General features: G+C 44.7%; 440 protein-coding genes, 4 tRNA genes, 15 pseudogenes, 4 riboswitches and 4 other annotated features. Of the genes and pseudogenes, 323 read left to right on the top strand and 136 right to left on the bottom strand.

Annotated elements, in window-relative coordinates:
* Nucleotides 1-626 precede the first annotated feature (626 nt).
* The 8 genes from rpmH (at nucleotide 627) to noc (ending at nucleotide 8,119) form a co-directional block, all read left to right on the top strand.
* The gene (gene rpmH, locus JQX68_RS21150) at nucleotides 627-761 is read left to right on the top strand and encodes a 50S ribosomal protein L34 (protein WP_003178075.1); all 135 of its coding nucleotides are present in this window, start codon (nucleotides 627-629) and stop codon (nucleotides 759-761) included.
* 150 nt (nucleotides 762-911) lie between these two features.
* The gene (rnpA, locus tag JQX68_RS21145; RefSeq protein WP_003242628.1) at nucleotides 912-1,262 is read left to right on the top strand and encodes a ribonuclease P protein component; all 351 of its coding nucleotides are present in this window, start codon (nucleotides 912-914) and stop codon (nucleotides 1,260-1,262) included.
* 144 nt (nucleotides 1,263-1,406) lie between these two features.
* The gene (spoIIIJ, locus tag JQX68_RS21140; RefSeq protein ID WP_050982297.1) at nucleotides 1,407-2,192 is read left to right on the top strand and encodes a YidC family membrane integrase SpoIIIJ; all 786 of its coding nucleotides are present in this window, start codon (nucleotides 1,407-1,409) and stop codon (nucleotides 2,190-2,192) included.
* Nucleotides 2,189-2,815: an RNA-binding cell elongation regulator Jag/EloR gene (jag, locus tag JQX68_RS21135; RefSeq protein ID WP_040081117.1), complete on the top strand. Its 627-nt coding sequence runs from the start codon at nucleotides 2,189-2,191 to the stop codon at nucleotides 2,813-2,815. Before spoIIIJ ends, jag begins: the two co-directional genes overlap by 4 nt.
* Nucleotides 2,816-3,126: 311 nt before the next feature.
* The gene (gene mnmE / locus JQX68_RS21130) at nucleotides 3,127-4,506 is read left to right on the top strand and encodes a tRNA uridine-5-carboxymethylaminomethyl(34) synthesis GTPase MnmE (protein ID WP_147772795.1); all 1,380 of its coding nucleotides are present in this window, start codon (nucleotides 3,127-3,129) and stop codon (nucleotides 4,504-4,506) included.
* Nucleotides 4,507-4,526: 20 nt separating this feature from the next.
* Nucleotides 4,527-6,413 (top strand): tRNA uridine-5-carboxymethylaminomethyl(34) synthesis enzyme MnmG, encoded by a 1,887-nt coding sequence (gene mnmG, locus JQX68_RS21125; protein ID WP_040081120.1) that lies wholly within the window; start codon nucleotides 4,527-4,529, stop codon nucleotides 6,411-6,413.
* A gap of 13 nt (nucleotides 6,414-6,426) precedes the next feature.
* Entirely contained in the window at nucleotides 6,427-7,146 is a 720-nt protein-coding gene (gene rsmG, locus JQX68_RS21120) for a 16S rRNA (guanine(527)-N(7))-methyltransferase RsmG (RefSeq protein ID WP_147772794.1), read from the top strand.
* A 121-nt stretch (nucleotides 7,147-7,267) separates the two neighbouring features.
* A complete protein-coding gene (gene noc, locus JQX68_RS21115; RefSeq protein ID WP_014666147.1) occupies nucleotides 7,268-8,119 on the top strand; it encodes a nucleoid occlusion protein in 852 nt (283 codons plus the stop codon).
* Between the two features lie 50 nt (nucleotides 8,120-8,169).
* On the opposite strand, the gene JQX68_RS21110 is transcribed toward noc, so the two are convergent.
* Complete coding sequence (locus tag JQX68_RS21110) at nucleotides 8,170-8,610, bottom strand: PH domain-containing protein (RefSeq protein ID WP_147772793.1); 441 nt, start codon at nucleotides 8,608-8,610, stop codon at nucleotides 8,170-8,172.
* A 248-nt stretch (nucleotides 8,611-8,858) separates the two neighbouring features.
* Here JQX68_RS21110 and soj point away from each other — a divergent pair, with 248 nt between their 5' ends.
* Both soj and spo0J read left to right on the top strand, forming a co-directional pair.
* Nucleotides 8,859-9,620 carry a sporulation initiation inhibitor protein Soj gene (gene soj / locus JQX68_RS21105; RefSeq protein ID WP_003219244.1) on the top strand — a complete coding sequence of 254 codons (762 nt, stop codon included), beginning with the start codon at nucleotides 8,859-8,861 and terminating at the stop codon, nucleotides 9,618-9,620.
* Nucleotides 9,613-10,461 (top strand): stage 0 sporulation protein Spo0J, encoded by an 849-nt coding sequence (gene spo0J / locus JQX68_RS21100; protein ID WP_014666145.1) that lies wholly within the window; start codon nucleotides 9,613-9,615, stop codon nucleotides 10,459-10,461. The genes soj and spo0J overlap by 8 nt, the downstream gene beginning before the upstream one ends.
* 38 nt (nucleotides 10,462-10,499) lie before the next feature.
* Here spo0J and yyaC read toward each other — a convergent pair whose 3' ends face one another.
* A complete protein-coding gene (yyaC, locus tag JQX68_RS21095) occupies nucleotides 10,500-11,117 on the bottom strand; it encodes a spore protease YyaC (protein ID WP_069838281.1) in 618 nt (205 codons plus the stop codon).
* A gap of 442 nt (nucleotides 11,118-11,559) precedes the next feature.
* Between yyaC and JQX68_RS21090 the strand changes: the two genes are divergently transcribed.
* The 11 genes from JQX68_RS21090 (at nucleotide 11,560) to JQX68_RS21040 (ending at nucleotide 20,220) form a co-directional block, all read left to right on the top strand.
* Entirely contained in the window at nucleotides 11,560-12,576 is a 1,017-nt protein-coding gene (locus JQX68_RS21090; RefSeq protein ID WP_205440450.1) for a YkvI family membrane protein, read from the top strand.
* Between the two features lie 93 nt (nucleotides 12,577-12,669).
* Nucleotides 12,670-12,876 carry a DUF951 domain-containing protein gene (locus JQX68_RS21085; RefSeq protein WP_003219236.1) on the top strand — a complete coding sequence of 69 codons (207 nt, stop codon included), beginning with the start codon at nucleotides 12,670-12,672 and terminating at the stop codon, nucleotides 12,874-12,876.
* 50 nt (nucleotides 12,877-12,926) lie between these two features.
* On the top strand, nucleotides 12,927-14,930 hold the full coding sequence (locus JQX68_RS21080) for a molybdopterin-dependent oxidoreductase (protein WP_205440449.1): 2,004 nt from the start codon (nucleotides 12,927-12,929) through the stop codon (nucleotides 14,928-14,930).
* 126 nt (nucleotides 14,931-15,056) lie between these two features.
* Nucleotides 15,057-16,157 carry a redox-regulated ATPase YchF gene (ychF, locus tag JQX68_RS21075; protein WP_205440448.1) on the top strand — a complete coding sequence of 367 codons (1,101 nt, stop codon included), beginning with the start codon at nucleotides 15,057-15,059 and terminating at the stop codon, nucleotides 16,155-16,157.
* A gap of 110 nt (nucleotides 16,158-16,267) precedes the next feature.
* Nucleotides 16,268-16,555, top strand: coding sequence for a 30S ribosomal protein S6 (rpsF, locus tag JQX68_RS21070; RefSeq protein WP_014115888.1), 288 nt, complete (start codon nucleotides 16,268-16,270; stop codon nucleotides 16,553-16,555).
* Nucleotides 16,556-16,595: 40 nt separating this feature from the next.
* On the top strand, nucleotides 16,596-17,114 hold the full coding sequence (gene ssbA / locus JQX68_RS21065) for a single-stranded DNA-binding protein SsbA (protein ID WP_003219228.1): 519 nt from the start codon (nucleotides 16,596-16,598) through the stop codon (nucleotides 17,112-17,114).
* 44 nt (nucleotides 17,115-17,158) lie between these two features.
* Nucleotides 17,159-17,398, top strand: a complete 240-nt coding sequence (gene rpsR / locus JQX68_RS21060) for a 30S ribosomal protein S18 (protein WP_003219224.1) — start codon at nucleotides 17,159-17,161, stop codon at nucleotides 17,396-17,398.
* 60 nt (nucleotides 17,399-17,458) lie between these two features.
* Nucleotides 17,459-18,217: an exodeoxyribonuclease III gene (gene xth, locus JQX68_RS21055; RefSeq protein WP_205440447.1), complete on the top strand. Its 759-nt coding sequence runs from the start codon at nucleotides 17,459-17,461 to the stop codon at nucleotides 18,215-18,217.
* Between the two features lie 60 nt (nucleotides 18,218-18,277).
* Nucleotides 18,278-19,213 carry a transcriptional regulator CcpB gene (locus tag JQX68_RS21050; protein ID WP_205440446.1) on the top strand — a complete coding sequence of 312 codons (936 nt, stop codon included), beginning with the start codon at nucleotides 18,278-18,280 and terminating at the stop codon, nucleotides 19,211-19,213.
* Between the two features lie 54 nt (nucleotides 19,214-19,267).
* Nucleotides 19,268-19,648: a VOC family protein gene (locus JQX68_RS21045; RefSeq protein ID WP_014666135.1), complete on the top strand. Its 381-nt coding sequence runs from the start codon at nucleotides 19,268-19,270 to the stop codon at nucleotides 19,646-19,648.
* A gap of 17 nt (nucleotides 19,649-19,665) precedes the next feature.
* The gene (locus JQX68_RS21040; protein WP_069150713.1) at nucleotides 19,666-20,220 is read left to right on the top strand and encodes a sugar O-acetyltransferase; all 555 of its coding nucleotides are present in this window, start codon (nucleotides 19,666-19,668) and stop codon (nucleotides 20,218-20,220) included.
* Nucleotides 20,221-20,253: 33 nt separating this feature from the next.
* On the opposite strand, the gene JQX68_RS21035 is transcribed toward JQX68_RS21040, so the two are convergent.
* Entirely contained in the window at nucleotides 20,254-21,609 is a 1,356-nt protein-coding gene (locus tag JQX68_RS21035; RefSeq protein ID WP_147772789.1) for an MFS transporter, read from the bottom strand.
* A gap of 227 nt (nucleotides 21,610-21,836) precedes the next feature.
* On the opposite strand from JQX68_RS21035, the gene JQX68_RS21030 reads away from it, so the two are divergent.
* Nucleotides 21,837-22,736 carry a CPBP family intramembrane glutamic endopeptidase gene (locus JQX68_RS21030; RefSeq protein ID WP_147772788.1) on the top strand — a complete coding sequence of 300 codons (900 nt, stop codon included), beginning with the start codon at nucleotides 21,837-21,839 and terminating at the stop codon, nucleotides 22,734-22,736.
* On the opposite strand, the gene JQX68_RS21025 is transcribed toward JQX68_RS21030, so the two are convergent.
* The 4 genes and pseudogenes from JQX68_RS21025 to JQX68_RS21010 form a co-directional block, all read right to left on the bottom strand.
* The gene (locus JQX68_RS21025; RefSeq protein ID WP_147772787.1) at nucleotides 22,733-24,802 is read right to left on the bottom strand and encodes a thioredoxin domain-containing protein; all 2,070 of its coding nucleotides are present in this window, start codon (nucleotides 24,800-24,802) and stop codon (nucleotides 22,733-22,735) included. The genes JQX68_RS21030 and JQX68_RS21025 overlap by 4 nt on opposite strands.
* 71 nt (nucleotides 24,803-24,873) lie before the next feature.
* A complete protein-coding gene (locus JQX68_RS21020) occupies nucleotides 24,874-25,791 on the bottom strand; it encodes a DMT family transporter (RefSeq protein ID WP_147772786.1) in 918 nt (305 codons plus the stop codon).
* Nucleotides 25,788-26,201 carry a MerR family transcriptional regulator gene (locus tag JQX68_RS21015; protein ID WP_050982296.1) on the bottom strand — a complete coding sequence of 138 codons (414 nt, stop codon included), beginning with the start codon at nucleotides 26,199-26,201 and terminating at the stop codon, nucleotides 25,788-25,790. The genes JQX68_RS21020 and JQX68_RS21015 overlap by 4 nt, the downstream gene beginning before the upstream one ends.
* A gap of 217 nt (nucleotides 26,202-26,418) precedes the next feature.
* A pseudogene (locus tag JQX68_RS21010) lies at nucleotides 26,419-26,584 on the bottom strand (DUF255 domain-containing protein); the annotation flags it as partial.
* A gap of 228 nt (nucleotides 26,585-26,812) precedes the next feature.
* Here JQX68_RS21010 and JQX68_RS21995 point away from each other — a divergent pair.
* Nucleotides 26,813-26,875, top strand: coding sequence for a tetracycline resistance efflux system leader peptide (locus tag JQX68_RS21995; protein ID WP_147772819.1), 63 nt, complete (start codon nucleotides 26,813-26,815; stop codon nucleotides 26,873-26,875).
* Nucleotides 26,876-26,909: 34 nt separating this feature from the next.
* Entirely contained in the window at nucleotides 26,910-28,286 is a 1,377-nt protein-coding gene (gene tet(L), locus JQX68_RS21000) for a tetracycline efflux MFS transporter Tet(L) (RefSeq protein WP_147772785.1), read from the top strand.
* Between the two features lie 22 nt (nucleotides 28,287-28,308).
* Here the strand turns inward: tet(L) and JQX68_RS20995 are convergent.
* From JQX68_RS20995 to JQX68_RS20985, 3 genes and pseudogenes are all read right to left on the bottom strand, one after another.
* A pseudogene (locus tag JQX68_RS20995) lies at nucleotides 28,309-28,529 on the bottom strand (DUF255 domain-containing protein).
* 281 nt (nucleotides 28,530-28,810) lie between these two features.
* Nucleotides 28,811-29,377, bottom strand: a complete 567-nt coding sequence (locus JQX68_RS20990; protein WP_147772784.1) for a dihydrofolate reductase family protein — start codon at nucleotides 29,375-29,377, stop codon at nucleotides 28,811-28,813.
* 160 nt (nucleotides 29,378-29,537) lie between these two features.
* Entirely contained in the window at nucleotides 29,538-29,894 is a 357-nt protein-coding gene (locus JQX68_RS20985; protein WP_147772783.1) for an MmcQ/YjbR family DNA-binding protein, read from the bottom strand.
* Nucleotides 29,895-30,286: 392 nt separating this feature from the next.
* Between JQX68_RS20985 and satA the strand changes: the two genes are divergently transcribed.
* Nucleotides 30,287-30,808, top strand: a complete 522-nt coding sequence (gene satA, locus JQX68_RS20980) for a streptothricin N-acetyltransferase SatA (protein WP_014666126.1) — start codon at nucleotides 30,287-30,289, stop codon at nucleotides 30,806-30,808.
* A 95-nt stretch (nucleotides 30,809-30,903) separates the two neighbouring features.
* Here satA and JQX68_RS20975 read toward each other — a convergent pair whose 3' ends face one another.
* Entirely contained in the window at nucleotides 30,904-31,509 is a 606-nt protein-coding gene (locus JQX68_RS20975; RefSeq protein ID WP_040081144.1) for a YczE/YyaS/YitT family protein, read from the bottom strand.
* Nucleotides 31,506-31,952, bottom strand: coding sequence for a GNAT family N-acetyltransferase (locus JQX68_RS20970; RefSeq protein ID WP_014666124.1), 447 nt, complete (start codon nucleotides 31,950-31,952; stop codon nucleotides 31,506-31,508). Before JQX68_RS20970 ends, JQX68_RS20975 begins: the two co-directional genes overlap by 4 nt.
* Before the next feature lie 117 nt (nucleotides 31,953-32,069).
* Here JQX68_RS20970 and JQX68_RS20965 point away from each other — a divergent pair, with 117 nt between their 5' ends.
* The 3 genes and pseudogenes from JQX68_RS20965 to JQX68_RS21830 all read left to right on the top strand — a co-directional run.
* Entirely contained in the window at nucleotides 32,070-32,522 is a 453-nt protein-coding gene (locus JQX68_RS20965; RefSeq protein WP_040081147.1) for a MarR family transcriptional regulator, read from the top strand.
* A 166-nt stretch (nucleotides 32,523-32,688) separates the two neighbouring features.
* Nucleotides 32,689-33,351: an MBL fold metallo-hydrolase gene (locus tag JQX68_RS20960; RefSeq protein WP_147772782.1), complete on the top strand. Its 663-nt coding sequence runs from the start codon at nucleotides 32,689-32,691 to the stop codon at nucleotides 33,349-33,351.
* Between the two features lie 7 nt (nucleotides 33,352-33,358).
* Nucleotides 33,359-33,495 (top strand): annotated as a pseudogene (locus JQX68_RS21830) (LysR family transcriptional regulator); the annotation flags it as partial.
* Between the two features lie 24 nt (nucleotides 33,496-33,519).
* Here JQX68_RS21830 and JQX68_RS20955 read toward each other — a convergent pair.
* From JQX68_RS20955 to JQX68_RS20945, 3 genes are all read right to left on the bottom strand, one after another.
* Nucleotides 33,520-33,999, bottom strand: coding sequence for a DUF2798 domain-containing protein (locus JQX68_RS20955; RefSeq protein WP_147772781.1), 480 nt, complete (start codon nucleotides 33,997-33,999; stop codon nucleotides 33,520-33,522).
* 82 nt (nucleotides 34,000-34,081) lie between these two features.
* Complete coding sequence (locus JQX68_RS20950) at nucleotides 34,082-34,525, bottom strand: GNAT family N-acetyltransferase (RefSeq protein WP_147772780.1); 444 nt, start codon at nucleotides 34,523-34,525, stop codon at nucleotides 34,082-34,084.
* Nucleotides 34,526-34,539: 14 nt separating this feature from the next.
* The gene (locus tag JQX68_RS20945) at nucleotides 34,540-35,418 is read right to left on the bottom strand and encodes a LysR family transcriptional regulator (protein ID WP_014666119.1); all 879 of its coding nucleotides are present in this window, start codon (nucleotides 35,416-35,418) and stop codon (nucleotides 34,540-34,542) included.
* A gap of 186 nt (nucleotides 35,419-35,604) precedes the next feature.
* Here JQX68_RS20945 and JQX68_RS20940 point away from each other — a divergent pair, with 186 nt between their 5' ends.
* Complete coding sequence (locus JQX68_RS20940; protein ID WP_147772779.1) at nucleotides 35,605-36,819, top strand: MFS transporter; 1,215 nt, start codon at nucleotides 35,605-35,607, stop codon at nucleotides 36,817-36,819.
* 35 nt (nucleotides 36,820-36,854) lie between these two features.
* On the opposite strand, the gene JQX68_RS20935 is transcribed toward JQX68_RS20940, so the two are convergent.
* Nucleotides 36,855-37,694: a pentapeptide repeat-containing protein gene (locus JQX68_RS20935; protein ID WP_147772778.1), complete on the bottom strand. Its 840-nt coding sequence runs from the start codon at nucleotides 37,692-37,694 to the stop codon at nucleotides 36,855-36,857.
* A gap of 146 nt (nucleotides 37,695-37,840) precedes the next feature.
* Here JQX68_RS20935 and JQX68_RS20930 point away from each other — a divergent pair, with 146 nt between their 5' ends.
* The 7 genes from JQX68_RS20930 (at nucleotide 37,841) to JQX68_RS20900 (ending at nucleotide 40,479) form a co-directional block, all read left to right on the top strand.
* Complete coding sequence (locus tag JQX68_RS20930) at nucleotides 37,841-38,230, top strand: YybH family protein (protein ID WP_040081156.1); 390 nt, start codon at nucleotides 37,841-37,843, stop codon at nucleotides 38,228-38,230.
* A 113-nt stretch (nucleotides 38,231-38,343) separates the two neighbouring features.
* Nucleotides 38,344-38,814 (top strand): hypothetical protein, encoded by a 471-nt coding sequence (locus JQX68_RS20925; protein ID WP_040081157.1) that lies wholly within the window; start codon nucleotides 38,344-38,346, stop codon nucleotides 38,812-38,814.
* A gap of 35 nt (nucleotides 38,815-38,849) precedes the next feature.
* Nucleotides 38,850-39,095, top strand: coding sequence for a hypothetical protein (locus JQX68_RS20920; protein WP_014666114.1), 246 nt, complete (start codon nucleotides 38,850-38,852; stop codon nucleotides 39,093-39,095).
* A gap of 97 nt (nucleotides 39,096-39,192) precedes the next feature.
* Nucleotides 39,193-39,585 (top strand): Hsp20/alpha crystallin family protein, encoded by a 393-nt coding sequence (locus JQX68_RS20915; RefSeq protein WP_187248800.1) that lies wholly within the window; start codon nucleotides 39,193-39,195, stop codon nucleotides 39,583-39,585.
* Nucleotides 39,585-39,770, top strand: a complete 186-nt coding sequence (locus JQX68_RS20910; protein WP_014666112.1) for a hypothetical protein — start codon at nucleotides 39,585-39,587, stop codon at nucleotides 39,768-39,770. The genes JQX68_RS20915 and JQX68_RS20910 overlap by 1 nt, the downstream gene beginning before the upstream one ends.
* A 15-nt stretch (nucleotides 39,771-39,785) precedes the next feature.
* Nucleotides 39,786-40,130 (top strand): hypothetical protein, encoded by a 345-nt coding sequence (locus JQX68_RS20905; protein ID WP_147772776.1) that lies wholly within the window; start codon nucleotides 39,786-39,788, stop codon nucleotides 40,128-40,130.
* Nucleotide 40,131: 1 nt separating this feature from the next.
* Entirely contained in the window at nucleotides 40,132-40,479 is a 348-nt protein-coding gene (locus tag JQX68_RS20900) for a hypothetical protein (protein WP_014666110.1), read from the top strand.
* A gap of 38 nt (nucleotides 40,480-40,517) precedes the next feature.
* On the opposite strand, the gene JQX68_RS20895 is transcribed toward JQX68_RS20900, so the two are convergent.
* Nucleotides 40,518-41,825: an MFS transporter gene (locus JQX68_RS20895; protein WP_014666109.1), complete on the bottom strand. Its 1,308-nt coding sequence runs from the start codon at nucleotides 41,823-41,825 to the stop codon at nucleotides 40,518-40,520.
* A 100-nt stretch (nucleotides 41,826-41,925) separates the two neighbouring features.
* Between JQX68_RS20895 and JQX68_RS21910 the strand changes: the two genes are divergently transcribed.
* Both JQX68_RS21910 and JQX68_RS20885 read left to right on the top strand, forming a co-directional pair.
* Nucleotides 41,926-42,246, top strand: coding sequence for a hypothetical protein (locus JQX68_RS21910; RefSeq protein WP_040081162.1), 321 nt, complete (start codon nucleotides 41,926-41,928; stop codon nucleotides 42,244-42,246).
* An 11-nt stretch (nucleotides 42,247-42,257) separates the two neighbouring features.
* Complete coding sequence (locus JQX68_RS20885) at nucleotides 42,258-42,704, top strand: DUF6376 family protein (RefSeq protein WP_103031340.1); 447 nt, start codon at nucleotides 42,258-42,260, stop codon at nucleotides 42,702-42,704.
* Nucleotides 42,705-42,736: 32 nt separating this feature from the next.
* Here the strand turns inward: JQX68_RS20885 and JQX68_RS20880 are convergent, their stop codons facing one another.
* Entirely contained in the window at nucleotides 42,737-43,666 is a 930-nt protein-coding gene (locus tag JQX68_RS20880) for a manganese-dependent inorganic pyrophosphatase (RefSeq protein ID WP_014666106.1), read from the bottom strand.
* 204 nt (nucleotides 43,667-43,870) lie between these two features.
* On the opposite strand from JQX68_RS20880, the gene hypR reads away from it, so the two are divergent.
* Entirely contained in the window at nucleotides 43,871-44,248 is a 378-nt protein-coding gene (gene hypR, locus JQX68_RS20875) for a transcriptional regulator HypR (RefSeq protein ID WP_014666105.1), read from the top strand.
* 29 nt (nucleotides 44,249-44,277) lie between these two features.
* Here the strand turns inward: hypR and cotF are convergent, their stop codons facing one another.
* Nucleotides 44,278-44,760: a spore coat protein CotF gene (cotF, locus tag JQX68_RS20870; RefSeq protein ID WP_014666104.1), complete on the bottom strand. Its 483-nt coding sequence runs from the start codon at nucleotides 44,758-44,760 to the stop codon at nucleotides 44,278-44,280.
* A gap of 145 nt (nucleotides 44,761-44,905) precedes the next feature.
* On the opposite strand from cotF, the gene JQX68_RS20865 reads away from it, so the two are divergent.
* From JQX68_RS20865 to rplI, 4 genes are all read left to right on the top strand, one after another.
* On the top strand, nucleotides 44,906-45,055 hold the full coding sequence (locus JQX68_RS20865; protein ID WP_040081164.1) for a hypothetical protein: 150 nt from the start codon (nucleotides 44,906-44,908) through the stop codon (nucleotides 45,053-45,055).
* A gap of 225 nt (nucleotides 45,056-45,280) precedes the next feature.
* A complete protein-coding gene (locus tag JQX68_RS20860; RefSeq protein ID WP_134976209.1) occupies nucleotides 45,281-46,210 on the top strand; it encodes a YybS family protein in 930 nt (309 codons plus the stop codon).
* A gap of 36 nt (nucleotides 46,211-46,246) precedes the next feature.
* Nucleotides 46,247-48,226 carry a cyclic-di-AMP phosphodiesterase GdpP gene (gene gdpP / locus JQX68_RS20855; protein ID WP_040081167.1) on the top strand — a complete coding sequence of 660 codons (1,980 nt, stop codon included), beginning with the start codon at nucleotides 46,247-46,249 and terminating at the stop codon, nucleotides 48,224-48,226.
* Nucleotides 48,223-48,672, top strand: coding sequence for a 50S ribosomal protein L9 (rplI, locus tag JQX68_RS20850; protein WP_003226915.1), 450 nt, complete (start codon nucleotides 48,223-48,225; stop codon nucleotides 48,670-48,672). The genes gdpP and rplI overlap by 4 nt, the downstream gene beginning before the upstream one ends.
* A 36-nt stretch (nucleotides 48,673-48,708) precedes the next feature.
* On the opposite strand, the gene JQX68_RS20845 is transcribed toward rplI, so the two are convergent.
* The 3 genes from JQX68_RS20845 to JQX68_RS20835 all read right to left on the bottom strand — a co-directional run bounded on the left by JQX68_RS20845 (nucleotide 48,709) and on the right by JQX68_RS20835 (nucleotide 52,299).
* Nucleotides 48,709-50,772 carry an ArnT family glycosyltransferase gene (locus JQX68_RS20845; RefSeq protein ID WP_205440445.1) on the bottom strand — a complete coding sequence of 688 codons (2,064 nt, stop codon included), beginning with the start codon at nucleotides 50,770-50,772 and terminating at the stop codon, nucleotides 48,709-48,711.
* 105 nt (nucleotides 50,773-50,877) lie between these two features.
* Complete coding sequence (locus tag JQX68_RS20840) at nucleotides 50,878-52,086, bottom strand: CynX/NimT family MFS transporter (RefSeq protein WP_147772774.1); 1,209 nt, start codon at nucleotides 52,084-52,086, stop codon at nucleotides 50,878-50,880.
* A gap of 72 nt (nucleotides 52,087-52,158) precedes the next feature.
* The gene (locus tag JQX68_RS20835; protein ID WP_003242786.1) at nucleotides 52,159-52,299 is read right to left on the bottom strand and encodes a YycC family protein; all 141 of its coding nucleotides are present in this window, start codon (nucleotides 52,297-52,299) and stop codon (nucleotides 52,159-52,161) included.
* A 120-nt stretch (nucleotides 52,300-52,419) separates the two neighbouring features.
* Between JQX68_RS20835 and JQX68_RS20830 the strand changes: the two genes are divergently transcribed.
* Nucleotides 52,420-52,623, top strand: a complete 204-nt coding sequence (locus JQX68_RS20830; protein WP_014666096.1) for a hypothetical protein — start codon at nucleotides 52,420-52,422, stop codon at nucleotides 52,621-52,623.
* Nucleotides 52,624-52,670: 47 nt separating this feature from the next.
* On the opposite strand, the gene JQX68_RS20825 is transcribed toward JQX68_RS20830, so the two are convergent.
* Nucleotides 52,671-52,871 carry a DUF2188 domain-containing protein gene (locus JQX68_RS20825; RefSeq protein ID WP_014666095.1) on the bottom strand — a complete coding sequence of 67 codons (201 nt, stop codon included), beginning with the start codon at nucleotides 52,869-52,871 and terminating at the stop codon, nucleotides 52,671-52,673.
* 169 nt (nucleotides 52,872-53,040) lie between these two features.
* On the opposite strand from JQX68_RS20825, the gene dnaB reads away from it, so the two are divergent.
* The 14 genes and pseudogenes from dnaB to JQX68_RS20755 all read left to right on the top strand — a co-directional run bounded on the left by dnaB (nucleotide 53,041) and on the right by JQX68_RS20755 (nucleotide 64,456).
* Nucleotides 53,041-54,405, top strand: a complete 1,365-nt coding sequence (gene dnaB / locus JQX68_RS20820; protein WP_205440444.1) for a replicative DNA helicase — start codon at nucleotides 53,041-53,043, stop codon at nucleotides 54,403-54,405.
* Between the two features lie 120 nt (nucleotides 54,406-54,525).
* Nucleotides 54,526-54,945, top strand: coding sequence for a VOC family protein (locus JQX68_RS20815; RefSeq protein WP_040081174.1), 420 nt, complete (start codon nucleotides 54,526-54,528; stop codon nucleotides 54,943-54,945).
* A 205-nt stretch (nucleotides 54,946-55,150) separates the two neighbouring features.
* Complete coding sequence (purA, locus tag JQX68_RS20810) at nucleotides 55,151-56,443, top strand: adenylosuccinate synthase (RefSeq protein WP_014666093.1); 1,293 nt, start codon at nucleotides 55,151-55,153, stop codon at nucleotides 56,441-56,443.
* Nucleotides 56,444-56,667: 224 nt separating this feature from the next.
* Nucleotides 56,668-56,743: transfer RNA gene (locus JQX68_RS20805), tRNA-Lys, on the top strand.
* Between the two features lie 9 nt (nucleotides 56,744-56,752).
* Nucleotides 56,753-56,824, top strand: a tRNA-Glu gene (locus JQX68_RS20800).
* Between the two features lie 81 nt (nucleotides 56,825-56,905).
* A tRNA-Asp gene (locus tag JQX68_RS20795) sits at nucleotides 56,906-56,982 on the top strand.
* 35 nt (nucleotides 56,983-57,017) lie between these two features.
* A tRNA-Phe gene (locus JQX68_RS20790) sits at nucleotides 57,018-57,090 on the top strand.
* Between the two features lie 380 nt (nucleotides 57,091-57,470).
* A complete protein-coding gene (gene walR / locus JQX68_RS20785) occupies nucleotides 57,471-58,178 on the top strand; it encodes a cell wall metabolism DNA-binding response regulator WalR (RefSeq protein WP_003244363.1) in 708 nt (235 codons plus the stop codon).
* Between the two features lie 7 nt (nucleotides 58,179-58,185).
* Nucleotides 58,186-60,021, top strand: a complete 1,836-nt coding sequence (gene walK, locus JQX68_RS20780) for a cell wall metabolism sensor histidine kinase WalK (protein ID WP_014666092.1) — start codon at nucleotides 58,186-58,188, stop codon at nucleotides 60,019-60,021.
* On the top strand, nucleotides 60,011-61,378 hold the full coding sequence (gene walH / locus JQX68_RS20775; RefSeq protein WP_014666091.1) for a WalRK two-component regulatory system regulator WalH: 1,368 nt from the start codon (nucleotides 60,011-60,013) through the stop codon (nucleotides 61,376-61,378). The genes walK and walH overlap by 11 nt, the downstream gene beginning before the upstream one ends.
* Nucleotides 61,365-62,207, top strand: a complete 843-nt coding sequence (walI, locus tag JQX68_RS20770; protein WP_014666090.1) for a WalRK two-component regulatory system regulator WalI — start codon at nucleotides 61,365-61,367, stop codon at nucleotides 62,205-62,207. Before walH ends, walI begins: the two co-directional genes overlap by 14 nt.
* A 21-nt stretch (nucleotides 62,208-62,228) precedes the next feature.
* Nucleotides 62,229-63,023 (top strand): MBL fold metallo-hydrolase, encoded by a 795-nt coding sequence (locus JQX68_RS20765; protein ID WP_014666089.1) that lies wholly within the window; start codon nucleotides 62,229-62,231, stop codon nucleotides 63,021-63,023.
* Between the two features lie 81 nt (nucleotides 63,024-63,104).
* The gene (htrC, locus tag JQX68_RS20760; protein ID WP_014666088.1) at nucleotides 63,105-64,307 is read left to right on the top strand and encodes a serine protease HtrC; all 1,203 of its coding nucleotides are present in this window, start codon (nucleotides 63,105-63,107) and stop codon (nucleotides 64,305-64,307) included.
* 19 nt (nucleotides 64,308-64,326) lie between these two features.
* Nucleotides 64,327-64,456: pseudogene (locus tag JQX68_RS20755) on the top strand (hypothetical protein).
* On the opposite strand, the gene JQX68_RS20750 reads toward JQX68_RS20755, so the two are convergent.
* Nucleotides 64,453-64,953, bottom strand: coding sequence for a PepSY domain-containing protein (locus tag JQX68_RS20750; RefSeq protein ID WP_147772770.1), 501 nt, complete (start codon nucleotides 64,951-64,953; stop codon nucleotides 64,453-64,455). The pseudogene JQX68_RS20755 and the gene JQX68_RS20750 sit on opposite strands and share 4 nt — an antisense overlap.
* Before the next feature lie 160 nt (nucleotides 64,954-65,113).
* Nucleotides 65,114-66,013, bottom strand: coding sequence for a PepSY domain-containing protein (locus tag JQX68_RS20745; RefSeq protein WP_136654018.1), 900 nt, complete (start codon nucleotides 66,011-66,013; stop codon nucleotides 65,114-65,116).
* A gap of 210 nt (nucleotides 66,014-66,223) precedes the next feature.
* On the opposite strand from JQX68_RS20745, the gene JQX68_RS20740 reads away from it, so the two are divergent.
* Nucleotides 66,224-66,907 (top strand): response regulator transcription factor, encoded by a 684-nt coding sequence (locus JQX68_RS20740; RefSeq protein WP_014666085.1) that lies wholly within the window; start codon nucleotides 66,224-66,226, stop codon nucleotides 66,905-66,907.
* On the top strand, nucleotides 66,904-68,370 hold the full coding sequence (locus tag JQX68_RS20735) for a sensor histidine kinase (protein WP_205440443.1): 1,467 nt from the start codon (nucleotides 66,904-66,906) through the stop codon (nucleotides 68,368-68,370). Before JQX68_RS20740 ends, JQX68_RS20735 begins: the two co-directional genes overlap by 4 nt.
* On the opposite strand, the gene rocR is transcribed toward JQX68_RS20735, so the two are convergent.
* On the bottom strand, nucleotides 68,352-69,734 hold the full coding sequence (gene rocR / locus JQX68_RS20730) for an arginine utilization regulatory protein RocR (protein ID WP_014666083.1): 1,383 nt from the start codon (nucleotides 69,732-69,734) through the stop codon (nucleotides 68,352-68,354). The two genes, JQX68_RS20735 and rocR, sit on opposite strands and share 19 nt — an antisense overlap.
* Before the next feature lie 230 nt (nucleotides 69,735-69,964).
* On the opposite strand from rocR, the gene JQX68_RS20725 reads away from it, so the two are divergent.
* The 8 genes from JQX68_RS20725 to rocF all read left to right on the top strand — a co-directional run bounded on the left by JQX68_RS20725 (nucleotide 69,965) and on the right by rocF (nucleotide 77,351).
* The gene (locus JQX68_RS20725) at nucleotides 69,965-70,249 is read left to right on the top strand and encodes an autorepressor SdpR family transcription factor (RefSeq protein WP_015715052.1); all 285 of its coding nucleotides are present in this window, start codon (nucleotides 69,965-69,967) and stop codon (nucleotides 70,247-70,249) included.
* A complete protein-coding gene (locus tag JQX68_RS20720; RefSeq protein ID WP_014481470.1) occupies nucleotides 70,249-70,884 on the top strand; it encodes an SdpI family protein in 636 nt (211 codons plus the stop codon). Before JQX68_RS20725 ends, JQX68_RS20720 begins: the two co-directional genes overlap by 1 nt.
* Nucleotides 70,885-71,067: 183 nt before the next feature.
* A complete protein-coding gene (locus tag JQX68_RS20715; RefSeq protein ID WP_015715050.1) occupies nucleotides 71,068-71,622 on the top strand; it encodes an SdpA family antimicrobial peptide system protein in 555 nt (184 codons plus the stop codon).
* A complete protein-coding gene (locus tag JQX68_RS20710) occupies nucleotides 71,607-72,560 on the top strand; it encodes a sporulation-delaying protein SdpB family protein (protein ID WP_040081179.1) in 954 nt (317 codons plus the stop codon). Before JQX68_RS20715 ends, JQX68_RS20710 begins: the two co-directional genes overlap by 16 nt.
* 55 nt (nucleotides 72,561-72,615) lie before the next feature.
* The gene (locus tag JQX68_RS20705; RefSeq protein ID WP_014481468.1) at nucleotides 72,616-73,224 is read left to right on the top strand and encodes a sporulation delaying protein family toxin; all 609 of its coding nucleotides are present in this window, start codon (nucleotides 72,616-72,618) and stop codon (nucleotides 73,222-73,224) included.
* Nucleotides 73,225-73,555: 331 nt separating this feature from the next.
* Nucleotides 73,556-74,761: an ornithine aminotransferase gene (rocD, locus tag JQX68_RS20700; protein ID WP_205440442.1), complete on the top strand. Its 1,206-nt coding sequence runs from the start codon at nucleotides 73,556-73,558 to the stop codon at nucleotides 74,759-74,761.
* A 222-nt stretch (nucleotides 74,762-74,983) separates the two neighbouring features.
* Nucleotides 74,984-76,387, top strand: a complete 1,404-nt coding sequence (locus JQX68_RS20695) for an amino acid permease (protein ID WP_014666081.1) — start codon at nucleotides 74,984-74,986, stop codon at nucleotides 76,385-76,387.
* A gap of 73 nt (nucleotides 76,388-76,460) precedes the next feature.
* The gene (rocF, locus tag JQX68_RS20690) at nucleotides 76,461-77,351 is read left to right on the top strand and encodes an arginase (RefSeq protein WP_003226959.1); all 891 of its coding nucleotides are present in this window, start codon (nucleotides 76,461-76,463) and stop codon (nucleotides 77,349-77,351) included.
* A gap of 236 nt (nucleotides 77,352-77,587) precedes the next feature.
* Here rocF and JQX68_RS20685 read toward each other — a convergent pair whose 3' ends face one another.
* Nucleotides 77,588-77,704: a Phr family secreted Rap phosphatase inhibitor gene (locus JQX68_RS20685; protein ID WP_014666080.1), complete on the bottom strand. Its 117-nt coding sequence runs from the start codon at nucleotides 77,702-77,704 to the stop codon at nucleotides 77,588-77,590.
* Nucleotides 77,705-78,802 carry a response regulator aspartate phosphatase RapG gene (rapG, locus tag JQX68_RS20680; protein WP_040081184.1) on the bottom strand — a complete coding sequence of 366 codons (1,098 nt, stop codon included), beginning with the start codon at nucleotides 78,800-78,802 and terminating at the stop codon, nucleotides 77,705-77,707.
* A gap of 110 nt (nucleotides 78,803-78,912) precedes the next feature.
* Between rapG and JQX68_RS20675 the strand changes: the two genes are divergently transcribed.
* The 6 genes from JQX68_RS20675 (at nucleotide 78,913) to fdhA (ending at nucleotide 83,267) form a co-directional block, all read left to right on the top strand.
* Nucleotides 78,913-79,383 carry a GNAT family N-acetyltransferase gene (locus tag JQX68_RS20675; protein ID WP_103031329.1) on the top strand — a complete coding sequence of 157 codons (471 nt, stop codon included), beginning with the start codon at nucleotides 78,913-78,915 and terminating at the stop codon, nucleotides 79,381-79,383.
* 147 nt (nucleotides 79,384-79,530) lie between these two features.
* A complete protein-coding gene (locus tag JQX68_RS20670) occupies nucleotides 79,531-80,268 on the top strand; it encodes a YiiX/YebB-like N1pC/P60 family cysteine hydrolase (RefSeq protein WP_014666077.1) in 738 nt (245 codons plus the stop codon).
* Between the two features lie 10 nt (nucleotides 80,269-80,278).
* Nucleotides 80,279-81,442: a hypothetical protein gene (locus JQX68_RS20665; RefSeq protein ID WP_205440441.1), complete on the top strand. Its 1,164-nt coding sequence runs from the start codon at nucleotides 80,279-80,281 to the stop codon at nucleotides 81,440-81,442.
* 15 nt (nucleotides 81,443-81,457) lie between these two features.
* Nucleotides 81,458-81,706, top strand: coding sequence for a DUF2651 family protein (locus JQX68_RS20660; RefSeq protein WP_017695774.1), 249 nt, complete (start codon nucleotides 81,458-81,460; stop codon nucleotides 81,704-81,706).
* A 101-nt stretch (nucleotides 81,707-81,807) separates the two neighbouring features.
* Nucleotides 81,808-81,972 (top strand): hypothetical protein, encoded by a 165-nt coding sequence (locus tag JQX68_RS20655; protein WP_205440440.1) that lies wholly within the window; start codon nucleotides 81,808-81,810, stop codon nucleotides 81,970-81,972.
* 68 nt (nucleotides 81,973-82,040) lie between these two features.
* Nucleotides 82,041-83,267: a formaldehyde dehydrogenase, glutathione-independent gene (fdhA, locus tag JQX68_RS20650; protein WP_205440439.1), complete on the top strand. Its 1,227-nt coding sequence runs from the start codon at nucleotides 82,041-82,043 to the stop codon at nucleotides 83,265-83,267.
* A gap of 33 nt (nucleotides 83,268-83,300) precedes the next feature.
* On the opposite strand, the gene JQX68_RS20645 is transcribed toward fdhA, so the two are convergent.
* Nucleotides 83,301-83,714 carry a hypothetical protein gene (locus JQX68_RS20645; protein ID WP_205440438.1) on the bottom strand — a complete coding sequence of 138 codons (414 nt, stop codon included), beginning with the start codon at nucleotides 83,712-83,714 and terminating at the stop codon, nucleotides 83,301-83,303.
* A 184-nt stretch (nucleotides 83,715-83,898) separates the two neighbouring features.
* Between JQX68_RS20645 and JQX68_RS20640 the strand changes: the two genes are divergently transcribed.
* The 5 genes from JQX68_RS20640 to JQX68_RS20620 all read left to right on the top strand — a co-directional run bounded on the left by JQX68_RS20640 (nucleotide 83,899) and on the right by JQX68_RS20620 (nucleotide 90,378).
* Nucleotides 83,899-84,069 carry a CxxH/CxxC protein gene (locus tag JQX68_RS20640; protein WP_003236479.1) on the top strand — a complete coding sequence of 57 codons (171 nt, stop codon included), beginning with the start codon at nucleotides 83,899-83,901 and terminating at the stop codon, nucleotides 84,067-84,069.
* 80 nt (nucleotides 84,070-84,149) lie between these two features.
* On the top strand, nucleotides 84,150-84,629 hold the full coding sequence (gene rlmH, locus JQX68_RS20635; protein ID WP_014115824.1) for a 23S rRNA (pseudouridine(1915)-N(3))-methyltransferase RlmH: 480 nt from the start codon (nucleotides 84,150-84,152) through the stop codon (nucleotides 84,627-84,629).
* 518 nt (nucleotides 84,630-85,147) lie between these two features.
* Nucleotides 85,148-86,500 (top strand): hypothetical protein, encoded by a 1,353-nt coding sequence (locus tag JQX68_RS20630; protein WP_205440437.1) that lies wholly within the window; start codon nucleotides 85,148-85,150, stop codon nucleotides 86,498-86,500.
* Nucleotides 86,484-88,505: an McrB family protein gene (locus JQX68_RS20625; RefSeq protein ID WP_205440436.1), complete on the top strand. Its 2,022-nt coding sequence runs from the start codon at nucleotides 86,484-86,486 to the stop codon at nucleotides 88,503-88,505. The genes JQX68_RS20630 and JQX68_RS20625 overlap by 17 nt, the downstream gene beginning before the upstream one ends.
* Nucleotides 88,489-90,378, top strand: a complete 1,890-nt coding sequence (locus JQX68_RS20620) for a nuclease domain-containing protein (protein ID WP_205440435.1) — start codon at nucleotides 88,489-88,491, stop codon at nucleotides 90,376-90,378. Before JQX68_RS20625 ends, JQX68_RS20620 begins: the two co-directional genes overlap by 17 nt.
* Nucleotides 90,379-90,812: 434 nt before the next feature.
* Here JQX68_RS20620 and fbp read toward each other — a convergent pair whose 3' ends face one another.
* Nucleotides 90,813-92,738 (bottom strand): fructose-1,6-bisphosphatase, encoded by a 1,926-nt coding sequence (gene fbp, locus JQX68_RS20615; RefSeq protein WP_205440434.1) that lies wholly within the window; start codon nucleotides 92,736-92,738, stop codon nucleotides 90,813-90,815.
* Nucleotides 92,739-93,160: 422 nt separating this feature from the next.
* Here fbp and JQX68_RS20610 point away from each other — a divergent pair, with 422 nt between their 5' ends.
* The gene (locus JQX68_RS20610; RefSeq protein ID WP_014666063.1) at nucleotides 93,161-94,513 is read left to right on the top strand and encodes a polysaccharide pyruvyl transferase family protein; all 1,353 of its coding nucleotides are present in this window, start codon (nucleotides 93,161-93,163) and stop codon (nucleotides 94,511-94,513) included.
* Between the two features lie 109 nt (nucleotides 94,514-94,622).
* Here JQX68_RS20610 and ahpF read toward each other — a convergent pair whose 3' ends face one another.
* The 6 genes from ahpF to gntR all read right to left on the bottom strand — a co-directional run bounded on the left by ahpF (nucleotide 94,623) and on the right by gntR (nucleotide 102,272).
* Complete coding sequence (gene ahpF, locus JQX68_RS20605; RefSeq protein WP_134976182.1) at nucleotides 94,623-96,152, bottom strand: alkyl hydroperoxide reductase subunit F; 1,530 nt, start codon at nucleotides 96,150-96,152, stop codon at nucleotides 94,623-94,625.
* Between the two features lie 13 nt (nucleotides 96,153-96,165).
* Nucleotides 96,166-96,729 (bottom strand): alkyl hydroperoxide reductase subunit C, encoded by a 564-nt coding sequence (gene ahpC / locus JQX68_RS20600; protein ID WP_014666061.1) that lies wholly within the window; start codon nucleotides 96,727-96,729, stop codon nucleotides 96,166-96,168.
* A gap of 473 nt (nucleotides 96,730-97,202) precedes the next feature.
* Nucleotides 97,203-98,609, bottom strand: coding sequence for a decarboxylating NADP(+)-dependent phosphogluconate dehydrogenase (gene gnd / locus JQX68_RS20595; RefSeq protein ID WP_095431003.1), 1,407 nt, complete (start codon nucleotides 98,607-98,609; stop codon nucleotides 97,203-97,205).
* A gap of 22 nt (nucleotides 98,610-98,631) precedes the next feature.
* Nucleotides 98,632-99,978, bottom strand: coding sequence for a gluconate permease GntP (gene gntP / locus JQX68_RS20590; RefSeq protein WP_014666059.1), 1,347 nt, complete (start codon nucleotides 99,976-99,978; stop codon nucleotides 98,632-98,634).
* 28 nt (nucleotides 99,979-100,006) lie between these two features.
* The gene (gntK, locus tag JQX68_RS20585) at nucleotides 100,007-101,548 is read right to left on the bottom strand and encodes a gluconokinase (protein WP_205440433.1); all 1,542 of its coding nucleotides are present in this window, start codon (nucleotides 101,546-101,548) and stop codon (nucleotides 100,007-100,009) included.
* Nucleotides 101,541-102,272, bottom strand: a complete 732-nt coding sequence (gntR, locus tag JQX68_RS20580) for a gluconate operon transcriptional repressor GntR (RefSeq protein WP_205440432.1) — start codon at nucleotides 102,270-102,272, stop codon at nucleotides 101,541-101,543. Before gntR ends, gntK begins: the two co-directional genes overlap by 8 nt.
* Before the next feature lie 195 nt (nucleotides 102,273-102,467).
* On the opposite strand from gntR, the gene JQX68_RS20575 reads away from it, so the two are divergent.
* Both JQX68_RS20575 and JQX68_RS20570 read left to right on the top strand, forming a co-directional pair.
* On the top strand, nucleotides 102,468-103,616 hold the full coding sequence (locus tag JQX68_RS20575) for a glycerate kinase (RefSeq protein ID WP_040082481.1): 1,149 nt from the start codon (nucleotides 102,468-102,470) through the stop codon (nucleotides 103,614-103,616).
* 92 nt (nucleotides 103,617-103,708) lie between these two features.
* On the top strand, nucleotides 103,709-104,740 hold the full coding sequence (locus JQX68_RS20570; protein WP_040081212.1) for a polysaccharide pyruvyl transferase family protein: 1,032 nt from the start codon (nucleotides 103,709-103,711) through the stop codon (nucleotides 104,738-104,740).
* Between the two features lie 39 nt (nucleotides 104,741-104,779).
* Here the strand turns inward: JQX68_RS20570 and JQX68_RS20565 are convergent, their stop codons facing one another.
* The 3 genes from JQX68_RS20565 to JQX68_RS20555 form a co-directional block, all read right to left on the bottom strand.
* Entirely contained in the window at nucleotides 104,780-106,357 is a 1,578-nt protein-coding gene (locus JQX68_RS20565) for a Na+/H+ antiporter (protein ID WP_040081215.1), read from the bottom strand.
* A gap of 332 nt (nucleotides 106,358-106,689) precedes the next feature.
* Nucleotides 106,690-107,382: an LrgB family protein gene (locus tag JQX68_RS20560; protein WP_103031305.1), complete on the bottom strand. Its 693-nt coding sequence runs from the start codon at nucleotides 107,380-107,382 to the stop codon at nucleotides 106,690-106,692.
* Nucleotides 107,355-107,756: a CidA/LrgA family holin-like protein gene (locus JQX68_RS20555; protein WP_041521462.1), complete on the bottom strand. Its 402-nt coding sequence runs from the start codon at nucleotides 107,754-107,756 to the stop codon at nucleotides 107,355-107,357. Before JQX68_RS20555 ends, JQX68_RS20560 begins: the two co-directional genes overlap by 28 nt.
* 227 nt (nucleotides 107,757-107,983) lie before the next feature.
* Here JQX68_RS20555 and JQX68_RS20550 point away from each other — a divergent pair, with 227 nt between their 5' ends.
* A complete protein-coding gene (locus JQX68_RS20550; protein ID WP_014666047.1) occupies nucleotides 107,984-108,415 on the top strand; it encodes a MarR family winged helix-turn-helix transcriptional regulator in 432 nt (143 codons plus the stop codon).
* Between the two features lie 55 nt (nucleotides 108,416-108,470).
* On the opposite strand, the gene JQX68_RS20545 is transcribed toward JQX68_RS20550, so the two are convergent.
* Nucleotides 108,471-109,541, bottom strand: coding sequence for an SDR family oxidoreductase (locus tag JQX68_RS20545; protein WP_205440431.1), 1,071 nt, complete (start codon nucleotides 109,539-109,541; stop codon nucleotides 108,471-108,473).
* Nucleotides 109,542-109,670: 129 nt separating this feature from the next.
* Here JQX68_RS20545 and yxaF point away from each other — a divergent pair, with 129 nt between their 5' ends.
* From yxaF to JQX68_RS21825, 3 genes and pseudogenes are all read left to right on the top strand, one after another.
* Entirely contained in the window at nucleotides 109,671-110,246 is a 576-nt protein-coding gene (gene yxaF, locus JQX68_RS20540; RefSeq protein ID WP_014666045.1) for a transcriptional regulator YxaF, read from the top strand.
* 91 nt (nucleotides 110,247-110,337) lie between these two features.
* Nucleotides 110,338-111,351: a quercetin 2,3-dioxygenase gene (locus tag JQX68_RS20535; protein WP_040081224.1), complete on the top strand. Its 1,014-nt coding sequence runs from the start codon at nucleotides 110,338-110,340 to the stop codon at nucleotides 111,349-111,351.
* A 146-nt stretch (nucleotides 111,352-111,497) separates the two neighbouring features.
* Nucleotides 111,498-111,641, top strand: a pseudogene (locus JQX68_RS21825) (DUF418 domain-containing protein); the annotation flags it as partial.
* Nucleotides 111,642-111,674: 33 nt separating this feature from the next.
* Here the strand turns inward: JQX68_RS21825 and JQX68_RS20525 are convergent.
* Nucleotides 111,675-112,130, bottom strand: a complete 456-nt coding sequence (locus JQX68_RS20525) for an RDD family protein (protein WP_040081225.1) — start codon at nucleotides 112,128-112,130, stop codon at nucleotides 111,675-111,677.
* A 253-nt stretch (nucleotides 112,131-112,383) separates the two neighbouring features.
* Between JQX68_RS20525 and JQX68_RS20520 the strand changes: the two genes are divergently transcribed.
* Nucleotides 112,384-112,809 carry a DUF5391 family protein gene (locus JQX68_RS20520; protein WP_040081227.1) on the top strand — a complete coding sequence of 142 codons (426 nt, stop codon included), beginning with the start codon at nucleotides 112,384-112,386 and terminating at the stop codon, nucleotides 112,807-112,809.
* Nucleotides 112,810-112,909: 100 nt separating this feature from the next.
* Nucleotides 112,910-114,142 carry an outer membrane protein assembly factor BamB family protein gene (locus JQX68_RS20515; protein WP_147772815.1) on the top strand — a complete coding sequence of 411 codons (1,233 nt, stop codon included), beginning with the start codon at nucleotides 112,910-112,912 and terminating at the stop codon, nucleotides 114,140-114,142.
* A 43-nt stretch (nucleotides 114,143-114,185) separates the two neighbouring features.
* Here the strand turns inward: JQX68_RS20515 and JQX68_RS20510 are convergent, their stop codons facing one another.
* Both JQX68_RS20510 and JQX68_RS20505 read right to left on the bottom strand, forming a co-directional pair.
* Nucleotides 114,186-114,653: an RDD family protein gene (locus tag JQX68_RS20510; RefSeq protein ID WP_147772751.1), complete on the bottom strand. Its 468-nt coding sequence runs from the start codon at nucleotides 114,651-114,653 to the stop codon at nucleotides 114,186-114,188.
* Nucleotides 114,654-114,859: 206 nt separating this feature from the next.
* Nucleotides 114,860-116,197 carry an aldehyde dehydrogenase family protein gene (locus JQX68_RS20505; RefSeq protein ID WP_205440430.1) on the bottom strand — a complete coding sequence of 446 codons (1,338 nt, stop codon included), beginning with the start codon at nucleotides 116,195-116,197 and terminating at the stop codon, nucleotides 114,860-114,862.
* Between the two features lie 142 nt (nucleotides 116,198-116,339).
* On the opposite strand from JQX68_RS20505, the gene JQX68_RS20500 reads away from it, so the two are divergent.
* Nucleotides 116,340-117,482 carry a TetR/AcrR family transcriptional regulator gene (locus JQX68_RS20500; protein WP_147772749.1) on the top strand — a complete coding sequence of 381 codons (1,143 nt, stop codon included), beginning with the start codon at nucleotides 116,340-116,342 and terminating at the stop codon, nucleotides 117,480-117,482.
* A gap of 29 nt (nucleotides 117,483-117,511) precedes the next feature.
* Here the strand turns inward: JQX68_RS20500 and JQX68_RS20495 are convergent, their stop codons facing one another.
* Complete coding sequence (locus tag JQX68_RS20495; RefSeq protein ID WP_147772748.1) at nucleotides 117,512-118,333, bottom strand: SDR family oxidoreductase; 822 nt, start codon at nucleotides 118,331-118,333, stop codon at nucleotides 117,512-117,514.
* 116 nt (nucleotides 118,334-118,449) lie between these two features.
* Here JQX68_RS20495 and JQX68_RS20490 point away from each other — a divergent pair, with 116 nt between their 5' ends.
* Together JQX68_RS20490 and htpG are read left to right on the top strand one after the other, a co-directional pair.
* Complete coding sequence (locus JQX68_RS20490; RefSeq protein ID WP_095431020.1) at nucleotides 118,450-118,701, top strand: hypothetical protein; 252 nt, start codon at nucleotides 118,450-118,452, stop codon at nucleotides 118,699-118,701.
* A 168-nt stretch (nucleotides 118,702-118,869) separates the two neighbouring features.
* Complete coding sequence (gene htpG, locus JQX68_RS20485) at nucleotides 118,870-120,750, top strand: molecular chaperone HtpG (protein WP_147772747.1); 1,881 nt, start codon at nucleotides 118,870-118,872, stop codon at nucleotides 120,748-120,750.
* 43 nt (nucleotides 120,751-120,793) lie between these two features.
* On the opposite strand, the gene JQX68_RS20480 is transcribed toward htpG, so the two are convergent.
* The 7 genes from JQX68_RS20480 to iolR form a co-directional block, all read right to left on the bottom strand.
* On the bottom strand, nucleotides 120,794-122,179 hold the full coding sequence (locus JQX68_RS20480; protein WP_064671725.1) for a sugar porter family MFS transporter: 1,386 nt from the start codon (nucleotides 122,177-122,179) through the stop codon (nucleotides 120,794-120,796).
* Between the two features lie 117 nt (nucleotides 122,180-122,296).
* A complete protein-coding gene (locus tag JQX68_RS20475; RefSeq protein WP_240345579.1) occupies nucleotides 122,297-122,785 on the bottom strand; it encodes an HPP family protein in 489 nt (162 codons plus the stop codon).
* A gap of 135 nt (nucleotides 122,786-122,920) precedes the next feature.
* The gene (locus JQX68_RS20470; RefSeq protein ID WP_481748479.1) at nucleotides 122,921-123,496 is read right to left on the bottom strand and encodes a CGNR zinc finger domain-containing protein; all 576 of its coding nucleotides are present in this window, start codon (nucleotides 123,494-123,496) and stop codon (nucleotides 122,921-122,923) included.
* 154 nt (nucleotides 123,497-123,650) lie between these two features.
* Nucleotides 123,651-123,956 (bottom strand): DUF2653 family protein, encoded by a 306-nt coding sequence (locus tag JQX68_RS20465; RefSeq protein ID WP_147772745.1) that lies wholly within the window; start codon nucleotides 123,954-123,956, stop codon nucleotides 123,651-123,653.
* A gap of 3 nt (nucleotides 123,957-123,959) precedes the next feature.
* A complete protein-coding gene (locus tag JQX68_RS20460; protein WP_147772744.1) occupies nucleotides 123,960-124,604 on the bottom strand; it encodes a hypothetical protein in 645 nt (214 codons plus the stop codon).
* Nucleotides 124,605-124,861: 257 nt separating this feature from the next.
* Nucleotides 124,862-125,794 carry an aldo/keto reductase gene (locus tag JQX68_RS20455; protein WP_205440429.1) on the bottom strand — a complete coding sequence of 311 codons (933 nt, stop codon included), beginning with the start codon at nucleotides 125,792-125,794 and terminating at the stop codon, nucleotides 124,862-124,864.
* 52 nt (nucleotides 125,795-125,846) lie between these two features.
* On the bottom strand, nucleotides 125,847-126,602 hold the full coding sequence (gene iolR / locus JQX68_RS20450) for a myo-inositol utilization transcriptional regulator IolR (RefSeq protein WP_003227050.1): 756 nt from the start codon (nucleotides 126,600-126,602) through the stop codon (nucleotides 125,847-125,849).
* 416 nt (nucleotides 126,603-127,018) lie between these two features.
* On the opposite strand from iolR, the gene iolA reads away from it, so the two are divergent.
* From iolA to JQX68_RS20375, 15 genes are all read left to right on the top strand, one after another.
* Nucleotides 127,019-128,482, top strand: a complete 1,464-nt coding sequence (gene iolA / locus JQX68_RS20445) for a CoA-acylating methylmalonate-semialdehyde dehydrogenase (RefSeq protein ID WP_205440428.1) — start codon at nucleotides 127,019-127,021, stop codon at nucleotides 128,480-128,482.
* A gap of 74 nt (nucleotides 128,483-128,556) precedes the next feature.
* Nucleotides 128,557-129,372, top strand: a complete 816-nt coding sequence (iolB, locus tag JQX68_RS20440) for a 5-deoxy-glucuronate isomerase (RefSeq protein WP_069150652.1) — start codon at nucleotides 128,557-128,559, stop codon at nucleotides 129,370-129,372.
* Nucleotides 129,373-129,395: 23 nt separating this feature from the next.
* Entirely contained in the window at nucleotides 129,396-130,373 is a 978-nt protein-coding gene (iolC, locus tag JQX68_RS20435) for a 5-dehydro-2-deoxygluconokinase (RefSeq protein ID WP_134976152.1), read from the top strand.
* 32 nt (nucleotides 130,374-130,405) lie between these two features.
* Entirely contained in the window at nucleotides 130,406-132,319 is a 1,914-nt protein-coding gene (gene iolD, locus JQX68_RS20430) for a 3D-(3,5/4)-trihydroxycyclohexane-1,2-dione acylhydrolase (decyclizing) (protein WP_069838352.1), read from the top strand.
* Nucleotides 132,320-132,335: 16 nt separating this feature from the next.
* Nucleotides 132,336-133,229: a myo-inosose-2 dehydratase gene (gene iolE, locus JQX68_RS20425; protein ID WP_205440427.1), complete on the top strand. Its 894-nt coding sequence runs from the start codon at nucleotides 132,336-132,338 to the stop codon at nucleotides 133,227-133,229.
* 14 nt (nucleotides 133,230-133,243) lie between these two features.
* Nucleotides 133,244-134,560, top strand: coding sequence for a myo-inositol transporter IolF (gene iolF / locus JQX68_RS20420; RefSeq protein ID WP_205440426.1), 1,317 nt, complete (start codon nucleotides 133,244-133,246; stop codon nucleotides 134,558-134,560).
* Between the two features lie 22 nt (nucleotides 134,561-134,582).
* Complete coding sequence (iolG, locus tag JQX68_RS20415) at nucleotides 134,583-135,617, top strand: bifunctional inositol 2-dehydrogenase/D-chiro-inositol 1-dehydrogenase (protein WP_205440425.1); 1,035 nt, start codon at nucleotides 134,583-134,585, stop codon at nucleotides 135,615-135,617.
* A 19-nt stretch (nucleotides 135,618-135,636) separates the two neighbouring features.
* Nucleotides 135,637-136,506, top strand: coding sequence for a sugar phosphate isomerase/epimerase family protein (locus JQX68_RS20410; RefSeq protein ID WP_014666017.1), 870 nt, complete (start codon nucleotides 135,637-135,639; stop codon nucleotides 136,504-136,506).
* Between the two features lie 86 nt (nucleotides 136,507-136,592).
* Nucleotides 136,593-137,429 carry a 2-keto-myo-inositol isomerase gene (iolI, locus tag JQX68_RS20405; protein WP_069150645.1) on the top strand — a complete coding sequence of 279 codons (837 nt, stop codon included), beginning with the start codon at nucleotides 136,593-136,595 and terminating at the stop codon, nucleotides 137,427-137,429.
* Between the two features lie 20 nt (nucleotides 137,430-137,449).
* A complete protein-coding gene (gene iolJ, locus JQX68_RS20400) occupies nucleotides 137,450-138,322 on the top strand; it encodes a 6-phospho-5-dehydro-2-deoxy-D-gluconate aldolase (protein ID WP_205440424.1) in 873 nt (290 codons plus the stop codon).
* A 107-nt stretch (nucleotides 138,323-138,429) separates the two neighbouring features.
* Nucleotides 138,430-139,119, top strand: a complete 690-nt coding sequence (gene yxdJ, locus JQX68_RS20395) for a two-component system response regulator YxdJ (RefSeq protein ID WP_014666014.1) — start codon at nucleotides 138,430-138,432, stop codon at nucleotides 139,117-139,119.
* Complete coding sequence (gene yxdK, locus JQX68_RS20390; protein WP_014666013.1) at nucleotides 139,116-140,093, top strand: two-component system sensor histidine kinase YxdK; 978 nt, start codon at nucleotides 139,116-139,118, stop codon at nucleotides 140,091-140,093. The genes yxdJ and yxdK overlap by 4 nt, the downstream gene beginning before the upstream one ends.
* A gap of 143 nt (nucleotides 140,094-140,236) precedes the next feature.
* Nucleotides 140,237-141,010, top strand: coding sequence for an ABC transporter ATP-binding protein YxdL (gene yxdL, locus JQX68_RS20385; protein WP_014666012.1), 774 nt, complete (start codon nucleotides 140,237-140,239; stop codon nucleotides 141,008-141,010).
* Nucleotides 140,985-142,853 carry an ABC transporter permease YxdM gene (gene yxdM, locus JQX68_RS20380; protein WP_205440423.1) on the top strand — a complete coding sequence of 623 codons (1,869 nt, stop codon included), beginning with the start codon at nucleotides 140,985-140,987 and terminating at the stop codon, nucleotides 142,851-142,853. The genes yxdL and yxdM overlap by 26 nt, the downstream gene beginning before the upstream one ends.
* A gap of 13 nt (nucleotides 142,854-142,866) precedes the next feature.
* Complete coding sequence (locus JQX68_RS20375; RefSeq protein WP_080529988.1) at nucleotides 142,867-143,214, top strand: YxeA family protein; 348 nt, start codon at nucleotides 142,867-142,869, stop codon at nucleotides 143,212-143,214.
* Nucleotides 143,215-143,254: 40 nt separating this feature from the next.
* On the opposite strand, the gene JQX68_RS20370 is transcribed toward JQX68_RS20375, so the two are convergent.
* Entirely contained in the window at nucleotides 143,255-144,220 is a 966-nt protein-coding gene (locus tag JQX68_RS20370; protein WP_040081278.1) for an iron-hydroxamate ABC transporter substrate-binding protein, read from the bottom strand.
* A gap of 176 nt (nucleotides 144,221-144,396) precedes the next feature.
* Here JQX68_RS20370 and JQX68_RS20365 point away from each other — a divergent pair, with 176 nt between their 5' ends.
* Nucleotides 144,397-144,795, top strand: a complete 399-nt coding sequence (locus JQX68_RS20365; protein WP_069150640.1) for a hypothetical protein — start codon at nucleotides 144,397-144,399, stop codon at nucleotides 144,793-144,795.
* Between the two features lie 42 nt (nucleotides 144,796-144,837).
* On the opposite strand, the gene JQX68_RS20360 is transcribed toward JQX68_RS20365, so the two are convergent.
* Together JQX68_RS20360 and cotNE are read right to left on the bottom strand one after the other, a co-directional pair.
* A complete protein-coding gene (locus tag JQX68_RS20360; protein ID WP_014666007.1) occupies nucleotides 144,838-145,191 on the bottom strand; it encodes a hypothetical protein in 354 nt (117 codons plus the stop codon).
* Between the two features lie 247 nt (nucleotides 145,192-145,438).
* Nucleotides 145,439-145,804: an inner spore coat protein CotNE gene (cotNE, locus tag JQX68_RS20355; protein ID WP_014666005.1), complete on the bottom strand. Its 366-nt coding sequence runs from the start codon at nucleotides 145,802-145,804 to the stop codon at nucleotides 145,439-145,441.
* A gap of 90 nt (nucleotides 145,805-145,894) precedes the next feature.
* Here cotNE and JQX68_RS20350 point away from each other — a divergent pair, with 90 nt between their 5' ends.
* The 17 genes from JQX68_RS20350 (at nucleotide 145,895) to JQX68_RS20270 (ending at nucleotide 162,622) form a co-directional block, all read left to right on the top strand.
* Nucleotides 145,895-146,320 (top strand): DUF3255 family protein, encoded by a 426-nt coding sequence (locus tag JQX68_RS20350; protein WP_205440422.1) that lies wholly within the window; start codon nucleotides 145,895-145,897, stop codon nucleotides 146,318-146,320.
* Nucleotides 146,310-146,861, top strand: a complete 552-nt coding sequence (locus JQX68_RS20345; protein WP_136653975.1) for a hypothetical protein — start codon at nucleotides 146,310-146,312, stop codon at nucleotides 146,859-146,861. The genes JQX68_RS20350 and JQX68_RS20345 overlap by 11 nt, the downstream gene beginning before the upstream one ends.
* A gap of 39 nt (nucleotides 146,862-146,900) precedes the next feature.
* A complete protein-coding gene (gene yidA / locus JQX68_RS20340; protein WP_205440421.1) occupies nucleotides 146,901-147,713 on the top strand; it encodes a sugar-phosphatase in 813 nt (270 codons plus the stop codon).
* Between the two features lie 363 nt (nucleotides 147,714-148,076).
* Nucleotides 148,077-149,063, top strand: a complete 987-nt coding sequence (locus JQX68_RS20335) for a penicillin V amidase (protein ID WP_069150637.1) — start codon at nucleotides 148,077-148,079, stop codon at nucleotides 149,061-149,063.
* 421 nt (nucleotides 149,064-149,484) lie between these two features.
* Nucleotides 149,485-150,810: an LLM class flavin-dependent oxidoreductase gene (locus tag JQX68_RS20330; RefSeq protein WP_134976126.1), complete on the top strand. Its 1,326-nt coding sequence runs from the start codon at nucleotides 149,485-149,487 to the stop codon at nucleotides 150,808-150,810.
* A gap of 13 nt (nucleotides 150,811-150,823) precedes the next feature.
* Entirely contained in the window at nucleotides 150,824-151,321 is a 498-nt protein-coding gene (snaB, locus tag JQX68_RS20325) for a sulfur-containing aminoacid acetyltransferase SnaB (RefSeq protein WP_069838367.1), read from the top strand.
* Between the two features lie 24 nt (nucleotides 151,322-151,345).
* Complete coding sequence (locus tag JQX68_RS20320; protein WP_014665996.1) at nucleotides 151,346-152,140, top strand: amino acid ABC transporter substrate-binding protein; 795 nt, start codon at nucleotides 151,346-151,348, stop codon at nucleotides 152,138-152,140.
* Between the two features lie 22 nt (nucleotides 152,141-152,162).
* Complete coding sequence (locus JQX68_RS20315) at nucleotides 152,163-152,837, top strand: amino acid ABC transporter permease (protein WP_069150634.1); 675 nt, start codon at nucleotides 152,163-152,165, stop codon at nucleotides 152,835-152,837.
* Nucleotides 152,838-152,849: 12 nt separating this feature from the next.
* Nucleotides 152,850-153,599 (top strand): amino acid ABC transporter ATP-binding protein, encoded by a 750-nt coding sequence (locus JQX68_RS20310; RefSeq protein ID WP_014665994.1) that lies wholly within the window; start codon nucleotides 152,850-152,852, stop codon nucleotides 153,597-153,599.
* A gap of 16 nt (nucleotides 153,600-153,615) precedes the next feature.
* Entirely contained in the window at nucleotides 153,616-154,758 is a 1,143-nt protein-coding gene (sndB, locus tag JQX68_RS20305; protein ID WP_134976124.1) for an N-acetyl-sulfur-metabolite deacetylase SndB, read from the top strand.
* Entirely contained in the window at nucleotides 154,755-156,092 is a 1,338-nt protein-coding gene (locus JQX68_RS20300; RefSeq protein WP_205440420.1) for an MmgE/PrpD family protein, read from the top strand. The genes sndB and JQX68_RS20300 overlap by 4 nt, the downstream gene beginning before the upstream one ends.
* Before the next feature lie 70 nt (nucleotides 156,093-156,162).
* Entirely contained in the window at nucleotides 156,163-157,275 is a 1,113-nt protein-coding gene (gene eutH, locus JQX68_RS20295) for an ethanolamine utilization protein EutH (protein WP_134976120.1), read from the top strand.
* Nucleotides 157,276-157,347: 72 nt separating this feature from the next.
* Nucleotides 157,348-158,175, top strand: a complete 828-nt coding sequence (locus tag JQX68_RS20290) for a DUF1206 domain-containing protein (protein WP_071581950.1) — start codon at nucleotides 157,348-157,350, stop codon at nucleotides 158,173-158,175.
* Between the two features lie 134 nt (nucleotides 158,176-158,309).
* On the top strand, nucleotides 158,310-159,251 hold the full coding sequence (gene deoR / locus JQX68_RS20285; protein WP_205440419.1) for a DNA-binding transcriptional repressor DeoR: 942 nt from the start codon (nucleotides 158,310-158,312) through the stop codon (nucleotides 159,249-159,251).
* Nucleotides 159,252-159,356: 105 nt separating this feature from the next.
* Nucleotides 159,357-160,028 (top strand): deoxyribose-phosphate aldolase, encoded by a 672-nt coding sequence (deoC, locus tag JQX68_RS20280; RefSeq protein WP_040081299.1) that lies wholly within the window; start codon nucleotides 159,357-159,359, stop codon nucleotides 160,026-160,028.
* Between the two features lie 81 nt (nucleotides 160,029-160,109).
* The gene (nupC, locus tag JQX68_RS20275; RefSeq protein ID WP_205440418.1) at nucleotides 160,110-161,291 is read left to right on the top strand and encodes a nucleoside permease NupC; all 1,182 of its coding nucleotides are present in this window, start codon (nucleotides 160,110-160,112) and stop codon (nucleotides 161,289-161,291) included.
* A 29-nt stretch (nucleotides 161,292-161,320) separates the two neighbouring features.
* A complete protein-coding gene (locus tag JQX68_RS20270; protein WP_205440417.1) occupies nucleotides 161,321-162,622 on the top strand; it encodes a pyrimidine-nucleoside phosphorylase in 1,302 nt (433 codons plus the stop codon).
* A gap of 44 nt (nucleotides 162,623-162,666) precedes the next feature.
* Here the strand turns inward: JQX68_RS20270 and JQX68_RS20265 are convergent, their stop codons facing one another.
* The 6 genes from JQX68_RS20265 to hutP all read right to left on the bottom strand — a co-directional run bounded on the left by JQX68_RS20265 (nucleotide 162,667) and on the right by hutP (nucleotide 170,140).
* Nucleotides 162,667-164,094, bottom strand: coding sequence for an amino acid permease (locus JQX68_RS20265; RefSeq protein ID WP_205440416.1), 1,428 nt, complete (start codon nucleotides 164,092-164,094; stop codon nucleotides 162,667-162,669).
* A gap of 75 nt (nucleotides 164,095-164,169) precedes the next feature.
* Nucleotides 164,170-165,129, bottom strand: a complete 960-nt coding sequence (gene hutG / locus JQX68_RS20260) for a formimidoylglutamase (RefSeq protein ID WP_205440415.1) — start codon at nucleotides 165,127-165,129, stop codon at nucleotides 164,170-164,172.
* Entirely contained in the window at nucleotides 165,122-166,387 is a 1,266-nt protein-coding gene (gene hutI / locus JQX68_RS20255) for an imidazolonepropionase (protein WP_205440414.1), read from the bottom strand. Before hutI ends, hutG begins: the two co-directional genes overlap by 8 nt.
* Before the next feature lie 12 nt (nucleotides 166,388-166,399).
* Nucleotides 166,400-168,058 carry a urocanate hydratase gene (gene hutU, locus JQX68_RS20250; protein WP_014665982.1) on the bottom strand — a complete coding sequence of 553 codons (1,659 nt, stop codon included), beginning with the start codon at nucleotides 168,056-168,058 and terminating at the stop codon, nucleotides 166,400-166,402.
* The gene (gene hutH / locus JQX68_RS20245; protein WP_147772737.1) at nucleotides 168,055-169,581 is read right to left on the bottom strand and encodes a histidine ammonia-lyase; all 1,527 of its coding nucleotides are present in this window, start codon (nucleotides 169,579-169,581) and stop codon (nucleotides 168,055-168,057) included. The genes hutU and hutH overlap by 4 nt, the downstream gene beginning before the upstream one ends.
* 112 nt (nucleotides 169,582-169,693) lie before the next feature.
* Nucleotides 169,694-170,140 carry a histidine utilization transcription antiterminator HutP gene (gene hutP, locus JQX68_RS20240; protein WP_003243875.1) on the bottom strand — a complete coding sequence of 149 codons (447 nt, stop codon included), beginning with the start codon at nucleotides 170,138-170,140 and terminating at the stop codon, nucleotides 169,694-169,696.
* A gap of 287 nt (nucleotides 170,141-170,427) precedes the next feature.
* On the opposite strand from hutP, the pseudogene JQX68_RS20235 reads away from it, so the two are divergent.
* The 14 genes and pseudogenes from JQX68_RS20235 to JQX68_RS20175 form a co-directional block, all read left to right on the top strand.
* Nucleotides 170,428-170,554 (top strand): annotated as a pseudogene (locus JQX68_RS20235) (hypothetical protein); the annotation flags it as partial.
* A 161-nt stretch (nucleotides 170,555-170,715) separates the two neighbouring features.
* Nucleotides 170,716-172,125, top strand: coding sequence for an arabinan endo-1,5-alpha-L-arabinosidase AbnB (gene abnB, locus JQX68_RS20230; RefSeq protein ID WP_147772736.1), 1,410 nt, complete (start codon nucleotides 170,716-170,718; stop codon nucleotides 172,123-172,125).
* Nucleotides 172,126-172,431: 306 nt separating this feature from the next.
* Nucleotides 172,432-172,797 carry a YwqH-like family protein gene (locus tag JQX68_RS20225; RefSeq protein ID WP_040081314.1) on the top strand — a complete coding sequence of 122 codons (366 nt, stop codon included), beginning with the start codon at nucleotides 172,432-172,434 and terminating at the stop codon, nucleotides 172,795-172,797.
* Between the two features lie 11 nt (nucleotides 172,798-172,808).
* Nucleotides 172,809-173,078, top strand: a complete 270-nt coding sequence (locus tag JQX68_RS20220) for a YwqI/YxiC family protein (RefSeq protein WP_147772735.1) — start codon at nucleotides 172,809-172,811, stop codon at nucleotides 173,076-173,078.
* Nucleotides 173,079-173,097: 19 nt separating this feature from the next.
* Nucleotides 173,098-173,875 (top strand): annotated as a pseudogene (locus JQX68_RS20215) (ribonuclease YeeF family protein); the annotation flags it as partial.
* Between the two features lie 855 nt (nucleotides 173,876-174,730).
* Nucleotides 174,731-175,210 (top strand): DUF2247 family protein, encoded by a 480-nt coding sequence (locus tag JQX68_RS20210; protein ID WP_147772734.1) that lies wholly within the window; start codon nucleotides 174,731-174,733, stop codon nucleotides 175,208-175,210.
* Between the two features lie 516 nt (nucleotides 175,211-175,726).
* Complete coding sequence (locus JQX68_RS20205; RefSeq protein WP_103748163.1) at nucleotides 175,727-175,978, top strand: hypothetical protein; 252 nt, start codon at nucleotides 175,727-175,729, stop codon at nucleotides 175,976-175,978.
* Nucleotides 175,979-176,079: 101 nt separating this feature from the next.
* A pseudogene (locus JQX68_RS20200) lies at nucleotides 176,080-176,459 on the top strand (hypothetical protein).
* 16 nt (nucleotides 176,460-176,475) lie between these two features.
* Nucleotides 176,476-176,784: a hypothetical protein gene (locus JQX68_RS21820; RefSeq protein WP_240345552.1), complete on the top strand. Its 309-nt coding sequence runs from the start codon at nucleotides 176,476-176,478 to the stop codon at nucleotides 176,782-176,784.
* Nucleotides 176,771-176,977, top strand: a complete 207-nt coding sequence (locus JQX68_RS21815) for a hypothetical protein (RefSeq protein ID WP_240345551.1) — start codon at nucleotides 176,771-176,773, stop codon at nucleotides 176,975-176,977. Before JQX68_RS21820 ends, JQX68_RS21815 begins: the two co-directional genes overlap by 14 nt.
* A 440-nt stretch (nucleotides 176,978-177,417) precedes the next feature.
* The gene (locus JQX68_RS20190; protein WP_240345550.1) at nucleotides 177,418-177,933 is read left to right on the top strand and encodes a DUF2247 family protein; all 516 of its coding nucleotides are present in this window, start codon (nucleotides 177,418-177,420) and stop codon (nucleotides 177,931-177,933) included.
* A gap of 300 nt (nucleotides 177,934-178,233) precedes the next feature.
* Nucleotides 178,234-180,063, top strand: a complete 1,830-nt coding sequence (gene bglP / locus JQX68_RS20185; RefSeq protein ID WP_187248799.1) for a PTS beta-glucoside transporter subunit IIABC — start codon at nucleotides 178,234-178,236, stop codon at nucleotides 180,061-180,063.
* A 21-nt stretch (nucleotides 180,064-180,084) separates the two neighbouring features.
* Nucleotides 180,085-181,494, top strand: a complete 1,410-nt coding sequence (gene bglH / locus JQX68_RS20180) for an aryl-phospho-beta-d-glucosidase (protein WP_187248798.1) — start codon at nucleotides 180,085-180,087, stop codon at nucleotides 181,492-181,494.
* Between the two features lie 102 nt (nucleotides 181,495-181,596).
* Nucleotides 181,597-182,043 carry a universal stress protein gene (locus JQX68_RS20175; protein ID WP_040081325.1) on the top strand — a complete coding sequence of 149 codons (447 nt, stop codon included), beginning with the start codon at nucleotides 181,597-181,599 and terminating at the stop codon, nucleotides 182,041-182,043.
* 33 nt (nucleotides 182,044-182,076) lie between these two features.
* Here JQX68_RS20175 and JQX68_RS20170 read toward each other — a convergent pair whose 3' ends face one another.
* Nucleotides 182,077-182,808, bottom strand: a complete 732-nt coding sequence (locus JQX68_RS20170; RefSeq protein ID WP_147772732.1) for a 2OG-Fe dioxygenase family protein — start codon at nucleotides 182,806-182,808, stop codon at nucleotides 182,077-182,079.
* Nucleotides 182,809-182,975: 167 nt separating this feature from the next.
* On the opposite strand from JQX68_RS20170, the gene JQX68_RS20165 reads away from it, so the two are divergent.
* The 17 genes and pseudogenes from JQX68_RS20165 (at nucleotide 182,976) to dbpA (ending at nucleotide 193,814) form a co-directional block, all read left to right on the top strand.
* Nucleotides 182,976-183,719, top strand: a complete 744-nt coding sequence (locus JQX68_RS20165) for an SDR family NAD(P)-dependent oxidoreductase (protein WP_147772731.1) — start codon at nucleotides 182,976-182,978, stop codon at nucleotides 183,717-183,719.
* 67 nt (nucleotides 183,720-183,786) lie between these two features.
* On the top strand, nucleotides 183,787-184,719 hold the full coding sequence (locus JQX68_RS20160) for a DMT family transporter (protein WP_147772813.1): 933 nt from the start codon (nucleotides 183,787-183,789) through the stop codon (nucleotides 184,717-184,719).
* Nucleotides 184,720-184,992: 273 nt separating this feature from the next.
* On the top strand, nucleotides 184,993-185,463 hold the full coding sequence (locus tag JQX68_RS20155; protein WP_240345549.1) for a hypothetical protein: 471 nt from the start codon (nucleotides 184,993-184,995) through the stop codon (nucleotides 185,461-185,463).
* Nucleotides 185,464-185,626: 163 nt separating this feature from the next.
* The gene (locus tag JQX68_RS20150; RefSeq protein ID WP_119995544.1) at nucleotides 185,627-186,112 is read left to right on the top strand and encodes a YxiF family protein; all 486 of its coding nucleotides are present in this window, start codon (nucleotides 185,627-185,629) and stop codon (nucleotides 186,110-186,112) included.
* 30 nt (nucleotides 186,113-186,142) lie between these two features.
* Nucleotides 186,143-186,400: a DNA-binding protein gene (locus JQX68_RS20145; protein ID WP_081379860.1), complete on the top strand. Its 258-nt coding sequence runs from the start codon at nucleotides 186,143-186,145 to the stop codon at nucleotides 186,398-186,400.
* A gap of 46 nt (nucleotides 186,401-186,446) precedes the next feature.
* Complete coding sequence (locus JQX68_RS20140) at nucleotides 186,447-186,860, top strand: YxiG family protein (protein WP_148343351.1); 414 nt, start codon at nucleotides 186,447-186,449, stop codon at nucleotides 186,858-186,860.
* Between the two features lie 45 nt (nucleotides 186,861-186,905).
* A pseudogene (locus tag JQX68_RS20135) lies at nucleotides 186,906-187,232 on the top strand (DNA-binding protein); the annotation flags it as partial.
* 72 nt (nucleotides 187,233-187,304) lie between these two features.
* Nucleotides 187,305-187,757, top strand: a complete 453-nt coding sequence (locus JQX68_RS20130; RefSeq protein WP_081483693.1) for a hypothetical protein — start codon at nucleotides 187,305-187,307, stop codon at nucleotides 187,755-187,757.
* 16 nt (nucleotides 187,758-187,773) lie between these two features.
* Nucleotides 187,774-188,262, top strand: coding sequence for a DUF2716 domain-containing protein (locus JQX68_RS20125; protein ID WP_205440413.1), 489 nt, complete (start codon nucleotides 187,774-187,776; stop codon nucleotides 188,260-188,262).
* A 25-nt stretch (nucleotides 188,263-188,287) separates the two neighbouring features.
* Nucleotides 188,288-189,046: a hypothetical protein gene (locus tag JQX68_RS20120; RefSeq protein ID WP_205440412.1), complete on the top strand. Its 759-nt coding sequence runs from the start codon at nucleotides 188,288-188,290 to the stop codon at nucleotides 189,044-189,046.
* Between the two features lie 28 nt (nucleotides 189,047-189,074).
* Entirely contained in the window at nucleotides 189,075-189,557 is a 483-nt protein-coding gene (locus tag JQX68_RS20115) for a hypothetical protein (protein WP_205440411.1), read from the top strand.
* Between the two features lie 26 nt (nucleotides 189,558-189,583).
* Nucleotides 189,584-189,751 (top strand): hypothetical protein, encoded by a 168-nt coding sequence (locus tag JQX68_RS21810; RefSeq protein WP_240345548.1) that lies wholly within the window; start codon nucleotides 189,584-189,586, stop codon nucleotides 189,749-189,751.
* Between the two features lie 130 nt (nucleotides 189,752-189,881).
* Complete coding sequence (locus JQX68_RS20105; RefSeq protein WP_205440410.1) at nucleotides 189,882-190,178, top strand: YxiJ family protein; 297 nt, start codon at nucleotides 189,882-189,884, stop codon at nucleotides 190,176-190,178.
* A gap of 15 nt (nucleotides 190,179-190,193) precedes the next feature.
* On the top strand, nucleotides 190,194-190,646 hold the full coding sequence (locus tag JQX68_RS20100) for a hypothetical protein (RefSeq protein WP_205440409.1): 453 nt from the start codon (nucleotides 190,194-190,196) through the stop codon (nucleotides 190,644-190,646).
* Between the two features lie 17 nt (nucleotides 190,647-190,663).
* Nucleotides 190,664-190,792, top strand: a pseudogene (locus JQX68_RS21805) (hypothetical protein); the annotation flags it as partial.
* 351 nt (nucleotides 190,793-191,143) lie between these two features.
* Nucleotides 191,144-192,292 carry a rhamnogalacturonan acetylesterase gene (locus tag JQX68_RS20090; RefSeq protein ID WP_205440407.1) on the top strand — a complete coding sequence of 383 codons (1,149 nt, stop codon included), beginning with the start codon at nucleotides 191,144-191,146 and terminating at the stop codon, nucleotides 192,290-192,292.
* An 82-nt stretch (nucleotides 192,293-192,374) separates the two neighbouring features.
* Nucleotides 192,375-193,814 carry an ATP-dependent RNA helicase DbpA gene (gene dbpA, locus JQX68_RS20085; protein WP_205440406.1) on the top strand — a complete coding sequence of 480 codons (1,440 nt, stop codon included), beginning with the start codon at nucleotides 192,375-192,377 and terminating at the stop codon, nucleotides 193,812-193,814.
* Between the two features lie 18 nt (nucleotides 193,815-193,832).
* Here the strand turns inward: dbpA and JQX68_RS20080 are convergent, their stop codons facing one another.
* Nucleotides 193,833-195,119, bottom strand: a complete 1,287-nt coding sequence (locus JQX68_RS20080) for an MFS transporter (protein ID WP_205440405.1) — start codon at nucleotides 195,117-195,119, stop codon at nucleotides 193,833-193,835.
* Between the two features lie 205 nt (nucleotides 195,120-195,324).
* Here JQX68_RS20080 and JQX68_RS20075 point away from each other — a divergent pair, with 205 nt between their 5' ends.
* The 3 genes from JQX68_RS20075 to bglS all read left to right on the top strand — a co-directional run bounded on the left by JQX68_RS20075 (nucleotide 195,325) and on the right by bglS (nucleotide 197,944).
* Complete coding sequence (locus JQX68_RS20075) at nucleotides 195,325-196,005, top strand: hypothetical protein (RefSeq protein ID WP_040081342.1); 681 nt, start codon at nucleotides 195,325-195,327, stop codon at nucleotides 196,003-196,005.
* A 94-nt stretch (nucleotides 196,006-196,099) separates the two neighbouring features.
* Nucleotides 196,100-196,933 (top strand): transcriptional antiterminator LicT, encoded by an 834-nt coding sequence (licT, locus tag JQX68_RS20070; protein ID WP_069150604.1) that lies wholly within the window; start codon nucleotides 196,100-196,102, stop codon nucleotides 196,931-196,933.
* A 282-nt stretch (nucleotides 196,934-197,215) separates the two neighbouring features.
* Nucleotides 197,216-197,944: a beta-glucanase gene (gene bglS, locus JQX68_RS20065; RefSeq protein ID WP_014665948.1), complete on the top strand. Its 729-nt coding sequence runs from the start codon at nucleotides 197,216-197,218 to the stop codon at nucleotides 197,942-197,944.
* Nucleotides 197,945-197,985: 41 nt separating this feature from the next.
* Here bglS and citH read toward each other — a convergent pair whose 3' ends face one another.
* Nucleotides 197,986-199,266 (bottom strand): citrate transporter CitH, encoded by a 1,281-nt coding sequence (gene citH / locus JQX68_RS20060; RefSeq protein ID WP_205440404.1) that lies wholly within the window; start codon nucleotides 199,264-199,266, stop codon nucleotides 197,986-197,988.
* Nucleotides 199,267-199,466: 200 nt separating this feature from the next.
* Here citH and JQX68_RS20055 point away from each other — a divergent pair, with 200 nt between their 5' ends.
* The 3 genes from JQX68_RS20055 to JQX68_RS20045 all read left to right on the top strand — a co-directional run bounded on the left by JQX68_RS20055 (nucleotide 199,467) and on the right by JQX68_RS20045 (nucleotide 202,676).
* Entirely contained in the window at nucleotides 199,467-201,527 is a 2,061-nt protein-coding gene (locus JQX68_RS20055) for a catalase (RefSeq protein ID WP_205440403.1), read from the top strand.
* Nucleotides 201,528-201,576: 49 nt separating this feature from the next.
* Entirely contained in the window at nucleotides 201,577-201,861 is a 285-nt protein-coding gene (locus JQX68_RS20050) for a protein YxiS (RefSeq protein WP_205440402.1), read from the top strand.
* Nucleotides 201,862-202,004: 143 nt separating this feature from the next.
* A complete protein-coding gene (locus JQX68_RS20045) occupies nucleotides 202,005-202,676 on the top strand; it encodes a DUF3298 and DUF4163 domain-containing protein (RefSeq protein WP_040081349.1) in 672 nt (223 codons plus the stop codon).
* A gap of 41 nt (nucleotides 202,677-202,717) precedes the next feature.
* On the opposite strand, the gene JQX68_RS20040 is transcribed toward JQX68_RS20045, so the two are convergent.
* Entirely contained in the window at nucleotides 202,718-203,911 is a 1,194-nt protein-coding gene (locus JQX68_RS20040) for a NupC/NupG family nucleoside CNT transporter (protein WP_014665943.1), read from the bottom strand.
* Nucleotides 203,912-204,038: 127 nt separating this feature from the next.
* Nucleotides 204,039-204,140: riboswitch (purine riboswitch) on the bottom strand.
* 386 nt (nucleotides 204,141-204,526) lie between these two features.
* Here JQX68_RS20040 and JQX68_RS20035 point away from each other — a divergent pair.
* From JQX68_RS20035 to JQX68_RS20015, 5 genes are all read left to right on the top strand, one after another.
* Nucleotides 204,527-205,375, top strand: coding sequence for a methyltransferase domain-containing protein (locus tag JQX68_RS20035; protein WP_041521455.1), 849 nt, complete (start codon nucleotides 204,527-204,529; stop codon nucleotides 205,373-205,375).
* Between the two features lie 150 nt (nucleotides 205,376-205,525).
* Entirely contained in the window at nucleotides 205,526-206,941 is a 1,416-nt protein-coding gene (locus JQX68_RS20030; protein WP_205440401.1) for a GntP family permease, read from the top strand.
* 23 nt (nucleotides 206,942-206,964) lie between these two features.
* Nucleotides 206,965-207,681 carry a CoA transferase subunit A gene (locus tag JQX68_RS20025; protein ID WP_014665938.1) on the top strand — a complete coding sequence of 239 codons (717 nt, stop codon included), beginning with the start codon at nucleotides 206,965-206,967 and terminating at the stop codon, nucleotides 207,679-207,681.
* The gene (locus tag JQX68_RS20020; protein ID WP_014665937.1) at nucleotides 207,678-208,328 is read left to right on the top strand and encodes a CoA transferase subunit B; all 651 of its coding nucleotides are present in this window, start codon (nucleotides 207,678-207,680) and stop codon (nucleotides 208,326-208,328) included. The genes JQX68_RS20025 and JQX68_RS20020 overlap by 4 nt, the downstream gene beginning before the upstream one ends.
* A 16-nt stretch (nucleotides 208,329-208,344) precedes the next feature.
* A complete protein-coding gene (locus tag JQX68_RS20015) occupies nucleotides 208,345-209,118 on the top strand; it encodes a 3-hydroxybutyrate dehydrogenase (RefSeq protein ID WP_014665936.1) in 774 nt (257 codons plus the stop codon).
* Nucleotides 209,119-209,167: 49 nt separating this feature from the next.
* Here the strand turns inward: JQX68_RS20015 and JQX68_RS20010 are convergent, their stop codons facing one another.
* From JQX68_RS20010 to JQX68_RS19975, 9 genes are all read right to left on the bottom strand, one after another.
* Complete coding sequence (locus JQX68_RS20010; protein WP_205440400.1) at nucleotides 209,168-210,304, bottom strand: 5-methyltetrahydropteroyltriglutamate--homocysteine S-methyltransferase; 1,137 nt, start codon at nucleotides 210,302-210,304, stop codon at nucleotides 209,168-209,170.
* A gap of 77 nt (nucleotides 210,305-210,381) precedes the next feature.
* Nucleotides 210,382-210,488, bottom strand: a riboswitch (SAM riboswitch).
* 68 nt (nucleotides 210,489-210,556) lie between these two features.
* Entirely contained in the window at nucleotides 210,557-211,690 is a 1,134-nt protein-coding gene (locus JQX68_RS20005; RefSeq protein ID WP_136653942.1) for a 5-methyltetrahydropteroyltriglutamate--homocysteine S-methyltransferase, read from the bottom strand.
* An 81-nt stretch (nucleotides 211,691-211,771) separates the two neighbouring features.
* Nucleotides 211,772-211,878, bottom strand: a riboswitch (SAM riboswitch).
* A gap of 65 nt (nucleotides 211,879-211,943) precedes the next feature.
* Entirely contained in the window at nucleotides 211,944-212,432 is a 489-nt protein-coding gene (locus JQX68_RS20000; protein WP_014665933.1) for an LURP-one-related/scramblase family protein, read from the bottom strand.
* Nucleotides 212,433-212,561: 129 nt separating this feature from the next.
* A complete protein-coding gene (locus JQX68_RS19995) occupies nucleotides 212,562-212,840 on the bottom strand; it encodes a hypothetical protein (RefSeq protein ID WP_080478290.1) in 279 nt (92 codons plus the stop codon).
* A 277-nt stretch (nucleotides 212,841-213,117) separates the two neighbouring features.
* Nucleotides 213,118-213,243 carry a hypothetical protein gene (locus JQX68_RS21885; RefSeq protein WP_014665931.1) on the bottom strand — a complete coding sequence of 42 codons (126 nt, stop codon included), beginning with the start codon at nucleotides 213,241-213,243 and terminating at the stop codon, nucleotides 213,118-213,120.
* Between the two features lie 105 nt (nucleotides 213,244-213,348).
* Nucleotides 213,349-214,581: a peptidase T gene (pepT, locus tag JQX68_RS19990; protein ID WP_014665930.1), complete on the bottom strand. Its 1,233-nt coding sequence runs from the start codon at nucleotides 214,579-214,581 to the stop codon at nucleotides 213,349-213,351.
* A gap of 49 nt (nucleotides 214,582-214,630) precedes the next feature.
* Nucleotides 214,631-215,287 carry a two-component system response regulator YxJL gene (gene yxjL / locus JQX68_RS19985; RefSeq protein WP_069838414.1) on the bottom strand — a complete coding sequence of 219 codons (657 nt, stop codon included), beginning with the start codon at nucleotides 215,285-215,287 and terminating at the stop codon, nucleotides 214,631-214,633.
* Nucleotides 215,274-216,494: a sensor histidine kinase gene (locus tag JQX68_RS19980; protein WP_147772714.1), complete on the bottom strand. Its 1,221-nt coding sequence runs from the start codon at nucleotides 216,492-216,494 to the stop codon at nucleotides 215,274-215,276. The genes yxjL and JQX68_RS19980 overlap by 14 nt, the downstream gene beginning before the upstream one ends.
* 17 nt (nucleotides 216,495-216,511) lie before the next feature.
* Complete coding sequence (locus tag JQX68_RS19975; protein ID WP_040081363.1) at nucleotides 216,512-216,985, bottom strand: DUF1453 family protein; 474 nt, start codon at nucleotides 216,983-216,985, stop codon at nucleotides 216,512-216,514.
* Nucleotides 216,986-217,213: 228 nt separating this feature from the next.
* On the opposite strand from JQX68_RS19975, the gene galE reads away from it, so the two are divergent.
* Complete coding sequence (galE, locus tag JQX68_RS19970) at nucleotides 217,214-218,233, top strand: UDP-glucose 4-epimerase GalE (protein WP_147772713.1); 1,020 nt, start codon at nucleotides 217,214-217,216, stop codon at nucleotides 218,231-218,233.
* Nucleotides 218,234-218,308: 75 nt separating this feature from the next.
* Here the strand turns inward: galE and JQX68_RS19965 are convergent, their stop codons facing one another.
* Complete coding sequence (locus JQX68_RS19965; protein ID WP_147772810.1) at nucleotides 218,309-218,851, bottom strand: DUF4352 domain-containing protein; 543 nt, start codon at nucleotides 218,849-218,851, stop codon at nucleotides 218,309-218,311.
* A gap of 388 nt (nucleotides 218,852-219,239) precedes the next feature.
* Nucleotides 219,240-219,342: riboswitch (guanidine-I (ykkC/yxkD leader) on the top strand.
* A 76-nt stretch (nucleotides 219,343-219,418) separates the two neighbouring features.
* On the opposite strand from JQX68_RS19965, the gene JQX68_RS19960 reads away from it, so the two are divergent.
* Nucleotides 219,419-220,255 (top strand): YitT family protein, encoded by an 837-nt coding sequence (locus JQX68_RS19960; RefSeq protein ID WP_003242615.1) that lies wholly within the window; start codon nucleotides 219,419-219,421, stop codon nucleotides 220,253-220,255.
* Between the two features lie 41 nt (nucleotides 220,256-220,296).
* Here the strand turns inward: JQX68_RS19960 and JQX68_RS19955 are convergent, their stop codons facing one another.
* Nucleotides 220,297-221,754, bottom strand: a complete 1,458-nt coding sequence (locus tag JQX68_RS19955; RefSeq protein ID WP_147772712.1) for an aldehyde dehydrogenase family protein — start codon at nucleotides 221,752-221,754, stop codon at nucleotides 220,297-220,299.
* 183 nt (nucleotides 221,755-221,937) lie between these two features.
* Here JQX68_RS19955 and JQX68_RS19950 point away from each other — a divergent pair, with 183 nt between their 5' ends.
* From JQX68_RS19950 to JQX68_RS19935, 4 genes are all read left to right on the top strand, one after another.
* The gene (locus JQX68_RS19950; protein ID WP_040081369.1) at nucleotides 221,938-222,831 is read left to right on the top strand and encodes a PucR family transcriptional regulator; all 894 of its coding nucleotides are present in this window, start codon (nucleotides 221,938-221,940) and stop codon (nucleotides 222,829-222,831) included.
* Between the two features lie 120 nt (nucleotides 222,832-222,951).
* Nucleotides 222,952-224,049 carry a maltodextrin ABC transporter ATP-binding protein MsmX gene (gene msmX / locus JQX68_RS19945; RefSeq protein WP_003242648.1) on the top strand — a complete coding sequence of 366 codons (1,098 nt, stop codon included), beginning with the start codon at nucleotides 222,952-222,954 and terminating at the stop codon, nucleotides 224,047-224,049.
* Nucleotides 224,050-224,157: 108 nt separating this feature from the next.
* Nucleotides 224,158-224,883, top strand: coding sequence for a ZIP family metal transporter (locus JQX68_RS19940; RefSeq protein WP_136653938.1), 726 nt, complete (start codon nucleotides 224,158-224,160; stop codon nucleotides 224,881-224,883).
* Between the two features lie 102 nt (nucleotides 224,884-224,985).
* Nucleotides 224,986-225,825, top strand: a complete 840-nt coding sequence (locus tag JQX68_RS19935) for a polysaccharide deacetylase family protein (RefSeq protein ID WP_147772711.1) — start codon at nucleotides 224,986-224,988, stop codon at nucleotides 225,823-225,825.
* A 13-nt stretch (nucleotides 225,826-225,838) separates the two neighbouring features.
* On the opposite strand, the gene JQX68_RS19930 is transcribed toward JQX68_RS19935, so the two are convergent.
* The 3 genes from JQX68_RS19930 to cimH form a co-directional block, all read right to left on the bottom strand.
* Nucleotides 225,839-226,033, bottom strand: coding sequence for a hypothetical protein (locus JQX68_RS19930; protein ID WP_014665918.1), 195 nt, complete (start codon nucleotides 226,031-226,033; stop codon nucleotides 225,839-225,841).
* Between the two features lie 57 nt (nucleotides 226,034-226,090).
* The gene (locus tag JQX68_RS19925) at nucleotides 226,091-227,779 is read right to left on the bottom strand and encodes a M56 family metallopeptidase (RefSeq protein ID WP_147772710.1); all 1,689 of its coding nucleotides are present in this window, start codon (nucleotides 227,777-227,779) and stop codon (nucleotides 226,091-226,093) included.
* A gap of 122 nt (nucleotides 227,780-227,901) precedes the next feature.
* Complete coding sequence (cimH, locus tag JQX68_RS19920; protein WP_103031228.1) at nucleotides 227,902-229,254, bottom strand: citrate/malate transporter CimH; 1,353 nt, start codon at nucleotides 229,252-229,254, stop codon at nucleotides 227,902-227,904.
* A gap of 554 nt (nucleotides 229,255-229,808) precedes the next feature.
* Between cimH and cydA the strand changes: the two genes are divergently transcribed.
* The 5 genes from cydA (at nucleotide 229,809) to JQX68_RS19895 (ending at nucleotide 236,558) form a co-directional block, all read left to right on the top strand.
* Complete coding sequence (gene cydA, locus JQX68_RS19915) at nucleotides 229,809-231,215, top strand: cytochrome ubiquinol oxidase subunit I (protein ID WP_095431081.1); 1,407 nt, start codon at nucleotides 229,809-229,811, stop codon at nucleotides 231,213-231,215.
* Nucleotides 231,199-232,215, top strand: coding sequence for a cytochrome d ubiquinol oxidase subunit II (cydB, locus tag JQX68_RS19910; RefSeq protein ID WP_014665914.1), 1,017 nt, complete (start codon nucleotides 231,199-231,201; stop codon nucleotides 232,213-232,215). Before cydA ends, cydB begins: the two co-directional genes overlap by 17 nt.
* The gene (cydD, locus tag JQX68_RS19905) at nucleotides 232,215-233,918 is read left to right on the top strand and encodes a thiol reductant ABC exporter subunit CydD (RefSeq protein ID WP_147772709.1); all 1,704 of its coding nucleotides are present in this window, start codon (nucleotides 232,215-232,217) and stop codon (nucleotides 233,916-233,918) included. Before cydB ends, cydD begins: the two co-directional genes overlap by 1 nt.
* Nucleotides 233,915-235,642: a thiol reductant ABC exporter subunit CydC gene (cydC, locus tag JQX68_RS19900; protein ID WP_147772708.1), complete on the top strand. Its 1,728-nt coding sequence runs from the start codon at nucleotides 233,915-233,917 to the stop codon at nucleotides 235,640-235,642. Before cydD ends, cydC begins: the two co-directional genes overlap by 4 nt.
* 85 nt (nucleotides 235,643-235,727) lie before the next feature.
* On the top strand, nucleotides 235,728-236,558 hold the full coding sequence (locus JQX68_RS19895; protein WP_147772707.1) for an NAD(P)H-hydrate dehydratase: 831 nt from the start codon (nucleotides 235,728-235,730) through the stop codon (nucleotides 236,556-236,558).
* A 14-nt stretch (nucleotides 236,559-236,572) separates the two neighbouring features.
* Here JQX68_RS19895 and JQX68_RS19890 read toward each other — a convergent pair whose 3' ends face one another.
* Nucleotides 236,573-237,946: a cytosine permease gene (locus JQX68_RS19890; protein ID WP_014665910.1), complete on the bottom strand. Its 1,374-nt coding sequence runs from the start codon at nucleotides 237,944-237,946 to the stop codon at nucleotides 236,573-236,575.
* A gap of 213 nt (nucleotides 237,947-238,159) precedes the next feature.
* Here JQX68_RS19890 and sigY point away from each other — a divergent pair, with 213 nt between their 5' ends.
* From sigY to JQX68_RS19860, 6 genes are read left to right on the top strand one after another with little or no spacing between them, the layout of a single operon-like run.
* Nucleotides 238,160-238,696 carry an RNA polymerase sigma factor SigY gene (sigY, locus tag JQX68_RS19885; RefSeq protein ID WP_014665908.1) on the top strand — a complete coding sequence of 179 codons (537 nt, stop codon included), beginning with the start codon at nucleotides 238,160-238,162 and terminating at the stop codon, nucleotides 238,694-238,696.
* Entirely contained in the window at nucleotides 238,689-239,009 is a 321-nt protein-coding gene (locus JQX68_RS19880) for a YxlC family protein (protein WP_014665907.1), read from the top strand. The genes sigY and JQX68_RS19880 overlap by 8 nt, the downstream gene beginning before the upstream one ends.
* Nucleotides 239,006-239,212, top strand: a complete 207-nt coding sequence (gene yxlD / locus JQX68_RS19875) for a sigma Y negative regulator YxlD (RefSeq protein ID WP_014665906.1) — start codon at nucleotides 239,006-239,008, stop codon at nucleotides 239,210-239,212. The genes JQX68_RS19880 and yxlD overlap by 4 nt, the downstream gene beginning before the upstream one ends.
* On the top strand, nucleotides 239,209-239,397 hold the full coding sequence (gene yxlE, locus JQX68_RS19870; RefSeq protein WP_003227293.1) for a sigma Y negative regulator YxlE: 189 nt from the start codon (nucleotides 239,209-239,211) through the stop codon (nucleotides 239,395-239,397). The genes yxlD and yxlE overlap by 4 nt, the downstream gene beginning before the upstream one ends.
* Before the next feature lie 5 nt (nucleotides 239,398-239,402).
* A complete protein-coding gene (locus tag JQX68_RS19865) occupies nucleotides 239,403-240,290 on the top strand; it encodes an ABC transporter ATP-binding protein (protein ID WP_103031223.1) in 888 nt (295 codons plus the stop codon).
* On the top strand, nucleotides 240,287-241,063 hold the full coding sequence (locus JQX68_RS19860; protein WP_147772705.1) for an ABC transporter permease: 777 nt from the start codon (nucleotides 240,287-240,289) through the stop codon (nucleotides 241,061-241,063). The genes JQX68_RS19865 and JQX68_RS19860 overlap by 4 nt, the downstream gene beginning before the upstream one ends.
* On the opposite strand, the gene JQX68_RS19855 is transcribed toward JQX68_RS19860, so the two are convergent.
* Complete coding sequence (locus tag JQX68_RS19855) at nucleotides 241,060-242,262, bottom strand: MFS transporter (protein ID WP_147772704.1); 1,203 nt, start codon at nucleotides 242,260-242,262, stop codon at nucleotides 241,060-241,062. The genes JQX68_RS19860 and JQX68_RS19855 overlap by 4 nt on opposite strands.
* Before the next feature lie 101 nt (nucleotides 242,263-242,363).
* Nucleotides 242,364-244,007 (bottom strand): catalase KatX, encoded by a 1,644-nt coding sequence (gene katX, locus JQX68_RS19850; RefSeq protein WP_147772703.1) that lies wholly within the window; start codon nucleotides 244,005-244,007, stop codon nucleotides 242,364-242,366.
* A 129-nt stretch (nucleotides 244,008-244,136) separates the two neighbouring features.
* Between katX and JQX68_RS19845 the strand changes: the two genes are divergently transcribed.
* From JQX68_RS19845 to licH, 7 genes are all read left to right on the top strand, one after another.
* Nucleotides 244,137-244,727, top strand: a complete 591-nt coding sequence (locus JQX68_RS19845) for a DNA-3-methyladenine glycosylase (RefSeq protein WP_147772702.1) — start codon at nucleotides 244,137-244,139, stop codon at nucleotides 244,725-244,727.
* A 28-nt stretch (nucleotides 244,728-244,755) separates the two neighbouring features.
* The gene (locus JQX68_RS19840) at nucleotides 244,756-244,914 is read left to right on the top strand and encodes a hypothetical protein (protein WP_014665900.1); all 159 of its coding nucleotides are present in this window, start codon (nucleotides 244,756-244,758) and stop codon (nucleotides 244,912-244,914) included.
* 161 nt (nucleotides 244,915-245,075) lie between these two features.
* The gene (gene licR / locus JQX68_RS19835) at nucleotides 245,076-247,001 is read left to right on the top strand and encodes a transcriptional regulator LicR (protein ID WP_147772701.1); all 1,926 of its coding nucleotides are present in this window, start codon (nucleotides 245,076-245,078) and stop codon (nucleotides 246,999-247,001) included.
* A 128-nt stretch (nucleotides 247,002-247,129) separates the two neighbouring features.
* Nucleotides 247,130-247,438, top strand: coding sequence for a PTS lichenan transporter subunit IIB (gene licB / locus JQX68_RS19830; RefSeq protein ID WP_069150575.1), 309 nt, complete (start codon nucleotides 247,130-247,132; stop codon nucleotides 247,436-247,438).
* A 15-nt stretch (nucleotides 247,439-247,453) separates the two neighbouring features.
* Nucleotides 247,454-248,812, top strand: a complete 1,359-nt coding sequence (gene licC / locus JQX68_RS19825) for a PTS lichenan transporter subunit IIC (protein WP_014665896.1) — start codon at nucleotides 247,454-247,456, stop codon at nucleotides 248,810-248,812.
* An 18-nt stretch (nucleotides 248,813-248,830) separates the two neighbouring features.
* Entirely contained in the window at nucleotides 248,831-249,163 is a 333-nt protein-coding gene (gene licA, locus JQX68_RS19820; protein WP_040081398.1) for a PTS lichenan transporter subunit IIA, read from the top strand.
* Nucleotides 249,160-250,488, top strand: coding sequence for a 6-phospho-beta-glucosidase LicH (gene licH / locus JQX68_RS19815; protein ID WP_040081400.1), 1,329 nt, complete (start codon nucleotides 249,160-249,162; stop codon nucleotides 250,486-250,488). The genes licA and licH overlap by 4 nt, the downstream gene beginning before the upstream one ends.
* A gap of 33 nt (nucleotides 250,489-250,521) precedes the next feature.
* On the opposite strand, the gene JQX68_RS19810 is transcribed toward licH, so the two are convergent.
* From JQX68_RS19810 to JQX68_RS19780, 7 genes are all read right to left on the bottom strand, one after another.
* The gene (locus JQX68_RS19810) at nucleotides 250,522-251,613 is read right to left on the bottom strand and encodes a branched-chain amino acid aminotransferase (protein ID WP_014665893.1); all 1,092 of its coding nucleotides are present in this window, start codon (nucleotides 251,611-251,613) and stop codon (nucleotides 250,522-250,524) included.
* Nucleotides 251,614-251,754: 141 nt separating this feature from the next.
* Nucleotides 251,755-252,513 carry an SDR family oxidoreductase gene (locus JQX68_RS19805; protein ID WP_040081403.1) on the bottom strand — a complete coding sequence of 253 codons (759 nt, stop codon included), beginning with the start codon at nucleotides 252,511-252,513 and terminating at the stop codon, nucleotides 251,755-251,757.
* 87 nt (nucleotides 252,514-252,600) lie between these two features.
* Nucleotides 252,601-253,779: a D-alanyl-lipoteichoic acid biosynthesis protein DltD gene (dltD, locus tag JQX68_RS19800; protein WP_069838438.1), complete on the bottom strand. Its 1,179-nt coding sequence runs from the start codon at nucleotides 253,777-253,779 to the stop codon at nucleotides 252,601-252,603.
* Nucleotides 253,779-254,015 carry a D-alanine--poly(phosphoribitol) ligase subunit 2 gene (gene dltC / locus JQX68_RS19795; RefSeq protein ID WP_003227325.1) on the bottom strand — a complete coding sequence of 79 codons (237 nt, stop codon included), beginning with the start codon at nucleotides 254,013-254,015 and terminating at the stop codon, nucleotides 253,779-253,781. Before dltC ends, dltD begins: the two co-directional genes overlap by 1 nt.
* A gap of 16 nt (nucleotides 254,016-254,031) precedes the next feature.
* Nucleotides 254,032-255,219, bottom strand: coding sequence for a D-alanyl-lipoteichoic acid biosynthesis protein DltB (gene dltB / locus JQX68_RS19790; RefSeq protein WP_147772700.1), 1,188 nt, complete (start codon nucleotides 255,217-255,219; stop codon nucleotides 254,032-254,034).
* Entirely contained in the window at nucleotides 255,216-256,727 is a 1,512-nt protein-coding gene (gene dltA, locus JQX68_RS19785) for a D-alanine--poly(phosphoribitol) ligase subunit DltA (protein ID WP_147772699.1), read from the bottom strand. The genes dltB and dltA overlap by 4 nt, the downstream gene beginning before the upstream one ends.
* A 17-nt stretch (nucleotides 256,728-256,744) precedes the next feature.
* Complete coding sequence (locus JQX68_RS19780) at nucleotides 256,745-256,894, bottom strand: teichoic acid D-Ala incorporation-associated protein DltX (RefSeq protein ID WP_003227330.1); 150 nt, start codon at nucleotides 256,892-256,894, stop codon at nucleotides 256,745-256,747.
* Between the two features lie 149 nt (nucleotides 256,895-257,043).
* Between JQX68_RS19780 and JQX68_RS19775 the strand changes: the two genes are divergently transcribed.
* The 6 genes from JQX68_RS19775 (at nucleotide 257,044) to JQX68_RS19750 (ending at nucleotide 261,679) form a co-directional block, all read left to right on the top strand.
* Nucleotides 257,044-257,178 carry a hypothetical protein gene (locus JQX68_RS19775; protein WP_052438131.1) on the top strand — a complete coding sequence of 45 codons (135 nt, stop codon included), beginning with the start codon at nucleotides 257,044-257,046 and terminating at the stop codon, nucleotides 257,176-257,178.
* A 162-nt stretch (nucleotides 257,179-257,340) separates the two neighbouring features.
* The gene (locus JQX68_RS19770; RefSeq protein ID WP_136653929.1) at nucleotides 257,341-258,276 is read left to right on the top strand and encodes a 1,4-dihydroxy-2-naphthoate polyprenyltransferase; all 936 of its coding nucleotides are present in this window, start codon (nucleotides 257,341-257,343) and stop codon (nucleotides 258,274-258,276) included.
* 141 nt (nucleotides 258,277-258,417) lie between these two features.
* A complete protein-coding gene (ywaC, locus tag JQX68_RS19765; RefSeq protein ID WP_014665885.1) occupies nucleotides 258,418-259,050 on the top strand; it encodes a GTP pyrophosphokinase YwaC in 633 nt (210 codons plus the stop codon).
* A gap of 138 nt (nucleotides 259,051-259,188) precedes the next feature.
* Nucleotides 259,189-260,382, top strand: a complete 1,194-nt coding sequence (locus tag JQX68_RS19760) for an MFS transporter (protein ID WP_147772698.1) — start codon at nucleotides 259,189-259,191, stop codon at nucleotides 260,380-260,382.
* 6 nt (nucleotides 260,383-260,388) lie between these two features.
* Complete coding sequence (locus JQX68_RS19755) at nucleotides 260,389-260,772, top strand: carboxymuconolactone decarboxylase family protein (protein WP_069150568.1); 384 nt, start codon at nucleotides 260,389-260,391, stop codon at nucleotides 260,770-260,772.
* Between the two features lie 67 nt (nucleotides 260,773-260,839).
* Nucleotides 260,840-261,679, top strand: coding sequence for a helix-turn-helix transcriptional regulator (locus tag JQX68_RS19750; protein WP_069150567.1), 840 nt, complete (start codon nucleotides 260,840-260,842; stop codon nucleotides 261,677-261,679).
* A 46-nt stretch (nucleotides 261,680-261,725) separates the two neighbouring features.
* Here the strand turns inward: JQX68_RS19750 and ywaD are convergent, their stop codons facing one another.
* The 3 genes from ywaD to ywaE form a co-directional block, all read right to left on the bottom strand.
* On the bottom strand, nucleotides 261,726-263,093 hold the full coding sequence (gene ywaD / locus JQX68_RS19745) for an aminopeptidase YwaD (protein WP_205440399.1): 1,368 nt from the start codon (nucleotides 263,091-263,093) through the stop codon (nucleotides 261,726-261,728).
* A gap of 155 nt (nucleotides 263,094-263,248) precedes the next feature.
* Nucleotides 263,249-264,490 carry a tyrosine--tRNA ligase gene (gene tyrS / locus JQX68_RS19740; RefSeq protein ID WP_172641028.1) on the bottom strand — a complete coding sequence of 414 codons (1,242 nt, stop codon included), beginning with the start codon at nucleotides 264,488-264,490 and terminating at the stop codon, nucleotides 263,249-263,251.
* Nucleotides 264,491-264,530: 40 nt separating this feature from the next.
* Nucleotides 264,531-264,745, bottom strand: a binding site (T-box leader).
* Complete coding sequence (gene ywaE / locus JQX68_RS19735; protein ID WP_069838444.1) at nucleotides 264,740-265,255, bottom strand: tyrZ transcriptional regulator YwaE; 516 nt, start codon at nucleotides 265,253-265,255, stop codon at nucleotides 264,740-264,742. Its footprint overlaps the feature before it by 6 nt.
* Before the next feature lie 150 nt (nucleotides 265,256-265,405).
* Between ywaE and JQX68_RS19730 the strand changes: the two genes are divergently transcribed.
* Both JQX68_RS19730 and JQX68_RS19725 read left to right on the top strand, forming a co-directional pair.
* The gene (locus tag JQX68_RS19730; RefSeq protein ID WP_148343324.1) at nucleotides 265,406-266,119 is read left to right on the top strand and encodes a YwaF family protein; all 714 of its coding nucleotides are present in this window, start codon (nucleotides 265,406-265,408) and stop codon (nucleotides 266,117-266,119) included.
* A gap of 109 nt (nucleotides 266,120-266,228) precedes the next feature.
* Complete coding sequence (locus JQX68_RS19725) at nucleotides 266,229-267,089, top strand: glycosyltransferase family 8 protein (protein WP_014665877.1); 861 nt, start codon at nucleotides 266,229-266,231, stop codon at nucleotides 267,087-267,089.
* A 52-nt stretch (nucleotides 267,090-267,141) separates the two neighbouring features.
* Here the strand turns inward: JQX68_RS19725 and sacY are convergent, their stop codons facing one another.
* The 3 genes from sacY to epr all read right to left on the bottom strand — a co-directional run bounded on the left by sacY (nucleotide 267,142) and on the right by epr (nucleotide 271,785).
* The gene (gene sacY / locus JQX68_RS19720; RefSeq protein WP_014665876.1) at nucleotides 267,142-267,984 is read right to left on the bottom strand and encodes a transcription antiterminator SacY; all 843 of its coding nucleotides are present in this window, start codon (nucleotides 267,982-267,984) and stop codon (nucleotides 267,142-267,144) included.
* 53 nt (nucleotides 267,985-268,037) lie between these two features.
* Nucleotides 268,038-269,417, bottom strand: a complete 1,380-nt coding sequence (sacX, locus tag JQX68_RS19715) for a SacY negative regulator SacX (RefSeq protein ID WP_014665875.1) — start codon at nucleotides 269,415-269,417, stop codon at nucleotides 268,038-268,040.
* A gap of 430 nt (nucleotides 269,418-269,847) precedes the next feature.
* Complete coding sequence (gene epr / locus JQX68_RS19710) at nucleotides 269,848-271,785, bottom strand: minor protease Epr (protein ID WP_148343323.1); 1,938 nt, start codon at nucleotides 271,783-271,785, stop codon at nucleotides 269,848-269,850.
* A 226-nt stretch (nucleotides 271,786-272,011) separates the two neighbouring features.
* Between epr and celB the strand changes: the two genes are divergently transcribed.
* Together celB and JQX68_RS19700 are read left to right on the top strand one after the other, a co-directional pair.
* Nucleotides 272,012-273,346, top strand: coding sequence for a PTS cellobiose transporter subunit IIC (celB, locus tag JQX68_RS19705; RefSeq protein ID WP_069838448.1), 1,335 nt, complete (start codon nucleotides 272,012-272,014; stop codon nucleotides 273,344-273,346).
* 78 nt (nucleotides 273,347-273,424) lie between these two features.
* Nucleotides 273,425-274,103: pseudogene (locus tag JQX68_RS19700) on the top strand (DUF2711 domain-containing protein).
* 38 nt (nucleotides 274,104-274,141) lie between these two features.
* On the opposite strand, the gene glxA reads toward JQX68_RS19700, so the two are convergent.
* A complete protein-coding gene (gene glxA, locus JQX68_RS19695) occupies nucleotides 274,142-274,522 on the bottom strand; it encodes a glyoxalase GlxA (protein WP_014665869.1) in 381 nt (126 codons plus the stop codon).
* Nucleotides 274,523-274,642: 120 nt separating this feature from the next.
* On the opposite strand from glxA, the gene JQX68_RS19690 reads away from it, so the two are divergent.
* Nucleotides 274,643-275,830, top strand: a complete 1,188-nt coding sequence (locus JQX68_RS19690; RefSeq protein WP_147772692.1) for a class I SAM-dependent rRNA methyltransferase — start codon at nucleotides 274,643-274,645, stop codon at nucleotides 275,828-275,830.
* Between the two features lie 32 nt (nucleotides 275,831-275,862).
* Here JQX68_RS19690 and JQX68_RS19685 read toward each other — a convergent pair whose 3' ends face one another.
* The 3 genes and pseudogenes from JQX68_RS19685 to JQX68_RS19675 all read right to left on the bottom strand — a co-directional run.
* Nucleotides 275,863-276,060: a YwbE family protein gene (locus JQX68_RS19685; protein ID WP_040081435.1), complete on the bottom strand. Its 198-nt coding sequence runs from the start codon at nucleotides 276,058-276,060 to the stop codon at nucleotides 275,863-275,865.
* A 33-nt stretch (nucleotides 276,061-276,093) separates the two neighbouring features.
* The gene (locus tag JQX68_RS19680) at nucleotides 276,094-277,296 is read right to left on the bottom strand and encodes an MFS transporter (RefSeq protein WP_205440398.1); all 1,203 of its coding nucleotides are present in this window, start codon (nucleotides 277,294-277,296) and stop codon (nucleotides 276,094-276,096) included.
* 101 nt (nucleotides 277,297-277,397) lie between these two features.
* Nucleotides 277,398-277,598: pseudogene (locus JQX68_RS19675) on the bottom strand (LrgB family protein); the annotation flags it as partial.
* 126 nt (nucleotides 277,599-277,724) lie between these two features.
* On the opposite strand from JQX68_RS19675, the gene JQX68_RS19670 reads away from it, so the two are divergent.
* The 3 genes from JQX68_RS19670 to JQX68_RS19660 all read left to right on the top strand — a co-directional run bounded on the left by JQX68_RS19670 (nucleotide 277,725) and on the right by JQX68_RS19660 (nucleotide 281,062).
* Nucleotides 277,725-278,150, top strand: a complete 426-nt coding sequence (locus tag JQX68_RS19670) for a DUF2712 domain-containing protein (protein ID WP_237711728.1) — start codon at nucleotides 277,725-277,727, stop codon at nucleotides 278,148-278,150.
* Between the two features lie 65 nt (nucleotides 278,151-278,215).
* Complete coding sequence (locus tag JQX68_RS19665) at nucleotides 278,216-279,013, top strand: ABC transporter permease (protein ID WP_014665862.1); 798 nt, start codon at nucleotides 278,216-278,218, stop codon at nucleotides 279,011-279,013.
* Between the two features lie 1,401 nt (nucleotides 279,014-280,414).
* Nucleotides 280,415-281,062, top strand: coding sequence for an ATP-binding cassette domain-containing protein (locus JQX68_RS19660; RefSeq protein ID WP_014665859.1), 648 nt, complete (start codon nucleotides 280,415-280,417; stop codon nucleotides 281,060-281,062).
* A 54-nt stretch (nucleotides 281,063-281,116) separates the two neighbouring features.
* Here the strand turns inward: JQX68_RS19660 and JQX68_RS19655 are convergent, their stop codons facing one another.
* Both JQX68_RS19655 and JQX68_RS19650 read right to left on the bottom strand, forming a co-directional pair.
* Nucleotides 281,117-281,794, bottom strand: coding sequence for a CidB/LrgB family autolysis modulator (locus JQX68_RS19655; protein ID WP_014665858.1), 678 nt, complete (start codon nucleotides 281,792-281,794; stop codon nucleotides 281,117-281,119).
* Nucleotides 281,776-282,162, bottom strand: coding sequence for a CidA/LrgA family holin-like protein (locus JQX68_RS19650; protein WP_003227375.1), 387 nt, complete (start codon nucleotides 282,160-282,162; stop codon nucleotides 281,776-281,778). Before JQX68_RS19650 ends, JQX68_RS19655 begins: the two co-directional genes overlap by 19 nt.
* Before the next feature lie 105 nt (nucleotides 282,163-282,267).
* Here JQX68_RS19650 and cidR point away from each other — a divergent pair, with 105 nt between their 5' ends.
* The 7 genes from cidR (at nucleotide 282,268) to JQX68_RS19615 (ending at nucleotide 289,380) form a co-directional block, all read left to right on the top strand.
* Nucleotides 282,268-283,173 (top strand): cidABC operon transcriptional activator CidR, encoded by a 906-nt coding sequence (gene cidR / locus JQX68_RS19645; protein ID WP_040081438.1) that lies wholly within the window; start codon nucleotides 282,268-282,270, stop codon nucleotides 283,171-283,173.
* 7 nt (nucleotides 283,174-283,180) lie between these two features.
* Entirely contained in the window at nucleotides 283,181-283,999 is an 819-nt protein-coding gene (gene thiM / locus JQX68_RS19640) for a hydroxyethylthiazole kinase (RefSeq protein WP_147772690.1), read from the top strand.
* On the top strand, nucleotides 283,996-284,664 hold the full coding sequence (thiE, locus tag JQX68_RS19635; protein WP_014665855.1) for a thiamine phosphate synthase: 669 nt from the start codon (nucleotides 283,996-283,998) through the stop codon (nucleotides 284,662-284,664). Before thiM ends, thiE begins: the two co-directional genes overlap by 4 nt.
* A 155-nt stretch (nucleotides 284,665-284,819) precedes the next feature.
* Nucleotides 284,820-286,265, top strand: coding sequence for a ferrous ion permease EfeU (gene efeU, locus JQX68_RS19630; protein WP_147772689.1), 1,446 nt, complete (start codon nucleotides 284,820-284,822; stop codon nucleotides 286,263-286,265).
* On the top strand, nucleotides 286,262-287,419 hold the full coding sequence (gene efeM, locus JQX68_RS19625) for an iron uptake system protein EfeO (protein ID WP_069150557.1): 1,158 nt from the start codon (nucleotides 286,262-286,264) through the stop codon (nucleotides 287,417-287,419). The genes efeU and efeM overlap by 4 nt, the downstream gene beginning before the upstream one ends.
* An 18-nt stretch (nucleotides 287,420-287,437) precedes the next feature.
* Nucleotides 287,438-288,688, top strand: coding sequence for an iron uptake transporter deferrochelatase/peroxidase subunit (gene efeB / locus JQX68_RS19620; RefSeq protein WP_069150556.1), 1,251 nt, complete (start codon nucleotides 287,438-287,440; stop codon nucleotides 288,686-288,688).
* Between the two features lie 89 nt (nucleotides 288,689-288,777).
* Nucleotides 288,778-289,380: a DsbA family oxidoreductase gene (locus JQX68_RS19615; RefSeq protein WP_069838455.1), complete on the top strand. Its 603-nt coding sequence runs from the start codon at nucleotides 288,778-288,780 to the stop codon at nucleotides 289,378-289,380.
* A gap of 29 nt (nucleotides 289,381-289,409) precedes the next feature.
* Here the strand turns inward: JQX68_RS19615 and JQX68_RS19610 are convergent, their stop codons facing one another.
* From JQX68_RS19610 to slrA, 3 genes are all read right to left on the bottom strand, one after another.
* Complete coding sequence (locus JQX68_RS19610) at nucleotides 289,410-290,951, bottom strand: solute symporter family protein (protein WP_136653913.1); 1,542 nt, start codon at nucleotides 290,949-290,951, stop codon at nucleotides 289,410-289,412.
* Nucleotides 290,948-291,256 (bottom strand): DUF485 domain-containing protein, encoded by a 309-nt coding sequence (locus JQX68_RS19605; protein ID WP_003222190.1) that lies wholly within the window; start codon nucleotides 291,254-291,256, stop codon nucleotides 290,948-290,950. Before JQX68_RS19605 ends, JQX68_RS19610 begins: the two co-directional genes overlap by 4 nt.
* Nucleotides 291,257-291,699: 443 nt before the next feature.
* Nucleotides 291,700-291,858 (bottom strand): transcriptional regulator SlrA, encoded by a 159-nt coding sequence (gene slrA / locus JQX68_RS19600; protein ID WP_014665849.1) that lies wholly within the window; start codon nucleotides 291,856-291,858, stop codon nucleotides 291,700-291,702.
* A gap of 354 nt (nucleotides 291,859-292,212) precedes the next feature.
* On the opposite strand from slrA, the gene slrC reads away from it, so the two are divergent.
* The 4 genes from slrC to galT all read left to right on the top strand — a co-directional run bounded on the left by slrC (nucleotide 292,213) and on the right by galT (nucleotide 296,085).
* Complete coding sequence (gene slrC, locus JQX68_RS19595) at nucleotides 292,213-292,884, top strand: transcriptional regulator SlrC (protein ID WP_069150554.1); 672 nt, start codon at nucleotides 292,213-292,215, stop codon at nucleotides 292,882-292,884.
* A 17-nt stretch (nucleotides 292,885-292,901) separates the two neighbouring features.
* Entirely contained in the window at nucleotides 292,902-293,285 is a 384-nt protein-coding gene (locus JQX68_RS19590) for a GtrA family protein (RefSeq protein WP_014665847.1), read from the top strand.
* Between the two features lie 82 nt (nucleotides 293,286-293,367).
* Nucleotides 293,368-294,540: a galactokinase gene (locus tag JQX68_RS19585; RefSeq protein ID WP_147772688.1), complete on the top strand. Its 1,173-nt coding sequence runs from the start codon at nucleotides 293,368-293,370 to the stop codon at nucleotides 294,538-294,540.
* Nucleotides 294,541-294,543: 3 nt separating this feature from the next.
* Entirely contained in the window at nucleotides 294,544-296,085 is a 1,542-nt protein-coding gene (gene galT, locus JQX68_RS19580; RefSeq protein WP_147772687.1) for a UDP-glucose--hexose-1-phosphate uridylyltransferase, read from the top strand.
* A gap of 71 nt (nucleotides 296,086-296,156) precedes the next feature.
* Here galT and JQX68_RS19575 read toward each other — a convergent pair whose 3' ends face one another.
* Nucleotides 296,157-296,402, bottom strand: a complete 246-nt coding sequence (locus JQX68_RS19575; protein ID WP_009968363.1) for a GlsB/YeaQ/YmgE family stress response membrane protein — start codon at nucleotides 296,400-296,402, stop codon at nucleotides 296,157-296,159.
* Between the two features lie 513 nt (nucleotides 296,403-296,915).
* On the opposite strand from JQX68_RS19575, the gene qoxA reads away from it, so the two are divergent.
* From qoxA to qoxD, 4 genes are read left to right on the top strand one after another with little or no spacing between them, the layout of a single operon-like run.
* On the top strand, nucleotides 296,916-297,881 hold the full coding sequence (gene qoxA, locus JQX68_RS19570) for a cytochrome aa3 quinol oxidase subunit II (RefSeq protein WP_010886637.1): 966 nt from the start codon (nucleotides 296,916-296,918) through the stop codon (nucleotides 297,879-297,881).
* A 27-nt stretch (nucleotides 297,882-297,908) separates the two neighbouring features.
* The gene (gene qoxB, locus JQX68_RS19565) at nucleotides 297,909-299,858 is read left to right on the top strand and encodes a cytochrome aa3 quinol oxidase subunit I (protein ID WP_205440397.1); all 1,950 of its coding nucleotides are present in this window, start codon (nucleotides 297,909-297,911) and stop codon (nucleotides 299,856-299,858) included.
* Between the two features lie 13 nt (nucleotides 299,859-299,871).
* Entirely contained in the window at nucleotides 299,872-300,486 is a 615-nt protein-coding gene (gene qoxC, locus JQX68_RS19560) for a cytochrome aa3 quinol oxidase subunit III (protein WP_069150551.1), read from the top strand.
* 1 nt (nucleotide 300,487) lies between these two features.
* Nucleotides 300,488-300,862, top strand: coding sequence for a cytochrome aa3 quinol oxidase subunit IV (gene qoxD / locus JQX68_RS19555; RefSeq protein WP_014665842.1), 375 nt, complete (start codon nucleotides 300,488-300,490; stop codon nucleotides 300,860-300,862).
* 41 nt (nucleotides 300,863-300,903) lie between these two features.
* On the opposite strand, the gene ywcE is transcribed toward qoxD, so the two are convergent.
* Nucleotides 300,904-301,167, bottom strand: a complete 264-nt coding sequence (ywcE, locus tag JQX68_RS19550; protein WP_003227411.1) for a spore morphogenesis/germination protein YwcE — start codon at nucleotides 301,165-301,167, stop codon at nucleotides 300,904-300,906.
* Between the two features lie 474 nt (nucleotides 301,168-301,641).
* Here ywcE and JQX68_RS19545 point away from each other — a divergent pair, with 474 nt between their 5' ends.
* The 3 genes from JQX68_RS19545 (at nucleotide 301,642) to JQX68_RS19535 (ending at nucleotide 304,858) form a co-directional block, all read left to right on the top strand.
* Nucleotides 301,642-302,826 carry an FtsW/RodA/SpoVE family cell cycle protein gene (locus JQX68_RS19545; RefSeq protein WP_040081457.1) on the top strand — a complete coding sequence of 395 codons (1,185 nt, stop codon included), beginning with the start codon at nucleotides 301,642-301,644 and terminating at the stop codon, nucleotides 302,824-302,826.
* 106 nt (nucleotides 302,827-302,932) lie between these two features.
* Entirely contained in the window at nucleotides 302,933-303,682 is a 750-nt protein-coding gene (gene nfsA, locus JQX68_RS19540; protein ID WP_014665840.1) for an oxygen-insensitive NADPH nitroreductase, read from the top strand.
* Between the two features lie 174 nt (nucleotides 303,683-303,856).
* Nucleotides 303,857-304,858: an LLM class flavin-dependent oxidoreductase gene (locus JQX68_RS19535; protein WP_147772684.1), complete on the top strand. Its 1,002-nt coding sequence runs from the start codon at nucleotides 303,857-303,859 to the stop codon at nucleotides 304,856-304,858.
* A gap of 36 nt (nucleotides 304,859-304,894) precedes the next feature.
* Here the strand turns inward: JQX68_RS19535 and vpr are convergent, their stop codons facing one another.
* Nucleotides 304,895-307,315, bottom strand: a complete 2,421-nt coding sequence (vpr, locus tag JQX68_RS19530) for a serine protease Vpr (RefSeq protein ID WP_205440396.1) — start codon at nucleotides 307,313-307,315, stop codon at nucleotides 304,895-304,897.
* 530 nt (nucleotides 307,316-307,845) lie between these two features.
* Between vpr and JQX68_RS19525 the strand changes: the two genes are divergently transcribed.
* Both JQX68_RS19525 and sacT read left to right on the top strand, forming a co-directional pair.
* A complete protein-coding gene (locus JQX68_RS19525) occupies nucleotides 307,846-308,148 on the top strand; it encodes a hypothetical protein (RefSeq protein WP_003222155.1) in 303 nt (100 codons plus the stop codon).
* A gap of 39 nt (nucleotides 308,149-308,187) precedes the next feature.
* Nucleotides 308,188-309,018 carry a sac operon transcriptional antiterminator SacT gene (gene sacT / locus JQX68_RS19520; protein WP_069838463.1) on the top strand — a complete coding sequence of 277 codons (831 nt, stop codon included), beginning with the start codon at nucleotides 308,188-308,190 and terminating at the stop codon, nucleotides 309,016-309,018.
* 38 nt (nucleotides 309,019-309,056) lie between these two features.
* Here sacT and JQX68_RS19515 read toward each other — a convergent pair whose 3' ends face one another.
* Nucleotides 309,057-309,827 (bottom strand): formate/nitrite transporter family protein, encoded by a 771-nt coding sequence (locus JQX68_RS19515; RefSeq protein WP_147772682.1) that lies wholly within the window; start codon nucleotides 309,825-309,827, stop codon nucleotides 309,057-309,059.
* A 300-nt stretch (nucleotides 309,828-310,127) separates the two neighbouring features.
* On the opposite strand from JQX68_RS19515, the gene scrA reads away from it, so the two are divergent.
* The 3 genes from scrA to JQX68_RS19500 all read left to right on the top strand — a co-directional run bounded on the left by scrA (nucleotide 310,128) and on the right by JQX68_RS19500 (nucleotide 313,291).
* The gene (gene scrA, locus JQX68_RS19510) at nucleotides 310,128-311,513 is read left to right on the top strand and encodes a PTS system sucrose transporter subunit IIBC (protein ID WP_014665833.1); all 1,386 of its coding nucleotides are present in this window, start codon (nucleotides 310,128-310,130) and stop codon (nucleotides 311,511-311,513) included.
* Nucleotides 311,510-312,949 (top strand): sucrose-6-phosphate hydrolase, encoded by a 1,440-nt coding sequence (gene sacA / locus JQX68_RS19505; protein ID WP_147772681.1) that lies wholly within the window; start codon nucleotides 311,510-311,512, stop codon nucleotides 312,947-312,949. The genes scrA and sacA overlap by 4 nt, the downstream gene beginning before the upstream one ends.
* A 93-nt stretch (nucleotides 312,950-313,042) precedes the next feature.
* A complete protein-coding gene (locus JQX68_RS19500; protein ID WP_014665831.1) occupies nucleotides 313,043-313,291 on the top strand; it encodes a hypothetical protein in 249 nt (82 codons plus the stop codon).
* A gap of 89 nt (nucleotides 313,292-313,380) precedes the next feature.
* On the opposite strand, the gene JQX68_RS19495 is transcribed toward JQX68_RS19500, so the two are convergent.
* Nucleotides 313,381-314,196 carry a bifunctional hydroxymethylpyrimidine kinase/phosphomethylpyrimidine kinase gene (locus JQX68_RS19495; RefSeq protein ID WP_147772680.1) on the bottom strand — a complete coding sequence of 272 codons (816 nt, stop codon included), beginning with the start codon at nucleotides 314,194-314,196 and terminating at the stop codon, nucleotides 313,381-313,383.
* Between the two features lie 177 nt (nucleotides 314,197-314,373).
* Here JQX68_RS19495 and JQX68_RS19490 point away from each other — a divergent pair, with 177 nt between their 5' ends.
* Nucleotides 314,374-315,180 carry a glycosyltransferase family 2 protein gene (locus tag JQX68_RS19490; protein WP_147772679.1) on the top strand — a complete coding sequence of 269 codons (807 nt, stop codon included), beginning with the start codon at nucleotides 314,374-314,376 and terminating at the stop codon, nucleotides 315,178-315,180.
* Nucleotides 315,181-315,193: 13 nt separating this feature from the next.
* Nucleotides 315,194-315,871, top strand: coding sequence for a uracil-DNA glycosylase (locus tag JQX68_RS19485; protein WP_147772678.1), 678 nt, complete (start codon nucleotides 315,194-315,196; stop codon nucleotides 315,869-315,871).
* A gap of 24 nt (nucleotides 315,872-315,895) precedes the next feature.
* On the opposite strand, the gene JQX68_RS19480 is transcribed toward JQX68_RS19485, so the two are convergent.
* Nucleotides 315,896-317,266 carry an aldehyde dehydrogenase gene (locus JQX68_RS19480; RefSeq protein WP_147772677.1) on the bottom strand — a complete coding sequence of 457 codons (1,371 nt, stop codon included), beginning with the start codon at nucleotides 317,264-317,266 and terminating at the stop codon, nucleotides 315,896-315,898.
* A 166-nt stretch (nucleotides 317,267-317,432) separates the two neighbouring features.
* Between JQX68_RS19480 and JQX68_RS19475 the strand changes: the two genes are divergently transcribed.
* From JQX68_RS19475 to JQX68_RS19465, 3 genes are all read left to right on the top strand, one after another.
* Entirely contained in the window at nucleotides 317,433-317,750 is a 318-nt protein-coding gene (locus JQX68_RS19475; RefSeq protein WP_014665825.1) for a YwdI family protein, read from the top strand.
* A gap of 19 nt (nucleotides 317,751-317,769) precedes the next feature.
* Nucleotides 317,770-319,092: a purine/pyrimidine permease gene (locus tag JQX68_RS19470; RefSeq protein WP_136653905.1), complete on the top strand. Its 1,323-nt coding sequence runs from the start codon at nucleotides 317,770-317,772 to the stop codon at nucleotides 319,090-319,092.
* Between the two features lie 61 nt (nucleotides 319,093-319,153).
* Nucleotides 319,154-319,525, top strand: a complete 372-nt coding sequence (locus tag JQX68_RS19465) for a DUF423 domain-containing protein (protein ID WP_003227446.1) — start codon at nucleotides 319,154-319,156, stop codon at nucleotides 319,523-319,525.
* A gap of 43 nt (nucleotides 319,526-319,568) precedes the next feature.
* Here the strand turns inward: JQX68_RS19465 and gerQ are convergent, their stop codons facing one another.
* On the bottom strand, nucleotides 319,569-320,105 hold the full coding sequence (gene gerQ / locus JQX68_RS19460; protein WP_014665822.1) for a spore coat protein GerQ: 537 nt from the start codon (nucleotides 320,103-320,105) through the stop codon (nucleotides 319,569-319,571).
* Between the two features lie 319 nt (nucleotides 320,106-320,424).
* On the opposite strand from gerQ, the gene spsA reads away from it, so the two are divergent.
* From spsA to bacF, 23 genes are all read left to right on the top strand, one after another.
* Nucleotides 320,425-321,195 (top strand): spore coat dTDP-glycosyltransferase SpsA, encoded by a 771-nt coding sequence (spsA, locus tag JQX68_RS19455; protein WP_136653904.1) that lies wholly within the window; start codon nucleotides 320,425-320,427, stop codon nucleotides 321,193-321,195.
* Nucleotides 321,196-321,199: 4 nt separating this feature from the next.
* Nucleotides 321,200-322,624: a CDP-glycerol glycerophosphotransferase family protein gene (locus JQX68_RS19450; RefSeq protein ID WP_205440395.1), complete on the top strand. Its 1,425-nt coding sequence runs from the start codon at nucleotides 321,200-321,202 to the stop codon at nucleotides 322,622-322,624.
* 20 nt (nucleotides 322,625-322,644) lie between these two features.
* Nucleotides 322,645-323,814: a DegT/DnrJ/EryC1/StrS family aminotransferase gene (locus tag JQX68_RS19445; protein WP_014665817.1), complete on the top strand. Its 1,170-nt coding sequence runs from the start codon at nucleotides 322,645-322,647 to the stop codon at nucleotides 323,812-323,814.
* Nucleotides 323,815-324,684 (top strand): GNAT family N-acetyltransferase, encoded by an 870-nt coding sequence (locus JQX68_RS19440; protein ID WP_172641014.1) that lies wholly within the window; start codon nucleotides 323,815-323,817, stop codon nucleotides 324,682-324,684.
* Nucleotides 324,684-325,805 carry an N-acetylneuraminate synthase family protein gene (locus tag JQX68_RS19435; RefSeq protein WP_205440394.1) on the top strand — a complete coding sequence of 374 codons (1,122 nt, stop codon included), beginning with the start codon at nucleotides 324,684-324,686 and terminating at the stop codon, nucleotides 325,803-325,805. Before JQX68_RS19440 ends, JQX68_RS19435 begins: the two co-directional genes overlap by 1 nt.
* Entirely contained in the window at nucleotides 325,798-326,520 is a 723-nt protein-coding gene (locus tag JQX68_RS19430; RefSeq protein ID WP_205440393.1) for a glycosyltransferase family protein, read from the top strand. The genes JQX68_RS19435 and JQX68_RS19430 overlap by 8 nt, the downstream gene beginning before the upstream one ends.
* A 2-nt stretch (nucleotides 326,521-326,522) precedes the next feature.
* On the top strand, nucleotides 326,523-327,542 hold the full coding sequence (locus JQX68_RS19425) for a PseG/SpsG family protein (RefSeq protein WP_014665813.1): 1,020 nt from the start codon (nucleotides 326,523-326,525) through the stop codon (nucleotides 327,540-327,542).
* Nucleotides 327,543-327,566: 24 nt separating this feature from the next.
* Complete coding sequence (locus tag JQX68_RS19420; RefSeq protein ID WP_014665812.1) at nucleotides 327,567-328,307, top strand: sugar phosphate nucleotidyltransferase; 741 nt, start codon at nucleotides 327,567-327,569, stop codon at nucleotides 328,305-328,307.
* Nucleotides 328,307-329,254: a dTDP-glucose 4,6-dehydratase gene (rfbB, locus tag JQX68_RS19415; protein WP_040081490.1), complete on the top strand. Its 948-nt coding sequence runs from the start codon at nucleotides 328,307-328,309 to the stop codon at nucleotides 329,252-329,254. The genes JQX68_RS19420 and rfbB overlap by 1 nt, the downstream gene beginning before the upstream one ends.
* 13 nt (nucleotides 329,255-329,267) lie before the next feature.
* Nucleotides 329,268-330,119 (top strand): dTDP-4-dehydrorhamnose reductase, encoded by an 852-nt coding sequence (rfbD, locus tag JQX68_RS19410; RefSeq protein WP_147772674.1) that lies wholly within the window; start codon nucleotides 329,268-329,270, stop codon nucleotides 330,117-330,119.
* A complete protein-coding gene (locus JQX68_RS19405; RefSeq protein ID WP_014665810.1) occupies nucleotides 330,112-330,567 on the top strand; it encodes a dTDP-4-dehydrorhamnose 3,5-epimerase family protein in 456 nt (151 codons plus the stop codon). The genes rfbD and JQX68_RS19405 overlap by 8 nt, the downstream gene beginning before the upstream one ends.
* Before the next feature lie 323 nt (nucleotides 330,568-330,890).
* Nucleotides 330,891-331,355, top strand: coding sequence for a biofilm surface layer hydrophobin BslB (gene bslB, locus JQX68_RS19400; protein WP_040081494.1), 465 nt, complete (start codon nucleotides 330,891-330,893; stop codon nucleotides 331,353-331,355).
* 174 nt (nucleotides 331,356-331,529) lie between these two features.
* Entirely contained in the window at nucleotides 331,530-332,804 is a 1,275-nt protein-coding gene (gene rocG, locus JQX68_RS19395; protein ID WP_014665807.1) for a glutamate dehydrogenase, read from the top strand.
* Nucleotides 332,805-333,035: 231 nt separating this feature from the next.
* Entirely contained in the window at nucleotides 333,036-334,583 is a 1,548-nt protein-coding gene (gene pruA, locus JQX68_RS19390) for an L-glutamate gamma-semialdehyde dehydrogenase (RefSeq protein ID WP_069150532.1), read from the top strand.
* Nucleotides 334,584-334,656: 73 nt separating this feature from the next.
* Nucleotides 334,657-336,357, top strand: a complete 1,701-nt coding sequence (locus JQX68_RS19385; protein ID WP_205440392.1) for a M20 family metallopeptidase — start codon at nucleotides 334,657-334,659, stop codon at nucleotides 336,355-336,357.
* Nucleotides 336,357-337,769 (top strand): amino acid permease, encoded by a 1,413-nt coding sequence (locus tag JQX68_RS19380; protein WP_205440391.1) that lies wholly within the window; start codon nucleotides 336,357-336,359, stop codon nucleotides 337,767-337,769. Before JQX68_RS19385 ends, JQX68_RS19380 begins: the two co-directional genes overlap by 1 nt.
* Before the next feature lie 207 nt (nucleotides 337,770-337,976).
* Complete coding sequence (locus tag JQX68_RS19375; RefSeq protein ID WP_172641005.1) at nucleotides 337,977-339,215, top strand: MFS transporter; 1,239 nt, start codon at nucleotides 337,977-337,979, stop codon at nucleotides 339,213-339,215.
* A gap of 151 nt (nucleotides 339,216-339,366) precedes the next feature.
* A complete protein-coding gene (gene bacA, locus JQX68_RS19370; protein ID WP_040081502.1) occupies nucleotides 339,367-339,981 on the top strand; it encodes a prephenate decarboxylase in 615 nt (204 codons plus the stop codon).
* Nucleotides 339,971-340,678 (top strand): 3-((4R)-4-hydroxycyclohexa-1,5-dien-1-yl)-2-oxopropanoate isomerase, encoded by a 708-nt coding sequence (bacB, locus tag JQX68_RS19365; protein WP_014665800.1) that lies wholly within the window; start codon nucleotides 339,971-339,973, stop codon nucleotides 340,676-340,678. The genes bacA and bacB overlap by 11 nt, the downstream gene beginning before the upstream one ends.
* A 2-nt stretch (nucleotides 340,679-340,680) precedes the next feature.
* Nucleotides 340,681-341,442, top strand: a complete 762-nt coding sequence (bacC, locus tag JQX68_RS19360; RefSeq protein ID WP_069838483.1) for a dihydroanticapsin 7-dehydrogenase — start codon at nucleotides 340,681-340,683, stop codon at nucleotides 341,440-341,442.
* A gap of 18 nt (nucleotides 341,443-341,460) precedes the next feature.
* Nucleotides 341,461-342,879, top strand: coding sequence for an alanine--anticapsin ligase (bacD, locus tag JQX68_RS19355; protein WP_205440390.1), 1,419 nt, complete (start codon nucleotides 341,461-341,463; stop codon nucleotides 342,877-342,879).
* Nucleotides 342,876-344,060, top strand: a complete 1,185-nt coding sequence (gene bacE / locus JQX68_RS19350; protein ID WP_205440389.1) for a bacilysin exporter BacE — start codon at nucleotides 342,876-342,878, stop codon at nucleotides 344,058-344,060. Before bacD ends, bacE begins: the two co-directional genes overlap by 4 nt.
* Nucleotides 344,061-345,260: a transaminase BacF gene (gene bacF / locus JQX68_RS19345; protein WP_205440388.1), complete on the top strand. Its 1,200-nt coding sequence runs from the start codon at nucleotides 344,061-344,063 to the stop codon at nucleotides 345,258-345,260.
* Nucleotides 345,261-345,275: 15 nt separating this feature from the next.
* On the opposite strand, the gene bacG is transcribed toward bacF, so the two are convergent.
* Together bacG and hemQ are read right to left on the bottom strand one after the other, a co-directional pair.
* Nucleotides 345,276-346,055: an NADPH-dependent reductase BacG gene (gene bacG, locus JQX68_RS19340; protein WP_014665795.1), complete on the bottom strand. Its 780-nt coding sequence runs from the start codon at nucleotides 346,053-346,055 to the stop codon at nucleotides 345,276-345,278.
* Between the two features lie 132 nt (nucleotides 346,056-346,187).
* Nucleotides 346,188-346,952, bottom strand: a complete 765-nt coding sequence (gene hemQ, locus JQX68_RS19335) for a hydrogen peroxide-dependent heme synthase (RefSeq protein WP_003227507.1) — start codon at nucleotides 346,950-346,952, stop codon at nucleotides 346,188-346,190.
* Between the two features lie 269 nt (nucleotides 346,953-347,221).
* Here hemQ and pta point away from each other — a divergent pair, with 269 nt between their 5' ends.
* The 4 genes and pseudogenes from pta to JQX68_RS19315 all read left to right on the top strand — a co-directional run bounded on the left by pta (nucleotide 347,222) and on the right by JQX68_RS19315 (nucleotide 351,189).
* Nucleotides 347,222-348,193, top strand: a complete 972-nt coding sequence (pta, locus tag JQX68_RS19330; RefSeq protein WP_014665793.1) for a phosphate acetyltransferase — start codon at nucleotides 347,222-347,224, stop codon at nucleotides 348,191-348,193.
* A gap of 145 nt (nucleotides 348,194-348,338) precedes the next feature.
* Nucleotides 348,339-349,237, top strand: a pseudogene (gene cysL, locus JQX68_RS19325) (cysJI operon transcriptional regulator CysL).
* Between the two features lie 47 nt (nucleotides 349,238-349,284).
* Nucleotides 349,285-350,130, top strand: coding sequence for an octanoyl-[GcvH]:protein N-octanoyltransferase (ywfL, locus tag JQX68_RS19320; RefSeq protein ID WP_014665791.1), 846 nt, complete (start codon nucleotides 349,285-349,287; stop codon nucleotides 350,128-350,130).
* Nucleotides 350,131-350,298: 168 nt separating this feature from the next.
* Nucleotides 350,299-351,189: a carboxylate/amino acid/amine transporter gene (locus JQX68_RS19315; protein WP_205440386.1), complete on the top strand. Its 891-nt coding sequence runs from the start codon at nucleotides 350,299-350,301 to the stop codon at nucleotides 351,187-351,189.
* Nucleotides 351,190-351,333: 144 nt separating this feature from the next.
* On the opposite strand, the gene rsfA is transcribed toward JQX68_RS19315, so the two are convergent.
* The gene (gene rsfA, locus JQX68_RS19310) at nucleotides 351,334-352,113 is read right to left on the bottom strand and encodes a prespore-specific transcription regulator RsfA (protein ID WP_040081508.1); all 780 of its coding nucleotides are present in this window, start codon (nucleotides 352,111-352,113) and stop codon (nucleotides 351,334-351,336) included.
* Nucleotides 352,114-352,326: 213 nt separating this feature from the next.
* Between rsfA and JQX68_RS19305 the strand changes: the two genes are divergently transcribed.
* The 7 genes from JQX68_RS19305 (at nucleotide 352,327) to JQX68_RS19275 (ending at nucleotide 359,835) form a co-directional block, all read left to right on the top strand.
* Entirely contained in the window at nucleotides 352,327-352,551 is a 225-nt protein-coding gene (locus JQX68_RS19305) for a YuzB family protein (RefSeq protein ID WP_003222050.1), read from the top strand.
* 161 nt (nucleotides 352,552-352,712) lie between these two features.
* A complete protein-coding gene (locus JQX68_RS19300) occupies nucleotides 352,713-354,014 on the top strand; it encodes an HD domain-containing protein (RefSeq protein ID WP_014665786.1) in 1,302 nt (433 codons plus the stop codon).
* A 35-nt stretch (nucleotides 354,015-354,049) separates the two neighbouring features.
* Nucleotides 354,050-354,550, top strand: coding sequence for a YwgA family protein (locus tag JQX68_RS19295; RefSeq protein ID WP_040081509.1), 501 nt, complete (start codon nucleotides 354,050-354,052; stop codon nucleotides 354,548-354,550).
* Between the two features lie 112 nt (nucleotides 354,551-354,662).
* Nucleotides 354,663-355,133: an Rrf2 family transcriptional regulator gene (locus JQX68_RS19290; protein WP_040081510.1), complete on the top strand. Its 471-nt coding sequence runs from the start codon at nucleotides 354,663-354,665 to the stop codon at nucleotides 355,131-355,133.
* A complete protein-coding gene (locus tag JQX68_RS19285; RefSeq protein ID WP_205440385.1) occupies nucleotides 355,130-356,530 on the top strand; it encodes an MFS transporter in 1,401 nt (466 codons plus the stop codon). The genes JQX68_RS19290 and JQX68_RS19285 overlap by 4 nt, the downstream gene beginning before the upstream one ends.
* A 54-nt stretch (nucleotides 356,531-356,584) precedes the next feature.
* Nucleotides 356,585-356,818, top strand: a binding site (T-box leader).
* A 33-nt stretch (nucleotides 356,819-356,851) separates the two neighbouring features.
* Nucleotides 356,852-357,073 (top strand) — a binding site (T-box leader).
* A gap of 31 nt (nucleotides 357,074-357,104) precedes the next feature.
* Nucleotides 357,105-357,326 (top strand) — a binding site (T-box leader).
* Between the two features lie 53 nt (nucleotides 357,327-357,379).
* Nucleotides 357,380-359,296, top strand: a complete 1,917-nt coding sequence (gene thrS, locus JQX68_RS19280; protein ID WP_205440384.1) for a threonine--tRNA ligase — start codon at nucleotides 357,380-357,382, stop codon at nucleotides 359,294-359,296.
* 119 nt (nucleotides 359,297-359,415) lie between these two features.
* Nucleotides 359,416-359,835 (top strand): MarR family transcriptional regulator, encoded by a 420-nt coding sequence (locus JQX68_RS19275; protein WP_003242889.1) that lies wholly within the window; start codon nucleotides 359,416-359,418, stop codon nucleotides 359,833-359,835.
* 42 nt (nucleotides 359,836-359,877) lie between these two features.
* On the opposite strand, the gene JQX68_RS19270 is transcribed toward JQX68_RS19275, so the two are convergent.
* Nucleotides 359,878-360,066, bottom strand: a complete 189-nt coding sequence (locus JQX68_RS19270; RefSeq protein WP_040081512.1) for a 2-hydroxymuconate tautomerase — start codon at nucleotides 360,064-360,066, stop codon at nucleotides 359,878-359,880.
* Between the two features lie 108 nt (nucleotides 360,067-360,174).
* Here JQX68_RS19270 and JQX68_RS19265 point away from each other — a divergent pair, with 108 nt between their 5' ends.
* Both JQX68_RS19265 and JQX68_RS19260 read left to right on the top strand, forming a co-directional pair.
* Complete coding sequence (locus JQX68_RS19265) at nucleotides 360,175-360,834, top strand: site-2 protease family protein (protein ID WP_040081513.1); 660 nt, start codon at nucleotides 360,175-360,177, stop codon at nucleotides 360,832-360,834.
* A gap of 13 nt (nucleotides 360,835-360,847) precedes the next feature.
* The gene (locus tag JQX68_RS19260; protein ID WP_014665777.1) at nucleotides 360,848-361,366 is read left to right on the top strand and encodes a YwhD family protein; all 519 of its coding nucleotides are present in this window, start codon (nucleotides 360,848-360,850) and stop codon (nucleotides 361,364-361,366) included.
* Between the two features lie 306 nt (nucleotides 361,367-361,672).
* Here the strand turns inward: JQX68_RS19260 and JQX68_RS19255 are convergent, their stop codons facing one another.
* Nucleotides 361,673-363,748, bottom strand: coding sequence for a transglycosylase domain-containing protein (locus JQX68_RS19255; RefSeq protein WP_205440383.1), 2,076 nt, complete (start codon nucleotides 363,746-363,748; stop codon nucleotides 361,673-361,675).
* A 201-nt stretch (nucleotides 363,749-363,949) separates the two neighbouring features.
* On the opposite strand from JQX68_RS19255, the gene speE reads away from it, so the two are divergent.
* Nucleotides 363,950-364,780, top strand: coding sequence for a spermidine synthase (gene speE, locus JQX68_RS19250; RefSeq protein ID WP_003227543.1), 831 nt, complete (start codon nucleotides 363,950-363,952; stop codon nucleotides 364,778-364,780).
* A 60-nt stretch (nucleotides 364,781-364,840) separates the two neighbouring features.
* Nucleotides 364,841-365,713, top strand: a complete 873-nt coding sequence (gene speB, locus JQX68_RS19245) for an agmatinase (RefSeq protein ID WP_003227545.1) — start codon at nucleotides 364,841-364,843, stop codon at nucleotides 365,711-365,713.
* A gap of 67 nt (nucleotides 365,714-365,780) precedes the next feature.
* Here the strand turns inward: speB and JQX68_RS19240 are convergent.
* The 3 genes and pseudogenes from JQX68_RS19240 to JQX68_RS19230 form a co-directional block, all read right to left on the bottom strand.
* Nucleotides 365,781-366,195: pseudogene (locus tag JQX68_RS19240) on the bottom strand (YbaK/EbsC family protein).
* 115 nt (nucleotides 366,196-366,310) lie between these two features.
* The gene (locus tag JQX68_RS19235; protein WP_014665774.1) at nucleotides 366,311-366,430 is read right to left on the bottom strand and encodes a PhrC/PhrF family phosphatase-inhibitory pheromone; all 120 of its coding nucleotides are present in this window, start codon (nucleotides 366,428-366,430) and stop codon (nucleotides 366,311-366,313) included.
* Entirely contained in the window at nucleotides 366,414-367,559 is a 1,146-nt protein-coding gene (locus JQX68_RS19230) for a response regulator aspartate phosphatase (RefSeq protein WP_017696253.1), read from the bottom strand. The genes JQX68_RS19235 and JQX68_RS19230 overlap by 17 nt, the downstream gene beginning before the upstream one ends.
* Before the next feature lie 2 nt (nucleotides 367,560-367,561).
* Here JQX68_RS19230 and JQX68_RS21905 point away from each other — a divergent pair, with 2 nt between their 5' ends.
* The 3 genes from JQX68_RS21905 to JQX68_RS19220 are packed head-to-tail and all read left to right on the top strand — an operon-like array spanning nucleotide 367,562 to nucleotide 370,560.
* Nucleotides 367,562-367,792, top strand: coding sequence for a hypothetical protein (locus tag JQX68_RS21905; RefSeq protein ID WP_125121078.1), 231 nt, complete (start codon nucleotides 367,562-367,564; stop codon nucleotides 367,790-367,792).
* Complete coding sequence (locus tag JQX68_RS19225; protein ID WP_147772666.1) at nucleotides 367,789-369,144, top strand: YncE family protein; 1,356 nt, start codon at nucleotides 367,789-367,791, stop codon at nucleotides 369,142-369,144. Before JQX68_RS21905 ends, JQX68_RS19225 begins: the two co-directional genes overlap by 4 nt.
* 39 nt (nucleotides 369,145-369,183) lie before the next feature.
* Entirely contained in the window at nucleotides 369,184-370,560 is a 1,377-nt protein-coding gene (locus JQX68_RS19220; RefSeq protein WP_147772665.1) for a YncE family protein, read from the top strand.
* 5 nt (nucleotides 370,561-370,565) lie between these two features.
* Here the strand turns inward: JQX68_RS19220 and JQX68_RS19215 are convergent, their stop codons facing one another.
* From JQX68_RS19215 to sboA, 9 genes and pseudogenes are all read right to left on the bottom strand, one after another.
* A complete protein-coding gene (locus JQX68_RS19215) occupies nucleotides 370,566-371,267 on the bottom strand; it encodes a bacteriocin biosynthesis protein AlbG (RefSeq protein ID WP_147772664.1) in 702 nt (233 codons plus the stop codon).
* Nucleotides 371,264-372,544, bottom strand: a complete 1,281-nt coding sequence (locus JQX68_RS19210) for a M16 family metallopeptidase (protein ID WP_147772663.1) — start codon at nucleotides 372,542-372,544, stop codon at nucleotides 371,264-371,266. Before JQX68_RS19210 ends, JQX68_RS19215 begins: the two co-directional genes overlap by 4 nt.
* Before the next feature lie 4 nt (nucleotides 372,545-372,548).
* Nucleotides 372,549-373,709: an antilisterial bacteriocin subtilosin biosynthesis protein AlbE gene (gene albE / locus JQX68_RS19205; RefSeq protein ID WP_147772808.1), complete on the bottom strand. Its 1,161-nt coding sequence runs from the start codon at nucleotides 373,707-373,709 to the stop codon at nucleotides 372,549-372,551.
* On the bottom strand, nucleotides 373,699-375,009 hold the full coding sequence (locus tag JQX68_RS19200) for a bacteriocin biosynthesis protein AlbD (protein ID WP_147772662.1): 1,311 nt from the start codon (nucleotides 375,007-375,009) through the stop codon (nucleotides 373,699-373,701). The genes albE and JQX68_RS19200 overlap by 11 nt, the downstream gene beginning before the upstream one ends.
* Entirely contained in the window at nucleotides 375,002-375,721 is a 720-nt protein-coding gene (locus JQX68_RS19195) for an ATP-binding cassette domain-containing protein (protein ID WP_040081524.1), read from the bottom strand. The genes JQX68_RS19200 and JQX68_RS19195 overlap by 8 nt, the downstream gene beginning before the upstream one ends.
* On the bottom strand, nucleotides 375,718-375,879 hold the full coding sequence (gene albB / locus JQX68_RS19190) for an antilisterial bacteriocin subtilosin biosynthesis protein AlbB (protein ID WP_003222006.1): 162 nt from the start codon (nucleotides 375,877-375,879) through the stop codon (nucleotides 375,718-375,720). The genes JQX68_RS19195 and albB overlap by 4 nt, the downstream gene beginning before the upstream one ends.
* A gap of 12 nt (nucleotides 375,880-375,891) precedes the next feature.
* Nucleotides 375,892-377,238: a subtilosin maturase AlbA gene (gene albA / locus JQX68_RS19185; RefSeq protein ID WP_071581776.1), complete on the bottom strand. Its 1,347-nt coding sequence runs from the start codon at nucleotides 377,236-377,238 to the stop codon at nucleotides 375,892-375,894.
* Between the two features lie 24 nt (nucleotides 377,239-377,262).
* Nucleotides 377,263-377,414, bottom strand: a pseudogene (locus tag JQX68_RS19180) (bacteriocin-like protein SboX).
* Nucleotides 377,371-377,502: a subtilosin A gene (gene sboA, locus JQX68_RS19175; protein ID WP_003222002.1), complete on the bottom strand. Its 132-nt coding sequence runs from the start codon at nucleotides 377,500-377,502 to the stop codon at nucleotides 377,371-377,373. The pseudogene JQX68_RS19180 and the gene sboA overlap by 44 nt, the downstream one beginning before the upstream one ends.
* A 311-nt stretch (nucleotides 377,503-377,813) precedes the next feature.
* On the opposite strand from sboA, the gene JQX68_RS19170 reads away from it, so the two are divergent.
* The 4 genes from JQX68_RS19170 (at nucleotide 377,814) to fnr (ending at nucleotide 382,046) form a co-directional block, all read left to right on the top strand.
* Complete coding sequence (locus JQX68_RS19170) at nucleotides 377,814-378,242, top strand: YwiB family protein (protein ID WP_040081525.1); 429 nt, start codon at nucleotides 377,814-377,816, stop codon at nucleotides 378,240-378,242.
* Complete coding sequence (argS, locus tag JQX68_RS19165) at nucleotides 378,239-379,909, top strand: arginine--tRNA ligase (RefSeq protein WP_069838507.1); 1,671 nt, start codon at nucleotides 378,239-378,241, stop codon at nucleotides 379,907-379,909. The genes JQX68_RS19170 and argS overlap by 4 nt, the downstream gene beginning before the upstream one ends.
* Before the next feature lie 134 nt (nucleotides 379,910-380,043).
* Complete coding sequence (gene narK, locus JQX68_RS19160; RefSeq protein ID WP_147772661.1) at nucleotides 380,044-381,231, top strand: nitrate transporter NarK; 1,188 nt, start codon at nucleotides 380,044-380,046, stop codon at nucleotides 381,229-381,231.
* A 98-nt stretch (nucleotides 381,232-381,329) separates the two neighbouring features.
* Nucleotides 381,330-382,046: a fumarate/nitrate reduction transcriptional regulator Fnr gene (gene fnr / locus JQX68_RS19155; RefSeq protein WP_014665760.1), complete on the top strand. Its 717-nt coding sequence runs from the start codon at nucleotides 381,330-381,332 to the stop codon at nucleotides 382,044-382,046.
* A 31-nt stretch (nucleotides 382,047-382,077) separates the two neighbouring features.
* Here fnr and JQX68_RS19150 read toward each other — a convergent pair whose 3' ends face one another.
* A complete protein-coding gene (locus tag JQX68_RS19150; protein WP_147772660.1) occupies nucleotides 382,078-382,797 on the bottom strand; it encodes a YwiC-like family protein in 720 nt (239 codons plus the stop codon).
* 143 nt (nucleotides 382,798-382,940) lie between these two features.
* Here JQX68_RS19150 and arfM point away from each other — a divergent pair, with 143 nt between their 5' ends.
* The 9 genes from arfM to JQX68_RS19105 all read left to right on the top strand — a co-directional run bounded on the left by arfM (nucleotide 382,941) and on the right by JQX68_RS19105 (nucleotide 394,733).
* Nucleotides 382,941-383,417, top strand: a complete 477-nt coding sequence (gene arfM / locus JQX68_RS19145) for a Crp/Fnr family transcriptional regulator ArfM (protein WP_014665758.1) — start codon at nucleotides 382,941-382,943, stop codon at nucleotides 383,415-383,417.
* A gap of 215 nt (nucleotides 383,418-383,632) precedes the next feature.
* Nucleotides 383,633-387,319 carry a nitrate reductase subunit alpha gene (locus tag JQX68_RS19140; RefSeq protein ID WP_147772659.1) on the top strand — a complete coding sequence of 1,229 codons (3,687 nt, stop codon included), beginning with the start codon at nucleotides 383,633-383,635 and terminating at the stop codon, nucleotides 387,317-387,319.
* Nucleotides 387,309-388,772 carry a nitrate reductase subunit beta gene (gene narH, locus JQX68_RS19135; protein WP_147772658.1) on the top strand — a complete coding sequence of 488 codons (1,464 nt, stop codon included), beginning with the start codon at nucleotides 387,309-387,311 and terminating at the stop codon, nucleotides 388,770-388,772. The genes JQX68_RS19140 and narH overlap by 11 nt, the downstream gene beginning before the upstream one ends.
* Nucleotides 388,773-388,797: 25 nt before the next feature.
* A complete protein-coding gene (gene narJ, locus JQX68_RS19130; protein WP_147772657.1) occupies nucleotides 388,798-389,352 on the top strand; it encodes a nitrate reductase molybdenum cofactor assembly chaperone in 555 nt (184 codons plus the stop codon).
* Nucleotides 389,349-390,020, top strand: coding sequence for a respiratory nitrate reductase subunit gamma (gene narI / locus JQX68_RS19125; protein ID WP_014665753.1), 672 nt, complete (start codon nucleotides 389,349-389,351; stop codon nucleotides 390,018-390,020). The genes narJ and narI overlap by 4 nt, the downstream gene beginning before the upstream one ends.
* A 129-nt stretch (nucleotides 390,021-390,149) precedes the next feature.
* Nucleotides 390,150-390,779 carry a YitT family protein gene (locus JQX68_RS19120; RefSeq protein ID WP_147772656.1) on the top strand — a complete coding sequence of 210 codons (630 nt, stop codon included), beginning with the start codon at nucleotides 390,150-390,152 and terminating at the stop codon, nucleotides 390,777-390,779.
* A 101-nt stretch (nucleotides 390,780-390,880) separates the two neighbouring features.
* Entirely contained in the window at nucleotides 390,881-392,383 is a 1,503-nt protein-coding gene (cls, locus tag JQX68_RS19115) for a cardiolipin synthase (RefSeq protein WP_147772655.1), read from the top strand.
* Between the two features lie 88 nt (nucleotides 392,384-392,471).
* Nucleotides 392,472-394,199, top strand: coding sequence for an ABC transporter ATP-binding protein (locus JQX68_RS19110; RefSeq protein WP_147772654.1), 1,728 nt, complete (start codon nucleotides 392,472-392,474; stop codon nucleotides 394,197-394,199).
* A gap of 9 nt (nucleotides 394,200-394,208) precedes the next feature.
* Complete coding sequence (locus tag JQX68_RS19105) at nucleotides 394,209-394,733, top strand: dihydrofolate reductase family protein (protein WP_147772653.1); 525 nt, start codon at nucleotides 394,209-394,211, stop codon at nucleotides 394,731-394,733.
* A gap of 42 nt (nucleotides 394,734-394,775) precedes the next feature.
* On the opposite strand, the gene JQX68_RS19100 is transcribed toward JQX68_RS19105, so the two are convergent.
* The 3 genes from JQX68_RS19100 to cls (JQX68_RS19090) all read right to left on the bottom strand — a co-directional run bounded on the left by JQX68_RS19100 (nucleotide 394,776) and on the right by cls (JQX68_RS19090) (nucleotide 397,300).
* Nucleotides 394,776-395,048, bottom strand: a complete 273-nt coding sequence (locus JQX68_RS19100) for a hypothetical protein (RefSeq protein WP_014665748.1) — start codon at nucleotides 395,046-395,048, stop codon at nucleotides 394,776-394,778.
* Between the two features lie 80 nt (nucleotides 395,049-395,128).
* Nucleotides 395,129-396,091, bottom strand: coding sequence for a UV DNA damage repair endonuclease UvsE (uvsE, locus tag JQX68_RS19095; RefSeq protein WP_147772652.1), 963 nt, complete (start codon nucleotides 396,089-396,091; stop codon nucleotides 395,129-395,131).
* Nucleotides 396,092-396,103: 12 nt separating this feature from the next.
* Nucleotides 396,104-397,300, bottom strand: a complete 1,197-nt coding sequence (cls, locus tag JQX68_RS19090) for a cardiolipin synthase (RefSeq protein WP_205440382.1) — start codon at nucleotides 397,298-397,300, stop codon at nucleotides 396,104-396,106.
* 155 nt (nucleotides 397,301-397,455) lie between these two features.
* On the opposite strand from cls (JQX68_RS19090), the gene JQX68_RS19085 reads away from it, so the two are divergent.
* From JQX68_RS19085 to pyrG, 4 genes are all read left to right on the top strand, one after another.
* Nucleotides 397,456-399,573 carry a heterodisulfide reductase-related iron-sulfur binding cluster gene (locus JQX68_RS19085; protein WP_040081536.1) on the top strand — a complete coding sequence of 706 codons (2,118 nt, stop codon included), beginning with the start codon at nucleotides 397,456-397,458 and terminating at the stop codon, nucleotides 399,571-399,573.
* Entirely contained in the window at nucleotides 399,570-400,709 is a 1,140-nt protein-coding gene (gene acdA / locus JQX68_RS19080; protein ID WP_147772650.1) for an acyl-CoA dehydrogenase AcdA, read from the top strand. Before JQX68_RS19085 ends, acdA begins: the two co-directional genes overlap by 4 nt.
* A 182-nt stretch (nucleotides 400,710-400,891) precedes the next feature.
* Nucleotides 400,892-401,413, top strand: a complete 522-nt coding sequence (gene rpoE, locus JQX68_RS19075; protein WP_069150494.1) for a DNA-directed RNA polymerase subunit delta — start codon at nucleotides 400,892-400,894, stop codon at nucleotides 401,411-401,413.
* A 241-nt stretch (nucleotides 401,414-401,654) separates the two neighbouring features.
* Nucleotides 401,655-403,262 carry a glutamine hydrolyzing CTP synthase gene (gene pyrG, locus JQX68_RS19070; protein WP_147772649.1) on the top strand — a complete coding sequence of 536 codons (1,608 nt, stop codon included), beginning with the start codon at nucleotides 401,655-401,657 and terminating at the stop codon, nucleotides 403,260-403,262.
* An 82-nt stretch (nucleotides 403,263-403,344) separates the two neighbouring features.
* Here the strand turns inward: pyrG and JQX68_RS19065 are convergent, their stop codons facing one another.
* Nucleotides 403,345-403,866 (bottom strand): DUF2529 domain-containing protein, encoded by a 522-nt coding sequence (locus JQX68_RS19065; RefSeq protein ID WP_014665740.1) that lies wholly within the window; start codon nucleotides 403,864-403,866, stop codon nucleotides 403,345-403,347.
* Nucleotides 403,867-404,031: 165 nt separating this feature from the next.
* On the opposite strand from JQX68_RS19065, the gene spo0F reads away from it, so the two are divergent.
* The 11 genes from spo0F (at nucleotide 404,032) to JQX68_RS19010 (ending at nucleotide 414,580) form a co-directional block, all read left to right on the top strand.
* A complete protein-coding gene (gene spo0F / locus JQX68_RS19060; protein WP_003227621.1) occupies nucleotides 404,032-404,406 on the top strand; it encodes a sporulation initiation phosphotransferase Spo0F in 375 nt (124 codons plus the stop codon).
* A gap of 180 nt (nucleotides 404,407-404,586) precedes the next feature.
* Nucleotides 404,587-405,444, top strand: a complete 858-nt coding sequence (locus JQX68_RS19055; RefSeq protein WP_003243339.1) for a class II fructose-bisphosphate aldolase — start codon at nucleotides 404,587-404,589, stop codon at nucleotides 405,442-405,444.
* 120 nt (nucleotides 405,445-405,564) lie between these two features.
* A complete protein-coding gene (gene fsa / locus JQX68_RS19050) occupies nucleotides 405,565-406,203 on the top strand; it encodes a fructose-6-phosphate aldolase (RefSeq protein ID WP_014665739.1) in 639 nt (212 codons plus the stop codon).
* 378 nt (nucleotides 406,204-406,581) lie between these two features.
* On the top strand, nucleotides 406,582-407,871 hold the full coding sequence (locus JQX68_RS19045) for a UDP-N-acetylglucosamine 1-carboxyvinyltransferase (protein WP_147772648.1): 1,290 nt from the start codon (nucleotides 406,582-406,584) through the stop codon (nucleotides 407,869-407,871).
* Nucleotides 407,872-407,901: 30 nt separating this feature from the next.
* Nucleotides 407,902-408,867 (top strand): class II fructose-bisphosphatase, encoded by a 966-nt coding sequence (gene glpX, locus JQX68_RS19040; protein WP_040081539.1) that lies wholly within the window; start codon nucleotides 407,902-407,904, stop codon nucleotides 408,865-408,867.
* A gap of 214 nt (nucleotides 408,868-409,081) precedes the next feature.
* The gene (locus JQX68_RS19035; RefSeq protein WP_003227632.1) at nucleotides 409,082-409,243 is read left to right on the top strand and encodes a hypothetical protein; all 162 of its coding nucleotides are present in this window, start codon (nucleotides 409,082-409,084) and stop codon (nucleotides 409,241-409,243) included.
* Between the two features lie 30 nt (nucleotides 409,244-409,273).
* Nucleotides 409,274-410,557 (top strand): transcription termination factor Rho, encoded by a 1,284-nt coding sequence (rho, locus tag JQX68_RS19030; RefSeq protein WP_003221939.1) that lies wholly within the window; start codon nucleotides 409,274-409,276, stop codon nucleotides 410,555-410,557.
* 118 nt (nucleotides 410,558-410,675) lie between these two features.
* A complete protein-coding gene (rpmE, locus tag JQX68_RS19025) occupies nucleotides 410,676-410,876 on the top strand; it encodes a 50S ribosomal protein L31 (RefSeq protein ID WP_003151132.1) in 201 nt (66 codons plus the stop codon).
* An 88-nt stretch (nucleotides 410,877-410,964) separates the two neighbouring features.
* A complete protein-coding gene (locus tag JQX68_RS19020) occupies nucleotides 410,965-411,552 on the top strand; it encodes a thymidine kinase (protein WP_014478269.1) in 588 nt (195 codons plus the stop codon).
* Nucleotides 411,553-411,841: 289 nt separating this feature from the next.
* Nucleotides 411,842-413,539, top strand: coding sequence for an oxaloacetate-decarboxylating malate dehydrogenase (gene malS / locus JQX68_RS19015; RefSeq protein ID WP_040081540.1), 1,698 nt, complete (start codon nucleotides 411,842-411,844; stop codon nucleotides 413,537-413,539).
* Between the two features lie 81 nt (nucleotides 413,540-413,620).
* Nucleotides 413,621-414,580 (top strand): AEC family transporter, encoded by a 960-nt coding sequence (locus JQX68_RS19010; RefSeq protein ID WP_014478268.1) that lies wholly within the window; start codon nucleotides 413,621-413,623, stop codon nucleotides 414,578-414,580.
* A 34-nt stretch (nucleotides 414,581-414,614) separates the two neighbouring features.
* On the opposite strand, the gene racA is transcribed toward JQX68_RS19010, so the two are convergent.
* Nucleotides 414,615-415,169: a chromosome-anchoring protein RacA gene (gene racA, locus JQX68_RS19005; RefSeq protein WP_069150493.1), complete on the bottom strand. Its 555-nt coding sequence runs from the start codon at nucleotides 415,167-415,169 to the stop codon at nucleotides 414,615-414,617.
* Between the two features lie 121 nt (nucleotides 415,170-415,290).
* Nucleotides 415,291-415,677 (bottom strand): SMU1112c/YaeR family gloxylase I-like metalloprotein, encoded by a 387-nt coding sequence (gene gloA2 / locus JQX68_RS19000; protein WP_095432241.1) that lies wholly within the window; start codon nucleotides 415,675-415,677, stop codon nucleotides 415,291-415,293.
* A gap of 125 nt (nucleotides 415,678-415,802) precedes the next feature.
* On the opposite strand from gloA2, the gene prfA reads away from it, so the two are divergent.
* Genes prfA through JQX68_RS18985 form a run of 3 tightly spaced genes read left to right on the top strand, consistent with a single transcriptional unit; the run spans nucleotide 415,803 to nucleotide 418,088 of the window.
* On the top strand, nucleotides 415,803-416,873 hold the full coding sequence (gene prfA / locus JQX68_RS18995; protein WP_003227645.1) for a peptide chain release factor 1: 1,071 nt from the start codon (nucleotides 415,803-415,805) through the stop codon (nucleotides 416,871-416,873).
* 1 nt (nucleotide 416,874) lies between these two features.
* A complete protein-coding gene (gene prmC / locus JQX68_RS18990) occupies nucleotides 416,875-417,741 on the top strand; it encodes a peptide chain release factor N(5)-glutamine methyltransferase (RefSeq protein ID WP_014665732.1) in 867 nt (288 codons plus the stop codon).
* Nucleotides 417,742-417,800: 59 nt separating this feature from the next.
* Entirely contained in the window at nucleotides 417,801-418,088 is a 288-nt protein-coding gene (locus JQX68_RS18985) for a DUF5316 family protein (RefSeq protein WP_014665731.1), read from the top strand.
* A gap of 16 nt (nucleotides 418,089-418,104) precedes the next feature.
* On the opposite strand, the gene JQX68_RS18980 is transcribed toward JQX68_RS18985, so the two are convergent.
* On the bottom strand, nucleotides 418,105-418,467 hold the full coding sequence (locus JQX68_RS18980) for a UPF0715 family protein (protein WP_147772647.1): 363 nt from the start codon (nucleotides 418,465-418,467) through the stop codon (nucleotides 418,105-418,107).
* Nucleotides 418,468-418,607: 140 nt separating this feature from the next.
* On the opposite strand from JQX68_RS18980, the gene spoIIR reads away from it, so the two are divergent.
* The 18 genes from spoIIR (at nucleotide 418,608) to JQX68_RS18890 (ending at nucleotide 432,890) form a co-directional block, all read left to right on the top strand.
* A complete protein-coding gene (spoIIR, locus tag JQX68_RS18975; protein ID WP_040081545.1) occupies nucleotides 418,608-419,282 on the top strand; it encodes a stage II sporulation protein R in 675 nt (224 codons plus the stop codon).
* A 65-nt stretch (nucleotides 419,283-419,347) separates the two neighbouring features.
* On the top strand, nucleotides 419,348-419,791 hold the full coding sequence (locus JQX68_RS18970; RefSeq protein WP_014665728.1) for a GNAT family N-acetyltransferase: 444 nt from the start codon (nucleotides 419,348-419,350) through the stop codon (nucleotides 419,789-419,791).
* Nucleotides 419,792-419,947: 156 nt separating this feature from the next.
* A complete protein-coding gene (locus tag JQX68_RS18965) occupies nucleotides 419,948-420,988 on the top strand; it encodes an L-threonylcarbamoyladenylate synthase (RefSeq protein ID WP_147772646.1) in 1,041 nt (346 codons plus the stop codon).
* 78 nt (nucleotides 420,989-421,066) lie between these two features.
* Nucleotides 421,067-421,624: a manganese efflux pump MntP gene (locus JQX68_RS18960; RefSeq protein ID WP_014665726.1), complete on the top strand. Its 558-nt coding sequence runs from the start codon at nucleotides 421,067-421,069 to the stop codon at nucleotides 421,622-421,624.
* A gap of 75 nt (nucleotides 421,625-421,699) precedes the next feature.
* Nucleotides 421,700-422,152: a protein arginine phosphatase PrpB gene (gene prpB, locus JQX68_RS18955; RefSeq protein WP_040081549.1), complete on the top strand. Its 453-nt coding sequence runs from the start codon at nucleotides 421,700-421,702 to the stop codon at nucleotides 422,150-422,152.
* Nucleotides 422,153-422,308: 156 nt separating this feature from the next.
* The gene (gene rpiB, locus JQX68_RS18950; RefSeq protein WP_014665723.1) at nucleotides 422,309-422,758 is read left to right on the top strand and encodes a ribose 5-phosphate isomerase B; all 450 of its coding nucleotides are present in this window, start codon (nucleotides 422,309-422,311) and stop codon (nucleotides 422,756-422,758) included.
* Nucleotides 422,759-422,770: 12 nt separating this feature from the next.
* Complete coding sequence (locus JQX68_RS18945; protein WP_147772645.1) at nucleotides 422,771-423,313, top strand: TIGR01440 family protein; 543 nt, start codon at nucleotides 422,771-422,773, stop codon at nucleotides 423,311-423,313.
* Nucleotides 423,314-423,518: 205 nt separating this feature from the next.
* A complete protein-coding gene (gene glyA, locus JQX68_RS18940) occupies nucleotides 423,519-424,766 on the top strand; it encodes a serine hydroxymethyltransferase (protein WP_014665721.1) in 1,248 nt (415 codons plus the stop codon).
* A 135-nt stretch (nucleotides 424,767-424,901) separates the two neighbouring features.
* A complete protein-coding gene (gene upp / locus JQX68_RS18935) occupies nucleotides 424,902-425,531 on the top strand; it encodes a uracil phosphoribosyltransferase (RefSeq protein WP_003227670.1) in 630 nt (209 codons plus the stop codon).
* A gap of 424 nt (nucleotides 425,532-425,955) precedes the next feature.
* A complete protein-coding gene (gene atpI, locus JQX68_RS18930; RefSeq protein WP_003243159.1) occupies nucleotides 425,956-426,339 on the top strand; it encodes an ATP synthase subunit I in 384 nt (127 codons plus the stop codon).
* Between the two features lie 7 nt (nucleotides 426,340-426,346).
* On the top strand, nucleotides 426,347-427,081 hold the full coding sequence (atpB, locus tag JQX68_RS18925) for a F0F1 ATP synthase subunit A (RefSeq protein ID WP_014665720.1): 735 nt from the start codon (nucleotides 426,347-426,349) through the stop codon (nucleotides 427,079-427,081).
* A 45-nt stretch (nucleotides 427,082-427,126) separates the two neighbouring features.
* On the top strand, nucleotides 427,127-427,339 hold the full coding sequence (gene atpE / locus JQX68_RS18920) for a F0F1 ATP synthase subunit C (RefSeq protein ID WP_003151167.1): 213 nt from the start codon (nucleotides 427,127-427,129) through the stop codon (nucleotides 427,337-427,339).
* A gap of 162 nt (nucleotides 427,340-427,501) precedes the next feature.
* Nucleotides 427,502-428,014: a F0F1 ATP synthase subunit B gene (gene atpF, locus JQX68_RS18915; protein ID WP_003244051.1), complete on the top strand. Its 513-nt coding sequence runs from the start codon at nucleotides 427,502-427,504 to the stop codon at nucleotides 428,012-428,014.
* Nucleotides 428,011-428,556: a F0F1 ATP synthase subunit delta gene (locus tag JQX68_RS18910; protein WP_014665718.1), complete on the top strand. Its 546-nt coding sequence runs from the start codon at nucleotides 428,011-428,013 to the stop codon at nucleotides 428,554-428,556. Before atpF ends, JQX68_RS18910 begins: the two co-directional genes overlap by 4 nt.
* 16 nt (nucleotides 428,557-428,572) lie before the next feature.
* On the top strand, nucleotides 428,573-430,081 hold the full coding sequence (atpA, locus tag JQX68_RS18905) for a F0F1 ATP synthase subunit alpha (RefSeq protein ID WP_040081551.1): 1,509 nt from the start codon (nucleotides 428,573-428,575) through the stop codon (nucleotides 430,079-430,081).
* 76 nt (nucleotides 430,082-430,157) lie between these two features.
* Nucleotides 430,158-431,021, top strand: a complete 864-nt coding sequence (atpG, locus tag JQX68_RS18900; RefSeq protein ID WP_040081552.1) for an ATP synthase F1 subunit gamma — start codon at nucleotides 430,158-430,160, stop codon at nucleotides 431,019-431,021.
* A 25-nt stretch (nucleotides 431,022-431,046) separates the two neighbouring features.
* On the top strand, nucleotides 431,047-432,468 hold the full coding sequence (atpD, locus tag JQX68_RS18895; protein ID WP_003235764.1) for a F0F1 ATP synthase subunit beta: 1,422 nt from the start codon (nucleotides 431,047-431,049) through the stop codon (nucleotides 432,466-432,468).
* Between the two features lie 23 nt (nucleotides 432,469-432,491).
* Entirely contained in the window at nucleotides 432,492-432,890 is a 399-nt protein-coding gene (locus JQX68_RS18890) for a F0F1 ATP synthase subunit epsilon (protein WP_014478254.1), read from the top strand.
* Between the two features lie 34 nt (nucleotides 432,891-432,924).
* On the opposite strand, the gene JQX68_RS18885 is transcribed toward JQX68_RS18890, so the two are convergent.
* Nucleotides 432,925-433,398 carry a hypothetical protein gene (locus tag JQX68_RS18885; RefSeq protein ID WP_041521440.1) on the bottom strand — a complete coding sequence of 158 codons (474 nt, stop codon included), beginning with the start codon at nucleotides 433,396-433,398 and terminating at the stop codon, nucleotides 432,925-432,927.
* Nucleotides 433,399-433,567: 169 nt separating this feature from the next.
* On the opposite strand from JQX68_RS18885, the gene JQX68_RS18880 reads away from it, so the two are divergent.
* A complete protein-coding gene (locus tag JQX68_RS18880; RefSeq protein WP_003227691.1) occupies nucleotides 433,568-433,798 on the top strand; it encodes a DUF1146 family protein in 231 nt (76 codons plus the stop codon).
* Nucleotides 433,799-433,870 lie beyond the last annotated feature (72 nt).

Raw genomic sequence — 433,870 nt, 5'->3', positions numbered from 1 at the left:
CTTCCGGCACGTCCCTCCTTTTCATAGAAAATGGCATCTTTCTCTGTTATAGAACACAAAAAAAGAGCAAATGGCGCTTACCATTCGTACACATTAAATGTTGAAAACATATAATATAGTAGATAAATAGCTTTTCGACAAATTTCACAACTTGTGGACAACCTTCTACACAAGCTGTGTGAAATCAATCCACAACTTATCCACACTTTGTGGATAAAGAGGAAAGGTAAGATTAGTAATCAAGAGTTAAAACACAAATATAATACCAAAATAAACGAGAGCTTGCAATGGTTGTCACAATCTTATCCACAAAGCGGACAACCTGTTGAAAAAATATTGTCCACAGGGGTTGGTAATGTGAAAATGTTGTCGATAACCTTTGTGGATATTAAAAAAAGTCGAAAAAGATATCCACACGCGTGATTTTAGGGGCAAATTGTTTGGATCTGTCTTTTTTTCGTTAAATTAAGGAATCTAAAAAATAAGGTTTCGAAAGTTGAAAAGGTATGGTATCCTATTATGGTTGCAAGAAATAAAAGCACTAGTAAAGTTGACAATGAATAGGTAACGCAAATATAATAAGTAAGACTGTCTTTAACAGCTATTCCTCGAGGGAGGTGTCATAAATGAAAAGAACATTCCAACCGAATAACCGTAAACGCAGCAAAGTTCATGGCTTCAGAAGCCGTATGAGTTCAAAAAACGGTCGTCTAGTTTTAGCACGCCGTCGCCGCAAAGGCAGAAAAGTATTATCAGCTTAGGCCACTGAATAATGTCAGTGGTCTTTTTTCACGTTATGGGAAAAGATAGATGTGATGCGTAATGAACCGGGGCTTGCTTCCTGGTTCAATGCATCTCATTTTCATAATAAATTTTAAAAGTTTCTGCCAGCCAGTATCGGAGTGAGTCATTTGAAGAAGCGAAATCGTTTAAAGAAAAATGAAGATTTTCAAAAAGTGTTTAAACATGGGACATCAGTTGCAAACCGCCAGTTTGTCTTATATACGCTTGATCAGCCTGAAAATGATGAGCTGCGTGTCGGGCTTTCCGTCAGCAAAAAAATTGGCAATGCTGTGATGCGAAATCGGATCAAACGTTTGATTCGGCAGGCCTTTCTTGAAGAGAAAGAGAGACTGAAGGAAAAGGACTATATCATTATTGCCAGAAAACCGGCGAGCCAGCTGACATATGAGGAAACGAAAAAAAGTCTGCAGCATCTATTCAGAAAGTCTTCATTATATAAGAAATCTTCGTCAAAGTAGGCATCACCACTGCTTTCTTACAACTTTTAAAAGCGCTTCCTTTCTGGTTGATCAGAAAAAGACACCATTTAAAACTGAAAGATGCTAAAATACATACAAGTATGCTTTGCAATAAAAGAGTGTAAAGATTAATTATAGGAGGAAATGTTGTTGAAAAGGAGAATAGGGTTGCTATTAAGTATGGTTGGCGTATTCATGCTTTTGGCTGGATGCTCGAGTGTGAAAGAGCCGATCACTGCAGATAGTCCGCATTTCTGGGACAAGTACGTAGTATATCCATTGTCTGAGCTCATTACGTATGTAGCGAAATTGACGGGAGATAACTACGGACTTTCAATTATTCTTGTTACCATTTTAATTCGTTTATTAATTTTACCGCTGATGATTAAGCAGCTGAGAAGTTCGAAAGCGATGCAGGCTTTACAGCCGGAAATGCAAAAGCTGAAAGAAAAATACAGCTCAAAGGATCAAAAAACACAGCAAAAGCTTCAGCAGGAAACAATGGCTTTATTCCAAAAGCATGGTGTTAATCCATTGGCGGGATGTTTCCCGATTTTGATCCAGATGCCGATTTTAATTGGATTCTATCATGCAATCATGAGAACACAGGCGATTTCAGAGCATAGCTTCTTATGGTTTGACTTAGGAGAAAAGGATCCTTTCTATATTCTTCCTATCGTTGCCGGTGTCGCCACATTTGTTCAGCAAAAACTGATGATGGCGGGCAATGCGCAGCAAAATCCGCAAATGGCGATGATGCTTTGGATTATGCCAATTATGATTATCGTATTTGCGATCAACTTCCCGGCGGCTCTTTCTCTTTATTGGGTAGTCGGTAACTTGTTTATGATTGCGCAAACTTTCCTCATTAAAGGGCCTGATATTAAAAAAAATCCTGAGCCGCAAAAAGCCGGAGGAAAGAAAAAGTGAGGAATGTGACTGCTGCAGGGCGAAATGTCGATGAAGCAGTACAGTCCGGATTGCAAGAGCTTGGATTAACGAGGAATAAAGTAGAAATTACTGTTATTGAAGAGGGACACAAAGGGTTTCTCGGTATTTTCGGTAAAAAGCCGGCGATCGTCAAGCTAGTTGAAAAGATTGATCCGATTCAGCAAGCGAAGTCTTATCTTCAAACGATTGCCGAAGCCATTGCCGGAAAGTCTGATGTGACTGTTCAAGAAAGCAAAAAGACAGTGAGATTCCATATAACAGGTGAAAAAACGGCATTGTTGATTGGGAAAAGAGGACAAACCTTAAATGCTCTTGAAACATTGACACAGCTAGTTCTTAACCGTTATCCAGGCCAATATAAAAATGTGACGGTGGATGCAGAAAACTATCGTTTGAAAAGAAAGGAAACGCTGAGCCAGCTGGCCATCAGGCTTGCTGACCAGGTCTTGAAAACGAAAAAAGCAATCCAGCTTGAGCCTATGCCATCCAGTGAAAGAAAAGTTATTCATGATACTCTTTCTGGATATGCAAACCACCAGATCAAAACATATTCAATGGGTGAAGGCGAAAATCGCCATCTCGTTATTTCCCATAAAAAATAGCATAAAACCGAAGTCCGGTAAAAATCGGATTTCGGTTTTTTTGTATGCGAAAAATCTACTTTTCCTAGTAATATCAAGGTTTTGCCGTTTAAGTTTTTTCTTTTTAGGTGTATCCTGTTGATAAAAAGGAAGTTCAGGAAATAAAATTAATTGTTATTCACATGTGGATAAGTTAAAGTAATAAGGGATGAATTTCTATTTCTGTGGATAACACATCTTCCACTTCGAACCAAACTATGTTATCTTTTAGTTTTGGCATAATAAAAATTTTTTTTATATAGATGAAACATAAGTAAAGAGAGGTGAACAGCATGGATACAATTGCGGCAATTTCCACACCGATGGGAGAAGGCGCGATTGCGATTGTACGGTTGAGCGGACCAGAAGCCATTCAAATCGCAGATAAAATTTATAAAGGACCGAAGGGGAAAACACTCGGCTCGGTTGAATCACATACGATTCATTATGGTCATATCGTAGACAGACCTTCAGATCGTGTCGTTGAGGAAGTAATGGTATCAGTGTTAAAAGCGCCGAGAACTTTTACACGAGAAGATGTTATCGAGATTAACTGTCACGGGGGAATTGTGACTGTGAACCAAGTGCTTCAGCTCGCATTGAGAGAGGGAGCGAGACTGGCAGAGCCTGGCGAATTTACGAAACGTGCGTTTTTAAACGGGCGAATCGATCTTTCACAGGCGGAAGCGGTTATGGACTTAATCAGAGCGAAAACGGACCGGGCAATGAACGTTGCTATGAATCAAATGGAAGGGCGTCTTTCTGCTTTGGTGCGCCGTTTGCGCAGTGAGATTTTAGAAACCCTGGCTCATGTTGAGGTGAATATCGATTATCCGGAGTATGATGATGTAGAGGAAATGACGCATCAGATTTTAGTTGAAAAGGCAACCGCCGTTAAAAAGGAAATTGAGGCGCTGTTGAGGACTTCTGAGCAAGGAAAAATCTTGCGTGAAGGTCTTTCTACCGTCATTATCGGCCGGCCGAACGTAGGAAAATCATCTCTTCTGAACAGTCTCGTTCATGAGGCAAAAGCCATTGTAACCGATATTCCCGGAACGACACGGGATGTAATTGAGGAATACGTGAATGTAAGAGGCGTCCCACTTCGTCTGGTTGATACAGCGGGTATTCGCGAAACAGAAGACATTGTTGAGCGAATCGGTGTTGAACGTTCTCGCCAGGTTCTGAAGGAAGCGGACCTGATTTTACTTGTTCTTAATAATAGTGAAGAGCTTTCTGAAGAAGATGTAAAGCTTTTTGAAGCCGTTGAGGGCATGGACGTTATCGTGATTTTGAATAAGACTGACCTTGAGGCGAAGATTGACAGTGAGCGTGTCCGTGAGCTTGCCAATGGACGTCCTGTTGTTACGACATCTCTATTAAAAGAGGAAGGCATCAATGATCTGGAAGAAGCGATTCAATCGCTGTTCTACACGGGTGCCATTGAAAGCGGGGATCTGACTTATGTCAGCAACACACGTCACATCTCTATTTTACAGCAAGCAAAACGGGCCATTGAAGATGCGCTTAGCGGCATCGAACAGGATGTCCCGATCGACATGGTGCAAATCGACCTTACAAGATGCTGGGAGCTTTTGGGCGAAATCATCGGAGATTCTGTCCACGAAAGCTTAATTGATCAGCTCTTTTCACAATTCTGTTTAGGAAAATAATAAAAGGAGGAACTAGAATCATGGGGTATGAAGCAGGCCAATACGATGTGATTGTGATTGGCGCCGGGCATGCCGGTGTTGAGGCTGCCCTCGCATCTGCACGTCAAGGCGCCAAAACGCTTGTCTTGACCATCAACCTAGATATGGTTGCATTTATGCCATGTAATCCGTCTGTCGGCGGCCCCGCAAAAGGGATTGTCGTTCGTGAGATTGACGCGCTTGGCGGAGAAATGGGAAGAAACATCGATAAAACGCATATTCAAATGAGAATGCTGAATACAGGAAAAGGTCCTGCGGTTCGTGCATTGCGTGCACAAGCAGACAAATTCCAATATCAGCACGAAATGAAAAATACACTTGAAAAAGAACCAAACTTAACATTGCTGCAAGGAATTGTGGAGCGGCTGATCGTTGAAGACGGCGAATGCCGAGGTGTGGTTACACAAACCGGCGCACATTATCGTGCGAAAGCAGTTGTCATGACGACAGGGACCTATCTAAGAGGACGAATCATTCTTGGCGATCTGTCTTACTCAAGCGGCCCGAATAACCAGCAGCCATCTATTAAGCTTTCTGAGCATTTAGAGGAACTGGGTTTTGACCTTGTTCGTTTTAAAACAGGTACGCCGCCTCGCGTTAAAAGCGACACAATTGATTACAGCAAAACGGAAATTCAGCCTGGTGACGAAGTGCCTCGCGCTTTCTCATATGAAACAGTGGAGTATATCACAGATCAGCTCCCTTGCTGGCTGACATATACAAGCCCTGAGACACATGAGATTATTGACAGCAACCTGCACCGTTCACCGATGTATTCCGGTATGATCAAAGGTACTGGCCCAAGATATTGCCCGTCCATTGAAGATAAAGTTGTACGATTTAATGATAAACCGCGTCACCAGATCTTCCTTGAGCCGGAAGGCAGAAATACACAGGAAGTCTATGTCCAAGGTTTATCTACTAGTCTTCCAGAAGACGTACAGCAAAGAATGCTTGCAACGATTCCTGGACTTGAAAACGTGCAAATGATGAGAGCCGGCTATGCGATCGAGTATGATGCGATCGTACCGACACAGCTCTGGCCGACACTTGAAACGAAAAAAATCACCAACCTTTACACTGCAGGCCAAATTAACGGAACATCCGGTTATGAAGAAGCCGCGGGACAAGGAATTATGGCGGGAATCAATGCAGGACGAAAAGCGCTTGGAAAAGAAGAAGTGATTCTAAGCCGTTCTGACGCCTACATTGGTGTTCTGATTGATGACCTTGTAACAAAAGGGACTAATGAGCCTTATCGTCTCTTGACATCACGTGCTGAATACAGATTGCTTCTTCGCCATGATAATGCTGATTTGCGCCTGACAGAAATCGGGCACCGCATTGGATTGATTTCTGATGAGCGGTATGCAGCTTTTGAGAAGAAAAAAGCGGCGATCGAAGCGGAGAAAAAACGTCTGTATTCTGTAATTATCAAGCCGTCTCCAGAAAACCAAGAATATATCCGTTCTCTTGGCGGAAGTGAATTGAAAGATGGAGTTCGCGGCACAGACTTGATGAAACGTCCTGAAATGAACTATGAAACAGTCACAAAACTGGCGCCGCCAGAAGTGCCGGTTCCTCAAGACGTGGCAGAACAAGTGGAAATCCAAGTGAAATATGAAGGATATATTGAAAAATCTCTTCAGCAAGTGGAAAAACTGAAGAAGATGGAAAATAAAAAAATTCCGGATCGAATTGATTATGACGCAATCAAAGGGATCGCGACTGAGGCGCGTCAAAAGCTGAAAAATGTGCGCCCTCTGTCTGTTGCCCAAGCTTCCCGCATTTCCGGTGTAAACCCGGCGGACATTTCAATTCTATTGGTGTATTTAGAGCAGGGACGCATTGCGAAGATAGCCGAGTAGAAAGGATGACGGCATGAATATTGAAGAATTCACTTCCGGTTTGGCGGAAAAAGGGATCTCCCTTTTTCCCCGTCAGCTGGAGCAATTTGAGCTGTATTACGACATGCTGGTTGAATGGAATGAAAAAATCAACCTGACTTCAATTACAGAGAAAAAAGAAGTGTATCTGAAGCATTTTTATGACTCCATTACAGCTGCTTTCTATGTCGACTTCAATCAAGTGAACACGATTTGTGATGTCGGAGCGGGAGCGGGTTTTCCAAGTCTGCCGATAAAAATATGTTTTCCGCACCTCAATGTCACAATCGTGGATTCACTGAACAAACGGATTACCTTTTTAGAAAAGTTATCTGAAGCTTTGCAATTGGAGAATACAACATTCTGCCATGACAGAGCTGAAACGTTCGGACAACGGAAAGACGTGCGGGAAAGCTATGATATTGTGACGGCGCGAGCAGTTGCAAGATTATCTGTTTTGAGTGAGCTTTGCTTGCCTCTGGTGAAGAAAAACGGTTTATTTGTTGCTTTAAAAGCAGCATCAGCTGAGGAAGAACTGAATGCAGGCAAAAAAGCAATCACGACGCTTGGAGGAGAACTTGAGAATGTCCATTCCTTTAAGCTGCCTATTGAAGAAAGCGATCGTAATATTATGGTGATACGCAAGATAAAAAATACACCTAAGAAGTATCCAAGAAAACCGGGAACTCCTAATAAATCGCCAATTGAAGGGTAATTTAGACAGCCTGATATGACAATACCATCATATTTTCATCAAAATTGATGGATGTATAGCAGGAAAAACCATGAGAAAATAGAATTATAAAAATGGCAGTTTTTAAAGGTGGTGTAGGTACATGAAGCATTCATTCTCTCGTTTCTTCGGGCTTGGTGAGAAGGAACAGGAGCCGGAGATTGCTGAACATGATACAAACAAAGAAGAGATTCTGGAAATACCGGTAAATGCTATCGTTCCCAACCGTTTTCAGCCACGCACCATTTTCTCAGATGAAAAAATCAAAGAGTTAGCAATGACCATTCATACACACGGCATTATTCAGCCGATTGTTGTTAGGCATACAGAAGAAGAAGGCCAATACGAACTCATTGCAGGTGAAAGACGCTGGAGAGCGGTGCAATCGCTTGAGTGGGAAAAGATTCCGGCGATTATTAAGGATTTTTCCGACACGGAAACCGCTTCTGTGGCGTTAATTGAAAACTTGCAGCGGGAAGAATTGTCTTCTATTGAGGAAGCCCATGCTTATGCTAGGCTGCTTGAGCTGCATGATTTAACACAGGAGGCACTCGCACAGCGTTTAGGAAAAGGGCAGTCTACAATTGCAAATAAGCTCCGGTTATTAAAGCTGCCTCAGCCAGTCCAAGACGCGATTATGGAGAAGAAAATCACCGAGCGTCATGCCAGAGCGCTGATTCCGCTGAAACAGCCCGAGCTTCAAGTCACACTGCTCACAGAGATTATTGAGAAAAGTTTAAATGTAAAGCAGACGGAAGACCGCGTGGTGAAAATGCTGGAGCAAGGCCAGAGAAAGCCAAAGCCGAGACGCAAAGCGTTCAGCAGAGATACAAGAATTGCGATGAACACGATTCGCCAGTCACTATCAATGGTGGAGGACAGTGGTGTAAAATTGAATACGGAAGAAGAAGAATTTGAAGAATATATTCAATTAACGATTCGCATACCAAAATAAAAGCTCTCCTGAAAAGCAGGAGAGCTTTTTATATTAATTGAAAAAGGTAATTAATTACTTTTAGCGAAAATTGTTATATTAGAATTCTTTTCTTTGAGCTTGTGGATAAATTCTTCAGTATTTTGCGGTGAAATCACCGCATGTCCCCATCCTCCCTGATAGTAGACCGTGATGGTATGACGTGAGCCAATTAGACGGAAACCTGACCACAGCTTCTTTTTTTGGATCACTTTATCGATTGTTTCGTAAGGAATTTGATGTTTGATCAGTCCGGCTTTAATGATCAGATGGTGCTCCTTCAATACATATTTCAGATCAATAAAGCTCCATATGATGAGTCCGTTTAAAAGAGTCAGCAGAATAAAAATGACCCAGCCCGAAACTCTCATATTTCCCAGCACAAAAGGAACAATGGCATCTGCTTGTATCAGTAATATGAGAAACACAATCATCAGCGTAACGGGTACATCTCTCTTTGTTTGATAAACCATTCTCTCACCGTCCTGTTTCCACGTTCTGTTACTGTGACTTCTTCTTTTTTTCTTTAAGAAATTCCTTTTTTAAGTCAAAAAAACATAGAAATTGTAGAATTTATAAGAGAAAGCATAAAGCGTACTTGAATTTTCAATTATTTCCCTTCTGATTCAGAACAAAATGATGAAAAAAATGAAACGCTTTAATCTTTTTTTGATAGAATAGAAGCAAGATAGTACATGTTCATGTGAAAGTAGGTGACATCGTGGGAAAAATCATAGCAATTACGAACCAAAAAGGCGGGGTCGGCAAAACAACGACGTCTGTCAACCTTGGGGCATGTTTGGCTTACATAGGGAAAAGGGTTCTGCTGGTAGATATTGATCCGCAGGGAAATGCGACAAGCGGATTAGGGATTGAAAAAGCCGATGTAGAGCAGTGTGTGTACGATATTTTAGTAGATGATGCAGATGTTATAGATATTATTAAAGCAACGACAGTCGAGAACTTGGACGTGATCCCTGCGACGATTCAGCTTGCCGGGGCTGAGATCGAGCTGGTTCCTACAATTTCAAGAGAAGTGAGATTGAAAAGAGCGCTTGAAGCAGTAAAGCAAAATTATGATTACATTATCATTGATTGTCCGCCGTCATTGGGTCTGCTGACGATTAATGCCCTTACTGCCTCGGATTCCGTTGTGATTCCTGTACAGTGTGAATATTATGCCTTGGAGGGGCTCAGCCAGTTATTAAATACAGTACGTCTTGTGCAAAAGCATTTGAATACGGATTTAATGATTGAAGGTGTATTGCTGACAATGCTTGATGCTCGGACAAACCTTGGCATTCAAGTGATTGAAGAGGTTAAAAAGTATTTTAGAGATAAAGTATATAAGACAGTTATTCCGCGTAATGTCCGTCTGAGTGAGGCACCGAGTCACGGAAAACCCATCATTTTATACGATCCGCGGTCAAGAGGTGCGGAAGTATATTTAGATTTAGCAAAGGAAGTGGCTGCGAATGGCTAAAGGCCTTGGAAAAGGGATTAATGCGTTATTTAATCAGGTAGATTTGTCTGAAGAGACAGTTGAAGAAATTAAAATTGCCGATTTACGCCCTAATCCTTATCAGCCAAGAAAACACTTTGATGACGAGGCATTAGCTGAACTAAAAGAATCTGTGCTGCAGCATGGCATTCTTCAGCCGCTTATCGTCAGGAAATCTTTAAAAGGCTATGATATTGTTGCGGGGGAACGGCGTTTTCGGGCAGCAAAGCTGGCGGGTTTAGAGACAGTTCCCGCGATTGTCCGTGAATTATCAGAGGCGTTAATGAGGGAAATTGCTTTATTAGAAAACCTTCAGCGCGAAGATTTATCTCCGCTTGAAGAGGCACAGGCATATGACTCTTTGCTGAAACACTTAGATCTCACGCAAGAACAGCTTGCCAAACGTCTTGGAAAAAGCAGACCGCATATTGCGAATCATTTAAGACTGCTGACACTGCCAGAAAATATTCAGCAGCTTATTGCCGAAGGTACGCTCTCTATGGGACATGGGCGCACGCTTCTTGGCTTAAAAAACAAAAATAAGCTTGAACCGCTTGTACAAAAAGTGATTGCGGAGCAGCTTAATGTTCGCCAGCTTGAGCAGCTGATTCAGCAGTTAAATCAGAATGTTCCACGTGAAACAAAGAAAAAAGAACCTGTGAAAGACGCGGTTCTAAAAGAACGGGAATCCTATCTCCAAAATTATTTTGGAACAACAGTTCATATTAAAAGACAGAAGAAAAAAGGCAAAATCGAAATTGAATTTTTCTCTAATGAAGACCTTGACCGGATTTTAGAGCTTTTGTCTGAACGAGAATCATAAATGAAGAAACCATCTTTCATGCGAAGATGGTTTTTGTTTTATATGCGCCCAGTGAGCCTTTGCAGCGGGTTCAGGCGTTCTTGCCTCCACTCTGTCCGATCTGTTAAACTCAATCCTTCCGCGAGAACATTGGCCATATTCATGACCAGGTTGAGTCTTGTGTTTTGCAATACAAAATACTCCATGAAACCGCTAACATTCACGATTCCGTTAATATGAAGATCTCCCACTTCAGGAAGGTCTTTTTGCACACCGGCTCCAGGCTTTAATGGCCCGTCTCCGATTTGAAATGAACCCACACTCTTAACGCGGCCTAAGCATGCATCGACCGCTATAATAAATGGGTTTTTATGTAATTTATGAATGTCACTGATTTTGTCCTTCATGTTCACAGCATGGACGGGGTCAGATAAGGTTCCGTAGACATGGAATCTAGTGAGCTGCATCTGTTTGAGTTTCATTCCTACGAGCGGGCCCAACGAATCACCGGTTGAACGGTCTGTTCCGATACAAACCACGACAATTGGTTTGCCGGCAGCTTTACGTAAGGATGAAGAAAGAATGGTTTGGATTTGCTTTGCTGCAGCTGCATCTGTATGTGAAACGTATTGTTTTACTCGTTCCTGAGAGGAAAAAAGCCCGCCTTTTCGATTCATAGGTTTCACTTCCTTGTTATAGTAGGTAACAGAATTGCTATGGTGTGTGTTTCGTTATGTAAGGTTGTTTACAGTATATCCAGCAGTACGGTTTTTTATGCTTTGTGTATGACACCGGAGATTTTAAAAAAGTAGAGGTTATAATATGAATGGTTAGTGGGTGAATTACAAATATTGTCCCCCATTGCCTCGATCATGATCAAGCTATGGTCTGCTTACAAAACACTTTATAGATAGGCATGGTTAATGAGGTTCATTCCTTCATTCCGCGGCAAAATGATATTTTTTTAGACTGCCTGCATCAGCAGTCTTTTATTATGAGTATTTCGGATGGTAATTTCAGCTTGTGTTCAAATGTCTATGAAAATATGGCATTTTTACCTTCTTTTATTTATATAGTAACAATAACGGAAACAAGCTGATCTTTGTCTATGAGGTGATGATGTTGTGGAGAGCCGGAATGAAGTGGATGCTGCTCATATTAGGGAGCCTGATCGGGGCCGGATATGCGAGCGGTCAGGAGATTTGGCAGTTTTTTGGGGCGGAAAGCGGACTTGCTATTTTGCTGTTTACAATCATGTTCATTTTCTCGTCTTATATTGTGATGAAAATCAGTTTTAAGGTTCAATCCACTCATTTTCTGCCGGTTCTGGAGCATTTAATGGGGCCGTGGCTGGCGAAAATTTATGATGTTCTCATCATTTTTTATTTGTTTTCGACGACTATGGTGATGATTGCCGGAGGCGGTGTGACCCTGCAGATGTACAAGCTTCCTTTCTGGTGGGGAATCGCGCTGATCTGCATCGTGACAGTGTGTTTGTTTTTGTGGGATGTGAAAGGAATATTATCTATAAATAGTATTTTGATTCCTGTGTTAGTAGCGGGGCTTTTATATGCGCTGATCTCTTTTCAGAGCACACATCACCATACGTGGACGATTGATTTGTCTCAGCAGTATAACTGGCCTGCGAGCATAACGTTTACTTCTTTAAACATCCTTTCAGTTGTTGCGATTTTATCCTCTGTTGGGAAAGAGATGAAAGGACTCGGAGAAGCGAAAATCGCAAGTGTGGCAAGCGGTCTCATTTTTGGCGTGATCTCATTTGTTTATAATGAAACGTTAGTGGAGCTGGCGGGCTCCCTTTCTCAGTTTGAAATACCGCTGTTTGCCGTTCTGGAGGGTGCGCCTTATGTCCTTTTTTTATGTATGACGGCGGTGCTGTGTCTGGCCATTTACACGACGACGGTAGCGGGATTGCTGGGGCTGTCCAGCCGGCTGATGGGGTTTGTTCATATGCCGAGATGGTTGATTGTGTTGATTTTGTTAATGTTAATGGTACCTTTTACTTCTTTAGGATTTTCTGATTTGATCGCGTTTTTGTACCCGATATACGGGATGTTAAATTTGTATTTGTTAGTTTGTCTGCTCTTATATCCTATTTTAAGTAAATGGAAATAAGAGGATGTATTTCTTTTCAGGTATCTTAATTGCTCTTATGATCAGTTTTTTTGTACAATAGATACAGCAGTTTATGAAAAGAGGTGAAGGGTCTTGGCGGATAAAGACTTTGGCCTGAATGATATCGTAGAAATGAAAAAACCGCATCCATGTGGAGCGAACAGCTGGAAAATTATACGCATGGGAATGGATATTCGAATTAAGTGTGAGGGATGCTCTCACAGTGTTATGATTCCGAGAAAAGAATTTGAAAGAAAACTAAAAAAAGTACTAGTCAAGCATGAGGAGCCTACTTCATAAATAGGCCGACACTCATGCTTTTTCATATAGAAGGTAAGGAGAAGACGGCGATGAGCAAAGTGCATCAGTCGGCATGTCCGCTGAATTGTTGGGACAGCTGCGGCTTTTTGGTGACTGTTGAAGACGGAAAGGTAACGAAAGTGGACGGGGATCCAAACCATCCGATTACGGAAGGCAAAATCTGCGGCCGTGGCAGAATGCTTGAGACAAAAACAAATTCGCCTGATCGGCTTCGCTATCCGATGAAAAAACAAAATGGCGAGTTTGTAAGGATTTCCTGGGAGCAGGCACTTGATGAAATTGCCGATAAACTTCGGGAGATCAAGGAAACGTCGGAGACGACTGCTGTTTTGCACAGCCATGATTATGCGAATAATGGTTTGTTAAAAGCGCTTGATCAGCGTTTTTTTAATGGATATGGCGGTGTGACTGAAATCGTCGGAAGCATATGCTGGGGCTCCGGCATCGAGGCGCAAAGCTGGGATTTTGGCCGTTCGTACGGGCACGGTCCGCTTGATATTTACAACAGCAAGCATGTTGTTGTGTGGGGAAGAAATGTATCCAGAACAAATATGCACTTATACCATCACTTGCAGCAGGTGAAAAAGAAGGGTGCCACGATTACGGTGATTGATCCGATCTTCAATCCGACTGCTAAGCTTGCCGACCGCTATATCTCTGTCAAGCCGGGAATGGATGGCTGGCTTGCGTCTGCTGTTTTGAAGGTTCTGATTGAGACGGGAAGAACGGATGAAACGTTTATTTCTGAGCACTCTGTCGGTTTTGATGATGTGAAAGAGCTATTGAAAACTGTTTCTCTGGAAGAGTTTATTGTGAAAACAGAAACTTCTATGGAGGAGCTGGAGTATTTGGCCAGTTTGTATGCAGATGGTCCGGTGTCTACTTTTATGGGGCTAGGCATGCAGCGATATAAAAACGGCGGCGGAACGATTCGCTGGATTGATGCACTCGTTGCGGCAAGCGGAAATGTCGGAATTAAGGGCGGCGGCGCGAATTTCGGAAATGTCCAGATTGGCGAGAGCTTTGCAAAAACAAAGCTGACGCTGCCGGAATTAAAAACAGCATCACGTTCATTCTCAATGATGACGCAGGCTGAAGAAGTGTTGACCGCTGCTGATCCTGCGATTGAGATGATGATTGTGACGTGCGGAAATCCGCTGACTCAGGTGCCGAATACAAACAAAGTCAGACAAGCTTTTGAAAAGGTTCCAATGACGGTAGCCATTGATTCCATTATGACAGATACCGCAAAGCTGTGTGATTATGTTTTGCCGACTGCCACTGTTTTTGAAGAAGAGGATATCTACTATTCCAGTATGTATCACCACTATGTTCAGTACGGAAAAAAACTTGTGGAGCCCCAGGGTGAAGCGAAGTCGGACAGCTGGATCTGGTCAGAGCTTGCAAAACGCCTTGGGTTTGGCGAGCTTTTTGAGCACAGTACTGAAGAATTTCTAGAGATGGGGCTTTCTTCATTGGAAGCAGAAGGTGTGACACTTGAGCGTTTAAAAGAAAAAGGCCACCTCCCTCTTCCGGTCAAGCAGGTTCCGTGGGATGACTATGAGTTTTTGACGCCGAGCGGGAAATTTGAATTTACTTCGTCACTAGCTGAGCAAAAAGGGTTTAGCGGCTTGCTTCAATTAAATGTGCCAGAAGAATCTGTTTTCCATAATGAGGCGTTAGCTGGAAAGTATCCTTATACGCTGTTGTCCATTCATCCGCAGCGTTCCAACCATTCACAGCATGTGCCGTTTATTGAAAAGCTTCAGCACGTTCAGGTCGATATTTCTCCAGATATAGCGGCTGAGCAGGATCTTCAGGATGGAGACGAGGTTGTCATCTTTAATGACCGCGGACGCTTGAAGGGAACGGTGAAAGTGATGAAGCAGGCTCATGCGAAGACGATTAATATAGATGAAGGCATGTGGGCGGCTTTTGGAGGTTCAGTCAATGCACTGACAAATGATACAAATTCTGATAATGGAATGGGAAGTACAATTTTTGACTGTTTAGTAGGCTTGAAAAAAGCATAATCAAAGGGATTGGCAGGCTGAAAATGCTTTTTTGTCAGCTTGTCTTTTCCAGTGAACCTCCTTATAATTGCTCTAGGTTCAAAATACGTTCATACAATGACGGTTTTATATAGAGGAGATGAAAGAATGGCTTTAACAGCTGGAATTGTTGGTTTGCCGAACGTCGGGAAATCAACACTATTTAACGCAATTACACAGGCCGGTGCCGAATCAGCGAACTACCCGTTCTGTACGATTGATCCGAACGTGGGAATTGTAGAAGTACCTGATGATCGTCTGCAAAAGCTGACTGAGCTGGTCAACCCGAAGAAGACTGTGCCGACTGCTTTTGAATTTACTGATATTGCAGGGATTGTAAAAGGCGCATCTAAAGGAGAAGGACTCGGTAACAAATTCCTATCCCATATTCGCCAGGTTGACGCGATTTGCCACGTTGTCCGTGCTTTTTCCAATGACAACATTACACACGTTTCCGGAAAAGTTGATCCGATTGATGACATTGAAACGATCAACCTTGAGCTGATCCTCGCCGATATGGAAACGGTTGAAAAGCGGATTACACGCGTCAGCAAACTTGCGAAACAAAAAGATAAAGACGCTGTATATGAGTTTGAGATTTTATCTAAACTGAAAGAAGCGTTTGAGAGTGAAAAGCCTGCTCGATCTGTAGAATTCACTGAAGAGCAGCAAAAGCTTGTGAAGCAGCTCCATTTACTGACTTCGAAGCCTATTTTGTATGTGGCCAATGTAAGTGAAGATGAAGTGGCTGATCCATCTGGCAATGAAAATGTAGCAAAGATTCGCGAGTACGCTGCCGGCGAAAACGCAGAAGTAATCGTTGTGTGTGCGAAAATCGAATCCGAGATTGCTGAGCTTGAAGGCGAAGAAAAGCAAATGTTCTTGGAAGAGCTGGGCATTCAAGAATCAGGTCTTGATCAGCTGATCAAAGCGTCTTACTCTCTTCTTGGCCTTGCAACATACTTCACGGCGGGAGAGCAGGAAGTCAGAGCTTGGACATTCAAAAAAGGCATGAAAGCCCCTGAGTGTGCAGGAATTATTCATAGTGACTTTGAGCGAGGCTTCATTCGCGCTGAGACAGTTGCTTATGAGGATCTTCTTGCGGGCGGCGGTATGGCAGGAGCCAAAGAAGCAGGAAAAGTCCGCCTCGAAGGGAAAGAATATGTTGTCCAAGACGGAGATGTTATTCATTTCCGATTTAATGTTTAGGATGCAGTTGTAAAGGGACAAGAGCTTTGGTATAATATAAAATTGTGAGTAATAGAATTATTGCTCCTTGCCCATTATGGGCCGCTTAGTCCAAAAGGAGGTGCAAACAGATGAGAAAGTACGAAGTTATGTACATTATCCGCCCAAACATTGACGATGAGTCTAAAAAAGCAGTTATCGAGCGTTTCAACAACGTTCTGACTTCTAACGGTGCGGAGATCACTGGAACAAAGGATTGGGGTAAACGTCGTCTTGCTTACGAAATCAACGATTTCCGCGACGGTTTCTACCAAATCTTAAACGTTCAAGCTGATGCTGCGGCAGTTCAAGAATTTGACCGTCTAGCTAAGATCAGTGACGATATCATTCGCCACATTGTTGTTAAAGAAGAAGAATAAGCAATTTTGAAATATATAATGGTAAAAGGTGGTCTTTCTTATGCTTAACCGAGTTGTATTAGTCGGAAGACTGACAAAAGACCCAGAGCTTCGTTATACGCCAAACGGTGCGGCTGTTGCTACGTTTACTCTTGCTGTGAATCGTACATTTACGAACCAGTCTGGAGAACGTGAGGCCGATTTCATTAATTGTGTCACTTGGAGAAGACAAGCCGAAAACGTTGCAAATTTCTTGAAAAAAGGAAGCCTTGCAGGCGTAGATGGCCGTTTACAAACAAGAAACTATGAAAACCAGCAAGGACAGCGTGTCTTCGTGACAGAGGTCCAAGCTGAAAGTGTTCAATTTCTTGAGCCGAAAAACGGCGGCGGTTCTGGTTCAGGTGGATACAACGAAGGAAACAGCGGCGGAGGCCAGTACTTTGGCGGAGGCCAAAATGATAATCCATTCGGGGGAAATCAAAACAACCAGAGACGCAATCAGGGGAACAGCTTTAATGATGACCCATTTGCCAACGATGGCAAACCGATTGACATCTCGGATGACGATCTTCCATTCTAATGTGATTATCGCCTAAAATGAAAAAAGAAAGGAGGGAAATGACAATGGCAGGAGGACGCAGAGGCGGTCGTGCGAAACGCCGTAAAGTGTGTTATTTCACTTCTAACGGCATCACGCACATCGACTACAAAGATGTAGATCTTCTTAAAAAGTTTGTTTCTGAGCGCGGTAAAATTTTACCACGTCGTGTAACTGGAACAAACGCTAAATACCAACGTAAATTGACTGCAGCGATCAAACGCGCACGTCAAATGGCTTTACTTCCATACGTAAGCGGTGAGTAAGCTGATACGTAAAGAGCAAGGACCTTTGGGTTCTTGCTCTTTTTTATAGGGGGATGAAACATGAAGCTGATTTCATGGAATGTAAACGGCCTGCGGGCTGTGATGAGAAAAATGGATTTCCTCTCTTATCTGAAAGAAGAGGATGCAGATATCATATGTCTTCAGGAAACAAAGATACAGGACGGACAGGTTGATCTCCAGCCTGAGGGCTATCATGTGTATTGGAATTATGCAGTGAAAAAAGGATATTCCGGCACAGCTGTTTTTTCTAAGCAAGAGCCGCTGCGTGTCATGTACGGTATCGGAATAGAAGAGCATGACCAAGAAGGCAGAGTGATTACGCTGGAATTTGAAAACGTGTTTGTGATGACCGTTTACACGCCAAATTCCAGAAGGGGATTAGAGCGAATCGATTACCGCATGCAATGGGAAGAGGCTCTATTGACTTATATTCTTGAATTGGATGAGAAAAAACCAGTCATTTTATGCGGTGATTTGAATGTAGCCCATCAGGAGATTGATTTGAAAAATCCAAAGGCGAACCGGAATAACGCTGGTTTTTCAGATCAAGAAAGAGGGGCATTCACTCGTTTATTAGAGGCTGGCTTTGTTGACTCCTTCCGTCATGTTTATCCTGATCTTGAAGGCGCTTATTCCTGGTGGTCGTATCGTGCCGGCGCCCGGGACAGAAATATCGGCTGGCGCATTGATTATTTTGTTGTTTCTGAAAGCCTTAAGGAACAGATTGAAGATGCCGGCATATCAAAGGATGTCATGGGTTCCGACCATTGTCCTGTTGAACTTATCATCAATATATGATGAGATAGCAGTAAGGATTTTACACTTACTGCTTTTTTTATATGAAAAAGGAGAAAGAGGATGGCAAATATAAAAGAGATTGCAAGACTGGCAAATGTATCTGTTTCAACTGTTTCGCGTGTATTGAATCATCATCCGTATGTGTCTGTAGAAAAGAGAAAGCTTGTGCATCAAGTCATGAAGGAATTGAATTATACACCAAATCGAACCGCAATCGATCTCATTCGCGGGAAAACCCATACGGTCGGTGTGATTCTGCCTTATAGCGATCATCCCTGTTTTGATAAAATCGTGAACGGAATCACCAAGGCTGCTTTTCAGCAGGAGTATGCAACGACGCTTCTCCCCACCAATTATAACCCCGCTATTGAAATCAAATATTTAGAGCTGTTAAAAACAAAGAAAATTGACGGCCTCATTATTACTTCCCGCGCCAATCATTGGGACAAGATTTTAGCTTATCAGGAATATGGGCCGATCATCGCTTGTGAGGAAACCGGTGACATTGATGTCCCATGTGCGTATAACGACAGAAAAGCTGCTTATGCAGAAAGCTTTCGCTATCTAAAAAGCCGCGGACATGAGAATATCGCTTTTACATGCGTCAGAGAAGTCGACAGGAGCCCAAGCACGGCTGATAAAGCTTCTGCCTATCAATCCGTTTGCGGAAGGCTGGAAGACCGCCATATGCTGTCTGGATGCAATGATATGAATAACGGTGAGCGGGCAGCTGAGCACTTTTATACGAGCGAACGGGTTCCTACTGCTATTTATGCAAACAGTGATGAAGTGGCAGCTGGAATTCATCTATTTGCCCAGAAGAATAATTGGGATGTTGAAATCATAGGTGAGGGAAATACTTCTATCAGCCGTGTTCTTGGATTTCCATCGCTCGATTTGAATCTTGAGCAGCTTGGCACCGCCGCATTTTCTCTTTTTTTGCAGGATGAACCTGTTGATATCAAAATTCAGCATAACTTTGAGAAAAAAGCTTGAACTGAAATGCATTTCATACGTTATAACTTCATTGAAGGTAAAGGAGGAAAAGACATGCGGATTGAACATACAGCGATCTGGGTCAATGATTTAGAGCGAATGAAGTCTTTTTATGAAACGTATTTTAATGGCAAAGCGAATGATTTGTATCATAATGAGAAAAAGGATTTTAAATCTTATTTTATTACGTTTGATTCCGGAGCAAGGCTGGAGATTATGAAAAAAGGGAATGTGACCGATCCGCCTTCACAAACAATGACAGGCTGGGCACACATTGCCTTTTCCGTAGGAAGCCGGGAGAAGGTTGATGAACTGACTGTTCGATTGAAGAAGGACGGTTTCGCAGTAGTAAACGGCCCAAGGACAACGGGAGACGGCTACTATGAAAGTGTGATTGAAGATGATGAAGGAAACTTAATTGAAATTACAATTTAACATCTGGAGTGACTTGAATGCTGAGGACAGAAAAAGAAAAAATGGCAGCCGGCGAATTATACAATCCGGAAGATCAACAACTATTACTAGAACGCAAGCATGCGAGACAGCTGATTAGACAATATAATGAAACACCAGAGGATGATGCAGTGCGGACAGAGCTTTTGAAGGAGCTGCTCGGTTCGGTTGGGGATCAAGTCACGATTCTGCCGACATTTCGCTGTGATTATGGCTATCATATTCATATCGGAGATCACACATTTGTTAATTTTGACTGTGTCATTTTAGATGTGTGTGAGGTGCGTATCGGCCGTCATTGTTTGATTGCGCCAGGTGTACATATCTACACGGCCGGCCATCCTCTCGATCCGATTGAAAGAAAGTCCGGGAAGGAGTTCGGTCAGCCTGTGACAATTGGAGATCAAGTTTGGATCGGAGGCCGGGCAGTGATTAACCCAGGAGTGACAATTGGTGATAATGCGGTGATTGCTTCAGGATCTATTGTGACTAAAGATGTGCCCGCTAACACTGTTGTAGGCGGAAACCCTGCGAGGATATTGAAGGAATTGTAAAGAGATCAGTGCGGCAGCTCCGCACTGACTTTTTTAAATTTGTTTCGCATTGGTATTAGGGCCGAAGCAGATTAACAGCAAGGAGCATGCGAGCCAGCAGCCGCCTATAAATAAGAAGACGCTGACATAGCCGAGCTGAACGGCAATAAATCCGACAAGCAATGAGCCGAAAATGTTTGAAAAACGGCCCAGACCGTAGGCTAATCCGCTGCCGGACGAGCGGTATTCAGTCGGATAAGGTTCAGATGTATAGGCGTATAAGTTCGAGGTGAAAACCCGTTCTGTGATATTCACGATAAAACCAAACACAATGATCATGATGGGAATAAAAGTCATGCCATATAAGAGCCCTGCGATGGCCGTCAGAAACGCGCTGGCAGCTAAAATCCACTTTCTTTGAAATCTCTCAGAAATCATGGAGCCGAGCAGTGCGCCCAACGGAGCGCCGACAGAATGCAATACGTTATACCACAATGTATTTTCCATGGTGACGCCATTGCTTTTTAGCAGGCTTGGAACCCATGAGGCAAACCCGTAAAACCCAAACGTTTCAAAAATCCATACAGCAGATAAAATAATGGTGATTTTGAGGTTTCTGCCTTTCAATAATCCTGCGTAACCGGCATGCTGTTGAACAGAACTGTTTTCTTTAGGCTGAGCCGGTGCCGGAAGCGGGCCTTTCTCCAGTTCAACCTGCGTCTCAATTCGATTGAGGATCGCGTCAGCCTTCCCATATTCACCGCGATTTTCATGCCAGCGAGGTGACTCTTCCAGACGGCGGATGAAGAAAAAATAAATAAGGCCGACGGCACCCCATACAAATACAAGCCTCCATCCCCATGAACCGAGCGGTATGACAAAGGCAGACACAATATTGGTGATCGGGACGCCGATCAATCCAATCATGGCACAAAAAGAAATATATTTTCCACGTACACTTGAAGGGAAAAATTCCGCCAAATAGCTATTCGTAATGACCATGGCTGCTGCGACACCAAATCCGGTGAGAAAACGGAATGTCATTAAAGATGGAATGTCCCATGCCGCAGCATTGCACAGCGATGCGATTGAGAAAACAAAGACAAATAGATTTAAGGCTTTTTTGCGGCCGATTCGATCGGACAGCCGTCCGCCCAGCGCAGCGCCTAAAAACATGCCTAAAAATGAAGCCGCCGTCACGTTGGCAATGGTTGAAAGCGGAATGCCCCAATGCTCGATCAGTGCCGGTGCTACATTGCTGAGGGTAAATAAATCTGCGAGATCAAAGAAATAAACAATGCCGAGAGCGGTTAACACTTGGAAATGAACGCGTGAAATCGGAAGGCGGTCTAAACGATTCGCTGCGTTTGAGAAAGGATGTGCATTCTTCTGATTGAAGATCGTATTCATAAAAAACCCCCTTTTAAAGTAGTAAGAAAAGACTGATAATTCCCCTCTTGGGAATATTATAAGTATCTTGGTTCATTGGCGACAGAGTTCAAATCACTAGATGGGAGAACTAAATTCGCACTTTTTCCGTGCATTTTGCTTAAAAGATTTCCAAAACAGTAGATTCATAGACCAATTTATGCAAATATATAGTAATATTCTCATTGAAAGGAAGAGACATAGAAGGAATGAATTCATTTATCCGTCCTATAGAAGGAAACAATACGTTGTGGAGATATTTTTTCGCTTTTTTGGTGATGGTAGGGTTATATGTATTCGGGAATATAGCTTACCTTTTCGCTATACTGTTCACGGTTATTGTGAATCCCAATATCACGTTTGATTTGGATGAAGCTGTGCTGAGTGATCCTCTCGTAGATCTTTATTTGTCCCATGTGATTTATTTATTCGCCATTCCGGGAGTTTGGCTGGCTGTGCGCTTTATTTTGAAGCGGCCTTTCCGAACTGTGATTACACCAAATTCAAAGATGAATTGGCGGAGAATTTCCTTTGGTTTTATGGCTTATTTCTTGCTGATGATCGCCGTACAATTGATTGATTTTGCGATTCATCCTGATAGCTATTCAATGCAAGCCTTTGATGCCTCACGCTTTATCTGGCTGCTAGCGGCTGCCCTCATTTTGGTTCCGATTCAGACATCAGCTGAGGAACTGTTTTTCAGGGGATTTTTGCTTCAAGCTTTCGGGAGATTGACGAAAAATCCTCTATTTTTGACACTGATTGTCGGAGGATTGTTTGGCGTATTGCATTTTGCGAATCCAGAAATGAACAATGGCGCTGTCTGGGCAGGAATTGAGTATTTAACATTTGGTTTTGTGTGGACCTATTACACGATTAAAACTGGAAGCATCGAAATATCACTTGGCGCCCATGCCGCGAATAATATGTTTTTGTGTATGTTTATTACAGAAAAAAACAGTGTGTATGGAGGAATTCCTTCTCTGTTTACGGTTACGCGGGGGAACCCGATGTGGGAGGCTTTCTTTACGATAGCGGTCAATCTTGTGTTTGCGGGGATCGCTTTATGGTACCATAAGAAATCAAAAAGTAAGCAGCAAGGGTCTTAATCCCTGCTGCTTATTAACGTTTGGATGGCTTCTTCGATATTCGTTGTCGGCTGCTGGCAGGCGAAGTTTTCACAAATATACACGGTTGTTTTGCCGTCTATAATGCGGTAGTCTGCTGCAAATGGCGCAATGTCTTTGCATTGCTCGGGCTGCTCTGCCACCAGAATGGAGTCGTTGGGCTTAAAGGCTTTTTGGAGCTCCGTTATGATTTGTTTTCTGGCTGGATCGTCTGCACTGCCAAAAATCACGATTTCTTTTTTAGGCATCAGATGCCTTAACACACTTTGCATAAAGAAAGCATGGCCGCTCGGATACGCGTCGATGTCTGGCTTGAACACGGAAAACATCGTTTCTGCTTTTTCAATTAGTGATAAGTCGCCTGTGACTTGTCCAAGACGAAGCAGCTGAACGGCTGCCACACTGTTTCCGGAAGGCACGGCGCCGTCGTACACTTCTTTTTCCCGTACGATTAAGGCTTCTGCATCATGCCCGGAAAAATAGAATCCGCCATGCTCCTCATCCCAAAATAAGCCGATCATATCGTCTGTCAGTTTCTTCGCTTTTTGTAAATAAGAAAGATCAAACGAAGCTTCATAGAGATTGAGATAGGCCCATAGGAGAAAAGCGTAATCGTCGATAAAGCCTTTGTTTTTCACTTCTCCGTCTCGATACCGGACCATCACACGGCCGTCGATGATTAAATTTTTTTCAATAAATGTAATGGCGTCTTGCGCTAAGCTGAGATATTTCCGTTCCTGGAATACCTTTGCTGCTTTGGCGAGACCCGCGATCATCAGCGCGTTCCATGAGGTCAGCACTTTATCATCGACATGCGGATAGGTTCTTTCTTCGCGTGTCTTCAAGAGCCGTTGTCTTGCGTCCTCAAGCTTGAGGCGGAGCTCTTCTTCAGTTAAGCTGGCATCCGCTTTGATTTGTTCCCGCTTTGAATGAATGAGGTTCGGAATATTTTTGCCTTCAAAGTTTCCTTCTTCAGTGATGTCATACACTTGACAATACAAAGTTCCGAGTTCGTCTCCAAGCGTTTTTAGAATCTCTTCCCTTGACCATACGTAGTACTTTCCTTCTTCTCCTTCTGTGTCCGCATCTAAAGCGGAGAAAAAGCTTCCGTCTTCATGGGTCATTTCCCGCTGAACGAACGTAATGATCTGCTCACAAATCTCTTTATAGCGGCTATTTTGCGTGACCTGATAGGCTTCGGTATAAGCGGTCAGCAGCAGCGCATTGTCGTAGAGCATTTTTTCAAAGTGGGGAACGAGCCACTCGTCATCGGTCGAATAGCGGGCGAACCCATAGCCGATATGATCGTAAATGCCGCCATTCGCCATGCTGTCCAGCGTTTTCGTCACGTTGTATAAAGCGTTATCCTGCCCCGTATTGTGATGATAACGAAGCAAATACATCAGCATATGGGGCATCGGAAATTTCGGTGCCTGCCCGAAACCGCCGTAGATCGTATCAAACCCGCTGGCAAGCTGCTGGAATGTCCGGTGAATCGCTGACTCACTAAGGCCCTCACCAGTTTTTGCAGCTGTTTTGGTCTGTAAATGTTTAGCGGCGTTCTCCGCAATATCCTCGACATGCTCGCGGTCGTTCGCAAACGTCTCAGACAGATGCTCAAGCACATCAACAAAACCAGGACGATTGAATTTACTCGTCTTTGGAAAATATGTACCCGCGTAAAACGGCTTCTGATCAGGCGTAATAAACACATTCAGCGGCCAGCCGCCCTGCCCGGTCATCAGCTGGCAGATTCGCATATAAACAGAATCCACATCCGGCCGTTCTTCCCGGTCGACCTTAATCGCCACAAACCGTTCATTGAGAAGACGCGCAATTTCTTTGTCTTCAAAGCTTTCGTGGGCCATGACGTGGCACCAATGGCAAGTCGAATAACCGATGCTGACAAGAACCGGCTTGTTTTCGCATTTTGCTTTTTCAAAGGCTTCTTCTCCCCAAGGGAACCAGTCCACAGGGTTGTGGGCGTGTTGGAGTAAATAAGGAGACTTCTCAGCGATTAATCTATTGGGTTTACTTTTGTTTGGCATGGGATCACCTGCTTTCTGTAATTAGTTTATATTTAACTTAACACATTTTCTCAAAAATAATCCCTGCTTCTTTATACAGCTGACTGTTTTCTAGTATTGTACTTAGGAAAACGTATTACCCCTGAAGCAGTTAAAACGCCTAATATAACTAACACGGCCCCAATAACTTGAAATACCTTTATCGGTGTGCCAACGGCAAATGAAATAATCATCGTTACAACGGGAACAAGGTTGAAAAATAAAGATGTTTTACCTGCCCCAATCTCCTTAATCCCCTGATTCCACCATAGGTAACCCAAAACGCTTGTAAAGAAAGCCATAAAGGCAATTGCCCCCCAAACTCCAAGCGGGATGTTCGATAAAGAAACAGGTTTGGATGTAAATAGGGAAACTACTATTAAACTAACAGCACCGATAACCATCGTATAAGTGGTTGTAGATAGCGGAGTGCCATCTTTTACAAACCGCCGTCCAAGTACACCATAAAGTGCCCAACAAACGTTACCTGTAAAGATTATTGAATCTCCCGCTGAAATTGATAAGGTTTTAATGGTTTCGATAGAACCTTGTGTAATGACTAGCAATACACCGATGAATGCAAAGAATATGCCGAGCACTTGTTTTTTTGTCATTTTGTCCTTTAAGATAATTCGAGCGAGAATTGCTGTTAATAAAGGATTCAGCCCCATTATTAATGCTCCGTTAACGGGAGATGTGTATTTCAAACCAATAAAAAACAAGGCGTTAAATCCAAATATTCCTATAATTCCGAGAACAATGTATGAAACGGCGTTTTTCCGTAATTGACTCTTCTTTATACCTTCAGTAAAAATCAAAATGAGGAGCATCACCGCAGCAGCTAAACCGAAACGCCATGCCGCAGAGGACGATGGAGAAAAATATCCAACCGTATATTTTGCAAGATTAAAAGTAGCTCCTGTAAAAATAGAGAAGCCAATTAACATCAGATATATATTTAAATGTTTCATTTGTTTTCCACTTCCTCTTTCAAAATTGAATAATATGTATCCAGTTTTCCTTTTGTAGTAGAAATTACTTCTTCCAGCTCCCTTTTTTTAATCTCCATTTTCTCTAAGTGCTTGGTTAAAATCTCAATACGTTTATTTATAGATGGGGAGAGTTGTGCTGATTTAACATCTGAATTGATTTTTTCCAAAATGCAGCCGTCTTTGACAAACTCATTAATATCCTCCAAAGACATACCTGTTTCCTTTAAACTTTTCAGGAATGTCATGAACTGAATATCAGTCTCTGTATAAAAACGCCTTCCACTGTTTTTTCGTTTTGGTGGGGGAAGTAACCCAATCTTTTCGTAATATCTTAATGTATACGAGCTAATACTAGTCTTCTCAGCAGCTTTACTAATGGAATACAACAAACATCATCCCTCTCTTTTGATTAGAGTTAGTTTACAACTTAGAGTTAACTCTAAGTCAAGTAAATAAAAAAAACCTGCTACCGCATGGTTACGGATTACAGGTTTTAGATAATGAATGACATAAAAGGTAAACTGTATTATTAGAACACATGGTATTATCGTTTAAAATGGCTTCTGTTAATGGAGTTCCGCACGAGTGGATTATCCTAGGCCACGAATGGCAAGTCGAATAACCGATGCTGACGAACGGGTTTGTTTTCGCGTTTTGCTTTTTCGAAGGCTTCTTCTCCCCACGGGAACCAGTCAACGGGGTTGTAGGCATGTTAAAGTAAATATGGAGACTTCTCAGCGATTAATCTATTGGGTTTACTTTTATTTGGCATGGGATCACCTTTTAAGTTGGTTATATCCAGGTTACCACAGTTATCCTAAACAAATACAATAACTAACTTTTATCGATAATTGTAATGTGAAAATATAATTTAATGTTTCATTTTGCCACTGAAGATAAAAGTGAATAACGTTTTTCCTTTTTCGCATAAAAAAAGTAAAAGTTTAATCTTAGTCTATATATAATAAAATCATATCAATCAAATATAGGGGGAGTTATCATGAAGTGCAATAAAATGAACAGGGTGCAATTAAAAGAGGGAAGCGTATCATTGGCCCTATAAACTGCGTCTGCCCTCAATTAATGGAGGGGAAATTGTGAATACGTCTTATTCACAGTCAACGTTACGGCACAATCAAGTTTTGATTTGGCTTTGTGTTCTATCATTTTTCAGCGTATTAAATGAAATGGTTCTGAACGTCTCATTACCTGATATCTCCAACGATTTTAATAAACTGCCAGCGAGTGCAAACTGGGTGAATACTGCCTTTATGTTAACCTTCTCCATTGGAACAGCTCTATATGGAAAGCTCTCAGACCAGATGGGCATCAAAAATCTGCTTCTATTTGGGATTATGGTAAATGGCTTAGGGTCGATCATTGGATTTGTTGGACACTCGTTCTTTCCTATTCTCATTCTAGCCCGATTTATTCAAGGAATTGGTGCAGCCGCATTCCCAGCTCTCGTAATGGTTGTAGTTGCGTGCTATATTCCAAAAGAGAACAGGGGGAAAGCATTTGGCTTGATCGGGTCCTTAGTAGCAATGGGAGAAGGTGTTGGACCAGCTATTGGGGGAATGGTTGCTCATTATATCCATTGGTCGTATTTGCTGCTTATTCCAACTGCAACAACTATCACTGTTCCATTCCTTATAAAACTGTTGAAAAAGGAAGAGAGAATAAGAGGACACATTGATATGGCAGGGATTATATTGATGTCTGCGGGCATCGTGTTTTTTATGCTGTTTACAACATCTTACAGACTTTCTTTTCTGATCCTCAGCATTCTTGCTTTCTTCGTATTTGTAAAACATATTAGGAAAGCTCAAGACCCTTTTGTTGACCCTGATCTAGGGAAAAATGTATTTTTCGTGATTGGAGTCCTTTGCGGAGGACTAATATTTGGTACAGCAGCAGGATTTGTCTCTATGGTTCCTTATATGATGAAAGATGTTCACCATTTAAGTACTGCAGCAATTGGAAGCGGCATTATTTTCCCCGGAACAATGAGTGTCATCATCTTCGGTTACATTGGAGGATTGCTTGTTGATCGGAAAGGTTCCTTGTATGTACTAACGATTGGAAGTGCATTGCTTTCTTTCGGCTTTTTAATCGGTGCCTTTTTTATAGATGCAGCACCATGGATCATGACAATTATAGTAGTTTTTGTTTTTGGGGGGCTATCGTTCACAAAAACAGTTATATCTACTATTGTGTCTAGCAGTTTGAAAGAAAAGGAAGCCGGTGCTGGAATGAGTTTGCTTAATTTCACGAGCTTTTTATCAGAGGGAACGGGTATTGCGATTGTAGGCGGTTTATTATCTATCGGGTTCCTAGATCATAGGCTGCTGCCTATTGACGTTGATCACTCCACCTATTTGTATAGTAATATGCTCATACTTTTTGCAGGAATCATTGTTATTTGTTGGCTGGTAATCTTGAATGTATATAAACGTTCGCGGAGACATGGCTAAATGAGTTAAAGGATCAATCTTGTTAAAGTAATTCAAGGTTGATCCTTTTTTTGTAAAATGAATAAACCTGTCTCCAATGGCATGTTGAATAACCAGTGCTGACCACAACCGGCTTGTTTTCGCGTTTCGCTTTTTCGAAGGCTTCTTCTCCCCATGGAACCAGTCAACAGGATTGTGAGCATGTGAAGTAAAATAAGTAGACTTCTCAGCGATTAATCTATTGGGTTTATTGTTAGTGGGCATGGGATCATCTTCTTTCGTTTTTTTATAAATACAAAACTTAGCTGATTTACTTAAAAGAGGGAGAATAAAATATACTATAATGTTTAATTATGTTAATTTGTCCTTTTCAGTCTTCTTTTCTTTTATTACAGGAAAAGATATTTTGGGCTCTGTTAAAATTCGATGTTGATAATTCCATAGTATTAAGGGGAACCCATTATTTAGGATTCCCCTTTAGTTCAATAAGAAAAATAACTGTCGAGTGTTACCTTACAATGTATATTTTGGAGGGAAAGATTTTTTTAGCCATTCCAATGATAAACGATTTGCACAACGCCAGAGGAAAATGTTCTTGTATTCACCATTTTTAAATTTATCCTCTGTTTTACATCAATAAACAACGGTTTTCCTTGTCCCAAAACAACAGGGTGAATAGATAATCTAAATTCATCAACAAGCCCCAAATTTATAAAAGTTGTAATGAGACTCGCTCCACCATATAGCCAGATGTCTTTACCAGGCTTTTTCTTCAATTTATTTACTTCTTCAAGAATATTATCATTTATAAATATGGCTTGATTATCAATCTCATTTTGTGTTCTGGAAAAAACATATTTCTTTTTACTATGAACTAATTTCCAAATTTCCTTTTCTGTATCAGGGTCTTCATTTTTTGGAATATATTTTCCCCATAAATCGTAGCTTTTTCTACCATATAAAATAGTATCAATTTGATTTAAGAAATCAGTAAACCCCATATCAGGGTCCATAATGCACCAATCAACTTCTCCATTTTTCCCTTCAATAAAACCATCTAAAGTAACTGCTAAATCTAAAATTATTCTTCTCTGTTTTAAGTTATTTGTCATAACTATTCATCCTTTTATATAAGAAGTTGGTAGAAATTCTTCTCCCACTCTCGCACCAGATGGACTAAGTTGCGTTTGTGGACAGAGAGAAGAACAATATCCTAAAATGAAAGTGTCCACTAATCTTCGTAGCTTGATTAGCAGGACACTCTCTTTATCTTCACTTGGTTAAATGAAAGCTCTGCTCGATTAAGTAATAAATTTCGCCTGCTGGATCTGTTCGTTCCAAAACAAGTGAAATCCAATGTTCCTTATCCATATGATATCCAGGAAAGATATTTTTGCCATTTCTTAAGCTATCACTTATTTCAGGGGGACATTTTAGATTTAGAATATCTATTTCGTCACGTCCTTCCAAGCCTAATTTTTCCGGGAGAACATTCATAATAAGACCGTACCATTTTTTGTTTGATTCATGTCTCAAAGAAGCATAGTTTGGGTATTTCTCCCACGGATAATCAGGCGATGTGCCGTATTTTTCTTTGACGTGTTTAAAGATGTCTTCTCTTGTTAACATACTCCATTACTCCTTTATTCACTCTCATTTCTTCTTGGAAAAATCAAAGAGCGATCCTTGGTTGTCCTATGGATGCTTCAATAGAGATGTCACCAATGGCAGAAGCTGTTTCTCATCCTTACTAATATAAGTTTTTTTGCTATTTCCATGGGTACTAGTCAACAGGGTTGTGGGCGAGTTTTATTATTAGTGGGCATGGGATTATCTTCTTTTCTCTTGTTTCTGTTCCTTTTTACTGTACCACAAGCCTTTCTGGTGAAATACCTCATTATGATAGTGAAATAGAAAAATCGCTATATAAAAGGTAATGTTAAAGAGTGCACTTTTGGAAGCTGTTATTGAATAGTGTCGAAATGATTTTTCTAAATATTTCTCGATTGGCGGAGATTGATATGATCATGAAAATGACTCATTTGAATATGAAAGATTTTAATAAACCAAACGAACCTTTCGTTGTTTTTGGGAGAATGATACCTGCTTTTGAAAACGGTGTTTGGACATATACTGAGGAACGATTTTCCAAACCTTATTTTAAACAATATGAAGATGATGACATGGATGTTAGTTATGTTGAAGAAGAGGGGAAAGCGGCTTTTTTATATTATCTTGAAAACAACTGCATTGGCCGGATTAAGATCCGTTCTAACTGGAATGGGTATGCACTAATAGAGGACATTGCCGTGGCAAAAGACTATAGAAAAAAAGGTGTTGGAACAGCATTATTACATAAAGCGATTGAGTGGGCAAAGGAGAATCATTTTTGTGGTCTTATGCTTGAAACCCAAGATATTAATGTTTCAGCTTGTCATTTTTATGCCAAACATCACTTTATAATAGGTGCGGTTGATACGATGCTTTATTCCAACTTTCCAACAGCAAATGAAATTGCGATTTTTTGGTACTATAAATTTTAATTGATTATAAAATCTCAACAGTACCAGAGATAAAGAATTGACGAACGAAACGGGGCTTGTTTTGCGTTTCGTTTTTTGGATCGAGAAGAGGTTTCTTAATAACCTCTTCTATTCTTTGATAAGAAATGTCTTTCCACAATAGGCATAAAAACGTGAAGGAGCATTCCTCCCAAACAAACCGTTAAAAGAGTTCCGATGCCGATAGGGCCTTTAAAGATGATGGCTAATACTAAGAAAAGAGCGTATACCAATGTCCTTGAAAACAAGATTGTTCTTTTGGAGAGATCTCGGATAATAAGTGTTAAATGATCGATCGGTGTTGATGCGAATTTCGTCTGAAGATAGATGGCTGTTCCAAGACCGATGAGCACCAAACCAATTCCGAAACAAATCAGTTTGCTTAACAACGCGTTTAGATAGATGGTGTTTTTTACAACAAACAACCATAGGTCAATGCCTATTCCAGTAATGAATGCTGTAATCAAGCCCAGCAAAATAGGTTTTTTTCTCGTTAATATAGCGTTGCAGATTAAGAGGATCACAGAAATAAGGACCTCCCAGCTTCCTACGGTAAGACCGATTTCTTTTGACAGACCAACCAAAAGGGCATCGAAGGGTGATGTGCCCAGTCCTGATTGTATGGTTAAGGAAATGCCCAAACTTAATATAAGTATGCCTATTCCGTAATACATATATTTCATGTTATATTCCGCGATATTTCTTTTGTCATCAAGACGTGAGGGATGCCGTCCTCCATAAATTCCTGTGAAGAAGTCTGATAGCCCAGTTTTTGATAAAAGCCTGCCGCTTGTGTTTGACCATGCAGCTTATATGAAGTCAGTCCTTTTTCTTTCATGATTTCCTCTAACCCGCTTACGATGATCTTCCCCAATCCGTACTTACGGTAAGGTTTTAGGATGCAGATTCTTTCCAGCTTTGCTGTATGGCCAACGATGCGCGCGCGTCCGGTGCCGACAGGCTGATTCTCATGATATACCAAGATATGTTGGCATTGTTCCTGAAGCGTATCAAATTCATCGAACTCATCGGCTTCAGACACATGTTGCTCCTCAATGAAAACGCCTCTTCTAATCTTTAAAGCTTCATGTAAATCCGCTTCAGTTGTTATTCTTTTTATACTCATCTAAATCAATCCTTTTCTGATATTAGTCTGGACTGTCCAGCATGCATGTGGTCTTATAATAGTAAGGTTAAAACAGTTTTGTTGTAATTACAACAAAAATACGTGAGGGGTTTTAGAATGAATGATATTTTGCGTGAAATCGGCATGATAGCAAGAGCGTTGGATTCCATAAGCAATATCGAATTTAAAGATTTGGACTTAACAAGAGGGCAGTATCTCTATCTCGTACGCATATATGAAAATCCGGGAATTATTCAAGAGAAGCTGGCGGAAATGATAAAAGTGGACCGGACAACGGCTGCGCGGGCCATTAAGAAGCTGGAAATGCAGGGATTTATTCAAAAACTGCCAGATGAGCAAAATAAAAAAATAAAAAAATTGTTCCCGACTGAGAAAGGGAAAAAGGTGTATCCCTTGTTAAGAAGAGAAGGAGAACATTCCACGGAAGTCGCTTTGTCTGGTTTTACACATGAGGAAAAGGAAACCATTTCTGCACTCCTTCATAGAGTGAGGAAAAATGTAGAACGTGATTGGGAGTATGTGAAGAAGGGGAACAAAAGGGATTATTAATGTACAAAATGTACCTTATCGACAGAACCAAATATGAGTCCGGGAAGGGCCAATTTCCTGTTTCGATCATTTCACAATGCAAGTTACAAAAACGTGCGTAGTTACATATTGAATTGATTTGTATTACAGTAATGATAGCAAGAAATTTCCAAAGGGAGTGGTTTTGATGAACTTGAGACAACTATCAGAACATGTCTTTCAATGTGAATTTGAGCTTGATGTTCCCCTTCGTGTCCCGGTTCATACTTGGTTTATTAAAGATGGTGATGATGTTTATATTGTTGATACGGGAATAGAACGTTTTGCTGATGCTCAAATTAGGGCAGCGTTAGCGATCGGCAATCCAAAAGCCATTTTGCTTACCCATGGCCACAGTGATCATATCGGAGGTGCATCAAAATGGTTAGAGCGATTTGATCTTCCGATTTTTGCGCACCAGAAAGAACTAAAGTACATCAATGGGGAAGAGCCATATCCGAACAAAAATGAAGTGGAGAACACAGGGGTAGCCCATATTGTCCAGCCGCTGACGGAGCAAACGCTTGCTCACCTGCCTCTGCAATATGATTTAACACCTGGCCATTCGCCGGGGCATGTCGTGTATGATCATAAAATCGATCGTACGCTATTAACGGGCGACCTTTTTATCACAAGTAAGGAGGATTTACACCCACCTATAAGAAGATTCAGTGTTGATATAAATGAGAACATCGATAGCGGATCAATCATAGATCAAATCAAACCAACGCTCATTTGCTCTTCACATGGCAAAGAAATTCTTTATAACGAAGAATTGTATAAAAACTATGTGGTAAGGTATAGGGATTAATGGAAGTGAAAAACATAAGCTGAAAGTTCTTCAGCATGGTGCAGTCCTTGATCCGATTTACTCAAAAAGAAAAAGTGGCAGCTGCCTGCCGCAGAGGCTTTTGCGGAGCTTGTTTTACATTCGATTCATGAGCAAAAGGAGTGAGTGTCAGGCTCACTCCTATTCTATTTAAATTGTGGCTGTGAGCTTTGGTTTTACAAATTTCATGAAAATCCCTCTGACTAATGGGCCCATAATCAGTAATTGCAATGGATAGGCCAGGATGAAATTTTTCAACACAATCATAAGATAGGTGCTGAAGAGGCTGTCTCCGTTCAGCCCATTTGCCAGAACCGCTGTCACTAAACCGAACACAGACATACAAAGCACCATGCCGATCACCATACAAGTTGACATGGCAAGGATGACATATATTTTTTTAGTCTTGTCGAACGGCATGCTGAATGCAATCTTCTTGGCGAGGGGGCCCACTAACAGTAAATCCAACAGGAGGGCGACCATAAAACCGATGGCCATTTCAAAAACGGTCATCAGTGAAAAATCCTGAATGGCTCCGTTGATGATGGCGTTATAAATCGACATGACGCAGACCATTCCAAAGCACATCATCACGCCAAATATAAGGCCTTCTTTTTTATTTGCTGGCATACAATCATTCCTTCTCTCTATAATCGGTGATTAGTATACCAATGAACCGTTCATGCTCATAAGTGACAAATTTGTGAATAATCTATAGCGCAGAATCGTCCTGTTTTGTCATCAGCACATGCGGAATGCCGTCCAGCATAAATTCTTCTGATGCAGTCTGATAGCCTAGCTTTTCATAAAAGCCTGCCGCCTGTGTCTGGCCGTGCAGTTTGAAGGCAGAAACGCCTTGTTCTTTCACAATACGTTCTAATGCACCGACGATTACTTTTCCCAGACCGAATTTGCGGTAAGGCTTCAGAATGCAGATTCGTTCCAGTTTTCCCGCGTGGCCAACGATACGGACGCGTGCAGTGCCAACGGGTACATTCTGATGATAAGCCAGAATGTGCCGGCAGTCACCGTGGAGTGTATCGAACTCATCGAATTCATCCGAAATGGGACAGCCTTGCTCCTCTACAAATACTGTCTTTCTGATTTCAAACGCTGTATGTAAATCTTGTTCTGACGTGATTTTTTTGACCTTCATGCTTGAATCCTCCCTTACTCCGAAAAATGGCTGATGACATATTGTTTAAAGGTCTCAGCAACCGGTGATAAAAATCTGCCTTTTATCCAGGCAATCCCTATGACACGCTGACATTCCGGCCAGCTGACGCGGATTTTGGCGATTTTGCTTTGGTCTAAGCCTTTCAGGTCTGGCAGAATAGATATGCCCAGTCCGGCTGCCACAAAACCTGCGGCAGTGGCGGCTTCTTCTCCTTCAAACATAATGTTCGGCTGTATATCAGCCTTCTCAAACAGCTCATCGACCGTCATTCGAAGCGCGTAGCCTTTTTTCAATAAAATGAACCGTTCCCCGGCAATCTCGGTCAGGGTAATGCTCTCACGATTGGCTAATGGGTGATCAATTGGCACAAATAAAAAGAGCTCTTCACTCCACAGCTTGATCCATTGGATCGGATTTTCAGGCTTAATCGAAGCGAGCAGACAGAGGTCGAGATCACCCGATTTTAATCGTTCAAGCAGCCAATAAGAGTGGTTTTGCTTCAGCTGGAAGGCAATGTTGGGGTATTCCTGCTGAAAGGAGCCGATGAGATCGGGCACGAGCGTAGTGCCTAATGTATGCAAAAAACCGAGAGAGACTACGCCTTGGTCTGGCTTTAATAAAGCTTGGATTTCTTCTTTTCCTTCGGTGTACTCCTTCATCATCGCCTGCACCCGTCGCAAAAAAATGTGTCCGTATTGATTTAAGGTAATGGATCGTCCTTGCCTGTCAAAAAGCGGGACGCCTAAATGATTCTCCAGCCTGGCGATAGAGCGTGAAAGTGCAGGCTGTGTGATGGAGAGGCTTTTTGCGGCTTTCGTCACGTGCTGCATCCGGGCTAGGGTTTGAAAATATTCAAGTTGTTCCCATTCCAATCATCATTCCTCCCTTATTACATATAAGCATCAAAAGGATATTTTATATGCATTATACATCATATATCGACGGTGCTAAGATAAAAGTATAAACAGACTCGAGGATGTTTGAAATCGGAAGAATAAAGGATGGTTTTATATGAATTGCAGTGCTCAACAACATGCGGAGGGGCAGATAAAACCCCAATGACATACATTCAAAAAGGCACACCAGTTTTTCGTAAAATTACGTTTGCTTTCTTCGCTGCAGGCTTCAATACATTTGCGATTCTTTATTGCGTACAGCCGCTCATGGAGGAATTCACGCGGGAATTTCATGTGACGCCTACTGTGGCGAGTCTCTCTTTATCCGTTACCACAATGCTGTTAGCAGTGAGCATGCTTGTCTTTGGCTCATTATCAGAGGTATGGGGTCGCAAGCCGATTATGGGTATTTCCATGCTGGCCGCATCGGTTCTCTGTCTGGCATCGGCCTTGAGTCCGAACTTTCATACGCTCCTCGTATTGCGAACCATTCAAGGCGTTGCGCTCGCAGGCCTTCCGTCAATTGCGATGGCTTATCTCGGAGAAGAAATTGAACCTGGAAGTCTCGGATCAGCGATGGGACTGTATATCAGCGGAAATGCAATCGGCGCCGTTTTTGGAAGGATCGTTTCCGGGCTTCTGAGCGAGTACGTGAATTGGCATATGGCGATGGGATCAATTGGTGTCATTAGTTTGATTGCTAGTGTTATATTTTTTATAAATTTGCCTCCATCCAGGCATTTTACGCCAAGAAAATTGAAGCTCGGGAAGTTGGGAATGTCTCTGATCGGCCACTTGAGAGACCGCAAACTATTCAGCTTGTTTCTCATTGGTTTTTTGCTGCTCGGAAGCAATGTTGCATTGTTTAATTACATTGTGTATGTGCTGCTGGGCCCACCGTACTCGCTTAATAAAGCATTTGCCAGCTGGATCTTTATTGTGATGATTGTAGGCATTTTCAGCTCATCTTTCATTGGAAGAATGGTTGATCGGTATGGCTATCCGAAAATACTGGTGATGAATATTTTCATTGTCATTGCAGGTGCTTTATTCACGATAAACAGTATGCTGGCAGTGAAAATACTGGGGATTGCCCTCTTTACATTCGGTTTTTTCGGAGGGCATTCAGTTGCAAGCAGCTGGGTGGGCAGGAGAGCTCTTTACAACAAAGCACAGGCTTCATCGCTGTATTTGTTTTTTTATTACGCCGGTTCAAGCGTTTGCGGAACAGTCGGAGGGCTATTCTGGTCTGCTTTTCACTGGCTGGGCGTGGTCGGTATGATCACCTTCATGCTGCTGGCTGCGTTATGGCTGTCGGGATACTTGGCAAAAAGTATGAAAATGCCGGATAAAAGGAACGAAAAAGAATTGAATTGATGACAGTAAAAAAAGGACCGTAAGCGGGTCCTTTTTTATTTCCAATGGGCAGGGATTCGTAAAGACGGCGGCAGCTTTGTGTTCGAATCACCGTTGGCGGCGTTCACCTGTGCCTGTGTCAGAAAGATGCATCCGGTCAGGTCGGCGCCGCTGAGATCAGCGTCTCTCATATCTGCACCGATAAAGTCTGTCATTCTCAAATCGGCATTTCTCAGATCTGCGGCTATGAGCAGCGCTCCTCTTAGATTTGCTCCTCGCAAATCAAGCCCTTTTAGTTTTGCACCGATCAGGACACTTCCCCGGCTGACTTTTTTCGGGAGTTTTGGATTGCGGGCTTGGGCACGCACCAGCTCACTCGTTTTTAACAGCCATTTATTGACCTCAGCTCGATGCTCGTCCACCTGCAGTGTCAGCAGGCGTTCTTTGCTGAGTCTGGTGAGCTTTTCTATTTTTTCGAAACTGGTTCTTAGTTCAGGATGAATCGGCTTGGCTATATCTATAGAAAGAGCTTCATGTAAATACCAGAGCATTTCATGCAGCTGCTGCATGATAGGAAAAACGCCAAACATCTCGTTGGCCGTTCCCGGGCTGTTTCGCCAATCCTTTCCCTCATAAGTGATTTGGGATACCTTTTGGCCGGCGCCAAAGCATTCATATGCAGAGCAGCCACGAAATCCTTTTTCTCTGAGATTTTTATGGATCGAACATTGATAGTTTGATTGTAAGTTGCGGCAAGGCGTGCCTCCGTCTTTGTCAAAAGCAAAATCTGCCGACTTCGCATAAGGCAAGGCGACACAGCACAGGCCAAAACAATGCTGGCAATCCGCGCTTAAATCATGATGTATATGGTCATGTAACGTTACTTCCGCAGACAAAATTGTCCACCCCTTCACTTGGGTACTTTGTTAAATATATCTATTTGATTATATAGGAAATAGGGATCCTTTTCATTTTGTTTTTAGGGTTTCAGCGTGTCAAACATTGTATAATATATCCAATCATGATGATTGGGGGAATTCATTTGGAACAGCAATTGAAAGACATCATCTCTGCATGTGATGTGGCAATCCAAAATGAAGATTTTGATACACTGATGAATTACTACTCGGAAGATGCCATTTTAGTTGTGAAGCCTGGCATGATCGCGCGAGGCAAAGAAGAAATCAAAAAAGCGTTTATCACGATCGCGAACTATTTTAATCATCATATTGTGCCGACACAAGGAGAAATGATCATGCTGGAAGCAGGTGACACTGTCCTCGTCCTTTCTCAGACATTGCTTGATTCGGATAAAAAGGACTCCGAGTATGCGATGGAAAGAAGGGCGACCTATGTCTTTAAGAAGAATGCGCAAGGCGAGTGGCTTTGCGTAATCGATAATTCATATGGTACGGATTTAATTGGTCTTTAGCTTACGGACGTGTCCAAGTCAGATACTGCTTGAAAAAGAACCCGAACCAATAATCGATGTAAAACATATTGTAAAGTAATGGACTGAAAAGACATATCAAGGACTGAATAAGATTGAATCATCGACAAGCAGTAAACCAGGTTCAAGTCAGCAACATTAGCGTGATTTCAATTGATACCTCCTCAGGAATATTTATCGGAACCAATTATGCGCATAATTGGTCTTCGCATCGGAAAAACAATTACGGACTCGGATCAATGACCAACTCCCAGGTGTCTCATAATTTTAGCTATGTGATGGATAACGATGAGGTAGATACGCCGATTCATCATGAAAACAGGATTTCCTTTGAAGGGAACTCGGGAGAAAACCAGAATGATATTGATGTTGGAGAAATGAATATTAACGTTCTGGATACATGTGCCGCCATTTCAGTTGGCGAAAACGAACTTACCGGCTGGAGTTCACATAGTAAACGAACGTCCGGCCAGGGAAGGTTATTAGGCACGATTCAAAACACTCAAAACTCGTCATTCGTGATAGATAACGACGAAAATGACTGTCAAATAAATGATTACTTTTAAGAGGCTGCCTTGGTTTGAAAAGGAGGAGGATTTGTTTGGCTATCGGTTTTACACTCGGTGCAATCAATGTGAATTCCCAGCAGACAAATACAGCCATCGCGATTGGAGAAAATCAGTTACCCGGATGGGCTGCGCATCGTAAGGTAAATAACGGAATCGGCTTCTTCGCAGGAAATGTCTTGAACCAGGGGAATGTTTCAACGGTTATTGACCCTGATGGCATAGACGGTGTCATGAATAACCAAAATATATCGCCAAGTGTACAAAATCAAACTCTTTAACGGTGAATAGTTTTCTTTTAGCATACCTCCAAAAAAAGCACATAAGCATAGTTATAGATTCTAAAGATGTATGGCTATGTGCAGGGGGTTTTTATTTATGCCAAAATCTCATTTTTATCCCCATGTGAAAGAAATGATGGGAAAGGATTTCGCTGAGCTGCTGCGCGAAATCGCTCCCTTTGTCGAACCGAGAGCCGATCTCATAAAAACAAACCACAGATTGACGATAACCATTGATGCAGCTGGTGCAAGTGCAGATGATATGTCAATCAGCCAAAAGAATCGCACACTCATCATTGAAGGAAAGATTACCCCCCAGCCGATGGAAGAGGAACAAGAGTGGATCGCCAGAGAACGGTTTTACGGTCCTTTCAAACGGGAGATCGCCATTCCCGAAGAGTATGATCTGCGTCAGATTCGTGCGAAATTTGAAAGCGGAATAGTAACGGTTACCGTTCCGCACCGCACTAATGAAAAAGGAGAAGAGTGATGACTTCTATCAAATACGGTTCTTTGCGGGTTAACCATCTGAGAAATTCTTCTGGCCTCTTTGTCGGAACAAATGTCCAAAAAGGAAGAAAAAGTGAAACCTTTATCAATGAAGGTTTTGGCGCCATAAAGGGGAAACATAATAAAATCAAAGGAAATGCGGGAGCTGTGGAGAAAAGTTTTTAAAAAGGGATGGCGTATATGAGCATAGATGAGGTCCTAAAAAAGCTTGAAGAATTAGCCCAAAAAGTCCATACGCTTGAACAATCCTCCCAGGAGAAACGCACCCCTTCTGTTTTTGTGAAGATGGATGTACAGGAATTGAATGTAGAGAAGCTGCATTTAGACGATTTAGCGTTTCATCTCGATCACCTGGATGTACAGGAGCTAAGCGGGATGCTGAATCTTGGCAACGTATTCTCTCCTCATGTTCATCCGAAATCCACATCGCAGTCTCGATTAAAGAAAGTAAAAAAAGATGATATTGAGGTCAAAATAGACGGAAAACCAGTGCCGTATACCATCAATCAGGGAAAGGATGTTTAACGTGAAACGGTTTTCTCCCTCTTTTTTTATTGGCTCCATTTCCATTGGTACGGTTGAAGGCGCATCATGTGTAAACCTCGGAAACAACCTCCCCAGCGGTTTTGTGAATTATAAAAAACAAAACCAAGGATTCGGCTCCATTTCAGGAGACCATAATGATATCCACGATATTTTAGCGACAATAGAGGAAAACGGCACACAGGATGCTTTTCATTATGAAGGTGGTCTTCAAGGAAAAAACGAGCAGGTGCTCGAACAGATAGAGCAGGAAATGCTAGCTTCGGGGCTTGATATAGAGGAACAGGACGAGGAGAAGGTAAATGGGGACGGGCCGGATTCTTTGATGTAATGGGAGAGCTGCCAACTGGCAGCTCTCTTTTTCATGTTCTATAGTTTAATCCGTTTCACTTCCCCTAATACAAACACATAAAAAACCAAGCCCAGCAACAGCACAAAACCGGCTACCAGAAAGCTGAGCGTAAAGGAGCCTGTCACATCAAACAAATACCCTGTCAGTGATGCAGCAATAATGCCTCCGAACAGGTTGTTTGCGAGGTTCACCATAGAGCTCAGCATGGATACGGAACCGATCGGCGCGAGCTCAGCGGAGATGGACCAGCCAACCGGAGCGGTAGCAGAAATTCCAGCGAGCCCGATGGAAATACAAATAATCGCTACGGTAATATTGTTCGTCAGAATGGAGCCCAAAAAGAAAAAGCCGAAGCTCATCCCGACTATGATTACGGTTCGATACACCTTGGTGTTTGGATAGCCTTTCTTAATAAAATAATCGACGAGCCATCCGCCGACAGCGATTCCAGAAATGGTTGAGATCAGCCACGGCACGGCTGTAAATAAACCGGACGACATGAGATCCATCCCGTATGTATGTTTAAAGAAAGTCGGAAGCCAGGTAAGCAGCAGATTGAATGTATACCCGTACCCTGTAAATCCGATCATTAAGCCCCATACTTTGCGGTTGGTGAAAAGCTTTTTTAAAAGCGGACCCGTTTTGTAAGGGATTTGCTCTGTATTAATGGTGTTGTGTTTTTGAATATAGTTGAGTTCACTTTTGGAAATGCGTTTGTGCCGTTCAGGCTGTTCATAATACTGCCAGAAAAAGATCGTAAACAGCACATTGATGCATCCAATCGTCAAAAAGGCGACACGCCAGTCAAACGTTGTGACAAGAAAGGCGACCAATGGCGCTCCGATGACGTTTGAAAACTTGGCGGCTGAATCGAACAGTGAATTTGCCAATCCCCGCTCACTTGGAGGAAACCATAGAGCGGTTGCCTTAGAGGCAGCAGGGAATGCAGAGGCGCTCGTCAGCCCAATGAGAAATCGGAACAGATACAGCAGCAATTTCCCCTGTAAAAAAGCAAGAAGGATCGTTAAAAAGCTCCATATTGTCATTCCAACCCTTGTGACCCATGCCACCCCAAATCGGTCCAGCAAACTTCCGACAGGCAGCTGCATCAGTGTATAGGAATACGTGTAAATGGAAAATACGATGCCGAGTTCAGTTGCAGTAAGGTGAAACGAATCTTGTATCGCGGGTGCCGCTACAGAGATGGCCACTCGGTCAAAATAATTAAGAATAATAATGCCGCTAAGTAACGAAGATATGTACCATCTGGTATGCCCAGGCCGTTTCACGCGCTCTTGACTCATGATGAAAACCTCCTCTTTCATAGCATGATCTCCTGGTGGAAAAACCATTCAAATTTTAAATACCACAGCGCGCTTTTATGTAAACGGAAGGAATTTGACTGGAACAGATGGGTGCTTTAGAATGAAAGTAATAAAAATGAACACTCCAAAGGGGAGTAGCTTTCACAGTAAAGTCGTCATTACGGGACAAGATGTCCTCGGCTTTGCTGGCAATCTAATTGTTAGCGAGACCTTTGCCAAATCTGATTTGGTGAAGGTCTTTTTGTTTCGGAACTTCACCAAATTGGTGGAGTTTTTTTCATTTTTATCAAAAAGGGAGAGGAGCGTCAGGATGTCTACGTTGAAAAAGTGGCTGAAGCGTGAACTGGTGAGGAAAGGGCTGCCGTTAGCGAAAGAGAAATTGATCCCGATCTTAAAAGAAACAGTGAAGAAGAAACGTTGAGGAGGCTGACAATGAAGATTATTTTGACAGTACTTGCCGGAGTGGGTCTTTTGAGTGCAGGCGGCTGCGGCATGCTTGATCAGGTGAACGACGGGTTGAACTATACGGGTGAGGCAGCGGGGTATGTGGAGAAGGTGAAGACATTTGCAGAGGAAGCGCCTGAATTGGCTGAGAAAGCTGTAAATGACACCGAGGCGAAAGAAAACCTTGAAGCGCAGCTTGAGTCGATTCAGAAGGCTGCCGCTGATTTTAATGAATTAACACCGCCTGATGCCGCAGCGGAGATTCATCAAACTATTCAGGAGCATAACGAAACCTTGCAGAAAAGCGCTGAAGAGGTGTTGAAACAAGTGGAGGAAGGCAATGTATCGCTTGAAGATTTGGAGCAGTCAGATCTGGTCCAAAACGCAAAGCAAATCACTGATGTGATGGGACAGATTGAAAAGCTTGGTGAATAAGAAAAAGCATCCCGACACGGGATGCTTTTTGATTATTCAGCCATTGCGTCTGTTAAGACAGGAACGACTTGTTTTTTACGGGACACAACGCCTTTTAAGAGAGCTGTGTTGTTTTCTAATGTCACGTTGAACGCTTTTTCCACTTTTGCTGCTTCGTTACCGATTGCAAGAGCAAGTGAATCATTTTCTAAGATATCTGTGATAACAAGAAGGAACAGATCAAGATTCTTCTCAGCCACAACGTTAGAGATCACAGCTTCTAATTCAGCTTGGCGTTTTTTCACATCTTCAATGTCCACTGTGTTTACTTGTGCGATTTCGACTTTCTTGCTGCCGAGTGTAAATTCTTTCGCATCAAGAGAAATGAGCTCTTCCACTGTTTTCTTGCTTAGATCAGCGCCTGCTTTGAGCATGTTCAAGCCGTATTCTTCAGCATCTACGCCAGCGATCTCCGCAAGCTCTTTTGCTGCTGCTACGTCTTGGTCCGTGCAAGTTGGGGATTTGAATAACAGTGAGTCAGAAATGATCGCAGACAGCATCAGGCCGGCAATTTCTTTCTCGATTTTCACGTTATTTTCTTTGTACATTTTGTTTAAGATGGTAGCCGTACAGCCTACAGGCTCAGCACGATAGTAAAGCGGCTCAGCTGTTTCAAAGTTAGCGATGCGGTGATGGTCGATAACCTCTAAAACCTGAACATCTTCAATGTCTTTGATGCTTTGCTGGCGTTCGTTATGGTCAACCAGGATAACGCCGTTTACTTCGTTTGCAGCTGTTTCAACAAGGCGCGGGCTTTCTTGTTTGAAATAGTCAAGCGCGTATTGTGTTTCGCCGTTGACTTGTCCAAGACGGACAGGCTCAGCATTGAAGCCGAGTTTGTTTTTCAAATCAGCATAAGCAATCGCAGAACAAATCGTATCTGTGTCTGGGTTTTGGTGTCCGAAAATAAGTATCTTTTCCATGATAGCTCCTATCCTTTTTTAAGTAGTGTCATCTTTATATAGTTTAACACGTCTTGCTGCAGGTGTAATCATGCAAACCCTTAAAAATTGATGTGAATAAGAAGCATTTTCTTTGAGCTGAGGAGAAAAGCTGTGTAAAATACTGGGTAGCTTAGTTGCAAAATGTAATGTAGTATCAAAAAAGGTACTATTGGAGGGTCATAAATGAGTGAAAAAAAGAATATATACCCGAACAAAGAAGGCTGTCCAGTTGAATTTACGCTAGATGTCATTGGCGGAAAGTGGAAAGGAATTCTTTTTTATCACATGATAGAGGGCAAGAAACGGTTTAATGAGTTTCGGCGAATCTGCCCGAATATTACTCAAAGAATGCTTACTCTTCAGCTGCGGGAGCTGGAAGCGGACGGCATCGTGCATCGTGAGGTTTATCAACAGGTGCCGCCGAAGGTTGAGTATTCTCTGACGGAATTCGGGCGAACACTTGAACCGATTGTTTTGCAAATGAAAGAATGGGGAGAATCCAACAGAGACGTGCTGGAATCTTATCGTACGAACGGCTTGCTGAAGGATCAGCAAAAATAGCAGCAAAGGGAACTCCTTTGCTGCTTGTTTTATTTCATTGAAAGGGCTCTGTTGGCGTTTCTGACGTCATTTTTCAACAGTTCAGAAAGGTTGTAAGACGGATAGTATCCATGCTGATACATGTATCGATAAACTTGGCCGTGCAGCTGGATGGCAGCATTCAGCTGTTTGACCAGTACGTTTCTTAATTGAGGTGTTGCTGTTTCTGTAATGGCGATGGCATAGCTGCGGACAGACGTTTTGGCAAAACCGAGCAGGTCACCGCTGTAAAATGGGTTATCTGCGCGTTCTTCTTCCTCATCCTCTCTGTGCGGAGCCTGTGGAAAGAACGGAAGAAGCTCTCTCAAATTTTGCTCAACGGCCTGAATAGACACGTTATAAAGCTGTTTGAGCTGAGGATCTTTTACTTCTCTTACCATTTTCTTCAGTTTAATAAGTCCGTTTGATTGAAAAGCAACCAGCTCGTGCATTTCTAGTGTTTCATGCCAAGCCAATGTTCTGCGTTCATCCATGTGAAAATTCTCCTTTATCAATCAGATTCCATATCAGCATATGCCCAACGCTCAATGTTGTTCATGATGTTTTGAAGTTTTTAAAAAGGGAAATTCACCTTATATAGGCTACGGGTTGAGAACATGCACAAAGAGGTGAAATTCAATGTGGGACATGATAAAGAACTTTTTCTTGTTTAGCAGCGGCATTCTGCAAGCAACAACTATTTTACTGGTGATCTTAATTTTTATGTATGTCAGAAAAACGAAAAAGAAAAACAAAGAATCTTCTGGCTTTATGGATGATAAACATTAATGGTGATGGGCATTCTTTTCCAAGAATGTCTTTTCCTTTTTTTATGTTTCACATGAAACATTAGCGTCATTTTACTTGCGATTTGGACTTATGTTAAAATATAAAAGTAAAATTTAGAGATGATATAAAAACATTCGGTGCAAAGCGTTTGCAGCGATGAAAAAAGAGCAGTCGTTTATGCTGCTCTTTTCTATTCGTATGTTCAAGATGATACGAGGTGACTAAGTGAAACAAACGAGAGCATTAATGGAAGGTGCTATTTTAATCAGTCTGTTTGCGATCATCACGCTTTTGGTCGTTTATGTTCCTGTGATTGGAACAATTCTGTTATTTGCACTGCCGCTGCCAATGATCCTGTATACGATCAGACATGGATTGAAGCTAGGGATATGGATGGGCGCTGTCAGTCTTCCGGTTGTTTTTATTGTCGGGTCCTTTAACGGACTTATTGTAGCTTTTATGTCAGCTTGCGCCGGCATTGCCATGGGACATTTTTTCAAAAGGAAAGAGCCCGGGCACGCCATTATTTCGGGCGCGCTTATTTATATGCTTAGTATTGTCTTCTATTTTGTGATAAGCATTCAGTTTTTGGGTATCAATATCATTGATGAGGCGATGATACAATACCGGCAATCTCTTGATATTGTAGAAAATGTAGTGAAGCAGTCGGGCAATGCTGAACAGTTTGAGAAGCAATTAAAACTGATGGAAGAACAATTGGGTATCGTTCAATATCTTTTTCCAACAGCTATTGTGATGGTAGGAGCTATTTTTTCTTTCCTCAGTTACCTTATCGCTAAGCCGCTCTTAAGGCGATTCTCCCCCGATATTCCTAATCTAAAGCCTTTTAGAGAGTTGAAGTTTCCGCAAAGTGTTGTAGTGCTGTATTTGATCATTGTCATGCTTTCATTTTTGCCTTTAGAAAAAGGCCAAATGCTGTACTCTATCGCTTTAAATGGGGAGTTTATACTCGGGTTTCTGATTTTTATCCAAGGTTTATCATTTATCTTTTTCTATTGCCATAAGAAACAATATCCGAAGGCTGCGGCTGTGATTGCTGTCGTACTCGGGTTTGTGCATCCGGTATTCATGGCAGTCATTCGCATTTTAGGCGTCTTAGATATGGGCTTTCATATAAGGAATAAGGTGAAGTGAACATGAGTTTTACTCACATGGTGGGGAGTGATAGAAATGCCAAGCTTTTATGAAAAACCGCTGTTTCGGTATCCCATCTACGCATTGATTGCTCTGTCAATCATTACAATCCTCATCAGCTTTTATTTTAACTGGATATTAGGAGCCGTCGAAGTGCTGCTGCTGGCAGTTATTTTGTTTTTTATTAAACGTGCTGATTCTCTTATTCGAAAAGAGATAGATGCTTATATTTCAACGTTATCCTACAGGTTGAAAAAAGTCGGTGAAGAGGCATTGATGGAAATGCCGATCGGAATCATGCTTTTTAATGACCAATATTATATAGAATGGGCAAATCCGTTTCTTTCCTCTTGCTTTAATGAAAGCACTTTAGTGGGGAGATCACTTTACGATACTTGTGAATCGGTGGTACCGCTGATCAAACAAGAGGTGGAATCGGAAACGGTTTCATTGAATGACCGCAAGTTTAGAGTTGTCATCAAACGGGATGAGCGCCTCTTATACTTCTTTGATGTTACAGAACAAATCCAGATTGAAAAGCTATATGAAAACGAAAGAACCGTGCTGGCCTATATTTTCCTTGATAACTATGATGATGTGACACAAGGATTGGATGACCAGACGAGAAGCACGATGAACAGCCAGGTGACATCTCTGCTGAACGCTTGGGCGCAGGAGTACGGGATCTTCTTGAAACGGACGTCTTCAGAACGCTTTATCGCTGTGCTTAATGAACACATCTTAACTGAACTCGAAAATTCGAAGTTTTCGATTCTTGATGAAGTGCGGGAAAAAACCTCATTTGACGGTGTAGCGCTGACGTTAAGCGTCGGTGTCGGGGCTTCAGTCTCTTCCTTGAAAGAACTTGGTGATTTGGCGCAATCCAGCTTAGATTTAGCACTGGGACGCGGCGGAGACCAGGTAGCCATTAAGCTGCCAAACGGCAAGGTGAAGTTTTACGGAGGTAAAACAAACCCAATGGAGAAACGAACAAGGGTGCGGGCCCGCGTCATTTCTCATGCCTTAAAGGAAATCGTCTCTGAAAGCAGCAATGTGATTATCATGGGGCATAAATTCCCCGACATGGATTCTATCGGCGCAGCGATCGGGATTTTAAAGGTGGCACAGGCAAATAACAAAGATGGCTTTATTGTGATTGACCCAAATCAAATCGGATCAAGCGTGCAGCGTTTGATTGAGGAAATCAAAAAATATGAAGAGCTGTGGTCAAGATTTATTACGCCTGAAGAAGCGATGGAAATTTCTAATGATGACACGCTTCTTGTGATCGTTGATACACATAAGCCGTCGCTTGTTATGGAGGAACGGCTGGTCAATAAAATTGAACATATCGTGGTCATCGACCATCACCGCAGGGGTGAGGAGTTTATCAGAGACCCGCTGCTCGTTTATATGGAGCCGTACGCTTCTTCCACAGCAGAATTGGTGACAGAGCTGCTTGAATATCAGCCGAAGCGCTTAAAAATCAATATGATTGAAGCAACAGCCCTATTAGCTGGTATAATAGTGGATACAAAGAGCTTTTCTCTCCGCACGGGCTCGCGGACTTTTGATGCGGCTTCTTATTTAAGGGCAAAAGGCGCCGATACGGTGCTGGTGCAGAAGTTCCTGAAAGAAACCGTTGATTCCTATATTAAACGGGCGAAGCTGATCCAGCATACGGTCCTCTATAAAGATAACATTGCGATTGCTTCTCTTCCTGAAAATGAAGAGGAATACTTCGATCAAGTCCTGATTGCGCAGGCTGCCGATTCGCTGCTGTCGATGAGTGAGGTTGAGGCTTCATTTGCGGTGGCGAGACGGGATGAACAAACGGTTTGTATCAGTGCGCGGTCACTTGGCGAGGTAAATGTGCAGATCATCATGGAGGCGCTGGAAGGCGGAGGGCATTTAACAAATGCGGCGACGCAGTTGTCCGGCATTTCAGTTTCTGAAGCGCTGGAACGGCTGAAGCACGCCATAGATGAGTATTTTGAGGGAGGCGTACAGAGATGAAGGTTATTTTCTTACAAGATGTAAAAGGAAAAGGAAAAAAAGGTGAAGTCAAAAACGTAGCAGACGGTTATGCGCATAACTTTCTCATTAAAAAAGGCCTCGCGGTTGAAGCGAACGCGTCAAACATCAGCGCGCTAAACGGACAAAAGCAGAAAGAGAAAAAAGAAGCCATTGCCGAGCTTGAGCAGGCTAAGAGCTTGAAAGAGACATTAGAAAAACTGACTGTTGAACTTAGCGCAAAATCAGGTGAAGGCGGCCGTTTATTTGGTTCAGTGACAAGCAAGCAAATCACTGAACAGCTGCAAAAAGACCATAACATTAAAGTAGATAAGCGGAAGCTTGAACTGCCGGACGGCATTCGTGCATTAGGATACACAAACGTGCCTGTGAAGCTGCATCCTGAGGTGCAGGCAGTGTTAAAGGTACATGTAAAAGAAGAAGCTTGATAGAACAAGAGGCTTGGATTGATCCAAGCCTCTTTTTTATTCCACGAGATAAAGAGTTTGCTGGCTTTCTCCGCCAGGTCCTCCTCTCATCATGCCTTGCTGAGTGCTGTTTGTGCTGTTGGAGGAACTGCTGTACTCTTCAGACGATATTTCTTTTCCGTTTTTCTTAATCCAGGAAACAAGTTCGCTGTTGCCTGAGTTGTTTTCTGAGAGAAGAAAGTATTTCACTTTGCCTTCTTTGATTAGTTTTTTCAGTTCGGACACAGTCAGAATGGGATCCGTGCCGTTAAACCCACCCATTGCCATAACAGACTCATTTTCGTTAATGATGTATGGCGCAGCTGTTACGGTTGTCAAAGTGGCAAATAAATATTCTTCGCCAGTATTGTGCTTTCTCAGATAGGACAGGAGCCCGCTGTCGACCTCTGAAGAGAACATGTTTCCGCCGTTTGCCGAGCTTTTGAGCTGCGGGCCGGATTCAGGAAGGACGCTGTTGCCTCCGTATAGAAGCGGCGTTGCTGACCAATATATTGGTGTGAGCAGCAGAATGCACAAGCTGAGGATAGTCAGCTGCTTACTGAACGGATGATTGCGTTTAAGCATCAGAAGTGCAAGGGTGATCCCGAGTCCTGAGAGTCCCAGTACGTACATCCATACACTGCCGATTTGGCTTGTATAAGCACTCAAGATATACACCTGGAACGCGGCTGTGATCAGAACGGCTGCTGGCAGAAGATAGCTGGACCAGTCTTTATTGTTTTTGTATAAGCGGTACATCGAATGCCAGCCGATTCCAGAAAGCGCGGCAATCGGCGGTGCCAGCATAATCAAGTAATACTGGTGGAAGAATCCCGCGATGCTGAAGAAACCAGCCACAGGAACGAGCCATGCCGTCCAGAATAGCGTTTCTTTCATTTCAGCAGCCTGTCCGCGGCGATCACGATACCAGCTGACGATTCCACCTAGCAATCCGATCAATGCGAATGGAAGCATCCAGCTGATTTGGCCGGAAAGTGCCGATTGGAAGAGACGGAGCGGTCCAGCATCACCGGTGCCGAACATATTCATGCTTTTTCCGCCGCCACCGCCAGGCCCTCCATTTCCAGGTCCGTTGCCGCCTGTGGGAGGTGTGCCTCCGCCTCCATTGGAAGCGCCGGTTTGTCCGTTAGGCGGCTGAGGCGCTTGTGAATGGTTTCCGAATGATTGATTTCCGTTCTGAGAAAAAGATGAACCGTTACCATTTGGCGCTTGCATGTTGTCTTGATTCTGCATGTTCCCTCCGCCAGCAGCATTCATATCACCCTTTGCCAGGCCCGTAGTTTGCCCAAGCAGTCGCTCGGTGCCGTTGTAGCCAAAGGCCAGTTCTAACACGGAGTTGGTCTGGCTGCTTCCGACATAAGGCCGGCTGGAGGGTGAGATCGAATCCACTGCAACCGCCCATGAGAGGGAGAGGCCTGTGAGAAGGACAAGAGACAGAATCAGAGATCCGATTTTTTTCTTCAGAGCAACCCGGGAAGCAATCAGGTAGAATATCACAAATGCAGGCAAGACCATAAATGCTTGCATCATCTTCATATTAAAGGCGAGCCCAATTAGGGCAAATGCCGTCAGCAGCCAAACCAGCTTGCCTTGTTTTACTGCCTTAAGCAGGCAAGCTGAACCGAGCAATAAGGTAAAGACAAGCATGCTGTCAATATTGTTTGTCCGGCTGACAGCTGCTGCAATAGGGGTCAGTGCCATGACAAGTGCGGCAATGCGGGCCGCTCCAACTCCAAAAGTCGGCTTAATCATTCTGTAGAGAAGGAATACAGATCCAACTCCGGCGAGAGCCTGAGGAAGGATCACACTCCACGTGTGAACGCCGAAAATCAGTGCGAAAATCGTTTGAACCCATAACACAACAGGCGGCTTATCCACTGTGACAAATCCGGAAGGGTCAAATGACGCATAGAAGAAATTGTGGAAGCTTTGCGTCATGCTTTTCACAGCAGCCAAATAGTACTGGTTCGCTGTGTCATCCTGCCAAATGTTATACATATTCAGAAAAGCTGCTGTAAGCAAAATAAGAATAAGAGCTGCGTCGAATCGTTTGGTTTTCATCGTTTTTCACCTCTTTATAGTGTCTCATTGTAAAAAACAAATATGAAAAACCTATGAATAAATCATAAATATTCAAAGAAAAAAGCGGAGATATCTTCCCCGCTTTTATGCTGAATTTCTTTGTTTTGCTGACTGAAAAATGTATCGATCTCGTCCGGCTCCCTGTCCGGCTGCCCCCATTATGATCAGGGCAGCAATGAGAAGCACAATCGGCATCGTCCATGAATGCGTCTGGTCAAAGAGATAGCCGACAAAGATTGGCCCGACTGCTGCCAGCAGGTAGCCGAATGACTGAGACATGCCTGAAAGCGCAGCGGCCTGCTGGGCATTTTCGCTACGGAGGCCAATCAAAGTGAGCGCCAGACTAATGCTGGAGCCTTGCCCGATACCGATAATGATCATCCAGATGGCAAGCAATGTATGGCTGCCGCCCGCTAATAATCCGCAGAGGCCGATTAGATAAACTGAGGCCAGCGCCGCAACGATACCGCGCTGCTGTTTCACACGATCAGCTAAAACCGGTGTCAGAAAAGTGGAAGGCAGACTCGCAAATTGCATAAGTGATACCATCCACCCGGCTGTTGCCGTATCAATCCCATGTGAACGGAGAATTTCAGGAAACCAAGCGATACTGCTGTAAAATAAAAACGATTGCAGTCCCATAAAGATGGTGACATACCATGCCATTTTGGAAGCCCAAATGGAACTGTTTTGAAGCTTCACTGCCTTGTTTGCTGTATCCCGATGGCGCAGCTGGGGTATCCAGATCAGCAATGCAAGTAAAGCCAGCCCGCCCCATAAGAGAAAGGCCTGTTTCCATCCGCCATCCATCTGGGTCGCTAAAGGAACACTGACACCTGATGCCAACGCAGCGAATATATTCATTGATGTCGTATACAGGCTGATCATGAGCCCTGGCTTTTCAGGGTATTTATGTTTGATTAAGCTTGGCAAAAGTACATTTCCAATCGCGATTCCGACTCCGATTAGTGCCGTTCCAAAAAACAAAGCGGCAGTATAGCCGGTAGAACGAGTCAAAACACCGATCAACAGTACCACGAGACCTAGCCATAAGGTTCGCTCATTTCCGAGGCGCTGTCCGAGCTTAGGCGCAAGCGGAGAAAGAACTGCAAATGAAAGCAGCGGCAGTGCGGTCAAAAACCCGGCTGCCCCATTGGACATGTGCAGCTCTGCCCGGATAGAGCTGATGACCGGACCGACTGAAGTGATCGCGGGCCGTAAGTTAAAGGCGATAAAGATAATGCCGGCGATCAGCCAAAATGATTGGATTTTTTTATTTTGTGGATGTGGCAAAGCAGTTACTCCTTTTTTCTAACATATACATCATATTATCCCGAAACAGGTAAGCAAGTATGTGAATGAAGGCTATGATTTGTCCTCTTTTTGCAATTCAGCCATTTTGGCCAGCAGAATATGCTGAGGCATATGCATAATCTGTTCAAGCGGCAGATTCAAGGACTCTGCAAGCTTTTGTGCAGTTTCAGCAGAAATTTGCAAAGGTCTCACAAAAGATCCCTCCTCTCTTCTGTCCATTGTACAAGAATCAGATGTGAAATGTAAGAAGATGTAACAAAGGAATAGAGCAATCGAAAAATGCCCGTTATAAATGAGGTAAGGAGGGCTCTTATGCACGCACCGTTGTCCTTATTAAAACAAATGCTGAAGGAACACCAAATAGACACTGAAAAAGCTGTCACATTCGAAGAATACTTAGCAGTGAGGCTAAAGCTTCAGGAGCTGATGGGAAAATTTGCTTCGCTCGAGGAGTGGGATCTGTATCAAAAAGCGGCAGATTTGATGATGGACATAGGCATTCAATGGATGAAATAAACCGATAACCGCTAAAAAACCCTCGCTGCAGCGAAGGCTTTCATTCACTAAAATGAGAGTTCCTCTTCCACATTTTTAAACTGGTCATAAATGACAAGCTTTGCCGGACTGTTTTCCTTAGCCACCTGTTTGGCCTTTTCAATGGCGGCGTCTTTAGACGTATACAAAGCTGTCGGCGCCACATTCTCCACCTCAATAAACCAGCCATCCGCATCAACATTCGGTGTAATCGCGTATTTTTTAATCATCTTTCATTCCTCCCTTATGTTTTATTGCATTTTTCCCGCCTTGTTACTGTCCAAAACGATCCAATCTGCTAACTGAAAAAAACAGGAAACAGACAATTTTTCTATTTTTTTTCTGTAGAAATGGTAGAATGGAGGTTGGAGATTTTTTAATGAGAGGACGGTGCTTAGCATGACAGACCTTCTGAATGATCGGCTTCCTCCGCAAAATATAGAAGCCGAACAAGCCGTGTTAGGCGCTATTTTTTTACAGCCGTCTGCTTTAACACTGGCTTCAGAAGTATTGATTCCAGATGATTTTTATAGAATGTCCCACCAAAAAATCTATAATGCGATGCTGGTGCTCGGTGACCGAGGTGAGCCGGTTGATCTGGTGACGGTAACTTCAGAGCTTGCGAACACAGACCTGCTGGAAGAAGTAGGCGGCATTTCATATCTGACAGATATCGCAAACTCGGTGCCGACAGCGGCTAACATAGAATATTACGCGAAAATCGTTGAGGAAAAATCGATTCTTCGCCGATTAATCAGAACCGCGACAACGATTGCTCAAGACGGGTATACCCGTGAAGATGAGGTCGAGGATTTACTCAGTGAAGCGGAAAAAACGATTATGGAAGTGGCACAGCGCAAAAATACGAGTGCCTTCCAAAACATTAAGGACGTCCTTGTTCAAACCTATGATAATATCGAACAGCTTCACAATCGAAAAGGGGATATCACAGGGATTCCAACAGGTTTTACGGAGCTTGACCGGATGACTGCGGGTTTCCAGCGCAACGACTTGATTATTGTGGCTGCCCGTCCGTCAGTGGGGAAAACTGCCTTTGCCTTGAACATCGCACAAAACGTGGCAACAAAGACCGATGAGAGCGTAGCGATTTTCAGTCTTGAGATGGGTGCAGAGCAGCTCGTTATGCGTATGCTCTGTGCCGAGGGAAATATCAATGCCCAGAATCTCCGGACAGGTAACCTGACTGAAGAGGATTGGGGCAAGCTGACGATGGCAATGGGAAGCCTGTCGAACAGCGGAATTTACATCGATGATACACCGGGGATTCGGGTAAGTGAAATCCGCGCCAAGTGCCGCCGCTTGAAGCAGGAAAGCGGGCTTGGCATGATTTTGATCGATTACCTGCAATTGATTCAGGGAAGCGGCCGTTCAAAGGACAACCGTCAGCAGGAAGTATCAGAAATTTCCCGTGAACTGAAGTCGATTGCCAGGGAGCTGCAAGTCCCTGTTATCGCGCTTTCTCAGCTTTCCCGGGGTGTTGAGCAGCGTCAGGATAAACGTCCGATGATGTCTGATATCCGGGAATCAGGAAGTATCGAGCAGGACGCGGATATTGTCGCGTTCCTTTATCGTGATGACTACTATGACAAAGAAACCGAGAATAAAAATATTATCGAAATCATTATCGCTAAACAGCGTAACGGCCCGGTAGGAACCGTGTCTCTTGCGTTCGTAAAAGAATACAACAAATTCGTCAACCTGGAACGGCGTTTTGATGACGCAGGCGTTCCGCCCAGCGCATAAGCCCCAAGAGCTGATCTTGGGGTTTTTTTCGTTCGAAAGGTGGAAGAAAAACCGTCCGCTCAGCGGATGAAAATTTGAAAGCGTTTTAATAAAATGGTGCAAAAAGGAGATGGTATCAATATGGGAAACCGTTTTACATCTTTTCATGCAGCACAAATCCGAATTGCGCGTCCTACAGGCCAGCTTGATGAGATTGTTCGTTTTTACGAAGAGGGACTGGGTTTGAAACGAATAGGAGAATTTTCACAGCATAACGGGTATGACGGTGTCATGTTCGGCCTTCCTCATGCCGATTATCATTTGGAATTCACTCAGTATGAAGGGGAAAGCACTGCCCCCGTTCCCCATCCCGACAGCCTCCTTGTTTTTTATGTGCCGAATGCAGAGGAACTGGCAGCGGTCACCTCAAAGCTAAAGCACATGGGCTATCGAGAGGTTGAATCAGAGAATCCGTACTGGAGCAATGGGGGCGTGACGATAGAGGACCCGGACGGCTGGCGGGTTGTTTTTATGAATTCAAAAGGAATATCAGGCAAGTAATTCTTTTTCATGCTAAAGGATGAAAGTTTCACAAGCTTTTTATGACAAAATGGTGAGAAAACGCTTATAAAACGAATGAAAGCGAACGAATATAGATTTACAATAATTTAATGTTCGGATTTACAATTGACTTTCTGTTTCTTCACTGATAAACTTGATTTGTTTGAATAGAATCGTTTTGAAAGGTTAACGGAGGTGCACGGACATGTCTTCAGTAGTTGTAGTAGGTACGCAATGGGGCGATGAAGGAAAAGGTAAAATCACAGATTTCCTATCAGAAAATGCAGAAGTGATCGCCCGTTATCAAGGCGGAAATAACGCAGGGCATACAATCAAGTTTGACGGAATCACATACAAGCTTCACTTAATCCCGTCTGGAATTTTTTATAAGGATAAAACGTGTGTCATCGGAAACGGAATGGTTGTAGATCCGAAAGCATTAGTCACAGAGCTTGCGTATCTTCATGAACGCAACGTCAGTACAGATAACCTGAGAATCAGCAACAGAGCTCACGTCATTCTGCCGTATCATTTGAAATTGGATGAAGTGGAAGAAGAGCGTAAAGGGGCTAACAAGATCGGTACAACGAAAAAAGGAATCGGCCCTGCTTACATGGATAAAGCAGCCCGCATCGGAATTCGCATCGCGGATCTGTTAGACCGTGACGCGTTTGCGGAAAAGCTTGAACGCAATCTCGAAGAAAAAAACCGTCTGCTTGAGAAAATGTACGAGACAGAAGGGTTTAAAATTGAGGATATCTTAGACGAATATTATGAGTACGGCCAGCAGATCAAACAATACGTTTGCGATACATCTGTTGTTTTAAACGATGCTCTTGATGAAGGGCGCCGTGTATTATTTGAAGGCGCACAAGGGGTTATGCTTGATATCGACCAAGGAACATACCCGTTTGTTACGTCATCTAACCCGGTTGCCGGCGGTGTCACGATCGGTTCTGGTGTCGGCCCGACCAAAATTCAGCACGTTGTCGGTGTATCAAAAGCATATACGACTCGTGTCGGAGACGGTCCTTTCCCGACTGAGCTGAAAGATGAAATCGGTGATCAAATCCGTGAAGTCGGACGCGAATATGGAACAACAACAGGCCGCCCGCGCCGCGTCGGCTGGTTTGACAGCGTCGTTGTCCGCCACGCCCGCCGTGTGAGCGGAATTACAGATCTTTCTCTGAACTCAATTGACGTCTTAACAGGAATTGAAACGTTGAAAATCTGTGTGGCGTACCGCTACAAAGGCGAAATCATTGAAGAATTCCCAGCAAGTCTTAAAGCACTTGCTGAATGTGAGCCGGTTTATGAAGAAATGCCAGGCTGGACTGAGGATATTACAGGTGCGAAGAGCTTGAGCGAGCTTCCGGAAAATGCGCGCCATTATCTTGAGCGTGTGTCTCAGCTAACAGGCATTCCGCTTTCTATTTTCTCTGTCGGTCCAGACCGCTCACAAACAAATGTCCTTCGCAGTGTATACCGTGCGAACTAAATAGAATATGCCTGCAAGCCCCTATATCAGGGGCTTGTTTTTTGTTTGAAACCCGCATATAAGTTGGTCTGAGAAAAAAATATGAAAAAAAACCAAAAAAGTTATTGCCACTTCTATTTGTTCGTGATATTATAAATCTCGTTGTTACGGAAACTGCTTCAATAGAGTACGAGATAAGAACTAGATCTAAGTCGTTTGCTCTATAGAAATTCCGACATCTTTAAGAGCCATTAGCTCAGTTGGTAGAGCATCTGACTTTTAATCAGAGGGTCGAAGGTTCGAGTCCTTCATGGCTCACCATTTCGTGAAGGCCCGTTGGTCAAGCGGTTAAGACACCGCCCTTTCACGGCGGTAACACGGGTTCGAATCCCGTACGGGTCATTGATTTACTTTAGCGTTATTGCTAAATTCCTTATTTGTCTGTGAGAGCTGACACGACAGCTCTCCGGGCAATTACTGTAAGGTCCGGTAGTTCAGTTGGTTAGAATGCCTGCCTGTCACGCAGGAGGTCGCGGGTTCGAGTCCCGTCCGGACCGCCATTTTACTTTACTTAGTAGAGAAAAATAAAACATTTGGCTCGGTAGCTCAGTTGGTAGAGCAACGGACTGAAAATCCGTGTGTCGGCGGTTCGATTCCGTCCCGAGCCACTTACCAAACGCATCTGCAATCGTAGGTGCGTTTTTTCTTATAGGAAAAAGGCAAACATGAGGAATGTTATAATAGAAGAAAAAGGGAGAACCGGCCCTAGGGCCGGTTCAAAGAAGAAGACGTCATTGATAAAGACGCACTCCGGTGAGGGGAGGTTTCAATAAAGTTATCTTTTTTAAAAAAAGTTGACCAGCATGACAAAAGATAAACAATGGGCGGATAAAGGTGAAATGTGTGTTTTTTTTCTAAACCTTTATTTTTTTTATCTTTTGCCCTTAAACCGTTATAATAGACAAGGACCCTTTACATGGGCCTTAAGTGATGAAACGAATGTGATATAGATGAAATGAAGTCATTCGGCAGGAGGAAAATCAAAATGATGGATAAAAAGATCCTTGTAGTAGATGATGAAAAACCGATTGCAGATATATTGGAATTTAACTTAAGAAAAGAAGGCTATGAGGTGCACTGTGCCCACGACGGAAACGAAGCCGTTGAAATGGTAGAAGAGCTTCAGCCTGATTTAATTCTTTTAGATATTATGCTCCCTAATAAAGACGGCGTTGAAGTATGCCGTGAAGTCAGAAAGAAATACGATATGCCAATCATTATGCTGACGGCTAAGGATTCAGAAATTGACAAGGTTATCGGACTCGAAATCGGTGCTGATGACTATGTCACAAAACCATTCAGCACACGCGAGCTTCTGGCGCGTGTAAAAGCGAATCTGCGCCGCCAGCTGACAACAGCGCCTGCGGAGGAAGAGCCTTCCTCTAATGAGATTCATATCGGCTCTCTCGTCATCTTCCCTGACGCGTACGTTGTATCAAAACGAGATGAAACAATTGAATTGACTCATCGTGAGTTCGAATTGCTTCATTATTTAGCAAAACATATCGGACAAGTGATGACCCGTGAACATTTGCTTCAAACCGTTTGGGGCTATGATTACTTCGGCGATGTCAGAACGGTTGACGTAACAGTCCGCCGGCTTCGTGAAAAAATTGAGGACAACCCGAGCCATCCAAATTGGATTGTCACACGCCGCGGTGTAGGTTATTACTTGAGAAACCCAGAACAGGACTAATGCCCATATGAATAAGGTTGGTTTTTTTCGGTCGATCCAATTTAAGATTACCTTGATTTATGTGCTTTTGATCATCATTGCTATGCAAATCATTGGTGTGTATTTTGTCAATCAGGTAGAGAAGTCGCTGATCAGCTCTTATGAACAATCGCTGAATCAGCGAATCGACAACCTTTCTTATTATATCGAACAAGAATATAAGAGCGATAACGACAGCACTGTCATAAAGGATGACGTCAGCCGTATCCTGAGTGATTTCACGAAAAGTGATGAGGTTCGGGAAATTAGTTTTGTAGATAAAAGCTATGAAGTGGTCGGGTCTTCAAAGCCGTATGGTGAAGAAGTGGCAGGGAAACAAACGACCGATCTGATTTTTAAGAGGATTTTTTCTACCAAACAGTCGTATTTAAGAAAATATTATGATCCGAAAAGCAAAATCAGAGTTCTTATTTCCGCGAAGCCCGTCATGACTGAAAACCAAGAGGTTGTCGGCGCGATCTATGTTGTCGCGAGTATGGAAGATGTCTTTAATCAAATGAAGACAATCAACACGATACTAGCGTCCGGCACAGGTTTGGCACTCGTTTTGACGGCTCTTCTCGGTATTTTTCTGGCAAGAACCATTACCCACCCGCTTTCAGATATGCGAAAGCAGGCGATGGAGCTTGCGAAGGGGAATTTCTCAAGGAAGGTTAAAAAGTACGGGCATGATGAAATTGGGCAGCTCGCCACAACGTTTAACCACTTAACGAGAGAACTTGAAGATGCTCAGGCGATGACTGAAGGGGAAAGAAGAAAGCTAGCCTCTGTTATTGCCTATATGACAGACGGCGTTATCGCCACAAACCGAAACGGAGCAATTATTCTCCTAAACAGTCCGGCGTTGGAGCTATTGAACGTTTCACGTGAAACAGCTTTAGAAATGCCGATTACAAGCTTGCTGGGGCTTCAAGAGAATTATACTTTTGAAGATTTGGTGGAGCAGCAGGATTCTATGCTGCTTGAAATTGAGCGCGATGATCAATTAACGGTGCTTCGCGTGAATTTCTCTGTGATTCAAAGGGAACACGGCAAAATTGATGGTTTAATCGCTGTCATTTATGATGTAACTGAACAAGAGAAAATGGATCAGGAACGCAGAGAATTCGTTGCGAATGTATCACATGAGCTGCGGACGCCCTTAACGACAATGCGCAGCTATTTAGAAGCGTTAGCTGAAGGCGCGTGGGAAAATAAAGACATTGCTCCGCGCTTCTTGATGGTGACGCAAAATGAAACAGAGCGCATGATTCGGCTTGTCAATGATCTGCTTCAGCTGTCTAAATTTGACAGTAAGGATTATCAATTTAACCGGGAATGGATTCAGATTGTCCGGTTTATGTCGCTTATTATTGACCGTTTTGAAATGACAAAAGAGCAGCATGTGGAGTTTATCCGCAATCTGCCGGACAGAAACCTGTACGTCGAGATTGACCAGGATAAAATTACGCAGGTGCTCGATAATATTATTTCTAACGCATTAAAATACTCACCTGAAGGCGGACATGTCACGTTCTCGATTGATGTCAATGAAGAGGAAGAACTGCTCTATATCAGCGTGAAGGATGAAGGGATCGGCATTCCGAAAAAAGATGTCGAAAAAGTCTTTGACCGCTTCTACAGGGTGGATAAAGCGAGAACGAGAAAGCTTGGCGGCACCGGCCTGGGATTGGCGATTGCCAAGGAAATGGTACAGGCGCACGGCGGAGATATTTGGGCGGACAGCATAGAAGGAAAAGGCACGACGATTACATTTACTCTTCCATATAAAGAGGAACAAGAGGATGATTGGGATGAAGCGTGAAAATATAAAAACGATATTACTTACCGTACTCGTCGTCATCAGTCTTGTTTTCACATGGGGGATATGGACGTTCCAGCCAAACTTTTCTGAAGGCTCATCCTCAACAGAGTCTACCGTGCGTGAGAAACATAAAATCGAAAAAACGACCCAAAAGCTGTCTGAAACGGTAAGGCCGCGAGACATGTTTATCCATGATGACGGCGCTCATTACAAAGTGGATGACAATGCCCTCTATGAAGAAATCTGGTCTGACTTGCCGCATTGGGATGTAAAAGGAATTAAAGATATTTCGGATCAGTATGACAAGTCTGGATTCAAGAGCTGGTTTTATGGAATAGGCGGTTCTGAGGCCAAGCTTGATTTGCAATTCAGCGATACGATCCCGATTGATATTTTCCAAACGCTGTTTAAATGGTCTAATCAGTCGTTTGAATACAGTTCGTTTGATCATATTCTGATCCCGTTCAATGAAACAAAAGCGAACAAGAAAATCTATTTGGTGTCTTACAGCAAACAGCTCATTCTTGAAGTGACGGTTGAGTCGGCAAACTACCGGAACATTATGAACGACTTGAAAAACAGGCAATCAAATATGCCGGCGTTCAGTTTGTTCTCCATTGGCTCAAAGAAAGAGTTCTTGCTGCCAAACAAACCGCTTACGATGGACAAAAAAGAATTTGTCACTGAATCGATTAAAACAAATACCTTTAAGCAGGCTTTGTTTAGCGATCCGAGCATTGTAAGGGAAGATTCGAATTACAACAACAGAAATGTACTGACAGATGGGATCAGCCGTTTAGATGTGAATCTTAGCCAGCGCCAGGTGCAATTCCAGCAGCGCAATTTGGTGCAGAGCACATCCTATCAAACGGGAGAATTAATCAAAAAGAGCCAAAAATACCTTGAGGATACCGGAAGCTGGACGGATCACTATCAATTTTTCAGTATCAATGACAGCCAACAGCTGAGCTTCTATATCTTTATGGATCAGCTCCCGGTCATTAACAGCACCACCAAACCTTTCGGAGCGACATCGGCGATTACGGTGCAATGGGCGAATGATGACATTCTCAGCTATAAGCGGCCGAATTACAGTCTCGGAACGAATCCGATTAAAACAAGTGAAACAGAGCTGATGAGCGGCAGCGAAGTGAAGATGCTGCTTTCGAGACAAACCGCTTATGATACGGACAAAATTGATCAGATCTTCCTTGCTTATCAATTGGTATCCACATCAACCAACGATGATCCTCTCGTTGAACTGGAACCGGTTTGGGCGATGAAAGTAAATGGAAAAATTGTGCCGATTACAAAGGACTTATTGAAAAAGGAGGAGGCTAACAGTGGAGTGGAATAAGACAAAATCAATCTTCATCGTTGCCTTCCTCATTTTAGATATTTTCTTAGGCTATCAGTTTTTTCAAAAATGGCAGGCTACCGGCAAGGAATATGAAGTCATTAAAAATGATGTCGAGCACGACATGAGGGCCGATCATATCACGTATGAAGGCTTGAATAAGGAAGCGACAGAAGGCTATCGGATCACAGCAAATCAAAAAGCCTTCACCAAGGAGGAAATTGAGGCGCTGAAGGATCAAAAGCCTTTGATGGACATGCCTAGTGATGATCATAAAGTAACGAGCCTGAAAATGAAGTTTGCAAATCCAATCGCCCTGTCAAAGAAGAATATCGAAGACGATGCGCAGGCACTTGTTTCTTCGAAGATTCAAGATGGCGAAAAATATAAGCTTTGGAAGGTTGATAAATCGAAGAAAGAAATTATTTTCTTCCAAACGTATGAAGGCCATTATATTTACCAAAAGACCGATAATCCCTCTAATATGATCGGGCAAGTGGTATTGCACTTAAACGGTAAAAACGAGGTTGTGTCGTACGACCAGACAACGCTTGAGACCTTCAAGCAAATCCAGAAAGAAAGCTTAATTACTGAAATGGATGCGGTTGAGCTGTTGTACTATCAAAATCAATTAAAAGAATACAGCACTGTGAAGAGCTGTAAATTCGGCTATGTAGCACAATATCCGCTGACAAGTACGCAGGTGCTGGCGCCGGTATGGAGAATTACAGTCGAGTACGATAAAAAAGTGAACGGCGAGAAAAAGACAGTACAAGAGTATTTTACTGTGAATGCTTTGGAGAGTACGATTTTAGATACAGATCAATGAAAATAATGGAGTGAGACAGACATGAGCTTGCAATTTAGCGTACTTGCGAGCGGGAGTACGGGAAATGCGTTTTACCTTGAAACAGAGGATCACGCATTTTTAGTGGACGCCGGTTTGAGCGGGAAAGCCATGGACGGGCTGATGGCGCAGATCGGGCGTAAGCTGGATGATGTAGACGGCATTTTTGTGACGCATGAGCATAGTGACCATATTAAGGGCCTTGGTGTGGTCGCCAGAAAGTACAAGCTTCCGATCTATGCGAATGAGAAGACTTGGAAAGCGATGGAGAATCAAATCGGGAAAATTGACACCGATCAAAAATTTGTATTTCCGATGGAATCAGTCAAATCGTTCGGCGGACTTGATGTTGAATCATTTGGCGTTTCCCACGATGCGGCCGAGCCGATGTTTTATGTATTCCATTATAACGGCCGAAAGCTCGCGTTAATGACAGATACGGGATATGTCAGCGACCGGATGAAAGGCATTATCCGTTCAGCGAATGTGTTTGTGTTTGAAAGCAATCATGATGTCGGCATGCTGCAAATGGGAAGATACCCGTGGAGCATTAAGCGGCGGATTTTAAGTGACGTCGGGCACGTTTCAAATGAAGATGCTGCCCTGGCGATGACGGATGTCATTGGCGATGAGACGTCCCGTATTTACCTGGCGCACTTAAGCCAGGACAACAACATGAAGGAGCTGGCAAGAATGTCTGTGCAGCAGACATTGGCTTCTAAAGGATTTGTGACGGGTGAGACTTTTGACTTATACGATACCGATCCGAAGAAGGCCACTCCGCTTTGCGCTGTATAATTTTTCTATGTAAATCATGACTATTCTAGGAGTTTCTAACCCACAATATAACCATATTAACGTTCTTGGAAAGGATGGAATATGGTGGATTACGAACGTGAGGAAGAACATACTACTCCTGAACAGCCAAAGAGAAGCAAAAAAGGATATTTTCTTTCAAGTCTGATTGGCGTGATTGTCGGTGCCGTATTAATGGCGTTTATCATGCCGTACCTTTCAAATGAAGGGCTAGATACAGGCGCTTTAGATCAGCAGCAGAACAACAACGGCCGGGAATCAATCAGGACGGTGAATGTCAGTGTCAACAATACGGTCACCAAGATTGTCAGCAATGTGTCGCCCGCCGTTGTCGGTGTTGTGAACATCCAAAAATCAGATATACGGGGAGAGAGCGGCGAGGCTGGGAGCGGCTCTGGCGTCATCTATAAGAAAAATGACCATACCGCTTATGTCGTGACCAACCATCATGTCATCGAAGGCGCTTCCCAAATTGAAATCAGCTTGAAAGACGGCTCACGTGTATCAGCTGATCTTGTCGGCAGCGACCAGCTGATGGACCTTGCCGTTTTACGGGTGAAAAGCGATAAGATTAAAGCAGTCGCCGATTTCGGAAATTCAGATAAAGTGAAGTCTGGGGAGCCGGTTATTGCGATCGGGAACCCGTTAGGCCTTGAGTTTGCTGGCTCTGTCACACAAGGCGTCATCTCGGGTACGGAGAGGGCGATCCCAGTGGATTCAAACGGTGACGGACAGCCTGACTGGAACGCAGAAGTCCTGCAAACAGATGCGGCCATTAACCCTGGGAACAGCGGCGGCGCTTTGTTAAATATGGATGGTAAGGTCATTGGCATCAATTCAATGAAAATTGCCGAGTCAGCGGTTGAAGGGATTGGCCTGTCCATTCCGTCTAAGCTCGTGATCCCTGTGATAGAGGATTTAGAGAGATACGGAAAGGTCAAACGCCCGTTCCTTGGCATTGAGATGAAATCCTTAAGCGATATCGCAAGCTATCATTGGGATGAAACATTAAAGCTTCCTAAGAACGTCACCAATGGAGCGGTTGTGATGGGCGTAGACGCCTTTTCACCTGCCGGAAAAGCAGGACTGAAGGAACTCGATGTCATCACGGAATTTGACGGATACAAAGTAAATGATATTGTTGATCTGCGAAAACGGCTTTATCAGAAAAAAGTCGGTGATCGGGTGAAGGTGAAGTTTTACCGCGGCGGAAAAGAAAAATCTGTTGACATCAAGCTGTCGTCCGCAGACCAATTAGGAAGTTAATCAAACAGTCTGGCATCGTTTGCCAGGCTGTTTTGATATGCAAAAAAACTGAACGGGGGTCACGCCCGTTCAGTTGAAAAGGATATATCGAATATGAAGAAAAATACAAGATGGATGTTACACGTGAAACAGCAGTAAATGGCTGTTAGCTGCAAATACTTCCGTTATCTGCATTGACTTTAATGGTTTGTACCGTGTGGTTGCTGGCTGTGATGGTGATGATGTACACATAGGTGCCATTTTCTTTCTTTAATGCAGAAGATGTGACGGTACCTTTGCATTTGTTCAACGCAATGCTTTGTGCTTTTGCTTTTGTGATCGCGGCTTGTTTATGTTCAACGTGATGCTTGACGATTTTTCCGCTGCTGCGGTTAATGTTAAAGGTATGAATTTTGCCATCCTCACCGAGCACTTTAATGACATAGACATAAACGCCATCTGCTTTCTTCATTTGTGCTGATTGAACTGCGCCTTTGCAGTTCTTTATAGCGACAGTTTTTGCTTTAGAGAGCGTAATAGAAGCCTGCTGCTGGGTTTGAACTTTAGCAGTGTCTTCTTTATGCAGAACAGCCGCGTGTGCGGATGATAAAGAACTGATTGAAATGACCGCGCCTAAAGCAGCTGCAGAACATATTTTCATATTCATTTGTAGGTCCTCCTTAGAAAAAGAACTGAACGCGGGTCACACACGTTCAGTTTAAAAGAGTATTTAGAAAAAGGTAGACATGAACTTAGAACTTTGTGTTAAAACAAGACTGGTGTTATACGTTGAATTTCAGTTATTTTACTGCTGGCAAGCAGTTATTTTATTTGCAAATGCTTCCGTTTTCAGCGTTCACTTTCACTGTATGTTCAGTGTGGTTTTGGGCAGTGATTTTAAACACGTAAACGAATGTGCCGTTTTCTTTCTTCAAATCAGTAGATTTCACTGTGCCTTTGCATTTATTTAGTGCAATTTGATGTGCTTTTGTTTTTGTAACGGCTGCGTTTTTCTTTTGCACTTCTTGTTTTACGATTTTACCGCTGTCACAGTTGACATGGATTTTATGAGTTTTTCCATCTTCGCCAAGCACTTTGACAACGTAGATGTATGCGCCGTTTTCTTTCTTCAGTTCAGAAGATTGAACTGCGCCTTTGCATTTGTTGAGTGCGATTTGATGCGCTTTTGTTTTAGAAAGATGTGCTTGTTTCTTTTGCTCGTGTTTTGCGACTTTGCCGTTTTCTCCATTGATATGGAGCGTGTGAAGGCTTCCGTCTTCACCCATTACTTTCACGACGTAAGCGTAAACACCGTTTTCTTGCTTCAGCTCAGAAGATTGAACCGCACCTTTGCAGTTTTTCAAAGCGATCGATTGGGCTTTTGTTTTGCTGATATAGATTTGTTTCTTTTGAACATCATGTTTCACAACTTTGCCGCTGTTGCAGTTGACGTTCATCGTATGCTGTTTGCCGTCCTCACCGAGAACTTTCACAACATATACGTATGTGCCGTTCACTTTCTTCATTTGGGCCGTTTGAACAGTACCCTTGCATTTGTTCAACGCAACCTGTTTTGCCTTTGCTATTGTGATGGAAGCCTGCTGCTTCGTCTCGACCTTCGTTGATGTATCATCCTTTTGAATGACCGCGGCGTGAGCAGAAGTGAAAGAACTGATTGAAATAATCGTTCCCAGTGCAGCTCCTGATAAAACTTTAGTGATATTCATGTGAGATTCCTCCTTATTTCATTGTTGGCTGTACCAACTAAGGCAATTGTATAGGCTGAAGCTGAAAATCAAATGAGGGCTGGCTGAAAACTTGCTGAATTCAGCTGATTTTTAGGGAAGATTCAGTTTGTTTTCAGGTAAAAACGAATAATAGGAGGGGAAGGGAAAAAACTAATCAGAGGTTTATGCCAACTAAGGAGAGAGCACAGCATGAATAGGATGAAAGGCATCAAGATTTTGCTCGTGGACGATGAACCGGCGATATTAGATTTTTTGACAATGGGCCTTGAAAATGAAGGCTTTGAAGTGAAGACAGCAGCTGACGGAATGACAGCGATGAACACCGTAAAGACATTTCAGCCGCATGTGGCCATCCTGGATGTGATGATGCCCGGAATGGATGGACTGGAAGTATCGAGGATGATGAAAAAAACCGGCCATACCGCCGTTATTATGCTTACGGCCAAGGATGAGGTGGGGGTTCGGGTAAAAGCGCTGACAGAGGGCGCTGATGATTATATGATCAAACCCTTCAGCTTTGAAGAACTGCTGGCGCGAATCTATGCAAGAATTCGGGATCACTTTCCCAACCTGTTTGAAGAAGTCGCGCTCGGTCCGTTTCGAATTGATGATCGGCGCAGAGAAATCCGCTATCAGGAAGAGGTGCTCAAGCTTTCAGCAACAGAATACGAGCTTTTAAAGTTTTTGGTGCTGAATCACGGCCTTGTGCTCAGTAAAGCGAGGATTCTGGATAAAGTATGGGGGTATGATTTTTACGGAGAAGAAAATATTGTCGAAGTGTACATCCGTTCCTTGCGGGAAAAGCTGAATGACAAAAAGCATGAAGTGATCCGAACGGTTCGGGGCGCGGGATATCGGGTGGATATAGAATGAAAAAACGATTCAAAACGCTTCGCTTTCAGCTTTTATGCCGCTCATTATGCATTCTCGTTCTTCTATTGGTGTTTGTTGGCGCTTTGCAATATGTGTATGGAAAACGCCTATTATATGAAAACCGGGCTGTCAGCATTCAGAGTTATATCAATTCGACGGAGCCGACCATCTGGAATAACATTAAAACATACAAAAGCCATCCCGGCGGCTTGAAAAAGTCAGATGGTGCTGTCCGTCCCGCCTATATTTATCCGGGCGTGACCATTGTTTTTATTGATAAGAAAACAAAAGACAGTACGGTATTGTCGACCGACCCATATGCGGGAGCGCCGCCGAAAGTGAAAAAAAGTGTATATGATGAGGCATTAAAAGATACGATGGCTTTGCATTATAGAGTCGCGAAAAATGAATCCGGCGAGGAAGTGCTGATTGTATTTCAGGCTATTAATATCGATGGAAAAGAAGCAGGCGTGATTCAAATGAGTGCTTTAACAGAACCACTGAAGGACGTACTGCTCCGGCAAATCAGCACTTACTCCACGCTCTCGCTTGTCGCGCTCCTGCTCGGGCTTTTTACATTCTTGCCAGTGGTCAGACATACGCTTAAACCGTTATCACAAATGGTACATATGATGGGTGAAATCAATGCAGGAAATTTGAATAAAAGGCTTCCTGTATATCGAAAACAAATGGAAATCGACACGCTCGCCATTTCGTTTAATCGCATGCTGGAGCGGATTGAAACGTCATTTAAAGCAGAAAAAGAAGCGAAGGAGCGCATCCGGCAATTTGTATCAGACGCTTCACATGAATTGAGAACGCCTTTAACGTCCATACACGGCTTTATCGAAGTGCTGCTGCGTGGCGCCGCGCTTCAGCCGGAGCAGAGAGATAGGGCGCTGAATAGTATGTATGAAGAGTCGAAGAGAGCCACTCGGCTGATAGAGGATCTGTTGTTTTTAGCAAAAATTGATCGGGTGCCGAGCTTTGAAATGAAGAGGGGAAATCTCGATGCGCTCATAAGGGAAATGGAGCCGCAGCTCAGTCTGCTTGCAAAAGAAAGAAGACTGCAGCTGCTGCTTGAGGATGATGCTGAAGCGGTGTTTGACAGGGATAAGATGAAACAGGTCATTTTGAATTTGGTTTATAACGCGGTGCAGTATACAAAAGAGAAAGCCGGTGCCATTACCATCTCACTGCAAAAAGGCCGTGATAGCGTTATGCTGATGATAGCGGACAACGGCACAGGCATCGCGCCGGAGCACTTACCGCATGTGTTTGACCGGTTTTACAGGGCAGACCCATCCCGCTCCCGGAAATATGGAGGTTCGGGATTGGGCCTCGCCATAACGAAATCGATTATCGACAGCCACAATGGGACAATTGACGTGAAAAGTGAAATCGGCAGAGGCACTGTATTTATGATCAGGCTTCCTGCACCAGCTTATTCGTCAGATGAGTGAGAAAATTTCTTCAGCCGGTATTGAAGGCTTTGTCGGCTGATGCCAAGCTCCTGAGCGGCTTTCGAGATGTTATGGCCGTGTTTTCTTAACACGTTCTCTATCACATATTTTTCGAAGCTTTCCATTTTTTCTTTTAAGTCCGCAGCCGGCTGATGTCTTGGTTCAGGCTCTGGGATGTCAGCAGGCTTGATTTTCATGCGGTATTGATAAGGCAGATGGGAGGCCGTAATCGTTTGCTCGTCCGTCATGAAATTCATGGCGCCTTCGATCATATGCTCAAGCTCACGAATATTTCCCGGCCAGTCATAAGAAAGAAAAAATTGCTTCACGTCTTCGCTGATGTGTTCAACATTCATTTGGAACAGATGGTTGTTTTTCTGGATGAACTCCGATGCGAGAAGCAAAATGTCTTCTTTTCGTTCCCGGAGCGGCGGGATGATCAGCGTCACGACACTCAGCCTGTAATACAAGTCCTTCCGCATTCGCTCGCCGGCAATCGCGTCAATTGGGTCTTCATTCATCGTGGCAATAATACGTACATCAATCGGAGTATCCTTTGTTGAACCGATACGCCTGATTTTTCGTTCTTGAAGGGCGCGCAGCAGCTTTGCCTGAAGGCTGAGATTCAACGAATTGATTTCATCTAACAGCAGCGTGCCGCCATGGGCTTGTTCAAACAGGCCGGGCTGGTCGACTGCGCCCGTAAACGCGCCTTTTTTCGTCCCAAACAAAATGCTTTCCACAAGGCTGTCTGGCAGTGCCGCGCAGTTTTGCGAAATAAACGGGCCGCCTGAACGATCGCTGCCATTATGAATACTTTGCGCGAACAGCTCTTTTCCCGTGCCGGTTTCACCTGCGAGAAGCACAGATGATGACGTACGGGTTGCCCGCTTGGCGTTTTCGATGACGTCTTGAATGGCCGGACTGGTGCCGAGGATGCTGTCAAACGTATAGGTGGTGCTGCCCTTTTTGTTCATATTCTCCCTGATCAGCCGTTCTAGCTTTGTCACATCCTTGGCAATTTCAACGGCACCCTTGATTTTGCCGTCCTGGACGATGGGATAGGTATGATTGATCGTCGTGATTTCCTGGCCCTTATTATTGAAGTAGCTTTGCTTCACATTTTTAATCGTCTTGCCTTCCTGGAGCGCCTGTACCAGCGTACTGTCCTGCTGTTTTGAAAACATAAACACATCCATCAGGTTTTTATTCAGGACGTCATGCTTCTCCATATCTTCAATCTGCATCATTTTATTGTTATAAACGATCGTGTTACCATGCTCGTCCACTACGTGCAGGCCAACATCGATTTCATCTAAAATGCTCTGAAAAACCAATGTGAGGAATTCGCTGTCCTTGACCACTGTATGAACCTCCCTCAATTATTTTCTTAATATTGCTTCTATTTTATAAAAAAACGGAGAGGATATGCAAAAGAATTTTGCACTTAGGATTTGTATTACAGTTAATTCTAATATCGTTTTATCGTAAAGGAAGGAAATACTGGTGTTGTATATTGACTGGAAAAATAAAATGTTTTATTATTTAGGTAAATATCTAAATCCTAATGTTTACCAAAGGGGGGGAGAATTATTTGAATAAGGCTTTTAAAGCTCTGGCCGATCCTACAAGGAGAAGGATTTTGGATTTGTTAAAACAACAAGATTTAACAGCCGGGCAAATTGCTGACCAATTTGATATGTCAAAACCTAGTATTTCTCATCACTTAAATATTTTAAAGAACACTGATTTAGTACGAGACCAAAAAAAGGGACAATTTATTATTTATTCTTTAAATACGACTGTACTTCAAGATCTTATTGGCTGGTTTTTTTCCCTTACAGATACAGACCATGACAAGAAGGAAGGTGGAGAATGATGAAAAAATATTTCTTTGCACTAATTATGATAGCCTTAACAATTTTAGCTTGGGTTATAACATATTCACACTTACCTAATGAATTGGCAACACACTGGGGTATAAGTGGTGAAGCAGATGACTTTTCAAAGAAACCTACGGCCATAGCAACGTTGGTAGGTATAATGATAGTACAATATATTCTTATGGTGCTTATTCCTAAAATTGATCCCCGACGAAACTATCCGACCTTTACTCGTGCATACTTATCTATTTTTAATACCATGTTTCTCGTCTTATTTCTCATTAATTTGATTACAATATTGACGGGGCTGGGTATTAAACTTCCTATTCCATATTTAGGTTCATTTATTCTTGGAGCTATATTTATGGTTTTTGGTAATTTTATTCAGCAGGTTAGACCGAATTTTTTCTTGGGAATTAGAACTCCTTGGACATTAAGCAGTGAAAATGTATGGAGGCTTACACATAGATTGAGTTCAAGAATATTTGTTCTAGCCGGAATCATTATTGTTTTAACTGCATTTATTCCTGAGTCTTTTACCGAGCCGATTATTTTTATAGCGGCAATAGGTAGTATACTCTTATCCGTATTCGCATCTTATTTCATATATCAAAAAGAGCTAAATAAATAGCCGGGTTATGTTTCCTATTTAAAGAGGTTAGAGTCTTATTCTAACCTCTTTTTAACTGGGAAAAAATAACTAAATATTAAAAAACTCTTCATTTTTCATATAGCCTATGATAATATTCTTCTGTATTTTATGGGTTTATTTAGAAATAAATAGGATAAATTGTAATCGGGAGAGTGTTCATAATTGAACGATTTTAGTAGTGATAAAAGTAGAATAGGCCTCTTTTTTTTAACAATTTGTGCATGTCTAACGATCTTGCTTTTCTCAAGTATCATAGTTGCATTACCGAAAAATCCTCTCTCGACAACTGTTAGAGCAGAGTTTTTGGTGAAACAATTTATTCCACAGGGATGGGGGTTTTACAGTAGGGATCCAAGATCTGATCATCTTTATGCATACAGTATGAGTGGAGATACAGATATGCTTTCATGGCCAAATAACAAAATAAGAAATGTATTTGGACTTAATAGATATGGCAGAGCACAGGGCATAGAACTTGGATTACTTATTTCTAAACTACCAAGTTCATTAAAATGGAAAACATGCGATAAGGATGCAAAGAATTGTCTTGATGAGATGAAGGTACAAGTGGACATTGCAAACCCTACGCCTAATGCTTCACTTTGTGGTGATCTGGGAATCGTAAGCGGAAGTCTTGTTCCATGGGCATGGAGCCAATATAAGGTCGTTCCAACTTCTAAGGTTATGAGGGTGAATGTAAAATGTTCGAAACGTTAAACATTAAAATTTATAAGTGGGCAAATGATAACGTACCTTGGACCAATGTCTATGGTTTGGCAAGAAGTATTATGGCTTTATCTACAGCTTTAACACTTGCTTTAAATGATTCTAGCATTTTCTTTAGACCGGGTGCAGGACAAGAAACACCGTATTGTAATGGAACATATAGCATTTTTTGTACAGTGCCTAATAACCATATATACCTTAATTTAATACGATGGATTTGTGTCATCTTATTACTGGTTGTTGTGTCAGGCTGGAGGCCCAGATTGACTGGAATTATACATTGGTGGATATCTTATAGTTTACAAGTTTCCGCTATGACTATTGATGGGGGAGAGCAAGTGAGTGCAGTTTTTACGTTACTACTCCTGCCTATAACTTTGACCGATTCAAGAAAATGGCATTGGGAAAATATAAAGACTGGTACAGATCTAATCAACAAGAAAGATTTATATTTTCGCGTCATAGCACTTACAACTTTTGTATTTATTAGAATCCAAATTGCAATTTTATATTTTAATTCAGCTACGGCAAAATTAGCTGATCAAGATTGGTTAAATGGAACGGCTGTTTATTATTATGCTCAAGATCCAATGTTAGGTTTTCCGCCTTTATTACATACCTTATTTAATGACTTTTTGTCATCACCTTTAGTTGTAATTCCAACTTGGGGAACTTTAATTATTCAATTGTTATTATTTGCATTTTTATTTTCACCTAAATCATATCGAAAATATATGTTTATTATTGCAATACTTATGCATGAAATTTTTGCAGTAATGTTTGGTCTTATAAGTTTTTCAATGATTATGCTAGGTATTTTAATTCTCTATTTAAGGCCCTTAGAAAAACAATTTCATTTTTCATTAGGAAAACGGTTTTCCATTAGCCATTTATTTATGAAAAGGGGTGATGCAGGAAAGTCATTATAGATATTGTTTTTGTTGTCACTAGTCGTAGCCATAGGAATAAAAATCGGGAGGAGAAATGGATATGCGTTTAGCGGCTCAAGATTTAAAACTTAAATTGGTCTATTTAATGCTCATTGTGTTGGTTGTATCTATATTTTCTGGTGCAACACCTATTACTCAAGCAAAGAATCTACATAAATACTCAGGTGAAGAAATTTTTGCTGGAATTGTTTTTGGTCAAGGTGAAATCTCGAAAAAATTTCCTGAAATTTGGAACACCAACGATTATAATGTTAGAAATTCAGATAAATCTAAAGAACTTACTCAATTGTTAATAAGTGAAATGAAAAAAATCGATCCTCAATATTTTAACGATTTGAAAAAATCGGTTTATGAAAAGGATCTTAAATTAATTGATGAGGAATTCAGCAAGGGTGGAGATCTTTTAAAAGAAGCTGCTGAGAAGGTTAACATGGGCAGTTCTGAACATGCGGATTTAGTCTCAGGTAAATGTGTTGAAACTCTGGGTGCTGCTATTTTTGTTTTGGTACTAGCAGCAGGTGGCGCTGTAGACTATCTGTACGTTTACAATGCAACTAAATTTTGGGGAATAACTTCTAATGATAAAGAGTCTAAACTTGCGACAGAGATGTTTGTTAAGGATGTTGCAGATAAACTGAACTAAGAACTATAGGTAAAAGGCGTAATCATAATTTAGATTACGCCTTTTTATAGTGGAAATATTTCTTATAAATGTCATTCTTATTTTAATTTTTTAATTAAAAGGATCTTTTTATCTGGCTTGTGAATACCTTCTTTGTTGATATATTCATTTGAACTGCAAAATAATTTTGCCCTTACTGAAGTCTTTTTGCTCGAAATATCAGAATGTTTTTGCACCTTGTCCTCGAAAATTGTAGAAAACACACGAATTCTTGATTTGGCACAGAACTTGCATTTATATAAAGGGAAAGCAGGATAACATGTTGAAACAGAAAACAAGGGGGAATTCAAATATGCCAGCTTTATCTAAATCCAAAGAAATTATTGATCAGACGTCTCATTATGGAGCCAACAATTATCACCCGCTCCCGATTGTCATTTCTGAAGCGCTGGGTGCTTGGGTAAAGGACCCGGAAGGCAATGAATATATGGATATGCTGAGTGCTTACTCTGCGGTAAACCAGGGTCACAGACACCCGAAAATCATTCAGGCATTGAAGGATCAGGCTGATAAAATTACCCTCACATCACGCGCGTTTCACAACGATCAGCTTGGGCCGTTTTACGAAAAAACAGCTAAGCTGACAGGCAAAGAGATGATTCTGCCGATGAATACAGGAGCCGAAGCGGTTGAATCTGCGGTGAAAGCGGCGAGACGCTGGGCGTATGAAGTGAAAGGCGTAGCAGACAATCAAGCGGAAATTATCGCGTGTGTCGGGAACTTCCACGGCCGCACGATGCTGGCGGTATCTCTTTCTTCTGAAGAGGAATATAAACGAGGATTCGGCCCGATGCTTCCGGGGATCAAACTCATTCCTTACGGCGATGTGGAAGCGCTTCGACAGGCCATTACGCCGAATACAGCGGCATTCTTGTTTGAACCGATTCAAGGCGAAGCGGGCATTGTCATTCCGCCTGAAGGATTTTTACAGGAAGCGGCGGCGATTTGTAAGGAAGAGAATGTCTTGTTTATTGCGGATGAAATTCAAACGGGTCTCGGACGTACAGGCAAGACGTTTGCCTGTGACTGGGACGGCATTGTTCCAGATATGTATATCTTGGGCAAAGCGCTTGGCGGCGGTGTGTTCCCGATCTCATGCATTGCGGCGGACCGCGAGATCTTAGGCGTGTTTAACCCGGGATCACACGGCTCCACATTTGGCGGAAACCCGCTTGCATGTGCAGTGTCTATCGCTTCATTAGAAGTGCTGGAGGATGAAAAACTGGCGGATCGTTCTCTTGAGCTTGGCGAATACTTTAAAAGCGAGCTTGAGAGCATTGACAGCCCTATCATTAAAGAAGTCCGCGGCAGAGGGCTGTTTATCGGTGTGGAATTGACAGAAGCGGCACGTCCGTATTGTGAGCGTTTGAAGGAAGAAGGGCTTTTATGCAAGGAAACGCATGATACAGTTATTCGTTTTGCACCGCCATTAATCATTTCCAAAAAGGATTTGGATTGGGCGATAGAGAAAATCAAGCACGTGCTGCAAAACGCATAAACCCGCACCATGAAGGGATATTCACTTCGTTTGTATAAATTTACAACAGAAAAATCAGCACTCCCTATTTGCTCAGCTACAGTATTTTAGTATAATGTATCTTTATGAGAAGAAGTGAATTTTATATTAAATAGATAGAGGCTCTTTGGACAGCAAACTGGGATAGCACCATGCAGATGTTCCAGCTTAGATCCAATACAAGTTGCTGAAGGGGTGCAGAATGTGAATACAAACCAAGATAACGGAAATCAGCTCCAGCGGACAATGAAATCACGCCATTTGTTCATGATTTCATTGGGCGGAGTGATCGGAACCGGTTTCTTCCTTGGAACCGGGTTTACCATTAACCAAGCGGGACCGCTCGGCGCGGTTCTGTCCTATTTAGTGGGCGGCTTTATCATGTTTTTGACCATGCTCTGCTTAGGAGAGCTGGCAGTCGCCTTTCCTGTATCGGGGTCCTTCCAGACCTATGCGACAAAATTTATCAGCCCGGCCTTTGGGTTTGCGTTCGGCTGGCTGTACTGGCTCGGCTGGGCGGTTACATGCGCCATTGAATTCTTATCAGCGGGGCAGCTGATGCAACGCTGGTTTCCGCATATAGATGTGTGGATCTGGTGTCTGGTCTTTGCAGCTCTGATGTTTATTCTAAATGCGATCACCACAAAAGCCTTTGCGGAATCTGAATTCTGGTTCTCAGGCATTAAAATTTTGATTATCCTTTTATTTATTATTCTCGGCGGAGCTGCCATGTTTGGCCTGATTGATCTGAAGGGCGGAGAGCATGCGCCGTTTTTGACGCATTTTTATGAAGACGGGTTATTTCCGAACGGCATAAAGGCAATGCTGATTACGATGATTACCGTGAACTTTGCGTTCCAGGGAACTGAGCTGATCGGGGTTGCGGCCGGAGAAAGTGAAGACCCTGAAAAAACGATTCCGCGGTCGATCAAACAGACAGTATGGAGAACGCTTGTATTTTTTGTTCTTTCCATCGTTGTCATTGCCGGCATGATTCCGTGGAAACAGGCGGGAGTCGTGGAAAGTCCGTTTGTTGCCGTATTTGAGCAAATTGGAATCCCATATGCTGCTGATATCATGAACTTTGTTATTTTAATCGCACTGTTATCTGTTGCGAATTCAGGTTTATACGCATCAACACGTATCCTGTACGCGATGGCGAATGAAGGACAGGCCTTTAAAGCGCTCGGCAAAACAAATCAGCGCGGTGTACCGATGTATGCGTTAATCGTAACGATGGCTGTGGCTTGCCTATCACTTCTGACAAAGTTTGCGCAGGCTGAAACCGTATATATGGTGCTGTTATCATTGGCGGGGATGAGCGCGCAGGTCGGCTGGATTACGATCTCGCTTTCCCAAATCATGTTCAGACGCAAATATATCCGCGAAGGCGGCAAGACAGAAGATTTGAAATTCAAAACACCGCTGTATCCGGTGCTTCCGCTGATCGGCCTGACGTTAAATACAGTCGTGCTTATCAGCCTCGCATTTGATCCGGAGCAGCGTATCGCGCTGTATTGCGGCGTACCGTTTATGATCATTTGCTACATCATTTATCATGTCGTCATTAAAAAACGCCAGCAGGCAAATCGTCAGCTAGAGCTTTAAAAACGTTGTCCGCAAGTCATCTTTGTTAGAACCCGCATAGGACATTATCTTAAATGTTGAGGTGGAATCACAGATGGATAAAACGATTTCGGTTATTGGAATGCCAATGGATTTAGGACAAGCACGACGCGGAGTAGATATGGGCCCGAGTGCCATCCGGTACGCTCATCTGATTGAGCGGCTGTCAGACATGGGGTATACGGTTGAAGATCTCGGTGACATTCCGATCAACCGCGAAAAGATCAAAAATGACGAGGAATTGAAAAACCTGAATTCTGTTTTGGCGGGAAATGAAAAACTCGCGCAAAAGGTCAACAAAGTCATCGAAGAGAAAAAATTCCCGCTTGTCCTGGGCGGTGACCACAGTATTGCGATCGGCACGCTGGCAGGCACAGCAAAGCATTACGATAATCTCGGCGTCATCTGGTATGACGCGCACGGCGACTTGAATACACTTGAAACTTCACCATCCGGCAATATTCACGGCATGCCGCTCGCGGTCAGCCTCGGCATTGGCCACGAGTCACTGGTTAACCTTGAAGGCTACGCGCCTAAAATCAAACCGGAAAACGTCGTTATCATTGGCGCCCGGTCACTTGATGAAGGGGAGCGCAAGTACATTAAGGAAAGCGGCATGAAGGTGTACACAATGCACGAAATCGACCGTCTTGGCATGACAAAGGTCATTGAAGAAACCCTTGATTATTTATCAGCATGTGATGGCGTCCATCTGAGCCTTGATCTGGACGGACTTGATCCGAACGACGCACCGGGTGTCGGAACCCCTGTCGTCGGCGGCATCAGCTACCGGGAGAGCCATCTGGCTATGGAAATGCTGTATGACGCAGGCATCATTACCTCAGCCGAATTCGTTGAGGTTAACCCGATCCTTGATCACAAAAACAAAACGGGCAAAACAGCAGTAGAGCTTGTAGAATCTCTGCTAGGGAAGAAGCTCCTGTAATAAGAAAACCCCCGCATCCCGCGGGGGTTTCAGCGTGTCGACAAATCCTCGCATTCGTTGTCAGGCCTGCGCTTCGGTGCTCACGAATTCCAAACATTCGCTGCGCTCCAATGCTCGTTCTTCCTAGACTTCAAGGGTTTTCAATCACGCTGAAAAGATGAAAGAATCCTAAAACTACAAACCGTTTTAGGATTCTTTCGTTAAATTGAACCCCCGCACCCGCGGGGGTTTTTCATTTATCCAATCATTTTCTCAGCGACTTTCATCTCCTGTGAATGGGTTTGATGGTCCGCAATAAACCAACCTGATAACATCACCGCTGCGACGCCTGCGCCAATCAAAAATTTTTTCATTTATATAACCTCCGTTCGTTTAATCAGTTCTTCAATTTGTAATGCTTCATAAAAAAAGTGGGCAGCTTCTTTGTAAAGCTCAAGTTCCCTATACCGTTCGCCAGCCAAAATGGAAAGTTCTCTTACACTGTCATACTCTTTCTCGGACAACAAGTCATCCATATGTTGTTTGCATAAGTAAAACGTTTCCGCATGACCCCCTTCTGCATAAATGGCATATAAAATGTCTATTTTTGCCTCACATATTCTATTCGGCTCAGCAGCCAATTTTTCCTTCACTTCTTGGTAATAAGATAAGGCCTGTTCTTTCTTTTTGACCTTAAACAGCTCTCGTATCAGCAGGTAGGCAGAATGATAATAATAGGCGGAGCGGGCATACTCTTCGTTCTGCAAGGCCTCTTCTAATTTGGAGACTGCTTGTTCTGATTGGCCGCTTTGCGCATGGAGAAGTCCGAAGTTATGCAAAAGCTGGGCTTCAAAAAAATGATCCTCCAATTCTCTTGTGATCCGAATTGCTTCGTCCAAATATGTTTTAGCTTCTTCAAACTGCCCAATTTCGGTAAAATTGCCTGACATGGTAATCAGGGCTGAAGCCAGCTTCTTTTTATAATCAGTCTCTTCCCTGAACGTTTTGACCGCTTGCCGTGTATGATTGAGGGACACAATATTTTGTCCCAGCTTATAATAGAGCTTTCCGACCTTCAGGTGAAATTCGGCTTTCTCAATCGGATCGGGAATGTTGTTGAGATACTGCTCAGCATCTTTATACAGCCCAATGGCAATATCATAATTATTTTTATAGGCCTCATACATGCCTTCAAACAGAAAAAAGTAATATTTCAGCATGTCAGACGTAGCATTCATATGAGAAGGCTCCTCATGCTGAAAACCCTGTCCTCTCGCCTCGTGAAGCAAAACCTTGTGGCGCAGTTCCAATAAGGAGAAGTAGGCAAGCACCTCCTGATCCTCTTCCATGTCATCCAATAAAGGCTTCACTTCTTCAAATAAACGGGAGGACTCTTCCACTTCATGTTTCTTGATAGCAAGGTACCAATCGTTGAGCATGCTAGCGATTTCTGCAGGTGCAATCTTATTCATGTGAAACTCCTTTCTCTAGTGACTTATCAATCTCAGTTGCTTATTCTGATAGTAACACCTCTTTCTATTTTATGTAAAATCCTCTAGTCAATATATGAAGGAGAGATGATATGACAATCATACTGACCCCTATGCAGACAGAAGAATTTCGGTCCTATCTCACGTACACAACAAAGCATTACGCGGAAGAAAAGGTAAAAGCGGGAGCATGGCTGCCTGAAGACGCACAGCGTTTGTCTAGGCAGACGTTTACTGATCTGCTTCCGAGAGGGCTGGAAACCCCCCATCACCATTTGTGGAGCCTCACGCTGAATGAAAAGGAAATCGTTGGCTGGCTCTGGATCCATGCTGAACCGGAGCATCCGCAGCAGGAAGCGTTTATTTACGATTTCGGGTTATATGAACCGTATCGGGGCAAGGGCTACGCAAAGCAAGCATTGGCGGCATTAGATAACACGGCCCGCAGCATGGGAATCCGGAAGCTGTCCCTTCACGTCTTTGCCCATAATCAGACGGCGCGAAAGCTATATGAGCGAACCGGATTTCAAGAAACAGACGTGGTGATGAGCAAAGAGCTTTAACGAAAAGGGTCTGGTAAAGGCCTTTTTTAGTCTTCTGTAAATAAATTCTAAAAATTCTGTAAAAGGACTAGTTTCTTTCCATATATTCCTAATATAATAGAGAAGGGAAGTATATTTTCCTACATTTAAATGAAAAGAGGAGATGTAATGAGAATGAAGAAAAGGGTATCAATGTTTATGGTAGCGCTTACAATATGCGGCGGCCTGTTTGTTTCTCCAGCCAAAGCCGTAAAGACCACAAACTATGCAGAAGAAATTGCCGCACTGCAGCCAGGCACGACACCGGAGGAAATCATGAAATCGGCCAGCCAGATTGCCAAACAGCAGCACGTAAAGCAAGACGTTATCCTAAAACAGTTCTATAAGGAAATCACAGCTGACAAAGCAGAAGGTGACAAGCTCGCCAAGGAAAGCGGCATGTCTATCATGGGCGGCTCGTCCGGCACGAAAAAACTCCCGACAAGCGCGAAAGGCAATATCTATTACACGAACTCCTACACAGCCTACTATAATCATGGCCACGTCGGCATGTATTCCGCCGCTGACAAAATTGTTGAATCTGTCCCGGGCGACGGTGTCAGGCAGATCGCTTACAATGCCAGAGACGTGGAAGACAACTCCATTGTGCAGACCGTCAGTGTTACCTCATCTCAAAAAACAGCTGCCGCTGACTGGGCGGTATCAAAAGTCGGCGACCCATACTCATTTAACTTCGTCAATAACAGAAGTACCGGCCATGACGGCGCCAAAAACTGTTCAAAGCTCCTATGGTCCGCCTTTTTGCTGAAAGCCGGCATTGATATAGACAGCAACGGAGGTTTAGGGGTGTATCCGCGCGACATCACCAGTTCATCCTATACAGCAACCATTATGACCATCAGATAAGGAGAGGGATATGAAAAAGTGGATGATCACCATTGCCATGCTTGTTCTCGCAGGAATCGCACTATTTGTCTTCGTTTCCCCTCTCAAAAGCCATAAAGCCGTGAATCAGCAGGATCTCAGAGATCCCAGTTTCCTGGATGACAAAGAAATCCTGCTGTATTTCTCATCCTCTGCGGATCAAGATGCATTTGGCGGCGGGAAAAGCTACGCCCTGTTTATCAGCCAGGACGGGTCGCTGTCTTCCTTTAAGATGAAGGGCCTTGAGCTGGGCTCAGCCAAGGTTCACGGCGACAGTGTGATGCTGGAGGACAAAAACACGATTTACACGATCAAAAACGGCCTGAGTTCTCATAAAAGAGCCTATCAGCACACCGGAGACAGCGCGGGCTTTCTGCAAAACACGGACGGTTTTTATACCTTATACAACTCCGGCTATGACAAAAAGAGAGACGGATACCGCTCAGAGCTGTACCGCCAAATGAACGGAGAGTGGAAAAAAGACGTCATCCCATCCTACATTCGGGCCTCCGGTTTTCATAACGGTTCGATTTTCGCACTCGTTCCGACAGCTGACGAAAAAGTCTATGAGCTCCTTCAGATTCAAGCGGATCAGAAGAAGCTCACCTACCACAAGATAACGGAATGGCAGTACAGGGAAGGAGCCTCAGTCGAATCCCAGCTTGCCGTGGACGACCAAGCTGTGTATGTCATGATTCGCGGCCAAAAGGCGCGCAATCTCTATCAAATGGTCAAGGTCAACAAAAAAAGCGGCAAAGTAGAGCTGCACGACATCGCCGAATACAAAAACGACGAACAAACGATATACAGCTCCATGCCCTTTAGCTTCAAAAAAAGCTTCTTCTCTTATGACGGGAACCTGTACTTCATTGACGGCTTCGGAAAGGTGTATAAAATCGATGCCAAGACAGGAAAAACAAGCATCGCCTTCACCCTTTCATCAGAAAAAATGAAAGCCGATTTCAAAGAAATCACCCAAAAAGGCAGCAGCCTCTATTTCTTCACATACACGTACAACAAGCCTGCCTACATTGAACAGTACAGTCTGAAAACCGGAAAGAAAATGAAAGAAAAAGAGATTGGGAAGGTAAAGGACATTGTGACGCCGAAGAGTCATTTGAAGCTGTATGATGTTGAGGTGATGAAGTGGTTTTAGGGCAAGGAGGTTAGTATGGGAGCTATCGCCGTTTTATTTATCGTTTTTGGTTTTCCGATCATTGCAGGTGTATTTGGTATAGCGGGTCATTTTTTATTTAAGAGATTTTGGGTGGCGCCGCTCATCGTCCTTATCGCGAGTTTGATATTGTTATTTACGTTAGCTTCGGGCAATAGCTCATTCATGTTTTGGGTTGTTATGTATACGGCAATTGCGTTAGTAACCAGTATTGTCACATTATTTCTCAGGAAATTTTTTAATTGATCTGTTTATGAAGAGACTGGTATAAAGTCTCTTTTTTTGATGAACTGAAGTTTGCAGAGATTTTGGGTATGGGATAGAAACGAATCTAAAGGAGAAATGACATGCGGACCAAACTGGTGATTCTTCTGGCAGTTATAATCAGCCTGGTTTCGGCCATTACTGTGTTCCTGTTAAATGGACGTAAAATCGACTGGTTAGACATCTTCGGAACTATTATCGGCTGCTTTCTTGGCATCTTTGTTGTTATAAGAATACAGAAAAAATAGCCGTGATAAAGGGAAAGGGTCATGCCGAACCGAAGTCATGTTCAAGGACGGAGAGTCCAAACACATGAATGGGAGGAATGGCGTTGACAGGAAACAAAGCGGTTGTGTACAAAGGCAAAGGGACTGTAGCGGTGGAGGATATCGGTTATCCGGAGTTAATCTTGAGGGACGGGCCCGGCGTTCCGAAGGCGAATGTGAATCGGAAATGTGAGCATGGGGTTATTCTCAAAGTCATTACAACCAACATTTGCGGAAGCGATCAGCATATGGTCAGAGGCCGCACAACAGCGCCTGAAGGCTTGGTGCTTGGGCATGAAATCACCGGAGAAGTCATTGAAACAGGGCGTGATGTTGAATTTATCAAAAAAGGAGATATCGTATCCGTTCCTTTCAATATTGCCTGCGGGCGCTGTGTGATGTGCAAAACGCAGAAAACGCATGTGTGCCTGAATGTCAATCCTGACCGGCCGGGATCGGCTTACGGCTACGTCGATATGGGCGGCTGGGTCGGCGGCCAGTCTGAATACGTCATGGTGCCGTACGCCGATTTTCAGCTTTTGGTATTCCCTGATAAAGAACAGGCGCTAGAAAAGATTCTCGATTTGACGATGCTGTCCGACATTTTCCCGACCGGGTTCCATGGAGCTTATACAGCGGGCGTGCAAACAGGTTCAACCGTCTATATCGCGGGAGCGGGGCCTGTTGGCTTGGCAGCTGCACACTCCGCCCAGCTTCTCGGCGCTTCCACAGTCATTGTCGGTGATCTGAACGAAGACAGACTGGCACAGGCGAGAAGCTTCGGTTGTGAAACGGTCAACGTGCAAAAACACGACCGTCTCGGCGAGCAAATTGAACAAATACTAGGTGAACCAACCGTTGATGGCGCAGTGGACTGTGTCGGCTTTGAAGCATCTGGGCACGGCAATCAAGGAGAAGCGCCAGCCGCCGTGCTGAACTCGATTATGGATGTCACCCAGGTCGGCGGAAGCCTCGGAATTCCGGGCTTATACGTGACCGAAGATCCTGGCGCAAAGGATGCGGACGCCAAAACAGGCTCACTAAAAATCCGCTTCGGACTCGGCTGGGCCAAGGCTCACACCTTCGTCACCGGACAAACACCCGCCATGACATACAACCGCAATTTGATGAAAGCGATTCTGAGCGGCAGAGCGCAAATCGCAAAAGCAGTCAACGCCACTGTCATTTCTCTGGACGACGCGCCAAAAGGCTACAGCGACTTTGACAAAGGCGCAGCCAAAAAATTCGTCATCGACCCGCATGGGACATTGAAGTAAAAGAAAAAGCCGGACGTTCTCTGAACGCCGGCTTTATTGCTGATAATCCGTTTCTTCAAAGCGGTTTCCCGTTTCATCCTGTACGATGAAATCCCCTTCGATTTTGTCCAGTCCAATCAAAATATAAGGGTTTTTCTCATTTGCCTTAGGAGCAGGTCTTCGTTTCACAGTTACAATCGTTTCTTTAGGTGAGTATTTGACGTCCGACACTTCGAGTTTCTTATCTTTCTCACTGCTTCCGAGAGACACGACGACCATTTTTTTGCCTTCTGATATGGTGAAGACTTGATACCCTTTTACTTCATCATGCATTTGAAGGTAATTAGCGTATATTTCTAAGTCTGGACTGCCTTCACCGATTCGATCCTTCTCCAACACCCAATAAGACGGCTGACACCCAGCAAGCAGCAACATGATAACAAAAAGCCAAACCCATCTAAAGCGCAAATGCAAACCTCCCCACACATCGGTTACATCCAAACTAACACACGAGCGAAATAGAGTCATCAACAGCTTGTTTGTCGAATTGTGGATAAAACTCAGCCCGAAGCACTACTAACATGTGAATAAATAGGTTATATTGAGAAGAGAACAATTGTAAAAATGGAAGAAAACATCGGAGGATTTGAACATGAAACAAACGTATTATTCCTGTGAAGAACACATCGAAACGGTGTTGGATATGTACATAGACGACCACGAGCTGCCGCCCGAAATCAGAAAAATCGAACATACTAACAGTTTATCCACAGCCTGTGAATTATGTGGAGACCCCGCAGTATATATAGTGGGGAACGAATGATCTTACACAAAATACAGAAAAGATATCCACAATTGTGGACAACATATATGAATAACTTGTTTTTAAAGTGGGGATGACCTGTGAATATCAATATTGTGACAATCGGAAAACTAAAAGAAAAATACCTCAAGCAAGGCATTGAAGAATACACGAAACGACTTTCGGCCTACGCAAAAATCGACATCATCGAACTCCCGGACGAAAAAGCGCCGGAAAACCTAAGCGACCAGGACATGAAAATCATAAAAGACAAAGAAGGCGACCGCATCCTAGCAAAAATCAGCCCCGACGCCCATGTCATCGCCCTCGCCATCGAAGGAAAAATGAAAACATCCGAAGAACTAGCCGATACAATAGATAAGCTGGCTACATATGGAAAAAGCAAAGTCACCTTCGTCATCGGCGGATCACTCGGATTGAGTGACGCAGTGATGAAGCGAGCGGATGAAAAGCTGTCGTTCTCGAAAATGACGTTTCCTCATCAGTTGATGCGACTTATTTTAGTGGAGCAGATTTATCGGGCTTTTCGGATTAATCGTGGGGAGCCTTATCATAAGTGAAGTGAGGTTTAACAATCTTCATAGTTCTCTTTATACATCTGTGAAATGAGTTCTTAATGTATTTAAGTCTATTTATATAGATTATGGGCTATTCGAAGATTGAATAGACCGATTCCTGTTTAGAAGAATGTTAGATGCAGTTAAATAATGAAGTACTAGACTTGTATTATGTTATACTCGAATCCTATGTAGAGTATGACTATGCACTAAGTAACTTTGTGTATTTTATAATAGCATCATTCAAATAATTAAAGTATATCTATATATGCTGCTAGAAACCATTAATATAGAATCTTTTAGTACTCTTTATTTTCAAACTAGAGTTTAAAGGTTCTATATTGAAATTCCATATATTATAATATAATTTTAGTTATACCAACTATATTTAAGGTGGGATTTCTAAGATGAAATTGTCTCATAAAGAACTATAAATTTTCATAAGAAGATTTTTTGCACTTTTCAATTTTATAGAAGGAATTTGAAAGTAATTTTTAATTTACAAAGGGAGTGCCATAAGTGTGATTGACGTAGATTGGTTCTTATCGTTATTAGATAAAAATGATATGGCATATATTTGTCAAAAATTCAAACTAACAGTAACAGGTTTCCAACGTAATTTGAATAGTGCACCTATAAAATTATTAGGAAACACTATCAAAACAGCTTTAAATAATGGATTTCAGAAAAAAAGAGGGAAAAAAAAAGACTATTTGGCTTTTGAAGATATGTTTTTACATATTGCAAAAGACTTAATAGAAAAACGTTCTTATATTTCAGAATTTACATTTTTGGAGTTTGCTGTTCATGCAGAATTGGAGCAAGATTTACGTAATTTTGAGATTATCTCTATTACTTATAAATTATTCCCTAAAGAATTTGAGAAACATTATGAAACAATAGTTAAAAATACTAATAAAGGACATTACATTTTTAATGGATTATCCCAAGAATTAAACAGAACCCCTCTAGAGAAAATCTGTAAAATAGTTGATGTTAATAGCCTACATGAAAAAAATATTGAAACACTAAAAGAATTTGGAAATATCTTTTTGCAATCCTCTGAAAAGGTTTTTGTTGAAATCAGAGATTTGATTGTTGATGAAGAATCTGCTTTTCGTTTTTTAGCAAAAACGAAAAAAAATATGCATGTATATATTATGACTGCTTTTTTGCTAAAAGAAGAGAGATATAACGAAGAAATCTATAAAGACCTTATTCAAACGACTGTTCTCAATATTCAAGCTCATAAATTAGAACAATTAAATAAGACAGCAGAAGAAAAGGAAGCAGAGTTGAAGGACATTGAGAGCAAATTATTAAAATTAACAAAAGAAAAAGAAGCAGAGTTGAAGAATGTTGAGAGCAGATTTTTAAAATTAACGGAAGAAAAAAATAGATTAGAAAAAGAAAATTCTAGTCTAGTTACCAGTTTGAATAGGCAAATTGAAAATGAGAATCATCTATTGGTCAATATAGAAGAACTTACAAAGAAAGTGGATAAATTAGAAAGCGTTTTAAATAAGAATGAGCCCCTACAAATGGTATTTTATCGCATCATTACGGAAAACAATTTTATTATTGTCACGAAAGATGTTGATTATTTTGTAGGGACACCTTTTGAAAGTGTAACAATTTTACCTACGAAGTTTAAAAAAAATATAAGGTCAAGTAGTCAATACAAGGAACAAACCGTTTTTGTGACTAGATCCTCTTTTATTAGTGCAACAGAATGGTATGAATTCAAACAGTTTTTAGAAAAACATCATTTGAGTTATGAAGAACTTGGCCAATATGATATCACCTTTTATATTCAGGAAATTATTCAATACTTAAGCAGGAAGGAAGTTTTGATTTATGCAGACGAACTTTGAACAAAAAGAACTTTCACCTACAGAAAAAAGAAAAATAGAAGAATGTTTCATTCTGGGAAGACTGGCGGATGACAACATTAATTTTCGGAGATCAGATACTGTACCCGGAAAAGCAGTAAGCTATACAGCCTCAGGAGACATTGTTTTTTATATACAAGCTTGCTCTGATGAACCTCTCATATTAAATGAGCTACTAGGAAAACAAACCGAGGATGTGTATATAACATTTGATAATCGTAATAAACTCTATTTAGAACGAGAAAACTATGGGGCTTCTGAGAATAAAGAGGAGTTTATTAGAAAACACTTCGAAAAGAAATTGATTCTCTTTAAACCCAAACTAAATTATGAAATCCAAAAGAAAAGGTATCATTATAATTTTGATATTGTATTGGTCGATAATGATGATGAACAATCTTCCCATTATGTAGCTATTCCTCATTATAAAAAGGGGATTTCGCATAGGAGGTTTGAAAAATTATTGTTAGACCAAAAACCAATCGAGCTTGAGCAATATAATCACAGTTTTGATATTCCTGAATTCATTGTATGTGATAATTTTATTTATCATATTCCGGATTCAGAAGTATTAGAAAAATACAAAGCCAGAACGACCACTTATATTTGCCGGAAACCAGAAGAAATCAAACGAGTACCATTGCCGCATAATTGGCACTTTTCAATGGCCAAGGCAGCTTATAAAGACCTCTGTTTTATTTCAACAACTCATAGAGGAGAATTAATTGATGAGATTGATCAATCTGGAGAAATCATTACAGAATCCTACAAACAACATGAAAAAGATGATAATCAAGAAAAAGCACATGAAAAAAACAATTTAATAGTTACAGAAAACAAAGTGAATCATAATGGTTATGCGGAGTACAGGTTTTTGGAAAGGCTGGAATTATTAGCTGAAAAAAGAGATTTAATTTATGATAAAAATGACCTGAAAAATCTACATATTTCATTAAAAACAAGTAAATTCACCATATTAGGCGGAATGAGTGGGACTGGTAAATCTGAACTTGCAAGATTATACGCAGATGCTCTTGGATTAAAACATGGAGATAACCTATTATTTATCCCTGTAAGCCCAGCCTTTACTGAACCATCTGATGTATTAGGGTTTTTGAATCAACAAACAGGTATTTATATGGAAAGTGACACTGGGTTGGTCAGTTTTCTCTTAAAAGCCAACAAAGAAAAAGATAAAATGTTCATGGTTATTTTTGACGAAATGAATCTGGGTCAAGTCGAGCATTATTTCAGTGATTTTATTTCTATTTTGGAAGCACCTATTGGTAAAAGAAAATTAAAGCTGTTTAGTGATAAGGCTATGTGTCGTCAAGAAGAATACTGCGGTGGAATCGAAATTGGAGAAAATGTTTTATTTGTAGGTACAGCTAATTTTGATGAGACTGGGAAGGAATTTTCAAATCGACTTTTAGATCGTTCCAATGTATTAATTTTAGAGAAAAAAGGATTTTTGGAAGCGAAAATTTACGAAGAGGAACAAAAAGAGCAGTTTGAAGAAGGAGATTCAGTAGTCCTTCCTTTTAATGTAAGCTGCCAAATTTATAGATCATGGATTAAACAATCGAAAGGTTTATTATCCTTAGAAGATGTAGAATTAAAGATTTTGGATGAAATTCACGAACAAATAAGTAATTATGATTCACAAACAGGTGTATCATTTCGAATTGTAAAGGCGATTTCTCAGTATCTTACTAATGTTCCGTATGATGAGGATGAGAACGAACTTCTTTCCCGGGATGTAGCCTTTGATTACCAGATTAAACAAAGGATATTGTCAAAAATTCGAGGTTACCGTGATCAAATCGAAAGTCTTGTTTTTAAACAAGACAACGAAGGTAAACCGAATGAAAAGGACGGGGAAATAGGTATTATATTGACAAAATACGAAGGACTTAAATTTGAAAAATCCTTGGCCTACCTAAAGCAAAAAGCGAAAGAGTTGATTCGAAATGGCTATACTTTGTAATGGTAAGGAATTGCCTATTACAATTGCTATCAATCATAAAAATCGATACGATATGGGCGATAAGACTTTTACAGAAATTTACCCATATGATGCTTATATAAAACAAGATTCCTACATCGAACTCTATGAGGGATTAAATACAGGGATCAAATTTTTTGCTGATTCTCCTGAACATTTTGATCAGAACGCTAGAATCGAAATTCAAACTTCTTTATATGATTCATCGGATACACAAAAAAAACATGTGTATCCACTTACTTTAGAACCGACTTTGAACTGGATTTATAATCATGGTGACGACACCTTTCCATGGAGAATGGGAACATATCTCATTCATGTTTACTACCAGGGACAAACCTATACAGTCGGGTTTTTTGTAAGACCTTTGTATCTTTCAACGGAGCAAGTTAATTCTATTCATCATTATCTGGAATCGAAAATTGAAGGAATGATCTATGACTTAATCTCCAGCAATGAGAGTTTAATGGATCAGGAAGATAAAACTCTATCGAATTGGTATTATGATTATGCAAGATATATGACTAGCCAAAAGGAAACCATCTACTATTTTTTATTGTCTTTAGAAAAGTTGCCACTATCTCATATAATCAGCAGTAATGAAGTCAGTTTAACTCCCGGTAAGGAGAATAGACGGTCTATTAAATGGAGTACTACAAATAAGGGAATTGCAAAGAATAGTGGTATTGGAGAAGAAACCTATTATTATAATCAGGTAAAGAAAGTGAATTACAACCAAAGTGCGAACCGCTGGATGAAAAATATCTTGTCGAATTGGAGTTCAGATCTAAACCATGTTATCAAAACAATTTCTAAGAGCCGCGTCATTGTACAAAAGAAACTTCATTCTTTAGAATATAAAGTCTTCTCTTTGTATGAAAGAAAAGATTATTTAAACACTAGAAGAGAAGTTTCGACAACAACGAAAATAGATATCAGTTCACAAATTTCGATTATAGAAAAAGAGATTCAAAAACATAAAGGAATTCTAGAAAAACAAGACTTTTGGATAGTAAAATTAAGTTCTATTTTTAGTCGAATGGTTTATTTACTGAATAATTCATTTCTGAAAGAAATTGATCGTGGAAAAATTAAGCCAGTTCTAAAAAGTAACAATTATTATCAGTTGAACAGTATTTATGATAAATCAAAACTTTTTCAACAAGCGGAAGGTGACAACAAACAAATTGTCAAGATACTTAAACCCTTTTGGCAGATTTATGAATATTTTTGTTTGTTTACTGTCATTGATTGTCTTAAAAAAATCGGATTTAGGATTAAAAAGGGGTTTGAGCCTAATTTTGTTGAGCTTTATCATCAAAGCCTTATTCCACCGGGCACATTCTTCGAATTAGAAAATGAAAAAGCTATCATTCATTGTTGGTATGATAAGTACCATGGCGATAAATTTTCAGCCGAAGAAAAGGGAGAATTATTTTTTGCGGGACAGGAAAAGAAAAGACCCGATATCAAACTGGACTTATATGAAAAGCAAGAAAATGGCGATTTACTGTTTAGGAGCAGTTTGATTTTTGATGCAAAGTTCAGAAAATTAGCTAATATGCATAATAATGATTATGCCACAACTACATATCAACAATTGACTAGTTATTATAACTTTTTTTACTTAGGGTCCAACAGAAAGTCTCAAAGGGGCCAAGTGGTGCATCAAGTCATTTGTTTATACGGAAGCGAAAAAGGTAAAAAAGTAAAGAAAACTGTTGAACCACTCTTGTATATTAAGCTTTTTCCCAAAATAGAAGAGAATGGAGAAATTAACACAATTGGAGAAAATGAAGTTTTAGAGGAACTTCATTATTGGTTAGAAGATTTAATTTTATCTCCCCTTGATTGATTAAAAGAGAATTAATTTAGTCATACTTATCAGTGACTAGAATATTGAGTATAAGATAATAAAAGGACATTTTTTAGTAAATCTTATAGCATAATTGTTATATTTTTTTCATTAGTAAATGTTCAAACAATCAAAAAAGAGCTTGGAGTCTTTGTCAAGCTCTTTTTTGATTGTATTCCAATTAGGTGGTATATTGAATTTTACTTTGTGTATTTTAGGTTAATAATCGAATTATTAAATTGAAATAAATACATTTTTACGAATTGTTTCGGTACCAACAGCACTTCCCTGCTACATTCTGAAAAGTATTTTTAGTTTGTCCTATTTGAGTGCCCTTTTTAACTATAAGAAGTTCTCTAAAGGTAAACAGATTTTTTGTTTCATCTTTCCATCTATTTTAGGAGATTATATCTAACCTCTGAACCCCACATCCCTCACTTCATATACCGATACTCCCGCAAACTCTCCAAAATCGCCACTTCCTGCAGCAATTCCTCACCCACATTCGTTTCTTTCACTTTCTTCCGCTCAAGCTCTTTGTCCACTAATCGTTTCACCGTTAAGACGTCGGTTCCGGTGCTTAGGACTTCTGCCTTGGAGTTGAAGTGTTTATGGGCGACGAGCTGCATGCCGTAGGAGTTGTACAGCAGCGTGTAGCCGGCGATGCCTGTTGTGGATTGGTAAGCCTTGGAGAAGCCGCCGTCGATGACGATCATTTTTCCGTTTGCTTTGATTGGGTCTTCTCCTTCGATTTCTTTTACAGGTGTATGGCCGTTGATGATATGGCCGTGATCTGGATTGAGGCCGAATTCTGCCAGGATGTTTCGGCAGGTTGCCTCGTCTTCTCGCAAATAATAATACGGGTTTTTCTTCTCTTTATGCGTTTCCTTCTCTTTGATGAAATAGCGCTCAAATGTGGTCATGGCGCGTTTTCCGAAGAGGGAGGAGTACTCGCCTGTCCATAAATACCAAGCCATATCTGTCGCCAGGTCATCGGTTTCTTCCGGGTGGGCAAAGGCTTCCCGCAAGAATCGTTCAAATACATCGAGCAGCTCACGGCCCGCATACGGTTTATCCTCAATCATCATCGTTTCCATATTGCCGTTTTCATCGACAGGAATACAGCCGTGAATTAACAGGTTGCCGTTATATTTTAAATAAAGGCTGCCTTTTTTCATCATAAAATTCATATGGCGGCCCAGCTTTTCGGAATGCTGGACAGAGAATAGCAGCTTGTCTATGACTTCTGCTTCTTCTTCTAATAGCTGGTCTGGCTGTTCCGGATTAATTGTCGCAAAGCAGGTGTTTTCCAGTTGATATGTTTTTCCGTTTAGCGTGATTTCGTTTTTGTCGTAATCTATTTTCTCTAATAACAGCCGCTCTTCCATATTAAAGTTTGGCCGTCTCTTGATAATCGGGCTCTCAAGCTTGAATTGGATCATGGCAATCGCTTGATGGATTTTTGTGATTTGCTTAATCTCATCCTCTGGCCTGTTTTCGTCTGCTTTTGGACGGAACGCTGGATTATCGTCATAATATTTTTCGGCCAGGTTCAGCAGCGGTCTCAGGTTGATGCCGTACACGTCCTCAATAATATCCAGGTTGTCATAGCGGGCACAGATACGGATAATATTGGCCAGGCACACTTTGGAACCGGCATAGGCACCGATCCAAAGGACATCGTGATTTCCCCACTGAATATCGACAGAATGATAGTTGATCAGTTCTTCCATAATTCTATCCGGCTGCGGTCCGCGGTCGTAAATATCGCCGACAACATGCAAATGGTCGACTACCAGCCGCTGAACGCTGTAAGCAAGGCCGGTGATCAGCTTATCGGCTTGGCCAAGCTCAATGATCTGCTCAATGATTTCGGAGTAATATTGCTCCTTGTTGCCAGCTTGTTCTGTTTTGTACAGCAGCTCCTCCGTAATATAAGCAAACTGGGCAGGCAGTGCTTTGCGCAGTTTGGAGCGGGTATACTTGGAGGAGCAATATGAAACGAGCTTAATCATTCGATTAATTGTTTCTTTATACCACTCATTTAATGCCGCTTTCGCATCAAAGTCATGTTTGATTAACTTCAATTTGTCTTCCGGATAATAGACCAATGCCGCTAATTCATCGATTTCTCTATCGTAAATGACACCGCTGAAGATGTCGCGTATCTTCTCTTTGACTCGTCCTGAACCATTGCGCAGCACGTGCTGGAATGCCTGATACTCCCCGTGCAAATCACTGACAAAATGCTCAGTGCCCTTTGGCAGGTTCAATATCGCTTTCAAATTAATGATTTCTGTTACCACTTTTTCTTCACAATCGTATTTTTGCGCGAGTAGATCTAGGTACTTGCTTTCCAAAATCGTCCATCCCCTTTTTAGAATAAACCCCTATATATGAGCATGTGCATGATAAGGTGAATTTAAAAGTATGACATTGGTTTTCATTATTGGACCTTTATATGATAGTACCGCATAACTGCTTTTAGAGACAATTGAAACGAGTGGATAAAGTGAAACACAAAAAACCAGATGTCAAATCTGGTTTCCTGTTCAAAGCAAACTCCATTAATGGGAATACATTACCAGATCTGATTGCTATGTTATGATTTCACCTGTAAGATCCTTTTTTGTATAATTTAATATTAGAACGGAAGAAAGGGAGAGAGTTTGTGAGAAAAAAGGGATGAAAGCGGGTGTCTGACTGAAGATTTTAAGATCATGATAGAGTTCCCTCAGCAAATCTCCTGACAAAAATTTGGCGAGGAAGGGGCAACATCACATTGAAAAACATTTTAATAAGAGCTGGCATATCACCATTTGATACATTTAACGCAGCTGAAATGATTGTTCGCAACTCCATTGGCGGCAATGTAGGAAACCTAGTATATGCCTACAGTGTGTTTCGCACGCTGATGACAGAAGGGACAACGATTACTCCTGATTATTATCGGATTCATCCAGCGGATGCTGAACAAATTAATAAAACATATGATATGTATATTATTCCGCTGGCAGATGCATTCCGCGAGGATTTCGTGCCTTCTTTACGGAAATATACCCAATTAATTAAGAAACTAACCATTCCAGTTGTTGTGATTGGTGTTGGTTTACGGGCTCCGTTTGAACCAAAATTAAATGAAGGTTTTCCTTTTGATGAGGATGTAAAGGCGTTTGTAAGTGCCGTGCTGGAGAGATCAAATATGATCGGTGTCCGCGGTGAAATTACAGCGAAATATCTTTCAAGATTAGGTTTCCGTGAAGGCATTGACCATACGGTAATTGGCTGTCCTTCTATGTATGCGTTTGGCAGAGAACTGAAGATAAGAGAAACCAATATCACACCGGAATCAATGGTGACGGTTAACTCATCAAGGCTGTCTCCAAAGCATGTGCTGGATTTCATTACAAGAAGCATGAAAGAGTTCCCGAATCATTACTTTATTCCGCAATGGCGAAAAGAAATGATTCTGACGTATGCGGGTGCGCCTGCGCTGGCGAAGCCTGCTGATAATTATCCGGTCAGCATGGAAGACCCGGCTTATCAGAATGATAGAGTCCGATTCTTTTTAAATGTGCCGACTTGGCTGGATTTTCTGAGACAAGCCGATTTGAGCTTTGGCGCAAGGCTGCATGGAAATATCGCGGCGACGATTGCCGGTACACCGAGCCTGTTGCTTCCGAAAGATGCCAGAATGCGTGAATTAGCTGAGTACCATCAATTAACGCATGTCATGGCAAATGAGATAACTGATCAGACAAAACTGTCAGAATTAATCGAAACACTTAATTTTCATCAGCCTGAGAAACAGCAAGCGCAAAACTTTGACCATTTCATCAGCTTCTTGAATCAAAATGAATTAGACCATATTTATAAAGAGAAAGCGATTCCTGATACCGTTCCTTTTGAAGAAAAACTATCTAATACGAAGCTTCTTCCGCCTGTGACTACAGTTAGCGGCTGCAGTTCCACAGAAACAGCGAAACGCTGGGAAGCGCTTATGGCATTAGAAGTTGCCAAAAAGGAAAAAACCATTAAAGATCTGAAGAAAAAGGTCAAAAAGTATCAGGGCACTTTAAATCGAAAATCAGTGCGTATCGCCTTGAAAACAGCAAATATGCTGAGTGTGAAGTAACCATTCACTAACATTACAACTATATTACAGTTATATAAAACTTGCAATATTTTTGGAATAAAAAAGAAAGCCGCAATGCTGCCAATCTGGCAATTGCGGCTTTCTTATATTAGTTACGGATAAGGTAATCAAACGCGCCGAGAGCGGCAGTTGCACCTGAACCCATAGAAATAATAATCTGATTGTACGCACTGTCTGTGCAGTCGCCGGCAGCAAATAAGCCTGGTACGCTTGTTGCGCCGTGTTTGTCGACAATGATTTCGCCCAGGCGGTTGCGTTCAACCGTTCCTTCTAACCATTCTGTGTTTGGCACGAGACCGATTTGGACGAATACACCTTGAAGTTCAACGTGTTTTTCTTCGCCTGTTTCGCGGTCTACGTATGTGATGCCGTTAACACTCTGATCGCCTGTGATTTCTTTTGTTTGTGCATTTTTCACGACAGTAACGTTAGGCAGGCTGTAGAGACGTTTTTGCAGGACTTCGTCTGCTTTCAGTTCCGGTGCGAACTCTAGCACAGTAACGTGATTGACAATACCTGCAAGGTCAATCGCTGCTTCGATTCCAGAGTTTCCGCCGCCGATCACCGCAACGTCTTTGCCTTCAAACAATGGCCCATCACAATGCGGGCAGTATGCGACACCTTTGTTTTTGAACTCTTGTTCACCAGGTACGTTGACATTGCGCCAGCGTGCACCTGTTGAAAGGATCACTGTTTTACTTTTTAGGACAGCGCCGTTTTCGAGTTCAAGTTCGAACAGATCTTTCTTCTCAAGGCGTTTCGCACGCTGAAGGTTCATGACATCAATATCATATTCCTTCACATGCTCTTCAAGGCTTGCCGCAAGCTTCGGTCCTTCCGTCGCTTTGACGCTGATGAAGTTTTCGATGCTCATGGTGTCGAGAACCTGTCCGCCGAAGCGCTCAGCGACAACACCAGTGCGGATGCCTTTACGTGCAGTGTAGATCGCTGCACTTGCACCAGCAGGTCCGCCTCCGACAACAAGAACGTCAAACGGCTCTTTGTCAGCAAACTCAGATGCATCTGCGCCGCTGCCCATTTTTGCAAGAATCTCTTCAAGCGTCATACGGCCGCTTCCGAACGATTCGCCATTCAGGTAAACGGTCGGCACTGCCATAATGTTTTTGCTTTCAACTTCTGCTTTGTATGCTGCACCGTCAATCATCGTGTGCGTAATGTTCGGGTTCAGCACGCTCATCATGTTTAAAGCTTGTACAACATCAGGACAGTTATGGCATGTCAGGCTGATATAAGATTCAAAGTGGTATTCACCGCTGATCTTCTTCACCTGATCAATGACTTTTTGGTCTACCTTAGGCGGTCTGCCGCTCACTTGGAGCAACGCCAACACTAATGATGTAAATTCGTGGCCCAGAGGGATACCGGCGAAAGTCACGCCAGTGTCTTCTCCGACACGATTGACACTGAAGCTTGGCGTTCTGTTTAATTCAGCTTTTTCAACTGAAATTTTAGATGACATGGAAGCCAGCTCATCAACGAGAGCCAGCATGTCCTTAGAAGTGTCATCTTCGCCTGCGCTAACTTTGAGAACAATGTCATTCTCAATTAGCTGCATATATTGATTTAATTGTGCTTTGATATTTGCATCAAGTACCAATTGAATGCACTCCTTAGATTTTACCTACTAGATCAAGGCTAGGTGTAAGAGTTTCGCCGCCTTCTTCCCATTTAGCCGGGCAAACTTCACCTGGGTTTTGACGAACGTATTGAGCTGCTTTTACTTTGCTGATCAGGTTGCTTGCGTCACGGCCGATACCGCCCGCATTGATTTCTACAGTTTGGATAACGCCATCTGGATCGATGATGAATGTTCCGCGGTCAGCAAGACCAGATTCTTCGTCAAGAACATCGAAGTTGCGAGAGATCGTTTGAGATGGGTCACCGATCATTGCGTAAGTGATTTTGCCGATTTTTTCAGAGCTGTCATGCCAGCCTTTGTGTACGAAGTGAGTATCTGTAGAGATAGAGTATACTTCAACACCTAATTCTTGAAGTGCAGCGTATTGGTTTTGAAGATCTTCAAGCTCAGTTGGGCATACGAAAGAGAAATCTGCTGGGTAGAAGCAGAACACGCTCCATTGGCCTTTCAAAGATTCGTTTGTTACATCGATGAATTCACCGTTTTTGAATGCTTTTGCTTCGAATGGAAGTACTTCTTTACCGATTAAAGACATAATGTATATTCCTCCTAAAAATGTATTAGAAAGCATATTCGCTTTCAATAATAATTCTAATTATATATGAATTATTAATTAATATATATTTTTTGTCAAGCCATAACCTACTTTTTTTCATCTTGTTAAAGGTGTGACAGGTAGGATTTAGGCATTTCTTTTATAACAGATGAGAGGCTGATTCTCAATTAGACAAGGTTTTCAAGGACTTTTATAAATGAGAATGCCAAGACGTTGTAAGCATTTGAACATTTTATGACACCATAGGCAAGGAGCAAAGGACAAAGACCAAAAGCAGAATAGAACAAAACAGCAAGCTGCTGTCACATGATGGTCTTGGGGATTGTTTCTAGCTATTATTGTATCACTGTTTATGATATTTAAAACATAACTTATGTCTTCTGTTGTTTGAGAAGAAAACATAGATGAAAAAAACACGGTTCAGTTGAAACTGACCGTGTTTTTGATACAGGTTATTCAGACCAATTTGTATGGAAAACGCCGTCCATATCAGTCCGTTCATACGTATGAGCGCCAAAGTAATCGCGCTGTGCCTGCAAGAGGTTCGCATTGGAACGACCTGCGCGGTAGCCGTCGTAATAAGAGAGTGCTGTTGTTAAGCATGGGAATGAGCTTCCGGTGCTGATGCCCTCGCAAACGACTTTACGCATGCCTGTTTGATAAGCCTGGAGCTTATCTGAGAAATAAGGCGCAATCATCAGGTTTGACAGGTTTGGCTGCTCGCTGAATGCTTCGCTGATGACATTTAGGAAATCTGCGCGGATGATGCAGCCGCCGCGGAAAATCAGGGCGATGTCTTTGAGCGGCAGATTCCACCCGTAAAGCTCAGATGACATTTTGTATTGGGCAAAGCCTTGTGCGTAGGCGCATACTTTCCCCATGTAAAGAGCCTGTCTGACGTATTCAATCCACGTGTCTTTATCAAAATGTTTTTCTTCCGTTTCCGGACCTGCTAACACATCTTGAGCCGCTACGCGTTCTTCTTTTAAGGATGACAGGTAGCGGGCGAACAAGGACTCTGTGATGATCGTGGACGGGATGCCGTTATCAATTGCCTGCATGCTCGTCCATTTACCGGTTCCTTTTTGGCCGGTTTTATCAAGAATGACATCGATCAGAGGCTGCCCTGTTTTTTCGTCTTTTTTGCGTAAAATCTCAGCTGTAATCTCTATTAAATAGCTTTTCAGCTCACCTTGATTCCATGTTTCAAAAATAGATGCAATTTCATCAAGCGGCAGACGCAGCGTTTCTCTCAAAAACGTATACGCTTCTGCAATCAGCTGCATGTCGGCATACTCAATGCCGTTGTGCACCATTTTTGTAAAGTGCCCTGCTCCTTTTGGTCCGATATAGACACAGCAAGGGTCGTCTCCGACTTGAGCTGCGATTTTTGTCAGGATAGGAGCGGCTTTCTCATAGACATCGCGATCTCCGCCCGGCATGATGGAAGGCCCTGTTAATGCGCCGACTTCACCGCCGGAAATGCCGACTCCCAGGTAGCCGATCCCTTTTTCCTTCAGCTCGTCATATCTTCTTTCTGTGTCTTCATAGTGGGAGTTTCCTCCATCCATGATGACGTCGCCTTCTTCAAGCAAAGGCATTAATGATTGGATGACGGAATCTACGGGTTTACCCGCTGTGACCATCAAAAAGATTTTTCTTGGTTTCTCTAACGATTGAACAAAGTCCTCTAGCTCGTAATACGGGCTGAGCGATTGTCCATCCAGCTTTTGGACAAGCTGGTCCGTTAGATCTCTGGTGTAATTATAGACAGCGACGTTTTCACCTTTATTTGCCATGTTTAAGGCGATGTTGCTTCCCATTACGCCTAAGCCTATGACACCAATCGTATTCAACATGTGTTACAGCTCCTTCTTAATTTCATACAACTAAACTTAACAATAAAATGAATCCCAGTCCAGCAACGGAAATAATGGTTTCCAGCAATGTCCATGTGGCAAATGTTTCTTTCATGCTTAATCCGAAGTATTCCTTGAACATCCAGAAGCCGGCGTCATTGACGTGTGAAGCGATGACACTTCCGGCGCCTGTTGCAAGCACGACTAATGCCAGGTTAACATCAGAATGCCCCAATAACGGTATGACCAAACCCGTTGTGCTTAGAGCGGCAACAGTGGCTGAACCTAGAGAAATGCGCAGGATCGCTGCGATAAGCCATGCCAGAATGATTGGCGATAATGCCGTTCCTTTGAATAAGTCTGCTACGTAATCGCCAACACCGCCGTTGATCAGCACTTGTTTGAAGGCGCCGCCTCCTCCGATGATTAAAAGCATCATGCCGATTTGTGAAATGGCAGTTGAACAAGAGTCCATCACAGTTTTGACTGGAATGTTGCGTTTGATCCCCATTGTATAGACTGCAACCAATAACGAAATAATCATAGCAGTCGACGCGTTTCCAATCAATCTGATAAAAGCTAAAACGCCATTATCTGCAAACCCGATTGTTTCTTGAAGCAGGTCGATAATGGTCGCGACCGACATGATGATAATCGGGAGCATTGCAGTAAAGACACTGATTCCAAAGCCGGGTGTTTCTTCAAGGTTGAACGTTTTTTGTGTGCCGAGTGATGCAATATTGCCGTTTTTCTCAAATGATGCAGGAACGATTTTTTTCGCGAACTTTGTAAATAACGGTCCTGCGATGAGCACTGTCGGAACAGCAACGATAAAGCCGTACAGCAGCACTTCTCCAATGTTTGCGCCATACTCACCAGCGATCGCCGTTGGTCCCGGGTGCGGCGGCAGAAAACCGTGCGTGACGGATAGTGCCGCGACCATCGGGATTCCAAGAAATAAAATAGAAATCTTCAATTCTCTTGAAATCGCAAAGACAATCGGAATTAATAGAACGAGTCCTACTTCAAAAAATAACGCAATCCCAATAATGAATGAGGCAATGACAACAGCCCATTGAATATTTTTTTCACCGAATTTGTTAACGAGCGTCATCGCAATGCGCTGTGCGCCTCCTGAATCCGCGATCAGCTTGCCCAGCATCGCACCGAGCCCGAAGATGAGCGCGATGTGGCCAAGAGTCCCCCCTATTCCTTGTTCGATGGAGCTGACAACTTTATCGAACGGCATCCCGAGTGCCAGTGCCACGCCGAACGATACGACCAGCAGGGAAATAAATGTGTTTAGTTTTAAGCCCATAATCAAAAATAGTAATGCTAAGATCCCAAGTGCAACGATGATTAACGGCATGGTAATGCCCTCCCCTTCATGTCATGTACTATTTGTGTGTGATTAAGCCCCTCTGATAATTTGCAATTTGCGTATATTGATTTTCTAAGGATCTTGATAGATTGATGAAAATCGGCATTAATGTTCTGTACTCTTTGGCTGAGTCTTCGATCGGCGTATGTCTGTATGTGCTGCCGATCATGTCGGACACGGCGTCAAAAGAATCGATTTTTCCTGTCGCATACAGGCCTAAAATGCAGGCGCCGAGACATGAGCTTTCGTAGCTTTCCGGAACGACAACCTCTGATTCGAAGATATCCGACATCATTTGGCGCCAAACCTCCGACCTTGCAAATCCCCCTGTCGCTTGGATGCGGGTTACCGGGCCATCCATGCATTCTGTTAACGCCAGGAACACCGTATACAGGTTGTAAATGACGCCCTCTAATGCCGCACGTATCATATGCTCTTTCTTATGCGACATGGTCAGGCCGAAAAAGGAGCCGCGTACATCTGGATTCCACAACGGAGCACGTTCTCCGGCGAGATATGGGTGGAACAGCAGACCGTCAGAACCGGGTCTGACGCGTTGGGCAATTTTCGTCAGCACGTCATATGGATCAATGCCCAGCCGTGTCGCTGTTTCGATTTCGGAAGAGGCAAACTCGTCTCTGATCCAGCGAAGGACGATGCCCCCATTGTTCACAGGTCCCCCGATCACCCAATGCTTGTCCGTCAAGGCGTAGCAGAAAATTCTCCCTTTTTCATCGGTTTGCGGCTTGTCAATAATTGTCCGGATGGCACCGCTTGTTCCAATGGTGACGGCGATTTCGCCTTTTTTAATGGCGTTGACGCCGAGGTTGGAGAGCACGCCGTCGCTGGCCCCGATGACAAAAGGCGTTTCCGGATCGATTCCCATCTGGATCGCCATTTCCGGGCTGCAATGCTGAAAGATCTCGGTTGTCGGCACGAGTTTGGATAAGTGATCCGGCGTGATGCCTGCAATGCGCAGTGCCTCTTCGTCCCAATCCAAGCTTTTCAGATTCATCATGCCTGTCGCTGATGCCAAGGAGTAATCGATGACATACTCATTGAACAGCTGTCTAAAAATGTACTCTTTGATGCCGATATATTTTTTTGCCTTGGAAGCGATTTCTTTCCGCTCATTCGTGATCCAGGCAATTTTACTTAACGGCGACATCGGATGAATCGGTGTTCCCGTCCGTTTGTACACCTCATGTCCGTTCAATTCATCCTTGATCTTATGAGCCCAGCTTTCGCTTCGGTTGTCGGCCCATGTGATGCATGGCGTCAGCGGCTTGTCATTTTCGTCGATTGCAATGACGCTGTGCATAGCGCTGCTGAACGAAATGAAAGAGATCTGTTTTTCGGGATGCTGTTTTGTAATTCTCGCTGTTGTTTGGATGACGGCCTGAAAAATCTCTTCCGGATTTTGTTCAGCTGTTGAGATGTCCGGTGTATAGAGTGGGTAGCCGATGCTTTCTTTCTGTACCACATCTCCGTTTTCACTGAACAGCACAGCTTTTGTGCTTGTCGTGCCGATATCGATTCCTAACATATAACTAGTCATTGTTGTATTCAGCTCCTTTTGCCAGCATTTGTTGTGAGAGCCACAGGTCTTCTACCTTTTCTTGCACATCATCAAAGTTTTGGTGAAGTGACTGAATCATCAGTGCCCTATCCTTTGTTTTGATGGCTTGAATATAAAGCTCATGGTTATCTAAAATCCTTGTGAAGTCATCATATTTTTCCTTTAACCGTACCCGCATGGATAAAAGAATAAAGCTTTCCATGACAGGTTTTAGATTGTTCCAGATCATTTGAATGTATGAATGATCGATGGCTCTGATTATCGTTTCATGGAACAGCACATCTTGAAATGAAAATTCGTCAGCGTCTTCATATTTGATTGAAACTTTCATCATTTCAAGAATTTTGCTGAGATCCTTAACTAAAGGCTCAATGTCTATTTTGACGAGCCGTTCAAAGACAAATGTTTCTAATAGTAAACGCACATCATAAATTTCCGCGATTTCCTTCTCAGTTAAACCAATTACGACCGCTCCCATTCGTTCTAAGCGGATGATTTTTTCGGATGCGAGTATTTTTAGTGCTTCACGAACCGGCGAACGGCTTACTGAAAACTCGGTGGCGATCGTATTTTCTGATAAAATGGTACCGCTTTCAATGAGGCCTGAAACGATCCGCATTCTCAGCTCGTATGCGACACGAACCCCGGTTGACGCTTTTGAGAGCCACTTTGCGGGATACAACAGGTCTTTGGAATCTAGCATACACTCACCTTCCTCACTCAAGGAGTATACTTGTATACAAGTATGATAACGTGAATGTTTCTTTTATGCAAACACTTTCATTTCTAATTTTTAATTAAATTTTTACCATATTATATAGTATTTATTTCCAGTGATAGTGTGGTACATTGGAGATCAATAGGTTGAGTGAATCATGTTCTGAAAGAGGCGATTTGGATGAAAATCATCATTGCACCTGATTCTTTTAAGGAAAGTTTATCAGCTCTGGAGGCCGCCGACGCGATAGAAAGAGGTTTCAAATCGGTCTTTCCGGGTGCTGATTACAGAAAATTGCCGATGGCGGACGGCGGCGAGGGAACCGTCCAGTCGCTCGTTGATGCCACAAATGGAAGGGTCATAGAGCAGGTTGTGACAGGACCGCTGGAGAAACCGGTAAAAGCGTTTTTTGGCATGATGGGTGATGGGAGAACAGCTGTGATTGAAATGGCTGCTGCTTCGGGACTGCATCTGGTGCCCGTTGATAAACGAAATCCGCTCGTCACTACAACAAAAGGAACGGGAGAATTAATCGGAGCGGCTCTTGATGCGGGAGCGGAGCGCTTGATCATCGGAATCGGGGGGAGCGCCACGAACGATGGAGGAGCCGGAATGATCCAGGCATTGGGCGGAAGGTTTCTTGATGACTCAGGACGCGAGATCGGCCCAGGGGGCGGCGCGCTATCTCAGCTTGCATCAATAGATATCAGCGGGCTTGATCCCAGGTTGCAGAATGTCAAACTGGAAGTCGCGTGTGACGTGGATAATCCGTTGACAGGGCCAAAAGGAGCTACGGCTGTTTTCGGGCCGCAAAAAGGCGCGACGTCCGACATGGTGGATGTACTAGACCAGAACCTAAGCCATTTCGCTGATATCGCAGAAAAAGCGCTCGGAGCAACCTTGCGAGAAAGAGAGGGAGCAGGTGCAGCGGGCGGTCTTGGGTGGAGCCTGCTGACTTTTCTTCAGGCTGACTTGAAAAGAGGCATTGATATTGTTCTTGAAGCGGTTGATTTTGAAAATATCGTTCAGGATGCAGATCTTGTAATTACCGGTGAGGGTCGGATTGACAGCCAAACGGTTCACGGAAAAACGCCGATCGGGGTAGCCAAGGCGGCTAAATCATACGATGTGCCCGTCATCGGCATTGCGGGATCAATATCACCGGACAGTGATGCCGTCTACCAGCACGGCATCGATGCGCTTTTCAGCATCGTTCCCGGAGCCGTGCCTCTAGAAGACGCGTTTGAACATGCCGCGGAATATATGGAAAGAACGGCGCGGGACATCGCGGCGTCTATCAAATTGGCGAAAACGATGTTTTTGATATAGCCGGTGCACATGCCAATGCATAGCCATCCTTCTTTTGGGGTAGAGACAGTTAACACATAATGAGGAATTCATCCCAGAAGGAGGACGCAGATATGACTGTACAAGAAATCAAAGGCAAAAAACTAGTTAAAGGCATTGCGCCAAATGTGGAGCCGGAAGCTCTGTTAAATGATAAACGAAAAGTATTTTTGTTTGGTTCCCCTAGTTATACAAACATTGGCGACCAAGCGATTGCGTATGCGGAAGAGAAATTTATCAAAAATCATTTTCCGTATTATGAATACATTGAAATTATGGATTATGCGACGGATGAGGGCATTGAACTGGTGAAGGAGATCATTCGTGAAGACGATATTGTCTGCTTTACAGGCGGAGGAAACTTAGGAAACCTTTATCTCGATATTGAGGAAGACAGAAGAAAGGTCTTCTCGGCGTTTAAAGACTACAAATCGATTTCTTTGCCACAATCCGTTTATTTTGAGGATACAGAGGAAGGGCAGAAGGAAAAGAAAAAAACACAGGATGCGTACCATCAAAATACAAACTTAACGATTGCTGCGCGCGAGACGCAAACACTCGATGTGGTGAAAGAGACCTTCAACTCCAATGTGATCTTTACACCGGACATGGTGCTTTCCTTGGATATTGTGCCGCGAGAGCTCGAGCGGGACGGCGTTCTCTTTATTTTAAGAGCGGATAAGGAGAAAGTGACTGACGAAGATTTTATTTCACAGATGAAGAAATGGGCAGAAAAAACAACTTACACGGAGCGTACCGATACGGTGCTGGATACGGTCGACACCATCGATTACGCCGATCGTGAAAAGCATTTTATGGAGATGCTGGACCGCATCGGCTCCAGTAAATTGGTGATTACCGACCGCCTTCACGCGATGATTTTCTCGATTATCACGAAAACACCTTGCCTTGTCTTCGGGAACAGCTATGGCAAAGCCAAACATTCATACCGAGATTGGCTTGAAGGCTTAAACTTCATTGAGTATACGGATAAGAATGATGTTGAGGAGCTGGAGCGCATGATTGACCGCCTGCTTCAAGCAGATCCGAATGACGTTGATTTGTCTAAGGATTTTCAGCCGCTGATTGATTTTTTTAGATCATAAAGGAAAAAGCAGACTGCTGACAGTCTGCTTTTTTGTGTATTAATGATCGTCTTCCAAACGAACGATTTCATCAATGATCCGGGCTTGCTCTTGCTCAGCCACTTCGTTTGAGATGATATCTTCTTTTGATAGGTTTTCAATCGCTTGGTATTGAGCGTATAACGAATGTTTCTTCAAGATGGTTTGTTGTTTGTTTTTGAGTTCCGGATATGATTCAAATAATTGATTTGTTTGTTGATGCAGCTGGCTGACTTCTTCTTTGTATTGGTCTGTCAGTTCGCTGGAGACAGCTTCGTGTATAAGCAAATGATGTTTGGATTCCTGGACTTCTTTGATGGCGGTTTCTAAGCGATGTCCTTTTGCTAGCAGTTCCTCATATTCCTGATTACCTTCATCCTTTTGATTCACGCCTAACCGTTCAAGAAGCGGTTTGATGCTGAGGCCCTGGACAACGAGGGAGAATAAAACAACACTGAAGGCGAACACAAGAATGTCTTCACGCCCCGGAAAGTCTCTCGGCAGGCTCAGCACCAGTGCGATGGATAGAGAACCCTTCAGCCCGCCCCAATTAATCGTATGCTGCCATGAAGCCGGAAAGTTTTTGATAAAGGCCAGACTAATATAGACGGCGGCACTTCGGGCGATAAGCACAATCACAATCGCCGTAACGGCCAAACCCCATTTATCTGTGAGGTCAATTCTCGTAATCTCAAGTCCGACCATTAGAAAGACAAGGGAGTTCGCAAGCAAGGCGGCGACGTCCCAAAAGTTATTGATATTCAGCTTTGTCGTCGGGCTCATGCCGATGTTGGCGCCATAATTACCGAAAATAAGAGCGGCGACAACAACGGCGATTACCCCGGAGGCACCTGCCATTTCCGCCAATAGAAATGAACTGTAAAACAGAATGATACTGAAAATAATTTCTAAAGGGTAATCATCAAAGTACTTGGTGAGCTGGGAAAAGACATATCCAAGTATGCCTCCGATGATCAGGCCGAGAGAAATCACTTTGACAAACTCCCACAGGCCTAAACCGGCGCCTTGGATGCCGAGATCCAGATATGTCATCAAGTAAAAAGCGGAAATGTTGAACAGCACAACCGCCAGCCCGTCATTGAACAGGCTTTCTCCTTCAACGACGATCGAAAGCTTTTTCGGCGCGCCGACACTTTTGAATATGGATAGCACACTCACGGGGTCAGTCGCGCTCATCAGCGCCGCAAAAACAAACGCCGCAGGAATGGCCAGATGCATAAGCCACATGGAAGAAAAGCCGACGATCAGAAACGAGATGAGTGTACCGCCGAAAGCCAGTGCCAGAACGGGCCGTTTGTTTTCTCTCAAATGGGAAAAAGGAAGTTTCAGCGCCGCTTCTCCTAATAAAGCCGGCAAGAATAGTGTTATGATGACAAAGTTAAATACTTCTCCTTCAGTAATAAAATCTTTAAGCGGTTCTAAGAGCGGAATATGTACAAGTCCAATGATCGTTCCGACAATCACCAGTGCGATGGGATAAGGCTGCCTGCACTTCTTGGCAATCGCAGTGATTCCGGCTGCGATCATAACCAGCAAAAAACCCAGTTCGAAAATATGATGCAAGTCTAAGTGGTCCATTTGAACCTCCTTTATGTTAATCGTGCAACGAAAGAATTACCCTCATTTTGTGAATGATAAACATATCTTATGTAAGACAGCTCTATGTCAGTCTGGAGAAAGCAAAAAAGCAGGCAATTTGCCGGCTTTTGGTTTCTTTATTCTATAAGCCAATGGAATTTACTGCACTCGACACATGAGCACGAACTTTATCAAATGATAATTGACCCTTCATTTTTTCAGTGACACTGTCAATCGCTTTTCCTGACATAATATTTAATGATCAGTTTCCTATCTCCGCGTTACGATTACACACAAAAAAAGACTGCCCTCCGCCGGGGCAGTCTTTCTTGTTAAATATGAAACAGCCAGACGACGATTGGGCCGAAGAATGAGCCGAGCACCGCACAAAGCGTCATGGAGACGGAACTCATGGATACGGCCAGTTCCCCATATTCCAATGCTTTGGAGGTGCCTAGTGCATGGGAGGCGCTTCCTAATGCAATGCCTTGTCCAAGGGAGCTGCGTATGCGAAGCCATTTTAGGAAAAGCGGCCCGAGGATGACGCCTGAAAAACCCGCTATCATGACAAATACGACTGTCATGGAAGGGACGCCTCCTAGACCGGCGGCGATTTGAATAGCGACAGGGGTTGTGATCGACTTTGGCAGAATGGATAATAAAAGATCATGATCAATCCCGAATGCTTCTGCGAAGACCAGCCCGCTGATCATTCCCATGCATAATCCGACCAGGACGCCGCCTAGAATGGGAATGTAATGTTTGACAATGATATGCCATTGTTTATAAAGCGGATAGGCCAGCGCCACAACAGCCGGCCCAAGCAAAGAATTGATCCATTTCCCCCCGATCATATAGCCTTCATACGAAACATGGAACATGATCAAAACCGCTACAATCAATATGGTCGTTGTCAGAACAGGGATCAGAAATGGAAGCGGGAATCGCTTATAAAGTTTGGCCATCGCTACATAAGCGGCCACTGTTAAAAGAATTATCATGATTGCGATACATGCTTGCTGCATTTCTCTTTCTCCTCACGTTTTTTTGCTTTTTTCTCTAATAGCTGGCTGGCGAATCCAGCCGCAATGATGGTGACGATGGTGCTGAGTACGACTGTAATCAGCAGCATCAGACCATTGAATGAAATAAGTGACGGATAGTTCATCACTCCTGTCATGGCCGGAATGAACAATAATGGAAGAAAGGACAATAAAAACCCTGCTCCGTCTTCAATGATGGAGACGGGGACAATACGGAGGCCCAGGCAGATCAGCAGCAATACCAATCCGACGATGCTTCCTGACACAGGTAAATGAAACAGGTGCTGAAGGGCTTCCCCGATCATAAAAAATACATATAATATCAACACTTGCAAGATAACTCGTATGACTTTCACATCAAGTGCTGCTCTCCAATGAGAACAGCTTCCTCCTTTCTGGTGACTTGCTTCTAGGATGGTTCTGAGGAATCGCTTTACTTTCTATTTATATGATTGTACTATACAAGTATAATAATTGATTTGGTCATATAACGACTTGTATTCATTCAGTTAATATACATTTGTATTATACAAGTATATATGATGTTGTCAATGACGGAGATTGGAATGGGGAGCGAGAGCGATTGCGAAAACAAAATCCAGTTGAATTAATTGAATATGAGCTGACGACTTTTATCAGGAGAGCCGTTTATCTGGATCAATCAGAGAAAAGAACAGGGAAGTTAGAGAGATCTTCGTACTTATTGCTGAGACAATTGGATGAGTTTGGCCCTGCTCGTGTAAAGGAATTGGCAGAATCGTTCAAGCTTGATATTTCTACTCTTTCGAGACAAGCAGCTGCATTAGAGGCAAAGGAGCTTATCCATCGCTTTTCAGATCCATCTGATGGGAGAGTCAGCCTGTTTACCATTACAAAACTCGGTAAACAAATTTTAAAAGCCGATCAGCAAAAGCGCCTTGAACGTTATGAACAGATGCTGCAAGAATGGTCAACACAGGAAAAAGAGATATTCGGCGAGCTGCTGCAGCGTATGAACAAGGCTTTTATTGATTAACAGCTAAAAACCCATGGTTCGATGGAACAGCATGGGTTTTTCTTATGGGCAGAGATTATTTGCATCGTTTGGCGGCAGCCCAAGCCACTAGTCCGGCAACAACAGCCGCCGATACAATCGGGCGCTTCGTAGCCTTCGTGTAATAGCTCCTTGACCGCATCCATCCTTTATTTGTGCCCCTGTCATGCATGCCGTAGCCCGCTTCATAAAGTGCGCTTTCTTCTCGCGGGTTGGACGGTCTTTCTGCATGCTGGCTGTGATACATGATTTTTTCCATCAGTCTGTCGGTCAGACGAGGGAAAAGCGCGCCCAGCATGGCGATGGCTTTTGCCTGTGACCCGATATACATGTCGCGCTTAGGGTGTTCGGCGGCAAACAGGATGGCTTCGGCGACTGCTTCCGGCGGATAGATCATGGAGCGGTAATGAGCCGGCTGTTTGTCAAGGTAGCTGTGTGCGTGCTCGTTATAAGGTGTGTCGATTCTGCCCGGATGTATGAGCGTTACCGAGACGGGCGCCTGATCCTTTTCGAGTTCCATTCGGATGCTTTCCGTCCAGCCGTGAAGCGCGAATTTGGCTGACGCATATGTGGATTGAATGACCGTTCCCCTGTCTCCGAACAGGCTTCCTACATTAATAAGTGCGCCCGGCACGCCTCTGCCGGTGTAGTGTTTGACAGCAGCTCTTGTTCCGTAAACGGGCCCCCAGAAATTTGTGTCAAACAGCCGCTTCATGTCTTCGACGGTGACATCCATGGCATGTCCGAAAGTCGAGACGGCCGCATTGTTAACCCATGTGTCAAAGCGGCCAAATGTGCTGATTGCGGTTTCGGCGATGCGATTGACGTCCTCTTCTTTTCCGACATCCGCCTTCACCCATATGGCGTCGTGCCCTTTATCCTTTAGTTCATCAGTGAGCTCCTTCAACGCATCTTCATTTCGCGCTGCTGCCACGACCTTTGCGCCTTTTTCAGCTGCCATTCTCGCCGTGACAAGTCCGATACCGCTTGAAGCGCCGGTAATGACAATCACTTGATCCTTGAGTTTTTTCAGTTTGATCTTCGTTTTCAAGCCGGGGTTCTGTTGTTCAATCTGTTCTGTATTCGTGACTGAATAATCGTTTGCCATTGAGATCCCTCCTAGAGGCTGTTTTTTAACATTTACCCCATCCGGGAGGGTCTTACCCCTTTTGACAATCACAGGGTTCTTTTTTATATTATATAAGTCGCTCTACCATACCTAGGAGGGAATGTTTTAATGACTAGCAGAGGAGATTCACGTGAAAAAATCCTTCACACGGCGTCACGTCTGTTCCAGCTGCAAGGATATCACGCGACAGGTTTGAACCAGATTGTGAAAGAAAGCGGTGCTCCTAAGGGATCGCTCTATCATTTTTTTCCGAATGGCAAAGAAGAATTAGCAATTGAAGCGGTTACATATACAGGGAAATTGATTGAACATCTGATACAGCAAAGCATGGAGGAGTGCTCTGATCCAATAGAAGCGATTCAGTTTTTTATCAAAAAAACAGCCAGCCAATTCGACAACACAGAAAGCATTACAGGTATTCCAGTCGGTTTGCTGGCGAGTGAGACAGCGTTAATCAGTGAACCGCTGCGGACGGTTTGCATGAAGGTGTTTCAAAGCTGGGAAGCGGTTTTTGCCAGAAAATTAATGGAAAACGGGTTTGCAGAAGAAGAGGCAAATCAGCTTGGAATGCTGATTAATTCGATGATTGAGGGCGGTATCATGCTTTCGTTAACGAATAAAGACAAAACGCCCCTTCTTCTCATTGCCGAACAAATACCAGTGCTGGTGAGAAAAAAAGGGTAGCATTTTGTTATCCTTTCTCCTACAATTATATAGAACGGTCTAGTCAGAAAGTTTTAGTATATAGACTGGTCTAAATTGGAGGAAACGATTTATGAAAACATTATGGAAACATTCATTGCCTAAAGAAAAAATGCCGTATTTGCTCCGGAGCGGGGAAGGCGAGCGTTATCTGTTCGGCAGACAGGTTGCCACGGTGATGGCGAATGGAAGGAGCACGGGCGACCTGTTTGAGATCGTGCTGCTTTCCGGGGGAAAAGGAGATGCCTTTCCGCTTCATGTCCACAAGAATACGCATGAAGGAATTCTCGTTTTGGACGGGAAGCTTGAGCTGACGCTTGATGGAGAACACTATTTACTGATATCAGGTGATTATGCCAACATTCCGGCGGGGATACCGCACAGCTACCGGATGCAGAGCCACAGAACAAGACTGGTGTCTTACACGATGAGAGGAAACGCAGCCCACATGTATTCCGTGATTGGGAATCCGTATGATCAGGCTGAACATCCGCCGTTCGCAAGCGAAGAAGTGCCAAACGAGCGATTTGCAGAAGCTGCCGCTGTAGCGGACATTGTATTTTTAGATGAAGAAAAGCCTGCATGTTCGGCAACATTAGCGGAACTTACAGAGCTTCCGGATGGAGCTGTTCCATACGTTCTTGAATCTGGAGAAGGAGATCGATTATTGACGGGAGATCAGCTTCACCGTATTGTGGCTGCCCAAAAAAATACAGACGGCCAGTTTATCGTCGTAGTATCGGACGGCCCTAAAGGCGACCGAATCGTTGATCACTACCATGAACATCATACAGAAACATTTTATTGCCTTGAAGGTCAGATGACGATGTGGGCAGATGGCCAGAAAATTCAGCTGAACCCGGGAGATTTCCTGCATGTCCCTGCAAATACCGTTCACTCCTATCGACTGGATTCTCATTATACAAAGATGGTGGGTGTCTTGGTTCCAGGATTATTTGAACCGTTTTTCCGGACGTTAGGCGACCCTTATGAAGGCCACATTTTCCCAAGTGAGCCTCAGGCTTTGCGCTTTGATCGCGTTTTGCAGAATATTGAAGCGTTGGATTTAAAGGTAATAAAACCATAAAGATGACAGGATTGTAAGGTTTTCATGACTGCCTGACACCTAAATCGATGGTTCCGTGCTCCTTTTTTTCATATTCTAAAGGTACAGAAAAAAGGAGCGTGATGGCTATGTCTTCATTACAGCCGACTTTGGCAAATGAGCGGATCGGTGTGCTCATTACGATTGCTGTTTGTGCTGCTCAAATGGTCTTCAGCCACCTGTGGCTTCGCGTCTTTCGAATGAGTCCGTTTGAGTGGCTGTGGAGAAGCGCTACGTATCTGTCGTGGCAGTCTATTATAAAAAAACAAAAGTCTAGACGCTTATTGGCGCTAGACTTTTTTGTATTATTTATACACGACACGTGTTTTGCAAATGATGTCATGCAGGCCTTTTTTCTCACCAAAGGCGATCATGATAAACCCAATATAAAAGATGATGCCAGATAAGATATAGGCAAAGTAACGGCCAATTGCCTGGCCGATAGAAACCCGTTCACCTTGTTCATTGACCACCTTCAGGCCAAGAATTTTTTTTCCGAGTGTGCCTTGCATTTTAGATGCTGTGAGCAGTCCGTAATATAACACACTGATGACGATCATGATCAGCATAGTTGGCAAAAATGCAATCGTCATGTATGTCACCATATACTCCTCTTGGGTCATGTAAGGGTTTGCTGCCACAGCCCCAGCTACAAACACAGAATTGATAATAAATAGAATAATATAACTAGGAACAGATACAATAATGCCGTCAATAAAATAAGCTAAAAAACGAATCCAAAATCCTGCTGGTTTTTCCATGTATTTTTCTCTCTCCTCTGAATTAATCTGGAATAGTATACTTTGAAAAACATGTACATGCAATATGATATGGTGATAAAATCCTGATATTACAGAAAAATGAGTCTTTTATCCTTTGTTTTTTACTATATAAATATACTAGAAAGAAGCCAGCGTTTGCTTGTGTAATCTGGAATTTATTAATAAATAATGAATTTTCTACTCAGCTCCCTTATAATGAAAAGGTTAATATTTCTATCTGAGGAGGAGTTTGATGTCTAGAAAAAACAGCGTGGCGATCATGACAGCCATTTCTGCGTTTCTTTTTTGCGCTGTGATCGTAGCGGCTTCACTTTCGCCGCTGGCCGGGACGGGAGCGGCGTCCAATCAGTTTAATTCAGTTGGCATGTGGTCATCTGTCGGGATGATCCTTGTCTTGTATTTCATTCCTTTTCTCATTTATATGCTCGGAGTAGATGCGATGAGATATGTCATGGCGGTGCTTTGCGGCTTTGGGCTGCTGATCCATTTGTCTTCGGCCGGTTTTAGCTTGATGTTTAGTTTCTTTAGTGACCACCTGCTTTCTGAGATGATTTTTGTGGTCGGGGTTAGTCTCGCTGCGGCTGCTGTCAACGTTATTTGGTTTGTGGCTGCATTTCGTTCGGGTGCTGAAAAAACGTCTGTGCATACTCTTACATAGTTTTCTAGTTTGTGATGGTTTTGTGAAGTAGAATGAAAAAATGGATGAATATGTTATGATGGTCACATATTAGAAAATACATATAATGGGGGTCTCAATGATGGTTAAGTCATTTCGAATGAAAGCTCTGATAGCGGGAGCTGCGGTGGCGGCTGCTGTTTCGGCCGGCGCTGTTTCTGATGTGCCCGCTGCCAAAGTGCTTCAGCCGGCAGCTGCTTATGCGGCGGAAACGGTGTTTTCTCAAAATAATGAAGCATCCGGCTTTTTGACAGGAAGATATGATGTACAAGCGATGGCGCCTGCCATGTTTAACTGGTCACGTGAAAGCCGGTTCGCCGGAAATACAGACGGGACGCTGAAATGGCAAAACGACATCAGAACGACTCCGCAGAATGGAGCGGGGGCTGTGATTGACGGAGACGGCACAGTATATCTTCATTCCAGAGACGGGGAAATGAAAGCCTTTAATCCGGACGGCTCAGTCAAATGGGTGACAGGCAATTTGGGAAAAACGTTCACACAATCCCCTGTACTCGGAACCAACGGCGTTATCTATCTGGCATCTTATGATAAAAAAATTTATTTTATCGACAAGGAAACGGGTGAGATTTTAACAACGGTTCCGTTAAGCGGCGGGCCAAGCTCTGAAACGGTGATCGGTTCAGACGGCACGTTGTACTTCTCAACACTTGATAATTATGTTCACGCGGTCAAACCGACGTCCAAATCAACTTGGACAGAGCGCTGGAAGTTGAAAACAAATGGTGTCGTCAGCTCTGTGCCGGTGCTTGCCAAAAACGGCACCGTGTATGTCGGCACATACAATAACGTGTTTTATGCGATCAATTCCGGAACCGGACAGGTGAAATGGTCCAGAACGACGTCAAATGCGTTTAAAGGATATCCGGTGATTGATAAGGATGGCACTGTTTATGCGGGCAACCAAGACGGACAGCTGTATGCGTATACGTCAACAGGCAGCTTAAAATGGACATTCCCGCTGAACGGGTTCTCAAGTTCATCGCCTGCGATCGACCATAACGGCAACATCTATATCGGCTCAGGAAGCGGCGAGCTGTTTTCCATCAGCAAAAACGGGGATATGAACTGGTCATTCTACACAGACCGCCCTGTCAGAACGGCGCCGCTGATTGATGCGAAGGGAACGGTTTATTTCGGGTCAGATGATATGAAGGTCTATGCGGCGGACGCAAACGGCAATGAATTATGGAGCTATCAAACCGACAGCAACGTCGTGTCATCTCCGCAGCTTGCTGAGGACGGAACACTTTATATTGGAAGTTATACGAAGCTGATGGCTTTTGGGAAATAGAGAACAGGCTGGCGAGGTGATCTCGGCAGCCTTTTTTTGGGTATCAATCAAGATGTTTATTTTTATAGATCACCTTTGTCCCGCAAATATAATCGTGTAATGCCAGTTTAGAGGGGAAAGCCGCCATAATGTAACCGATATACAAAATTCCTGATGGTATGTAAGCGAAAAAACGGCCAAAGCTGTGCCAAAATGAAATTCGCTCGCCATACTGATTGACAACGATGATACCCATAAGTTTTTTGCCTAGTGTTGCTTGCATTTTTGAAGAAGTCAGCAAGCTATAATAAAGAATGCCGAAGATATATATGATGGCGATAACAGGAATCGTCCCGAATATCAGGATATAAAATTTATATTGATCTTCTGTCATATAGGAGCTTCCTGCATCAATGAGAGGCAGGACAAGGAAGGTGTTAATTTGGATCATAATAAAAGCAAAAAAATAGATAATTAAATCATCAATAATAGAGGCAACTGCCCGAATCCAAAATCCAGCTGGCTTTTCCATGTATAATATTCTCTCCTTTGAAGTTTTCTGGGATATTATACGTTAGAGGCTGCGCGGTTTCAATGAGATATACTAGAGGAATTTGGTCTCGTAGTGAAAATGGTATTTTATAACTATATATTTCTTTATTTTTTCCTTTTTGTCTTTAGGTGAATAGAATGATAAAAAAAGAACCTGCAAGTTAATGCAGATTCTCTTCACTACAATTATTCAGCGGCCTGAATAAATACACCCTTCTCATGAGAAAACTCTTTGAATCCGTATACCCCATGATAGGAGCCGATTCCGCTTGTGTTGACGCCGCCGAACGGCAGGTTGACGTCGCTGAAGTGAACGACAACATCATTGATGGCGGCATTCCCTGATGTCGTGTGCTGAAGGACGTTGTCAATCAGGTCTTGGTTTTTGCTGAACACATAAAGTGCAAGCGGTTTATCGCGGTCATTTACGTAATCGATGACCTCGTTGATGTCTGCATAGTTCATCATTGGCAGAATCGGTGCGAAGATTTCCTCCTGCATGATTTTCATATCAGGCGTGACGTTTTTCAAAACGGTTGGCGAGATCGTGCGGTCGCTGGCATCAAATACGCCGCCGAACACGACTTCCGCCCCTTTTTCGATGGCATCGTCGAACAGGTCTTTGACGCGGTTGAAGTTGCGGTTATTGACAATCTGCGTAAATTTGCTGCGGTCTGGGTTGCGATCATCCTCCATAAATCCTGCGTTGACAATTGTTTGTAAAATGCCTGCGAACCTGTCCTGAACGTCTTTTTTAATGAACAGGTAATCAGGTGCAATGCAGGTTTGGCCGGCGTTTACGAATTTGCCGACAGCGATTTTTTTCGCTGCGTCCATGAGATCGTATTCGCTGTCGATAATCGTTGGGCTTTTGCCGCCAAGCTCAAGTGTGACAGATGCCAAGTGTTTGGCCGCCGCTGTCATGACGATTTTCCCGACATTTGTGCTTCCAGTGAAGAAAATATGGTCGAACGGCTGATCAAGAAGCTCGGTTGCCACCTCAACCTCCCCTTCAAAAATCGCGACTTCTTTTTCATCAAACGCGTCTCTGATCACTTTAGCGGCAATGTTGCTTGTGTTCATCGTGAAATCGGACAGCTTCACAATCGCGCTGTTTCCGGCTGCGAGAGAAGCGGCAAGCGGCGCCATCGTCAGCATAAACGGATAGTTCCACGGGCCGAGGATGAGTGTGACGCCTTTAGGCTCGTACATAAGAATCCCGTTTGCCTCAGGGCTTAACGATGAACCGACTTCCTTAGGCGCCATCCATTGTTCCAGGTTGTTCATATTATCTCTGATCGCTTTTTTCGTTCCTTCGATTTCCGCTTTTTTGACCTCGTGATATGGTTTGCGGACGTCTTTGCGGATCGCTTCGATGATTTCTTCCTCATGGGCGATGACGGAATCTAAAAAGCGCTGAAGCTTTTCTCTGCGCTGTTCAGCTGTTGAAGCACGCAAGGCTTTTTGCTTTTTTTTCTGAAGCTGAAAGACACGCTGGATGTCGTCCTTTACTTTCTGTTCCATTGTAAGATCCCCCTCATTTGCTTTCTTCTTTTCTCGGACCTATTATAAGGTGGTACCTTTTTTATAAGAAAGACAACGGTGAACCATCTATACGTTACCGTACATATATTGAACAACTGTCTAATGATTGGAGGTGTCTTTTGTGCCGGAATCTGCCGAAGCTCAAGTGAAACAGGCGCTGCTGACTTTATTGGAAGAAAGAGATATGCAACATATCACAATGAAAGAAATCGCTGAAAGGGCCAAAGTGAGCCGCGGGACGCTCTACCTTTATTATGAGGATAAGTTTTCAATCATTGAGGATTTAATCGAAGACATGAAGGAAGGGCTGGGTAAAGCGCTTTTTGATGCTTTCAGTCATTTGGATACCCTCCACTTGAACAAAAAACGGCAAACGGTGCATCCGACGCTGTCCTTTGTTCACGAGCATCGATCCTTTTTTTCTGTGATGATGAACAGAGGGCATTTCCATCGTTTTTTTAAGGATGTGTTTCAGCATGATGTGCTGCTGGCTCCGATACATGTGAATTTGACGCCGATCGAACGAGAAATTTACGGACATTACCGGGCCTTGTACACATACGCAATTATCCTGTATTGGCTGAATGAGGATGCGGCCGCGGCTCCGGAAGCTATCAGCCAAAAGGTATGGGAGCTTGTTTCTCAAAAGAGATTTTATTGGCTGTTTGGACAAGCTGTGCCAGGAGAGCGAGAGAAGGACAAGCCAATCGACAGGCGGGTGGTTCGAACGAGAGAGGCGCTCCAGCAGGCATTTCTGGACGTATTGGCGGAGAAACAAGACTACGCGGGCATCACGATTTCGGATATTACGCGTAAAAGCAATATCCGCCGCGCAACTTTTTATGATCACTATGCCAGCAAAGAGGAATTGCTGCATACCATGATTCAGCAATCATGTGCGGAGATCATTGATCACCTGACGATTGTCTTCAGCCCGAATACGTTTTCCTTAAAGGAAGCGGAGAAGGCGCTAGCCAACCTGCTTTCTGATTTATCAAACATGCCCATTGTTCATTTTCTTAATCGGGAATGGAGTGTTCCTCATGTGATACCCGAGTTGCTCAAAGCGTTGGAATCATTTTATCTGCATCAGCAAACTAATATTCCTGCGGAGAAAAAGCTTTATGCCTATTATGTATCGGCGATGATTATCGGGCTGATTTTGTATCGGCTGGATGAAGGGAAGGCGCATCCGCCGGAAGTGCTGGCGAGGGAGTTTTTGCAGTTTTTGGATGTGAAGAAGTATAAAGTTGTATTGCTTTGAAAGACGAAAAGAGAGGGGGATCCCCTCTCTTATTTCGTTTCTTCCTTCCACTTCTCATCAATCAGCATCTTCCCAGGCCATGTATACGCCATGATGCCGCCGTCTGCGGTGATGTCTTCTCCTGTAACGTATGAGCTGTCGTCTGACGCGAGGAACAGCGCTACTGTTGCCATTTCCTTCGGCTGGCCGAGGCGCCCGAGCGGCGTGATCCATTTGTTGGCTTCGCGGAATGTTTCACCCATTTCCTGTTCTTTGGTGCCTGCTAATTTGTCAATCAGCGGGGTTTCGATCGTACCCGGCGAAATGGAGTTGACGCGGATGCCGTCTCGTGCGTAGTCGATGGCCATCGCCTTTGTCAGGTTGGTGATTCCGCCTTTTGCCGCGTTGTAGCCAGAGCGGTCGAGGTCCGCGGCCCGGCCTGACATAGAGGAGGTGTTGATGATGGAGCCTCCTTTTTCGAGCATGAGCGGAATCAGATATTTGCTGCAAAGGAACGTGCCGCGCAGGTCAACGGCGATAATGCGGTCAAACAGGTCAACCGGATATTCATGCACCTTTCCGCCCTCCTGATCAACGCCGGCATTATTAAACAGAATATCAATTGTTCCGCATGCATCCTTAATTTGGTCAGCAAATGCTTTCACACTGTTTTCATCTGACACATCGAGGTGAAAGGATTCGGCCTGTCCTCCGTTTTTTCTGATTGCGTCCACTGTTTCTTCCATTTGATCTGTATTGATATCTCCGATCATCACGCGCGCGCCTTCATTGGCAAAAACCTCTGCCGTCGCTTGACCAATGCCTGTCGCGGCGCCTGTGATCACTGCTGTTTTGTTTTCAAGTCTTCCCATGATACGAGACCTCCTTTTACTATTTGTCTTCCCGCTATGTGCAGTCATAAACATGCGAGAAAAGGAATGCCAGCATATGTTAAGATGGATTAGAAATTGTTGGGAGGTTTGCAAGTTTGAAGGTACAGCATAAGAAGGAGCTCAAATTTTATTGCTTCGTGACCATTCCAGCTGCATTTGTTGTGCTGACTGTCATCTCTTTTGTATTGCAAGAGATTACGTTTCCGGTGACTGCAAGCGCATTTCTAGGTGCTTCATGGCATAATCTATTGTTTTTGATACCGTTCGGTTTGTTTTTCTATCCGGTGCATATATGGATGAAGCGGGAGTTTGGCCGTTGGAATGACCCAGAAAAAAAGAGAGGATGATGAAGCCTCTCTTTTTTTATTAGAATGAGTGTGAAAAAGAGTGAAAACAAGCCCAACTAATGTTAAATTTACATATATATGCATCTATCAATCTAATTGACAATTGTCACCGTATGTGATAAATAGATGCTGAAAAGGGTTTACATAACGTTAAAGGAGCGATCAAGAGTGGCGAAAAAAGAGTTTAAAGCAGAATCTAAACGCTTGCTGGATATGATGATTAACTCCATTTATACCCAAAAAGAAATTTTCCTGCGCGAGTTAATCTCCAATTCAAGTGATGCAATTGACAAAATCTATTACAAAGCGCTGACGGACGATGCGCTTACGTTTGATAAAGACAGTTACTACATAAAGGTCGCGGCTGACAAAGATGCGAGAACATTAACCATCTCTGATACGGGGATCGGAATGAAAAAGGATGAGCTGGAACAGCACCTCGGCACGATTGCAAAAAGCGGTTCCCTCGCATTTAAAAAGGAAAACGAGCTGAAAGACGGGCATGACATTATCGGACAGTTCGGTGTCGGTTTTTACGCGGCGTTTATGGTTGCCGATGTTGTGACAGTTATCAGTAAGGCACTTGGCAGCGAGGAGGCTTATAAATGGGAGTCTGCAGGTGCAGACGGCTATACGATTGAGCCGTGTGAAAAGGATTCTGTCGGTACAGACATTATCCTGAAAATCAAAGAGAACACAGAAGATGACAGCTATGACGAGTTTTTAGAGGAATATCGTTTAAAAGCGATCATCAAGAAGTACTCAGACTTTATTCGCTACCCAATCAAAATGGACACAACCATTAATAAGCCGAAGGAAGGCAGCGAAAATGAGTTTGAAGAGGTGCAGGAAGAGCAGACGGTCAACAGCATGGTGCCGATCTGGAGAAAGAACAAAAGCGAGCTGACAGATGAGGACTACGAAAAATTCTATGCTGAAAAGCATTACGGATTTGATAAACCGCTGACACACGTTCATATCAGTGTGGATGGAGCGGTTCGCTACAACGCGATTCTATTCATCCCTGAGAACATGCCGTTTGACTACTATTCCAAGGAATATGAAAAAGGCTTGGAGCTGTATTCCAATGGCGTGCTGATCATGAATAAGTGCGCAGATCTGCTTCCGGATCACTTCAGTTTTGTGAAGGGCATGGTCGATTCTGAGGATCTGTCGCTGAACATTTCCAGAGAAATGCTGCAGCATGACCGCCAGCTGAAGCTGATCGCGAAAAACATCAGCAAGAAAATCAAAAGCGAGCTGCAAAACCTGTTGAAAAAAGACCGCGAGAAATACGAGACGTTCTACAAGTCGTTCGGCAGACAGCTGAAATTCGGCGTGTACAATGATTTTGGCGCGAATAAGGATCAATTGAAGGATCTCCTATTATTCTACTCTTCAAAAGAGAAAAAACTGGTCAGCTTAGATGAGTACGTTTCCAGAATGCCAGAGGAGCAGAAATACATTTATTACGCGACTGGTGATTCATACGATCGCATTGAGAAACTGCCGCAAACAGAAATGGTGGCGGATAAAGGCTATGAAATTCTCTACTTTACTGAGGACATCGATGAGTTTGCGATTAAAATGCTGGCATCTTATCAGGAAAAAGAATTCAAATCCGTATCAAGCGGAGACCTTGGCATAGACACGGATGAGGATCAGAAGCAGTCCGAGGAAGAGGAAAGCAAGTATAAGGATCTATTTGAGGAAATGAAAAACATTCTGTCAGACAAGGTGAAAAACGTCAGAATCTCAAAACGGCTTAAATCACATCCAGTTTGCCTTGCTGCTGACGGCGAAGTGACAATTGAGATGGAAAAAATCTTAAACGCGATGCCTGACAGCCAAAATGTAAAGGCGGACAAAGTGCTGGAAATTAACCCGAATCACGAGGTATTCCAAACGCTCCAAGACGCGTTTGCACAGGATAAAGAAAAGCTGAGCCTATACACAAACCTTTTATACAATCAGGCGCTTCTCATTGAAGGCCTGCCGATTCAGGACCCTGTTGAATTTACGAACAATATTTGCAAGGTCATGGTGTAAACAGAAAAAGGAATCGTCCCATAAGGAGACGATTCCTTTTTTTTTATAATGTACGCTCATTCAGCATTTGGTTTTGGGTGCTTTTCTTCTTTTTAAATCGGTTTTTCAGGCTTGCTTCAATTTCCTCCAAGCTTCGCCCTTTGGTTTCCGGCACCATGTAGAAAGCGAAGAAAAATGAGAGAAGACAAATGACTGAGAAAACCATAAAGACCCATGCGATGCCCATTGCACTTAGCATCAGCGGGAAGACGAGCGACACGATCAGGTTGGCTGCCGATAACACCAAAGTCGTGAACCCTGTCGCGGCTCCGCGCGCTTTGGATGGGAAGAGCTCAGGCATGAGCACCCACACTACCGGACCCCATGTCGCCTGGTAAAAGACGATATAGACGCCGAGAAAGACTACTGTCATCCACGCTGTTGATGCGGAAAGCCCCAGTGTCAGGAGCACGCCTGATAAAGCAGCAAGGCTCAGTGTAATGCCGACACTTCCCCAGATCAGAAGTTTTTTGCGTCCGACACGGTCAATTAAAATCATGGCAGTGATACACATGATGACGTTAAGGACGCCGATTCCCATTGTGCCGAGTGCGGAAGCTGACGTGCCAAGACCGGCCTTCGTAAAAATGGTCGGCGCGTAGTAGATGACCGTGTTAATGCCGACAGCCTGCTGGAAAATAGCTAGGCCGACGCCAATCAGAAGCATAGGGCGAATCCATTTGGCTTTTAGGACGCTGAGTGTCGTTTCTTTTTTCTCTGCTTCTCCTTGCTTCATCTCTGCCAATTCCATTTCGATGTCTTTGGGATCATGAGTGATGTTCATGATTCGTCTCGCTTCTTCTTCACGGCCGCGCTTCACGAGCCATCTTGGCGATTCCGGCATGAATGCGATGCCGATTAATAAAAGCACGGCAGGCACCGCGGCCAGACCGACCATCCAGCGCCACGCTTCAAACGGTGTGAACAGGTAGTTCACGATATAGGCGAGCAAAATTCCTGTGACGATCATTAAGTTGTTCATTGTGCCGAGTGTACCGCGAATTTTTGTCGGTGCCATTTCTGAAAGATATACGGGCACAAGCGCCGTTGAACCGCCGACGGCCAATCCGAGAATCACCCTAGATGCAATCAGCATGCCGATTGTTTGAGAAAATGCGCAAGCGAGCGCTCCGATAATGAAAATGATGGAAAGGACAAATACAACCTTTCTCCTGCCCCAGCGGTCTGAGCATGTGCCGCTCAAAGCCGAACCGAAAATCGCGCCAAGGAGCAGCATGCTGACAACCAATCCTTCTGTCAATGTCGTTAAAGGAATATCGTTATTGATAAACAGGAGTGCCCCGGAGATAACGCCTGTATCGTAACCGTAAAGCAGTCCCCCTAAAGCGCCGAAAAAGTAGATCATATATTTCCTTGTGTCTTTCTTCACAAATGTCTCCTCCTCAGTTGTTGAGCCAATGAGTAACTAAAAATATGTAACAAAGTTAATAGATTAGTACCCATTTCCTATCTCATTTGAAACATTTGTTTTGAAAAAACGGAAACTTTAAAGCCAAAAGGCGGGGTATTGGCGATCTTTGCGTAAGTTATTAATAATGAGAGCGATAATCACGATGATGACAGACCCAATGAGCACGGGAAATACTAAATAACTCCAAGCATATGCCCCTTGAATGACAACAATCGGGTCGGCGCCGGCAGGAGGATGAGTGGTTTTGGTCAGCATCATCAAGCAAATGGCAAGCCCTGTCCCCAATGCAAAGGTCCATGGATGGGCGCCGAATATGTGAAGGACAACAATCCCGGTAAGCGCGGAAATAAAATGGCCGCCAATCACATTTCTCGGTTGTGATAATGGAGCATTCCAAGCGCTGAAGACGAGCACACAGCTTGCTCCAAAAGGCGCCATTAACCATAAGCTTGATGTATAAGCGGTAAGTGAAGCGAGTGTCAGTATGGTTATAAATCCTCCGATAAGCCCTGTAACAGCGTCTTTGCCGTTTACCCGTAAAGGCGTTTTTCCTGTCCCTTTCATTTTTAAAAAGAAGTTGTTTTCCAAATTTATCCCTCCAGTATATTTAGAATAATAGGTAAATACTAACCTGTCAATTTTATTTTTAGAGGTTAGTTTTTCAAAACAATAAAAAACCGTTCGCTGGGGAACGGATTCTTACTCATGATTTATTTTTTTCTGATGGCGTGAGACCTTATGTCTGTTGCCGCATATCTTCATGGAACACCATTTTCGTCTTCCTGTTTTATCAAGAAATAGCAAAATGCACTTTTCATTTGCGCACCGTTTCAGCTGTTGGATTTCTTTTGTGTGAATCAGCCATAACGCATCGTAAGCGATAAGCGATAAAATGGAATCATCTGGTTTTCCATTCGGGATGCGGGCAAGTTTGTCATCTATGATTTGATAAGAAAAAGGAGCGGCGGTGATTTGATCTTGCAGGAAAGAGATAAAAGCTGGGGAAGGTTCACTGCCCTCGGCGATACACTCAAAGTGTTTTCTCAACTCAGCCCGGAATTGATGAATTCGCTGCAATTGTCCCCGGACTTCCTGTAGCGTCAAAGAACTGAGAAAAGGAGCTGTTTCTCCCATTATTTCAAACCATGTCATCAGGTCTTTTTCTGACGGGATGAGCTCGTGCCGTTTATCATAGCTTACGACTTCAGTATTCACAAGATCGACAGATAGGTTATGTGTGATAAGAGGGAATTGAGCATTTGCCATTGTGATCATTCCTTTCAAAATTATTGTAAGCGCCAAAACCTTTTTTACGCAAGGATATGAATAAAGGGAGGTTTTGCATGTGATCTCTCAGATGGTGTGCTCTTCCTGTTTGTCGGGGAGAAGCATCAAAAAACCTTACTCGCGCGGAGTAAGGTTTTGGTTTTTATTCGTCCTCGTTGACGAAAACCAAGGCGGAGAAGCCTTTTTTCTTATCAAATTGCAATTCAACGACGGTAACGTCCGGATTGAAGTTGTGGTATTCCTCTAAGAACTGAATAATGCCTTCCGAAATGTCATCTGACATAAGCTGCTTGTGGTGCAGGCCAAATGTGGCTTCAGCGAAGAATCCTGTACGCTTGTTGTAGGATAGTTCTTTTACTTCAACGTCTTCAGGGCAGATATTTTCTTCATTGGAAATATACACGCAAATTCCGTCTACCATTTCTTGCTCATTTAATATTAATCTCATTGCCTAAAATCTCCTTCTGTACGTCTTCGGTGCTTTAAATGCGCGAATCAGTGCGAACACAATGATTAAAATAACGATCAATGCGATGATATCAACGATCCAGGCAATGGGGGAAGCGCCATAAGAAACATAGCCTGGGCCTCCGACTGGATGATAGGTGTAACCCCATGGGTGCATCATACTGATCATGAACATCCCCATTGTAAATCCGCTATAATATCCAAACCATCCTGATGGCGCGAAACCTGCGTGATAGTAATGATTGACTGAAACATAACGTCCGCCAACATAGGCTTTAGTCGTTTTCCCGCTGTATGTCTTTCCGCTTACTTTTGATGTAGCGCCGGAAAAGGTGCCTGACGATTTTTTAGCGCTTGATGAGCTTGCCTTTTCCGATGGCTTCTTTTTCAGCGAAACTGATGATGAATCGTCAGACTTGGATTTTTTGCTAGAAGAGCTTGATCCTGAGCTGTAGCTTGACTTCGGGCTGGATTTATAGCTTCCGCTGTATGATGGGCTTGAACTTCGGCTGCTGTAACTAGATGATGAGCGGCCGCTAAAGCTTTTTGCATGAGAAATCGTTGATGGCAGCAGTACACCTAAAGCAACAATTACTGCGACTAAGGCTTTTACATATTTAAGTTTCATTCTGTTTCCTCCATAGACCGCCGAAACGGCCTGCTATTCTGAGCTGCGAATCAAAGAAGCTGGATCAGCTTTTTTGATTGATATGAGTCTATATTTCTAGGTGAGATTAACATTGTATGCTTTTGCTTTTTCATCACTTTCTTTCTGAGATTCAACTCCCTTTATTTTATCGGATGTATGGCTCTTTTTGTAAGATTTTGCTTCTAGGAATTTATCGCGCAAAAAAACAGCCTTCCCCAATGGAAGGCTGTTTTCTCTTATGCGAACAGCTTATCAATAAACGAAATATCCTCTTGAGAAAGCGTCACTTCGGCTGTTTTGATGTTATCAATCAGCTGATCGGCACGTTTTGCTCCAGGGATTAAAATATCAATTTCCGGTCTTGCTAAATACCAAGCCAATACGACGTGAGGGATATCCACGTTGTGTTTCTCAGCAATCGGCGCAAGCTTGTTGACCTTTCTGATATTTTCTTTGAAACGCTCGCCCTTGAAGTGTTCCTGTTCGTTGCGCAGGTCGCCTTCAGGGAACGTTGTATCTTCTGTATACTTTCCTGCCAATAAGCCAGATACGAGCGGGAAGTAAGGGATAAATGAAATATTATGCTCCTTCGTATACGGGAAGAATGTGTTTTCCGCTTCACGGTTTAACAGGTTGTATTCGCCTTGCAATACATCTACCAAACCGTCTTTGTTTGCTTCTTTCAATTGCTCTAAAGAGAAATTGGATACACCGATGGAGCGGATTTTTCCGGCTTTCTTCATCTCATTAAGTGCGTTAACGGCTTCATCCTTCGGCGTATGTTCGTCAGGGAAGTGAATGTAGAACAAATCGATATAATCGGTATTCAAGCGCTTCAGGCTTTCATCAACTGATTTTTTAAGAAATTCTGGTGAATTATCAAAGACAAAGTCATTGCCTTGTTTTCTGTGAGCGGCTTTTGTTGCGATGACAACATCTTCACGGTTGAATTCACGCAGCACTTCACCGATTAATTCTTCGGAACGGCCGATCCCGTAAATATAAGCGGTGTCTAACATGGTCACGCCATTACGAATCGCCTCGCGCACCAATTCTTTTCCGGTTTCTTCATTCAGGTTCGGGTAGAGGTTATGTCCTCCGACAGCATTTGTTCCTAATCCGATAGGGAATACCTGCAAGTCTGATTTTCCGAGTTTCGCTTTTTTCATGATCTGCCTCCTAGAATAAAATGGATATGAACTCTCAACACTATTGTAAACGTTAGGCCAGATGAATGCCGATTTGATGCTCATTGCAGTACTGTGTGTACTCGTCGTCTAATGGCTGAGAGGTCACAATGCAATGCAGCCTGTCAAACGGTGCATACGTCAGAAGCGTTGATTTTCCAAATTTAGAATGGTCAGCTAATAGATACACTTCTTTTGCTTTTTCTGAAATCCTCTTTTTAATTTCATACTCCAGCAGATCCGAATTGGTCAATCCGTGTGTCAGCGTCGTTCCGGTAGCAGACATAAAGGCTTTGTTGATATTGTACTTATCAAGCATAGCCGGGTCGTCCATGCCGACAAAGGAGCGGGTTTTTCTCTTATAGTTGTTTCCGATAATGATTAAGTTGATATTCTTCAAAGCTGATGCCGCATTGATAATGTCTAAACTGTTGGTTAAGATGGTGACATTTTTGGCAGGATCAAGCGTATCAAGAATAGACTTTGTCGTCGTTCCTGAATCAATAAAGACCAAATCGTGATCTTCAATAAAACGGGAAGCATAATGGGCGATTTTTGTTTTTTCATCCTGGTGCTGAATGGTGCGATTTTCAAAAGGAACTAATGCGGTTTTTTCAATAGATGTTACGCCGCCATATACTTTTTCTATCGCACCCTTTTCTGTTAGCTTGTTGATATCACGTCTGACTGTGTTTTTAGAGACATTGAACACTTGGCACAGTTCATCTAAGGAAACAGTGCCATGCGATAAAATGTACTCCTCCATTTCCTGAATCCGCATCAGTTTCATATCAAAAACTCCTTCTTGAATCTTTACGTAACTTAAATATATAATAAAAACCAAAAGTTAATCAATAGTTGCTTAAAAAATGATAACATCGTTATATATCTTTCGCAAGATTCGATGGACTTCTCGTCACTCTTCTCATTGATTAAAAGATTAATATCATAAAAATAATGAAAAAATGTAGTGTTTATGATTGACTTATGGGTATTATACGATTAGAATATAACCAAGAAATGACCAAGAAGTAACCTGTTATGCATGAAATGGTTGCTTGTATGTAAATATACATCCGCCATTTATTTTTTTGGTTTTTTTGAAAGCGTTTAATTCTTGGCTTACTGAAAAGTGGATATTGATATGAATCTATCCTGAACCATCCATACAAGTGTATGTGTTTACTAATGAAGGAGGCAATAAGAATGGCAGAAATCAGAAAATTAAAAAACTACATCAACGGTGAATGGGTTGAAAGCAAAACAGATCAATATGAAGATGTCGTCAACCCGGCGACGAAAGAAGTACTGTGCCAAGTGCCGATTTCTACAAAAGAGGATATTGATTACGCAGCGCAGACAGCTGCTGAAGCATTTAAAACATGGTCAAAGGTGGCGGTTCCTCGCCGCGCCAGAATTCTATTTAACTTCCAGCAGCTGCTGTCCCAGCATAAAGAAGAACTGGCTCATCTGATTACCATTGAAAACGGAAAAAACACAAAAGAAGCTTTAGGTGAAGTGGGACGCGGAATTGAAAACGTAGAGTTCGCCGCTGGAGCACCTTCCCTAATGATGGGTGACTCGCTTGCTTCCATCGCAACGGACGTTGAAGCGGCCAACTACCGCTACCCCATCGGAGTTGTCGGCGGAATCGCGCCATTCAACTTCCCGATGATGGTCCCTTGCTGGATGTTCCCGATGGCGATCGCACTCGGCAACACATTTATTTTAAAACCATCAGAGCGGACACCGCTGTTAACAGAGAAGTTGGTTGAGCTTTTTGAAAAAGCGGGCCTTCCGAAAGGGGTATTCAACGTCGTATACGGTGCGCATGACGTTGTGAACGGCATCCTCGAGCATCCAAAAATTAAAGCGATTTCATTCGTAGGCTCCAAGCCGGTCGGCGAATACGTCTACAAAAAAGGAAGCGAACACTTAAAACGCGTTCAATCTCTGACCGGCGCGAAAAACCATACGATTGTCTTGAACGACGCGCATCTTGAAGACACGGTCACAAACATCGTCGGTGCTGCCTTCGGTTCTGCCGGTGAACGCTGCATGGCTTGTGCGGTTGTGACGGTTGAAGAAGGTATCGCTGATGAATTTATGGCGAAGCTGCAGGAAAAAGTGGCGGACATTAAAATCGGCAATGGCCTTGATGACGGTGTGTTCTTAGGACCGGTGATTCGCGAAGACAACAAGAAACGCACGCTCAGCTATATCGAAAAAGGCCTTGAAGAAGGCGCGAGACTCGTATGTGACGGCCGTGAAAATGTGTCTGACGACGGCTACTTTGTCGGCCCGACGATCTTTGACAATGTCACAACAGAGATGACGATCTGGAAAGATGAAATTTTCGCTCCAGTTTTATCTATCATCCGTGTGAAAAACCTGAAAGAAGCGATTGAAATTGCCAATAAGTCTGAGTTTGCGAACGGCGCCTGCCTGTTTACATCCAACGCAAACGCAATCCGCTATTTCCGTGAAAACATTGATGCGGGAATGCTCGGCATCAACCTTGGTGTGCCGGCTCCAATGGCATTCTTCCCATTCTCAGGCTGGAAGTCTTCATTCTTTGGGACGCTGCATGCGAACGGAAAAGACAGCGTCGACTTCTATACGCGTAAAAAAGTGGTTACGGCGAGATATCCGGAACCTGATTTCAACTAAACGACGAAAAGCCGAACGGCGTCCATGTGCGCTGTTCGGACTCATTCTGCCAATAGAAAGAGGAGGGCTTCACTATGAGTTATTTGTTGCGTAAGCCGCAGTCACATAAAGTGTCTAATGGAGTCAAACTGGTGCACGAAGTAACGAAATCCAACTCTGATCTCAATTATGTAGAGTTTAAGGTGTTAGATCTAGCTTCCGGTTCCAGCTATGCAGAAGAATTGAATAAACAAGAAATCTGTATTGTGGCGGTAACGGGAAAAATTACAGTGACGGACCATGAGTCGACTTTTGAGAATATCGGTACGCGTGAAAGCGTATTTGAACGAAAACCGACAGACAGCGTCTATATGTCAAATGACCGTGCATTTGAGATTACAGCGGTCAGCGACGCAAGAGTGGCGCTTTGCTATTCTCCATCGGAAAAACAGCTGCCGACAAAGCTAATCAAAGCGGTGGACAACGGAATTGAGCATCGCGGGAAGTTTTCAAACAAACGTACTGTTCATAACATTCTTCCGGATTCAGACCCTTCAGCTAACAGCCTATTAGTGGTTGAAGTCTATACAGACAGCGGCAACTGGTCCAGCTACCCGCCTCACAAACATGATCAAGACAACTTGCCGGAAGAATCTTTCTTAGAAGAAACGTACTACCATGAGTTAGACCCGGGGCAGGGCTTTGTGTTTCAGCGCGTATACACAGATGACCGTTCTATTGATGAGACAATGACTGTAGAAAATGAAAACGTTGTCATCGTTCCTGCGGGATACCACCCGGTAGGTGTGCCGGACGGATACACATCCTACTATTTAAATGTCATGGCAGGGCCGACGCGGAAATGGAAGTTTCATAATGACCCGGCGCATGAATGGATTTTAGAACGTTAACAAGTGAGGAGTGGCTGTTTACGATGAAGTATACATTCAATGAAGAGAAGGCTTTTGATATTGTTGCCATCGGCCGGGCATGTATTGATCTGAACGCAGTCGAATACAACCGCCCAATGGAAGAAACGATGACATTTTCGAAATATGTCGGCGGTTCACCTGCGAATATCGCGATCGGCAGCGCGAAGCTTGGCTTAAAAGCGGGCTTCATCGGCAAAATTCCAGATGACCAGCATGGAAGATTCATAGAGTCCTATATGAGAAAGACCGGCGTGGATACTACACAGATGATTGTTGATCAAGATGGACACAAAGCAGGCCTTGCATTTACAGAAATCCTCAGCCCTGAAGAATGCAGCATTTTAATGTATCGCGATGATGTGGCGGATCTTTATCTTGAGCCTTCAGAGGTAAGCGAAGACTATATCGCAAATGCGAAAATGCTGCTTGTCTCCGGGACAGCGCTCGCCAAAAGCCCGTCACGGGAAGCGGTGTTAAAAGCTGTTCAATACGCGAAAAAGCATCAGGTCAAGGTGGTATTCGAACTGGATTACCGGCCATATACGTGGCAGTCAGCGGATGAAACAGCCGTTTACTACACTTTGGTTGCCGAGCAGTCTGATATCGTCATCGGCACACGCGATGAATTTGATGTGATGGAAAACCGCACAGGCGGAAGCAATGAGGAATCCGTCAATCATTTATTTGGCCATTCAGCCGACCTCGTTGTCATCAAACACGGCGTCGAAGGCTCTTACGCATACAGCAAATCCGGCGAGGTATTCCGCGCCCAAGCGTACAAGACAAAAGTGCTGAAAACCTTTGGAGCCGGTGACTCCTATGCGTCAGCCTTTATCTATGGCCTTGTCACCGGAAAAGACATCGAAACGGCATTGAAATACGGCAGTGCTTCAGCTTCCATTGTGGTGAGCAAGCACAGTTCGTCAGAAGCGATGCCGACTGCGGATGAAATCGTACAGCTTATTGAAGCACAGTCATAATTGAAAAAGATCGAGTAAAGGTGGGATCGTTTGTGGGTAAGAAAATTCGCTTAACAACAGCACAGGCGCTGATTAAATTCTTAAACCAGCAGTACATCCATGTTGATGGAAAGGAAGAGCCTTTTGTCGAAGGGATTTTCACGATTTTCGGCCATGGAAACGTATTGGGGATCGGGCAGGCGCTTGAGCAGGATGCAGGCCATTTGAAAGTCTATCAAGGGAAAAATGAACAAGGAATGGCGCATGCGGCCATGGCGTACAGCAAGCAAATGCTGAGAAGAAAAATATATGCGGTGTCTACATCCGTCGGACCCGGAGCGGCTAACCTGGTGGCGGCAGCCGGCACTGCATTGGCAAACAATATCCCAGTTCTCTTGATTCCGGCAGACACATTTGCGACAAGACAGCCAGACCCTGTACTGCAGCAAATGGAGCAAGAATACAGTGCGGCCATTACAACAAACGATGCATTGAAACCTGTATCGAGATATTGGGACCGCATTACGCGCCCTGAGCAGCTCATGAGCAGTTTGCTGCGCGCGTTTGAAGTCATGACTGATCCGGCAAAAGCAGGTCCGGCAACGATTTGTATTTCTCAGGATGTTGAAGGGGAAGCATACGATTTTGATGAAAGTTTCTTCGTCAAACGGGTTCACTATATTGATCGCATGCAGCCGAGCGAGCGCGAGCTTCAAGGTGCGGCCGAGCTGATTAAATCCAGCAAAAAACCTGTGATCCTTGTCGGCGGAGGCGCAAAATACTCCGGTGCGCGGGATGAATTGGTTGCCATTTCTGAAGCCTATAACATTCCATTAGTTGAAACACAGGCAGGAAAGTCTACTGTTGAGGCTGATTTTGCGAACAATCTTGGCGGAATGGGCATCACAGGCACACTTGCAGCAAACAAAGCGGCCCGCCAAGCTGATTTGATTATCGGCATCGGCACAAGGTATACAGATTTTGCGACATCCTCTAAGACCGCTTTTGATTTTGATAAAGCGAAGTTTTTGAACATTAACGTTAGCCGAATGCAGGCGTATAAACTTGATGCATTCCAAGTGGTAGCGGATGCGAAAGTGACGCTTGGCAAACTGCACGGCTTGCTTGAAGGCTATGAGAGCGAGTTCGGCACAACGATCCGGGAGCTGAAGGACGAATGGCTCGCTGAACGCGAACGCCTCAGCAAAGTGACGTTTAAGCGGGAAGCATTTGATCCGGAAATCAAACATCATTTCTCTCAAGAGGTTCTGAATGAATATGCCGACGCCTTGAATACTGAGCTTCCGCAAACAACGGCATTGCTGACAATCAATGAGACGATTCCTGAAGACAGCGTCATCATCTGTTCAGCAGGCTCACTTCCAGGAGATTTGCAGCGTCTGTGGCATTCTAATGTTCCGAATACGTATCACCTGGAGTACGGATATTCTTGCATGGGCTATGAAGTGTCAGGGACACTCGGTCTTAAACTGGCTCATCCTGACAGAGAAGTGTATTCCATTGTCGGAGACGGCAGCTTCCTGATGCTTCACTCCGAGCTGATTACGGCGATTCAGTACAACAAGAAAATCAATGTGCTGCTCTTTGACAACTCGGGATTCGGATGCATCAACAACCTGCAAATGGATCACGGCAGCGGCAGCTACTATTGCGAGTTCCGCACAGACGACAACCAAATCCTGAATGTCGATTACGCGAAAGTCGCTGAGGGATACGGCGCGAAAACCTACCGCGCGAACACAGTAGAAGAATTAAAAGCGGCGTTAGAGGATGCGAAGAAACAGGAAGTATCAACATTAATAGAAATGAAGGTTCTGCCGAAAACAATGACGGACGGATATGACAGCTGGTGGCATGTCGGAGTGGCAGAGGTATCTGAACAAGAAAGCGTTCAGAAAGCATACGAAGCAAAAGAGAAAAAGCTGGAATCTGCGAAGCAGTATTAGAGGGGAGGCACCATAGATGGGCAAAAATGAAATCCTGTGGGGGATCGCTCCCATTGGGTGGCGGAATGATGACATGCCTGAAATTGGAGCGGGAAATACACTTCAGCATTTGTTAAGTGATATCGTTGTCGCACGTTTTCAAGGCACGGAGGTCGGGGGCTTTTTCCCCGAACCTGCCATCCTGAACAAAGAGCTGAAGCTTCGGAATTTACGCATTGCAGGCAAATGGTTCAGCAGTTTTATTTTGCGTGACGGACTTGGTGAAGCGGCAAAGGCATTTACCCTTCATTGTGAGTATTTGCAGCAAGTAAATGCGGATGTCGCAGTTGTCTCTGAACAAACCTACAGCGTGCAAAGCTTGGAGAAAAACGTGTTCACAGAGAAGCCGCACTTTACAGATGATGAATGGGAGCGGCTTTGCGAAGGGCTGAATCACCTTGGCAAAATTGCCGATCAGCATGGCTTGAAGCTTGTCTATCATCACCATCTCGGCACTGGTGTCCAAACAGCGGAAGAAGTGGACCGCCTGATGACAGGAACAGACCCTGCACATGTGCACCTCCTCTATGATACAGGCCATGCGTATATTTCTGACGGCGATTACATGGGGATGCTTGAGAAGCATATCGGCCGCATTAAGCATGTGCACTTTAAGGATGCCCGCCTGAATGTCATGGAACAATGCAGGCTCGAAGGACAATCGTTCCGGCAATCATTTTTAAAAGGCATGTTTACAGTTCCCGGTGACGGCTGCATTGATTTTAGAGAAGTATATCAGCTGCTGTTAAAGCACAGTTATTCCGGATGGATTGTCATTGAAGCTGAACAGGACCCCGATGTTGCAAACCCGCTTGAATATGCATTGATCGCGAGAAACTATATTGATCAGCAGTTGTTGGATTTGGCTTAATGGGGACTGAACATATGGGCAATACCAATGGAGATTCAGCCTTCAATAAACGGACAATCGCGGCAGCGTTAGCCAACTATATTGATGCCGGTTCAATTGTGGCGGGCTCTGCCGGTTTATCGTTATGGGTCAGTTACCTTAAGCTGTCCGATACGCAGATCGGGCTGCTCGGCGCGCTGAGCGCAAACGCGATTTCAGCTGCTGTTGGCGCGCTGCTCGGCGGGTTTCTGGCTGATAAAGTCGGACGGAAGGCTGTTTACACCAATAGTATGTTGGTTTATGCACTAGGGATTTGTTTGGTTTTATTTGGGGTTAATTTCCCCATGTTGTTAAGCGGTTACATGATTATCGGTTTATCGGTAGGAGCTGATATTACCGCATCATGGACCATTATTGCTGAAAATGCGCCAAAGAAGAATCGGGCCCGTCATTGCGGCGTAGCACAAGTCGCTTGGGCCGCGGGGGCAGTCGTTGTGCTGCTTCTCTCTGTACTGGTTGGTGATTTGGGCCTCTTGGGGAATAAAATCGTATTTGCCCATCTGCTTGTGATTGCGCTGATTACGTACATCCTGAGAATCAGGCTTCCGGAGTCAGATGCCTGGCAGTCAAACAATCAGCCGGCGGATGCTCAAACAGAGAAGGCGGCAGTATTGAATAAGACATCGTATTTTGATTTGCTCAAGCCTATGTATCTCAAAAGCATCCTGTTTTTGATGGGTGTGTACTTGATTTGGAACTTAGCCGCCGGGGTCATGGGCTTCTTTATGCCATACATTTATCAGCAGGTCGGCGGTGTTTCTGCCAACATGGCTAATCTTTTGCAAATGGGGCTGTTTATTTTCACAGGATTGGGGGTCGCCTTGATCTTCATGCCCTTTGCCGACAAACATAGAAAAACCGTATTTGGAATCGCCGCTTTTATGGCGGTGATCGGATGGACACTGTTTCTGCTGCCGGTTGAAGGCCTGCCGATTCTGCTCCTGTTTATTGTCGTGATCGGCATTAATAACGGGGCCGGGCAGCAAGCGAACTATCAGTTATGGGCGAGTGAAATCTTCCCTACGCAATATCGTGCTTCCGCACAGGGACTGATGTTTTTCCTTGTCCGTATTTCAATAGGGATTTGGAGTCTGTTTGTCCCAATGATTATCACCAATTTCGGCATTGGAACGATGGCTGCAATTCTGCTCGGATGTGTGACGGCCAGCATGATCATCGGGCTGCTCTTTGCGCCGAATACGTCTGGCAAGTCGCTTGAACAAATTCAAGAGGAACTCTACGGATCTCCTCGGAGCCAAGTAAAGCAAGGAACAGAAAGCAAAATCATGTAATCAACAGAAGGAGTGGCTGTCAATGAGTTTACGTATTGGCGTAATTGGAACTGGAGCAATCGGAAAAGAACATATTAACCGCATTACGAACAAGCTGTCCGGCGCAGAAATCGTAGCTGTAACGGATGTTAATCAAGAAGCTGCACAAAAGGTCGTTGAGCAATACCAATTAAACGCGACGGTGTATCCGAATGATGACAGCCTGCTTGCAGACGAAAATGTAGACGCTGTCTTAGTGACAAGCTGGGGGCCTGCGCATGAGTCAAGCGTGCTGAAAGCGATTAAAGCCCAGAAATATGTATTCTGTGAAAAACCGCTCGCGACAACGGCTGAAGGATGCATGCGCATCGTCGAAGAAGAAATCAAAGTGGGCAAACGCCTTGTTCAAGTCGGCTTCATGCGCCGTTATGACAGCGGTTACGTACAGCTGAAAGAAGCGCTCGATAATCATGTCATCGGCGAGCCTCTTATGATTCACTGCGCGCACCGCAACCCGACTGTAGGAGATAACTATACAACGGATATGGCTGTAGTCGACACGCTTGTTCATGAAATTGACGTGCTCCACTGGCTCGTCAATGATGACTACGAGTCCGTTCAAGTCATCTATCCGAAAAAATCAAAAAACGCGCTTCCGCATTTAAAAGATCCGCAAATCGTGGTGATTGAAACAAAAGGCGGCATCGTCATCAATGCTGAAATCTATGTGAACTGTAAATACGGCTATGACATTCAATGCGAAATCGTCGGAGAAGACGGCATCATCAAGCTTCCCGAGCCATCAAGCATTAGCTTGAGAAAAGAAGGCAAATTCAGCACTGATATTTTGATGGATTGGCAGAGACGCTTTGTGGCTGCGTACGATGTGGAAATCCAAGACTTTATTGATTCGATTCAAAAGAAAGGCGAGGTCAGCGGACCAACGGCATGGGATGGCTATATTGCCGCTGTTACAACGGATTCTTGTGTGAAGGCCCAAGAATCCGGACAAAAAGAAAAGGTTGAATTGAAGGAAAAACCGGAATTCTATCAATCTTATACAACAGTTCAAAACTAAAAAACAGAGGAGTGAAAATATGAAGTTAGCATTAGATCCATCCATGTATCGTGATGATTTAACTTTGGAGGAAACGGTCTATAAAACGGCAGAGCTTGGCTATGAATATATCGAATTGTCTCCGCGTGAGGATTTTTGCCCGTTTTATAAATATCCGAAAGTCGATTCAGCAAAGATCAAACAATTAAAGCGCCTTTTAAGGGATACAGGTGTTAAGCTTTCATCGCTTCTTCCGCTTTACCACTGGGCGGGTCCTGATGAAGACCGCCGGCAGGCAGCGGTGCGCAATTGGAAGCGGGCGATCGAAATTGCGGTTGAACTTGAAGTAGATTTGATGAACAGCGAATTCAGCGGATCAAAGTATGATCCTTTAACAAGTGAAGAAAAATTTATCAAATCCATGGATGAGCTTCTCCCAGTCTTTGAAAAAGAAGGCATGAAACTCAACCTTCAAGCCCACCCATACGATTTTATCGAAACGCACAAAGGTGCGATGGATATGATCCGCGCGCTTGACAAGGATTGGATCAATCTTGTCTACTCGACTGCGCATACGTTCTTCTATGATGACGGCAAAGGCGACATTGAGACCATGTTTGACGAAGCCGGGGACCGCCTCACACATGTTTTATTTGCAGACACCTATAATCATAAAGCGGCTCATGGCCTGCGCTACATCGTCAATCCGCCTGACGCGAAAGTAACGGTTCACCAGCACTTGGACATTGGCCAAGGCGAGGTTGATTTTGAGACGATTTTCAGAAAGCTGAGAGAGATGAAGTTCGACGGAATTGCGACGAATGCCGTATTTGCTTGGGTCGACGAAAGAGCGGATGAATCAAGCCGATTTATGCTTAAAAAAATGAAAGAAGAATTAGGTCTGGCATAAGCTGAGCATGGAGTTCGGCGGGATATGGCGAACAGCCTTCCTGCCGAACTCCCTTCATATCTAACACGCAGATGGGGGAGTCTGACATGAAACTTTGTTTTAATGAAGCCACAACATTGGAAAACTCAAACCTTAAACAGGATTTAGAGCTTTGCGAAAAGCACGGCTATGATTATATTGAAATCCGCACAATGGATAAGCTGCCGGAGTACTTAGAAGACCATTCACTGGCTGAGCTTGCGGAGTATTTTCAAACCCATCACATCAAGCCGCTTGCCTTAAATGCACTTGTTTTCTTCAACAATCGTGATGAAAAGGGCCATAATGAGATCATCACTGAGTTTAAAGGCATGATGGAAACGTGCAAAACACTCGGTGTGAAATATGTGGTAGCCGTTCCGCTTGTGACAGAGCAGAAGATTGTAAAAGAAGAGATCAAAAAGAGCAGTGTAGAGGTGCTGACTGAGCTTTCAGATATCGCGGAGCCGTACGGCGTAAAAATCGCGCTTGAATTTGTCGGCCACCCGCAATGTACAGTCAATACGTTTGAACAGGCGTATGACATCATAAACACAGTCAACCGTGACAATGTCGGGCTTGTCCTTGACAGTTTTCACTTCCATGCCATGGGTTCAAATATTGAGAGCTTAAAGCAGGCGGACGGAAAGAAAATCTTCATCTATCATATCGATGATACCGAAGATTTCCCGATCGGCTTTTTAACGGATGAAGACCGCGTATGGCCGGGACAAGGGGCGATTGACTTAGATGCCCACTTATCAGCACTGAAGGAAATCGGTTTTTCAGATGTTGTATCGGTTGAGCTCTTCCGCCCTGAATACTATAAGCTGAGTGCTGAGGAAGCCATTCAAACAGCGAAACAAACAACAGTGGACGTCGTATCAAAATACTTCAATATCTAATGGAAAAAGGAGGGGTGGACATGGCTTTTGTATCGATGAAAGAGCTTCTTGAAGATGCAAAGCGGGAGCAGTATGCGATCGGCCAGTTTAATATCAACGGTTTGCAGTGGACGAAGGCGATTTTGCAGGCGGCGCAAAAGGAGCAATCACCAGTCATCGGCGCGGCTTCCGATCGCCTGGTCGACTATTTAGGCGGATTTAAAACGATTGCCGCCATGGTCGGCGCGTTAATGGAGGACATGGCGATTACCGTTCCCGTGGTGCTTCATCTCGATCACGGAAGCAGTGCGGCACGCTGCAGACAGGCCATTGACGCCGGATTCAGCTCAGTGATGATTGACGGCTCCCATCAGCCGATTGACGAGAATATCGCGATGACAAAAGAAGTCACCGATTATGCCGCAAAGCACGGCGTGTCAGTAGAAGCTGAAGTCGGCACGGTCGGCGGAATGGAAGACGGCCTGGTCGGCGGGGTCCGCTATGCCGATATCAAAGAATGTGAGCGGATCGTCAAAGAAACCAATATTGACGCGCTGGCCGCTGCCCTCGGCTCTGTACACGGCAAATATCAGGGTGAGCCGAATCTCGGATTTAAGGAAATGGAGGCTATCTCCCGCATGACTGATATTCCCCTCGTTCTTCACGGGGCATCCGGGATTCCGCAGGATCAGATCAAAAAAGCCATCACGCTCGGCCACGCGAAGATCAATATCAATACGGAATGTATGGTCGCCTGGACAGACGAAACACGCCGCATGTTTCAGGAAAACAGCGATCTGTACGAACCGCGCGGCTATATGACACCCGGCATTGAAGCCGTGGAAGAGACAGTGCGAAGCAAAATGAGAGAGTTCGGATCAGCCGGTAAAGCAGCTAAGCAGCAGGTCGGCTGAAGAGACCAGAAACCGCCGGGATGGCGGTTTTTTTGCGCGGTGTTGCGTCCATACGCCCAAAACGATTATGATGATGGCAGCAGTGTAAGAAACGGGAGTGGTTCAGTTTGAATAAAATCATGATTGTGGAAGACAGTGAAGACATTCGCGGACTATTGCAGAATTACCTTGAAAAATACGGATATCAAACAGTAGTCGCCGCGGATTTTACGGCTGTTCTTGATGTCTTTTTGCGGGAAAAGCCCGATGTGGTGCTGCTTGATATCAACCTGCCGTCCTATGACGGCTATTATTGGTGCCGCCAGATCCGCCAGCACTCCACAAGCCCGATCATTTTCATTTCAGCCAGAAGCGGGGAAATGGATCAGGTGATGGCGATTGAAAACGGCGGAGACGATTATATCGAAAAACCGTTTTCCTACGATATTGTGCTGGCGAAAATCAAAAGCCAGATCCGGAGGGCGTACGGAGAGTACGCCGCAAAGCAGGGGGAGAAAGTGGTTGAATATGCCGGCGTCCAGCTCTTTGTGGAACGTTTTGAACTGCGTTTTCAGGATGAAAAAAGCGAGCTTTCTAAAAAAGAAAGCAAGCTTTTGGAAGTGCTGCTGGAGCGGGGAGAAAAGGTGACGAGTCGGGACCGTCTCATGGAAAAGACGTGGGACACCGACATATTCATCGATGATAATACACTTAACGTGTATATCACGCGGCTCAGAAAAAAACTGCGGGAGCTGAATGCGCCTGTTTCTATTGAAGCGGTGCGGGGCGAAGGCTACCAGCTGAGGGCGCAGTCATGAAGCTGTTTCTCCGGTCTCATGCAGTGCTGATTCTGCTTTTTCTCCTTCAAGGGCTGTTTGTCTTCTTTTATTACTGGTTTGCAGGTCTTCATTCTTTTTCTCACCTGTTTTACATATTGGGCGTGCAGCTTCTTATTTTGGCGGGCTATCTTGCCTATCGCTGGTACAAAGACCGCGGTGTGTATCATTGGCTCAGCTCGGAGCAGGAAGGGACGGACATCCCGTATCTCGGTTCTTCAGTGTTTTGTTCAGAGCTATATGAAAAGCAGATGGAGCTAATCCGGCTGCAGCACCAGAAGCTCCATGAGACCGAAGCTAAGCTGGAAGCGCGGGTGACGTATATGAATCAATGGGTGCACCAAGTGAAGACGCCGCTGTCGGTCATTAATTTAATCATTCAGGAAGAGGATGAACCCGTTTTTGAACAAATCAAAAAAGAGGTTCGGCAGATTGAATTCGGGCTGGAGACGCTTCTTTATTCATCAAGGCTCGACCTGTTTGAGCGGGATTTTAAAGTCGAAGCGGTTTCCTTATCAGAGCTTCTCCAATCAGTCATTCAAAGCTATAAACGATTTTTTATTCAATACCGCGTTTATCCGAAAATGGACATTCGCGATGACCATCAGATATACACTGATGCAAAATGGCTCAAATTTGCGATCGGCCAAGTGGTTACAAATGCGGTCAAGTATTCGGCAGGCAAGAGTGACAGACTGGAGCTGAATGTCTTCCGCGATGAAGACAGGACGGTGCTTGAAGTTAAAGATTACGGTGTCGGCATTCCCTCGCAAGACATCAAGCGGGTGTTTGACCCATATTATACCGGCGAAAACGGGCGGCGTTACCAAGAATCTACGGGAATCGGCCTCCATCTCGTCAAAGAAATTACGGACAAGCTCAATCATACGGTGGACATCAGCTCGTCTCCCGGTGAAGGGACATCGGTTCGATTTTCATTTCTTACAAAAATGTAAGGCTGCGTTAAGAAAACAACATAGCTCGTTTTGTTTCCCCTTGATAACATGGATTTACGTCAAGGGGATTTTTATGTTAAATGCCCCGGCACTACATGAAAGCAGCCCAGATCAACAAGAATAAAATCATAAGGAGGATTCTCATGGCGAATATGCTTGAAGTCAAACATATAAATAAAACCTATAAAGGACAAGTGTCCTATCAAGCTTTAAAACAAATTTCATTTTCAATAGAAGAAGGCGGGTTCACGGCGGTGATGGGGCCGTCCGGATCCGGAAAAACAACGCTTTTGAATATCATTTCAACGATTGACCGTCCAGATTCAGGCGATATCCTGATTCACGGAGAAAACCCGCATCGCCTGAAGCGGACAAAGCTCGCTCATTTCCGACGCAAGCAGCTCGGATTTGTGTTTCAGGATTTCAACCTTCTGGACACGCTGACAATCGGTGAAAATATCATGCTGCCGTTAACGCTTGAAAAAGAAGCGCCGTCTGTCATGGAAGAAAAACTGCACGCCATCGCGGCAAAGCTCGGTATCGAAAACCTGCTTAACAAACGGACGTTTGAAGTATCCGGAGGCCAGCGTCAGCGGGCCGCCATTGCAAGAGCGGTCATTCATAAGCCATCACTCATTCTGGCTGATGAACCGACGGGAAACCTTGATTCCAAAGCGTCAAAAGACGTCATGGAAACGATGCAGAGCCTGAATCGGGATGATCATGTCACGGCTTTGATGGTGACCCACGATCCGGTTGCGGCAAGCTACTGCCGCCGCGTCATCTTTATAAAAGACGGCGAATTGTTTAATGAGATTTACCGCGGAGAAAACCGCCAAGTCTTTTATGAACAAATTCTTGATGTGCTGTCTATGCTGGGGGGAAACGCAAATGACCTTTCTTCAGTTCGCTTATAAAAACGTCACGAGAAACAAAAGAGCCTATCTTGCATTCTTTTTAAGCAGCGCCTTTTCCGTTTTGATTTTCTTTACCTTTGCGATGTTCCTGTTTCATCCGGCATTAAAGGAAGGCTACCTGAATAACATCGCCAAAAAAGGCTTAACTGCTGCGGAATGGATGATCTTTGTTTTTTCTTTCTTATTTGTTCTGTATTCGGTTAATGCATTTTTGAAATCGAGAAATAAAGAATTCGGCATTTTGCTTATGCAGGGTATTACGCCGGTGCAGCTGAGAAAGCTCATTACAGCGGAAAACATGATCATTGGCGTCATGTCGATTGCAGCCGGGATTATCGGAGGATTCATTTTTTCAAAGACGTTCTTTACGGTCGGCGCTTATATTTTAGAAATGGACGCGCTGCCTCTGTATATGCCTTGGAAAGCGCTCGGCATTACGGCCGGCGGATTTCTGCTCTTATTTTTCCTTTTATCGCAGTTCACAATCCTTTTTGTCAGATCAAATACCGTTATCAAATTAATAAAAGGCACAGACAAGATTAAGCCGGAGCCGAAGCCGTCCGTGCTTCTGTCCTTATTCGGCATCGCCTGCCTTTGCGGCGGGTACGGAATGGTTCTGAAAGGCAATGTTCACGGGACTCAACCGTTTATCATTTTACTGCTCACCGTCATCGGTACGTATTTCTTTTTCAGCCAAAGCAGCATCTGGATTCTGCGCGCGTTGAAGAAGTGGAAAACCTTTTATTTGCGCGGGAAAAATGTCATTTGGGTTTCTGATCTTGTCTATCGTTTAAAAGACAACGCCCGCCTGTTCTTTATTGTCAGCATTATTTCCGCGGTTGCGTTTACGGCGACAGGCGTGCTCGCCATGTACAAATCGACCGTCGGGGCTGAAGAGTCCGCTTATGAGATGGAATATATATCTTTCAGCAACAATCCAAAAGAACAGACTCATTTGAAAGATATTGACCATGAACTGAAAACACACGGCTTTACGTATAAGAAAGACAAAATAGATGTTTCCTATGTTCGCTATCAGGAAGGAGAAACTGTTCCCCCTGTTTACATGATCAGCGAATCGGATGTGTCAAAATATTTCCATGTTAAGCTGAACGGCCTGAAAAGTGATGAGGCTGTCTATTTTCCGGGCACGTATGACCGCAATTTCAAAAACGAAGCGCCGGATCAGCTGAAGCTGCTGAATCAAAAAGGCAAGCCGTCTGACCAAAAACTGTCGGTAAAAGAAGTCCAAAAACCGCTGATTTCATTGAATGCCATCATCGCGGTGAACGATCAAACCTTTGATCAGCTTAAATCACTAGGTGATAAAGCGTCATTATACGGCTACAGCTATGATCATTGGAAAGACAGTCTTGGGATCAGCCAATCCTTGAAAAATCAGATTTACGGCAACTATATCGACGTGCATTCTGATTTTATGGCAAAAGCCGGGACTTACTATGATACGGTGCAGCTGCCGAGCTTGAGTTTATTCATCGGGCTGTTTATCGCGATCGTCTTCTTTGTCGCGGCAGCAAGTTTCTTATATTTCAGGCTGTTCACCGATTTAGATGAAGATCGGGAGCGCTACCGTTCACTGGCCAAAATCGGCCTGAGTGAGCGTGAAATGTCACAAAGCGTGACGATACAATTGGCGATTCTCTTTTTCTTTCCATTTGTCATTGCCGTCATGCATACGCTGTTTGCCCTGAGAACATTGGCCGTCGAAGGCTATTCCGATGTAGCGGGGCCGCTCAGTCTCACGATCGGAGGGTTTTTCATTTTTCAGCTTTTGTTCTTCCTCGTGGTGCGATCAAACTATTTGAAAAAAATGAACAAGTAAGGGGAGTGCAAAGATGAAAAAAGCATTGGCGATCCTGGCCGTCTTGGCGGCTGCTGCCGTAATATGCGGTCTTCTCTTTTTTCATAATGATGTTACAGACCGATTTAATCCGTTTATTCACCAGCAAGATGTCTATGTGCAGATTGATCGAGATGGCAGACATCTTAGCCCGGGCGGTACTGAATATACATTAGACGGATACAATGCATCCGGGAAAAAAGAAGAAGTGACCTTTTTCGCCGGCAAAGAGCTTCGGAAGAACGCGTATTTGAAGGTGAAGGCGAAAGGAAAGTATGTCGAGACTTGGGAAGAAGTCAAGTTTGAAGATATGCCGGACTCCGTACAGTCAAAATTAAAGTGAACCATAAAAAACGGCACAGCGTCATGACTGTGCCGTTTTTTTATTTTTTATTTTCTTCGGCCCGTTTGATCAGCATGTCGGCGATGATATCCACCTGTTTGCTGACAGAAATCGGATCGTACGGGTAGAACGTGTCAAAGTCATTGATAAACACGCGATTATGTTTAACAGCGTCAAGGTTCTTCCAAATAGAGGAGTTCTCCAGCTTGTCGAGTGTTTTGCTTTCGCCTTTCGGGTTGTAGTCCGTAATGAACATATAATCTGCGGCATACTCAGGAATCACCTCTTGAGAGAGCTGTTTCATCTCTCCTTTTTTGATGACATCTTGTTCAATTTTTTCAGGCGCTTTTAACCCGAGCGCATTGTATACAGCTTGGCCGCCGCGACCGCCATTGTCATTGAATACCCAGAATTCGCCCTTGTCTGTGTTTTCATAAATGCCGAAAGTCGCATCTTTGTCGATGACGCCGGCAATTCTCTTTTTAGCTGCGTCCGCTTTTTTGTTAAAGTCAGCCATAAATGAGGTTGCTTTGTCTTTCGCACCTGCGATATCTCCGAACATGCTGACAGTGTCCTCTACGTTTTTCGCTGTGTTATAAGGTATGACAACAGTCGGAGCGATTTTCTTTAATTTATCGACATTCTCTTCATTCATGACAACAATGAGGTCAGGCTGAAGCTCCATCACTTTTTCAACGCTGATTGGATCACCGACATCCTTCACATTTTTCAACTTTGATTTTAAAAACGGATTATCAAATGACCACGAGCCTGAGCCGACTACATTGGCCCCGACAGAAAGCAATTCACCGGCATAAAAATCAGTGACGATGCGTTTTGGATGTGCAGGAATGTTGACGTTCCCTTTAGGTGATTTATATGTTCTCATTTCTGTTTTTTCGGAAGCAGAATCGCTTGAGCTCCCTTTAGAAGCCGTGCCGCTGCAAGCGCTGACAAACATGAGAAGCAGCACAAGCATGCCCACGAGCAATGTGTTCTTTTTCATCAAAAACCCTCCCAATATGTATGTGAATAGATTAGTAATGATTATCATTATCAATTAATAATATAGCAAGAAACCCATTCTCCGTCTATCACTATTTTCAAGGAAGAACGTTTTTTCATTTATAGGTGACGCGGTATGCCTAATCGATTATTATAGGTAAATAGGAGGAGAAAAATATGGGAATTACAAAAAGAGGTGCCGCTTGGGAATGGCTGCATAGCTGGTGGATGCTGTTTATTTTCATGCCTTTTGCCATTACCAGTTTTTTTGCCTTTTTATTTATTGGCATCAAGGTTAGAAATAGAAAGTGGATAATGTACGGAATCATTTATTTTTTCATTTTTGCGTTTGGTTTTGTTTTGCCCGATCTGCCTGGCGTTTTTGTTGTGCTCCCGTTGTGGGCTGTGACCATTATTCACGGCTTTAAAGTGCGCCCGCTGTATTTGATTCAGCTGGATGTCTACAAGGATCATGTGGAGGCACGGGCTTTTGCCGAGGCAAGAAGTGAAGCCGAAAGCAGATTTCATGCGCCGAAACAGTCTATTCAGGATATACATATTCGCAAAGAACAGTAAGAAAAAAGCTCAACACTCGCATTGTGTTGAGCTTTTTCTATCCTACTGCTGGTAGGATTGCTGTTGAAATGGCGTATTTTGGCCGAATGGAAGTGTAGACACATTCGTATTCATCACGCTGGATTGTCCAGTAAGTTCCTGCTGCATTTGGTTGCACATGTTGACAACCTGCTGGCATTTTTGAATCGCCATGTCATGTCCGTGCAGCGCTTGTTGAATCGTATGTGCAGCTTGTTGTTCGTGGTTTAGAATTTGCTGCAGCATTTGGATGTTTTGCTGCTCCTGGTGAAGCATTTGGCGGTATTGCTGGCTGCTTTGCTGTGTTTGCTGAATGAGCTGCTGAGCAGTCTGGCGGCATTGGTTCAGCTGCTGCAAGCCGTGTTGTGTATGATGCATAAATCATTCCTCCATGTGATCGATTGACGTGAGTCGGTATTATCATGCAACTGGCATGAAAAGAAATTCTGTCAAAGAGGAACTACAATTATTTTCCTCGGCCCCTCTGTCTTTGAATGAAAACGGTAAAGATTGTATACTGGGTACAAACCCTTTTTATGTAAATGTTCCGTTTTAACATATAAGAATGGCGGAAAACGAAACCCTGAATTGGGAGAATCGTCTTCCGCTTTTTTTCTTTGTTTGCTCAGAAACCGCCTTCCCCTGCAGTAAATGGGATATTCAGTCTGTTTTCTACTGTGCGGAGGCGCTGATTGAGCCGATTTAAGCGGCGTGTATGGCGTTCAACAGCCTGGCTTAGCTGATTGACCTGTTCGGCAATCCGTGCAATTTCCCGATTTTGACGGCGGTCTTCGTTTGTCAGACGGGTTAATTCTCTCGACTGCTGTTCATTTTGCCGTTCAAGTGCCGCGATTCTTCTTTCCAATGCAGGCTGTCTTTCCATTTGGTATGGCTCGTATATATCCTGCTGTGGATAAGGGCTGTATTCATAGTGGCTATAGTAAGGTTCCTGCTGAGGCAGCTGTGGGCTGTAATATTGATAAGGGTTCATTATGATCAATCTCCTTGTGGGTGAATTCCTTATAACTTATGTAGTCATTGGCACAGTGCCACGGCATTCGCCTAAAAAAAGGAGGAAAGGATGGGGATCTCCTTGAAAAACAAATATGGCATTTTGTTATTTATTGCTGTATGCATGATGGTATCCGGCTGCCAGCAGCAAAAAGAAGAGACGCCGTTTTATTACGGAACGTGGGATGAGGGAATTGCTCCCGGGCCAACGGACGGCGTGAAATCAGCAACGGTCACATTTACCAAAGACGAGGTTGTGGAAACGGAAGTGATGAAAGGAAGAGGAGAGGTTCAGCTGCCTTTTATGGCATATAAGGTGATTTCCCAAAGCGCTGACGGGTCTATCGAGATTCAGTATCTCGGCCCCTATTATCCGCTCAAAAGCACGCTGAAAAGAGGAGAAAACGGGACGTTGATATGGGAGCAAAATGGACAGACAAAAACGATGACAAGAATCGAATCAAAGACCGGCAGGGAGGAAAAAGATGAGAAATAAAAATGCTGAAAGACTGGTGGCAGCGGGACTTGTTTTACATATCATTCAGTGGATATTTATATTATGGGCTTTTCTCAAGGTCAAACATTTATTTAGTGACTATACGATCTATAACCCTAATGTCATCAGCGGCTCCATGCAGTCCTTATCGTTTATACAAATGATGCGCGCTATGGTGTACTCAGGGGCAATCGTGAATTATGTGTTGTTTTTTGCCCTTGTATTGCTTATTTATGGCATCGTGCTTCATGCCATCCTGATCGTTCTGGAAATGGCGGCTTACGTTATGATCAGACGGAATCCTGCATCATCATGGGGGTTCTTTTTCATCGCGGCTGGTGTGAAGCTTGCCATCTTGAATATAACCGGCATTCCGTTTTTAGCTGCCGGCTTTATGCTGATGAAACAGAAAAAAGCAGAAAACGTCGTGAAAACAGAAAGAAAGCGGGAACCGCGAAAACGTATCCGAAGACAAGGGCGGCGTCTAATCCGGAGAAAACCATCTCTTCCGGTTGAATATCAAAAAGGAAAAACGATATGATGGGACTATAGACTGAAAACGACATGAAGGAGATGCAGGATGTACAAACTCATTGCAATTGATATGGATGGAACACTTTTAAATGATCATCATGAAGTAACAGAGGAGATCCGCGACGCGCTTCACGCGGCAAAAGCGGAAGGTGTCAAAATCGTGCTTTGCACCGGCCGGCCTATCGGGGGTGTGCGGAGATACTTAGATGAACTGAATTTAATTGAAGAAGGCGACTATGTCATCGCGTATAATGGAGCGCTTGTTCAAAATACGCATACAAATGAAGTGGTCTCAGAGCTGTCTCTCGGCTATGATGATTTGGCTTCATTATATGACCTGAGCTTAGAGCTGAAGACGCCGATGCATTTCTTTGATTCATCTCATTTGTATACGCCTAACCGGGATATTAGCGAATTTACCGTATACGAATCCTATGTGACACAGGTGCCGCTTCATTTCCGCAAGATTGACGAGGTGCCTAAAGATATCCTCATCCCGAAAGTGATGTTTATTGATAAACCGGAGAACTTAAGCCGCGTCATTACATCGATTCCAAAAGACGTGAGAGAAAAATATACAATGGTCAGAAGCGCGCCGTTCTTTTACGAAATTCTGCACCCGGAAGCCAGCAAAGGAAATGCTGTACGCCAGCTGGCACAGCTGCTTGGAATTGAACAGGCGGAAGTCATGTGCATAGGCGACAACGGGAACGACCTGACAATGATCGAATGGGCGGGCTGCGGGGTGGCCATGGCAAACGCCATCCCAGAAGTATTGGAAGCCGCGAACTTTCAAACACGCTCCAATAATGAACATGGGGTTGCGCATGCAATTCACGAGCTTGTTTTGGCGAAATAATAATGAAATCCAGCCTTTAAGGCTGGATTTTTTGTTATGTTGTGCCCAGCCGGTCTGTAAGCGCCATGAGGCCTTTTTGCGGAATGGACGCTACAACTTCTTTTCCTGCTGCCTTATAATATCAGCGATTGATCATGAAACTGCAACATTTCTGATTGGCTCTGATACAGCAGGGGCTAGTAAAAATAAAAAGGAAGCTTTCACCATAAACATCAGCATAGTACATTGAAAGAATCTCTTCGTCTTTATGCTGGAAGGTGATGTCAATCTTTTGACGAATCTCTTTGTCTTTCGTTATGCTGATAAAACAAGTTGTTCACAAAATGTATGATTTTAGCCTGAATGGAAAGGGGACTGGATCAGATGTGCACAAGTCTTACATTGGAAACTGCTGACCGGAATCATTTATTAGCGAGAACAATGGATTTTGCATTTCAGCTGGGGACGGAGGTCATTCTCTATCCGCGCCGTTACAGCTGGAAGAGTGAAGCTGACGGAAAGGTGCATCAAACACAGTACGCGTTTATCGGTATGGGGAGAAAACTTGGAAATATATTATTTGCCGACGGAGTTAATGAAAGCGGTTTATCTTGTGCGGCGCTTTATTTTATGGGGTATGCGGAGTACGAAAAAACGCTTCGGGGAGACGGCGTTCATATTGCCCCGCATGAATTTGTAACATGGGCGCTATCAGTTTGTAAGTCTTTGGATGACGTAAAAGAAAAGATCCACTCTTTAACGATTGTGGAGAAGAAATTAGATCTATTGGATACCGTTTTACCGCTGCACTGGATATTGTCAGACCGGACGGGACGCAGCCTGACGATCGAACCGAGAGCAGATGGCATCAAAATCTATGACAATCAACCAGGTGTCATGACGAACAGCCCCGACTTTTTATGGCATGTGGCCAATCTTCGGCAATATATAGGATTACGGCCGAAACAATTCGAGAGCAAGGAGTTGGGCGGATTGATGCTGTCCGCTTTTGGCCAGGGCTCGGGTACAGTGGGGCTGCCGGGAGATTATACACCGCCTTCACGGTTTGTCAGAGCTTGTTTTCTGAAAGAACATCTAGAGCCTGCGGCAGATGAAACGAAAGGTGTATCAGCAGCTTTTCAGCTTTTGGCAAACATGGCGATACCCAAGGGTGTTGTGATAACGGAAGAAGACGAAATTGATTATACGCAATACACTTCTGTGATGTGCAGCGACACGGGAAACTACTACTTTCACCACTACGACAATCGGCAAATCCAAAAAGTAAGTTTATTTCATGAAGACCTAGACCGCCTTGAGCCTAAAGTGTTTTCTGCTAAAGCGGAAGAAAGTATTCTAGAACTTAATTAAGATACAATGAGCTGATTTCGGTATGAATCCGGGATCAGCTCATTTTTTTATGCGATGTCTCAGCTTCTGAATGAGTCAAAATGGACCGATCTGCGACGGCGATCACGTGCGTTTATTAGCAAAGAGCAAAAGCGGCGGCAAAACGCGTATGGTCGGAAGTACAGATATGCATTTATATAAAACTTTGAATCAAAACGAGTCTCAGCATCATCAGGCTGTTTTGTAAGGATACAGGTTGCACAAATGCCGTTCCATGATGCTGCGAGATTCTTTTCAGCTTAAAAAGAAAAATTTGATCTTAACTCATTGACAAACGTCCAAGACAAAGGTACATTTTGATTTATTCATATTAAACGACTAGGAATATAGGAGTTTATTTTTCGGATTATTCAGCCTAAAACATGATAAAAGGAGTATCGCCATGACAAGCAAAAAGAAACAAATCAAATTAGGGGTATTTTTAGCAGGCACAGGCCATCACGTCGCGTCTTGGCGGCACCCCGACGCGCCTTCAGATGCGAGCATGAATTTGGATTATTTTAAAGAACTTGCGAAAACAGCGGAGCGGGGCAAGCTGGATATGCTGTTTTTAGCAGATAGCCTATCAATTGACAGTAAATCACATCCAAATGTATTAACAAGGTTTGAGCCATTCACCTTGCTCTCTGCCTTGGCGCAGGTCACATCAAGAATCGGACTGACAGCAACAGCCTCCACTACATATAGCGAGCCGTTTCACATTGCCAGACAGTTTGCGTCATTGGATCATCTGTCCAACGGCCGTGCCGGATGGAACGTCGTCACTTCATCGATTGAATCAACAGCACTGAATTTCAGCGGTGAAAAACACCTTGAACACCATTTGCGTTATCAGCGGGCAGAGGAATTTGTCGAGGTTGTAAAGGGGCTTTGGGATTCATGGGAAGAGGGCGCCTTTATCCGCAATAAAGAAACAGGTGAATTCTTTGAGAAGGAAAAAATGCATGAGCTGAACCACAAAGGAGAATATTTCTCTGTTCGCGGGCCACTGAACGTTTCAAGAACGCCGCAGGGCCAGCCAGTCATTATCCAGGCAGGATCATCAGGAGACGGAAAAGCGCTGGCTGCCAGAACAGCAGAAGTGATCTTCACAGCGCAAAACCACCTGGAATCCGCTCAAGAATTTTATCAATCCATTAAAGAACAGGCTGCGGAATTCGGACGTGATCCAGAAAAAATCGCCATCATGCCGGGTATTTTCCCGATCATTGCTGATACCGAAGAAGCGGCACAAGCCAAATACAAGGAGCTTCAAGACCTGATTATTCCATCCGTCGGTCTGCAAATTCTCCAAAATTATTTAGGCGGAATTGATTTGTCTGCGTATCCGCTTGACGGGCCGCTGCCGAAGCTTGACGCAGAAGCTTCCAATGCGGTGAAGAGCCGCTTCAAGCTTGTTCAGGAAATGGCTGAACGGGACAATATGACGATACGCGAGCTTTACAAATACGTTGCAGGCTCCAGAGGACACCATATCTTCGTCGGCACGCCGGAGCAGCTCGCTGACAAGATGCAGGAATGGGTGGATAAGGAAGCGTGTGACGGGTTTAATATCATGCCTCCGCTTCTACCAGAAGGAATTGAAGTGTTTGTTGATCAAGTGGTTCCGATTTTACAGGAGCGCGGCGTGTTCAGAAAAGAATATGAAGGCACAACATTAAGAGAGCACTTCGGTTTGGAAAAGCCGGTCAACCGCTATGCAAAGTAAGGAGGAACGCTAGATGAAGCCACAATATCGCCTTGCAGTTGAACGTGATGCTGAACAGCTTCTCGAGCTGACATTGCGGGCTTATGAACCGATTCGAAAGCTCGGCATTCGTTTTGCCGCCGCTCATGCGGATTTGGATTTGGTGCTGAAAAATATCCGGAAAAACGCCTGCTACGTCATGGAAGAAGACGGGCGGATCATCGCGACCATCTCCTTAAGAATGCCATGGGGACAGCAGCCGGGACCGTATGGCGTTCCGCATATCTGGTGGTTCGCTGTGGACCCCGATACCGGTAAAAAAGGAATCGGAACTAAACTGCTTCAATGGCTGGAGGAAACAATCCTCCGCGATACGTTAAAGGTTCCGTTTGTCTCACTCGGAACAGCGGATAAGCATCCGTGGCTGATTGAGATGTACGAACGAAAAGGGTATGTCCGCTCAGGTGAACAAGACCTTGGAAAAGGGCATATCACAGTTTATATGAAAAAACAATTGCGACATGATCTATAAAAATAGAAAAGGCGGGAAAATCAAATGAAAATGAAAAAATGGACTGTGCTGGTCGTTGCTGCATTATTAGCGGTGCTCTCAGCTTGCGGCAATGGAAACAGCAGCAGTAAAGAGGATGACAATGTGCTTCATGTCGGTGCGACAGGACAAAGTTACCCATTTGCTTATAAAGAAAACGGAAAGCTGACAGGTTTTGACGTTGAAGTGATGGAAGCGGTCGCTAAGAAAATTGATATGAAACTGGACTGGAAGCTGCTTGAATTCAGCGGGCTGATGGGAGAGCTTCAAACAGGCAAGCTTGACACCATTTCCAACCAGGTAGCTGTGACAGACGAACGCAAGGAAACGTATAACTTTACGAAACCATACGCTTATGCGGGAACACAGATTGTCGTCAAAAAAGACAATACAGATATCAAATCAGCAGACGATTTAAAAGGGAAGACAGTCGCGGCCGTTCTCGGTTCAAACCACGCGAAAAACCTTGAAAGCAAAGATCCTGATAAAAAAATCAATATCAAAACGTACGAAACACAAGAGGGCACGCTGAAGGATGTTGCGTACGGCCGTGTTGACGCTTATGTTAACAGCCGAACCGTATTGATCGCGCAAATCAAGAAGACCGGTTTGCCATTAAAGCTTGCCGGAGATCCGATTGTTTACGAACAGGTTGCATTCCCATTCGCCAAGGACGATGCGCACGACAAGCTCCGCAAAAAAGTCAATAAGGCGCTTGATGAATTGCGTAAAGACGGAACACTGAAAAAACTCTCTGAAAAATACTTTAATGAAGATATCACAGTAGAACAGAAGCATTAAGAAACGGCGGTGAATCACCAGAATGAACACGATTGATTGGGAATTCATGATATCAGCGTTCCCGACTTTAATTCAGGCCCTTCCGATCACCTTGTTGATGGCCATAGCGGCTATGATGTTTGCCATTATCGGAGGACTTATTCTCGCACTCATTACAAAGAACAAAATTCCAGTGCTTCATCAGCTGTCAAAGCTGTATATATCCTTTTTCCGGGGCGTGCCGACACTTGTGCAGCTGTTCTTAATCTATTACGGGCTGCCGCAGCTCTTTCCAGAGATGAGCAAAATGACAGCTCTCACTGCCGCCATCATCGGGTTAAGCTTAAAAAACGCAGCTTATTTGGCAGAAATATTCCGGGCCGCCCTCAATTCTGTTGATGACGGGCAGCTGGAGGCGTGTCTGTCTGTCGGCATGACAAAACTTCAGGCATACAGACGGATTATTTTGCCGCAAGCGATCCGAAATGCGATTCCGGCAACGGGTAATACATTTATCGGACTCCTGAAAGAAACGTCACTGGCCTTTACATTAGGGGTCATGGAGATGTTCGCCCAAGGGAAGATGTACGCTTCAGGAAACCTCAAATATTTTGAGACGTATTTGGCGGTTGCGATCGTCTATTGGGTTCTTACCATTATCTACAGCATGTTGCAGGACTTGTTTGAACGCGCCATGAGCAAGCCATACCGGACTTAGAGGTGAAATCAGTTGATAACAGTAAAAAATATTCGCAAAGCGTTTAAAGATCTCGTCGTGCTAGATGGAATCGATCTAGAAGTGAAGCGCGGAGAAGTGGTGGCGATCATCGGTCCGTCCGGTTCCGGAAAATCAACGCTTCTCCGGTGCTTGAATCTATTAGAACGTCCGGATCAAGGCCTCATTGAAATCGGAGAAGCCAAACTGAACGCGGAAAAATTTACACGCAAGGAAGCACACCGGCTTCGCCAGCAAACGGCCATGGTTTTTCAAAACTACAATCTGTTTAAAAATAAAACGGCTCTGCAAAACATTACAGAAGCTTTAATTGTGGCTCAACACAAATCACGCGACGAAGCAAAACGCATTGGAATGGAGATTCTGAAACAAGTCGGTCTGGAGCATAAGGCTGACAGCTATCCGATCACAATGTCAGGCGGCCAGCAGCAGCGAATTGGCATCGCTCGGGCGCTTGCGGTCAATCCGCATGCGATCTTGCTGGATGAACCAACGTCAGCGCTTGACCCTGAGCTCGTCGCAGGGGTGCTTCAGGTCATCAAATCCATTGCGGAAAAACAAACAACGATGATCATCGTGACACACGAAATGGCGTTTGCAAAAGAGGTCGCTGACCAAGTGATTTTTATGGCAGACGGCCATATTATCGAACAGGGAACGCCAGAAGAACTGTTTGACCATCCACAAAACGAACGGACAAAACGGTTTATCAAGCAGGTGGGAGAGCCTGCAGAGATTATATAAGAAGGGGAGAAGAACAATGGCCGACAAAACGTTTCATACCCGTTTAATCAATATGCGGCGTGATCTTCATGAACATCCTGAACTGTCATTTCAAGAGATTGAAACGACGAAAAAAATCCGCCGCTGGCTTGAGGAGGAGCAAATCGAAATACTGGACGTTCCTCAATTGGAGACTGGTGTGATTGCGGAAATCAAAGGACGGGAAGACGGCCCCGTGATAGCGATACGGGCGGACATTGACGCGCTCCCGATCCATGAACAGACGAACTTGCCGTTTGCTTCTAAGGTTGACGGTACGATGCATGCGTGCGGGCACGATTTTCATACCGCTTCAATTATTGGCACAGCCATTTTGCTGAACCAAAGACGGGACGAGCTGAAAGGTACCGTCCGCTTTATCTTTCAGCCGGGCGAAGAAATTGCCGCGGGAGCAAGAAAGGTCATAGAAGCTGGCGTGCTTGATGGTGTTTCCGCCATTTTCGGCATGCACAATAAGCCGGATCTGCCTGTTGGGACCATTGGTGTAAAGGAAGGTCCGTTAATGGCAAGTGTTGACCGGTTTGAGATCGTCATCAAAGGAAAAGGCGGTCACGCCGGCATCCCGAATAACAGTATTGATCCAATCGCTGCAGCCGGACAAATCATCAGCGGGCTGCAATCTGTGGTCAGCCGCAATATCAGCTCACTGCAAAACGCAGTCGTCAGTATCACAAGAGTACAGGCGGGCACGTCGTGGAACGTGATTCCAGACCAAGCTGAAATGGAGGGGACGGTTCGAACCTTTCAAAAAGAAGCGAGGCAGGCTGTTCCCGAGCATATGAGACGAGTGGCTGAAGGAATTGCAGCGGGCTATGGGGCACAAGCAGAATTCAAGTGGTTTCCTTATTTGCCTTCCGTTCAGAATGACGGCACATTTTTGAATGCGGCATCCGAAGCTGCGGCACGGCTTGGCTATCAAACCGTTCACGCTGAGCAGTCTCCGGGCGGAGAAGACTTCGCTCTGTATCAAGAGAAGATCCCGGGATTTTTTGTCTGGATGGGAACGAACGGGACGGAGGAGTGGCATCATCCGGCCTTTACACTGGATGAAGAAGCCCTTACGGTTGCCTCTCACTACTTTGCGGAGCTGGCGGTTATTGTATTGGAGACCATCAAATGAGCAAACAAGGGCTGACAGCAGGTCTTGCAGAGGCTGTGAGAACGTCACAGCCGGACCATTCAGTTGACGCGATTCGCGAAGCAAAAAAAGGATTACTTGATTTTACTGCCGCTTCATTTGCAGGAAGAGAAGATAAAGGCATTCAAAAGCTCCTCCGTCTGATAGAGGATGAAGGAGGCCTGCCCCTTGTTCCTCTTATCGGACAAGGCAAAAAGGCGGCGCCATTACAATCCGCGATGCTCAATGGATTTATCGCTCATGCATTGGATTTTGATGATGTCCACTCCGATGTAAGAGGGCATCCCAGTGCGGCCATCGTGCCTGCTCTTATTGCTTCTGCCGCTCGCGGACATGACGAGCGGCTTCTTGGCGCTTATGTTGTTGGTGTTGAAGTAATGGCACGGCTGGGCGAATCAATTGGCAGCAGCCACTATGAAAAGGGCTGGCATAATACAGGAACGCTTGGTGCGATTGCAGCCGCCTGCGCCGTAGGTTATGCTGAGGCACTGCCTCAGAAAGAGTTGGAAAAAGCGATTGGTTTTGCGGCTACGCAATCTGCTGGGATGAGGGTACAATTTGGAACAGAAATGAAACCGCTGCACGCAGGTCTGGCGGCTCAGGCTGGCTTGATGGCCGTTAAGCTGGCCCAATCAGAATTTGGCGGGTCCCGTACGGCACTTGATGGAGAAACTGGTTTCTTCAGTCTGTACGGTGATTTGGAAAAAGCACAACACACTTTGCTAAACGATTGGGGCGCACCGTGGAGAATCGTAAAGCCGGGCCTATGGTTTAAAATCTATCCATTTTGTTCCGCGGCACACCATGCTGCAGACGCGGTACGAAAGCTTATCTCTGAAGAAGCCATTTCTGCTGCCAATACCGAGCGGATTGAAGTGGTTTTTCCGCCAGGCGGAGATGCTGCATTGGCGGAACGGTCTCCGAAAACTGGAGAGGAAGGCCGTTTCAGCGTTGAATATGTGATTGCTCTTGCTTTGCACGGACGCGAGCTGACCGTTGATCATTTCAACAGCCAGCCGATCCCTAGCGGAGTTCAAACGACAATTGGGCGAATTCAGCGGGTATATGACAATGCAATTCAGCCAGCTCCTCATGCCGTTCCGAAAGGCCGTTTCACGATTGTCCGGGCCTATTTATCAGACGGCCGAATTTGCGAAGCGCGTGTGGACTGTCCAAAAGGGGCGCCGGGAAATGAGCTGTCGGAAGAAGACATAAAAGAAAAATTGATAGTAACGGTTCCGCAAGAAAAAGCGCGACGCATTATAACAGCTGTTGAAAAAGCCGATATCAAAGAATTTTTAGCTCATATAGAATAAGATTCAGCTCTATTCGATGATTTCAGATGATATGATAAAACCAATCATACGTTTGAAAAAGGAGAAAACCATGACGGTGAATGACGCGGTTGTATTTATTTTGGCTGCCTTTTTACTATGGGGAGCGGCGGATTATTGTTTGGGAAACAGATGGGGGCTAGGCGAGCGGTTTGCGGACGGCTTCAAGGCTATGGGGCCGCTGGCGCTGTCCATGATCGGTATTGTGTCACTGGCGCCCGTGCTGGCGGCAATCCTGATTCCCATTGTTGCTCCGGTTTACACAGCGATTGGCGCGGACCCTTCTTCCTTTGCGAACACCATTTTGGCGATTGATATGGGAGGATATGCGCTGGCCGGAGAAATGGCGAAAGATCCGCAGGCCGGGCTGTTTTCATGGGTGTTTTTAGGAACAATGATGGGACCGGCAATCGTCTTCACGATTCCCGTCGCTCTTGGCATCATCGAAAAAGAGGACCATCCGTATTTTGCGAAAGGCATATTAATCGGGCTGTGCACAGTGCCGATCGGTTGTTTCACCGGCGGATTATGCGCGGGCTTTGACATCGGCATGATAGGTAAAAACCTTCTGATCCCGAGTCTGTTATCTGCTGTGATCGCTTTTGGGTTATGGCGGTATACCGACAGTATGATTCGGTTGTTTCATCTCTTCGGGAAAGCGGTCAGTGTGGTTGCGATTATCGGGCTTGCGGCTGTCTCCGTTGAAACGCTGACAGGCATTGTGCTGATTCCAGGAATGGAGAATGTCGAGACTGGGATACAAACGACAGGGACCATCGCCATTGCTCTGGCAGGGGCGTTTCCGATGACGGCTTTTATTACAAAAACCTTTAAAAAACCGCTTCAGGCTCTTGGGAAATGCCTTCATTTAGATGAGACAGCAACAGCAAGCTTGGTGACCTCTTTGGCGCATCATATCCCGATGCTGGCTTCATTAAAGGATATGACGCCGAGAGGAAAGGTCATCAATGTTGCGTTTGCGGTCAGCGGCGCCTTTGTACTCGGCAGCCATCTCGGTTTTGTAGCCGGAATGAAAAAAGAAATGGCGGCGGCCATGATCATTGGAAAAGTAGCTGGCGGAGTCACAGCTGCCGCGGCGGCTGCTTGGATGATGCCTGCACAGTCAGCTGATCAGCAAAAACGTATCTCAGCCGGCCACAGCTGAGGCAGAAGCTGTTTCAACTTTGTCCAATCGGGAATGTTACAGTAAAGATTTCTGTGAAAGAGGGTTGGACACATGGCGGGGAAAGACCAGTACGTGTCAAAAATAAAACAGGAAACCAAGCCTTGGATCAAACGATTCGGTAGGCTTGGTTATTTTGCATTCGGCGGCGTTTTTATTCTGCTTGGGATTTTGGCATTTATGACGGCTGCCGGGGCAGGCCGCGCGAAAGACTCGAGCGGAGCGCTCCAAACGCTATCACACATGCCGTATGGATCGTTATTGCTTTTTTTAATAGGTGTCGGCCTTATCGGCTATGTGATCTGGATGGTGTTAAGCGCGATCAAGGACACGGAGGGCCACGGAAACAGCAGGCGCGGCCTGTCACGGAGAATAGGAAACTTTTTCAGTGCCGCCGTTTACGCATCCATCGCTTGGAATGCCTTGCGATTTGTGTTTGGCCAAGGGAAAGGCGGCACTTCAGAACAGACGTGGTCAGCTTACATATTGGCGCAGCCGTTCGGCCAATGGCTTACAGGGCTTACGGGTGCGGGTTTTATCGTATTTGCGATTGTTCAATTTATGAAAGGCGTTCGGGCTGCTTTTATGAAAGAATTCGATACGTCAAAAATGAACAAACAGATGATATGCATTACGAAAAACACCGGACGCGCAGGCAATATCGCCCGGGCCATTATTTTCTCGGCTATCGGCTATTTTCTCATCAAAACAGCCATGACCGCTGATCCCGACGACACAAGAGGCTTTGACGGCGCGCTCGCCGAACTCGCGCAGCAGCCGCATGGCAAATTGATTCTATCTATATTAGCGTTAGGCCTAATCTTATATGGAATGTATGCCATTATGAAAGGCATTTATCAGCATATGTCATGGGAGAAGTGAGCTCTGGGCGGGTCCGCGCCAAGAGCGTTTTTCAGTTTCTCAGAAATCAGGTGGATGAAAGCTGGCGCCAGCCTGTATAATAAAAGCAAATCAAAAGCAGTTTTCATCAGGACTGATCCACAAGGAGGTGCGGAATGGATCGGGAAAAACAACAATTAAGCATAGAAGCGGCAAGGCTTTACTATCAGTCTGACTACAGTCAGCAGCAAATTGCTGAGCAGCTCAACATTTCAAGGCCAACCGTTTCCCGGCTGCTGCAATATGCAAAGGAAAAAGGGTATGTCCAGATTCGCGTCATGGACCCTTTTGAAGATTTGGATGCGCTCGGTTCAATGCTTGAAGAGAAATATGGTCTCCTCGAGGCGCATGTTGTGTTTTCCCCGACACCCGATTATGCAGGAATTACACATGACCTAAGCCGCTATGGTGCAGAATATATGCATGAAACGGTAAAAGACGGCGACATTGTCGGCGTCAGCTGGGGAACCACCATGTATCAAATCGCGCAAAACATGCAGCCGAAGCAGATAAAAGGCGTCGAGGTCGTCCAGCTGAAAGGCGGTATCAGCCACTCGCGGGTGAACACGTATTCCGCTGAAACGATTCAGCTGTTTGCGGAGGCTTTTCAAACGATGCCGCGCTATCTTCCGCTTCCCGTCGTGTTTGATAATGCGGATGTGAAGCGAATGGTAGAGAAAGACCGTCATATTGAGCGGATTATTGAAATGGGCAAGCAGGCGAATATCGCTCTCTTCACGGTGGGCACTGTCCGTGACGAAGCGCTGTTGTTTCGGCTCGGATATTTTAACGAAGAAGAGAAAGCCCTGCTGAAAAAACAGGCCGTTGGGGATATTTGTTCACGCTTTTTTGATGCGAAAGGGGATATTTGCAGCAGTGCCATCAATGACCGGACCATCGGTGTTGAGCTTGAAGACCTCAGACTGAAGGAACGCTCGATTTTAGTGGCCGGCGGAAGCAGAAAAGTATCTTCCATTCACGGAGCATTAAACGGAAAATATGCCAATGTTTTAATCATTGACCAGCATACTGCAAGGGTGCTTGTTAATGATTTGTGACACGTTCAAACCGTTCGCTGAACAAAATTTCAATTACCAATTTACATATGTTCAAAAGTCGGTTATGCTAAAAAATATCTTAACAAAAAAGGAAGTGTGCGAAGGATGTCATTAGCTAACATAATTGATCATACAGCTTTGAAACCGCATACACAAAAAGCGGAAATTCTCAAACTTATTGAAGAAGCGAAAACATACAAGTTTGCTTCAGTATGTGTCAATCCGACATGGGTGGCGCTTGCTGCGAAAGAGCTCAAGGGAACTGGAGTCGACGTTTGTACGGTCATCGGCTTCCCGCTCGGTGCCAATACAACTGAAACAAAAGCGTTCGAAACAAAAGACGCGATTTCAAAAGGCGCCACAGAAGTGGACATGGTCATTAACATAGCCGCTTTGAAAGACAAAGAAGACGATGTGGTGGAAGCGGATATCCGCGGTGTGGTGGAAGCTGCTGCCGGAAAAGCGCTTGTCAAAGTCATTATCGAAACATGCCTTCTGACCGATGAAGAAAAAGAACGTGCGTGCCGTTTAGCGGTGTCTGCGGGAGCGGACTTCGTGAAAACATCAACAGGCTTCTCTACAGGCGGCGCAACGAAGGAAGATATCGCCTTAATGCGCAAAACAGTAGGTCCTGATATCGGCGTGAAAGCATCTGGCGGAATCAGAACGAAAGAAGATGTAGACACAATGGTTGAGGCTGGAGCAAGCCGAATCGGCGCCAGCGCAGGCGTTTCCATCGTAAAAGGAGAAAACGCATCAAGCGGGGACAACTATTAAAAAGCTGACGGAAGGCAGACTGCTTTCCGTTTTCTGAGGAAACAGTGATTGTAAGCGAATACAAATAAAGGAGAAACACATATGAAGTATTTGATTGGGATTATCGGTTTAATCGTGTTTTTAGGCCTCGCGTGGATCGCGAGCAGCGGCAAAAAAAGAATTAAGATCCGCCCAATTGTTGTTATGCTCATCTTGCAATTTATCCTTGGCTACATTCTCCTCAATACCGGGATAGGGAATTTCCTCGTAGGAGGATTTGCAAAAGGATTCGGTTACCTGCTTGAATACGCGGCAGAGGGAATCAACTTTGTGTTTGGCGGCTTGGTGAATGCAACCCAAACGACATTCTTTATGAATGTTCTCTTGCCGATCGTGTTTATTTCTGCTCTGATCGGGATTCTGCAAAAGTGGAAAGTCCTCCCGTTTATTATTAGATATATCGGCCTTGCCCTCAGCAAGGTAAACGGTATGGGAAGATTGGAATCGTATAACGCAGTGGCTTCTGCGATTTTAGGTCAGTCGGAAGTATTTATCTCCTTGAAGAAAGAACTCGGTCTTTTAAATCAGCAGCGCTTGTACACGCTTTGCGCATCTGCGATGTCCACTGTATCTATGTCGATTGTCGGCGCGTATATGACAATGCTGAAACCGGAATATGTTGTAACAGCGCTTGTTTTGAACTTATTCGGCGGTTTCATTATCGCTTCTATTATCAATCCGTACGAGGTTGCAAAAGAAGAGGATATGCTTCGTGTTGAGGAAGAAGAAAAACAATCCTTCTTCGAAGTGCTCGGAGAATACATCCTTGACGGTTTCAAAGTAGCGGTTGTCGTCGCTGCGATGCTGATTGGATTTGTCGCGATTATCGCCTTGATCAATGGCATTTTTAATGCAGTATTCGGTATTTCGTTCCAAGGCATTCTTGGATATGTGTTTGCTCCATTCGCTTTTCTTGTGGGTATTCCATGGAATGAAGCTGTTAATGCGGGAAGCATTATGGCAACAAAAATGGTGTCGAATGAATTTGTCGCCATGACGTCGCTTACGCAAAATGGTTTCCATTTCAGTGGCCGTACAACAGCGATCGTATCGGTATTCCTTGTGTCATTTGCGAACTTCTCCTCAATCGGAATTATTGCCGGTGCCGTAAAAGGACTGAATGAAAAGCAAGGAAATGTCGTCGCTCGTTTCGGCTTAAAATTATTATACGGTGCTACGCTTGTCAGCTTTTTATCAGCAGCAATTGTGGGCTTGATTTACTGAACTTAATCGAAAAGGATCGGTGACCAAACATGAGAATGGTAGATATCATCATCAAAAAACAAAACGGAAAAGAACTCACCACTGAAGAAATTCAATTTTTCGTGAACGGCTATACGGACGGAAGCATTCCTGATTATCAGGCAAGCGCGCTTGCTATGGCGATTTTCTTCCAGGATATGAGTGACCGTGAACGCGCGGACTTGACGATGGCTATGGTGAACTCCGGTGAAACGATTGATCTTTCTGCCATTGAAGGAATTAAAGTGGATAAACACTCCACCGGCGGCGTCGGCGACACGACAACGCTCGTTCTCGCCCCGCTAGTTGCGGCTCTTGATGTGCCGGTTGCCAAAATGTCTGGCCGCGGCCTCGGCCATACGGGCGGCACGATTGATAAGTTAGAGGCAATCGACGGCTTCCACGTGGAACTGACGAAGGATGAATTTATTAAGCTTGTGAACCGCGACAAGGTTGCGGTCATCGGCCAAAGCGGCAATTTAACGCCGGCTGATAAAAAACTGTACGCGCTTCGTGACGTAACGGGAACAGTCAATTCCATTCCGCTCATTGCAAGTTCGATTATGAGTAAAAAAATCGCTGCCGGGGCGGACGCCATCGTGCTTGACGTAAAAACGGGAGCGGGCGCCTTCATGAAAACAGAAGAAGACGCAGCTGAACTTGCCAAAGCAATGGTACGCATCGGAAATAACGTCGGCCGCCAAACAATGGCTGTTATTTCAGACATGTCCCAGCCGCTTGGCTTTGCGATCGGAAACGCGCTTGAAGTCAAAGAAGCGATCGACACGCTCAAAGGCGAGGGGCCTGAGGATCTTCATGAGCTTGTCTTAACGCTCGGCAGCCAGATGGTTGTGCTTGCGAAAAAAGCCGACACATTGGACGAAGCGAGAGCGAAGCTGGAAGAAGTCATGAAAAACGGCAAAGCGCTTGAGAAGTTCAAGGATTTCCTGAAAAACCAAGGCGGCGACAGCTCAATTGTTGACGATCCGTCTAAGCTTCCGCAAGCGGCATATCAAATTGAGGTGCCTGCGAAAGAAGCGGGTGTCGTCTCCGAAATCGTCGCGGACGAAATCGGCGTCGCAGCAATGCTGCTGGGTGCCGGACGCGCCACGAAAGAAGACGAAATTGATTTAGCCGTTGGCATCATGCTCCGCAAAAAGGTCGGCGACAAAGTAGAAAAAGGCGAACCGCTCGTGACGCTTTACGCCAACCGCGAAAACGTCGATGAAGTCATAGCAAAAGTCTATGACAACATCCGCCTCGCCGCGGAAGCGAAGGCGCCGAAGCTGATTCATACGTTGATTACAGAGTAAAAAATAAAGCACATCCCATGCTGAGCGGGGGTGTGCTTTTTTGATTATAGGATGTGATCAGCCGGATATTCCTCTTGGCTGATTTTTTTCGTTTTTGAAACATTTCTTTTGAAATGGTAGATGAGATAACAAAGGATGATACAAGGAATTCCGCAGAAAAGTGCGATTCTTTGATTGGGATCAAAAGCAAGACCGATACAAGAAGCTGAACATAATAAGAGAGCGGCTATAGGCATAAGAGGATAAAGCGGCGTGCGAAATGTCAGGTCTTTTACATTTCCCCCTTTTTTCAGAAACCTCTTTCGAAACAAGAGCTGGGACAAGGCAATGCTCATCCAGACCACGACTCCTGCAAATCCAGCAATTGCAACCATCACCACATAGACAGTTCCAGGGGCCACGATACTGGAAACGAGAGATAAACAAGATACAGCCATACTGATCATTAAGGCATTTAAAGGAATCCCTTTCGATGTGACTTTCTTAAAACGGGAGCTGATCATGTTTTCATTTGCTAACGACCACATCATACGGGTCGAAGCATATAAGCCTGAGTTGGCGACAGACAGCAAGGCTGTTAATATCACGAAATTCATAATGTCCGCGGCGTAAGGGATTCCGATCTCCGCAAATACGGCGACAAACGGGCTTTCGATCACGCCTGCGTCCTGCCACGAAATCAACCCGGATAAGACGAAGACAGCGCCAATGAAAAAAATGACTGTTCTCCATGCGACATTACGGATGGATCGCGGAATATCCTTTTGAGGATTTGCTGATTCTCCTGCTGTAACGCCGATTAACTCTGTACCGGAAAAGGCGAAGCTAACAGATATCATCGCGATAAAAACGGCGAGAAAGCCATTCGGAAACAGCCCGCCATGGTCTGTGAAATTCGACAGCATAGGAGCATCCGCCATCCCGTTTAAAGAGATCAGGCCAAACATGGCGGCTCCTCCTAAAATGATAAATAAAATAATAGTGACAATTTTTACGCTGGAAAACCAGAATTCAGTTTCCGCAAATAACTTAACTGAAAATGCGTTGCATACGAAAAGAAGAGCCGCAAAAATCGCACTCCACATCCACACACTGCTGTCCGGGAACCAGCGCTGCATGAGAATACCGGATGCGGTAAACTCAGAACCTACCGTCACCACCCAATTGATCCAATACATGATGCCGACCATAAAACCGGTTGATGGGCCGATGAATGTTGTCGCATATTTTTGAAAAGAGCCGGTTACCGGCATGGCAACCGACAATTCGCCGAGACATTGCATGACGAGGTACATCATCAACCCGCCGATTACATAAGCGAGTATCGTACCGCCGGGTCCGGCTTGATGCAGCGTATAGCCTGTACTGAGAAAAAGTCCTGTGCCTATGACGCCTCCCAATGAAATCATAAATAAGTGCCTGCTTTTCATTGTGCGTTTTAGCTGTTGGCCGCTGTTCTCCTGAAGATTCACTGTCTCGCCCTCCTTTTAGCTGCCATTCATTAGGCAGATGAGTTTCTTATACCCAAAATACAACCTGCCAGAAGATCACTTGAATGGGGAGAGTTTCATTCCTTTTAATGCATGTAACAGAACATGGGCTGCAGCTCTGCTTGTCATATCCCGGAAATCGAGGGTAGGATCAACTTCAACGATTTCAATCCCGGCGACATTGGGCTGTTGTGCGATGAACTTGACGGCTTCAAGCAATTCATCTGTATAGAGACCGCCCGGCCCAATCGCTGGACAGCCGGGTGCATGGGACTGGTCTAAGACATCCATGTCAACAGATATAAAAATGAAATCTGTTCTTTTTTGAACAGCAGGCAAAATCTCTTTTATCGTTGGGATTAGTCCTTTTTTCCGGATCATGCCCATCGTGTGAATGTTCACGTTATGTTTTTTGGCATAAGCTTCATATGCCTGGCTGTTGCTGAATTCTCTGATACCCAGCTGGATCAAATGTTGGCCCTCAATAATCTCTTCATCCAAAAGGCGGCGGAAGGGAGTGCCGTTTGTCGGCCCCCCGTCCTCCGTATTGCGGACATCATGATGGGCATCAAATTGAATCACTGCTGTCGTTCCTTTTGTTTGTGCTATCGCTTTTATGGTGGAGTAGCTGATCGAGTTATCTCCCCCGAGTACGAGCGGCACCCAATCCGGATGGTCCGAAAGCAGAGCGTGCATGGTTTGGAAAATGTGATGATGCGACTTTACGATATCAGTGACATGAATATCGATATCCCCCAGATCATATAGAAGATCTGATACGACGTGCTCTCCAAGCTCAGCAGAATAGGCTGATGAATGTTTCAGAGCCTGACGTATTGTTCCAGGTGCAAAGGAAGCGCCTGAATGACTGATGGAGGATTTTGATAGGGGGACACCTATCAACGCCGGTCCCTTAATGTCTTGGCCGTCCCATGCTGCGATGAGGTCGCCCATTTTTGTGACATCCCGGTCCTTAAACGAATACCCGGCTTCTCTAAGAAAAGGGTACTTATCCAAGAATGGCTCCCTCCCTGTTGACAACAATTGTTCCATTTTTCATGACTTGATGTACATGGTTGACTCCGTAGTGATACGGAATATACATATAGTTCGAGGCTTGCCAAATGACAAGATCAGCTGAGCGGCCAGCTTTGAGCTGACCGGCTTCTTCTCCTTTTCCTATGGCATATGCGGCATTGACTGTGACCGCGTGCCATATTTCTTCTGCTGTCATCTTCAAATGAAGCGCGGCAATCGACATGATCAGCTGGATATTTTCAGTCGGCGAGCTGCCAGGGTTAAAATCCGTTGCCAAGCTGATACATACCCCTTCATCGATCATAGCTCTTGCCCTGGCGTATGTGCTTTTGCCAAGATAAAATGTTGTTCCCGGCAAGAGGACGGCAATCGTTCCTGCCTCGGCCATTTTCGATATGCCTTCGTCCGATGCACCTACCAAATGGTCGGCTGATATAGCCTTTAACTCACCTGCTAACTCGGCTCCTCCAAGCGGATCGATTTCATCTGCGTGTATTTTTAATCCGAAGCCCGCCTCAGCTGCTTGTTGTAAATAACGGCGGGATTGGCTGACTGTAAAAACGCCTGTTTCTGTAAAAATATCAGCAAAGCCGGCGAGCTCTTGTTCTTTGATTTCTGGCAAAAGGGAAAGCATTTGATCAAGAAATTGATCTGGATCGTTTTGATATTCGGGAGGAATCGCATGGGCTCCCATAAATGTGGAAACAAGATCAACAGGCTGGCTTTCATGCAGTTTTTTTGCGACACGCAATTGTTTCAGCTCTGTATCTTTTTCCAAGCCGTAGCCGCTTTTCACTTCTGCCGTGGTCGTGCCGTAGGACAGCATTCTTTGCAGATGAAAATGGGCTTTTTGCAGCAGCTCTTCTTCTGAAGCCGCCCTGGTGTCCTTGACTGTAGATAGAATCCCGCCGCCCTGCGCCAGAATATCCAAATATGAAATGCCCTGAAGCTTAAGGTTCATCTCCTTTTCACGAGATCCGCCAAATACAAGATGGGTGTGCGGATCAACGAGGCCAGGCGTTACAAGGCGTCCCGAACAATCAATGATTTCGTCTGCCTCGTAACCGGCTTCAGCCCCTTTTTGTCCGGCGAACACAATTTTCTGTTCATGGATGCCGACAACAGCGTCTTCGATCACATGAAGATCCTGCATGCTTTTGCCTGCACGCGGGCCGCTGCTTTCCATCGTTAAAAGCTGACCGATGTTGGTGAGAATCGTATCAATTTGCTTTGGCATATCATCACTCCTTTATTTTTGCATCGGCACGATAATGTCCTGTTCCTTCGCTACTTCAACGGCACGTTCATAACCGGCATCAGCGTGGCGGATAATGCCCATTCCCGGGTCGCTCGTTAAGACACGGGCGAGCCGCTCGTCAGCCAGCTCACTTCCATCGGCAACGGCAACCATACCGGCATGCAGGGAATAGCCCATTCCGACGCCGCCGCCATGGTGGAAGGAAACCCAGCTTGCACCCGCCGCTGTGTTGACAAGCGCATTCAGCACAGCCCAATCGCCGACAGCGTCACTTCCGTCCTTCATCGCTTCTGTCTCCCGGTTTGGAGAGGCGACAGACCCGCAGTCCAAATGATCTCTCCCAATTACGACAGGCGCTTTTAGCTCCCCGGTTCTAACCAGCTCGTTAATGGCGAGGCCCATCTTTTTTCGTTCTCCATATCCAAGCCAGCAAATACGGGACGGCAAGCCTTGGAACGTGACTTTTTCCTGTGCCATATCAATCCAGCGGTGAAGGGCTTTATTTGTCGGGAACAGTTCTTTTAATAACGCATCCGTACGGTAAATATCTGCCGGATCACCGGAAAGCGCCGCCCAGCGGAACGGTCCTTTTCCTTCACAGAATAAGGGGCGGATGTAGGCAGGGACAAACCCCGGAAAATCGAAGGCATTCTCCAGCCCTTCATCCTTTGCGACTTGCCGGATATTGTTGCCGTAGTCAAATACAATAGAGCCCTTTTGTTGAAAGGCCAGCATGGCTTCGACATGTTTTTTCATGCTTTGCTTCGCAAGGCGCACGTAAAGATCTGGATTGTCTTGACGCAAACGGTCAGCTTCATCAAGTGAATAGCCCTCGGGAACATAACCGATTAAAGGGTCATGGGCAGATGTCTGATCGGTCACAATATCAATTTTGACACCGCGGTTCAAAAGTGTGTGATGCACCTCAGCTGCATTTCCGAGAAGCGCAATGGACAAAGGTTTTCCTGCCAATTTTGCCTCTTCAGCCCACGCTAAGGCTTCCTCAATCGATGCTGTTTTTCGATCGCAGTATTTTGTTTCGATCCGCTTGTCGATACGTTTCTCATCAACCTCGACGGCGATGACGACGCCTTCATTCATCGTGACAGACAGCGGCTGGGCGCCTCCCATTCCGCCGAGACCCGCTGTCAGTGTCAATGTTCCTTTTAAGCTGCCTCCGAAGTGCTGTCGCGCGAGCTCAGCAAAGGTTTCATAGGTTCCTTGCAATATGCCTTGTGAGCCAATGTAAATCCAGCTGCCAGCCGTCATCTGTCCGTACATCATTAACCCTTTTTTCTCAAGCTCGTGGAAATGCTCCCAGTCTGCCCACTTCGGAACAAGAACAGAATTTGCTAAGAGCACACGCGGGGCCTGCGGGTGTGTACGGAACATGCCAACAGGCTTTCCGGACTGCACGAGCAAGGTTTCATCATTTTTTAGTGTTTTTAAGGAATGCTCAATGGCGTGAAAAGCGTCCCAATCCCGTGCGGCTTTGCCAATGCCGCCATATACGATGAGATCCTCCGGCTTCTCGGCGACTTCCGGATCAAGGTTGTTCCGAAGCATCCGAAGCACCGCCTCTTGCTCCCACCCTAAGCATTCAAGCTCTGTTCCTCTGTTGGCACGGATTGATTTTTTTACATCAGTCATATGTTCATCCCCCTTAGTTCTTCATTCTGATGATCAGGTAATAAAGATTCTTTTTTCAGCCAGTCAGTCAAGCGTTCAATGTCATAGGAAAAAACACGGTCCTGCTGAATGGACGGCACGACTTTTCTCATTTCCTGAAAAAGCTGTTTCGTATAGGACGCTGCATGTTCTATGCCTCTGTATTCAACCGCCTGCAATGCGCAAATCGCTTCAATCGCAATAACTCTCCTTGTATTTGCGATCACCTGATAAGCATGCCGAGCGGCGATGGTTCCCATGCTGACATGGTCTTCTTGGTTTGCGGATGACGGAATAGAATCCACACTTGCAGGATGGGCCAGTGTTTTATTTTCAGAAACGAGTGAGGCCGCGGCATACTGCATGATCATTGCACCGGATTGCAGACCGGGATGAGGGCTTAGGAACGGCGGCAGGTCATTCAGCTGCGGATTCACAAGTCGTTCGATCCTGCGCTCTGCGATATTCGCAAGCTCTGAAATTGCGATTTTTAGAAAATCCATGGCAAAGGCGATCGGCTGTCCGTGAAAGTTTCCGCCGGAAATCACTTTGTCACCATCATTGAAAATAAGCGGATTGTCTGTAGCGGCGTTCATTTCAATCTCTAATTTTTCTTTAACATAGCCTAGCGTCTGCCAAGTTGCACCGTGTACCTGCGGGATACAGCGCAATGAATAGGCATCCTGCACCCGCAGTTCTCCCTGGGAGGTTATCAGGCCGCTGTCAGATAGATAAAAGCGAATTCGTTCTGCGACATCGATCTGCTCCTGATAGCCGCGGGCTAAGTGAATATCCTCGTCAAATGCATCGATAATTCCCCGCAAGCCTTCAATCGTTAAGCTGGCAATTCGCTCTGTTTGATAGGCTAGTTTCTCAGCTTCAATGTAGGCGACCACTCCCATTGCAGTCATGGCCTGAGTCCCGTTAATCAAGGCAAGCCCTTCCTTGGATGTCAGCGTTACCGGCTGAATATCGGCTTTTTTCAAGCCTGTCATTGCCGGCATTCTTTCCCCCTCAAAAAAGACTTCTCCTTGCCCGATCAGCGCAAGCGCCAGGTGGGAAAGCGGCGCCAAATCTCCGCTTGCGCCAAGTGATCCCTGCTGGGGAATGACAGGATGGACGCGTTTATTTAAAAAAGCAAGCAACTGTTCGATTAGCTCAGCGCGTACACCGGAAAAGCCTTTTAACAGCGCATTGGCGCGCAAAAGCAACATTGCCCTGGACACACACTCAGGAAAAGGGTCGCCGACACCGCAGGCATGAGAGAGGATTAAATTCAGCTGCAGCGCCGCCGAGTCTTCTTTCTGAATCAGGACATCGCTGAATTTGCCAAATCCGGTGTTGATGCCGTAGATTGTCTTTTCGTCACGTACAATCCGTTCCACTGCCGCTCTGCTTTTTTTCACGCGCTCCATACTTTCCTCGGAAGCCGCTGCCTTCTCAAAATCAAACAGCACACGAGCGACGTCGGCTGTTGTCAATGAAGAACCGTCTAAAGTCACCATAAGCCCAACTCCTTTTTCTTTACTTTGGTAAAGCGCCCATACAAAAAGGAGCTATGCTGTGAACATCTGTTTTCACGCATAGCCCCCTATCGTCTATGATCTATGGGCTGTTTCATATGTGATTAATTCCAACACCGAATGTCTCGTGCTCAAGACCTTTAATCGGCGCCCCGATTGTTCCGTAAAGCGAGACAGCAATCCAATCGCCTTCCGCTTCACTTTCATAAGGATTTCCCCTCAAAACAGCAAACCTCAAGCCCACCGTCCGAAGCAGTGATCCAAGCAGCATTTCACCTCTGGTCACGCCGTGCAAAGCCTCCATCGTCGCATGATAAAGCGCGTGTGACTCCCGATAACCCTCAGATTGAATGACACCGCTCTTTTTGGAAGCGGTTTCAATTGCAGCTACTACTTTATGCGCGTCCATTGATCCTACCTTGCCGAGACAGACCTTCCATCCATCTCGCTCCAGCTCCTCGACCTGTGTACTCTCTTCCGCCTCATTCAGCAACAGAAGAACAGACAGCCGTCCGATCCGACGCTCTTTATGCAGTGTCATATGAATCACTCAATTCCTAAAAATTCTGATAACTATTAACTGAGTATTATATTAATTGGTTCAGCAGCAGAAGTCAAAAGATTTTTTACAGTCTTTAACAAGTTAGATTGCTATTGTGATAGCGAGACGCAGACACGATATCCAGACAGGAGGCAAGCGCCGCTGTCTTACTCTCAATATGCATTTACTACGTCGTATTTTTCGCAAGGCATTTTCTAAAGAGCCAGCCAACTGCCTCAGGTGTTGACGGGCAATCAGCCATCATCTTAAAAAACGCCGACAACGAAATGGCTGTATCACAGTCGATGCAAAACCTGACAAAGCAGTTATTACATGTATGCGAATGAAAACAGAGTGATGAAAGAAGGAGAAACAGCAAAAGAGTTGAACTATGAAGGAGAGGATATGCAAGCAGCAGTTCTGCGCAAGACTGACAGACATCAGTCTGACTATGTAAGAGAAATCACCTATTTGTTTGAATATGAAAACATTCGGCTGTTTTTAATAGGCGGGGTATTTTCATAGTGAAATGTAAGCGTTTAAAATTTAATAAAAAAGAGAGGCGAATTGTTTAGATGTTCAACCGATTGTTCCGTGTATGTTTTCTTGCGGCTCTTATCATGGCCTTCACCCTCCCAAACTCCGTTTATGCACAAAAACCAGTATTTAAAGAAGTTAGCGTCCATGACCCTTCCATCATTGAAACGAACGGCACCTTTTATGTTTTTGGATCTCATCTCGCTTCAGCAAAAACGAATGACCTCATGCAATGGCAGCAGCTGACCACCAGCGTAAGCAATGACAACCCACTGATTCCGAATGTCTATGAAGAATTAAAAGAAACCTTCGAATGGGCCCAATCCGACACTCTTTGGGCGGCTGACGTCACGCAGCTGGCGGACGGCAAATACTACATGTACTACAACGCCTGCCGCGGCGACTCGCCTAGGTCCGCCATGGGTGTTGCCGTCGCTGACAACATCGAAGGGCCATACAAAAACAAAGGCATCTTTTTGAAATCAGGAATGGAAGGCACAAGCAGCGATGGAACACCGTATGACGCAACCAAACATCCGAATGTCGTCGACCCGCATACCTTCTTTGATAAAGACGGAAAGCTGTGGATGGTGTACGGATCATACTCAGGCGGCATTTTCATACTTGAAATGAATCCGAAAACGGGCTTCCCGCTTTCTGGACAGGGATACGGGAAAAAACTGCTCGGCGGAAACCACAGCAGAATCGAAGGCCCGTATGTTCTCTACAATCCAGACACCCAATACTACTACTTATACCTATCATATGGTGGTCTCGATGCAACAGGCGGCTATAACATCCGTGTGGCCCGCTCCAAGAAACCGGACGGTCCTTACTATGATGCAGAAGGCAATCCAATGCTCGACGTCCGCGGCAAAGAAGGCACATTCTTCGACGACCGCTCCATCGAACCATATGGCGTCAAACTCATGGGCAGCTACACTTTTGAAACAGAAAATGAAAAAGGCACCGGGTATGTTTCACCAGCCCACAACTCCGCATACTATGACGAGAAAACCGGGCGTTCCTATTTAATCTTCCACACCCGCTTCCCGGGCAGAGGTGAAGAACACGAAGTCAGAGTCCACCAATTGTTCATGAACAAAGACGGCTGGCCGGTAGCAGCGCCATATCGTTATGCAGGCGAAACATTGAAAGAAGTAAAACAAAAAGACATCACAGGAACGTACAAACTCATCCAGCATGGAAAAGACATCTCAGCCGACATCAAAAAAACCATCAACATCCAGCTCAACAAAAACCACACCATTTCCGGGGAAATGACCGGAACATGGAAGAAAACCGGAAAAAACACAGCTGAGATCACATTATCGGGCAAGAAGTATAACGGGGTATTTGTACGCCAGTGGGATTCGGTGAGAGAGAAGAACGTGATGACGTTTAGTGTGTTGAATGGCAGCGGTGAGGCTGTTTGGGGATCTAAATAAGATGAAGAAGCGCCTTCGAGGGAAGGCGTTTTTTTATGATTATTATTGACTAATAGTAACAGTTAAGCACGAGGGGGAAATATAAATGATAGTGAGATGAAAGACCTAAATGAAAAGTCCCTATTGTGATTATTCGCCCTCTTGTGAAATCGTAAAAAACGTATTTTTAGCAAATTAGAACCGCTTTAACTTCCCTTAAGACAAACCTTTTTACCTATTTATCCAATATGACCCATCATGTAATATGAAAATAGTCTGTATTGTAAAGAATTGACACAGTTTGATAGAAACACGAGGTGTTGCGGCATGCATAGTGAAATGTTGTTACATTCGGTAAAAGCCGACTTACATGAAAAGCAGGAACAGATCCATCAATTAAAACGAGTGCTGCACGAAATTAGGCAAATCAAACACGATTTCTCTGAGGCCCAGCATCTCATTCACCGGCCTCATCTTCACCGGGAGGCATGGAGAGGAACACATGCGGAGCGGTTTGAAGATATTCGTGAAGGAATGAACAAAGCATATCAGCAAATCAAAAGCGATCAAGTCAGCGGAATCATCGAAAGCATAGAAGGAAAAATCCACTCATTAGAGAGCGATGTGTATTCCATCAGACACCAAATCACGAGGATAGAGCATGAAATAGAGAAGGAAAAACATAAAAAGTGAGGTGAGCACAAATGGCACAGGAAATTAAAATGGTCTATGGCACAGTGAAGCAAGGTCTCTCACAGCTTAGGAATTCAGCTGAACTCAAATCCTCCTTGCCAGGCCATCTCTCAGGACGAAACCATTTGAGTGCGGTAAAGTCTATCGAGCAATTAAATGAGGACATCAAAAAGCTCACTGAAGCATATGCGTCCGTTCTGGCCAAGCATATCGCACAAACGGAAAGCGCGGTAAACGCCATGAAGGAAACGGACGAAAACATATCATCTTCCATGAAATAAAGCGCGGGAGGACAAGGGATTGAAAACATTAGATGTCCACGCTCTTCACGAGGGCATTCAGCATACGATTGAGAAACTGGACAAGCAAAAACAGCAGCTGGAGAAGCTGGAAAAAAGCGTTGAGCATCTGGCTGGCATGAAGGATGCGCTAAAAGGAAAAGGCGGAGATGCCATCCGGACCTTCTACGAGGAGTGCCACAAGCCTTTTCTCCTTTTCTTTGGCATGTTTATCGACGAATACAAAAAAGTGCTGAAACAAACACAGCATGCGATTTCCTCTGTAGAATCTGACTCCCACGGCATGATCGCAGAGGCTTTTCTCTCACACGACGCGAGACACGGGGTCAAGCATGCACGAGAAGTGACAGAGCAGCTCACAGATGCAGTCAATCGCCAAACATCAGCTATCGACCACATCGTCAGCCTGCCGACAGTCAATGACTCCTTTTTCCGGATGGAAACAGAACAGGCTGAGCGACTGATTTCAGACACCCTGAATAAGCTCTTTCAATTTGACGGCCAGCAAACTCAAGCACTAGAAACGGCAAAATCAGATTTTCAAACGATGAAAAAATATATAGACCAGCTCGAAACCATGTACACCGGTCCGAAAATTGAAATCACAGGCTACAAAAGCGGCTCCATCCTGAAATCAAAGGAAGAAGAAAACATCAACCAAACCTTCGGCGGCATTAACCCGCAAATGAAGCGGGCGGATGATTCTCCGATGGAGATGATGTTGAAGAAACTGGAGAAACATAAGCAGTCCAACGTTGATACTGTGATGAAGGAAGGCAAACAACAGAAGATTGAGCGTGAGATTCATGCTGATGATAGTAACGTAACAGTTCTGCAGAAAGAAGCAGCAGCTCACCCGAAAGTCTATGGAGACATACGGGTGATAAATGATAAACTGTATAATCATAAAGGATTAAAAAAGATAGATACGATTCAAGTGATTGACGAGCTAGAAAGTGATACTGCAAGCATTGACTACGTCGGCGGCAAATATTTTGTATATGAAAATGGCCAAATTGTGAGAGAATTCTACGCTGGAGGGAAAAAGCGTCTAGAAGAAGTGTCTTACATTCCAGAGGATAAAGTTGGCGGAGCTAAGCCACTTGATTCGTTTCTTGCCGGAACTCAATATGAATTTATTGAGTGGGTAAGCCCTCAGGGCGCTGTGAAAAAATTGGCGGTCCGAGGCGGGAAGCGTGTTGTCAAAGATGTGGCTAAACATGTTGCGGAGAAGGAAAGTAAGGGTGAGGTTAATAAGGTTGCTTCTAAGAGTGTCAAAAACCTTAAACATCCTGTTTTAGATAATAACCGAGTAGGTAGTGCATTAAAAGAGGATTTTTACCATAGTTTTAATGATATAGTTGATAACTATGCAATTAATGCACAAAGATTTGATTTACCAAATAGAAAAGGGCATATGGATTCACTGTACCAGATAGAAGGTTCAATGGTGAAGTATGACACAAAATACAAAAAGGTTAAGAATAATGCTCCTGAAATGATAGAGAAGAAAGAAACGATTCGTGGTGTATTTGAATGGGTTGTGGATCCTACAACTAACAAAGTAACCCATCGAACTTTCATTCCAGGTGGAAAAGTATCAGGGAAAATAAACCAATGGGGAAGGTAAAAGAATGTATACAGTTGAGATCATCAAGAAAAATGAATTTGAATGTAACTGGATTACATTGTTTATTGGCAGAAAATTTAAGTTAATTTCTTCACAAGAAGTTACAAATTATGCAGTTAATCATTTAGAGAATAACCCTAATATTAAAAATGAAAATATCCTTGAATTGGCGTGGGAACAAACTGAAGAAAAAGTAGATTTTTTATTAGAACAAATAGTGTCTGATGGTTCTTCTGAAGTCATGAATAGAGAGTATCATAAGTGGTTATACAGTGTTTTAAAGGATATATATATTAATTCCTCAGATGATATGGTGTTTAGCGACATTGAGAACATTTTTTTTATGTTTAACTCACCTGAACATATGCACAATTTTTTTAGAACTGTATCGGATGCGTTTTATTATCCTTCTGATTCGGAATATACAGTAAAAGAACTGCTGAAAGAATTTCTGAAAACAGAGAAGCAAATAATTCTCAATTAATTAGGATTGGAAAACACGCATTTTCTTGCTTGTGTTAACGTACACCACCTAACGTTGAATAAGAAATAGCGGAGATAGTTTAATTGCTCAAGTATAAATATGATTATGATGAAGTCATTTTGGATTTGGAAAAAGAGGAAATACTTAAAAATGGTTTCCTTATTAGTAATTCGTTAGGATTTGATATATTTAGTGATTTCGATAGCGTAAAGGAAGAAATTGACAATCAATAAAAGTATTGTCTGGTAAATTACCAATATTAGGAATCTTAGGAAATTTAAATTTAATTAGTTCTGATAAACATAAAACAGTGGTTGAAAATATTTTCGCAGATTAGCAGATAGATATGCACAATAGAGACGGTGGGATATACCAAGATCACTTTAATCTGGGCAAAATAAAGTATTAAGTACAAAAACAAAAGAGGTGTTTTAGCAACAGAAGAAGCTGCTGAAAGAATGGAATGGATAAAAGAAAAGTGGATTGAATTGAAGTTTACTAATTGAGGAATAAACAGTGGCGGTATACATTTTATTACTAAAAGAATATGAAGATGATGAAACTGTGGTTTACAAATTTGGACCAAATGAAAATACTATGGGTAAAATTAAATTAAATAAAATAACTAGGAAGTTTTCAGAGTTAGAAGAAATTCCTGATAAAGATCTCCCGTCAACATTTTATTTTGATCGAGCTGCACAAAGATTAGCTGTTTGTTTAGTAAGAGAAGGAGGTGTATTTCCAGAAAAAACAGCTTTTGAGTCTTAGCCTATGATAAAACCTTGATTGGCAAAACGCCTTTCAAGGTTTTAATGTATAAAAACAATCTCTATCTTATTCAATATAATAAAAAACAAAGAGGTTCACCTATGATATATAAAGCGCTTGTTAAAGGACTTGATACTCATATAGAAGCGGAAGTGACACTCGAAATTGATGGTATTGAATTCACAGGTTTTTCATCAGTTTGTCCTTATGAAATTGAAGTCGGGAAAAAATATCCTGTGTTGATTGGCTTTACGATTTTTGATGAGTTAATGATTCGTGAAAATAAAGAAGGAATAAAAGATAAACACGAATTGATTTAGGATATCAATATTATATTAGGGGAGTTTTACAAGAGGATTCAATTGATGCAGGAATTGTTCTTACTGATGAAGATGAGTATTTTTCTGAATATCCTCATTTGATTGGGGAACATGTCGAGATAAAGGTTGACAGGATAAGCATAGAATTTTCAAGTAATTAGCAGGTAATTTGAAATCATGTTAAAAACATTAGAATGTAGAGATAAAAAGCCTATGAAAGTAGAATTTGATGTCTATACACCAATTAATATAGAGTTTGGAAATTGGGATATATCAGAATATAAAACGGTATACTGGAGAACCGGTGATTTTAAAAAATCATTAATCGAAATAGGATTTGCACAAAAAACAGGAGAAATTCATTCTATTACATTAACGCTGTGTGAAAGTGTTTATAAATCTAAAGAATCGAATATAGAAAACATTGAACCAATTAAAGGGGTTCCTGTTTTTAACGTGGACCTGCAACAGAATGAAACGTATTGATGAAAAAGGAATATTAAACGTATATATAACAGATAAGACAGTATATATTCAATTTTCAGCTCATGAGATAGAATCTCTTATAGAAAATAATCACGTGTTATTTTGTTTAGATGGTGATGACAACTTTTGTGGCATTATTATAAACGATGTAGGAGATGATAAAATTAACATATTAGAAGAGGCATTAAAATAAAGAAAAACCATGAAGAGCGAACCTTCTAAGGTTTTTCAAAATTATCATCACTTTCTAGCAACCCAAATAAAAAGGTAAGGGGCAGTTTAAAATGTTCACTACTTACAATGAATATGATTTATTTGAACTGTTTGAAAGTGAGCCAATAAGCGTGTCGAGTGATCCCCTTGCAGAAGTATTCATGTATTCTATCCAGGATATGATAGGCTTTAAACTGATTCTGACAATGGATGTATACGCTTTGGAGTGCAATCTAAGTCTTGCCTTCAATGAGTTGCTTGTTTTTGAATCTAAGTTTATAAATGTTACTAAATTAAAGAGATGTAATTCTGATCTATTTATATATATTCATAACGAACCAAAGGTAAAGGTTATATTTAAAAAGCAACTTGGAATTATTTTTATTTAGTGACATATATGAAATTCAAGGATGTAGGAAATTGAAAATCACGTTAAATACTTTCAAAGTACATTATGTAAATTACGATTGGAAAACTCTTTACGTTGGATTGAAGCAGGGGTGGATAAACAAAATTGAAGTAATGAATTATGCTATTGAATATTTGATGAACCATCCCGGTATACAACAAGAAGAAATTCTAGAACTGGCTTGGGGAGACAAGGATGATATTGAAGAAACCATTTTGAATATAATACGAGTTGAAGAAAATAGTTTTTATGCTATTGAAAAAAGAAAATGGAGATATGTTATTCTTCTTGAAGTAAAATCAAAGTATAATGATCATGCAACCGAGCTTTTGGGCAAACTTGCAGAAGTTTATGCAGATATGAATTACCCTGAAGATATGGAGGGTTTTATTCATTATCAGCCTTCTCATAACGGATGCAACCCACATTTATATTCCTATGAAAAAAATATAAATAGATTATGCAATTTGTTTCAAGCCTTTTTGGTAAAAGAAAAACAAAATATACATAATAGCTTATCTCTATAAACAACACAGTCCTTAATAAGGAATTCCCCTTAGTCAAACACCAAAAATGAAAGCGTTGACACACCCGCAAATCTAGTGCTAAAGTATACCTACAAACAAATAAAACGACCCGGCAGGATTGTTACTGCGAAAGCAGGCAAAACCTAAATGGTGCAGGTGCAGGAGGAGACTCTCGCAATCTGTGTCGTTTAGGTTTTTTTATTCTCTTTTAGGAGGTGATGCGGCAGTTGATACAAAAAAAGCTGGTGAAAGGCGGCCACCTTTCATCCAGCAGTCCCCCCATAAAAAGGAGGTATACACATGGATTATGATAAATTATCGAAAGACATATTACAACTCGTAGGCGGGGAAGAAAATGTTCAGCGCGTGATTCACTGCATGACGAGACTGCGTTTTAATCTTTATGACAACGCGAAGGCGGATCGCAGTCAGCTGGAGCAGCTGCCGGGGGTGATGGGTACCAATATCAGCGGCGAGCAGTTTCAAATCATTATCGGAAACGATGTGCCGAAGGTGTATCAGGCGATTGTGCGGCACAGCAATCTCAGTGATGAAAAGAGCGTTGGTTCATCTTCTCAGAAAAAGAATGTGCTGAGTGCGGTTTTTGATGTGATTTCTGGTGTGTTTACTCCGATTCTGCCTGCGATTGCGGGAGCGGGAATGATCAAAGGGCTTGTTGCGCTGGCAGTTACGTTTGGCTGGATGGCGGAGAAGAGCCAGGTTCATGTCATTTTGACGGCTGTCGGTGATGGCGCGTTCTACTTCCTGCCGCTCCTGCTTGCGATGAGTGCGGCGAGAAAATTCGGAAGCAATCCGTACGTAGCGGCAGCCATTGCGGCGGCGATTCTGCACCCGGATTTGACAGCCCTGCTCGGTGCGGGGAAACCGATTTCCTTTATCGGGCTTCCTGTAACCGCTGCCACTTATTCGTCAACAGTCATTCCGATTTTGCTGGCGATTTGGATTGCTTCCTACGTGGAAAAATGGATTGACCGTTTTACACACTCGTCTCTCAAATTGATTGTGGTTCCGACGTTGACATTATTGATTGTCGTGCCGCTGACATTGATTACAGTCGGTCCGCTTGGCGCTATTTTAGGAGAATACTTGTCTTCTGGGGTCAATTATTTGTTTGATCATGCAGGGCTTGTGGCGATGATTTTGCTGGCAGGAACATTCTCTTTAATCATTATGACGGGCATGCATTATGCCTTTGTGCCAATTATGATCAACAACATCGCTCAAAACGGACACGATTATTTACTGCCGGCTATGTTTTTGGCGAATATGGGGCAGGCCGGGGCATCATTTGCCGTCTTCCTTCGCTCCAGAAACAAAAAATTCAAATCACTCGCGCTTACCACGAGCATCACGGCGCTGATGGGGATCACAGAACCTGCGATGTACGGCGTGAATATGCGTTTGAAAAAGCCGTTTGCGGCCGCTTTGATTGGCGGTGCAGCAGGTGGCGCGTTTTACGGCATGACGGGTGTTGCTTCCTATATCGTCGGGGGGAATGCAGGACTGCCGAGCATCCCTGTCTTTATCGGGCCAACGTTTATTTACGCGATGCTCGGTCTCGTGATTGCATTTGTGGCGGGAACAGCAGCTGCGTATTTGCTTGGATTCGAGGATGTGTCTTCTGACGGCAGCCAGCAGCCGGCAGTGCATGAGGGCAGCGGAGAAATCATTCACAGCCCGATTAAGGGAGAAGTGAAAGCCTTAAGCGAAGTCAAAGATGGGGTGTTTTCTGCCGGGATCATGGGAAAAGGATTTGCTATAGAGCCAGAAGAAGGAGAAGTGGTCTCGCCTGTTCATGGAAGTGTTACCACCATTTTTAAAACAAAACACGCCATTGGCATTACGAGTGATCAGGGAGCTGAAATTCTCATACACATTGGATTGGACACCGTTAAGCTGGAGGGACAATGGTTCACGGCTCATGTCAAAGAAGGCGACAAGGTCGCACCGGGAGATCCGCTCGTGTCCTTTGACCTGGAGCAAATCAAAGCCGCGGGATATGACATCATTACCCCGGTGATTGTGACCAATACAGACCAATATTCGTTTTCGCCGGTGAAAGAGATCGGTAAAGTGCAGACAAAAGAAGCGCTGCTTGCTTTATCTTAAAAAACTGATGGGGTGATCAATATGAGTTCAAATGCAAAACGATTTCCAGAAGGATTTTTATGGGGCGGCGCAGTTGCTGCCAACCAAGTGGAGGGTGCTTATAACGAGGGCGGTAAGGGGCTTTCGACAGCTGACGTATCGCCGAACGGCATCATGTCTCCATTTGATGAATCAAAGACTTCCTTGAATCTGTATCACAACGGGATTGACTTTTATCATCGTTATAAAGAGGATATCGCTTTGTTTGCGGAAATGGGTTTTAAAGCGTTCCGTACATCAATTGCGTGGACGAGAATTTTTCCGAATGGCGATGAAGAGGAGCCCAATGAAGAAGGTCTTAGATTTTATGATGATCTGTTTGATGAGCTGTTAAAGCATCATATTGAGCCTGTTGTAACCATCTCTCATTATGAAATGCCGCTCGGTTTAGTGAAGAAGTATGGCGGCTGGAAGAATCGCAAAGTCATAGAGTTTTATGAACGCTATGCAAAAACGGTTTTCAAACGCTATCAACACAAAGTGAAGTATTGGATGACGTTCAATGAAATTAACGTGGTGCTCCATGCCCCGTTTACCGGAGGCGGTCTTGTCTTTGAAGAAGGAGAAAACAAACGAAACGCGACGTACCAGGCGGCACACCACCAATTTGTCGCCAGTGCTCTTGCTGTCAAAGCGGGTCACGAAATCATTCCTGATTCGAAAATCGGCTGTATGATAGCGGCCACGACAACCTATCCGATGACCTCTAAGCCGGAGGATGTCTTCGCGGCAATGGAGAATGAGCGCAAAACACTATTCTTCTCAGACGTTCAAGCAAGAGGCGCGTACCCGGGATATATGAAACGCTATCTGGCTGAAAACAATATTGAAATTGAAATGGCTGAAGGCGATGAAGAGCTCTTGAAAGAACATACGGTAGATTACATTGGATTCAGCTACTACATGTCGATGGCGGCGAGCACTGATCCGGAAGAGCTTGCAAAATCAGGCGGCAACCTGCTGGGGGGAGTTAAAAACCCTTACCTGAAATCATCAGAATGGGGCTGGCAAATTGACCCGAAAGGCTTGCGCATTACGCTCAACACATTATACGACCGCTATCAGAAGCCGCTGTTCATTGTTGAAAACGGCTTGGGCGCTGTAGACAAAGTTGAGGATGACGGCTCAATTCAGGACGATTACAGAATCAACTATCTGCGTGATCATTTAATTGAAGTGCGCGAAGCCATTGCGGACGGCGTTGAATTAATCGGATACACATCATGGGGGCCAATTGACCTTGTCAGTGCATCTACTGCGGAAATGAAAAAACGCTACGGCTTCATTTATGTGGACCGGGACAATGAAGGAAACGGAACATTAAACCGCATCAAGAAAAAAAGCTTCAACTGGTATCAGCAGGTCATCGCTACAAACGGAGAGAGTCTCTGACAACTTTTTGAAAACTCATGCGCTTCAATTGACAATAACGAAAAGCAGGCGGACAATAAAAGAGAAAGATGAACCACCCACAGTCCGAAAGGCGGGAAGAGCATGTTTAACAAAATGTTAGTTGCGATTGACGGATCAGATATGAGTGAAAAAGCGCTTGATGCCGCAGTGCATTTGGCCAAAGAGCAGCAAGCGGAACTAAGCATTCTTCATGTGGGGAGAGAAGCCGTCGTCACGACTTCTTCTCTGACGGGAATTGTCTATGTGCCTGAACATTTTATTGATGAAATCAGGAACGAAGTTAAAAAAGAAGGCCTGAAAATCCTAGAGAACGCAAAAGAAAAAGCAGCCGATAACGGTGTTCAAGCTGAAATCATTTACGCGAATGGCGAGCCGGCACATGAAATACTAAATCATGCAAAAGAGAAAGGCGTCAGCCTGATCATCGTTGGCAGCCGGGGGATCAGCGGCCTGAAAGAAATGATGCTTGGAAGCGTCAGCCATAAAGTGTCTCAATTATCAACCTGCCCGGTTTTGATTGTTCGATAGATTTATTGAAAAAGCGCCCCTTGGGCGCTTTTTTTATTTATTAGAAAATGTAACTAATAATATATCTCGATGCGCACCATCTCTATTTGCAGTGCCGACCGGTGTAACCGCATGAAAGACCTTTTGCCCGAGAGCAAGTGTTTCAAGCGGGTCTGTCAGCCGCAGCACTTTATCAATTTGCTTAACAGACGGAGCAATTAAGTTATCTCCTCCGATAGCATCCTCGCTCAGCTGAAATAGATGGACGAAAACAAGCGGTTCATCGTCACGATGCAGCCAAATGGGTGAGCTGTATGAAGGCGCGTCAGGTGTCACTTGATATCTGACTTGGTGAAGCCCGACGATCACTTCTTTCTCCCAATCTACAAAATCGGTTTGGCGGGCCATTTCTACATTTGAATGTATCATTTGCTGCGTAATAGGATGCTGTAGAAACTCATCTGATATTTTTTCAAATTGTCTGACGATACCACCGTCATCATAATTATATTCTTTTGATTGGAAATATCCATTATCCGGATCTAATTCAAGAGTGTCGGAGTGAGGAGCCAAAATGTAGCGGGAATGCGCTCTGTAACGGCCGCCTCCTTTAGGATCAGCTTTCAAAGCGTCATATGTAAGCTGTAATTCGCAGACTGCGGCGTCTGTATTTTTTTGCCGGTAGAAATCTGCTGGAATATACGAATAGCCGTTTTCCTTTAAAAAAGAAGCATATTTAGAAATATCGGATCTCAACTCTTTTTGTACGTTTGAAACTTGAACCATATGAATCTCTCCTTAAAAAGTAGATGATTTTTTTAGTAATTTCCTGTATGATAGAAAATGTGGAAAATAGAGGATGTAGTGCAATGCTAAATTATTTGTAATATATTGTCAAATAATAATATTCAGATTATTACAAATTACCAAAATGAAAAAAGGCAGAATGTAAAATGATGAAAAAAAAGAATATAATGATCACTGGGGGAAATAGCGGAATCGGCTTTGCGGCAGTAAAGCAATTTCTAACAGAAGGCTTTCGAGTCGTTGGAGTGGATATTCAAACGAATAAAATGTCAGAATTTATAGTAAACGGTGAGTTTCAGATGGAAAAAGCAGACTTGTCTGATGTCCAGCAGGCGGAATCTTTGATGCCAAAACTTGAACAAAGCCGATTGATCCCGGATATTTTGATCAATGCAGCAGGGATAAGAGAAATCACCCCTGTTCTTGAATTATCGGCAGAATCATTCAAAAAGGTCATAGACATTAATCTCACGGCAGCCTTTATTCTTTCCCGAGATGCGGCAAGGCTGTGGTCAAAGCTGGGAAAACGAGGCTGTATAATCAACATCGCCTCTGTGTCCGGTCTGATGGCAGAGCCTGCGCGGGCTGCCTATGTGTCTTCCAAGCACGCGGTCATCGGACTGACGAAGCAGCTCGCTATGGAATTTGGATCAAAGGGGATCAGGGTGAATAGCATTTCACCGGGCGTGATCCAAACAGAATTAACGGAAGAGTATTTTCAAGACGATGAAATGGTTCAGCTGATCAAGGATAACCATGCCCTTCATACGTGGGGGCAGCCGAGTGATATTGTTTCCTGTATGAAGTATTTGGCTTCTGATGAGGCGCACTTTATTACAGGTTCAAACTTTGTCATAGACGGCGGCTGGACGGCCGGCAAGAAACTATAAAAAAGGGAAAAGCACCTTGCAGTTGGGGTGCTTTTCCCTATACATAACTGGAGGTAGAATACGCTTGATGCAGCAAGATCTCTCAATCACACCAAAACAAAAATCAACAGCCGTAATCAAAATGGTCATCTCTATGGTGATTTTCGGCTCCATCGGCTTTTTCTCAGAGCATACCAATCTGCCGTCATTTGAATTGGTCTTTGTCCGCTGCCTTTGTGCGACGCTATTTTTAAGCTTTTGCTGGCTGGCGTCCGGCCAATATAAAACTGAAAAATGGAGAAAGAGAGACGTGCTGCAAACATTGGCGTGCGGTTTCTTTCTTGTATTCAACTGGGTGTTCTTATTTAAGTCTTTTGAAGAAACGTCCGTTACAATTGCTATCTCCGTTTATCACCTAGCACCGGTGCTTGTTCTTCTCCTGGGAAGCATCATCTACAGAGAGAGATTACATGTCATCTCCGTCAGCTCCATTATCATCTGTTTTCTGGGAACTGCGCTGATTTCCGGGATTAACGGCAATACTTCATTGACGCAGCTGATGGGATCAGGGATCATTTGGGCCGTTCTCGCCGCCCTGTTTTATGCGTTCACCACTTTATTGGGAAAAGGCATTCAAAACCTCAGCCCTTACACGACCACCTTCCTGCAAACGGGTTTAGGGGTTATCATTCTGATTCCGTTTATTCACTTCGGCGCTTTTGCTGACCTTTCTCAGGGAAACTGGATTATGGTGGTATCTACCGGTATTATTCATACGGGTATTGTATATTTGTTGTTTTTTGACAGCTTGCGATTTTTATCAACGAAATTTATTTCAATCATTGTCTTTCTCGACCCCGCTGTCGCGATCGTGCTCGATACCGTCTTTACAGGTTTCCGCCCTGACCTCTATCAAACGCTCGGCATCGTGCTGATCTTTGCGGGCATGGCCTTGACGCTTGTCAGGAGGCGGGGGAAGGCGGATGTGGTTGCTGAAGACAATAATATAGAACAAGCTTGAGAAAGAAAGCGTAAAAGGCCTTAGGGGGCCTTTTTTTATTCTTAAAATAACATAAACATTCTAGAAAAATATTGTAATTGTATTCCGAGGGCGCTAACATTGTTGAATCAATAATACAGTTATTTCAATTTTTGCGCCGGATCATTTGATCTGTGATCAGTTAGGAAGAACCTGATAATTGGCTGTGGGATGTTTAAAATTTTAACAAAGACAAATGCCATATAGAATCCTTTACAAAGTAATACGGTAAGGATGGAGGAGACAGTTCATAATGTGGGTTTAAAAGGGGAAAAGTTAATGTACTATTTTTATGAAATATCAACTCTCAATGACTATGATCGGGTTGAAAAAGAATATAGAACAATAGAGGATATAATATTCGACATATTAAAAAAAATAGAAAGTAAACAATATGCAATGTATTCTTATTCAGTTTCAAATAAAGATAGTTATGATCGCATATACTCGGCAAGATTAAAAGGAAATACTTTGTTTAATCCTAAAAAAATATCTTTTACGAAAACATCAGCAGAAGAATACAAAAATACAATTGTTGCTCATGAGAATATCATATTAGTGAGAAAAGACGATGAGTTAAAAAATATATTAAGCACAGTTCATATAACAGAAAAAACAATAATTAAAGATTTACTGAATATTGTCTTCTATCATATAGAAATAACAGATTCTGAGACAATCAGAATAGGTTCAAGACATAGAGAAAATATTTTAAATATCATTTAACAAATTTTAAATAGTATATTTTACGCTTTTGTATGGAATCATCATGATTATTCTATTAGTATAATTCATTAAATTAAAAGTATAGTTATGTGCGAAAGAATGAGATTTGTATTAGATCGATACTGTAAAGTAAAACCTGGCTGTTTATTTGGGATGTGAGAGAGTGACGAGCAGCAAATTAGCTGAAAAACTTAAAGAAAATAAAAGATATTTATTGATAAAAGAAGTAAAAGAGAGATTAAACAATTGTACAAAAAAAGGGTTTATTTATCAATTCACTGAGGCAGAACTAAGCCGTAAGTTGCTGGATACTGTCTTGTCAAATTCTATAGTAGGTATAGTACGTGAAGTAGGAGTAATTAGCAAAAAGGAGGCTAAACAGCTTTTAAAAGAAACCATTATTACTGTGGGTTCTGAGAGGATAAATGATATCGTTTACCTATTCCATCCACAAAGTGATGAAGTGGGAGCCATCAAGAGTACGCTGAAAGATTGTATAGAGCATCTAGACTGTTTATTAGATTTTATTGAATTTGAAGATCAATTACTTTCCAATAGCTTTATTTTGATGGAACCTTCCTTTACATTTGTAATCTGTTTATTTCACACGGAATACGGTTGTGAGCTCTTTTATGCCAAAAACCTGTAAACTTTATAAAATCATTTAGTACTTGAATGCGTGGTGATCAATTTGATCGAGCCAAATTTACTAGAATGCACGAATAAAATCAAAAGTGTCTTAACCGGACAAACAACAAGAGAAGAAGTGTCGGATTGGGCGGGCACTTATGTTTATGCGGATGAGCCCGAAGGAGAAGACGATAGAGTCTGGGATATGTTAATCCTTCTAAGCGGGATTGATTTGAAAGATTCTCCTGAAACTTATTTGCACTCAACAGATGATTTAAATGATTGGATCAAACAATATACGGAGTAATTTGTGTTTGGTGGTAAGGTGTTATTGATTAAAAAAGATGCAGGAGATGACAATGTGCAAAACAATTAATGAATGGGTTGATTATATAGATGAGGGGTGCAGTGTCCTTCATTTAGATTTTAATGTGTTTAAAAAAGAACTCTCACTTAATATCAAGGTTTTTGAAAGTGAAGCTGAATATACGCATAAAATATTATTTCAAAATGTGGCATCCACTTATTATAGTGCGGATGTAGGCGACATGAGATTGGAAAAAATAGATCCGGAAGAATATAATTGGCAAGTTTTTGAGATGAGTTATCATCCAGAAGGAATCGGAAATCTATCAAATTCTGTAATTCCGGAGTATCAATCAAATGCTAACTTTCTCATTGACATGAACAGAATGCTGATTGCTATAGAAGCTGAAACAGTTCGCTTTGATGATCAATCGTTTTATGCATACCAATTAAACAACTAAATGATTTATTCTTATCATTTCATTTCTAACCTAGGAGCATAACCAATGAAAAAATTAAAAATGAATAAAATCATCAACACGAACACCCAAGATTGTTTTTTCCATGCCGATCCACAGGGGTGTGTCTACATTGGAAAAGGTGAGAAAGGAGATATCACCATTACAACCTATGATCCTTCCGGTGATGTTCGGGATTTTAAAGTGAAAGAGCAGATTGCATACAGTGATATTCTGCTCTTTCAACAATGTGCAGATGGCTATGTCTTCGTTTATTACGAATCGTATGAGCCGAAGGTAAAGGTTTTTTCAGAAGAGGGAAGGATGGAAAGTGCTTTTCACTTGCCTTCAGGGGTTTCCTGCTGTCTTTTGGATGAGAAACAACAGCTTTGGGTCGGTTTATGTGATGAAGGGATTTATCATGATGAGAATCCCAACGGCCATAGTGTGTGGTGTCTTACGTTAGATGGTCAGCAGAAGGAAATACACATTGATAGAAAGCTCGAAGAAATGGATGCGCCGGCTGTAGTTGATTGTTATGGGCTTACAGAAGTAAACGGATTGATTTATATGCTGTATTACGGAGATGCAGTCATTGCCGCATTTGATGAAACGGTCGTGAGACGAGTGTGGATTCTGTCGGATAAAGAGCCGGACTCAGAAGCATTTTATCAGCTTGCGATATCTGAAGAAGGTTTTTTGGTTGGGACGTTCAATTGTTACAGTGAAGAGCTCGAGTCGTCTCTTTATTTAATTTCTGCCGATGTGAGTCAAGAGATGAAAGAGATAACATGCTGTGACTCGAACGGTGAAGCCCTAGACGTTCAACAGCTGAAACTGACAAGTAACGCTGTTTACGCAGTGGCCTCTTCTGGTGTTTATAAACAGGATATCCAATAGGCGTAGGGATGAGATCATGATGAATTGGCGCGCTTTAAGTCAGACAAAACAAGACCGCATCTGGTCAGAAGTGAACAAGCTCATAAAATGGAAACCCGGAAACAGATGTCATCACATCATCCCGCCTGATCCATATCGAGTGTTTGATATCTCAAGCGAGATGAGCAGTAAAGCTGGTCATAATGATGTGAGCGGAGTGCTGAGTGATTTAGAGACTTCTATTTTAAAAGCATTTCAATTATGTACTGGAAAGAACGAAGTAATGTACGCACTAGATTGGCAGCATGACGGATATACCTTTAGTCCTCATCAGGCAATGCCTAAGGATGAATTTGGCGAATGGCCTGTTCCCGTATTTCCAAATGGAGACTATTATTTCTTTTTTCATCAGGACTTCTCTTGGGGACTTTTGGGAGACCCGTGGAAATTGACAATCACTGTGTTTGGTGAAGAGCTGTTGGAGGCGATAGATAAATATCCGCCGATTCTGTTTCAAAATAGATGAGTGTTCTGAAAAACGGAGGTGAAACATGGGCTTTTGGGAAGAGAAATATAAAAATAAAAAGATATTCGTAAGTGATGATGGTTTGGATATTTGTCACGACGCCATCGAAGATTTTCACGCTGTGTTCCTGGAACAATTGGATCGCAAGCCTACTCTAAATGAATTTATTTATACTCTCTTTCAGGTATTGAACTCAGACGGCGATTCGCTTTTTAAAGAATTAGAAGGAAAACAAGTCACCGATATCAACCTAAAGATGAAAAAAAGAACTACTTTAAGTGAAGTTAGGCCTGGTGTTGTCATTGAAATCCCTTTACGGCAAATCAATCAGTTTACATATGCATTAGTGGTAAAAGGAGATTTAGCAACAGATAAAAATGATGATCTTCTCATTCAGTATTTTGATATTTTTACAGATCAACGCTTGAGTAAAAAAGACATTTCTCTCATGATGGCAGAAAAGCAAAGAACCCTTTTTATTGCGAATACAGGATATACAGGCTTTCTTCAGGGAAGTTGGAAGGTTGTTTCCAAGGTGCCGATAGATTTGATGAGGAAATTTGATCAATCTGCTATAACATTTGTCATGTATGAAGATGGAAAATACCTCATTAGCCAAGACGATTCATTAGCGTCAGAGAGTGATTTAATAGAGGTTGATGAAAAGTGGGGGAAGACGTTTAGCAATCCGATTGGGCTATTTGGTCATTTGAGTATCGAGGATATTCTTTATCAATATTTCAAAGGAACTTCGATGGAGGAATTGATCAAGTATGAGTTGTAAAAAGGGTTTTATTGGTGGGGAGGTACATATGAGCAGGTATTGTCTGGAATATGCGAATTCTGAACTTTTTCTTTTAAGTGATTTTTTCAAACAATTCCCTCTCCCTATCACTGAGTATCATTGGGTCATTGGCGATATTTTGAATATGATGGATGTATCCGAGGATAAAGATCATTGGAACGATATCATTGGCGGGCGTGAAGACTATCTTTTTATCACAGGTGAGGAGTTTCAGCGAATATTAAATGAATTTAAGGTTTATGTGATTTTTTCTACTTTAACAGCTGTACCTAAAGAGACGTTACCCTATAATCTAACAAATGTGCCTTTTGTCGATGGGAATGTTGACTATTATGTAGATGATTATGTTTCTCCTGTGAAAGAGTGTATTTTTGAAGTCGGTTTCTTTGATTCAACAGATATTATATTTACAGTGACCGATGAAAACATAGAAAGAATGTTGAAGGATGCTTTTCCTGATTTGAAGCCTTACTGTGAGTATGGAGTATAAAGACGCTATCAACGGAGGAATCAAAATTGAGTATTTCAGGAGCTACTCCTATTTTGTTTCAGCATATCAAGAAATGGCGTTTTTATCGGGAAACAGATCACGTGCTTGGTGCCATTTATACGATTGAGTTAGCAGCTGTTTATCATTCACGTACGATTGTGGTCATAAATCGAAACCCTTTCGGATATGTCTGATTGCCTTCTCAGCATTGAATCGCAGCCGCAAGGCATCTACCTTGTGGAAGAATGGGAAGAGGAGACGTTCCGTTTTTATTGCCGGCAATATGAGGTGATGGAAGTTGAATAGGGTGAGGAGAGGATCAACGTGCTTCAAAAACTGAGAAAAAGACAGCGAGAGCTTGAAGAAAAGCCGTATCCTAGTGAATTGTACGGCTTTGAAACGGAAATCTATGAGTTTTTTATGCTAGTTGATGGCAGTTTGGATTATGTGCTGGCGAATAAAAGGATGCCCCAGCATCAGCGGCGTTCGTTGGAGAAAACCTTTTTTGAGCTGTATCCAGACATACTTTCGGATATGATCAAAAACGATAAGGGTCTGTATCATCACATTCTCTTGTATGAACAAGTCAGACAAGAGATTTGCGTTGCGCTATCCAACTGATAAGGGGAAGATTTTATGGAAATAACCTCTATAAGCAGTATCGGCAATTTGGACATGATCGTTCTTAAGCCTCACCAAGTTGTTATGTCTTGTGAACTTGAAGATGCAGAGTCGTTTTATCGTTTTTGGGAAGGGCTTGCCTACGATCGAATCATGATACAGGTAATAACGACTGGTTCATTTATAGAATACCTGTCCGAGTATTTTGAAGGACATGCTTACAAGGTGACGAAGCTGGCCAAAAGGGAATTCCGTTTCGAATCAGTAATACAGAAAGCAGACCGTGACATTGCAGGTTATCTCTTTCTGCTAGCTTCCATCAATGACGATGTTTTTCTGATCACTGATCCTCAACCGGATAAAAGTTATTTTTCAGAAGGGAAGCTCCAGTGTCTAACGGACTCAGGCGAACGGATCATGTGGTTTGAATACGATGCTGTAGACATCTATATGGTTGGCGGTAACTAAGGATAGGGGGAATTCATTTGAATATCACACAATACGAGAAATTGAAAAAGCATCTTTCTGATGAGGATACAGGTCCATTTACATTAAACGAGTTTTCTTTCTATATGAAAGAAGATGATCGTTATATTCAAATTCCTGTGTTTGAATTAAAACTATCTGCTCAAACCTGTGACATTCAATTGCGGTTTGAAAACATTAGTGCATCAAAGCTGGATGACCTTGAATCCATCGATGCGGTTGAGTTGGAAATTGAACCGACTAATGATCAATGGGAAAGACTCCGTTATTATGTGTATGACGAAGAAGACCAAATAAGCTTCTATTGCGGAGGTTGGGATGTGATCAAGTGTGACAAGAAGTCACACTGATTTTCCCCTTTTTGAGACTCCCCCTCATTTTTTATTCTTCATCGCCATTTTTTTCTCCCTTCAGTCATCATAAAGAAACAATCACCGAGTATGCATTAATGTATGCGTTTTCATAGAGGGGGAATCTTGATGAAAAAATGGATGGCTGCGGTTTTTGTGATGATGTTGATGCTGTGTTTTGACGGGAATGAGAGTGTGAAGGCAGCGGAGCAGAAGGTGTATCAGTTTGATTTTGGAAGCGGTTCGGTTGAGCCTGATTACATTGGTGTTAGGGCGTCTGATCGGTATGACCGGTCAAAGGGCTACGGCTTTCAAACACCGGAGAATATGAAGGATGTGGCGGCATCCGGGACTGGTGTGAAGAGTGATGCGGTTCAATTTTTAGCGTATGGGACGAAAAGCAATAACACGTTTCAAGTGGATCTCCCGAACGGCCTTTACGAGGTGAAGGTGATGCTTGGCAATACGGCAAGGGCCAGTGTGGCGGCGGAGGGCGTGTTTCAGGTCATCAATATGACGGGGGACGGCGCGGAGGATACGTTCCAAATTCCTGTCACCGACGGGCAGCTGAATCTGCTGGTGACAGAGGGGAAAGCTGGCACCGCTTTTACGCTCAGCGCCTTGAAAATAAAGAAATTGTCTGATCAGTCGGTGACGAACCGAACCATTTATGTCGGCGGCGATTCGACGGTGTGCAATTATTATCCGCTCAACAGCAGCAAGCAGGCGGGCTGGGGGCAGATGCTGCCTCACTATATCGATAAACACACCTTTCAAGTGAGAAACATGGCGTCTGGCGGACAGATCGCGAGAGCATTCAGAAATGAGGGGCAGTTGGAGGCGATTTTGAAGTACATCAAGCCGGGGGATTATTTTATCTTGCAGCTTGGCATTAATGACACAAATCCGAAGCATAATGAATCTGAAGCGGAGTTTAAAGAGATGATGCGTGATATGATCCGCCAGGTGAAAGCGAAAGGAGCGGACGTCATCCTATCAACGCCTCAGGGCCGGGCGACCGATTTTACCTCTGAAGGCATCCATTCGTCTGTCAACAGATGGTACAGGGCTTCTATTTTGGCCTTAGCCGAAGAGGAAAAAACATACCTCATTGACTTAAATGTCCTCAGCTCGGCATACTTTACATCGATCGGTCCGGAAAAAACACTCGCTCTTTATATGGACGGAGATACGCTGCATCCGAACCGCACGGGGGCCGACGCACTGGCGCGATTGGCTGTTCAGGAGCTAAAACGCCAGGGAATCGATGGCTTTTAACACGTCATTTTTTCGACAAAACACATACGCCTTCGTCAATTAGAGTATAATGAGAACATCTGCAAGAGACAGGAGTTTATACATGAGTCATTTTAAAAACTATCAAATCAGTCATGACATTTTACGAGCACTGGAAGGACTGGGATATACAGAACCGACCAAGGTGCAGCAGAGCGTGATCCCGGCTGCCCTTGAACGAAAGGATCTTGTCGTCAAATCACAGACGGGAAGCGGGAAAACGGCTTCGTTCGGGATTCCTCTCTGTGAGCTGGCGGATTGGGATGAAAACAAGCCGCAGGCGCTTATTTTAACACCGACCCGTGAGCTTGCGGTGCAAGTAAAAGAGGATATCACGAACATCGGACGATTTAAACGAATCAAAGCGACAGCTGTATTTGGAAAGTCCTCCTTCGATAAACAAAAAGCCGAGCTTAAGCAAAAAAGCCACATTGTTGTCGGTACGCCGGGACGTGTTCTAGATCATATCGAAAAAGGCACGCTGCCGTTGGATCGTCTCTCTTATTTGGTCATTGATGAAGCGGATGAGATGCTGAATATGGGCTTCATCGAGCAGGTCGAGGCGATTATAAAGCATCTGCCGACTGAGCGCACGACGATGCTGTTTTCGGCAACGCTGCCGCAGGATATCGAGAAGCTGAGCCGTCAATATATGCAAAACCCGGAGCATATCGAAATCAAAGCGGCCGGCCTAACCACAAGGAATATTGAACATGCGGTGATTCAAGTAAGAGAAGAGAATAAATTTTCATTGCTGAAAGATGTGCTGATGACGGAGAATCCCGATAGCTGCATCATTTTCTGCCGAACGAAAGAGCACGTCAATCAGCTGACCGATGAATTGGATGACTTAGGATATCCATGCGATAAAATTCACGGCGGAATGATTCAGGAAGACCGATTCGACGTCATGAATGAATTTAAACGGGGCGAGTACCGTTACCTAGTTGCGACAGATGTCGCCGCGCGCGGGATTGATATTGAAAATATCTCCCTTGTCATCAACTATGATCTGCCGTTTGAAAAGGAAAGCTACGTGCACCGCACAGGCCGAACGGGACGCGCAGGGAACAAAGGAAAGGCCATTTCGTTTGTCGCGGCCTTCGAAAAACGGTTTTTAGCCGACATTGAAGAATATATCGGATTTGAGATTCAAAAAATAGAAGCCCCTTCTCAAGAGGAAGTGGCTAGGAAGAAACCTGAATTTCTAGCTAAAATGAATGACCGTCCGGAAAGCAAAAAGGACAAAAGCGAAGAGCTGAATAAAGACATTATGAAGCTGTATTTTAACGGCGGAAAGAAAAAGAAAATAAGAGCCGTTGATTTTGTAGGAACGATTGCCAAAATTGATGGTGTGTCAGCTGATGACATCGGCATCATCACGATTATGGATAACGCCTCATACGTTGAGATTTTAAATGGGAAAGGACCTCATGTTCTCCAAGTGATGAAGAACACAACCGTCAAAGGGAAAAAGCTCAAGGTGAATAAAGCGAATAAATGATGAATGACCTGCTCCCAGTTAAAGGGGCAGGTCATTTTGCTGCTGGCTGACATCGGCGCTGGTCTCCTCCGGAACAAAGGCAAGAATCCCAATGCCAATCACAAACAAAATGATCAGGCTGAACACCGCAGTCGAGGATTTTCCGGTCAGCTGGGCGGTCACGGCAATGAGCAGTGGTCCCATAATTGAGGCGAATTTCCCGAAAATGTTGTAGAAGCCGAAGAATTCATTGGCGTGGCGCTTTGGCACAAGCTTGGCGAAATAGGAACGGCTGAGGGCTTGAATACCGCCCTGCGAGGTAGCGACAAGCATGGCCAGTATCCAGAAATCAATCGTTGTCTCCATAAAATAGGCGTACACGCAGACAATCATATAAATAACGATCCCAACGTACAGCATTGTCTTTCCCGTGAAGCGTTCTGCCAGTTTTCCGTAGACAATCGAAAACGGCGCGGCAACGACCTGGGTGACAAACAGGATGATCAGAAGGCTTGAGGAGCCGATCCCTAAATCTGATCCATAGGATGTCGACATCGTAATAATCGTGCCGACACCGTCGATATAAAAGAAATAAGCGAGCAAAAAGAGAAACAGTGCCCGGTATTGCCTGATCCGTTTCATCGTTTGGCCGAGCCGCTTAAAGCTGTTGATGACGATATGAGGTTCTCTTTTGATGTAATAGCGCTGATGGACATGCTTGATCATCGGGATGGTGAACAGCCCCCACCAAGCAGCCGTTATAAAAAAGGACAGCTGGCTTGCAGCCGATACAGACATTGGAATTGTTTCTGCTTGAGCGAGCAGGATGACAGCAATGCTGATGATAAATGGAATTGTGCTTCCAATGTATCCTAAGCCAAAACCCCGTGCCGAGACGAGATTCATCCGTTTCTCAGGCGTGACGTCAACGAGAAAGGCATCATAAAACACATTGGCGCCGGAAAAACCGATAGCCGATATTGTATAAAACAGCAACAATAGCAGCCAATGTTCACTAGGGATAAAGGCGAGCATCGCGGTGCTGGCGACACCGGCAGACACAAAGAAACCGAAGAACTTTTTCTTGCACCCTTCATAGTCGGCGATTGTGCCTAAAATAGGGCCGAGCATCGCAAGAATAAATGTTGAAATCGCAATGGTATAGCCCAGATAGGCAGTCGATTGAGCGGCGCTGACACCGCTTTCCGCAGCCGCTGATTTATAAAATAACGGAAACACCGCGGTGGTCACGACAATTGAGTAAGCCGAATTTGCCCAGTCATATAACACCCAGCTGTTTTCTTGTTTCGTAAAACGTTTCATCATCAGAGCCCCTCTCCGGTAACGATACTTCTATTGTACGAGAAATGGGCCTGAAAAGAATGGAATGCACGTCAATTTTTACAAAATATTTATGTTTTTTCGCTTCAAATCATACTTTTGATTTATTGCTGGGATTAGGTGCATCTGGTACCATTTAACTATATTTCATGGTATTTTCCAGAAGGATTCAGCAGAGAGGAGACAGAGCATGAGGCGAATAGGCTTGTGTATAAGCCTGCTGGTCACAGTTCTTGTGATGAGCGCATGCGAAAGTGAAGGTGAGGCTCAGACGTTCGCAGACTGTGATCAAAAGACAGTAAAACAAACCGCAGCCAAACCGATGAGCAGTAAGAAAAAGCAGGATTTCCAAGCCCTTGCAAGCGAAAGGCAGCTGGCCATTGTGTTCAGTTCCATGATCAAAGTGAGCGAAGCATTTGATTATGGGATCGGCAATCCAGAATACTTCGTGCGAAGCAGCATGACTGAAGAAGAAGCAGACATTGCGAAAGAGAACCTTGAATCGATTAAAATTGAAAGCAAATCGCTCAAAAAACAAAACAGCGAGGCGATCGCCTTGCTTGAAAAAACGCGAAATCAAGACATGATCCGCAGCGAAATTCAGCAGCTGAAAGAAAATAGAGCCGCTTTTTTTGAGATCACAGGCCGTATGATCAACCTCATCAGTCAAGTCACACCGAAAAACGCGAAGACGACAAGACAGCAGCTGGATCAGCTGAAAAAACAATATACACAATACAGCGCTGAAAGCGTCAAAATCATAAATAGCATTGTCAAAAAGCAGAAAGCGGATAAGGCATTATTTGAACGCTACCTGGAGGCGCTGCTTCAAAAACAGCCCGGACAGCCGGTATTGAGTGAATTGTACTAACTGGTTCCCGTCTTTCCCTGATGATATTGACCTAGTGCAAAAAGGATGTACAATCAAGATATAGCCTGTTCTTAGTTGATTGGAGGGACATGTCATGAAAATTGCGAAGGTGATCAACAATAATGTGATCAGCGTGGTCAATGAACAGGGAAAAGAGTTGGTTGTCATGGGCAGGGGGCTCGCGTTCCAGAAAAAGTCCGGCGATGATGTCGATGAAGCCCGCATTGAGAAGGTGTTTACGCTCGATAACAAGGATGTATCAGAAAAATTTAAAACCCTTTTGTATGATATACCGATCGAGTGCATGGAAGTATCCGAAGAGATTATCAGCTACGCAAAATTACAGCTCGGCAAAAAGCTCAACGACAGCATCTATGTGTCGCTGACCGATCATATTAACTTTGCCATCCAGCGCAATCAGAAAGGGCTTGATATCAAAAACGCCTTGCTGTGGGAAACAAAACGGCTGTACAAAGACGAATTTGCCATTGGCAAAGAAGCGTTGGCCATGGTAAAAAACAAGACTGGCGTGTCTCTGCCAGAGGATGAAGCAGGCTTTATTGCTCTGCATATTGTCAATGCCGAGCTGAATGAAGAGATGCCCAATATCATCAACATTACAAAAGTCATGCAAGAGATTTTGAGTATTGTAAAATACCATTTTAAAATTGAATTCAATGAAGAATCGCTTCACTATTATCGGTTCGTCACCCACTTAAAGTTTTTCGCACAGCGTCTTTTTAACGGTACACATATGGAAAGCCAGGATGATTTTTTGCTGGAGACAGTGAGAGAAAAGTATCATCGGGCGTATGACTGTACGAAGAAAATCCAAACCTACATTGAGCGGGAGTATGAGCACAAGCTCACCAGTGACGAGCTGTTGTATTTAACGATTCACATAGAAAGGATAGTCAAACAAGCATAATGAGAGCGCTGACATTTTTATTTTCGTGTGTTCGTTTTTTCTTACATTTCAATATGATGATGGTAGGATTGTTACTGATAAAGCAGGCAAAACCTAAATTACAATGAGTGCGGATCATTTATGTCTGGGCTAATGGTAATTTAGGTTTTTATTTTTTTAGAGGGAGGTGATCATAGCAATCAGTAAGATTCGTTATTATCATTATTTTGACCGATGTTCCCTTTTAAAAGAATCATGTAAGATCAACGTAGAAAACGCTTTCAATGAAAGGGGAATGCCAATATGCCTTATCTGAAACGAGTGTTGCTGCTTCTTGTCACTGGATTGTTTATGAGTTTGTTTGCAGTCACTTCTACTGCCTCGGCTCAAACAGGTGGATCGTTTTTTGACCCTTTTAACGGCTATAACTCTGGCTTTTGGCAAAAAGCAGATGGTTATTCAAATGGAAATATGTTCAACTGCACTTGGCGTGCTAACAACGTATCAATAACGTCATTGGGTGAAATGCGTTTGGCGCTAACAAGTCCATCTTATAACAAGTTTGATTGCGGGGAAAACCGCTCTGTCCAAACATATGGCTATGGACTATATGAAGTCAGAATGAAACCAGCTAAAAACACAGGGATCGTTTCATCGTTCTTCACTTACACAGGTCCGACAGATGGAACCCCTTGGGATGAGATTGATATCGAATTTTTAGGAAAAGACACAACAAAGGTTCAATTTAACTATTATACAAATGGTGCAGGAAACCATGAGAAGGTTGTGGATCTCGGGTTTGATGCAGCCAATGCCTATCATACGTATGCGTTCGATTGGCAGCCAAACTCTATTAAATGGTATGTCGATGGGCAATTAAAACATACTGCAACAAACCAAATTCCGACAACACCAGGAAAAATCATGATGAACCTGTGGAATGGCACGGGTGTCGATGAATGGCTCGGTTCCTACAATGGTGTAAATCCGCTATACGCTCATTACGACTGGGTGCGCTATACAAAAAAATAATGTACAGAAAAGGATTTCCGCCAGCGGAAATCCTTTTTTGATTAAAACGAAATAATCCCGATCAAAAGCGCCGCAATCGTCATCACAATCGTTGTCCCCACGGCCCATTTAATAGTGAATTTTTGATGGTCGCCAAAGCTGACGCCTGCCATTCCGACTAATAGATAGGTGGAAGGCACGAGCGGGCTGAGCAGATGCACGGGCTGACCCAGCAAGGAGGCTCTTCCGATTTCAGCGGCGTCTATTCCGTAAGCGGAAGCGGCTTCGGCGATGATGGGAAGGACACCGAAGTAAAAGGCGTCATTCGACATGAAAAAGGTGAATGGCATGCTGACGATCGCAGTGATCAACGGCAGGTGCGGACCCATGGCGTCAGGGATGAGTGAAACGAGAGAATGCGCCATGGCATCCACCATTTTTGTGCCGGAGAGAATGCCTGTGAATATCCCTGCCGCAAACACCATTGAGACAACGTTTAACGCGTTACCCGCATGCGCCGAGATTCGTTTCTGCTGCTCTTTGACATTTGGATAGTTGATCATCAAGGCGATGGCGAACGCGGTCATAAAAAGAACAGGGAGCGGCAGCAGGCTGGTGATCAGAGCGGCCATCAGAGCGATAGTCAGCAGCAGGTTAAACCATTGGAGAGCGGGACGCTTCAGCGGCATAGCCTCTGGATCGGTAGACGGTGCGTGATCAATCGAAATGACGCCGAGCCGCTTCCGCTCTTTCTTTCCGAGGATATAAGCAACGGCGATCACCCAGAGAATACCGGCGACCATGGCAGGAATCAGCGGTGTGAAGACCTCTGACGTGTCCAATTTTAAGGAAGCCAAAACCCTCGCAGTCGGCCCGCCCCACGGGATAATATTCATAACCCCCGAACCGAGCATCGCTATTCCCGCTAACACCAAACGATTCATGCCGAGCCGTTTGTACAGTGGCAGCATCGCCGCAATCGTAATCATATAGGTTGTTGTCCCATCTCCGTCCAGCGAAATGGTCATAGTCAGAACCGCTGTGCCTACGGCGATTTTTAACGGGTCTCCTTTGACAAACGATAAGATTTTGGCAATGAGAGGATCAAACAGGCCTGAGTCGATCATAATGCCGAAATACAGGATGGCGAATAACAGCATAATCCCGGTAGGAGCGAGGTCTGTAACACCCTGAATCATCATCTCGCCAAGATCTTTGCCAAATCCGCTGATCAGGGCAAACACAACAGGAACGACAATCAAAGCAATAAGTGCGGAAAGCCGGTTAGTCATAATAAGGTACATAAAAACAATCATCATCACAAAACCGAGTATGGCAAGCATGATATGACCTCCCCTATTCAACAGCTTTTTTCGTAAGCGCTTCCATACTTTCTTTCTGTAAAGAAGGCTTATTTCAAATGTGTATGACCTCATCCTGATATGTAGACCTAAAATCCTATTGAGCGGATTGGCAGTTTATCTGAAGGACGCCACGGGTAAATGTGCTGTAGAATGTTTCGTTTTAAAAAGGGGGAACAGACATGAGTAATGATCAAAATAAACGTGTAAATGAACACTCAAAGGACGAGCAGCTTGAACAGTACAGGACCGATAACAGCGGGAAGAAAATGACGACAAACCAAGGCTTGCGGGTGTCAGAGGATGAGCATTCGTTAAAGGCCGGGGTTCGCGGCCCGACGCTGATGGAGGATTTTCACTTCCGGGAGAAAATGACGCACTTTGACCATGAGAGGATTCCGGAGCGCGTTGTGCATGCGCGCGGGTATGGCGTGCATGGCTTTTTTCAGGTTTACGAGCCGATGACCGAGTACACACGGGCCAAATTTCTTCAGGACCCTTCAGTGAAGACACCGGTATTTGTCCGTTTCTCTACGGTTGCGGGTTCTAAAGGCTCCGCAGACACGGTGCGGGATGCCAGAGGCTTTGCGACAAAGTTTTATACTGAAGAAGGAAATTATGACCTTGTGGGTAATAACATTCCGGTGTTTTTCATTCAGGACGCGATCAAATTTCCGGATTTGGTTCACGCGTTTAAGCCTGAGCCACACAATGAAATGCCTCAGGCTGCGACTGCTCACGATACGTTTTGGGATTTTGTCGCCAATAACCCTGAGTCGGCTCACATGGTGATGTGGACGATGTCAGACAGAGGCATTCCGCGCAGCTACAGAATGATGGAAGGCTTCGGCGTTCACACGTTCCGTTTTGTCAATGAGCAAGGAAAGGCGCGTTTCGTGAAATTCCATTGGAAACCGGTGCTCGGCGTGCATTCTCTCGTATGGGATGAAGCGCAAAAAATTGCCGGGAAAGATCCCGATTTCCACCGCCGCGATCTGTGGGAAACGATTGAAAACGGCGGCACGGTTGAATACGAGCTTGGCGTGCAGATGATTGACGAAGAGGATGAATTCAAGTTTGATTTTGATATTCTTGACCCGACCAAACTGTGGCCGGAAGAGCTCGTGCCGGTGAAAATCATTGGGAAAATGACGCTGAACCGCAACCAGGATAATGTGTTTGCGGAAACAGAACAGGTCGCATTCCACCCTGGAAATGTCGTGCCGGGCATCGATTTTACAAATGACCCGCTTCTGCAGGGGCGGCTTTTCTCTTATACAGATACACAGCTCATCCGTCTTGGCGGCCCGAACTTCCATGAGCTTCCGATTAACCGGCCGGTATGTCCGTTTCATAACAACCAGTACGACGGCTATCACCGGATGACGATCAATAAGGGACCTGTCGCTTATCATAAAAACTCTCTGCAAAACAATGATCCGTCGCCTGCGACAGCTGAAGAAGGCGGATACGTCCACTATCAGGAAAAAGTCGAGGGCAAAAAAATCCGCCAGCGAAGCGACAGCTTCAACGATTATTACTCACAGGCGAAGCTGTTCTGGAACAGCATGTCTCCTGTGGAGAAGCAGCACATCATTTCTGCTTTCTGCTTCGAGGTCGGGAAGGTCAAAAGCAAAGATGTCCAGCGGCAGGTCGTTGATGTCTTCAGCAATGTCGATGAAGATTTGGCGCAAGAAATCGCCAAAGGAGTAGGTGTGGCGGCGCCAGCGAAGCGTAGAGCATCTAAAGAAATTCTTACTTCGCCTGCATTAAGCCAGGCCCGTACAGTGAAAACCGCGTCAACAAGAAAAGTCGCTGTACTTGCTGGAAACGGATTTCATGAAAAAGAGCTGCAAACAGTGCTGGATGCTTTAAAGAATGAAGGAGTCATAGTGGATATCATCAGTCAAAATCTAGGGTATATGACAAGCGACAGCGGACAGCAGCTGGAGGCCGGCGGCACGTTTCTGACTGTTGACTCTGTTCTGTATGATGCCGTCTATGCCGCAGGAGGGCCGGAGTTAAAAGACAACAAACAAGCGATGGCGTTTATCAGGGAAGCTTACGATCACTACAAGGCGATCGGTGCGGCAAATGAAGGAATTGACCTTCTTCAATCCTCTGTCGGAACAACAGAGGGACCAGGCATCGTGACGGCTAAAGATGAATCTGACTACACCGCATTCAGCAAGACATTTATTGATGCGGTTTCCGCTCATCGCCATTGGGATAGACGAATTTGATCGGCTCCTGTATCTTAAAGAAAGATACTTTTCATAAGGAGCATGACAAATGAACGAAAAACAGCTCGCTGAAGCTTACGAACGCGACGAAAATATGATGATTTTGGTGTTTGCCCAATGGTGCGTGAACCATGACCTTGATCCGATGGAGCTGTACGCCAAAGCGTATCCGCAGCAAAAGCTGAATGAAAGCTTGAAAAAAACCATAGACGATCTGGTCGTGCCAAAACACGAAGCAGAGCACATTCCGAACCAGACTGTCATTGCGGTATTAGAGATGTTCGGAAATACAGATTTGGCACAAGCTGTTCATGAAGCGATTTCCGGGCGATAAAAAAGAGACATTCTGTGTCTCTTTTTTAGTGGGAAAAATCATGCTGTTAGACCTAGAAACTTCTTTCGACTTAATCAGTCTATAAAAGTGTGAATTGCTTAAATAAGGGAATGATAAACAGCGACATCAAAGGAGGAGATCGAATGAAGTGGAAAAACATACTGAAAGCTGCGGGGATTGCAGTCTTGCTTTTTTCCGTATTTGCATATGCAGCCCCATCTTTAAACGCAGTTCAAACGAAAAAACCAACTGTCAGCACCCATACGTACAAAAAAATCAAGGAATTAAAGTATCCACAAGTGCATCACATCGGGAATGCCGCTTTTGAAAAGAAAATCAATCAAGAGCTGAAAGCCTACATTGAACAATCGTATCAGGAATATCTGAAAAACAAAAAAGCAGGTGAACAACAAGGCTTCAAAACGGAATATCAAACATCCTTCAGCGTCAAGTACAATGCGGCGGGCAAGCTCAGCATTCAAACGCTCAATTATATCTATTCAGGCGGTGCCCATGGTTTAACGTCTGTTCAGTCTTTCAACTATGACTTGAACACACAAAAGCGCGTGACGCTGAATCAGATTCTGAACACCAAAACAAAAGTCAGCAAAACGAGAGATTATCTGTATAGTTATATCAAAAAACACGATGAGCTGTTTTTCCCTGATGTAAAGAAAGAGGATATAACCCTAAACCAAAACACAATGTTTTACTTTACGGCAAACGGGATCGCCATCGTCTTCGGCCAGTATGACTTGGGGCCTTATGTAGCAGGAATTCGGGATGTGCAGGTTCCAGCCTCTATTTATCAATAATCAAAAGAGCCATATCCGAAAAGGGATATGGCTCAATGTTTCTACCACACAAACAGGCCGACAATCGCAGCACTTAATAAAGATACCGCAATTCCGCTGACGAGGAGCTTCCACACGTTTCTCCCGATGACCGTTGACTTTTCTCCGTCAAGGATCGAGTTGTACGTGCCGTAAATCATGCCGACCGTACTGAAGTTTGCGAAGGACGTCAGGAATGTCGTCGCCACCGCAACGGTGTGAGGCGGAAGGGATTTAAGATTGTTTTTCAAGTCAAGCATCGCAACAAACTCGTTCGTTGCCAATTTCATACCCATCAGCTGAGCAACATACATCGCATCATGCACTGGCAATCCAAGCAGGAATGCGAACGGACTGAACAGATAAGCAAAAATCGTCTGGATGGTCAGGCCGTGTACGAAAACGCCAAGAATGCCATTCACTGCTGACGTTAGTGCGACATATCCGATCACCATGGCCAGGATTACGATAACCATGTTCATGCCGACAAGCATACTGTTAGAAATCGTAGAGAAAAAGTCTTTCTTTTCTTCTTTAGGCGGTGTATAGATGATATCTTCATCCTCAGGCACGTGAACAGGGTTCAGCAGGTTTGCGATAATCAGCGCATTTAAGCAGTTTAAAGGAATCGCTGTAAACACGTATGTCGCCGGCACCATTGACAGGTAAGATCCGATAATAGAGCCGCTGATGCTGCTCATGCTCATTAAACCGAATGTAAGCAGGCGGTTGTTATTTAATACCGTAAGCTGCTGGCGGATGACCGCAAGTGCCTCGGTATTTCCCAGGAACATCATTTGAATAGAGAAAAAGCTTTCTAATTTCGGCAAGCGGGAAGCCTTTGAAATCACCCATCCGATTTTATCAATCAGCCAAGGCAAAATTCCGAAATATGTTAGAATATCAAAGAATGTGACGATAAAGATAATTGGAAGAAGCGCACTAAAGAAAAAGTCTACTGTTTCATTCGCCATCACTGACGGAAAGGCAAACGCGATACCGTCACTGGCGCAAGCAATCAGCCAAGTGAAGAAATCACCAATTTTACCGATGGCCCAGCTCCCGACTTTTGTTCCCAGCATAAACCAAGTAATCAGCAATTCCAGAACAATTAACGTCATGATCGGGCGCCACTTGATTTTCTTTTTCTGCGGAGAACATAGGAATACAACTGCCATAATCACAATGAGACCAACAAGGTTTAGTAAAAAGTACATGATAGCAACTCCTATGAGGGTTATTATGGAAACAAAAAAAGCTCTTATCCTTCACAAATTCTGGAAGTGCAGAAAGTGTGAAAAATAAGAGCAAACAGAAAAGAACTTGTCCTTTTCAACTCGTTCAAATTTATTCAAACTTTCTTGTAGTCTAGTTTTTTACGGTTACTAGGTAGAAACAATCAGACCATATTACTGATCATATACAAGAATGTCTTTTTCTAAGATGATAGCAGTATTTTATCCTTTCACTTTTTGAAAATCAACCTTTTTAACTATTTTCACAATAATAAAATTTATATTCTGAAATGAGAAAATAAAGGAAAAACATGCTGGATTGCTATGTTGATATGATTTTGGCAGGATACCAGCATGTCAGTACTGATTTTTCTTCACGATAAGGTTCCAGCTCCTGGAGATTTGTTGTATCATGGAAACGGGGAAACCCATACAGCAAAAAGGGAGTTTTTTTCATGATTATCCAATTCATTCGTTATAGATAATGACAGGTGTAGACAAACTGCCAGACCTGGCCAATTTTTGAGATAGGCCTAGGTTTATTTGTCTATGCCTTTTTCATTTATCTAAAAATGAATGAATGAGGTGTTTTTTATCATGAAGCAAACCGTTGATTTCAGCTTGTTTCGATGTCCGCTCTGCGGTTCTTCCATGGATGCGGCATCAGGAAAAAGCTTGATTTGTACAGAACGGCGGCATACATTTGATTTATCTCGGCACGGCTACGTGAACTTCCTGACGAAGCCGGTCAAATCCGGTTACGGTGCCGAGCTTTTTGAAGCGAGAAGCAGGCTGATTGGAGAATGTGGTTTTTTTGAGCCGCTCCATGATACGATAGCAGAACTCATCAGCCATCCCAAATCTGGTCAAGAGGCATTCACCATCCTGGACAGCGGTTGCGGTGAGGGTTCTCATTTGAATGCGCTTTGCGGGTTTGATTATTTAGGGAAAGAAGCGATGGGAATCGGCATCGATCTTTCGAAGGATGGGATTGTAAAAGCTTCTAAGGCATTCAAAGATCAAATGTGGGCGGTTGCCGATGTGGCACGTGCTCCATTTCATGATCGCCAATTTGATGTTGTTTTATCTATTTTTTCGCCATCCAATTATGCAGAGTTTCATAGACTGCTGAAGGATGATGGCATGCTCATAAAAGTAGTGCCGCGAAGCGATTATTTACTAGAATTACGGCAATTTTTATATACTGATTCACCGAGGCGTACGTACTCTAATGCGGCAGCTGTTGAGCGTTTTACAGCACATGCGGCGCACAGCCGTCCTGTCAGGCTCCGCTATATCAAAACGCTTGACCGGCAGGCGATCCACTGGCTTCTCAAGATGACGCCGCTTGCCTGGTCGGCGCCGAAAGACCGAGTCAGCCTGCTGAAAGAAATGACATCAGCCGATATTACGGTTGATGTTGATATCCTGATAGGAATGAAATGAATGGCAGAGGAAAGCTCCGAAAAAAGGGGCTTTCCTTTTTTAATCGGAATAGTTGGCCCACACTTCTCGTACATATGGAAAGGGGACGGAAACAGCCGATGCGGACAGGTTTTGTAAACGCTTTCTAGTTGGAGGAAATGGGGGATGTGTGTGGAACTGATCATCATTCTATTGGCGTTAGGTTTGCTGATGTTTACGGCGTATCGGGGATTTTCTGTCATATTGTTTGCGCCGATTTGTGCGTTATTCGCGGTGCTGCTGACAGATCCAAGCCATGTGCTGCCTTTTTTCTCATCAATTTTTATGGAGAAAATGGCGGGGTTTATTAAGCTGTATTTCCCAGTTTTTTTGCTCGGTGCGATTTTTGGAAAGGTCGTTGAAATGGCCGGACTTGCGGCATCGATCGCGAAAACGATTGTCAGGCTTGTCGGGGCAAAAAGAGCGATACTTGCCATTGTGCTGATGGGCGCTGTCTTGACGTACAGCGGCGTCAGCCTGTTTGTTGTCGTATTTGCCGTATATCCTTTTGCGAAAAACATGTTCCAAGAAGCAAACATACCGAAACGCCTCATCCCCGGAACGATTGCTTTAGGGGCATTTACGTTTACGATGGACGCGCTTCCGGGAACGCCGCAAATCCAAAATGTCATTCCGACGGCGTTTTTCAAAACAGACATTTATGCCGCCCCTTGGCTGGGTTTGATGGGCGCAGTGATTGTGCTGGCAGCTGGGATGCTCTATTTGGAATCAAGGCGGAAAAAAGCGCAGGCATCTGGCGAGGGTTATGGCGGTTTTGATTCGCAGAATGCTGCGCCTGAATCGACTGAGTCCCGTGCTAAACCGGACAAAAGCCCGATTCGGGATGCACTTGCCTTTGTCCCGCTTATTCTTGTCGGTGCAGTGAATAAATGCTTCACCATTTACCTGCCAAAGTGGTATCCGAATGGATTTGATTTTTCCTCCATAGGATTAAAGGAGTTCGGCAGGCTTGATATTTCTTCAGCCGCTGCCATTTGGTCGGTGGAGATTGCTTTAGTGATCGGCATCATCACAACGATTTTATTTGATTGGAGAAGCGTGTTTGCTCAAATGAAGGAAGGGCTGAATGAAGGGATCGGCGGAGCCTTGCTGGCATCTATGAATACGGGTGCCGAGTATGGGTTCGGCGGCATTATCGCCGCGCTGCCGGGGTTTCATAAGCTGAGCAGCGGAATTTCTCATACTTTTACCGATCCGCTTGTCAATGGCGCCGTTACGACAACTGCGCTGGCGGGAATCACCGGCTCGGCTTCAGGTGGTATGGGCATTGCGCTAAGCGCGATGTCAGAGCAGTACTTACAGGCTATTCAGGCTTACAATATTCCGCCAGAGGTGATGCATCGAGTCATTTCAATGGCGTCAGGCGGGATGGACACACTGCCGCATAATGGCGCCGTCATTACGCTTCTGGCTGTGACGGGACTGACTCACAGGCAATCGTATCGCGATATTTTTGCGATCACGCTCATCAAAACGGCTGCCGTATTTGCTGTGATCGCGATTTACAGCCTGACCGGCCTAGTGTAAGAGAAAACGAAAGGGGCATCAATATGGGAAAAGTGTTGTCATCTACTAAAGAAGCTGCGAAATTGATTCATGATGGAGATACGCTGATTGCGGGAGGGTTTGGGCTGTGCGGCATTCCTGAACAGCTCATTTTGTCGATAAGAAATCGAGGAGTAAAGGATTTAACCGTTGTCAGCAACAATTGCGGAGTCGATGACTGGGGGCTCGGTTTGCTTTTGGCTAATAGGCAAATCAAGAAAATGATCGCATCCTATGTCGGTGAAAATAAAATTTTTGAGCGACAGTTTTTAAGCGGAGAGCTTGAGGTCGAGCTTGTTCCCCAAGGAACGCTCGCCGAGAGAATTCGTGCAGGCGGTGCGGGCATACCGGGATTTTATACGGCGACAGGCGTCGGCACCACCATAGCTGAGGGAAAAGAACATAAAACATTCGGCGGCCGGACTTATGTGCTGGAGCGAGGCATTACCGGCGATGTGGCGATCGTCAAAGCGTGGAAAGCGGACACCATGGGCAATTTGGTTTTTCGGAAAACGGCGAGAAATTTCAATCCCGTTGCGGCCATGGCAGGCAAGATCACGATTGCCGAGGCGGAAGAAATCGTGGAAGCGGGAGAGCTCGATCCAGATCATATCCATACGCCGGGAATTTACGTACAGCATGTCGTGCTTGGCACGAGCCAAGAAAAACGGATTGAAAAGCGAACAGTTCAGCAAGCATCGGGAAAGGGTGAGGCGAAGTGAAGGAAGCGAGAAAACGGATGGTCAAACGGGCTGTACAAGAAATCAAGGACGGCATGAATGTGAATCTCGGGATTGGAATGCCGACGCTTGTCGCAAATGAGATACCCGATGGCGTTCACGTCATGCTTCAGTCAGAAAACGGCCTGCTCGGAATCGGCCCCTATCCTTTGGAAGGGACGGAAGATGCGGATTTGATCAATGCGGGGAAGGAAACAATTACCGAAGTGACGGGCGCTTCTTATTTTGACAGCGCTGAATCATTCGCGATGATAAGAGGCGGGCATATCGATTTGGCTATCCTTGGCGGAATGGAGGTCTCGGAGCAGGGTGATTTGGCCAATTGGATGATCCCGGGCAAAATGGTAAAAGGGATGGGCGGCGCAATGGATCTCGTCAACGGGGCGAAACGGATCGTTGTCATCATGGAGCATGTCAATAAGCATGGCGAATCAAAGGTAAAAAAAACATGCTCTCTTCCGCTGACAGGCCAGAAAGTCGTGCACAGGCTGATTACGGATTTGGCTGTTTTTGATTTTGTGAACGGCCGCATGACACTGACGGAGCTTCAGGATGGCGTCACAATTGAAGAGGTTTATGAAAAAACAGAAGCGAATTTCGCTGTAAGCCAGTCTGTACTCAATTCTTAATGGGAAGGTGTTTGACATGAGAAAACAAGTCGCCTTGGTGACTGGGGCTGCCGGCGGAATCGGATTCGAAATGGCAAGAGAATTCGCCCGTGAAGGCGCCAGCGTCATCGTTTCAGACCTCCGTCAGGAAGCATGCGAAAAAGCAGCCTCCAAGCTTGCAGAAGAAGGCTTTGACGCGGCGGCCATTCCGTGTGATGTGACAAAGGAAGCGCAAGTTGCTGATATGGTGGACGCCATCCAAAAACGATACGGCCGCTTGGATATTTTGGTGAACAATGCCGGTATACAGCACGTCGCCCCGATTGAAGAGTTTCCGACAGAAACCTTTGAACTGCTGATCAAGGTTATGCTGACGGCGCCCTTTATTGCAATGAAGCATGTTTTTCCGATCATGAAAAAACAGCAGTATGGCAGAATCATTAATATCGCGTCTGTTAATGGCTTAGTCGGTTTTGCGGGAAAATCCGCTTATAATAGCGCCAAGCATGGCGTCATTGGACTCACAAAAGTCGGGGCGCTGGAAGGCGCGCCCCACGGCATTACAGTCAATGCGCTCTGTCCAGGTTATGTCGATACCCAGCTTGTCCGCAATCAGCTTAGCGATCTATCAAAAGCAAGAAATGTCCCTTACGACTCGGTACTTGAAGAGGTCATTTTTCCGCTTGTGCCGCAAAAACGGCTTCTTTCCGTCAAGGAAATTGCGGATTATGCCGTGTTTTTAGCAAGCGAGAAGGCGAAGGGCGTCACTGGGCAGGCTGTCGTCCTTGATGGGGGCTACACCGCACAATGACATAAAAACACACTTGCTCCGCTAGGAATCAAGTGTGTTTTTTCTTTGCTTATTTCCAAACATCATTCGCGATCTCAACCACATGGCGGAGCTTCGCCCATTGCTGTTCTTCAGTCAGCTTGTTGCCTTCCTCAGTTGAAGCGAATCCGCATTGAGGGCTGAGGCAAAGCTGGTCTAAGCTGACATAACGGGACGCTTCTTCGATACGGCGTTTCACGTCATCCGGATGTTCAAGCTCGCCGAATTTAGATGTCACTAATCCAAGGACAAGCTGAAGATCAGACCGTTTTACATAACGGAGCGGCTCAAATCCGCCTGAGCGCGAATCATCATACTCTAAGAAAAGGCCGTCAAGATTCAAGCCGTCAAAAATGGTTTCGGCTGCTGCGTCATAGCCGCCTTCTGCTGTCCAAGTGGACTGGAAGTTGCCGCGGCAAATATGCATGGTTACCGTCAAGTCATCCGGACGGTCTGCAATCGCGTCATTAATGGATTTCGCAAACAGCTGGCGAAGCTCGTCAGGCGTTGTTCCGAACGCTTCGATTTGTTTTAAGCCTTTTTCTGATAAGAAAACGGCCCATGCCGTATCATCAAGCTGGAGGTAGCGGCAGCCTCTGTCATAAAACGCTTGAATCGCTTTTTTATATGCTTTGGATACATCATGCTGGAAAAGGTGATAGTCGTTTTTATACGCATCCTTTTCCAGTTTTCCGCGGAAAAACAGCATATTCGGGCTTGGAATCGTCATTTTTGGCGTCGCGTCACCGGCAATGCTATGGAGAAATGAATAATCTTCAAGCATTGGATGAGTTGAAAAATCGATATCACCTGTGACTTTAATGCCGCGTGCTTTTGTCTGTACGTTATGGAATTGAATGCCTTGCTCAGGAGTAAACGGCTCAACGCCATCTAAGTTTTCAAGGAAATCAAAGTGCCACCACGCTCTGCGGAATTCACCGTCTGTCACGACGTTCAGGCCGGTTTCCTTCTGTTTCTCCACAATGCGGATGATTTCATCGTTTTCGATCTGGCGAAGCTGCTCAGCCGTCATATCACCGGCCGCTTTTTGCAGCCGCGCTTTTTTGACGGGCTCAGATCTCAGCAGGCTTCCGACTTGATCCGCGCGAAACGGCGGTTTTTTTCTTTGAAGTGATTTTTGTTCTGCGGGTGTTGTTTGTTGTGACATGTTGTCCATTCCTTCTTTCCATTCAAATATAAAAAAGCTCTTCCTTTGGATAAGGAAGAGCTTGCGTGACAATCTCAACCTTATCTTCAAGAGCAATCATTGCTCTAAAGGATTTAGCACCATTCTGTTAAACAGCGGTTGCCGGGTATCGCAGGGCCAGTCCCTCCACCTCTCTTGATAAGGAAAACCTTTTTATGAAATTTTCTGATAGTATCTATTATTCACACATTTTCTATTTCTGTCAATGATAGATTATCTCCACACATCGTTGGCGATGTCGATGACATGGCGAAGCTTGGCCCATTGCTGTTCCTCTGTCAAAAGGTTGCCTTCTTCTGTAGAGGCGAAACCGCACTGCGGGCTGAGGCACAGCTGATCCAAGCTGACAAAACGCGCCGCTTCATTGATACGGCGTTTCACATCCTCAGGATTTTCAAGCTCGCCGTATTTCGATGTGATCAAGCCAAGCACGATTTGCAGATCCTTGCGTTTCACAAAACGGAGCGGATCGAAGTTTCCGGAGCGGTCATCGTCGTATTCCAAAAACAGGCCGTCAAGGTTTAAGCCGTCCAAAATCGTTTCCGCTACAGCGTCGTACCCTCCTGATGCCGCCCAGGTTGAGCGGAAGTTGCCGCGGCAAATATGCATTGTGATCGTTAAATCATTAGGCCGGTCTGCCACTGCATCGTTAATCGTTTTGGCAAACAAGGCGGGCAATGTTTCTGGATCGCCTCCGAGTGCCCGGACAACCTCTCTGCCTTTTTCCTCAAAGAAGAGAGACCATGACGTATCATCAAGCTGGAGATAACGGCAGCCAACATCATAGAAGGCTTTGATTGCCTTTTTGTACGCTTGGGCCAAATCATGAAAATATTCCTCTTGATCGTCATAGATGCCTTTATCCGCCTTTTCGCCAAAAAACAGCATATTCGGGCTTGGAATCGTCAGCTTTGGTGTCGCGCCACCGGCAACTTCATGTAAAAATTGATAATCAGCAAGTGCTGGGTGGCTCGTAAAATCGAGTTTTCCCGTCACTTTGATGCTGCGCGCTTTCGTTTTTGCGTTATGGAACTGAATCCCCTCAGCCGGGATGAACGGCTCCACACCGTCAAGCCCTTCCAGGAAGTCATAATGCCACCAGGAACGGCGGAATTCCCCGTCTGTTACAACTTCAAGACCGATTTCTTTTTGTTTTTCCACGATGCGGGTGATTTCTTGATTTTCGATATCACGAAGCTGTTCCGCTGTTATCTCACCTGCCGCTTTTTTTTGCCGGGCTTCCTTCACCGTAGCGGAACGAAGCAAACTGCCGACGTGATCGGCGCGGAAAGGTGCTTTGCGTTGTTTTTCTGTTTTTTGTCCTGCAACACTCGTTTGGTGGGCCATGTTATTCGCCTCTTTCTGAATTATTGAGCATGTAAAAAGCTCTTCCTTTGTGTAAGGAAGAGCTTGAACGATCAAATCTCCGCCTCATCTGCAAGAACGCAATGTTCTTAAGGATTTAGCACCATTCTGTTTGAAACAGCGGTTGCCGGGTATCATAGGGCCAGTCCCTCCACCTCTCTTGATAAGGTACAACTTCATATTTAAATTTCAATTATCTTAATATTATTACTTTTGGATCAATTGTCAATGCTTTTTAGAAAATACTTTCATCTTCATCGTTATATAAAACCATATCAAGCACGATAGCAATGGCAGTGCAAATCAGAACATCTTCCTCGTTTGCAATCTGCAAATGATAGGAATCACCCCAGCTGAGCCACTTTTTGCTCACTGACATCCGGACATTTTCCCCGTCCGTCAGCTGGAATTCATCCCTCCATAAGTCACCATCGATTTCCCAGTTAAGGCCGGAAATCACAAATTTCGGTTTGAAAAACGTTACTTTCTTCGTTACCTCACAAACTGTTTTCCCACCAATTGAAATCTCATAGCGCGGCAATAAAGACATGAGTTTTTGTTCTATGGAAACGAGCGTTTTCCCGGATGAATCTGTCATTTGTAATGAGTCCCCTAACGAGAAAAAACGCCCCTCCACCTTGAAGATTTCTTGTTCATCCCGGTCATAAATGTGGAATGCATCTTTAAATGAGAACATTTTTTGTTTCATAAATAACTCGATCATTGCAGAAGTCTCCTTTTGGATTTGCCTTGTATGAAATTACGGATAGAGGATAAAAAGGTTTCAGGCTCTATCTCAACATAATTTTAAAAGGCTGCGTCATTCCGCAGCCTTTTCGTTTGAAATATAGAATTAGGAAAGATGCATCCGGCGTTTTTGGCGGATAGCGTCAAGGTCGATTAGGTTGTTGTGATGAGATGCGGCTGCTGGAAGAGGGCTTGTCTTTTGCGGTTTGCGGCGATTGTCCTTGCTGAAAGAAAAAAGAAGATAGCCGCATAAAGCGATGATAATAAATAGGATCATATTACATACCTCCCAAAAAAAGTTTTGGTACTCTCTATTGTACGGATAAAAAGTCAAAAAGTATTCAAAAAATTCTAAATCAAATAAAAATAAATAACTGCCCCTCAAAAACAGTCTAACCTGATGACCTGAAAATAGTCTTGCATTATGGTGATTGTTCTTGTTGATGATTGGTTCTATAGTTACTATCGACGATAAAATGAATTCCTTTATATAACTTTTAACCTAAATTAAAGTAATTCAAATTACCTGTTTTTGGATGCCGTCATCTTTCTTGATTAGTTTATACCCTATTTTGCGGAATTGAACACAAAAAACCCAAATTACGGAGCATTTGGGCGGTACGAGAGAATGCGGATTTTGTTTTGGGGATTTGGATGTCTGGTCAGAAGAAGCGTTTGAACATTTTTCTGATTTTTTGAAATGGGCTGGATTTCTTTTGCGTGTTAAGCGGCCTGGAAATGATCCATTTTTTCAATAGGCTCTTTGCAGCAATTGCATGCTTTGTCATTGTTTTTCCTCCTCATTTGTTGATACTTGTTTTACGGAGGACGTGTTTAAAATGTTTCATTTTCACATAAAAAAAACCAGCCCTTTTTTGGACTGGCTTTTGGTATTACGCTTGCTCTTCAAACAGCTTTGCAATCTCAACGATGACATTTACGGCTTTGACCATGTTATCAGCTGAGATGTATTCAAATTTGCCGTGGAAGTTTTCCCCGCCGGTAAAGATATTTGGCGTCGGGAGTCCCATGTAGGACAGCTGCGATCCGTCGGTGCCGCCGCGGATGGGGGAAATCTTCGGTTCGATGCCGAGGTTTTCCATCGCTTGCTTGGCAATGTTGACGATTTCGATGACAGGTAAAATTTTCTCTCTCATGTTGTAGTACTGGTCGTTCATATCCAGCAAAATCCGGTCTTGCCCGTATTCGTTCTGAAGTTCTTCAACGGCGCGCTTCATTGTTTCTTTTCTGCTCTGGAAGTTCTCTTTGTCAAAGTCTCTGATAATGTAGTGAAGCTTTGTTTCCTCTACGTCTCCTTGAATCGACAGCAGATGGTAGAAGCCTTCATAGCCTTCTGTATATTCAGGCGCTTCGTCTGCCGGCAGCAGGCTGTTCAGCTTCATCGCGATTTTCGCAGAGTTGATCATTTTCCCTTTTGCCGTTCCGGGATGTACGTTGTTGCCTTTAATCGTAATTTTCGCGGCAGCGGCATTGAAGCTTTCGTATTCAAGCTCGCCGAGCGGGCCGCCATCAACCGTGTAGGCAAAGGATGCATTGAACCGTTTCACATCAAATTTGTGCGGTCCTCTTCCGATTTCTTCATCAGGCGTAAAGGCGACTCTGATTGTGCCGTGCTTGATTTCTGGGTGTTTGATGAGGTAATCCATGGCTGTCATGATTTCAGCGATACCGGCCTTATTGTCTGCGCCGAGAAGGGTGGTGCCGTCTGTGGTGATGAGTGTGTGGCCCTTATAGCCAGACAGCTCAGGGAATTGATCAGGTGACAGGGTGACCTGCAGCTGTTCGTTAAGAACGATGTCATTACCATCATAGCTTTCGATGATTTGCGGATTCACGTTTTTGCCGGTAAAGTCTGTAGCGGTGTCGACGTGAGCGAGAAAGCCGATTGTCGGCACGTCTTTTTCAGTATTGGAGGGGAGCGTCGCCATGACATAGCCGTTTTCATCAATGGCTGCATCCTGCATGCCGATGGACTTCAACTCATCAACGAGCATGTTTCCTAATGTCAATTGGCCGGGTGTGGAAGGGCAGGTGTCAACGGATTCATCGGACTGTGTGTCGACTTTTACATATGTAGTAAACCGTTCAATGATTTCTTCTTTCATTTCCAATCATCTCCTTTGTCTTATTTTATCATGGCGGGCTGAGAGATTTCTATTGCACAATACCGTTTCGAATGGCAAAAACGACTGCCTGTGTCCGGTCTTGGGCATTGCATTTTTGCAGGATGCGGTGCACGTGGGTTTTCACAGTGCTTTCACTGACGAAAAGCTTTTCAGCAATGTCCTCATTTCTCAGCCCGTAGGCCATTTGCTGAAGAACCTCGAGCTCTCTTTTGGTGAACGGCTCTGCCAGTTCTTCGACATGAGTTTGCTGTTTCGCCCGAAATGTCTCACTAATAATTTTAGCGGCCGTGACTGTGCGGAAAATCGCCTCGCCCTTGGCCGCAGCGCGAATCGCATCTATCAATTCTTCAGGAAGCGCATCCTTCAGCAAATAGCCGACTGCGCCTGCACGGATGCCTTCAAATACATATTCCTCCGTGTCAAAGGTCGTTAAAATGACAATCTTTGTATCTGGAAGGGCGGACATGATGTCTTTCGCCGCTTCGATGCCTGAGCAATGCGGCATCTGGACATCCATGAGGATGACGTCAGGTTTTGTTTGTTTTGCGAGTGCTATAATATCGTGACCGTCGCCGGCCTCGCCAGAAACTGTCATATCCGTCTGGGCGTTGATGACGTACCGGAAGCCTTCACGCACAAGCGGCTGATCATCGGCAAGCGCGACGCGTATTTTATCTTTGTTCATCTTTTTGCTCCTTATTCGTTGTCGTGAGCGGCAATGACAGCTCAATTTGCAGGCCGCTCGGCTGCACGGCGCTAAAGGTAAGGGAACCGCCTGCTTTTTCAGCGCGTTCTTTCATTCCTGTCAGGCCAAATCCATAAGTAAGGCTGCCGGTGAATTGTCCGTCGTCGATGATTGTGAGATAGAGATGGGTTTCGTCGTTAGAAATGATAGTCGCCGCATGAGAAGCGTCAGCGTGACGAATGATATTGGTCAGTGCTTCCTGCAAGATGCGGTAAATCGTTTCGCTTATGTTTGGAGGCCAGGACTCTTCTGACAGTCCGGCAGTATCTAAAGAAACATGCAAGCCGCTCCGTTCCTCCACTTGATGAATCAGCCCCCGCAAAGCGGCAAGCCCCACCATCGATTCACTACGGCCCATTTGGTGAACGACAGACCGCACTTCTTGAAGACATTCTCTGGCGACACTCAGTACATTTTGAATGACTTTTTCTGAATCCTCCTCGCTGCTTTTGAGGATATAGGGAAGAGATTGGAGCTGAACAATCACAGAAGTCAGCTCATGGCCGATGCTGTCATGAATGTCTCGGGCAATTCTTGTACGCTCCTCGAGGACCGCGTACCTTAATGAAAGAACAGATGCCTCCTGCAGCTCTGCATGCGCTTTCTGGAGTTCTTGATGAGCATGCTCCAGCTGCACATGCATTTTCGCCAATTCAGCATGATTTCGCTCAGCCTCCTTTCTCGCTTCTCGTCTGAAACGCATGGAGGAGAAGAGGACGTACAACCCGATCATGATCGAGATGTTGCTGACGATATCGTCCCAGCTGGTGTCAAAAACAGTATACAAAAAGAAAACATTGCCCCCAATTAGGCACACTGTAAAGATCAAAGACAGCCGTGCAGGGAGCTTTATGGCCGCATAAACCATTAAAAATACGAGTAAGAAAAAGGCGGCTCCCTGCTCTTGGCCGGAAACAGCCCAAAGAAAAACGGTCAGGAGCCAAAGCCCGACGAATATGCTCAAATGAACAGCAGCGGATGCCACATAGGGAATGACCCAAATGAATGCTAAGTACACCGCAAATACAAATGCCAGCAAAATGGGGTCGGCTTTGGCTGGATGAGATAAAAATTGTATGCAATTCAAAATGAGAATAAGGCTCGGCACAAGCTTCTTGTAGTGCCGAGCCGGAGATAGTCCGTTCATGCTGGTCCTTCTTTCAGTTATTGAATGGATACTTTGCCAGCGGTCAGCCGTCTGTATGCTTTATAAAGCATAATGTTACGGGCTGTGATGGTGCCGAGGGGAATGAAGAACATAGAATGAATAATGGCAATAAACATTTCGTTGCTCTCAGGAAGCCATGTTCTCGCGGCCATGCGCAAAGAAAGTATCACTAGAATGAGAATAACACTTCCAAGGGAGCCGCGTGAAGTGACCTTTCCGGTTTCCGGGTGAATCCGCACGTTTACCATCTTTCCAATGCCAAACCCGCAGGCCAGCCCGATCAGTAATAAAATGCCGCTGATCGCCACATGTAATACGGAATGAAAATACGCGGGCTGAAACGATGCGGATACGCCCCATAACAACAGCAGCGGAATGATCAGCAGCTTCCCGGGTCTGACAGTTCTCTCCCGGTACATCGATAAAACAATAAGAATAAAGACAATAAAAATATAAGGGCTCATCGCCATGTCATCAAATCCTTTCTGCATTAAGCATAGCGAAAATAGGAAAGAAAAACGTCAACCGGCAGATTGATTTTTCAGCTGATAGACTTGTTCGAGCTGCATAAAGGTATGAAAATGCTGATAATATATGAAGAAACTATTAATAAACGATTAAACTTCTTGAAAATGGATGTGGACCGGTTCTAAACACTATATAATGAAATCAGGTCATTTTTTAGGAGGGTTTACATCATGGCAATACTTGTTACTGGCGGTGCCGGATACATTGGCAGCCACACATGTGTTGAACTATTGAACAGCGGCTACGAGATTGTTGTTCTTGATAATCTGTCCAACAGTTCGGCTGAAGCGCTGAACCGTGTAAAGGAGATTACAGGAAAAGATTTAACGTTCTACGAAGCGGATTTATTGGACCGGGAAGCGATAGATTCCGTTTTTGCTGAAAATGAAATCGAAGCTGTGATTCATTTTGCGGGGTTAAAAGCAGTCGGTGAATCTGTTGCGATTCCGCTCAAATATTATCATAACAATCTGACAGGAACGTTTATTTTATGCGAGACCATGGAGAAATACGGCGTCAAGAAAATCGTATTCAGTTCATCTGCGACAGTGTACGGCGTTCCGGAAACATCGCCGATTACGGAAGACTTTCCATTAGGCGCGACAAACCCTTATGGACAGACGAAGCTCATGCTGGAACAAATATTGCGTGATTTGCATACAGCCGACAACGAGTGGAGCGTTGCGCTGCTTCGTTACTTTAATCCGTTCGGTGCCCATCCAAGCGGACGGATCGGTGAAGACCCGAACGGAATTCCGAATAACCTCATGCCGTATGTGGCACAGGTAGCCGTTGGCAAGCTTGAGCAATTAAGCGTATTCGGAAATGACTATCCGACAAAAGATGGGACAGGCGTACGCGATTATATTCACGTCGTTGATCTCGCAGAAGGCCATGTCAAAGCGTTGGAAAAAGTATTGAACTCCACTGGGTCCGATGCATACAACCTTGGAACAGGCACAGGCTACAGTGTGCTTGAAATGGTCAAAGCCTTTGAAAAAGTGTCAGGGAAAGAGATTCCGTACCGTTTTGCGGACCGTCGCCCGGGAGACATCGCCACCTGCTTCGCAGATCCTGCGAAAGCCAAGCGGGAACTGGGCTGGGAAGCGAAACGCGGCCTTGAGGAAATGTGTGCAGATTCCTGGAGATGGCAGTCATCTAATGTGAATGGGTATAAGAGTGCGGAATAAAAAAGGAGGCCTTCTCTATTGAGAAGGACTTTTTTAAAGAACAAGGGTGCCTGTTAAGGGCACCCTTGTTAGCTATTATTTGACTTTTACAATAACATCATTACTAAATTTGAGTTTCCAAGTTCCTTTTGCATAAGCTTCCTTGTCCACTTCAAATGCTTTCACATCTGTTACTTTAATATTAGGATTTAGATCACTTAATATTTTAGAGTTGTCAACTTTTGTCTCGGTTGCATAGGTTGAAGAAGCATCGATATCTGCATCATAAGAAGTGCCATCAGCATCAACTAATTTAACAGTTGGAATTGAAAAAGAGCTAATCGGTTTTTTAGATACGTTTTTAACTGTATATTGAACAGCTACAATTGTACCACCATCAGATGCTTTCTTTTCAATATATTGAGTACCGACAGAATCTCTGTCCTCTACCTTCGTAACTGTCACTTCAGTTTTTTCAGTTTTTACGGTATCACCGATATTGTATATTTTTTCAGTTTCTGCTTTGCTGCTGCTTGATGTTTTGGAAGTGGCTTCTGAACCGCCTCCGCCGCCAATCATATTACCGATAATAATGATGACAACAATTGCGAGAATAAACGTAATGATTTTATGTCTCATAAAAAAGTTACGTTGATCCTTACCACAGTTAGGACATTTTTTTACACCCTTTGCAATTTCTTGACCGCAAGCTTTACAGGGTACTAGTTTTCCTGCCATTTCATTTCCTCCTATGTAATTAAATGTACAAAACATATGTACTATAATGCCTATATTATTTCACTTAGTCAATATAAAATTATGAATTTCTTATAATTATTATCATATATAGTTAAATTTACTTGTAAAATATATGCTTTTTTTCTTATCGGTTATATCTGCTCTTTTTTAATAGATAAATCGTTTTTTCTTTCAGCCTATCTGATGAAATCTCCGCAAATACCCCTTGAACCAATTCGAGCCGTCCCGTATAATGCTAATATTGGAAAGTGAAAAGGATATGATCAAAACAGTGGTTTTCTAGGGTTCCGCAATGCAAATTGGACTGTGACCGAGAGAAAACACATAGCAGCTTGGCTGTTATGACACGGTGGGATAAAAGCCCAGGAGTTTCTGCTCTTTTTCGAGAGCGTTCTCCTGGGTTTTTTTATTTGCTAGAACAGAACTATGAGAAGGAGTGTTTTCGTGATGAAAAAGAGAATGCTGGATGTACTTATGCTTGTGATTGGCGCTTTTTTCTTCGCGCTTGCGGTTAATTTATTTGCGATTCCCAATGATCTTGGGGAAGGCGGAGTCACTGGGATTACGCTGATATTGTATTATCTGTTTCAATGGTCTCCCGGTGTCACGAACTTTATCTTAAATGCGTTTTTGCTTTTAATCGGCTATAAGTTTCTGGATGGAAAAACAACCGTTTATACGATCATTGCGGTCGCGGCAAATTCGCTTTTTCTTCATCTGACACATGGATGGAGCATTCCGTCTGATGAATTGATTATTAATACGATTTTCGCAGGTGTATTTGCGGGAGTCGGGATCGGCATGATTATCCGGGTCGGCGGGACAACAGCCGGTTCCGCGATTCTGGCCAGAATTGCTAATAAATATTTAGATTGGAATATCAGCTATGCGCTCTTGTTTTTTGATTTAATCGTAGTATTTAGCTCTTATTTTATTATTGGTGCGGAAAAAATGATGTTTACGATCGTGATGCTGTATATCGGTACGAAAGTGATGGACTTCATTATTGAAGGTTTGAATACGAAAAAAGCCATTACGGTCATTTCAGAAAATAAGAGTGAGATTGCAGAGCAGGTAAATACCTTGATGGATCGGGGCGTGACAATTTTATCAGGGAAGGGAAATTATACGGGCCAATCAAAGGAGATTTTGTATATCGTCATTAACAAACAGGAGCTTTCCATGCTGAAAAAAATCATTAGAAGCTGCGACAAAAAGGCGTTTGTAATCGTTCATGATGTACGCGACGTGTTTGGCGAAGGATTTGTGGACATATCAAAATAAAGAAAAATCCCTCTGTACTTGAAGCAGAGGGATTTTTTGGTTTAGAACGGATATTTGCGGTATTGCTTCTGGATCGAAATCCATTTCGTCACGGTAAATTCCTCGACGACCCACGGATTGCCGAAGCGGCCGACACCGCTTGCTTTGTTTCCGCCAAAGGCAATATTCGGTGAATCATTGACGGACTGGTCGTTGACATGGGTCATGCCGCTGTCAATTTGCAGGGCGAGCTTTTCGCCTTTTTCTAAATCAGAAGTGAAAACCGCAGAGCTGAGGCCATACTCGGTATCATTTGCCATGTCAATCGCTTCCTGATCGCTGCCGGCTTTGATAATGGTTGCGATTGGGGCAAACAGCTCCGTTTGGGCAATTTTGCTGTTGTTGTCCGCGCCGACAAAGACGTACGGCGTGAGTACGTTTCCGACACGTTTTCCTTCAACCGCAAGCTCTATGCCGCCTGCCTTTGCCTGCTCAATGATCTCCAGCGCTTTCTCGATTTGGCGCTCGTTGATCAGCGGGCCGACAACGGTTTTCGGATCGGTTTGATCACCGTACGGAAGCTGTTTGACACGGGAGGTGAATTTTTCTACAAACTCATCGTATACATCCTGATGAACGATGATCCTGTTGATAATCATACAGATTTGTCCCTGGTGAATAAATTTTCCGAAAATCGCGGCATCCACAGCACGATCGACATCCGCATCTGAAAGGACGGCAAATGGATTGTTGCCGCCGAGCTCAAGTGCCATCCGTTTGAAGGCACGGCCGGCGATTTCACCGATGTGGCGCCCGACTGCTGTTGATCCCGTAAAGCTGATTAATCTCGGGATTGGATTGGTGAGCATGCCGTCCCCGATTTCCTTTACATCCGCCAGCATGACGTTAAGGACACCGGCAGGAAGACCAGCGTGCTCAAACGCTTTCGCAATGATGGTTCCGCCGGAAAGAGCGGTTTGGATATCAGGCTTGTGAACAACGCTGTTTCCCAGCGCAATCGCGGGCGCAATCGTTCTCATAGATAAATTCATCGGAAAATTAAATGGAGAAATCGATGAAATGACACCGAGCGGAAGGCGGTAAATCTTATTGATTTTCCCCTCAATGTCGGATGGAACTTCTTTGACGCCGCCTAATTCACCAGTATACGTTATGGCTTCATCTAAAATGGCAATCGTTTGTTCCAGCTCAATCGTTGATTTCATAATCGTTCCGCCAGTTTCGCGGGCAATCATCAAGATGATGTCATCACGGTTTTCCTGTAAATAGCCGCGCGCTTTTTGCAGCACGGCTTTTCGGCCTTCCGTCGTGCTTTTGGCCCACTCTTTTTGGGCTTTCTGTGCAATGTCAAACGCATCCTCCAGCTGTTTGCCCGTTGCCAAAGATGCTGTTGTGATCACAGACTGGTCATACGGATTCAAAATGTCCTCCGTACGTCCGCTTTCTCCCTCAGTCCATTTTCCGTTGATAAAACTTTTGTTTAACGTTTCGAAACTCATAAGATGACCCTCCTTTTGGTCCCGCATATCCTCTTCTATTTCCGCTGACGCCAATATGTAAACGAATGAGGTTCCCTTTAAGTTTTTCGTCTATCTATACCGGATATACTCTTTTTTAGTGGAGAACATGTGTATTTCGCCTTATACTGAATATACAGATCCTTACATAAGAGAGGAGACTCTATGAAATCGCTGCTGGCTATTTATCCCGGTTCGACTGTGTCTGAGGAGCTTTGCATAAGGGAAGGCTGTCTATGTTTTTTTGATGAGAGCAGTCAGAGATACATCTCCATTCCGAAAACAGAGATCAGCGAAAAAGAGGTATTGGTGCTGCAGTCATTTTTGACGGCTGCGGATGAGGGCAATCAAATGTCTATGAAATCACCGGAGGAAAACAAGTGGTTTTCGTTCCTTTTTTCAAGAGGAGAATTGCCGGCGAATATAAAGAAACGGACAAGGTTTGTTCACTTTCATTTATTCGGCAAAATAGACAGGACGTCCTTTACGGAAGCGGTACGCCATTTTTGGCCGGTGTCTTTTGTGATTGTGTGGATCCATGAGGACAGAGGCGTCATTGTTGAGCAGGAAAGTGAAGCGGCGGCGGAGAAGGACGAACTGGAATCGCTCGCTAAGGTTCTTGAAAGTGATTTCTACTTCAGTGTCCGTTTTTACGCGGGAAGATTTTACGAGCCGGATGAGTGCCTGCGAAAACATTACGCTCGTGAACAGGCGTATTTCCTGTTTGCTGAAAAACGGCTGCCTCAGGTGCAGAGTGTGACCTTTGAGATGATTTTTCCTTTCATATTATTAGAAACAGAAAAAGAAAAATTGGCAACGCTGCTATCTGAAGAAGCTGAGCTTTTATTTGGAAGTGAATCTGAGCTAAGGAAGACCATTAAGCTGTTTATTGAAAACAACTCAAACGTCACATTAACAGCGAAAAAGCTGCATCTGCATCGCAACAGTCTGCAATATCGGATTGATAAATTTATTGAGCGGTCAGGGATAGATATCAAATCGTACAAAGGCGCGCTTCTTGCCTATTTTATCTGCCTGCAAAGTGAAAGTTCAGAATAAATTGGAAATATGCACGAAAAAGGGCTGGGTGATTTTATGAACGCTGCCCATTTTAGCGGGAGAAAATTGCTGTTACACTCAATATAAGAAAGCGTTTACAATAACAAAGGGGGATGTTAGATGGCTGAATTGCGGATGGAGCACATTTATAAATTTTATGATCAGAAGGAACCGGCGGTTGATGACTTTAACCTTCATATTGCCGATAAGGAATTTATCGTATTCGTCGGCCCGTCCGGCTGCGGAAAATCAACGACGCTGCGAATGGTTGCAGGACTTGAAGAAATTTCGAAAGGCGATTTTTATATTGAAGGAAAACGGGTCAATGATGTAGCGCCAAAAGACAGGGATATCGCAATGGTGTTTCAAAACTACGCGCTCTATCCGCATATGACGGTCTACGATAATATCGCATTCGGACTGAAGCTTCGGAAAATGCCGAAGCCAGAAATTAAAAAAAGAGTAGAGGAAGCCGCTAAAATTCTCGGACTTGAGGAATATTTGCACCGTAAACCGAAAGCGCTGTCAGGAGGACAGAGACAGCGGGTCGCGCTTGGGCGGGCAATCGTGCGGGATGCAAAGGTGTTCCTGATGGATGAGCCTTTGTCAAACCTGGACGCAAAGCTGAGGGTGCAAATGCGGGCGGAAATCATTAAGCTCCACCAGAGACTGCAAACCACAACGATTTATGTGACGCATGACCAGACAGAAGCCCTGACGATGGCGACACGGATCGTAGTCATGAAAGACGGGAAAATCCAGCAGATCGGGACGCCGAAGGATGTATACGAGTTTCCTGAAAACGTCTTTGTCGGCGGTTTTATCGGGTCACCGGCGATGAACTTTTTCAAAGGAAAGCTCACGGATGGCTTAATCAAAATCGGTTCTGCGGCATTAACCGTGCCGGAAGGAAAAATGAAGGTGCTGCGTGAAAAAGGCTACATCGGCAAAGAGGTTATCTTCGGCATCCGTCCTGAGGATATTCATGATGAATTGATTGTCGTGGAATCGTATAAGAACTCCTCGATTAAAGCGAAAATCAATGTCGCAGAGCTGCTCGGTTCAGAAATCATGATTTATTCGCAGATCGACAACCAAGACTTTATCGCACGGATCGACGCCCGCCTCGATATTCAATCAGGCGATGAGCTGACGGTTGCATTTGATATGAATAAAGGCCATTTCTTTGACAGTGAGACAGAAGTGAGAATTCGATAAGATCAGCAAAACCGGACATGGAGACATGTCCGGTTTTTTGTTCTTTGTTTGCGAGGTTTACGGAAAAAACGGCAGCGGGTAGTGGTTGGTAAGAAAGGGGAGATAGAGATGTGGAATGCGGCAATGTGGGGCGGGATATCGGGCTCTGCTGTACTGCTGGGCGCGCTGGCGTCCATGTTTCTTCCGATTCGCAAACAGATCATCGGCTATATTATGGCTTTTGGCACAGGTGTATTAATAGGCGCGGCCGCTTACGAGCTTCTTGGGGACGCAGTAGCAGAGGGCGGAATCGTGTCGACAGGCGTGGGATTTATTGCGGGAGCTGTTGTGTTTACGATTTTTGATTACGCGGTTTCCAAACGGGGCGCGTCACAAAGAAAAAGATCGGGACAAACAGCTGTCGGCGGCGGAATCGCCATTTTTATCGGCACGATCATGGATGCTGTCCCAGAATCGATTATGATTGGCGCCAGCCTTCTCGAAGAACAATCGGTCAGCTTTCTTTTGGTGATCGCCATTTTTATCAGCAACATCCCTGAAGGGCTGTCTAGTACAGCAGGACTGAAAAACAGCGGGTACTCGAAAACGAAAATTATGCTGCTTTGGGCCGCGGTGCTCGTGATTTCAATTCTTGCCTCATGGTCAGGATTTTTCTTTCTCGACGGCGCTTCTGAAGAAATCATGTCAGCGATTGCAGCATTTGCGGGCGGAGGCATCATTGCGATGATTGCTTCAACGATGATGCCTGAGGCGTACGAAGACAGCGGTCCGATGACAGGTTTAATCGCCGCACTCGGCCTGTTAACCTCGCTGGTTTTGAATCAGTTTTCTTAAATGTGAGCCGGTCATGATTTCATGTCCGGTTTTTTGCTATTGAAAATCTCAGAATCAGACCGATGAAAAAGGAGGAAGAAATAGACAGAAAGCAGGGAACCGATGAAACGTTTTATCTTAAGCATCTTTCTTTTGGGAAGCTGCTTGGCTCTTGCGGCTTGCGCTGATCAAGAGGCGAATGCAGAGCAGACGATGCCCAAAGCGGAACAAAAGAAACCGGAAGAAAAAGCAGTACAAGTTCAGAAAAAAGAAAACGATACAGCCGGATGGATCAAAACAGAGACACCGGCAAAGCTGCCGATTTTGATGTACCACAGCATTTCCTCAGGAAACAGCCTTCGTGTCCCAAAGAAAGAATTCGAAGCGCATATGAAGTGGCTGCACGATAACGGCTATCAGACATTAACGCCAAAAGAGGCGTATCTCATGCTGACGCAGGATAAAAAGCCGTGTGAGAAATGCGTGCTAATTACGTTTGATGACGGCTACACCGACAACTATCAAGACGCGTATCCGGTGCTGAAAAAGTACGGGATGAAGGCGACGATTTTTATGATCGGCAAATCGATCGGACATAAGCACCATCTGACAGAGGACCAAATGAAAGAAATGACACAGCACGGCATATCGATTGAAAGCCATACAATTGACCACCTTGAACTGAACGGGTTAACGCCTCAACGGCAGCAAAGCGAGATGGCAGATTCGAAAAAACTGTTTGACCACATGTTTCATCAGAAAACCACCATCATCAGCTATCCGGTAGGACGCTACAATGAAGAGACGCTGAAGGCCGCCAAAGAAACGGGCTATCAAATGGGCGTGACGACAGAACCGGGCGCGGCTTCGAGAGACCAGGGAATGTACGCCCTCCATCGCGTGCGCGTGTCCCCAGGCATGTCGGGCTCGGCTTTTGGCGCGTACGTCGAATCAATGAAATAAAAAAAGGAGGCGCTCAATCGCCTCCGCCGCCACATCCGGAATCGCTAAAACCCCCGTCACTGCTGCATCCATCATGGTGTGAGCCATTGTCTGAATAGCCGAAATACCCGCTGTCCGCCTGCTGGCGGCTTTTATGCTCCGATGGCTGCGGCTGAATGACTGAAAGAAAAACAATAATAGATATAAACAATAAGATGATCACAATCACTTCTCGTCACTCCCTTTTTTCACCATATCTGTTATACGGATGAAACGCTGACCGGTTTCATTTCAAAGTGATCGATTCTATCAGGCGGTCTCTGAGCCAACGCTTCAGCACCCCGTGTCCTTTGTTTGACAATAAAGTGCCGACACGCCAATACATAGGAGGATGAGGGGCGAACTGAAAATCAATCAATCTGAAAAGCCAGCTTTTATCCCGGGTGAGAGAGTCAATTTGAAGCTCGTCTTCATCTGCTTCAGCGCTATAGGCACTTTGTTTCTGTATGTCCTCATCTTGCCGAACCGCCAAGACCCTCAAAGCTTCAGCCATTTGTTTGTAACCGCCCTCCAGCAAGGATGCGCCAAGGTTGTCAGCACGCACCTCCATCCATTGTGAACAAAAGGATTGATAGAGCTGAAACAGGATAATGATTGCCATAATGAAAGCCCAAAGCGCAATTTTGTGGGCCTCGGGGTGGATGATATGCTGCTCAAACAAGAGGATAATCCCAACGACAGCTCCAAGATAGAGAAAACGCAAAATCTGTGATGACAGTACATCACGTTTTTTAATATGAATCGCCTCATGGGCCAGAATGCCCTCGATGACACGCAGCGGCAGGGTTAGTGTGGCGCTTGTCAGAATGACCATTGACCTTCCGACATTCATGCCGACTGCCATTCCGTTGTAATCATCACTCTCCGTTTCGTATATGCGGACATGGGAAATGCCGGCCTTGCGGAAAATCTCGTCAGCCGCTGCCTGTACATGCGGATGATGACAGGGCTTGGCGTCCATCGCCGCCCGCAACACACGGTCTGACATATACATGTTGAATACCCAATACAGGATAACCGCTGCAGCCATGACCCATGGAGAGGCGTGTAATGCGTATAACACGAGCACCAATAAGGCGTAAGCGGATATCCCTTTTACGCTGGCGGCAAAATAAAGCTTCCCGAGCAGCCGCTTCACATTTTTTCTATGATAAAACGGCAAAACAGAAATCACATTGTCCACATTGATTTCCTCATCTGTGTATTCTCGGAAAATCGTTTTCCATTTTTGCGGTTCCTTCACCGTCAGAAACAGTGTTTCACCGGGAAGAGACAGTTTAATGACTTGCTGAAAGCTTGTTGTCAAATCTAAACGTGATGAATACATCGTCATAAGCGGATGGAGCTTTAAGAGATCAGCCGTTGATTCAAGCTGAATGTCCTTCAAATCGGAAAGCGGGTATGACCGGGTTTCATAGTGTGAGCTGATATGCAATTTTTCTAAGGCTGCTGAATAAAAAACCTTTACGCTGAAAACATTCAGTATTCGCTTCACCAGTGCCCCTCCGCCGGAGATCATGCCGAGAAGGATCACATATTTGAGAGGGCTTGTGTCAGGTCCAAAGATGAAAAAAATAACAGCTCCTGCAAACACAATGGCAGTCAGCGTAATGTCTGACAGGAGACGTGTTTTGTTTCTGGCAAGCTCGATTTCCTGCCAGTCTCCCGAAGGTTTTTCCGCACGCTCTGAAACAATGAGATCCATTGCGGTCCAATAGCAGTAGAACATTGTCGCGATTGAGACAATGCCGTCCATGAATGAGAGATGAGAGAAGATGTAAACTGCAGCGCCGACCCATAGCACAATATCAATCCAGAAGTCTATGGCCGGAATGAGTTTTGCAGCCAGGGCTGATATCAAATAAAATCCCAGCCCGAGAAGCATAAAGAGAAAAAGATGAGTTCCCATAGGCATGCCAGATTCCTTTCTATCTAGTATTTCCAACTATTACTATAGCATGGGATGGGAACTTGCAAAAATACGGACATGCAAAAGGCAAGCTCTTTCGTTTTCCGAAGAACTTGCTCCGAGGTGTATCAATAAAATTGGTGCAGCAGCAATAAGGTTAAGGATACTGTAATCGCTCCCCCGATGCGGGTAGACACCTGGGCGAACGGCATCAGCTCAAGCCTTTCCGCCGCGCTTAAAATAGCGACGTCACCGGTGCCGCCTTGCCCTGAATGGCATGCATTAATAATGGCGGTTTCAATCGGATACATGTTCAGCCATTTTCCGGTGAAGAAGCCGACGGCCATCATGGTCACAACGACAGACAGAATTGTAATGATATTGCTGAGGTTAAAAGCAGCGATAAGCTTGTCCCACGGCGTCATGGATACCCCGATCGCAAAGAGCAGCGGGTAGGTCACAGCTGTTGAAAAGAAGCGGGATACTCCAAACGCGCCATTTTCAATTGAGGCAGGCGCCAATCTGAACAGCTTGATTAGAACAGCCAGTAACAGCATGGCAACGGGTGCCGGAAATCCGAAAAAATCATGGGCGAGCATGCCGACTAAGTATAAAGAAACAGCAAGGATACCGCCTGACGCAAATAAAGAAAGGTTGAACATGTGCTGACCGCTCTGTGATTCCTCAAGTGCATGGGACTCTTCTTCGGAGCGGTCCACTTTGCCGTTTCCGGTCCATTCCGGTTTTTTCTTTCCGATTCTGTTCAGCAAGCCCGCTAGAATAATCGCGCACAGGCTGCCCAGCATAATCGATGGGAGAACAAGTGCAAACGCTTCCCCTTGAGAAATGGGCATGATGTCAGAATAGCCAATGGACAGCGGGATAGCACCTTCTCCGACTCCTCCGGCCATGATAGGAATAACGATATACAGCAGTGTATGCTGAAATCCGAGTCCGAGCAAAGTCCCGACAGCCAGTCCGACAATAGCGGCTGTGACAGAACCGACAATAAGCGGAATAAAGATTTTCATAAATGCTTTTACGAGTGTTTCTCTTTTCATGCCGAGGATGCTTCCGACGACAATACCGGCGATAAACAAATATAGAAAGTTTGAGTTTTCTGTAAATTCTGTTGTGGATTTGACGATATCATTAGGCAGCAGGTGATAGTACACGACAGCGGATGGAATGAAAGTAGCTAGGATGGCCGGGCCGCCGATAGACCGAACAATCGGTATCGATTTGCCGATTTGGGCAAAGGTAAACCCGAAAAACGCCATGACGGCAATGGATGTCAGAATGTCACTTTTTACATCGTGATGCATAACAAAAACAGTGATTAATATAAACAGCAAGGCATACACAGGCAGCGGTATGATGCCTACTTTTATATTCATGGCTTTCGCAAACCAATTCTCTTTTCGAACCCCTTCGTGAATTGTATCCGTTTGCAATTGCATGTGTGTTTGAAGCTCTCCCATTGAAAAACCTCCCCTATTCTTGATGCAGTGAAATTGTTCACTATGTTAAGTATACTAAAAAATTGAAATTATTAATATATTAAAAATTTACTATTCAGCTTTTCTCCTCTTGCCGGCTTAAATGGAAAGAGGCATTCTGACTAAAATCGGTTTATGACGGAATGCTGAGACTCGAGTGCTGAAGCGGGTGTGAGCATTTTGTTCGCAAGGAACGATGTGTTGATGTACGATGATAAAGGGTCATTTATCCTAGCAGCCGACATAAATAAGCAACAAAATAGACAAAAAACCGTCACATAGTATGGGACTTTTTAGGTGTTTTAGGCTTTATTTTTGAAATGAATCGTTGTAAAGTACTTAATATGAACCAGTCAGAGATTGTGTCATTTGGTCAGTCTAGCAATCTTGTATCATATTGGACGACTTTTTGACACATTTGTGAAATGTTGAACAATATTTTTTCGTCTATTTTGTGAATTACTGATCAAAGTTTTGGTTCTATTTGTGAAGTGGTGAGCAAATTAGTAGTTTCAACCGGAAATGGAGGAGAAAGCATGAGTGAATTGGTATTAGCCCGCATACAATTTGCATCTACAACGTTGTTTCATTTCTTGTTTGTGCCGATGTCTATCGGGCTTGTGTTTATGGTTGCGTTGATGGAGACTCTTTATCTTGTGAAGAAAAATGAGCTGTATCTCAAAATGGCAAAGTTTTGGGGACACTTATTCTTAATAAATTTCGCAGTCGGTGTTGTAACGGGGATTTTGCAAGAATTCCAGTTTGGACTGAACTGGTCTGATTACTCCCGTTTTGTCGGAGATGTATTTGGCGCTCCGCTTGCGATTGAAGCCCTATTGGCGTTTTTTATGGAATCTATTTTTATCGGATTATGGATATTTGGCTGGGACCGCCTGCCGAAGAAAATTCACGCTCTCTGCATATGGCTCGTATCATTCGGAACGATCATGTCATCTTTCTGGATTTTAACAGCAAACTCCTTTATGCAGGAGCCGGTCGGCTTTACGATCAAAAACGGCCGCGCGGAAATGAACGACTTTGGCGCGCTGATCACAAACCCTCAGCTTTGGGTTGAATTCCCGCACGTTATTTTCGGTGCGCTTGCCACCGGGGCTTTCTTTATTGCCGGAGTGAGTGCTTTTAAACTATTGAAGAAAAAAGAAGTGCCGTTCTTTAAGCAATCTTTTAAACTCGCAATGATCGTCGGCCTTTGTGCAGGTCTTGGCGTCGGCCTTAGCGGACACATGCAGGCTGAGCATTTAATGGAATCACAGCCGATGAAAATGGCTGCCAGTGAAGGCCTGTGGGAAGACAGCGGTGATCCTGCTGCTTGGACCGCTTTTGCGACGATCGATACAAAAAATGAAAAAAGCTCAAATGAGATCAAAGTTCCTTATGCCTTGAGCTACTTGGCTTATCAGAAATTCAGCGGAAGTGTCAAAGGGATGAAAACCCTTCAGGCTGAGTACGAAAAAATATACGGAAAAGGCGACTATATTCCGCCGGTCAAAACGACATTCTGGAGCTTCCGCATCATGGTTGGCGCAGGCGTTGTCATGATTCTTGCAGCGTTAGGCGGCCTTTGGCTGAACCGCCGCAAAAAGCTTGAAACCAGCAAATGGTATTTGCGCATCATGATCGCTTTGATATCCTTCCCGTTTCTTGCGAACTCCGCGGGCTGGATTATGACAGAAATCGGGCGTCAGCCTTGGACGGTTATGGGCTTGATGACAACGGCTCAATCCGTGTCGCCTAACGTAACAGCGGGCTCCTTGTTATTCTCAATCATCGCATTCGGTGTGATGTACATGATTCTGGGCGCGCTGCTTGTCTTCTTGTTTATCCGTGAGATTAAAAAAGGTGCCGAGCATGATGATCATCATGAAGTGCCTGTATCAACAGATCCATTTAGTCAGGAGGTATACCATGGCATCTCTTCATGATCTTTGGTTTATACTCGTTGCTGTATTGTTTGTAGGATTCTTCTTTTTGGAAGGCTTTGATTTCGGGGTCGGCATGGCGACCCGTTTTCTTGGCCATAATGAATTAGAACGCAGAGTGCTGATCAACACGATCGGACCGTTCTGGGACGCGAATGAAGTGTGGCTTTTGACTGGCGCGGGCGCCATTTTCGCGGCATTCCCAAACTGGTATGCAACGATGCTTAGCGGTTATTACATTCCGTTTGTCATTGTGCTGCTTGCGTTAATGGGCCGCGGGGTCGCGTTTGAGTTCCGCGGCAAGGTGGATCATTTGAAATGGGTAAAGGTTTGGGACTGGGTCGTTTTCTTCGGCAGTCTGATTCCTCCGTTTGTGCTTGGTGTTCTGTTCACGACATTATTCCGCGGAATGCCGATTGATGCCGACATGAACATTCACGCACATGTATCTGATTATATCAATGTATATTCTATACTTGGCGGTGTGACGGTAACACTTCTTTGCTTCCAGCACGGATTAATGTTTATTACGCTGCGTACGATTGGTGATTTGCAAAACCGCGCCCGGAAAATGGCACAAAAGATAATGGGTGTTGTTTTTGTAGCGGTTCTTGCCTTCGCGGCTCTTTCTGCGTATCAGACAGACATGTTTACACGCCGCGGAGAAATTACCATTCCGCTCGTTGTTTTGATTGTCATCTGCTTTATGCTCGCGGCTGTATTTATCCGTAAGAAAAAAGACGGCTGGACATTTGGGATGACAGGCGCTGGTCTTGCGCTGACCGTGGGAATGATCTTTATTTCCCTATTCCCTCGCGTAATGGTCAGCTCGCTTAAAAGCGCATACGATTTAACAGTAGCTAACGCTTCTTCCGGTGATTATTCGCTTAAAGTCATGTCAATTGCAGCATTAACGCTATTGCCGTTCGTCATCGGCAGCCAGATCTGGAGCTATTATGTCTTCCGGAAGCGCGTCAGCCATAAGGAGCCTATGACTTATTAATGGGAAAAGACCTGTTTCGATATAAAGGAATGAAGCGGATTCTCACCGTGATTACTTGTTTAACGCTGATTCAGACAGCCGCTATTATTATGCAGGCAGAGTGGCTGAGTGAGGCCGTAACCGGACTGTTCAATGGGGAGGGCATTGCCTCCCTGTTTCCGGTGATCGGCTTTTTCCTCATCGCTTTTATCGCCCGGCACGGGGTGACGGTGGCGCGCCAGAAAATCGTCTATCAATATGCCGCCCGGACAGGAGCAGATTTGAGAAAAAGTTTTCTTGATCAGCTGTTCCGTTTAGGCCCCCGCTTTGCAAAGAAAGAGGGGACGGGGCAAATGGTGACGCTGGCGATGGAAGGCATCAGCCAGTTCCGCCGTTACCTGGAGCTGTTTCTGCCGAAAATGGTCAGTATGGCGATTGTGCCTGCGGCGGTTGTCATTTATGTGTTTTTCCAGGATCGTACGTCGGCCGTCATTTTAGTCGCAGCGATGCCGATTCTAATCATTTTTATGATTCTCCTTGGCCTTGTCGCGCAGAGAAAAGCGGATCGCCAGTGGAAATCCTATCAGAGACTTTCCAATCATTTTGTTGATTCTCTTCGCGGGCTGGAGACATTGCGTTTCCTAGGTTTGAGCAAGTCACACAGCAAAAATATTTTCTACGTGAGTGAGCGTTATCGCAAAGCAACAATGAGCACACTCCGGGTGGCGTTTTTATCATCATTCGCCCTCGATTTCTTCACGATGCTGTCGGTGGCGACAGTCGCGGTGTTTCTGGGCCTGCGCCTGATTGACGGCGATATTTTGCTTGGTCCCGCTTTAACGGCGCTTATTCTGGCGCCTGAGTATTTTCTGCCGGTGCGGGAAGTGGGGAATGATTATCATGCAACGCTGAACGGCCAGGAAGCAGGAAAAACCATTCAAGAGATTTTGTCGCAGCCTGGTTTTAAAGAAGAGACGCCGCTTCAGCTCGAGACTTGGGGTGATCAGGATGAGCTGAAGCTGTCAGGTGTATCAGTCGGCCGTTCGGTGTCTGATATTGATCTGTCATTCAAAGGTAAGAAAAAAATCGGCATTATCGGTGCAAGCGGTGCCGGAAAATCAACATTAATTGATATCCTCGGCGGATTTTTAGAGCCGGATGGCGGGATGATTGAGGTGAATGGCACAAGCCGGTCCCATTTGCAGGACGGCAGCTGGCAGAAAAATCTTCTGTACATCCCTCAGCATCCGTACATCTTTGATGATACGCTTAGCAATAACATTCGCTTCTACCACCCAAGCGCTTCGGCAGAGGATACAGTCCGTGCCGCTGCTGCGGCGGGTCTGACGGAGCTGGTGGATAAGCTTCCTGACGGATTAGAGGGGCGAATCGGGGAAGGCGGCCGGGCGCTCAGCGGCGGACAAGCACAGCGTGTCGCGCTGGCCCGCGCCTTTTTGGGAAACCGCCCGATTCTGCTGTTGGATGAGCCGACCGCCCATCTTGATATCGAAACAGAATATGAAATAAAAGAAACGATGCTGGATTTATTTGAGGATAAGCTCGTCTTTCTCGCGACTCACCGTCTTCACTGGATGCTTGATATGGATGAAATTATCGTGCTTGACAGGGGCAGGGTTGCGGAAATCGGGACTCACGATGAACTGCTGCAGAAAAACGGTGTGTACACTAAACTCGTGAAGGCACAACTGGGGGAAAGAGCATGAAGAAAGAAGAATGGATTCTGCCGTATATCAAGCAAAATGCCCGCCTGTTCTTTCTGGTTATCTTTTTGGGCGCGGTGACGATTTTTTCTGCTGCTTTCCTCATGTTCACCTCAGGATTCTTGATTTCTAAAGCGGCGACAAGGCCGGAAAACATCCTGCTCATTTATGTGCCGATTGTCGCTGTCCGAACCTTTGGGATTGCACGGTCTGTGTCGCGATATGTGGAACGGCTCGTCGGCCATCACATCATTTTGAAAATCGTATCTGACATGCGCGTCCGCCTTTACAATATGCTTGAGCCGGGTGCTTTGATGCTGCGTTCCCGTTTTCGCACAGGGGATATGCTCGGCATTTTGTCTGAGGATATTGAACATTTGCAGGATGCTTTCTTAAAAACGATTTTTCCTGCGATCTCAGCCTTGCTCCTGTATGCTGTGTCAGTGATAGCGCTCGGCTTCTTCTCTTGGCCGTTTGCCATATTGATTGCGCTGTATTTGTTTGTTCTTGTTGTATTGTTTCCTGTTGTGTCTTTGCTCGTGACGAGAGCGAGGAATGCGAAGCTGAAAAGCGGACGGAATGTACTGTACAGCCGTTTGACAGATGCCGTGATGGGTGTCAGCGATTGGATGTTCAGCGGACGCCGGCATGCTTTTATTGATGCGTATGAAAAAGAGGAACATGATTGGTTTGAGCTTGAACGGAAAAAACAACGCTTTACAAGATGGCGGGACTTTGCTGCGCAATGCCTTGTCGCCGGCCTTATTTTGCTGATGCTCTTTTGGACGGCGGGACAGCAAGCGGACGGCGAGCTCGCTAAAACGATGATTGCCGCTTTTGTGCTTGTGGTGTTCCCGCTGACGGAAGCCTTTTTGCCGCTTTCGGATGCCTTAGGCGAAGTGCCGGGCTATCAGGATTCTATCAAACGCATGAACAGGGTGGCTCCTCAGCCGGAGGCATCACACACAGAATCAGGGGCACAAACGCTTGATCTCCAAGATGTTACCCTGTCCTTTCGTGATGTGACGTTTTCTTATGACAACAGCGGCCAAGTGCTTGACAACTTTTCCTTTACGCTGCGCCAAGGAGAAAAAATGGCGCTGCTTGGCCGAAGCGGCTCTGGGAAATCTACGTCGCTTGCATTAATCGAAGGCGCCTTAAAACCGGACTCCGGTTCTGTGACGTTAAACGGAGTGGAGACAGCGCTGTTAAAGGATCAGATTGCTGATGCGGTGGCTGTGTTAAATCAAAAACCGCACCTGTTTGATACAAGTATTTTGAACAACATCAGGCTCGGAAACGGAGAAGCAAGCGACGAGGATGTGCGCCGTGCCGCAAAGCAGGTCAAGCTGCATGACTACATTGAGTCGCTTCCTGACGGATATCATACCTCTGTACAGGAAACGGGCATCCGTTTTTCCGGTGGAGAGCGCCAGCGGATCGCACTTGCGCGGATCTTGCTGCAGGATACGCCGATCATCATCCTTGATGAGCCAACGGTTGGTCTCGACCCCATCACTGAGCGTGAATTGATGGAAACGGTGTTTGAGGTGCTGAAAGGAAAAACGATTTTATGGATTACACACCATCTCGCGGGAGTGGAAGCAGCCGATAAAATCGTATTTCTCGAAAACGGCAAAACGGAAATGGAAGGAACCCATGAGGAGCTGTTGGCGGCAAACGAACGATATCGCCGCCTGTATCACCTTGATGTTCCTGTAAAATAGAAGACAGCCCTAAAAGGCTGTCTTTTTTGTTTGAAAAAGAAAAGGTACAGGAAAAATAGGAAAAGAAAGCAGAGGAGGGATAGAGATGAATGTTCCATTTTGGACGGAGGAGCATGTGAGGGCCTCGCTCCCTGAAAGAGATGCCGAGAGCCATAAAGGCACGTACGGTACGGCCTTGCTGCTGGCGGGAAGCGACGACATGCCGGGCGCGGCGCTTCTGGCGGGGCTCGGGGCCATGCGGAGCGGTCTCGGCAAGCTTGTCATCGGTACGTCTGAAAGTGTGATCCCGCTGATTGTTCCTGTTCTTCCTGAGCCGACCTATTGGCGTAACGGCTGGAAAAAAGCGGCGGAGGCTCAGCTTGAAGAGAAGTACCGGGCAATTGCCATCGGATCAGGTCTTCCGCAAACGGAAAGCGTACAGCAGGCAGTCGATCATGCACTTGCGGCGGATTGCCCTGTTGTTTTGGATGCCGGAGCGCTGGCAAAGCGCACGTATCCGAAACGGGAGGCGCCCGTCATCCTTACGCCGCACCCGGGCGAATTTTCCCGCATGACAGGAGTGCCAGTGAACGAGCTGCAAAACAAAAGAGCGGAGCATGCAAAGGAGTGGGCGGCTCGGCTGCAGACTATCATTGTATTAAAAGGAAATCAAACCGTCATCGCGTTTCCTGATGGCGACTGCTGGCTCAACCCAACCGGAAACGGGTCGCTCGCCAAAGGCGGAACCGGTGACACGCTGACGGGCATGATATTGGGGATGCTCTGCTGCCATAAGGACTCAAAGCACGCCATATTAAACGCAGTCTATCTGCACGGCGCGTGCGCCGAGCTCTGGACGGACGAGCATTCCGCTCATACGCTGCTTGCTCACGAGCTTTCTGACATGCTGCCCCGCGTGTGGAAGCGATTTGAATGATAAAAAAGCTGTCTTCATAGAGAAGACAGCTTTTCTTGATACCCCGCCCGTTTTTTCAGACGCGGTTTCATTAATACATAGTAAAGCACAGAAGGCACGGCCAGGCCGACAATCCATGCGATGTCTCCGCCGCCAAACATTTTGGCTAGCGGTCCGATGTAAAAGGTTGTATTGATAAACGGAATTTCCAACAAGATGGACAGAACGAACGCAATCGTGGTGATCCAATTGACCTTTCCATAAGGCCCGTTTACATCGAACATGGCTTTGACTTGATACTTTCCGTGGCGGACAAAGTAGTAATCGACTAAATTGATGGCCGTCCATGGAATTAAGAAATAACTGATGAAAAAGATAAAACTCAAAAACAGCTCCATAAAATTGCTTTGCCCCAGCAGGCTTAAGACTGTGCCGACAAGCGTGACACCCAGGATCATGGTGATTCTGACTTTGGGCGTGACTTTTAATTTCAGAAACGGCTCCAGCGTTGTTGTCGTGGACATGAAAGCTCCATACAGGTTAAAAACATTGATTGCCATTTGTCCAAATAACACAATGATCAGCATAATAAATGAGAAGGGGCCGAACAATTGGACAATCTGGCTTCCTGAGTTTGCCGTAAAGTCAGGAAGTGCAGTTGTAAGCAAAGCGCCGAGCAGCATCATCCAGATGGAGCTGACAGATGTACCTGCATAGCTGTACCAAAATGTTTTTGAAGCCGGTGTTTGTACTGGCAAATATCTTGAATAATCGGCAACATACGGCGCGTAGGCAAGCTGCCACGTCGCAACTGCGCTGACTGCCACCAAGAAAATGGGCAGATCAACTGCTCCGGGAATCCAGCTGCCTGCCGGAATAGGCAATTGAAAAATAAGAATCGTTGCAGCGAAAAACACAGCAAAAGAGGTCCAAGAAAGGATTTTTTGCATTTTGTGAATCAAATCATGGCCGAAAATGGTGAGTAAAAAACATACGGCGCTTAAGCCTATAATGCTCCATGATCCCGGGATGGGAACAAAGCTGCTTAAGGTTCCGGCCGCCAAAATCGTGCTGCTTGCGAAGAAACCAAGGTAGATAAACATGACTAAGAAGAGGGGAAGAATCGCTCCAATTACGCCGAATTGGGCACGGCTTTGAATCATTTGCGGGATGCCAAGCTGAGGGCCTTGCGCGGAATGAGACGCCATAAATATGGCACCGATTAAGGTTCCGCAAATAATAGCGGCAACACTCCAAAACAAATTAAGTCCCATTGCAACGGGAATCGTGCCGGTCACTAACGTGGTGATATGCATATTAGCCCCGAACCATACGGGAAATAAATCTTTCGCTTTACCATGTCTTTCTTCATTCGGAATATATTCAATCGTTCGCCTTTCTACTTTCAATGCATCGTCCTCCATATTGGATGTTTTTTTGAAATCGACATAAAGTCATAGCTTAACAGACTATGAGGGGGTTTACAAATAAGGATATGCAGCCAAACGTCTGGGAAGCCTGATCTGTCAATGGCTGAAAAGAATTGTAAAAAAAGATGAACGCTTTTAAATCCGGTGTCGTCACATAAGGCAGAAAAACAAAAAAAGGGGGGATCGCGGCCATTGGATACACACGAAGAACAGCAGCTGATACAACAGGCGAAAGAGGGAGACGACGAAGCGTTTACAGCTCTTTTCCACTATCATTATTCTTTTTTATATAAATATTTGCTAAAACTTTCTCTTCATCCTGACCTCAGTGAGGAGCTCGTTCAGGAAACCTTTTTGAAAGGGTACATTCATTTAAGAAGCTTCCAGGGCCGTTCCAAATTCTCCACGTGGCTGATTTCTATTGCATCCAGGCTCTACCTTGATCACCAAAAAAAGAGAAAGAGAGAATGGAAACGGAATCAGGCGGTTACGGAGGAAGCAATCCGCAAGATCAAGTGGGACGTGTCAGTGAAAGGAGCAGAATGGAGCGAAACGCTCGATCTGTTTTCAAAGCTGGACCCTAAACTGCGCACGCCGGTTTTATTAAGGCATTACTACGGCTATACCTACGCCGAAATCGGGCTGATGCTGCAGATCAAGGAAGGCACGGTGAAGTCCAGAGTGCATAAAGGGCTCCAGCAAATCAGAAAGGAGTGGGACGATGAATAAAGAAAAGGTATCTCTTCATTTAAAATCAGAATTGCAGAAAATTGATGAAACAGCCAATCCCTCTATACCGAATCAAAAAGAACTGCTTTACCAGCTGTCACAAATGAAAGCTGAACGCAGAAGAAAACTGCTAAAAGAGATCATTTTATTTGTATTCTGCGCGCTGATGGTTGTGAGTGCGGCGATCCTGGCATTCACTCAAGCTCCTGCTGTGTTTATTGTACTTCAGGTTTGTGTGCTTGCTATCCTGCCGATTTTGATTGTGACCGAGAAAAAAAGACAGCTCGGGGAATGCGAGGTGGAGCGCCGATGACACAAACAGAAATTGTCATCACGGTTGCGGCTTGTCTCCTCGTAGTGGCGCAGGGAATCTTTTTATTTATTGATGCGAAAAAACGAAATCGCATGGCATGGGTTTGGGGGATTGTCGGATTGATTCAAGTACCGATGCCGCTGATTTGTTATTACTTATTTGTCATTAGGCCGGATCGGAAGAAAAGGGGGATCAAGCAATGAATATTTCTTGGGAAATGATTTTGCCGCTGATTGTATTACAGTTGGCTTTGGCGGTGTTTGCTCTCATCAGCTGCATAAAAGAAGAGCGGACAAACGGGCCAAAGTGGATGTGGGCTGCAATCATCGTATGTATCAATATTATCGGGCCGATTTTATTTTTCACCGTCGGCAGAAAGCAAAGGTGAATGGCATGCTGTCTATTGAGTCATTATGCAAAACATATCGGCATCATGAAGCTGTAAAGAATGTCAGTTTTCACGTAAATGAAAATGAGTGTGTCGCACTATTAGGACCTAATGGAGCCGGCAAAACCACGACTCTGCAAATGCTGGCCGGACTGCTTTCGCCAACCTCCGGAAACATTAAGCTGTTAGGGGAGAAAAAGCTGGACCGGTGTTTGATTGGGTACCTCCCGCAGTATCCTGCTTTTTATTCGTGGATGACCGCAAATGAATTTTTAATATTTGCCGGGCGACTATCCGGTCTTCCAAAGAAAAAGTGCCAAGAGGAGATCGGTGAGATGCTGGAATTTGTCGGTTTGCACGAAGCGGCACACAAAAGGATCGGAGGCTATTCAGGAGGCATGAAACAAAGACTCGGTCTGGCACAGGCACTGCTCCATAAACCGAAGCTTTTGATATTGGATGAACCGGTGTCTGCACTTGATCCGACAGGACGGTTCGAGGTGCTGGACATGATGCGGGAGCTGAAGAAGCATATGGCCGTTCTGTTTTCAACACACGTTTTGCACGATGCAGAGCAGGTGTGTGATCAAGTGGTGATTATGAAAAACGGTGAGGTTTCATGGAAAGGTGAGCTGCAGGAGCTGAAAAAACAGCATCAAACGAACGTTTTTACCCTTACAGTGAAAGAGAAGCTGAAGGGCTGGCTTGAAGAGAAGCCTTACATCTCAGCTATTGTCTATAAGAATCAATCCCAAGCTGTTTTCGAGCTGCCTGATATACACGCTGGCCGATCCTTATTAAGTGATTGTATCCGGAAGGGATTGACCGTCACCCGTTTTGAACAGAAAACCGAGTCTCTCGAAGACGTCTACCTCAAGGTGGTGCACGCATGAAGGTGATGATGGCGCTATTGCAGAAGGAATGGCTGGAAGGGTGGAAAAGCGGCAAGCTGGTTTGGCTGCCGATTGCGATGATGATCGTCGGACTGACACAGCCGCTGACCATTTATTATATGCCGGACATCATCGCACATGGAGGAAATCTTCCTGATGGCATGAAAATCAGTTTTACGGTGCCCTCCGGGTCTGAAGTGATGGTCAGCACGCTTTCTCAATTCAACACGCTTGGCATGGCTCTGATCATCTTTAGCGTGATGGGCTGTGTAGCCAATGAAAGGAATCAAGGGGTAACGGCGCTGATCATGTCACGGCCTGTGACGGCAGCCCATTATATCGTGAGTAAATGGTTCACCCAAAGTGTGATCGGCATTCTGTCGTTCGCAGCTGGATATGGGCTTGCGTATTATTACGTCCGGCTGCTGTTTGAGGATGCATCATTCAGCCGCTTTGCCGCAAGTCTTGGCCTATACGCTCTTTGGGTGATATTTATTGTGACTGCCGGCCTTGCCGGAAGCACGATATTCCGGTCTCTCGGAGCAGCTGCGGCTTGTGGGATCGGGTTCACAGCAGCTGTTTCCTTTGCTGTTTCACTATTCCCAGATCATGCGAAGTGGCTTCCGGCCGAGCTTTGCAAGCAGGCGGAGCATATCCTTCTTCATGGAGAGCGTGCAGATTTTTTCGGATGGTCACTCACTTTCTCCATACTGTGCATCATGCTTCTTGCCATGTTTTCTGTGTGGCGCTTCCAGCGGTATGAAAGCTATTAATTGATCATGTTACGTTTTTGCGCGAGCATCACAAAAAAGGCGGCAAATGCCAGCGACCCGGCTCCATAAAAAACTCCCGCAAGCCCGAAAAGCTGTGCGATTTTCCCGGCAAGAAGGGGCCCGAGGAAGATGCCTAGCGCATAAAATGATTGATAAAACCCCATCACTGACATTTTTAAACGGACAGAACTGATTTCGACGACATGGCTTAGCAGCAGAGGAAAAACGAAGCCGAGCGCCAGCCCGATACAGGCGTGTGTGATGCAAACCGTGAACAATGTGGCTGAATAAGGAACATATAGCAAGCAGACCCCGGTGACAGCAAAGCTAATGAGCATCACGGAGTAGGCGATAGGGCTAGTAAAGCGCAGAAACACAAAGCTTAATGTGGCGGCTGCGTGGGGGAGGAAAAAGGCGCTCATCACCCAAAGCAGCTCTGTGTCGCCCATTCCGAGCTGATTGATGTAAAGCGGCGTAAAACCAAACACTGTCATAAATAATACGGCATGAGCCGTCATAGACAGGATGGTGAAAAGCTTCAGCTTTGGCAGCCGCAATGTGTCTTTGATGTATTGATTGACATGGATGGTGTCACGGTTCGCCGGAGGAGCAGACGGATCTTTAATAAAGCAGCAGATCACCAGACCTGCGGCAGAGGCTGCCAGCGCCATCCAAAAAGGAACCTGCCTCCCTAAATGGGCTGCGGCGAGTCCGCAGAACACAATGCTGACAAACTGAGGCATGACGGTAAAAAACTGCATGATGCCCATTGCTTTTGATGCATTGCCATTATTGAAATAATGTGCGTATAAAATGGTCGCCATCACCCACATAGAAGCAGTAATTCCCGCAAACAGCCGGGCGGCCAGCACGAAGAAGAATGAATCAAACACCAGAAATAGCAGGCTGCTTAGGAAGGAAAAGCCGAACCCGGCAATTAACAATTGCTTGCGCAAAGAAAACAGGATATCTGACAGAAGGCCGAGCGGGAAGCGCAGAAGGATTTGCGTGACCCCGTAGCTGCCGAGAATGATGCCGATTGCGCCGTATGAAAAGTGCAGATCCTCCAAATACAGGCTGAATACAGGCACATAAATATAGCCTGAAAACCAGAAACAAAATACCATGCATAAAAAAACGGCGTGATCTAAAGCGCCGATTGTTTTTTTCTGAGGAATCAAGTCCTGCTGTAATTCCATTGTTCTCTCCACCCCTTTCCTTCCAGTACAACACAATTATTGAAAGCGTTTCAATAGAAAAATAAAAAACAGGACTTCTAAAAAAGCCCTGTTCGCTGTTTTTAATACGGATCAGATGGATGGCTCTCCTGTTCAGCCTGCTTTGCAGCTTGTTCCGTTTCAGTTGTGCCGATCGGCCCGTTGCTGTTGTTTTCGGAAGCTTTTTTCAGCCCTTCCGCGACTCGTTTTCCATAGTCAGGATCAGCTTTTGTGAAATTCTCAATCATCTGATCCTGAATTTCTTTTCGGCACGTAGAAAGCGTATTCACCAAATTCGTAATCAATTCGTTCCGTTCAAATTCAGTAAATCTCCGGTACGTTTCTCCAGCCTGTCCGAAGTTGTTTGTTCTGTCAATTGCTTCACGCTTTACATCACCTTCGACATGAGGGGTATGGTCTTTTCCATCCTGCTTCGCTTCATTCAGCCCGCCCATAATGGATGGCTCATAGTTGACGTGCGGGTTTTGTCCTTCTGCTCTATCAACCCGATATTGCATTTGCCCGCCTTCTTGGTTGGTGGCGACATGCTTTTTCGGCGAGTTGATCGGGAGCTGCAGGTAATTTGCGCCTACACGGTAGCGCTGCGTATCAGAGTAGGCAAACGTCCGCCCTTGAAGCAGTTTGTCATCGGAAAAATCAAGACCGTCGACAAGCACTCCCGTTCCAAATGAAGCTTGCTCCACTTCCGCATGGTAGTTTTCCGGATTTTTGTTAAGCACCAATTTGCCGATCGGTTTCCATGGGAAATCGTCTTTATACCACAGTTTTGTCGGATCAAGAGGATCAAAGTCCAGTTCAGGATGTTCATCATCACTCATGATTTGGGCATACACTTCCCACTCCGGATAATCGCCATTTTCGATCGCGTCATATAAATCCTGTGTGGCATGGTTAAAGTTTTTCCCTTGGATCTCTTCTGCTTCCTTCTGTGTCAGGTTGCGGATACCCTGCTTCGGTTCGAAATGGTATTTCACGAGAACGGCCTTGCCCTCCTCATTTACCCATTTATAGGCATGTACCCCTGAACCCTGCATTTGCCGGTAGTTGGCCGGAATGCCCCAAGGCGAAAACAAGAAAGTGATCATATGCGTCGCTTCAGGAGACTGAGAAATGAAATCAAAAATACGTTCACCATCCTGGATGTTGGTCACTGGATCAGGCTGAAATGCGTGTACAAGATCCGGAAATTTCAGCGGGTCGCGGATAAAAAAGATTTTCAGGTTGTTCCCGACCAAATCCCAGTTTCCGTCTTCTGTATATAGCTTTACGGCAAAACCGCGCGGATCTCTCAATGTTTCAGGTGAGTGTTTTCCATGATTCACAGTTGAAAAACGGACAAATGCCGGTGTTTTCTTGCCTTTTTCCTGAAAGAGCTTGGCCCGGGTGTATGTTGAAATCGGTTCGTCTCCGAAGCTTCCGTACGCTTCAAAATACCCGTGTGCACCTGCTCCCCTGGCATGAACAACGCGCTCTGGGATGCGTTCCCGGTCGAAGTGGCTGATTTTTTCGAGAAAATCATAGTTCTCAAGCGTTGTAGGCCCTCTGTTCCCGACGGTTCTCACATTTTGGTTGTCAGTAACAGGATGCCCCTGCCTATTCGTTAAGGTATCCTCTGACTCATTTTTCCCGGACGTCTTATGAGAAAGCGCATCCTCGCTGCCCCGGGCATTTGATCCGTGCTGCTTGTTATGATGATCATCTTTCAATGGGTTGACCCTCCTTTTTTGAACGGTAACAATATTCCCTGAATGGAAAGATTTTAAAACAGCCGTTTTTTTTCATCTGCTTCGGGAATGGTACAATGTACAAAAATCGGTAAAAGGAGAGGTCGATTCGTGATGAGAGAAAAAAATCCGCTGCCCATCACGTTTTATCAAAAAACAGCTCTTGAGCTTGCCCCATCGCTTCTCGGCTGCCTTCTTGTAAAAGAAACAGACGAAGGCATAGCGTCAGGCTATATTGTGGAAACAGAGGCCTATATGGGGGCTGGGGACAGAGCGGCACACAGCTTTAACAACCGCCGGACGAAGCGGACTGAAATCATGTTTGCAGAAGCTGGGCGGGTGTATACATATGTGATGCACACTCATACATTGCTGAATGTCGTTGCCGCGGAAGAGGATGTCCCGCAAGCGGTATTAATCAGGGCGATTGAGCCGCATGAAGGCCAGCTGTTAATGGAGGAGAGAAGACCGGGCAGGAGTCCTAGGGAATGGACAAACGGTCCCGGAAAGCTCACAAAAGCGCTTGGCGTCACGATGAATGACTATGGGCGCTGGATCACGGAAGAGCCGCTTTACATTGAAAAAGGGTACACACCGGAGCAGATTTCAACCGGTCCGCGCATCGGCATCGACAACAGCGGGGAGGCCCGCGATTATCCATGGCGTTTCTGGGTGACGGGAAACAGGTACGTGTCGCGTTAGCATGTTTAAGGAAGAGGCAATCAGGGGAATGGTTGAGAAAAAAGAAGGGAGAATCGGAGCTTTGAAAAAGATGATCAAAACCGTTATCAAATGGGCGCCGCTCATTTACCCGATTGTTCGAAAAATCATGAAGGATCGAAAGGCATCTAAACAAAAGAATATGTCAACATCCAGAACAGCCGGCTGACCCCGGCTGTTTTTTTATGGGTCAGTTTTCCTCTCGTCCTCCGGATGTTCATTGACTTGCCATTCTCTCCATTATAGAATTTATATACATTTCGCATCCCTTCATCATCCTTTCTGCCTATTCACTGAATCCCTGCATCTACTAGATAGGAGGTTTTTCTCATGCTTCATGGGCGACTTCGTGATATTCTGCGCTTGCTGATGGCGGCTGAAGCCCCGTTGACAAGCTCGTTTTTTGCCGCACAATTAAATGTAACGACGCGGACGGTCCGCAATGATATAAAGGAACTGCAAGGTGTACTAAGCGGCCACGGTGCCTTTGTACAATCGGTAAGAGGCTCCGGCTACAAGCTCAGCATTAATGATGAGCAGACTTTTAGGGTGCTGCTGCAAAATGTGTTTCAGCAAAAAAAGGGCCTGCCGGTATTGCCGGAGGAGAGAATGGCCTATCTGATGAAACGTTTGCTGCTGGCGGATCATTACCTTAAGCTCGATGAACTGGCTGAAGAACTATTCATCTCAAAATCTACACTCCAATCGGATATAAAGGAAGTAAAGAAACGTCTGCTGCCTTACCGCATCGTCATGGAAACACGTCCGAATTATGGCTTCAAGCTGCGCGGGGACGAGGTGCAGATGAGGTACTGTATGGCGGAGTACATCGTCGATGAAAGAGAAACGGAGATGGATGTTTTGAATGAAAAGGCTGATATTTTGCCAAAAGAAGAAATTGAGATCATCCGTTCCGCCATCCTGAAAAAAATGAGAAACGACCGCATTCCTCTGTCCAACTTGGGACTGAATAACCTCATTATCCATATCGCTATCGCCTGTAAACGGATCAGAACGGAAAACTATGTATCTCTTTTCCCTGAAGATATGGATCATATCCTGCATCAAAAAGAATACCAGGCTGCAGAAGCCATCGTAAAAGAACTGGAATCAGCGCTTGCCGTTACGTTTCCGAAAGACGAGACAGCGTACATCACCATGCATCTCCTTGGCACAAAACGAATGACACAATCACAATGCGGAGAGGACACATTTTCAATAGAAGAAGAAACCGATCAGCTGACATTTGCCATGATCAAAGCCGTTGATCGTGAACTGAAGCTCGGCATTCTGCATGACAAAGAGCTGAAAATCGGATTGGCCCTGCATGTGAAGCCTGCGATCAGCCGCAACAGATATGGCATGAATCTTCGAAATCCGATGCTGGCAGCGATCAAGGAACATTACCCGCTCGCTTTTGAAGCTGGGATCATTGCGGGGTTGGTGATAAAGGAACAAACAGGCATCGACATTCATGAAAACGAAATTGGATATTTGGCTCTCCACTTTGGCGCCGCGATTGAACGAAAAAAAACAGAAAGCCCGCCGAAACGCTGTATCATTGTATGCGCTTCGGGTGCCGGAAGCGCCCAGCTTCTGCGCGAAAAACTCCGTTCCCATTTCGGCAATCGGCTCGATATTCTTGGAACGGCTGAGTATTACAGTCTTGACCAAATATCCTATGAATCCATTGATTTTGTCATCAGCACCATTCCGATGAAAAAAGAGCTCCCTGTACCCGTACTGAAAGTTAACACACTTTTAGGCGGAACTGACTTTACAAAAATAGAATCCATTCTAAGTGATGACAAGGAAAAAGCAGATCGCTATCTAAGAAAGGAACTCGTTTTTTTTCAGGAGGATTTGCGCACAAAAGAAGAAGTGATTCAATTTTTAGGGCAGAAAGCGGTCGAATGCGGCTATGCAGATGAAGAAATCATAGATTCCATTTTTGAAAGAGAAGACATGTCGCCAACGTGCTTTGGCAATCTAGTTGCCATCCCGCACCCGCTTGTTCCGCAGACAAAAACTACGTTTTGGGCCGTTTGTACGCTCAAAAAACCGATCGATTGGGAGAATCAGCGTGTTCAATTTGTCTGTCTGCTTTGTGTCGAGAAGGAGAACACAACAGATTTGCAAAGCATGTATAAACTTCTGGGCAGCATTTTGGATGACCCGGCGGCGGTGAACCAGCTGATCAAATGCCGTTCGTATCAAGAGCTTTCGGATGTGTTTGACCAAAAAAAGCTAAGCTGACAGCCTGTATATACCTTTTTTCCGTTTCCTGCGGAAAAACCTTGAGTGTTTATGAAAGCGATTTCATAATATGATGATAGCAACAGCAGGATATAACAAGATTGATCAAACTCTAGGGGGTCTTTTACATGAATATATTACTCGTTTGTGCAGCAGGCATGTCTACTAGCTTACTGGTGAGCAAGATGGAAAAAAGTGCGCAGGAACAAGGAAAAGACTATACCATTTGGGCAGTTTCAGGCGATTCTGTACAAAATCATATCGATAAAGCGGATGTACTGCTTCTCGGGCCGCAAGTCCGTTATATGCTTCCGCAGCTCAAAAAATTAGGAGAGTCAAAGGGGGTTCCGGTAGACGTCATTAATACCGTCCATTATGGCACTTGCAACGGGGCGGAAGTGCTGAAATCGGCTGAACAGCTTGGAAATGTGTCATAGAAGGGGGCGGGCTATGTGAATAAAGTCAATCAGATCTTAGAAGAAAAGGTCATGCCTATAGCAGGAAGAATTGCAGGACAGCGTCATTTGCAGGCGCTGCGTGATGGTATCATCCTCACGATGCCACTGATTATCATCGGCTCCTTTTTCCTTATCATCGGCAATCTCCCAATCCCGGGATACGCTGAGTTTATGGCAAAAACGTTTGGCAGCTCCTGGTCTGAAAAACTGGCCTACCCAGTTGACGCCACCTTTGAAATTATGGGGCTAGTCGCCGCGTTCGGCATCGCCTACCGGCTCGCCGAGAAATACGGCGTCGATGCTTTGTCGGCCGGAGCCATTTCCCTTGCGGCATTTTTATTAGCAACACCTTATCAAGTGCCGTTTACACCGGATGGAGCGACGAAAGAAATCATGGTCGGCGGCGGGATTCCGCTTTCGCTCATGGGAAGCAAAGGCCTGTTTGTCGCCATGATTATCGCGATGGTGTCCACAGAGATTTACCGCCTCATTATCCAGCGCAATTTAGTCTTCAAAATGCCGGACGGCGTTCCGCCGGCGGTAAGCAAGTCATTTGTCGCTTTAATTCCTGGCTTTGCCGTCATCTTTCTGATTTGGGCAGCCCGGCTGGCAGTTGAAGCGACACCGTTTGAAAGCCTTCATAATATTGTAAGCGTTTTACTGGGGACTCCGCTTTCCATTCTTGGAGGAAGTCTTGGAGGAAGCCTTGTCGCCGAAGCCGTCAAAATGCTTTTATGGGCCTGCGGACTTCACGGCGCCAACATTGTCGGCGGCGTCATGGCACCGATTTGGTACGGTGCAATGGATGCCAACCGAATTGCGTTCCAAGCAGGAGAGGAGCTTCCTAAGATTTTCACCCAGCAATTTTTCGATATCTGGGTCAATATCGGCGGAAGCGGCGCGACATTGGCACTGGTTGTCACGATGTTCCTGCGTGCCCGAAGCAAACAAATGAAACAGCTCGGAAAACTTGCGATCGGCCCGGCCATCTTCAATATTAACGAACCGATTATATTCGGAATGCCGATCGTCATGAACCCAATGCTCTTACTTCCGTTTATCATCACGCCGCTTGTCACAGTGACACTCACGTACATCGGAATGAGCACCGGCCTTGTCGCCAAACCGGCGGGTATCGCAGTGCCGTGGACCATGCCGCCGATCTTTTCAGGCTACTTGGCGACAGGAGGAAAAGTCTCAGGCGCGGTCATGCAAGCCATTAATATTGCCGTATCCTTTGTTGTCTACTATCCATTCTTCAGAATGTGGGATAAGCAGAAGCTGAAAGAAGAAAACGATCTGGAGCTGGTCCAAACACCTGCTGCATCAGATGACAAGGAAGCGGCTCTGTAGAGAAAGGAAGTGAATCGCGTGAATGAGAAAATGGAACAAATCATTTTTCAAATTATCCTTCACGGAGGAAACGGAAGGAGCTCCGCAATGGAGGCCATTGCCGCAGCGAAAAGCGGCGACGCAGAAGAAGCGCGGAAAAAGCTTCAAGACGCTGCTGAAGAATTGTCAAAAGCACATCACTATCAGACAGAGCTGATCCAAAATGAAGCGGGCGGAGATAAAACGGAAATGACGCTTCTGATGGTTCATGCACAGGATCATTTAATGAATGCAATGACAGTGAAGGATATGGCTGCAGAGATCATTGAGTTATATGAAAAAATCACCGAGCAAAGGGGAGCAAGCATATGACAAAAGGGTTGAAGATTGTAACGATTGGCGGAGGTTCAAGCTATACGCCCGAGCTAGTGGAAGGGTTCATTAAACGGTATGATGAGCTGCCTGTGCGTGAATTATGGCTCGTCGATATCCCTGAGGGCGAAGAAAAGCTGAATATTGTCGGCACACTCGCCAAACGGATGGTTGAAAAAGCAGGCGTCCCGATTGACATTCATCTTACGCTCGACCGGAGAAAAGCTCTGAAAGACGCAGACTTTGTTACGACTCAATTCCGTGTCGGACTTTTGCAGGCAAGAGCAAAGGATGAGCGCATTCCACTAAAATACGGAGTAATTGGCCAGGAAACAAACGGTCCGGGAGGCCTGTTTAAAGGATTACGCACGATTCCGGTCATCCTTGAGATCGCAAAGGATATAGAAGAGCTCTGCCCGAACGCTTGGCTTGTTAACTTCACAAACCCTGCCGGCATGGTAACAGAAGCCTTGCTTCGCTACTCCAACCTGAAGAAAGTCGTCGGTCTTTGTAATGTTCCAATCGGCATTAAAATGGGCGTAGCCAAAGCGCTTGATGTAGATGTGGACCGCGTAGAAGTCCAATTCGCCGGACTGAATCATATGGTGTTCGGGCTGGATGTTTTCTTGGACGGCGTAAGTGTGAAAGAGCAAGTCATCGAGGCGATGGGTGACCCGAAAAACGCGATGACGATGAAAAATATCTCAGGCGCCGAATGGGAACCGGATTTCTTAAAAGCGCTCAATGTGATCCCTTGCGGCTATCACCGTTACTATTTCAAAACAAAAGAAATGCTGGAGCACGAACTGGAAGCATCACAAACGGAGGGCACCCGCGCTGAAGTCGTGCAAAAGGTCGAAAAAGAGCTGTTTGAGCTCTATAAAGATCCGAACCTTGCGATCAAACCGCCGCAGCTGGAAAAACGGGGCGGAGCTTACTACAGTGATGCAGCATGTAACCTAATCAGCTCCATTTACAATGATAAACATGACATTCAGCCGGTGAACACGATCAATAATGGTGCAATAGCGAGCATTCCAGACGATTCCGCAGTTGAAGTAAACTGTGTGATGACGAAAACAGGCCCTAAGCCAATTGCTGTCGGCGACTTGCCGGTGTCTGTCCGAGGCCTCGTCCAGCAAATCAAATCCTTTGAGCGTGTCGCGGCAGAAGCGGCAGTTACAGGTGACTATCAAACCGCCCTCCTTGCCATGACGATTAACCCGCTTGTCCCATCCGATACTGTGGCCAAACAGATTTTAGACGACATGCTGGAGGCGCACAAAGCGTATCTGCCGCAGTTCTTCAACAAAATTGAAGCGTAAAAAAAGCCGGCCTGTAATGGGCCGGCTTTTTTCTTACTTGCTTTCAGTCAGCGCTGCGACTTCGGTCGTCCATCCGAATTCGTCTGTGACAGCGCCTTTTTGAATGCCTGTAATCGTATCATATAATTTTTTTGCGATTTCCCCTGTTTCACCATTGTTAATTGACAGTGTTTCACCCTGCCAAATCAGCTCGCCGACTGGGGAAATAACGGCTGCTGTACCTGTTCCGAAGGCTTCTTCAAGGATGCCGTCTTTATGGGCTTGGATGACCTCGTCGATCGCAATTTTTCGTTCTGAAACAGGAAAGCCCCAGTGCTTAAGCAAGGTAATGACAGAATTGCGCGTAATGCCTTCCAGGATGCTTCCGTTCAGCATCGGTGTTACGATTTCACCATTGATTTTGAAGAAAATGTTCATGCTTCCGACTTCTTCGATGTATTTCTTTTCGATTCCGTCCAGCCAAAGCACTTGTGAAAATCCTTTCTCTTCGGCTACCTGCTGCGCTTTTAAGCTTGAAGCGTAGTTCCCAGCGGTTTTGGCATTTCCTGTTCCGCCTTTTACCGCACGGACAAATTCACTTTCAACAGCGATTTTGACAGGCTTAATGCCTTCTTTGTAATAAGAGCCGACCGGAGAAAGAATGATCAAGAGCTTATACGTGTGAGATGCCGCAACACCAAGAAAAGGCTCGGTTGCGATGATGAACGGACGGATATAAAGGGATGTGCCCTCCGCATTCGGAATCCAGTCTTTATCGATGGCGACAAGCTGCTTTAAACCTTCAAGAACCTGTTCTTCATCAATTTGCGGGATGCAGAGGCGGTCGTTTGATTGATTCAGGCGTTCCATATTTTTTTCCGGTCTGAAAAGCAGGACATGGTCATCCTCTGACACGTAAGCCTTTAACCCTTCAAACACGGTTTGGCCGTAGTGATAGACCATCGCGGCCGGATCCATTGATAAGGATTGATAAGGAATGATTCTTGGATCGTACCAACCTTTATCTGCCGCATAGTCCATTACAAACATGTGGTCTGTAAACACTCTTCCGAATGAAAGCTGATTTGGGTCTGGTTTCGGTTTTTTTGTTGATGTCAATTCAACGCGAATCGTTTGTTTAGTCATGGTCAATCTCCCTGCTGTTAAATTGTTTATATTATCAAACTTATTTGAAAATAATTTATATTCTATTGTATACCTTCAACAAATATTCGCAATAGGTTTGCTCAAATTTGTAAGAAATTCATAAGAAAAAAGCAGGAGAAATTAATTCTCCTGCGAGTTCATTTGCTCGAATACCCTGTCATAATCGGCGCGAGTGGCATTTCGAAGACCTTCAACACGTTCATTTGTAATCTCTTGTTTGCCTTCCTTCAAGCCATCCAAGAAATATTGAACATATTCTTCAGTTGAAATGCCCCGGTACGTCAGGCCTTGTTTATCGCGCGATTTTTGGTTTAAGCCCGTGTCCACCATAGGAGGCGCCATTTCAATCACTTCCACGCTTGTATCGCGAAGCTGGTGTCTGAGCGTAAGCGAGAACGAGTGAAGTGCCGCTTTTGTTGCACAGTACACCGGATAAACAGCTAACGGGTTAAAAGCAAGCCCGGATGTAACCTGCACGATTGCCGCCTCGGGCTGCTTCATCAAATGAGGCGTAAAAAGGGCGGATAAATGGACAGGCGCTTGGAAATTAAGTTCAATTTCGTCTCCGTCCACAAAAAGCTCCTCTGTCCCTTTTTTAAAGTCAATTTCCTTTTGAATGCCGGCGTTGTTGACGAGAACATTCAGGGCCGGAAATTCCTTTAGCGCCCATTCAAACAATGCTTCCCGCTGCGACCGGTCTGCCACATCACATTGCTTTGTATGGATGTTTGGGAGCTGCTGCTTCGCTTCTGCAAGACGTGCCTCGCTGCGTCCGCAAATGATGACTTCATTGCCGAGCTCCAGCAGCCGTTTGGCCAGTTCAAGCCCGATGCCAGCAGAACCCCCTGTGATTAAAACCGTATTGCCTGTCATCTTCATGGATGTAACACCTCTTATTCAGTTGGCTGATTTCCTTTACTATTTCAAATCTTAGCAGGAAATATACAGCCGCGTCCTATGAGATGCTCAGGATGAAGTGACTTTACCGGTTTTATAAAATTCGTCAATTGCTTTATCGACATACACCCAGCCTTTCCAGCCAATGTGGATGGTGTCTTTCATGAAATACGGGTCATATTCATGCCCTGAGAAATCAGCAACCTGGAAGCCCTTGGCTCTGATTTGTTTATTTACCTTTTTGTAATAGTCAGTGCGTCCTTTTTTCGGGAAGCCTGTGTAATCGTACCATTTTCCGTTAACCGGAATAGTGACAAACATAGGTTCTGCGCCCGCATCCTTCAGGATATCCAGCATTATTTCAAAGTCGCCGTATTCCGGTGATACAGCATACGATCTTCCTTTGTTTTTCCCTTTCAGCTTTTGCACTTTTGGCTTCAGCTTTTTATAGACAGGGTTGTCGATACGAAAATCGTTAGACCCGGAGTGGCGTTTGCCCGATTGATCCGCCAGTTTATTCAGTTCAGACCATGACTTATCTTTTACTGACTGCGAGATATAACGCTTTGGTCCGGGTGATTCTGTCGTTGAATAATACAGATCTTTCTTTTCCAGCATGCTGTAATACACTTTCGCCGCCGGCTTCAGCGCGTTCACTTTCCACGTCTGGCCGTTTACGATTGCTTTGCACAGCTCGGAAAGAATCGCGTCGTTTTGCACAGCCTTAAAGCGCAGCATGCGTTTCATCATTTTCTTTTTTATTTCAGGATCGATCTGATCATTAAACGCCAAATCAAGCCCTTGCAGCGCAGAATAGTTCGGCGCGAAATGCTGTTCATCAGACCCGCGTTTAATAAACCATTGCGGAGACACGATGAATACGATTTTTTTGCCCTTCAGCTGATCCATATGGGCAGCGAAGTTTAAAGAGTGAATCAATGATTGGGACCCGCCTTTGCCGACAAGGTATGGCGTGAATCCCTCATTGTTTACCTGAAAATAATTAGATGGGTGGAACTCGTCCAGCCGGGAAAGCTCAGAAGACCCGTAAATCGGAAGATATGTCGGATCTTTGAGCATCTGATCTTGTAAATATAGCCCTTGAAACATGCTCGGATTCAAGGCTGTTGCTGACTCTTTCACACGCTTATCGGTGATGAAGCCTGTCAGCCATGAAGATGGAATTGCGATGGCGCCTGCGAATAGAATAAACGCCAAAATAATTGGACCGAAAAAACGCTTTTTCATTATTTCAACTCAGACAGCTGATTTACAATGTTGTTAGGGGTATTCCAAACGTCCCGGTCAAATTCAGTGATCGGCACTAAAATATCAAAACGGTTTTCAATCGCAAGCAGCAATTCTACTGTTCCAAAAGAATCAAGCAAACCTTCTTCAAAAATTTCAATATCAGGATTTTCCTTTACGATGTCATCCTGGCAAACCTCTGCTAAAACGTCTAATACCTCTTGTTTAAAATCCATAGCTTTCTAATCTCCTTTAATGGTGGTGATGAAATGGTTTTCCTGAGAAAATATAAAATCCGAAGCAAACGAAATGGAACGTGATCACAATAGCAAGAATGGTTGTCCAGCGGTTGGACGGCAGCCATTTATATTTCTTATTCCACTTCTCGAAAAAGTTGTAACATGTCATCAGCACGGCGTGATAAAGGCCGTAGATGATATATTGCGGCGCAAGCCCGTGCCAAACCCCCATCAGCATAAACAGCAGGAAATACCCGATGTTTGAGACAGCCATGCGGTTTTTGATCCACTTTTTCTTTGTCATCCAAAATACGAATCTCATAAACACATAATCTCTGAACCAAAATGACAGAGACATATGCCAGCGATTCCAGAAATCTTTAATATTTTTACTGATAAACGGTTTATTAAAGTTTTCCGGAGATTTAATGCCCATAATGTAGCTGACCCCGACGGCAAACATCGTGTAGCCGGCGAAATCAAAGAATAAATACATGCTGTAGCCGTACATGTACAGCAGGTTCCCAAGAATCTTATTGTGCGTGATTGCGTGAAGATTCATGATGAAGTACGTATTGATCGCGTAGCCGATAATAAATTTATACAGGAAACCGATGAAGATTTTATGGATCCCCGTATACAGCAGGTCGGCGTATTCTTCTTTCGTCCAAGCCTTTTGTTCATCCTTGACGAACCGGCGGTATCTGTCGATCGGACCGGAGGAGATCGTCGGGAAAAACAGGATGAAATACAGCAGGCGGTGCAATGGCAGCTGTTCTTTCAGCAGTCCGTCTCTTGCTTCCATAATCAGCTGAACGCCTTTAAAGGTTAAATAAGAGATCCCTAAAAAGCTGATCAGGTTATGCGGCGGATGATGCGGCTGCGGGTGTGAAAGAAACGGCCATATTTTTGACAGAAATAAAGGCAGAATCGACGCGATAACAGCCCCGCAAAACACAAAGCCGCTGTTCGCTTTCTGCCGGTATGCCAGATAGCCGCTGACCAAGAGCACCTGCCATATTGTAAACAGGCACAGTGCAATGACCCCATGTAAGTCGTGCGAAAAAATTAAAGCCAATATAATGATAGATATGAACATGTTGTATGCTTGAAATCTTTTTCCGTTTAAGCCGAAGATGATCGTCGGCAGGAGAAGAATGCCAAGCAGTATAAAGAATAAAAACGAGCTGTAAGGCGTCATACAAGAACCTCTTCGCCAATGCGTTTTCGGTCAATTTTGCCGTTAGCCGTCATTTGAATGTGATCCTGATAGATAAATTTTCTCGGGATCATATATGCCGGAAGAGAAGCGGCAAGCTCTTTTTTAATAGCGCTTGTCAGCTGGAATTCCTTCTGGAAATCATGCTCCTCAGGCACAATAGCAGCGATCAGGTACTCAACTGTTCCGTTTGGCTGATAAGGAATCACGACAGCAGAGCGAACGTACTGTGACTGTCTGACATGAAACTCGATTTCCTCCAGTTCCATTCGGTAACCGTGAAGTTTAATCTGAAAATCCAAACGCCCTTGGCAGAAAATCTGACCGTCTTGAATAAAGCCGGCATCGCCAGTCCGGTATGCCCACTGGCCTTCATGAGAGAAAAACGCTTTTTCCGTCAGTTCCGGCTCACCAAGGTAGCCTCGGCTTACGCTCGGCCCTGCAATGACGATTTCCCCTTTTTCTCCATCAGGAAGCGGCTGTCCCTGTTCATCCATAATGAAAATGTTCATATCTGGTTTGGCGAAGCCCACTGGAAGCGATTCGCTGCGGCTGATCACGTCATCCGTAATTTCAACCGATGTGACAGCCACTGTCGCTTCAGTCGGGCCGTACGTATTAAAAACCTTTGCTTTCGGAAAACGCTCAAGCAGCGCTTTTGCCACAGAAACCGGAAGAACCTCTCCGCAAAACATAAATGTGTCCGCACCAGGCAGCAGGTCCTGTGAAAAACCCGGGTCCATCAAGCACATTTGCACAAAGGAAGGTGTTGATGTCCACACATTCAGCCCGGACTTCTTCAGCTCTTCAAATAAGATTTTCGGCTTATTCACAGCATCCTTTGTCACGCAATGTAAAGTCCCGCCTGATTGCAGGCACGGATATAGGTCCATGACAGATAAATCAAATGAGAATGGCGCTTGGTTTAAAAATGTTTTTCCGCCGTTGACTGGGAAGTCTGCACAAATCCAGTCTGTGAAGCTTTGAAGGTTAGAAGCGGAAATCTGCACGCCTTTCGGATTTCCTGTGCTTCCAGAAGTGTAAATGATATAAAACGTTTCGTGTTCTTTGACCCATTGATCTTCGGTGACAGAGCCGCCTTCGTTTTCCAGCAGTTCTTCCGCTGAAACGGCTTGAATCTGCTGGCTGACTGCATCAATTGGAAGTCCGGTTGCATGGATCAGCAACTCTGCTCCAGAGCTTTCGATAATTTTCGCAATCCGTTCAGCCGGAATGGACAGATCAACCGGAATATAAGGATGTCCCGCTTTGACGCTTCCCAAGAAGGAAACGATCATGTGCGGCTCCATATGGCCGTACACAAGGATAGGAGATTTCTTTTCCCCAGAAATGCGTTTTTGGATTGCGGCAGCCGCGCGGTCAGACTGCTCCCATAACTCCTGATACGTGAGCGACTGGCCTTGAGAGCGGAAGGCATCGGTTTGCGGATAAGTTTCCGCATGTGTTTGAATAGCATGTAAAAGTTTCATAGTTATTCTCTCTCCAATTAGAAATCGTTATAAATATATGAACCGGTATTCGCGGTGTGAAAACCATACATAAAAAACAAAACAAGCAGTATCATCAAATAAAAGCCTGTATGACATGTCCACTTGACAGCGGGTTTTTCATACAGCTGTTTCATTAATTGCAGCATATCAAAAATTCCCTTCCCGTTTTTTCGACAATCACATGATTATTTGACGATCAGATGCTCAAAAAGTTTCATTTTTTCCCTAAACTCCCTCAAATTAATATATCGGCGTCTGTTTTTAAAAATGAATCTTTATACCTGCAGGGGCAAGAATGGAATGTTTCGAGCTGATTCATAATAAAGGAAAAGATACATGGAGTCAAAAGATCTTTTTAACTTTTAAAAAGCGTAATGTACTTAAAAAAATTTTTCTGTACCTGTTCGATCAAGTGGAAGCAGAAACCTAATGAAATCGGGGCGGAAGCGTATAATAAGAAAGAAAACGCCTTCTTGCGGTATCTTGTGAAATAAGGGAGAAGTCATTATGATAGATAAGGAAGCAAAAGGAGTTTTTTATTAAGCTGCCGGCTGAAAAAAAAGTAAGCCTTTTAATAGAAAGGAAGAGGAAGATGAACCAAACAAATAAGGGTGAGGGTCAGACAGCGCCGCAAAAAGAAAGCATGGGGCAGATCCTTTGGCAGTTAACCCGTCCTCATACGTTAACCGCATCGTTTGTGCCTGTGCTGCTCGGAACCGTTTTGGCGATGTTTTATGTGAAGGTTGATCTGCTGCTGTTTTTGGCTATGCTGTTTTCTTGCCTATGGATCCAGATCGCGACGAACTTATTTAATGAATACTATGATTTTAAACGCGGGTTAGATACAGCAGAATCAGTCGGAATCGGAGGGGCAATTGTACGCCACGGAATGAAGCCTAAAACGATTTTGCAATTAGCCCTCGCATCATACGGGATTGCCATTTTGCTCGGTGTCTATATTTGCGCGAGCAGCAGCTGGTGGCTCGCTGTGATCGGCCTCGTCGGCATGGCGATCGGCTACCTGTATACAGGCGGGCCGCTGCCGATCGCGTACACGCCGTTCGGTGAATTATTCTCAGGCATTTGCATGGGTTCGGTGTTTGTGCTGATTTCGTTTTTTATTCAGACAGATAAAATCAATATGCAAAGCATTTTGATTTCGATCCCGATTGCGATTCTTGTCGGCGCGATTAACCTGTCAAACAACATTCGCGATATTGAAGAGGACAAAAAAGGCGGCCGCAAAACATTGGCGATTTTGATGGGGCATAAGGGAGCTGTTACTCTGTTAGCTGCGTCGTTTGCCGTCGCTTATATTTGGGTTGTCGGCTTGGTTATTACCGGTGCCGCAAGCCCGTGGCTCTTTGTCGTCTTTTTGAGCGTGCCTAAGCCGGTTCAGGCTGTGAAGGGCTTCGTCCAGAAAGAAATGCCGATGAATATGATTGTCGCAATGAAATCAACAGCCCAAACAAATACATTTTTCGGATTCCTGCTCTCAATCGGTTTATTGATCAGCTATTTCCGATAATAAAAAAGACCGCTCGTTTTGTGCGGTCTTTTTTTGTTACAATCGACCGCATTTTGTAAAAAAATTCATAGAACCTTGCAGCTGACAGGGACGTCTAGTACATGGACAGCGGATAAAGTTCCGTTAAAGGAGATGACGAAAATGGATTTATCTGTAACACATATGGACGATTTAAAAACAGTAATGGAAGATTGGAAAAATGAATTATTAGTTTATAAATTTGCGCTAGATGCACTCGATACAAAGTTCTCAATTATCAGCCAGGAATATAACCTCATTCACGGACACAACCCGATTGAACATACAAAATCCCGTGTCAAAAGCTTTGAAAGCATCGTAAATAAGTTGATGAGAAAGGGCTGCGAAATTACGACGAGGGAAATGAAGGAGCATATTCACGACATTGCCGGCGTGCGCATCATCTGTTCCTTTATTTCTGACATTTATAATGTCGTAAATGTGTTGAAGCAGCATGAAGATTTGAGAATCGTAAAGGTAAAGGATTATATCCAGACACCCAAACCGAATGGCTACCGAAGCCTGCATTTAATCATTGAGATGCCTGTGAATTTAACGAATCGTGTGGAATACGTCAAAGCAGAAATTCAAATCCGGACGATCGCGATGGATTTCTGGGCGAGCCTTGAACATAAAATTTACTATAAATTGAACAATGATGTTCCTAAGCAATTAACAGATGAGCTGAAGGAAGCCGCGGAAATCGCCCATTACCTAGATGAGAAAATGCTGGGGATTAAGAAAGAAGTGGATTGATAAACAAAATGTTTTACAAAAGCGAAGCCTGACAGGGTTTCGCTTTTTTGCTTTGCTAGTACTTTTTATACCAGTATAAACTCACTTCTGTTTCCATGATTGAACCTGCTTTATCATGCATGAAGAAAGGAGGTAAACATGAACCATTCTATTTCATTATCGAGAGGTTTGATTTTTCTTATAGCGGTGACTTGCGGGTTTACTGTAGCTAATGTCTATATCAATCAAACATTGCTTGTCAGCATGGCAGGCACGTTTCATGTGACGCCGGCACAAGCGGGGATGATTGCTACATTGGCGCAGATTGGCTATGCGGCTGGGAACCTGCTGCTTGTTCCATTGGGAGATCTTTTTGAACGCCGCCGCTTCATTGTGAGCCTGCTATTTTTAGTGGGGGTTTGTTCGGCCGCTTCAGCGTTAGCTGTAAGCTTTCCATGGCTAGTCATCACAAATTTATTATTGGGATTCTTCACGATTATTCCTCAAATCCTTGTGCCGTTTGCGGCAGGTTTAGCAAACGACAGGAACAGAGGAAAAGTGCTCGGAAACGTAGCCATCGGCTTGGTTTGCGGAATTTTAGGGGCGAGAGTAGTCAGCGGGGCGATAGATGCCCATTATGGCTGGCGCGTGATGTATTGGATTGCCTGTGCGGCAGCCGTCATCATTATGTTGATCATTTACTTCTGCTTTCCGAAAAGCAAAGGGACACATGCATTTCATTACGGAAAGCTCATTTCTTCATTATTTCCCCTTTTGATTAAGGAGAAAGTGTTAAGAAAAGCATGTGTAAACCAAGGCTTCATGTTCGGCGCCTTCAGTTTATTTTGGACGGCGTTAGTGTTTATGGTGAGTGAACCTCCATTTTCGTTTGGCAGCCAGACTGCCGGAACAATCGGTTTGGTGGGAATTGGCGGAGCTTTTGCAACGCCGCTGATCGGCCGGATTATTGATCAAAAAGGAGCTGCTTTTTCCAACAAGCTTTGTATGTCGTTTACCTTATTGTCATTTGTTTTATTAATGGCAGGCCAGACTTCATTGATTGTGATTGTATTGGGCGCTTTATTCATCACCATGGGCATTCAGGCGAATCAGGTGGCGTGTCAGGCGGAGATTTTCCAATTGTCGGCTGAAATGAGAAGCAGATTGAATGGCATCTTTATGGTCAGCACGTTTTTAGGCGGCGCCTTGGGATCGTATGCAGGGGGTGCAGTCTGGATGCTGTTTCATTGGAACGGCGTTTGTATTATGGGGATGATCATGGTCGGTATTGCCTTCAGTTCAAGGATTACCATAAATCGTACTACTAAAAAAGCGATATTGGAAGGGAGATAGAAGCTGGTGCAAACAAGTGAACGTTATAAAAAAGGGTTAGATATTCTGAAACAAATTGATGAGGAGAACTATGAAGCGATCGTGGACAATTTTAAACATTCCATCGCTCCGGACCTTGGTGTGCTTGCTGTGGAGTTTAACTACGGTCAGATTTTTTCAAGACCAGGTCTTGATCTGAAATCCAGATTATTAGCAACCGTTGCTGGATTAACTGCATTGGGCAATACCCAGCAGCTAAAATTCTATATTAACGGAGCCCTGAATGTCGGATGGACACAAGAAGAACTCATAGAAGTGATGATGCAGATGATTATTTACTCAGGTTTCCCGAATGCGCTGAATACCATTCTTCCTGTGGCCGCGGAAGTATTTGCAGAACGAAACAAATAATATAAAAACCTTCTCCTTTTTATGTAGAATACTAATAGGAAATTCTATGCAGAAGGAGAGTGTGTATGTGGACAGTATGGCAGAAAAACGGAAAGAGCTAGGGGAGTTTTTAAAACTTAAAAGGGCACAGATTTCTCCGCAAGAGTTTGGATTGCCTATGGGCACCAGAAGGAAAACGACAGGCTTGAGGAGAGAGGAATTAGCCCAGCTGTCCGGTATAGGTGTCACATGGTACACATGGCTTGAGCAGGGAAGGGATATTCGGGTATCTACACAGGTACTGGAAAGCATATCGAGAGTGCTCAAATTGAATTACGAGGAAAAACGCCATGTCTTTCTGTTGGCGGGCCATCATGTTCCTTTAGATGATCAGGATGAAGAAAATAAAAGCCTTCCTCTGGCTGTACGGCACTTTATTGATCATTTAACCAATTGCCCTGTTTATGTGACTGACGAAAAGTGGGACGTTATTGCTTGGAACACAGCAGCTTGTGCTGTGTTCGGCAATTTTGGCCAAATGAGCAGAAAGGAAAGAAATGCCATATGGCGATGTTTCACCTCGAAGGAGTATCGGAATCTGCTTGACGACTGGGAAAGCCACGCCAAAAAACTGATCGCACAGTTTCGATCGACAGCCAGCCGGTTTCTTGGGGAAGCATGGATAAAAGAGCTGATCGATGAGTTAACTGAAAGAAGCCCGGAATTTAAAGAATGGTGGAACCACCATGAAGTATTAGGCACACACGCAGGAGAAAAAGTACTTCATCACCCGGCAGCCGGAACAATGGTGATGGAGCATATGACATTACAAATATATGACTCTCCTGATTTGAAACTGACCATTTATCGGCCGTTAGAAAAAGAAAATACAGTTGATAAACTGAAAGCTTTACTTATAGACGGCTAAACAGCTGATCATTATAAAAAAGACGGCACCCAAGTGCCGTCTTTTTTTATTTGATATCTTCATAAATGTCAGATGCTTTGGCCTTCATTTGTTTCTTAATGGTTTTCGGTTTCTTCTCTTTTTTCACAGCCTCATAGACAGCGGCTGTCACAAGATCGCCTGCTTGCTGGAGGCGGTCCTTGCTGATATGTTCGATCGAGTCTTCGGGGGTATGATACCATGGCTCAACTTCTTCTGTTTCCGGGTCTCCCCAAATAAAGTTGGCGGAATCAATGCCGGCTTCGTGGAATGGCACATGATCAGATGATCCTCCCTGTGTCAGAGACAGGCTGTCAAACCCTATTTTTTCAGCGGCCGTATGGCTGGATTCCCAAACAGCGTTCGATTGGCCGTCCAATGTGTTGACATACAGCTCAGACGCTTTTTCCCAGCTTGTGCCTACCATATCTAAGTTGAAGTTCACTTCGCTTCGTTTTAGCTCTTTTTCGGATAGATGATCTACATAGTGAGAGGATCCGAGCAAACCGAGCTCTTCAGCGCCGCAAGCGATGAAGCGGATTTCTTTATCAGATGGAACGCTTTTTAAGACACGCGCCATCTCCAGCATAACAGAGGTTCCTGAGCCGTTGTCATTTGCTCCGGGTGAAAAAGGAACACTGTCGTAATGGGCCGTCACGTACACAATGTCTGGATGTTTGATATTCTTTGGTTTTTTGATTCCGATGATGTTCTGGGAGGTTTGGTTTGTGAAAGCTTTTAGTTTTAAAGTGGCTTCTTTTTGCTGGGTAAGTGCTTCGCCGTCTTCTTTCTTAATGCCGACGACCGGAATGCCGGCTTTATTTCCCGACAGGTTTGGCGTCATAGGCACGAGGCTTTCTTTGTTGTTATAAATGATGACAGCTTTCGCTCCAGCGGCTTGGGCATTTTTGGCTTTCTCGTAATAAGTCAGGTCTCCTCTGGAAATTAAGGCGATTTTGCCCTTGGCGTCAGCGGTAAAGTCCTTTTGATAGCCCAAGCCTGCATTGTAAAGCGGAGCCGTTAGTCCTTGTTCCTCAGTCGGAGCCGAGCCGGACGCCGCTTGGAGAAGAATATCGCGTCCTTCTGAAGACAGCGTACCCTCAAGGCGGTCAGGAATGTCGAATCGTTGAACCTTTACATCAAGCTTTAATTTTCTCATTGATGAGGCAATCAATAGGGCACTCTTTTTTTCAGCTGCAGTTCCGGCTATTCTGGGTCCGATTGCTTCACTTAGCTGAGAAATGGTAGAGTACGCACGCTTTGCTTTGAATGGAAGCTCGCGCTCGCTATCTGATAGTTGTACAGCGTGCGCCGCAGGAGTAACACTCTGTGCCGGCAAGAGCAGTGTGCTGGCAGTTAAAACAGCCATCGTCATGACAGTCAAAAGCTTTTTCATCAAAAATAAACCTCCCCTAAATATATGGTTGGGGAATATTTCGGGATGCTAAAGGAGTTTCCTGCAAGATGAAGAGCGTTTTTGAAAAGACAGTGCTTTATACCTGCAAAAAAACGCTTATGAATGAAGGATCATAAGCGTTTCGGAATATCAAACTAATGGAGCTTTAAAAACTTGCGTTTGCCGACTTGGATGATCATATTCTCTCTTATCTCTGCTTTGGCGTGAACATCTGTTATTTTCTCTCCGTCGATGCGGACACCGCCGTTTTGAATCATGCGGCGCGCCTCGCTCTTCGAAGAGAGGAGTTCCAGCTTGACGAGCAGATCAATCATCGCTATCGTTTTCTCGCCTTTCCAGTTTACGGCCGGTATATCCTCTGGCAGGCTGTTTTCCTGAAAGACTGTTTTAAACGAGTGTTCGGCAGCTTCTGCTGCTTTCTCTCCGTGATACATTCGGACGATTGTTTTAGCTAAAAGCATTTTAGCATCACGCGGATGAACGGCGCCGGTTTCTAAGTCTTTTACCAGCTGTTTTTTCTCTTCAAGCTCTAAGTCTGTCGCCAAGTGGATGTATTTTTTCATCAGGCTGTCGGGCAGTGACATCGTTTTCCCGTACATGTCGTTTGGATGTTCGTTAATGCCGATGTAGTTGTGTTTCGACTTCGACATTTTCTCCACGCCATCCAAACCTTCCAAGAGCGGCATCAGGATGACAACTTGTTTTTCTTTGTTGTATCGTTCTTGGAAATGCCGGCCCATGAGGACATTGAAATGCTGGTCTGTTCCGCCAAGTTCAATATCGCTTTCGAGAACGACAGAATCGTATCCCTGCATCAATGGGTAAAAGAATTCATGAAGCGAGATCGGTTTTTGCATGGCGATGCGTTCTTCAAAGTCGTCACGCTCCATCAGGCGGGCTACCGTTATTTTCCCTGCCAATTCAATGACATCTTCCAGATTCAATGTTTTCAGCCATTTCGAGTTGTAGTGAAGCTCGACTTTTTCAGGATCCAGCACTTTTCCGAATTGCTGAAAATATGTTTTGGCGTTGTGTTGAACTTCTTCATCAGTCAGCTGCTTTCTTGCTGCTGATTTTCCGGTCGGATCACCGATTTTCCCTGTGAAATCCCCAATTAACAGCTGGACAATGTGGCCGTTTTCTTGAAATTGACGAAGCTTGTTTAACACAACCGTATGGCCCAAATGTACATCTGGTGCAGACGGATCTAATCCAAGTTTAATTTTGAGCGGTGTGTCTGTCGAAATCGATTTCACGAGCTTTGCCTTTAATTCCTCCGGCGGTATGACTTCGTGGGCGCCTGTCATGTATAGCTGAAGCTGTCTTTCGACTTCTTTTTGCTGTGCTGCTGTGAGCTGTTCAAATGTTTTCATCACTTTTCCTCCTTTTTTAAAACACAAAAAAGAGCCCATCCCGATAAGGGACGTGGCTCAATGCACGCGGTACCACCCTGGTTGAAGACATCGTCTTCCGCTCATTCGAATAACGGTTTTCCGTTCTTTGCTACTTTTAAGGTTCACAAAGAAAGCTCGGGGAGGTAATTCACGTTTGCCTGTGCGCCGGCTCGCACCTTCCGCCGGCTCTCTGGAACAGGGAGACAAACCCTACTGGATTCCCGTCAAAGCTTATGGTGTATGAAGATTGTCAGCTACCTTTCTAAGCAGCCCTGTCAATGTTTTCTGTTCGTCCTTTGTCATTCCCGCTATGAGCTCTGTTTCCCCTTTGTGAAACTCAGGGTAGAGTTCTTCGATCGCTTGTTTGCCGGAATCGGTGATGGAGACAAACACGAGTCGCCGATCTCTTGTGTCGATGCTTTTACGGCAAAAACTCTTTTTTTCGAGCGTTTTGATCACGTTGCTTGCTGTAGCTGTAGATATCCCTGACAGCTCAGCGATTTTTCTTGTCTCGAGCGCTCCCCATACCCATAGATCATAAAGAATGGAGAAAGCGGTCCAAGAAAGGTTATAGGAAGAAAGAACCTCAGTCTCCATTTTGACACGGAGCCTTTGTGCAGACCGATACAGATTCGTAGCGATCGAAATGGCTTCCAGGTTGAGTGACTCGACGGGCATTTGTTTGAGCTTAGAAAGTGTATCGTGTTCTTCCTTCCGAAGCTGCTGATGTTGATGTGAACGTTCCATTTTTTAGGCCTGCCTTAAATTATCAGAATCATTAGCTATGAAACGAATTGTAACAGAGTCTGATATGAACTTCAAGCCCATATATCGGTTGTATAAAAAAAGCCCAAACAACGCCAAAATAAACAAAAACCCGCAAACGGGGGTGCAGTTTTGCAAAAGTATGTTCAATCCGTCTATAAGCATGATCCATTTCATCTGTTTTCGGCAGAGCATGTGGTAACGCTAGCGATTATCGCTCTTTTAGCCATTCTGTTGTTTCTGTTTCAAGATGGGATTAAACGGTCTAAGGCCAGCCGGTTTTTGCGTTTTTTGTTTGTGTTTCTTTTGCTTGGTTCGCAAATCGGCTATCAAATATGGATGATCGCCACGGACAGGTGGTCAGTGCGTACGTCATTGCCTCTCCAGCTTAGTGACCTGTCGGTGTATTTGTCAGCCATTATGCTAGTGACAAAAAGCAGGAAGCTGTTTGTATTTTTGTTTTTTGCCGGCATTGGCAGTTCGATTCAGGCTCTTGCCACTCCCGACCTCGGTATGTATTCTTTTCCGCATATCCGATATATCCTCTTTTTTATTTCGCACGGGTCCGTGTTTTTATCCTGTCTGCTGATGGCGGTGATTGGCACATACAGAATGGGCCAGCGCTCGTTATGGGTGACTGTCCTGCTTGTTAATATGTACGGCGTCTGCATTTACCTGATTGATCGATGGCTTGGCGCGAATTATATGTATTTGACGAAAAAACCGGGAGGATTCTCTCTCTTGGATGTTCTCGGGCCATGGCCATGGTATCTCGTCTCAGCTGAAGCTATCACGATCGCCAGCTTTTTCATTCTTTATTGGCTTTATCGCATCTTCAAAACATGACACCTTTTTTGTTGTATTACACATTCTGTTTTAAAAAATGTCGGAGAACGTGTTTATTTTTTTGAAAAAGGGTATGTAACTTGTACAACAAAAAGGGAGATGAATACCATTGAGGAAAGATGAAATCATGCATATCGTATCATGCGCAGATGATAATTATGCTCGTCATTTGGGTGGGATGTTCGTTTCTTTATTGACTAATATGGATCAGGAGAGAGAGGTTAAATTATACGTCATTGATGGCGGAATTCAGCCTGATAACAAAAAAAGACTGGAAGAAACTACTTTGAAATTCGGCGTGCCGATTGAGTTTTTAGAAGTGGATACCAACATGTATGAACATGCTGTAGAGAGCAGCCATATTACAAAAGCAGCGTATTACCGCATTTCGATTCCCGACTTAATTAAGGATGAAAGCATCAAACGAATGATTTACATCGATTGCGATGCGCTTGTCCTAGAGGATATTTCAAAGTTATGGGACTTGGACATTGCGCCATACACCGTTGCCGCTGTTGAGGATGCGGGGCAGCATGAACGCCTGAAGGAAATGGACATCACTGATACAGGGAAGTATTTTAACTCAGGTATCATGATTATTGATTGTGAGTCTTGGAGAAAGCAAAACATCACAGAAAAAGTCATCAACTTTATCAATGAACACCCAGACGAAGATTTTCTTGTGCTGCACGACCAAGATGCACTGAATGCGATCTTGTATGATCAGTGGTATGAACTTCATCCGCGCTGGAACGCTCAAACCTATATCATGTTAAAGCTGAAAACCCCACCGACTCTGTTAGGGCGGAAGCAATATAATGAAACAAGAGAAAACCCGGCAATCGTGCACTTCTGCGGCGGAGAAAAGCCTTGGAACTCCAATACAAAACATCCATATCGCGATGAGTATTTCCATTACATGTCGTATACGAAGTGGAATACGATCAGCAATCCGGCGATCAACCAATAATATAGATATAAAAAACGCTTTTGAGATGATCAAAAGCGTTTTTTTGTTTGCTTCAGCGTGCGACTGACCGTTGGTAGAACCGCTGAATATGCATGGCGATGTAGCACAATTCTTTTTCAGGAAACTCAAAGCCGTATTCCTTTTTCACAAAGGTGCCGATGCTAAGGGCGCACAGGAAAGCATCCTTAAACCTCTCTTTAATGATGTCGATCATTTCTGTGTCCAGCTCATAAATGGATTCGCCCGCTTTGATATGCTGAATGGCAAAGCGGAGATGGGTCACGAGCCGTTCATAAGAGATGGTATCTTCCACGATATTGATAGACAGCTGAATTTCAATAATCTCGATAATATCACGGATCATTGTTGTAATATCTAGCGTTTGGGTCATATCGCCGGCATTGTTTCTTGCTGTGTGGATATGCATGGCGATATTGCCGATCTCATCATCAGGAATGTGAATCCCCAGTTTATCTTTAATCAGTGCTCTGGCCCATAAGCCGATCTGGAACTCCTTCGGATAAAGGACCTTGATTTCATTCAGCAGCGGATTTTTAATGACCATCCCATTGCTCAGGCGTTCAATCGCAAAGGATAGATGGTCTGAAAAAGCGACATGAATGCGCTCATTGATTTTGATGTTCAGCTCTTTTTCGGCATGAGAGATAATTTGCTCAGAAATCTGAATATGGTCTTCAGGCAATGTTTCTAAAATCTCTTCGAACTGCTTATAGTCAGCTGTATCTTTTCTGATAAAGGTTTTTTCTATTTTTGACGGATCAACAATATCATTCTTCTTTTTGTCGAACCCAATTCCTGCACCCAAGAGAATCTTCTCTTCATTTTGATCCTTTACGACGATAGCATTATGATTTAAGATTCTTTTAATTTTCATAGCTTTTTTGTCCTTTCATCCCCCGTTTTATGAATGAAAACGAATAAATCCAGTTATTCTGTCTCTTCTTTAAACCCGAGAAACAATGTAGCTATAAAAGCAGAGACGGCGGCGATCAAAAAACCGATCATATAATGAACAAAATTCGCGGCGCCAAACGGCAGCACAATTGAAATCATCGGAATGCCTGTCAGCCCGTAGGAATTTGCCACAACTTGTACCGCAACTACGTACGCTCCGCCAATAGCACCGCCGATGGCTGCACCGATAAAGGGACGGATCAGTTTGAGATTCACCCCGAATACAATCGGTTCAACAATGCCTAAAAACGCGGTCAGAGAAGCGGGGAGCGCAATTTTTTTCAGGCTTGATTGTTTCGTTTTGAGGAATACCGCAAGCCCCGCTCCGCCCTGGGCCACATTCGCCATCGACCATATCGGCACTAAAAAGTTGACACCGACATGCGGATTCGCAAGCAGCGTTGCTTCAATCGCATAAAAGCTATGATGCAAGCCAGATAGGACGATAGTAGAGTAGATGCCGCCGAAAAGGGCTCCGGCGGCAATGCCGGCGTGATCATAAATATAGACTATCGATTGTGTCATGATTTGGCCGACGATAGAAGCGGCGGGATTCATCACAATCAGCGCGAGGCACCCTGTCACCATGACCGTAATAAAGGGAATGATCACGACATCAAGTGACTTCGGCACAATCGCTTTTAATAGCTTCTCAATTTTGCTCATGACAAAAACGGAGAGAAGAATCGGTATGATGGAACCCTGATAGCCCATCATCGGGATGTGAAGCCCCCATATATCTAAAGAAGACGGGGTTTTGCTGCCGAGCATAGACGGGTCCAGCAGATCAGGGTGCGTCAAAAGCCCCGCGATCACTGCCCCTAGATATGGGTTGCTGCCAAATTGCCGTGCGGCACTGAAGCCGACTAAAATCGGCAGCAAAATAAAGGCTGTGCTGGACACGAGGTCGAGCATTTTAATCCATGGGCTGCCGGCAGCGAACCAGTGAAACACCTTAATCATGCCAATCAGCCCCATGAGCAGGCCGCTTGCTGTTATTGCCGGAATAATCGGCACAAAAATATCAGACAGTGTTTTCGCAAAAGCTGCGGCAGGGTTCAGCTTCCGGCTGGCTTTTTTCTGGTGAACAGGCTCTTCAGAAGGCGCGGCCTCCCACACTTGAACGACTTCTTTATATATTTTGTTGACGACGCCTGCTCCGAAAATAATCTGGAATAGTCCGTATCGGAAAAAGGTGCCCTGCACACCTTGCAGGTTCTCAATGGCACGTATATCAATTTTCGTCTCGTCCTTTACATCAAAACGAAGACGGGTCGTACAATGGCTGATGCTGATAATGTTGTTTTTTCCTCCTGCTAGCAGCAGTAAGTCTTTTGCAATCTCATTATGCAAGCAATCAAAACCTCCTTTGCTGAAGAAAAGTCGGCTTGTTCATCGTATCAAATGAAAAGTTGACAATCAAAATGAAAAAAGTGAGAAATACCGGTTGAAAATGGCAAAAATGCCCGCGTCGGTGACGGAGCATTAGTATAGGAATTGTTGTCCAAGGCGCCGTTATGAGACCAACACGAAAAGAAGAGTTAAAATGCCCTGCTTTTTTAGGCACTAATACTCCCTTTGCATCATTGGGTCTTGCCTGCCTGCCCAGTCACAATCCCGCCATATGTGGTGATAACTGTAATAACGTTCATTTTATGCTGTTCATGGCTGTATAGCAATAGTATGAAAAGCCTGTGCGATGGATGGGAAAAAGGTTGTGTGCGGTGTTCTAAGAAGATAAAAACCCTTTAAGACCTGGTATGCAAGTCTTAAAGGGTTTTGGTTACTTTTTCGCTTTGACGGCGTTCAGCCGTTTTTGCAGCTTTGTTTTTTCATTGGATGCTTTTAATTGGTTCACTGCAGACTGAGCGGATGTCTTCGATTTCTTTGTTTTGTCTTTCTCCGCTTTCTTTACCCTAGCTTTTGCCGTTTCGACTTTTTTTGCTTCAGCTGCCGCCACTTTTTTCTTCACTTTGTCTAACCGTTTTTGCAATGCTGTTTTGTCCTTGCCTGATTGAAGCTGATTGACAGCTGATTGTGCTTTTGCCGCATTTGCATCAGTTGATGTCTTTTCAGCGAAGGAGACGGATTGCTGCGCTGTTTTCAAATTGGTGCTTTTCACTTTGGCAAGGCGTTTCTGCAGGGACGTTTTTTCTGAACCTGCCGGCAGCTTGCCAACTGCTGATTGTGCGCTGTCCACATCTGTTTTCTTTTTGCTTTTCTCCGCTTTCGCAACTTTGTCTTTCGCCTGCTTTGATGCGATGTAGCGTTTAACTTGGTCTAACCGTTTTTGCAGGTTCTTTTTGTCTGTTCCGTTCGGCAGCTTGTTAATGGCAGGTTGGGCTGTATCAACGGTTTGCTGTGTTTTGTACTTTTCTGCCTTTGCGACTTTGTCTTTCGCATCTTTTACATTTCTGTATGACTGTACTTTATCCAGTCTTTTTTGCAGGGCAGTTTTGGCGTCGGAGTCCGGCAGCTGGCTGACGAGTTCCCGCGCTTTGTCGATATCGGTTTGTGCTTTTGATTGTTCCGCTTTTTTCACCGCTTGCTCTGCTGCCACGTACGCTGAATCTGTTGCCTGTGCTTTATACTGGATTAAGCCGTAGCCAAATTGCTGATCGCGGCCTGCGGTACCAAGATCAACGATGTTTTTCCGCATTTCCTCGCGAAGCTGGACGTTTGTTTCGGCAGGATCACGCTGTTTTAACAAGGCAAACATGGCAGCGGCGTGCGGTGTCGCTTGGGATGTCCCGCTTCCTGTCGCATAATATTGGTTTACGTAAGTGCTCGTGATGTTTGTTCCCGGCGCTGAAAATTCAACTTCATCTCCAGTTGTTGAGAAGGAGGCAAGCTGATTCTTTTCGTTTGTTGCCGAAACCGCAACGACACTGCTGTACGCCGCCGGATAATTCACCGGCTTTCCGTTTCCGTCATTCCCGCTTGCTGCAACAAGCAGAACGCCTTGTTCATATGCTTTGTCCACGGCGTCATGAAGGATTTTGCTGTCTGACGTCGTGCCAAGGCTCATATTGACGATGTCCATCCTGTTTGCGATCGACCAGTCAATTCCTTGGAGAAGGCTTTGAAGATCCCCCGAGCCGTTCTGATCAAGCGCTTTAACCGCGTATATTTGTGCTTCCGGTGCGATGCCGTCAATTCCGTAGCCATTGTGCTTGGCTCCGATAATCCCTGCGACATGTGTTCCGTGGCCGTTATCATCTTTGTAAGAAGAGGTATAACTGACAGCTGAATACCCGCCGGCAATCGACAGGTCATCGTGGGGGGAGATTCCGCTGTCAATGACGGCAATTTTGACACTTTTTCCTGTCAGTCCTGCCTTCCAGGCCTGTTTTACCTGAATGGGCTCAAGGTTCCATTGCTCGAAGTAGTCAGAGGTGTCAGCGCCGTCTGACAGCACTTTGAAATCTGTGCTGTCTGCTGCGGTAAAGGATACGTTATTTTCTACATACAAAATATCAGGATCCTGCTTTAATTCTTTTACTGTCTCCTGATCTGCTGTGACTGCTACTGCGGGAAGATGCTTATACTGTTTTTCAACATCAGCATCGCTGTCCAGGATGGTTTCCTTTCCGGCCTTGTTTTTATAAACCACAATGACCTCTTTCTCGCTGCTGTTTTGCGCATGAGCGAGAGGGCCTATGGCGAGAAAACTGAAAAACAGAGTGACTGATACAACAAGTTTGCAAGACATGTTTTTCATGATTAATCTCCTTTTTCTATGATGTTTGATATATATATCGGAGAAAAAAAGAGAGATTGATAGTAAGAAGGAAAAAATTTTCATAGGCAGGGTTGTTTAGCAAAATGCAGATTTTTTCCGCAGGAAGAGGAAATTTTCCAAATGAATTTGTAAGCGTTTTCAAAATAAGATAAAGAAAACATTGCGGAGGTTGTTCACAAAGCAATGAGAAAAGGGGGCTTTTCAGATGAGCGCATTCACTCGGGTAATGGAAGAAAAAATAATGCCTGTCGCCGGGAAAATTGCCGGACAGCGGCATCTCAGCGCTTTGCGTGACGGAATTATCCTGACCATGCCGCTGATTATTATCGGGTCTGTCTTCTTGATTTTAACGAGCCTGCCGATTCCGGGGTATGCTGATTTCATGGCGAGTGTGTTTGGGAAGGAGTGGGCTGATAAGCTCGGATATCCCGTCAATGCTTCGTTTGATATTATGGCGATGATCGCCGCTTTCGGGATCGCCTATCGGCTGGCAGAAAGCTATGGTGTCGATGCCCTTTCTGCCGGAGCGATTTCAATTGCCGCATTTCTATTGGCAACACCGTTTGAGGTGCCGTTTACCCCGGATGGCTCAACGGAGTCCATCATGGTAGGGGGCGGAATCCCGATCACGCTGCTCGGCAGCAAAGGCTTATTTGTCGCCATGCTGATCGCTTTGTTTTCAACCGAAATCTATCGATATATTATTCAAAAGAATATCGTTTTCAAAATGCCAGACGGTGTGCCGCCTGCGGTAAGCAAATCGTTTGTCGCGCTGATCCCGGGCTTTATCATTGTGTTTCTCGTGTGGCTGGCGCGTCTTCTGATTGAAATGACACCTTTTCAGAGCCTGCACAATGTCGTAGGAGACCTGCTTGGCACACCGCTTTCCATCCTCGGCGGCAGTCTCGGCGGAAGCCTGATTGCTGAATTTGTGCAGATGCTGCTTTGGTCGTGCGGGATTCACGGGGCTTCCATCATTGGCGGAATCATGGCGCCAATTTGGTACGGCGCGATGGATGCCAACCGTCTCGCCTTCCAAGCGGGCGAGGCGCTGCCGAGCATTTTTACGACTCAGTTTTTTCAAATTTGGATCAATGTCGGCGGAAGCGGAGCGACGCTGGCGCTTGTCTTGACGATGCTTGTCCGGTCTCGCAGCAAACAAATGAAGCAGCTTGGCCGATTGGGGATTGGGCCCGCGCTTTTTAATATCAACGAGCCAATCATTTTCGGCATGCCGATTGTCATGAACCCGCTTCTCATTGTTCCATTCATCATCGCGCCGCTCCTTACGATTACCGCAACTTATATCGGCATGAGCACCGGATTGGTGGCGAAGCCGGCCGGAATCGCCGTGCCATGGACGATGCCGCCGCTCATATCAGGCTATTTGGCGACAGGCGGCAAGGTCTCGGGCGCCGTTATGCAGCTGGTGAATCTGTTGATCACCTGTGCTATCTACTATCCGTTTTTCAGAATATGGGATCATCAAAAATGGCGGGAAGAGAGTGCGGTTGAATCCGGAGATAAGAATGTGACGTGATAGACGATCAGCCTGTCATAGGGCTGATCATCTTCTTTCAAACGAAAGGAAATGTTAGAATATGTAAAGGGGGTGCGCATGTTAGATTATATATGGTTCGATGACGAATCACCGATCTTAAAACAAATACCTGTTGAATACTCATCAGCTGCTCTTATTTTTTCTCCTTTTATCCAAATGCCTGAAGGATGGGAGAAAGCAAAGAGAAAACATGATTACGAGCATATTTGTCCAAACGATGATGAAATAAGAAGAAAAGGCAAGGCTGTTTCCTGGGAGAAGGTTATGTCCTCTTGCGGCTTGCAAACACATGCTGAGCTGGCGCTGGCTTTAATGACATCGATAGGCGCCTTAAGGGACGAGTGCGCGAGAGAGGATTTGGCTGAGCTTTTACATGAAAACATAAATGGAGACCTCTATTATCCCAGTGAGGATCATATTTCAAATTTCCACATTCCGGGTTTGATAAAGGTGTTAGGTATGAACGGATCTAATCGGTTTTATTACGCAGAACCGATTGTGGAAAACAGCGGCTTTTTGGACATAACTGAGACGAACTTGCGAACGGTTCTTGATGAAGCCGCGGCAGAGCTCGTTTTGACTGATGAGAAAATGGACTTTGTGTGTATGAGTGTATATGACTCATTCATTAATGTCTTTTTAGCAAAAAGATAAAAACATCAATGACCTGGTTCAGCGTATGGGCTGGGAAGCGATGGTTTGCGATGAATCGACGCATATCAGTTGGTACAGATAAAAAAGAACGTACATCATAGTATGTACGTTCGTTATTTTTTACCGCTGAAAGAACTCAATCCACTCACCATCAGGGCCTTCGATATAGAAATAACGGTATCCGTTTGGAAGGGTTGTGATCTCCTCGTCAATAAATTTCGCGTTCATTCTTTCCGCTTTTGTATATTCAGCCGCGATGTCATCCGTCAGCAGGGCAATGTGGTGCACTTTTCCTTCGGAGGGAAGCTCACTGCTGTAGCCTTGAATCAGTTCGATTTCTGTTTCCGGGCCGTCTTCAAAGCCAAGAAAAGCAAGCTCGATTACACCGTTCGTGTGTGTGATGCGATCCTTCAACTTCATGCCGAGTACCTCTTCATAAAATGTGATGGACGCGTTAATATCTCTTACCATGATGCCTGTATGGTCAATTCGTTTTGGCATGCTGCTCCTCCTCGAAACTCTTTTTGTCTATCGTAGAAAAACCTTTCCTTTCTGTCAATGCAGACATCTTGGCGTTTTGTGGTACGATAAGAGAAAGCAAACAGAAAGAGGACGACATATATGAAGCTACTCACCCTAAAGAAAGCACACGCTGCCAAAATCAAAAAAGGCTATCCCCTTATCGAAAAAGAAGCTCTCGCAGGGAGTGCGGGGCACATGAAAGAAGGAGACCTCGTTGATATCGTGTCTGAGAGCGGCGAGTTTCTCGCGCGGGGCTATTATGGCCTGCAAAACAAAGGGGTCGGCTGGACGCTTACCCGCAATAAACATGAACAGATTGACCAAGCCTTTTTTCTCAGCAAATTAACAAAAGCGGCCCAAGCGCGCGCCAAACTATTTGAGGCTCAAGATACAACGGCCTTCCGCCTGTTCAATGGTGAGGGCGACGGTGTCGGGGGCGTCACCATAGACTATTATGACGGCTATCTGCTGGTACAATGGTACAGCAAGGGCATTTACACCTTTAAAGATATGCTGATTTCCGCTTTGGATGAGATGAATCTTGATTATAAAGCGATTTACGAGAAAAAACGATTCGACACGGCTGGACAATACGTTGAAGACGATGACTTCGTGAAAGGGAACAGAGGCGAGTTCCCGATCATCATCCAGGAGAATGGCATTCAATACGCGGTGGATCTGAATGAGGGCGCCATGACGGGCATCTTTTTGGATCAAAGACATGTGCGCAAGGCAATCAGAGACCGCTATGCAAAAGGGAAAACAGTTTTAAATACGTTTTCTTATACGGGTGCATTCTCCGTGGCAGCGGCGCTTGGCGGAGCGGAGAAAACAACAAGCGTGGACGTGGCAAACCGAAGCTTGGCCAAAACGATCGAGCAATTCAGCGTGAACAAGCTGGATTACGAAGCGCACGACATTAAAGTGATGGACGTGTTTAACTATTTTTCATATGCTGCAAAAAAGGATTTGCGCTTTGATCTCATTATTCTCGACCCGCCTTCCTTTGCGCGTACAAAAAAACGCACCTTCAGCGCGGCCAAGGATTATAAAAACCTGCTGAAGGATACGATCGCCATCACAGCTGACAAGGGTGTCATTGTAGCCTCTACAAACAGCAGCGCCTTTGGGATGAAGAAGTTCAAAGGCTTTATCGATGCCGCCTTTAAAGAAACAAATGAACGCTACACGATTATTGAGGAATTTACACTGCCGGAGGATTTCAAAACGATTTCGGCATTTCCGGAAGGCAACTATCTGAAAGTGGTCTTTCTGCAGAAAAAATAACGAAAAAGCTGCCCTGTTCGGGAGCAGCTTTTTTATGTAGAAATGATCTGCTGGACGCGGCCGATACGGCCATCTTCAAGCCGGACTTTAATGCCGTGCGGATGAAAGCTTGATTTCGTCAAAATATCCTTCACTATCCCTCGCGTCAGTTTTCCTGTTTTTTGATCCGCTTTCAATACAATATCAACCTGCAACCCTTTCGAAATGCTGTTTCGCTCTTGCCCGTTCATAACGCTCATCCTTTCTTTTATTCATTATAGTCATTATGGTTTAAAAGTAACAGCCGGCTGATGGAGTGTATTTTTGTTTTTTTCAGCCTTCATTAAATATAATGTCAAGCCAAAGCCTGCTATGCTCAGAATGCCAAAAAGCAAGTAGACTGCGAAGATCGATACGTAGTCAAAAATATACCCGCCCGCAAATGTGCAGAACCAGTTGCCGAACCCGTTGCCGATGGCGGCGTACATGGTCAGCGCCGTCGCTTCAACGTGTCTTGGCGTAATCTTTTTCACATATTGAAGTGCTGCCGGGATAAATAAACCGATGGCCACTCCTTGAAGAAAGACCGTCGCATAAATGATCCATAGTGAAGGCGCCGTGAAATAGAGCGCCCACCTGAATAATGAAACCCCGCCTGACAGCATAATGACGTTGAGCAGCCCCATTTTATCTATAAATGTTTGGGCAAATCGCATAAATGGTATTTCCGAAATGACGCCGATAAAAAATAAAATGCCGATAGCGGAAAGTGACGCGCCGCTTTTGTCCAGAAAAAGACTAAAATACGTATTGTTTGCTAAGTTTGGAGCAAATGTCGTAAAAGTGATGATCATAAAGATGAGGAAGGTTTTGTTGCTGATAAGCTCCCGGAATCCTTTGCGGATATTGACCTTTGTTTTCGTTTTCTGCTGGTCCGGCATTTGAGAAGCCAATATGGCGGCAATGCATAGAAAGGCACAGCCGAAGATAAAGATCACATGAATGGGATACAGCTGATTCGTCACCTGTCCCATCACAAACACCGCGACGCCGAAGCCGAGAGAACCAAACAGGCGGATTCCGCCATAATTGCCGTTTGTTTCTTGTGTGTACCTTAGTGAAATGCTGTCCGAAAGTGGAATAATCGTGCTTTGAAAGGCTGCAAAACAGGCCGCAATCAAAATAAACAGAGGGAAGCTGTCAAATGCAATATAGCCTAGTCCAATGATGCCTGTGATTGATGTGCAAACCGCCAGCAGGCTTTTCGTTTTTTGTGTATAGTCGCTCAGCATGCCCCAAAATGGTTGAAAGAAAATCATCACAATCGGGCCCAGTGACATGATCAAGCCGACCTGTGATCCGCTTAAATGCTGTTCCTTCGTTAAATACATACTGAGTAGGGGAATCATGCTGCCCGTACCGAGAAAAGCAAACAAATAAAATCCTTTTAACGCGGCATAATGCCGTCTCACCTGCAAGTTGTGCATCAGGGTGCCTCCTTTGGGTATCCACAAATACATTATATTGGAATTCGCCAGCTTTTCAATAAGTGGAAGCACATAAAAAAACTGCCCTTGATAGGACAGTTTTACATAAATGAAAGCAAAAACGGCGCCGCGCAAAGCGTCATAATCGCAGCTAGGATCATCGACACGCTTGAAATCGTGCCGGACACAGAGCTGAGCTCAAATGCTTTTGACGTTCCCGCTCTGTGCGCGCTTGTGCCGAGCAGCACGCCTCGTGCGATTTCGTTATCAATGCGGAAATAGCGGATGACCATCGGGCCGATCTATCATCTGAGGAATGAGTTTCCTATTAAAAAAGTAAAAAAAATACAAATTAATATTTGACAAATGGAAACTATATGTATATAATCCTTATATATCTAGAAAAAAGGAGCAATTTAATAGTGAAAATGAAAAGCATATTTACATATTCTCTCGGGACAATGGTTCTTTTGTCTGGTTTAATTACAACTAATGCACTAGCTAAAGGGGACACAAAAGACTCTAATTATTATCTCGAAATGCCAAAAGGGTACCATGTTAATGCATATACGTCAGCAAGGACCAAGTATAATGATTCTTCTGTATATCAAAAAAACTCTTGGATAGGTAAAAGTCGCACATTACGTTTATGGATTGTTGATAAAGATAAAGAAGATACTATATCAGGCGGTCACTACGTAGATATTACTAGTGGTCAGCATAAGAACATTCCAAGTGCTGCATATGAAAAGAGAGGTAAGACTTCTGTTAGAATAGCTGGAGAAGTCAGAGGCACTCCAAACGCTGTTGTTATTTCGGCAAAAGGAGTATGGAGTCCCGATAGTCGACGATAGGATAATTTCACAAATAACTAGAAAGAGTTTTAATCTTTCTAGTTATTTGAATTGGAGGTTTTTTTTTGTTTTACCAACTGTTAAAAAATAATATCAAAGATGTTTTTGGATCGAATAAATACAAATTCTCCTTATTAATCATGATTCTCCTTTTTGGGATAGATATTTTTGTGTCTGTCTATCAAAAATTCAATATGCCTTATTTTGATAAGTCTCATTTGAGTTTTTCTCTATATTTCTGGCTTGGTACAAATGATTCGGTTATTAGCGGGATGTTAATATTATTATTTGCTTTAATTTCTTGTTTACCTTATAGCACCAGTGTATTAGAAGAAAAGAAAAGCGGTTATTTTCAATTTGTTATGACTCGCAGTTCTGCAATCAAATATTTTGTAGCAAAATTGATAACATCATTTATTAGCGGCGGTTTCTTGTTTGTTTTTCCATTTTTATTATCATTTATATTAATGGCAATAATGTTTGGGAATAACTTAACAAGCGGACAATTTGTTGAAAACTATCATCTGTTTCATCAAATTGCGAAGTATCATCCGAATATATACATGTTAATATATATATTCATATTGTTTTATTATGCAGGATCTTTTGCAATTCTAGGCGTATGTCTATCTACTTTTTTAAAGAATAGGTATTTAGCATATTTGTCTCCATTTCTTATTGTTTTAGTTCTAGAACCTGTATTTGAAATTTTTTATCCGCAGTTATCACCAATATTATTAATGAATCCTATTCAATCAATTACAGGAATTTCGGTATTTTATGTTTTAGCAGTGCCATCTTTCGTTTTAATCGTATCTTTAATAGGCTGTTTTATTGGAATGAAAAAATATGTCCAGAAATAATTTTTTGTATTACATTCTAAAAATAAATCGCAAAAAGATTGTATTAAGTCTTATATCTTTAATGTTGTTGAATATGAGCGTGTTTTATAATAATACAATTAACGAAGTAACAAATATTAGCTTAATTAGAGTGCTTTCTAATATATTAGGCTCACCTACAAGTTTTATAACAGTGTGTATTTTTTTATTAAATATGAATAGCTGGCATTTTTCGAATTACGTTGTTTCGCGCTTCAAAATCAGAAAGATTTTTTTTCGATTTTTATTATTGCTTGTTCTGTTAAGAACTACTGTATTTTTAGTATTATCAATTCTAACAACGATCCTTACTGCATTAATTTTAAAACCTGATATGTTTATGAATAGCCTCCAGATGGTTAATAAAAATGAAATCATGCAAATCATATTTTTGTTAGTAGGATGGTTACTGATTTTATTTATTGTGCAACTGATTATTTTAATGTTTGAATTGATCTCGCCTACTTATGGAACTTTAATTGGTTCAGCTGTTGTACTTTTGATTTTATTTAATGATATATACGACTCTTTTTCTATTTTATTCATTCAAGCAATAGCTTCAACCTTTGATTATTCACTTTATACGTTGTTTTATGATAGGTTGTATCTTTTGATTGTAATTGTTTTTCTGACCTTAATTTGCTTGAAATTAACAAAATCTTTTCAAACATTGAGGAGATAACAAAGAATGTATTTATATGACATGAAAAATGTTTGGAGACAAAATAAATGGCCATGGATTTTTTGGCTTGTTGTAAATATTTTTTTGCTGTTTCTAATTGTTAGCAGCCTTCAAATAATTGATATTAAATCAGTTTGGGAGTCAATAATGGGAAATAGAGTTTTTTCTTTACCTTTTCCTTATTTCTTTATTTGCGGCTTTTATTTGTTATTAAACGGCAATTATTTATATTATCAACGAAGCAACATGATTTCTCTCACCCTTACTAGATTTACATCAAGAGAACGTTGGTTATTCGGTAAACTGCTTTACACTATATTATTATGTTTTATTTATTGTCTGTTACTGATTTTATTAGTGCATATAGTGGTTTTTTTAAAACATGGAAGTTTTCACTATAACAGTGCTACAATCTACACCTTTTTTACAGTGTTCTTAACATTTGTAATTTGTGGTATATGTCAGTCTGTATTGACCTTAAGGATAAAACCTATTCTGTCCTTCATTATAGTTTACGGCTTGTTGATACTGCCAGTTTGGGTAAACATTCCTTTTCCAGGTAAATACTCTTTTGTTAGTTACGCGTTTGGGCAATATGTTCCTCATAGTTATTTGCTTTTCTTTTTTCTTACAATCTTAGTTTGGGTATTTTTAGCGATAAGGAGAATTGGTCGTCAAAACTTTTTCTAAAGGAGAACACTATGTCTTTTTTAACATTAGAGAATGTAACAAAAACATTGAATTCCAACAAGGTAGTAAACAATGTTTCGCTTCAATTAGAATCAGGAAAAATATATGGATTTAGAGGCTCTAACGGTTCAGGAAAATCAATGCTTTTCAGAGTTATCTCTGGACTCCTAGTGCCTGACAATGGTGTTATTACTGTAAACGGGGAAATTTTACATAAGGAAATTTCGTTTCCAGAGAGCATGGGAATTGTTATTGAAAATCCAGAATTTGTTCCTCATTTAACTGGTAAACAAAATTTAAAAGTACTTGCATCTATAAAAAAGAAGGCTACAGATGCAGATATAGACCATGCCTTAGAAGTTGTTGGTTTGGACAAGAATGACTCAAGGAAATATAAGAAGTTTTCATTGGGGATGAAACAACGATTAGCTATAGGCCAAGCTATAATGGAAAGTCCGGATCTCCTTATACTTGATGAACCTACAAATGCACTGGATGAAGCAACGATTGAACGAATTAAGACATTTTTGAACGAATATAAAAAAAGAAACAAGTTAATTCTTATTTCAAGTCACGATAAATATTTTCTAGAATTAATTAGTGATGAAATATATGAAGTGAAAGAGGGGAGCGTAACTGCTCCTAGTAATATTGATTAATGATAAAAAATATAAAAACACCATTTCTTATTAACTAAGAAATGGTGTTTTTTCTTACATAAATGAAAGCAAAAACGGCGCCGCGCAAAGCGTCATAATCGCAGCCAAGATCATCGACACACTGGAAATCGTTCCGGACACAGAGCTGAGCTCAAATGCTTTTGACGTTCCCGCTCCGTGCGCGCTTGTGCCGAGCAGCACGCCCCGGGCGATTTCGTTATCAATTCGGAAATAGCGGATGACCATCGGGCCGATCACTGTGCCGAACAAAGCGGTTAAAATCACAAACACGGCAGTGACGGCAGGCATTCCGCCGATCATTTCAGATACGTTCATCGCGATCGGCGTTGTCACTGATCTCGGGACGAGGCTGTCAATTAAGCCGGTGCCGAGGTGAAGCCATTTCGCAATAAGAGCGGTAGAAATAATCGCGATGCATGAACCGACGGCCACATTCAAAATAATTTCCACTGCGTATTTCTTTAAAACAGGGAAATATTTATATAGCGGGATCGCGAATGCCACGGTGGCCGGCTGAAGCATATCGGTCAGCAAACCGCCGCCGAGATTATAGGACTCGTACGGGACATTCACCAGCAGCAGCAGACCGACTAACACAGCGGGCGTCAGCAATAGCGGCGACGTATAAACACGCGGAAAGCGTTGATAGACCTTTTTTGCTCCTAAATACACCAAAACCGTTAAAAACAAACTTACAATTCCGATGAACACGTATGCTTTTTCTCCTTTCTCTTTGCAATGAGTTGTGTAAGCGTTCCTGTAGACACCATCACGACAAACGTGCTGATGATGACAACAAGCAGAATGCTGACACCAAATTTCGACATAATGTCTCCGTATTCAATCACTCCGACGGCAGACGGGATAAAAAATAAAAGCAGCTCCCCGAGAAGCCACGCTGCACCAAGCTCTATCCATTCCAGCTTGATGATGTTAAAGTGCAATAATGTGAAAAGAATCACAATCCCTATTATACTGCCGGGAATATTTATATGAAGAAGGGCTGTCACCCAATTAATCAGCCTAGCAAATATAAATAACAGAGCGATTTGAATAACGGTTAGCAACAGTTTTTTCATATTGATGCCTCCCTTATATTCATATTGTACATAAGGTCTCGCTATAGGTAAAATATATATTAAGAATAAGAAGTATTCCTTTTGTCTATAGAAAGGGTGAAGCACATGGATATCCGCCATTTAACATATTTCTTGGAAGTCGCCCGTTTAAAAAGCTTTACGAAGGCTTCCCAATCCCTTTATGTTTCTCAGCCGACGATATCAAAAATGATCAAAAATTTAGAAGAAGAGCTCGGGATTGAACTGTTTTACCGAAATGGCAGGCAGGTGGAACTGACAGACGCCGGCCATAGCATGTATGTGCAGGCGCAGGAAATTATTAAATCATTTCAAAACCTGACGTCAGAATTAAATGATATTATGGAAGTCAAGAAAGGGCACGTACGGATTGGACTGCCGCCAATGATCGGCTCGGGGTTTTTCCCGAGAGTGCTCGGCGATTTCCGTGAAAACTATCCGAATGTCACCTTTCAACTAGTCGAAGACGGTTCTATAAAAGTCCAAGAAGGTGTCGGGGACGGCTCTCTTGATATCGGCGTTGTGGTCCTTCCCGCAAACGAAGACATCTTTCATTCGTTTACAATCGTAAAAGAAACCTTAATGCTTGTCGTTCACCCTTCCCACCGGCTGGCTGATGAGAAGGAATGTCAGCTGCGTGAGTTGAAGGACGAGCCTTTTATCTTCTTCAGGGAGGATTTTGTCCTGCACAACCGAATTATGACGGAATGTATCAAGGCTGGATTCCGGCCTCATATCATTTATGAAACCTCACAATGGGATTTTATTAGTGAGATGGTGTCAGCCAACCTTGGAATCGGGCTTTTGCCGGAACGAATTTGCCGCGGACTTGACCCGGAAAAAGTGAAAGTCATTCCGCTTATCGATCCGGTCATCCCTTGGCATCTCGCCATTATTTGGAGAAAGGACCGCTACTTGCCGTTTGCCGCCAGAGCTTGGCTCGAACATACGAAATCGTATTTATGGGACCCGAAAAAAGATAGTAAAGGATGATGCAAACATGGATGCACAATCAGCAGCAAAATGCCTGACTGCTGTTCGCCAGCATAGCCCTCTGGTGCACAGCATAACCAACAATGTTGTAACGAATTTCACAGCAAACGGCCTGCTCGCGCTCGGCGCATCGCCCGTTATGGCGTACGCGAAAGAAGAGGTTGCCGATATGGCGAAGATTGCGGGGGCACTCGTTTTGAATATCGGAACGCTGAGCAAGGAGTCAGTCGAAGCGATGATCATCGCGGGAAAATCAGCCAATGAACATAGCGTCCCCGTCATTCTTGATCCTGTCGGTGCCGGAGCAACACCGTTCCGAACTGAATCGGCACGTGACATCATTCGTGAGGTGCGCCTTGCTGCAATCAGAGGAAATGCGGCGGAAATTGCCCATACCGTCGGTGTGACGGATTGGCTGATCAAAGGTGTTGATGCGGGTGAAGGCGGGGGCGACATCATCCGGCTGGCTCAGCAAGCGGCACAAAAGCTAAACACGGCCATTGCGATTACTGGTGAAGTCGATGTCATTGCCGACACATCAAACGTATATGCCCTTCATAATGGCCACAAGCTGCTGACAAAAGTAACAGGCGCCGGCTGCCTGTTGACTTCCGTTGTCGGTGCGTTTTGCGCTGTGGAAGAAAATCCATTGTTTGCTGCTATCGCTGCTATTTCCTCGTATGGAGTCGCAGCTCAGCTTGCCGCACAGCAAACAGCTGACAAAGGTCCGGGAAGCTTTCAGATTGAATTGCTGAACAAGCTTTCGTCTGTTACTGAACAAGACGTCCAAGAATGGGCGACAATTGAAAGGGTGACTGTCTCATGACTCGTATTTCTCGGGAAATGATGAAAGAGTTATTATCTGTTTACTTCATTATGGGGTCAAACAATACGAAAGCTGATCCTGTCACAGTTGTACAAAAAGCGTTAAAAGGCGGTGCCACCCTGTACCAATTCCGTGAAAAGGGCGGGGATGCACTGACTGGAGAGGCTCGGGCTGAATTTGCTGAAAAAGTGCAGGCAGCCTGCCGTGAAGCTGGTGTTCCGTTCATTGTCAATGATGATGTGGAATTGGCTCTGAAGCTGAAAGCTGACGGTATCCACATCGGCCAGGAAGACGCAAACGCGAAAGAGGTAAGAGCTGCCATAGGTGATATGATTCTCGGCGTTTCCGCCCATACGATGTCTGAGGTGAAGCAAGCCGAAGAAGACGGAGCGGATTATGTCGGACTCGGGCCGATCTATCCGACTGAAACGAAAAAGGATACGAGAGCGGTACAAGGGGTATCTCTTATCGAAGCAGTCCGCCGCCAAGGCATCAGCATTCCAATTGTCGGCATCGGCGGCATCACAATAGATAATGCCTCACCTATTATCCAAGCGGGGGCCGATGGTGTCAGTATGATCAGCGCCATCAGTCAGGCGGAGGATCCTGAGGGTGCCGCACGCAAGTTTCATGAAGAAATTCAAACGTATAAAACAAGAAGATAAACGTTCTTCTTCCTTCAAAAGGCTGTTCTATAAAGGACAGCCTTTTTGCTTTATATCAAGGTTTTCAGACCTTCAAATTTTAATTGACAAAGGACAGGAACTGGCTATGATTATGTTATACAATGATAATCATTTTCAGTTATAGGAGGAACATGATGGCTCGAGGGCTGGCACTTATTTTATTCAGCTTGTTGATGGTTTTCGGTTCTGCGGCACACGCGGAAGATGATCCGATCGCTGCATTAATTCAATTAAACAAGCAAATGATCAAATCCGTACAAGACGGAGATATAGACTCGGCACAACAAACGTTTGAAACCTTCAAGGCGAAGTGGAAAAAAGAAGAACCTTCTATTAAGAAGGAAAACCTTTCTTCTCACAGCGAAATGGACGCGAATATCGCAATGATTTCTCTTTCTTTTATCAATCAAGATGCAGACAAGCTCAAAACACAGCTTGAAGAGCTTTCGTCTCATTTAGAAACCTATCAGCAGGCTGTCGTGCTGAAAAAGACATCCTCAGGTCAATCAAGGGCATCCTTAACAGCCTATATACACAGCTTGAAAGACACGAAGCAGTTAATAGAAAAAAAACAATTGGATGAAGCGTCATCCGCAATCGACAATTTAGTTACATCCTGGCTCGCCGTAGAGGGAGACGTCGTTTCCCAATCGAAAGAAGTCTATACGACATCAGAGGAAAATCTGGCGTTGATGAAAGCTGAGATCGGCAGCCATCCCGAAAAGGTATCAAAGCAAATTGACGAAATGATTCAATTGCTCGAGCCGATCGCTTCAAGCAGCTACAGCTGGTGGGACGCGGCGCTGATCCCGATTCGTGAAGGAATGGAGGCCCTCCTTGTCATCGGAGCGCTGCTAACCATGACAAAGAAAGCGCGGGTCACGCGCTCTTCGGCATGGATCTGGGGCGGGGCGTCCGCCGGCATGGTTGTTTCCTTAGCAGCGGGCATCGGTGTCACGGTTTTGTTCTCCTCCAGTGTATTCGGAGAAAACAATTTCTTGCTTGGCGGTGTTACCGGCGTATTGTCCGCTGTCATGCTTTTGTATGTCGGGGTGTGGCTGCACAGAAACACCTCAATGGATAAATGGAGAGAAAAAATCAATATCCAGAAGTCACAGGCACTGAAAAAACGAAGCCTGCTTTCCTTTGCGCTCATTGCATTTCTGGCCGTTGTAAGAGAAGGTCTCGAAACGGTCATCTTTTTCATCGGGCTTGTCGGGAAGCTCCCGCTTACTGAACTGATCGGCGGAACTGCCGCAGGGCTTATCGTTCTCGTTATCGTCGGTGTTCTGATGATCAAGCTCGGAATGCGCATTCCATTGAAGCCGTTCTTTCTTCTATCAATGGCGGTTGTCCTGTATATGTGCGTGAAATTTCTCGGCACCGGCGTTCACAGCCTTCAGCTGGCGGGCATTCTTCCGTCTGATGCAGAAAGCTGGCTGCCGTCTGTATCGGTGTTAGGAATTTATCCGTCCGTGTACAGCACGATTCCGCAATTGCTGATTTTACTCTTTTTATTGATTGTGCTTGTTTCAGAAGCGGCAAAACATTTTACAAACGGAAAGGAACTGACAAAATGAATTTCACAAAAATCGCTGTATCAGCCGGATGCATCCTTGCGCTGTGCGCGGGCTGCGGAGCCAACGACACATCTTCAACTAAAGAAAAAGCTTCATCTGAGAAAAGCGGGGTCACCAAAGAGATCTCCGCTTCGGTAAATAAAATGGAAACCATCATTTCCAAGCTGAATGACTCAGCGGAAAAAGGAGACCAAAAAGAGATTGAAAAGAAAGGGAAAGAGTTAAACAGCTACTGGCTTTCCTTTGAAAACGATATTCGCAGCGACTATCCATTCGAATATACAGAAATCGAAAAGCATCTTCAGCCAATCTACACAGAAGCGCAAAAAGACAAACCGGATACAGCAAAAATCAAGACAGAATCCGAGTCACTGAAAGCATCCTTAGAAGACCTGACAGAAGCAAAGAAGAGCGGCAAAAAGGCTAGCGATCAGCTGGCAAAAGCAGCGGATGAATATAAAGGCTATGTCAAAGAGCAGAGTGACCAGCTTGTCAAAGCGACTGAAGCATTTACAAGCGCTGTGAAATCCGGCGATATCGAAAAATCTAAAACGTTATATGCGAAAGCGCGTGTTTATTACGAGCGAATCGAGCCGATCGCTGAAAGCCTTGGAGATCTTGACCCGAAAATCGATGCACGAGAAAACGATGTTGAAGAAGGAGCCAAATGGACAGGCTTCCATAAGCTTGAGAAGGCCATTTGGAAGGATCAAGATATTTCCGGGGAAAAGGCAACAGCTGACCAGCTTCTCAAAGATGTAAAAAAGCTTGACGGTTCAATTCAATCACTGAAATTAACACCTGAACAAATTGTAGCAGGCGCGATGGAGCTTCTGAACGAAGCCGGGATTTCGAAAATCACGGGAGAAGAAGAGCGCTACTCACGAATCGACTTAGTCGACCTTATGGCAAATGTGGAAGGCTCCGAAGCCGTTTATCAAACAGTGAAAAGCGCGCTTGTAAAAGATCACTCCGACTTGACGGAAAAACTGGATACGGAATTCAGCGAATTTGAAGTTTTAATGGCAAAATACAAAACAAATGATCAGTCCTATACGTCTTATGATAAATTAAGTGAAAAGCAAATCAGAGAGCTGAGCACTAAGCTGACGACTCTTTCTGAAACCATGTCGAAGATTGCGAATGTGCTATAAAAGGAGTTTTGTAACATCATGAGCGATGAACAAAAAAAGCCAGAACAAATTCACAGACGGGACATTTTAAAATGGGGGGCAATGGCGGGGGCAGCCGTTGCGATCGGTGCCAGCGGACTCGGCGGACTCGCTCCGCTTGTGCAGACCGCGGCTAAGTCATCGAAAAAGGATGAAAAAGAGGATGACCAGGTCGTTCCGTTTTACGGAAAGCATCAGGCCGGAATCACAACTGCCCATCAAACGTATGTCTACTTTGCTGCGCTGGATGTGACAGCAAAAGAGAAAAGCGACATCATTACATTATTTAGAAACTGGACAAGTCTCACACAGATGCTGACGTCTGGCAAGAAAATGTCGGCTGAGCAGAAAAACCAATATCTGCCGCCGCAGGATACAGGTGAGTCTGTTGATTTACCCCCTTCCAACTTAACGGTCACATTCGGATTCGGGCCTGGCTTTTTTGAAAAAGACGGAAAGGACCGCTTCGGGCTGAAAAGCAAAAAACCGAAACACCTGGCCGCTCTTCCAGCGATGCCGAATGACAACCTGGATGAAAAGCAGGGAGGCGGAGACATCTGCATTCAAGTGTGTGCAGACGATGAGCAAGTGGCGTTTCACGCGCTGCGCAACCTGTTAAATCAAGCGGTCGGCACTTGTGAGGTCCGCTTTGTGAACAAAGGCTTTTTAAGCGGAGGAAAAAATGGCGAAACACCGCGCAATCTCTTCGGGTTCAAAGATGGAACAGGCAACCAGAGCACGGAGGATGACAGCTTGATGAACTCGATCGTGTGGATTCAGTCCGGTGAGCCTGACTGGATGACGGGCGGCACCTATATGGCTTTTCGGAAAATCAAAATGTTCCTTGAGATATGGGACCGCTCTTCCCTCAAGGACCAAGAGGATACCTTCGGCCGCAGAAAAAGCTCAGGGGCGCCTTTCGGACAGAAAAAGGAAACAGATCCTGTGAAGCTGAATCAAATTCCGTCTAATTCGCACGTCAGTCTAGCGAAATCTACTGGAAAACAAATTTTGCGAAGAGCTTTCTCTTACACAGAAGGACTTGATCCGAAAACCGGCTATATGGATGCAGGTCTCCTGTTTATCAGTTTTCAAAAAAATCCCGACAATCAGTTTATCCCGATGCTGAAGGCTCTTTCGGCAAAGGATGCGTTAAATGAATATACACAAACAATCGGTTCTGCTTTATACGCATGCCCAGGCGGCTGCAAAAAAGGAGAATATATTGCCCAGCGCTTGCTGGAATCATAAAGAAGCCTAAATTGGCTTCTTTATTAAAAAAACAGTTGTAACTTTAATTGTTACAGTTTAAAATCAATTTATACGAAAGGAGAATTATCATGACAGTACACATCAAAGTTTATTCAGATTACGTCTGCCCATTTTGTTTCGTCGGAAAAGCCGCTTTTGAAGAAGCGATAAAAGGAAAGGATGTTGAAGTCGAGTGGATGCCGTTTGAACTGCGCCCAAGCCCATCCCCTCAGCTTGATCCGGTCAATGATCCTTCCAAACAATACATGTGGCAGACATCCATTCTGCCAATGGCGGAGAAATTAGGAGTCGAGATCAATTTTCCAAACGTCTCGCCCCATCCGTATACAGATCTCGCGTTTGAAGGCTTCCATTTTGCGAAGGAATTCAATAAAGGACATGAATACAACACCCGTGTTTTTCAGGCATTTTTTCAAGAGGGCCAAAATATCGGCGACATTGACATCTTGACGAAGCTCGCCGAGGAAGTGGGATTAGACGGAGCATCATTTCAATCAGCACTGGAAGCAAGAACATATCAGGACGTGCAGCGCCAAGCCTTGAAGCACGCCTATGAAGAGGCTGACATCACAGCCGTTCCAACCTTTATTATTGGCGACACTGTCATTCCGGGTGCGGCCGGCAAGGATGTATTTGAAAAAGCGATTTCTGACGAGCAGAAGAAAAAGTAAGGAAAAAGCTCTCGATAAAGAGAGCTTTTTTACTCCTGTTCCATATGAATGCCAGTATGCGCCTTCACCTGTATTTCTGCAAACGTATCTTCATTAATTGTTTTATCAGACGACAGCACCGTTCCGAGCCACGCGCCGAGGAAGCCAAGCGGGATGGAAATAATCCCTGGATTAGACAGCGGGATGAGCGGATCGCCGGTGAAAATAGCACCTCCGGCCGGGTCCCATACACTCGGACTCATCGACACAAGCACAAGCGCGCTGATCAGGCCTGTCAGACTCCCCCATAAAGCGCCTGAAGCATTGAATCGTTTCCAAAAGACCGTAAACACAATCAGCGGGAGATTTGCGCTGGCGGCTACCGCAAACGCAAGGGCAACAAGGAACGCCACATTTAAGGACTGTGCAAAAATCGCTAGGAGAATCGAGAGCACTGACACGGCGATTGAAGCCCATCTGGCCGCTTTCATCTGTTCTTTTTCAGTTGCTTCTCCCTTTCTGATGATCTGGCTGTAAATATCATGGGCAAATGCTGAGGCGGCAGACAGCACCAATCCTGTCACGACAGCCAAAATGGTAGCGAAGGCAATGGCTGATACAAACGCGAATAGGAAGTCTCCCCCGAGCGCTTTTGCTAAAAGCGGAGCCGCCATATTTCCCGCTTGATCAGCTGCCGTAATCGCGTCAAAACCGACAAATGCAGCAGCGCCAAAGCCGAGAAACACCGTCATAATGTAAAACACACCGATAATCCATGTCGCTGACACCACAGAAGTACGGGCTGTTTTGGCATCCTTAACGGTATAAAACCGGATCAAAATATGCGGAAGCCCGGCGGTTCCCAGCACGAGTGCCAAGTTTAACGATAAGGTTTCAAGCGGCACCTTGTATTTATTCCCGGGATTCAAGAAATCAGCGCCAAGCGGAGTAGCCGTTTTCATCTGTTCAAACATGGTATTAAGGCTAAAGCCGAATTTTGAAAACACGATGATCGAAATCACGAGTGTGCCGGCCATCAGCAAAACGGCTTTAATAATTTGAACCCAGCTTGTCGCGATCATGCCCCCAAACACGACATAAATGGTCATCAGCACTCCAACGATGAGAACCGCCGCGGTGTAATCCAGTCCAAGAAGCAGTTTGATCAGCGCGCCCGCCCCCACGAGCTGGGCAATCATATAAAAAGTAGAGATGGCAATGGTATTGAGCGCCGCAACTCCGCGGATTTTCTTTTCTTTAAATCGAGCGGCTATCATGTCTGCCATTGTATACTTTCCAAGATTCCGAAGCGGTTCCGCCACGATATACAAGACAACGAGATAAGCCACAAGAAAACCGATGCTGTAAAAGAAACCATCAAATCCATATAACGCAATCATTCCGGCAATCCCAAGAAACGAGGCGGCAGACATGTAGTCACCCGCAATTGCCAGTCCATTCTGAACACCGGTGAGCCCGCCGCCCGCCGTATAAAACTCACTTGTCGTTTTTGTCTTCTTCGCGGCAAAATACGTGATAATAAGCGTCAGGCCGACAATCGCCAAAAACAATAAAAAAGCGGTCATATTCATGTCTGTTCACCCTTTAGATCTTCTTTTAAAGCGCTTACATACCGATCGAAATGAGCTGCTCTTCGGGAATACACCGTACTCAGTATCCAAGTCATGGCGAATTGGGCGATGGCGAACAGCCAAGCCCATGAAACAGCTCCAATGGCCGGCGCATTCAAAAAGGTGAAATAAGAAGTCAAAACAGGAAGTGAAAAATAAAAGACAAAAAAGAAAATCGCAGAAGGAACAATAAAAGCACGTTTCTGCTTTAAAAAAGCTTGGAAAGACGGCGTTGCAGCAATCTGTTTGTAATCAGCTTTGTACATGGCTTTCCTCCTTTTATTCGCTATACGTAAGCAAAAAGGTACACCAATAGGTATGTACTGAAAGTCTGATTTATGCGTTGAACTATACCTGGAGGATGAAAAAAGAAGGAAGTCGTGAAGAGGTGAACACAGTGGTATAAAGACAGGCGAAGGTTTTCAAGCTCGGCCGTGTATAAACGAGTTTGCTTTCAAAACCTCACCGAATGCAGCTTCTTCTCAGCAAAGCTGCTGTTTATCAGAGCACGGTTATCATATTCGCATCACCTCTTTATGACAATGCATGTGCCAAGAGGTGATCGCATCACCGGCTGTCTGTCGTAGTTAGCTGACACACCGTTTGTCCTCAAGCTAAGCGCAGCAATGTGCTTTCGAAATAGAGGATATGGTGAAAACTCAGATCAGGTGATAGAAAAGCCAGAGGTAAATAGATCCGCCTGATCGGATTAGTCTTGGCGGACGGTTTTTTTGTGGTTTTTCTTTCTCGATGCTGCTTCAGATTCTAAAAACTGCCTCACATCATGAATGCCTAATCCAATGGATCTAGCTTCTTGAATCAACATATGCCAACCTTTGTCCAAATCTTTTTTAACATGAGTTTTCATAGTAACCTCCAATTGTATAAAATGTTTTCCTGCAACATGCGGGCAATAAAAGACAAGCCGGCGCGATGATGAGGCGAGTACAACAAATTTCACACATAGTTGCTCGGTGTTCACAAACTGAAGGAAAAACCACCTACCTATTCCCTAAAAAAATGACTAATATAACCAATGGATCTTAATTATAATAATAAACAATTAAATACTGACTGGATAGTATGTAAATGAAAATAAATCAATTAGCCTATTAAAAATGACCCCTGGGAAACCGAATAGCATAACCGTTCAAAGAAATAAATACCGCTAAAGATTGATCCGGTGTAAGATAAGGGTAATCATTACCGCCAGGAGAAAAATATGAAAAAAAACAAATTTCAAATTAAAAGAGAAGCAACATTTGAAAGTTTTATAGAAGCTGGCGTGAATTTGTTGATTGATCGAGCGTATGATCCGGTTTCTGTAGAAGATATCAGCAGAGCCGCCGGATACAGCAAAGGAGCGTTTTATGTTCATTTTGTCAGCAAGGACGATTTTCTGCTGTATCTTCTTGAAAAACGCCAGATGAAAAAAAAGATCATTATAGGGTACCTTGATCAAATGGAGCGGGAATCAGTGAAATCGCTGACATTGGACGAGGCTGCAAAACACGCTGCAGAACTGCTTTATTCCTATTACATAAATAAACCGTCGTGGGACATTACCTCGTTTGCCATGAACATGCCGACATATAAAGTCTTACAGAAATGCAAGGCCTATGTCCGGCTGTACGAATTGTGGGTGGAAGAAAATGTGTTGTTTATTAATTGGCTGAAGGAGAGAAAGCTGATTGACGCCCGTATTGATCCGGAATATACGGCTAAAATAATATGTGCAGTCCTCGACGGAATCATCAAACAATCATATGTATTGGGCCAGCCCGCCACCTTCCGCAGCTTTTTAGACGCACTTTCGGCATTTTTCACCTTAGACAGAGAGCACGAGAGGCCAAGAATTTTGAAAAGTTTTTCAGAAAGCGAGGAACATCAGTGAAGTATAGAGAAATGATTATGTATGTCATTATGGGGGTTTTCACAACCATTGTGAATATCGCCAGCTTTTATATATTGGTAGAGATGATGAATATGGATTACAAAGCCGCCACTGTCGCTGCTTGGATTTTGTCCGTGCTGTTTGCTTACATAACAAATAAATTATATGTGTTTCAGCAAAAAACACATGATCTGCAGAGCCTGCTGAAAGAGATCACTGCTTTTTTCAGCGTTCGGGTCCTGTCTCTCGGCATAGATTTAGGCATGATGATCATTCTTGTCGGCCAGTTCAATACAAATGAAACCTTGGCCAAAATACTCGACAACGCAGTCATTGTTGTCGTCAACTATGTTGCGAGCAAATGGCTCGTCTTCAAAAAAACAAAAGAAGAAGGGGTATGACAGAGGACAGCAGCATATGATCTACCGTTTTCTCTGAAGAAATAAAGGGAATAAAAAATAAAAACCAGAAAGGTGATTGCACATGCGGGAAGAGCTAAAGGGGATATTTGCAAGTGTATTCGGAGAAAAAGAGGGGTTACGGTTTTTTTTCGCACCTGGAAGAGTGAATTTGATTGGAGAACATACAGACTATAACGGCGGGCATGTATTTCCGTGCGCGCTGACAATGGGTACATATGCTGCTGTTGCAGAAAGAAACGACGGGCTTGTCCGGATGTATTCAGATAACTTTAAAAACGCAGGCATCAAGGAGTGCAGCCTTGGCGACATTCACTATCAAAAAGAAGACGACTGGGCGAACTACCCGAAAGGCGTTATTTATGAATTCCAGCAGAGGGGCTATTCTGTTCCCCATGGCTTTGACATTGTATTTTCAGGAAATATTCCAAACGGGGCGGGGCTGTCGTCGTCCGCTTCTATTGAACTGCTGATGGGAGTCGTCCTCCAAAGCTATTTTCATCCTGAAGTAGATGCGCTTGAGCTTGTGAAAATGGCGAAGCATGCGGAAAACCACTTTATCGGCGTCAATTGCGGGATTATGGACCAATTCGCAATTGGAATGGGGAAAAAACATCATGCGATGCTGCTGAACTGCGACACGCTTGACTATGAATATAGCAAGCTCGATGTCTCTGGCCTCGCGCTGGTCATCGCGAATACGAACAAAAAAAGGACATTGGCAGACTCAAGCTATAATACGAGACGCCAAGAATGCAACGATGCATTGCTTGATCTGCAAAAAGGCCTCGATATTGCCTCGCTGGGCGACGTCACGCCTTCTGATTTCGATGCGCATTCCAGCCTGATCCAAAATGAAACGAACAGACGACGGGCAAAGCACGCTGTATACGAAAATCACCGTGCCATCAAGACAGCCCATATGTTCAAAGAAAACAATATAGATGAGATCGGGCGTTTAATGAAGGAATCCCATCTTTCATTGAAGGATGACTATGAAGTAACATGCCCTGAACTTGATGAGCTTGTGTTTGCGGCGTGGGATCACGAAGGTGTAATTGGATCAAGAATGACGGGCGCGGGCTTCGGCGGCTGCACCATCAGCATTGTAAAAGATGCGTTTGTGGATGATTTTATTCAAAAAGTTGGAGACAGATATCAAGAAAAAACAGGGCTCCAAGCGGATTTTTATGTCGCTGATATCGGAGAAGGTGCAAGAGAACTAAAGGGGGAGTGACACATGAGTATTGTAGAACATCTAGAACAGCTGCTTGAGTATGGCCTAGAACGAAAACTGATTTCAATCTGGGATCGGGAATATACGAGAAACCGTCTTTATGAAGCGCTGGGCATCACACATCCCGAGCCGGTCTCCAGCACCTCTATTAAGCAGTCACAAAGCCTTCCGGACTTACTCGCTCCCATTTATAAATGGGCTGCGGAAACCGGCCGAATGGAAGCGGATACAGATACGTACCGTGACCTGCTTAGCGCAAAGCTGATGGGCTGTTTTGTACCTGCTCCATCCGAGGTCATTCGCAAGTTTGAAGAAACAAAAGCATTATACGGTCCAAAACAGGCGACAAAGGAATTCTATCAATATTCAGAGGATGTCTATTATATACGTACTGACAGAATCGCCAAAAATGTTCATTGGACAGTACCGACCGAATATGGCGAGCTGGAAATGACCATTAACCTATCCAAGCCTGAAAAGGACCCGAAAGCGATTGCGGCTGCAAAAGAGCAGGCGCAGACAAATTATCCGATGTGTTTGCTGTGTAAAGAAAATGTCGGGTTTGAGGGAAATGTGAATCATCCAGCCCGGCAAAATCACAGAATCATTCCAGTCATCCTTCAAGACGAACAATGGTTTTTGCAATTCTCGCCATACGTCTATTATCCAGAGCATTGCATCGTCTTAAAAGGTGAACATGAACCGATGGAGATCAGCAAAAAAACATTTGAAAGGCTGATGTCATTTCTTGGGCAATATCCGCATTATTTTATCGGTTCGAACGCGGATCTCCCGATTGTCGGCGGCAGCATCCTAAGCCATGATCATTTCCAAGGCGGCGCACATGACTTTCCAATGGCACGTGCAGAAGCGGAAGACGTTTATGACTTAAATGATTATCCCGGCGTGTCGCTGGGCTTAGTGAAGTGGCCGATGTCTGTGCTCAGGCTCCGAGGAGACAAACCGGATCGTGTCGCTGAAGCTGCTGATCATATCTTCCGCACGTGGCAAACGTATTCTGATGAAAAAGCCGGCATTTCCGCCTATACAGGCGATACGCCCCATAATACAGTCACACCGATTGCGCGGCGCAGGGGAGACCTGTACGAACTCGATATCGTCCTGAGGAACAACCGGACGAATGAGGAGCATCCATTAGGAATATTTCATCCTCATCAGGAAGTCCACCATATTAAAAAAGAAAATATCGGCCTGATTGAGGTCATGGGATTGGCGATATTGCCTGGCCGCTTACAGGAGGAAATGAAAGAAACGGCAGCGGCGCTATGCTCTGCTGATCCGAAAACAGCCTTAGAACAAAATCCGCTCACGGCAAAACATAGTGAATGGGCTCTTCGAATGATGGAAAAAAGAACCATAACGAAAGAGAATGCAGATCTAGTCATAAAGGAAGAGCTGGGACATGTATTCGCTCGCATTCTTGAACACGCCGGTGTATTTAAGCAGACAACAGAGGGAAAACAGGCCTTCAGAACGTTCATCGATCAGTTGGGCGCCAAACCAGTCAAAAGCCTCAACCGCTAAGGTTGAGGCTTTTTCGATTTTTATGGCAAAACAAAACACCCAAAGCGCTGACGCCTCGGGTGCTGTTGCATTTATCCTCTTTTTCTGGTTAACAGGCTTACTAGAAAGACAACAATGGCTGCGCCGATTACCGCTGGAATAATGGCGAATCCGGCTAGGTGCGGCCCCCATGTTCCAAGCAGCCCGTGACCGATCCAGGCGCCAATAAGACCTGCGATCATAGACCCAATAATTCCTCCGGGCATATCTCCTTTTACAAAAAGGCTTCCAAGCCATCCGATAATAATAGCTACGATAAGTGAAATAAGAAAACTCATCATGCAACACATCCTATTTTTATTATTTGCTTATATCATTCCTCATTTTTGTATAAGATAAACAACTGGATGCTCTCTTTGAAAAATACGGACAATTCAGAGCATATTGGCTCTTCATTGAGCCTTTTCTTTCAATATTTGATGCGTTAAAATGGTAACCATGTGAAAAGATGCTAGACAAGGAAAAAATAATTCCTATCTAGAAAGTTTAACAAAATGAAACTTTTGATTGACCTAAGTTTTTTATTGTGGTAAACCTTAATTTGTCAGAATTAGTTCTTCATCATCTTTCTTTACTTTATATGCGGAAATAACTAGAAACTTTTCATCTTAAGCGATAGATGTGAATAAAGTTGGAGCAATTTTTGTCGATTTTATGACATTTAAGCGAAAATGGGATGAAGTTTATAAAAAAATAAAGCTAATAAGTGAACTTTTTGATAGCATAACAAAGTAGAGAAAAGATTTTGAGGAAGTATGCACTTCAGATTTATTACATCAATAGGAAGGATGGTGATCTTCTTGTTCAGAGCATTAAAACCGTTGCTTGTATTAGCGCTGTTAACTGTGGTTTTCGTCCTTGGGGGATGCAGCAATGCTTCAGTACTAGATCCGAAAGGGCCTGTAGCTGAACAGCAAAGTGATTTAATCCTGTTATCTATCGGATTTATGCTGTTTATCGTCGGGGTCGTCTTTGTTCTATTTACCATTATTTTAGTAAAATACCGCGACCGTAAAGGCAAAGATAATGGATCTTATAACCCAGAAATTCACGGTAACACGTTTTTAGAAGTAGTCTGGACAGTGATCCCAATTTTAATCGTCATTGCACTTTCTGTGCCAACAGTACAGACGATATATTCGTTAGAAAAAGCTCCTGAAGCAACAAAAGACAAAGAGCCTCTTGTTGTTTACGCTACTTCGGTAGACTGGAAATGGGTATTCAGCTACCCTGAACAGGATATTGAAACGGTCAACTACTTAAACATTCCTGTCGACCGCCCGATCTTGTTCAAAATCTCATCTGCAGATTCAATGGCTTCGCTATGGATTCCTCAGCTTGGAGGGCAAAAATATGCGATGGCCGGAATGCTGATGGATCAATACTTACAGGCTGATAAAGTGGGTACTTACGAAGGCCGCAATGCGAACTTCACAGGTGAACATTTTGCAGACCAAGAGTTTGATGTGAATGCAGTCACAGAAAAAGACTTTAACAGCTGGGTGAAAAAGACTCAGAACGAGGCTCCTAAGCTGACAAAAGAGAAGTATGATGAATTGATGCTTCCTGAAAATGTGGACGAATTAACGTTCTCTTCTACTCACCTGAAATACGTTGATCACGGACAAGACGCTGAGTACGCGATGGAGGCGCGCAAACGCCTTGGCTATCAAGCCGTTTCACCGCACTCTAAAACAGATCCGTTTGAAAACGTAAAGAAAAACGAATTTAAGAAGTCTGATGATACAGAAGAATGATATTGATCAGGAAAGGAGGAAGCCCGCATGAAAATGAAATGGGACGAATTTTTCGTAACTGGTGACCCATTAATTCTGGGCGCACAAGTTTCCATTGCGCTTTCAACCATTGCCATCATTGTTGTACTGACTTACTTCAAAAAGTGGAAATGGCTTTGGTCTGAATGGATAACTACTGTTGACCATAAAAAACTCGGAATCATGTATATTATATCTGCTGTAATTATGTTATTCCGCGGCGGTGTCGACGGTCTGATGATGCGTGCCCAGCTAGCGCTTCCGAATAACAGTTTTTTAGACTCAAACCACTATAATGAAATTTTTACAACTCACGGTACAATCATGATCATCTTCATGGCGATGCCGTTCTTAATCGGTCTTATCAACGTTGTTGTACCTCTTCAAATCGGTGCTCGCGACGTTGCGTTCCCTTACTTGAACAACCTGAGCTTCTGGACGTTCTTTGTAGGTGCGATGCTTTTCAATATTTCATTCGTAATCGGAGGTTCTCCGAACGCAGGCTGGACGAGTTATATGCCGCTTGCAAGTAACGACATGAGCCCTGGGCCGGGTGAGAACTACTATCTCCTCGGACTTCAGATTGCCGGTATCGGTACCCTGATGACAGGGATCAACTTTATGGTAACAATCTTAAAAATGAGAACAAAAGGCATGACATTAATGCGTATGCCAATGTTCACATGGACAACACTGATCACAATGGTTATTATCGTGTTTGCGTTCCCTGTACTTACAGTAGCATTAGCACTTTTATCATTTGATCGTTTGTTCGGTGCTCACTTTTTCACATTGGAAGCAGGCGGTATGCCGATGCTTTGGGCTAACTTGTTCTGGATTTGGGGACATCCTGAAGTATATATCGTTATTCTTCCGGCATTTGGTATTTTCTCAGAAATCATCTCAAACTTTGCAAGAAAACAATTGTTTGGTTACAAAGCGATGGTTGGTTCTATTATCGCCATCTCTGTATTGAGTTTCTTAGTTTGGACTCACCACTTCTTCACAATGGGGAACAGTGCGTCCGTTAACTCATTCTTCTCAATTACGACAATGGCAATCTCAATCCCAACCGGGGTTAAAATCTTTAACTGGCTCTTTACGATGTATAAAGGCCGAATCAGCTTTACAACACCTATGCTGTGGGCGCTTGCGTTCATTCCTAACTTCGTTATCGGCGGGGTTACAGGGGTTATGCTTGCGATGGCAGCAGCGGATTATCAATACCATAATACGTACTTTCTTGTATCTCACTTCCACTATGTGCTGATCGCGGGTACTGTATTTGCTTGTTTCGCCGGATTTATTTTCTGGTATCCAAAAATGTTCGGCCACAAGCTGAACGAAAGAATCGGAAAATGGTTCTTCTGGATCTTTATGATCGGTTTCAATGTATGTTTCTTCCCTCAATATTTCTTGGGGCTTCAAGGCATGCCTCGCCGTATTTACACATACGGACCAAACGATGGCTGGACAACATTGAACTTTATCTCAACTGTCGGAGCTTTCATGATGGGTGTAGGATTCTTAATCCTTTGCTATAACATCTACTACAGCTTCCGTTACTCTACTCGTGAAATCAGCGGAGATTCATGGGGTGTGGGACGTACGCTTGATTGGGCGACTTCTTCTGCGATTCCGCCGCATTACAACTTTGCGGTGCTTCCTGAAGTCAAATCTCAAGATGCATTCCTGCATATGAAAGAAGAAAAAACTGAATTATACCCTGAAAGCAAATTCAAGAAAATCCATATGCCAAGCAACTCAGGCAGACCATTCTTTATGTCTGTTGCCTTCGGTCTTGCAGGCTTTGGACTTGTCTTTGAATGGTACTGGATGGGCGTAGTCGGATTGATCGGAGTCCTGCTCTGCATGGTTCTGCGTTCATTCGAATACGACAACGGCTACTACATTAGTGTTGATGAAATAAAAGAGACGGAAAGAAAGATTTCCGAATAAGGAGGCGTGAGTTATGGAACATGCAGAACACGGCAATTCTAACGCGCCTATGGAATATCAATCTGAAACCGGCAGACTAAATATTCTCGGGTTTTGGATCTTTTTAGGGGCAGAAATTGTGTTGTTCTCAACACTATTTGCAACCTTCTTCGTTCTTAAAAACAGAACAGCTGGAGGTGTCTTGCCAGACGAACTATTTGAAGTCAATCTGGTAATGATTATGACGTTCTTGCTGCTTATCAGCAGCTTTACCTGCGGGATCGCTGTTCATGAAATGCGCCGCGGAAGTTTAAAAGGCGTCGTCATTTGGACAATTATCACTCTTCTTCTCGGTGCCGGCTTCGTCGGATGCGAGATCAGCGAGTTTGTCCATTATGTACATGAAGGAGCGGCTCTCAGTACAAGTGCGTTCTGGTCTGGATTCTTTGTTTTACTTGGAACTCACGGAACTCACGTAACAATCGGTATTTTCTGGATTACCGGAATTCTGATTCAGTTGAAGAAACGCGGCTTAACTCCGCAAACTTCATCTAAAATCTTTATCTCAAGCTTGTACTGGCACTTCTTAGATGTTGTATGGATTTTCATCTTTACAGGTGTCTATCTCATGGGATTGGGGGGTCTGTAAAATGGCAAACAAATCTGCTGAACACAGTCACTTTCCATGGAAGCACATTGTAGGTTTTGCACTGTCTATCGTTTTGACCCTGCTGGCTCTATGGGTAGCGGTGTACACTGACCTGAGCTCATCAGCAAAACTTTGGATTATCTTCGGTTTCGCCTTCATTCAGGCGGCGCTGCAGCTTCTCATGTTCATGCACATGACAGAGAGCGAAAACGGCACAATCCAAGTCGGAAACACGCTGTTCGGATTCTTTGGCGCGATCGTTATCGTACTTGGCTCCATCTGGATTTTCGCGGCTCACTATCACCATGGTGACCATATGGACGGAAATCCTCCTGGAGGCGCTAAACACTCAGAGCACTCAGGCCACAACGAATAATACAAAAACCCTCTTCGTTAGAAGAGGGTTTTTTGCTGTCTTCAGCTGCTTCGCTTTCTGCGAAGATACGGAAGACCGTAAATGATAAATGCAGCGATATGAGCGACTATGACGTTGACGGCAAACAAGATAATCATGAGAGTGTGTCCTAGTGGAGAAAGGCTTTCTGTTGCGTAAAAGAAGAAGAATACCCACATTAAGATGATTGGCGGAATAGCTGAGAGTGCGACTTTTTTGTTATCAAGCCAAATAAAGAGAGGCGTTGCGCTGGCAACCAATAAGTAAGCGAAAAACATGTCCATCATACCCGTCTCCTTTCATTTTGTGATAACGTTTACAAAAATGAAATAGAGGAACTGAGTTGTGTCTGTTTTGTGGTTGTTTTGTGAACATTCTGTTACAATTATTATACCATGTTTTCCAGAAATTGATACGTATTTTTGCAGAAATGGACTGCATCTATCGTCTTATTTTTTTTGCTTAATTTGCTAGGAGAATGTATGGGCACCGGGCTCTAATGTTTTAGTCTCTTTTGAGAACGGAACACATCATCACCTCCTTTTTTTAATGATCTCTTTCGAAATGGAGTTTTTTTCATTTGAAAAGTTTTGTGTCAATCGAAACATTTCGGTTTATCATACGTCATATGTCGTGTAGCTGAAAAGCGTCACAAGTGCGGAAAAAACTTAAAAGGAAGCGAGCTTCACGTGTCATCTTGAACGTGGTTCATGTATAATAAACATTAGTGATTTTCCGATGAAAATGTAAGGCGGGATAGAATGAGTCGATATAAGAAACAGCAAAGTCCCTTTTACCAGGGGGATTTGATTTTTATATTTGGTGTGTTTTTTATTATAAGCGTATTGGCGATTTATGCTGCCGGTCAGTTTGGGCAGTATGGAGATAATGCCTGGACGAAACAAATTATTTATTATGCTTTGGGGGCTATTGCCATTTCGGTACTGCTGTATTTCGATTTGGAGCAGCTTGAAAAATTGAGTTTATATGTATTTTTATTCGGGATTTTGCTTCTTTTGATATTGAGAGTCAGTCCTGAGTCTATTGCACCAGTGAAAAACGGTGCAAAAAGCTGGTTTCAGTTTGGTTCTGTAACGTTACAGCCCTCTGAATTTATGAAAATCGGGCTCATGATGATGGTAGCCTCAGTGATTTCAAAAGCAAGCCCTAAAAAAATCCGAACGCTCAGAGATGATGTGCATCTTTTGCTTAAGATTGCAGGTGTATCGGTAGTGCCGATCGGACTTATCCTTCTTCAGGATGCTGGTACAGCCGGGATATGTATGTTTATTGTGATTGTTATGATCTTTATGTCAGGAGTAAACTGGAAGCTGATTGCAATCATTGGTGGTTCTGGTATCTTACTTATTTCTCTTATTTTGTTAGTGATGATTAATTTTCCTGATGCTGCTAAATCAGTTGGGATTCAAGAGTATCAAATAAAGAGGGTAACATCCTGGGTTTCTGATACAAATGGAACAACTCAGGAAGATGCAAATAGCAGCTGGCAGGTTGATCAGGCTGTTATGGCTATCGGCTCAGGCGGCATTGTCGGAAATGGCGTTCACAATTTGAAGGTGTATGTACCAGAAGGACAGACCGACTTTATCTTCGCCATTTTGGGTGAAAGCTTTGGCTTTATAGGCTGTGCAATTGTTGTCATTATGTTCTTCTTCTTAATCTACAGGCTTGTGGTTCTGATAGACAAAATACATCCGTTTAACCGTTTTGCTTCCTTCTTTTGCGTTGGCTATACGGCGTTAATTGTCATCCACACATTCCAGAATATCGGAATGAACATCGGCATTATGCCTGTTACCGGAATTCCGTTGCTGTTTGTCAGCTACGGTGGAAGCTCGACACTTTCCACGTTAATTGGATTTGGGATTGTGTATAATGCGAGTGTGCAGCTGACGAAATACAGAAGTTATCTCTTTAATTCTTAAGATGAAGACAGCCTTTTCAGAGGTTGTCTTTTTTTTGTGCAGAGCATTTCACTTTTGGGAATACTTTTTTTCGGATATGATAAAAAGAGATAAGGAGGTTCTTGTGATGAATAACACAATCGAAACCATTTTGAATCATCGGTCAATCCGGTCTTTTACTGATCAGCTTTTGACAGCTGAAGAAATTGATACATTAGTGAAAAGTGCGCAGGCTGCGTCTACATCCAGTTATGTGCAGGCATATTCGATTATCGGGGTTTCTGATCCTGAGAAAAAACGTGAGCTGTCTGTGCTTGCTGGGAATCAGCCTTACGTTGAGAAGAACGGGCACTTTTTTGTATTTTGTGCGGATTTGTACCGCCATCAACAACTGGCTGAGGAAAAAGGGGAACATATTTCTGAGCTGCTCGAGAATACGGAAATGTTTATGGTTAGCTTGATTGATGCGGCGCTCGCAGCGCAAAATATGAGCATTGCGGCTGAATCTATGGGGCTTGGCATTTGTTATATCGGCGGCATTCGGAATGAGTTGGACAAGGTGACAGAGGTGCTGCAAACGCCTGACCATGTGCTCCCGCTATTCGGGCTGGCAGTAGGTCATCCAGCGAATCTATCCGGCAAAAAACCGAGACTGCCAAAGCAGGCCGTTTATCATGAGAATGCGTATAATGTGAACGCAGACGATTTCCGTCATACTATGAATACGTATGACAAAACCATTTCTGATTACTATAGAGAAAGAACAAACGGACAGCGGGAAGAAACGTGGTCCGATCAAATACTGAACTTTATGAAGCAGAAGCCGCGTACGTATTTAAATGACTACGTGAAAGAAAAGGGCTTTAATAAAAACTAAAGCTAACCTCTCCGTCTAGGAGGGGTTTTTATGTTTCACGTGTAACATATTCCGACAAATAGGGACATGCTTTCACAAATAAACGGCGAATGATGGGAGACACTGATAAGCAGTGTGAGCGGCTTTGAAGAAAAATTAGGGGATCAGTGATACGATGAGGATGAGGTGGTAGGGATGGTTTCATTAAGTATATTAGATCAATCTCCAGTATCAGAGGGCTGCAATGCAGAAATGGCCTTACAGCAAACCGTTGCGCTTGCCCAAGCTGCTGAGGACCTTGGATATAAGAGATTTTGGGTTTCTGAGCATCACTTTTCAAAACGGCTGGCAGGGTCTAGCCCTGAGGTGCTCATCAGTCATATAGCGGCGAAAACAAAGCGAATTCGCGTTGGATCAGGAGGAGTTATGCTGCCGCATTACAGTGCTTATAAAGTAGCTGAAAACTTTCGTGTTCTGGAGGGGCTGACACCGGGAAGAATTGACCTGGGGCTTGGCAGAGCACCGGGGGGAATGCCGATTGCATCATGGGCGCTGAATGACGGCGGTAAGCGCAATTCTGATCAGTATCCGCAGCAAATTAAGGAGCTGACCATGTATTTGCATGATTTGGCGGATGACAAACACCGTTTTCCGAATCTGACGGCTGCGCCGCATATTTCAACTGCTCCGGATGTATGGCTGCTAGGCTCTTCTGGAGAAAGCGCGCTGCTCGCCGCGGAATCTGGCGCTGGCTATATGTTTGCCCATTTTATCAATGGAGAAGGCGGAGAGGATACTGTCAGACAGTATAAGAGACGATTCAAACCGTCTGTGTTAGGAGATACGCCTCGAGCGGCAGTTGCTGTTTTTGTTCTTTGTGCTGACACAGAGGAGAAGGCAGAGGAGCTTGGGGCTGTCCTCGATTTTACGCTTTTGGCGGGAGAGCAGGGGATTCCTTTAGAGGGAGTTCCTTCGTATGAAGCTGTTCAGGGAAACTCGTATTCTCCCTATGAACAGAGACGAATTGCTGATAATCGAAATCGAATGATTGTTGGTACGAAAGAACAGGTTAAGGAGCAGCTACTAGCTTTGAGTAAAGCGTATGAAACAGAGGAAATCATGGTGGTGACCATTACACATCATTTTGAAGATAAGCTCCGCTCGTATCGTTTATTGCAGGAGGCGTTAGCTGACTGATCGTTAAAAAGCCCTGCCAATCGGCAGGGCTTCTTCTTATTCAACAGTGAAAGGCTCTTCGGTCAAAACCTGGCTTGATTTGCCTTTGTTCGCGGCATAGGCGAGCAAGTAATACTCTCCGGTCGGAAGCTTGGTTCCGCCATTAATCGTGCCGTCCCAGTCAAAGTACTGATAACCTTTATCTTGATTTTTATAAATGCCTGCTTGGCCTGCGAAATCAAGATTGCTGTCATAGACGAGGAACGCCAGCTCTTCCGCTCCCGCAGGAAGGTAGGTTTCAATTTGATAGGTGCCTTGTACAGACCCTTCACTGACGGAGACAGATGTGACTCTCGGATAATCGGGCTCTTTCACAATCAGCAGTGTAGGTACCTTAGCGACCGTTTTTCCGCCTTCTCTGACGATAACTGTACCTTCATAGGTGCCTGCTTTTGTTTTCTTCGTATTGACTTTTACTTTTGCAGTGGCTTTCCCGGTTTGATGTGCCGGAATCACAACACGGCTTGTCCCGGATGTGGAGATGCCGCTGCCGTTAAATGAATATTCCAGTGTGTATGACTTTCTAATGGAAGATTGATTTTCAATCGTAAACGTTTCTTTTTTCGTTTCATTTCCGTTTTCCTTCAAGAATGTGCCGTATGAATAGCTTCCAGGAGAGACGAGCGAATCGGCTTTGATCGCGTTCATAATTCTTGCGCTGCCCGCGCCTTGGGCATTATGCGGATATACTTCCCCATCGCCATCCTTTAAAGTGACGGCGGTATTCATGATGGCGGTTTTAATCTGTTCAACGCTCCATTTTGGTTTGGCTTGTTTAATGACGGCAACTGCTCCGGCGATATGAGGCGATGCCATGCTTGTTCCTTGTTTTGATCCGTAGCCGTAAGGATGCTCAGGATTGTGTGTTGGGATCGTGCTGACGATATTGACGCCTGGCGCGGAAATATCAGGCTTAATCATCCACGTATCCATAACAGGGCCGCGTGATGAGAAATCAGCCACTTGTTCACCGAGCGCTTTTGAGACCGTCAATTTGAATGTTGTTTTTGTCTCACCAGCCTTCAGGGCGCTGACGAGTTTTTCGCCATCTTCTAATGAAAGCTTAATCGTTGGGACAGACATGCCTGGCACATTGGCTTCAATTTCTCCAGAGAAGTTGTTATACACAACCATGCCGATGGCACCGGCCTTTTTAGCGTTATCCGCTTTATCCACAAATGCAATGCTGCCTCGTTTGACAACGGCGACTTTGCCTGTCAGGTCTTTTCCTTCAAAGTCCTTTGCTTCGCCGATTCCCGCTTCGACGAGCTCAACTTCTTTGTTATTGAGTGCTTTGACTTCGTCCTCCTTGTTATAGCCCATCACTTTTGCTGAAGAGTAGGAGCCGAATTTGACGGCGTATTCATTGAGCGGCAGCTGAGTCGCACCGACAGAAATCGCTTCTCTTGATGTGCCAGGCGATCCGACTGTCCAGCCGTTCGGTCCGCTGTTGCCGTTTGATGTAACAGCGACAACCCCTTCTGACATGGCCCAGTCAAGTGCTGTGCTTGTCGCCCAGTCCGGGTTGTTTAAAGAGTTTCCGAGAGACAGGTTCATCACATCTGCTCCGTCCTGTACAGCGCGTTCCACGCCCGCAATGACGTTTTCCGATGTCCCGCTTCCACCAGGGCCTAACACACGATAAGCAAGAAGTGTGGCATCAGGCGCTACACCTTTAATCGTTCCGTTTGCAGCCACAGTTCCGGCTACGTGTGTGCCGTGGTCCGTTGCACCGCCCCTTGGATCGCCGGTTGGTGTTTCTTTTGGATCGTAATCATTGTCCACAAAATCGTATCCTTTATATTGTCCAAAGTTTTTCTTCAGATCTGGGTGATTGTATTCAACCCCAGTATCGATAATCGCCACCTTGACGCCTTTTCCTGTGTAGCCTAAATCCCATGCATCGTTTGCTCCGATATAAGGCGCACTGTCATCCATTTGCGGAGATACGGCGTCTTCGGAGATCGTGACGTCTTTATCCTTCATATTGTCTGTTTTATACGTGACGTTCGGGTATACTGCCTTCACGTCTTTTACCGCGAGAAGTTTTGGAATCTCATTAGCTGGGAGTTTCATAGAGAAGCCTGAGAATACCTGCTCATATTCCCGGTTTACTTTTCCGTTTTTCACCGCTTTGATTGCTTTGTTTTTTGCTTTTGTGCGAGCGGTTTTCAGCTTGCTTTTCGATTGGCTTTCTCCAGCTTCCTTCGCTTCTGCCAAGGATTTTTCTTTTAATTCCACTATAACGGTTGTTTTTTTGCTTGTTGTCATGTCGATATCACCGAATATCTCGGCTTTTTCCAGGTCAGCCGACGTTTTTGAAGACGGCGGTGCTGCCTTGACGCCCGTAACACCTGTGGATAACGTAAAAAATAAGACGAAACTGACAAGCAGAAAGCGAATGATCCCCTTTTTCAATGTGTTTCCCCCTTTGTATTTAGAAAAAATGTGAAAGATCTAGTATATATTTCTTGAAAATTCAAAAAAATCCTTGTGTCATTTGGACCATTTATTGGATTTTGTTTGTGTATAAGGAAGGAGTTATACACAGAACCCTGTGCATAAGTGAATAAACCTGTGTATATATATAGTTGGGAATAAATGTTCGTATACAAAATATAGATAGAGTTTGTGGACATGTGGATATCTCTTGTGATTAAGTTGTTCTTATCTTTGGGATAACTTGTGTATAAAGTTTTCAAAGCCGTTCTCCAATTTTCATTTCAATTCTTTCAGCTTTCAACAAAACTTCTAAAAACTAGTTGGTTTTTTCACTCATATTGTGACAAAGAATTCTCTTTCCACGGTCTATTATAGAGTCATGAGTTTTGCTAGAGCTGCTAGTTTGCGAGAAAAGAAATCGGCCGTCTTTTCCTGCGGGCTGCGGCTGAGAAAACGGGCTGCTAAAAAAGGCTGCCTGCCAAAAAGAAGCGGAGGGATGTTTTTCTATGAAACGTTTGCTTGTATCTTTACGGGTGTGGATGGTCTTTTTGATGAACTGGGTGACGCCGGACAGAAAAACTGCGGCTGCCGCGGTCTACTCGGCTCAGCGTACATACCAAAGAAAGGCGGCGGTGCAAGCCGCGGGACTTGTTTCGTTTTATGAATGGCGGATGGCTGTGAATGAGGAAGAAAAACAGAAAGCGAAAGCCGCCGCGCTTTATAAAAGAAGGTGTTTGCAAGCCTTCAAGGAATCGCCAAAGCAGGAGAGAGCGGGCCCGCATCTTTACATGGCGGTCAAAAGGAGGTAAAATCCCAGTCAAAAGCAAATTGGCGGGAGAGATAACCTCTTGAAAATCTATAAAGTATTAAACAACAATGCGGCTTTAATAAAAGAGGATGATCAGGAAAAAATCGTGATGGGACCTGGAATCGCTTTTCAAAAAAAGAAAAATGATCTCATCCCTATGAATAAAGTGGAAAAAATCTTTGTTGTGCGCGACGAGAATGAAAAATTCAAACAAATCCTGCAAACACTGCCGGAGGAGCATATAGAGATAGCTGAGGATATCATCAGCTATGCGGAAGGGGAGCTCGCGGCGCCGCTGAGCGACCACATTCATATCGCGCTTTCTGACCATTTATCCTTTGCGATCGAAAGGGTTCAAAATGGGCTGCTTGTGCAGAATAAATTGCTGCATGAGATAAAAGCGCTCTATAAAAAAGAATACGAGATCGGCCTGTGGGCGATCGGACATGTAAAAGAGACATTAGGCGTGTCTCTGCCTGAAGATGAAGCGGGTTATATTGCCCTTCACATCCATACGGCCAAGATGGATGCGGAGAGCATGTATTCAGCGCTGAAGCATACGACCATGATCAAAGAAATGATAGAGAAAATAGAACAATACTTTAATCGAAAGGTGGATGAAAACAGCATTTCCTATCAACGCCTTGTCACGCATTTGCGATACGCGGTCAGCCGGTTGGAATCAAATGAAGCGCTCCATCATATGGACGAGGAGATGCTTTATTTCATCCAAAAAAAGTATTCATTTGCCTATCAATGTGCGCTGGAGCTGGCGGAGTTTTTGAAAAATGAATATCAATTACATTTGCCGGAATCCGAGGCCGGCTATATCACGCTGCATGTCCAGCGTCTTCAAGATCTCTCGGAATAACCGCTTTGACTTGCAGGGAGTGATCTCTGGAAGTTTTTTTATTGATCAGGATTGAGTGTGTAGTACATCCAGCCCATCATGACCATTCCAGCGGTCAGATTCCCGAGCGTAACGGGAATTAAGTTTCTGACTGCTCCCATCAGTGTCACTGTATCAGGGTGCTCGACCAAAAGTGAGATGGCGAATGTGCACATATTGGCAATGCTGTGTTCAAAGCCGGAAATAAAGAAGCAGAAAACGAAAAGCATCATGGTAAAGAGCTTTGCGCCTTCCCCTTTGAGAGCCATTGGAATGAAAAAGGCGAGGCACACAAGCCAATTGCACAGAAATCCTCTGAAAAACAGCTCGGAAGCCGGCGGCTCCATTTTGTGTTCTGCCAGATGAATCAAAAAGGAATGTACGGAAGACTCCTCAAAAAGCCCTGTCGCACTGATCAGGATGGCAAACAAAATGGCGCCGATTAAATTGCTGGCATAGCTTGATATCCACAAGTACAGGGTATCGCGCCAGCGGAGTTTTTTTCGGAGCGCGGTATAGGTGAAATAAAAGGTATTGCCGGTAAATAAATCTCCGCCTCCGTAAGCGATCAGCACAATAGCGGCCCCGAAAGTGACAGCGGCTGCCGGAAAGGCAAATGGAGAATCAGCCATATAGAAATAACTGCCGGTTTTACTTGCGGCTGTAATGCCAAAACCAATAAACATACTGGCCAAAATGGACCGAAGCACATAACGGATTTTGCTTGAAGCGAATATGTTTTGTTTTTTCAAAGCGTACTGTTCAACCTTTTGCAATGCTTGAGTTTCCATGGTCTTTTCCTGCTTTCTATCATGATTGAGTATAGTATAGCATGATATTGTGAACTATTTCACAAATATTTTTTACGAATTTTTGTCTACATGTTTTATCAAACTATTTAACTAAAAAGTAGTTGACGAAAACGCTGTCATGTTTTATGATGAAAGCGTATTCTCAATCTGAATAAGCGGGATTGTGACTGGTAAAGCAGGCAAGACCTAAAATTTGCGAAATGAAAAAAGGATCACTGTGTCCTTTATTCGTTGGCGAATTTTAGGTCTTTTTTGTTTAAATAAAAGGGGGAGAAACAGATGGATTACAAAGAGACTGCAAAACGCCTCATTGAGCTTCTCGGAGGGAAAGATAACATTATCAGCGCGGCTCATTGTGCAACAAGACTGCGTTTAGTGATGAAAGATGAATCAAAGATAGATCAAGCACAGGTTGAAGAACTTGATGGTGTCAAAGGGGCCTTCAGCAGCTCTGGCCAATACCAGATCATTTTCGGAACAGGCCTTGTGAATAAAGTATTCGATGCTTTTTCTAAAGAAGCTGATATTGAGCGTGAGGAACACGTCAATCATCAGGATGCGGCAAAAGAAAAGCTGAATCCCGCTGCGAGATTTGCGAAAACGCTTTCTAATATTTTTGTCCCAATCATTCCGGCTATTGTAGCCAGCGGCCTATTAATGGGCTTGCTGGGTATGATCAATGCGTTTCATTGGATGAGCAAGGATTCTGCGGTTTTTCAGCTGCTTGATATGTTTTCAAGTGCAGCATTCATTTTCTTGCCGATTCTAATTGGAGTAAGCGCTTCAAAAGAATTTGGCAGCAACCCATACTTGGGAGCGGTCATTGGGGGAATCATGATTCATCCAAACCTTTTGAATCCATGGGGTTTGGCTGAAGCGACACCTGATTATATGCATCTTTTCGGATTGGATATCGCGCTTCTAGGCTATCAGGGAACTGTCATCCCTGTTCTGCTGGCGGTTTATGTAATGAGCAAGGTAGAGAAATGGACAAGAAAAGTGGTTCCGCATGCGGTAGATTTGCTTGTTACACCTTTTGTTACTGTAATTGTCACCGGGTTTGTTGCTTTTATCGCGATTGGGCCTCTGGGAAGAGCCCTTGGCTCCGGGATTACGGTTGCTTTAACTTATGTGTATGACCATGCCGGTTTTGTTGCAGGGTTGATTTTCGGGGGCACGTATTCACTCATCGTGCTGACAGGTGTTCATCACAGCTTCCATGCGATTGAGGCGGGGCTAATTGCGGATATAGGAAAAAACTACTTGCTGCCGATCTGGTCAATGGCGAATGTCGCACAGGGCGGGGCCGGCCTTGCCGTCTTCTTTATGGCCAAAAAAGCAAAGACAAAAGAAATCGCGCTTCCGGCAGCATTTTCCGCTTTTCTCGGCATTACTGAGCCCGTCATATTCGGAGTTAACCTTCGCTACCGAAAACCGTTTATCGCCGCGATGATCGGAGGCGCATTGGGCGGTGCTTATGTCGTCTTTACTCATGTTGCTGCAAACGCTTATGGGTTAACGGGTATTCCGATGATCGCCATTGCTGCACCGTTTGGCATGGGCAACTTGATCAACTATCTGATTGGAATGGCCATTGCGGCAGTGTCATCGTTCATTGCAGCATTTGTCATGAAGATCAATGAGGATGAGGGGAGAAAAAAATGACAGCACATGATCAGGAGCTTCGTCGCCGGGCTTATGAAGAGGTGGAGAAAAAAGAGCCTATCGCTGACAGCGATCCGCATCGCCAGCATTTTCACATCATGCCGCCGGTTGGGCTGCTGAATGATCCGAATGGCGTGATTTATTGGAAGGGCACCTATCATGTATTCTTTCAGTGGCAGCCGTTTCAGACGGGGCACGGCGCGAAATTTTGGGGGCATTATACGACACAGGATGTTGTGAATTGGAAGCGGGAAGACATTGCGCTCGCTCCGAGTGATTGGTTCGATAAAAACGGCTGCTACTCGGGCAGCGCTATTCCGAAAGATGATCAGCTCTATCTGTTTTACACAGGAAATGTCAGGGACCAGGAGGGAAATCGGGAAACGTATCAATGCCTTGCTGTTTCTGACGACGGGCTGTCTTTTGAGAAAAAGGGTGTTGTCGCCCGCCTTCCGGAAGGATACACGCCCCATTTTCGCGACCCAAAGGTATGGGAGCATGAAGGTACATGGTATATGGTGATTGGTGCGCAAACGGAAAATTTGAAAGGGCAGGCTGTATTGTTTGCTTCTGATAACCTGACAGAGTGGCGGTTCCTTGGCCCGATAACTGGCACGGGATTCAACGGGTTGGACGATTTTGGATACATGTGGGAATGCCCTGATTTGTTTACCCTTCAAGGATCCGACGTGCTGATTGTCTCGCCTCAAGGGCTTGAGGCTGACGATTTCCTTTATCAGAACGTGTACCAGTCAGGTTATTTTGTCGGGCGTCTCGATTATAACAAGCCTGAACTGAAGCATGGTGATTTTAGGGAGCTTGATCAAGGTTTTGATTTTTACGCGCCGCAAACACTTGAAGATGATCAGGGCAGACGAATTTTGTTTGCATGGATGGCTGTGCCTGACCAGGATGAAGGATCTCATCCGACGATTGACTATCACTGGATTCACTGCATGACGCTGCCGAGACAGCTGACAATATCAGGCGAGAAGCTGATTCAGCAGCCGCTGCCTGAGCTGAAAGCCATGCGCAGAAACGAGAAGAAATTACAAATCCACATGCACGAATCATCTGGCACACTTCCAGTGGAAAACGCTGAAAGAGCTGAGATCTTGCTGGAAGACATTCATACGGAGTCCGGTTTTTCAATCAGTATCCGCGGAACGGCTTCGTTTTCCTTCCATAAAGACGAGGGGATTGTTACGCTGGAACGGACGAGCTTCGACGGAAAAAGAACAGAGTCGAGACATTGCCGCATCAAGGATTTGCATACCGTGCACATGTTTATCGACGCATCCTCTGTTGAAATCTTTATCAATAACGGAGAAGAGGTCTTTAGTGCGAGATATTTTCCTTTCCCGGGAAATCATGAAGTAACAGTCAGTTCGACCGGGAAATCTGAAATGAATGTCAGAATTTGGACACTTATGTAGAAAATCCTTCTATTTTCTTATGTGAAATCTAAGCCATCTGTGCTATTCTTCAACGATAACCTACTATTTTTTTCTGTAAAAGGAGTTGTTTTCTTGAATATACATGAACAGAAGATAACACCGGCATGTTTGGAAAAGGCTGCGGACCAAGTTGAAGATAAGCGGGAAGAATATAAGGATGTGCTGCTTCAGCTGAAAAAAATGCTTGGCGGAACAACACCGCACAGTGAAACGGCGGAAATTCTCACGCGGGCATATGAACAAATGAAGGAATATGCACTTTTTGTTCAGTCGATAGAAGCATTTTTGAGGAAATCTGCAAATAATTTAAAAATCAAATAAACAGGCTGCCGAGGGGATCGGCAGTTTTTTCTGTGAAAAGTCTTCGGTGATTTAAAAGCGGCTGCCTCTCAGTAAGGCAGCCGCTTTTTTTATGATTGTTGATTCAGGCGCAGCGCAGAATGCTTCGTAGGTCCGACATACTGGTTTAACGGGAAGGATTCTTTAATGGCAGCTGTGATGAATTCTTTCGCTGCGTAAATGGCTTCTTTGACTTCCGCACCTTTGGCAAGCTCCGCTGTCACGGCTGCTGAGAACGTACAGCCTGCGCCATGTGTATAAGGCGTATCGATCATTTCGCTTTCAAGGACTTCCGCTGTTTCACCGTCATAGAGAACATCAACGGCTTTCTCATGTTTGAGTTTGCCTCCGCCTGTAATGACGACATATTGAGCGCCGAGTGCATGAATTTTTTTCGCGGCTTCGATCATATCGTCAACTGTTTTTAGTTCATCCATGCCGCTGAGCTGGCTGGCTTCAAACAAGTTAGGCGTAATGACAGTGGCTAGCGGAGCCAACTGCTCACGCAGGGCTTGGGCATGCTCTGGATAAAGGACTTCATTAGCACCTTTGCAAACCATAACCGGGTCAATTACCACATTTTTTAATTGTTTTTCTTTGATCGTTTTTGCTGCAAGCTCGATAATGTCAACGGTTGGCAGCATTCCTGTTTTCATGGCGTCCACACCGATGCCGTCCGTAATTGTTGCAAGCTGGGCGCGGATTGTATCCGTATCGATCGGGAATATCTGGTGGTCCCAGCTGTTGTTCGGGTCCATCGCAACGATCACCGTTAAGGCGGTCATCCCGTATACGTTTTTTTCTTGAAATGTTTTTAAATCAGCTTGAATCCCAGCACCGCCGCTGGAATCTGAGCCGGCAATGGTGAGTGCTTTATGCATAGACATGTCTTGAACCTCCATCATGTTTTGTCTTTCATTATAGTTAGATTTTCTCTGTATCACAATATAGAAGGCTTAGCATCTCAAGGTCACCTTTCCTGTTTCAGTAGGATATTCCCACTGATCTCCCGTGCAATATATGTTTTAATAGTACATGACTATGAAAATGAGAAGGAGAGCATCATGAAGATTTCTATCGTAATTGTGACCTATAATCGGATTCCGGCTTTGTGTGAGCTTTTGGAGTCGATTTCCCGCCAGACCTTGAAGCCGTATGAAATTATTATTGTGAATGATGCGGGGGAATCGGTCGTGCCAGTCAAAGCACTGTATCCGGAGCTGCCGATTGCTGTCATCAATTTAGAAAAGAACTCGGGGCATGTGGCTGCGAGAAATGCCGGTGTAAAAGAGGCGTCTGGCGATTGCATTATGCTGTGTGATGATGATGATTTCTTTACGCCAGGGCATGTGGAGAGAATGGCGAAGGAAATAGAAACGGCAGATTTCGTTCATTCTGATGCGGAAATTGTCTCGTTTGAAGAGAAAAACGGAACAAGATATCCTGTTTCACGGAAGCTGTTTGCTTATACCGCAGACTATGAGGATATGAGAGTGTTCTCTACATATGTGCCGTCGGGCAGCATGTACAGACGTTTTTTGCATGATGAAATCGGGTATTTCGATGCTGATGTGCACAATTATTGGGACTGGGATTTTTATTTACGCGCGGCCAAGGATTACCAGGTGAAGCGTGTCCCTTGCGCTAGTGTGATTTATGCCTTCAGTGACGCGGGAGACAATCAGTCTGCGGACCTTGGCGCCAAGCGGAAGCAATATTTGGATCGGTTAAGTGAAAAGCACGGACTCGGAGAGCTGCCGACGAAAAACTTTGCCGTCCTGCTTGAAGAGCCTGAGATGAAAAGGCGGGAAGCAAAAAGTGAAATGGTTTGGGATGGCGAACCTGTTTATTCCAGACTTTATCGTTCGTAAGGAGGCCTGAATCTTGAAACAGCTTTTACAAGACAGCTGGTGGGATCAGCTAAAGGAAGAGTTTGAGAAACCGTATTATCAAGAGCTCAGAGAAATGCTGAAGCAGGAATACGCGGAGCAAACGATTTATCCGGACAGCCGGGATATTTTCAATGCGCTGCATTATACGTCCTATGATGATGTCAAGGTCGTCATTCTGGGGCAAGATCCGTATCACGGGCCTGGACAGGCTCAAGGTTTAAGCTTCTCCGTAAAGCCGGGTGTAAAGCAGCCGCCTTCGTTAAAAAATATTTTTCTTGAGCTGCAGCAGGACATCGGATGCAGCATCCCAAATCACGGATCGCTTGTGAGCTGGGCAAAGCAAGGGGTTCTTTTGCTGAATACTGTGCTGACAGTAAGGCGCGGGCAGGCGAATTCCCATAAGGGAAAAGGCTGGGAGCGTCTGACAGACCGGATTATTGACGTACTGAATGATAGAGAGCGGCCGGTTATCTTTATTTTGTGGGGACGGCATGCTCAAATGAAAAAAGAACGGATCGACACGTCCAAGCATTTTATCATTGAATCAACGCATCCCAGCCCATTTTCTGCAAGAAACGGATTTTTCGGGAGCAGACCGTTTTCCCGGGCGAATGCCTATTTGGAGAAAATGGGAGAGGCACCGATTGATTGGTGTATTAAGGATTTGTAAAAAGCGCAGGTGATCTGCGCTTTTTTATTTGAGTATTTTTCGAATCATTCGCAGCCCGTTTTTGGAGGAAGGATAACGAAATGCGAAGTCGAAGCGGTTCGTTTGTTTGACGATGCTTTTTTTGTGCGTAAACGTGTTAAAGCTGTCAAATCCGTGATAGCTGCCGATGCCGCTTTCCCCGACGCCGCCGAATGGCAAATACGGCGTCGCAACATGCATTAACGTATCATTGACACAGCCTCCGCCAAACGACAGATTCTCTAAAACAGCGCGCTCAGTTTCTTTGTTTGTGGTGAAGAGATACAGGGCGAGCGGCTTTGGGCGCGATTGGACTTTCTCAATGACTTCCCCGATATCACGGTATGTAAAGAGCGGAAGAATCGGCCCGAAAATCTCCTCCTGCATCATTGGAGAGTCATCCTTCACTTGTTCGAGAATGGTCGGCGCAATTTTGTGATGATCAGGATCAGATTGTCCGCCTGTGAGCGGGATGCCATCATTCAGAAAGCTGAGCAGCCGCTGATAGTGCCGTTCACTGACGATTTTCCCGTACTGCGGATTTCGTTCAGGCTGAGGGCCGTAAAATTCTCTGATTGCATGCTTCATTTCTTCCGCCAGCTTCGTTTTGATGTCTTCGTGGACAAATAAATAATCCGGTGCGATGCAGGTTTGTCCCGCATTTGTAAATTTCCCGAAGACGATGCGTTTTGCGGCAAGCCGTATGTCAGCATCCTTATGGACGATGCAGGGGCTTTTTCCGCCGAGCTCCAAGGTTACGGGAATTAATTGTTTGGCGGCGGCCTCCATGACGACTTTTCCCACGGCTACGCTGCCTGTAAAGAAAATGTAGTCAAAGGGCTGCTGTAATAATGCCGTGCTGACGTCGGGCCCGCCTTCTGCCATAGCGACATAATCGGTCGGAAAAACACTGCTGATGAGTTTCGAAAGTGAAGCGGAAACAGCCGGCGTATATTCTGACGGTTTGAGAACGACCGTGTTCCCCGCCGCAATGGCTCCAATCAACGGGGAAAGCGCCAGCTGCAAGGGATAGTTCCAAGGCGCGATCACCAAAACGGTTCCATACGGCTCAGGGATGATGATGCTCTTGGAGCCTAGATGAGTCAGTGGCGTTTTGACTCGTTTCGGCTTGGACCATTTTTTCAGCCGTTTCATGACAAAGCTGATTTCCTCCAAGATGATTCCGATTTCTGTTGAGTACGCTTCTTGCTCAGATTTGTGGAGATCCTGGTAGAGAGCGGCTATGAGATCGGCCTCATGAGTTTTGACGGCTTGTTTCAGCTTCTGCAAAATGTTCAGTCTCGATTCAAGCGGTCTCGTATGTCCCGCTGCAAAATAGGTTTTATGCTTGCTGACGATAGAGGGGATGTTGTTCATTCCGTCCCTCCTTTTTGTAAGGTATGGTGATTTATTATGTGAAAAATTTCTTCTGCTTGTCAATTGCGCAAGGTTTGTCAGAAAAAATAACAAACTCATTTCTGCGTTCGCGGCAGGAATTTGATAAAATGCAGGAAGATAACATTTATTTTTTGGAGGGTGCTTCATGAACATTCATATATCTGCTTTGATTCAAAAGATGGAAGAAGAGCTGAAAAAAGCAAAAACGGCTGAACGAGATGAGGAGCTGAAGCGTTATGTAGCGGTTGTCCGTTCTCTGTGTGATGTCGTGCTTGATCAGCCGGAGACCGCGAGCGCGCCCCGCATACAGCCGAGCGTTACGCCAAGTCCTGCCCCGCCGCCATCGACAGACCAGCTGATGATGGAAAAAATGATGGGGAGCGCGGGATTAAACAAATATCGAAAGCAAGAAAAAGAGAAGCAGGAAGAGGACGGAAACGGAGAGTCTTTATTTGATTTTTAAAGAGAGAGGTTGAGCTTACGTGAAATTGGTTCTTGGCGCGCTGCAATGGACAGCGTTTATCATTGCTGCGGCGATTGTTGTTCCGGTGGCGGTTGCCCAGTCGTTTCATCTGGATCACTCGGATTCTGCGAGATTGATTCAAAGCACTTTTTTTGTACTGGGAATTGCTGCCGTCATTCAGTGTTTGAAAGGCCACAGACTGCCGATCAATGAAAGCCCCGCCGGTTTGTGGTGGGGAGTGTATACGATATACGCAGGGCTGACGGGAACTGTGTTTGCGACATATGGAGACACACTGCGGGGGTTGCAGGGAGCTCTTCTTGTAAGCGCTGTATGTTTCTTTTTGTTAAGTGTTTTCAAGGTCATTGACCGGCTTGCAAAATTGTTTACTCCGGTTGTCACGGGCGTCTATTTATTGCTTCTTGTGATGCAGCTGAGTCAGCCGATTATAAAAGGAATTCTCGGGATCGGCTATCGAAAGGACGGGGTGGACGGTCTTGTATTTGCCCTGGCGCTTGTTGTGATCGCTGCCGCCTTTATGATGACAAATTCGAATATCATGTTTTTTAAGCAATATTCTATTTTATTAGCCTTGTTTGGCGGATGGGTGCTGTTTGCGGCTGCCGGGGCGGCAAAGCCGATTGAAATGCCGGACCGGATGTTTCAGCTGCCATCCCTGTTTCCTTTTGGGACTCCGTTATTTAACAGCGGCCTGATCATTACTTCTATATTTATTACCATCTTGCTGATCGTGAATATGCTGGCGAGCATGAAGGTCGTGGACATCGCCGTGAAAAAATTCAGCAAACAGCCTGATGGAAAGCATCATGAACGCCATGCCGGTTTTGCCGCTTCATTCAGCCATTTGCTTAGCGGCTTGACGGGTGCCATTGCACCGGTTCCGATTTCGGGAGCCGCAGGTTTTATTGAAACAACCAAAATGCCTTCTAAAAAACCGTTTATGCTCGGCAGTATTCTGGTTATCGTGATCAGCGTGATCCCGTTTTTTATGAATACGTTTGCGAGCCTGCCGTCACCCGTGGGATTTGCGGTGAATTTTGTTGTTTTCTCCGCAATGGGCGGTCTGGCCTTTGCCGAATTTGATTCATATGAGAAAGAAGAATTAAAAAGGGTGCGGTCTGTCATCGGCATCTCGCTGCTGACAGGGGTCGGTATCATGTTTGTTCCTGAAACTGCGTTAAAAGGATTGCATCCGGTATTTATTTCTCTGTTAAGCAACGGGCTCGTATTAGGGACGCTTGCTGCAATAGGGGCTGACCAGTTCCAGCTTTGGCGCAGGAGAAAATCCGACAATCTCGTGTCAACGGAGAACAAACATTGAATTTTGATGCAGGTGCGATAAGATAAATGATATGAGTTTAACGAAAAGGCGGGAGAGATAGATGAAAGTTTTTATCATATTAGGGGCCATTAACGCCCTGCTTGCCGTGGGGCTCGGAGCATTTGGCGCTCACGGATTAGAAGGGAAAATACCTGATAAATATCTTCAGGTTTGGCACACAGGCGTGCAGTATCATATGTATCACGCCCTAGGACTTTTCGTTGTCGCGTTTCTGGCAGATAAATTATCCGGCATAGGCAGTGTCACGACAGCCGGATGGCTGATGTTTGCGGGAATTGTGCTGTTCTCCGGAAGCCTATATATTCTAAGTGTGACGCAAATCTCCATTCTTGGCGCGATCACTCCGCTCGGCGGTGTGGCGTTTATTATTTCTTGGATTATGATTGTTGTCGCAGCCGTTAAATATCTCTAAACAAAAAAGCCAATCCTCATCATATGAGTGATTGGCTTTTTTCTTATCTTGGCGAATAGGACGCCATGGAATATGGATACGTATAAGCAATTTCTTCATCAAATGTAATGTAATCGAGGTAGATTGTCAGGAGCAGATAGCGTGTTCCTGATTTCGGGTCGCTGATAATGATGTGGTCCCGGCCCGCTGCTTCGATGACGCCGCGAAAGATCTTCGAGCCCCATTCCTTGCTGTTTTCAAATGTCATATAAATGGTGGCCGTTTTTCCCCGATTCAGTCGCAAAATATTTTCGATGTAAGATTCCTCAACAGGCAGCATGCCGGGAACGCTTTGGCCTGGTGCTGATGGTGTAGGCCCCGAAGGAATTTGAAACCCGCCGCCCTGCTGCTGGCCCGGGAATCCAAATCCCTGCTGTCCTTGCTGTCCCTGCTGCATTGGCATCATTGGCTGCATCCCCATCGTCTGCATTTGTGACCCTTGGCCTTGCTGCGGGTAAGGGTTGGCGCCAAACTGAGGCTGATACCCCTGCATATTATCAAATCCCTGCATTTGCTGGTATTGATTTTTTTTCGGTTTCATATCGTTCCTCCTTTTTATGAAAGCCATTCAAAACATGTTCTGGATGTATAGGTGAACGCTCCGCGATGACTCACCTCCGATGGAAAACGATCTTAGTCGCTGGTGCGATTTTTATCTCTTTCACCTTATGAGGCTGATGCTTGGAATATGCTGAAAAAGAACAGCGGACGGATCAGATTTCACTCTGGGCAGCCGCTGTTTTTCATAGACATACACAAACTTTTCGCATATTGGTTTGTATCCCTAGCGCAACTTGAGCGTAAGCAACATAAGATAACGATAGTTTCAGGTGTGAAGTTCCAAGAAGGAGGTGTAGGATTTGCCGAAAGTATCAGTCATTATGACGAGCTATAACAAAAGCGATTATGTGGCAAAGTCCATTTCTAGCATACTCTCACAAACGTTTTCAGATTTTGAATTGTTTATTATGGATGACAACTCCAATGAAGAGACGCTGAATGTAATCCGTCCTTTTTTGAATGATAACCGAGTGCGTTTTTATCAAAGCGATGTATCTGGAGTAAAGGAAAGAACAGAAAAAACAAGGTACGCGGCACTGATCAATCAGGCAATTGAGATGGCGGAAGGTGAATATATCACCTATGCGACGGATGACAACATCTATATGCCGGACCGGCTCCTGAAAATGGTGCGGGAGCTCGATGCCCATCCTGAAAAGGCTGTGATTTACTCAGCCTCCAAAACCTATCATTTAAACGAGCATCGCGACATTGTAAAAGAAACGGTCAGGCCTGCCGCTCAAGTGACATGGAACGCGCCGTGCGCCATCGATCATTGCTCGGTGATGCACAGATATTCGGTGCTTGAGAAGGTGAAGGAGAAGTTTGGCTCCTATTGGGATGAAAGCCCGGCGTTTTACCGTATAGGAGATGCCCGGTTCTTTTGGAGAGTCAATCATTTTTATCCGTTTTACCCGCTGGATGAGGAGCTGGACCTGAATTATATTACCGACCAATCAATTCACTTTCAGCTGTTTGAATCAGAAAAAAATGAATTTGTCAGGAACCTGCCTCCGCAGCGAAATTGCCGAGAGCTGCGTGAATCATTAAAAAAGCTTGGAATGGGGTGAGAGCTTGTCGGCCTATTTAAGCAATTATTGGGTGCTGTACCGGAAGTATGTCGAGCTTTTTGACAAACTTCGCTACAAAGGGATTCCGCTTGGGCTTATCAGTAATTTTTATCAATACATCAGCCCTGAGCTGAGGGTGATGATGGAAGAAGAACCGGAGTTATTCGGACCGGTGGATCAGCATATTGATGAGGGGCAAATTCAGCCGTTTTTTGAAGAAAGAATCCAAAACATCGTTAAAACAAATGCCGAACCTGTTAAAGGGAAAGTCATTTTGCACTTTGATTACCTGCGTTTTTCAAACGAAAATTACTATCAATTTGATCCTGAAAAAACCGCTGTTCTGGCCAGATGGAGTTTGCCGCATTATTGTGATCTGCCTGTGATTAGCAAGCGGGAGATTGCGGAATCATGCCAAAAAGGCGATTCGAAGCCTTATCTCGAAACAGCCTGTTCGATTCTCGCCCCTTATGATGACCATCCGGCATTTGGTGATCAAGCGTTTCGTGACCGGCTTTTCAAAGACATTCCTTTATTTATAGAAGCCATTGATACAGTTGATGCGCTGTTTGAACAGGAAAAAATTTCAGCAGTTATTGTCGGCACGGCAGAAGATATTTACAGCAGGGTGCTTGCTCTCATGTGTCAAAAGAAAGGGGCCGTCAGCATTTGTCTTCAGCATGGCGCGTTGATGGGAGATGAAGCCTTCATTCCTGTTTTTACAACCTATCAAGCAGTTTTCGGTGCGTATGAAGCAGAGTGGTTCTTACGAAAAGGCTGTAAACCCGAGCAGATTCTAGTAACGGGACATCCCCGCTTCGATCAGATTTTTAACAGAACACCAATGGATATGTCCATATTCTATCGAAAACTTGCTTTTCACCCGTCTAAAAAAATTGTGCTCATTGCCACTCAGCCCTTTTCAGAAGATTTTTATTCCGGTGTGCTGGAAGGGCTTTCTGATCAGAAGCAGCTGCAAATCATCATCAAACCCCACCCGTGGGAAATTGGGAAAAACAAGCTTGATCTGTATCATGCAGCGGCGAAAAAACATCAAGCATGCAGAGTCATCAAAAAGGAGCTCGACCTTTATGACTTGCTGCCGTATGCTGATGCCGCAGTGACGCAAACCTCAACAGTCGGTCTCGAAGCCATGCTGTTTCAAAAGCCTGTGCTGATCGGCAAATCATCCGGAAATCGTTCGTATCCGTACTATGAATCTCTTGGCGATTTTATGTTTGACCAGCCGGATGAACTGGCACACACCTTGGTTGAGGTTCTTCGAAGCCCTGACGTGCATCAAAAAGCGGAAGAGGCGCGTCTAGCATTCATAGCGGCTAATTATCCGGTGGCAGAATCAACAAACGCTTTATTTACGGAACTGAAAGCCAAAACAGGGGTTGATTATAGGCGGGAAGATACTGAATAAAATGATAGGAGCGCAAAGAAATGGTGCAAAAGAGAAATCATTTTCTCCCTTACTCATTGCCGTTAATCGGTAAGGAAGAAATTCAGGAGGTTACTGAAACGCTTGAATCGGGATGGCTCTCCAAAGGCCCGAAGGTTCAGCAGTTTGAAAAAGAGTTTGCCGCATTTGTCGGGGCGAAACACGCCGTGGCGGTGAATTCATGTACCGCAGCTTTATTTTTGGCTTTGAAAGCAAAAGGAATCGGCCCTGGGGACGAGGTCATTACCTCTCCGCTTACGTTCAGCTCGACCGCCAATACGATTATTCATACAGGAGCGACGCCTGTGTTTGCGGACATTGACGAAAACACGCTCAATATTGACCCGGTAAAGCTTGAGGCAGCCGTCACACCGCGAACGAAAGCAGTTGTACCTGTCCACTTTGGCGGGCAGTCCTGCGATATGGATGCGATTTTGGCAATTGCCCAAAAACATGGTTTATTCGTGCTGGAGGATGCGGCGCATGCGGTATATACGACTTATAAGCACAGAATGATCGGTTCGATCGGGGATGCGACGGCATTCAGCTTTTACGCCACCAAAAACCTGGCGACAGGGGAAGGCGGCATGCTCACGACAGATGATGAGGAGCTTGCTGATAAGATTCGGGTGCTAAGCCTTCACGGCATGAGTAAAGCCGCATGGAACCGTTATTCTTCAAATGGCAGCTGGTACTATGAAGTCGAATCGCCCGGCTATAAGATGAATATGTTTGATTTGCAGGCGGCTCTTGGACTTCATCAGCTGAAACGGCTGGATGATATGCAGAAACGGAGAGAAGAGATTGCCGGCCGCTATCAAACCGCTTTTCAGCAGATTCCGGGGCTGATCACACCGTTTGTTCATGATGACGGCAGACACGCCTGGCATTTATATGTTCTGCAAGTTGATGAAAAAAAGGCTGGGGTTACGCGAAGCGAAATGATTACGGCTTTAAAGGATGAATACAATATCGGCACGAGCGTTCATTTTATTCCAGTACACATTCATCCGTATTATCAAAAACAATTTGGATTTAAGGAATCGGACTTCCCGAATGCCATGAATTACTATAAACGAACCCTTTCCCTCCCGCTTTATCCGTCAATGTCTGACGATGATGTACATGATGTCATTGAAGCTGTGCGGGATATCGTAAAAGGGGCTGGTTAAGTGTATACGGTAAAAGAACATGTCTCCAAAGAGGCGATTGAGGAATTTCTCCAAAGCAGACAGCTTACATTGGATGTTCCGTATCAATTTTCCCTCGGCCTTTTTGAAAACAGCAGGCTCCAAGGCGTATTGCTTTACGAAGATTCTTTGTGGGAAAGCAAGGTGCTTCAGAAGAAAGTCATGAATGTCAAACTTCTTGCGGCGAACAGCACCGGGCAGCTGAAGAGGCTGTTTGAAGCTTTTTATTCTGTACGCCAAATGGATGAAACGGATTTTATCTTTGTCCGTGTTCCGGCTGAAGATATCAGAGCCGCGCATGTGATACAGCAACAGCCGTCCTCTTATTTTGTCGGCAGTTTGCTGAAGCTGGCGATGCCTCCGTCTTTTTATGACAAAACCCCGCCATTTTTTGAACTGGGTCCGCCTGAGCCCGGAGACACAGAAGCGATATGTGAGCTGGCCCGAGACTCGTTTACAAAAAGCAGATATTTTCAGGACCCTCATCTCAGCCGCGATGCAGCAAACAACATTTTTCAGGAGTGGACACGAAACAATCTGAATGGAAGGGCGGCGGTTAATATTGTCGCTAAACACAATGGCGAGGTCATCGGCTATCTTCAGGGCTTATCAAGGGATGATGAGTGCATTCTCGATTTGATGGCTGTAAAGCCGGGATTTGAAGGAAAACGTATTGCCTTTCATTTATTGGCGAATCTCATAGAACAACCGGAGACCCAGAAGCATAGAACGGTAACAGCGGGGACGCAGCTTCACAATGTAAGGGCGATCCGCCTTTATGAACGAATGGGCTTCACCGCTGAACAATCGTATTACTATTATCATATTTGGCCGGGCAAGGAGGCGAAATAATGGCAAAGTTTCAGATTGCAAAAAAAACTGTAGGCCATGACGCTCCTGTATTTATTATCGCCGAGGCGGGGATTAATCATGACGGGAAGCTTGATCAGGCTTTTGCGCTGATAGATGCCGCGGCGGAAGCGGGAGCGGATGCCGTGAAATTTCAAATGTTCCAGGCTGATAGGATGTATCAGAAAGATCCTGGTTTGTACAAAACGGCAGCGGGCAAGGACGTCTCTATTTTTTCTTTGGTTCAATCTATGGAAATGCCCGCTGAGTGGATTTCACCGTTATTGGATTACTGCCGCGAAAAGCAGGTAATCTTTTTAAGCACGGTATGTGACGAAGGGTCAGCCGACCTGCTTCAGTCCACCTCGCCGAGCGCTTTTAAAATCGCATCCTATGAAATTAACCATCTCCCGCTGCTCAAATATGTTGCCAGGCTGAACAGGCCGATGATTTTCTCTACAGCCGGAGCTGAAATCTCTGATGTTCACGAAGCTTGGAGCACCATCAGGGCAGAGGGAAACAATCAAATTGCCATAATGCATTGTGTGGCGAAATACCCCGCACCGCCGGAGTACAGCAACCTTAGCGTCATTCCGATGCTTGCCGCCGCTTTTCCTGAGGCGGTGATCGGCTTCTCGGATCATAGCGAGCATCCGACAGAAGCGCCATGTACCGCGGTTCGGCTTGGAGCAAGATTGATAGAAAAGCATTTTACGATCGATAAAAATCTGCCGGGTGCCGACCACTCGTTTGCATTAAATCCAGATGAATTGAAAGAAATGGTCGATGGCATCAGGAAAACGGAGGCTGAGCTGAAACAGGGGATCAAAAAGCCGATCTCTGAAAAACTGCTTGGCAGTTCATACAAAACAACAACCGCCATCGAAGGAGAAATCAGAAAATTTGCATACAGAGGCATTTTTACAACAGCTCCGATTCAAAAAGGTGAGGTCTTTAGTGAAGACAATATCGCAGTGCTTCGGCCCGGACAAAAGCCGCAGGGACTGCACCCGAGATTTTTTGAACTGCTGACCGGCAGTGTTCGGGCTGTAAGAGACATCCCGGCCGACACAGGCATTGTCTGGGATGACATTTTAATGAAGGACAGCCCGTTTCATGAATGACATTCTCTTTATCATTCAAGCGAGAATGGGTTCAACAAGGCTGCCGGGAAAAGTGCTTCGACCGATTGGATCGGATCGTTTACTTGATATTCTCGTTCATCGCGTCCGAAAAAGCGCGTTTTACCAAAAGGATCGGGATAATCTTGTCATTGCCACGTCTGACAAAGAAACCGACGACATATTAGAGGCGCATTGCATCAAACATGGCTATCGCGTTTTCCGCGGGAGCGAAGAACGTGTTCTCGATAGGTTTGTAAAGGTCATAGAGGCTGTCAAACCGTCAGTTATCATCCGGTTAACGGGTGATAATCCGTTTGTTGATCCAGAGCTGCTCGATGTAATGATTAAGTCGCACTTTGATCAAGGCGCGGATTATACGTATCTCCTGAATGCCCCATTAGGGATTTGCGGCGAAGTGGTCAACGCCAACCTGTTAATTGACATCAGCCGTATTCAGGCTTTGGAGGATCAATATCAGGAGCATGTCACGTTATATGTGAGAAATCACCCAGCTCTTTATCACGTCCAGTTTTTAGAAGCACCGGCACGGTTTCGGGCCCCTCAATACCGGTTGACCATTGATACAAAAGAAGACTATGAATTAATAAAGGCCCTCTATCAAAAAGCAGGCGAGCGCCCCGATGTATCAGCCTCTGAGCTCATCAGCATTCTGAACCGAAACTCTGATGCGGCGATCGAACGAGAGGATGACTAGCCATGCGTGTTGGGATCGTTGCAGACGGTGGCTATGAAAAGGGAATGGGCCATGTTGTCCGGATGAAGAGACTTGCGGAAGAACTCAAACAGAGCTGCTTAATTACGTTTTACACGAATCAGGAGTCTGAAGCGTTTCTTCATGAAGAGCATTGGCGTGTCATCGTAAAACCGGACCTGCAGCAGCACGAATTTATTCTCCGGGAAATAAAAAGCAAGAAGTTTGATTTGCTTTTATTTGATATTCTAGGTGCGCCTGCAGAGCTGTTAAAGAAAATAAAGACGGAAACAGATGTGAAAATTGTTCTTTTTGAAGAGAAAAATGGTAAATCGATTCAATATAGTGACGCGGTCATTAACGGCATTTACGGTGACATCAGGAGCAGGGTGTACGTTCAGGGAAACACACGCGTCTATGAAGGCCCGGACTATCTTATTCTTCACCCCGCCTTTCAGGCCGCAAGAGAGAATTACACACTTAAGAAAGACTGCCGCACTATCCTTGTTGCATTAGGAGGAAGTGATCCGAAGCAGCTTATTTTTAAAGTGCTGGCTGCCGCTGATCAAGTCCCCGCCATAAAAGACAAAAACATGATGTTTGTGATGGGGAGCGCTTCACCGCATCAAGAGGCAGTCCGAAGGCAGATCGAAAAGAAGCCGCAGTACAAGGTGATCGAACAGACAAATGATATGGCGGGTTTGATGAAACAAGCGGACGCAGCCATTGTCGCCGGCGGCATCTCACTGTATGAAGCCATTTGCATCGGCGTGCCGTGCCTTGTTCTCTCTCAGGTTGAACATCAAACGACAACAGCCAAAACATTTGCCGAGCAAGGTGCCGCTCTTAATCTTGGCTTGGGTGAGCTTGTACCGGGTGAAACACTCATTTATCAGATGTCGCGCATTGTGAGCAGCTATCCTCTTCGCCTTTCTTTGCACAAAGGAGGAAGGCCGTTCGTGGATGGAAAAGGCATCAAGCGGGTAACAGCTATTCTTCAAGAATTACATGAACAAAAGGTATAAAAATGCATGTAAGGAAGTGTTAATGTGAAAGGTGTTATTTTAGCCGGAGGAAACGGCTCACGCCTTATGCCCTTAACGAAAGCCGTCAACAAGCATTTGCTTCCTGTAGGCCCGTATCCGATGATATACTGGTCGATTATGAAGCTGGAGGAAGCCGGAATAACAGACATTTTACTCATCAGCCAAAAAGAGCATATGCCGCAATTTTATAAACTGCTTGGAAACGGGGAAGAGCTTGGCGTTACAATCACTTATCAGGTACAGCCTGCAGCATCGGGCATTTCGGATGGGCTGTCTTATGCAAAGCGCTTTACGAAAAAAGAGCCTTTCATTTTGTTATTAGGTGATAATATATTTGAAGATTCATTAAAGCCTTATACAGAACGCTTTGAACAGCAGGGGAAAGGGGCAAAGGTGCTGCTGAAAGAAGTGGATGACCCGGAACGCTTCGGAATCGCTCAGATTGATGAAGAAAACACACGGATTCGTTCCATCATCGAGAAGCCCAAACAGCCGCCGACCAACCTTTGCGTTACCGGCATTTATATGTATGATGCGGAGGTATTTTCGTATATTGAACAAATATCACCATCAAAGCGAGGCGAGCTGGAAATCACCGATGTGAATAATCTATACATCGAAAACAGCCAGCTTACGTATGATGTGTTATCAGGCTGGTGGGTAGATGCCGGAACTCACGAATCGCTTTATCTCGCTTCCCAGCTTGTACACAAGGCTTTACAGAAAGGACAGGACGAAAAGTGATGGCAAAATCATATTTAATTACGGGCGGGGCCGGCTTCATCGGGCTCACGTTTACAAAGCTCATGCTGAGGGAAACGGATGCGCGCATTACCGTTTTAGATAAACTGACGTACGCCAGCCACCCGGAAGAAATGGAAACATTAAAGCAAAACAGCCGCTTTCGCTTTATAAAAGGGGACATCAGCGTTCAGGAGGATATCGACCGCGCGTTTGACGAGACCTATGACGGGGTTATTCACTTCGCTGCAGAATCGCATGTGGACAGAAGCATTTCCCAAGCAGAGCCGTTTATCACCACAAATGTCATGGGGACTTACCGATTGGCGGAAGCGGTTTTGCAAGGCAAAGCCAAGAAGCTGATTCATATTTCAACGGATGAGGTGTACGGAGATTTAGAAGCGGATGATCCAGCATTTACAGAAACGACGCCGCTTTCTCCTAATAATCCTTACTCAGCCAGCAAAGCAAGCTCTGATTTGCTCGTATTGTCTTATGTGAAAACCCACAAGCTTCCGGCGATCATTACACGATGCAGCAACAATTACGGCCCTTATCAGCACAGCGAAAAAATGATTCCGACGATTATCCGTCATGCGAAGCAAGGCCTGCCGGTTCCGCTGTATGGAGATGGACTTCAGATTAGAGATTGGCTGTTTGCGGAGGATCATTGCCGCGCCATCAAGCTGATTTTAGAAAAAGGAACCGTAGGCGAGGTGTATAACATCGGCGGCGGAAATGAACGCACGAATAAAGAGCTTGCGAGCATCATCATGAAGCACCTGGGCTGTGAGGAATTGTTCGCCCACGTGGAAGACCGAAAAGGGCATGACCGGCGCTATGCAATCAATGCATCAAAACTGAAAAACGAACTGGGCTGGCGGCAGGAAGTGCCATTTGAAGAAGGCATTGCGCGTACGATTCAGTGGTATACAGACAATGACCGATGAGAAGGTGATCTGTTTGAAAAAGGTATTGGTGACTGGGGCGGGAGGACAGCTTGGACTGGAACTGTGCCGCCAGCTGAAGCAAGCCGGATACGAGGTCATTGCGTTAACAAAGAAGATGATGAACATTGCTGACCAGCGCTCAGTACGGCATTCGTTTGGCCATTATCAGCCGGATATTGTGGTCAATACCGCCGCGTTTACGTCGGTTGATCAATGTGAGAAAGAGCTTGATAAAGCGTACTTGATCAATGGAATCGGCGCTTATTATACTGCGCTAGAGGCAACCCGCATCGGCGCTCAATATGTTCATATCAGCACAGACTATGTATTCGATGGGAAAGGAAACCAGCCTTACAAGGAAAACGATCCCCTTGATCCAAACACCATCTATGGCAAAAGCAAAAAGCTCGGAGAAGAACTGATTCGTTTGGCAACAAAAGACAGCACGATCATCAGAACATCATGGGTGTACGGACATGGCGGCAGCAATTTCGTTCATACCATGCTGAAGCTTGCTGAAACGAAACAAGAGCTGCGGGTTGTCAGCGATCAAATAGGTTCGCCGACTTATACGAAGGATTTAGCAGAAGCGGTCATCAAGCTGTTCAGCCATCCGCCGGGCATCTATCATGTCAGCAATTCAGGCATATGCAGCTGGTATGAGTTTGCGAAGGCGATTATGGAAGAAAGCGGGCTGGCCACAGTCATTTTGCCTGTCACAACAGAGGAATATGGGAACCAAACGCCCCGCCCGGCATACTCTGTGCTGAGCCATCGGGCTATTGAAGAAGCCGGCATCCGCCCCCGCCACTGGCGGGAAGCGTTACGGGAGTATTTGCAGGAAAGGAGCAGTGTGCATGATTGATGGAGTCAAGGTGAAAAAATTGACGAAGCATAGCGATGACAGAGGCTTTTTTGCTGAGCTGGTCCGGGATGATGAGAATCTTCTTGAGCATTTCGGGCAGGCCTCTTGGTCGAAAAGCTATCCGGGTGTGATTAAGGCATTTCATTATCATGAGAAGCAGGATGATCTCTGGTTCTTCCCAACCGGTCACGCTCAGGTTGTCCTCTACGATCTTCGAGACGACTCAAAGACAAAAGGAGAAACGGACGTCTATTATATGGGCGAAGACAACCCGATGCTGTTATTAATCCCAAAAGGGGTGGCCCACGGATACAGAGTGCTGGGAGAAACGCCGCTGACAATTATCTATTTTACCACCATGTCATATAATCCGGATCAGCCTGATGAAAAAAGAATTCCGTGGAATGATGAGACGATCGGTTTTAACTGGAACACTGAATTCAGATAAAAATAGGAACGTGATCAATCGAAGAGCAGAGGCATCTTCGACTTTTTTTGTCCTTTTTTAAAATAGGTGAAAAGATAGAAATAGGAAGGTAGAAGTTACTAGAAAAAGAGTGAGAAATCCTCCATTTGAACCTTGTATAAACAGGAAGGAATTCACAAGTGATTCCAAGTGTTAATATTCCTTAAAAAGCATTTACTTCCATGGAAAATGATGATAGATTAATTTTTAAGAAAAAGAACTGGTAATTCGCGAATTGCAAAAAAACGCTTTTTCTGCAGAGGACGCTCTGGCCAATTTCAACAGTGATTTGAGGAGGAAATGTCATGTTAAAAAGAACTTCATTCGTATCTTCATTATTGATCAGTTCAGCTGTCTTACTATCAATCTTGCTTCCTTCAGGCCAAGCTCATGCACAGTCTGCATCAATCGAGGCAAAAACGATCAACAGCACAAAAGAGTGGACCACTTCTGATATTGAAGTGACATATAAACCAAATGCGGTGCTTTCTCTTGGAGCGGTAGTATTTCAATTTCCTGACGGGTTTCATGCTACGACAAGAGATTCAGTAAATGGAAGAACACTGAAAGAAACACAGATTTTAAACGATGGAAAAACAGTCAGACTCCCGCTTACGCTTGATTTGTTAGGCGCATCCGAATTTGACCTCGTCATGGTGCGCAAAACTCTTCCGCGCGCAGGCACTTACACGATTAAAGGCGATGTAGTAAACGGTTTGGGAATCGGCAGTTTTTATGCTGAAACGCAGCTGGTGATTGATCCCCGTTAATCGATAGATTTGTAGTCAGAGACTGAGATGTTTTCAGTCTCTTTTTTTGTGGATTCAAAAGCTGGTACGGATCTTGCATGATCATATGGTGAATCCAATGAAGAAAGGAATTGGCGGGCTGATTTTTTAAAGCGCTTACATTACAGCCGGCCAAAAAACAATGAGGTGAAAAAGATGTCAGCAAAGCAAGTCTCAAAAGATGAAGAAAAAGAAGCTCTTAACTTATTTCTGTCTACCCAAACGATCATTAAGGAGGCCATTCGGAAGCTGGGGTATCCGGGCGATATGTATGAACTCATGAAAGAGCCGCAGAGAATGCTCACTGTCCGCATTCCGGTCAAAATGGACAATGGGAGCGTCAAAGTGTTCACAGGCTACCGGTCACAGCACAATGATGCTGTCGGTCCGACAAAGGGGGGCGTTCGCTTCCATCCAGAAGTCAATGAAGAGGAAGTAAAGGCATTATCCATTTGGATGACGCTCAAATGCGGGATTGCCAATCTTCCCTACGGCGGCGGGAAGGGCGGTATCATTTGTGATCCGCGGACAATGTCATTTGGAGAACTGGAAAGGCTGAGCAGGGGGTATGTCCGTGCTATCAGCCAGATCGTCGGTCCGACAAAGGATATTCCAGCCCCAGATGTGTACACCAATTCGCAGATTATGGCGTGGATGATGGATGAGTACAGCCGGCTGCGGGAATTCGATTCTCCGGGCTTTATTACAGGCAAGCCGCTCGTTTTAGGCGGATCGCAAGGTCGGGAAACGGCGACGGCACAGGGCGTCACGATTTGTATTGAAGAGGCGGTGAAGAAAAAAGGGATCAAGCTGCAAAATGCACGCATCATCATACAGGGCTTTGGAAACGCGGGTAGCTTTCTGGCCAAATTCATGCACGACGCGGGCGCGAAGGTGATCGGGATTTCTGATGCCCATGGCGGGCTCTACAACCCGGACGGCCTTGATATCCCTTATTTGCTCGATAAACGTGACAGCTTCGGCATGGTCACCAACTTATTTACTGACGTCATCACAAATGAGGAGCTGCTTGAAAAGGAATGCGATATTTTAGTGCCTGCCGCGATCTCCAATCAAATCACAGCCAAAAACGCACATAACATTCAGGCGTCAATCGTCGTCGAAGCAGCGAATGGACCGACAACCATTGATGCCACTAAGATCCTGAATGAAAGAGGCGTGCTGCTTGTGCCGGATATCCTGGCGAGTGCCGGCGGCGTCACGGTTTCTTATTTTGAATGGGTGCAGAATAACCAAGGATATTATTGGTCGGAAGAAGAGGTTGCAGAAAAATTGAGAAGCGTCATGGTCAGCTCGTTCGAAACGATTTATCAGACAGCGGCAACGCATAAAGTGGATATGCGCTTGGCGGCTTACATGACGGGCATCAGAAAATCGGCAGAAGCATCGCGATTCCGCGGATGGGTGTAATTTTCGGATTTGAAGCCGATGCAAAATAATTTTGCGTTTTTCTTTGTGGGAAGGGCAAAAACCGCAAAAATAATTTGCTTTCAAGCTCGGAAAAAGAGAAAGGTGATCACCTGTTAGACAAATTTCTGTTCGATTCAACAAGTTTTTTCAGCAAAAGACAAGAAAATGGCATGATTCTTGCATTTTTATTCATATGCGAAGATATATTTCATAACACGAGGGGGACTACATATGACAGTCACATACGCGCACGAACCATTTACAGATTTTACAGAAGCAATGAATAAAACAGCATTTGGGGAGTCATTGGCCTTTGTAAACACTCAGCTTGGCAAGCATTATCCGCTTGTGATAAATGGAGAAAAAATTGAAACGGACCGCAAAATCATTTCTATTAACCCGGCTAACAAAGAAGAGGTGATTGGGTACGCGTCTACAGCGGATCAAGAGCTTGCTGAAAAAGCGATGCAAGCCGCATTGCAGGCATTTGAATCCTGGAAAAAACAAAGACCAGAGCACCGCGCGAATATTCTCTTTAAGGCAGCGGCTATTTTGCGCAGAAGAAAGCATGAATTTTCAAGCTATCTTGTGAAGGAAGCGGGAAAACCGTGGAAGGAAGCGGATGCGGACACGGCTGAAGCGATAGACTTTTTAGAGTTCTACGCGCGCCAAATGTTAAACCTTAAGGAAGGGGCTCCGGTGAAGAGCCGTGCTGGCGAGTTCAATCAATATCATTACGAAGCGCTTGGCGTCGGCATCGTCATTTCACCATTTAACTTCCCGCTTGCAATTATGGCGGGAACAGCGGCGGCAGCGATTGTGACAGGAAATACGATTCTCTTAAAACCGGCTGACGCAGCACCGGTAGTGGCAGCAAAATTTGTCGAGGTCATGGAGGAAGCGGGCCTGCCAAACGGTGTTCTGAATTACATTCCGGGAGATGGAGCGGAGATCGGTGATTTCTTAGTTGAGCATCCGAAGACACGATTTGTCTCATTTACAGGTTCCCGTGCAGTCGGCTGCCGGATTTATGAGCGAGCCGCCAAAGTGCAGCCGGGCCAAAAATGGCTCAAACGGGTAATTGCTGAGATGGGCGGAAAAGACACAGTGCTTGTCGACAAGGACGCTGATCTTGACCTTGCTGCATCCTCTATCGTGTACTCAGCATTTGGATATTCAGGACAGAAGTGTTCTGCGGGCTCCCGCGCAGTTATCCATCAGGATGTTTATGATGAAGTGGTGGAAAAAGCTGTGGCGCTGACCAAAACGCTGACTGTCGGCAATCCAGAAGATCCTGATACGTATATGGGACCCGTGATTCATGAAGCATCCTACAACAAAGTGATGAAATACATTGAAATCGGCAAATCTGAAGGCAAGCTATTGGCCGGCGGAGAAGGCGATGATTCAAAAGGCTACTTTATTCAGCCGACGATCTTTGCAGATGTTGATGAAAACGCGCGCTTAATGCAGGAAGAAATTTTCGGCCCGGTTGTTGCGATTTGCAAAGCGCGTGATTTCGATCATATGCTGGAGATTGCCAATAACACGGAATACGGATTAACAGGCGCGCTTCTGACGAAAAACCGTGCGCACATTGAACGGGCGCGCGAGGATTTCCATGTCGGAAACCTATACTTCAACAGAGGCTGCACCGGAGCAATTGTCGGCTATCAGCCGTTCGGCGGTTTTAATATGTCCGGAACAGATTCAAAAGCAGGCGGTCCCGATTACTTAATTCTTCATATGCAAGCCAAAACAACGTCTGAAGCTTTTTGATTTGAGAGAAATCAAATCGTGCGATTCTTGAGCGAATCGCACGATTTCAACTTTTTGATCAGGAGGACAATTTATGCAGTATACAAAAATCAGTCACATGAATCCGGCTGAAAGAGTGGAGGCGCTGACTGCATCTCTGGTCAGCCTCAGCAGTGTGAACGGCACCGTTGGAGAAGGGACAAAAGCGGATTTTATCAAAGAAGTGATCACGAGCTATCCTTATTTTCAGAAACACCCCAGTCATGTGTGGGAACAGGCCATTCCCAATGACCCATACAATCGCAAAAATATTTTTGCGTTTATTAAAGGACATGGAGAAAGCCGAAATACAGTCATTTACCATGCCCATCTTGATACAGTCGGAATTGAAGATTTCGGCCCTTTAAAGGATATCGCTTTTGATTGTGAGAAATTGGCGGAGTATTTCAGCCGCTATGAGTTCGATCAGGATGTTCAGCGGGATGCCAAATCAGGCGATTGGATGTTCGGAAGAGGATCTGTCGATATGCAGAGCGGCATCGCCGTACATTTAGCCAATCTCCTGCATTTTTCGGAGAACCTTGAAACATTGCCGGGAAATGTATTGTTTATGGCAAATCCCGATGAGGAGAGCCAGCATTCGGGCGTGCTCGCCAGCATTTCAGAGCTGAACCGGCTAAAAAAAGAAAAACAGCTTCACTATCTGGCTGCCATTAATACGGATTTTATTACCCCGCTTTACGATGGTGATCAGACAAGATATATCTATACTGGAGCCGCGGGAAAACTACTGCCTTGCTTTTACATTTACGGCCGTGAAGTCCATGTTGGCGATACACTGGCAGGGATTGACCCGAATTTCATTTCAGCTGAAATCACAAGCCGTCTCCACAATAACATTCATCTGGCAGAAAAGGTTGAAGGGGAGTTGGTTCTGCCCCCATCCTGTTTGTATCAGCGTGATAACAAGGAATCCTATAATGTGCAAACGGCTGTCAGCACAAGCTTGTATTTCAATTGTTTTATTTATGAAAGAACAGCAAAAGAAATGATGGATTTGCTTATTGAAGTCACTGAGGAAGCATGCCGGGAAACAGAACAAAAATTATCAGACTATTACGAAGAATATGTAAAAAGAGCCAACCTGCCAAAGAAACATTTATCATGGGGCATCCAAGTGTATAGTCTGGAGCAATACTTAGAAAAGCTGAGAAACCGGGGAATTGATCCCGAACAGTGCATCGAGCAGACATTCAAAGCCAACGAGCACCTAGAACTTCGTATGAGATGCTTTCAGGCAATCGAAGAGCTTCAAAAGCTTGACCCCGATCAAGGCGCAAAAGTCATTCTATTTTACGCACCTCCTTACCTGCCGCATAACTATTTGAAAGAAGATAGCACAAGAGATCAGCTTTTGCAGCATGTGATTAAAGAAGCGGCTGACAAAACCGCTGAATCGACAGGCGAAACATTTGTCTTCAAAAAGTTTTTCCCCTACTTGGCAGACGGCAGTTTTTTATCACTGCACGAAACCGATGGCGAAATTGATTCTTTTATCAGGAACTTTCCTGGGTGGAATATGATTGGGACCATTCCGTTCAAAGATATACGCAAGCTGAATATTCCATCCATTAATATGGGTGTGTACGGAAAAGACGGCCATAAATGGACAGAACGAGTCTATAAACCGTACACATTTCATGTATTGCCTCTCCTCATACAGCAAACCACCGTTCACCTTTTGCAGAGCTACCGGATGACCATCACGGCAAAAGAACCAAAGGGGGAAGGATGATGCAGAATCATAAAAATGAATTGCAGCGCAGCATGAAAAGCAGGCATTTGTTTATGATTGCTTTGGGAGGGGTGATTGGCACTGGGCTGTTTCTAGGCTCTGGCTTTACCATTAGCCAGGCGGGACCGCTCGGCGCCATTGCCGCTTATATCATCGGCGGATTTTTAATGTATCTCGTCATGCTTTGTTTAGGAGAATTGGCTGTTGCCATGCCGGTGGCCGGATCGTTTCAGGCCTACGCCACTAAATTTCTGGGACCGTCGACAGGCTTTATGATTGGCTGGCTGTATTGGTTCAGCTGGGCGAATACAGTGGGGTTAGAGCTGACGTCAGCAGGCATTTTGATGCAAAGGTGGCTGCCCTCCGTTCCGATCTGGATATGGTGCCTTGTGTTCGGCATCGTCATCTTTTTGATTAATGCGCTCTCTGTCAGAAGCTTTGCGGAAATGGAATTTTGGTTTTCAAGCATCAAAGTGGCGGCGATCATATTATTTATTGTGATTGGCGGAGCCGCTGTGTTTGGCTTAATTGACTTTAAAGGCGGACAGGAGACACCCTTTTTGTCTAACTTTATGACTGATAGGGGACTTTTCCCTAATGGGGTGCTGGCCGTTATGTTTACGCTGGTCATGGTGAACTTCTCCTTTCAGGGAACGGAGCTTGTCGGCATTGCGGCAGGGGAAAGTGAAAGCCCGGAAAAAACACTGCCAAAGTCCATTCGAAATGTCATTTGGCGCACGCTGTTTTTCTTTGTGCTCGCTATGTTCGTCTTGGTTGCCATTCTTCCGTACAAAACGGCGGGCGTTATTGAAAGCCCGTTTGTAGCGGTGCTCGATCAAATCGGCATCCCATTTTCGGCAGATATCATGAACTTTGTCATCTTAACGGCGATTTTATCTGTTGCCAATTCGGGTTTGTATGCGGCGTCGCGCATGATGTGGTCACTTTCATCAAATCAAATGGGCCCCTCCTTTCTCACCAGACTGACAAAAAAAGGCGTGCCGATGAATGCCCTGCTGATTACCCTCGGTATTTCCGGCTGCTCGCTGCTGACTAGTGTCATGGCCGCAGAAACAGTGTATTTATGGTGTATCTCAATTTCGGGCATGGTGACAGTTGTTGCGTGGATGTCCATTTGTGCGTCGCAATTTTTCTTTCGCAGACGTTTCCTCGCTGAAGGCGGAAACGTGAATGATCTGGAGTTCAGAACGCCGCTTTATCCGCTAGTCCCGATTCTCGGATTTTGTTTATACGGATGCGTGTTGATCAGCCTTATTTTCATTCCGGATCAAAGGATCGGCTTGTACTGCGGCGTGCCGATCATTATTTTCTGCTATACGTACTATCATCTGAGCATCAAAAAGCGTATCAAACATGAACCGGCAGAAAAAGAACAGGCAGAGGCGCAATAGGAAAAGCTCTCCGGGAGACCGGAGAGCTTTTTGGTATGTTAAAATCAGTTGATTTTCAAAATGAAACGAGGAAATCTATATTGGGATTTAAATGAAAATAATTAAAAATGTAAAGGTTTCGTTCGAATTGTAAATGATGAAAAAACAATGCTAAACTATAATACAACTTTATGATAAGAAGATTATGGAAGAGGTGTTTGAGAAAGAATGAACAGCAATCAAAACAATGACATCAAAACAAAACATCATTTTCCGCTATTGTTAGCACTGGCTTTAACGATTGGGGTATTTGCGGCCGGATCAGAAGAGCTTGTGATCTCACCGCTGCTGCCGGATTTAGCAAAAGCCTTCAGCTCAGATGTCAGTGTCCTTGCATTATCTATCAGTATTTACGGCATTATGATTTTTATCGGTGCGCCGCTTTTGGTTCCATTAGGTGATAAATACTCCAGAGAACTGAGTTTATTGGCCGGGCTTATGATCTTTATCATAGGAACAGTGATATGCGCTTTGAGTCAAAATATCTTTTTCTTCTTTTTAGGCCGGGCGCTTTCGGGATTGGCTGCAGGAGCGTTTGTGCCGACCGCTTACGCCGTTGTCGGTGATCGTGTTCCTTATACATACCGGGGCAAAGTGATGGGGCTGATCGTTTCAAGCTGGTCGCTGGCGCTGATTTTTGGAGTGCCGCTCGGATCATTTATCGGCGGAGTCCTGCATTGGAGATGGACATTTTGGATTTTCGCCTTGATGGGCGTTTTCGTCGTCCTGCTGATTCTCCTTGAAATGCGCCGTCATGCCCAGCATCAAACAAGCGGCGAGGAAGAAAAAGAAGAGCCGGCAGGAACATTCCGGGATGCGCTGAAAGTCCCGCGTGTACCTGTTTATATCACGATAACCTTTTGTAATATGATTGGATTTTACGGTATGTATTCCTTTTTAGGCACCTATCTTCAGGACGTTTTTACCGGAGGAAACACAGCTGCGGGCTTATTTATCATGATTTACGGAATCGGGTTTTCCATGAGTGTCATTACAGGAAAGGTGGCCGACCGTATCGGAAAAATGCGCTCCCTTTTGATTGCGCTGGGGGTCATCAGCGTTCTGCTGGCATGTTTACCATATGCGCCGGCGTCAATGTTTCTGTTAATTGTCAGCCTATTTATATGGGGATTAATGCAAAGCTTGACGGTGACGCTGCTCAGCACCATTTTGAGTGATTGCTCAGAGCGTCATCGCGGAAAAATCATGGTGTTTTACAGTCTCGCCTCGAATCTGGCCGTGACATTAGGATCTGCTTTGATGGGACCTGTCTATGTGGCATACGGCTATGCGGCCGTCGGATGGATTTGCGCCGCCATCACAGTGCTCGGATTTGTACTCAGTGTATTCGCATATAAAAAATACGGCAAGCATGAGCAGAAGGCCGATCAGTCCTTATCCCAATAAACAAAGTTTCTAAATTCCTATAATTAAAAACCCTTTTTAAAGGGTTTTTTTGTTTGTATGGGAATAATTATCAATATTTTCAAAAAACATTGACAGTTCAATTTCCGCTGGATAAAATTTACTTAAAATTTTAAAAGATTGGTTGGTGCTCATGATTATATTGGATAATAGCATTCAGACAAAAAAACGAACTGATTCACTATCCAAACTCATTACAGTCAACACGCTCGGCCCTGAGGGGACAAGCAGTGAGTACGCAGCAAAGCATTTCATTTCCAATTTTACTCTTCTACAAGGGCTGAACAGTAAATTGTCCTTGCATGATACTTTTGAATCATGCATTGAAAGGACACTCCAAAGCCCGCTGGAATATACCATCGTCCCACACGCTTATGACGGCATTAAGCATTTCTACATGAGGCCGGATTTGCAGCTATTGCAGATCTTCAGGTGCGATACACCGATGTACGGCCTGGCTGTTCGTCCTGATTTTGAATTCAGAGACGATATGCTTGATACATCTGTTGTTGTTTCACATCCATCACCTATTAATCTAATCAAATATTTTACCCGCAAAGATGTACGTTTCAAACTGGTCAATTCGACTAGCCAAGCTGCAAGAAAAGTAAAAGAAGGCTTGTATGATATTGCCTTAACCAATGAGCTTGCAAGGCAAAAGTACGGGCTAACCTTTGTAAAAACATTCAAAAGCATTCCAATGAGCTGGTCATTATTTGGAAAAGGAGACGTTGATGATGAAAACTAAAGAAGATATGCAGGAGCTTTATTTCCCGACTCCGAAATTAATTGAATGGGAAAACGGAGTGAGACAGTATTCAACCGTACGAGGAGATACTGAAGTATTAATGTCTTACGTCCCGCCGCATACCAATGTTGAACCCCATCAGCATAAGGAGGTCCAAATCGGCATGGTCGTTTCCGGCGAGCTGATGATGACTGTCGGAGATGTGACAAGAAAAATGACAGCCTTGGAATCTGCCTATATCGCGCCGCCGCATGTGCCTCACGGGGCAAGAAACGACACAGACCAAGAAGTGATTGCTATTGATATCAAGCGGCTGAAAGCTGATGAAACCTATACAAGTCCTGAGGACTATTTTTTGGATATTTTCAAAACAAGAGACCTGCTGCCGGGCATGGAAGTCACGTTCTTTGTTGAGGATTGGGTAGAGATTATGCTTGCCAAAATCCCTGGAAACGGCGGAGAAATGCCTTTCCATAAACATCGCAATGAACAAATCGGCATCTGCATCGGCGGCGGCTATGACATGACGGTCGAAGGCTGCACAGTCGGGATGGAATTCGGCACAGCTTATTTCTGTGAGCCTCGTGAAGATCATGGTGCCATCAACCGTTCAGAAAAAGAATCAAAATCGATTAATATCTTCTTCCCGCCGCGCTATAACAGGGCAAAGGCAAAAAAAATGAAGGCGGATGAATAATCATGAACCTCACCGATAAAACCGTCCTCATAACAGGAGGCGCATCAGGGATTGGCTATGCGGCGGTTCAGGCTTTTTTGAACCAGCAGGCCAATGTGGTTGTGGCGGATATTGACGAGAAGCAGGGAGAAGCAATGGTACGGAAAGAAAATAATGACAGGCTGCACTTTGTGCAAACGGACATTACAGACGAAGCTGCCTGTCAGCACGCTGTTGAATCGGCGGTCGATACATTTGGCGGGCTGGATGTATTGATTAATAATGCAGGCATCGAAATCGTGGCGCCCATTCACGAGATGGAGCTCAGCGACTGGAACAAGGTGCTGCAAGTCAATTTGACCGGCACGTTTTTAATGAGCAAACACGCACTTAAGCATATGCTGGCTGCCGGCAAAGGCAACATCATTAATACATGCTCAGTCGGCGGACTCGTGGCGTGGCCTGATATTCCTGCCTATAATGCCAGCAAAGGCGGCGTTTTGCAGCTGACTAAATCAATGGCCGTTGATTATGCGAAGCATCAAATTCGCGTGAACTGCGTATGCCCGGGGATTATCGACACACCGCTGAATGAAAAATCATTCCTTGAAAATAATGAAGGCACACTTGAAGAGATCAAAAAAGAAAAGGCAAAGGTAAATCCGCTGCTGAGGCTGGGGAAACCCGAAGAAATCGCAAATGTGATGCTGTTTTTAGCCTCGGATTTATCAAGCTATATGACCGGAAGCGCCATCACCGCAGACGGAGGATACACCGCACAATAGAGAAGGAGTGTTTTACATATGGAGAGAAAAACAGTATTGGTCATTGCTGATCTTGGAGGCTGCCCGCCTCACATGTTTTATAAAAGTGCTGCTGAAAAATATAACCTGGTCAGCTTTATTCCAAGGCCTTTTGCAATTACAGCCTCCCACGCAGCTTTGATTGAAAAATACTCGGTCGCGGTCATAAAAGATAAAGACTATTTTAAGAGTTTAGCTGATTTTGAGCATCCTGACTCCATTTATTGGGCGCATGAGGATCATGACAAGCCTGAAGAAGAGGTTGTCGAGCAAATCGTCAAGGTTGCCGAAATGTTTGGGGTGGATGCCATCACAACAAACAATGAATTATTCATTGCCCCGATGGCGAAAGCCTGTGAACGTCTGGGCCTGAGAGGTGCCGGCGTGCAGGCTGCCGAAAATGCCAGAGATAAAAATAAAATGAGAGACGCTTTTAATAAGGCTGGCGTCAAATCAATCAAAAACAAACGTGTTACAACTCTTGAGGATTTCCGTGCCGCACTTGAAGAAATCGGCACACCTCTTATTTTAAAGCCTACATACTTAGCGAGTTCAATCGGCGTCACGCTGATTACGGACACTGAGACGGCAGAAGCAGAATTTAATAGAGTCAATGACTATCTGAAGTCGATTAACGTGCCAAAGGCGGTTACGTTTGAAGCGCCGTTTATCGCTGAGGAATTTTTACAGGGTGAGTATGGAGACTGGTATCAAACAGAGGGGTACTCCGACTATATCAGCATCGAAGGCATCATGGCCGACGGTGAGTATTTCCCGATCGCCATTCATGACAAAACGCCGCAAATCGGATTTACAGAAACATCCCACATTACGCCGTCCATTCTGGATGAAGAGGCGAAAAAGAAAATTGTCGAAGCCGCCAAAAAGGCAAATGAAGGTCTTGGCCTGCAAAATTGCGCAACACATACAGAGATCAAGCTAATGAAAAACAGAGAACCGGGTTTAATTGAATCGGCAGCCAGATTCGCCGGCTGGAATATGATCCCTAATATTAAAAAGGTTTTCGGCCTTGATATGGCGCAATTATTATTAGATGTCCTTTGTTTCGGAAAAGAGGCCGATCTGCCTGACGGATTATTGGATCAAGAGCCTTACTATGTCGCCGACTGTCATTTGTACCCGCAGCATTTCAAACAAAATGGCCAGATTCCAGAAACCGCTGAGGATTTGGTCATTGAAGCGATCGATCTGCCTGACGGGCTTTTAAAAGGGGATACTGAAATCGTTTCTTTTTCGGCCGCAGCGCCAGGAACTTCAGTTGATTTGACACTGTTCGAAGCTTTCAACTCCATCGCTGCATTTGAACTGAAAGGGAGCAATTCACAGGATGTGGCTGAATCAATCAAACAAATTCAGCAGCATGCGAAGCTGACGGCAAAGTATGTGCTGCCAGTATGAAACAGCTGAAACCCAACTCTAAATACTTGCTTTACGGGCAGGCGCTATCTTTCATGGGAGACTATTGTGTTCTCCCTGCCCTGCTCATTTTGTCTACATATTATCACGATTATTGGGTGACGTCCGGGGTCATCGTGGTCAGAAGCATTCCGATGGTGTTCCAGCCGTTTTTGGGGGTTCTGGTCGACCGGTTAGACAGAATTAAGATCATGCTGTGGACGGATATCATCAGAGGCATCATTTTTTTGGGGCTCACATTTCTTCCAAAAGGCGAGTATCCCCTCATTTTTCTGGCTCTGCTGTTTATTTCCTATGGAAGCGGCGTGTTTTTTAATCCGGCCCGTCTTGCTGTCATGTCGTCCTTGGAATCAGATATTAAAAGCATCAACACGTTATTTGCAAAAGCGACAACCATCTCCATTATCGTCGGGGCGGCTGCCGGAGGGCTCTTTCTGTTAGGCGGATCTGTGGAGCTGGCTGTGGCCTTTAACGGTGTGACATACCTGATTTCGGCATTTTTTATCAGCCGTATCAAACTGCAATTTGTGCCGATTCAATCTGAAAACATCAAAGAGGCCTTTCAGTCTTTTAAAGAAGGACTCAAGGAAATCAAAAGCAATGCATTCGTATTAAACGCCATGTTTACGATGATTACAATGGCTGTGCTGTGGGGAATTGTGTACAGCTATTTTCCGATTGTCAGCCGCTTTCTTGGTGATGGGGAAATCGGCAACTTTATCCTCACATTCTGCATCGGCTTCGGCGGCTTTATCGGGGCGGCGCTTGTCAGCAAATGGGGCTTTAACAACAATAGAGGCCTGACGTACTTTACCGTTTTATCGATTGTTTCGCTGGCGCTGTTTTTATTCACGCCGATATTCGCTGTTTCTCTCATCGCGGCGATCCTCTTTTTCATCGCGATGGAATACGGGGAAGTGCTTGCAAAGGTGAAGGTTCAGGAGAATGCGGCAAACCAGATTCAAGGGCGCATTTTTTCAGTAGCCGAAGCGTCTATCGGATTATGCATTTCTATTGGTTCAATGTTAATCAACGTCTTCAGCGCTCCGGTCATTATGGGGCTGATTGTTGTGATTGTATGCGGATTGTTTCTGCATACGAAGCTTGTTAACAAATCGTTTTTGGAACGGGATAATAAAACGGAGCAAAAAGGAGTCTTTTAGATGGAAATAACACCGTCCGATGTCATCAAGACACTTCCAAGGCAGGAGTTTTCTCTCGTTTTTCAAAAGGTAAAGGAATTGGAAAAAACGGGGGCCCACATCATTAATCTCGGACAAGGAAACCCTGACCTTCCCACTCCGCCGCATATCGTCGAGGCTTTGCGGGAGGCGTCTCTGAATCCTTCGTTTCATGGATACGGCCCATTCAGAGGTTATCCTTTTTTGAAGGAAGCAATCGCTGCTTTCTATAAAAGAGAATACGGCGTGACAATCAATCCTGAAACGGAGGTCGCCCTTTTCGGAGGCGGGAAAGCCGGTTTGTATGTGCTGACACAATGCCTGCTCAATCCGGGAGACATCGCTTTAGTCCCGAATCCAGGCTACCCTGAATATTTATCAGGGATTACGATGGCGCGAGCTGAGCATTACGAAATGCCGCTGTATGAAGAAAATGGCTATCTGCCGGATTTTGAAAAGATTGATCCAGCCGTGCTGGAAAAAGCGAAGCTTATGTTTTTAAACTATCCGAACAACCCCACTGGAGCTGTGGCTGATGCGGCTTTTTATGCAAAAGCGGCTGCTTTTGCGAAAGAGCATCATATCCATTTGATTCATGACTTTGCATACGGGGCGTTTGAATTCGATCAAAAACCGGCCAGCTTTCTTGAGGCAGAGGATGCCAAGGCTGTCGGAGCAGAGCTTTATTCATTTTCAAAAACATTTAATATGGCAGGCTGGAGAATGGCGTTTGCGGTTGGGAATGAAAAGATCATTCAGGCCGTCAATGAATTTCAGGATCATGTATTTGTCGGCATGTTCGGCGGGCTGCAGCAGGCGGCGAGTGCGGCGCTTTCCGGAGATCCGGAGCAAACGGAATCGCTGAAACGAATTTATAAAGAACGAATTGACTTTTTTACGGCGCTTTGCGAAAAGGAATTGGGCTGGAAGATGGAGAAGCCAAAAGGAACCTTTTACATATGGGCTGAAATTCCGAATACGTTTGAGACATCTCACCAATTTTCCGATTACTTGCTGGAGCATGCCCATGTCGTAGTCACACCGGGCGAAATTTTCGGAAGCAACGGAAAAAGGCATGTCAGAATCTCAATGGTGTCGAAGCAGGAGGATCTGCGGGAATTTGTTATGCGGATTCAAAAACTGAACCTGCCGTTCGGGTCATTACAAGAAACATCCCGCTAAAAAGCGGGATGTTTTTTATATGCTTTTCATGCTGCCGCCATCAGCGGAAATTTGCTGTCCTGTGATGTAGGAGGCTTCCTCAGAGGCAAGAAACGCGGCGAGCGCTGCGGTTTCTTCGGCTGATCCGACCCGTTTCATCGGAATCCCGGAAGCGATCTGTTCCACTGCTTCCTGTTTGGATATGCTGTTTTTTTTCATCACATTTTCCACAAATTGATGATAACGGTCCGTAGCGATAAAACCAGGGTTCAGGCAGTTGACTGTAATGTTGTGAGGAGCAAGCTGGATGGAAATGTTTTTACTGGCGTTAATTAAAGCGGCATTCATCATACTGTTTGTGAACATGTTGGCCCCGGGTTCTTTCCACAGATTTCCGACGATGTTGATGATTCTGCCAAACTCATTTTGTTTCATCAGTGAGGAAGCACGCTTGATAGCGTCAATATAGGCAACGGTCTTTTGTGTGAAAGTGGCTGTCATATCCTCTATATTGCAGTTATCAAATGTGTCAGGCGCGCCGCCCGGTATATTATTAATCAGAACATCAAGCCGTCCGCATTGAGAATCGATTTCCTGAAAAATGCCCGCTCTCGTATGCTGGTCAGACATATCCCCCGCAAGGACAATGACGCTCGCCTCAGGATGCTTGCCCAAAATATCTTCTTTGACAGATTCAATATTATCCAAATTTCGTGAATTAATGACGAGGGAAAAATGCTGGTCTGCTAATTTCAGAGCGATTGCTTTCCCGATCCCTTGACTGGCTCCCATAACAAATGCGGTTCGTTTTGACAAATCACTGCACCCCTTTGAAAAAATTGGATTATTACCTACATCGTAAGAAAAAACAGAGAAAATAGCAAATTTTATTTAAATTCTGATAAAGGGAAATTGAAAAACTCCCGCCGAATATGGCGGGAGGGAATATTATACATATAGGAATTGAGGAAGTGTATCAAGCGAAAGGTGATTGCCGACAAAGAATGAACCGAATTCGCCATAACGGGCGCTGACTTCGTCAAAACGCATTTCATACACAAGCTTCTTGAATTGAAGGACATCATCGCTGAATAATGTAACGCCCCACTCGTAGTCGTCAAAACCGACAGAGCCAGTGATGATCTGTTTGACTTTGCCCGCATAGCTGCGGCCGATTAAGCCATGGCTTCTCATCAAGTTTCTGCGTTCTTCCATAGAAAGCATGTACCAGTTGTCATTGCCGGATCTTCTTTTATCCATTGGATAGAAGCATACATATTTAGACTCCGGTAGTTCAGGGTAAAGGCGCGCGCGCACATGCGGATTTTCGTAAGGATCGCCGTCACCGCTTGCCAAGTAGTTGCTAAGCTCTACCACTGATACGTAGGAGTATGCCGGAATGGTGAACTCAGCAAGTCTTGATTTGTTGAATTCAAGCTCGATTTGATTTAATTCTTCCATTGTAGGACGAAGGATCATCAGCATAAAATCAGCTTTTTGGCCGACGATGCTGTAAAGGGTTTGCGATCCTTTTCCTTCTTTTTGAGCTACGCCCCATTTTTCAAGCAACCCGGTGAATTCGTGTATGATAGATTGGCGCTCATCACTGGACAGCAGCTTCCAGGATGTCCAGTCCATTGTGCGGAAATCATGAAGCGCATACCAGCCGTCAAGCGTTTTTGCCGCTTCATTCGTCATTTGCTGTTCACTCATTTATCTTCACTCCTATTATCTTTTCATGATTGCCTTCACTATACCATAGTTTATCCGATTCTACTGTGGAGAAACCTTGAACATCCCTTCCGTATAACTCCATCAAAATAGAAGAACCTATAAGGGAAGATTGAGTCACTTAAATTAGTTAGAAAAATAAGATTTTTTTATGAAAGCGCTATAATGAAAGTTGGCTGTTTGAATTTGATTGGAAGAAGAGTATGCTAGTAAAAGAAAGCGTTTTTGTAACTTTTTGAGGAGGTTTTATTGTGGCAGATTTATTTTCAACAGTGCAAGAAAAGGTAGCTGGAAAAGACGTTAAAATTGTATTTCCTGAAGGCTTAGACGAGCGTATTTTAGAAGCGGTCAGCAAGCTTGCAGGAAACAAAGTGCTGAATCCGATTGTGATCGGCAATGAAAATGAGATCCAAGCAAAAGCAAAAGAATTGAATCTTACGCTGGACGGCGTTAAGATTTATGATCCTCATACATATGAAGGCATGGAAGACCTTGTACAAGCATTCGTAGAACGCCGCAAAGGCAAAGCGACAGAAGAACAGGCTCGTAAAGCATTATTAGACGAGAACTACTTCGGTACAATGCTGGTATATAAAGGCCTTGCAGACGGACTCGTAAGCGGAGCGGCTCACTCAACTGCTGACACTGTCCGCCCGGCTCTTCAAATCATCAAAACAAAAGAAGGCGTGAAAAAGACATCCGGCGTGTTCATCATGGCTCGCGGAGAAGAGCAATACGTATTCGCAGATTGCGCGATCAACATTGCGCCTGACAGTCAAGATCTTGCCGAGATTGCGATCGAAAGTGCCAACACGGCAAAAATGTTCGACATTGAGCCTCGCGTGGCAATGCTCAGCTTCTCTACAAAAGGCTCAGCAAAATCTGATGAAACAGAAAAAGTAGCGGATGCAGTGAAAATCGCAAAAGAAAAAGCGCCTGAACTGACACTTGACGGCGAATTCCAATTTGATGCCGCATTTGTTCCATCTGTAGCTGAGAAAAAAGCGCCGGATTCCGAGATCAAAGGGGACGCTAACGTATTCGTATTCCCAAGCCTTGAAGCGGGAAACATCGGCTATAAAATCGCTCAGCGATTGGGCAACTTTGAAGCGGTAGGACCAATCCTGCAAGGCTTAAATATGCCTGTGAACGACCTTTCAAGAGGATGTAACGCTGAAGATGTTTACAATCTCGCATTAATTACAGCGGTGCAAGCACTGTAATAAAAATGAAGACGATGGCAGCTCTCGACTGAGGGCTGCCTTTTTTGCGCTTCCGTATAGCCTTCTTTACCAAGACGGATGATATGAGTACAATAAAGAAAACTAATCATAACCATATATTTCATTAATGACAGGGGTGGGGTTTTTGTATTACGACGTGCTGAAAACGTTTATAGCGGTGGTAGAAGAAAAAAACTTCACAAAAGCGGCGGAAAAGCTGATGATCTCCCAGCCCAGCGTCAGTCTGCATATCAAAAATCTTGAGAAAGAATTTCAAACGGCTCTTCTGAACAGGTCGCCAAAACACTTTACGACAACGCCGACAGGAGACATTTTATATCAAAGAGCAAAGCAAATGGTGTTTCTCTACGAACAAGCCAAGGCTGAAATCTATGCACATCATCACTATGTGAAGGGTGAATTGAAAATCGCTGCAAGCTTTACAATCGGAGAGTATATTCTTCCGCCGCTATTGGCCCAGCTGCAAAAGCTGTATCCAGAGCTGAATCTCGATGTCATGATTGGCAATACAGAGGAGGTCAGCGAGCGTGTGCGGATGCTTCAGGCTGATATCGGGCTGATCGAAGGACATACAAACGAGAATGAGCTGGAAATTGAGCCGTTCATGGAGGACGAAATGTGCATTGCCGCTCCAAATCAGCACCCGCTGGCCGGACGAAGAGATATTTCAATCAGCGACTTGCAAAACGAAGCGTGGGTGACAAGAGAGAAAGGCTCCGGGACGAGAGAATTTCTCGATCATGTGCTCAGTTCAAATGGACTTCGGCCGAAATCAATGTTCACCATCAGCAGCAACCAAGGTGTAAAGGAAGCGGTGATCAGCGGCATGGGACTCTCGGTTCTATCCAGAAGCGTGCTCCATAAGGATTTGATTCACCGCGACATTTCAATTCTGCATATTAAAGATTTCTCGTTAAAGCGCAAACTGTCTTACATCCATTCTCCTCTCATGGAGAATACCAAAAACAAAGAAATTTTTATTACGATGCTGAAAAGCAATATCAATCGCAGCGACTGAAATGATATAATAGTTTTTGTTCATAAGCCTAACATGAAAGGGTTTTACATAGATGGCAAACCAACCGATTGATTTACTGATGCAGCCGAAATGGAGAGTCATTGACCAATCCAGTCTCGGCCCTTTATTTGATGCGAAGCAATCCTTCGCAATGGATGATACGCTGTGCATGTCTGTCGGAAAAGGCGTGTCGCCGGCGACAGCGCGTTCATGGGTTCATCACAATACAATTGTCCTTGGAATACAGGATACACGCCTCCCGTTTTTGCAGGATGGCATTTCCTTGCTGGAGAGTGAAGGATACCGTGTGATCGTACGCAATTCCGGCGGTCTTGCTGTCGTATTGGATGAAGGTGTTTTAAATATCTCTCTCATATTCGAGGACGAAAAGAAAGGCATCGATATAGACAAAGGATATGAAGCGATGGTTGAGCTGATGAGACGAATGCTGAAACCGTACAACGCAAAGATCGAAGCCTATGAAATTGAAGGGTCTTATTGTCCCGGCAGCTATGACCTCAGCATAAATGGCAAAAAGTTCGCCGGCATCTCCCAGAGACGCGTTCGCGGCGGAGTCGCTGTTCAAATTTATCTCTGCGCGGATAAAAGCGGCAGTGAAAGGGCCGACTTGATCAGACGATTCTACCTAGCGGCGCTGAAGGATAAAGAAAATGATAAAAAAGGCGTCTATCCGGAAATACGTCCGGAAACGATGGCGTCCTTAAGTGAGCTTCTGCAAACAGACATCTCCGTACAAGACTTAATGTTCGCTTTACTGACAGAACTAAAAGCGTTAAGCACCCATCTATACGCAGCGGGCCTGTCCATTGACGAGGAAATGGAATTTGAGAAAAACCTCGTCCGGATGGCTGAACGGAATGCAAAGGTATTTGGGTGAACATTCTTCGCATGCCGGCTGTATATGCCAGCATGCATTTTTTATCTCAAGCGGCATTTTACCCCCAAAGATCTTATTTTCAGATAAATCCTTCTTACATACAGATAACCGTGACAAATAGAAAAACGATAAAATGACATTAGCATCCATATTAAAGGGGAGAGGCAGATGAAAGGGAATATTTACAGCCTTTTTGTATTGATTGCGGCTTTTTTCTGGGGGACCACGGGAACCGTTCAGGCGTTGGCTCCAGAAAGCTCCACACCGCTGGCATTTGGCGCGTTCAGGTTATTAATAGGAGGAAGCGCCATGCTGCTTGCGGTTTGGATCAGCCGGGAGCTTCACGTGAAAAATTGGTCATGGCCGCTCATATGTTTAGCCGCTGTTTGTATGGCGTGTTACCAGCCGCTGTTTTTCACAGCTGTTAAAGAAACGGGAATTGCGGTGGGAACTGTGATTGCCATCGGCAGTGCGCCTATCATTGCCGGGAGCCTTGAGTGGGCCGTATTGAAGAAACGCCCGCGAAACTCCTGGTGGATTGCGACCGTGCTGGCTTTAGCGGGTTGCTGGCTTCTGTTTTCCGACAGTTCCAATGTTCGGGTTGATGTGGGTGGTGTTCTTATGGCGCTTGGAGCAGGTGCTTCTTTTGCGGTCTATACGCTCATCAGTAAAGCGATGATGAAAACCCAGCCTCCGCGAGCGACTTCCGCCGTTGTCTTTATGATCAGCGCCATCTTGCTGACGCCGCTACTATGGCAGTCAGATATCTCGTGGATATTGACCCCTAGAGGACTGGGAACGAGCCTTTACATCGGGTTAATTGCAACATGTGCCGCATATTTTTTGTTTGCGAAAGGGCTTACCGGGGTTCCGGCCTCGGCGGCGGTCACGCTGTCTTTAGCCGAACCTCTGACTGCTTCATTGCTTGGCGTGTTTTTCATAGGAGAAATGCTTTCGCCTTCCTCGTGGATTGGCATTGCACTTATGATGCTGGGGCTTTTGGTCATTTCTGCTGCGCCTCGGAAACATAAAACGGCCGAGGCAGCTCACATGTCTTAATAGATTCACATAAGCTTGGTCTCATTTTACAAGAATAGCTGATCCGGCTGCAAAATGAGGAAATCCTCTTTTCTCAACAGAAAAGGGGGATTTTGTACATGGCGAAAATCCCAAAACCGCTGCCCGTTTTGGGATTTCACTATGTTATTCTGCTAACTTTTCTAAATTGCCGTTCCTGTCCATTTTGAAGGACGGAGAGGCATGTTCATCTTCTTCAAATAAAACTAGCTTTCTGGCTCTGTTCATAATTTTCACCAAGGTTTCATAATCTTCTTGGATCGTTTTTTGGTCTTTTTCAAGCTTTTGAACTTCTGCCTCAAGCTGCTCCGTCTTGCTTTGCAATTCCTGATTTTCTTTCTTTAAACGTTCATTTTCCATTTTTAATGCTGATGATTGCTCGTTATTGCCTTCGTAATTCTGCAGGAAGCGGATCACATCATTCATCGTCATCTCAGGCGCAGCTGCAGGCGTTTGAGGAGACAATAAGTGTGATAGACTAGCTAACTCTTCCTTAAAGCTTTCATCAACAAAAGGCATATGTTCGCCAGACATTAAAGTCTGCTGCTCATTTTCGGCAGATGGTGCATCCGTTTTGACTGGTTCCTCTGCAGCGGTTTCTTGAATGATTTCAGGATCAACGGCAGGAGGCTGATATAATAATCTTTTTTTCGCAGGCTGCCCGTTTCCGAGCGCCCTCATCCGCTGTTTTCGCTGTTTCTTCGCAAGCTGAAGCGCTTTTTCATATTGATGGCGGACCACCGCGTTCCATCTGAATCCGCAGGCTGCGGATGTCCGGTTTAATTTATCGCCGACTTCTTCAAAGGCATTTAATTGAGTGCTGCCCTCTCTCACATGCCGAAGCACTGTTTCGGCTAAAAGCAGATCGTTTTCCTCTGACCAAGCGTCTTGTCGTTGTTTTGTCATTTATCTCAACTCCCATTTTTCTTTTCATGGTATTAGAATGTCCAGGTTGGAAAATATTTATACAAATTGGCTGAAAGAATAGGAGATACGAAGGATGGAGCGGCTTGCAGGAACAGTCGAATCCTTGTAAAATGAAGAGTGATGTGATTTTTTTGAAACGTGATTTTAGGTTATTCACATAGATGAACATAGAAATGAAGGGAAGCGTACGTCATGGCTAATGAATTTCGAGTGTGTGATGATTGCCAAGCCACTAATATCAAAACATTGCTGCCGCGTTTGAAAGAAGTGGACCCGGACGCAAAGGTTGAGGTAGGATGCCAATCTTATTGCGGGCCCGGACGGAAAAAATCATTTGCTTTTGTGAACAATCGCCCGCTGTCAGCTCCGACAGAGGATGAGCTGATTGACAAAGTAAAAAAGAAAATAAAAAAGTAAAAACATATTTTTTCTTAGCCTCGGCCCTCAGGTCAGGCTTTTTTGCTTCACAAGATGTGTTTTTCATGAAGATGGAACAAATCGCCGGGCAAATTCAAGGATGTTTTCAAAGAATAGAGTCGATATAATAGAAACACGGCTAAAAAAAAGAGGGAATGACGATGGCGTATCCAAATGGAAAATTATCAGAAGAAAAAGTGTTTAAAGATCCGGTGCACCGCTATGTTCATGTTCGGGACAAGCTGATATGGGATTTGATCGGAACCCGTGAATTTCAGCGTCTCCGCAGAATTAAGCAGCTCGGCACGACCTATTTGACGTTCCATGGGGCTGAGCACAGCCGGTTCAACCATTCTCTCGGTGTCTATGAAATTGTCAGGAGAATGGTTGATGACGTCTTTAAAGGCCGCCCTGAATGGGATGACAGTGAACGCGAACTCTGTTTGGCCGCGGCGCTGCTTCATGATCTCGGGCACGGGCCGTTCTCGCATTCATTTGAAAAGGTCTTTCACCTTGACCACGAAGATTTTACAAGAGGTATCATTTTGGGAGACACGGAGGTTAACCAGGTGCTCAGAAAGGTGAGCCCGGATTTCCCCCAGGATGTTGCTGAAGTCATTGCCAAAACATATAAAAACAAGCAAGTGGTCAGCCTCATTTCGAGTCAAATTGACGCAGACCGGATGGATTACCTGCAGCGTGACGCCTATTATACGGGCGTCAGCTACGGCCATTTTGATATGGAGCGGATTCTTCGGGTGATGCGGCCGCGCGAGGATCAGATCGTCATTAAAGAAAGCGGAATGCACGCTGTCGAAGACTATATCATGAGCCGTTACCAAATGTACTGGCAGGTCTACTTCCATCCTGTGACCAGAAGTGCAGAGGTCATTTTAACGAAGATTCTTCACAGGGCGAAGCAGCTGCATGATGAAGGCTATGTCTTCACTCACGCTCCGGTTCATTTTTATTCTATTTTTGAAGGGAAATTGACACTGGAGGATTATGTAAAGCTGGATGAATCTATTATTTTGTATTACTTCCAGGCCTGGGAGGATGAAGAAGACGCGATTTTATCCGACTTGTGCCGCAGATTCATTAACCGCCAGCTGTTCCAATACGTTGAATTCAATCCGAATGAAGAAATGTCGGCTTATTTTGAGCTGACGTCATTGTTCAAAGAGGCGGGGATCGATCCGAGCTATTATTTGGTCGTTGATTCTTCTTCAGATCTGCCATACGATTTTTACCGGCCGGGAGAGGAAGAGGAGCGTCTGCCGATCCATCTCTTGACGCAAAACGGCCAAATTAAAGAGCTGTCCAGGCAGTCGGCTATTGTGGAATCCATCTCCGGTAAACGGCGGACCGACCACAAGCTGTACTATCCAAAGGACTTGATTTGTGACGGCTCTAAACATCCGGAAGCGAAAATGAAAATCCGGCAGCTGCTGGGACTGACATAGAAATTGGAAAGAAGGAAAAAGGAGATGTCGGGAATTTGTTGAAAGAACATGCAAAACTGATGAAGGTGTTCTCGGATTCTGGAGAAATCATCGGGCGAAAGAAGCTGCAGAAAATGATTTATATCGCCAAGAAAATGCAGTTTCCTTTCTATGAGAAATATGATTTTCACTTTTACGGACCATATTCAGAGGAACTGACGCTCCAGATTGAAGAGCTGTGCAACCTTGGATTTCTGCATGAGGTGAAGGAAAAAAAGGGCGGCTACTTTCAATACCGGTATTCGCTGACTGAGACAGGCTCCGCATTTTTAGACCATGCTGATCTGAACATGCCGGATATGAAAGGCTATATCGACAGTGTAAACAGCCGTTCATCACGGTTTTTAGAGCTGGTTTCCACGATCCTTTACTTTGACGGGCTTGAGGATGAGGAAAAGAAAGAAAAAGTCTTTACAATCAAAAGCAAGCAAAAATATACAAATGAAGAATATGACGAAGCGCTTCAATACATAGAGGAACTGAAGCAGATTTGTTAAGGATACCAAGCAAAAGAAATGAACTGTTTCTTTTGCTTTTTTTTATTGACAAAAGCCGCTAAGGGATCTATTGTGGATAATAGTTATCCATAATGAATCGGGAGTGTGTATGATGAAAATGAAATCCGGGATGGAGCAGGCGGTTTCTGTGTTGCTTTTATTGTCACGGCTGCCTGTACAGGCTTCTTTGACGTCAGAGGCAATAAGCCAGCGATTGCGCGTGTCTCCGTCTTATTTGAAGAAGCTGATGAGAACATTGGTTCAAGCAGGTTTGGCAGAATCCTTGCCAGGGACGAAGGGCGGTTTTACCCTGACGAAGCCTTTGGCGGACATTACGCTTTATGATATTTATCAAGCGGTCGAAGGCAGAGGTTCGATGTATCAGGGAAAAGGTCTGCTGCAATCTGTATTCGAAGGTGAAAACTGTGTGCTGGAGACAGTCATGGGGGAAATCGAGGATAAATGGGCCAATCTCATGAAAGAAGAGTCCCTGCAGCATGTCATGGACAGAGTCGGGGAATTGTATGATCTTGAAAAAATAGATGATTGGATAAACGAGCAAATGAAAGGGCAATTGCAATGAAAAACAGCGGATCTTTACACAAAACAGATTCATCAACAGGAATATCTGTACTGATCGTGCTCGCTCTTGGTTTTCTCATGGCTACTCTTGATGTAACCGTTGTGAATGTGGCGATGGCGGATATGAAAAACACTCTTTCAATGTCACTTTCAGGTGTAACGTGGGTTGTGGACGGGTACATTCTTACTTTTGCGTCGCTTCTGCTGGCGGGCGGAGCCTTGGCCGACCGTTTCGGATCGAAGACGATCTATATCCTGGGTTTAGCTGTTTTTGTTCTCGCCTCTTGTCTATGCGCTGCATCCTTTAATGGGCAGATGCTGATTGCCGGACGTCTTATACAGGGAATTGGCGCAGCCTTGTTCATGCCAAGCTCACTCAGCCTTTTGGCTGCCTCTTACCCTGATGAACGGGCGCGGGCGAGAATGTTTGGACTGTGGGCCGCGCTTGTTTCCGCCGCTTCAGCCCTTGGGCCTTTTATTGGGGGTGTGCTGGTACAGTTGGCAGGCTGGCAGAGTATTTTTCTGATCAATGTGCCGTTGGGGGCTGCCGCGCTCATTTCAGCTTACCGAATTCTCAGCCGCGTCCCGGGAAAAACCGGCCGCGTGAACATCACCGGGCATCTGCTTGGCATGATGGCTCTCGGCTTTCTTTCCTATGCATTGATACAGGGGCCATCAGCGGGCTGGCGCTCGCCCGTGATTCTTCTAGCATGTACTGCAGCGATTTTGGCATTTGTGCTGTTTTTGCTGCGGGAAATTTCTGCAAAAACACCCATCCTGCCGGCGTCCTTATATAAAAACGGCCGTTTCTCAGCGGCCCAATTTATCGGGTTTTTGCTGAATTTTGCCCTTTTTGGCGGCATGTTTATGCTGAGTCTTTTTTTGCAGGAAGCAGGAGGCGCAAACTCCTTCATGGCCGGAGTTGAGCTGCTGCCGATGATGGCGGTCTTCGTGATCGGCAATCTGCTGTTCGCCCGTCTGGCGAATCGATTCGAAGCCGGGCAGCTTATGTTTGTCGCAATGGCGGTCAGCTGTATCATTGCATTGCTGTTGTTTGTGCTGATTTCTCCGGATTTTCCTTATTGGCAGCTGGCGGCTTTGATGTCTGTCATGAACCTCTGTACCGGTATTACAGTTCCTGCCATGACAACTGTGATCATGCAGGCTGCCGGGCAAAGGCATGCGAACATTGCCGGTGCGGCGTTAAATGCAAACCGGCAAATCGGGGCTTTGGTCGGCGTAGCGATAACCGGGGTGATCATTCATCTGTCCGCCACTTGGTATGCCGGTGCCGGGTTTACATTTTTGATGATGGGGGCGGCGTACAGCCTCGCTGCATTGCTTGTATGGCTGTTTCTGGCTGCCCATAACGGGACTGCCGCGTCAGAAAAAATGTAAATCACTGATTGCGCTTTGTGGGAATATATAGTAAGATATAAAAAATTATTGAAACAACAGGCACTGATAAGGACATGAGATGCTTTTTACGGTTTCCAGAGAGGGAAGGACAGCTGAAATCTTCCTAACGCAGAGAAAGCAGCTTACCGCCTTTGAGCCGTATCGGGGAAAACAAGTATCTGATACCGTCATGCTGCGTTACAGCATCTTCAAGCCGATCACCATGTGTAATTGAATTGATCGGGAATTTGGGTGGAACCACGGATGATCAACACATTCGTCCCTTTTAGAGGGATGGGTGTGTTTTTTTATATGAATTAAATACATGCAATGAAAAGGACATGAATGATAGTTACGGTTTTCAGAGAGGGAAGGAAAGGTGAGAGCTTCCCAGCTTAGGAGTATCATTTACCGCCTTGGAGCAGCATTGGGGAACTAAAGTATCCAATGCCGTCTATGCTGCGTTACAGCACCGAGCCGACAACATCGCGTTTGTCGGGAACTTGGGTGGAACCACGGGTTAATCACACACTCGTCCCTATCTGCGGGACGGGTGTGTTTTTTTATGAATTGAATATATGCGATGAAAAGGACATGAATGATTTTTACGGTTTTCAGAGAGGGAAGAAAAGGTGAGAGCTTCCCAGCTTAGGAATATCATTTACCGCCTTGGAGCAGCATTGGGGAACTAAAGTATCCAATGCCGTCTATGCTGCGTTACAGCACCGAGCCGACAACATCACGTTTGTCGGGAACTTGGGTGGAACCACGGGTTAATGACACACTCGTCCCTATCTGCGGGACGGGTGTGTTTTTTTATATACAACAATGAATAAGGAGTGTTTTAAAATGAGTAAACATGTACACATTCAGCTTCCGGACGGACAGATCAAGGAATATCCGAAAGGCATCACAATCAAGGAAGCAGCTGGTTCGATCAGTTCCAGTCTGCAAAAGAAGGCGGCTGCAGGTCAGGTCAACGGCAAGCTTGTTGATCTCAGTTTCAAGCTGGAGGAGGATGCTGAGCTTTCGATTGTCACACTCGATTCACAAGAAGGCTTGCAGGTGCTTCGCCACACATCAGCGTACGTGCTGGCTCAAGCAGTAAAACGGCTGTACGGCGAAGTGTCATTGGGGGTAGGGCCTGTGATTGAAGACGGCTTCTACTATGACATGAAGCTGGAGAAAAGCTTGGGATCAGGAGACTTAGAGGCTATCGAAAAAGAAATGAAACACATTATAAATGAGAACCTTGAAATCAAACGTATAGAGGTTTCTTACGAAAAAGCTGAAGAGCTGTTTGCACAAAAAGACGAGCGGCTTAAGCTTGAGATTTTAAAGGATATTCCGCGCGGGGAGGATATCACGCTGTACCAGCAAGGAGAATTCATTGACCTGTGCCGCGGGCCGCATCTTCCTTCTACAGGAATGATCAAAGCGTTCAAGCTGACAAGAGTATCAGGCGCTTATTGGCGGGGAGACAGCAAAAATGAAGTCCTGCAGCGGGTGTACGGGGTTGCGTTTCAAAAGAAAAAAGATTTGGATGCGCACCTGCATATGTTGGAAGAAGCGGCAAAACGAGACCATCGCAAGTTGGGCAAACAGTTAGGGCTGTTTATGTTTTCTGAAGAAGCGTCGGGGATGCCGTTTTATTTGCCGAAAGGGCAGATTGTCCGCAATGAGCTGGAACGCTTCTCGCGTGAGCTGCAAACAAATGCCGGCTACGATGAGGTGCGTACGCCGTTTATGATGAATCAGCGGTTATGGGAGCAGTCAGGCCATTGGGATCATTATCGCGACAATATGTACTTCTCAGAAGTGGATGATACAAGGTTCGCAATGAAGCCGATGAATTGCCCGGGCCACATGCTCATCTTTAAAAACAGCCTGTATTCTTACCGGGATCTGCCGATTCGCATGGCGGAATTCGGACAGGTGCATCGCCATGAATACAGCGGGGCTTTAAACGGAATGCTTCGCGTTCGGACGTTCTGTCAGGATGACGCCCATATTTTCGTTCGGGAGGATCAGATTGAGAGTGAGATCAAAGAAGCGATTCGGCTGATTGATGAGGTATATCGGACATTTGGTTTCGAGTATTCAGTTGAGCTTTCGACTCGCCCGGAGGATTCATTAGGCGATGACAGCCTTTGGGAAGCGTCGGAGCGTGCCTTAGCACGCGTCCTTGAGGAGCTTGGCCTCTCTTATGAGATCAATGAGGGCGATGGGGCGTTTTACGGGCCAAAAATTGATTTCCACATAAAAGATGCCCTAAAACGGAGCCACCAATGTGCGACAATTCAGCTTGATTTTCAAATGCCGGAAAAATTTGATTTAACATATATCAACGAACACAATGAAAAGGTTCGTCCCGTTGTCATCCACAGAGCGGTTTTCGGCTCGATCGACCGTTTCTTCGGTATTTTGATCGAGCATTACGGCGGGGCTTTTCCAGTCTGGCTCGCACCGATCCAGGTTCAAATCATACCGGTTTCGCACGTACACTTGGATTATTGCAGAAAGGTGCAGGCGGAGCTGAAGCAGGCGGGGATAAGAGCCGGCATTGATGAGCGCAATGAGAAGCTCGGCTATAAAATCAGAGAATCGCAGATGCAGAAAATCCCGTACGTGCTGGTGCTTGGAGATCAAGAGGAGCAGGAGAACGCGGTTAACGTCCGCCTATTCGGACATCAGCAGAATGAACACGTTTCTTTTCAGACATTCAAAGATAAGCTTGTGAAACAGGTGGAAAATCGAGGCATGTAGGATAAAAGCTGTGAATTCACATTTTGCTTTTTTGACTTTCCCTATTCGGAATCAGTAAAATAATAAGTAAATCATATCGTTCGTATGTTATGAATGCATCTCGAAATGGGGAAATTGACATGGACCATGACAAACTGGAAGCAAATTTGCTGGATCACGCACTTACAAAATATTTGAAAAGCACGAAGCAATTAGATGAAGCCACCGTTCCGAAACACGTGAATAATGTAAGAGGATTTATTCTGCGGATCATATACAGACATGGGAGCTGCACCATAAAGGATATTTTGAAGGAGGTCACACTGTCTCCCTCTGCCACGACTACAGCTCTGAATCATTTAGAGCAGGAAGGGTTTATTGAGAGATCCAGAAATAATAATGACCGCCGCACTGTATGGATTACGCTTTCTGAATCGGGCCGGGGAGCGGCTGAACAAATGATCGAAAACCGCCAGCAGCTGATTGACGGGATGTTTGAACGTTTAACAGCCGAAGAGAAAAAGACGTTCTTGGCGATTATTGCGAAGCTGGCTCAATAGGGATAATAAAAGCCGGTGCGCGAAGCGCCGGCTTTATAGAGATTATTCCATATCGCTCAGGCGTTTGCCTGCAACGGCATAATGGTCTTTTTTCATTTCTTCTATAAAGACAACAATTTTTTCTTCAGAAGCGCCGGTTGTTTCCTTTACGGCTTCTGTTACTTTCTCAACAAGATTGCGTTTTTGCTCGTCTGTACGGCCTTCGAGCATTTTGACAGTTACGTATGGCATGTGTGCTGAATCCTCCTTTATCTCGTTTCCTCTCTTTAGAAAAAGAGGCTTCTTATAGTATACTGAATAAAGTAAATTCTTGCATTTTGAGAAAGAGGGATATCTCACTTGGACCGTTTTTTATATTATCCGTTGTCTTTAATGCCATACCTCGTCATCACGCTAATTGTGTCGTTTACAATGCATGAGCTTGCCCATGCTTATGTCGCATACAAATTTGGTGACGATACGGCGAAAAAACAAGGAAGACTGACGCTGAATCCTATTAAGCACCTTGATCCGTTCGGTACCATTTTGATTTTGGTGGCCGGCTTTGGATGGGCGCGTCCCATTCCCGTTAATCGCCGTTTCTTTAAGAAACCCCGGCTTGCCGGTGTGCTCGTATCTATAGCCGGGCCTGTCAGTAACCTGATTCTTGCCTTTATCGGTTTCTTTTTGTTAGTGTTGATGCATGCGTACGGAATGGAAATGCTTGCGGCATTCAGCACGGGATTGGATCAGTTTTTTTCTATTTGGATACAGCTGAATCTTGTCTTGTTTTTATTTAATCTGCTGCCGCTTCCTCCGCTCGATGGCTATCGAATTATAGAAGATCTCGTTCCGCCGAGCGTGCGTGCCAAAATGACGCAAGCGGAGAACTACGGCTTTATCGTGTTTTTGGTTCTGTTTGTGACACCGCTCGGATCTTATGTGCTGTGGCCGCTGCTTAATGCAGGAAGAGATTCGATTTTAAAGCTGTTTTCAGCGATATTTCAACCGCTTTTGTAGGAGGTAGAACTTCATGGAAGAAAAAAAGAAAAAATCAATCGGGTTTAATATTATCAAAAGTGATCCGACAGACGGACACGGCGGTTTTGGCGTAGGGGCACTCAGCCTTGATAACATTTCTCCCGTGTTCGTCGATGTAGAGGAAAAAGAAGCGTTCGTAGACATCGGTGCCATGCATGCCCGCAGCACCGTTGAAAAAGGAATTAAATTTCTGCCTAATAAAGAAGATGTTCCAAACGGCAAACCATACTGGCTTGTGTGGGTGACGATTGACAGAAGAGAAGAGGGCCCTTATTACGCAGGGGTAACAGCCTGTGAAATGACGGTCGACAGAAGCATCAGAAGAGGCTACAAGTCACTGCCTGAGCATGTGAATCTGATGGATAAATCCATGAAACGGAAAATCATCGTTGATAAAATGGACGACAGCTCGAAGCGTGTACTAGGCGAATTTCTGAAAAAGCATGATCAGGGCCTATGGGACCGTTCCTCAGATGAGTTAAAAACGAGCCTGCTTCCGGAAGACAATTAATTTGTGAATTTTCTGTGAACTTTTAGAATATTTGAGATATTTTTCGTGAACATTGAGTAAACTGGTGATACAGAAATAGGACATGGAAAATCCCGAGCCGAAACAAGACTCGGGGTTTTTCATTTTTAGGGGGATATGATGTACGAAACCATTCGAGTCGGCGACTGGTTGATGAAGCGGCGTCGAAGAAATGAGAAATTCACCACTTTATCCCAAAACTGATTGTTCAGCTCGATTGCCTAACATTTTACCATCGATTATGAAGGAACATACGAATAACCCGGCCTCCGAGAAGCCGGGTTATTTTCAATGATTTCGCCCCAGCCATTTGTCCCACCATTTTTTCTCGGAAGCGGGCTTTTCTTTGGCTGGAAGCCGGTCTTTTGTTTGTTTTGCGGGTTCTGCCCCGTAGCACACGTTTGATGGTTCTGTGCCTTTCACAAAATATGTGTAATGCTTTGCGGCGCAGCCGGGACCTGATGAGTAGCCTGTCTTTGGATCAATGTATACGCCGGTTACGCCTTTTGGCGGCTTGAACGCGGTTTCCGGATCGCCCTTGAGCGCGTTCTCCATGAAGTCCGCCCAAATGGTTTTAGCATAGCTTTTTTCTTCGACCGAGTCGATGGTGCTGTTTTTGTCATAACCAGTCCAAACACCCGCGGCCAACTTCGGATTGAAGCCGATCATCCAGCTGTCTGCGCTGGTGGTTCCTGATTTTCCGGCATACGTTCTTGTCAGGCGGTTGGCTATCGTTCGTCCGGTTACCGATGTATATCCGTTTAAATCGGTATCAAACATGCCTGTCATCATACTCGCCGTGACAAAAGCGGCTTTTTCATCAAGAACTTGTTTATGCTGACTCGGGTTTTCGTACAGCACATGGCCCGCCGCGTCCGTAACTCGCGAAATAAAAGTCGGTTCGATTTTCTTTCCGCCGTTTGCGAGCATGGCATAGGCGTTGACCATCTCAATCGGGCGCACAGGTTCAGTGCCGAGTGCCAGGGACGGCAGTGCTTGAAGATGGGCGGTAATGCCGAATTCCTTTGCGGCCTTTACGAGTTTGTTCGTGCCGAGAAAAAGATGCGTTTTTACAGCGTAAATGTTGTCGGAAAGCGCCAGCGCCTGCAGAAGCGTAATCGGCTTGTTGGCGTAGTATCCGTTATAGTTGCTTGGAGAATAGGTTTCTCCCTTTGCATCAATTTGAAACTCGGTTTCTTCGCTTTTCATCAAAGTGACTGGCGTAAATCCGCTTTGAATCGCTTTATAATACAGCAATGGCTTGATCGTCGAAGCAGGCTGGCGCTTCGCCTGTGTCGTCCGGTCAAACGGGCTTTTTTGATATTCCCTGCCGCCGACAAGGGCGAGAACGTTTCCGGTGCGGGGATCAATGGCTGAAAACCCGACTTGAATGTCAGAGCCCGCGTTAACCGTTTTGGTAATGGTCTCCTCGGCGATGCGCTGCATCCGTTTATCCACCGTTGTATAGACGTTTAACCCGCTCGTTTCAATTTGCTCCCGCGTCATGCCAAGCTTTTTCTCCAGCTCTCTCATCGCATTGTCATAGAAATAAGGGGCCTTTCTCTTGGAAACTTGTTTATTCAAAGGCTGATAGGAAAGAGGTTCCTTGATCAGTTCATCCGCTTTCTTTTGGCTGATCATCTGCTGCTTTTCCATCATCCGCACAATCGTTTTCTGGCGTTCCTTGGCTTTCGTCTCATTGACATACGGTGAATAGCCGGAAGGGCCTTTCGGGATTCCTGCCAAAAGCGCTGCCTCCGCATCCGTCAGGTTTTTGGCATGCTTGCCGAAATACAGGCGGGAAGCGGCTTCAATGCCGTAGGCGCCATGGCCGTAGTAAATCGTATTTAAATAGCCTTCTAATATCTCGTCCTTAGAATAGTTTTGTTCCAGACGGATCGTGTAGAACGCCTCATTCCATTTCCGTTTCCACGTTTTGTCGTGTTCAAGGTATAAGTTTCTCGCATATTGCTGGGTGATGGTGCTTGCACCCTGAACCTTGGCAAATGCTTTCAGATCAGCAAGCGCCGCGCCTGCCATGCGTTTATAATCAAAGCCATGATGATCGTAGAAATTCTGGTCTTCAATCGCCACTGTCGCTTTTACGATCGTCGGATTCATGTCCTTTAAGGGGACCCAATAGCGCTTTTCGCCGTAGTTCGTTTCCCCGAGCTTTGATCCGTCACTCGCATACAAAATCGTGGATTGCGGCACCTGCACCGAGGGAGCGCCCTGGTATTTGGCTATCAAAATGACAGTCATAAACACGGCGGCTGCCGCAAAGGCCGCAAAAGCCCCTAAAAAGATAAAGGCGCGAACGGTTTTGAGCGTCAGTCTCAGCCGTTTATTTGTCATTGCATCCACAACGGGTTCCCCCTTTTTTTATGTTTCTACTATTATGAGGAAAAAAGATCGTTTTTAAACATTGCTGAACAGGACGCATCTTTACTTTTTTCCCGCCATCCTCTATACTTTTTCCTTAGGTGAAAATGAGATTTCAACCGAGAATAAAAGCTGATTAGACGCTTACAATAAATGAATACAGCCTGGAAAGGGAGATGACAATTGAGCGAACTTTGGTACACAGAGAAGCAGACGAAAAACTTTGGCATTACGATGAAGGTTAACAAGACGTTACATACAGAACAAACGGAGTTTCAGCATTTAGAAATGGTGGAAACAGAAGAGTTCGGCAACATGCTGTTTTTGGACGGCATGGTGATGACATCTGAAAAAGACGAATTCGTTTATCACGAAATGGTGGCGCATGTGCCATTATTTACGCACCCAAATCCGGAGCACGTTCTTGTAGTCGGCGGCGGTGACGGCGGCGTTATCAGAGAAATCCTGAAGCACCCAAGCGTGAAAAAAGCGACACTTGTAGACATTGACGGCAAGGTGATCGAATACTCTAAAAAGTTCCTTCCTTCTATCGCAGGCAAACTGGATGATCCGCGCGTTGACGTGCAGGTAGATGACGGATTTATGCACATTGCAAAATCTGAAAATCAATACGATGTCATCATGGTAGATTCAACTGAACCAGTCGGACCGGCTGTAAACCTGTTTACAAAAGGATTCTACGCAGGAATCGCAAAAGCGCTGAAAGAAGACGGTATTTTCGTTGCGCAGACGGACAACCCATGGTTTACACCGGAATTAATCACAAATGTACAGCGCGACGTGAAGGAAATTTTCCCGATTACGAAGCTGTATACGGCGAACATTCCGACATATCCAAGCGGTTTGTGGACATTTACAATTGGCTCGAAAAAATATGATCCGCTTGCAGTGGAAGACAGCCGTTTCTTCGATATTGAGACGAAATATTACACAAAAGATATTCATAAAGCGGCGTTTGTTCTGCCGAAATTTGTGAGTGACCTGATTAAATAATGAAGGTATGGCGCAGGAGCGAATCTTGCGCTTTTTTACAGGAAAGCGAGGGTATTATAGATGAGATTTGATGAAGCTTATTCAGGAAAAGTATTTATCGCGAGCCGTCCCGAGTGGGAAGAGGCGGACGCCATTCTTTACGGCATGCCGATGGACTGGACAGTCAGCTATCGCCCGGGCTCACGCTTTGGTCCAAGCAGAATCCGTGAGGTATCAATCGGCCTTGAGGAATACAGCCCATATTTAGACCGCGATCTGGCTGACTTGAACTTCTTTGACGCCGGCGACATTCCGCTGCCGTTCGGAAATCCGCAGCGAAGCCTGGATATGATTGAAGAGTACGTGGACAGCATTTTAGAAAAAGGGAAGTTCCCAATGGGTATGGGCGGGGAGCACCTCGTGTCATGGCCTGTCATTAAAGCGATGTACAAGAAATACCCAGACCTTGCGATTATCCATTTTGACGCACATACAGATCTTCGAGTTGATTATGAGGGAGAACCGCTTTCTCACTCCACGCCGATCCGTAAGGCGGCAGAATTGATCGGACCGCACAATGTGTATTCATTCGGAATCCGTTCCGGCATGAAAGAAGAGTTTGAATGGGCGAAGGAAAACGGCATGCACATCTCAAAATTTGAGGTGCTTGAACCGCTGAAAGAGGTGCTTCCGAAGCTGGCGGGCCGTCCGGTTTATGTCACAATTGACATTGACGTATTAGACCCTGCACACGCACCGGGTACAGGAACGGTTGACGCCGGCGGCATCACGTCTAAAGAACTGCTTGCATCCGTCCATGAAATTGCGCGTTCAGAGGTAAACGTAAAGGGCGCTGATTTAGTGGAAGTCGCACCGGTATACGACCACTCAGAGCAAACGGCAAACACAGCCAGCAAAATCATCCGTGAAATGCTGCTTGGGTTTGTGAAATAAGTAAACATCCAGACGATGTCTGGATGTTTTTTTATTCCCAGTCTTTACAAACATCAATCCACGCTTTTTAGATAGAAAATTCGGATAATCCTCCTCGATAGCGGAGTTTCTTCTGCCACATGCGGGGAAAACAGTCCCAAACCGTTTCAGCGATACATCAAGATAAACCTCAGGATCATGAGCCAATCCAAATGGGCAAACTCCTCCAATTTCATGGCCTGTCTGCTCCAGCACCTCATTAGGAGAGAGCGTTCTTGCTTTAAAGCCAAATGTTTGCCTGAACGTTTTGTTGTCGATCTTGGCATCGCCGGCTGCCACAATCAGAATCGCCTGATCTCCTTCCCCTCTGAAGGACAGGGTCTTGGCGATTCTAGCCGGGCTCACGCCGATCGTCTCAGCTGCCTGTTCAACAGTGTCGCGCTCGACGTTTCAAACTCCGTCACATCATTTTCTCGATTCCACTGTGTAAAGTGGGCTCTCACACTTTACAGAGACATGCTGCATTGCCACTCTCTTCAAGATTATTGAAAAAAATCATAGTATGAATTGGGAGATTGGGTAAAGAGGGGACAAAAAAAACCGCCGATGGACGGCGGTTTAGATCATGGCGCGTTGCGCAACATCAAAATGTTCTGTTGATGAATTTGATACTTCGACTGTGATAAATACAGCACTCACAGCTAAACAAGCGAGTAATAATTTATACTTCCATTTCATATAAATTCACCCCCCCTTGAATGTGCTGTCTTGCTTCTTCAACCTTTAAAAAGTAATGAGATGCTTTTTTGTAATTTTCCTGTTGATGATAATATTTAGCAACATCAAGTGCGAAGTCCTCAATATCTGCATACATCATTTTACTTTCAAGAAAAACAAAACATTTTTCTATCCGTTCCTCATCCGGTCCAGACAAGTATAAAGATTCCAAAAATTCAAACTCCGTTAGATACACGGTATCTCCCGCAGCTGCAGAATACTCTTTTCCTTTTTTATGATATTCACAGGCGTTATCAATCTTACCTAATTTAAAATAAATTTGTGTAATTAGGAAAAAAGCTTGTGGCAGTGAAGGGAGCATTTTAGATCCTTCAAATACTTGAATAGATTTTTTTACATACTCTATCGCTGATTCAAAACTGTTTTGGTTTTGCTTGCAGAGTGCTATGTTATAAAGTGTTCTTCCCATTAATTGGGGCTGCTGCTCTGTTTTTGCAAGTGTAAAGGCTTTTTGAAAATGGGCAATTGCTTTTTCGTATTGTTTTAAATCCAAAAAGTTGGCTCCGAATAAGGACTGGCATTGAATCATTCTGATATCATATGTAGTCTGTTCACTGTATATTTCAAATGCTTGACGTGCATAGTCCATGGAGACATAAGTTTGTTTCATATAATAATAGACTTCTGACATTTTGAAAAAGAATTCAGCTTTATCGATTTTATCTTTCACAAAAACCAGCTTGCTCTCAGCTTTTTTAAAGAATTGAATGGCTAATACATATTCACGGCGATCCAGCTCATACATGCCTCTGAAGAAATTAAAATAGTACTCAAGCAGACCAGTTAAACGAGCCTGTTTTTTATCAATCTCAAGCAGCAGATCAGACAGTCTCGGCTGTTCCTCAATTCTCATTTTTTCTAACGGTTCAAGGTACTCAAGCATTAGGTTGTGCCGAAACTCCATCAGTGAATAGTACAAATGAAGGTCTTGATCTTCTTCCATTTGATCCAGCTCTTGCTTGATTTCTCGTCGCAAATATTCTGCATCGGGTATGCTAAATCGGCGTATGTACATATACCATTCGTTAATCTTTTCTCCGATGGAAGAAGAAGATATGACACCTGTCACGTTTGCAAATCCCTCCCTTCATAATTCTATATATGTCATATTTTATCATCAACATTCTTGTGAGAAGCGCAAAAAAACCGCAATTTTTTCTTTCGTTACACCGCATGTTTGGAGATATATTTTCAAAAAGAAGCGTTTACCCTCAGCAATTTGTACAAGCAAACACGTTAATCTTCCATATTCTGTTATATCTGCGTGAGCAGTGTATGTCTGAAAAGGAAGTGAAGGAATGAGAAAAAACAAGCTTTCCTTTAAAGAAAAAGCAGGAGCAGAACAAGAAGAGTGCTTATGTTTTTGTGAGGGAGAAGCAAGCCGAGAAGCCATGTTTCAAGCACCGATTGAATTACCTGAAGGGTTTGTCGTTGATCCGGCTGAAGCTGTTGCAAACGTGACGTGGAATGCAGACAGCCTTTCTTGTGTCAGTGACCGTTGCTTAATTCAAACGGGGCCAGAGCCTGATGAGGTCGGTGTTCAATTTGCAGTGCGCCTGCAGGGAACCGTTACGCTGCTCGTCAGTGTCTCACCTGTGCGAAATCAATATGGACAAGGGGACGGGGCTGTTTCCGTCATTCACAATGCAGAAATCGATCAAGTCGTCTATTATTCCGATCAACCGGATGATTGCCCGGATATCAGTGACATCACGATTGAGAACCTTGTTGTTGTTCCGCCCTTTTACGGCAGTCCTTTATCGGTGACGGGGACGATTGTGCTTGTACCGGAGCCGGAACCCGTTTATGCGTTTACAGCGAATCCAAATGATCAATCAGTTTCTGTGATTGATACAAACACTCATTCTGTTGTGACAACGATTGCTCTTCCGTACAATCCGGCAGGTATTGAAATTACGCCAGATAAAAGCGCTGTGTTTGTCTTACATCCCAACAATAATGTGATTTCTGTCATCGATTATGACACATTTACAGTGACAGCAACTATATTGCTGGATCAGCCGCCTCGATTGATTAGATTTATCCCTAATCATGAGTTTGCTTATGTTTTCACCGGTACTGCGGTTTATGTGATTGGAATTGATACGTTAACTGTGGATAGGTCGATTCCTGTAGAAGGATATGATGTTGCAATCGACCCCAATGGGTTATTCGCCTATGTTCTTAATTTTGGTTTAGTGCAAAAAGTGGACCTATTCACTGGTGAAGTCATAGGAACGATTGAACGAGATCTTATCGTATCATCCATAGAAACAGATTCTCTGGAGAGGTATGCGTATGTGTTAGAACAAGAATTCTTATTCAATTATTTGACGGTTATTGATCTAAATACGTTTACGATCAGCATTACCCAAGAACTGGAGCCTGACGGCCAATATGCAATGTTTACGAGTGGATCAGAGGTGTATTTACATGACAGCTTCACTGGCAATTTGTATTCTGTCAGTCCGAATGGAGCAGGCGTTATAGGAAATATTCCGCAATCGGCAAGAGACTTTGCGTTTACTCCGAATGGCGAATTTCTGTATGCAACCCATTTTTTAGAGCAGAACATCACTGTTTACAACACGGATGATTATTCTGTGGAAACTATCATATCTCTTGGGGTTTCACCGGGAGCTATTGCGATCTAATCAACTGAATGCTGTGCATTTCTAAAAGGACGTGAAATCATGAAAAAGAATGATCTTTCTGCTTTACAGGAAAATTGTTTCTGTTTTTGTGATGAGGAAATCGGCCGGGAAGTGCCGTTTCAAGTGCCTATAGATATCCCTGAGGGCTTTAAGGTTGATTCGGCTGAAGCGTCAGCGGCTGTTACATGGAGTACAGACAATTTGTCCTGCACCAGTGAGCCTTGCTTAATCAAGACTGGGCCTGAAACAGAAGATATCGGTGTTCGATATGCTGTGAGAGTACAAGGGACCGTTACTCTTCTTGTCAGTGTGTCGCCTGTGCGAAATCAATATGGACAAGGCAATGGGGCGGTTTCTGTGATTCATTCTGAAGAGATTGATCAAGTTGTTTATTATGCAGCGCAGGCTGGCCGCTGTCCTGATTTCAGTCAAATAACAGTGGAAGACCTTCTCATTGTACCGCCTTTCTACGGCAGTCCGCTTACAGTGACCGGTACACTTGTTTTACCGCCATCACCAGACCCTCAATCATTTGTGTTTACTGCTAATACTGGAGACAGCACGGTTTCGGTTATTGATGCAGATTTAAACACGGTTGTAAAAACAATCCCTTTTTCTGACGTGCCAACTAATCTAGGCGTTACTTTCAATAAAGCATTCACGTATGTCCTCCATGGGAATACCAACCTTGTCTCAGTGATTGATAATAAAACATTGAGTATCATAAATACCATTACTGTTGGAGGAGGGCCGAGAAAGATCGAATTTGATCCAACAGATGAGTTCGCGTACGTGATGGCCGCCGGATCTATATATATGATTAACATAGCCTCTCAATCGGTCATTGATGTCATTCCGATACCCGGCGCTTTAGACTTTGCTCTTGATCCGGATGGACAGTATGTCTATACCGCTAATGCAAGCAGTTGGTCGGTTGATAAATATGATGTAAGTACAGGTCAGTTGGCAGAAAGTATCATCGATTCATTTGAATTCCCCAGTTTAATTGCAACTCCTTACGCTGGAAATTTTGCGTACGTGTTGAATGGTGAGCTGTGGCCGAAAGGTGTAACGGAGATCAGTCTGTCACCATTAAGCAGGGGAAGCGACTTTAACCGTTTATTTGAAACTCTGAGAACGATTGTATTTTCTTTGGACAGCACTAGAGCTTATTTTCTAGAGCCTTATAGTGAACCGTTTCTCATAAAAAACTTATCCGTAGTTAATACGGCTAGACAGAGGATCATTGCAAACGTGTCTCTGCCCGGCGCCTTTGACCTCACCGTAACGCCGGACAATCAGTATATTTATGCGGCACAGCCCAACGACAATGCTGTGACCGTGTACCGCACGAGCGATTATACAGCTGTGACGGTGATTCCGGTTGGCGCGGGTCCGTCTGCGATTGCAATGTAGAAGCTTTATAGTTCGAAAGAAGCGGGGCGGCGATCAGAGATGTGCTTATATATTGATGATCCGATCTGCTGGATCGCCGCTACGATGATCAGAAACAGCAGTTCACTTATAGTGAAACTGAGCATCCACCATATCCCGGCTGCTGCAAGCGCTCCCGCAAGCACTTTTCTGAACAGGCTGCCGTGCTGCAAAAGCTGCAGCAAATACGTTCGCATGCAAAACAATAAATACAAGATCAGTAACAGCGCAAGCCCCATTGAAACGGCAGGGGGCGTGTAAAGGCGGAAAGGGACGGCTTTGACGATTTCGAACATGCATCCGAATATGACGACTTGGCATAATACAGCAGCCATCACGTATGTTTGGCGGATGTTTTTATAGCTGTCACGCAGCGATTTGACGTCTTCTGCATAGCGGCTGCACAGGTTGTGTTGCTGAAAGTCACAGCAGCTTTGATGAGACTGTGTGAGTTTCTGAAAAGCTGCTGTCATGTTTTTCACGGATTGGGTGACATAGTGAAGATAGAGAAAAGCAGGCAGCATCAGGACGGCGGCGGTACAAGCCAGCAGTCCGAGCCGCACGGCATCACTGTTGATCATCTGTACATATTGGGCGGCGGATTCGGCGGCGGCCTGAACCCAGCCGAAGGAATAAGCCGCCATACCGACAAGCAGCAATAACAAGGTAAAGACAGTGCTTTTTCTCATTGTTTGATCGCCTCTTTCTGGGAAACATGAATGATCGCTTTGTTAGAAGATGCCAATGCATCAATGAGAGACATGAAAATCTGCGTATCCATATCTTGAATGATGTGGTACATGTCAAGAAACGAGCAATCGTTCCTGTCACACTCGGCCGCCCATTCGAAGCATTTACGCACATAATCGCTGTCATAAATGATCGCGTCAGTCAAAGAGTTCTTGCCGTATTGAAGCCAGGAAGCAACCTGTTCTTTCTGCTGCGTGACATAGTATGATGCGACATCAATATAAGCTGAAGAATGGGTCCCTTGACTGTGAAGGATCAAGAAACCGCCATCCTCATATATATGTGTCTCGGCTGACAAGCGATCGATTTCCAGGCGATACGTTTGCTGAATTTCTTGAAAAAACGGTGAATCTAATTGAAATAGAATACGAGACGCGATATCCCAATAAAGCTTTACGGTCAACAGATCGTTTTGCCCGGGAAGTGCGCCGATCTGTAATCCGGTCCATGTATCTTCCATCCGCTCCTCATCACCCAGCACCATTTTTTGTGAAAGGGGTGGAGGGCACGCCGGGATGATTTTCTTTTTAGCTTGATCATGCGGACGCTTCTGCAGCTGAAGGTGAGGAGGTAAAAGCATTTCCGTATCTTCTGAACCCCCAATCAAAAACAGCGTCATCCGATGGGCTTTGTAGGCGGCTTTGTAGGCTTTTTGTAAATCACCGATGTTCAGCGCGTTAATATCCTCGATTCTGCCTGCGGGGAAAACGGCAGCAGGTGAGGCGGGAGAAAGCATGCTGATCAGCTGATAATGATATGAGAGCTGATGGTTAAGGTGTGCTGTTTGAATTTCGCTTGTAATCACAGCTTTTTCCTGAGCGACAATCTTTTTGTCAAATGAGTGGTTCCATAAAGCATCAAGCAGGATGGGGATCGTTTGTCTGAGCCGATCCGGTAATGAGGTAAACATGAAATTGGTATCAGTGTAGGTAGTGAATGCGTTTAAAAGCGCGCCATGCGCAAAAAAATCATTGTACAGGTTGCGGCCGTTATGCCAGAAGAGAAGATGCTCTAAAAAATGCGCTATGCCATACGGAAGCAGCGTGTCGCCGGATTCTGCCTGTAAGCAGACATCACGGCTTCCGAAATCGATTTTCACATTGCACAGGCGCAGATGGGCGCGGGGGAATTTTAATCTGAATATTTTCAGCCCGCTTTCTGTGTATTTGATATCGGTTCGTTCATCCAGCTGTTGAAAAAAGGCTTTCTTTTCCATCTCTTCATCCCCTTACTACATGAGCTCCGATATAATTGATAGTCGCTATGAATTGCAATACATCACGGCACGTTACCGCTGAGATGCCATCCAGCAAGGCTTCTTTCGTGCAGGAGAAGCGGCGAAGAATCCCCATATAAGCCAACAGACCTTCGGGAGAATCGAATTGCAGCAGCATTTCATTCCGTAAAAATTGCTTTGCCTGTTCCAGTTCCCGCTCATTCGTTTGAAAAGCTGAGACAGCTTCCAAAACGCGCGGAGGTATATCCTTTTCATGAAGCTGATCCGTACATATAGAAACAAGCAGCAAATTGTTCATGACATCGTAACGGGTGATGACGTGATAGACTGCCAGATCCTTCTCTCGGAAGTGCTTGAATAAAGCGGAATGGCCGTACTTTCCCAGTAATCCGTCTATTAGCTGGATTTTGATATAATCGCTGGCATCTTTCATCTCTCCGCAATCAAATCCGAGTGTTAAGACGGAGGGACCTGCAGCGCTGCGTGTCTCTGTTTCAAAAACATGCCGGTTCACGGGTATTCTTCCGGACGTTACAGCGGACGTTTGCGGGGCATGTCCCTGAGCATCACGTGCTTGAACTTGTCCCAATATGTTCAGCTGTTTTTGCTGGGACATTAAATCAACGATAAAGTCCGCTGCGTCAAGAAACCGTTTAGGATGAATCGCCTTTATCCTGTCTTTCCGGCCAAACATGCCTGTGCCGTACATCGGGTTTCCGAAGACCTCCTCAGCCAAGCGCGCTGCCGAGTAGGAGAAGGGATCAGTGAATTTCTTTTCGATTTTCAGCAGCAGCTCATTCCGTGCTTTTTCAACGGCTTCGGGTGAAAGGGAAGAAGGGAAAGACATGTCTGCAAAAGTTTTCATTAGGGCGTCAACATGAAGATTCCCGTTATACAATGGGTGAATCAAACGGGTCCCGCAGGTTTTCAGCTGCTGATCAAAAAAGAGATTCGCCGAGTACATGAAACGGCTGCCGGCAGCATAACCGAAAGCGTCAATGATTGGCTCCTTCAGGTATGCGGCGGCGCCGTAAAAATAAATTGTTTCTTCCTCAGGTTCCGCCGCGCTTTCGATCGGTTTCAGAAAGCTCGCGGCGATTGAAATAGTTGAAAATTGATGAGTCTTCAGCAGGTTAACTTCCAAGCCGTTCTCTTTTGCTTGTATCAAAGAAACCACCATCCTGTTTTTGCAGGTAATAGACTATGATCAGACCGGCTATCGGAACGACCGCCAGGGAGACAGCGGTGCCGGCTAATGTGGCTAAGAATAGGGGAAGACAAAACAGATAAGACCGATATTTTGAGAAACCGCTCCATAGCTGCTGCTCCGTCTGCCAGCTGAAGAAGGGCCGTTTTTCATCCGCGGTTAACCTGATAAATGCTCCCGCCAGCAGCAATTCCATACACTGCGCAAAAGTAAGAGCTGAAATCGGACGGCCGCTGATGAAACCCACAATGATCGCGACAAGGAGAAATCCGCCTGCTAATAGACCGGCATAAAAGCGATATTTCGCCCAAAACATTGTTTTCCGCTTGATCGGAAGCGTGATAAGCAGCATCCGGTCGTTTTTTTCGATCGAATACAAAAGGGCGATCGGTGAGCTGATGAGCAAAAGCGCGGAAATCACGATATAAATCACTTGCTGATTGAAGATGCCGGTGTTCATCATCTGGAACGAAAAGAATCCGCTGAACGCCGCCATCACCGCGTAATTTAACAGCATCGCTTTAGAAGAGATAAATCGGTTCCATTCTCTTTTGTAAAACGAAAATTCAGATCGCCGCATAAATGAATGCATCTTGCTCTGCTGCGGAGGCGCCTGCAGAAAGACAGGAAAGTCAATGACCACCGCCCACAGGATATGAACCGCGCAAAGCGGGATCGTGGCGGCCGGCATAAAAGCGACGCTGAGGCATACACAGGCGAATATCGCCGCATGCAGCAGAAACATCCAGTTCTTCTTTTTGGCGAAATAGTTGCTTAGCACAACTCCGAAAATAATAGAGTAAACGGTAAAAAACGAAAATCTGCCGAGCCAAAACAATGTTTGCGCCCCTGACAGCGTTCCGTTTCCAAATAAGAACAGCGGTAAAATGAAAAAGAATAATGTTCTTCTCAAACAAGTGTCGACAAACAGAACGACACTCTGGGCAACCCAAAAGCTCCGTGAAGAAATCGGCAGCAGGCAGCTCAGCTTCATATAAGATTCCTTCCATTGAGATGTCACAGAAAGAAACACCATATACGCATTCATCAAGAGAAGTGCGAGTATGATATACGTTTTCCCTAACACCGATTCGTTAATGCCAGCCTGTCGGATCAGCCCGATTTCAAAGACGGCCAGAATGACAAGGCCTGCGGCAATGCGGATGGCATCCTTTTTCCCTTGCCGGCTGTAAAGCTGCTTGAACAGCAAAGACATGATGGAGATTATGCTATTCATGGCCGATCACCTCAAAAAATTCCCGCCGCAGATCGGTCTCCTCTCCAATCGGAATGACCTTTTGGATCTGTTTGTTGTGAAGAATGGCCGCATAATCACAAAATCTTTGCACGACATCGAGCAGATGAGAAGAGAACAAAATGGTTCCGCCTGCCTCACAGTACTCGCGCATTTTCTCATAAAAGACCTCTATCGATTCCACATCCAAACCGACGAGCGGCTCATCCAAAATAAACAGGGGGGCGCGCAGCAATAAGCCTGTCATCAACACAACCTTTTGCCTGTTCCCCAAGGACAGCTCTGAAATTCTCCTGTTGATGTATTTTGAAAAATGAAAGGCCTCGGCTAAACCGGCAAACTGCTGCTCTGAAAAATCCTTTTGGTAAAGCGAATGGACGAAAGACACATAGTCCTTCGCCGTAATTTCTGTAAACAGCAGCGGATAATCGGCGGCGAAGTAACGGTGAATCTTCAGCTGATCTGATGTTTTCTGGGGCATGCCGGCCTCCGCTTCAATTCCGCACAGCGTAAAGCGCCCGCTGAAATTGCGATTCACGCCTGTCAGCGTATTAATCAGTGTCGTTTTTCCGGCGCCGTTTACCCCAAGCAGGCCGTAAACGGCGCCTTTTTCTAAATGTAAATCCACTTGTTCTAAGATGACGTTGTCCCGTTCATACCAAACGGATACATCGTGTATATCCAAAATGCTCATCGCGAGTCAGCCTTCCGCGCGCGCATCCCGAATAGAATGGCAATGGCAATGAAAATCAGCGTAAACAGATAATCGCTTTTGACAAAATAGACGACTGCGCCGATGACAAAGATAAATGAAAGGATATACAGTAAAATTCTTCTTTGTGCTGGTGACAAATCGTTTCCCTCCTAAATAAGCTGGACCACGTCTTCTAATTGTTCGTTTTTCGCCCAAGAGCAAATGTTTTTCCGGTGATATTTGTTAGAGTTCAGCCCTTTTAAGTAACAGCCTCCGCAATAGCCGCTGAACGGGCATTTGTCTTTCATGCAATGCTCGCTGAACCGCGGCGCCTGCGCTTGCCACAGTTTATGGACGAGAGGGGAGTTAAAGATGCTTTCATAGGAATCATGAAAAATATTTCCCAATGAAAATTCCTTTGGAAAGAGGGCGCACGGACGTACTTCGCCGAACGGGCTGATCACAATGGACTTCCAGCCAGCGCCGCAATTTGCCGCGCGTTTTCTCTCATAGGGAATAATCGGAATTAAATCTTTAAACTCATCAATCACATTTTGCTCGTATTCCATAAACTTGCGGTGCTGCTCGGCGTCTTTCGTTGGATGGACAATATCCCTGCCTCTTCCGAAATCATCAACCCAATTGTAAGAGAACGCCTTCGCTCCAAGATCCCGAACCTTTTGGGCCATATCGTGGATTTCCCACATGTTTTTTTCGAAGACGGACATGGCGACTCTGACAAATATACCGTGGTCACTCAACAATTTTATCGTTTTACAAGTTTGGGCAAAAGAGCCTTTTCTCCCTCTAAAGGAGTCATGAACCTCGGAATTGACACTATCAAGAGAAATGCCGACGATGATTTTTTGCTTGTACGTTTTCAAAAGCTCCAGGCTCTCTTTTCGCATGAGTGTTCCGTTCGTTAAGACAGCGACTTTTTTGAACTTTTTACACACATAGTCAAGAATCTCATTGGCGTTTGGATGGACAAAAATTTCCCCGCCCGTGATTTCGCATGTCAATACACCGTTATCAAACAGCATATCAGCCGTTTTTTTGAATTGCTCAATCGACACGGTGCCGAGCGCTTCAGGCGAGCTTTCCAAATAACAGTGGGCGCATTTCAAATTACAGCGGTGCGTCAGCTCAAATGTGGCGTGGAGCGGCATTGGAAATTCATTGCTTCCACTCGTGGTGATTGTATGGCGTTTGGCCCGGTTGCCAAGCTGGATGACCTGCTTGTTTTGGAGCATGTTGAGCATGTCGTAATACCAGTCTTTATGGTCTTCGGGAGATTCGTCATACACGGCACATTGCTCAGCTAAAATCTGTTCAGCTGTTTTTTGGCCATCCATGCGCATGCAAAGCTCGTAAGCCGTTTTGTTGAGGTCCAAGTACTCAAAGTCAGAAATGGAGACATTATCGCGCAAGTAGTCGATTTCTAACACGCCACCCTCAGGAAGCTGGTGAACTCTTACACTTTCATTAATAAATGGATACATCTGCTCTTTAAACAAAATACCATCCCCTATATCTATGATTCAAATGAAAAACGATTGTGTATGTATATACAAGAGGTAGATTTTAGTTAAAAATTGTAATTTACTTAAAAGGGCATAGTAGAAAGACTATGCCCTTTTTGGAGAACCTTATCCCCATAGACCGAATAGGCCTGTTGCACCGGCAATTTCAAAATCAGGGATTGGGCCGTCCACTAAACAAGCGGCTCCGATCGAGCATGTTGCACAACCTTTGTTTTCTACAATGACAGCTTTTTTCATAATTGAATCCTCCCTTTTTTTGTTTTTCTAGCAGATCTATGTTGTACTTTTATCTTAAAACTATCAAATTACTAATTCAATACATATATTTTGAAAAAAATGTGAAATGGAAATGATAGATTTCGGAAAAATGTAACATTTCCTAAAGGTAATTAGTGATATGATTTTCTCTTCTATTAAGGAAATGCTTTTTATGAGGTTTATCTTCAAATCTGATGAGCAATGATGGTAAGATAGAAGCAGTTGAAGTTTACAAACCGAATGATTATACTATTCAAGTCAAAGTGGAATGATGAAAAGGACGTGTCAGAATGAAGCAAGAGACACCGATAACACTCCATGTGAAGTCTGTGATTGAGGATGACGGAAACCAAGAGGTCATCGAATTCCGCACCACCGGATTTTACTATGTAAAACAAAATAAAGTGTATCTATCTTATTATGAAGAACACGACTTAGGCAAAGTCAAAACGATTGTGAAAGTAAGCGAAGGCGAAGTCCTGGTCATGAGGTCAGGCGCTGTCAAAATGAATCAGCGTTTCGTAACGGGAGCTTCCACAATTGCTAAATATAAAATGTCATTTGGTGAGCTTGAGCTGAAAACAAGCACAAAATCGATTCAATCTGATCTCGGTGAAGAAAATGGCCGTATCAGCATCGCATATGACATGCATGTCGGAGACGAGCAGGAGCATTTACATAATATGACGATCACGTATGAGGGAGGAACTCACGCATGAACATTGCGGAACAAATGAAGGACGTGCTGAAAGAAGAAATCAAAGCGGCCGTTCTGAAAGCGGGACTGGCTGAAGAAAGCCAGCTTCCTAATGTCGTTTTAGAAACACCGAAAGATAAAACACACGGCGATTACTCTACAAATATGGCGATGCAGCTGGCGAGAGTCGCAAAAAAAGCGCCGCGCCAAATCGCTGAAGAGATTGTCGCTCATTTTGATAAAGGAAAGGCTTCGATTGAAAAACTGGATATCGCCGGCCCGGGTTTTATCAATTTCTATATGAACAATCAATATTTAACAAAGCTGATTCCGTCTGTACTGGAAGCAGGGGAAGCATACGGGGAAACGAACATCGGAAACGGTGAACGAGTTCAGGTCGAATTCGTATCAGCGAATCCGACGGGAGACCTTCACCTCGGACATGCACGCGGTGCGGCTGTCGGTGACTCCTTATGCAACGTGCTTTCAAAAGCGGGTTATGATGTAAGCCGCGAATACTACATTAACGATGCGGGAAACCAAATCAACAATCTGGCGCTTTCTGTTGAAGTCCGTTACTTTGAAGCGCTCGGCTTGGAGAAACCGATGCCGGAGGACGGCTACCGCGGCGAGGATATTATTGCGATCGGAAAGCGTCTCGCTGAGGAATACGGCGATCGTTTTGTTAATGAAGAGGAAAGTGAACGCCTCGCGTTTTTCCGTGAATACGGCCTGAAATACGAGCTGGATAAGCTGCGCAAGGACTTGGAAAACTTCCGTGTGCCGTTTGATGTGTGGTATTCCGAAACGTCTCTGTACCAAAACGGAAAAATCGATAAGGCGCTTGAAGCGATCCGCGAAAAAGGCCATGTCTATGAAGAAGACGGCGCGACTTGGTTCCGCTCTACGACGTTTGGCGATGATAAAGACCGCGTATTGATCAAGAAGGACGGCACGTACACGTACCTGCTTCCTGATATCGCGTACCATAAGGACAAGCTTGACCGCGGCTTTGATAAGCTGATCAACGTTTGGGGCGCCGATCACCACGGCTACATCCCGCGCATGAAAGCGGCAATCGAAGCGCTGGGCTATGAAAAAGGAACGCTTGAAGTAGAAATCATTCAGCTCGTTCACCTTTACAAAAACGGCGAGAAAATGAAAATGAGCAAACGGACCGGTAAAGCCGTAACGATGCGTGATTTGATTGAAGAAGTAGGCTTGGATGCCGTGCGTTACTTCTTTGCGATGCGCAGTGCGGACACACATATGGATTTTGACTTAGATCTTGCTGTATCAACATCTAACGAAAACCCAGTGTATTATGCACAATATGCGCATGCCCGTATTTGCAGCATGCTTCGCCAAGGGGAGGAGCAGGGACTTACACCTGCGGCAGACCTTGATTTCAGCCATATCCAATCAGAAAAAGAATATGATCTGCTGAAAACGATCGGCGGCTTCCCAGAGGCAGTGGCGGAAGCAGCGGAAAAACGAATTCCGCACCGTGTCACAAACTATATTTATGACCTGGCTTCCGCTCTGCACAGCTTCTACAACGCAGAGAAAGTCATCGATCCTGAAAATGAAGAGAAAAGCCGCGCGCGCCTGGCTTTAATGAAGGCAACGCAAATTACGCTGAACAACGCGCTTCAGCTGATTGGCGTATCGGCTCCGGAAAAAATGTAATGATGATGTAAGGACAAAGTCTTCGGGCTTTGTCCTTTTTTTATGAGGAAAACGTGTGATGTATTTCACAATCCTGTTTGCCGAGTTTTTGTATGATAAGACTGATTATTGAATCATTGAAAGGGGCAAGCCAAATGATCAACCGTCAACACATTCAATTATCGTTACAGTCATTAAGCTTGGTGGCAGGGTTTATGGTTTGGGTGCTGATTTCATCACTCATTTCCCAAATCACATTAGATATTCATTTAAGCAAGGGCGAGATTTCTTTGGTGACGGCGATTCCTGTGATCCTCGGGTCGCTACTCCGCATTCCTTTAGGGTATTTAACGAACAGGTTTGGCGCGCGGCTGATGTTTATGATCAGCTTTATCTTGCTTTTGTTTCCTGTATTTTGGATCAGTATTGCGAATTCTTTGTTTGATTTAATCGCCGGCGGCTTTTTCTTAGGGATCGGGGGAGCGGTATTCTCCATTGGGGTGACCTCCCTTCCGAAATATTATCCGAAGGAAAAGCACGGTGTCGTCAATGGGATTTACGGTGCAGGAAATATCGGGACAGCCGTTACGACATTTGCGGCGCCGGTTATCGCTCAAGCCGTCGGTTGGAAAGCAACCGTACAGATGTATCTGGTTTTGCTGGCTGTCTTTGCCTTACTGCATGTTTTATTCGGCGACAGGCATGAGAAGAAGGTCAAAGTTTCTGTAAAGACCCAAATCAAAGCCGTTTACCGAAATCATGTCCTGTGGTTTCTGAGCCTGTTTTATTTTATTACGTTTGGTGCCTTTGTCGCCTTCACCATCTATTTGCCGAACTTTCTGGTGGAGCACTTTGGACTGAGTCCGGCGGATGCCGGTTTGCGGACGGCTGGCTTTATTGCGGTCTCTACGCTGCTCAGGCCTGCGGGCGGATTCCTGGCTGATAAAATAAGCCCTCTCCGCATCTTGATGTTCGTTTTTGCGGGGCTTACATTATCAGGCATTATCTTATCGTTCTCGCCGACAATCGGCCTTTATACGTTTGGGTCATTAACTGTGGCGGTCTGCTCAGGTATAGGAAACGGGACGGTTTTTAAACTGGTGCCTTTCTATTTTTCGAAGCAAGCGGGGATTGCAAATGGTATTGTGTCTGCCATGGGCGGATTAGGCGGTTTTTTTCCTCCGCTGATATTGGCGAGTGTGTTTCAGGCAACAGGCCAATATGCGATCGGATTTATGGCGCTTTCAGAGGTGGCGTTAGCCAGCTTTGTCCTTGTGATCTGGATGTATTGGCAGGAAAGAATGAAAATGCACACGGAGAGAAACAGTCAGAGCATCAACTAACACTGGAGCATTCACAAGATTGTTAGTTTTTTCTCGATGGGTACAAATCAATTCACGTTACAATAAACACACAACGTGACTTTCTTCGAGGTGAGCTCATGAATTTTCTCTCTGTTCGACCATCTGATAGTGATCTTATATCCAGTGATCTGCATGAATTGCTGGAATCGATCAGCACGAAAAGAAAAATGGAAAAACACACGTATTTGTTTCGAGAAGGAATGGATGCAGAAGAGCTTTATCTGATTCAATCAGGACTCATTGAAATCGGCAAGCTGACATCTGACGGAAAAGACCTGACGCTTAGAATCTGCCAAAAAAACGATATCGTCGGTGAATTAACACTTTTCACTGAAGAACCGAGGTATATGCTTAGTGCAAAAGTGCTAGAGGATGGCGAGGTGCTCGTCATTAATAAAAATAAGCTGGAAAAAGAATTAATCCAAAACGGCGCTTTGACATTTGAGTTCATGAAATGGATGAGCACCCATCTCCGGAAAATTCAGTCCAAAATCAGGGATCTGCTTCTTCACGGCAAAAAGGGTGCGCTCTATTCCACCCTTATCCGCTTATCAAACAGCTACGGAGTGGAGCGAAGCGACGGCATTCTGATTAACATTGTCCTGACAAATCAGGATTTGGCAAAGTTTTGCGCGGCTGCAAGGGAAAGCGTCAACCGCATGCTCGGAGATCTCCGCAAACAAGGGGTTATTTCGATAGACGAATCTGGAAAAATTATTTTGCACAAGCGGGACTATTTGCGATGTGAAATTGAGTGTGAAAATTGTCCGCTGGAGATTTGCAATATTGACTGAAAAAAACAAGGACAGCGGTGTCCTTGTTTTTTTACCTTGTCATAAAGAGGCACATGACGGCAAAAAAGAAGCAGGCGTTCACGATTTCCAGAATGCCAATCGTTTTCACAGGCCAATCCCTGCCATGAAAAAACCATGCCCGCAAGCTGCTTGGGATAAAAGCGAGAAACGCCCATCCAGCTCCGAAAAGAGCGGATAAAAAGGGGAGCAGCAGGTGATATCCCCATGACCAGTATGCAAATGCCCTGTTTTTTCTCTCACGGATCACCGATTTCACATAAAAGGAACTCCCGATAAAAAATAAAGCAGACTGCAAGAAAATAAACCAAGCCCAGCCGTCAAGGGTTCCCATCCCCAGCCAGCAGCTTGCAAGACCGCCCGAACAAAAGAACAAAACACCTGCAACATCATTCAATAGGGCTCGTTCATTTTTTCGGCGGGCAAAATACATATGGATGAGAAACAGCGGCAGTAAAGAAACGCCCACCCAGATGAGAGGCGGCTTATGAAAGAGAGGGATCATCAAAAAGCAGCAGGCGGGAAAACCGTAATAACACATCCACTTTTGATATGGTTTGATTTGTTTCTTTTTCAAGGCAAGTGTAACGGGATAAACCGCTAAGTATAGGAAAAGCCAGCCAAGGAAGAGCGGGATATGCCAGATAACGGGGCCTCCCTTGACTATGCCTAGTAAAAATGGGATCAGCAGCATCGCCCATGCGCCGTGCTGCTTCGGAATCAGCGCTTTCATCGAAACCCTCCTTTTTTCTTTCATTATAAATGCAGTCACCCTCCTGATAAGTGACATTCATCATACAGGCTGTGAAATACATCACTGCTGTACAGGCTCAGTCGAGCTACACTAAAGCTATCCTTAGCACAGGAGGCTTTCTTATGAATCAGTGTGACTATTTATTATTTCTGAAACAACTTCCCATGTTTAATGAAGTGCCTCTATCCATTGTCGAAACCTTGCTGAAAAACGGCACGTTTATCAGCGGCTCATGTGATCAAACTCCATCCTTTCTTCATTCACAATCTGTTTATATTGTATTAAAAGGCAGTGTCCGTTTTATGGACACCAGGCTCCCTGAAGGGTCGAAAACCGTTGCGCTGTGGGAAAAAGGCGATGTGTTTCCGATTGATGAAAAAGGCGGGCTTTATTTATCGCCTTTTATCACAGTCAATGCCACTTCAGACATTCTGATTCTCAATATCCCTTATTACGTATTTAAAAAAATGATGTCTTACAATCCGCAGCTGCAAATGAACTTTTTGGCCATGCTTCAGCAAAATGTTTTTTGTTCCTATCAGTTATTTTTGCGGTATTTGCATACATCACAAGACGAAAATGCTGAGCCCGGTTCTTAAATAGAGCCGGGTTTTTTGATCTTTGAATGAAAAGGCGGCTCATGATCAGGCGTCCTGCAAACGCGGCCTTCCTCACATCCTGTGAAAATCCTTCCTTCTCCTTTGTGTGAACATTTTGTGAAAAAAGCAGAGTGTGTGACATAGTTCACAAGGGAACACGCTGTCTCTGTTTATAGTGAACTTAGCACCACCTGACTCGGAAGGAGTGAACTCTCATGAAGAAAAAGAAAATGAGTCCGTTGTTTAGGAGATTGAATTTTTTCTCTCCTATAGAACACCATTCAAATAAACATAGCCAAACCACCCGCGAAGATCGCGATTGGGAGAATGTATACAGAAACAGATGGCAGTACGACAAAGTCGTTCGCTCCACCCACGGCGTTAACTGCACGGGGTCTTGCAGCTGGAATATTTATGTGAAAAACGGAATTGTCACGTGGGAAGGACAAAATTTGAATTATCCATCAACAGGCCCGGATATGCCTGATTTCGAACCGAGAGGCTGTCCGCGGGGGGCCAGTTTTTCATGGTATATCTACAGCCCGCTCCGTGTGAAATATCCATACGTGCGCGGTGTGCTGATCAATTTGTGGCGGGAAGCATTGCAGATGCATCAAAATCCGCTGGATGCCTGGAAATCAATCGTTGAAAACCCTGAAAAAGCGAAGTCCTATAAACAGGCGAGAGGGAAAGGCGGTTTTGTTCGTGCTGAATGGCCGGAGGTGCTGAAGCTGATTTCAGCCTCTCTGCTGTATACAGTGATGAAATACGGGCCAGACCGGAATGTCGGCTTTTCTCCGATTCCGGCCATGTCCATGATCAGCCACGCCTCAGGCTCCCGGTTTATGTCGTTAATCGGCGGCCCAATGCTCAGTTTTTATGACTGGTATGCGGATCTTCCGCCAGCATCCCCGCAAATTTGGGGTGACCAGACGGACGTTCCAGAAAGCAGTGATTGGTACAATTCAGGCTATATCATCACATGGGGCTCCAACGTTCCGTTAACGAGAACCCCTGACGCGCACTTTTTGGCGGAGGCCCGCTATAAAGGCGCTAAGGTCATTTCGATCAGTCCGGATTTTGCGGAATCCTCAAAGTTCGCGGATGACTGGCTGAGTATCCGCCAAGGGACTGACGGGGCGCTTGCGATGGCCATGGGTCACGTCATTCTTCAGGAATTCTACGTGAACCAAGAAACTGAACGTTTTATTGAGTATGCGAAGCAATACACTGATTTTCCATTTCTCGTCACCTTATCAAAAGAAAATGGCGTATACACAGCGGGCCGGTTTTTGCATGCGAAGGACATCGGGCGGCAGACAAAGCATGATCAGTGGAAGCCCGCGGTCTGGAACGAACAGACAGGGGCATTTGCCATACCGCAGGGGACAATGGGTTCCCGCTGGGACGGGAAGCAGAAATGGAACCTGCATATGATTGATGAAGAAACAGGAGAAGCGATTGAACCCCGTCTTTCTGTGCTCGGAATAGAGGATGAAATCGGCACGGTGCGCATCCCGTATTTTTCAAATGACGGAAACAAAGTGCTCGAGCGGGATCTTCCTATTAAAAAAATGAACCTGAACGGTGAAGAGACGTACGTCACGACCGTGTTTGACTTGATACTGGCTAACTACGGCGTAAATCGGGGCATCGGCGAACAACAAGCTGTCTCCTATGATGATCCTGAGCCGTTTACGCCTGCCTGGCAGGAACAAATGACAGGAATCAAAAAAGAAGCTGTCGTTAAGATTGCCAGAGAGTTTGCTCAAAATGCGATCGATACAGACGGCCGGTCCATGATTATCGTAGGAGCCGGCATTAACCACTGGTTCAACTCCGACACGATCTACCGAGCAGTGTTAAATCTTGTTTTGCTTGTAGGCGCCCAAGGCGTAAATGGCGGAGGCTGGGCCCATTACGTGGGGCAGGAAAAGCTCCGACCTGCTGAAGGGTGGCAGACGATTGCAACTGCAAAGGACTGGGAGGGCGTGCCCAAGCTGCAAAACGGCACTTCATTTTTCTACTTTGCGACAGATCAGTGGCGTTATGAGGACCAGCCGATCAGTGATTTGGCATCACCGATTGCTGCGTCTTCCCGCTACAAGCACCACGCTGATTACAATGTGCTAGCGGCGCGGCTAGGGTGGCTTCCGTCTTACCCGACTTTCAATCAAAATGGCATCGATCTGTATAAAGAAGCTGAAAAAGCAGGGGCAGCAACATCTGAAGACGTAGGTGCGTACGTAGCCTCACAGCTCCAAGAGAAAAAACTGAAATTCGCGATTGAAGATCCTGACAATGAAGTGAATTTCCCAAGGAATCTCTTTGTATGGCGGGCAAATCTGATTTCAAGCTCAGGAAAAGGGCATGAATATTTTCTCAAGCATTTGCTGGGGACGACGAACGGTTTAATGAATGACGACAGCGACAGCATCCGTCCTGAAGAAATCAAATGGCGGGAGCAGGCGCCGGAAGGAAAGCTCGACTTATTAATCAATCTTGATTTTCGAATGGCGGGTACGGCGCTGTATTCTGATATCGTGTTGCCGGCGGCGACATGGTATGAAAAACACGACCTCAGCAGCACGGATATGCATCCGTTCATTCATCCATTTGCTCCGGCGATCTCGGCTCCGTGGGAATCGAAGTCAGACTGGGATATTTTCAAGGCGCTGTCAAAAGCCGTTTCCGATCTGGCAGAAGAAGTCGATATGGAGCCGGTGAAAGAAGTGGTTGCGACGCCGCTCCTCCACGACACCATGCAGGAATTGGCCCAGCCATTCGGCAAAATCAATGACTGGAGCAAGGGCGAATGTGAAGCCATTCCGGGAAAAACGATGCCGAACATCCAAGTCGTTGAACGGGATTACAAACACATTTTTCATAAAATGACCGCACTCGGTCCTAACGCTGCTTTAAAGCCGAGCGGAACAAAAGGGATGAGCTGGTCAATAGCCGATGAATATGAATCACTCAAAAAGAGACTGGGAGAAATCACCTCAGACAGCGTGGCAAAGGGATGTCCAAATATAAGTGAAGCAAAGCAGGCGGCAGAAGCGATTTTAACCCTATCGTCCACTTCAAATGGGAAGGTCGCCGTAAAAGCATGGGAATCACTTGAAAACATCACAAACCTGAAGCTGAAAGACCTGGCGGAAGAGCGTGAGGAAGAATGCTTTACGTTCGAACAAATTACAGCCCAGCCGAAAACGGTCATCACCTCTCCGGCGTTTACCGGCTCTGAAAAAGGCGGACGCAGGTACTCGCCGTTTACGACGAATGTGGAGAAATTAATCCCGTGGCGAACGCTGACAGGCAGACAATCCTATTATGTCGATCATGAACTGATGATGGAATTCGGTGAAACGATGGCGACATTTAAACCGATCCTCCAGCACCGCCCGTTTCTAAGCAAGCGGCCTGATCAAGAGGGAAAAGAGATCGTCCTCAATTATTTGACGCCGCATAACAAATGGTCCGTCCACAGCATGTATTTTGATTCCTTGCCGATGCTGACGCTGTTCCGCGGCGGGCCGACCGTATGGATGAATAAAGATGATGCACAGGACACGGATATTAAAGACAACGATTGGATTGAATGCTTCAACCGAAATGGCGTAGTCGTCGCAAGAGCGGTTTTGTCTCATCGGATTCCTAAAGGAATGGCGTTTATGCACCATGCCCAGGACCGCCACATCAACGTGCCAGGAACAAAGCTGACGAATAACCGCGGAGGCACCCATAACAGCCCGACAAGGATTCACGTCAAGCCGACACAGATGATCGGGGGCTACGCCCAGCTCAGCTACGGCTTTAACTATTACGGTCCAACGGGGAATCAGCGCGACCTGAATGTCGTCATCCGCAAGCTGAAGGAGGTCGATTGGCTTGAAGATTAAAGCGCAAATCGGTATGGTCATGAACTTGGATAAATGCATCGGCTGCCACACGTGCAGCGTCACCTGTAAAAACACATGGACAAACCGTACCGGTGCGGAATATATGTACTTCAATAATGTAGAAACAAAGCCGGGCATCGGCTACCCGAAGCAATGGGAGGACCAGGACAAATATAAAGGCGGCTGGACATTGAAAAAAGGAAAGCTCGAGCTGAAATCAGGCTCGAAAACAAACCGGCTTGCGGGCCTTTTCTACAATCCGAACCAGCCGACGATTGATGATTACTATGAACCTTGGAACTATGATTATGAAACATTAACGAACAGCCCGCAGAAAAAACACCAGCCAGTGGCACGCCCGAAATCGTCCTTGACAGGGGATTTCATGAATATCGAATGGGGGCCGAACTGGGAGGATGATCTCGCAGGCGGCCACATAACGGGACTTGAAGATCCAAACGTGCAAAAGATGGAGGAATCAATTAAAACAGAATTCGATGAGGTCTTTATGATGTATCTGCCCCGTATTTGCGAGCACTGCATCAACCCGGCGTGCGTTTCATCCTGTCCGTCCGGCGCCATGTACAAACGCGAGGAGGACGGCATTGTGCTTGTGGATCAAAACGCATGCCGTTCATGGAGATATTGCGTCTCATCGTGTCCTTATAAAAAAGTCTATTTTAACTGGCAAACGAACAAAGCCGAAAAATGCACACTCTGCTTTCCGCGTTTGGAGGCGGGACTGCCGACCATCTGCTCCGAGACGTGTGTTGGCAGAATCCGCTACCTCGGCGTCATGCTGTATGACGCGGACAAAGTGGAGGAAGCGGCATCTGTTGAAAACGAAAAGGATCTCTACCATTCCCAATTGGATGTTTTTCTTGATCCGAATGATCCTGAGATTGCCAAATTGGCAAAAGAACAAGGCATTCCGGCTGAATGGATAGAGGCCGCGCAGCAATCACCAATCTATAAAATGATCATTGACTGGAAGATCGCGCTGCCGCTTCATCCTGAGTATCGCACGCTGCCAATGGTGTGGTACATTCCGCCGCTCAGCCCGATTATGAATCTCTTTGAAGGAAAAGGCAGCCGGCAAACGGCGGAAGATATTTTTCCGGCTATCGACCAAATGAGAATCCCGATAGATTACTTGGCGCAGCTGTTAACAGCCGGTGATACGGATCATATTCGGTCAACATTAAAGAAAATGTCTGTCATGCGCCAGTATATGAGAGCGGTCCAGACGAATAAATCAATCGATCCGGAACTGATCTCCAGTGTCGGCTTAACAGAACAGCAAATTGAAGATATGTATCGGCTGCTTGCGATTGCCAAATATGATGACCGCTTTGTGATTCCGAGCAGCCATCGAGAAGAAGTATCAGATTTATACGCTGAACAAGGAAGCTGCGGCTTATCATTTTCAGGCGGCCCCGGCTCCTGTTTCTAACTTTTGATAAATGAGGTGTAACAAGATGAACACCACAGACCGGCAAATCACGTTCTCTGCTCTTTCCTGTCTTCTCTCTTATCCGGATGAAGAGTGGAGAGCCGAGCTTCCCGATTGGAAGGCTCTTATCCATGAAATCGGCAACCGGCAAATCCGGGAGAAGTTGCTGTACTTTTTCGAGACGTCAGCCAGCTTTTCTCCGGAAGCGCTGATAGAACACTATGTCTATACATTCGACTTCGGGAAAAAAACAAATATGTATGTCACCTACTTTAACTCAGGCGAGCAAAGGGAACGCGGCATCGAATTGCTGCATTTAAAAAACACCTATCAGCAATCCGGTTTCCTGCCGACAGAGAAGGAACTGCCAGATTACCTGCCAATGTTGCTGGAATTTGCCGCAGTTGCAGAAATTGAAGCAGCGAGAAGTGTGTTTGAGAAGTATCTGTCAAATGTAAGGGAGCTGGCATCCCGCCTCGAAAAAAATGACAGCATATACGCTGAGCTGCTGCACGTGCTGCTGGCCGCGCTGGAAAACCTCGGCGTTCGTGAAAGCATTGAAGGGACTGTTCAGGCATGAACGGACAGATCCTCTGGGGCGTGATGCCATACATTGTATTGACGATCTTTATCGGCGGCCATATTTACCGATACCAGCATGACCAATTTGGCTGGACGGCGAAATCAAGCGAGATGCTAGAAAAGAAAAAACTTGCGGCGGGCAGCACTCTTTTTCATTGGGGACTGCTGTGCGTTGTCGGCGGGCATGTCATGGGAATTTTGATCCCGGAAGGCGTGTATGGTGCAATTGGCATTTCAGAGCACATGTATCACAAAATGGCGATTGGTGCAGGCCTGCCGGCGGGGATTGCGGCATGTACCGGACTTGTCATCCTGACGTACAGACGGCTGTTTGACAAAAGAATCCGCAAAACCAGCTCGCCATCGGATATCCTTACGCTCATCCTGCTGCTTTTCATGATGCTGTCGGGTGTTGCGGCCACGTTTCTCAACATTGATTCAAAAGGCTTTGATTACCGGACAACAGTCGGGCCGTGGTTCAGGGAAATCGTTTTGTTCCGGCCTGACCCCTCGTTGATGGAGAGTGTCCCGCTATGGTTTAAGTTTCATATTGTGATAGGCTACGTTGTTTTTATCCTGTGGCCGTTTACAAGATTGGTTCATGTGTTCAGTCTGCCGCTCAAGTATCTGACTCGAAGCTATGTCGTGTATCGGAAACGCTCGTAAAAATCCCCCTTCAAGAGGGGGATTTTTTTATCTTGATGAAAACATAAGATATTTTCTGCCAAGGTAATGGCTGGGCGGCAGGCAGTCTTGTTATGTTTGTAATGCATCATCTAAAAAGGAGAGTGAAGAATGAAGCGGATTTTACTCATTTTAATGGCTTGTGTTATGACAAGCGCCGGAATCCTGACACTCAGACATTCTCATGTATTAACCGGCGGCACGGCTGGACTGTCACTAAGCCTGACATACTTGTTTCACTCCTCGTTTGCCATCACCTTCTTTCTGATCAATATCCCGTTTTATGTGTTTTCTCTCATCAGAATGGGCATCAAATTCACGCTATCCACCGCATTTGCAGTCACAGCGCTGACTCTGTTCACAAGCGCGGATCACTGGCTGCCGTCTGCCTCTTTTTCACCGCTTGCCGGGGCGATTAGCGGCGGGGCGATGATCGGATTCGGCCTGTCGCTCATGTTTTATCATCAGGCTTCACTCGGCGGTGCCAATATTCTTGCTTTATTTCTGCAAAAACGTTATGGATGGAACCCCGGGACAGTTAATTTTCTCTTCGATTTTGCCGCAGTGCTGGCCGGCATTTTCTCAGTCGGCTTGCTGAAAGGGCTCTGCTCCTTAGTGTCCATCGCGGTCACGGGCCTGATCGTCGGCTTCTTCAAAAATAAAATCAAAAGCAGCTACTCCCTCAAGCCGAATATGCTCAAGAACATGACACCCGGCCAATCTCAGGAAGCCTCACCATAAGCCTTTCCGCTTTTTGCGGTGAGGCTTTTTGCATAGAAGGTTTACAGACTAGAAAAAAGAGGTAATACAGAGGTAATCGAATCAGATAGGAGAGAATTAGGATGCTGAAAAGGAGACTGGAATTTTTCTTTTTATATATGATGCTCATCGGGGCATATGTCATATGGTTTTTTCCGGTTTCCAGACTTGAGTTTTACGGAGGATTGCTTTGCTATATAAGCATTATTTTGTTCAGCATCTATTCATTAATTCTTGAAAACCGCACCTCGCAGCACACGCTGTTATGGATCCACATTCTTGTCTTTTTTCCAATCGTCGGCTACGTGTTTTATCTCTTTTCCGGACAGCTTTATGTAAAGGGAAAGCTGTTTAAGACAAAACGAATGTACAACAGGGAGAAGCTCAGGAAGCTGTTTGACAAGGAGGAAACGCCCGAAGTGACAGGGCTGAAGGACAATCAAGAGAGGTTCTTTACATATTCCATCAGGGCTGCCCATATGAATATCAATACGAAAAGCAAGATCAAAGTGCTGAAAAACGGCGAAGAAACCTTTCCTGAACTTTTCAAAGCGATGAGAAAAGCGGAGTCTTACATACATATTGAATACTACATGTTTAAATCAGACATGCTTGGGCGCGGCATGATGGACATTATGATGGAAAAAGCGCGCCAGGGTGTCGAGGTGAGGTTTTTATACGATGCGGCAGGGAGCATGAAGCTGGCAAGAAGAGACATTATGAGAATGAAACAAGCGGGTGTGAATATCGTTCCGTTCTCTCCGCTGAAATACGGGTTTTTCAACCAGAAGCTTAATTTCAGAAATCACCGGAAAATCGTGATCGTCGATGGGAAAATCGGTTTTGTGGGCGGATTAAACGTCGGGAAGGAATATATCAGCCGGGATCCGTACATCGGGTTTTGGAGAGACACGCACCTGCGGCTGGAAGGTGAGATTGTGCAAACGCTTCACGCCATCTTTATGCTGGATTGGGAATACGTCTCCAATGAAGTGTTAATTGATCAAGAAGAGTACAATACCCCTGTGCCCGTGGAGGGAGGGGGCATTTATCAAATTGTCGCGACAGGCCCTGACATGAAGGAAAGCATGAGCGACCTATACTATGAAATGATTTCTTCCGCACAGAAGTCAATCTGGATCGCCACGCCCTATTTTGTCCCCAATGAATCCATTCGCACAGCGCTGAAAGCAGCAGCGACAAAAGGCGTGGAGGTAAGGGTTATGGTGCCGGAGAGGAACGACAGCTTTTTGACCCAATACGCGTCGAGATCCTATTTCCCGGAGCTGCTTCTTGAGGGGATTGAAGTGTACTCCTACCAAAAAGGCTTCATGCATCAAAAAGTCATGATCATTGATGGCGATCTCGCCTCCGTCGGCACGGCGAATATGGACATGCGCAGCTTTCAGCTCAACTTTGAAGTGAATGTGTTCTTTACGGATGCTGAAGCGATTCGCACCCTCGAGGCCCATTTTGAAGAGGATATGCAGGAAAGTGAAAAGCTCAGCCCTGTCGGCTTTTATAAAAGAGGCGTGGCTGACCGGACAAAAGAGTCATTTGCCCGTTTGTTTTCAGGGGTTCTGTAAGAAAAAAGAAATCTGATCTTTCAAAACGGCCTGTGTATAGTATAATTGAGAAATATTATCAGTTATTTATACATTGGGGGAAGATAGGGTGCTGCGGCAATTTTTTTCATATTATAAACCATATAAAACGTTGTTCTTTCTCGACTTTTTCTCAGCGATCGCGGGAGGTTTAATGGAGCTTAGCTTTCCTTTGATCGTCAATTATTTTATTGATACCTTGCTGCCGGGCAGGGACTGGGGGCTGATCATCGCGACCTCAATCGGCTTATTTGCGGTGTACGCGCTCAGCTCGGCTCTTCAGTATATTGTGACCTACTGGGGGCACATGCTCGGAATTAATATCGAGACGGATATGAGAAAGTCGCTTTTTGACCATTTGCAAAAGCTCCCGTTTAAATTTTACGACAACAACAAGACGGGAACACTGATGTCGAAGCTGACGAACGATTTAATGTATATCGGTGAAGTTGCCCATCACGGTCCGGAAGACTTATTCATTGCCGTCATGACCATACTCGGTGCGTTCGGAGTGATGCTTTTTATTAACTGGCAGCTGGCATTATTAACGTTTATCATTATGCCGATCGTCATTTGGCTGGCGCTTTATTTCAACAAAAAAATGACCAAAGCATTTACCACACTGAACAAAGATATCGGGGACTTCAGCGCGCGGGTAGAAAATAATATCGGCGGGATCCGGCTTGTGCAGGCGTTCGGCAATGAAGCGTTTGAAAAAGAACGCTTCGCCGTCAACAACCAGCGTTTTCGTGTCACAAAGCTTTCTTCCTACAAAATCATGGCGAAAAACGGTTCAATCAGCTATATGCTGACCAGGTTTGTCACGCTGTTTGTCCTTTTGTGCGGGACGTGGTTTGTTATTCGCGGCTCCTTATCGTACGGGGAATTTGTGGCGTTTGTGCTCCTGACGAATGTGCTGTTCAGGCCTATTGACAAAATTAATGCCATTATTGAAATGTATCCGAGGGGGATCGCCGGCTTCAAAAGCTATATGGAACTCATGGAGACCGAGCCGGATATTCAGGATTCACCTGATGCGAGAGATGTTTCCGGCCTGAAGGGCAATATCCGCTATGAACATGTTTCGTTTGGCTATGATGACCATCACAACGTCCTCAATGACATTAATCTATCCATTCAAGCGGGGGAAACGGTTGCGTTCGTCGGTCCGTCAGGTGCGGGAAAATCAACGCTTTGCAGCCTGCTTCCGCGTTTTTATGAAGCATCGAAGGGCGACATTACAATTGACGGCATCAGCATAAAAGACATGACGCTTTCTTCATTGCGCGGGCAAATTGGCGTCGTACAGCAGGACGTTTTCTTATTCGCGGGTACGCTTAGAGAAAATATCGCCTACGGCCGATTAAGCGCATCAGAAGAAGACATTTGGCAGGCTGTGAAGCAGGCGCATCTGGAAGATCTCGTCCATAGCATGCCGGATGGATTGGATACTATGATTGGCGAACGCGGCGTGAAGCTTTCCGGCGGACAAAAACAACGTTTGTCAATTGCGCGGATGTTCTTGAAAAATCCGTCGATCCTGATTCTCGACGAAGCCACCTCAGCCCTTGATACGGAAACGGAAGCGGCGATCCAAAAGGCGCTTCAAGAGTTGTCCGAGGGGCGCACGACGCTCGTCATCGCCCACAGGCTGGCGACAATCAAAGACGCGGACAGAATTGTAGTCGTTACAAACAATGGGATTGAAGAACAAGGCCGTCATCAAGACCTGATCGAAGCCGGAGGCCTATACAGCAGGCTGCATCAAGCGCAATTCGGGCAAATGGTGCAGCGATAGGGGGAGAACATGGACAGAAAAAATGTGCTGTACATTGCTGTTTCATTGGACGGAATGATCACAAGAGAAGATGGAAGCATCGATTGGCTGGAGGAATTTGAAGGTGAAGGCGACAACGGCTACAGTGATTTTTATCAGACTGTTGATACAGTCATTTTAGGGCGGAGCACATATGAGCACGTTAAAGTGCTAACCCCCGTTTTCCCGTATCAGGATAAAACCTGCTATGTTTTTACAGGATCGCCCGACAGTTATCAGGATGAACATGTGACGTTTATCAATGAGGGAGCCAGAGCCTTCACTGACCGTTTGAAACAGGAAAAAGGCTTAAACATCTGGATAGCTGGCGGGGGAGAGCTGGTGAATGCCTTTATGAAAGAAGATGCCATCGACGAATTCATCATCACCGTTATTCCGGTTGTGTTAGGAAGCGGCATCCCGCTGTTTCAAGAGCTAACGAACGAAACAAAGCTGCGGCTAAAAGGGATGAAACAATTTGGACAAGCGGTTCAGCTCCATTATGTAAGATCATAAGAAAAAGGATAGACAAGATGTCTATCCTTTTTATATGTAAATTTAAAGCGCTTCTCTTTCAGCAGGCTCGATAAGATTTTGGAATTTCTCAATCAGCTGTGGCGCTTTTGTTCCTTCCACTACGATCAGGTATTCCTTTTCGTTATGAGCCATGCGGAATGTTTCAAGCTCAATTAAGCTTTTGATTTTGCACATCGTTTTCTTTGAGTAAATATAAACCTCGTGACTTCCGGAATGGCACATTTTATAAAGATGAATCAAATTTCTTAAAGTAAATGCCTGTGCGGCTACTTTCAGAGACTTGATGTTTTTCATGATCTTTCTCCTCCATCGATTGTTGTCTTATATAGCCTATGTTCCCAGAGCGAGCAAGCCGTAAACCTGTTTTTGCACATTTATGACTTCCATTGCAGCACGCCGCCGCCGATGCGTTTGACACCGCGGATGGAGCTTAATTCATCCATCAAGCGGAGAAGCGCCTTGTCTTTCTGCTTTGCTTCGATCATGAAATCTATATTTGTTCCCCATTGCCTAAAGCGTTCCAACAGCGGCAGCAAAAAGTTGGCGTCAACATAATCGGCATGGCTGCGTATGACTTGCTCCGATTTTGGAGAAGACAAGTGAACCTTAGGCTGAAGGCCGATCCGCTCCCACGTTTTGATCATCCGGGGCAGCGCTTCATTCAGGTCGGCGTGATCATCTGGATTGGCGTAAAAATGATGAAAGTCAAAGACAAACGGAACATTCTCCTGCTCACAGACCTGAAGCGTTTCTTCCGTCGTATATGTTTTATCATCATTTTCAAGTGTCATCCGCTGCTTGATCTCCTGCGGCAGCTGTTTTATATTGTGATGAAATTGTGCGGTCGCGGTGTCTTTATTGCCGTAAGCGCCGCCAATATGAATATTGATCACGGAGCGATCAGCAATGCCCATGGCTTCAAGCATACGGTAATGATACGCCATATCGGTTACCGCATTGTTTGTGACAGATTCCTTCGGGCTCGTAAACAGAGTGAATTGGTTTGGATGAAAGCTTGATCTCAGTTGATGTGTTTTCACAAGCTCTCCAATCTCCCGAAACTCTTTTTGAAATGGTGTTACAAAATCCCACATCACTTCGGGGTGCGTAGCCAGCGGCACAATCGAACTGGAAAAACGGTACAAAGGAATGCCGTGTCCGATGATATAGTGAAGGGTTCTCATCGTATTGCGTAAATTGGCTTTTGTCACAGTCAGAAGCGCTTCTTTTCTTTCAGTTTTTGAAAGCTTTGAATAATGCGCGAATGTCAATGTTTTAGCGGGAGACGCATCCCAAAGGCTCATCGCATTTGAAACGAACCCGAATCTGAAAATCATAGGAACTCTCCTTTATAAGAAATAAGATAACGCCTTGCCGAGCCATTCTGCCGGTCGCTGCCTGAATGTGCGCTTGCTGAAATCCTCTATCGTCAGCAGCTCCGACTTTTTCATATCCTCCTCAATCGTGGCATAGACTTCACTTGTAAACGCTTCGTCATCAATTTCGACATTCACCTCTTCATTTAAAAACAGGCTTCGTTTATCGAAGTTGGCTGTTCCGATTATGCTGAGATGGTCGTCTATGATGACAGCTTTTACATGATAAAACCCTTGATAATAACGATAAATAAGACAGCCTGCATCCAAGAGCTCCGAATAATACGTAAAAGCCGCTTCTCTCACTAGCGGATGGTCTGATTTCATCGGTACAATGATTCTCACGGATACGCCGTTTTTTCTTGCATTGAGGAGGGCTTCTTGGAGCGGTTTTGATGGAATGTAATAAGGCGTGCAAACCGTAAGGCGATTCTTCGCTTGGGCGATATTGGCCAAGTATATGTTTTCAAGGGAATAACCGTCGGTTGCATAGATCTTGTGAGAAATATTCCCTTGCTGAAGCTTTGGCCAAACATCCGAACCCAATGTGATTCCGGTATTTCGTTTTAGATCGGAAGCAAAAAGCGTTTGAAGATCATGTACGCCTTCTCCCTTTATACGCAGATGATAATCCTCCCAATTGCCGAACTTCGCCTTCTTTCCAAGATATTCTTCGGCGATGTTAAACCCGCCGATATAACCGATTTTTCCGTCTATCACCGTAATCTTCCGGTGATTCCGCTTTTGCATGTGAAAAAAGAAAAAAGGAAAACGGGGACGATTCATCACATGGACATGGACGCCGGCATTTTGCATTGTCTGCAGCGCCGTTTTTTTAATTGCCCGGCAGCCCGCCCAATCCAGAAGCAAATAAACGGAGACGCCAGCCTGGGCTTTTGTTTTCAGCAGGGTATACATATTGTGGCTGACCTCATCATTTTTCATAATAAAAAACATCATGTGAACAGAAGAGGCAGCCTGGCGAATATCCTTCATCATCCGCTCAACGAGATCTGATCCGCAGTGGATCAATTCGATGTCACTCTTCTTTTTTGAAAAACCAGGCTCGTACGCCTTCTTTCTGTATCCGGCACGGCCCATGAAGATATCAAGCAGAATCAAAGCAAAAAAAATAACGACAATGATCATAATCACGATAAATACCTTCATACCGGCACTCCTTTCCGTAGTAAAGGTAGTGTGCCCGAACAGCGGGAATTTAATTATTGACTGAACACTCATTCATTATTTATCATAAAGGTAATCTTATACAGATTCGGGGGTAGGGGATCGCGGTCTTTATCCAGTAAAAAGGGGGAATTGGAATGAGCGGCTTTCTCATCGCAAATGCATTATTATTTTTGATTGTAACCGCTTACGCTGTCTATTTGTTTGTGTACTTGGTCAAAACGAGACTGGCCTACATCAAGCTCGGCCAGAAAGAACAATTTGATCAACGGTTCAAGGAACGGCTTCGCGCCATATGGGTGAATGTATTCGGACAGAAAAAACTGCTTAAGGACAAGAAAAGCGGTATTATTCACGTCATGTTTTTCTATGGATTTATTTTGGTTCAGTTCGGAGCGATTGACTTTATCATCAAAGGACTGGCTCCTGGCCGTAATCTGCCGCTTGGACCGGTCTATCCCGCTTTCACCTTTTTTCAGGAAATCGTTACGTTTCTCATTTTAATTGCTGTGGGATGGGCATTCTACAGACGTTATATCGAAAAGCTCGTGAGGCTGAAACGCAATTTCAAAGCCGGACTCGTTCTGATTTTCATCGGAGGTTTAATGCTGACCGTTCTGCTTGGGAATGGGATGAATCTGATCTGGCATGAGCATGGGCTTTCTTGGAGCGAGCCAATTGCTTCAGGTATTGCGTTTATGCTTAGCGGAGTCGGGAAAACAGGTGCGGCAGTGATTTTCTATATCGCATGGTGGATCCATCTTCTGTTCTTGCTTAGCTTTTTAGTGTACGTGCCTCAGTCGAAGCATGCCCATTTAATCGCCGGCCCGGCAAATGTCTTTTTCAATCGAATGGAATCTGCCGGAAAACTTGAAAAAATAGATTTTACCGACGAAACGAAAGAAAGCTACGGAGCGGGTAAAATTGAAGATTTCAGGCAGTCCCAGCTGCTTGATTTGTACGCATGTGTCGAGTGCGGCCGCTGCACCAATATGTGCCCTGCAACAGGCACCGGAAAAATGCTGTCTCCGATGGACTTGATTTTGCGTCTCAGAGACCATCTCACGGAAAAAGGCGCCGCCGTCACCTCGCGCTCGCCATGGGTGCCCGCGGCAGCGTTCCAACATACGAGAGGCAATCAGCTGGCGGCAGCGTCAGCGGGCAGCGGATCGCAGGAAGCCGCAGCAGCGCTGGATTACAATCCAAGCTTGATCGGCGACGTCATCACAGAGGAAGAAATTTGGGCATGCACCACTTGCCGAAACTGTGAGGATCAATGCCCGGTCATGAATGAGCACGTGGATAAAATCATCGACCTCCGCCGCTACCTCGTACTGACTGAAGGAAAAATGGACAGTGACGCCCAGCGCGCGATGACTAGTATCGAGCGGCAGGGAAATCCGTGGGGACTCAACCGCAAGGAACGCGAAAACTGGCGTGACGCGGCGCCGGATGCTGAGATTCCGACCGTGAAAGAAATGAAAAAAGAAGGAAAAGAGTTTGAGTACCTTTTCTGGGTTGGTTCCATGGGGTCCTACGACAACAGAAGCCAGAAAATCGCGATTTCCTTTGCCAAGCTGCTCAATCACGCAGGCGTGTCCTTCGCGATCCTCGGCAATAAAGAAAAAAATTCAGGAGACACGCCGCGCCGCCTCGGAAATGAATTTTTGTTCCAAGAGCTGGCTGAGAAGAATATTTCTGAATTTGAAAAAAATGATGTCAAAAAAATCGTTACGATCGATCCCCATGCATACAATTTATTTAAAAACGAATATCCGGATTTCGGATTTGAAGGCGAGGTTTATCATCATACAGAGGTGCTGGCCGAGCTTGTAAAAAACGGAAAGTTAAAGCCGCAGCATCCGCTTCATGAGACGATTACCTTCCATGATTCGTGCTATTTGGGCAGGTACAATGAAGTCTATGATCCGCCGAGAGAGATTTTGAAAGCCATTCCGGGCGTGCAGCTGATTGAAATGGAGAGGAACCGGGAAACCGGCATGTGCTGCGGAGCCGGCGGGGGATTAATGTGGATGGAGGAAGAAACGGGTAACAGGATTAACGTCGCCAGGACTGAGCAAGCGCTAGCGGTCAACCCATCGGTGATCAGTTCCGGCTGTCCGTACTGTCTCACGATGCTTGGGGACGGCACAAAGGCGAAGGAAGCCGAAGACCAAGTCAAAACATACGACGTCGTCGAGCTTCTGGCTCAATCCGTTTTAGGCGCTGACCTGAAAATGGGGGAGAAGGAATGAATTTTTCATTATCAGAAGAACACGAGATGATACGAAAATTGGTGCGCGATTTTGCGAAACATGAGGTGGCTCCGACAGCGGCAGAACGAGACGAACAAGAACGCTTCGATCGCGAACTGTTTCGGGAAATGGCAAATCTGGGGCTGACGGGAATTCCGTGGCCTGAAGATTACGGTGGAATCGGGAGTGACTATTTGGCCTACGTCATCGCGGTGGAGGAGCTGTCAAAAGTGTGCGCCTCCACCGGTGTGACGCTTTCCGCCCATATCTCTCTTTGCAGCTGGCCGCTGTTTGCCTTTGGGACGGAGGAACAGAAGACAGAGTACTTAACACAGCTGGCCCTAGGAGAGAAAATCGGCGCATTCGCTTTGACCGAACCAGGGTCCGGCTCTGACGCCGGCGGCATGAAAACAACTGCTGAACGAATCGGCGATGACTATGTGTTAAATGGTTCAAAAGTGTTTATCACAAACGGCGGTGTTGCTGATATTTATATTGTTTTTGCAGTCACCGATCCCGAGAAAAAGAAAAAAGGCATTACCGCTTTTATAGTAGAAAAGGATTTTGAAGGATTTTTTACAGGCAAGAAAGAAAAGAAGCTGGGCATCCGTTCTTCACCGACAACGGAAATCATGTTCGAAGATTGTGTAGTCCCTGCATCAAACCGTCTCGGAGAAGAAGGAGAAGGCTTCAAAATCGCGATGCAGACGCTTGACGGAGGCAGAAACGGCATTGCCGCACAAGCCGTAGGCATCGCTCAAGGGGCGCTTGATGCGGCGCTTCAATATGCAAAAGAGCGAAAGCAATTCGGAAAAGCGATCGCTGAGCAGCAGGGCATCGCTTTTAAACTCGCGGATATGGCTACAATGATAGAAGCTTCAAGGCTACTGACCTATCAGGCTGCATGGTTAGAATCATCAGGCCTTCCATATGGAAAAGCTTCCGCCATGTCCAAACTGATGGCTGGAGATACGGCGATGAAGGTGACGACTGAAGCCGTGCAGATTTTCGGCGGCTACGGCTATACAAAAGATTACCCAGTAGAACGTTATATGCGTGATGCGAAAATCACGCAAATCTATGAAGGCACTCAAGAAATTCAAAGACTTGTCATCTCCAGAATGCTCGCGGATTAACGGAAAACATCTCTCAGTCGGATCACTCTTGTAAAATTATTTAAATTAACGCTGTTAAGGGTAGCATATTCTGTTTTATTTTGTTTATAATGAGAGGTATGGTTTGTATAAGAACGATACAAAATCGCTTTCATTATTGATAAAACAGATACATATAAGTAATAGAAAGGGAGTGTCCGACCTTGGGTATCAAACAATATTCACAGGAAGAGCTAAAGGAAATGGCTTTAGTTGAAATCGCTCACGAATTATTTGAAGAACATAAAAAACCAGTTCCTTTTCAGGAGCTTTTAAATGAAATTGCATCTTTGCTCGGCGTGAAAAAAGAAGAGCTTGGAGACCGCATCGCTCAATTTTATACAGATTTAAACATTGACGGCCGCTTCCTGGCGCTTTCTGACCAGACGTGGGGGCTTCGCAGCTGGTATCCGTATGATCAGCTTGATGAAGAAACTCAGCCGACAGTCAAGGCGAAAAAGAAAAAAGCGAAGAAAGCAGTCGAGGAAGATCTTGATCTTGACGAGTTTGAAGAGATCGATGAAGACGACCTTGATTTGGATGAAGTTGAGGAAGAACTTGATCTTGAGACCGACGATTTTGATGATGAAGATATTGATGAAGACGATGACGATCTTGAGATTGAAGAAGATATTATTGATGAAGATGATGAAGACTATGACGATGAAGAAGAGGAAGTTAAATAGTATAAGATTTCATCTTCAAAACGATCTTGACTTTCATAGTCGAACTATGTAGTATGTATTTTGGGCTCTTCAAAAACGAAGAGAGAACATAGTACGTTATGCTCCCTTTCAAGAAATTGAAAGGGAGCTTTCTTATTTTCACCCCTCATTTTTCTTATAAATCATTTAAAAGGCTAAATGATTTTTTATAAAATAGTACATTTTAAAAATGTAGCTAAGAGCGAAGAGAGGAGCAAACGAAATGACGAAATATATTTTTGTAACCGGGGGAGTTGTATCCTCACTTGGAAAGGGTATTGTAGCAGCTTCATTAGGACGTTTGCTGAAAAACCGCGGACTGAACGTGACGATTCAAAAATTCGATCCATACATCAACGTTGACCCGGGAACAATGAGCCCGTACCAGCACGGTGAAGTATTCGTAACGGATGACGGCGCTGAAACAGACTTGGACCTTGGTCACTATGAGCGTTTTATCGACATCAACCTGAATAAATTCAGCAACGTGACAACAGGTAAAATCTATTCAACAGTTCTTAAAAAAGAACGCCGCGGAGATTACCTTGGCGGAACCGTACAGGTCATCCCGCACATCACAAACGAATTGAAAGACCGTGTTTACCGCGCAGGAAAAGAGACAAACGCAGATGTCGTTATTACAGAAATCGGCGGTACTGTCGGAGACATCGAATCATTGCCATTCCTTGAAGCAATCCGCCAAATGAAGAGCGACATCGGCCGTGAAAACGTAATGTACATCCACTGTACGCTTGTCCCTTACATTAAAGCTGCTGGGGAATTAAAAACAAAACCGACACAGCACAGCGTAAAAGAATTGCGCAGCTTGGGCATTCAGCCAAACATTATCGTCGTTCGTACAGAAATGCCGATTTCTCAAGATATGAAAGATAAAATCGCGCTATTCTGCGACATCGATACAAAAGCGGTTATTGAATGTGAAGATGCGGACAACCTCTACTCCATTCCGCTTGAGCTTCAAAAACAAGGGCTTGATAAGCTTGTTTGCGAGCACATGAAATTGGCATGCGAAGAAGCGGAAATGTCCGAGTGGAAAGAGCTTGTTAACAAGGTCAGCAATCTGTCTCAAACGATTACAATCGGCCTTGTCGGCAAATATGTTGAGCTTCCTGACGCATACATTTCTGTTGTCGAGTCCCTTCGCCATGCGGGCTATGCGTTTGACACAGATGTAAAAGTGAAATGGATCAACGCGGAAGAAGTGACAGAAAACAATATCGCAGAACTCACAAGCGGAACTGACGGCATCATTGTGCCGGGCGGATTCGGAGACCGCGGTGTTGAAGGCAAAATCGTCGCAACAAAACACGCGCGCGAAAACAATATTCCGTTCTTGGGCATTTGCTTGGGCATGCAGGTGGCGTCTATTGAATACGCACGAAACGTATTGGGCTTAAAAGGCGCTCACTCAGCGGAAATTGATCCGTCAACTCAATACCCGATCATTGACCTTCTTCCTGAACAGAAGGATGTTGAGGATCTCGGAGGAACGCTTCGTCTCGGCCTTTACCCTTGTAAGCTTGAAGAAGGCACGAAAGCCTTTGAAGTGTATCAGGATGAAGTGGTGTACGAGCGCCACCGCCATCGCTATGAGTTTAACAATGAATTCAGACAGCAAATGGAAGAGCAAGGCTTCGTATTCTCAGGCACAAGCCCTGACGGACGACTTGTTGAAATCATCGAGCTGAAAGAACACCCTTGGTTCGTGGCTTCTCAGTTCCACCCAGAGTTCAAGTCAAGACCGACAAGACCTCAGCCTCTATTCAAAGGCTTTATTGGAGCGTCTGTCGAAGCTGCGAATCAGAAGTAACAAAAAAAGACTTGCCGTTTGTCAAAAGCGGGCAAGTCTTTTTTATTTGTTTCCGGCAAGATCAAGCATGTACAATAAGATATTATGCATACTCTTGCAGAATTTCTTTTAGGGTAAACGATAAAGCGTGATAGACATACAGTGCCGTCATTAAAGAGGGAAATCCGTAACGGGTGCCGTCTTCATCGGGAACAAGCGGCATTTTTAATTTGGAATCAATATGCACATCACAATACTGTTCTATTCCCGCGCTATCTTTGGCTGCGGGCGATACGCATACGACTCCCGCGCCTTTTTCATACAGCTCTTTTGCGAGCGCCTGCTCTTCGGCTGTGCCCGGCCCCGAGCAAAACATCAGCACCCTGTCGCTTTCTGTCACTTCTTCAGCGCTTTCCGGAAAGGCTTTGACAGATGGAAAGGGTTCTTTGCTTTCAGTGGCCTCATAAAAGACGCCCTGAAGTTCATTCGCTCCGTATAAATAAATGGAATGCCCGCTGATCACCGCTTGAGCAAGCAGCCGCGCCCCATCTTCAATCGCGTCAGATTCCTTATCCTGAATGCGGGAAAAAATACCTGTTAACTGCGTCGTAAATATTTTCAACATAAGTGAATCCTCCTTTATAACGTACAATATCAGTATACAACAAAAGAGAAAATGCTCAGAAAATGTCGTAAAGTAGACTATTATAATTAAAGGAAATAGGAAAATCAAACAGAATACATACACTACTGCTTACTTTTGACGAAAATCATAATATTGGGGTGTAAAATGATGAATGAAAAAATTTTAATCGTTGATGATCAATACGGCATTCGTATTTTGCTTAATGAAGTGTTCAATAAAGAAGGCTACCAGACGTTTCAGGCTGCAAACGGCCTGCAAGCGCTTGACATTGTGACAAAAGAACGGCCAGATCTTGTGCTTTTAGACATGAAAATTCCCGGCATGGACGGAATCGAAATCCTAAAACGGATGAAGGTCATTGACGAAAACATCCGGGTCATTATCATGACGGCATACGGAGAGCTCGACATGATTCAGGAATCAAAGGAATTGGGCGCTCTAACGCACTTTGCAAAGCCGTTTGACATCGACGAAATCAGAGACGCTGTCAAAAAATATCTGCCCCTGAAGTCTAACTGACAAAAAGAAGAAACAAATGAATGATGTCATTGTGTTGCCGATTTGTCGAAAAGTTGGTATCCTAGTTATGGAGAAAAAGCGATCTGAGTATTTACATATGACAGCAATATATGGGTCATGCTAGGGTGGAAAGCTTTTTTCGCTAGAAGACAATCAGGCTACATAAGGAGGACATTCGACATGCCTTTAGTTTCTATGACGGAAATGTTGAATACAGCTAAAGAAAAAGGGTACGCTGTAGGACAATTTAACTTAAACAACCTTGAGTTTACTCAAGCGATTTTACAAGCAGCTGAAGAAGAAAAATCTCCAGTGATCCTTGGTGTTTCCGAAGGTGCGGGACGCTACATGGGCGGCTTCAAAACAGTCGTTGCTATGGTAAAAGCACTTATGGAAGAGTACAAAGTGACAGTTCCTGTTGCGATTCACTTAGACCACGGTTCAAGCTTTGAATCTTGTGCGAAAGCGATTCATGCAGGTTTCACATCTGTAATGATCGACGCTTCTCACCATCCATTTGAAGAAAACGTAGCAACAACTGCTAAAGTTGTTGAGCTTGCTCATTTCCACGGAGTATCTGTAGAAGCTGAGCTTGGAACAGTCGGCGGACAAGAAGATGACGTTATCGCTGAAGGCGTAATCTACGCTGACCCTAAAGAGTGCCAAGAGCTTGTTGAGCGCACTGGCATCGACTGCCTTGCACCTGCATTAGGTTCTGTTCACGGCCCTTACAAAGGCGAACCAAACCTTGGCTTCAAAGAAATGGAAGAAATCGGGAAATCAACTGGTCTTCCGCTAGTTCTTCACGGCGGTACTGGAATTCCGACTGCTGACATCAAAAAATCAATTTCACTTGGTACAGCTAAAATCAACGTGAATACTGAAAACCAAATTTCTTCTGCAAAAGCTGTTCGTGAAACATTGGCAGCTAAGCCTGACGAGTACGATCCACGTAAATATCTTGGACCAGCTCGTGAAGCGATCAAAGAAACAGTTATCGGTAAAATGCGTGAATTTGGTTCTTCAAACCAAGCTTAATTCAATTGGAACTTTTTATAGCCGCCTGACAGCTTGACAGGCGGTTTTCCGTCTATCTATAGAAAGCGCAATCATATTTCACAGTTCGGAAAATTTCTTAATCAGGGAGGCTTTTTGAAAATGTTATTCTTTGTTGATACAGCCAATATCGATGAAATTAAAGAAGCGAATGAATTAGGAATTCTCGCCGGTGTAACGACGAACCCTAGTTTAGTAGCAAAGGAAGCTAACGTATCATTCCACGACCGTCTTCGCGAGATCACAGACGTCGTGAAAGGGTCTGTAAGCGCAGAGGTTATTTCTTTGAAAGCTGAGGAAATGATCGAGGAAGGAAAAGAACTGGCGAAAATCGCTCCGAACATTACGGTCAAAATTCCAATGACGTCTGACGGTTTAAAAGCGGTGAGAGCACTTACTGACTTAGGCATCAAAACAAACGTTACATTGATCTTCAATGCCAACCAGGCGCTTCTTGCTGCAAGAGCGGGGGCGACGTATGTATCTCCATTCCTGGGACGTTTAGATGACATCGGCCACAATGGACTTGACCTGATTTCAGAAGTTAAACAGATTTTTGACATTCACGGACTTGACACGCAAATCATTGCAGCGTCTATCCGCCACCCGCAGCACGTGACAGAAGCCGCTTTAAGAGGGGCTCACATCGGCACAATGCCGCTGAAAGTCATTCATGCGCTCACTAAACACCCGTTAACAGACAAAGGAATCGAACAATTCCTGGCAGACTGGAACAAATAATGAAAGGGGCGGCAAACAGCTTTATGCCTGTTTGCCGCGGCCTTTGTTTTTCACCGACCTGATACAGCGGACCTTCAGATGCTGACGCCGCTTTACAGAGAAGGAATCATTGGGCTGCAGAAGCTGATATCGGAATGAAGGGTTTGCGTACTGCTTTTGCCGGATGAAGACGATGTCTCTTGAGCCGGCGGGTCTCTGTGCAACTTTTGAAACCTGTGCCCCGCAAAGCTTCGCTATTTTCTTCCTGATATTTTACAATGTGTTGTATTCTTTCTCTTCGAATTGGCTAGATTTTGGACATGAGCTTTATTTGCAGAGACAGAATAAAATGACATTTTATTTAGCTCCGCAGCTATCTTCTTATGGAAGGAGACTATCATGGAAAAGTTGAATATTGCCGGCGGTGACTCGTTAAACGGTACAGTACATATCAGTGGCGCTAAAAACAGCGCTGTTGCGTTAATACCTGCAACCATTTTGGCAAATTCCGAGGTGACAATTGAAGGGCTTCCAGAGATTTCAGATATTGAAACGCTGCGTGACCTGTTAAAGGAAATCGGCGGCAACGTGCATTTTGAGAATGGGGAAATGGTTGTTGACCCTACGTCGATGATCAGCATGCCGCTTCCTAACGGGAAAGTAAAAAAGCTTCGCGCGTCGTATTATTTAATGGGGGCGATGCTAGGCCGCTTTAAGCAAGCAGTCATTGGATTGCCTGGCGGCTGTCACTTAGGGCCCCGCCCGATTGATCAGCATATCAAAGGCTTTGAGGCGCTCGGAGCTGAAGTAACCAATGAACAAGGCGCCATTTATTTGCGAGCTGAAAGGCTGAGAGGCGCACGGATTTATTTAGATGTCGTAAGCGTAGGAGCAACGATTAACATTATGCTCGCCGCTGTTTTGGCAGAAGGGAAAACGATTATCGAAAACGCTGCCAAAGAGCCAGAGATTATTGACGTCGCGACATTGCTTACAAACATGGGCGCCAAAATCAAAGGCGCGGGCACCAATGTGATCCGAATCGACGGCGTTCAGGAACTGCACGGCTGCAAGCATACGATCATACCGGACAGAATTGAGGCCGGGACATTTATGATTGCGGGCGCTGCAATGGGCAAGGAAGTCATTATCGATAACGTCATTCCCACTCATCTTGAGTCGTTAACGGCAAAGCTGAGAGAAATGGGCTATCATATCGAAACAAGCGACGACCAGCTTCTTATTGTCGGCGGGCAGAAGAACTTAAAGCCGGTTGACGTCAAAACCCTCGTATATCCGGGGTTTCCGACGGATTTACAGCAGCCGATGACGGCGCTTCTGACAAGGGCAAAAGGGACAAGCGTCGTTACAGACACCATCTACTCGGCAAGGTTCAAGCACATTGATGAGCTGAGACGGATGGGTGCCAATATGAAAGTGGAAGGCAGATCCGCCATCATCACAGGTCCTGTCGAGCTTCAAGGCGCAAAAGTGAAGGCGAGCGATCTTCGTGCCGGTGCCTGCTTGGTGGTAGCCGGACTGATGGCTGACGGCGTCACGGAAATTACAGGACTGGAGCATATTGACCGCGGCTACAGCAGCCTTGAGAAGAAGCTTGAGGGGCTTGGAGCTACAATTTGGCGTGAAAGAATGACAGACGAAGAAATAGAACAGCTTCAAAATTCATAATGGTTTCTTGTGAGAGGAGATCGTGTTGAAATGGAAAGAAGTTTATCAATGGAATTGGTACGTGTAACCGAAGCTGCGGCATTAGCATCGGCGAGATGGATGGGCCGGGGAAAAAAGGACGAGGCTGATGAAGCGGCAACAAGTGCAATGAGAGACGTTTTTGATACAGTGCCGATGAAAGGGACCGTTGTAATCGGTGAGGGAGAAATGGACGAAGCGCCAATGCTGTATATCGGGGAAAAACTCGGAAACGGGTACGGCCCGCGCGTTGATGTCGCAGTTGACCCTCTTGAAGGCACAAACATCTTAGCAAGCGGCGGCTGGAACGCGCTGACGGTGATCGCGGTCGCAGACCATGGCACGCTGCTGAATGCTCCTGACATGTATATGCAAAAAATTGCAGTCGGCCCGGAGGCGGTGGGCTGCATTGATATTGAAGCACCTGTCATTGACAACCTTAAAGCGGTGGCAAAAGCAAAAAACAAGGACGTTGAGGACGTCGTTGCCACCATTTTAAACCGTGAAAGACACGAAAAAATCATTTCCGAGCTTCGTGAGGCCGGCGCCAGAATCAAATTGATCAATGACGGCGATGTCGCTGGCGCCATCAACACGGCTTTCGACCACACGGGCGTTGACATCCTGTTCGGATCAGGCGGCGCTCCTGAGGGTGTGCTATCCGCTGTCGCGCTAAAAGCGCTCGGCGGAGAAATCATTGGTAAACTTCTTCCGCAAAACGAAGAAGAAATCACACGCTGTCACAAAATGGGCCTTGATTTAAGCAAAGTCCTTCGCATGGAAGACCTTGTGAAGGGTGATGACGCGATTTTTGCAGCTACAGGGGTTACTGACGGCGAGCTGTTAAAAGGAGTTCAATTTAAAGGCTCTGTCGGAACAACTGAAAGCTTAGTTATCCGTGCAAAATCAGGCACTGTCCGTTTCGTTGACGGCAGACACAGCTTGAAAAAGAAACCAAATCTTGTAATCCGTCCATAACAAACAGAAAAAGCGGGTGAGAGCCCGCTTTAACTTTTGCAGAAAAGCGTCAACTCTATCAATTCCATGTCAAAACCTTATTTCAGTTGAATAATTTTTTGAAATAAGGTAAAAATAAAGAGTGCTGCGAATTTTACTGCGTAATACCTTCTTTTAAGCACTAGGAAAGTTTCAATTTCTACCGCATACAGACGATATAAGTATTGATCTTCTCATGTTTTTGTCCTCGCTTCCTTCAAAACTCATTAAGACAATCCTTTTAACAAAAGCGCCGATCATGGGTGGAAGTGTTACCGATAGAAGTTCCTTTATGTTAAAAAAAGAATGTGCTTTGGCGGATGTTGTGCAAAAGCAGCAGATGACATGTTCAGAGTAAGATATTGACTATGAAAAGCGTGGTGTTTTTATGAAAGACGTATCTATTTCCTCATTGGAAAATATGAAATTGAAAGAGCTTTATGAACTTGCAAGACATTATAAAATCTCCTATTACAGTAAACTGACAAAAAAAGAACTCATTTTCGCCATTCTGAAAGCGAATGCAGAACAGGAAGACCTGTTGTTTATGGAAGGCGTACTTGAGATCATCCAGTCTGAAGGTTTCGGCTTCCTGAGACCGATCAACTACTCTCCAAGCTCAGAAGATATTTACATCTCAGCTTCACAAATCCGCCGTTTCGATTTGCGGAACGGAGACAAAGTATCCGGCAAGGTTCGCCCGCCAAAAGAAAATGAGCGTTACTATGGACTTTTGCACGTTGAAGCAGTGAACGGGGATGATCCCGAATCAGCAAAAGAGCGTGTGCATTTCCCTGCTCTTACGCCACTTTATCCAGATCGCCAAATGGTGCTTGAAACAAAGCCGAACTTCTTGTCTACAAGAATTATGGACATGATGGCGCCGGTCGGATTTGGACAGCGCGGATTGATTGTGGCGCCGCCGAAAGCCGGAAAAACGATGCTGCTGAAGGAAATTGCCAACAGCATTACAGCGAACCAGCCTGAAGCAGAGCTAATCGTGCTTTTAATTGATGAAAGACCTGAGGAAGTAACCGATATCGAGCGTTCTGTAGCTGGGGATGTCGTCAGCTCAACGTTTGATGAAGTGCCGGAAAACCATATCAAAGTGGCCGAGCTTGTGCTTGAGCGCGCGATGCGTCTCGTTGAACATAAAAAAGACGTCATCATCCTGATGGATAGTATCACTCGGCTTGCCCGCGCCTACAACTTAGTGATTCCGCCAAGCGGAAGAACGCTCTCTGGGGGGATTGACCCAGCGGCGTTCCACCGTCCGAAACGCTTCTTCGGGGCTGCGAGAAATATCGAAGAAGGCGGCAGCTTAACCATCCTTGCTACGGCTCTTGTTGATACAGGATCACGTATGGATGATGTCATTTATGAGGAATTCAAGGGAACAGGCAACATGGAGCTTCACCTTGACCGCTCTCTGGCAGAGCGCCGCATCTTCCCTGCCATTGATATCCGCCGTTCTGGAACGCGCAAAGAAGAGCTGCTTGTGCCTAAAGAGCATCTTGATCGTCTATGGTCGATCCGCAAAACGATGTCTGATTCACCTGATTTCGCAGAAAAGTTCATGAGAAAAATGAAAAAAACCAAAACAAACCAGGAATTTTTCGATATTCTCAATCAAGAATGGAAACAGGCAAATCTATCATCTGCAAGAAGGTAAATTGTATTTGCAAAAGAAGTAAATCACTGATATAATTTTCTCATATGCGTTTCGGACAACGCTCCGAAATAATAACTCTGTTTCCACACGGGATTCAGGGCGGAAGGAGATGGATACAATGAAAGCAGGAATTCATCCTAATTTCAAAAAAGCAACAGTTAAATGCGCTTGCGGAAATGAATTTGAAACAGGCTCAGTAAAAGAAGAGGTACGCGTTGAGATTTGCTCTGAATGCCACCCATTCTACACTGGTCGTCAAAAATTCGCTTCTGCTGATGGTCGTGTTGATCGCTTTAACAAAAAATACGGTCTTAAGTAATAATAGATTTCTCAACAGGCAAGAAGCAATCTTGCCTGTTTTTTATATTGTCTAAAGCACAGCTGGCAGAGAGAGGGGAGCGAAGCCTATGTACATAATGAAACAAAGCGGGTGGCTTGAGCTGATTTGCGGCAGCATGTTCTCGGGTAAATCTGAAGAGCTGATCAGAAGAGTGAAGAGAGCGACTTACGCCAAGCAGGAAGTCAGGGTATTTAAGCCTGTGATTGATAATCGATACAGCGAAGCTGCTGTTGTCTCCCATAATGGAACATCAATGACGAGCTACGCCATTTCGTCTGCTGCTGACATTTGGGATCACATCAGTGAAAGTACAGATGTGATTGCGGTTGATGAAGTGCAGTTTTTTGATCAGGAAATTGTTGAGGTTTTATCATCTCTTGCCGACAAAGGCTACCGTGTGATAGCAGCGGGCCTCGATATGGATTTTAGGGGAGAGCCGTTCGGCGTCGTGCCGAATATTATGGCGATTGCAGAAAGTGTGACAAAGCTGCAAGCCGTTTGTTCTGTCTGCGGATCACCGGCGAGCAGAACACAGCGCCTCATTGACGGCAAACCTGCTTCTTACGATGATCCGGTCATTTTGGTTGGTGCCTCTGAATCGTATGAAGCCAGATGCAGACATCATCACGAAGTCCCAGGAAAATCTAAAAAATAGTCCAAAACATGGGTATAAAGATAGAAAGCACCGGCTGAAAACACCGGTGTTTTTTTTATATTCTGATAATATTCAATTAAAAAATTTAATTAAGTATATTAAAAAATTAAGTAATTTTCTTCCCTTGAATTTTGATTTTGACAGGCATACAATAGCTTACGTAATGTAAATAGTTTTGAGACATTGTTCGAATAATTGTCACAAAGTCGCATAAAGATCATGATCGGTCATATTTTAGATGGGTTATTACTTAACTTGGTTAACTATTTCAAGAAAGAAGGAGATTTGCTTGAATAACATAAAAAAAACCAAAGAAGGGCACTTAGAAACAACTCTTAGAGGAAAAGAAGTTTTATCTATTCCTACTTTAAATAAAGGCGTTGCTTTTTCACTAGAAGAAAGACAAGAACTTGGCTTAGAAGGGCTTCTTCCGCCAACTGTACTTTCTCTTGATCAACAAGCACAACGCGCGTACGAGCAGTTCCAAGCGCAGCCTGACCGCCTTCGTCAAAATGTTTACTTAAGTGATCTTGCAAACCGCAATGAAGTTCTTTTCTATAAATTGCTGCAAAACCATCTTCGCGAAATGCTTCCTGTTGTGTACACACCAACAGTTGGTGAAGCGATTCAGGAGTACAGCCATGAATATAGAAGACCTCAAGGAATCTACTTGTCAATCGACAACATTGACGGTATTGAAAAAGCGTTTGAAAACCTTCATGCGACAGCAGGCGATATTGATCTTATCGTTGCTACTGACTCTGAAAGCATTCTCGGTATCGGTGACTGGGGTGTAGGCGGTATTAACATCGCAATCGGTAAATTAGCTGTTTACACTGCTGCAGCTGGTATTGACCCTAGCCGTGTTATCCCGGTTGTGCTTGATGTCGGTACGAACAACGAAAAACTTCTAAACGATCCTTTATATATTGGGAACAAGCATGAACGTGTTCAAGGTGAACGCTATGAAGCTTTCATTGACGCATATGTAAAAGCTGCATTGAAATTCTTCCCTAAAGCGCTTCTTCACTGGGAAGACCTTGGCAACAAAAATGCACGCAATATCATGAAGAAATACAATCATGAAATCCTGACATTTAATGATGATATTCAAGGTACTGGCGCGATTACACTTGCTGGTGTGCTTGCCGCTATGAAGAAAACAGGCGCTTCTATTAAAGATCAGCGTGTTGTTATTTTCGGTGCTGGTTCTGCCGGTATCGGTATTGCTGACCAAATCCGTGACACAATGGTGCTTGCCGGATTGTCTGAAGAAGAAGCTAACAAACGTTTCTACACACTTGATTACAGAGGCTTGCTGACTGAAGACATCGAAGGCATCCTTGATTTCCAAAAACCTTACCTTCGCAATGCGGATGAAGTGAAAGACTGGAAGCGCGATGAAAAAGGTCAAATTCCATTCGATGAAGTGGTTCGCCAAGCGAAACCAACGATCTTGATTGGCACTTCAGGGGTTTCAGGTGCGTTCACAGAGGAAATTGTAAAAGAAATGGCATCTCACGTAGACCGTCCGGTTATCATGCCGATGTCTAACCCGACTCACCTTGCTGAAGCAGTTCCTGAAGACCTGTTCAAATGGACTGACGGAAAAGTGCTTATTGCAACAGGAAGCCCATTTGACAATGTAGAATACAACGGTGTTTCTTATGAAATCGGACAATCTAACAACGCATTCGCGTTCCCTGGTCTTGGACTTGGTTCAATTGTAGCTGAAGCGCGTATCATTACGCCTGCTATGTTTGCTGCAACTGCTGATGCGATTGCTGAAATGGTTGATCTTGAAACACCCGGAGCAGGGTTGCTTCCAAGCATTGATAAGCTTCAAGAGGTTTCTATTCAAGTTGCGATTGCCGTTGCTGAAGCAGCAATTAAAGATGGCGTGGCAAATCGTCAGCCTGAAGATGTGAAACAAGCGGTTCTTGATGCAATGTGGACACCGGAATACAAAAAAATCATCGCGAAATAATTAGCGAGTAAATTTTTCTGTCCGAGGGAAAGCTTTTTGTAAAGCTAAAGTATACGGACATAGGATTTGGAGGAGAATATTTTGAGCATCTTAGATATCTTAATCCTCCTGGCGCCGATCTTCTTTGTTATCGTGCTGGGTTGGTTTGCAGGACATTTTGGAAGTTATGATGCCAAGTCGGCAAAAGGGGTAAGTACGTTAGTAACGAAATACGCACTTCCAGCTCACTTTATCGCTGGTATTTTGACAACTTCCAGAAGTGAATTTTTATCACAAGTTCCTTTAATGATTTCTTTAATTATTGGGATTGTTGGTTTCTACATCATCATTCTTTTGGTTTGCAGATTTATTTTCAAGTATGATTTAACGAACTCATCTGTATTTTCTTTGAACTCTGCACAGCCGACATTCGCGTTTATGGGTATTCCTGTATTGGGAAGCTTATTCGGAGCGAATGAAGTTGCGATTCCGATCGCGGTCACAGGTATCGTGGTAAACGCGATTCTTGATCCGCTCGCGATCATTGTTGCTACTGTAGGTGAGACTTCTAAGAAAAACGAAGAGGGCGGCGACAGCTTCTGGAAGATGACAGGAAAATCAATCCTGCATGGTCTTTGTGAGCCGCTTGCAGCTGCTCCGTTAATCAGTATGATCTTAGTGTTGGTGTTCAACTTCACTCTTCCTGAGCTGGGTGTTAAAATGCTCGATCAGCTTGGAAGCACAACATCTGGTGTTGCTCTCTTTGCTGTCGGTGTTACCGTTGGTATTCGTAAAATTAAACTCAGTATGCCGGCTATCGGTATTGCGTTACTAAAAGTTGCGGTTCAGCCTGCGTTAATGTTCCTGATTGCTCTTGCAGTCGGACTTCCAGCTGACCAAATGACAAAAGCGATCCTTCTTGTTGCATTCCCTGGTTCTGCCGTTGCAGCCATGATTGCGACTCGTTTCGAGAAACAAGAAGAAGAAACTGCGACTGCGTTTGTGGTCAGTGCGATTCTGTCTTTGATTTCACTTCCAATCATTATCGCGCTTACTGCGTAACAAAAAAAGCTCCCTTTACGGGGAGCTTTTTGCTTTAGGTTTGAAATTTGAACAGTGACAGCAGCGGTTTTTTTCTTGTTTTGGTTTTTTCAGAAGCAGCAGCAGTCTCGGGGATCGGCTGAGCGGTGAATTCTTTCATTTGCGAGGTCAGTGATTGCAGGTCTGCAAGAATATCATCAATTTCTCTGCGGTGCTGAAGCAGCTGGTAAGATACTCCTTCATCGGCTTTTTGTTTCAGCTGGCGTTCCAGCTCCGAAATCCTTGCTATCAGTTCGTTTTCGTCCTGCCTTTGCTGTAAAAGGGTGTCCAGCTTTTGTTCAAGCTGCTCGATTCTTCGTTCTGTGTCGCCATTTGTTTTTTGGACAAGGAAGCCTGTGCGCTTTTTAGCGCTTTTCGGCAGATGAATATCTTGAATCGCCGTGCCTTCAGAGATTTGTTTTTGAACAGATTTTAGAACCTTCACGTCTTCTGCCGTGAACGAATAATGTCCGAGCTCATTGCGTTCGGCCGGGAGATTCAGCTGCTTCACCCACCGCTGCACCGTTTTTGCGGAGACGCCGAGTTCACTTGCTACCATATTTGTATTCATGATCCCATACCTCCTTTTTAGCTAGGTATTCGACCATAGAATGCGGTTCCCTTCCCGTTAGACAAAACAAGAAAAGATTCGGCAAAGAAAGTGGGTATCTCCTTTTTTTCTTCAAAAAATATTATTGTTCATACAGTTCTAATGGAAGCTGGTCAGGATCAAAAAAGAAGGTGAAACGCTTGCCGGTCAGCGGATCTTTTCTGATTGGCTCTGTTTCAATTCCTTTTTCATGAAGCGCCTGAACCGCCTCATCCAAGCTGCTGACTGTAAAGGCGAGGTGACGCAGGCCTGCGGCTTCAGGCCGGGTTTGGCGTTCGGGCGGGTCGGGAAACGAGAACAGTTCAATGGCATACGAGCCGTTAAGCGACAAATCAAGCTTATAGGAGCCGCGCTCTTCGCGGTACGTTTCTTGAATCACCTGAAAACCAAGCTTATGTACGTAGAAAGCTTTCGACTTTTCGTAATCTGAACATATGATTGCAATATGATGTATGGATTTCAGCAACAATATCCCTCCTCGATTCCCAGTATAGCAGAGGAGGCTTTTAAAGCTGGGATTGAAATGCTTTTGACTGGGGTTAATCACTATACTATAATGAGAATGTTACGCACAGGAAAACAGAGGTGAAGACCGTGTTAGACCGTTTAAAATCAATCGAAGAACGATACGAAAAATTAAATGAGCTTTTAAGCGATCCAGAAGTAGTCAACGATCCGAAAAAGCTGAGAGAATATTCAAAAGAGCAATCTGATATACAAGAAACAGTTGACGTATATAGACAATACAGAGATGCGTCAGAACAGCTGGCTGATGCAAAAGCAATGCTTGAAGAGAAGCTGGACGCTGAGATGCGCGACATGGTGAAGGAAGAGATTTCTGAACTTCAGAAGGAAACGGAAACACTGTCAGAACGCTTGAAAGTGCTCCTGATCCCGAAAGATCCTAATGACGACAAAAACGTTATCATGGAGATTCGCGGAGCTGCGGGAGGCGAGGAAGCCGCTTTATTCGCTGGCAACCTGTACAGAATGTATTCCCGTTACGCTGAGCTTCAAGGCTGGAAGACAGAGGTCATGGAAGCGAATGTAACCGGAACAGGCGGCTACAAAGAGATCATCTTTATGATTACGGGAAGCGGCGCATATTCTAAACTCAAATATGAAAACGGCGCCCACCGCGTACAGCGTGTTCCGGAAACAGAATCGGGCGGACGTATCCATACATCCACTGCAACGGTAGCTTGTCTTCCTGAGGCGGAAGAGGTAGAGGTTGACATCCATGAGAAGGATATCCGCGTCGATACGTTTGCTTCAAGCGGACCGGGCGGACAAAGCGTCAACACAACAATGTCTGCCGTTCGTCTGACGCACTTGCCGACAGGTGTTGTTGTATCATGCCAGGATGAAAAATCTCAAATCAAGAACAAAGAAAAAGCAATGAAGGTTCTTCGTGCCAGAATCTATGATAAATTTCAGCAGGAAGCCCAGGCTGAATATGATCAAACACGGAAATCAGCAGTCGGATCTGGTGACCGTTCTGAACGTATCCGCACATACAACTTCCCGCAAAACCGTGTGACGGATCACAGAATCGGTTTGACGATTCAAAAGCTTGATCAGATTCTTGAAGGAAAACTTGACGAAGTGGTTGAAGCACTGATCGTAGAAGATCAGGCGAGCAAGCTTCAGCAGTCGGAAGGTTAAGATGAAGACGATATTCGAAGCCCTGAAATGGGCTTCTTCTTATTTAACCGAAGCGGGAAGAGAAGAAAATGCTGCCGAGCTGCTATTGCTTTATGATACTGGAATGGAGAGAAGCAGGCTGCTCGCCAGCTTGCAGGAACCGATTGGCGACGACGAACTGTATCGCTTTACGCGTCACGTTGAGATGCATAAAGAGGGCGTGCCGGTGCAATACATTATCGGAAAAGAGTTTTTTTACGGGCGGGAATTTATGGTGAATGATGATGTGCTGATCCCGCGGCCGGAAACAGAAGAGGTTGTCCTTCATTTGCTTGAAAAATATCGTAATGTCTTTTCTGAAGATGACCGGCTCGAAGTCGTTGACGTTGGTACAGGGAGCGGCGCGATAGCCGTCACGCTTGCGCTTGAAAACCAAAGCTTTTCTGTGTCAGCAGTCGATATTTCGAAAGAGGCGCTGCAAGTCGCCTCTGCCAATGCAGAAAAACTTGGAGCGAATGTGCGCTTTTATCAGGGCGATCTGCTTGAGCCTTTTATTAAGGCGGGAAAAAAAGCAGATATCATTGTCTCGAACCCGCCATATATTTCAGAGGAAGAAATGGCTGATCTATCAGAAATTGTCCGTTTTCATGAGCCGCTGCACGCGCTCACCGATGGCGGAGACGGGCTGAAATTTTATAAGCGGTTTATGGAAGACATCCCGCTTGTCATGAAGGAGAAAGTATTTGTCGTTTTTGAAATCGGCTGGAAACAGGGGGCGGCGGTCAAAGACCTGATCCTCAAGGCGTTTAAGGAAGCGGAAGTGGAAGTGCTGAAAGATATTAATGGAAAAGACAGAACCATATGCGCTTTGATTCATAAAAATAAATAAGCAGCTTGCCGGCGAGTGAATGGATCAAGCTGTTGAACACCAGCAAAGGGGATGTAAACATGAAAAAGGCCCTGACAGCAGGAATCCTGCTCATCGCGATTGAGAGCATGATTGGCACCATTTTTTCACAGGCTCCTTCATATGAAGCGATTTTTGGCGTTGCGTCTCTCGTTTTAGTCGGGCTCGCGATCATCACATCGGGTTTGGCTGTAAGCGGAAGCGATCAGCGGGCAAACTACCATTCAGAAACCAAAGAAGGCCGTACATCACGTCTAAAAATGGCAGCCGCTTTTTTTGTTGCGGCGATACCTTCCATTCTATGTTATTTGCTGACGGTTTTGTTTTAATAAAAAAGGAAGCCTTTTAGGCTTCCTTTTTTTGCAGTAAAACAGAGTCCCATATCCAATAGACAAGAGCTGTTAATACAGCGAAAAGATAAAAGGCTGTATTTTGAAAAAGAGATTGTCCCGAAGGCTGAAGCACGCCGAAAATGATCGCGTTGGCAATAAAAGCAGCGGCAAGGTAATACAGCAGGTACAAAGGGCTGAACCGTTTCGGCTTTTTATTCATCATGATTTGAAGCGGCAGTGCGAAGATCAAATAAGGAAACAGAAAATAAAATGCCATTGTGATGAGAGCGGCAATAATAAATGAATGAATATAAATAACCGAATAAAGAACCGACATCGTGAATGCTGATAAGAGCACTGTATAATTGTATTTCATCTTAAACCTCCTAAAGCACTATCGTACCATAAATAAGATTAACAGCTTGCTAGATTTTTTTCACCCTGCACGTTTACCCCAGGTTCTCCTTGTCCATAATAGGGCTAGAAACAAAGCACGGAGAGGAACGGTGGGGACCGATGAAAAAAACAGTAATCATTTGTATATATATCTTTCTTTTATTATCCGGAGCGCTCGTAGGGCTTGCGAAAGAAGAGACGGCACAGCAATCGGAAAATCAGCCGGTGGTCATACCAGATCAGGCGATTCGTTTGAGAATATTGGCAAACAGCGATAGTGATCAAGACCAGCAATTAAAACGTCATATCAGAGATGCGGTGAATAAAGAAATCACAACTTGGGTAAAGGATATTACTTCTATTGAAGAAGCGCGTCGTGTGATTCGCTCAAAGCTGCCTGAAATCAAAGCGATTGCAAAGGAAACGATGGAGAAAGAAGGAGCGAATCAGTCGATATCCGTTGATTTTGACAAAATCTCATTTCCGACAAAGCTTTACGGCAACATGGTTTATCCAGCCGGTGAGTATGAAGCGATTTTGATCACGCTTGGAAACGGCGACGGCGCCAACTGGTGGTGTGTGCTGTTCCCGCCCCTCTGCTTTCTCGATTTTTCTAACGGGGAAGCCGTCAAAGAGCAAGAAGATAAAGAAGCCTCAAAAAAACAGACTGAAAAAGTGCTTGAGGACGTAACCGCTAAAGCAGAGAAAGCAAAAAAAGAAGAGAAAGAAGAGAAGGAAGACGGCACAGAAGTGAAATTCTTCTTAGTCGAATGGATTTCCGACCTTTTTTCCTAATCATCTGGTCTAAAAATAGATTTGCCTCATAGATTTGAAGAAAGAACGAAAAACGGGGTGAACGGATGTTTTATCAACTGCGGGTGGCAAGGGAAAAAGACGGAGAGGTGCTTGAGGAATTTTTAAAACAGGCGAAAACCAGCTATGAAGGCGTGAAAGAAGGCTTCACTCAATTTCTTATGCTGGAGGACAATGAGAAAAACATTGCCGGCTGCCTCGGTATTGAAAAAATAAGCTGTGACCAAGGGCTGCTGCGGTCGCTGGTCATATCGGACAAGCTTCACCAAGGCCATATTGTCACGCTTTTTCAAAGCATGGAGGTGCTGTGCGAAAAGCATCAAATCAAAACCGTATATCTAGTAGCGAATCAGCTTTCCTCTGCGGACTTTCTGACGGCCATGGGATTTGAAAGAGCTGAAAGTGTACCGGAAGAACTGTTCTCTTCTGATCATTTCTGTGAATCGCGGCAAACAGAAGGGGCCGTTTTGATGAAAAAAACGTCTGGATAAATGCAGTTTATACACATACTTATCCACTTCTTTATTAGCGTTGTCCACAATTTGTGGATAACGCTTGTTTTATTACAGGACATCTTTTATACTTTCAAAAGGATTACACGCGTAAAACAATCGTTTTATTGTTGTGAATAAGGAGTTTGGTCAGAAATGAAAACGAAAAGATGGTTTGTGGATGTAACTGACGAGTTATCCACAAATGATCCACAAATTGCACAAGCAGCCGCTTTGCTCCGAGAAAATGAGGTCGTTGCCTTTCCGACAGAAACGGTATATGGCCTAGGCGCAAACGCGAAAAATACGGATGCCGTCCAAAAAATATATGAGGCAAAAGGGCGGCCGAGCGATAATCCCTTGATTGTCCACATCGCGGATATCAGCCAGCTTGAGGATTTAACGGGCCCAGCGCCGGAAAAGGCGAAAACATTGATGAAGCGATTTTGGCCGGGAGCACTTACGCTCATTCTGCCTTGCAAACCCGGTGCGCTTTCACCTCGTGTAACGGCAGGTCTTGAAACGGTTGCTATTAGAATGCCGGATCATCCGCTTGCCCTTGCATTGATTCGTGAATCAGGACTGCCGATTGCAGCACCGAGCGCCAATCTATCAGGCAAGCCAAGTCCCACAAAAGCGGAACATGTGGCTCACGACTTGGATGGCCGCATAGCCGGTATTATGGATGGAGGCCCTACCGGAATCGGAGTCGAATCAACCGTGCTTTCATGTGAGGGTGACGTCCCTGTTCTCCTGCGCCCGGGCGGCATTACGAAGGAACAAATTGAAGCGGTGATCGGACCGATCCATGTGGATAAAGGGCTCAGCGACCAAAATGAGAAGCCGATTTCTCCAGGGATGAAATATACACATTATGCGCCGACAGCGCCGCTTGCCATTTGCGAAGGCAGCCCAGAGCGCATGCAGCACCTCATTCAAGAATATCAACAGGGTGGAAAACGAGTCGGTGTCCTGACGACAGAAGAAAACGCGAGCGTTTATTCCGCTGATTATGTAAAGAGCTGCGGAAGACGTGCTCAGCTTGAGACTGTTGCGGCAGGGCTGTATGATGCTTTACGCAGCTTTGATGAGAATAATGTGGATGTTATTATCTCGGAATCCTTTCCGGACACAGGTGTCGGTCTCGCCATTATGAACAGGCTGATGAAAGCCGCCGGAGGAAGAGTGATTCGCTGAAAGCAGTCGGATGTTCTAACCCTTTTTGGACACGCATAGGCTAAAAAAGCGGGGCGTGTCCAAGGGGGTTATTTATGTATGTCGGATTTGTTTATAGGCGAACTGATGACATTAAGCATCATGGCGTTTGCTTTAGGGATGGATGCTTTTTCTGTCGGCCTTGGAATGGGCATGGTCAAACTCAGAAAGAAGCAGATATTCTATATCGGTTTCATCATCGGCCTTTTTCACGTTATCATGCCTCTTGCGGGGATGGCGGCCGGTAACATGCTGTCAGGGCTCCTCGGCGTGTTAGCGGTTTATATCGGAGGGGCGCTGCTTTTTGTTCTTGGGGTTCAAATGCTTATGGCTTCTTTTAAACAGTCAGAAGAACGATTGATGTCGCCGGCAGGGCCGGGCTTATTGCTGTTTGCCGTCGGCGTCAGCCTTGACAGCTTTTCCGTCGGCTTGAGCTTGGGGATATACGGCTCGCATCCGCTCCTCACAATTACTTTGTTCGGGCTGTTCAGCACGATGCTGACATGGCTGGGCCTGCTGATCGGGAAACAAGTGCAGTCATGGCTTGGCACATACAGCGAAGCGCTCGGGGGCATCATATTAATCGTATTCGGCCTAAAGCTGCTATTGCCAATTTAATATACCAATAAAAGAAACGAAGTCGCCGTTTCTTTTTTCTTCATATATAATAGAGAAAAATAAGGGGTGACTGACATGGATATTATTTTTGTCTGTACTGGAAATACGTGCCGCAGCCCAATGGCTGAGGCGCTTTTTAAATCAATTGCAGAAACGGAAGGGCTGAATGTCAGTGTCCGCTCGGCAGGCGTGTTTGCTTCGCCTAATGGGAGAGCGACGCCTCATGCAGTCGAAGCGCTGTTTGAAAAACACATTGCCCTTAATCATGTGTCTTCTCCATTAACTGAAGAACATATGGAATCGGCAGATTTGGTTCTGGCTATGACCCATCAGCACAAACAGATCATTGCCAGCCAATTTGGACGTTATCGTGATAAAGTGTTTACATTAAAAGAATATGTCACAGGCAGCCATGGGGATGTTATCGATCCGTTCGGCGGCTCAATTGACATCTATAAACAAACGCGAGATGAGCTTGAAGAACTTCTTCGGCAGCTGGCAAAACAGCTGAAAAAAGAAGGCAGGTAAGTTGCCAGAATATCTGCAAACAGGTCATTTGCAAATCCTGCGTGAAGGAGTAGAATATAGTGAAAAGCACATCATATGGTGTGAATCAAAGAGCGGACAGGCTGCGCGGTCAATAAAGCGGGCGGGCCGCATCACACACGCTGGGAGGAAAAGCAGATGAAAGTAGCCATTGCATCGGATCATGGCGGCGTTCACATTCGAAATGAAATCAAAGATTTAATGGACGAATTGCAAATTGAATATATTGATATGGGCTGCGACTGCGGCAGCGGCTCTGTCGATTATCCGGATTATGCTTTTCCGGTGGCCGAAAAAGTGGTTAGCGGCGAAGTTGACAGAGGAATTTTAATTTGCGGGACAGGCATCGGCATGAGCATTTCCGCAAATAAAGTAAAAGGGATTCGCTGCGCGCTGGCGCACGATACCTTCAGCGCCAAGGCGACGAGGGAGCATAATGACACAAACATCCTTGCGATGGGTGAACGGGTGATCGGCCCTGGTTTGGCTCGGGAAATCGCAAAAATCTGGCTGACCACTGAGTTTACCGGGGGAAGACACCAAACGCGTATTGGAAAAATCTCAGATTATGAAGAGAAAAACCTGTAGGGGTGCTGTTGAATGAATGAGATGAAACAAACGTGGAAGGCGATGCTGTCTGAGTTTCAGGAACAAGCTGAATTGAAACAAGATCAGCTTTTCGTCCTTGGATGCAGCACGAGTGAAGTGGCCGGCAGCCGGATCGGCACATCGGGGAGTGTAGACATTGCAGAAAGCATCTTCAGCGGACTTGCCGAGCTTCGGGAAAAAACGGGAATCCATCTCGCGTTTCAATGCTGCGAGCATTTGAACAGAGCGCTTGTTGTCGAAGCAGACACGGCCCGGCTGTTCAGGCTTCCAACCGTTTCTGCCGTGCCCGTTCCAAAAGCGGGGGGCGCGATGGCGTCTTATGCGTTTAAACAGATGAAGTCTCCTGTTCTTGTTGAAACCATTCAGGCTGACGCAGGAATCGATATAGGCGATACGTTTATCGGCATGCATCTGAAGCCGGTGGCTGTCCCTGTGCGTGTCTCTCAAAACAGCCTCGGTTCAGCCCATGTGACATTCGCGCGTACACGGCCGAAACTAATCGGCGGAGTGCGGGCGGTTTATGATTGCGAATGAAAGGACTGCATGGCCAGTCTTTTCTTTTATTTTAAGACAGTGATATAAATTCCGAACTTTAAATTAAATTTAAGTAATCATTATTCGTTTTTACCAATAAAAATTTAGATTTTTTAAAAATAATCTTTTACATCGGCCTTAAAAACCATGTACAATAGTGATGGTAAAACAAAGAACAGGATACGGATAGGAGAGGATCTCGCTGATGAAACATTTACCTGCGCAAGACGAACAAGTGTTTAACGCCATTAAAAATGAGCGTGAACGCCAACAGACTAAGATCGAATTGATTGCTTCTGAGAACTTTGTAAGTGAAGCGGTTATGGAAGCACAAGGATCTGTTTTGACAAATAAATACGCAGAAGGATATCCGGGCAAACGCTACTACGGCGGATGCGAGCACGTCGATGTCGCTGAAGATATCGCTCGTGACCGCGCGAAGGAAATCTTTGGAGCGGAGCATGTAAACGTTCAGCCGCATTCAGGCGCACAAGCAAATATGGCAGTGTACTTCACGATTTTGGAGCAAGGCGATACTGTACTTGGGATGAACCTCTCCCACGGCGGCCATTTAACACACGGAAGCCCAGTCAACTTCAGCGGTGTTCAATATAACTTTGTTGAGTACGGCGTAGATAAAGAAACTCAATATATTGATTACGATGACGTGCGTGAAAAAGCCCTCGCTCATAAACCGAAGCTTATTGTAGCAGGAGCAAGTGCGTATCCTCGTACAATCGACTTTAAGAAATTCCGTGAAATTGCTGATGAAGTCGGCGCTTACTTCATGGTGGATATGGCGCATATCGCAGGACTTGTTGCGGCAGGCCTTCATCCAAACCCGGTTCCTTATGCTGATTTCGTTACAACAACAACACATAAAACACTTCGCGGTCCTCGCGGCGGTATGATCCTTTGCCGTGAAGAGTTTGGCAAGAAAATTGATAAATCAATCTTCCCTGGCATTCAAGGCGGCCCGCTGATGCACGTTATTGCCGCAAAAGCTGTTTCATTCGGCGAAGTATTGCAGGACGATTTCAAAACATATGCACAAAACGTCATTTCAAACGCGAAACGTTTGGCTGAAGCGTTAACGAAAGAGGGCATCCAGCTTGTTTCAGGCGGAACTGACAACCACCTTATCCTTGTTGACCTTCGTTCTCTCGGACTGACTGGTAAGGTTGCAGAGCACGTACTTGATGAAATCGGTATTACATCTAACAAAAACGCGATTCCATACGATCCTGAAAAACCTTTCGTTACAAGCGGTATCCGTCTTGGTACAGCTGCTGTAACCAGCCGCGGTTTTGACGGAGACGCATTGGAAGAAGTCGGTGCTATCATTGCGCTTGCATTGAAAAACCACGAAGATGAAGGGAAACTTGAAGAAGCTAGACAGCGTGTAGCTGCTCTGACTGATAAATTTCCTTTATATAAAGAATTAGATTATTAAGATCCAAAAAACCCGCATGGCGCTTATGCCCGGCGGGTTTTTTTACGATGTTCTTGAAACTCAATGTCTTTTTTTGTAGAATCAATAGAAGTGTGTAATTGTTGATGGACAATAAAAAAGGAGCTGAAACACAGTATGGGAAAGGTTTATGTATTTGATCATCCTTTAATTCAGCACAAGCTGACATATATACGGAATGAAAATACAGGTACGAAGGATTTTAGAGAGTTAGTAGATGAAGTAGCCACACTTATGGCATTTGAAATTACCCGCGATCTTCCTTTGGAAGAAGTGGACATCAATACACCGGTTCAGGCTGCAAAATCGAAAGTCATCTCAGGGAAAAAACTCGGAGTGGTTCCTATCCTAAGAGCAGGATTGGGAATGGTAGACGGCATTTTAAAGCTGATTCCCGCTGCAAAAGTGGGGCATGTCGGCCTTTACCGTGATCCTGAAACCTTAAAACCCGTGGAATACTATGTCAAGCTTCCTTCTGATGTGGAAGAGCGTGAATTCATCGTGGTTGACCCGATGCTCGCTACAGGCGGTTCCGCAGTTGAAGCCATTCACAGCCTCAAAAAACGCGGTGCGAAAAATATCCGTTTCATGTGTCTTGTAGCAGCGCCGGAGGGTGTGGAAGAATTGCAGAAGCATCATTCGGACGTTGATATTTACATCGCGGCGCTTGATGAAAAATTAAACGAAAAAGGCTATATTGTTCCAGGTCTCGGAGACGCGGGAGACCGCATGTTTGGAACAAAATAAAAAAGAAAACCCCAAAATAAAGGGGTTCTTTTTTTATCCAGTTTTTTGATATTCGGTCAATTTGTATACAATTATAGGTGAAAATGTGAACATTCTGTGGAGACGTAAAGTATAAAAAGTTTTTTAACTTTAAACAGATTGACACATGTTAGGGGCTATTGTATGCTAAACGAGGGTATTATGAGAAGGTTTTCATAGCTTTCATTATAGTCCTCATCCCCAATGTAAATCCTCTCAGCAAACCCGTATTATGAGGATTTATTTAAGCGAATGAAACAGCATCCCTGCAAGGCTTGCGGATGAATGATTTTTTCGAACAGGCCCGTTTTTTGCCGGTCAAAAAAGGTCTTCTACTAAGGGTTAACCGCTGATTTTTGCCGTATCCAAGCTATACATTATTTTTTCATCAGGAGACAGATAATTGATGGACGATCCCAAGCTTACATTTAGCAGACAACGCAAATATTTATTGTTCATTTTGGCAGTGTATGTACTGGGTTATGGTTTAACAGCGTATAAAACCGTTTTTTTAGGCCTTATTCTGGGAACTGTTTTCAGTTTGTTTAATTTTTTACTGCTCGTCAGGAGAATGAATGCTTTTGACAGAGCTGTTGAGAAAGGAAAGTCCATACGATCTCTCGGGAGCGCAGCGCGGTGGTGCAATGCGATTCTTGCTGTGGCTGTCGCCTATAAAAATCCCGAATATTTTCATATGGCAAGTACAGTTATTGGATTAATGACAATATACCCTGTCATTATGATAGATTCCTTTATCCAGCTTAAACGTTCATCAATGGAAGAGAGGTGAAAACCCTTTGAATCATGGTTACAGAACTATAGAATTTCTAGGTCTTACTTTTAATCTGACAAACATTCTGATGATTACTGTGGCGAGTGTGATTGTTTTATTGATTGCTATATTAACGACAAGAACGCTTTCGATCCGTCCTGGAAAAGCCCAGAACTTTATGGAATGGATTGTTGATTTCGTCCGCAATATTATTGGCAGTACAATGGATTTAAAAACAGGGGCTAACTTCTTGGCACTTGGTGTCACATTGCTGATGTACATATTTGTGTCGAATATGCTGGGGCTGCCGTTTTCTATTACAATCGGACATGAGCTCTGGTGGAAGTCTCCGACAGCGGATCCTGCCATTACATTAACGCTAGCCGTGATGGTTGTTGCTTTAACCCACTACTATGGTGTGAAGATGAAAGGGCTCAAGGAATATTCCAAAGATTATTTGAGACCTGTGCCATTCATGCTCCCGATGAAAATCATCGAAGAGTTTGCGAATACGCTGACTCTCGGTTTGCGGCTTTATGGTAACATCTTCGCCGGAGAGATTCTTCTCGGCCTGCTTGCAGGATTAGCGACAAGCCACTATTCGCAAAGCGTGGCTCTAGGTCTTGTCGGTACAGTCGGCGCGATTCTGCCGATGCTGGCATGGCAAGCATTCAGTTTATTTATTGGTGCCATCCAGGCATTTATCTTTACGATGCTGACGATGGTGTACATGTCTCATAAAATCAGTCATGATCATTAAAACATTATATCCAAACGGATAACATTTTAAAGGAGGAACTTTTTCATGAATTTAATAGCAGCTGCGATCGCAATTGGTTTAGGCGCACTTGGTGCAGGTATTGGTAACGGTTTGATTGTTTCACGTACGGTAGAGGGGATTGCCCGTCAACCGGAAGCAGGTAAAGAACTAAGAACTCTTATGTTCATGGGTATCGCATTAGTTGAAGCCCTTCCTATTATCGCTGTCGTTATCGCATTCTTAGCGTTCTTTGGCTAAGCATAAAAGCCTTATATGAACTAAAAATGGCGAAGATCATTCCAAGAGAACCTTCGCCATTGCTTTATGTCTGATAAGCATCCCGCCTTGCCGGCTGAAAAGAGACAAGTGCGGCTGCTGGATCAGCAAAGAAAAACCTGCAGAAGGGAGTTGCCGTAGTAGATGTCTCAATTACCACTTGAACTAGGATTGTCGTTTAACGGCGGAGATATCCTGTTCCAACTGTTAGCTATGTTAATCTTATTAGCGCTTCTGAAGAAATACGCTTTAGGGCCGCTATTAAACATAATGAAACAGCGTGAAGACCACATCGCTGGAGAAATTACGTCTGCTGAAGAAAAAAATAAAGAAGCGCAGCAGCTGATTGAAGAGCAGCGCGTTCTTTTAAAAGAAGCAAGACAGGAATCCCAAACTCTTATCGAAAACGCAAAGAAACTGGGAGAGAAGCAAAAAGAAGAGATTATTCAGGCTGCACGTGCAGAATCTGAACGTCTGAAAGAAGCAGCAAGAACTGAAATCGTGAAGGAAAAAGAACAGGCGGTTTCTGCTCTCCGTGAGCAAGTAGCGTCTCTTTCTGTCATGATTGCGTCGAAAGTGATCGAAAAAGAACTGGATGAACAAGCTCAAGAGAAATTAATCCAGGACTATCTTAAAGAGGTAGGAGAAAGCCGATGAGTGGATCAGCTGTCTCTAAACGATATGCATCAGCTCTTTTTGATATAGCCAATGAGTCCGCTCAGCTGAATCAAGTAGAAGAAGAGCTAATTGTTGTAAAACAAGTATTTCAAAATGAAAAAGCGCTTAATGATGTGTTAAACCATCCGAAGGTGCCGGCTGCGAAGAAAAAAGAGCTGATTCAACATGCATTTGGCTCTTTGTCACAGTCCGTACTCAATACGATTTTTCTTTTGATTGACCGCCATCGTGCCGCGATTGTCCCTGAGCTCACAGATGAGTTTATCAAACTCGCAAATGTGGCCCGTCAAACAGAAGACGCAATCGTATATTCAGTGAAACCGCTGACGGATGCAGAAATGTTACCATTATCACAAGTGTTTGCAAAAAAAGCCGGAGTCGCTTCACTGAGAATCAGAAATGAAGTGCAGACGGATTTAATAGGCGGCATTAAAGTCCGCATTGGAAACCGGATTTATGACGGCAGCGTAAGCGGGAAGCTTCAGCGCATCGAACGTCAATTAGCCGGGGAAAATCGATAGAAGGGGTGAAACCTAAGTGAGCATCAAAGCTGAAGAGATTAGCACACTGATAAAACAGCAAATACAAAATTATCAATCTGATATTGAAGTTCAAGACGTAGGTACAGTCATCCAAGTCGGTGACGGTATTGCTCGTGTGCACGGCCTTGACAACTGTATGGCCGGTGAACTTGTCGAATTTTCAAACGGTGTTTTGGGTATGGCTCAAAACCTTGAAGAATCAAACGTAGGTATCGTCATCTTAGGACCTTTCAGTGAGATCCGTGAGGGAGACGAAGTAAAAAGAACAGGCCGCATCATGGAGGTCCCTGTTGGTGAAGAGTTAATCGGCCGTATCGTAAATCCGCTAGGCCAGCCGGTAGACGGACTTGGCCCGATCCTGACAAGCAAAACTCGTCCGATCGAAAGCCCTGCGCCAGGCGTTATGGACCGTAAATCCGTTCATGAACCGCTTCAAACCGGTATCAAAGCGATCGATGCACTGATTCCAATCGGCCGCGGCCAGCGTGAGCTGATCATCGGTGACCGTCAAACAGGTAAAACATCTGTTGCGATCGATGCGATCCTGAACCAAAAAGACCAAGACATGATCTGCGTATATGTAGCGATCGGTCAAAAAGAATCAACAGTCCGCGGCGTAGTAGAAACATTGCGTAAACACGGCGCGCTTGATTATACAATTGTTGTAACGGCGTCTGCATCACAGCCGGCACCGCTTCTGTACCTGGCACCGTATGCTGGGGTTACAATGGCAGAAGAATTTATGTACAGCGGCAAGCACGTTCTTGTTGTATATGATGATCTTTCTAAACAAGCAGCTGCTTACCGTGAGCTGTCCTTGCTTCTTCGCCGTCCGCCAGGCCGTGAAGCGTTCCCTGGGGATGTATTCTATCTTCATTCCCGTCTGCTTGAGCGTGCAGCAAAGCTTAGCGACGCGAAAGGCGCAGGATCAATTACAGCTCTGCCGTTCGTAGAAACACAAGCCGGAGATATCTCTGCTTATATTCCGACGAACGTCATTTCCATCACCGACGGACAGATCTTCCTGCAATCTGATTTGTTCTTCTCAGGCGTACGTCCAGCGATCAACGCCGGATTGTCTGTATCCCGTGTCGGCGGCTCAGCGCAAATCAAAGCGATGAAAAAAGTATCAGGTACTTTGCGTCTTGACCTTGCGTCATACCGTGAGCTGGAAGCATTCGCTCAATTCGGTTCTGACCTCGACCAAGCGACTCAGGCAAAACTGAACCGCGGTGCGCGTACAGTTGAAGTGCTGAAGCAGGATCTGAACAAGCCGCTTCCGGTTGAAAACCAAGTAGCCATTCTTTATGCGCTGACAAAAGGATATCTTGATGATATTCCTGTGGCGGATATCAGACGTTTTGAAGAAGAGTACTACATGTACCTTGACCAAAACCATAGAGACCTGCTTGACGGAATTGCGAAAACAGGAAACCTTCCTGCTGATGAAGACTTCAAAGCTGCAATCGAAGGCTTCAAACGCACATTTGCACCAAGCAACTAACTCGAATGCTGATGAGAGAAAAAGGTTCTCTTTTTCTCTCTTTTTACGCAGATGAAGAGAAAAGGTGGTGAAATCTTTGGCCTCATTACGCGATATTAAGTCAAGGATCACGTCAACGAAAAAAACGAGCCAGATTACAAAAGCCATGCAGATGGTATCTGCGGCTAAGCTGAATCGTGCTGAAAACAATGCAAAATCATTTGTGCCATATATGGATAAAATCCAAGAGGTTGTGTCAAACGTCGGGAGAGTTTCCGGCAACGTGAAGCATCCGATGCTTCTCAGCAGAGAAGTGAAAAAAACGGCATACCTTGTCATTACGTCTGACCGCGGTCTTGCCGGCGCTTTTAACAGTTCGGTTTTACGAAGTGCTTATCAGGCCATGCAGGAACGTCATCAGTCTAAGGATGAGTATGCGGTGATTGCCATCGGAAGAGTGGGCCGTGATTTCTTTAGGAAACGTGAGATTCCGATCATTTCCGAGTTAACAGGGCTTGGAGATGAAGTAACGTTTACAGAAATTAAGGATCTTGCCCGTCAAACGATCCAAATGTTTATAGACGGTGCGTTTGATGAACTGCACCTTGTTTATAACCATTTTGTCAGCGCCATTTCTCAAGAAGTAACGGAGAAAAAACTTCTGCCGTTATCTGATTTGGGCAGCAGCGGCGGAAAAAGAACGGCGTCTTATGAATTTGAACCATCTGAAGAGGAGGTTCTGGAGGTTTTGCTTCCTCAATATGCAGAAAGCTTAATCTTCGGTGCGCTTCTTGACAGTAAAGCAAGTGAGCACGCTGCAAGAATGACGGCGATGAAAAATGCGACAGATAACGCGAAGGAACTTATCGATTCACTTTCGCTTTCATACAACCGTGCTCGCCAAGCAGCCATCACACAAGAAATTACGGAAATTGTCGGCGGAGCAGCCGCTTTAGAATAGAAAGATTTTGTCAGGAGGGATAGCGATGAAGAAAGGACGCGTTAGCCAGGTATTAGGACCGGTCGTCGACGTGCGTTTTGAAGACGGTCACTTGCCTGAAATTTATAATGCGATTAAAATTTCACAGCCAGCTGCAAGTGAAAACGAAGTAGGTATTGATTTAACGCTTGAGGTCGCTCTTCATTTAGGCGATGATACAGTACGTACAATCGCAATGGCATCTACGGATGGTGTTCAGCGCGGTATGGAAGCTGTAGATACAGGAGCGCCAATCTCAGTACCGGTTGGTGATGTAACACTCGGACGTGTATTTAACGTTCTTGGAGAAAATATTGATTTGAATGAGCCGGTTCCTGCGGATGCGAAAAAGGATCCGATTCACAGACAGGCTCCTTCATTCGATCAGCTTTCAACAGAAGTTGAAATTCTTGAAACAGGTATTAAAGTTGTTGACTTGCTTGCTCCTTACATCAAGGGCGGTAAAATCGGATTGTTCGGCGGTGCCGGTGTAGGTAAAACCGTATTAATCCAGGAATTAATCAACAACATCGCGCAAGAGCATGGCGGTATCTCTGTATTCGCCGGCGTAGGAGAGCGTACTCGTGAAGGGAACGACCTTTTCTATGAAATGAGTGACTCTGGCGTAATCAACAAAACAGCCATGGTATTCGGACAAATGAACGAGCCGCCGGGCGCACGTATGCGTGTTGCTTTGACAGGCCTAACAATGGCTGAGCACTTCCGTGATGTACAAGGACAGGACGTACTGTTCTTCATCGATAACATTTTCCGTTTCACACAAGCGGGTTCTGAGGTTTCAGCCCTTCTTGGCCGTATGCCTTCTGCGGTTGGTTATCAGCCGACGCTTGCAACTGAAATGGGTCAGCTCCAAGAGCGTATCACGTCTACGAACGTTGGATCAGTTACATCTATCCAGGCGATCTACGTGCCTGCCGATGACTACACTGACCCGGCGCCGGCGACAACGTTCGCTCACTTGGATGCGACAACAAACCTTGAGCGTAAATTAACTGAAATGGGTATTTACCCTGCGGTTGATCCGTTGGCATCTACATCACGCGCCCTTGCTCCTGAAATTGTTGGAGAAGAGCATTATGCTGTTGCACGTGAAGTACAGTCAACGCTTCAGCGTTACAAAGAGCTTCAAGATATCATTGCGATTCTCGGTATGGATGAATTAAGTGATGAAGACAAGCTTGTCGTTCAACGCGCACGCCGTATCCAGTTCTTCCTTTCTCAAAACTTCCACGTGGCTGAACAGTTCACTGGACAAAAAGGTTCTTACGTGCCTGTAAAAGAGACGGTACAAGGCTTCAAAGAAATCTTAGCCGGTAAATACGACCATCTTCCAGAAGATGCGTTCCGTCTTGTAGGCCGTATCGAAGAAGTTGTTGAGAAAGCAAAAGAAATGGGTGTAGAAGTTTAATCTGGTCCTAGGAGGGTAAAAGCATGAAGACCGTTAAAGTCAATATCGTTACTCCCGACGGCCCAGTATACGATGCGGATATCGAAATGGTGAGTGTGAGAGCCGAAAGCGGCGATCTCGGTATTTTGCCAGGTCATATTCCAACCGTGGCTCCTCTTAAAATCGGCGCTGTCCGTCTGAAAAAAGACGGACAGACTGAAATGGTTGCCGTCAGCGGCGGATTTGTAGAAGTCCGTCCTGATCAGGTCACCATCCTAGCCCAGGCTGCCGAGACAGCGGAAGGCATCGATAAAGAGCGCGCTGAAGCTGCACGCCAGCGGGCGCAGGAGCGTTTGAATTCTCAATCAGATGATACTGACATTCGTCGGGCTGAGCTTGCGTTACAGCGGGCTTTGAACAGATTGGATGTAGCAGGGAAATAAGAAAAAATCCTTCTCTTTATGAGAAGGATTTTTTTTATGAACGCACTAGAGAATCAAACAGCGACAGCAGCGGGCGATCCTCTTTTTGGCGCAAGTATAAACCATCACAGGTATTCATGGTATTCCACGATTTGCGATGTCTTCTAAAGCCCAGTGTATAAGCGCCGTCTTTATACGGATAAGGTTTTACAACCCATTCAGCATCTTCATGGCGGGCAATCACGCAATCTATAAGATAAACACTGATCATTTTCTCGAATTCTTCAATAGGAAGATTCCAATCAGCAAGCAAAAGCTCTTGTATACTTTGAAAATAGAGGTTTTCCAGCTCTTCAAGGCTTTCTCTCGTATAGGTAAGAGAAATGTTAAAAAACTGACACAATTCATTCAGTTCTTCAATCTGTGACTGTCTATAATCATAATAGAATGCAATTGCTTCCCATTCCTGTTCAAAAATTGGCAGGTCCTCACCATATTGCTTTTCAGGCTGAAAAAAAGAATGATTCACATTTGCCAGCTCCTTTCCAATAAAGTATATCATGTAAAAGAATCACACTTTAAGTGGGGGTTAGCCCTAGATTTGGCTGATTATTCCGTTCTGTATAAAATGTATCATCTTTATCTGCGCTTCTTATATAATAAGAAAGGGTATGAGCGCAGAGAAAGGAGTGTAATAGATGAGTGTATTGGGACAGCAGGCTGCAATCGGCATTGTCGTTCACCTGATTTTTATAGCAGTGACTTGGTGGGCGCTGCAAGCCGTCAATATAGATCCGCTAATCAAAAAAGGCAAAGTCGTGCAGGCAAGACTCCTGATGATTTTGCTGACAATCGCTATTGGAACGGCGGTTGCGAATTTCTTTTTAGATTACCTCAATTATTCACAGCAGCTTCCCTATCTATTTTAATAGGTTTTGACTATCGTCATCATGGGAATGGTTGGAGGAAGCGGGGTTGAAGCTATAGCTCGAGTTTTGACG

The organism is Bacillus sp. LJBS06, assembly GCF_016924995.1.
GTDB lineage: Bacteria > Bacillota > Bacilli > Bacillales > Bacillaceae > Bacillus > Bacillus stercoris.
Note: the sequence above shows the minus strand (reverse complement) of the source record. Positions and strands in the feature narration are given on the sequence as shown.

Coding starts and splice junctions, on each gene's coding strand:
- JQX68_RS19200 (WP_147772662.1), bottom strand. CDS start 375,009: ATGAATAGCATAATCTCCATCATGTCTTTGCTGTTCAAGCAGCTTTAC.
- JQX68_RS20990 (WP_147772784.1), bottom strand. CDS start 29,377: ATGACAAATAACTTAAAACAGAGAAGAATAATTTTAGATTTAGCAGTT.
- cls (WP_205440382.1), bottom strand. CDS start 397,300: ATGAAGGTATTTATCGTGATTATGATCATTGTCGTTATTTTTTTTGCT.
- JQX68_RS19275 (WP_003242889.1), top strand. CDS start 359,416: ATGGACCATGACAAACTGGAAGCAAATTTGCTGGATCACGCACTTACA.
- gntP (WP_014666059.1), bottom strand. CDS start 99,978: ATGCCGTTAATCATCGTTGCACTTGGGATCTTAGCATTACTATTTTTG.
- gnd (WP_095431003.1), bottom strand. CDS start 98,609: ATGTTGAATACGATTGGTGTCATAGGCTTAGGCGTAATGGGAAGCAAC.
- JQX68_RS19480 (WP_147772677.1), bottom strand. CDS start 317,266: ATGAACAACATCCCCTCTATCGTCAGCAAGCATAAAACCTATTTTGCA.
- JQX68_RS19935 (WP_147772711.1), top strand. CDS start 224,986: ATGAAACGTTTTATCTTAAGCATCTTTCTTTTGGGAAGCTGCTTGGCT.
- citH (WP_205440404.1), bottom strand. CDS start 199,266: ATGCTTGCCATACTCGGTTTTGTGATGATGATTGTTTTTATGTACCTT.
- JQX68_RS19770 (WP_136653929.1), top strand. CDS start 257,341: ATGAACCAAACAAATAAGGGTGAGGGTCAGACAGCGCCGCAAAAAGAA.
- JQX68_RS19065 (WP_014665740.1), bottom strand. CDS start 403,866: ATGTTGAAAATATTTACGACGCAGTTAACAGGTATTTTTTCCCGCATT.
- yxlD (WP_014665906.1), top strand. CDS start 239,006: ATGACACAAACAGAAATTGTCATCACGGTTGCGGCTTGTCTCCTCGTA.
- glxA (WP_014665869.1), bottom strand. CDS start 274,522: ATGCCAAAACGAATTGACCATACAGGCATCATGGTAAGAGATATTAAC.
- bslB (WP_040081494.1), top strand. CDS start 330,891: ATGTTAAAAAGAACTTCATTCGTATCTTCATTATTGATCAGTTCAGCT.
- JQX68_RS18980 (WP_147772647.1), bottom strand. CDS start 418,467: ATGAAATACAATTATACAGTGCTCTTATCAGCATTCACGATGTCGGTT.
- spo0F (WP_003227621.1), top strand. CDS start 404,032: ATGATGAATGAAAAAATTTTAATCGTTGATGATCAATACGGCATTCGT.
- JQX68_RS19780 (WP_003227330.1), bottom strand. CDS start 256,894: ATGCTGCAATTAATGAAACAGCTGTATGAAAAACCCGCTGTCAAGTGG.
- JQX68_RS19305 (WP_003222050.1), top strand. CDS start 352,327: ATGGCTAATGAATTTCGAGTGTGTGATGATTGCCAAGCCACTAATATC.
- cydD (WP_147772709.1), top strand. CDS start 232,215: ATGGGAAAAGACCTGTTTCGATATAAAGGAATGAAGCGGATTCTCACC.
- slrC (WP_069150554.1), top strand. CDS start 292,213: ATGAAAAAAAACAAATTTCAAATTAAAAGAGAAGCAACATTTGAAAGT.
- galT (WP_147772687.1), top strand. CDS start 294,544: ATGAGTATTGTAGAACATCTAGAACAGCTGCTTGAGTATGGCCTAGAA.
- JQX68_RS20075 (WP_040081342.1), top strand. CDS start 195,325: ATGAGGCGAATAGGCTTGTGTATAAGCCTGCTGGTCACAGTTCTTGTG.
- JQX68_RS19270 (WP_040081512.1), bottom strand. CDS start 360,066: ATGCCATACGTAACTGTCAAAATGCTCGAAGGCCGTACAGACGAGCAA.
- ssbA (WP_003219228.1), top strand. CDS start 16,596: ATGCTTAACCGAGTTGTATTAGTCGGAAGACTGACAAAAGACCCAGAG.
- JQX68_RS20620 (WP_205440435.1), top strand. CDS start 88,489: ATGGCTATACTTTGTAATGGTAAGGAATTGCCTATTACAATTGCTATC.
- arfM (WP_014665758.1), top strand. CDS start 382,941: ATGAATCAGTGTGACTATTTATTATTTCTGAAACAACTTCCCATGTTT.
- JQX68_RS20010 (WP_205440400.1), bottom strand. CDS start 210,304: ATGTCACAACAAACAACACCCGCAGAACAAAAATCACTTCAAAGAAAA.
- JQX68_RS18970 (WP_014665728.1), top strand. CDS start 419,348: ATGTTTTATCAACTGCGGGTGGCAAGGGAAAAAGACGGAGAGGTGCTT.
- spo0J (WP_014666145.1), top strand. CDS start 9,613: ATGGCTAAAGGCCTTGGAAAAGGGATTAATGCGTTATTTAATCAGGTA.
- galE (WP_147772713.1), top strand. CDS start 217,214: ATGGCAATACTTGTTACTGGCGGTGCCGGATACATTGGCAGCCACACA.
- JQX68_RS19215 (WP_147772664.1), bottom strand. CDS start 371,267: ATGAGAAAAAGCACTGTCTTTACCTTGTTATTGCTGCTTGTCGGTATG.
- atpE (WP_003151167.1), top strand. CDS start 427,127: ATGAATTTAATAGCAGCTGCGATCGCAATTGGTTTAGGCGCACTTGGT.
- licT (WP_069150604.1), top strand. CDS start 196,100: ATGAAAATTGCGAAGGTGATCAACAATAATGTGATCAGCGTGGTCAAT.
- JQX68_RS20510 (WP_147772751.1), bottom strand. CDS start 114,653: ATGGAAAAGCCAGCTGGATTTTGGATTCGGGCAGTTGCCTCTATTATT.
- JQX68_RS20740 (WP_014666085.1), top strand. CDS start 66,224: ATGAATAGGATGAAAGGCATCAAGATTTTGCTCGTGGACGATGAACCG.
- JQX68_RS19220 (WP_147772665.1), top strand. CDS start 369,184: ATGAAAAAGAATGATCTTTCTGCTTTACAGGAAAATTGTTTCTGTTTT.
- dltC (WP_003227325.1), bottom strand. CDS start 254,015: ATGGATTTTAAACAAGAGGTATTAGACGTTTTAGCAGAGGTTTGCCAG.
- gerQ (WP_014665822.1), bottom strand. CDS start 320,105: ATGAAACCGAAAAAAAATCAATACCAGCAAATGCAGGGATTTGATAAT.
- bacC (WP_069838483.1), top strand. CDS start 340,681: ATGAACCTCACCGATAAAACCGTCCTCATAACAGGAGGCGCATCAGGG.
- JQX68_RS21045 (WP_014666135.1), top strand. CDS start 19,268: ATGCGGATTGAACATACAGCGATCTGGGTCAATGATTTAGAGCGAATG.
- yxdK (WP_014666013.1), top strand. CDS start 139,116: ATGAAGCTGTTTCTCCGGTCTCATGCAGTGCTGATTCTGCTTTTTCTC.
- JQX68_RS20885 (WP_103031340.1), top strand. CDS start 42,258: ATGAAGATTATTTTGACAGTACTTGCCGGAGTGGGTCTTTTGAGTGCA.
- JQX68_RS19210 (WP_147772663.1), bottom strand. CDS start 372,544: ATGGAAAAGAAAGCCTTTTTTCAACAGCTGGATGAACGAACCGATATC.
- JQX68_RS20315 (WP_069150634.1), top strand. CDS start 152,163: ATGAACACGATTGATTGGGAATTCATGATATCAGCGTTCCCGACTTTA.
- rocD (WP_205440442.1), top strand. CDS start 73,556: ATGCCAGCTTTATCTAAATCCAAAGAAATTATTGATCAGACGTCTCAT.
- JQX68_RS20330 (WP_134976126.1), top strand. CDS start 149,485: ATGACAAGCAAAAAGAAACAAATCAAATTAGGGGTATTTTTAGCAGGC.
- msmX (WP_003242648.1), top strand. CDS start 222,952: ATGGCTGAATTGCGGATGGAGCACATTTATAAATTTTATGATCAGAAG.
- dnaB (WP_205440444.1), top strand. CDS start 53,041: ATGACAGACCTTCTGAATGATCGGCTTCCTCCGCAAAATATAGAAGCC.
- JQX68_RS19960 (WP_003242615.1), top strand. CDS start 219,419: ATGAAAAAGAGAATGCTGGATGTACTTATGCTTGTGATTGGCGCTTTT.
- iolI (WP_069150645.1), top strand. CDS start 136,593: ATGAAACTTTGTTTTAATGAAGCCACAACATTGGAAAACTCAAACCTT.
- dbpA (WP_205440406.1), top strand. CDS start 192,375: ATGAGTCATTTTAAAAACTATCAAATCAGTCATGACATTTTACGAGCA.
- gntK (WP_205440433.1), bottom strand. CDS start 101,548: ATGACTAGTTATATGTTAGGAATCGATATCGGCACGACAAGCACAAAA.
- bglP (WP_187248799.1), top strand. CDS start 178,234: ATGGATTATGATAAATTATCGAAAGACATATTACAACTCGTAGGCGGG.
- rapG (WP_040081184.1), bottom strand. CDS start 78,802: ATGAATAAGATTGCACCTGCAGAAATCGCTAGCATGCTCAACGATTGG.
- JQX68_RS20570 (WP_040081212.1), top strand. CDS start 103,709: ATGACTGTACAAGAAATCAAAGGCAAAAAACTAGTTAAAGGCATTGCG.
- htrC (WP_014666088.1), top strand. CDS start 63,105: ATGGTGGATTACGAACGTGAGGAAGAACATACTACTCCTGAACAGCCA.
- deoR (WP_205440419.1), top strand. CDS start 158,310: ATGGATCGGGAAAAACAACAATTAAGCATAGAAGCGGCAAGGCTTTAC.
- JQX68_RS20895 (WP_014666109.1), bottom strand. CDS start 41,825: ATGAAAGAGGAGGTTTTCATCATGAGTCAAGAGCGCGTGAAACGGCCT.
- JQX68_RS21885 (WP_014665931.1), bottom strand. CDS start 213,243: ATGACAAAGCATGCAATTGCTGCAAAGAGCCTATTGAAAAAATGGATC.
- JQX68_RS19545 (WP_040081457.1), top strand. CDS start 301,642: ATGAGTCGATATAAGAAACAGCAAAGTCCCTTTTACCAGGGGGATTTG.
- JQX68_RS19660 (WP_014665859.1), top strand. CDS start 280,415: ATGTCTTTTTTAACATTAGAGAATGTAACAAAAACATTGAATTCCAAC.
- pepT (WP_014665930.1), bottom strand. CDS start 214,581: ATGAAAGAAGAAATCATTGAACGGTTTACTACATATGTAAAAGTCGAC.
- JQX68_RS20955 (WP_147772781.1), bottom strand. CDS start 33,999: ATGCCAGCAAATAAAAAAGAAGGCCTTATATTTGGCGTGATGATGTGC.
- JQX68_RS20365 (WP_069150640.1), top strand. CDS start 144,397: ATGGGAATTACAAAAAGAGGTGCCGCTTGGGAATGGCTGCATAGCTGG.
- iolF (WP_205440426.1), top strand. CDS start 133,244: ATGGGCAATACCAATGGAGATTCAGCCTTCAATAAACGGACAATCGCG.
- JQX68_RS20655 (WP_205440440.1), top strand. CDS start 81,808: ATGCGGACCAAACTGGTGATTCTTCTGGCAGTTATAATCAGCCTGGTT.
- JQX68_RS19805 (WP_040081403.1), bottom strand. CDS start 252,513: ATGAAGATGACAGGCAATACGGTTTTAATCACAGGGGGTTCTGCTGGC.
- JQX68_RS20670 (WP_014666077.1), top strand. CDS start 79,531: ATGAGAATGAAGAAAAGGGTATCAATGTTTATGGTAGCGCTTACAATA.
- JQX68_RS20675 (WP_103031329.1), top strand. CDS start 78,913: ATGACAATCATACTGACCCCTATGCAGACAGAAGAATTTCGGTCCTAT.
- JQX68_RS19760 (WP_147772698.1), top strand. CDS start 259,189: ATGAACCATTCTATTTCATTATCGAGAGGTTTGATTTTTCTTATAGCG.
- JQX68_RS20750 (WP_147772770.1), bottom strand. CDS start 64,953: ATGAATATGAAAATATGTTCTGCAGCTGCTTTAGGCGCGGTCATTTCA.
- JQX68_RS20575 (WP_040082481.1), top strand. CDS start 102,468: ATGAAAATCATCATTGCACCTGATTCTTTTAAGGAAAGTTTATCAGCT.
- JQX68_RS20100 (WP_205440409.1), top strand. CDS start 190,194: ATGGAAATAACCTCTATAAGCAGTATCGGCAATTTGGACATGATCGTT.
- cidR (WP_040081438.1), top strand. CDS start 282,268: ATGGATATCCGCCATTTAACATATTTCTTGGAAGTCGCCCGTTTAAAA.
- walH (WP_014666091.1), top strand. CDS start 60,011: ATGAAGCGTGAAAATATAAAAACGATATTACTTACCGTACTCGTCGTC.
- ywfL (WP_014665791.1), top strand. CDS start 349,285: ATGGCAAACCAACCGATTGATTTACTGATGCAGCCGAAATGGAGAGTC.
- spoIIR (WP_040081545.1), top strand. CDS start 418,608: ATGAAAAAAACAGTAATCATTTGTATATATATCTTTCTTTTATTATCC.
- JQX68_RS19055 (WP_003243339.1), top strand. CDS start 404,587: ATGCCTTTAGTTTCTATGACGGAAATGTTGAATACAGCTAAAGAAAAA.
- fnr (WP_014665760.1), top strand. CDS start 381,330: ATGAATTTTCTCTCTGTTCGACCATCTGATAGTGATCTTATATCCAGT.
- JQX68_RS19515 (WP_147772682.1), bottom strand. CDS start 309,827: ATGGAAACTCAAGCATTGCAAAAGGTTGAACAGTACGCTTTGAAAAAA.
- JQX68_RS19855 (WP_147772704.1), bottom strand. CDS start 242,262: ATGGAATTACAGCAGGACTTGATTCCTCAGAAAAAAACAATCGGCGCT.
- JQX68_RS19690 (WP_147772692.1), top strand. CDS start 274,643: ATGAAGCTACTCACCCTAAAGAAAGCACACGCTGCCAAAATCAAAAAA.
- JQX68_RS20705 (WP_014481468.1), top strand. CDS start 72,616: ATGGATATGCGTTTAGCGGCTCAAGATTTAAAACTTAAATTGGTCTAT.
- mnmG (WP_040081120.1), top strand. CDS start 4,527: ATGGGGTATGAAGCAGGCCAATACGATGTGATTGTGATTGGCGCCGGG.
- purA (WP_014666093.1), top strand. CDS start 55,151: ATGTCTTCAGTAGTTGTAGTAGGTACGCAATGGGGCGATGAAGGAAAA.
- iolA (WP_205440428.1), top strand. CDS start 127,019: ATGGCAGAAATCAGAAAATTAAAAAACTACATCAACGGTGAATGGGTT.
- spoIIIJ (WP_050982297.1), top strand. CDS start 1,407: ATGTTGTTGAAAAGGAGAATAGGGTTGCTATTAAGTATGGTTGGCGTA.
- bacA (WP_040081502.1), top strand. CDS start 339,367: ATGATTATATTGGATAATAGCATTCAGACAAAAAAACGAACTGATTCA.
- JQX68_RS19975 (WP_040081363.1), bottom strand. CDS start 216,985: ATGGCGATGAGCCCTTATATTTTTATTGTCTTTATTCTTATTGTTTTA.
- rho (WP_003221939.1), top strand. CDS start 409,274: ATGAAAGACGTATCTATTTCCTCATTGGAAAATATGAAATTGAAAGAG.
- JQX68_RS20815 (WP_040081174.1), top strand. CDS start 54,526: ATGGGAAACCGTTTTACATCTTTTCATGCAGCACAAATCCGAATTGCG.
- JQX68_RS20350 (WP_205440422.1), top strand. CDS start 145,895: ATGGGGATCTCCTTGAAAAACAAATATGGCATTTTGTTATTTATTGCT.
- iolR (WP_003227050.1), bottom strand. CDS start 126,602: ATGAAACTGATGCGGATTCAGGAAATGGAGGAGTACATTTTATCGCAT.
- atpI (WP_003243159.1), top strand. CDS start 425,956: ATGGACGATCCCAAGCTTACATTTAGCAGACAACGCAAATATTTATTG.
- JQX68_RS20565 (WP_040081215.1), bottom strand. CDS start 106,357: ATGGACCACTTAGACTTGCATCATATTTTCGAACTGGGTTTTTTGCTG.
- speB (WP_003227545.1), top strand. CDS start 364,841: ATGAGATTTGATGAAGCTTATTCAGGAAAAGTATTTATCGCGAGCCGT.
- JQX68_RS19535 (WP_147772684.1), top strand. CDS start 303,857: ATGGTTTCATTAAGTATATTAGATCAATCTCCAGTATCAGAGGGCTGC.
- iolB (WP_069150652.1), top strand. CDS start 128,557: ATGAGTTATTTGTTGCGTAAGCCGCAGTCACATAAAGTGTCTAATGGA.
- JQX68_RS20025 (WP_014665938.1), top strand. CDS start 206,965: ATGGGAAAAGTGTTGTCATCTACTAAAGAAGCTGCGAAATTGATTCAT.
- hutU (WP_014665982.1), bottom strand. CDS start 168,058: ATGACTGATGTAAAAAAATCAATCCGTGCCAACAGAGGAACAGAGCTT.
- JQX68_RS20515 (WP_147772815.1), top strand. CDS start 112,910: ATGGTTAAGTCATTTCGAATGAAAGCTCTGATAGCGGGAGCTGCGGTG.
- atpD (WP_003235764.1), top strand. CDS start 431,047: ATGAAGAAAGGACGCGTTAGCCAGGTATTAGGACCGGTCGTCGACGTG.
- JQX68_RS20525 (WP_040081225.1), bottom strand. CDS start 112,130: ATGGAAAAACCAGCAGGATTTTGGATTCGTTTTTTAGCTTATTTTATT.
- acdA (WP_147772650.1), top strand. CDS start 399,570: ATGAATTTTTCATTATCAGAAGAACACGAGATGATACGAAAATTGGTG.
- iolJ (WP_205440424.1), top strand. CDS start 137,450: ATGGCTTTTGTATCGATGAAAGAGCTTCTTGAAGATGCAAAGCGGGAG.
- JQX68_RS20335 (WP_069150637.1), top strand. CDS start 148,077: ATGTGCACAAGTCTTACATTGGAAACTGCTGACCGGAATCATTTATTA.
- dltA (WP_147772699.1), bottom strand. CDS start 256,727: ATGAAACTTTTACATGCTATTCAAACACATGCGGAAACTTATCCGCAA.
- JQX68_RS19605 (WP_003222190.1), bottom strand. CDS start 291,256: ATGTACAAAGCTGATTACAAACAGATTGCTGCAACGCCGTCTTTCCAA.
- JQX68_RS20950 (WP_147772780.1), bottom strand. CDS start 34,525: ATGAAGGTCAAAAAAATCACGTCAGAACAAGATTTACATACAGCGTTT.
- fdhA (WP_205440439.1), top strand. CDS start 82,041: ATGGGAGGAATGGCGTTGACAGGAAACAAAGCGGTTGTGTACAAAGGC.
- yxdM (WP_205440423.1), top strand. CDS start 140,985: ATGACCTTTCTTCAGTTCGCTTATAAAAACGTCACGAGAAACAAAAGA.
- JQX68_RS19085 (WP_040081536.1), top strand. CDS start 397,456: ATGAGCGGCTTTCTCATCGCAAATGCATTATTATTTTTGATTGTAACC.
- JQX68_RS20985 (WP_147772783.1), bottom strand. CDS start 29,894: ATGTTAACAAGAGAAGACATCTTTAAACACGTCAAAGAAAAATACGGC.
- JQX68_RS20050 (WP_205440402.1), top strand. CDS start 201,577: ATGAACGAAAAACAGCTCGCTGAAGCTTACGAACGCGACGAAAATATG.
- JQX68_RS20125 (WP_205440413.1), top strand. CDS start 187,774: ATGATGAATTGGCGCGCTTTAAGTCAGACAAAACAAGACCGCATCTGG.
- JQX68_RS19430 (WP_205440393.1), top strand. CDS start 325,798: ATGAATGACATTCTCTTTATCATTCAAGCGAGAATGGGTTCAACAAGG.
- JQX68_RS20375 (WP_080529988.1), top strand. CDS start 142,867: ATGAAAAAAGCATTGGCGATCCTGGCCGTCTTGGCGGCTGCTGCCGTA.
- JQX68_RS19840 (WP_014665900.1), top strand. CDS start 244,756: ATGGTTGAGAAAAAAGAAGGGAGAATCGGAGCTTTGAAAAAGATGATC.
- JQX68_RS20975 (WP_040081144.1), bottom strand. CDS start 31,509: ATGAAATATATGTATTACGGAATAGGCATACTTATATTAAGTTTGGGC.
- JQX68_RS20735 (WP_205440443.1), top strand. CDS start 66,904: ATGAAAAAACGATTCAAAACGCTTCGCTTTCAGCTTTTATGCCGCTCA.
- narJ (WP_147772657.1), top strand. CDS start 388,798: ATGAACACCACAGACCGGCAAATCACGTTCTCTGCTCTTTCCTGTCTT.
- JQX68_RS18960 (WP_014665726.1), top strand. CDS start 421,067: ATGTCGGATTTGTTTATAGGCGAACTGATGACATTAAGCATCATGGCG.
- cydC (WP_147772708.1), top strand. CDS start 233,915: ATGAAGAAAGAAGAATGGATTCTGCCGTATATCAAGCAAAATGCCCGC.
- JQX68_RS21035 (WP_147772789.1), bottom strand. CDS start 21,609: ATGAATACGATCTTCAATCAGAAGAATGCACATCCTTTCTCAAACGCA.
- cydB (WP_014665914.1), top strand. CDS start 231,199: ATGGCATCTCTTCATGATCTTTGGTTTATACTCGTTGCTGTATTGTTT.
- rsfA (WP_040081508.1), bottom strand. CDS start 352,113: ATGACAAAACAACGACAAGACGCTTGGTCAGAGGAAAACGATCTGCTT.
- qoxC (WP_069150551.1), top strand. CDS start 299,872: ATGGAACATGCAGAACACGGCAATTCTAACGCGCCTATGGAATATCAA.
- JQX68_RS21040 (WP_069150713.1), top strand. CDS start 19,666: ATGCTGAGGACAGAAAAAGAAAAAATGGCAGCCGGCGAATTATACAAT.
- JQX68_RS19020 (WP_014478269.1), top strand. CDS start 410,965: ATGTACATAATGAAACAAAGCGGGTGGCTTGAGCTGATTTGCGGCAGC.
- JQX68_RS20370 (WP_040081278.1), bottom strand. CDS start 144,220: ATGAAAAAGAACACATTGCTCGTGGGCATGCTTGTGCTGCTTCTCATG.
- JQX68_RS20360 (WP_014666007.1), bottom strand. CDS start 145,191: ATGCATCATACACAACACGGCTTGCAGCAGCTGAACCAATGCCGCCAG.
- yxaF (WP_014666045.1), top strand. CDS start 109,671: ATGACTAGCAGAGGAGATTCACGTGAAAAAATCCTTCACACGGCGTCA.
- JQX68_RS20470 (WP_481748479.1), bottom strand. CDS start 123,496: ATGATCACAATGGCAAATGCTCAATTCCCTCTTATCACACATAACCTA.
- qoxB (WP_205440397.1), top strand. CDS start 297,909: ATGAAAATGAAATGGGACGAATTTTTCGTAACTGGTGACCCATTAATT.
- JQX68_RS21020 (WP_147772786.1), bottom strand. CDS start 25,791: ATGAAACATTTAAATATATATCTGATGTTAATTGGCTTCTCTATTTTT.
- pruA (WP_069150532.1), top strand. CDS start 333,036: ATGACAGTCACATACGCGCACGAACCATTTACAGATTTTACAGAAGCA.
- JQX68_RS20170 (WP_147772732.1), bottom strand. CDS start 182,808: ATGGTTCAAGTTTCAAACGTACAAAAAGAGTTGAGATCCGATATTTCT.
- rpmE (WP_003151132.1), top strand. CDS start 410,676: ATGAAAGCAGGAATTCATCCTAATTTCAAAAAAGCAACAGTTAAATGC.
- JQX68_RS19865 (WP_103031223.1), top strand. CDS start 239,403: ATGCTGTCTATTGAGTCATTATGCAAAACATATCGGCATCATGAAGCT.
- JQX68_RS20825 (WP_014666095.1), bottom strand. CDS start 52,871: ATGATTAAAAAATACGCGATTACACCGAATGTTGATGCGGATGGCTGG.
- hutI (WP_205440414.1), bottom strand. CDS start 166,387: ATGCCAAAGCAAATTGATACGATTCTCACCAACATCGGTCAGCTTTTA.
- JQX68_RS18945 (WP_147772645.1), top strand. CDS start 422,771: ATGAATGAGATGAAACAAACGTGGAAGGCGATGCTGTCTGAGTTTCAG.
- JQX68_RS20505 (WP_205440430.1), bottom strand. CDS start 116,197: ATGGAACAGAAAGTAAAGGACGACATCCAGCGTGTCTTTCAGCTTCAG.
- JQX68_RS20495 (WP_147772748.1), bottom strand. CDS start 118,333: ATGGGAAGACTTGAAAACAAAACAGCAGTGATCACAGGCGCCGCGACA.
- JQX68_RS19680 (WP_205440398.1), bottom strand. CDS start 277,296: ATGCACAACTTGCAGGTGAGACGGCATTATGCCGCGTTAAAAGGATTT.
- hutP (WP_003243875.1), bottom strand. CDS start 170,140: ATGACACTGCATAAAGAGCGTCGGATCGGACGGCTGTCTGTTCTTCTG.
- JQX68_RS20160 (WP_147772813.1), top strand. CDS start 183,787: ATGCAGCAAGATCTCTCAATCACACCAAAACAAAAATCAACAGCCGTA.
- yidA (WP_205440421.1), top strand. CDS start 146,901: ATGTACAAACTCATTGCAATTGATATGGATGGAACACTTTTAAATGAT.
- JQX68_RS20465 (WP_147772745.1), bottom strand. CDS start 123,956: ATGAGATTAATATTAAATGAGCAAGAAATGGTAGACGGAATTTGCGTG.
- JQX68_RS20720 (WP_014481470.1), top strand. CDS start 70,249: ATGAAAAAATATTTCTTTGCACTAATTATGATAGCCTTAACAATTTTA.
- cydA (WP_095431081.1), top strand. CDS start 229,809: ATGAGTGAATTGGTATTAGCCCGCATACAATTTGCATCTACAACGTTG.
- JQX68_RS20880 (WP_014666106.1), bottom strand. CDS start 43,666: ATGGAAAAGATACTTATTTTCGGACACCAAAACCCAGACACAGATACG.
- nfsA (WP_014665840.1), top strand. CDS start 302,933: ATGAATAACACAATCGAAACCATTTTGAATCATCGGTCAATCCGGTCT.
- JQX68_RS19120 (WP_147772656.1), top strand. CDS start 390,150: ATGAAGCGGATTTTACTCATTTTAATGGCTTGTGTTATGACAAGCGCC.
- JQX68_RS19300 (WP_014665786.1), top strand. CDS start 352,713: ATGGCGTATCCAAATGGAAAATTATCAGAAGAAAAAGTGTTTAAAGAT.
- JQX68_RS19860 (WP_147772705.1), top strand. CDS start 240,287: ATGAAGGTGATGATGGCGCTATTGCAGAAGGAATGGCTGGAAGGGTGG.
- JQX68_RS20055 (WP_205440403.1), top strand. CDS start 199,467: ATGAGTAATGATCAAAATAAACGTGTAAATGAACACTCAAAGGACGAG.
- JQX68_RS19490 (WP_147772679.1), top strand. CDS start 314,374: ATGAAGATTTCTATCGTAATTGTGACCTATAATCGGATTCCGGCTTTG.
- satA (WP_014666126.1), top strand. CDS start 30,287: ATGATCATGAAAATGACTCATTTGAATATGAAAGATTTTAATAAACCA.
- JQX68_RS20035 (WP_041521455.1), top strand. CDS start 204,527: ATGAAGCAAACCGTTGATTTCAGCTTGTTTCGATGTCCGCTCTGCGGT.
- JQX68_RS20165 (WP_147772731.1), top strand. CDS start 182,976: ATGATGAAAAAAAAGAATATAATGATCACTGGGGGAAATAGCGGAATC.
- JQX68_RS20475 (WP_240345579.1), bottom strand. CDS start 122,785: ATGAAAGGGACAGGAAAAACGCCTTTACGGGTAAACGGCAAAGACGCT.
- prpB (WP_040081549.1), top strand. CDS start 421,700: ATGGATATTATTTTTGTCTGTACTGGAAATACGTGCCGCAGCCCAATG.
- JQX68_RS19955 (WP_147772712.1), bottom strand. CDS start 221,754: ATGAGTTTCGAAACGTTAAACAAAAGTTTTATCAACGGAAAATGGACT.
- bacE (WP_205440389.1), top strand. CDS start 342,876: ATGAAACAGCTGAAACCCAACTCTAAATACTTGCTTTACGGGCAGGCG.
- JQX68_RS18965 (WP_147772646.1), top strand. CDS start 419,948: ATGAAAACGAAAAGATGGTTTGTGGATGTAACTGACGAGTTATCCACA.
- pyrG (WP_147772649.1), top strand. CDS start 401,655: ATGACGAAATATATTTTTGTAACCGGGGGAGTTGTATCCTCACTTGGA.
- JQX68_RS20000 (WP_014665933.1), bottom strand. CDS start 212,432: ATGATCGAGTTATTTATGAAACAAAAAATGTTCTCATTTAAAGATGCA.
- JQX68_RS20455 (WP_205440429.1), bottom strand. CDS start 125,794: ATGAAAAAAGCGAAACTCGGAAAATCAGACTTGCAGGTATTCCCTATC.
- eutH (WP_134976120.1), top strand. CDS start 156,163: ATGACGGTGAATGACGCGGTTGTATTTATTTTGGCTGCCTTTTTACTA.
- fsa (WP_014665739.1), top strand. CDS start 405,565: ATGTTATTCTTTGTTGATACAGCCAATATCGATGAAATTAAAGAAGCG.
- JQX68_RS20300 (WP_205440420.1), top strand. CDS start 154,755: ATGAGCAAACAAGGGCTGACAGCAGGTCTTGCAGAGGCTGTGAGAACG.
- JQX68_RS21815 (WP_240345551.1), top strand. CDS start 176,771: ATGAAACGTATTGATGAAAAAGGAATATTAAACGTATATATAACAGAT.
- hemQ (WP_003227507.1), bottom strand. CDS start 346,952: ATGAGTGAACAGCAAATGACGAATGAAGCGGCAAAAACGCTTGACGGC.
- sboA (WP_003222002.1), bottom strand. CDS start 377,502: ATGAAAAAAGCTGTCATTGTAGAAAACAAAGGTTGTGCAACATGCTCG.
- narK (WP_147772661.1), top strand. CDS start 380,044: ATGATCAACCGTCAACACATTCAATTATCGTTACAGTCATTAAGCTTG.
- cotF (WP_014666104.1), bottom strand. CDS start 44,760: ATGGATGAACGCAGAACATTGGCTTGGCATGAAACACTAGAAATGCAC.
- rpmH (WP_003178075.1), top strand. CDS start 627: ATGAAAAGAACATTCCAACCGAATAACCGTAAACGCAGCAAAGTTCAT.
- JQX68_RS19615 (WP_069838455.1), top strand. CDS start 288,778: ATGACAGTACACATCAAAGTTTATTCAGATTACGTCTGCCCATTTTGT.
- JQX68_RS19150 (WP_147772660.1), bottom strand. CDS start 382,797: ATGAAAGCGCTGATTCCGAAGCAGCACGGCGCATGGGCGATGCTGCTG.
- efeM (WP_069150557.1), top strand. CDS start 286,262: ATGAATTTCACAAAAATCGCTGTATCAGCCGGATGCATCCTTGCGCTG.
- iolE (WP_205440427.1), top strand. CDS start 132,336: ATGGGCAAAAATGAAATCCTGTGGGGGATCGCTCCCATTGGGTGGCGG.
- JQX68_RS19285 (WP_205440385.1), top strand. CDS start 355,130: ATGAAAAACAGCGGATCTTTACACAAAACAGATTCATCAACAGGAATA.
- JQX68_RS20660 (WP_017695774.1), top strand. CDS start 81,458: ATGGGAGCTATCGCCGTTTTATTTATCGTTTTTGGTTTTCCGATCATT.
- ywaE (WP_069838444.1), bottom strand. CDS start 265,255: ATGGAACGTTCACATCAACATCAGCAGCTTCGGAAGGAAGAACACGAT.
- JQX68_RS19105 (WP_147772653.1), top strand. CDS start 394,209: ATGGACAGAAAAAATGTGCTGTACATTGCTGTTTCATTGGACGGAATG.
- ahpC (WP_014666061.1), bottom strand. CDS start 96,729: ATGTCTTTAATCGGTAAAGAAGTACTTCCATTCGAAGCAAAAGCATTC.
- rpiB (WP_014665723.1), top strand. CDS start 422,309: ATGAAAGTAGCCATTGCATCGGATCATGGCGGCGTTCACATTCGAAAT.
- thiE (WP_014665855.1), top strand. CDS start 283,996: ATGACTCGTATTTCTCGGGAAATGATGAAAGAGTTATTATCTGTTTAC.
- bacB (WP_014665800.1), top strand. CDS start 339,971: ATGAAAACTAAAGAAGATATGCAGGAGCTTTATTTCCCGACTCCGAAA.
- efeU (WP_147772689.1), top strand. CDS start 284,820: ATGGCTCGAGGGCTGGCACTTATTTTATTCAGCTTGTTGATGGTTTTC.
- nupC (WP_205440418.1), top strand. CDS start 160,110: ATGAAGTATTTGATTGGGATTATCGGTTTAATCGTGTTTTTAGGCCTC.
- bacF (WP_205440388.1), top strand. CDS start 344,061: ATGGAAATAACACCGTCCGATGTCATCAAGACACTTCCAAGGCAGGAG.
- yxdL (WP_014666012.1), top strand. CDS start 140,237: ATGGCGAATATGCTTGAAGTCAAACATATAAATAAAACCTATAAAGGA.
- slrA (WP_014665849.1), bottom strand. CDS start 291,858: ATGAAAACTCATGTTAAAAAAGATTTGGACAAAGGTTGGCATATGTTG.
- sacY (WP_014665876.1), bottom strand. CDS start 267,984: ATGAAAATTAAAAGAATCTTAAATCATAATGCTATCGTCGTAAAGGAT.
- JQX68_RS19495 (WP_147772680.1), bottom strand. CDS start 314,196: ATGTCTATGCATAAAGCACTCACCATTGCCGGCTCAGATTCCAGCGGC.
- JQX68_RS19940 (WP_136653938.1), top strand. CDS start 224,158: ATGTGGAATGCGGCAATGTGGGGCGGGATATCGGGCTCTGCTGTACTG.
- JQX68_RS20320 (WP_014665996.1), top strand. CDS start 151,346: ATGAAAATGAAAAAATGGACTGTGCTGGTCGTTGCTGCATTATTAGCG.
- JQX68_RS19385 (WP_205440392.1), top strand. CDS start 334,657: ATGCAGTATACAAAAATCAGTCACATGAATCCGGCTGAAAGAGTGGAG.
- ywaC (WP_014665885.1), top strand. CDS start 258,418: ATGGATTTATCTGTAACACATATGGACGATTTAAAAACAGTAATGGAA.
- argS (WP_069838507.1), top strand. CDS start 378,239: ATGAACATTGCGGAACAAATGAAGGACGTGCTGAAAGAAGAAATCAAA.
- JQX68_RS20015 (WP_014665936.1), top strand. CDS start 208,345: ATGAGAAAACAAGTCGCCTTGGTGACTGGGGCTGCCGGCGGAATCGGA.
- JQX68_RS20410 (WP_014666017.1), top strand. CDS start 135,637: ATGAAGTTAGCATTAGATCCATCCATGTATCGTGATGATTTAACTTTG.
- walK (WP_014666092.1), top strand. CDS start 58,186: ATGAATAAGGTTGGTTTTTTTCGGTCGATCCAATTTAAGATTACCTTG.
- JQX68_RS19380 (WP_205440391.1), top strand. CDS start 336,357: ATGCAGAATCATAAAAATGAATTGCAGCGCAGCATGAAAAGCAGGCAT.
- rpsF (WP_014115888.1), top strand. CDS start 16,268: ATGAGAAAGTACGAAGTTATGTACATTATCCGCCCAAACATTGACGAT.
- iolG (WP_205440425.1), top strand. CDS start 134,583: ATGAGTTTACGTATTGGCGTAATTGGAACTGGAGCAATCGGAAAAGAA.
- scrA (WP_014665833.1), top strand. CDS start 310,128: ATGGATTACAAAGAGACTGCAAAACGCCTCATTGAGCTTCTCGGAGGG.
- bglS (WP_014665948.1), top strand. CDS start 197,216: ATGCCTTATCTGAAACGAGTGTTGCTGCTTCTTGTCACTGGATTGTTT.
- licH (WP_040081400.1), top strand. CDS start 249,160: ATGACAAAAGGGTTGAAGATTGTAACGATTGGCGGAGGTTCAAGCTAT.
- JQX68_RS19950 (WP_040081369.1), top strand. CDS start 221,938: ATGAAATCGCTGCTGGCTATTTATCCCGGTTCGACTGTGTCTGAGGAG.
- JQX68_RS19170 (WP_040081525.1), top strand. CDS start 377,814: ATGAAGCAAGAGACACCGATAACACTCCATGTGAAGTCTGTGATTGAG.
- JQX68_RS20220 (WP_147772735.1), top strand. CDS start 172,809: ATGGCACAGGAAATTAAAATGGTCTATGGCACAGTGAAGCAAGGTCTC.
- glpX (WP_040081539.1), top strand. CDS start 407,902: ATGGAAAGAAGTTTATCAATGGAATTGGTACGTGTAACCGAAGCTGCG.
- JQX68_RS21080 (WP_205440449.1), top strand. CDS start 12,927: ATGAGCAAAGTGCATCAGTCGGCATGTCCGCTGAATTGTTGGGACAGC.
- JQX68_RS20535 (WP_040081224.1), top strand. CDS start 110,338: ATGAAAACATTATGGAAACATTCATTGCCTAAAGAAAAAATGCCGTAT.
- JQX68_RS19435 (WP_205440394.1), top strand. CDS start 324,684: ATGGCAAAGTTTCAGATTGCAAAAAAAACTGTAGGCCATGACGCTCCT.
- JQX68_RS20560 (WP_103031305.1), bottom strand. CDS start 107,382: ATGCAGCAAGCATGTATCGCAATCATGATAATTCTTTTAACAGTGGCC.
- rpsR (WP_003219224.1), top strand. CDS start 17,159: ATGGCAGGAGGACGCAGAGGCGGTCGTGCGAAACGCCGTAAAGTGTGT.
- abnB (WP_147772736.1), top strand. CDS start 170,716: ATGTTCAACCGATTGTTCCGTGTATGTTTTCTTGCGGCTCTTATCATG.
- cls (WP_147772655.1), top strand. CDS start 390,881: ATGCTGAAAAGGAGACTGGAATTTTTCTTTTTATATATGATGCTCATC.
- hypR (WP_014666105.1), top strand. CDS start 43,871: ATGAGTGAAAAAAAGAATATATACCCGAACAAAGAAGGCTGTCCAGTT.
- JQX68_RS19575 (WP_009968363.1), bottom strand. CDS start 296,402: ATGAGTTTTCTTATTTCACTTATCGTAGCTATTATTATCGGATGGCTT.
- JQX68_RS19045 (WP_147772648.1), top strand. CDS start 406,582: ATGGAAAAGTTGAATATTGCCGGCGGTGACTCGTTAAACGGTACAGTA.
- ywcE (WP_003227411.1), bottom strand. CDS start 301,167: ATGATGGACATGTTTTTCGCTTACTTATTGGTTGCCAGCGCAACGCCT.
- JQX68_RS20965 (WP_040081147.1), top strand. CDS start 32,070: ATGAATGATATTTTGCGTGAAATCGGCATGATAGCAAGAGCGTTGGAT.
- xth (WP_205440447.1), top strand. CDS start 17,459: ATGAAGCTGATTTCATGGAATGTAAACGGCCTGCGGGCTGTGATGAGA.
- JQX68_RS19880 (WP_014665907.1), top strand. CDS start 238,689: ATGAATAAAGAAAAGGTATCTCTTCATTTAAAATCAGAATTGCAGAAA.
- JQX68_RS20710 (WP_040081179.1), top strand. CDS start 71,607: ATGTTCGAAACGTTAAACATTAAAATTTATAAGTGGGCAAATGATAAC.
- walR (WP_003244363.1), top strand. CDS start 57,471: ATGGATAAAAAGATCCTTGTAGTAGATGATGAAAAACCGATTGCAGAT.
- rocF (WP_003226959.1), top strand. CDS start 76,461: ATGGATAAAACGATTTCGGTTATTGGAATGCCAATGGATTTAGGACAA.
- JQX68_RS19775 (WP_052438131.1), top strand. CDS start 257,044: ATGGAATGTTTCGAGCTGATTCATAATAAAGGAAAAGATACATGGAGT.
- yyaC (WP_069838281.1), bottom strand. CDS start 11,117: ATGAATCGAAAAGGCGGGCTTTTTTCCTCTCAGGAACGAGTAAAACAA.
- JQX68_RS20120 (WP_205440412.1), top strand. CDS start 188,288: ATGGGCTTTTGGGAAGAGAAATATAAAAATAAAAAGATATTCGTAAGT.
- licB (WP_069150575.1), top strand. CDS start 247,130: ATGAATATATTACTCGTTTGTGCAGCAGGCATGTCTACTAGCTTACTG.
- JQX68_RS19425 (WP_014665813.1), top strand. CDS start 326,523: ATGCGTGTTGGGATCGTTGCAGACGGTGGCTATGAAAAGGGAATGGGC.
- yxlE (WP_003227293.1), top strand. CDS start 239,209: ATGAATATTTCTTGGGAAATGATTTTGCCGCTGATTGTATTACAGTTG.
- JQX68_RS18910 (WP_014665718.1), top strand. CDS start 428,011: ATGAGTGGATCAGCTGTCTCTAAACGATATGCATCAGCTCTTTTTGAT.
- bglH (WP_187248798.1), top strand. CDS start 180,085: ATGAGTTCAAATGCAAAACGATTTCCAGAAGGATTTTTATGGGGCGGC.
- noc (WP_014666147.1), top strand. CDS start 7,268: ATGAAGCATTCATTCTCTCGTTTCTTCGGGCTTGGTGAGAAGGAACAG.
- JQX68_RS20520 (WP_040081227.1), top strand. CDS start 112,384: ATGTCTAGAAAAAACAGCGTGGCGATCATGACAGCCATTTCTGCGTTT.
- JQX68_RS20080 (WP_205440405.1), bottom strand. CDS start 195,119: ATGATGAAACGTTTTACGAAACAAGAAAACAGCTGGGTGTTATATGAC.
- atpF (WP_003244051.1), top strand. CDS start 427,502: ATGTCTCAATTACCACTTGAACTAGGATTGTCGTTTAACGGCGGAGAT.
- JQX68_RS18880 (WP_003227691.1), top strand. CDS start 433,568: ATGAGTGTATTGGGACAGCAGGCTGCAATCGGCATTGTCGTTCACCTG.
- JQX68_RS20910 (WP_014666112.1), top strand. CDS start 39,585: ATGACTTCTATCAAATACGGTTCTTTGCGGGTTAACCATCTGAGAAAT.
- JQX68_RS20345 (WP_136653975.1), top strand. CDS start 146,310: ATGAGAAATAAAAATGCTGAAAGACTGGTGGCAGCGGGACTTGTTTTA.
- JQX68_RS21090 (WP_205440450.1), top strand. CDS start 11,560: ATGTTGTGGAGAGCCGGAATGAAGTGGATGCTGCTCATATTAGGGAGC.
- JQX68_RS20040 (WP_014665943.1), bottom strand. CDS start 203,911: ATGTACTTTTTACTAAACCTTGTTGGTCTCATTGTGATTATGGCAGTT.
- JQX68_RS19590 (WP_014665847.1), top strand. CDS start 292,902: ATGTATGTCATTATGGGGGTTTTCACAACCATTGTGAATATCGCCAGC.
- JQX68_RS19980 (WP_147772714.1), bottom strand. CDS start 216,494: ATGAACGGACTATCTCCGGCTCGGCACTACAAGAAGCTTGTGCCGAGC.
- JQX68_RS19405 (WP_014665810.1), top strand. CDS start 330,112: ATGATTGATGGAGTCAAGGTGAAAAAATTGACGAAGCATAGCGATGAC.
- JQX68_RS21110 (WP_147772793.1), bottom strand. CDS start 8,610: ATGGTTTATCAAACAAAGAGAGATGTACCCGTTACGCTGATGATTGTG.
- JQX68_RS20765 (WP_014666089.1), top strand. CDS start 62,229: ATGAGCTTGCAATTTAGCGTACTTGCGAGCGGGAGTACGGGAAATGCG.
- JQX68_RS20915 (WP_187248800.1), top strand. CDS start 39,193: ATGCCAAAATCTCATTTTTATCCCCATGTGAAAGAAATGATGGGAAAG.
- JQX68_RS18985 (WP_014665731.1), top strand. CDS start 417,801: ATGAAAAAGGCCCTGACAGCAGGAATCCTGCTCATCGCGATTGAGAGC.
- dltB (WP_147772700.1), bottom strand. CDS start 255,219: ATGACGCCTTACAGCTCGTTTTTATTCTTTATACTGCTTGGCATTCTT.
- racA (WP_069150493.1), bottom strand. CDS start 415,169: ATGAATACAAATATGGTAGCAAGTGAACTCGGCGTCTCCGCAAAAACG.
- snaB (WP_069838367.1), top strand. CDS start 150,824: ATGAAGCCACAATATCGCCTTGCAGTTGAACGTGATGCTGAACAGCTT.
- JQX68_RS20045 (WP_040081349.1), top strand. CDS start 202,005: ATGAAGTGGAAAAACATACTGAAAGCTGCGGGGATTGCAGTCTTGCTT.
- JQX68_RS21820 (WP_240345552.1), top strand. CDS start 176,476: ATGTTAAAAACATTAGAATGTAGAGATAAAAAGCCTATGAAAGTAGAA.
- JQX68_RS20090 (WP_205440407.1), top strand. CDS start 191,144: ATGAAAAAATGGATGGCTGCGGTTTTTGTGATGATGTTGATGCTGTGT.
- JQX68_RS19100 (WP_014665748.1), bottom strand. CDS start 395,048: ATGAAAAACATCAAGTCTCTGAAAGTAGCCGCACAGGCATTTACTTTA.
- JQX68_RS20830 (WP_014666096.1), top strand. CDS start 52,420: ATGCACGCACCGTTGTCCTTATTAAAACAAATGCTGAAGGAACACCAA.
- ywaD (WP_205440399.1), bottom strand. CDS start 263,093: ATGAAAAAGCTTTTGACTGTCATGACGATGGCTGTTTTAACTGCCAGC.
- JQX68_RS19465 (WP_003227446.1), top strand. CDS start 319,154: ATGAAAGTTTTTATCATATTAGGGGCCATTAACGCCCTGCTTGCCGTG.
- yxjL (WP_069838414.1), bottom strand. CDS start 215,287: ATGAACAAAGATAAAATACGCGTCGCGCTTGCCGATGATCAGCCGCTT.
- JQX68_RS19475 (WP_014665825.1), top strand. CDS start 317,433: ATGAACATTCATATATCTGCTTTGATTCAAAAGATGGAAGAAGAGCTG.
- JQX68_RS20970 (WP_014666124.1), bottom strand. CDS start 31,952: ATGAGTATAAAAAGAATAACAACTGAAGCGGATTTACATGAAGCTTTA.
- sacA (WP_147772681.1), top strand. CDS start 311,510: ATGACAGCACATGATCAGGAGCTTCGTCGCCGGGCTTATGAAGAGGTG.
- JQX68_RS19235 (WP_014665774.1), bottom strand. CDS start 366,430: ATGAAATGGAAGTATAAATTATTACTCGCTTGTTTAGCTGTGAGTGCT.
- qoxD (WP_014665842.1), top strand. CDS start 300,488: ATGGCAAACAAATCTGCTGAACACAGTCACTTTCCATGGAAGCACATT.
- JQX68_RS20625 (WP_205440436.1), top strand. CDS start 86,484: ATGCAGACGAACTTTGAACAAAAAGAACTTTCACCTACAGAAAAAAGA.
- JQX68_RS19445 (WP_014665817.1), top strand. CDS start 322,645: ATGGTGCAAAAGAGAAATCATTTTCTCCCTTACTCATTGCCGTTAATC.
- uvsE (WP_147772652.1), bottom strand. CDS start 396,091: ATGATTTTCAGATTCGGGTTCGTTTCAAATGCGATGAGCCTTTGGGAT.
- JQX68_RS21910 (WP_040081162.1), top strand. CDS start 41,926: ATGAAAGTAATAAAAATGAACACTCCAAAGGGGAGTAGCTTTCACAGT.
- rplI (WP_003226915.1), top strand. CDS start 48,223: ATGAAGGTTATTTTCTTACAAGATGTAAAAGGAAAAGGAAAAAAAGGT.
- JQX68_RS20865 (WP_040081164.1), top strand. CDS start 44,906: ATGTGGGACATGATAAAGAACTTTTTCTTGTTTAGCAGCGGCATTCTG.
- JQX68_RS19670 (WP_237711728.1), top strand. CDS start 277,725: ATGAAAAGCATATTTACATATTCTCTCGGGACAATGGTTCTTTTGTCT.
- thrS (WP_205440384.1), top strand. CDS start 357,380: ATGAGTAAACATGTACACATTCAGCTTCCGGACGGACAGATCAAGGAA.
- JQX68_RS20745 (WP_136654018.1), bottom strand. CDS start 66,013: ATGAATATCACTAAAGTTTTATCAGGAGCTGCACTGGGAACGATTATT.
- JQX68_RS19965 (WP_147772810.1), bottom strand. CDS start 218,851: ATGAGACATAAAATCATTACGTTTATTCTCGCAATTGTTGTCATCATT.
- ychF (WP_205440448.1), top strand. CDS start 15,057: ATGGCTTTAACAGCTGGAATTGTTGGTTTGCCGAACGTCGGGAAATCA.
- JQX68_RS19685 (WP_040081435.1), bottom strand. CDS start 276,060: ATGAACGGGCAAGAGCGAAACAGCATTTCGAAAGGGTTGCAGGTTGAT.
- JQX68_RS19140 (WP_147772659.1), top strand. CDS start 383,633: ATGAAGAAAAAGAAAATGAGTCCGTTGTTTAGGAGATTGAATTTTTTC.
- JQX68_RS19035 (WP_003227632.1), top strand. CDS start 409,082: ATGTTTTTGTCCTCGCTTCCTTCAAAACTCATTAAGACAATCCTTTTA.
- JQX68_RS18890 (WP_014478254.1), top strand. CDS start 432,492: ATGAAGACCGTTAAAGTCAATATCGTTACTCCCGACGGCCCAGTATAC.
- cimH (WP_103031228.1), bottom strand. CDS start 229,254: ATGGGAGAGCTTCAAACACACATGCAATTGCAAACGGATACAATTCAC.
- JQX68_RS20270 (WP_205440417.1), top strand. CDS start 161,321: ATGAGAATGGTAGATATCATCATCAAAAAACAAAACGGAAAAGAACTC.
- JQX68_RS20545 (WP_205440431.1), bottom strand. CDS start 109,541: ATGGCAAACGATTATTCAGTCACGAATACAGAACAGATTGAACAACAG.
- JQX68_RS19525 (WP_003222155.1), top strand. CDS start 307,846: ATGAAACGTTTGCTTGTATCTTTACGGGTGTGGATGGTCTTTTTGATG.
- gdpP (WP_040081167.1), top strand. CDS start 46,247: ATGCCAAGCTTTTATGAAAAACCGCTGTTTCGGTATCCCATCTACGCA.
- JQX68_RS19195 (WP_040081524.1), bottom strand. CDS start 375,721: ATGAGCATTTTGGATATACACGATGTATCCGTTTGGTATGAACGGGAC.
- JQX68_RS19650 (WP_003227375.1), bottom strand. CDS start 282,162: ATGAAAAAACTGTTGCTAACCGTTATTCAAATCGCTCTGTTATTTATA.
- deoC (WP_040081299.1), top strand. CDS start 159,357: ATGTCATTAGCTAACATAATTGATCATACAGCTTTGAAACCGCATACA.
- prmC (WP_014665732.1), top strand. CDS start 416,875: ATGAAGACGATATTCGAAGCCCTGAAATGGGCTTCTTCTTATTTAACC.
- narI (WP_014665753.1), top strand. CDS start 389,349: ATGAACGGACAGATCCTCTGGGGCGTGATGCCATACATTGTATTGACG.
- JQX68_RS20115 (WP_205440411.1), top strand. CDS start 189,075: ATGAGCAGGTATTGTCTGGAATATGCGAATTCTGAACTTTTTCTTTTA.
- JQX68_RS19925 (WP_147772710.1), bottom strand. CDS start 227,779: ATGCCTATGGGAACTCATCTTTTTCTCTTTATGCTTCTCGGGCTGGGA.
- JQX68_RS20960 (WP_147772782.1), top strand. CDS start 32,689: ATGAACTTGAGACAACTATCAGAACATGTCTTTCAATGTGAATTTGAG.
- rfbB (WP_040081490.1), top strand. CDS start 328,307: ATGGCAAAATCATATTTAATTACGGGCGGGGCCGGCTTCATCGGGCTC.
- upp (WP_003227670.1), top strand. CDS start 424,902: ATGGGAAAGGTTTATGTATTTGATCATCCTTTAATTCAGCACAAGCTG.
- JQX68_RS20005 (WP_136653942.1), bottom strand. CDS start 211,690: ATGGCCCACCAAACGAGTGTTGCAGGACAAAAAACAGAAAAACAACGC.
- JQX68_RS20175 (WP_040081325.1), top strand. CDS start 181,597: ATGTTTAACAAAATGTTAGTTGCGATTGACGGATCAGATATGAGTGAA.
- JQX68_RS20460 (WP_147772744.1), bottom strand. CDS start 124,604: ATGAAACTTAAATATGTAAAAGCCTTAGTCGCAGTAATTGTTGCTTTA.
- JQX68_RS19810 (WP_014665893.1), bottom strand. CDS start 251,613: ATGACTAAACAAACGATTCGCGTTGAATTGACATCAACAAAAAAACCG.
- sndB (WP_134976124.1), top strand. CDS start 153,616: ATGGCCGACAAAACGTTTCATACCCGTTTAATCAATATGCGGCGTGAT.
- JQX68_RS20290 (WP_071581950.1), top strand. CDS start 157,348: ATGGCGGGGAAAGACCAGTACGTGTCAAAAATAAAACAGGAAACCAAG.
- JQX68_RS19585 (WP_147772688.1), top strand. CDS start 293,368: ATGCGGGAAGAGCTAAAGGGGATATTTGCAAGTGTATTCGGAGAAAAA.
- rsmG (WP_147772794.1), top strand. CDS start 6,427: ATGAATATTGAAGAATTCACTTCCGGTTTGGCGGAAAAAGGGATCTCC.
- JQX68_RS20940 (WP_147772779.1), top strand. CDS start 35,605: ATGACATACATTCAAAAAGGCACACCAGTTTTTCGTAAAATTACGTTT.
- JQX68_RS19895 (WP_147772707.1), top strand. CDS start 235,728: ATGAATGTTCCATTTTGGACGGAGGAGCATGTGAGGGCCTCGCTCCCT.
- JQX68_RS20225 (WP_040081314.1), top strand. CDS start 172,432: ATGCATAGTGAAATGTTGTTACATTCGGTAAAAGCCGACTTACATGAA.
- JQX68_RS20640 (WP_003236479.1), top strand. CDS start 83,899: ATGAAACAAACGTATTATTCCTGTGAAGAACACATCGAAACGGTGTTG.
- JQX68_RS20845 (WP_205440445.1), bottom strand. CDS start 50,772: ATGAAAACCAAACGATTCGACGCAGCTCTTATTCTTATTTTGCTTACA.
- celB (WP_069838448.1), top strand. CDS start 272,012: ATGAGCGCATTCACTCGGGTAATGGAAGAAAAAATAATGCCTGTCGCC.
- JQX68_RS20685 (WP_014666080.1), bottom strand. CDS start 77,704: ATGAAAAAATTTTTGATTGGCGCAGGCGTCGCAGCGGTGATGTTATCA.
- JQX68_RS19260 (WP_014665777.1), top strand. CDS start 360,848: ATGGAAGAAAAAAAGAAAAAATCAATCGGGTTTAATATTATCAAAAGT.
- iolC (WP_134976152.1), top strand. CDS start 129,396: ATGAAGTATACATTCAATGAAGAGAAGGCTTTTGATATTGTTGCCATC.
- hutH (WP_147772737.1), bottom strand. CDS start 169,581: ATGGTGACTTTAGACGGTTCTTCATTGACAACAGCCGACGTCGCTCGT.
- cotNE (WP_014666005.1), bottom strand. CDS start 145,804: ATGAACCCTTATCAATATTACAGCCCACAGCTGCCTCAGCAGGAACCT.
- JQX68_RS21050 (WP_205440446.1), top strand. CDS start 18,278: ATGGCAAATATAAAAGAGATTGCAAGACTGGCAAATGTATCTGTTTCA.
- gntR (WP_205440432.1), bottom strand. CDS start 102,272: ATGCTAGATTCCAAAGACCTGTTGTATCCCGCAAAGTGGCTCTCAAAA.
- JQX68_RS19375 (WP_172641005.1), top strand. CDS start 337,977: ATGAACAGCAATCAAAACAATGACATCAAAACAAAACATCATTTTCCG.
- epr (WP_148343323.1), bottom strand. CDS start 271,785: ATGAAAAACATGTCTTGCAAACTTGTTGTATCAGTCACTCTGTTTTTC.
- JQX68_RS21030 (WP_147772788.1), top strand. CDS start 21,837: ATGAATTCATTTATCCGTCCTATAGAAGGAAACAATACGTTGTGGAGA.
- efeB (WP_069150556.1), top strand. CDS start 287,438: ATGAGCGATGAACAAAAAAAGCCAGAACAAATTCACAGACGGGACATT.
- glyA (WP_014665721.1), top strand. CDS start 423,519: ATGAAACATTTACCTGCGCAAGACGAACAAGTGTTTAACGCCATTAAA.
- JQX68_RS21025 (WP_147772787.1), bottom strand. CDS start 24,802: ATGCCAAACAAAAGTAAACCCAATAGATTAATCGCTGAGAAGTCTCCT.
- JQX68_RS19315 (WP_205440386.1), top strand. CDS start 350,299: ATGAAAGGGAATATTTACAGCCTTTTTGTATTGATTGCGGCTTTTTTC.
- JQX68_RS19225 (WP_147772666.1), top strand. CDS start 367,789: ATGAGAAAAAACAAGCTTTCCTTTAAAGAAAAAGCAGGAGCAGAACAA.
- JQX68_RS20665 (WP_205440441.1), top strand. CDS start 80,279: ATGAAAAAGTGGATGATCACCATTGCCATGCTTGTTCTCGCAGGAATC.
- thiM (WP_147772690.1), top strand. CDS start 283,181: ATGGATGCACAATCAGCAGCAAAATGCCTGACTGCTGTTCGCCAGCAT.
- JQX68_RS20140 (WP_148343351.1), top strand. CDS start 186,447: ATGACAATGTGCAAAACAATTAATGAATGGGTTGATTATATAGATGAG.
- JQX68_RS20210 (WP_147772734.1), top strand. CDS start 174,731: ATGTATACAGTTGAGATCATCAAGAAAAATGAATTTGAATGTAACTGG.
- dltD (WP_069838438.1), bottom strand. CDS start 253,779: ATGAAAAAGCGTTTTTTCGGTCCAATTATTTTGGCGTTTATTCTATTC.
- licR (WP_147772701.1), top strand. CDS start 245,076: ATGCTTCATGGGCGACTTCGTGATATTCTGCGCTTGCTGATGGCGGCT.
- JQX68_RS19290 (WP_040081510.1), top strand. CDS start 354,663: ATGAAAATGAAATCCGGGATGGAGCAGGCGGTTTCTGTGTTGCTTTTA.
- JQX68_RS20905 (WP_147772776.1), top strand. CDS start 39,786: ATGAGCATAGATGAGGTCCTAAAAAAGCTTGAAGAATTAGCCCAAAAA.
- rocG (WP_014665807.1), top strand. CDS start 331,530: ATGTCAGCAAAGCAAGTCTCAAAAGATGAAGAAAAAGAAGCTCTTAAC.
- bacD (WP_205440390.1), top strand. CDS start 341,461: ATGGAGAGAAAAACAGTATTGGTCATTGCTGATCTTGGAGGCTGCCCG.
- mnmE (WP_147772795.1), top strand. CDS start 3,127: ATGGATACAATTGCGGCAATTTCCACACCGATGGGAGAAGGCGCGATT.
- JQX68_RS19610 (WP_136653913.1), bottom strand. CDS start 290,951: ATGAATATGACCGCTTTTTTATTGTTTTTGGCGATTGTCGGCCTGACG.